Source organism: Streptomyces sp. WG5, assembly GCF_049974565.1.
Classification (GTDB): Bacteria; Actinomycetota; Actinomycetes; order Streptomycetales; family Streptomycetaceae; genus Streptomyces.
Genome location: NZ_JBNGGC010000002.1, coordinates 1 through 399,683, shown reverse-complemented (window position 1 = coordinate 399,683; position 399,683 = coordinate 1). Strand labels below are relative to the sequence as shown.

Genomic DNA, 399,683 nt, shown 5'->3' with positions numbered 1-399,683 from the left:
GGAGCGGGGGAAGAACTCGTACCAGGCGCCGTAGAGGGCGCGTTCGCGTTCCACCAGCAGGGGCAGCGGGTCGGAGGTGGTGACCAGGTCCCGCAGCGGGTGCCGGGCCAGCACCGCGTCCACCCGGGGCGTCAGCGCCGCCGCCAGCCGGGTGGCCACCGGCAGCGTGTCGTCGAGCAGGGCCGTCACCGCGGCCAGCACCGCATCGCGCCCGGCGTCCTTCGGCACCCCCGCTGCGGCCCGCCGGTACAGCTCGGCGCCCTCCTCCAGCACCAGGCCGGTGTCGATGCCGGCCGGCACCTTGATCCGCGCGTGGCGCTGCCAGGTGGTGACGGGGTCGCTCCACGCCTCCACCCGGTAGGTCCAGTTGCCCGGGGAGTCCGGGGTGACCTCGGCGCCCCAGCGGTCGCTGCCCGGGCTCAGCTCCCGCATGGGCGTCCACGGGCCCGGCCGGCCCTCGGGGTCCTTCAGCACGACGTTGGCGGCCACCGCGTCGTGCCCCTCACGGAACACGGAGGCGGTGACCTCGAACGTCTCTCCCACCACTGCCTTCGCCGGGCGCCTGCCGTGCTCCACCACCGGGTGGACGTCCCGCACCGGGATACGTCCGATCCCCACGGTCGTACTCATCCGTTCTCACCTCCGCCGTGCTCGGGGCCGGGCACCGCCCGGCCGTTCGGGTCAAGCCGCGCCGGAGGGGGTCTTCCGCCCCGACGGGGAGAGCCGGTCCTCCTGTTCCTGCGCATGGGTGACCAGGTTCGTCCGCAGATACCGTTCAGCGGCATCCGCTGCCTCGCGGGCGCACCGCTTCCCCATCAGCACGCACAGGGTGTAGCCGGAGTCCTCGAAGGTGGACCGGACGCCCACGTCCGCCGGGGACGCGAGCATCGAGCGTTCCCAGGCGCGGTAACGCCGCAGCTGCCGGGCGACTTCGCTCTTCGCGGGAAGCAGCATGGCCGGTCACCTTCCGGACGGTCCGGGGGTACGGACGATCGAGTTCTTCACACATGGTGCATGGCTGGTGACGCGTCGTCTTGTTGGATCTTCAATTGCTCTCCGCGCCGGAACCCCGACGGGTTCCGGTCGGCTCCGGCCGGTTCCGGTGCGTCCGCCGCTCGTGTTGCACGAATGGACTACTGCTCCCACTCTGGAGTGACTCAGAAGCGATCGGTGCTCACGCTTCGTGTTCGGGGAGCTCGTCCCCCAAGGGGCGAGGAGGAGCGAGAGCCTTCGCGGTGAGGAGCCACGACGATGAAGACCGCAGTGCCCTGCTACTACCACCTCGACGTGGAAGTGAGCCCGGAACGGGTCGGACAGGTCAGGCGCATCCTGGCCGCTCACCTCCGGTTCTGGAACCTGGAGAACCTCGTCGAACCCGTCTGCTCGGGGGCCGAGATGCTGCTTCGGGCCATCGACGAGCACGCGAGCGACAAGAACACGTCGATCGAGATGTGGTGGAACCACCAGCACCTCATCACGGCCGTGGGGGGCAACGACCACGCGCTCCGCCCCGACCAGGACCTGCGCAGCTGCCTGCAGCACCTCGCGGCCACCAGCGACGGCTGGGGCTGCTGCGCCACCGACACGGGGGCCAAGGTCATCTGGTTCTCGCAGCGCGCCCGGGCGGGCGAACGCGTTCCGCTGGTCGCGACGGCGCCGGAGCCGATCACCCAGGAGGGGCTGGAAGTGCCGCGAGAGATCATGCCGGTCGCCCGGCTGGCCGGTCCGGTGAGTACCGGCAACGGCGTTCTGGAGGAGGCCCGGTGACCCGCGCCAGGCCGAACTGGAAGGGGTCGCCCGTGTGGAGCGGGCACCCCTGCCCCCTGGGGGCCGTCTACGACGGGCAGGGCACCAACTTCGCGCTGTTCAGCGAGGTCGCCGAACGAGTGGACCTCGTCCTCGTCGACGACGACGGCACCCACAGCACCGTCCCGCTGCCCGAGGTGGACGGCTTCGTCTGGCACTGCTACCTGCCCGGCGTCGGCCCGGGGCAGCGCTACGGCTACCGGGTCCACGGTCCGTGGGCCCCCGCCGTGGGCCACCGGTGCAACCCGGCGAAGCTGCTCCTGGACCCGTACACGCGAGCCGTGGACGGGACGGTCGACAACCACGCGTCCCTCTTCGAGCGGGCCAAGGGCAGGGCCGACCCGGGCGACAGCGCCGGGCACACCATGCTCGGCGTGGTCACCGACCCGTTCTTCGACTGGGGCGACGACCGCCCGCCCAGGCGCCCGTACTCGGAGAGCGTGATCTACGAGGCCCACGTCCGCGGACTCAGCCGGACCCACCCCGACGTGCCCGAGGAACTGCGCGGCACCTACGCCGGGCTGGCGCACCCGGCGGTCGTGGACCACCTGACGTCCCTCGGAGTGACCGCCGTGGAGCTGATGCCGGTGCACCAGTTCGTGCACGACGGGGTGCTCCAGGACCGCGGCCTGTCCAACTACTGGGGCTACAACACCATCGGCTTCTTCGCGCCCCACAACGGCTACGCCGCCCTCGGCACCCGCGGGCAGCAGGTCACCGAGTTCAAGTCGATGGTCAAGACCCTGCACGCGGCCGGCCTCGAGGTGATCCTCGACGTGGTCTACAACCACACCGCCGAGGGCAACGAGAAGGGCCCCACCCTCTCCTTCCGCGGCATAGACAACGCCTCGTACTACCGCCTGGTGGACGGCGACTGGCAGCACTACTACGACACCACCGGCACCGGCAACAGCCTGCTGATGCGGCACCCCTACGTACTCCAGCTGATCATGGACTCGCTGCGGTACTGGGTCACCGAGATGCACGTCGACGGCTTCCGCTTCGACCTCGCGGCCACCCTGGCCCGGCAGTTCCACGAGGTGGACCGGCTGTCGGCGTTCTTCGACCTCATCCAGCAGGACCCGGTGATCAGCCGCGTCAAACTGATCGCCGAGCCCTGGGACGTCGGCGAGGGCGGCTACCAGGTGGGCAACTTCCCGCAGCTGTGGTCGGAGTGGAACGGCATGTACCGGGACGCGGTACGGGACTTCTGGCGCGGCGAGGAACACACGCTCGGCGAGTTCGCCTCCCGGCTGACCGGCTCCTCCGACCTGTACCAGCACAGCCGGCGCCGCCCCCGCGCCAGCGTCAACTTCGTGACCGCGCACGACGGGTTCACCCTGCGCGACCTCGTCTCCTACAACGACAAGCACAACGAGGCCAACGGCGAGGGCAACGGGGACGGCGAGAGTCACAACCGGTCCTGGAACTGCGGCGCCGAGGGCGAGACGAAGGACCCGGCCGTCCGGGAGCTGCGCGGCCGCCAGCAGCGCAACTTCCTCGCCACGCTCCTGTTCTCGCAGGGCATCCCGATGCTCTGCCACGGCGACGAACTGGGCCGCACCCAGCGCGGCAACAACAACGCCTACTGCCAGGACAACGAGATCTCCTGGGTCGACTGGCGGCTGAACGGGGAGCAGCGCGCCCTGCTGGACTTCACCCGCCGCGTCATCGCGCTGCGGGCCGGCCACCCCGTCCTGCGCCGGCGCCGCTACTTCCGCGGCGACACCCTCACCCACGCGAACCAGCCGCTGCCCGACCTGGTGTGGCTGCTGCCCGACGCGCGGGAGATGACCGACGACGACTGGCAGCGCTCCGGCGCACACGCCGTCGGCGTCTTCCTCAACGGCGACGCCATCGCCGAACCCGACCCGTGCGGCCGGCCGGTCACGGACGACTCCTTCCTGCTGCTGTTCAACAGCCACTGGGAGCCGGCGTCCTTCCGGCTGCCCGACGCCACCTACGGCGAGCGCTGGACGACCCTGATCGACACGGCCGACCCGGAGGGCGTTCCCGACGAGGCGGAGCACAAGGCGGGCACCGCCGTGACCGTCGAGCAGCGCAGTCTGCTGCTGCTCTCCCGGCCGTCCCGCGCCGGCGGGTGAGCACCGGCGTGGGGTCAGCTGCCGAGGCGGCGCGCGGTCACCGTGAACTGCGCGCCGTCGGCGTCCCGGAGCACGGCTTCGTCGCCGCTCAGCGACAGCACGCTGCCGCCGTGCCGCTCGGCGGTGCGGGCGCAGGCCGCGACGTCCTCGACCGCGAAGTGAACCTGCCAGTGCGGCCGGACGGCCGGGTCGGGCGCCGCTTCGAGGGCGCCCGACTCGATGCGCGCCACCACGTCCCCCTGGTTGCGCAGGACCACCTCGTCGCCCTCGTACTGGACCTCGCAGCAGCCGCTGGGCCCCGACGCCCAGTCGAAGATCTCGCCGTAGAAGATGGCGGCGTCGAAGGCGTCACGGGTGTGCAGCCGGATGAAGGCGGGGCGCGAGGCGCGCCAGGTCTCCCAGTCCGAGAAGAGTTCGCCCTCCCAGACCCCGAAGGTCGCACCGTCCCGGTCGGCCAGCAGGGCCGCCCGTCCGGGCGGGAGGGAGATCGGCCCGACGGCGGTCGTGCCGCCGCGCTCCTGCACGCGCGACGCGGCCTCGTCGGCGCTGCGTACGGCGAAGTACGGCATCCACGCCACGGCCATCTGCCACATTCCGGCGACCGCGGCGATCCCGGCGACCGGCGAACCGTCGGCCAGGGCGATCCGGAAGGGCTCGCCCAGTTTGGCGGGCCGCCACTGCCAGCCCAGCACGGCGGAGTAGAACTCCTCGGTGGCCTTCAGATCGCGGCTGGTCAGGCTCACCCAGCAGGGGGCCCCGTAGACGGAGTGCGGGGACAGCAGGCTCTCCCCGCCGGCGGAAAGGGACATGTCGTGGTTCATGGCAGTCGCGTCCTGATCTCGTCCACCGGCAGTCACCGGCTCCACACCAGTGTCCGGCCGGGAGTGCGGCGGGCGCCTGCCGAGTACCCCGGCCGCGGCGCCGAAACGGTGGCGGACACGCCCCGGACGGCCCAGTGGCGCAAGGAGGCACAGGTGGCGACGATGGAGGCGTCGGAGCGGTACCGCGCGGCACAGGCGGCGGTGACCCGCCGGATCCGGAGGTGACCATGCCCACGGACTGGGGCTCGGACCAGACCGGCTCGGACCGGACCGGCTCGGACCGGACCGGCTCGGACCGGACCGGCTCGGACCGGACCGGCTCGGACCGGACCGGCTCGGACCAGATCTTCCAGCTGCAGGAGCAGGTCCGGCAGCTGAAGGAGGCGGTCGTCTCGCACGCGGTCGTCGACCAGGCGATCGGGATGACCGTCGCCCTCGGCAGGGTGACGCCGGACCAAGGCTGGGCCGTACTGAAGGAAGTTTCCCAGCATACGAACATAAAACTGCGCAATGTGGCAGAAATGATCCTCATCTGGGGGCGCACCGGAGTGATGCCGTCGGAGATCCGGGCCGCCCTCGAGGACTCCCTGGACCGCCACGGCCCCACCCAGATCCCCGGCGCCCCGCCGGAGCGCTGAGTCCGGAGCGCAGCCGCCGCTTCACCGGACCTCCGCGAGGATCTCCTCCCGGATCCGGTCGAAGCAGCCGCTGAGCAGCCGGGAGACGTGCATCTGGGAGATGCCCAGCTGCTGCGCGATGCGGCTCTGCGTCATCCCGCCGAAGAAACGCAGGTAGAGGATGGTGCGCTCGCGCTCGGGCAGCGCCTCCAGGCAGGGCCGGACGGCCACCCGGTCCACGACCGCGTCGAAGGCCGGGTCCGGGCCGCCGAGCGCGTCCCCGAGGGCGTACCCGTCGGTGCCGGGCATCTCCGCCTCCAGCGAGAGGGCGGAGAAGCACTCCAGGGCCTCCATGCCGGTGCGGACCTCGGCCGTGGTCAGCTGCGCGTGCTCGGCGATCTCCTCGATCGTGGGGGCGCGGCCCGGCGTCGTCTGCGCCAGTTCCTTCGCGGACCTGCGTACCCGGTTGCGCAGGTCCTGGATCCGGCGCGGCACGTGCAGCGTCCACATGTGGTCGCGGAAGTGCCGTTTGATCTCGCCGGTCACGGTGGGTACGGCGTACGCCTCGAAGGCGTGGCCGCGTCGCGGGTCGTAGTGGTCGACGGCCTTGACCAGTCCGAGGGCCGCGACCTGGTACAGGTCCTCCAGGTTCTCGCCGCGGCCCCGGAAGCGGACCGCGATCCGCTCGGCCATGGGCAGCCAGACCTGGATCAGTTCGTCCCGCAGCGCCTTGCGCTCCGGCCCCTCGGGCAGCCCGACGAGCCGGTCGAACGCCGCGGCCGTGTCGGGGGCGTCGTCGTGCGGGTGCGGCTTGGTTCTGCCGGCGATACGCGTCATGCGCACCTCCCTCAGCAGGGGGGCTGGCAAATCCTCATATATATGGATACTGAGCGCGAATGCTCCGAACGGCCACCCGAACGGATGCGGACCGGTGAGTGAGACGGGGGCGCCGCGGAACGTGATGTGTGGCACGCTCTGGGTGATCGTCCGGCGGGGGCGCCGGCGGATCGTCCCTGCGTAGCGCTTGATCGCCGAGCAAATGGGGCGAAGTCCCTGGCCACGGCGTATTCCCGCTCATTTGACAGTGCACTGAGCGCACAGATAGGAAGCAGCGTCGAGAGGTCGAGAGGGGCACCGTGTACGAGCCGAACGTGGTCGGGGACTGGCAGGAGTACGACGAGCACCCCGGCCTGCGGGTCCGCGTCCACGGCCTTGAGCCGGCCGAGCCGCCGCGTGGACGCGACGACGCCGCCGAGGGGCTGACGTACGTCCGTGTCCGGGTGACCGTCGAGAACCGGGGCGGCCGGCACCTCGGCATCCACCTGGAGGACGGCCAGATCGACGTACGGATCGGCCCCGACGGTGAGGGCGCCTTCCTCGACTGGCGCAACTCCCAGTTCATCGAGGGCTTCGACGTCTACCCGCTGCGCCGCGCCACCGCCGTGCTCTACGCGGCGGGCCCGGAGGCGAGCCTCGGCCAGGTGGACGTCCAGGTGCAGCTGCGGGTGGACGAGGAGTGGGCCGACCGCCGGCTGTGGACCGGCGGCCTCGGGTTGCCCGACGGGGCCACCGGGCCCCTGTCCGCCACGGCGCGGGAGAACGGCCTGGCGCACCAGGTGAGCGCCTTCCTGCGGGACCAGGCGGAGGAGGGCTCCGCCTGATCCTCGGGCGGGCGGCCCTCAGTGCGCGATGCCGTCGATGATCTCGCGGGCGCCCTGACGCAGCAGCGCCACGGCGACCGACGTGCCGAGGGTCGCCGGGTCGAGCGGGCCGGCCCACTCGTGGGCGTTCAGCCGCGTCTTGCCGTCCGGGGTGAAGACGCAGGCCCGCAGGGAGAGTTCCCCGCTCCTGTCCACCCGGGCGTACCCGGCGATCGGGCTGTTGCAGTGTCCCTGCAGGACGTGCAGGAACATGCGCTCCGCCGCCGCCTCCCGGTGCGTCCCGGGATGACCGAGACCGCTGACCGCGTCGATGAGCGCGGAGTCGCCCTCCCGGCACTGCAGGGCGAGGATGCCCGCGCCGATCGGCGGCATCATCGTCTCGGGGGAGAGGATCTCGCTGATCACGTCGCGGCGTCCGATGCGCTCCAGGCCGGACACCGCGAGGAGCAGGGCGTCGGCCTCGCCGGCGGCCAGCTTCGCCAGACGCCGGTTGGCGTTGCCCCGGAACGGCACGCACGTCAGGTGCGGGTGGGTGGCGGCCAGTTGGGCGACGCGGCACACCGAGGAGGTGCCGACGCGGGTCCCGGCCGGCAGCTCGTCCAGGGTGAGCCCGTCCGGATGGACGAGCGCGTCGCGGATGTCGTCCCGCTCCAGGAACGCGGCGAACACCGTGCCCGCGGGCAGCGGCCGGTCGGCGGGCACGTCCTTGACGCAGTGCACCGCGAGATCGGCCTCGCCCGACAGCAGCGCGGCGTCGACCTCCTTGGTGAACGCGCCCTTGCCCTCCACCTGGGACAGGTCGCCGAGCCACTTGTCGCCGGTGGTCCTCACCGGCACGACCTCGGTGCGCACGCCGGGGTGGAGGGCCGCCAACTCGGCCCGGACGCGCTCGACCTGAGCCAGGGCCATGGGGGAGTCGCGGGAGACGATGCGGATCAGTTCGGGGGCGGACATGGGGACACGATAGTGCTCCCGGGGCCGCCCGGGTCCCGCGCTTCCCCCGTCCGGCCCCCTGCCGGCCGCGCCCGCCTCAGGCGTTCGGGTCGAAGGAGATGCCGGAGGGCTTGGCGGCCGCCAGGTGGGAGGCGAAGCTGCCGTCCTTCAGGCCGAAGCCGGCGCTGCCGAAGTCGTGGGAGCTCAGCTTCTCGCGCAGGCCGGCCGGATAGCCGTTCCAGCCGACCAGGGTCGGGTACTGCCAGCCGCCCTTGTGGTTCTCCGGCGGTTCGTCGCCCGAGGTGGCCAGGCGGAAGCAGTGGGTGCTGATGCCGTCCTTGTGGTAGACGATCTTCGGATGGGTTCCGTCGAAGCGGACCGCCGACCTCGCGTGCACGCTGAACGAGCCGTGGTTGGAGGTCGAGACGTACTGGACGGTGCCGTCCCGCACCCACACCACGACGTGCTCCCAGTCGTGCCGGTGGCCGCCGAGGCTGCTGCCGGGCAGCGCCTGGTCCTTCTCGAAGTAGAGGCCGTACATGTAGGCGCACCAGCCGTTGTTGCACGTGGTGCGCGAGTAGCCGTTGGTGTTGTCCAGGTCGGAGGCGTCCCGGCAGTTGCCGTTCAGGGCGCCGGTCGGCTTGAGTCCGCCGTTGACCGCTCCGTCGGCGCCGATGGCCGGGGTCGGGTAGCAGCCGTCTCCGTCGTAGTCGTAGGCGGGCTGGTACGCCCGCTCCAGGCTGTCCGCGTTGCCGGGCAGCCCCGGGGGCGGGGCGGCGAAGGCGGTGGCGGGGAAGGCGACGACGAGGGCCAGGGCACCGAGCGGTGCGGCGAGCCATCTCTTGCGGCGGGCGGGGGCGGTACGCGACGACACCGCGTCCTCCTCTGTGTCCGGGCGCAGCCGGGCGGCTGTGGGGGGAAAGGGAGTTCAGCGTGCCGCCCTTTCACTTCCGCGCCAAGGGGGCACGGGCGTCCCCGCGGTGAAGGCCGGCCCAATACTTGACCCCGCGTCACACGGTCACACCATGTCGTCCGGAATGTCGGCGGCCGACTCCTCGGGAGCGAGGTCCGGGCGGAGCCTGAGCCAGGACGGCTGGCGCAGCATGCCCTCCCGGGTGCGGGTGCTGTAGCGGACCTCGCCGACCAGCCGGGGGACGACCCAGCGCGCCCCCGGCACCGGCGGCACGGGGTCGAAGGGGCACACGTCCGTCGCGGCGGTACGCAGCAGCGCGGCCAGCTCGGTGCGCTCGGCCGAGCTCCAGCCGGTGCCGACCCCGCCGACGTAGCGCAGCCGGCCCGCGGCGCGCTGGCCGACCAGGACGGCGCCGGGCAGGCCGGTGAGCCCTCCCTTGCCGGGCAGCCAGCCGCCGACCACGACGTCCTCGCTGCGCATGTTGCGGATCTTGATCCAGGCCCGGGAGCGGACTCCCGGTTCGTACACCGAGTCGAGCCGCTTGCACACCAGGCCCTCCAGACCGTGCTCGCGGGTGGCCCGCAGGGCCTGCTCGCCGTGGCCGACCAGCGCGGCCGGAGTCGACCAGGACGGCCCGCCGAGGCCGAGGTCCGTCAGCCGGTCGCGGCGCCGGGTGTAGGGGAGGCGGAGGAGGGACTCGCCCGCCAGGTGCAGGGCGTCGAACAGCACCAGGTGGACGGGGACCCGCACCGCCCGCTGCGCCGCCCGGTCCGGGGCGTGTGCCAGGCCCATGCGGGACTGCAGCAACTGGAAGTCGGCGCGGCCCTCTTCGTCCAGGGCCAGCACCTCTCCGTCCAGTACGGCGGCGGTGGAGCCGAGCGCGGCGCCGAGCGGTGCCAGTTCGGGGTAGGCGGCCGTGATGTCCTGTCCCGAGCGGGCGCGCAGCCGCACACTGCCGTCGCCGGGCAGGTAGGCCACCACCCGCTGGCCGTCCTGCTTGGTCTCGTAGGCCCAGCGCGCGTCCTGCGCGGCGGGCGGCAGGGAACCGGGGGTGGCGAGCATGGGAGGGATCAGCGGCAGCTCCACGGGTCAGTACTCGACGCGCCCGCGCGCCGTCACGCGCGTTGTCCGCCAGGTTCGCCTGAACGGCGCCGGTCCCGGTGCGGGGCCGGCGCCGTTGCCGTCAGCGGGCCGAGGCGGTCCGCGCCGGATCCGCTGCTGCGCGGGCCTCCGTGAGAACTCGCCGTACGACGGCGGATCTGCGACGACTCCCGGGACTGGCCGTCGCGGAGGCGAGGAGAGTCCCGGCGCGGCGGTGATCACGGCGGACAGGGCGGCAAGGCCGGATCAGGTCAGCGCGACCCGGCAGCTGATCCCGGCCACCGCCGAGCGGCTGTTCGCCGAGCACGGGGTGGACGCGGAAGACGACCGGGACGCTGGAGCCGGGAGCCGGGAGCCGGGAGCCGGGAGCCGGGAGCCGGGAGCCGGGAGCCGGGAGCCGGGAGCCGGGAGCCGGCCGGGAGGCGTCTCCCGCCGCTCGTCCGGCTGGCTGCACGGCCCGTCCGGCCGCGCGCCCGCCACCGCCGCATCCGAAGAGGCGGCGTCTCGCCCCTTACGTCCGAGTAATATCGCGCGGCAGGCCCCCGGAGGAGGAACCGTGTCCCGGTCCGAACGCTCACCCCTGCTGCTCGCCGGCCTGCTGGCCACCGCGGGCGTCGCCCACTTCGCCCGCCCCCGCACCTTCGACGCGATCGTGCCGCGCGGCCTGCCGGGCACGCCCCGGGCGTGGACGTACGCCAGTGGCGTCGCCGAACTCGCGCTCGCCGCGGGCATCGCGCTGCCACGTACCCGCAGGGCGGCCGCGCTGACCGCGGCCGCCTTCTTCGTCGGGGTGTTCCCCGCCAACGTCAAGATGGCCGTGGACCGGAGGCACCACCCCGCACCGCAGAAGGCCGCCGCCTACGGCCGGCTGCCCGTGCAGGTGCCGCTCGTGCTGTGGGCCCGCGGCGTCGCCAAGGGACGCGAGGGCCGGTCGTGAGCCGCTCCCCGGCGGTGGGCGACACGGTCGAGGACTTCGTGCTGCCGGACGAGACCGGCGCCCCGCGCCGCCTGTCCGAGCTGCTCGCCGAGGGGCCCGTCGTGCTGTTCTTCTATCCCGCCGCCCTGACCCCGGGCTGCACCGCGGAGGCCTGCCACTTCCGCGACCTCGCCGCCGAGTTCGCCGCGGCCGGCGCCCGCCCCGTCGGCGTCAGCGGGGACCCCGTCGAACGGCAGCAGGAGTTCGCCGGGCGCCACACGCTCGGCATGCCGCTGCTGTCGGACAGCGACGGCGCGGTCCGCGAGCTGTTCGGGGTGAAGCGGGGGTTCGGCCCGCTCCCCACCAGGCGGGTCACCTTCGTCATCGGGCAGGACCGCACCCTGCTCGAGGTCGTCCGGAGCGAGCTGAGGATGAACACGCACGCCGACCGCGCCCTGTCCGCGCTGCGTGCTCACCGCGGACAGGGCCGTGCCCGCCGGTTCCGCCGCGGTTGAAACCGGACCACAAAGGGTCAATCCTGGACGCTATGGAGCATGCCTCCGCTGTGGCGACCCTGGACGCCCACGGCACGGTGACCGGGTGGAGCGAGGGCGCCCGGCGGCTGACCGGCTATCCGGCCGAGGAAGTCGTCGGCCGGGACGCACGGGAGCTGCTCGCCCGGGACGTGCCGCCCGTCGCCCTGTCCGGGCCGGCGGGCGCCGTTCCGCTCCGCCACCGCGACGGCTCCACCGTGACCCTCCGCCTGCGCGGCACACCGCTGCTGGGGGCGGCCGGCACACCGGACGGGTTCGCGGTGACCGTCGAGCCCTCCGCCGAGCGGACGCTCCGCCTGACCGGGGAGACCTTCCAGCAGGCGTCCGTGTCGATGTCCGTCCACGACACCCGGCAGCGCTACCTCCGGGTCAACGACACGGCGCGCCGGATGCTGGGGCTGCCCGCGAAGGACCTGATCGGACGGCGGCTGCCGGAGATCATGGAGGAGGTCGACGCCAACGGGGCGGGATTCATGCGGCACCTGGCGGAGGTCGTCGACACCGGCCGGCCCGCGCGCTACGAGACCTTCACCCCCGCCTCCTCCCGGCTCGGCGAGCACGCCTGGACCATCGAGATGTGGCCGGTCCGGGACGCGTCCGACGAGGTGGCCGCCGTCGCCGTGGCGGGTTTCGAGAGCACCGAACAGCACCGGGCGCGGCAGCGGCTGGCCCTGCTGAACGAGGCCGCGGACGGTATCGGCACCAGCCTGGACGTCGTACGCACCGCCGAGGAACTGATCGAGTTCCTCGTCCCGTCTCTGGCCGACTTCGCCAGCGTCGACCTGCTCGACTGGGTTCTGGGCGCGGAGGAGCCGTTCGCGGTGCCGGCCGAGGCCGTCGCACTGCGGCGCGTCGCGCACGGCACCACCACCGAGGGCTTTCCCCGGGCTTCCGTGCACCTGGGCGAGATCGACACGTACCCCCCGTACTCGGCGCCCGCGCGAGCACTGAGAGAGGGAAGGGCGGTACTCACCGGGCCCGGCGACCCGGACTTCGACCGGTGGATGCGGGTCCGCAACGAGCAGGCCCCGCACAACCGCTCCTACCGGGATCAGGTCCGCTCGGCCCTGGCGGTGCCGCTGATGGCCCGGGGCACCACCCTGGGCGTCGCGGTGGCCGCCCGCGCCGCGCCCCAGCCACCGCACGTCCCCGACGACACCGCCCTCCTCGAGGAACTCGCCAGCCGGGCCGCGGTCTGCATCGACAACGCCCGCCGCTTCGCCCGCGAGCGCTCCACCGCCCTCACCCTCCAGCACAGCCTGTTGCCCAAGGGCCTGCCCGGACAGGCGGCGGTCGAGGTGGCCCACCGGTACCTGCCGTCCGTGTCGGCGGCCGGCATCGGCGGCGACTGGTACGACGTGATCCCGCTGTCCGGCAGCCGCGTCGCGCTCGTCGTCGGTGACGTCGTCGGCCACGGCATCCCGTCCACGGCGACGATGGGCCGCCTGTGCACGGCCGTCCGCACCCTGGCCGACGTCGACCTGCCCCCCGACGAGCTCCTCACCCACCTCGACGACCTCGTCGGCCACCTGGCGGCCGGCGACTCGGACGGCGAGGCCGCGGAACTGGGCGCCACCTGCCTCTACGCCGTCTACGACCCCACCTCCCGTCGGCTGACCCTGGCATCGGCCGGGCACCCCGCGCCGGCCGTCGTCCTGCCCGACGGCACCACGCGGCTCGTCCCCATGACCGCCGGACCGCCCCTCGGTGTCGGCGGACTGCCGTTCGAGGCGACCGAGATGGAACTGCCCGAGGGCTCCGTCGTCGCCCTCTACACGGACGGCCTCGTCGAGGACCGCGACCGCGACGTCGACCACGCCACCGCGGAACTGTGCCGTGCGCTGACCGCGCCCGCGAACTCCCTCGACGCCCTGTGCGACACCGTGCTCAAGGCGGTGATGCCGGAGGAGCCCAGCGACGACGTGGCGCTGCTGCTGGTTCGCACCCGGGCGCTGGGCACGGACCGGATACGCACCTGGGACGTCCTCCCGGACCCGGCGCACGTCGCCGCCACCCGGCGGTCCGTCACCGACCAGCTGACGCAGTGGGGACTGGACGAGGGGGCGTTCGTCACCGAGCTGGTCGTCAGCGAGCTCGTCACCAACGCGATCCGGTACGGCGAGCCGCCCATCCGACTGCGCCTCATCCGCGACAGCGCCCTCATCTGTGAGGTCTCCGACGGCAGCCCCACCTCCCCGCACCTGCGCCGTGCCAACGCCTACGACGAGGGCGGCCGGGGCCTGCTGCTGGTCGCCCAGCTCACCGAGCGCTGGGGCAGTCGGCAGACGGGCACCGGCAAGACCATCTGGGCCGAACAGCGCCTGCCGGCAGACCTCTGGCGGTCTCTGCCCGCAGACGTCTAGCGGCGCCTTCGCCGGCAGCCCTTCGGGGGTCCCTGCCCGCAGACGTCCAGCGGCGCTTCCGCCGGCACACCTCCGGCGGCCTCTGCGCGCAGACCTCTGGCGGGCCTGCGCGGCGACCCGCGCGAGCGTGCGACCGGTCCGTGCGAACGGGCACGCCGTGGGTCCGGGGTGCCGTGCCCGCGTGCCCCCGCCGGTCGTCCCGCCAGGGGCGGCCTCGCCTGCTGGGACAACCGGGCCACCATCCACCTCGCCCCGAGCGACGACGCCCGCCCCGACCACCCGCGGGCCGGGCACCGCGTGATGCCCGCCGGTGAGCGCGGGCCGGCGGGGTGCCGGTTCCCGTATCAGAACGTCCGCTTCAAGAGGTCGAGCAGCGCCTCCCAGTGCCGCTCCGCCGCCTCCGGGTCGTACGCCGCGGTGTCGGCCTGCGTGTAACCGTGCGGGGCGCCGGCGTACACCTCGCAGCGGTGCCGGACGCCGGCCGCGGTCAGGGCCGCCGCCAGGCGCTCCTGCTGTGGGGGCGGCATGGACCCGTCGTGGTCGGCGTGGCCGAAGTACAGCTCGGCGGTGATGTGTCCGGCCACCAGGTGCGGGCTCTGCGGTCCGTCGGTCGCCAGGTTCCCGCCGTGGAAGCCGGCCGCCGCGGCGACCCGGTCCGGATAGGTGCCGGCCGTGCGCAGGGCGAGCCCGGCGCCCATGCAGTAGCCGGTCAGCGCGACCGGGCCGTCGGCCGCCGCCGGTGCGTCCGCCAGCCAGCGGAGGTAGGCACCGGCGTCCCGCATCGCCCGGTCGGGCGTCAGCGCGCGCATGATCGGGCCGAGGCGCTGGAAGATGTCCGGGCGCGCCCCCGGATCGATGAACTCGGGCAGCTCCGCGACCGGCGCCCGCCCGTGCCGGTAGAAGACGTTCGGCACCAGTACGGCGTAGCCGGCGCCGGCCAGCCGGTCGGCCATGTTCCTCAGCTGGGGGCGCAGCCCGAAGGCGTCCATGTAGAGCAGGACCGCGGGACGCGGACTCCCGTCGGCGGGGTGCGCCAGGTAGGCGTCGGCGGTGCCGTCCTCGGTGGGGATGTCGACAGCGGTTCCCTGTACGGCGGTCATGGCGGGGCTGCCTCTCTGTCGTGACTCGGTGGACGATCGTCGTGCCGCGGGGGAAGGCCCGCCCGCGGCACCGGCGGATCATGGTCATCGTGGCACGCCCTGCCCGGGAGCGTCGTGGACCCCGGGCGCGGTCGCACCGCCCGCCGGCATCACGCGGCGGTCGACGCCGCCGGCACCGCGGGGACCCACCGGGACGGATCGGCCGACCGGGTCAGGGGTCCCCGCCCTTCGGGGCGGGGAGCGGAAGTCAGTCGAACCCGGAAGTCAGTCGAACCGGGTCGTGTCTCCGGCGCCGCGCCGCACGATCTCCGCCTCACCGCCGGAGAAGTCGACGACCGTGGTCGGCTCGGTGCCGCAGTCACCGGAGTCGATCACCGCGTCCACCACGTGGTCGAGCCGGTCCTTGATCTCCCAGCCCTGGGTCATCGGCTCCTCCTCGCCGGGCAGGAGCAGGGTGCTGGACAGCAGCGGTTCACCGAGCTCGGCCAGCAGGGCCTGGGTGACGACGTGGTCGGGGATGCGCACGCCCACGGTCTTCTTCTTCGGATGCTGGAGCATGCGCGGCACCTCCCTCGTCGCCGGGAGGATGAAGGTGTAGCTGCCCGGGGTGGACGCCTTGATCGCCCGGAACACGTCGTTGTCGATCTGTACGAACTGGCCGAGCTGCGCGAAGTCCTGGCACACCAGCGTGAAGTGGTGCCGGTTGTCCAGTTGCCGGATCGACCGGATGCGGTCGATCCCGTCGCGGCTGCCCAGTCGGCAGCCCAGCGCGTAGCAGGAGTCCGTTGGGTACGCGATCAGCGCCCCCGAGCGGACGCTGTCGGCGACCTGGGCGATGGTGCGCGGTTGGGGGTTGTCGGGGTGCACGTCGAAGTACTTCGCCATTCACCGAGCTTATGCCCGCTCGGACGGACGGACCGACAGGCCTGGTCGGCGGCCCGGGTACGGCGCCCGTCCGCGGTGCCCGCCGCACGGCGGTGCCCGTCCGGACGTGCCGTGCGAGCCCGGCCATGCGGTAACGTCCCCGGCTTGGGCCGGGAGCGAGCGAGGACGAGGAGAAGGCCGACGTGGCGGGCCGAGAGGACGGGGCACGGCAGTGGATGACCGGGGCCGGTGAGCACGCGGGCTGGGCGGCGGAACTGCTCGACCACCTGCGGCCGGCCGGACGCGACGTGCGCAGGGTCGTGACCTGGCTCGCCTCGGCCGCGCACGCGGCCGTGTCGCTGCAGGACGGCACCGGCCGTCTGCTGGCGGGCACCCGCGCCCGGCTGGACGAGGACCTGGTCGCCGACCTCACCTCCGGCCGGATCGCTTCCGCCGCTCTGGAGGACCGGGGCCGCCACCTGCGGCTCGTCCGTGTGGAGCGGGTCCATCCGGCGACGGCCGCCGTTCTCGCGGTGGCGCGCGAGGCCCCTTTCGACCGGCGGGCCTCCGACATCGTCACGCACACCGCCCAGGTGGTGGAGCTGCTGCTGGCCGGCCACGAATCGACCGCGGCCGGGCACCGGCTGCGGCGGGCCACCTCCGACCTGCGCCTGGCCATCCTGCAACTGCTGATGGTGGAGGACACCGTCTCCGCCCGCCGCGTGGCCGCCGGACTCTGGCCGGGCCTGCTCGACACCGAAGAGGCGTGCGTCTACGTCGTCGAGAGCCGCGCCGAGGAGCGGGACGACCTCGCCGAGGAATGCCTGTCGGCGACGGGGGAACGGGCGCTCGTCGTGCGGTGCCCGGCCATGGACGGTCACGTGATCGTCCTCACGCCCGGGGACGCGGCCGGGGAGGAGCTGCGTTCGCTCGTCGGCCGCCTCCCCGGTGTCTTCCTCGGCGGCAGCGCACGGCAGAGCCTCGCGCGCACCGCCACCGCGTACGGACAGGCGGTGAGCGCGCTGGCCGTAGCCCGGTTCCGTCCGGACAAGGCCGCCGTGTACGCGGAGCGGACCCGCCCCGAGCGCCTGATGGACCCGGCGGCGCTGCACGCCTGGACGGTCCGGCTGCTGAGCCCGCTCGACGTCCTGCCGCACCACACTCGCGCCGAACTGCTCGCCACCACCCGGCTGGGCCTGGAGTTCACCGCCGTCAACACGGCGAAGATCCTCGGCGTCAGCCGCAACACGGTCCGCGCCCGCATGGACCGGGTCGAGTCACTGCTGCGCACGGACTTCACCGACCTGACCGTCCGCGCCACCGTCCACCTCGCCCTGAACGCCCAGGCAGCCCTCGCCGAGCACCCCGTCGGCGGTGGCGCCGCCCGGTCCGGCCCAGCCTGTCTCGACGAGCTGCTGGCCGGGGCCGCGCTGCGCACCTGGGCCGACGGCCTGCTCGGCCGCCTGGAGCCGGACGCCCGTAACCTGCGGCGCACGCTGCGCACCTGGATAGCCGTCGGCGGCAATGCCGAGCGGGCCGCGCAGCCGCTCGGCGTGCACGCCCAGACCGTGCGCGAGCACGTCCGCAGCGCCGAACCCGTCCTCGAACGCGAGCTGCTCGCCGCCGGCAGCGACCTGTACGAGGTGGTGCTCGCCCATCTGGCGGCGGGCGACCTCGACCGGCCGTCCCTGTACGGGACGAAACCGGGCCATCCGGACTCACCTGTGCACGGGTGAGTCCTTCCCGCCCGGCAGCGGGCATCGACGCGATTCACAACGGCCGAGCCGTCCACGTAGGTTCAACGGGCCGCGGGGGTACGACCGGAACGGGGGACCGGTCGCGCCCCCGCCGCCCGTTCGTCCGCCGTCCGTTCGTGCGGGGCGCGGGCTCCGTACGGCGGCGCAGCGGTCCCGGGACCGATCCAGCCCCGGGACGGGTGGTCAGCCGTGGGGCAGGATCACCGCACGGCCGTTGACCTTCCCCTCGTGGAGCCGCTCGTACGCGAGCGGGGCGTCGTCCAGGGAGTACGTCTCGGTGTGCACCGACACGGCACCCGCACGGGCCAGGTCCAGCACCTCGATGAGCTCGCTGCGGCTCCCCCAGTAGGGGGCGCTGACCGACACCTCGAACGGCAGCAGGCCGAACCCGACGGGGATCGACCCGCCGCCGATGCCGACCAGTGTGACGTCGCCCTCGACGGCCGCGACGGCACCCGCCGTCTTCACGGTGGGCGCGACCCCGACGAAGTCGAACACGGCCTGCGCGCCGAGACCGCCGGTGAGTTCGCGCACCGCGGCCGCCGCCTCGGCGTCCGACAGCACCGCCTCGTGGGCGCCCACCTCACGGGCGAAACGCAGCTTGTCCTCGCTGACGTCGAGGGCGACGACCCGGGCGGACGTCAGCGCGCGCAGCAACTGGATGGCGACGTGTCCGAGCCCGCCGGTGCCGATGACCACCGCGGTCGACCCGGGGACCAGCTTGGGCAGCGACCGCTTGACGGCGTGGTACGGAGTCAGCCCGGCGTCCGTCAGCGGTACGGCCGCGACGGGGTCGAGCCCGTTCAGCGGGACCAGGTGCCGGGGGTCGTCGATGAGCAGGTACTCGGCCATCGAACCCGGTCGCCCGAGTCCCGGTGGACGGATACCCAGCTCGTCGGCGCGCAGGCAGTAGTTCTCCTTGCCCTCGGCGCACTTGGCGCAGGTGCCGCAGCCCCACGGCCCGTACACGGCGACCGCGTCGCCCTCGTCCAGCCCGGTCACGCCCGCGCCCAGCGCCGCCACCGTACCGACGCCCTCGTGGCCGAGGGTGAGCGGCAGCTCGTACGGGAAGCCCTCGGCGGGCCAGCTCATCACCGCGATGTCGGAGTGGCAGACACCGGCGGCGGTCACCTTCAACAGCACCTGGCCGGGGCCGGGTTCCGGGTCGGGGACCGTGACCACCTCGGGCGGCGCCCCGATGGTGCGGTACTGCAGTGCCTTCATGGTCGGACTCCTCTGTTCTCCCCCGCTTCGTTCCCCCTGCTGTGTGGCCGGTCTCAGACGGCGGTGTAGGCGCCGTCGACCAGGTGGTAGCTGCCGGCGACGAAGGACGCCCGGTCCGACAGCAGGAACGCGATCAGCTCGGCGACCTCCTCGGAGCGCCCGAGGCGGCCGGCCGGGTGCAGGGCGACCAGGCTGTTGTAGGCGGCCTCGTCCATGGTCTTCAGCAGCGGGGTGTCGATGAAGCCCGGACCGACCGCGTTGATCCGGATGCCCTTGGCCGCGTACTCGGCGGCGGCCGTCTTGGTCAGCCCGACCACGCCGTGCTTGGCGGCGACGTAGGCGGGGGAGCCGGCGAAGCCGACCGAGCCGAGGATGGAGGCGACGTTGACGATGGCGCCGCCCTTGCCGGCTGCCTCGATGGCGGGCAGTTCGTAGCGCATCGAGTAGAAGACGCCGTCGAGGTTGGTGCGTACGACGCGCTGGTAGGCGTCCACGTCGTACGCACCGGTCGGGGCGCTCGGGCCGCCGATGCCCGCGTTGTTCACGGCGAGGTCCAGGCCGCCGAAGGCGTCGACGGCGGACTTCACGGCGGCCTCGACGGACTCCGGACGGGTCACGTCCAGCTCGACGGCCGCCGCGCGGACGCCCGCCGCCGCCAGCTCGGCTGCGGCCTTCTCGGCGCCCTCGGCGTTGTAGTCGGCGACGACGACGTTCGCGCCGTATGTGCCGAGGCGGCGGGCGGTGGCCAGGCCGATTCCGGAGGCGGCGCCGGTGACGAGGGCGGTGCGGCCGGCGAACTCGGCGGCGTCGGCGGTGGGACCGGCGCTGGTGGTGGTGCTGGTGGTGCTCATGGTGCGTTTCTCACTCTTCGGTGGTGCTGTCGGGGGTCGCGGACGCGGCCTCCGAGGTCAGGGCGTCGTAGGCCCGCTCCACGAGGGCGGCGAGGTCTGCGGCTCCCGAGTCCCGGTCGCCGCCGCGTGCCCACATGCGCAGGGCGGCGATCAGGACTCCGGCGGCGGCGTCGACGAGGGCTGCGGGGCGCACGTCCCGGGCGTCGTCGGTGCCGAGCCGGTCGGCGACGATGCGGATCGACTCCTCCTGGGCGTCGACCCGGATGCGCTGGTAGGCGGCGAACAGGTCGGGCTCGCTGTCGGCCAGGGCCAGCAGCCGGCGCATCCGGGGACGGATGTGCCAGGCCGGGTCGTCCCGGTCGGCCAGCCAGTCGCGCACGGCCCTGCGATAGGCGAGCAGGGGCGGTTCGTCGGCGGGGCGGGACCGCAGCAGTGCGTTGATGCGGTCGCCGTCCCGGCGGACGAAGTCGAGGGCCGCGTCCTCCTTGCCGGCGAAATGCCGGCTGAACGTGCGGCGTGTGACGTCCGCGCGCTCGGCGATGGCCTCCACCGTGGTCGCCGCCGGCCCGCGCTCCAGGATCAGGTCGCAGGCGGCGGTGGCCAGCGCGTCGCGGGTCTGCCGCGCCTTGCGCTGCCGCCGGTCCTCGGTGGGGGTGGAGGGCTTCGTCGCCGTCATGCCTGCGAGGGTACACCTGGAAATGTCCCAGTGGGACACATGACCCAGCGGGACATCGATGCTGGGCCAAAGCTCAAGCTCAAGCTCAGGGTCAGGGTCAGGTCTCAGGGTGAGGGGGCGGGCCGGCCGGGGGGACGGCTTCGGGGTCCGGACCCTGAGCGCCGTGTGTCCCTTGCCGCCCCGGGTACCCGGCCCGCGCTTCGGACCGAACACCACCTCGAGGAGGCCCGCATGACCAGCGGCACGGAGACCGGCGGCGTGACCGGCACGCAGGACAAGGACTACAACCTGATCTGGTACGTCGAGTCGTGTCTGAGCAACGCGCTGCGCCTGGAGACGTACATCCAGGACGCCGAGCGCAACAAGGACACCGAGGTCGCGGAGCTGTTCCGCAAGGCGCAGGCGGACAGCCGCAAGGGCGCCGAACTGGGCAAGGGGCTGCTGCGCGCACGGCTGAACGGCGGCTGACGCGACCGGCCCGTGAGGGCCCGGACATCCCGTGACCTGGGCGTCCGGGCCTTCGGCATGACATGCGGAAAAGCATGCAAATCAGTACGTGTCGGGCGTATCACTGTGGGTACTCGGGGCGCCCATGTGCGCGGCCGACGGCCGCCTCGCAGCTCAGGGCCGCGTCCGAGCCGGCCACGAGTCGAAGGAGCCCACGAACATGACGGACGTATCGAGCCAGGGACCCGCCCCGGGCGACGACCGCAAAGTGCTCACCAACCGGCAGGGGCACCCCGTCTACGACAACCAGAACCAGCGCACCGTGGGCGCCCGCGGCCCCGCCACGCTGGAGAACTACCAGTTCCTGGAGAAGATCAGCCACTTCGACCGCGAGCGCATCCCCGAGCGCGTCGTGCACGCCCGCGGGGTGACCGCGTACGGCTACTTCGAGGCGTACGGGGCGTGGGGCGACGAGCCGATCGAGCGCTACACCCGGGCCAAGCTGTTCCAGGAGCGGGGCAAGCGCACCGACCTCGCCGTCCGGTTCTCCACCGTCATCGGCGGGCGCGACTCCGCCGAGACGGCCCGCGACCCCCGCGGCTTCGCGGTGAAGTTCTACACCGAGGACGGCAACTGGGACCTCGTCGGCAACAACCTCGCCGTCTTCTTCATCCGCGACGCGATCAAGTTCCCGGACGTCATCCACGCCCTCAAGCCGGACCCGGTGACCTTCACGCAGCAGCCCCGGCGCATCTTCGACTTCATGTCGCAGACGCCGGAGTCCATGCACATGCTGGTCAACCTGTTCAGCCCGCGCGGCATCCCGGCGGACTACCGCCACCAGCAGGGCTTCGGCGTCAACACCTACAAGTGGGTCAACACGACGGGCGAGACCAAGCTCGTCAAGTACCACTGGATGCCCAAGCAGGGCGTCCGCAGCATGACCGAGGAGGACGCCGCCAACGTCCAGGCCCACGACCTCGGCCACGCCACCAAGGACCTCTACGACGCCGTGACCCGCGGCGACTACCCCGAGTGGGAGCTGCTCGTCCAGATGATGGACGACCACGACCACCCGGAGCTCGACTTCGACCCGCTCGACGACACCAAGACCTGGCCCGAGCAGGAGTTCCCGGCGAAGCCGGTCGGCCGGATGGTGCTCGACCGGATGCCGGACAACTACTTCGCCGAGAACGAGCAGATCTCCTTCGGCACCGGCGTGCTCGTCGACGGACTGGACTTCTCCGACGACAAGATGCTGGTCGGCCGCACGTTCTCCTACAGCGACACCCAGCGCCACCGGGTCGGTCCGAACTACCTCCAGCTGCCCGTCAACCAGGCCAAGCACGCCGACGTGCGCACCAACCAGCGCGACGGCCAGATGGCCTACTACCAGGACGGCGGCGGCGAGAACCCGATCGTCAACTACGAGCCGTCGATCACCGGCGGCCTGCGCGAGGGCCAGTACCCCACCCACGACGAGCAGGGACCGGAGATCCGGGGGCGGCTCACCCGCGCGCGCATCCCGCGCACCAACGACTACCTGCAGGCCGGACAGCGCTATCTGCTGCTGGAGCAGTGGGAGCGCGACGACCTCGTGGCGAACTTCGTCAATCTGCTCTCCCAGTGCGACCGTCCGGTGCAGGAGCGCATGGTGTGGCACTTCCTGCTGGTCGAGAACGACCTCGGCCTCCGGGTCGGCGAGGGCCTCGGCATCAGCCCGCAGGACGTCTCGCACCTGAAGCCGCTGGCCAGCCAGGACCTCACCGACGAGGACCGCGAGCGGCTGGCCAACCTCGGCAAGAACCCGCCGCGCGACGTCGAGGGCCTGACGATGACCCACTGCGTCCCCAACGAGCGGCACGTCGTGACGCGCTGACGCTCACCCCGGGCGCCGCAGTGCCGCCCTGGCCGCCGTGAGCGCCTGCACGGCGTAGCCGCGCCCGAACAGCACGGCGTGCACCAGCAGCGGGAAGAGCTGGTGCACGCCGACGCGGTCGGCCCAGCCCTCGGCGAGCGGCGCCGTCTCCCGGTAGCCGTCCAGGATCCGGTCCAGATGCGGACAGCCGAAGAGGCGCAGCATCGCCAGGTCGGTCTCCCGGTGCCCGCCGTGCGCTGCCGGGTCGATCAGGTGGACGTGCCCGTCGGCACCCCACAGCACGTTGCCGTTCCACAGGTCGCCGTGCAGCCGGGCGGGCGGCTCCGCGGGCCCGGCCAGCTCGGGCAGCCGCTCGCACACCCGCTCCACGTCGGCGGCCTCGGCCGCCCGGACGGTACCCGCGTCGACGGCGCCGCGCAGATACGGCAGCACCCGGTGCTCGGCGTACCAGCGCGGCCAGTCGCTTCCGGTGGCGTTGCGCATCGGGGCGAGCCCGATGTACGCGTCCTCGGGCCCGCCGGGCGGCGCGGCACCGAAGGCCGGCGCCCCGGCGGCGTGCAGCGCGGCCAGCTCCCGGCCGAACCGGACCGCCGCCCCGGCACTCGCCCGGCCCTGTGCCACACGGTCGGTGACCAGCCAGCGCTCGTCGTCACCGTGCACCGTGGGGATCCGCACCGCGCGGGCGCCCGCCAGCCAGCGCAGCCCGGCGGCCTCGGCCCGCGCCGCTCCGGTGCTGTCGCCGCGTTTGACCATCACCGTGCGCCCGTCGTCGAGGGTGACTTCGGTGAGCGCCCCGGACAGCGGGCGTTCACCGGTCACCGGCCGGCCGGTGAAGCGGGCCGCGGCGGCCGAGGGCGAGGAGGCGGGGCGCACGGCCACCAGACTAGGGCCGGGCTGCGGCCGACCCGGTGAAAAACGCCCGGTACGCCGATCGAGCGCCCCGGGTACGGGGGAGCAGTGGGATTATGACCAGTTCAGCGTTCCATCGCACCATCACCCTGCCCGCCGCCGTGTGCGAACAGGCGGCGCTCCACCTCGAGCAGGCGGTCCAGAAGGCCATCGACGGCGCCGCGGCCCCCTGGCGTGCGTTCCGCGGGGCCGACGGCGACGACTTCGCGTTCTCGGTCCCGGTCGTCGAGCAGGCCGCGGGGTGCCTGCTGGTCCTGGCCGCCGAGAGCGCCCAGAGCCTCCGCCCCTCCGCCCTGCGTGCCCTGATCACCGTCGCCCTCCACCTGAGGGACGCCGCGGAGGCCGTGCGCCGACCCGCGGTTCCCAGCGTGGCCTGGTGAGCGCGGGGCGGCTCCCGCCGGGACGGGAAAACACGGTGCCCCGTCCCTGAGCGTGTGCTTGGCTCTGCCGCATGGAGTTCACCCGCTTCCTCGACTGCCTCGCGGCCGACCACGACCGGCTGCGGGCCGTCGTGGAGACCGACGCCGACGCCCCGGTGCCCACCTGCCCCGGCTGGACCGTCGCCGATCTGACCCGTCACGTCGGCGAGGTCTACCTGCACAAGAGCGTCGCCATCCGGGAGGGCGTCGAGCGCGAGCCCTGGCCGCCGGAGGAGTTCGCCGAGGAGGAGCCGACGGCGCTGCTCGACCGGGGCTACGCCGCGCTGCGCGCCGACTTCGCCGTCCGCGCTCCCGCGGATCCGGCCGCCACCTGGTACGGCCCCGACCAGAGCGTCGGCTTCTGGATGCGGCGGATGGCACAGGAGACCGTCGTCCACCGCATCGACGCCGAACTCGCCACCGGCCGGCCCGTCGCGCCCGTCCCGGCCGATCTCGCCGTGGACGGCATCGACGAGCTGCTCAAGGTCTTCGCCGCGTACTCCGTCGCCGAGTGGGGCGACTACTTCACCGACGTCCTGGCCGGCTCGCCGGGGCATACGTTCCTGGTGCGGGCCGGTGACTCCGCGTGGCGGGTGCGGACCGGTCCGGGGGAGCTCACCGTGACGGACGGCGACGGCGACGGGCCGGCCGACGTGACGTTCAGCGGCACCCCGGAGGCCGTGCTGCGCCGGCTGTGGAACCGGGAGGGCACCGGCGGGGACGACGGCGTGACGGTCGAGGGAGCCCCGGAAGCGGTGGAGGAACTGCGGCGCTGCATCGTCGTGGCGACCGAGTGAGCGGACGCCCGGCTGGTGCGGGGCGACCGTGCCCAGCACCACGGACGGCGCGGCGGACGGCGGCCGCGGCCTCCGGCAGTCCCCGGCGGGCGCAGCACGGCGACGACCAGGGCACCCAGGAGCAGGACCACGGGTACGGCCCCGGAGAGGACGGTGGTGCTCAGGGCTCCTCCTCCGCGCGGTGAGCCGGGCGGGCACCTGCTGGTCGGCAAGGACGGCCCGGGGGCCCCAGGAGCGCACCCCCGGACGGGGACGCGGTGCGTGCAGGCCGGGCCGCGCGTCTCCGGGTCCGCGGGCCGGCCCGCGGATGTGTCCGAGGCCACGCCGTCGACGAGAGCCGGGCCATGGTCCGCGCCGGAAGTCGCGGGCTACGGTCGTCCAGGACCCGTGCCCCCCACGACGACCAGCTTCCTGTCCCCACGACGAGTAGTTCGGACGGCCCGGCAGTGCATACAGATCTCTCCCCCGTCATCGCGGCGACCGCCCAGTGGCTCACGTGCGCCTATCCGGCGTCCGGCGGAGCGTTGGCCCGCGCCCTGTGCGAGGCGCAGGCGCGGCAGGCCGTGACGGTCGCGGCCCGGCTGCGTTACCCGACCCCGATGGACGTCGCGCTGATGGGCATGGCGGGCCCCGGAGGTTCCGCCCGGCTGGACTGGATCACCGGCGCGGACGGCACGGCGGCCCCCGACCCGGACGGGGACGCCTGGCGCACCTGGGTGGACGAGGTCGTGACGAGCTGGGCGGCCTGCCTGCTGACCGATCCGGAACTCGCCGCCCTGGCGGTGGCCGCGCTGGACGGGGGCGGCCACACGCCCCGTACGCCGTCCGGTACGCCGGTCGAGTTCCGCCGCCTGCTCGCGCCCGACGAGCACGACCGGCGGGCGGCGACGCTGCTGCGCCACCCCGACCTCGCGGGGCCCGTCGCCGAACTGCACCACGCCCAGCTTGTCGCCCGGCTGGACCCGGGCCGGGCGCTCGCCGCCTAGACCCCTGCCCGGCCGGCCCCGGCGCCGGTCCGCGTCATCCGGCCGGAGCCGGCACTGGTCCGCGTCATCCGGCCGGCGCCGGCACCGGTCCGCGTCACCCGCCCGGCCCGCACCGACAGCGGAGCAGACGTTCCACGGCGGGGCCCGGCGGACGTTCCACGGGGTCCCGCCGGACCGGGCCGCATCAGCTCCCCCGCTGAGGCAGCCGCCCCGAGTGCGGCCTGACCTGGCCACCCGCTCAGGCAGCCGCCCCCAGTGCCGCCCGCTCCGGTGCGTCGGCGTCCCCGGCACGCACCGTCACCGGCGCCGTGGACCGGCGCTCGCGCAGGAGATAGCCCGCGCCGATGGTGCCGGCGATGATCAGTCCGCCCGCGATGAGGGCGCCGCGCGCACCGGCCAGCTCCATCAGCAGGCCGAGGGCCGGCGGGCCGCCGAGGCTCCACACCGTGCCGATGCTGCCCCACACTCCGAGCACCCGGCCCCGCATGTGCGCGGGCGGGTCGGTCTGGAGCACCGCGGTGCCCGCGGTGTCGGAGACGGACTCCACCACGGCCATCGGCAGCACCATCACCAGCAGGACGGCCAGCGACGGCGACAGTCCGGCCACCACCTGCAGCAGTCCGCCCGCCGCCGCCAGCGCGCCCACGATCCGCACGGAAGGCCGGCGCAGCCGGGCACCCAGGACCGCGCCGACGATGCCGCCGGCCGCCAGCACCGTGGAGACCGTGCCGAACGAGCCGGCGCCGCCCGCGAGCGGTCCGGTGACGAGCACGGCCAGGGTGAGCTGGTAGTTGCGCCCGAAGACCGCGCTGACCCCGGTGACACCGGCCAGCGCGAGCAGCCGGGGACGGCGCGCGAAGAAGGCCAGCCCCTCCCGCACCGTCATGGCGTCCGCCGTACCGCGGCGCTTTTCGCCGCCGATGTGCTTGACCGCTCCGCGTGCTGGACGCAGAAAGGGGATGACCGAGGCCACGAACAGGAAGGAGAGCCCGTTGGCGGCGTAGGCGGCGGCCGTGCCGAGGAAGCCGACCGTCACTCCGGCCAGCGCGGCGCCGGTGAGCCGGCCCGCCTGGTGGACCAGCGCGCCCACCCCGATCGCGGAGGGCACGTCCTGAGGCGGGACCAGATCATTGCCCAGCAGCGAACACGCCGGGCCGTCGACGGTGGCGATGACGCCGGTGACGGCGGCCAGCACCATGAGGGAGGTCACGTCGAGCCGGTCGAGCGCCACCATGAGCGCCGTCACGAACGCGACCGCGCCGAGCAGCGCCTGGCTGACCGCGGCGGTCAGTCTCCGCGGCCAACGGTCGACAGCCGCACCGCCGAACACGCTGATCAGCAGCGCCGGCGCGGCCTGGACGGACATCGACAGACCTGTCGCGGCGGCGGACCCGGTGATCTGCAGGACCAGCAGGTTCTGCACAGTGAGCTGCATCCACGTACCGGCGTTCGACACGAAGTTCGCGACCGACCACCAGCGCATGCTGCGGTACCTCAGGGACCGCCACGGTGAACGGGACGCGGCCTCGGCCGGTGCCGGGGCGGGAGGCGGCGCGGAGGCCGTCGGGGCGGGGGCGGGGGAAGAAGACACAGTGCGCCACTCGAAGACGAGTCGTGAGACCCAGAAGGGGAACGGGACGGGAGCGAGAAGGCCGGCTGCACTGCGCGGCCACTCCACGGAGCCGGATGACGGCGCCGACCATCGTGACAGAAGGGACCGGCGAGTCATCGCCGGCGCCTACCCTCCAGCTCGGTCGGCTCGCACCAAATCCCAGCCCCGTGGCCGTACTTGACGAGACGAGTGGGTTTGATCACAGCTCCCGGCGCCCCTGGTGCCGGGAGCGGCGGCCGTGACGGTCGCCACAGCGGACCACCGGACCGGACCGCCGGACCGCCGGACCGGCCGACCGGCCGGCCGCGCGGTCCGACGGAAGGGGCCGCGGCAGCCGTCAGAGCATGAAAGCGACCCGGCGGGGCACCCGGGGCACGCTCGTCAGCGCTTCGCAGGGGAAGGAAGATCGCCTCATGATGCCGATGGCGGCGTTCGGCCCGCGGGCAGCGGCCCGCCCGGCCTGGGGCCGGGTCCTGGTGACCGGCGGCGCGGGGTTCCTCGGCTCCCGTCTGTGCACCCGCCTGCTGGATTCGGGTGTCGAAGTCGACTGTCTGGACAACCTCTCCACCGGCCGCGCCGAGAAGGTGGCCCACCTCGCCGGCCGCCCCGGCTTCCGCTTCCTGGAACGGGACATCACCGAGCCCGGCTGCGCGGACGCGCTCACCGGCCCCTACGACCTGGTCCTGCACCTGGCGGGTCCCGTGTCCCAGGCCGCCTGGCCGGACCGGCCCGGGGAGATCCTCGACGCCGGCAGCCTCGGCACCCGGGCGGCGCTGGCCGTCGCCGGCCGGGACGGCGCCCGGTTCCTCCTCGCCTCCTCGCCGCCCGGCGCCCACCACGCGAGCGACGCCGACCCGGTCGGCCCGCACAGCGCCTGCGCCGAGGCCGTCCGGTTCTCCGAGGCACTGGTCGCCGCGCACGCGGGCGCCCACGGCTCGAACGCCGGGATCGTCCGGCTGTTCAACGGCTACGGCCCCGGCATGCGGACGGACGACGGGGGGACACCGGCCGCCTTCATCCGGCAGGCGCTGTCCGGCCGGCCGGTCACCGTCACCGGGGACGGCAGCCGGACTCACCCCCTCTGCTACGTCGACGACATGGTCGACGGCGTGCTGCTGGTCGCGGCCGGCCGCTCGGTACGGCCCGTGGACATCGGCGGAGACGAGGAGCCCACAGCCGTCGAGATCGCCCGCCGGGTGATCGACCTGGCCGGATCCGACTCGCCGCTGGCGTTCGTCGACGGGCCGGACGACCCGCCCGTCGAGCCCCGGCCGGTCACGGGCTTCGCCCGCGAGATCTTCGGCTGGCTTCCGGGCGTGACCTGGCAGGACGGTCTGGAACGCACCGTCGACTCCCTCCGCGGGCGGCCCGACCCGGTCCCGACGGCGACGACCGAACGGGCGGGGGAGTGGTGGGCGTGAGTCCCACGTGAGTCAGTCCCACGTGAGGAGCGTGAGGAGAGCGTGGGCGGAGAGCTGACCGGGCGCGTGCGAGGGGCCCGTCGCCCACAGCGACGGGCCCCTCGCACGCGGCCACCGGGTGGCGATGGTGGCGGCGGGCTCAGCCGGGCTTGCCCCGCCCCGACATCGCGTCCCGCACCCGGTCGACCATCCCCGCCCCGGGCGCCAGGAGCTTGTTCATCGGGGGCTTGTCCGGGGCGGAGGGGTGCGGTCGCGTCGGCGCCGTCTTCTTCGCCCGGCGGACCTTGTCGCCCAACTGGTCCAGGGCTTCGGCGGGGCATGCCTCCCGGAGCCTCGGGAAGAGGTTGCCCTCCTCGTCGGCGACGTGCGCACGGATCTCGCTCATCAGCATGCCGATCAACCGGTCGAAGTCGGCGTCGTCCGCCGCGCAGCCCTCCAGGTCCTTCATGATCTGCTCGGCCTCGGCGTGGTCCTCGAGCTCCTTGTCCGCGAGGGCACCCCCGTTCGCCACGTGCTCACGAACGGCCGGGTAGAGATACGCCTCCTCCGCCACCGAATGCCGGATCAGCTCGATCGTGGCCTGATCGGCGTACAGCTTGCGGTCCTTGTGACCGGACGGCAGCGCCTCGATCCTGCCGAAGAGCTCCTCGACCTCACGGTGATCGGTCGTCAGCTCGTCGATGACGTTTCCTCCGTGTCCCATGTTCCACCTCCATCCAGGTCGTGGCGGTTACGGGACCGACCCGCCACGGGCGTCGGGTCCCCCCACACCCAGCGGGCTAACGCCCGGTTCACCGGTGGCGGGCGCGGATCGGCCAGGACGACCGGCAGGTGCGGACCCCTGCGCCGAGCCTGGTCCGGACACCGCCCGCGGCCGCTGCGCCGAGCCTGGCCCGGACACCGCCCGCGGCCGCCGCGGGGCCTGCCGCGGCCCGCATCGAACGGCGCACCAGGCGGGCGTCGTGCCGCAGGTCCTGGGCGGCGTGCCGGCCCCGCCACAGCAGGGAGGGGGCACTGCCGGTGTCGTCGGCCGCGATCAGCAGCCCGCCCATCATGGACAGGTTCTTCAGGAAGTGGACGCGCTGCTGGGCGCGGTCGGACGGGTCCTCCGCCTCCCAGTAGCGGTGCGCCGCCAGGGTGGTGGGGACCAGCGTCGCCGCGAGGGCCAGCGAGGCCGCCCGCGGCCGGCGGCCGAGCCCGAGCATGATCCCGCCGACCACGTGGACGGCGCCGTTGAGCCGTACGAGGTGTTCGGTGCGGTCCGGCAGCACCGCCACCCGGTCGGCCACCGGCCGCACGACCGGCTCCGCCGCCGGGGCCACCTCCTCCGGCCTGCGCAGGGACTGCAGACCACCCGCGACGAACATCGAGGCGAGCATCGGACGGCCGACCATACGCAAAAGACTCATGACGCTCTCTCGCTCTCTCCAAGAGGTACCGCGGGACCGGCAGGGCACGACCGAGGACGTGACGCCTACGGGGATCATCAGGTGCCCGGACCGGGCGGCGCCATTCGGCGCCCGGCGCGGCGACGGCGCTCGCCGGCCCCGTACCGTGCGGGTTCCACGCAGGTCACAGGCTGTTCAGGATCTGCGGTGACAGGTTCTTGATCATGGTGTTGGTCCAGCGCATCTGGCGCAGCGTCCGCGGATGGCAGGCGGAGGCGAGCCCCAGCAGCCCGCCGTCCCCGGACGCCTGGGCGGCCTGGGCGAGCATCTCCCAGTGCAGCGAGTTCTCCGCGGCGGCGACGTGCAGTTCCCGCAGGTCGCGCAGGAGCAGCAGCCCCGGTTCGGGCCGGTGCACCACCGCCTCCGACGCCTTCTTCCGCAGCGTCGCGAAGACGCCGTCCGAGGAGTGGTCCGGCGCTTCGCCCAGCTTCACGTCCTGGTGCGCGGCGGCCTCCGCCAGCCGCCGGACGTGTTCCCGGGACCAGACGGCGAGGTCGGTGGCGACGTGATGGATCTCGTGCTCCGTGCGGTGCCGTTCGGCGACGGTCACCAGGTCGTGCGCCAGGTGCCGTTCGCCGCGATGCAGCGTGCGCAGGGTCAGGGTGATGCCGTTCACCGGGCGCCTCCCTCGCGGCCGTGCGGGAACCGTGCCGGCGTCTGTGCCGTGCGCGCCCCCGCCGGTCCGGCGGCGGTGGGCCGCGCGACGCCGCCGGCGGCCGGTGCCGACGCGGTGGTGGTGGGTGCGGGGGACGGCCTGCCGTCGCCGCGCTCGACGAGGGTGAGGGCGGCCCTGGCCGTCTTGAACAGCGGCTGCTTGGAGGCCGGGTCCCAGTCGGTGACGGTCGTCTCGTTCGCCGCCCGCCCGGGGGTGCCGGGGCCCGGGCCCGACCCGTCCCCGGTGTCCCAGTAGCCGTAGTGGAACGGCACGAACAGCAGCCCCGGCCGAATGCCGGTCACCCGCAGCCGCCCCCGCAGGGACCCCCGTTCGCCGGCGACCTCGACCAGGTCGCCCTCGCCGAGGCCGAGCCGGTCCGCGTCCGCGGTGGAGATCTCCACCCACACGTCCGGGGCGGCGTCGCGGAGCTGGGGCGCCCGTCCGGTCTTCGTACGGGTGTGGAAGTGGTAGATCGTCCGGCCCGTGGTGAGCTGGAACGGATACTCCTCGTCCGGCTCCTCGTGCGGCGGCCGGTAGGCGGCGGCCTTCAGCATCGCCTTGCCGTCCGGGTTGAGCGAGCGGTACTCCACGACCTCGTCGGACGCCCCGGTCTCCAGGTCCTTGCCGTAGCTCTCGCACAGGTCCGGGCGGGCCCAGCTGATGCCGTCCGTGTACAGCCGCGCGGTGCCCTCCGGGGCCGACTCGTCGCAGGGCCACTGGATGCCGCTGGTGTCGCGCAGCTTGGCGTAGGACAGGCCGGTGTAGTCGCAGGGGCGGCCCGCGCTGCACCGCTTCCACGCCTCGAACGCCGACTCGGGGTCGTCCCAGGTGATCAGCGGGCCGCCGTCCTTGTCCCGGAAGTCCATGCGCCGTGCGTAGTCCAGGAAGATGTCCAGGTCGGGCCTGGCCTCGCCGGGCGGTTCGACCGCCTTCTCGGACAGGTGCACCGTGCGGTCCGCGTTGGTGAGCGCGCCCGTCTTCTCGCCCCAGGTCGCGGCGGGCAGCACCACGTCGGCCAGGTGCGCCGTCTCCGTGAGGAACAGGTCCTGCACCACCGTGAACAGCCGCTCCTGCGTCAGGATCGAGCGGATCCGGGGGAGTTCGGGCAGCGATACGGCGGGATTGGTGCCGCTGATCCACAGCATCCGGATCGAGCCCTGCTCGGCGTACCGGTACATCTGCATCGCGTGCGTGGGCGGCGCGAAGTGCGGGATGGTCCCCGGCTCGACGTTCCACACCCGGGCGAGGTCGGCGACGTGGGCGTCGTTCTGCCAGTTGCGGAAGCCCGGCAGGTCGCCGTTGGCGCCGCACTCACGGGTGTTCTGGGCGGTGGGCTGGCCGTTCATCTGGAGCAGGCCGGCGCCCGGGCGGCCCAGCATGCCCCGGATCAGGTGCAGATTGTTGATCTGCACCGCCGCGGCGGTGGCCTGGTGGGACTGGTAGACGCCCTGGAGGACGGTGGAGACCAACGCGTCGGTGGTGCCGACGAGTTCGGCCGCCTCCTCGATCCGGGCGGCGGGCACGTCGCAGATGCCCGCGGCCCACTCGGGCGTGCAGTCGGCGACGCGGTCGGCCAGCTCCTCGAAGCCGACGGTGTGCGCGGCGATGAAGTCGCGGTCGATCCTCTCGTGCCGGATCGTCTCGTGCAGTAGCGCGTTGAGCAGGGCGACGTTGGTGCCGACGCGGGGTGCGAGGTGCACGGCCGCGTGCCGGGCCACCCGCGTGGGCCGTGGGTCCACGCACAGCAGGCGCGGCGGATCGGCCCCCTCCATGCGGTCCAGCAGCCGCATCCACTGCACGGGCTGGGTCTCGGCGATGTTGTGACCGAACAGCGCGACCACGTCGGCGTGGTCGAAGTCGTCGTAGCTGCCGGGCTGTCCGTCGCAGCCGAAGGTCTCCTTCAGCGCCTCCGCGGCCGTCGACGTGCACAGCCGGGTGTTGCCGTCGAGGTGGTTGGTGCCGATCCCGGCCCGGGCGAGCACCGCGAGGGTGTAGTACTCCTCGAGGAAGAGCTGGCCGGAGGTGTAGAAGCCGATCGAGCCGGGTCCCCGCTCGTCGAGGAGCTCGCGCGAGCGGGCGGCCACCAGGTCCATCGCCGTGTCCCAGTCCGTCTCCACCAGCCGCCCGTCCCGCCGTACCAGCGGCCGGGTCAGCCGGTCCCGGGAGGCGTTCGCCTGCCACCCGAACAGGTCCTTCGGGCCGAGCCGGCCCCGGTTGACCCGGTCCACGTCACGGCCCCGTACGCCCACCATCCGGCCGTCCGCCACCGCGATGTCCATGGCGTCGCCGTCGGAGTGCAGGATCGACGCCGACTGCACCCACCGCTGCACCGACGAGGGGTCCACCCCCTCCGCGAGGAACGTGTCCACCCGGGCCGGCCAGGTCTCGTGCCGCCCGTAGGGCACCCTGCCGCCCCACGGCTGCGCGATCCGGTCCGCCGAATCCTCCATTGCCGGCCTCCCGCCAACTTCCGTCACCTTGCCGGCCGCCGGGTACCCGGGCGCCGCCGTTCGACGCCGACCACTTGTGGGAGCGCTCCCAGACGGGCAGGATGCTGCGGTGACTCCGACTGCCGACGTACGCCCGTACCGTCCCTCCGACGCCCCGGCCCTCGACGACATCTGCATCCGCACCGCGCACAACGGCCGGGACAGCCGGCCCGTCTACGCCGACCCCGCCGTCCTGCCCGCCATCTTCGCCGCCCCCTACGTCCACCTGGACCCGGACCTGGCCTTCGTACTGGACGACGGACAGGGCCGGGCCGTCGGCTACATCCTCGGCACGGCGGACACCCCGCGCTTCGCGGAGGAGTTCCGTGCCAAGTGGCTGCCGCGGGTCGCGGACCGCTATCCCGCGCCGGAGGGTCCGCCCGGCACCCCGGACGAGGCCATGGCCGAGCTGCTGCACGACCCGGAGCGGATGATCGTCCCCGAACTGGCCGCGTACCCGGCCCATCTGCACATCGACCTGCTGCCCGACTGGCAGGGCCGCGGACACGGCCGGGCGCTGATGCGCACGTTCTGGCGGGCGCTCCGGGAGCGCGGCGTCCCGGCCGTCCACCTGGTCATGGCCACGGCCAACACACCGGCCAGGGCCTTCTACGACCGTATGGGCTTCCACGTGATCGAGACGGCGGGCATGGATCCCGCGGACGTCACCTGCCTGGGACGCACGACGGACGACACCGGCCGGCCCTGACGCCCCGGGCGGTGCTCAGGCGGCCGCGCCCAGCCGGTAGACGTTGAACGCCCGGCGGATGACGGGCTGGGCCACGTTGCGCACCCGTACCCCGCCCGCCGTCATCCCGTGCTCGGAGCCCAGGTGGGCGTGGCCGTGCACGGCGAGATCCGCGCCGGCCGTGTCGATCGCCTCGGCCAGGAGATAGCTGCCCAGGAACGGGTGGATCTCCGGCGGCTCCCCGGCGAGCGTGTCGGCGACGGGGGAGAAGTGGGTCAGCGCCACCCGGGCGGTGCAGCCCTCGTCGGCCAGCTCCTTCAGCGCGGCGTGCAGGCTGTCCGCCGAGCGGCGGGTGGTGCGGACGAACTCCTTCATGATCGGCTCGCCGAACTCTCCCGCGCTGCGGCCGACGAAACCGCCGCCGAACCCCTTGACTCCGGCGATGCCCACCCGGGTCCCGGCGCACTCCACGACGGTCCCCTCGCCCTCCAGTACTCTCACGCCGGCGTCCTGGAGGAGTGCGGTGACCTTCTCGGGCCGTTCGTCGTGGTGGTCGTGGTTGCCGAGGACGGCCACCACCGGCACCGGCAGGTCACGTACCTCCTGTGCCACCACCCGTGCTTCCTCCGGCGTGCCGTGCCGGGTGAGGTCCCCGGCGAGCAGCAGCAGGTCGGCACAGTCGGGCAGGGTCTCGAAGGCGGGGCGCAGCAGTCCCTGGCTGTCGGGGCCCATGTGGATGTCTCCGACGGCGGCGACGCGGACCATCACAGCTCCTCCGCGTGGTCGGGGCCGGTCGTCTCCGCCACCACGACGTCGGTGTGCACGGTGAGCCCGGCCAGCTCCTCGTGGGCGATGCGCAGCAGGGTCTCGCGGCACTGTGCGGAGGGCACCGTGCCGGTGATCACGATCGCGCCGGCCCGGATCTCGGCCCGGACCCCGAGCTCGCCGAGCTCCTCCGCGGCGAGCCGGTCGTGCAGGTGGGCGACGCGGTACTCGACGTTCCCGGCGGCGGAAGCGGTGTCGCTCGCCGCGGGTCCCTGGTGTGCGACGGGATCGCTCATCGCTGCTCCTCCTGCACGGAAGGGGCCGGAGGGATGATCTCCAGCCGTTCGAGGATGAAGAAGAACGCGGCGGGCATCGGGGCGTCGCCGCAGTCGCGGCGCAGTTCGTCCCAGTCGATCTTCTCCCGCAGCGTGCGGGCGATCGGCAGGACCGCCCCGAAGTCGCAGTGGTGCTCCGAGAAGGCCGCCAGCAGACCGCGGAGCAGGTCGGTCGGCGACAGGACCGGCATGAGTACCGAGTCGACCGAGAGATCCCGGGCCCGTGCCAGCAGCTGCGCCGTGACGGGCTCGTGCGCCAGTTCGAAGATGAGGTCGACCTGCTGGCCCAGGCAGTTCGCCTTCAGCAGCCAGTCCTCGGGCGGCGTGTACACCGCCAGGCCCGCTTCCCGCAGCGTCGCGGCGACGGCGTCCGCGTCGTCGGGCCGGATGCAGAAGTCGACGTCGTGCTGGAGGTTCTGGGTGCCGCCGTGCGCGTACACGGCGACGCTGCCGGCCAGCGCGAACGGGTGCTCCTTCTTCTTCAGGATCGAGCCCACCTGCTTGGCCGCCTGCAGGATCGCCTGGTTGCGGTCGAGCGGGAGATCCTCGTGGCGGACGTCGTTCTGGGGGACGAGTTCGGGGTCCCCCGCTGCCAGACGGAGCTCGGAAACGCCGGCGCGCTGGTCGAGAGCGCGGTCGTCGGCGTGCTGCGTCATCGCTGTCCCCTTCCCGGGCAGTCGCCTTCTGCGGATCGGACCTGATCTCTGCGGACCGGACCCGACCGGAGGCCGAACCGAGCCGGGTGCGACCAGATCAAACCGTGTCAAACAGGAACAAGCATGATCACATGATCATTTCTGAGCAGGTCGGTCCGGATCGGTCCTCCTCTGGGGTTTCGGGTACCCGGCGAGGTACCGCCGACACGAAGGCCGTCCCGGAGGCGAGGCACCGGCACGTTTCCGGGCACTCGGACGGCATGAACGACAAGCGGGAGCGAGAGCGGGAACGGCAGCGGACCGGGTCCGAGGGCCACCGGAGCGGGACCGTGGAACGGCTGGTGGCGGCGTGGCTGGCGGAGACCGAAGCCCATGACCCCGCCGCGGCCCACGAGGCCCGTACCGGCTGGGAACGGGGTGCGCTGTCCGAGCGGGCCGCCCAGGACCTGGCCACCTGGGTCACCGCGAGGATCACGGACACCGGTTTCACCGAGGACGAGGGCCCTTATGTGGAGGGCCCCGTCCGGATCACCCCGTCGGACAAGGACACGGTGCACGAGTGGCTGCGTGCGCGGGGGCACCGGATCTGACGTCGGGCCACCGCGCGGCGGCGACGTCAGCGGACCGGCGGCCGCCATTCGAACATCAGGATCGTCGCGTCGTCCCGCAGCTGCCCGCCGGTCTGCGAGTCCAGAATCGAGTGGATCAGGCGCCGCAGCACCTCGGGCGCCAGCTCGCCGCCCGCCGTGGCGCGGATGACGTAGTCCGCGAACCGTTCGAGCCCGAACAGCTTCTCCTCCCGGGTGCGCGCCTCGGTGACCCCGTCGGTGTACATCAGCACCCGGTCACCGGGTTGCAGGCTCACCTCGTGCGTCCGGCGCGGCTCGGTGGAGAGCTGGGCCGGCGCGCCCATCGGCGGGTCGGCGTCCCGCTCCAGCGCGTCGACGATCAACTGCTCGTCCCGGATCAGGAGGGGCGCGGGGTGGCCGCAGTTGCTCCAGTGCAGCAGACCGGTCTCGAAGTCCAGCTGGGCGATGACAGCGGTGCAGTACTGTTCCGGCAGCCAGCTGGCCAGGGCGTCGTCGACGCCCCGCACGAGGGTGGGCAGGTCGGCCCCGTTGCGCCGGGCGTTGCGGCAGGCGGCCAGCGCCACCGCGCTGGTGAGCCCGGAGGCCAGGTCGTGACCCATGGAGTCGATGACCGAGACGTGCAGCGTCTTCCGGGTGAGTGAGTGGTCGAAGGCGTCGCCGCCGAGCTCGTAGGCCGGTTCGAGGACGGCCGTCGACACGACGTGCGCGTTGCCGATGGTGCGCGGCGGCAGAAACGCGCGGAGCATCTCGGAGGGCAGGTGCATCCGCTGGGTGCGGGTGTGCCGGATGAAGGAGTCCTCGAAGGCCCGCTTCGAGGTGATCATCATGGCCAGCAGCGAGGCCAGCGCCCGTCCCCGGACAAGCGCGGCGGAGGTGAGCGCCGACGAGTGCACCGCCAGCACGCCGAGCCGCTCGGCGCCGTCCACCAGGGGCAGCCACGCCGTGACACCGCCCGTCTCCGACTCCTCCACCCGCAGTGCCTGCGTACGGTAGGCCCAGCCCGCGAGTGAGCCGTCGACGGGCATGGCCGACGCCACGTCGGTCTGCGGTACGAGATGCCGTTGCTGCAGGTCGACGAGGTAGACCACGGCGTGCTGGAGGTCCAGGGCCTTGGCGCAACGGGCCACGGCGGTGCGCAGGTCCAGCGTCAGATGGCCGGGATCGGCGAGAAACTCGAGCAGCACGTCGGTCGCCTCTGACGTCGACACCCCGTCTCCCCTCGTCGAGAAACCCGTCGTGCCGGGGCACGCTGCGCAGCAGTCTGGCACCGCGTGCCGGGCCTCGCCCGTCGAGCGGATCACACGCCGGGAGCCACGGCCCGGGCAGAAGTCGAGCGGATCACGCGCCGGGCGCTTCGGCCCGGGCAGAACAGGGCACGCGTCACCCCGTACGGCACCGAGCGCGAAGGAGTGGTGCCACATGACCGAGTACGAGCGTTCCCGCACCATGCCCGCCCAGCCCGAGCAGGTCTTCGACCAGGCCGCGAACGTCGGCCAACTGGACGCCTGGCTGCCCCGGGACCTGCACGTGGAGGCCGAGGGCCTGCCGGCCGTCACCGTGCACGAGGACCGCACCGACCAGGACACCTCCGCACTGCTCAGCGCCCGGCCGGAGCAGCTGCGGCTCGAATGGGGCACCCGCGAGCAGGGCAGCTACGCCGGCTGGCTCCAGGTCGCCGGCATCGACAGCGGAGCCAGTGAGGTGACGGTGCACCTGTCGTTCTTCGACGAGGGACACGACCCCGGGGAGCACGCCGTGGCCGACGCCCTCGACGGCAGCCTGCGGCGCCTGGAGGAGCAGGTACGGATGCGCACCGACAACGCGGCCGGGTGAATGCGCCGCACGACCGGGCACACCAGGGCCGACTGGACGTGGAGGAGGGGGCCCACGACTGCGGCGTCCACCCGGTCACCGGGTGGGGCGCGGCGGTCGCCGCCCGCTACGTCACGGCGGGCGGCCCGCCGTCCGGGCCGAGGACGGCCCGCTGTCCGTGCCGGCAGTGCACGATCCGGTCCGCGAGCCCCTTCCGGTCGGCCTCGGCCAGGAAGGCGTCGAGCGGGGAGCGGAAGACGGTGTAGTCGCCGTAGTGCACCGGCAGGACCAGCCGGGGGTCGAGGCGCCGGGCGAGTTCCGCGCCCTGGCGTCCGTCCATGGTCACCACGAAACCGCCGGGCAGGGTCGTGCCGCCGAGGTGCAGCACCGCCAGGTCCAGTGCGGGGAAACGCCGGGCGATCTCGTCCAGGCCGTCGAAGAGCAGTGTGTCGCCGGACACGTAGAGCCGGTGCCGCGGGGGACCGTCGGCCGGGCCGAACTCCAGCAGGCTGCCCATCACCGGCGGCAGCAGGCATCGCAGGACGGGCTGCCCGGCGTGCCGGCCGGGCAGCGCCGTGATGCGTACCTGCGCGTCCGCGTGCCGCACGGTCTCCGCCTGCCAGGTGCGCAGCCCCACGGCCCGGTGGAACCCGTGCACGCCCTGCAGCCGGCGGGAGGCGTGCGGGGTGGTGACGATCGGCAGCGACCGGGACAGGTGCCGCCGGGCCCGGCGGTCCCAGTGGTCGCCGTGCAGGTGCGACAGCAGTACGGCGTCGAGCTCCGGAAGGTCGCCGGGTTCCAGCGCGGGCTCGGTCAGACGACGGCTCACCAGGCCGTACCCGAGGTGGGCGCGCTGGCCGCGGTGGAGGAAGTTCGGATCGGTGAGCAGACTCAGCTCGCGGTACTGGAGCAGCACGGTCGCGTTGCCGACGAAGTGGATCCGCAGGGAGTCGTCGGGGGACGGGGACATGGGGGTGATCCGATCCTGTCCGGGGGCACGGGCCGGGCCCGGCCGCCCGGGCCGGACCCTCACGGGGACGGGGTACCCCTCCCGCGAAGGCTCACCCGGCCGCCGGAGCCGCGATCGCCCGCCGGGGCGCGCCCCGGCGGGCGAAGCCGCGGGCACGGGGCCCGGCTCGCTCTCGTGGGACCCCCAGACCTCCAGACCCCCGCGGGGATCCGGACACATCCACGCCGAGGCCGGAGCGGCACCGCCCGCACCGCCCGCACCCGGCACCGCCCGACCGGGCCGGACAGGCCGGGTGTCCGCGCCGCGGCCCGGGGCACTCGCCGGCCATGGAAGCACACCGCCGCCCGCTGATGGACCGCACCCTGCCTCTGCTCACCGAGGGGTACGCCTGGCTGCCCAACCGCATGCGCGACAGCACCGACTCCGTGGTGCGCACCCGGCTGCTCGGCAAGCCCGCGCTGGCCGTGCGCGGCCCGGAGGCCGTGCGCTTCTTCTACGACGAGGGACACGTCCACCGTCACGGCGCCGTCCCCGCACCCGTGCTGGACACCCTGTTCGGGCAGGGAGCCGTCCACACCCTCGACGGGGAGGCCCACCGCGTCCGCAAGGAACTGTTCCTGCCGTTGCTCGACCCCGGCCGTGTGGCCGGCCTCACCGAGCACGTCACCGCGGCCTGGGACGAGGCCGTGCGCTCCTGGAGTGAGCGGCCCCGCGTCGTGCTGTTCGACGAGGCGGGCGTGGTGCTCACCCGCGGAGTCTGCCGCTGGGCCGGGCTCCCGGCGGAGGCCGTGGACGTGGAGCCGCTGGCGCGGGACCTGATCGCGATGGTCGACGGCTTCGCCACCCCGGGACCGCGGCACCTGCGGGCCCGCCGTGCCCGCGCCCGGCAGGAGGCCCGCACGGCCCGCCTGATCGCGGACGTACGCTCCGGAGCGGTCGCCGCGCCCGCGGACTCGGTGCTCGACCGGGTCGCCCGGCACCGCGACGCCCCGGACGGACCGCTGGACGCCGGGACCGCGGCGGTGGAGCTGCTGAACGCGCTGCGCCCCACGGTCGCTGTGAGCTGGTTCGTGGCCTTCGCCGCCCACGCCCTGCACCGCCGGCCGGCCCACCGGGAGCGGCTGCGCTCCGGGGACGGCGCGTTCGCCACGGCGTTCGCCCACGAGGTCCGCCGCTTCTACCCGTTCGCCCCGTTCCTCGGCGGCCGGACCGTCACGGAACTGACCTGGCACGGTGAATCCGTCCCGGCCGGAGGGATCCTGCTGCTCGACGTCTACGGCCAGAACCACGACGAGAAGCTCTGGGGCGACCCCTACGTCTTCCGGCCGGAGCGGTTCCTGCACCGGCCCCCCGACCCCGACGAGCTGATCCCGCAGGGCGGCGGAGACGCGGCCACCGGTCACCGCTGCCCCGGTGAGCGCATCACCGTGGGCCTGCTGGAGTCCCTGGCGGTGCGGCTGGCCCGCCTGGAGTACACGGTCCCCGAGCAGGACCTGCGCATCCCGCTGCGCCGCATCCCGACCCGCCCGCGCAGTGGCTTCGCTGTCACCGGCGTACGCGGCCCGTGACGCCGGCCGTCCTCGGAAGCGAGTCGTCGCCGGTTCGCCGGCGGGCCGGCGACGACTCGCGGGCGCCCGTGGCCGCCCGCGGAGCCTCTCAGCGGTCCAGGCCCCTGGTCCGGACAACCGGGTGCGGTGCGCCGACGGTCAGCGGTCGCCCTTGTGCCCCTGCCCCGGCCCCGGCTCCACGGCGTCGCGCCGCCCCGTCCGCTCCGCCTGGTCGAGCCGGACGAGTTCGGGGTGGTTGAGGTCGAAGGCCGGAGACTCGGAACGCACCCGCGGCAGCGCGTGGAAGTTGTGGCGCGGCGGGGGACACGACGTCGCCCACTCCAGTGAACGGCCGTACCCCCAGGGGTCGTCGACCCCGACCGGCCGGCCGTACCTGGCGGTCTTCCAGACGTTGTACAGGAACGGCAGCGTGGACAGGCCGAGCAGGAACGCGCCGATGGACGAGAGGGTGTTGAGGGCCGTGAAGCCGTCGACGCCCAGATAGTCGGCGTACCGGCGCGGCATGCCCTCGACACCGAGCCAGTGCTGCACCAGGAACGTGGTGTGGAAACCCACGAACAGCGTCCAGAAGTGCACCTTCTCCAGCCGGTGGTCGAGCATGCGGCCGGTTATCTTCGGCCACCAGAAGCTGAACCCGCCGAACATCGCGAACACGATCGTGCCGAACAGGACGTAGTGGAAGTGCGCCACGACGAAGTACGAGTCGGTGACGTGCCAGTCCAGCGGCGGTGAACCGAGGATCACCCCGGTCAGTCCGCCGAAGAGGAAGGTCACCAGGAAGCCGGCCGCCCACAGCATCGGCGGTTCGAAGGACAGGGACCCCTTCCACATCGTGCCGATCCAGTTGAAGAACTTCACCCCGGTCGGGACGGCGATGAGATAGGTCAGGAACGAGAAGAACGGCAGCAGCACGGCACCGGTCGCGAACATGTGGTGCGCCCAGACGGTGGCCGACAGCCCGGCGATGGCGATGGTGGCACCGACCAGCCCCATGTAGCCGAAGACCGGCTTGCGGGCGAAGACCGGGATGATCTCGGTGACCACCCCGAAGAAGGGCAGCGCGAGGATGTACACCTCGGGGTGGCCGAAGAACCAGAAGAGGTGCTGCCACAGGATCGCCCCGCCGTTCTCCGCGTCGAAGACGTGCGCGCCGAAGTGGCGGTCCGCCTCCAGCACCAGCAGCGCCGCCGCCAGCACCGGGAAGGCCAGCAGCACCAGGACCGAGGTCAGCAGCACGTTCCAGACGAAGATCGGCATGCGGAAGACGGTCAGGCCGGGCGCGCGCATGCAGATGATCGTGGTGATGAAGTTGACCGACCCCAGGATGGTGCCGAACCCGGACAGCGCCAGCCCCATGATCCACAGGTCACCACCGAGGTAGGGCGCGTGGAGCGGGCCGCTGAGCGGCGTGTAGGCGGTCCAGCCGAAGTCCGCCGCGCCCTGCGGGGTCAGGAAGCCGGCGAGCACGATCAGTCCGCCGAAGAGGAACAGCCAGTACGACAGCATGTTGAGCCGCGGGAAGGCCACGTCCGGGGAGCCGATCTGCAACGGCATGACGGCGTTCGCGAATCCGGCGAAGGTCGGGGTGGCGAACAGCAGCAGCATGATCGTGCCGTGCATCGTGAAGGCCTGGTTGTACTGCTCGTTGGAGAGCAGCTGCAGACCCGGCCGGGCCAGCTCCGCCCGGATCAGCATCGCCAGCACTCCGGCGATGAGGAAGAACGCGAACGACGTGATGAGGTACAGATGGCCGATCCGCTTGTGATCGGTCGTGGTCAGCCAGGAGATGACCACCCGCCCCTTGCCGCGGGGTTCCGCCGCCGGGACCGGCGTGATCGGTTCGGTCTGTGTCGCCATCCGACCAGGGCATCCGAACCCCGGCCGCCTGCGTCGACGCCACGTCACGCGCCCACCCAGGTAGGGCCGATTGGCAGATCGTTTCTATCCGTCCGGGTGTGTCACCGCCTCGGAGGGACGAAGCGGCCGTCACCCGAATGGCCCTCGCTCACTACTGGTGACGGCCGATCCGGTGTCTCCTGGAGGGTGTCAGCGGCGTCCAGGCTGGGAGGCCGAACATGTACGAAATGTGCGTGGGCCCGGAGAAGGCGGGCGGAGCGTTGGTGTGGCACGTGATGGCCAAATCGGCCGCGGCCACCCTGTGCGGACAGCGACTCCGCGAACGTATCGAGGCATCCGACGGCGAACGGGCGCGTCACTGCCCGGACTGCATGGCTTCGTTCGAGAAGCTCATGGCAGCCACGCCGTGCTGACGGACCGTCCGCGACGTCGTCCGCCCCGCCGCATCCCGCGGCGGGGCGGACTGCGTGGGGCGGTCGGCGGGAACCGCGGCGCGCGGTCGGCGCCGGCCGGGGCGCGCCCCCTCCCGCCGCGCCGCGGGTGTTCCTCGCCCGCGGAGCGGCGCGCGCTCCCGGCAGACGATGGGTGTCGGCCACCGGACGTTATGGGTGCCGTCCCCGATGCCGCGGCACCGGCCCGGTGTGTGACCGTGGAGCGACGCCGCGCTCCGGGGCTTTCCCGGGGGCCGGGGAACGTCGCGCACCAGCCCTCACCCCGCCCGTTCGCGGGCGTTGCCGCACGGCCCGGTCCAGGCGTGCCGTCCGCGCCCCGAGTGCCGAGGCGGCCGGTGGCCGTCGTGGCGTAGTGCCGTGGACGCGGGCCGGGCCCCGGCGCCCGCCCGTCCGTGCGCTCCGCGGCCCGGTCCGGGCGTCCGCCCGTGCCTCCGCGCCCCGGTCCGCGCCCCGTCCGGCCCGGGAGCGGTGCCACGGCACCGCCCCCGGGCCGAACGGGAGCGGTGTCACGGCAACGGTGCCGGCCAACGACGCCCGGCCGTACCACAGATGACGTGCCACACACGAAGGAGAATGCGCATCCATCCCTGCCAAGTGAAGCCCTCCCGACCCTCCGCGCGGTCGAAGGCGGTGGCCCGTGGGACACGCTGACACCCTGCTGGCCATGGGCGGCGCCTTTCTGGCCGCCGCGTTCCTCGCCCGCCTCGGCGGCAGGATCGGACTTCCGACGATCCCCCTGTTCATGCTCGCCGGCATCCTGCTCGGCCCCCACACACCCGGATTCGTCCTGGTGGAGGACGCGCACGACTTCGAGATGCTCTCCGCGCTCGGACTGGTGCTGCTGCTCTTCTACCTGGGCCTGGAGTTCCACCTCGACGACCTGAAGAACGGCGGCAAACGGCTGCTGACCGCCGGCGGCGTCTACCTGCTGCTGAACGTCGGCGCCGGGCTCGGGTTCGGCTTCGCCCTCGGCTGGGGAGTGCGCGAGGCGCTGGTGCTCGCCGGGGTGCTCGGCATCTCCTCCTCCGCGATCGTCACCAAGATCCTCATCGACCTGGGCCGGATCGGCCGCCCGGAGACCCGTCTCATCCTCGGCGTCATCGTCGTGGAGGACATCTTCCTCGCGCTGTACCTGGCCGCCCTCCAGCCGGTCGTCGCGGGCGCGCACGGCGCCTGGGACATGGCCCTGCAGGCAGGCAAGGCCTTCGGTTTCCTGCTGGTGCTGGCCGCCGCGGCCCGCTACGGCACCCGGCTCGTGGGCCGCCTGATCGCGACCCGCGACAACGAACTGCTCGTCATCAGCTTCCTCGGGGCCGCGGTGCTCGTGGCCGGGATCTCCGAGGTCCTCGGCGTCGCCGACGCCATCGGTGCCTTCATGGTCGGGCTGATCCTCGCGGGCACCCCCTCCGGACCACGGATCCGCGAGCTGGTGCACCCGCTGCGGGACGCCTTCGCGGCGATCTTCTTCTTCGCCTTCGGCCTCGCCATCGACCCCGGCGACCTCGCCTCCGTCGCCGGCCCGGTCGCCGCGGCGGCGGCACTGACCGTCGTCATGAACGTCATCGCCGGGCTGTGCGTCGCCCGTGTGTACGGTTACGGCTCCGAACCGGCCGCGGAGATCGCCACCACCCTGGTCGCCCGGGGGGAGTTCGCGCTCATCCTGGCCGCCATGGCCGCGGGCGCGGGACTCGACGGGCGGCTCGCTCCCTTCATCGCCGGATACGTCCTCGTCCTCGCCGTCCTCGGTCCCGTCGTCGCGGGACGGGCGTACGTGCTCGCCCGCGCCCTGCGGGCCGCCGCGAGGCTGCTCCCCGGGGCGAGGACGCCCGCCACGGCGCCGGGCGGCGGGCCCGGCGCGGACGCGGACGAACCGTCGGCGCCCGCGTCGGCCTCGGCCTCCTCCTCGGAGCACGCGGGAGCCGACCGGTAGGCCCGGGGAGGGCCCCGGCGATGGGGCCGGCGGTTCGGACAGCGGCCGGTGCGGGAGGACTTCACCGGGCCGGGGCGCACGCGGACTCGGTCCCGGCCGGTGGGCCGGTGAGCCCCGGTACCGCCGCACCGGCCCGTACGTCACTGCGCGCCGCGGTGGGACAATCTGCCCGCAGGACCGGTGTCCGACGCCGTGATCGGAGCCGTCCGGGACCGGAAGGAGCCGTCAGCATGATCGAGTGGGTGCCCCTGGGCAGCGGTGCCAGACCCGTCCCCCGGCCGGTCGCGGCTCCGCTGGTGTGGACGGGAGCGTTCGGCGGCGCCCTCGCCCTGGTGGCGCTCCTCAACGGCACCGTGGGCTCGGACCGCCCGGGACTGGCACTGGCCGTGCTCTCCCTGCTGGCGGCGCTGCTCGGACTCCGCGCCCGCTTCACGGCCGCTCCCGGAACGGCCGTCCTGTGCTGGCTGTCCCTGAACGGCTTCGCCGTCCCGCCGGCCGGCACGCTGACGTGGGCCGGCCGGCGGGACGCGGTCTGGCTGGGGTGTCTGCTCGGCGCGGCCCTCGTCGGCACGGCACTGGCCCGCCTGGTCCACGCACGGGCCGCCTACCGTCGGCTGACCACGGCGAGCGGCCCCGAAGCGCCGGAGCCGGGCTCCGGACCGGGCGGCTGGTGACCGGGGGAGAACCCCGCCGGGCTCCGGACCGGGCGGCTGCTGCCTGGGGGAGGACCCCGCCGGGCTCCCGGCGAAGTCCCTCCCGCAGCCTCCGGGTCAGGCCGTGTGCAGCGTCAGTCCGTAGCGGTTCAGGATCTCGTTGACGGGCTGGAACCAGGTCTCCCCGCCGCTGGAGCAGTTGCCCCAGCCGCCCGAGGTGACGCCCTGCGCCTGGTCACCGCTGATGAAGGAGCCGCCCGAGTCGCCGCCCTCGGCGCAGACGCTGGTCTTCGTCATCTGGTGCACCGCGCCCTGGCTGTAGTTGACCGTCTCGTTCTTGGCGAGCACGGTGCCGCAGTGCCAGTGGGTGGTGGACCCGGAGCGGCAGACCGAGGCGCCGACGGGTGCCTCGTTCGATCCGCGCACGAGCCGGTCCGGGATCGTGCCCCAGCCGAGCACGACCGGCACCGTCCACCAGCCGCTGCCCACGCTGACCCAGGCGTAGTCGTTGCCCGGGAACGACGAGCCCTGGAACGTTCCGATGTGTGAGCCGTCCCAGCCGCGGACCGCCGCTCCCGCCCCGCCGCAGTGTCCGGCGGTGACGAACCCGCCGTGCACCGAGAAGCCGATGGAGCAGCGGACGTTGCCGGTGTAGTACGGGTCGCCGCCGACGGTGCCCGCCGCGAAGGTCCGCGGGGCCGAAGGTACCGTCCGGACCGTGACGGGGCCGGCTTCGCGGGCCCGGTCCACGAACCGCCGGACATCGTTGTCGGAGCGGTCGCCCTCGACCACGTCGACGATCACCGCGTTGGCGGCCGGGTCGACGTGCCAGCCGCTGACGCCGGCGGGTGCGTCCAGGCGGTCGACGCGGGCCTTGGCGGCGTCGAGTTCCCGGGCGCTGTGCTCGACGGTGCGGACGTGCGCACCGGTGGCGTCGACGGCCCGGACCGTCGCGGGGGCGGCGTCCGAGGTGACGGCCACGGTCAGTTGTCCGCGGGCGGCGTCGAACCAGGCGCCGCCGAAGGCGTCGCCGGCGGCCCGCCGTGCCGTGGGTGCGAGGTCGGTGGCGCGGCGTTCGGCCGCGAGCCGGTCCTCGGCCTCGGCCCGGGTGAGGCCGAAGTCCCGCTGCATGGCGTCCAGGAGACCGGCGGAGGCCGGTTCCTCGGCGGATGCCGTGGGGGAGTCGGCCGCCGAGGCCGGCAGCGTGCCGACGGCGGTCAGGCTGCCGAACACGAGGAGGCCGGCCAGGCCGAGGTGCCTGAGTCTGCTGCGTCTCACGGGAGTTGCCCTTCGTCGTTCCAACAAGGTGGGGGTGGAACAGATCGGTGGAACAACCGCGGTCTGAGAGCGCTCTCGTCGGGGTTGGTTCGAGCTTAGCCAGGGTGCAACGTCAGGTCCATGCCAATGCAGGGCCTTTCCGGGGAGCCCGCCGGCCGGCCGCGGCCTTCCGGCCGTCCCTCGCCGCCGGCGGCCCCTTCACGGCGGCCCCTTCACGTCCGGCGGCCCCTTCACGTGCTGCGGTCCCTTCACGTGCTGCGGTCCCTTCACGTCCTGCGGCACCGTCCACGTATGCGTGGCACCGGCGTCCTGCGCCGCGCCGTGGGAGGCCAGGTACTCCGGGTCGGGCCGCCGCTCCTCGCACCGTCGCGGGGGAGTGCCCCGACCACCCCGGTTGGCCGGTCGCGGACGGGGCACTCAGTGCTGCGTCCTTGCAGAGACGGCTTCTGGACGCGGGAGGCAGGCGTGGCGGTTCGGCATCGGTTGATCCAGGCGAGCCCGCAGGCGGTGTGGGACGTGCTGGCGGACGGCAACCAGTACGTGGAGTGGGTGGTGGGCCCGTCCGAGGTCACCCCCAGGACCGGACAGTGGCCGCAGGTCGGCGCGACGATCGCGTACGAGGTGCACATCGGGCCGGTGCGGCTGAACAACGAGTCGGTGGTCAGACACTGCGTCGAGGGCTCCGTGCTCGAGCTCGAGGCGAAGGCGGGCAGGCTCGGCACGGCCCGGATCGCCATCGAGCTGCGCCCCTGGGGCGACCAGTGCCTGGTGCTCGTGGACGAACACCCGCTGCGCGGTCCCGGCGGCCTGCTGCACAACGTGGGTGTCGAGGCGCTGATCCAGGTGCGGCACCGCGCGATGCTCGCCCGGCTCGCCCGGCTGTGCGAGTCCCAGGCAGGGGACCAGTGCCGGCCGGATCCGCCGGAGTCGGCCGGCAGCGTGGAGTTCGGGTCGGGCGGCGGCCGTGCCTGACGCCGTCGTGATCGGGGCCGGCCCCAACGGGCTGGTGGCGGCGAACCTGCTGGCGGACGCCGGCTGGAGCGTGGAGGTTCTGGAGGAGCAGCCCGAGCCGGGCGGAGCGGTGCGCCACGACGGCGAGGTCGCCCCCGGTTTCGTCAACGACCTGTTCAGCTCCTTCTATCCGCTCGCCGCCGCCTCCCCGGTCCTCAGCGGACTGCGACTGGAGGACCACGGGCTGCGCTGGGGCCACGCTCCCCACGTGCTCGCCCACCCCCTGACCGACGGCAGGTGCGCGGTCCTCGACCGCGACGTCGGTACCACCGCCGCCTCCCTCGACGCCTTCGCGCCCGGGGACGGCGCCGCCTGGGACCGCCTGCACGAGGTGTGGGACCGCTACCGGGCCGACATCCTGGACGCCCTCTTCACGCCCTTCCCCCCGGTCCGGGCCGGCGCCCGGCTGGCCCTGCGGCTGCGCGGCGGGGGCGGGCTCCGGCTGGCGCGCACCCTGGTGCTGCCGGTGCGCCGCCTGGGCGAGGAGGAGTTCCGCGGCGAGGGCGGCAAACTGCTCCTGGCCGGCAACGCCCTGCACGCCGACCTCGCGCCCGAGGCCGCCGGAAGCGGCGGCTTCGGCTGGCTCATGTCGATGCTCGGACAGACCTACGGCTTTCCCGTACCGGTCGGCGGCTCCGGCGCCCTCACCGCCGCCCTGGTCCACCGGCTGCGGGCCCGCGGCGGCACCCTGCGCTGCGGGGAGCGCGTCGAGCACGTCCTGGTCCGGGGCCGGCGCGCGGTGGGCGTCCGCACGGCCGGCGGGCAGACGGTCGCCGCCCGGCGCGCCGTACTCGCCGACGTGTCCGTACCCGCCCTCTACGGCGATCTCGTCGCGCCGGAGCACCTGCCGGACCAGGTCCTCGCCGACCTGCGGCGCTTCCAGTGGGACTTCGCCACCTTCAAGGTGGACTGGGCGCTGGACGGCCCCGTGCCCTGGCGGTGCGAGGACGCGGCCCGGGCCGGGACCGTGCATCTGGCCGACGGTCTCGACGAGCTGACCCGGTTCGCCGCCCAGATCGCCATGCGGCAGGTCCCCGACCGCCCCTTCTCGCTGTTCGGACAGATGACGACCACGGACCCGACCCGCTCACCGCGCGGCACCGAGTCCGCCTGGGCCTACACCCACGTCCCCCACGACATCCGGGGCGACGCCGGCGACGAGGGCATCACCGGCAGCTGGGACACCGGGGAGCGGGAACGCATGGCCGACCGCGTCGAACGCCAGGTGGAACGCTTCGCACCCGGCTTCCGGACGCTGATCCGGTCCCGCCGCGTGCTGGCCCCGCCGGCCCTCCAGGCCATGAACGCCAACCTGGTGGGCGGCTCCATCAACGGGGGCACCACCGCCATGCACCAGCAGCTCGTCTTCCGGCCCGTGCCGGGCACCGGGCGGCCGGAGACCCCGGTGACCGGCCTCTTCCTCGCCTCCGCGGGCGCCCATCCGGGAGGCGGGGTGCACGGGGCGCCGGGGTCCAACGCCGCGCGCGCCGCCCTGCGCCAGCACCGGTTCGCCGGCCTCGCGCGCGTGCAACGCGGCCTCACCCGCCGCGACCGCACGGGTGACAAGCGGTGACGGCCGCGTGCGACCGCCCCCGCGTCCCCCGGGGGAAGAGCCGGCCGGTGACGGACAGCCCCCTCCGCGACCGCACCGTCGTGGTGACCGGCGCCGCACGCGGAGTGGGCGCCGCCCTGGCCCGCGAGTGCGCCCGCCGAGGGGCCCGGATCGCACTGCTCGGCCACGAGAAGCCGCGGCTGGACGCCCTGCTGGCGGAGCTGCCGGTCCCGGCGCTCGCCGTGGAGGCCGACGTCACCGACCCCGCCGCGCTGGACGACGCGGCCGGCGAGGTCCGCGGCCGTCTGGGGCCGCCGTCGGTCGTGGTGGCGAACGCGGGCATCGCGGAGGGCGGCCCGTTCGTCACCTCGGACCCGGCCGAGTGGCGACGCGTCGTCGACGTGAACCTGACCGGCAGCGCCCACACGGCCCGGGCCTTCCTGCCGGACCTGCTCCGCACCGCGGGATACCACCTCCAGGTCGCCTCACTGGCCTCACTCGGCGCCGCCCCCATGATGAGTGCGTACTGCGCCGCCAAAGCGGGCGTGGAGGCCTTCACCCACTCGCTGCGCGCCGAGGTGGCCCACCACGGGATCGCCGTGGGCATCGCCTACCTCAACTGGATCGACACCGACATGATCCGCGACGCCGACCGGCACGCGGTCCTGCGGGAGCTGCGCGCGCACATGCCGCCACCGGCCCGGCGCACCCTCCGGACGGACGACGTCGCCGCCACGCTGGTGCGCGCCGTGGAGCGCCGCCGTACCGCCGTGTACGTGCCCGGCTGGCTGCGCCTGGTCCAGGCAGGGCGCGGCGCCCTGCCGCCCGTGGTCATGCGGCTGTCCCGCCGCGAACTGCCCCGGATGGAGGCCGAGGGCGCCGTGAACCCCACCGGCCCGCTCGGCGCGGGCGGACGGGCCGACCGTGCGGCGCACGGGACGGGAGGGTAGGACCGCGGCCGCCGCGCGGCGGCCGCGCGGTGCAGCCCTCCCGGCCCGCCCCGTGACGTGGCGCCCGGCGAGGCGAACGCCACGGGCACCCGTGAACGGCCCCGGCCCGCGCGGGGTGCCGCCGCCCCGGTCCCGCGGCGCGGGCCACCGCCCGGCCGCCCCAGGCGTGGTGTCAGCGCCCCCCGAACCGTCGCGCCACGGCACGCAGCAGGGCGGACCGGCCCCGGTCCGGCACTGTCCACAGCGTCTCGCCGCGCACACCCCAGCGCTCCAGCAGGGCGTTGGCGGCGAGGAACCCCGAGGTGGCGGCGCGTTCCATCAGGGCCACGGGCAGATCCGTGCGGACCAGGTCCCCGGCGACCACGACGCACGGGTCGGGTGTGCGGACCGTCGGACGGTCGCGGTGGCCGCCGACGGTGAACAGCGGGCAGTCCGCCCGCCACTCGTGCCGCGCGGCGACCACGCGGGCCTTGCGGGTCTCCGGGTACACCCGGTGCAACTGATCGACGAGGCGCTTCTCCTCCACCTCCGGGAGCGCCGTCGACGGGAGGGCGTAGGCGTGGAGCTCGACGACCGACCCTCCGGTGCGCGCCGCCCAGCGCGCGGCCTCGCCCTCCCAGTGGGACAGCACGCTGACGTTGTCCAGCGAGCCGTAGCCGCTGGTGCCGAGGAAACCGGGCCGGCCGGACGCGACCGGACGGTCCAGCCACAGCCGGGAGACCAGGAAGGGCGGGGCGTTCCGCAGCCGCGCCACCCGCTCGCGCCACGCGGCGTCACCCAGGTGCGGTGAGCGGCCCACCACCTCCCGCAGGCCGCCGGTGTCCAGCGCGAGCACGACCCCGTCGTACGGCCGGGCACCGGCGGCGTCGACCACCAGGTGACTGCCGGGCGGACCGGGCCGGACGGCCTCGACGGACGTGCTCGTCCGCACCTCGGCCCCGTGCCGCGTCAGATGCCCGGCGAGCGGATCCCACAGCGCCTGCGGGAACGGCTCGCGGGGGACGTCGAACAGCAGTCCTTCGCTGGAGCCGAGGAAGTAGATGTGGAACATCAGCGCCATCTCCGCGGCCGACAGCTCCCGCGGGTCCGCGAAGAAGCTGCGGGAGAACACCTCGAAGGCCAGATGCCGCGCGGCCGCGGGGAAGCGCAGGGTGTCGAGGAAGTCGTGGGCGCTGACGTCGTCCAGCCGTTCGTGGACGCGGCGCGTGCTGACGTCGAGGAGCGGCAGTGCCGCGGCGGGACGCATGGCCAGCAGGTCGCGCGGCCTGAAGCAGGGGCTGAGGGCGACGAAGCCGAGGGCGCTGAACGGGGGAGTCCGCGGTACCCGGCGGAAACCGTCGCGCAGTCCGCTGCTGTGCCGCAGCGGATAGTCCGGCAGGCCGGTCAGCATGCCCAGTCCGGGATCGCAACGGCGCAGCAGACTCCGCAGGTTGTAGTACTGGCGGAAGAAGGCGTGGAAGCCCCGGCTCATCGTGGCGGGCGTGCCGTCGGGCAGTTCGACCGGCCGGCCCGCGACCCGGCCGCCGAGTACGGGCTCGCGCTCGTGGAGCACCACGCGCACCCCCCGCTCGGCGAGGACGGTCGCCGCCGCCAGCCCCGCGATGCCACCGCCGATCACCGCCACGGACGGCGGATCACCGGTCACCCGCGCCCGGCCCGGCCGGGGAGCGACGGCCTGTGCGCGCCGGTCCCGCCCGGGAGGCCGCGCCCCACCGGCCCGGCTCACCGGGCACCTCCTGTCTCCTTGCCGTGCGTCCGCGTGCGGTCGGCTCGCCGCCCGTGCGTCTCGGTGCGGGCCGTCTGCGTGCCGGTCGTCGGCGCACGGTCCGTCGCCGCGTGGCCCGTCCGCGTACGGCGGGCTCGCGGGCCGCCCGTGTGCGCCCGGTCCGTCCCGGCCCGGTCCCTCTCCGTGCGGCCCGTGCGCGTTCCGCCCGTCTCCGCGTCGGCGCGGCGGCCGACGAAGGTGTGGGTGATGCCCGTCTGCCAGCCCGGCAGCGGCAGGACCCGGACCCGCTCGAACCCGGCCCGGCCCAGCCGGGCGCCGAACGCGGGCGCGGTGTCGAACGCCGCGACGCTGCGCCACAGATGCCGGTAGAGGTCCCGGTCGCCCGTGGCCGTGCCCAGCGGCAGGATGACGCCCCGGCACACCGCGGCCCACATCAGGCGGTGCGCGCGCCGCCCACTGAGCGCGTACTCGTGCACCGCCAGCCTGCCCCCGGGAGCCAGCAGCCGGTGCACCGTACGCAGGACGGCGTCGGGGTCGGTCAGGTTCCGGAACAGGTAGGCGGCGAGAACGGCGTCGAAGGGCCCGCCCAGCTCGGCCCGGTGCAGTTCCTCCGCCGGGGCGTGCACGAAGCGCACCCTCGGCGGCCACCGCTTGGACTCGGCCCGCGCCAGCATGCCCGCCGAGGCGTCCACCCCCACGATCTCCGCGGCGGGGAAGGCCGCGGCCAGCGCCGCCGTCGAGGCGCCCGTGCCGCAGCCCAGGTCCAGCACCCGGCGGCCGGCGCCGCCGTCCGCGAGGCCGAGCCGGCGGGCGGAGCGGCGCAACTGGGCGTGGTATCCCGGGTTGAGCGCGACCAGGCGGTCGTAGCGGCCGGCGCCGTGGTCGAAGGCGGCGGTCAGCGCGGCGTCGCGCAGCAAGGGCATCGGCACTCCTTCTGACGGGGTCTCTCGGACCGGCGGCTTTCAGCGGACGGGGATGTGGCGACGCGGCAGCCACGGCAGCTCCGCGGCCGTACGCAGCATCGGCAGGACAGGGGTGCGCATCCCGACCGCGACGTCCTCGTACAGCCGGGACCGCCCGTCGAGGAAGCGCAGCAGCCGCCCGGCGGGTACGCGGTCGAACAGCCGGAAGAAGAGGTCGGGGCCGTCCACCCGCCCGGTCCCCAGCGCGCGCAGCAGCACCGCGTCCATCAGCCGGGCCCGCGCCGGGTGCGGGGGCGGCGGCACGGGGCGGCGGCCCGCGCGCACGGCGCGGGCGATGGCGTCGGACTGCCGCTGCACGGCGGCGAACGCGTACCCGGTGGAGGCGCGCGTGGCCCCACCCGCGACGCCGATCCGGAAGACGGCGCCGGAGCCCCGGGCCCGCCGCTCGAAGACGGCGTCGGTCATCGGGATCACCCCCTGCTCCGTCGACAGGATCTCCGTGGCGCCGGTGCGCAGGACGCGGCGCGTGTAGTCCTCGAGCGCGCTGTCGTACGCGCCGGACGTCAGCGGTGCCGGCCCGAACTCGGTGTACTCGACGAGTGCGGTGTGCCGGCCGGTCGGGAGGACGTAGCCGAAGGACAGGCCGTGCGCCGGCTGAACGGTGCGGAAGTCCATCAGCTCGACCACCCCCGGATCGAAGACCGGCTGCCGCGTGCGGACGAACCAGCCGCGGAAGTGCTGGAGGAGGCGGGTGCGGGCCGGCGGCGGACGGTCCGGCGGGCGGGAGTCGAAGACCCAGCGGGCGCGCAGGCCCGCCCGGGCCCCGGCGGCGTCCGTGGCGGGCACGCACGCGGTTCCGTCCGGCAGGGTGGTCACCGTGCCGACGGTGGCCTCCAGACGCCGCACCCCGGGCCGGTCCTTCAGGTCGCGGTCCACCAGCGCCTCGAAGTCGTCCGAGCGGATCATCTTGTAGCGCGCGGGCGCGATGTGCCGCAGGACGACCGCCCCGTCCCGGCCGCGCACCCGCAGCCACTCCCACGACGCCGTCGTCGCCGGGTCGAAGCGGCCGGGGCCCGACTCCCAGAAGCACCAGGTGCGGCGCGGTGCCCGCAGCGGGCCGGGCGGCGGATCGATCAGGACCACGGAGGGCACCGCCCGGTGCGGTGCGTCCGCCGGGGCCGGGAGCCGGTGGGCCAGGGACAGCCCCGCGGCCCCGGCACCGACGACGACGATGTCCGCGTCGACCACGGAATCTCCTTTCCGTCCGCCTGCCTGCCCGTCCGCCCGTCCGCCCGCCGTGGTCGGACCGGCGTACGACGTCCGGGTACGACGGCCCTGTACGGCAGCGTGTACGACGACGTGTACGACGAGCGTGCGACGGCTCGGTTCCGCCGGAGTATTCCGCCCCCGCGCGGCCCGCGGAGGCACGGCGCGCTGGACGGCCCGGCGCGGCTGCCCACCCGGCGCGGCGGACACCCGCCGGACGGGTGACTGCCGGGCGTGAACGGGCCTGGGCGGCGTCGCGCCGGAGGCGACGGGGGAAGGCATGACGCCGGGTCACCCACCGGCGGCGGCCCATGACCGACGACGGACGGTGCGTTCGCGGCGCGCCGTCCGCCCGACGCGGCGGCGGCCGACGGGCCCGGCACGGCCCACCGCCGCGGCCGACGACGAGAGGATCCGGGATGCGCCAGGGAACGGCCGGCCACGGCCGGGAACACCCGCGGGACCGGCCGCCCACGGGAGGGGACCCGCGATGACACGGACGGTGACCGGCCGCACCGACCACGTCGTGGTCGTCGGGGCGGGGCTCGCGGGTCTGTCGGCCGCACTGCACCTGCTGGGCGCCGGACGGCGGGTGACGGTCGTGGAACGCGACCCGCTGCCCGGCGGCCGCGCCGGACGGCGCGAGCTCGGCGGCTACCGCCTCGACACGGGCCCGACCGTGCTGACGATGCCCCATCTGGCCGACGAGGCGTTCGCCGCCGTCGGCGACCGGCTGGCCGACCGCGTCGAACTCCTTCCCCTGCACCCCGCCTACCGGGCGTGCTTCGCCGACGGCGGCACGCTCGACGTCCACACCGGCGCGGACGCGATGGAGGCGGAGGTCGAACGGTTCGCCGGGGCCCGGGAGGCGGCCGGGTACCGGCGGCTGCGCGCCTGGCTGCGGCAGCTGTACGCCGTGCAGATGCGCCGGTTCATCGACACCAACTTCGACTCGCCGCTCGGCCTGCTCACCCCCGACCTGGCCCGGCTCGCCGCCCTCGGCGGCTTCGGCCGGCTGGACGCACGCATCGGACGGTTCCTGACGGACGAACGGCTGAAGCGGGTCTTCTCCTTCCAGGCCCTGTACGCCGGTGTCGCACCGGCCCGGGCGCTGGCCGCCTACGCCGTCATCGCCTACATGGACACCGTGGCCGGCGTGTACTTCCCGCGCGGCGGCATGCACGCCCTGCCCCGCGCCATGGCGGCCGCCGCCGCCGACGCCGGAGCCGACCTGCGCCTCGGCCGGGACGTCACCGGCCTGGAACGCTCCGGCAACCGCGTCACCGCGGTCGTCACCGCCCACGAACGCATCCCCTGCGACGCCGTCGTCCTCACCCCCGACCTGCCCGCCGCCCACCGGCTGCTGGGCCGCCGCCCGCGCCGCCCGCTCGGACTGCGGCACGCGCCCTCCGCCGTCGTCCTGCACGCCGGCACCACCCGCACCTGGCCGCACCTCGCCCACCACACCCTCTCCTTCGGCGCCGCGTGGCACCGGACCTTCGACGAGCTGACCCGGACCGGCACCCTCATGACCGACCCCTCCCTGCTGATCACCCGGCCCACCGCCGGCGACCCGTCCCTGGCCCCCGCGGGCCGCCACCTCCACTACGTCCTCGCGCCCTGCCCCAACACCTCCGTCGGGCCGGACGCCCGGGACTGGACCGACCTCGCCCCCCGCTACCGCGACCGCCTGCTCGCCACCCTGGAACGCCGGGGACTGGCCGGGATCGCCGCCGCCATCGAGGAGGAGTGCCTGGTGACGCCCGCCGACTGGACCGCCCAGGGACATGCCGCGGGCACGCCCTTCTCCGTCGCCCACACCTTCGCCCAGACGGGGCCCTTCCGCCCCCGCAACCTGGTGCGCGGCACGGACAACGCGGTCCTCGCGGGCTGCGGGACCACCCCGGGCGTCGGCGTGCCGACCGTGCTGATCTCCGGGAAGCTGGCCGCCGCCCGCATCACCGGAACACCGGCCCGCGCCACGGCGGTGAGGGGCGGGCACCGATGACCCACCGCGAACTGGACGCCGCGGGCATCACCGACCCGGTCCTGCGCGCCGCCTACACCCGCTGCCGGCTCCTCAACGCCCGCCACGGCCGCACCTACTTCCTGGCGACCCGTCTCCTGCCCGCCGACCGCAGGCCGGCCGTGCACGCCCTGTACGGGTTCGCGCGGTGGGCGGACGACATCGTCGACGACATGGGGGCGCAGGCGACGACCGCCGAGCGGGCGGCCACCCTCGCCCGCCTCGAAGAGCAGCTGCGGCAGGCGCTGACCGGTGCGCGGCCCGCCGCCGAGCCCGTGGTGCTCGCCCTGGCCGACACCGCCGCCCGGTACGCCATCGAACCGGCGCACTTCACCGACTTCATGGCCTCGATGCGCAGCGACCTCACGGTCACCGACTACGCCACCTACGACGACCTGCGCGCCTACATGCACGGCTCGGCCGCCGTCATCGGCCTGCAGATGCTGCCCGTGCTCGGCACCGTGACCTCCCGCGCCCGGGCCGCGCCGCACGCCGCCGCGCTCGGCGTCGCCTTCCAGCTGACCAACTTCCTGCGGGACGTCGGCGAGGACCTGGACCGCGGCCGGATCTACCTCCCGGCGGACCTGCTGGCCGCGCACGGCGTCCAGCGGGACCTGCTGCTGTGGAGCAGACGCACCGGCCGCCCCGACCGGCGCATCACCGCCGCGCTGCGAGCCGCCGAGGACCTCACCCGCGCCGTCTACCGCGAGGCCGCACCCGGACTCGCCATGCTGGACCCGGTCGCGCGGCCCTGCGTCCGCACCGCGTTCATCCTCTACCGGCACATCCTCGACGCCATCGCGGACGACGGGTACGCGGTACTGCACCGGCGCGCGGTGGTGCGCCGCCGACGGCGCGCGGCCGTCGCGGCCGACGGGCTCTCCCGCGTGCTCGCCGCCCGGCTGGGAGCGCGCGCCGCCGCGGCCCGCGGAGCCGCGCCGGTGCGGAGCCGGCCCGACGCCTGCTCCGCGAAGGAGACCGGATGAGTCCGAACCCCCGCCCGTACCGGGGACGGTCCCCCCTGCGGCTGCGCCGCCGCCCCGTCCCCTGGCAGGCCCAGCGGCCCACCTGGCGCGAGGCCCGGCCCGCCGTCATCGCCGCAGCCCTCGGACGGGCCCGGGCACGCCCCTCGGGCAACTGGTACGTCCTCGGCGCGAGCACCGGCGTACGGTCCACCCGCCCGCTGTCCGGCACGGTCGCCGGTGTCGAGGTCGTCGTCTGGCGGGACGCGCACGGGCGCCTGGTGGGCGGACCCGGTGTGTGCCCCCACCTCGGTGCCCCGTTGGCCGACAGCCCGGTGCGGTGCGGCACGCTCGTGTGCCACTGGCACGGACTCCCCCTGAGCGGCGCCTCGTTCGCCGGCTGGGAGCCCCTGCCGGTCCACGACGACGGCGTCCTGGTGTGGGTGCGGCTGGACGCGGTGGGGGCGGAGCCGCCGTCGCCGGCGCCCGTCGTACCCGCCAGGCCACCGCGGGCGGCGGCGCTGACGTCCGTCTGGCGCGGGGTCGGCGTCTGCGAGCCCGAGGACGTCGTCGCCAACCGGCTCGACCCGTGGCACGGCGCCTGGTTCCACCCGCACTCGTTCGTGGACCTCACCGTCGTCGAGGCACCCGACGGGACGACGGACGCCGACGAGGGCGCCGACCGCTTCGTCGTGGACGTCTCCTTCCGGCTCACCGGCCGGCTCGTCGTGCCCGTACGCGCCGAGTTCACCGCACCCGAGCCGCGCACCGTCGTCATGCGCATCACCGACGGCGAGGGCACCGGATCCGTCGTGGAGAGCCATGCCACGCCGCTGGGACCGGACGGGAGCGGCCGGCCGCGGACCGCGGTGGTCGAGGCGGTGCTGGCCACCTCGGACCGGCCGGGTTTCCCCGTGGCCCGCCGCCTGGCCCCCGCCCTGCGTCCGCTGATGCGCGCCGCCGCCGGCCGCCTGTGGCGCGACGACCTCGCCTACGCCGAACGCCGCAGACACCTGCGGGACCAGGGCCGGTTCCCCGGCTGACCGGAGAGGACAGCATGCAGACCTTCCTCCCCCACCCCGGTTTCCGGGAGTCGGCGCTGGCCCTGGACCGCCGTCGGCTGGGCAAACAGCGGGTCGAGGCGCTCCAGGTGCTGCGCGGCCTGACCGTGCCCGGCTACGGATGGCGCCGGCACCCGGCGGTGCGGATGTGGACGGGCTACGAGGAGGCACTCGTCCGGTACGGCCTGGAGGTCTGCCGGGTCTGGCGCGAACAGGGCCACCAGGACAGTTGCGCCGCCTCACTCGTCGCCGGACTCGCCGTGTGCCGTCCGCACGAGCCGGTGCGCGACCAGCCGGAGCTGGCGGACGCCGGGGAACTGCCGCCCTGGCTCGGGGACGACGCCTTCCACCGCAGCCACCGGTCGGCGCTGGTGCGCAAGGAGCCGGAGGTGTACGCCGAGCTGTTCCCCGGGGTCCCGGACGACCTGCCCTATGTGTGGCCGGCCTCGGACCGGGAGCGTGGGGAGGCGGGGAGCGGCGCCCCGTAGGGTCAGGCCCGCTGCTCGCCGGCCAGTTCCTTCATGTCCACGGTCTGGTCGGCGGGCGGCTGCTCGGGGCTCACCGGCTTGTTGTAGTCGCTGAAGGTGACGCTGCCCGGGTTCTCGCCGCCCTCGGTCGTGGTCTTCAGGATGTACGGCTCGCCCTCCGTGGCGACGTACAGGGCGAGGGTCTCGCCGGCCGAGCCCTTCTTCGTGAGCTCCAGGGCCTCCTCGCCGCCCACCTCGGTGGTGTCGCCGCGCTTCATGCCCTGGCGCTCGGACTTGTCCTCGTCCATGGCGGCGATGAAGCCCTGCTTGTCGCAGACCCCGGCGGTCGCGGCGTCGTTCGCCGGCATGCTCACCCACTTGTCCCGCAGCTTCGGCGCCATCTCCTGCGCCGCGTCGGGCTGCTGCTTCAGGGCGCTGCGCCAGTACTGCGCGTCACCGCGCAGGTAGAGCGTCGCGTCGGTGTGCCGCACGTCCGCCTTGCCCTCGCCGGTGCCGATGGTGCCCTGGCAGTTCTTCTCCTGGTCGACGGAGACGTCGATGGTGACGGTGCTGCCGTCCTCCAGACGGGTGTCCCCCTTCATGTGCAGGGACTTGGCCTGCTGGGTGGCCTCCACCGCCTTCGCGGCGATGTCGTCGGCGCTCTGCCCGTCGAACGGCTTGCTCTCGCCACCGGAATCGCCGCCGCAGCCGGCCAGAAGGGCGACGGAGACGCTCGCGGTCGCCACAGCGGTCGTCACTTTGAGGGTGCGCACTGGAAGTTCCTTCCCATGTCCGTTCATGCCCGTCAAATCCCTTGCTTTACCGATGTGTTGGCACCGGGAGGTTCCGACTACCCCGGATCCCCGTGGCATGCACCCGAAGGAGGAATCGTGACGACGGTGTGAGGGGCGCCGTCGGGGATTGGTCCCCGATGACGCCCTCGAAGTGGACCCCGTGACGGGCCGCCGTGCTTCCTAGCGTCGTGGGCATGAACGCCACCACCACGCGCGGAGCCCTGCTCGCCGCGCTCGCCTGTGTCCTCGTCGGAGGCTCCTTCACCGCCAACAGCCTGCTCGGTGACTACCCGTACGCGGGCGGCCAGTTCCTGCGCTACGGCCTGGCCTTCCTCCTGCTCGTCCCGCTCGCCGGCCCCGGCGCGACGACCCGGCTGCGCATGCTCGGGGCCGGCCGGTGGCTGCGCCTCGCGCTCCTCGCGGCCGTCGGCATGGTCGGCTTCAACCTGGCCGTCCTCGCCGCGGAACGCACGGCGGAACCGGCGGTCCCCGGCGTCTTCGTGGGCTGTGCGCCCGTGGTGGTCGCCGTCCTCGTTCCCCTCCTGGACGGACGCCGGCCGCAGCGCGTCGTGCTGTACGGGGCGTTGTTCGTGGCCGTCGGTGCCTTCACGGTCCAGGGCTGGGGGCGCACCGACGGCGCGGGCATCGCCTTCTCCGTGTGCGCCCTGGTCGGCGAGGTCGGATTCGCCGTCCTCGCCGTGCCCGTCCTGCGGCCCCTGGGCCCGCGGCTGCTGTCCACCGTGGTGTGTGGCGTCGCGGCGGCCGAGTCGGCGGTGGTCGGTCTCCTGGCCGACGGCGCCGGATGGCTGCGGCGGCCGGACGCGGTCGAGACCGGTGCGCTGCTGTGGCAGGCGGCGGTGGTCACCGTCGTCGGGTTCGTGTGCTGGTACATGGGCATGCAGCGGATCGGGGCCGAGCGCGCCACCCTGTTCTCCGGCCTGATCCCGGTCGCCGCGGCGTGCACGGCACCGCTCGTCGGCACGGGCTCCTACGGCGCCGCGCAGGCCGTGGGCAGCGCCCTGGTCTGCGCCGGGGTCGCGGTGGGGTCGGGTGCCGCGTCGCTGCGGTTCGCGCGCCGGGACCGTGTCCCCAGGGCGCGTCAGCGGGCCTCGGAGCGCTCCTTGGAGAACCGGTAGAGGTCCTTCGAGGTGGTGATGAGTTCCCGCTGCTCCTGCCGGGAGCCGACCATGGGCTGCGAGCCGTTCAGCGGAACCTGAGCGCTCTCCGGCAGGAACCTGACGGTCACCAGGCCGATGGCACCGGCCACCATCAGGTAGTAGGCGGGCATCAAGTCGTTGCCGGTGACGCTCACCAGCGCCTCGGTGAGCAGCGGCGTGGTGCCTCCGAAGGCCGCGACGGCGAAGTTGAAGCCGATGCCCATGGCCGCGTAGCGCACCGCGGTCGGGAACAGCGCCGGCAGCGTGGCGGCACTCGGCGCGGCGAAGCAGGCCAGCAGGGTGGCGAGGAGCAGCACCCCGGCGACCGGCGCCCAGGTGCCGTCCGACTTCAGCAGCAGGAAGGCGGGAACGGCGAGGACGATCATCGCGACGGCTCCGACGGCGTACAGCGGGCGGCGGCCGACGTGGTCGCTGAGCCGCCCGAGGAAGGTGATCAGCAGCACGATCCACACCATGCCGATCAGCACCAGCACGTCGGCGAAGCCGCTGGAGCGGCCCAGGGTCTCCGTCTGGTACGTGGGCAGGTAGCCGGTGACCATGTAGTTGGTGACGTTGTAGAGCAGCACCAGGCCCATGCAGATCAGCAGCGGACGCCAGTGCTTCCTGATGATGGTCTTGAACTCGCTGCCCGCCGACTCCTGGGCCAGGCTCTTCTCGTGCTCGTCGAGCTGCTGCTGGAAGGCGGGCGACTCCTCCAGCTTGAGCCGCATGTACAGGCCGATGAGGCCCAGCGGGCCGGCGATCAGGAACGGGACGCGCCAGCCCCAGTCGAGCATCTGGCCGTCGGTCAGCGCCAGGTTCAGCACGGTGACCAGCGCGGAGCCGAGGGCGTAGCCGACGAAGGTGCCGAAGTCGAGCCAGCTGGAGAGGAACCCGCGCCGCCGGTCGGGTGAGTACTCGGCGACGAAGGTGGTGGCGCCGCCGTACTCGCCGCCGGTGGAGAAGCCCTGGAGCATGCGGGCGAGCAGCAGCAGGACCGGGGCGGCGATGCCGATGCCGGCGTAGCTCGGGATGAGGCCGATGGAGAAGGTGCCGACCGCCATCAGGATCATGGTGGTGGCGAGCACCTTCTGCCGGCCGATGCGGTCCCCGAGCGGGCCGAAGAAGAGGCCGCCGAGCGGGCGCACGACGAAGGCCGCGGCGAAGGTGGCGAAGGAGGAGATGACCTGCGCGGTCGGGGAGGCACCGGGGAAGAACACCTTGCCGATGGTGGCGGCCAGGTAGCTGTAGACGCCGAAGTCGAACCACTCCATGCAGTTGCCGAGTGCCGAGGCCCCGACCGCGCGCTTGAGCAGCGGTCCCTCGACGACCTGGACGTCGTCCTCGTGGAAGGCGCCCTTGTTGCGGCGGAGCCGGCGGGTCAGTTCCTCGCGCACCTGCCGCGGCAGGTGCGCGACCGTACTCGGCACCTTCACCCGGCCGAGGGGGCCGGGCCCGCCGTCAGGCTTGGCGTTCACCACGCTGCCGCCTTTCTGTCGCTTCACCACGATTCGCCTGAGCAATTCTGTGCCGCAATGATCGTGCGACGCATGCCGGAAGCTGCTGCCCGGGTCCACGGGGGGGCGCATTCCAGCAGCGGGTCACGCCGCGAACCGGGACCTGCCCGACGCGCCGACGGGAGGCGGCAGCCCTCCCTCGGCTCCGTCAGGTCCTGGGCCAGTCGCCCCGGTCGGCCAGGTGGAGCACCAGCGCCGCGATGTTCCAGGCGTCGTCCACACCCCGGTGGTGCCGACCCTGGAGCGGCAGCCCGGCGAGTTCGAGCGCCCACGCCATGCCGGGCCTCCCGCGCAGCCCGTGGGCCTCGGTGAAGACCGCCTTGGCGTTGGTGTGCGTGCGCTCGGCCGGACGGCCGAAGGGGTACGCCACCCCGTCCGCCGCGCACTGGCGGACGAACTGGTGCCGGTCGTGGTCGCCCCAGCTCGCCCAGGGCCGTACGCCGGCACCGTGGACGCGCGTCAGCGTGTCGCAGGCCTGGGCGAAACTCACGCCCGTGTCGGCCTCGGCCTGGGTGATGCCGGTCGGTCCGGCACAGAAACGGCTGACCCGGGAGCGGACGGGCCGCACCAGGACGCGGTGCCGGGCCACCCGCTCCCGGGCGTCGAGGTCCACCACGGCGAGCCCGATCTCGATGATCTCGCTCACCGCACCGGGCGGCGGCTGCCCCTCCCAGCAGGTGGCCTCCAGGTCGATGACGTTCAGCAGGCCGTCGTGGCCCCCGCCCGCGGCGCGTCGGTCCATCCCGGCACCGTACGAGGGCACACGGCCTCCGTCACCCGGTTTCCGGCCGAGCGCCGCGAACGGTACCTATCGGCGGCTCCGCACCAGCAGGTACAGGAAGTACGGCGTACCGATGACCGCCGTCATGATTCCGGCGCCGAGCTGGGCCGGGGCGATCACCGTACGCCCGATCAGGTCGGCCGTGCAGACCAGCGTGGCGCCGAGGAGGATCGCGACCGGCACGACCCGTACGTGCCGCCGGCCCACGAGGGCGCGGGCCGCGTGCGGGGCCACCAGACCGACGAAGCCGATGGTGCCCGCACAGGCCACGGCCGCCGAGCTGAGCACGACGCTCAGCACGAGGAAGCCGAGGCGGCCCGGTGCCAGCCGCAGGCCGAGCAGGCGCGGGGTGTCCTCGTCCAGCGAGACCAGGTCCAGCTCGGTGCGCCGGGCGACCGCCACACCGATCCCGACGACCAGCGCCAGCACGACCGGCACGACGTCCGGCATGGTCCGTCCGTAGGTGGAACCCGACAGCCAGGTCAGCGCCTTCGTCGAGTTGAACGGATCGGTGAGCACGATCAGCAGGCTGATCAGTGCCGTCGTCGCGGCGGCGACGCCGATACCGACCAGGACCAGCCGGTTCTGCTGGAAGCCGCCCCGGGCGGCGAGCCCGAAGACGAGCACCGCGGTGACAGCGGAGCCCGCGAACGCCGCCCCGGCGATCCCCCACGTCCCGGCGGCCGGCACGGTCGTCACCAGCAGCACGGCACCCAGCGCGCCACCGCCGGAGACACCCAGGACGCTGGGCTCCGCGAGCGGGTTGCGGGTGACGGCCTGCACCAGCGTGCCGGACAGGGCGAGCGCCGCGCCCGCGCAGAGCGCGGCGAGCACCCGGGGAACCCGGGTGTCCAGCACGAAGGAGACGGTCCGGCCGGCCCGCCCCTGCGCCCAGTTGACGACGTCACCGAGCAGCAGCTTGCTGTCACCCACCAGCACGGCGGCGATCAGGAGGCCGATCAGGACGATGACCAGGACGGCCACGGTGACCAGGAACACCGTCCGGCTCGGGATGCGCAGCCGGTCCGGGGCGCCGGAGCCGGCCGTGTCCCGCAGCCGCAGTGCCATGACGACCAGGAACACGGCGCCGACCAGGCTGGTCACGACACCCGTGGGCACCGCCACCGCGAGGTCGTCGGCGACGAACGTCCGCAGCAGCACGTCCGAACCGAGGACCAGGGCCGCGCCGGTGAGCGCGGCCGCGGGCATGGAGGTACGGGACCGTGCGTAGCCGCGGAACCGGCGGGCGAGCGGACGGACGAGGGCGGGCGCGCACAGGCCGACGAATCCGATCGGCCCGGCGAGCGTGACCGCGGCGGCTGACAGCAGGGCCGCCAGGACGACGACCGTGACCCGGGTGGCCCGGACCGGGACACCCAGCCCTCGCGCGGCGTCGTCGCCGAGCGCCAGGGCGTCCACCCGGCGGGCCGTCAGCAGCAGACCGGCCAGCCCGACGACGGTGACGGGCAGCATCTGCAGGACGCCGTCGAAACCGTTCTGGCCGATGCTGCCCTGGTTCCACTGGTAGAGGCCGTCCGTCTGCTCGGGGAAGAGCAGGAGCAGTCCCTCCGTCATGGAGTTCAGGCCCAGCATCAGCGCGGTGCCGGCGAGCACGAGCCGGACGGCGCCCGTACCGAGGCCGGACAGACCGAGCACGACGGCCGCCGCCGCCAGGCCGCCGGCGAAGGCGACGCCGGAGGAGGCGATCATCGGGAGTGAGACGCCGGTGACACCGGCCAGCCCGAGCGCCAGGTAGGAGCCCGCGTTCACCGCCAGGGTGTCGGGGGAGGCGAGCACATTGCGGCTGACCTTCTGGAGCGCGGCGCCGGCCATGCCGAGGGCGGCGCCGACCAGGAGGCCGGCGGTCATCCGGGGCAGCCGGGACGCGATCACGACGGACGCGTCGTCGGGGTCCGCCTGCCCGGTCAGGGCTTTGAAGACCTCGGCCGGTCCGGCGGCGGCGGTGCCCTGAGCGATGTCGACGACGGCGAGGACGGCGACCAGCAGGACGAGCCCGGCCGTCACCGCGGCCGCGCCCGACCGGGACGTGGGAGCCGTCGACGGACGGACGGCGGGTTCGGTTGCGGTGACGGCCATGACCCCGCTACTTCGTCAGCGAGCCGACGACGGAGTCGATGTACGCCTCCATCGACCCGGGACCACCGAACATCCAGATCCCGTCGTCCAGCCGGTGCACGTCGCCGGCCTTCACGAACGGCAGGGACGTCCACACCGAGTTCTTGGTCAGCGCGCCGGTGAACGGGGTGCTGTTCTTGTCCCCGTCGTTGGCGATGTAGACGAACTGGACGCCCTCGGGCAGCGCGGTCAGGCCCTCGACGTCGGTGGAGGCGAGGCCGTAGTTCTCGTCGCCCTTCATCGTCCAGGCGTTCTTCAGGCCGAGCGCCTCGTTGATCTCACCGAAGAGCGACGTCGCGGTGTAGGGGCGGATCGAGACCTGGTTGGAGGTCACGTAGCCGTCGGCGAAGGCGATCTCCTTGCCGGCCGTCCCGGCGTCGGCCAGGGCCTGCTTGCCCTCGGCGACCTTCGCCTCGAAACCCTCGCGGATCGTCCTGGCCTTGTCCGTGGTGCCGGTGGCCTCGGCGATGAGGTCCACGTTGTCGAGCATCTGCCCGATCTGGTCGGCGGGGTCGGCGGACTTCACCTCCAGCACCGGGGCGACCTGGCGCAGCTGCTTCACGGCGGCGGGCGGCAGGTCCGTGGTGGCGACGATGAGGTCGGGGGAGAGGGACGCGACGGTGTCCATGCTCGGCTCACCGCGCGTGCCGATGTCCTTGGGGTCGTTCTTCAGCGGGACCGCGGTGTTCCACGTCTTGTAGCCCTTGACGTCCGCGACGCCGACCGGGTCGACACCCAGCGAGACGAGGCTCTCGACGACGTTCCACTCGGTGGCGACGACCTTGGTGGCCGGGCCGTCGAGCTTCACCTCGGTGCCCTTGCCGTCCTTGAGGGTGATGGTTTCCGAGGCGGCCTTCTCCTCGGACCTGTCGGCGGCGGGCTCGGTGGTGCCGCAGGCGGCAAGGGTGAGCGCCGCGGCGGTGGTGGCGGCCGCGGTGAGCAGGAGGCGTCTCATGAGGTGGTGCCGAGCCTTTCGGTTCGTATGTGGTGGCGGCCGAGCGGGCGGGTGCGCAGCCGGCCGGTCAGGGGGTCGGTGTCGACGTCGATCCGGATGCCGTAGACGGCGCTCAGTCGTTCCGGCGTCAGCACGTCCTCGGGCAGGCCGTCGGCGACGATCCGGCCCGCTTCGAGGAGCGTGATCCGGTCGGCGACGGCCGCCGCCTGGTCGAGGTCGTGCAGGACGACCCCGACGGCGATCCCGTGGTCGTCCGCCAGATCGCGGATCAGGTCGAGGAGTTCTACCTGGTAACGCAGGTCGAGATAGGTGGTCGGTTCGTCCAGGAGCAGCACGCCGGTCTCCTGCGCGAGGCAGCTCGCGAGCCACACCCGCTGCAACTGCCCGCCGGACAGGTGGTCGGCGCCGCGGTCGGCGAGTGCGTCGACGCCGGTGAGCGCGAGCGCCCGGTCGACGGCGGCCGGGCCGTCCGGATCCGGCCGCCCCCAGCGGCCCCGGTACGGATAGCGGCCGAACTCGACGACGTCCCGCACGGTCAGCCCGCCGGGAGTCGGGCGCGCCTGCGTCAGCAGGGCGACGTACCGCGAGAACTCACGGGACGTCAGCGCCAGGCCGTCGGTGTCGCCGTCGATCCTGAGCGTGGCGCTGCGGGCACGCTGCAGTCGGGCGACGGTCCGCAGCAGCGTCGACTTCCCGCTGCCGTTCGGACCCACCAGAACGGTCACTTCACCGGGCCTGAGCCTGACCGCGGCGTCGTGCACGACATCGACGCCGTCGTACGACACGGTCACACCCGTCGCCGACAGCTCATGACCGCGCAGGCGCGGCGTACCGGCTGCGTCTTCACCGAATCTCACGTGGCGAAGGTTAGCCTAACCTAAAAACCGCTGGTAGAGGCGGGGGTCGCACGACGCGGTGGCCACCGCCCCGTGCCGTACGCGCCGGAGCGGCCGGCGCACTCAACTCGCTTGCGGTGACCGGGGATTGCGCATTCCCGCCCGATGACCGGGGATTGTGCGGAACTGCCCAAAGTCTCAGAAGGCGTACCGGACACGCAGCCACGGTGCGTGGGCGGCGACGAGGACACGGAGCCGCTCGACCGCGGCGGCCTTGACCCCGTTGCGGTATCGCACGTTGAGCGCGCCGTTCTCCGAGCGTTTGGCCTGCTGGACCTCCGGCCGCCACAGCACCTCCTCGGCACGCGGATGCCACCCCAGGTTGACCTCGTGCAGCTCCCGGTTGTGCGTCAGCATGATCACCTCGGCGGCGGCCTGCCGCTTGACCCGGTCCGGCAGGACGTCGTCGAGGTGCCGCAGCAGCTCCGCCCAGTCCTCCTCCCAGCCGGGCCGCACCACCACGGGGGAGAGGTTGAAGTGGACCTCGTAGCCGGCGTCCAGGAAGTCGCCGGCCGCGGCGATGCGCTCGGCGACCGGGGAGGTGCGTACGTCCAGCAGCCGGGAGTCGTCCGGTGGCATCACGGAGAAGCGGATCCGGGTCCGGCCGCGCGGGTCGAGGGCGAGCAGGTCGGGGTTGACGAACTTGGTGGCGAAGGACGCCTTGGCCGTCGGCCACTGTCCGAAGGCACGCACCAGGTCCGCGGTGTTGTCGCAGATCAGGGCGTCCACCGAGCAGTCGCCGTTCTCGCCGACGTCGTACACCCAGGCGTCCGGGTCGCACTGGTTCGGCTCGGGCTTGGGTCCCTGCCGGGCGATGTGCCGGCCGAGGTGGGCGATGATCCGGTCGATGTTGGTGAAGACGGTGACCGGGTTGGCGTACCCCTTGCGGCGCGGCACGTAGCAGTAGGCGCAGGCCATCGCGCAGCCGTTGGAGGCGCCGGGGGCGATCCAGTCCGCGGACCGGCCGTTGGGGCGTGTCGTCAGCGTCTTCCGTTCGCCCAGGACGAGCGTCTCGCCCTTGACCCGTACCCAGCGCTCGACGTTGCCCTCGTTGCCGTGCAGGCCGGGGATGCGCCAGTGGGAGTCCACCTCGATGACGCGGGCCTCGGGGAACCGGGCGATCACCTGCCGGCCGCGCGCGGACGCCGCTGCCGCCGGCTCGGCGTGGATCTCCCGCACCGGAAGCAGGCGGCGGGCCGCGGCGGAGTCCCGGAAGAGCGGTCCGGCGGCGGGCGGCGGGGCCGGCGGCCCGGGCGCCAGGGCGTCGAGACCGAACAGGGTGCCGGAGCCGTCGTCCGGTGCGGTGGACGGGTCGCGCATGGGTGCTCCGGTGCGAGGGTGCTGAACGGACCGGCCTCGGCGTCGGCGCGCCGCGGGCGGTCCCGGTCCCTCCACTGTACGAAAGTGCGCGGTGCCCGCCGCCGTGTCACGCACCCCGTCGGGGGCATACGCGTGACACGGCACCGGTCCGGCGCCCCGGAACCGAAGGGATGCATACCGTGCTCGCCATCATCGCGGCGGTCCTGTTCCTCATCGCCTGGCTGATCAACGCGGCGGAGATCTCGACCAACGACATCTTCACCTCCACCGACGTCATGCTCGTCGGCCTCGCTCTGCCGGCCCTGCACGTCGCCGGGATCGGCAGCGGGTGGGCGAGGCGCGGGCGCCGACGCTGAGCCACAGCCCCAGGACCACCTACCGCCGTGCGTACCGCGTCATGTGCCGGTCCGCGACGGGAGTCGCCGACCGCCCGGCGAGGGTCACCCGACATCCCGGCGCAGGGTGCGGGGCGGACGGTAGGTCCACTCCCGGTCGGCGTCGGTGATCTCGCGTACGACCCGCGCCGGTGTCCCGGCGACCACCACCATGGGCGGCACGTGCGCCGTCACCACGCTGCCCGCGCCGACCACCGAGCCCCGGCCGACGGTGACCCCCGGCATGATCAGCGCGCCGGCCCCGATCCACACGTCGTCCTCGATCCGCACCGGCGCGGAGAACTGCGTACCGTCCCTGCGCAGCTCCGGGTGGACGGGGTGCCCGGTGGTGCTGATGGTCACGTGCGGGGCGAACATCACCCGGTCCCCGACGAAGACCTCGACGTCGTCGACGAGGGTGAGGCCGAAGTTGACGTACACGTCGTCGCCCAGGTGCACACGGTTGCCGTAGGCCACGTGCAGCGGCGGCTCGATCCACACCCCCGTGCCCAGCGAGGCGAGCATCTCCTTCAGGATGGAACGGCGGCCCTCCTCGTCCCGGGCACCGGTCCGGTTGTAGGCGTCGGCCAGCTCCTTGCCCCGCAGCCGCTCCTCCGCCAGGCCCTCCAGGCCCGGCGCGCCGTCCGAGTAGAGCTCCTGCGCCGCCATTCTGCGGCGGACCTCGGTCTCTCGCGGGTCGGTCGTCATGTGGCCTCCTTCAGCCGTTGCGTGCGTGGGCGGCTCCGTCCGCACCGCCCGGGGGAGCGGTGCGGACGGAGCCGTGTGTCGTGGTGGGTGCCGGCCGGTGGCCTGGACGGGGTCAGTCGGCCGTGGCGGACACGTCCGACACCGTCCAGCGCTGGTTGGCACCGGAGTTGGGCGGCCACGTCGTGACGGCCGCACCCTCGTGCGTCGCCTGGCCGCCTACTTCGAGCAGGCGCCCGGTGCCCGCGTTGACCAGCGTCCAGGTGCCGTCACCGGTGGTCGACATGATCCATTCGGCGGCCTCGTCGCGCTTGCCGGTGTCGGGTTCGGCCACCGGGACGTCGTCGCGTACGGCCAGCCGCGTGCCGTCCCCGGGGCGGGTGAAGACGTAGCGGTCGCGGACGCCGTCGTCGTGGCGCACCGCGCTGAGCCGCCACTGCTGGGCGTCCGCGCCGGAGCCGGTACCGAGGACCAGGTTCGTGCCGTCCGCCGCCACGGTGACGGCCTTGCCGCTCTGCACGCCGGTCAGCGTGTAGGTGTGGCCCTTGCGCAGCAGGGCGGCGTCCTTCGCGACGCCGGAGACGCCCTTGATCTCGAAGGAGGTCACGGACTGCGCGGGCACCGTGAAGGTGGCCGCGCGGTCGCGCACCCTGATCGGGTCCTGCCGTTCGAGCTTGCCGTCGGCGCTGGTCACGACCGGGGTGACGGTGGCTCCGCGGCGCACGTCGCGGAACTTCGACAGGTCGACGGTGACCGCGCGGGGCGCGGTGGTGCGGTTGACGTGGACGAGGGAGGCGCCCTTGCCGTCGCGGGTGACGGCGGCGGCGCTGGACGTGTCGTCCGTCCTGATCAGCCGGTCGCCGGGCTGGATGAAGTGGGTGAAGTTGCGGGCGGTGTCGAACTTGGTGTTGGTCCGGATCGGGCAGGTCTCGAGGGTGTCTTCGGCGGTGCAGTCGAACGGGAGCTGGATGCTGCCCCAGTTGCCGCCCTTGTCGGACTCGCCGCCGGGCTTCATGTTGTCGTAGTCCTCGACGGGCTGCCAGAACACCCAGGCGCGGGGCTCCAGTTCGCGCAGGTCGTCGACGATGTGCTGGGCGAGGCCGAGGCCGGGCCGCATGTCCTCGAAGTCCTGGCCGTCGCCCCAGTCGCCGCCGACCTCGCTCATCCACAGCGGCTTGTCCGCCGCCTTGGCGAGGTCCCGCACGGTGGTGCGCTGCCCGGTGCCGTAGGTGTGGACGTTCATCTGGCCGACGAGGTCGCGGTCGGCCCGGGAGTAGGCGTTCCAGTTCGTTGCGAAGGTGCCGGGGTTGGTCTCGTCCATCGCCGAGATGTCGGCCTTGACCTTGGCCTTCCTCAGCGCGGGAGCCAGGGCTCGGAGCACCTCGCGCTGGAGCTCGGGGCCCATGTGCGCCCCTTCCTGCCGGCCGCCGACGGGTTCGCCGTCCGCGCCCGGCCGCGTGCCCCAGTAGGGGGTGTTGGGCTCGTTGAACGGGTCCACGGTGTCGACCTTGATGCCCTCGGCCTTCTCCAGCCGTTTCGTCGCACCGGCCAGGTAGGCGGCGAAGTCGTCGACCGACTCGGACTTGAGCTGGTCGGCGCTGGAGTCGAAACCGCCGGAGACGTAGCCGCTCACGGTCATGAACCACGGAGGGGAGTTGCTGAACGTCTCCCAGTGGTCGATGTCGTCCTTGATGCGCTCGACCCACCAGCGCTGGGTGGCGTCGGCGTCCTCGTTCCAGTCGGCCGGGTCGTCGGCGCTCCACCAGTCGGTGTCCTCGCGGGTGGTGCCCGCGGGAGCCTTCCACCAGCCCTCGACCGCGCCGCCGGCGCGCAGGTAGTCCTCGACGTCCGGCGCGTTGCCGCCGCCGATGTTGTACCGGGCGATGTTCAGCCCCAGGCCGTCGTCGCCGAAGAGGAGCCGGGCCAGCTTCTCGCGGATCTCGGGCGGGTAGTCGCCGGTGGCGTTGGCGAACCAGACCAGGCTGGTGCCCCAGCCCTCGAACTTCTCCTGCTGGTACGACGGGTCCGGCCGCACGGTGACGGAGGCGGCGGCCGCGGCCGGTTCGGCCTGGGCGGGAACGCTGATCAGGGCGGCCCCGGTGGCCAGGGCGGTCAGGGCGGCGGCCCCGAGGAGGCGTCTGCTGCGGGTGCGGCGTGCCATCGTGTGCTCCCAACGGGAAGGTGTGGTCGCTTCGGTGGTGTGGCCCCCGCCTCGAGTCGGGCAGGAGGGGGCGGCCCCCGGAGCGGGCGCGTGCCGCTCCGGGGGAGTCGTGGGTCGGTGCGGTGGTGAACTCTGGTGGTGCGGTGGCGCCGGTGTGCGCTCAGCCGGTGGGCGTGCGCAGGACGGCGACGCCCCGGGGCGCGAGGACGACGGAGCCGTCGGCGCCGGTGCCGCCCACCAGGGCCTCTCCGGTGATGCCCGGGACGGTCACCTGCTCGTCGGTCCGGTTGACCAGGAACAGGAACCGGCCGCCGGGGCCGCGGCGCACGGTGGCCTCGACCGATCCGCGTACCTCGGCGGGCAGTTCGCTCACCACGCCGGCCGGGTCCAGCAGCCGCGGCAGCAGCGAGGCGAGCCCGTCGGCGCCGAGCCGGGTGGAGACGTAGGCGGCCGAACCGCCGCCCGTCGTACGCCGGGTGACGGCCGGGCGGCCCGCGTACGTACCGGTGCGGTAGTGGGACAGGACCTCCGTACCGGGCGAGGTGACGGTGATGTGGTCGGTCCACAGCCCGCCGGTGCTCGCGTCGTCCAGCTCCACGGTCTGCCCGGCGGGCAGCGGGCCGAACTCCTCGACGCGGATGCCGAGCAGGTCCCGCAGGGCGCCCGGGTAGCCGCCGAGCCAGACGTGGTCGTTCTCGTCGACGACGCCGGAGAAGTACGTGGTGATCAGGTGCCCGCCCTGCTCGGCGTACCGGGTGAGGTCCTTGGCGAGCTCGGCCGTGACCAGGTGCAGCACGGGCGCGATCAGCACCCGGTGGCGGCTCAGGTCGGCACCGGTGGTGACGACGTCGGCGCGGATACCGAGGGACAGGAGCGCGGAGTACCAGTCGAGGGCCTCCTGGTGGTAGTCGAGCAGTGAGGTGGGGTGCGAGTCCTGCTCGCTCGCCCACCACGACTCCCAGTCGAAGAGAATGCCGACCTCGGCGGGCTCCCGCTCGCTGCCGGCCACCGGCGCCAGCGTTTTCAGCGTGTCGCCGAGCGCGGTGACCGCGCGGAACAGGTCGCTGTCCGCGCCGGCGTGCGGGACCATCGCCGAGTGGTACTTCTCGGCGCCGGCCGCGGACTGGCGCCACTGGAAGAAGCAGACCGCGTCGGCACCGTGCGCCACGTGCGTCAGCGAGTCCCGGGCCATCTCACCGGGCCGCTTGGCCAGGTTGACGGGCTGCCAGTTCACGGCGCTGGTGGAGTGCTCCATCAGGAACCAGGGCCGGCCGCCCGCGATGCCGCTGGTGAGGTTCGCGGAGAACGACAGCTCGTCGCGGTCCTGGGGACGCGGTACCACGTAGTGGTCGTTCGCGACGAAGTCCACCTCGTCGGCCCAGTCCGCGTAGTTCATGCCCTTGGTGCCGGGCATCACCATGAAGTTGGTGGTGACGGGGACGCCGGGCGTGACCTCCCGCAGGACCGCCCGCTCCGCGAGCAGGTGGTCCTTGAGCGCGTCCGACGAGAAGCGCTTGAAGTCCAGCTGCTGGGTCGGGTTCGGGTGGGAGGCGGCCAGCCGCGGCGGCAGGATCTGCTCCCAGTCGCTGTAGCGCTGCGACCAGAACGCCGTGCCCCAGGCGTGGTTGAGGGCGTCCAGCGTGGCGTACCGGGTGCGCAGCCAGTCACGGAAGGCGCGGGCCGCGTCGTCGGAGTAGTCGTACACGTTGTGGCAGCCCAGCTCGTTGTTGACGTGCCAGGCGACCAGGGCCGGGTGGTCGGCGTAGCGGGTCGCCAACCGACGCACCAGGCGCAGGGCGTGCTCGCGGAAGACGGGCGAGGTCGGGCGCCAGTGCTGGCGCGCACCCGGCGACAGGGTCTCGCCCCGGTCGGTGACCGGGAGGATCTCCGGGTGCGCGGTGGTCAGCCAGGGCGGCGGGGAGGCGGTGGCGGTGGCCAGGTCGACACCGACGCCGTTCTCGTGCAGCAGGTCCATGACCTCGTCGAGCCAGGCGAAGTCCCAGACGTCGGGGCCCGGCTGGAGGCGGGCCCAGGAGAAGATGGCCAGCGACACGACGTTGACCCCGGCCTCGCGCATCAGCCGTACGTCCTCCTCCCACACCTCCCGGGGCCACTGCTCGGGGTTGTAGTCGGCGCCGAAGGCGAGACGGGGCGCGGAGGCACCGTCCGGGCCGCTTCGCAGGCGGGACAGGAGGGTGGAGATCATGGCGGTCCTTCCGGTGGGGTGCGTGCGGTACGGGGACGGCGGCGCCTGTGTCGCCCCGCCGCCCGCGGGCCGCCGCATCGTGTGCTGCCTGTGCTACTTCTCGACGGTGAAGCCCTGCTCGGTCCCGTACTTGACGGAGGCCTCCTGCCAGGACTCCAGGCCCTCGGCCAGCGTGGTGCCGGAGACGTAGGCCTTGCCGACGGTGTCGTTGAAGATCGAGTTGGCGTACACCTGGTAGGGCAGGTACGACCAGTCGGCGGCGACGTTCGCGGCCGACTCGGCGAAGACCTTGTTGGCCTTCTGGCCGCCGAGGTAGGAGAACGCGGTGTCCTGGAACTTCGTGGACCGCAGGTCCGCGGTGGTCGCCGGGAAGGCGCCGTTCTGCAGGCGGGTCTGCACGCCGTCGCCCGCGTTGGCGTACTCGACGAACGCGTACGCCAGCGCCTCGTTCCCGCCGAGCTCCGGCAGGGCGAGCGCGCTGCCGCCGTTCTCCGCACTGGCCTTGCCGCCCGCGGTCCACTGCGGCAGCGGGGCGACGCGCCAGTCACCGGCGGCGTCCTTCACACCGGAGGCGAGGTTGGCGGGCATCCACGCGCCGGTGGCGAGGGTCGCGATGGTGCCGTCGCCGAGGCCCTTGTACCACTCGTCGGTCCAGTTGGTGACGGGTGCGAGCAGCTTCTCGTCGATGAGCTTCTGCCAGGTGTCGGTGAACGTCCTGGCGCCCTGGTCGGAGAAGTCGACCTTCACCGTGGTGCCGTTCACCGTGTAGGGGCGCGAACCGGCCTGCCAGAGCATGCTCGTGGCGAACCCGGCGTCGCCGGTGTCGGCGGTGATGTAGGCCTTCGGATCGGCCTTGCGCAGGTCGCGGGCGGCGTCCAGGTACTCGGCCCAGGTCGTGGGCACCTCGATGCCGTGCTTGTCGAAGACCTTCTTGTTGTAGAACAGCGCCATCGGACCGGAGTCCATCGGCAGCGCGTAGACGCCCTCGCCGCCGGCCTTCACACCGTTCCACGGGCCGGGGGAGAACGTGCCGGAGAGCTTGTCGGCGCCGAAGGCCTTGAGGTCGGTGAGCTGCTTGGTCAGCGCGTACTGGCCCATCGCGTAGTACTCGATCTGGGCGACGTCCGGGACGCCCTTCTTCGCCGAGATGGCGTTCTGCAGCGCCGTGTACTGGTCGTTGTTGGTGCCCGCGTTGACGAGGTCGACCTCGACGCCCGGGTGTTCCTTCTCGAAGTCGGTGGCCACCTGCTCGAGGGTGGGTTCCCATGCCCAGACGGTGAGGGTGCCGCCCTCCTTGAGGGCCGCCTGGATGTCCGCCTCGGAGACCGCCTTCCGGCTCGATCCACCGTCGTCGGAGTCGCCGCAGGCGGTCGCCCCCAGGGCGAGGGCGCAGACGAGGACTGTGCCGCGCAGCAGGCGGCGCGAGTGCTTGGGCATGGGATTGCTTCCACTTCTTCGTGGCCGGAACCGGCACCGTTGAGGGTCAAAGGGGCGTTGGGGGAGGGGCTACGGGGGGTTGCGGGGCTACTCCTTGACACTCCCGGCGGCGAGTCCGGACTGCCAGTACCTCTGGAGCAGCAGGAACGCGGCGATCAGCGGCAGGATGGTGATCAGTGACCCGGTGACGACCAGGTTGAAGACCGCCTCGCCGCCCGCGGTCGCGGCCTGGGCGTTCCAGCTGTTCAGACCCAGGGTCAGCGGATACCAGTCGGGGTCCTTGAGCATGACCAGCGGCAGGAAGAAGTTGTTCCAGGTCGCGACCATGGTGAACAGCAGGACGGTGACGATGCCGGGCGCCAGCAGCGGCAGGGCGACCTGGAAGAAGGTGCGCACCTCGCCGGCGCCGTCGATGCGGGCGGCCTCCATCAGTTCGGTCGGGATGGCCTCGGTGGCGAACACCCACATCAGGTACAGGCCGAACGGCGAGATCAGGGACGGGATGATCACCGCCCAGGGGGTGTTGGTGAGCCCCATCTCACTGAACATCAGGAAGGTCGGCACCGCCAGCGCGGTACCGGGCACGGCCACCGCGCCGATGACGACGGCGAAGACGGCACGCCGGCCGGGGAAGTCGAACTTGGCGAGCGCGTAGCCGCCGAGCACGGCGAGGAAGGTGGCGCCGCCCGCGCCCAGCCCCACGTACAGCAGGGTGTTCAGCAGCCAGCGGGTGAAGACGCCGTCGTCGTAGGTGAACGTCCGGCTGATGTTGTCCCACAGCGCGAAGTCGCGGTCGAACCACAGGCCGAAGGAGCGGGACAGCCCCTCCTGCGTCTTGGTGGCGCTGATGGCCAGCCAGATCAGCGGCACCAGGCTGTACAGCAGCACCAGGGAGGTGAGCACGGTCAGCAGCACGCTGCGCCGGGGCTTGTCGGCCGAGTGGCGGCGCCGGGAGGCACGCAGCCGGGGTACGGAGCCCGAGGTGCCGGACGGGGCGGTCGCGGAACGGTCGGAGACGGTGGCGACAGGACTGGTCATCGCTGCTTCACACTCCCTTGCGCATGCCGCGGAGCTGCACGACGTAGGCGATGACCATGGTGATCAGCCCCATGACGATGGCGACCGTCGCGGAGTAGTTGTGCTGCTGCCCGTTGAAGGACAGCGAGTACGTGTAGTAGTTCGGCGTGTAGTCGGTCGTGATGGCGTTGGGCGCGAGCGGCTGCAGGATGCTGGGCTCGTTGAAGAGCTGGAAGCTGCCGATGATCGAGAAGATCGTCGCGATGACCAGGGCGCCGCGGATGGCGGGCAGCTTGATGGCGGTGATCACCCGTATCTGTCCGGCGCCGTCGATCTGGGCCGCCTCGTACAGCGAGTGCGGTATGACGCGCAGCGCCGAGTAGAAGATCAGCATGTTGTATCCGACGAACTCCCAGGTCACGATGTTGCCGATCGAGGCCAGCACCATGTCCGGGGAGAGCGGGTCGGGCAGGGAGACGCCCAGTGCGCTGTTGATGTCGCCGAGCAGGCCGAACCGGGTGCCGTACATGAAGCCCCACATCAGCGTGGCCACCACGGCGGGCACGGCGTACGGCAGGAAGATCGAGATGCGGAAGAAGTCCCGGCCGTAGAGGCGTCCGCTGTCCAGCGCCAGCGCCACCAGCAGCGCGATGCCGAGCATGATCGGCACCTGCACGGCGAGGAAGAGCGAGACCCGGCCGAGCGAGGCCCAGAACTGTTCGTCCTTCAGCGCCTGGCTGTAGTTGTCCAGACCGACGAAGGTGTTCCCGCCGATGAGCTGGTCGCGGAAGAGGCTCAGGTAGACCGAGTAGGCGATCGGCGCGAGGAACACCAGCGCGAACACGGCCACGAAGGGACCGAGGAACCCCCAACCCGTCCAGGAGCGGCGCTCCCGCCTCGCCGGGGGAGGGACCGGCCGCGGCTCGGCGGCGGCCGGCGGTTGCAGCGTCGTCATGTCGTTCCTCGCTCGTCCACGTCCTGCAGGCGTCCTGGAGCCTCCCATGTTTACGCAAACATCAAGCGCCGCGGACGTGCGGTTCTGTTGATCGGCGTGCTGTTATGTTTGCGTAAACATTTGATGGCGGCATGTCTACACTGCCCCGAGGACGACGGTCAAGGGTCCTCGGGAGCCGGGGACCGGGACGGTCGCAGAGAGGTGGCGAACGGCAGTGGACACGGCTGGGGAAGTCGCGGACGCGCGGCACGCGGGGACCGGGCGCCGCCGCGGCGGCCGGGTGCCGACGGCGTCCATGGCGGACGTGGCCCGGCTCGCGGGAGTCTCCTCGCAGACCGTCTCCCGCGTCTCCAACGGCTACGCGGGCGTGACCGAGGAGACCCGGCAGCAGGTGCTGGCGGCCATGAAGGAGCTGGGCTACCGGCCCAACAGCGCGGCGAGGGCGCTCAAACGCGGTGAGTTCCGCACCATCGGCGTCATCACCTTCTCACTGGCCACCACCGGCAACGTGCGCACCCTGGAGGCCATCGCCACCTCCGCGGCGAGCGAGGGGTACGCGGTGACGCTGCTGCCCGTCGCCGTCCCCACCCAGGACGAGGTGCGGGGCGCGTTCTCCCGGCTGGAGGAGCTCGCCGTCGACGCGGTGATCGTCATCATGGAGGTCCACCTGCTGGACGCGGCGTCCCTCACGCTGCCGCCCCACGTGCAGGTCGTCGTGGTCGACTCCGACGCCGGCGACCACTACACGGTCGTCGACACCGACCAGGCCGGGGGCACCCGCGCCGCCGTGCGCCACCTGCTGGACCTCGGGCACGCCACGGTGTGGCACCTCGGCGGGCCCGAGGGATCCTTCGCCGCCCAGCGTCGCACGGACGCCTGGCGGCACACGCTCGCGGAGGCCGGCCGCACCCCGCCGCCGCTCACCCGGGGCGACTGGTCGGCGGAGTCCGGCTACCGGGCCGGCCTGGAACTCGCCGCCCGCGAGGAGTGCACCGCCGTCTTCGCGGCCAACGACCAGATGGCCCTCGGCCTGATGCGCGCGCTGCACGAACGCGGCCGGCGCGTCCCCGAGGACGTCAGCGTCATCGGCTTCGACGACATCCCGGAGGCAGGCTCCTTCCTGCCTCCGCTGACCACCGTCCACCAGGACTTCGCCGAGGTCGGGCGGCTCTGCGTGCAGGCCGTGCTGCGCAAGATGCGCCAGGACGGCCCGGAGCGGGGCACGACACTCGTGCCGACCCGGCTGGTGACCCGGGCGAGTACGGCGGCGCCGCCGGAGTAGCGCGGAACGGCGCCGGCAGCCGGTTCGGTCCCTGGCCGAACGGATCACCGCCTCCCGGTTTACGCCTGCCGGGGAAGGCAACTCCACAAGCCGACCGCCGTCTCCGCACGTCCAGGAGAGCTTCATGACCGAAGTCGCCGACTATGTGCTCCAGCGTCTGTCCGAGTGGGGCGTCCAGCGTGTGTACGGCTATCCGGGTGACGGCATCAACGGCCTGCTCGGTGCCTTCGACCGGGCCGACGGCGACCCGGAGTTCATCCAGACGCGGCACGAGGAGATGGCCGCGTTCATGGCGTGTGCCCACGCCAAGTTCACCGGCGAGGTGGGCTGCTGCGTCGCCACCTCGGGCCCCGGTGCCGTGCACCTGCTCAACGGCCTGTACGACGCCAAGCTCGACCACCAGCCCGTGGTGGCGGTGGTGGGCCAGCAGAAGCGGCTCTCGCTGGGCACCCACTACCAGCAGGAGATCGCCCTCGACCAGCTGTTCGCGGACGTGTCCGAGTACTGCCAGATGGTCGTGCACCCGGGCCAGGCCCGGCACGTGATCGACCGCGCCTTCAAGACCGCGCTGACCACCCGTGGCGTCGCCACGATCATCATTCCCAACGACGTGCAGGAGGAGGAGGCCCAGCCCTCCCCGCCCAGGGAGCACGGCTCCGTCTTCTCCAGCGTGGGCTGGAGCAGGCCCCGGGTCCTGCCCGACCTCGACGAGCTCCGCAGGGCCGCCGACGTCCTCAACGCGGGCGACAAGGTCGCCGTGCTGGTCGGCCAGGGCGCGGCGAACGCCGAGGCCGAGGTGAGGGAGGTGGCCGAACTGCTCGGCGCCGGCGTCGCCAAGGCCCTGCTCGGGCGCGAGGTCCTGCCCGACGACCTGCCGTACGTCACCGGGCCCATCGGCCTGCTGGGCAGCAAGGCCAGCGACAGGATGATGCAGGGCTGCGACACCCTGCTGATGGTCGGCAGCAGCTTCCCGTACTCCGAGTGGCTGCCGGAGGAGGGACAGGCCCGGGGCGTCGAGATCGACATCGACGGCCGCATGATCGGCATCCGCTACCCCATGGACGCCCACCTGGTGGGCGACTCCAGGGAGACCCTGCGCGCCCTGATCCCGATGCTCCAGCGCAAGAAGGACCGGAGCTGGCGGGAGAAGATCGAGAAGGACGTACGGGAGTGGCACGACCTGGCCGACCGCTGGGCCGGTGAGCACTTCGGCAGGACGATCAACCCCCAGGCCGTCGCCGCCGAACTCTCGCCCCGCCTCCCGGACGGCGCCATCCTCACCGCCGACTCCGGCTCGGGCACCAACTGGTGGGCCCGGCACCTCAAGCTGCGCGAGGGCATGCGCGCCTCGCTGTCCGGCACGCTGGCGACGATGGGGCCGGGGACGCCGTACGCCATCGCGGCGAGGTTCGCCTACCCGGACCGGCCGGTGATCGCCTTCGTCGGTGACGGCGCGTTCCAGATGAACGGCATGAACGAGATGATCACCGTCAAGCGCTACCTGGACCGCCTGTCCGGACCTGCCCCGCTGATCTTCTGCGTGTTCAACAACCAGGACCTCAACCAGGTCACCTGGGAGCAGCGCGCCATGGCCGGCGACCCCAAGTACCCCGGCTCCCAGGACATCCCCGACGTCCCCTACGCCGCCTACGCCGAACTCGTCGGCCTCAAGGGCATCGTCTGCGACGACCCCAAGAAGGTGGGTGCCGCCTGGGACGAGGCGCTCGCCGCCGGCCGGCCGGTGGTCCTGGAGTTCAAGGTCGACGCGGAGATCGCGCCGATCCCGCCGCACATCATGAAGGAGCAGGGCAAGAAGGCCGTCAAGGCGGCGCTGCACGACCCGGAGCTCGCCGGGATCGCCACCAAGGGCGTACGGCAGAAGCTCACCGAGTACGCCGGGCACCTGCCCGGCCGGGGCAGGAAGTGAGCGGCGCACGGCGGACCCGGGGAGGCGGGCGGCACCGCCGGGCGGACGCGACCGGAGTCGTGGTCGTCACCGGGGCGAGCGGCGGAGTCGGCCGGGCCACCGCCCGGGCCTTCGGCGCCCGTGGGAGCTCCGTGGCCCTGCTCGCGCGCGGCGCGTACGCCCTGGAACAGGCGGCCGAGGAGGTCCGGGAGGCCGGCGGACGTGCGCTGCCCCTGACGGTGGACGTCTGCGACCCGACGGCCGTCGACGCGGCGGCCGCCCGGATCGAGGAGGAGCTCGGCCCGATCGACGTCTGGGTGAACGCGGCGTTCACGACCGTCTTCGCGCCCGTGCCGGAGGTCCGGCCCGAGGAGCTGAGACGCGCCACGGAGGTGACCTACTTCGGCTTCGTCCACGGCACCCAGGCCGCCCTGCGGCACATGACGCCGCGCGATCGCGGCACCATCGTCCAGGTCGGATCGGCCCTCGCCCAGCGCAGCGTCCCCCTCCAGTCGGTGTACTGCGGAGCCAAACACGCCATCCAGGGCTTCACCGAGTCCCTGCGCTGCGAGCTGCTGCACGACCGCAGCGGCGTGCGGGTGACCATGGTCCAGATGCCCGGGCTCAACACGCCCCAGTTCAGCTGGGTCCTCACCCGGCTGCCCAGGCATCCGCGCCCGGTGGCTCCCGTCTACCAGCCCGAGGTCGCCGCCGAGGCGGTCCTGTACGCCGCCGACCATCCCGGGCGGCGCGAGTACTGGGTCGGCGGGTCCACCGTCGCCACCCTGCTCGGCCAGAAGTTCGCCCCGGGCCTGCTGGACCGCTACCTGGCCCGGACCGGGTACGACGCGCAGCAGACGGACGAGCCCGTCGACCCGTCCCGCCCGGTCAACCTCTGGAAGCCGCCGGACGACACCGCGCCGGCCGACTACGGCGCGCACGGCCTGTTCGACGACGAGTCCCACCCGCGCAGCCTCCAGTTCTGGCTCTCCCGCCACCGCCGGCCACTCGCGCTGGCCGCCACGGTGACCGGGACGGTCGTCGCGGCACTGGCCGACGGCGTCCTCCGACGCTCCCGCCGCGGTGAGGCGCCGACGCGGCGCAGCGCGTACCCCTCCGGCCGGGGGGCGTGGACGACCGCTCGCGGCGCGCTGACGCGCCGCTGACGCGCAAACCGCGTCGAGCGGTCGGTCCGGGCGGCCCGGCCGTTCGAAACGGTCTGTCCGAACGGGTCATTCACGGTCGATGGTGCGTGTCCACCAGTGGTGCTCGCAGAACCAGTGGCCGACCATCGCGCCGCCGAAGACCACGAACCCCACCCCGATCAGCCAGGACTCCACCACCAGCACGATGCCGACCGTGCCGTAGCTGATCGCGTTGTCGAGGATGAGCGGTGTGAAGACGAGGTACGAGAAGCCGCGCAGTCCGATCAGGCCCACCATGGTCGCGATCGCTCCCGGCAGCAGGTCCCGCCAGCGGATCTGGCTGCCCAGCAGGAAGTGCTGACCCCACCAGAAGAACAGTGCGCCCGTCGCCGTGGACAGCGCGATCCGCACCGACCCGTGCAGAGCGGTCCGCGTCTGCACCTCCTGGTAGAGGTACGCGGTCAGCGCGACCACCCAGGTCATCTGGCGCCAGACCCGGTGCCACGGACCGGAGGGCAGCCCCCAGATCCGCTCGTAGCCGTTCTGCACGCTCGCCGCGAAGGACACGCCGAACACGGCGAGCGCGATACCGCCCCACACACTCGTGGTGCCGACGACCTTGGTCGGCGGACTGATGATGTCGGTCAGCACCCGGGCGGACCGGCCGGACAGCCCCATGCCGTCGGCCAGCCAGGACGCGAAACCGCCCCGCCCCAGGGGATCGAAGGCGGCCACCACGATCAGCAGCGGCGCCAGCGTGACCAGGGCGAGCGTGGCGAACCCCATGGCCCGGTGCATCAGCTCCAGGTCCCGGCCACGCCGGACGAGGGCGGACGCGGCCAACCGGTCCCACACACGGTGGAACGGCTGGAAGCGGTTCACGGATGCTCCTCGGGCGTTCCCTTCGACGGCTCGCGGACGCGGAACTGAGTGACCCGGCGGCGGACCGGACAAACGCGGCGTCCCCCGGATGCCCGCCGCAGGCCGACCGAACGGCCTTCGCATGGGCCGAACGATGCGGGGAACCGGCTCCGGGAGGACGAGCCGAGAGGTGAGCACCATGCGCGCACTGACTGTCCGCCCCGGCCGGCCCGGCTCGCTCGGGGTGGAGGAGGTCGCGGACCCCGAGCCGGCCGCCGGTGAACTCCTGGTCCGCGGGGTGGCCCTCGGTCTGTGCGGTACGGACCGGGAGATCGCCTCGGGCGAGTACGGCCGGGCGGTGCCGGACCGCGGTCGGCTGATCCTCGGCCACGAGTCCCTGGGGCGCGTCGCCGAGGCGCCGCACGGCAGCGGATTCACCCCCGGCGACCTGGTGGCCGGCGTGGTGCGGCGCCCCGACCCCGAGCCCTGCGGCGCCTGCGCGCACGGAGAGTTCGACATGTGCCGCAACGGCCGCTACCGCGAACGCGGCATCAGGGAGCTCGACGGGTACGGCGCCGAGCTGTGGTGCCTGGAGACCGACTACGCCGTGCGCGTCGACGCCGCGCTGGGACTGGCGGGCGTTCTCATGGAGCCGACCAGTGTCGTGGCCAAGGCGTGGGAACAGATCGAGAAGGTGGGTGCCAGGGCCTGGTTCGAGCCCCGCAGGGCCCTGGTGACCGGCGCCGGTCCCATCGGCCTCCTCGCCGCGCTGCTCGGCCGGCAGCGCGGCCTCGACGTGCATGTCCTGGACCGGGTCACGGACGGACCCAAACCGGACCTCGTGCGCGCCCTCGGAGCCACCTACCACAGCGACGGGGCGGGCGACGTGCTCACCGCCGTACGCCCGGATGTCGTGGTCGAGGCCACCGGGGCCGCCGCGCTGGTGTGCGAGGCGGTCCGCGGGACGGCGGCGTACGGCATCGTCTGCCTCACCGGCGTCTCGGCCGCCGGTCGGCGCCTGACCGTCGACGCGGGCGCGGTGAACCGCGCCATCGTGCTGGAGAACGACGTCGTGGTGGGTTCCGTCAACGCCAACCTCCGCCACTTCCGGCAGGCCGCCGACGCCCTGGCGCGAGCCGACCGGGAATGGCTCCACCGGCTTCTCACCCGCCGCGTGCCGCTGGAGCGGGCGGCCTCGGCGTTCGAGCGGAACGCCGAGGGCATCAAGACGGTGATCACACTGGAGGGCGGCGCGCGCTGACGGCTCACGGCACGGTCCGAGGGAGCACGCGACGCCGGCGGCGACCGGCTGCGACCGCGTCGGCCGGGCCGGGGGTCACGGGTCAGTGCGCTGCTGCTCGCGCATGCGCTCGTTGTGCCAGGCGATGGCGGCACGTATCTGCGGCTCCTGGAGCCCCGTCCGGCAGCCGAGCTGTTCCATGGAGAGCCCCGGCGGGCCCGTGGTCAGGGTCCGGGTGAGCTTCGCCGCCCACAGTTCCTCCTCCACGAAGGGCCGGTGCGCGTAGCCCGCCTTGACCACGTCGAAGTGGTCGTCGCAGCACGCGGTGATGAGCCGCAGCCCGTCGGCCCAGGTGTGAACGGAGTGCGCCGCGGAGGAGTCCGGCACGTAGCCGCTGACGGACTCGTCCGCGGGGAAGACCCTGGCGCACAGGTCGCACAGCTCCACGGGGACCGGCTTCGCGGCCCGACGGCCCTTCCTGCTCTTGCGCTTCCACATGGCGACTCCCGGGGGTCGGCGTCCTGGTCGGCGTCCGGAATGCCGGAGTTACCCGCAGGGCGGGGAGCAAACGCCCCGCGGGTGACGGCCCGGCCCGGCCGGATGCCGCTACGCCAGCCTGACCGGCAGCTCGAAGAGGTCGTTCTGCGTGACCACCGGCTTGTTGCGCAGCTCGGACACCGGTACCGCCAGGTCCAGGCGCGGGAACCGGGCGTAGAGCGCGGGCAGCGCCACGGCCGCCTCCAGCCGGGACAGGGCCGCGCCGGGGCACACGTGCGGGCCGTGACCGAAGGAGATGTGCCGGCTGGGCGAGGTGCGGGTGATGTCGAACGCGCCCGCCGTCGGGCCGTGCGCCTCCTCGTCCCGGCCCAGCGCGCCGTACGACACGATCAGCGCGTCGCCGGCGGGTATCACCTTCTCGCCGACCGGGACGTCCTCGGTCGCGAAGCGGATCAGGACGTGCGAGGTCGGCGTCGAGTAGCGCAGCGTCTCCTCGATCACCGCGGACCAGTCCGCCTCCCCGGTCAGCACCAGGGCCCGCTGCTCGGGGTGGGCGGCCAGGTTGACCACGGAGTTCACGATGAGCGAGATCGTGGTCTCGTGACCGGCGGCGACCATCAGCTGGAGCGTGGACACGATCTCCGCGTCCGTGAGGTGGTCGCCGTTCTCGGACGCCTGGATCAGCGCGCTGGTCAGGTCGTCGCCGGGAGCGGCGCGCTTCGCGGCGACCGTGTCGGCCATGATCCCGGCCAGCTCGGTGAGGGTCGCGACGACCTCCTCGGGCGGCGTCTGCGTCGAGAAGAACTTCTCGAACAGCACCTTCAGCCGCGGCAGCCTCGCCTCCTCGATGCCCATCAGGTCGGCGATGACGTACATGGGCAGGGGATAGGCGAAGGCCGACTTGAGGTCGACGACGCCGCCGTCCGCGGGCAGCTCGTCGAGCAGCCGGTCGGTGAGCTCGGTGATCCGCCCCCGCATGTGCTCCACCCGGCGCACCGTGAGTGCCTGCGCCACCAGGGTGCGCAGCCGGCGGTGCTCCGCGCCGTCCACGGTGAGCATCGAACGGCCGGGGTTGGCCAGCCCGATGAGCGGCCAGTCGGCGGGGATCTCGCCGCGCTGCCACGCCCCCCACACGTTGATGTCCTTGACCAGGCGGGGATCCGTGAGGAGGGCCTTGGCCTCGGCGTGGTGGGTGACGGCCCACACGGGTACGCCGCCGGGCAGTTCCACGGCGGCCAGCGGCCCGGCCGCGCGCAGCCGGGCGCTCTCGCCGTCCAGGTCGGTGACGAACGGGTCCAGCGGGATCGTGACTTCTTCGGTGCCGGTGGTCATGCTGACGTGCCTCCCAGGGCAGTGGTCGGGGTGAACCGCACGGGCAACTCGGTCAGCCCCCGCAGCCAGGGCGAGGGGCGACGGACGAGGGATCCGGCGGGCACGGCCAGGTCGATGTCCGGCAGCCGGTCGAGGACGACCTCGATGCCCGTGCGCGCGATGACCTCGGCGACCTCCTGGGCGGGGAAGGGGCAGCGGTGCTCGCCGTGGCCGAAGGAGAAGTGCGCGTTGTTGCCGCCGGTGAGCGCGGAGCCGTCGGTGCGCACCTGCGGATCGGAGTTGGCGCCCTGCAGACCGAGCAGCACCAGGTCGCCGGCGCGGATGTGGCGCCCGCCGAGCCGGGTGTCGCGGGCGGCCCAGCGGCCGGCCACGTTCTGTGTGGGCGTGTCCTCCCACAGCACCTCGTTCATGGCCTCGGCGACACTGTTGCGGCCACCGAAGAGAGAGGCGGCGAACCGGTCGTCGGTCAGCATCAGGCGCAGCGAGTTGCCGATCCAGTCCGCCGTCGGCTGGTGGCCCGCGGCCAGCATCACCATCAGGTCCTGGGCGACCTCCTCCTCGCTGAAGCCGCCGTCGTCGGCCAGCATCCGGGAGGCGACGTCGTCGGCGGGCGCCGCCTTCCGGTCGGCGAGGAGGCCCGCCATCGACGTGGCCAGGTGCGTCTGGCCGGCGATGGCCCGCTCCCGGCCGTCGATCATGTCGTTGAGGGCGGTGACGAGCGCGGGACCCTGCTCGTCGGGGAATCCGTACAGCCGGGCCAGGACCCGCACCGGCAGCAGCATCGCGTAGTCGCCGACGAGGTCGGCCTCGCCCTTGGCGCAGAGCCGGTCGACGAGTTCGTCGGCGAAGCGTTCGGCGTGGCCGCGCAGGACGTGCGGGTCGACCGCCTCCAGCGCGTTGCTGATCATGGCGGCGCGTTCGCGGTGCCGCTCGCCGACCGTGTAGAGGATCGACGGCTGTGCCCGGCCGATCATCGGCAGCAGCGGCCAGTCGCCGGGGATGTTCTCCCACTGGTTCCACAGGCCGGAGTCCCGGCTGAACAGCACCGGATCGCCGGTCACCTGGTGCAGTTCGCGGTAGCCGAGCACCAGCCAGGCCGGGACGTCCCCGTCCAGCAGCACGGGGGTGACGGCGCCGTGCTCGCGCCGCATCTGCCGGTACAGCAGGGCGGGTTCGGTCTGGAAGCGGGGGCCGCCGAGCGGTACGGCGTCCGTGGCGATGGCGGCGTCGGTGGCGTCGGTGCTCACACGAACTCCTGTCGGGGCCGGGCCGGGTGGCCGGCGTAGTGGACCTGGAGGTGCTCGACGAGCGTGATCAGCACCTGCTTGCCGGACTCGCGGGACCGGGCGTCGCACGAGACCAGAGGCACCCGCGGATCCAGGTCGAGGGCCTCGCGTACGGCCTCGGGCGGGTGCTCGGGGCCGCCGAAGTCGTTGCAGGCGACGATGAACGGCGTGCCGTGGTGCTCCAGTCGGTCGATGGCGTACCAGGAGTCGTCGATGCGGCGGGTGTCGACGAGGACCACCGCGCCGAGCGTGCCGGAGAACAGCCGCTCCCACAGGAACCAGAACCGCTCCTGGCCGGGCGCGCCGAACAGATACAGCACGTTGCGCGCGTCGAGGCTGATGCGGCCGAAGTCGAAGGCCACGGTCGTCGCGGTCTTGCCGCGCACCTCGCTGATGTCGTCGACCGCCTCGCCGGCCTGTGTCATCGTCTCCTCGGTGTTGAGGGGACGTATCTCGCTGACCGAGCGGACCAGGGTCGTCTTGCCGACACCGAACCCGCCCACGACCACGATCTTCAGGCCGTTGTCGGCGGACGCACCCAGGGGCGTGCGCGCTGGGGTACGGGCGTCAGAGATTGCGGAGTCCAACGAGCACCTGCTCCAGGAGGTCGGGATCGGGGACGGCTGCCGTGTACGGGTGGCGTGCGCTCACCCGGCCGGCGGCGTGGAGGTCGGAGAGCAGGATCTTGGTGATGCTCACCGGAAGCCGCAGTTCGGCGGCGATCTCCACCACGGCCGTGGGCGCCTCGGTCATCCTGAGGATCGCCGTGTGCTCCGACTGCATGCCGGGCCGCGGCGCGCACTCGGCGACGACGAGGGTGACCAGGTCGAAGGGATTGCCGGGAGCCGACCGGCTGCGTCCCTGGGTGACGGTGTACAGGCGGTCGGGCGCGTCGTCCCTGCCGGGGCGGCTCATGACGTGCGGGGCTGCGCGGTGAGGTGCTCGCCGAGTTGTTCGATGAGCTCGCTCATGTTGTGCCCGACGAGCCCCGCGTCCGCGTCCTCGGAGGTGACGACGGCGAGGTGCGCGCCCTCACCGGCCTCCACGATGAACAGGACCCCGCCGTAGAACTCGGTCATGGCCGAGCGCACCCCGCCGCTGCCGTCGCCGAACTCCACGGACGCGCCGTGGGACAGCGACTGGATGCCGGCGGCGATCGCGGCCAACTGGTCGGCCTGGTCGACGGAGAGCTCCGGGGTGCGGCACAGCTTGAGTCCGTCGCGGGAGAGGACGAGTGCGTGCCGCGCGCCCGGCGTGCGCTCCAGGAGGCCCTCGATGAGCCAGGTGAGCTTCTCGTCGGCGGTGGTCGAGCCGGTCATGGAGTGGTGTCGCCTTCCGGGTGCGCGTGCGAGTGGTCGGGGTGGTCGGGGGCGGTCTCGGCCGGTGCGGACACGGCGGGCTCCGCCCGCGGGTCACTGTCCCGCGCGCCGGCGGGTCCGGTGGCCCGGACGGCCTGGCGGAAGCTGCTGAAGCGGGCCGCGCGTGCCTTGGCGTCGTCGGCGGGCGGCGCGGCGGGCGGCTCCGCGGCACGGGCGGTGGCCCGGGCCCGCTCGGCCGCGGCGAGGGTGCGGCCGCGGCGCCGCTTGGGCAGCCCCGCGTCCGGCTCGGCATACCCGGCCGGCGTGTCCGCCTCGCGGTCCGCCGACTCGTGGAAGGGCAGTGGCTCGGGGCCGACGTCGACGGGAGCGGGCCCCGCCCCGGACCCGGCGGCGGCCGGGGCGGAGGTGCGCGGCAGGCCGGCCGGGGCGGCGGGCAGTGGGGCCGCCGCCGGGCGGTCGGCGGTGGCGGGACCGCTCAGGATGTCCTGGGGGACAAGCATCAGCACGCCCGTACCGCCGCGTGCGGACGGCCGGAAGGACACCTTCAGCCCGTACTTGGCCGACAGCCGGCCCACCACGGCGAGGCCCAGCCGGGTGCCGGTCAGTCCGCCGAGCCCCGCGGACTCGCCGGCCACCGCCTGCTGGGCCCGGCGCAGCTGCACCTCGCCCATCACCAGCCCGCTGTCCTCCACGGACACGATGACACCGGCCGGCACCTCCTCGACGTACACGTGGACCTCGGCGGTCGGCGGGGAGAAGTTGGCGGCGTTGTCGAGGAGTTCGGCGAGCGCGTGCATGACGCCTTCGGCGGCGTGTCCGGCGACCGCGGTGTCGCTGGCCGAGTGCACGCGCACCCGCTGGTAGCCGGCGATACGTCCCATGGCTCCGCGCAGGATCGACTCCATGCCGATGGGCCGGGCCCACCGGCGCCCGGAGCGGGCGCCGGTGAGAACGGCGACGGAGTCGGCGAGCCGGCCCGCCTGTGCGGTGCGGTGGTCGAGGTGGAGCAGGTCGGTGAGGACGTCCTCGTCGCTGTGCCGTTCCTCCATGGCGCGCAGGTCGGCGAGCATTCCGGTGGCCAGGGCCTGCATCCGGCCGGCCGCGTTGGCGGTCGCCGAGACGGCGGCGGCTCGCTCACTGTTCGCCTGGTCGAGCCGCGTCCGCAGCCGGGTGGCCTCCTCGGTGAGCCGCGCGACCTCCTGGGCCCGCTGCTCGGCGAGACGTACCCGCTCCCGCTCGAAACCGTCCGTGAGCTGCTCCCGCTCGCGGCCGAACTCCGCCACCAGGCGGGCGTGTTCGCGCTCGGCCTCGGCCCGCAGGCGCTCCCGCTCCTGTCTCTCCTGCTCGGCCAGCCGCGCCCGGTCCTGAGCCAGCCCCGCCGCGTCCGCGCGGGCGGAGTCCAGCAGGCGGCGGGTGGCCCGTTCCCGGCGCACGGCGTGCACGGCCACCGTCACGGCCACGCACAGCAGGATGGCCGCGGCGCTCGCGCCCAGTCCGAGGGGGACGCGTACGGAGGACGGTGCCGCGGCGACGGCACCGCCGACGGCGAGTGCCGACACCACCGCGCAGGGCAGGGCCGCGGTTGCGAGGGCGCGGGGAACGGGGCAGTCGCCGGGGCGGGCGGGCGCGGTCATCAATCGGGTCCTCGCCAGGCCGCCGGGGCGGCCCTCGTGTCGTCCTTCGGGCGTGTGTGATGACATCTGTCACACGGCATGCAACTGGCGATCACTATACGAGAGTTCGTGATCGAAATGAGAAGGGTTTCGTGCACAACATGACGCGAGCGCCGCGTGCTGCCGGTGACATGCGTCGGCAGGGCGCGTCACAGACGCTCGTCCGCCACGTCGTCCTCGGTCGGTGCCTGTCCGGTCCTGCGGCGGCCACCGGCTCGGAGCCGCCGCAGCCGGTCGAGGCGGGAGATCACCGGCGAAGCGGTCACCCCGTGCAGGACGACGGAGGCGAGGACGGTGAAGGCCACCACGGCCCACAGCTCCCCGGCCGGGACGTGGAAGCCCTCCGTGCCGAGGGCGTGGGCGAGGTAGAACAGCGAGCCGATGCCGCGGATGCCGAAGAAGGCGGTCACGAGACGCTCCCGAGGGCCCGCGGCCGTGCCGAACTGCGCGACCCAGCCGGTCAGCGGCCGGGCGACGAGCAGCACGAGCAGCCCGACGGCAGCGCCCCGCCAGGTCAGGTCGGCCAGCGCACCCTGCGCGACACAGACGCCCAGCAGGAAGAGGAGCCCGGCGGTGAGCAGTCGTTCGACCTGCTCGACGAAGTCGTGGAGCACGGCGTGGTAGCCGTGGTCGCGTTCGGCGGCACGGATACGGCAGGCGGTGACGAAGACGGCCAGGAACCCGTATCCGTGGGCGAGTTCGGTGACGCCGTAGGAGAGGAACGTGGCACCCAGGGCGACGAAGCCCTCCCGGTGTTCGGACAGCCGCACCGCCTGCCGGCCGGCGCGGAAGAAGAGCCAGCCGAGCAGTCTGCCGACGGCCAGGCCGGCCAGGACTCCGACCACGCACCTGTACAGCACGTCGACCAGCAGCCAGTGCCCGACCCAGTCGCCGGACAGGCCGGTACCCGCCGCCGCGGTCAACGCGATCGCCGCCATGACGACGGGGAAGGCGAGGCCGTCGTTGAGGCCGGCCTCGCTGGTGAGCGCGAAACGCACCTCGTCCTCGTCGTGCTCGGAGTCGGTCGGCGCGCCCACTCGCACCTCGGACGCGAGGACCGGGTCGGTGGGCGCGAGCACGGCCGCGAGCAGCAGCGCGGCGGCCGGCGGCCAGTCGAGCAACCACCAGGCGAGGAGCCCCGTGACCGCGATGGTCAGCGGCATGGTGATGCCGATCAGCCGCCACGGTGCCCGCCAGCGGCGCAGGCCGAAGGGGCGGTTCAGGGCCAGCCCGGCACCCATCAGGGAGATGATCAGGCAGATCTCGGTGAGGTGCTCCACCCAGACCCGGTCGCGCACCAGGTCGATCTCCGGCAGGGGCGCGGGCAGCAGTTGCAGTGCGACCCCGCAGGCCAGGAAGACGAGCGGCATGGACAGGGGCCGTCCGGCCACCAGCCGGGGGAGCACGGCCGCCGCGAGCGCGCCCGCCCCGAGGACGGTGAAGAGGAAGTCAGCCAAGGTCACCGCTGACGTGTGCCCGCTGCCGGGCGGCCGTACGCCGGCCGCCCGGCAGGATACCGGCGTGGCCCCCGAGGTGGCTCAGGGCAGACCACCCTGGTCGCAGACCTGGCGGGCGACGTCACGGAGCTTCACGTTGCGGTCCTGCGAGTACCGGCGCAGCGCGGCGAAGGCCTGGTCCTCGGTCAGGCGGTGCCTGCCCATGAGGATGCCCATGGCCTCACCGACGGTGTGCCGGGTACCGATGGCCTCCTGCAGCTGGGCGTGCGTACGGGCGCTGGAGAAGGCGACCGCGGCGTGGGAGGCCAGCAGCCAGCCGGCCGTCTCGCTGGCGTCGGTGAACGCGCCGGGCCGGTACGAGTAGATGTTCAGCGCCCCGAGATCCTCGTCCTCGGTGAACAGCAGGAAGCCCATCATGCTGCCCAGGCCCAGCGTGCGGGCCTCGGGCACGTACTTGGGCCAGCGCCGCGCCTCGTCGGTGAAGTCGGCGATCCGGAACTGCCGCGGCCCCTCGGAGGTGCGCGCGGCGTCGAAGCACGGCCCTTCCCCGACGCGTCCCTGAAGCTCGTCGCTGTCGATGACCACCTGGTCGGTGGGCGCCAGTGACCGCACGTGGTCGCCGCGCAGGATGAGGATGCCGGCGGCGTCACAGCCCTCCACCAGCTCCTTGGCCGAACCGGTGATCCGCTCGAGCGTGTCGTTCACCGATTCCTGCGCCAGCAGATCACGCGCCAGGGAGGCCATCTGCTGCGCGAACCCACGCCAGTCCTCCATACCGTTTCCTCCTCGCTCCCTGGAGGAGTGCCCCGCGGACGGCCCGACGCAACAGGGAGATCGCGCCCGCATCGGCGCCCGGTGCGTCCCGGTCACCGCGCTCGCCCGTCGCCGCCGCCCCGGGCGCCCTCGACGGCTCGGCCGGCTGCCGCGCCGGCCGAGCCCCGGGCGAATCCCGGCGCGGCCCCGGGACCCCCGGCTCACCGCCGGATGAGACCGAGGGCGGTGGCGGTGGCCACCGCGGCGGTGCGGGAGTCCACGTCCAGCTTGGTGTAGACGCGGGCCAGGTGGGACTTCACCGTGCCCTCGGTCAGATGGAGCCGCTCGGCGATGTGCTGGTTGGACAGGCCCTCGGCGACCAGGGTGAGGACCTCGGTCTCCCGGCGGGTCAGCGAGGTGTGCGGCTCACGCAGGCGGGTCATCAGCCGGTCCGCGACCGTGGGCGCGAGCGCGGTCCGGCCCGTCGCCGCGGTGCGCACGGCGGCGGCCAGGTCCTCGGGAGGCGCGTCCTTGAGGAGGTAGCCGGTGGCTCCGGCCTCGATGGCGGGCAGTGTGTCGGCGTCGGTGTCGTACGTGGTGACGACCAGGACGCGCGGTGCCCCCGGCCGTGCGGTGATCGCGGCCGTGGCCTCCGCGCCGTTCATGCCCCTGCCGAACTGCAGATCCATCAGGACGACGTCGATGTCGCCCCGCTGTGCCCGCTCGACGGCCTCCTCGGCGGTCGCGGCCTCGGCTGCCACCGTGATGCCCTCCTCGGTCTCCAGCACCGCACGCAGCCCCGCACGGACGACGGGGTGGTCGTCGGCGAGCAGCAGACGGATCGGCGGCGGGGTGGTCTCGGTCACGGCTGGGCCTCGGGGTGGTGGGGTTCATGGGAGTCGGCGGGACCGGCGGGGTCCTCGGTGTCGCGGGCAGGGGTGGGCGTGAGCGGGAGCCGCGCGGTCAGCGCGGTGCCGCGTCCGGGAGCGGACTCGACGCGGAGCGTGCCGTCCACGGCGTGCATACGGGCCCGCATGGCGGCCAGTCCGAAGCCGCCGCCCTCCGGCCCGCGGGCGGACACGGCGGCGGTATCGAAACCCACCCCGTCGTCGGTGACGCCGAGGGCGACGGCGTCGCCGAGATAGCTCAGGGTCACCTCGGCGCCGTCGGCACGGGCGTGCCCGACCGTGTTGGCCAGCGCGGACTGCGCGACGCGCAGCAGGGCGACCTCCTGCGCGGTGGGCAGCGGGCGGGGCCGGCCGTCGAGGCGGAAGCGCACGTCGAGGCGGTGCCGTTCGGCCGTGGTGGCGCACAGCCGCTCCAGCGCGTCGGCGAGGGTCGTGTCGTCCAGGGCCGGCGGCGAGAGGGCGACGACGAACCGGCGGGCCTCGGCGAGGTTGTCCACCGCGGCCCGGCGGGCCTGGCCCACGTAGGTGGCCGCGGGCCCCGGCCGGTCGGGCAGGGCCCGCTCGGCGGCACGCAGCAGCAACTGGATGCTGGACAGGCCCTGGGCGAGCGTGTCGTGGATCTCCCGGGCCAGCCGCTGGCGTTCCTCCAGCACGCCCGCGGCCCGCTGGGCGTCGGCCAGGTCGGCCCGGGTGACGGTGAGCTCCTCGATGAGCCGGCGCCGCTCCTCGCTCTCGCGGTACAGCGCCTGGTAGCCCCACACCACCGCCACGGCGACGGCGGCCCCGAGCGCCGGGCCGATCGCGGTGGCCGCGGTGAACGTGCCCCGGTGGGCGGAGAACGCGGCGATCGCCGCGACCGCCGTGGCGGTCACCGCCACCGGCCCGGCACGGCGGGACAGCAGATGGAGCTGGACGAAGTACAGCGGGAACGCCAGCCACACCCCCTCGGCGGACAGGGCCAGCAGCACGAGCCACACCGCGCCGACCGCGCCCAGCCACGACGCGGCCGCACGGCGGGAGGCCCGGACGGCGGGCAGCGCCGGACCCACGGCGTACACCGCGCCCACCGCCGCCGCCACGGCGATCACGGCGGGGGCGTGCGGCCGGTCGTCCGTCGCCGCCCGCACCGCCGCCAGGGCGAGCAGGCCGGCCACGAGCAGGTGCAGGCTCCAGGACGTGGCCCGGGTGGTGGGAGTCAGCGCGTTCACGATCACCCCAGCCTACGGACCGTGCCGGGGCCGGGCATCTGTCGAAAGGTGCAAGCCGGGCCGCACCCTTCGGCCCGCGAAGTCCCCGCCCAGGAGCGATGCCCGCGAGGCCTTCGAGCGGCGACGGTGGGACACGTCGCCGATTCCGTCGGCCGCGCACCCTGACTCCCACCGTTGTCGAAAGGCCGGGCGAAGACGTGTTTGTCGCCTTGAGAGACCTGACGTTCGCCAAGGGGCGGTTCGCCCTGATGGGCAGCGTCGTCGTACTGATCACCCTGCTGGTCGGGCTGCTGTCCGGGCTGACCGCCGGCCTGGCCCGCGAGAACATCTCCGCCGTCACCTCCCTGCCCGCCGACCGGATCGCCTTCGCCGCGCCGAGCGGCGGTCAGGACCTGTCGTACGCGGACTCCACCGTCACCGAGGACCAGTGGCGCCGGTGGGCGAAGGCTCCCGGCGTCCACCGCGCCGAGCCGCTGGGTATCACCACCACCCGGGCCACCGCGGACGACCGGAGCACCGGCGTCTCCGTCTTCGGCGTCGAACCCGGCTCGCCCCTGGCACCCGACGGCGACCGTGTCGACGACCGTACGGTCCTGATGCCGCCCGCCGCGGCCGAGGAACTCGGCGTGCGCGAGGGCGACACCGTCAGCCTCGCCGGCCGGCTGCTGACCGTCGCCGCCACCGACCGCGACGACTCCTTCAGCCACACCCCCGTGGTGTGGACGAGCCTGCGCACCTGGCAGGCCGTCGCCCCGCCCGCCACGGGCGCCGGGGCACCCGCGGCGACGGTGATCGTCCTGGACACCGTCTCCGGCGCCGACACCGCGGCGACGGACCGGGCGGCGGGCACCGAGACCGTGACGAAGGACGAGTCGCTCTCCGCGATCGGTTCCTACTCCTCCGAGAACGGCTCCCTGCAACTGATGCGCGGCTTCCTGTTCGCCATCTCGGCCCTGGTCATCGGCGCCTTCTTCACCGTGTGGACCATTCAGCGCAGCGGCGACATCGCCGTGCTGAAGGCGCTGGGCGCCACCACCGCCGCACTGCTGCGCGACGCGCTCGGCCAGGCCGTCGTGCTGCTGGCCGGCGGCACCGTGGTCGGTACCGCCGCCGCCGCGGCGATCGGCGCCGCGGTGTCCGGCTCGGCCGTCCCCTTCGTCCTCACTCCCGCCACCGTCCTCGTCCCGGCCGCCGTGACGGTCCTCCTCGGCGCGCTCGGGGCAGGCCTCGCGGTGCGCCGCATCACCTCCGTAGACCCGCTGACCGCCCTGGGGAGCGCCCGATGAGCCTGCACCTGACCGACATCACCCTCTCCTACCCCGACGGCGACGGCCGCCTGACCGCCCTCGACCGCGTCACCCTGGACGTTCCGAGGGGCTGTCTGACCGCCGTCATCGGCCCGTCCGGCTCGGGCAAGTCCAGCCTGCTGGCCGTGGCGGCCACCCTCATCACGCCCGACACGGGCACCGTCACCGTCGACGGCACGGACACCACGGGGATGAGCCGAGGGGAGCTGGCCGACCTGCGCCGGCACCGGATCGGCATCGTCTTCCAGCAGCCCAACCTGCTGCCGGCGCTGACCGCGGCCGAGCAGCTCCAGGTGATGGCCCACATCGACGGACGCAGACCGCGCGCCGCCCGCGGCCGGGCGCGGGAGCTCCTCGACGCGGTCGGCATGGCGGACCGGGCCGACCGCCGGCCCCACCAGCTCTCCGGCGGCCAGCGCCAGCGGGTCAACATCGCCCGCGCCCTGATGAACGACCCCGGTGTGCTGCTCGTCGACGAACCCACCAGCGCCCTCGACCACGAGCGGGGCGCCGCCGTCCTCGGCCTGATCGGCCGCCTCACCAGGGAGCGGGGCACCGCCACCGTGCTGGTCACCCACGACCACGCCCATCTGGCCGCGGCCGACCGTGTCACCGAGGTGCACGACGGACGTCTGAGTCAGCGCGCACGGGTCGGCTGACCGCGGCTCAGGCGCCGTCCGGGTCCGGCCGCAGCCGGTCGGCGGCAGCCGGTGGCTGAATGCGCATACCGGGGCGGCGCCGGTGCACGGTCAGGTACGTCACCCCGGAGGGGCCGGCCACGACGGCTCGGGTCGCGCCGTGCGGCAGCCAGGTCAGGACGCCCGGGCGCAGAGGACTCTCGCCGTCGGCGCGGAGCAGGACGGCCTCGCCGTCGAGGACGAGCAGCAGGACGTCGAGGTCCGGTTCGGTGTGCGTGTCGACCCGTCCCGCCGCGGGGACGCGGACCACGTTGGCGTCGAGCTGCCGCCCCGGTTCCGCGAGCTTCCACAGGGCGCCGGACCTCGCGTCGCCACCGGGTGGCAGGAGTTCCGTGGTGTCGCACAGCACCCGGGGGAGGGGAGGACCGGCCGCCGGAGCGGGGGAGCCGCTGTCTTCCGCTGCCATCAGGTGTCACCGTCCGTCGTGGGACGTCCCGTGACGCACTCCACAGAGCCATCGTCGTAAGTAAACACGAATCCATTATGCGTATTTGATAGCGTCCGGGCTGTGCGGCTGACGAAATTCACCGACCTGGCGCTGCGTTCCGTCATGCGCCTGGCGGTCGTGAGAGACGGTGACGCCCCGCCGACCACCCGCGAGGTGGCCGAGGTCGTCGGCGTGCCGTACACGCACGCGGCCAAGGCCATCACGCGTCTGCAGCACCTCGGCGTCGTGGAGGCGCGGCGCGGTCGCGGCGGCGGTCTGACGCTGACCGGCCCGGGCCGGCACGCCTCCGTGGGCCGGCTGGTGCGCGAACTCGAGGGCGACGGTGAGGTGGTCGCCTGCGAGGGCGATACGCCGTGCCCGCTGCGAGGGGCCTGCCGGCTCCGCGGTGCGCTGCGGGACGCGCAGGAGGCGTTCTACGCCGCGCTCGACCCGCTGACCGTGGCCGACCTGGTGGCCTCGCCGACCGGCCCGGTCCTGGTCGGGCTGACGGACCGCCCTGCCGGATGACGGAGTGGCCCGCCGCCGGGCGCGGAGCGGTGACCGGCGGGCCGGCGCCGAGCCGTGACCGAAAACACGCATATCATCTACCGATTAAGGAGTCGCTGTGCTCTCCGAACAGTCCGTCCCCGTGGTCCGGGCCACCCTTCCGGCGGTAGGAGCGGCCATCGGTGACATCACCACGCTGTTCTACCGGAAGCTCTTCGACGCCCACCCCGAGCTGCTGCGGGACCTGTTCAACCGGGGGAACCAGGCCAACGGCGAGCAGCAGCGGGCCCTGGCGGGCTCCATCGCCGCGTTCGCGGGCATGCTGCTGGAGCGCCCCGACGCCCGCCCGGACGTGATGCTCTCCAGGATCGCGCACAAGCACGCCTCCCTCGGTGTCACCTCCGACCAGTACAAGATCGTCCACCGCCATCTGTTCGCCGCGATAGCGGAGGTCCTCGGCGACGCCGTCACCCCCGAGGTCGCCGCGGCCTGGGACGAGGTCTACTGGCTGATGGCCAACGCGCTCGTGGCCGTCGAGACCCGCCTCTACCGGGAGGCGGGGGCCGCCGAGGGGGACGTCTGGCGCCGCATGGAGGTCGCGGAGCGCCGCGAGGAGAGCCCCGACGCGGTCTCCTTCGTACTCCGGCCGGCCGACGACCGTCCCACCCAGCCCTTCCGTCCCGGCCAGTACGTCAGCGTGCGGTCCGAACTGCCCGACGGCTCCCGGCAGATCCGCCAGTACAGCCTGTCCGCGGCGCCCGGCCGGTCCGGCCTGCGCATCACCGTCAAGCGCGTCCAGGGCGACGGGCAGCCGGACGGCGAGGTCTCCTCCTGGCTGCACGCGCACACCCGCGAGGGGGACGTGCTCACCGTGTCCGCACCCTTCGGCGACCTGGCCCTGGCCGAGGACGACGGCCCGCTGCTGCTGGCCTCCGCCGGAATCGGCGTCACCCCCGTGCTGGCCATGCTCGACCACCTGGCCGCCGCCGGCGCCACCCGCCCGGTGACCGTCGTCCACGCCGACCGCACCCCCGCCGACCACGCCCACCGGCAGGAACAGCTCGACCTGATACGCGCACTGCCCGACGCCCGGCTCCACCTGTGGTACGAGGAGCCCGGCGACCAGGCCCCGGAGGCAGCCGCCGGCCGCGCCGACCTCGCCGGTCTCGAACTGCCCCCGGGGCTCACGGCCTACCTGTGCGGCCCGGTGCCCTTCATGCGCGCCGTCCGCGGCGACCTGCTGCGCCGCGGTGTGCCGGCCCAGGACGTCCACTACGAGGTCTTCGGCCCCGACCTCTGGCTCGGACAGCAGTAGCGGCAGGCGGTCGCACCCTCCCGGGCACGGGCAGCCGGGCCGCCGCGGGAACGGCGTACGGGGCGTTAGACCGCCGCGGTGAACGCGGTGGTGATGGCGGTGTCGACGCGGGCGTGCACGACCAGCCGCGGACCGGAGGAGTCGGCGTTGTCCTCCAGCAGCCGCCGGACGGGCGCGCTGTGGGTGACGACGCACATCAGGACGCCGAGCCGAGCGCACCACTGGTGGGCCCGGAGCACGGCACTGACGGCGGCGGGGCCGGAGGCCCGCTCGGTGAGAACGATGACGACGGGGGTCGGCTGATGGGCGTCGACCAGGTTGGTGATGTGCGTGGTCAGCGTGGCCCGCCCGTCGATTCCCGGGTCCTGGTCCAGCGTGATGACCAGGACCCCATGCTCCAGGGTGTGGGACAGCATTGCGGCCTCCGATCCGACGCCTGATGGCGACGTTGTGTTCAGTGAAGGCGCCCGGCACCGCGTCCGCAACGCGCCCCGCGTGCGGACCGGACGCCCCGCCCGGTCGGCACGGGGCACTGAGTACGATCGTCCGGTCCGCCCCCGACGCCGGTTCCCGGCATCTGTCCCCGACGTCTGTCCCCGACGTCTGTCCCCCCCCGGCATCCGTCTCCCGCATCCGTCACCCGACGTCCGTCCGCTGATCCGCGTTCCCCGACCGCCGCAAGGAGCCCCGACCGGTGCCCGCCCTCCTGCCCCCGCCCCGTACCGGGTCCCGCCTGCTGAACCCGGAGCACCTGACGCGCACGGAGGACGGCGAACGGCTGCACGCCCTGCTGTGGCGCCCGGGACCGGGCTGGCGGATGGCCAGCAGTGCGGTGCTCGGCGGCGGGATCGCCGACCGTGCGTGGGTGCTCAATGCCCAGGTCGCCCACGGCTACCGGCGCACCGACCCGGCGCGGCACCTGGCCGACCTGGCTCGCGCCGCAGGCGCCCGGGGGCCCGGGGTGGGCCTGATGACGGCCGCCGACGTGTCCGCCCGGGCCGGTGCACGGGACGGTGGTGCGGAAGCCGTGGTGACCGCGGGCATCTCGGTACGCGGTTGGGCGGCCTCACCACAGGAGGGTGCCACCGGACCCACCGCACCCGGGACGATCAACATCGTCACCGCGCTGCCGGTCGCACTGAGCGACGCCGCCCTGGTCAACGCCGTGATGACGGCGACCGAGGCCAAGGTCCAGGCGCTGCTGGAGTCGGGCCTCGACTGCTCCGGCACTCCTACGGACGCCGTGTGCGTCGCAGCCCGCGCCCCGCAGGCCGGCGCCGAGGTCCACTCCTTCGCCGGCCCGCGCTCCGAGTGGGGAGCCCGGCTGGCCCGGGCCGTACACCGGGCCGTGCTCGGCGCGCTGCCCGCCGTCGCGCGTACCTGAGCGCCGCACGGTTCGGCGCGGCGACCGCCGGCCGGCCTGACGCACTCCCGGTGCCGGCACACCCGGCCAACGCGGCCGAGGGGCACGTCCACGACGACGGGGAGGCCACCCGATGGACGTCGCTGACCGCTCTTCCCCTGCAGCCGCCACCCCACACACACCGGCACCGGACCACGTCCGTCCGAGGACGCCGCCCCTGTACGGCGTCTTCGCGGGCGGCGTGCTGGAACGGATACGGCGGCACACGTGTGCGGGGGCGGGCCCGGCCGCCCCCGCACACGTGTGCCGCCTCGGGCGGTCAGCGCTGAGAGGTCTTCCGCAGCGCCTTGTCGAGGGCGGCCTTGAAGCCGTACGCCCACAGCTGGTTCACCCGGCCGCGTTCGTTGGCGTTCGGGTAGGCGTTGGTGCAGGACGGGCCGGGGCCGCCGCCCGACATCAACTCGCTGCACGGGCCGGAGTAGTGGTCGGGCAGACCGAGCACGTGCCCGGTCTCGTGGGCGGTCACGCGGGTCGAGTCGTACTGCTGGTTCTGCCGGTAGTCGAGGAAGATGTAGCCGTTGCCGTGCCCGTCCGTGGACGCGTACGAACCGCGCGAGTCGTTGCCCTCGTAGTACGCGAAGTCGGCGCCCGAACTTCTCTCCGCGAGCCGCACGTTGGACACGGAGCCGTTCCATATCCGGGTGGAGCGCGCTATCTGCGATCGGAAGCTGGGCGCGTTGGTGGCGCTGTAGTAGACGGTGACGGCTGCCGTCGACGCCGGGTCGGCAGCGCGCTTCTCGGCAACGGACTTGATGACCGCCTCGAAGAACGCCCGGTTGGCGGCGGCGTCTTCGCCCGGGCCGGCGGAGGGCCGGTAGCCGGCGTGGGCGGTCCGGGCCTGGTCCTGGGGCTGTGGAGCGGCGGCCGTCGCAGCGGGGCCGGTGCCCAGCACGGTCGCGGTCAGGCCGAGGCCGATCGCGGTGGACAGCAGGGGCAGGCTGATGCGCATCGATGACTCCTTGTGTGGGGGAGTGGGGAGAAGTCGTCATCGGTGAGTGTGGAGCGCCCATGAGCCCGCGTGATGATGGCAGCAGGCGATAGGACCGGGCTATCACCGGGCCTGCACCGGCCGGGAACAGCTTCGACCGGAGTGCAGAACTCGCCCTGTTCCGCCGGGTTTTGTTCACCTGGCGCAACCAACTGTTCCGCTTTACGCTCCCTGCATGGAGCTCGAGGTGAGGCACCTACGCGCACTGTGCGCCATCGCCGACGCCGGCAGCCTGCACCGGGCGGCACGCCAACTGGGCGTCGCCCAGCCGACCTTGAGCGCCCAGCTGAACCGCATCGAACAGGCCCTGGGCGGGCCCCTGTTCGTCCGCGAACGCACCGGCTGCCGTCCCACCCCGCTCGGCCGGACGGTCCTCGGCCGGGCCCGTCCGCTGCTGACCGACATGCGCACCCTGGTCCGCGAGGCCCGCGCCGCCGCGGTCGGCGGCGACAGCCGGCTGCGCGTCGGCTCCACCGCCAGCCGTGCCCTGGCCGGCTGGCTGCGCCGGCTCAGACGGCCGGGCCTGGAACCGACGCTCCAGATGGACGTCTCCGCCAACGCCCTGCTGCGCAGGGTCACCGACGGCCAGCTCGACGTCGCCTTCGTGCACGAGGTCGAGGGCTGTCCGCTGCACGTCCCCGAGGGGCTGCGGACACGGGTCCTCGTGGAGCGCGAACCGCAGTTCGTCATGCTGCCCGCCGACCACCCCGCGGCCACCCGGTCCGTCGTCCGCCTCGCCGACCTGGCCGGCGACCGCTGGATGGTCGACCCCACCGTCGACGGCGAGTGGGACGGCGTGCACCGCATGCTGCGCGCCGTCGGCCTCGACCCGCGCGTCCTGCACGGCGACTACCACACCGCCGCTTCCCTCGTCGCCACCGGCGAGGTCGTGACCGTATGCCAGCCGAGCTCCCCGTCACGCCCCGACACGGCGGTACGGCGCCTGTACGGCGACCCCCTCGGCGTGCGCCTGCTGCTGGCCGCGCGCACCCGGACCGAGCTGGACGCCTGCTACCCGGCGCTGGAGGAGGCGTACTGGGAGGCGGCACGCCAGTCCACCGCCTACCGGGAGTGGCTGGAGCACACCGGGCCGCGCCTGGCACCGGCGCGCTGAACCGTATCGGCCATTGCGGTGGTTTCCCTCCCGAACCGGTATGGCAAGAAGGTCATACGGTTACGGAGAGGTGTATGAGCTCTGTGCGACGTCTTCCGCCTCTTCGTTCGATGGCCGTCATCTGCGCCCTGGGCAGTTCCGTCCTCCTGATGACCGGCTGCACGAACGCCGACACGGCACGCTCCAGTGTCGCCGAGGCGGCTCAGACCACTCCCCCCGACACGTCCCCGACCAGTACCGCTTCCCCCACCTACACCGCTTCCCCCACCGACACCGCTTCCCCCACCGGCACGGCCTCCCCCTCTCCTTCGGAGACCCTGACCGACGACCAGTCCGAGCGACAGGCCCTGGTCCCGAAGGCGAAGGTCACCTGGGACAAGGCGGCCGACACCGCCGTCAAGGAGGTCCCCGAGGGCAAGCTCGTCGACCTCGAACTGAAGCCCACCTCCGCCGAGGCCACCGCGTCGACCGGCTCGCCCAGTCCCAGCATGCCGAACCCGGCCCCCAGCCAGGGCGCTCCCGAGTGGGAGGCCAAGGTCGCCACCCCCGACGGCACCGTGTACCGGATCGACGTCGACGCCGTCTCCGGCAACGTCTTCCGCACCCAGGTCGAGGACCAGGACGCGGACGACAAGCAGCAGCTCGCCGACCGGCTGAAGAAGGCGACCCAGACCCCGGAACAGGCCGTGAAGGTGGCCACCGACAAGACCAAGGGCACCGTCACCGGCGTCGAGCTGGACGAGAACGACAACCAGCAGCTCCTGTGGTCCGTCGACGTGGTGTCGACCGACAACTGGAACAAGACGACCGTGGACGTCGACGCGACGAACGGCAAGATCCTGCGCGAGGACGTGGACCGCGACTGAGCGCCCGCCCCGAAGCGCCGCGAGAAGAACCATCCGACAGCGGAACCACGACAACCGACGGCAGAACCGCACGAACAACAGACGCCAGAAGTACGAGAGGAACCGGAGAAGCACGACGGGAGCAGCCGGACGGAGTCACCCGGCTGCTCCCGTCGCGCGTGCCCGAAGGTGTCGGACGGCATGGTGACTCCCCACCCGGGGACGGGCGTGACGTGAGCGGAACCGGGTGGGCCGAGGGGGGTGGGCCGGGGGGATCAGAAGGGTCGTCGGCGACGGCCGGGCGGACCGTGACGCGGTGCGTTCCTGGCGGGTGACTCGGCCCCGGTACGTCCCTCGGCCAGTGCCGGACACTCAGCAGCCCGTGGAATCCCAGACGTTGAGGGAGACCACGCTTCGGCGAACCGACCGACGAGCCTGGCCGCCAGGTTACTGGGATCACCCTCATGACCGCCCCGGAACCGACCATTCTTGCCACTTCCGGCGGGCACCGCGCGGGTGGCCGGACCATGGTGGCGTTCGACGCCCTGGTGCACCACGCGGTGGATCTCTCGGGCGCGCACGGTCGGCGCCCCCGCGTGCTCTACGTCGGCACGGCCATAGGGGACGCCGAGCACTTCACCGCCCGGATGACGGAGGCCGGCCGCGTCGCCGGCTTCGATCTGACGCCGCTGCATCTGTTCCCCATGCCCAATGTGGAGGATGTCGAGGAGACGGTGCTCGCCCAGGACGTCGTCTGGGTCATGGGCGGCTCGGTGGCCAACCTGCTGGCCGTGTGGCGCGTGCACGGTCTCGACCGAATCATGCGCCGGGCGTGGGAGGCCGGGGTCGTGCTGAGCGGGGTGAGCGCGGGGTCCCTCTGCTGGTTCCGAGGCGGCGCGACCGACTCCTTCGGCCCCCAGCTGCGCCCGATCACCGACGCCCTGGGTTTCCTGCCCTACGGCAACGGTGTGCACTACGACGTGGACCGGGGCCGCCGCCCCCTGATCCACCGGCTCGTCGCCGACGGCACCTTGCCGACGGCGCACTGCACGGACGACGGGGTCGGCCTCGTCTACCGAGGCACCGAGCTGGCCGAGGCGGTGGCGGAGGTCCCGGGCAAGGGCGCCTATGTGGTGACCCGTGACGGCGACCGTGCGGTGGAGGAGCGCGTCGAGCCGCGAGCGCTGCCCGGCGTGGCCTGACTCTGGAGCCCGGTGTCCCCGGCCGCTGAAACCGCCGCGCGTGTTTGCCGTCCGAGTGAGGGGCAAGGCGGTGTCCATGAGCGATCCGGACAAGGACACGAACCAGAAGCCCAACACCACACGGACCGCCGAGTCCAAGGCCCGCGACGCCGCGGACAAGGCGACTGCTCCCGCCTCGCGAGCCGGACAGGCCGCCGCGCACAAGGCCGGTGACGCCGCGTCAGCGGCCAAGGCCGGTGCCCAGCGCTCGGCACAGGCCGCGAACGGCGCCGTGCGGACGGCGGCCAAGGGCGTCGAAGCCGGCCGCCAGGCGGTCGTCACCACCTCGGGGCAGGTCGCGTCCACGGCGAAGACGGCGTGGACGGCCATCGCCCACCGCAAGCTCGTCGCCGCGGGCATGGGTGCCGGCATCACCGCGCTGAGCGCCGCTTCGTACGCGGTGGGCCGCCGCGCGGGACGCCACACGCACGGCCCCCTCACCCGCCTCACCGGCGGCCGGATCTGAAGTGTCACGGACGGTCGCGTCACGTCGCCCGGCCCGTCGGCCGACCCGGCCCGCCGAGACCGTGGACCCGGGCTCGCGGCGGGCCGCCGATCGACGATCCTGACGCGGCCGTTCTCGCCTCACCGGAACTGCGCCGGCAGACCGATCGCCGGCCCAGTACGCCGTGGTCACCGGCTGTGCCGTGAACCACCTCGTCAGCCTGCGTCCGTTCGCCGCCCGGCGAACGGACGCGACCGTGCGGCATCGGCTCCTCATGTTCCCGCTGTCACCGCCGGCCGGACTGCGGCGGCTGACGGTGCTCCGGCCCTTGTACGTCTGCGCCATGGCCGGCCGCCGGCCGGACGGTACCCGGGGTACCGGGGAACGCGCGGCGTTACGTGCCGCTCCCGCCCTGTGAGCCGGGTTTCCACGGCGTGAGAACACGGTGCGACGGAGGCGGACACCGTGCTGCCCCGGCCCGCGTCCGTCGGTCAGCCGGCGGTCAGGGGCCGGCCCGCTCAGGTGCGCCGCCACCGCCCGGGGCACGACGTCCACCCCGGACCTCGGCCGGAACGTCCGGCACCGCTCCCCGGACAGGGGAAGATGGGACCGCGAGGAAAGTCCCGACCGATGCGGAGGAGTGGGCGCAATGCAGCATGACCGAGCCGGGAAGCCGGCCGGCCCCGAGGACCTGATCGACGTCGCCCGGCTGGTGACGGCGTACTACGCCCTGCACCCGGACCCGGCGGAGCCCGGGCAGCGCGTGGCCTTCGGCACGTCCGGGCACCGCGGATCGTCCCTGGCGGCGGCGTTCAACGACGACCACATCGCCGCCACCAGCCAGGCCATCTGCGAATACCGCGCCGCACAGGGCACCGACGGTCCGCTGTTCCTGGGCGCCGACACGCACGCCCTGTCCGAGCCCGCGAGGATCACCGCGCTGGAGGTGTTCGCCGCCAACGACGTGGCCGTCCTCATCGACACCGCGGACGGCTACACCCCCACCCCGGCGGTCTCGCACGCCATCCTCACCCACAACCGCGGCCGTGCCTCGGGCCTCGCCGACGGTGTGGTCGTCACCCCCTCGCACAACCCGCCCGCCGACGGCGGGTTCAAGTACAACCCGCCGAACGGCGGCCCAGCCGGCTCGGACGCCACCTCCTGGATCCAGGACCGGGCCAACGAGATCATCACGGCCGGCCTGAAGGACGTACGGCGCATCCCCTACGCCCGGGCGCTCGCCGCGCCCGGCACCGGCCGCCACGACTTCCTCGGCGCCTACGTCTCGGACCTGCCGAGCGTCCTGGACCTCGACGCGATCCGCTCGGCGGGCGTGCGCATCGGTGCCGACCCGCTGGGCGGCGCCTCCGTCGCGTACTGGGGCCGGATCGCCGAAGAGCACCGCCTCGACCTGACCGTCGTCAACCCGCTCACCGACCCCACCTGGCGCTTCATGACGCTGGACTGGGACGGCAAGATCCGCATGGACTGCTCGTCGCCGCACGCGATGGCCTCGCTCATCGAGCAGCGCGACCGCTTCACCATCGCGACCGGCAACGACGCGGACGCCGACCGGCACGGCATCGTCACCCCGGACGCCGGGCTGATGAACCCCAACCACTACCTCGCGACCGCCATCGCCTACCTCTACGCCCACCGCACCGAGTGGCCCGCCGATGCCGGCGTCGGCAAGACGCTGGTGTCCTCCGGCATGATCGACCGGGTCGCCGCCGATCTCGGCCGGCGGCTGGTCGAAGTACCCGTGGGCTTCAAGTGGTTCGTGGACGGGCTGGTCGGCGGCACGCTCGGCTTCGGTGGTGAGGAGTCCGCCGGGGCGTCCTTCCTGCGCCGGGACGGCTCGGTGTGGACCACGGACAAGGACGGCATCATCCTGGCGCTGCTCGCCTCCGAGATCACCGCCGTCACCGGCAGGACGCCCTCCGAGCACTACGCCGCCCTCACCGCACGCTTCGGCGAACCCGCCTACGCCCGCATCGACGCCCCGGCGAGCCGCGAGGAGAAGGCCCGCCTGGCCAAGCTGTCCCCGGCCCAGGTCACCGCCGACACGCTCGCCGGGGAGCCGGTCACCGCCGTGCTCACCGAGGCACCGGGCAACGGCGCGTCCATCGGCGGGATCAAGGTGACCACCGAGAACGCCTGGTTCGCGGCCCGCCCCTCCGGCACCGAGGACGTCTACAAGATCTACGGGGAGTCGTTCCTCGGGGCGGACCACCTCCGGCAGGTGCAGGAGGAGGCCAAGCACGTCGTCCTCGGCGCGCTGGGCGGCTGACGCCGTACCGGCACCTCCTCCCCCGCACCGGACCCCGGGCCGGTCGGCGACGACCGGCCCGGGGGAGTGCCGCGGTCAGCCCGCCGATCTCCTCACCGCCGACCGCCACCTGGAAGGGGCGACGCGCGGCTCCCCGGTCGTCCGGACACCGTGCCGAGCGAACAGACGGCCGAGGACGACGTCGGCGTCGGTCTCCAGGAGGGCGATGTGCGCCCGCGACGGCTGAGGGTCCACCGGGACGCACCGGGCTTCCTCCGCCCCGTACCGCGCTCGGCGAGCGACCGAGTGAGGAGACCACGGACTCCTCGTGATCGCACGGCCGTCCTCTGATGTTTCCCGCGTTTCGGGGTAGACGGGCTGCGTAACGGTCAAGGCTCAGGAAGAGGGCGGATCGGATGGACGGGGCTGCCCACAACGGGGGCCGGCTCAGAAGTGAGCTGGTCAGGATTTCGGCGGAGTACGAGGGCAGGCCCGGCGACATCGCCCGGGGCCGGGAGCTGGCCCGGCGGTTTCTGGCACGGGTGCGGGCGGTACGGGGCCTTCCGGTGTCCGACCGCGCGACGGACCTGGTGCAACTGGTGGTCAGCGAGCTGCTGACGAACGCCTGCAAATACGCGCCCGGACCCGCGTCGGTCGATCTGGAGCTGGCCGAGGACCGGGTGGAGGTCACGGTGTGGGACAGCGACCCGGCGCTGCCGGTGGCCGAGAAGGCGGACCCGGGCCGGATCGGCCGGCACGGGCTGGAGATAGTCATGGCCGTCTGCCAGAGCTTCGAGGTGCGCCGGGAGCCGGTCGGCAAGCGCATGCGGGCCGCGGTGCGGCTCGCCGACGACATCGACGGCACAGCCCCGGCCGCCCGGCCTGAGTCCGGCACGGCGGAACCAACGACACCGCCGCTGTACGCGACGGCCGGCCGGCCACCCGTACCTACCGTCCGGCGGGCCGTCGGTCCCCGGCCCGGAGGCGGTGGACCACGCTGCGGCGCAGTGGCCCCTCGGGCACGCCCGGGTCGTCGAAGTCGTCGGCCGGGTCGCGGGTCATGCCGGTGCGGCGCATCACGGCCTGCGAGCGGAGGTTGGTGGCCGTCGTCACCGCGAGGACCTCCGACAGTCCGATGTCCCGGAAGGCGTGGGAAACCACGGCCCGCGCGGCCTCGGTGGCATAACCGCGCCCCAGGCCGGCCGGGCCGGCCGCCGGTCCGCCTCCGCTCCGGTGAACGGCAGGCCGTCCTCCACGGGGTCGAGCCCGGTGAACCCGACGAACTCGCCGGTGGCGACGGCCTCCACCGCCCACCGTCCCCAGCCCCGTCGCACGAGGTCGGCCTGGAAGCGGGCCACGGACGCCTCGCTCTGCTCACGGGTGCGAACCCCGGGGAAGTACTCGCGGACCACCGGGTCGGCGTTCATGGCCGCCCACGGGGCCAGGTCGGCAGTCCGCCACTCGCGGAGCAGGGGACGATCCGTTCTGAGTCCGGACATCACGCCAACCTACGGGGAGCCGACCGGCGGAGCGACCGATCAGGCGGAGCGGCCTGCTTGCTCACCGGCTCACCGGCTCACCGCAGCGTGTCCTGCGCGTCGATCACCTCGTCCGCCTTCGGCGGCTGGATGTCCAGCGGCTCGTCGAAACCGGCGAAGGACGTGGTCGTGTCGTACTCGGCACCCTTGTAGACCGCCCGGAGCAGATAGGGCTTGCCCTCCGTGGCGACGTAGAAGGTGTACGTCCCGCCCCGGTCCTCCTTGTCGGTCACGGTCAGCTCGACGGCCTCCCGGTCGCCGACGCGGGTGTTCTTCCCCTTCTTCGCCGTACCGAAGGACTCGAAGGGCCGGGTGCAGGAGGAGAGCCCGTCACCGGACTGCGCCGCGCCGACGGGCGTTCTCACCCACAGCCGCTGCTCGCCGGTGACGCTGCCAGGCTTCCGCTTCTCCAGGTAGGCGCCATCGGGACGGACGTAGTCGGTATCGCCCATCCGGATCTGGTCGAGGGTGCCGCCCTGGGAGAACGTGGTCCTGGCGGTGCACCGGCTGTCGAGGTCGGTCACGAGCCGGACGGTGACCGTACCGCCCTCGGCCGCGGTGCTGGTGGAGTCGACCCGCACGGACTTCAGCCCCCGCATCACGGCGTTGGCGTCCTCGAGCATGTCGTCGGCGGACTTGTCCCCGCCCGATTCGCCGCCGCAGCCCGCCACGAGGGCCCCGGCCAGCAGACAGGTCAGCAAGGCCGACACCGTGGTCGTGGTCTTCGTCCGCACGCAACCCTCCAGGTACAAGATCAGCACCGGGAGCCTACCCGACCTCCCCCCTTCGGCCCGCCGGAGCGGTTCACCACCGCCCTCTGAGGGAACCTGGCGGGATGGACGGCATCGGAAGGCTGTGAGGGCCGTGACATCACGCTGGGCGGGCTCCCGGAAGGGCGACGGGCCAGGAGCCGGGAATGCGGGCGGCTCCCCGGCACCCGACTTCGCCCGCGCCGTCCTGGACGCCCTCGGCGCCGGCGTCCTCACCCTCGATCCGTCCGCGCGCATCACCTCGGTCAACCCCTGGGCCGAGCGCCTGCTGGGCCGGTCGGCGCGGGACATGATCGGACACGACGCGCACGACCTGCTGCACCGGCACGCCGACGGCAGCCCCGTGCCGCGCGAACGGTGCGTGCTGCGCAACCCCCTGCACGGGGTTTCCTACGAGGAGGGCAGCGAGGAGTACTTCCTGCGGGCGGACGGCACCACGGTACCGATCATCTGGGCGGCCACTCCACTGGTCGGAGAGGGCCGGCCGGAAGGGCTGGTGCTCGTCTTCCACGACTTCAGCCTGCACCGCAGCGCCACCGAGGAGACCGAGGCGCGCACCACCGCCCTGGAGAACCTCACCGCCCAGCTGCACCTGGTGGCCGAGATCTCCACGGTCCTGATCCCCACCGAGCACACCTCCGCCACGATCCGCCGGCTCCTGCGGCTGCTGGTGCCGGAACTGGGCCAGTGGGCCGCGGTCGACGTCTACCCGGGGCACTCGGATGTCCTGGACCGGGTCGATGTCCGCAGCAGCACGCACCCGCACCGGACGGGACGGCTGAGGGGGCGGGTGACCCCGCTGCCGGACCCCGCCCGCGCCGCGCTGACCCGGCTGGTCAACGGTGACCACCCCGTCCCGCTGAGCGCCGAGGACCTCCTGCACGACCCGCAGAACCCCCTCGCCGCCACCCACCGGGTGCTGTTCGAACGGCTCGGCGGGCACTCGGCCGTGGTCGTCCCGCTCCGCACCCGGCAACGCTCGTACGGGATGCTGACCGTGGCGCGCGCGGGGGACCGTCCCGCCCCCACCGAGGGCGAGGTCGCCCTGCTGGCCGACATCGGCCGCCGCGTCGGACTGGTCCTGGACAACGCCCGGCTCTACCACGAGCAGCAGAACGTCGCCGAGACCATGCAGCGCCAGCTGCTGACCCCCCTCCCACAGGTCGACCACGTCCGCATGGCGGCCCGGTACTGGCCCGCCGAGAGCGCCATGGAGGTCGGCGGCGACTGGTACGACGCCTTTCTCCTCGCCGACGGGGTCATGGCCCTGGTGATCGGGGACGTGGTGGGACACGACCTCCAGGCCGCCGCCCACATGGCCGAGGTCCGCAACATGCTGCGCGCCCTCGCCTGGGACCACCAGGAGCCGCCCAGTGTGATCATGCGGCGTCTCGACGAGGCCGTGACCAACACCAGCGACGCCCCCATGGCCACGCTCGTCTTCGCCCGTGTCGAAGGCCCCGAAGGCGGCCCCTGGCGGTTCCACTGGGTGAACGCCGGACACCCGCCGCCCCTGCTGATCACGCGGGAGGGGGAGACCCGTTTCCTGGAGGGCGGCCACGGCCCGCTCATCGGCATGAGCGCCACCCTGCGTCTCGGTCTGAGCTGGCCCGACGCACGTGAGGAACTCCCGCCGGAGAGCATCCTCCTGCTCTACACCGACGGCCTGGTGGAGAGCCGTGACCGCCCGATCGACCTCGGCATGGCCAAGCTCCGCCACCACGCCGGTGTCCTGGCCGGCCGGCTGGAGGGGCGGACCATCGACGAGTTCTGCGACGAACTGCTCGCCCGCATCACGCCCCGCGGCGACGACGTCGCCCTGCTCGCCCTGCGTCTGCCCGCCGCCGGTGTCGGCGCCCCGGGGGACACCGCACCGCCCCCACCGCCCCAGGCCGCGCACAGCGAGGCCACCCCCGACCGGGCCGCGCCCGGTTCACGCCGCCAGCAGCCCGAGGTGACGGATCCGACAGACGTCGATCCGAAGGAGTAGGGACCGCTCGCCGCCCGGTGCGCGTCCGGCGGCGTGCCGCGTGCGGGAGTGGCGCGGGTGTGCGTACCACTGCCGGGTGACGCCGGGGGCGTCCCTCCCACCCGCCCGGGGGCCGCGGACCGGCGGGCGTTCACCCGGCTGAGCGCCTTGAGTGGTGCGATCCACGGAGTTGGCTGACGGTGATTCACGTCGGGGCCGGGTCACCTCAGCTGACGAAGCACCAGCTGCCCGGTCGTGACGGAAGGAATTCCGATGCGCTCAGCTCGCATGCTCCTGACCACGGCGGCGGCCTCGGCCGTCCTCGTCCTCGGTGCTCCCGGCGCCTACGCGGCGGTCGGAGGTGACTGGGACCACGACGACACCTCCCACAGCAAGGAGCACGACGACGCCTCCCACAAGAAGGACGACGACGCCTCCTACGGCAAGGGCGACGACGAGGCTTCCCACGGCAAGGGCGACGACGAGGCCTCCCACGGCAAGGGCGACGACGAAACTTCCCACAGCAAGGAGCACGACAACGGCGGCAAGTACGACGAACCGCGCGGCGGCATGCACACGGGTGGCGGTGCGCTGACCCTGGTGAAGGAGGGCGACTGGGAGGGTGGCTCCAAGGAGGGCTCGGACAGCCACAAGCAGGACGACGGTGAGAAGTCCTGGGGCGGCGGTGAGCACGAGAAGCCGCGCGGCGGCATGCACACCGGAGGCGGCGGGCTGGACGCGCCGACCACGACCGCGGGCGGGCTGGCCGTCCTGGCCGTCGCCGGGACCGGTCTGTACGCCGTCCGTCGCAGGAAGTCGGCAAACGGGGTGGCGTGAGCCATGCCGGGCGCGATAGCAGCCGGGCCGCCACCCAGGCACCGTGTGTGGCGGCCCGGCTCGCTCCCTCCCCTCCTGTCCGCCCGTGCCTCAGTGAGGTGGTCCTCGATGCCAGTCCCCCCGTCTTCCCCCGCCGACGACGAGCCGGCGCCGACCGCGTCCCGCAGCATGACGGTGCTGTGCGCCGTGGCCCTCCTGGTCCTGGCGATGAACCTGGTCGGCGGCAACGACACGCCGACCGACTCCATGCGTCCCCCGGTCGCCGCGCAGCCCGGCGTGTCGGCCCCGCCCGCCGCAGCCGGCCAGGCGGGGGCGGACACGGCCACGGACACGGACACGGACGCGGACACGGACCTTCCGCGCTCCAAGCCGGTACGCCTGCTCATCCCGGAGATCTCCGTCGACGCCCCCTTCACCGACCTCGCCATCGGCGCGAACGGGCAGCTCCAGGCCCCGCCGCCCGACGACACCAACCTCGTCGGCTGGTACGCCAAGGGCGCCTCTCCCGGAGAGAAGGGGACCTCGATCATCGCCGGACACGTGGACACGAAAACGTCCGCGGCCGTCTTCGCGTACCTCGGCCAACTGGACGAGGGAGACGTCTTCCACGTCGAGAGAGCCGACGGACGCACGGCGTCCTTCGAGGTCGACGGCCTGGAGACGTTCGACAAGGACGACTTCCCCAGTGAGCGCGTGTACGGCGACGCGGACCGGGCCGAGGCACGGCTCATCACCTGCGCGGGCGACTACGACCGCAAGGCGAAGGACTACACCGAGAACCTGGTGGTCTTCGCCCACCTCACCTGAGTTGCCTACGGCACCTGAGTTGCCTACGACCGAGTTCCGTCGACCGAGTTCCGTAGAGCGAGTTCCGCACGACCGAGTTCCGCACGACCGAGTTCCGTACGACCGAGTCCCGCAAGCCGTCCCGGTACCGCCGGTCACCCGCGCAGTGCACACGAGTCGCGGGCCCGCGGGGCCGGGCACAGGATCGAGGCACGCTTGCGTCGCATCACTGCGGCCGACGTTCCGTTCCGCCCCAGCGAAGGAGATGTGCGCAGGATGACCACTACGTCCACCCCTGCTCCGAAACCGCTGACGCGACAGGTGTCGCACCATGTCTCCCAGTCCGTGTTCGACGGCTCCAGACTCCGGGTCGTCCTGCTGGTGGAGGTCTACGACGGAGCCCAGCAGCAGTTCCTGGGCACGTACGAGCAACTGCGCAGCCATGTCGAGTCCGTTCCCGGGCACCTCGGCGAGCAGTTGTGCCAGTCCATCGAGAACCCCTCGCAGTGGCTGATCACCAGTGAGTGGGAGAGCGCCCCGCCGTTCCTGGACTGGGTGAGCAGCGAGGAGCACGTGCGGATGGTGAAGCCGCTGCACGACTGCGTCCGGGACACCAGGTCACTCCGCTTCCACGTGGTGCGCGAGACGAGCCACCGGGCTGAGGGTGCCGAGACCGCCCGGGGCGGGCTCCAGGCGGCACCTCGCGTCGGTGACGGCGTGATCCGGCACGCCCTCACCTTCACGGTGAAACCGGGCAGCGAGGAAGCGGTCGCCAAGATCCTCGCCGACTACGCCGCGCCCGAGCTGCGGGTCGACGATTCCACGCGGCTGTGCCGTACCTCCCTGTTCCTGCACGGCAACCGGGTGGTGCGGGCCATCGAGGTGCGCGGCGACCTGCTGGCGGCCCTGCGGCACGTGGCCCAGCAGCCCGAGGTGCGGGCCGTCGAGGAGGCCATCAACCCGTATCTGGAGCAGGACCGCGACCTCGGCGACCCGGAGTCCGCCCGGATGTTCTACGCGCGGGCGGCGCTGCCCGCCGTCCACCACGTGACCGCGGGGGAGGAGGACCCGGCTGCACGGCGGCACGCGTTGTCGTACCCGGCCCGGCCGGGCTGCGGCATGCGGCTTGCCCGGCTGCTGGCCGAGCGCGACGAGGCGGCGGCGGACGACCCGAACAGCCCGGTCCTGTGCAGCACGATCTTCCAGCGCGACGACATCGTGGTGCGGCTGGTCGACGTACGCGGCGGGCTGGACGCCGCCGGCCCGGCGGTGTCCATCGGCCTCCGGGACGCCGGCCAGGTGGCCGAGCTGACCACGCTCCTGGACGGCCCGGCCGCCGCGGACGCCTGCGCACCGGCGGGCGATGACCTCGCCCGCGCTCTCGAGGCGGCCCGCATGGAGCTCGTCACCGACCGTCGCTCGCCCGGCGCCTGACCCCCCTCCGACGGCGTCCACGTGTCGGCCGCCGGACCGCGACGTGCGCGGGCCGGCGGCCGAGGTGCCGTGTCTCCCGGTCGGTTCACCGGGGCACGGTGCAGTCGAACGCGTGCAGGTAGGGGTTGACGGGTCGGATGTCGTCGATGACGAGGCCCGCTTCGGTCAGCCGGCCGACCATGCTGTCGGTGGTGTGCTTCGCGCCGCCGACGTTGAGGAGCAGCAGCAGGTCCATGGCGGTGCTGAACCGCATCGAGGGCGTGTCGTCGACGAGGTTCTCGATGACCACGACCCGTGCCCCTGGCCCGCCCGCCGCCATGACGTTGCGCAGCGCTCGGGCGGTGCTGTCGTCGTCCCACTCCAGGATGTTCTTGAGGATGTACACGTCGGCGCGGACGGGGACGGTCACCCGGCAGTCGCCCGGCACCACGCGTACCCGGTCCGCGAGCTCTCCGCCCTCGCGCAGCCGAGGGTCGGCGTTCTCCACGACGAGCGGCAGATCGAGCAGGGTGCCGTGCAGCGCGGGGTACTTCTCCAGCAGGCTCGCCACCACGTGCCCCTGGCCGCCGCCGATGTCCGCGACCGAGGCGGCGCCCGACAGGTCGAGGCGGGCCGCGACGTCCTGGGCCGACTGGCGGCTGGACGTCGTCATGGCCCGGTTGAAGACCTCGGCCGACTCGGGTGCGTCCTCGTTGAGGTAGGTGAAGAACTCCTTGCCGTACAGGTCCTCGACGACGTTGCGGCCGGTACGCACCGCCTCGTCCAGCTGAGGCCACGCGTCCCAGGTCCACGGCTCCGTGCACCACAGCGTGATGTGGCGCAGGCTGTGCGGATCGTCCTCGCGCAGCAGCAGGGACATGTCGGTGTGCGCGAACCTGCCGTCCTCGCCCTCGGCGAAGACGCCGTAGCAGGTCAGAGTGCGCAGCAGCCGGCGCAGCGGCCCGGGCTCGGTCTTCACCGAGGCCGCGAGGTCCTCCACGGCCCCGGGGGTGTCACCGAGCGCGTCGGCGACCCCGAGCCGGGCGGCCGCGCGGAGGGCGGCGGCACATGCCGCCCCGAACACGAGCTCCCTCAGCCGCATGGGCGGGGGCGGGGCACTCTGTGCGGTCGTCATGTGCCGCTTTCCTTCCTGCTTCGGCCCGCGTCGGTCCACGGGTGGCTACGGCCGGTCGGTCAGCACAGCCCCGCGGGCTTGGAGGCCCCGCAGGTGTTGGCTTCGAAGGTGTTGCTCTTGGCGGCCTTCCCGGTCTCGGCGTTGACGAGGTCGGCGGGGGAGTTGTCACGCAGCCTGTTGCCGTTGATCTCGTTCTTCTCGCCGGTGACACCCACGAAGCTCTTGAACAGGACGATGCCGCCCGACATCGGGGACGTGCCGGAGTTGCCCTCGACCATGTTGTCCGCGACCAGGACCTTCTCGGTGCCGGTCAGGACGATGCCGGAGCCCTGGAGCGCGTCCAGCCGGTCGGTTTTGGGACAGGACCTGTTGTTGCGCACGACGTGGTTGTCGCGCACGACCAGGTCGCCGGCCTTGGGCTTGTTCTCGTCGCCGACGACGAACACGCCCGCGCAGTTGCCGCTGATGTAGTTGTCCGCGACGGCGAGGTTGCGCAGGCGGCGGACGGTGACACCGATCCGGTTGCCCTCGACCCGGTTGTGCACGACGACCGTGCCCTCGGTGTCCGCGGCGCCTTCCTCGGCCGTGACGGTGTTGGCGAGGAAGATACCCGCGTCGCCGTTGTCGCGGGCGATGTTCTCCCGGAAGGTGCCGTGCACCGACCGTTCCTGGGCGATGCCCCAGACGCCGTTCTTCTCCGCCGTCACGTTCCGCACGGTGAGCCCGTCGGTGGCCATGGAGAACAGTCCGGTGCGCTTGAAGCCGGTCACCGTCAGGTTGGCGATGGTGACGCCCTTGACGTTCTTGTCCTTCGTCCCGGTCACGCAGATGCCGTTGCCGTCCTCGGCACAGGTGTTGCCGGTGGCCTTCTCCGTGCTCGGCTTGACGACCGTGCTGCGGCCCACGCCCCGCAGGGTGAGCCCGGACGTGCTCACCTCGACGCTCTCGTGGTAGGTGCCGGGGGTGACGAGAACGGTGTCGCCCGGCTCGGCGGCGTCCACCGCCTTCTGGATCGATTCGCCGGGGTGGACCACGTGGGTCGTGTGGTCGGCGGATGCCGGAGCCGCGCCGAGCCCCGTTCCGATCATCGCTGCGGTGCACACCAGGTACACGACATGGCATTTCTTCATATTCTGCACGTTATGCCCGAAAGATTCACACGCGGGATGGATGAGCCATCCGACGGCGTGTCATGAACGGACGGTGAACCGGTGGTTCGCGGGCAGACGGCGTAAGTGATCGACATGCCGGCCGCAGGGAGGAACGACCATCGTGACCGTGTCCCAACACCGCACCCGCTCGAGACGCTCCGGGCGCCGCTTCGACCTCCGGGCGACGGCCATGTTCTTCGGTCTCGCCGCTGTCGGCCTGATCATCGGGGGGTGGGTCGTGCGGACGGCGTTCGACGTCGCGGAGCGGCGTCCCGCCTGGGCCGTCGTCCTGGTACTCGGGGCAGTGGTGGCAGGCGTCGTCTGTTGGCGCGGGCGCTCAGGGTTCTCCGCCTCCCGGCTGGCGCGCCGCACCACCGGGGCGTTGGAGGAGGCCACGGCGACAGCCCTGGACGCGCTGGAGGAGCGGCGGACGGCCGCGCCGACGGCCGAGGCGCACGGCGTCGAGGAGCCCGCCGCGGTCGCGGCCGTCGACCACGAGGCGCTGAGCCCCGACGAGTTCGAGCAGGTGATAGCCGATCTCTGCGTACGGGACGGCTGCGCCGAGGTGGAGGTCGTGGGCAAAGCGGGCGACCTCGGCGCGGATGTGGTGGCGCTGGCTCCCGACGGCCGGCGCGTCGTCATCCAGTGCAAGCGCTACGGCCCCGACAACAAGGTCGGCTCCCAGGAGCTCCAGCGCTTCGGCGGTACCTGTTTCACCGTCCACGAGGCCGACATCGCGGTCCTCGTCACCAGCAGCGACTTCACCGCACCGGCCGTCGAGTACGCCGAGCGGTGCGCCATAGTCTGCGTGAACGAGGAGCGGCTGCGTGCATGGAACGAGGGCCGGGGACCGGCGCCCTGGGCACTGAGTCCCCTCGCAGGGGAAGGGACAACACCGTCGGGCCGGGCCCTCGGGTGAGCTTCCCGCGGACTCCTCGGCCCGCCGTCCGCCGGCAAAGAGCGGTTTTCCCGCCGCCCGGTGGCAACCTGGGCTGCATGGGCAAGACCGCGCTGATCGTCATCGACATGATCAACACCTACGATCACGAGGACGCCGACTCGCTGATCCCCTCTGTGGAATCCGTGCTGCCGGCGCAGACCGGCCTGCTGGAGCGGGCGCGGCGACAGGGCGTCCCCGTGATCTACGTCAACGACAACTTCGGTGAATGGCGCTCGCACCACGGCGAGATCCTCGACAAGGCTCTCTCGGGACCGCACGCCCGGCTCGTCGAGCCGCTGCGGCCCGACGAAGCCTCCCTCTTCGTGGTCAAGGCACGCCACTCGATCTTCTTCGAGACCCCGTTGACGTACCTGCTGCACCAGCAGGGCATCGACCGGCTCGTGCTGTGCGGGCAGGTGACCGAACAGTGCGTGCTCTACTCGGCGCTCGACGCCCACATCCGCCACCTGCAAGTCATCGTCCCGCGCGACGCGGTCGCCCATATCCACGCCGACCTCGCGGATGCCGCGCTGCGCATGATGCAGCGGAACATGGGCGCCCGGGTGTGCGACAGCGGCGAATTGTGGACGTGAGGTGATCCTCCGCGGGTACGCCACGCCGGCGCGCGGACACCCGGCCTGCGCCGGCGGCACGGCCCTCGGCCTTCTCGCCGGTATCCCCGTCGGCGCCTGCGCGGCGGCCCCGGCCCGGTACGAGCGGCTTCCGGGAGCACCGCCGACGTTCGTCGCGAACGGCACGGAGGCCGGGTGGGAACTCGGGGAGCACCGGCCGCTGGGCGTCGAGCACCGGCCCGGTCGCGCCGGCCGCGCGACGCAGACCGCCTTCGTCGACGACCTCGACGCCCGCGTGGCCGCGATCGCCGAGCGCGGCCCGGAACCCGCGAGGAGGGAGGCCGGCCCGAACGGTGTGCGCGAGGCGGGACACCGGGGCCCGGGCGGGAACGAGATCGGGTTCGGCGGCGCACCCCGCTGACCGGCGTGCGCGCGTCGGGGCCCGTCCCGTGGGCTCCGCGGGCTGAGCACGGGCAGGACGAGCTGTGCGGCCGACGTGCGCGCGTCCTCGCCGTTCGCCGATGCGGCGTCGCCCCACCGTCGTCCGGCCCGCCACCGGACCAGTGGCGCGTGGCGGAGGTCGGGCAGACGCCCCGCGCTCACCGGCCTCCGCCGCTGCGGGGTGCGCCCCGGCCGGGGCCCCACCGAGGCGGGCGACCCGGCTCTGTCGGGCCCCGGCTGCGCCCCGCTCGGCACCTGCGTTCCCGCCCGCCTGCCGAACGCCGCCGGCTGCGCGGCCACCGCCGCACCGCGGGGTACCGCTCGACGAGACGGTCGTGGCCCGGTCCATGATCGGACCATCCGGTCCTGCACACCCGCGTCGCCCACCCGCGTCGCCCACCCGCGTCGCCCACCCGCGTCTCCCACCCGCATTGGAACCCGACATGCCGTCCGTGCGTACCACCCCGGCCCCCCTCCCCTGGTACCGCGAGGTCTCCAGGGAGAAATGGAAGTCCTTCTTCGCCGCCTGGATCGGCTACCTCCTCGACGGCTTCGACTTCGTCCTGATCACCCTCGTACTGACCGAGATCGCAGACGACTTCGGACTGTCGACCGTGGAGTCCGCGAGCCTGGTGTCCGGAGCCTTCATCACCCGCTGGCTCGGCGGCGCCGTGCTCGGCGCGCTCGGCGACCGCTTCGGCCGCAAGAGCGCCATGGTGGCCAGCATCCTGCTGTACTCGATCGGCACCTTCGCCTGCGGCTTCGCCTGGGACTACACCAGTCTGTTCACCGCGCGCCTCCTGATCGGCATGGGCATGGCCGGCGAGTACAGCGCCAGCGCCACCTACGTCCTGGAGAGCTGGCCCGTCCGGCTGCGCAACCGCGCCTCCGGGTTCCTCATCTCCGGCTTCTCACTGGGCGGCGTCCTGGCGGCGGAGGTCTACGAGCACGTGGTGCCGGGGCACGGCTGGCGCTGGCTCTTCTACATCGGCCTCCTCCCCGTGGTCGTCGCGCTGTGGGTGCGGCGCGCGCTGCCCGAGGCCGACGACTGGGAGGCGCGGGTGGGGGGTGCCGGTGAACGGCCGAACCCGTTCGGGCCGCTGTTCGCGGGCCGTCGCCGGGCGGTGGCCAACACCGTCCTCACGGTCGTCGCGACGGCGTCGCTCTTCGCGGTGTTCACCCCGTTCGGCACCGGGGCGGTGCCCGTCCTCTCCGTCGTGGCGGCGGCCTGTCTGGTGGCGTTCGCCGTGCAGCTGGGTGGGCGCAGGCGGTGGCTGCTGTTCGTCGCGCTCTGCGTCACCGTGTTCTGCGCCTTCCTCTACAGCTGGCCGGTCCAGGCTCTGCTGCCCACCTACCTCAAGACCGAGCTCGGCTTCACCCCCGAGCACGTCAGTGACGCGCTCTACTACGCCGGGTTCGGCACCATGGCGGGCTGCGTCGTCACCGGATTCCTCGGTGACCGGTTCGGCACGCGCAGGGCGTACGCCTGCACACTGCTGGTCGGCATCGCCTTCGTCTTCCCCGTCTTCGCGATCCGGGACAGCCGGGTCGGACTGGGCGTCCTGCTCTTCCTGATGCTGGCCTGCATGCAGGGCATCTCGGGGCTGCTGCCCAAGTTCATCGCCGGTCACTTCCCGACCGGGACCCGGGCCGCGTCCCTGGGCTTCACCTACAACGTCGGAGCACTGGGCGGCGCCGTAGCGCCGGTGCTGGGGGCCAGGCTGGCGTCGGCCATGTCCCTGGGCCAGTCGCTCGCGGTGCTGACGTTCTCACTGACCCTCGTAGTGATCCTGCTGATCGGCTTCGACGTCCCGAGCCGTCTCAACCGCCTCGTCGACCCGGAGGCCGTACCGGACTACCTCGCCGCCGAAGCGGTGACGGACGGCCCGCGTTCGCATACGGTCGGCGACGTGAGGCGAAGCGAGGCGATGTGAGGCGGGTGGCGGGCGGGGGACCGGTGCGTCTCCCGCGTGAGGGTCCCGTCGCCCCAGGGCCCCACGCGCCCCTCGGCGCCCACGAAGCGCCGTCGTCGCGTCGTGGAGCACGCCGAGTGCACCTGGGTGGCGGAGGGGCGTGCCGGTACAACACCCCAACGGCTCCGGCCGGTTGGTCCCACCGGGCCGTCCGTGTCGGGGGTGGTTCGTGTGCTCCGACTGGCGTAAGGCCGGGTGTCCGGCACGGCGGGCGGACGTCACGTGCTGTAACAGTCTATGTATGATCTGTAGACGAAAAGCTCATACGAGTGACGTGCGCAGTTCGCAGGGCCGCACGGTCCGGACCGCCGTCGTGCTCCTGTTCGCCGCGACCGCACTGGGCACGACCACCGAAGCGGCGGCCTCCCAGTCGGTCCCCCTGCGTACCGACTGGGACGCCATCGCCGCGTGCGAATCCGGCGGCGACTGGGACGCGAACACCGGCAACGGCTACTACGGGGGCCTGCAGTTCGCACCGTCGAGCTGGATCGCGGCGGGCGGCCTCGAGTACGCCCCGCGCGCGGACCTCGCCTCCCGCGCGGAGCAGATCGCCGTGGCCGAACGCCTGGCCCGTATCCAGGGGATGTCGGCCTGGGGCTGCTCCTGATGTTCCCGCCGGGCGGAGCGGGGCAGACGTAGTCCTATGTGAGCCACCCGGCCGCGGCAGGGGAAGGAGGGCTCGCCGGCCATGCGCATGCCTTCCGGAAACAGCTGTCCCGCCCCGCGCGCACGGCTCGGTGACCTGATCTTCTCCAGGGTCGCCGGGCCGGAGGGGGCGGAGAACCACGCCCGCATCCACGACACACCGGGCCCACGCTGGTTCGGACCCGAGCGGCCGATCAGACGGGTGCACGGGGACGCCTCGATGTTCATCGGCGGCCTTTCCGCCCTCCTGCTCCAGTCGCTCCACCCCCTGGCCATGGCGGCTGTGGCTGCGCACTCCGGATTCCGTGGCGACCCCTGGGGCCGGCTGCAGCGGACGAGCACCTTCCTGGCCGTCACCACCTATGGACCGGCCGACAGCGCACGGGAGGCGTGCGAGCGGGTACGGGCCGTGCACGACACCGTGCGCGGCACCACCTCCGAGGGCCGGGCCTACGCCGCCGCCGATCCGCACCTGCTGTGCTGGGTGCACATCGCCGAGGTCGACAGCTTCCTGCGGGCCCACCAGCGCTACGGAGCCCAGCCCCTGGACGACGACGGGTGCGACGCCTACGTGGCCGACACGGCGCGCATCGCCGTCGCGCTCGGCGTCCCGGACCCGCCCGTGGACCGTGCCGGACTCGTGGAGCGACTGGCCGCCTACCGCGGCGAACTGCACGCGACCGGTGAGGCGCGGAGCACCGCGCGGTTCCTGCTGCTGCGTCCGCCCGTGCCGCTGCTCGCCCGCCTCCCGTACGCGGTCATCGCCGCCAACGCGGTCTCGCTGCTGCCGGGCTGGGCCTCGCGCGCCCTGTGGCTGCCGCGGGTTCCGCCGGCGGAAGGCGTGTGCGTACGCCCGCTCGGCGTGGCCGTGACCGCGGGCATCCGCTGGGCGCTGACCCCGCCCCGCGCAGGGGCGTAGTCCCGGCGCCCGCGCCGGCCGGGCGCCCCGTGGACGCCGGCGACGTCAGGCACCCGGTCCGGGGTCCGGCTCTACGGGCGTACGGATACCGGCCCGGGCCGCTTCCAGCTGGGCGGCGAACGCGATGCCGAGGAAGAGCGCCACGGCGGTGAGGTTGGCCCACAACAGCAGTGCGATGAAGGCGGTGAGCGGACCGTAGACGGCACCGAAGGCGCCGCTCCGGCCGACGTACAGCGCGAGCAGCCAGGTCGCCGAGACCCACAGCACGAGGTGGACCGCCGACCCGAAGGCCAGCCAGGTGTAACCGGGCTGGTCGCGGCGGGGTGACCAGCGCAGGATCACCGCCGAGGCGACCCAGGCCAACAGCAGTCCCGCCGGCACCTGCAGCACGCCCCACCACCCGGTGCCGCCGTCCCGGTCACCGACCGAGCGGACCACGGCGTCCCCGACGGCCTCACCCGCGACGAGCACGAGGAACCCCAGCACCATGGGCAGCCCGGCGGTGAGCGCGAGCACCAGCGCCCTCGCGTACTTGCGGGGGAAGGGGCGGTCGCGCTCGATGCCGTAGATGCGGTTGGCGCCCCGCTCGATCTGGCCCATGGCCGAAGCGAGGTTGAGCACGGCGAACGCCAGGCCCAGCCACAGGGCGAGCGTGCTCCACGCGTCGCTGTCGCCGCTGCGCCGGGTGGACTCGAACGCCGTCTGGACGACGTCGGCACTGGCCCCCGGCACGATCCGGCCGAGGGTGAGCTCGATGACCCGGCCCACGGTCTCGGTGTGCACCGACGTGGCCAGACCGACGAGCGCGATGGTGAACGGGACCAGGCCGATCACCACCTGGAAGGCGAGGGCCCGCGCGTTGGTGAAGCCGTCCGCGTAGCGGAACCGGGTGAAGGCGTCGGTCAGCAGCCGCAGGCCGCCGTACCGGCGCAGGGCGGTCAGGGCTTCGTCGCCGGAGAGTTCTTCTCCGAGCATGTCCCGGGTCTGCGGGACGTGGACGGCGGTTCCCACGGTGTGGCTGCTCCTCGGCTCGGGCGGGCAGGCGGGCGGGTCGGGGGTCCACCCGTACGCATGCCCCGTCAACGAGGCGGCAGCGCGGACGGGACGCCCCCGCGCCTCGCCGGCATCACCGTGTTGACCGGGGTAACCCGTGGGCGTGCACGTGCGCGCCGCCTCCGCAGGACCCGTCTTCTCCGGACCGCGCACGGGCAGGCCCCCGGAGGGGGGAGCCGAGGGGCGGTCCCGGACGTTCAGTGGCCGATACGCCCGGGGCCGCCCCTGGCACCGCCACCGCCCGACGGGCTACGCGTCGGCCTCCCCCTTGTCCCGGCCGGCGAGTTCGTGCAGGCGGGCCAGTTCGGCGGCGTGCTCGCTCACCCGCACACCGATGAGCCCGTAGGTGAGGAGCACCGCACCCCCCCACGGAGACGGGAACCGAGAGGCCGAGCAGAGCCAGCGCCTCGGGCCAGTCCCGTTCGTCACCGCAGGGATCCTTGGACGGTCCCTCGTTCGCGGTCCCGTCATCGGTGAACAGGCGGGACTCGCACTCCACCGGGTTGGTCGCGTACGCGCGGTCGACTTCGTACGGGGTGGTGAGCAGTACGCCGCACCACACCCACAGCACTGCTGCCACGGCGAGCAGTCCGAGACCGAAGCTCGTTGTCCGGCGGCTGCGTTCACGGAACCGCATGTCGAATACTTGTGGATGCACGGGGGGGGGGGTGAACTTGGCAGCTGTGCGGCGAAGAACCGGTCCCCCCGCCGGGCCGCTCCTCGTGGGCTCCTCGCCGGGTGATGCCCCGGACGGTGCGAGCCAGGTCATGCGACGGCTTCGGTCGACCTTGTGAACGACTGTTGTCGTGACGGCACTTGTACGGGCGAGTCGCTCAACTCCGCACGGCCGCGACCGAGTAGGCGGACCAGCGGTCCCCGTGCCTGGCCACCGTGATGTCACGGCCGAAGCAGGTGGTCAGGAGGGAGTCGGTCAGGACGTCGGCCACGGGTCCCTGGGAGAGGATCCGGCCCTCGCGCAGCAGCAGGCTGTGGCTGACCGTCGGGAACAGCTCCTCCAGGTGGTGGGTGACCGTCACGGTGGCCAGCTGCGGACGACCCTCGGTGAGTCGGTGCATGGCCTCGACGAGGTCCTCGCGGGACGGCAGGTCCAGTGCGTTGAACGGCTCGTCCAGGAGCAGCAGGGCCGGGTCGGCCATCAGCGCCCTGGCGATGAGGACGCGGGCCCGCTGCCCGCCCGAGCAGACACCGTACGGCCGGTCCGCCAGCTCTTCGACGCCGAGTTCGGCCAGGAGTCCGCGGGCACGGAGCCGGACCCCGCCGTCGTACGTCCGCCACAGGGGCTGCACGGTGCCGCTGTGCCCGGTGAGTACGACCGCGTGGGCGGTGAGGTCCTGTGGCACCCGCTGGGCGGACGTGACATGGCCGATGTGCGTCCGCAGTTCGCGGACGTCCACCCGGCCGAGCCGGCTGCCGAGGACGTCGACGGTGCCGGTCGTGGGGTGCATGAGCGCGCCGAGCAGCCGCAGCAGGGTGGTCTTCCCGGCGCCGTTGGCCCCCAGGAGCGCCCAGTGCTCTCCCGGCCGGACCGTCCAGTCGATCCCGTCGAGGATCAACCGGTCCGACGTGTGGCGGCCGACGCTCACGTCCTGGAGCCGGAGCACGGCCGCCTCGTACTCGTCCGCCGGGGACTTGGCTGTCTGTCCGCCCATGCCGGGGCTCCTTCGCGCGGGACACCGATCGTTCACGGTGAACGATAGATGCATCCACCACGCGCTTGCCGGGCCGTCCGGTCCCTGGACGCCGGGCACCGGGAACGCGTCGGCGTCCGGCCGGTGCCGACGGCGGGCACCGGGTCCCGCGCCTGCCTCCGCCGGGACGGAGAAAGGTCGCGGTCGGGCCGGACGCCGGTGCGGTCCTCGGGGCGGGAGCGGGTCAGACGCCCGCGACGGACTGGATCCACGAGCGGTAGGCGGTCACGTTCGTGTACGCCGTCGTGGTCTGCCGGTCGCTGGTCGAGGCGACGCCCACCTGGATGCCGCCGGCCATCATCGGGCCGCCGGAGTCGCCGCCCGCGGTGATGCCGTCGACGGGACGGGCGCAGATCGCCGAACCGTAGTAGGCGTCGCGGCAGCCCTGGGTCACGCTCACGTTCGCGACCTTCAGGTACGGGGACTGGCAGTTGATCTCCGAGCCGCACCGGGAGGTGGCACCCCAGCCGTAGACCTGTACGGTCTGGCCGACCCGCACCGTGCCCGGCTGCCCGAGCTGTGCGTAGGAGGCGGAGACGGAGCGGTCGAGCCGGACCAGCGCGAGGTCCGACGAGGAGTGGGTGACGGTCCGGACGCCGTTCGCCACGGTGCCGCCGGACCGCTGGTCGAGGCTGCCGATGCGGAAGGAGAGTCCTCCGCCGCTCACGCAGTGCTTGGCGGTCAGGATCCAGGTGGGGGAGATGATGGTCGACGAGCAGGTCTGGGTTCCGTTGGAGAACAGCCGGGCGGCCCAGGGGGCGTTCTGCGCGTAGCCGCCGCCGATGATCGGCTGGGGGCCGCCGTCACCGGGCCGCGGCTCGGCGGCGGAGGCGCTCGGCGCGAGCGCGAGGGCGGACAGCAGTGCTGCCAGGACAGCGGCCGTCAAGGTGGGGACGAGTCTGGATATGCGCAAGGCTCCTCGATTCCGACGACACGCGTGGGAGCGCGTGGTGATGTGTGGGGCGCCGCTCAGCATGTCCGGCGGGGATCCGGGGCCACCAGTCCCGACTTCTCATAACGCGCCGTTATGCCGAGGGGCCCGGGCCGGGCGCCGGGTCCGGGCCGGCCGTCGGTGCCTGCCGGCCGGCCCGGCACCTCGGTTTCAGTCGGCGGCCGGGGCCGGGGAGTCCTCTCTGCCGCGCACGGTCATCAGCAGGGTGCGGGGCCGGACGGTGGCCGCGGCGACGGGCCGTACCACCTGGCCGGGGGCGAGTTCGAGCCGTACCCGCCGGGTGATCGTGGCGAGGGCGGTGACGAGTTCGGTGAGGGCGAACCGGTCACCGATGCACTTGTGCTTGCCCGCGCCGAAGGGCAGGAACGCGTGCGTGGGGCGGGGCTGGTCGCTGTCCAGCCAGCGGTCGGGGTCGAAGCTCAGCGGGTCCGGGAACAGGCGCGGATCGCGGTGGAGGGCATGCTGGCAGTAGGCGAGTTCGGTCCCGGCGGGCACGGTCCAGGGACCGAGCCGGGTCTCGGTGACGGTGCGGCGGGTGACGAGCCACCCGGTGTGGTGCAGCCGCAGGGTCTCGTCGACGACCCGTCCGAGGTACGGCAGCCGGCCCAGGTCGTCGGACGTGACCGGCCGGTCGCCGAGGACGTCGTCGAGTTCCCCCAGGACCCGCGCCTCGACCCCGGGGTTCCGGGCGAGTTCGTACAGCACCCAGGACAGCACCGAGGCGGTGGTCTCGGTGCCGGCCACGGCCAGGGTGAGGATCTCGGAGGAGATCTGGTGCCCGGTCAGCGGCCGGCCGGTCTCCTCGTCGGTGGTGCGCAGGAGCAGGGACAGCATGTCGCCGGTGTCGTGGCCGGAGGCCTGGAGGTCGGTGACGGCCCGGTCGACGGTGGCCCGTACGGCGTCGCGCGCGGCGGTGAAACGGCGGTTGACGGGCAGCGGCAGCCGCTCGATCCAGTCGGGCAGCATGACGCGGGCGCCGACGCCGTTCATCACGACGGAGAGGTCGGCGCGCAGCCGGCGGAAGGTGGCCTCGTCGAGGCTGCCGGAGAACACGGTCTTGGCGAGCATGTTCAGACTGAGGCCGACCATGGCCTCGCGCACGTCGAGTCGCTGCCCCGGCGCCCAGCCGTCGAGGGCGGCCTCGGTCTCGCCGCGCATGATGTCGACGTAGCGGGCGATCCGGTCGCGGGCGAAGGCCGGTTGGAGCTGACGTCGTCTGCGGACGTGGGCCTGGCCGGCGGCGGTGACGACGGAGTCGCCCAGCAGCTGGCCCATCTTCTCGAAGAACCGGCCCTTGTCGAGGTTCGGTCCGAGGTCGGTCAGCATGGTGCGGATGAGGTCGGGGTCCTGGACGACCAGGGTGCGGGTGCCGGGCTGGAGGGTGATCTCGACGAGCGGTCCGTAGGCGGTGCGCAGTGAGGCGATGAAACCGAGGTTGTCACGCAGGAGTTGTACCGCGTGTCCCAGAAGCGGCAGCGAGCCCGCTGCCCTGGGTATGGGGGGAGGCGCTACGAGCGTCACGAGGGTGGGTCCCTTCGAGTCGATCCTGGGCGCCTCCATGGCTTCCCTGATCGCTCCCCGGGGCAATCCGCGCGACGGGGTGGTGTATCCCACGCGCCCTGCCCGCGCGGTCACGGTGTGAGGGAACAAGCGGCGGGGAAGATTCCACTTTTCTCCGCCCCTCGGGCCGCCGGGTCAGCGGAGCAGCAGCTGCACGAGGGCGACGGTGCCGACCGCCACGACCAGCGTCCGCAGGACCACAGGGCTGAAGCGCCGGCCCACCTTGGCCCCGCTGTAACCGCCGAGGGCCGAGCCGACGGCGATGAGCGCGACGGCCGTCCAGTCGAAGTCCGCGGCGAAGAGGAAGAAGAGTGCGGCGACGGTGTTGACGAGGGCGGAGAGCACGTTCTTGACGGCGTTGAGGCGTTGCAGGGACTCGTCGAGGAGCATGCCCATCAAGGACAGGTAGATGATCCCCTGCGCGGCGGTGAAGTAGCCCCCGTAGACGCTGGCGAGCGTCAGGCCGGTGAACAGCAACGGGCCGCCGTCACGGCGGGGGGAGGCGCCGGTGCGTTCGCGGCGGCGCTGCACCAGCCTGCCGAGCCGGGGCTGGAGCGCCACCAGCACCAGGGCCAGTCCCACCAGGACCGGCACGATCGTCTCGAAGGCGTCGGGGGGCAGGGACAGCAGCAGAGTGGCGCCGGTGAGACCGCCCAGCAGCGCCCCGAGGCCCAGTTTCAGGATGCGCCGGCGCTGGCCGCTCAGTTCCTTCCGGTAGCCGATGGCCCCACTGATGGAACCGGGGATGAGCCCGAGCGCGTTGGAGACCGTGGCGGTGACGGGCGACAGTCCCGTGGCCAGCAGCACCGGAAAGGTGATCAGCGTTCCGGAGCCCACGACACTGTTGATGGCGCCGGCCCCGAAGCCCGCCGCGAACACCGCGGCCATGGCTTCCGGCGTCACGCCGCGCCGTCCCACGCCGGCCCCGGGCCCGGCCGGAAGGTGTCGTGTGCATCTTTCACGGGGTCGACTGTACCCACCGTCCAGGAGCGGCCGCGCACCGGTCCCCAACCGCTGCTGAACGAGCGTTTCTTGACGTCAATTCACCTGATCATGCGGTGATACGATCACCGCGTTTGCGGAGCGGGCGGATGGGTGAAACACGGCATCCCCGACTTCAGGGACAGCCTGGGCAGCCTCCTCGGTGCGGGCAGTCCACCGGGCCGCCCGCGTAGACGGGAACTCAGCAAGCCGGCCTTCAGTCGCCTGAAGAGAGTCTTATGACGGAATACATAGGGAACCCATTGCTCTGGGTCGCCCTCGTCGCCCTCGTCGCCGCCGCCGCGCTCATCAGCCGCCAGCGCAGGGCGGCGCGAGCTTTGCGGCAGGAGGTTCAAGGGCTCAGGGCCCATTACACAGAGCTGGAGAACGATTACGGCAAGTCCGTGCAGGCGGCGCAGGAACGGGCCGAGGACGAGACGAAGACCGTCCTGAAATCGGCCATGCGGACACTTCAGGGCCTCGCCGCCGAACAGCAGCTGGTCCTGTCCCGGCTGCAGACCAAGTACGGCGACTCGGCGCTCCTCCAGGACCTGCTGGAGATCGACCACACCAACTCGCAGTTCGGCCGGCGTGCCCAGTCCATCGCGGTCCTGTGCGACGGCTGGCTGGGCGGCCGGCGGGACACCGCCTCGGTCTACGACGTGGTACGCAGCGCACAGGGGCGCGTCCGGCACTTCCGCCGGGTGGAGATCCTCTCGCAGGTCGACTTCGGCATCACCAGCCGGGCCGTCGAACCCGTCGCCCTGGCCCTCGCCGAACTGCTCGACAACGCCACCAGCTACTCCAGCCCGGACACCGTCGTCGAGATCAACATCCGGACCGTGCCCAAGGGCATCTGCGTCGTGGTCGACGACGCCGGTGTCGGCATGAGTGACGAGGAGCGCGCCCGCGCGGACAAGCTGCTCGCCACCGAGCGTGCCTCGGGCGTCGCGGGGCTCGGCAATCCGCCGCAGTTCGGCTTCGCGGTCATCGGCCTGCTGTGCGAGCGCTTCGGCTTCGAGGTGTCGGTGGACTCCTCTTCCCCCTACGGAGGTGTACGCGCGGTGGTCCTGTTGCCGCACGAACTGCTCACCGCCATGCCGGAGAAGAAGGCATCCGCCCCGGCCGCCCGGGCCACGGCCCGGCCCGGCCAGGACGGCGGACCGGAAGCCGCGCTCACCTCGTCCCGGACCGACGACGGTCTGCCCCGGCGCCGCCGCAAGCGCCCGATGGCCATCGTGCCCGGCAGCGCGCCCACCCCGCGCTCCGCCGGCCGCTCCGACTCCGAGCAGGCGCAGATCATGGCCGCCTTCCAACGGGGCACGCAGACCGGCCGTGTCACCCGGCCCGAGGAGACGGACCGGACGAGCAGAACACCCGGTGCAAGAAGCGAAGGACATGAGGACTCGTGAACGACGATCTGTCATGGATGCTCGACAGCGCCCTGGAGATTCCCGGGGCCCTGCACGCGGTCCTGATATCCGCCGACGGACTGCTGATGGCCCGGACGCAGGACTTCGACAAGGACGACGCCGACCGGGTCGCCGCCGCGATGAGCGGCGTGCAGTCACTCAGCCGCACCCTCGCCTTCTTCTGTGAGGACCCGAACCACGCGTGGCGGCAGACCCTGGTCGAGTTCGACGGCGGCTGGGTCTTCCTGATCTCCGCCGGCGAGGGCGCCTACCTCGGCGTCTCCGCCTCCCCGGAGGTCGACATGGCGGACATCACCTTCCGGATGCAGCAACTCGTCGCCCAGCTCGGCAAGCGGCTGACGACACCGCCGCGCGAGAACCTCGGCACCCGCTCATGACCGGCCACGACGACGGCTGGGAGCCCGAGGCCCCCGAATTAGTGCGGCCGTACGTCATCACCAAGGGCCGCGGCCTGCCCGACGAGGAGCACCTTTCCCTCATCACCCTGGTCACCGCCTCCGCCGAGGACACGCGGCGGCCGGCCCGGCTGTCCCCCGAAGAGCAGAGCCTGCTGGACCTCTGCTCCGCCGGCTACCTCTCGGTCGCCGAGATCGCCGGCCACTCCCACTTCCCGCTGGGCGTGGTGCGGATCCTGCTGGCGTCCCTCATGGAGGGCGGCCACCTCATGACCCGCCCGCCCGTGGCCCGCGCACGCCTGGCCGACAAGGAAATCCTGGAGGAGGTGCTCAATGGCCTCCGCGCCAAGTTTGGGTGAGCAGGACTACGTACGCGGTGGAGCCACCCAGACCGCGGTCAAGATCCTCGTCGTCGGCCACTTCGCGGTGGGCAAGACCACCCTCATCGGCTCCATCTCCGAGATCGAGCCGCTGTCCACCGAGGAGACGATGACGCAGGCCGCGGAGTCGGTCGACGACCTCAAGGGGGTCCAGGGAAAGACCACCACCACGGTCGCCATGGACTTCGGTCGCCTCACCATCAGCGACCGCGTCGTGCTCTACCTGTTCGGCACGCCGGGTCAGCAGCGCTTCGTCCAGATGTGGGAGGACATGGCCCGCGGCGCGCTCGGCGCCCTGGTGCTGGTCGACCCCGAGCGGCTGGCCGACTCCTTCCCCGTGATCGACCTCATCGAGCACTACGGACTCGACTACGCCATCGCCGTCAACCACTTCGACGGCGCCCCGCTGCGCGACGAGCGGGCGCTGCGCGAGGCGCTGGACCTGCTCGGCGACACCCCCGTCGTCACCTGCGACGCCCGGGACGAGAAGTCCTCGGCCGCCGCACTGACCACCCTCGTCCGCTACTTGCTGGACCGCACCCGCTAGGAGCTGGGAGCAGACAATGAACGCCCACGACACCGCCCCGGTGCCGCCGCCCGGGTGCCCGGCACACGGCTCCGGTGCCCGCGTGCCGCTGCACGGCCCGGAGTTCGCCGCCCACCCGCAGGCGTACTACGAGTACCTGCGCCACTACGGGGCCGCCGCACCCGTCGAACTGGCCCCCGGGGTCGAGGCGACGCTGGTCACGGACTACGCCGCGGCGCTCCAGCTGCTGCAGGACTCCGGTTCCTTCCGCAAGGACGCGCGTCGCTGGCGGGCCTTCAACGAGGGCAAGGTGGGCCCGGACAGCCCCGTCGCGCCGCTGCTGGCCTACCGGCCCAACTGCATGTTCGCCGACGGCGCCGACCACCTGCGCCTGCGCCAGGCGGTCACCGACAGCATGGCGCGGGTGGACACCCGCCGGCTGAGCCGCAGCACCGAGCAGATCTCCGGCTACCTCATCTCCCAGTTCGGCGGCCGAGGCTCGGCCGACCTGCTCGGCGACTACGCCAGGCAGCTGCCGCTGTTCGTGTTCAACGAACTCTTCGGCTGCCCCGCCGACATCGGCGACCGCGTGCTGTTCGGCATCTCCGGCATGTTCGACGGAGTCAACGCCGACAAGGCCACCGCCGTGCTGTTCCAGGCGGTGGAGGAGCTGGTCGCGCTCAAACGGAGCAAGCCGGGTGACGACGTCACCTCCTGGCTGATGCGACACGAGGCGCGGCTGACCGACGAGGAGATGGCCCACCAGCTCGCGCTGCTGCTGGGCGCGGGCGCCGAGCCGCTGCGCAACCTCATCGGCAACACCCTGCACCGGCTCCTCACCCACGACCGGTACGCCCGTGAGGGCGGCCTGATCGACGAGGCCCTCGACGACACACTGTGGGAGAACCCTCCCATGTCGAACTACGCGCCGCACTACCCGGCCGCCGACACCGAACTCGCCGGACAGCACCTGCAGGCGGGCGACCTGGTCCTGGTCAGCTTCGCCGCGGCCAACACCGGCCCGGCGCTCAAGGCCTCGCGCCAGGCCGGCAGCAACCGCGCGCACCTGGCCTGGAGCGCGGGCCCCCACGCCTGCCCGTCCAAGGAACCGGCCCGGCACATCACGGTCACCGCCATCGAGCACCTGTTCAACGAGCTGCCCGATGTCGAACTCGCCGTCCCCGAGGACAGCCTGACGTGGCGTCCGGGCCCCTTCAACCGGGCCCTGGCCACGCTCCCGGCCCGCTTCACCCCGGTGCGGTCCGGACGGGGTACCGGCCCGGAGCCGGACACCGGGACGGCCGCGCGGGAGAAGGCGGCGAGCACGGCCCACCCGGCTGAACGCAGCGGCATGTGGAGCCAGTTCCTCAACTGGCTCACCAGGTGACATGCGCAACACCTGTCCAACCTGCCCCTTCCGCATGAAGATCCAACGCGACGGGTAGTGAGCAACGCGGCATTCAAGTTGCTCACGAGTAAAAGGAGGTGTCGTGGACCACATATCCACGGACGCCGCTTTCCCGCCGCCGAACCCCCCGATACCCGCCTCCCCAGGCGGGTATCACTTTGTGCGGCTCCGGCGGGGGCCGGGCCGGTGACCGCCGACACGACGGGCACGGTCCTGCGGGGCACACCGACGCTCGGCGCCCTCACCAGCGGTCAGCTGCGAAGACTCGGCGCGGTCGCCGGCCTGTCCGAGTCCGACGTCGAGACCTACGCCCAGGTCCTGACCGACTCGCTGGGGCCGGTGGCCGAGCGACCGCTGCACCTGCCGCCGCCCACCCGCACCTTCCTGTCCGACGACCACACCCCCGTGGAGTTCTCCCTCTCCTTCCAGCCGGACGCGGCTCCCGCCCTGCGGTTGCTCCTGGAACCAGGCTGCGGCGCAGACAGCCTGGCCCGCAACGGCAGCGTGGGAGCCGAGACGATCCGGGCGATGGCACGGCGCTGGAACTTCACCACCGGCCCGCTCGACGACCTCCAGGACCTCTTCCTGCCACCCGCCCCGCAAGGCCCGCTGGCCCTGTGGTGCGCCCTGGAACTGAGACCCGGCGGTGTTCCCAAGGTCAAGGTCTACCTGAACCCGGCAGCGAACGGCGCGGAACGTTCCGCCGCAACGGTGCGCGAGGCGCTGCACCGGCTCGGCCATCAGAGGGCGTTCGCCGGCCTGCCGAAGGGCAGCGGATACCCGTTCCTCGCCCTGGACCTGGGGGACTGGGAGGAACCCCGGGTGAAGGTCTACGTGCGCCACGACAACCTCACGGCCGGCCAGGCCGGGCGGTTGTCCCGCATGGACCCGGGCCCCGGCCCCGCGGGCATCGAGGGCTTCTTCCGCACGGCCGCGGGCCTCGGGCCCGACGCCACGGGGCTCAGCGGGCGGCCCGGCCTGTCCTGCCACTCCTTCACCGACACCGCCGCCGCCCGGCCGAGCGGCTTCACTCTCCACATCCCCGTCCGGGACTACGCCCGGCACGACGGGGAGGCCCTGGCACGGGCGGCGAGGCTGCTGCGCCACCACGGCATGGACGCCTCGGCGCTCGTGCGCGCCCTGGCCGCCGTCACCGACCGGCGGCCCGAGGACGGCGTGGGGCTGATCGCCTACCTGGCGCTGGCCCACCAGCAGGACCGCCCGCCGCGGGTGACGGCCTACCTCTCCTCGGAGGCGTACGCGGTCAGGCCGCCGGTCGTGGAGGCTGTCCGCCGTCCGGTGGCGGTGCGCTGAGCGGACCGCCCGGACACCACAGGGCTCCCGGTGGAACGTACCGGGAGCCCTGGTCACGGAGGCGGTGGCCGCGCACCGCCAACGGCGCCCGGCGGGACGGCTACACGGGCAGCGACTCCCGGAACTCCGCCAGATACGGGCCCACGTCGACCTGGATCGAGGCGCCCTGCGTCCGGCCGTAGCGCTGGACGATGGCGGCGAGGTAGGTGCCGATCTCCTCGCGCATCTCGTCCGCCGCGGGCAGCTCGGCCTCACCGTCGATGATCCGCGCCACCCACTGTGCCTGGGCCTCCACCAACCGGGTGATCGCGCCCACCGGCCGGACCAGTCCGACGAAGTACAGGCCCGGCCGGTCGGCCGGGACGACCCGTCGGTACAGCTCGACCGAGCCGTCCGCCGCCACCGGGCAGCCGGCCGGGAGGAAGGGGAAGGTCATGTGGAAGCCGGTGCAGTACACGACCGCGTCCGCCGCCACCCGGGTGCCGTCGGTGAAGACGACCCGGTCGCCGTCGAAGGAGCCGATCGCGGGCTTCGGGGTCACGGCGCCGTGCCGGATCCGGCTGAGGATCTCGTCCGAGAGGGTCGTGGCGGAGGAGAAGAGCGGATGGTCGGGCTCGGGCAGTCCGTAGTCCGCCAGCCTGCCGCGCGCGACGTGCAGGGCCTCCTCGGCCCACTGGCGCCGCTCGGCGAAGGACATCTCGTTCCACCACGGCGCTTCGGCGATCTCGTCGAGCGACTGCCCGTACAGCTGCTTGGGCACGATGTGCAGTCCCCGGCGCACCGACAGCACGGTCTCGGCGGCATGCCGGGAGAGGTCCGCGGCGATGTCCACCGCCGAGGCGCCGAGGCCCACGACGACGACACGCTGTCCGGCGAAGTCGCGGCCGTCGCGGTAGTCGAGGGAGTGCAGGATCCTCCCGGTGAACGCATCGGAACCCGCCGGAAGAGGGTCGGGCAGCGCGGGGTCGGTGTGGTGTCCCGACGCGACGATCACCTGCTCGAACCGCCGCGACGCCACCGCGCCGTCCGCGTCCCGGCTGACGACCGTCCACATGCCGTCCGGGTCCCGGCCCACGGACACCACCTCGGTCCGCAGCTCGACGTGCTCGCGTATGCCGGCCCAGTCCGCGAAGGAACGCAGATAGGCGGCGACCTGGCTGTGCCGGGGGTAGAGCGGGTACGAGGACGGCATCGGGAAACCGGCGTAACCGGTCAGCTGCTTGGCGGTGTTGAGATGCAGCGACAGATACCCGGGTCCACGCTCTCCGGCCTCCGGCTGACGCCAGATCCCGCCGACGTCGGGAGCCTTCTCCAGGCAGACGAACCCGATGCCACGCTCCTTGAGGGCGCGGGCCACCGCCAGCCCCGACAGACCTGCACCGATCACACACACACGCACGGGATGTACCCCCAGGACGTACTCAATCTCCCCCGATCATGCAGTCACTGCCCATCCACACCTCTCCGCACACCAGTACGGGACGTGAACGGACGTGTCGGTGCTCACGTTTCGTCTCTTCGCAGGTCGGCGGTCACTCCCCGCGCAGATCCCTGACCCGGCGGAGCTTGCCGAGCGAGCGCTCCAGGGTCTCCGGGTCGGTGATCTCCACCTCCACGCTGACGCCCACGCCGTCCTTGACGCCCCGCCCGATCGCCTCGGCGGCGGCCTCGCGCTGCTCGGGACCCGCGTCGGGGCGGGCCTCGACCCGTACGGTCATGTGGTCCATGCGGCCGCGCTCGGTGAGCCGGATCTGGAAGTGCGGGGCGACGCCGGGCGTGCGCAGCACGATCTCCTCGATCTGTGTCGGGAAGACGTTCACCCCGCGCAGGATGATCATGTCGTCGCAGCGGCCGGTGACCTTCCGCATCCGGCGGAAGGCGGGCCGTGCGGTGCCCGGCAGCAGCCGGGACAGATCGCGCGTACGGTACCGGATCACCGGGAGCGCCTCCTTGGTGAGCGAGGTGAAGACCACCTCCCCCTCCTCGCCCTCGGCCAGCGGGGCGTCCGTGAGCGGGTCGACCACCTCCGGGTAGAAGTGGTCCTCCCACACGTGCAGCCCGTCCTTGGTCTCGACACACTCCTGTGCCACGCCGGGGCCGATCACCTCGGACAGCCCGTATATGTCGACGGCGTGGATGTCCATCCGCTCCTCGATCTCGCGGCGCATCTCCTCGGTCCACGGCTCGGCACCGAAGATGCCGACCTCGAGGGACGTGGTGCGCGGATCGACGCCCTGCCGCTCGAACTCGTCGAGCAGGATGAGCATGTAGGAGGGGGTGACCATGATGATCTCGGGCCGGAAATCCTGGATGATCTGCACCTGCCGCGCCGTCATGCCGCCGGAGGCCGGGATCACCGTGCACCCGGCGCGCTCGGCGCCGTAGTGGGCACCGAGGCCGCCGGTGAACAGGCCGTAGCCGTAGGAGATGTGCACCTTGTGCCCGGGACGGCCGCCGGCGGCCCGGATCGAACGGGCGACGACGTCCGCCCACATGGACAGGTCGTTGTCCGTGTAACCGACGACGGTGGCGCGGCCGGTGGTACCGCTGGAGGCGTGCACGCGCCGTACGTCGGCCATGGGGACGGCGAACATGCCGAAGGGGTAGGTGTCCCGCAGGTCGGCCTTGGTGGTGAAGGGGAACCGGGCCAGGTCCGCGAGGCTGCGGCAGTCGTCGGGCGTCACCCCGGCGGCGTCGAACTTCTTCCGGTACAGCTCCACGTTCTCGTAGGCGTGCCGAAGGGTGGTGCGCAACCGGTCGAGCTGCAGCTCCCGGAGCCGCTCCCGGGACAGCCGCTCGGCGTCGTCCAGCAGGTCGTGGGGGAGGGGCGTGCCCCGGCGGGGACCCGGGGCCGCCCCGGTCGTCGGCTCGCTGCTCATCGCGACTCCTTCCTCGTCGTGCCCGGCGTCTCGCGCGCCGTGGTGTCCCGCATGCTGCGGCTGCGTCCGCGGAACTCCGCGATCACCTCTCCGGCGCGCCGCACGGTCACGTCGCAGAGGCCGCTGCGGCCGAACCGGGCCCGCTCCTCGGCACGCGCCACGAGCACGTCGCCCGCACGGGCCGGCGCGACGAACACGATGTCGGCGCCCGCCGCCACGGTCACCGGCCCGTGGCTGTTGCACGCACAGGCGAAGGCGGTGTCGGCGAGGAGGAACAGGTAGCCGCCGTGGGCGATCCCGTGCCCGTTCACCATCGCCGGGGTCACGGTCATACGGAGTACGGCGCTTCCCTCCCCGTGTTCGACCAGCTCGATGCCCAGCCGCCGGGACGCCTCGTCCGCGCAGAACATCACCTCCGTGGGCGACGGCCCAGCGGCCCGCGGCACCTGTCCCCTCACGTGGTCCACCACCTTGTCTCCCGACCGACCATTCGGTTAGCGCATGGCAGGGCCCAGTAATCCAGCGGTGCGGTCGCCCTGTCAAGAGTGTGGCCGACGAGGGCCCCGGGTCTTGCCCGGCACCGGGAAACGCGTCACACTGGTACCGAACGAATGGTCGGTTGGGAAGCTGGTGACGATGACCACGACACACGCCGCCGAGGCACCGCCCCCGGACGGGTTGCAGGAGCACTTCGACGCGACGATCGCGCACGACCAGCGCGTCGAACCGCGCGACTGGATGCCGGACGGCTACCGGAAGACGCTGATCCGGCAGATCGCCCAGCACGCGCACTCGGAGATCATCGGCATGCAGCCGGAGGGCGAGTGGATCACCCGGGCGCCGTCGCTGCGCCGCAAGGCGATCCTGTTCGCCAAGGTCCAGGACGAGGCCGGCCACGGGCTCTATCTGTACGCGGCGGCCGAGACGCTCGGCGCGGACCGCGACGACCTCACCGAGCGGCTCATCGACGGGCGCCAGAAGTATTCGTCGATCTTCAACTACCCGACGCTGAGCTTCGCCGACGTCGGCGTGATCGGCTGGTTCGTGGACGGCGCGGCGATCTGCAACCAGGTGCCGCTGTGCCGCAGCTCGTACGGACCCTACGCGCGCGCGATGGTGCGCATCTGCAAGGAGGAGTCCTTCCACCAGCGGCAGGGCTACGAGCTGCTGATGACGATGATGCGCGGCACCGACGCCCAGCGGGAGATGGTCCAGGACGCGGTGAACCGCTGGTGGTGGCCGTCCCTGATGATGTTCGGCCCGCCCGACGACGCCTCGCCCAACTCGGCGCGGTCGATGGCCTGGAAGATCAAGCGGCACAGCAACGACGAACTGCGCCGCCGCTTCGTCGACATGACCGTCCCACAGGCGGCGAAGCTCGGCGTCACCCTGCCCGACCCGGGGCTGCGCTGGAACGAGGAGACCGGCCACCACGACTTCGGCACCCCGGACTGGGACGAGCTGATGCGCGTCATCAAGGGCGACGGCCCGTGCAACGAGCAGCGGATCCGGCGGCGGCGGACCGCCCACGAGGAGGGCGCCTGGGTGCGCGAGGCGGCCACCGCCCACGCCGCCAAGCAGGCCGCCCGTGCGGAGAAGGGAGCGGCGGCATGACCTCCGGGAAGCAGGGCTGGCCGCTGTACGAGGTGTTCGTGCGCGGCAAGCGCGGCCTCAACCACGTCCACGTGGGCTCGCTGCACGCCGCCGACGACACGATGGCCCTCACCCACGCCCGCGACCTCTACACCCGGCGCAACGAGGGCGTCAGCATCTGGGTCGTGCGCTCCGAGCACATAGCGGCCTCCACCCGCGACGAGAAGGACCCCTTCTTCGCCCCCAGCGCCGACAAGGTCTACCGCCACCCGACCTTCTACGACATCCCCGACGACGTCCCCCACATCTAGGAGCAGGGCATGAGTGACGACCACGTCTACCTGAGCCTGGCCGAGGGGCACGAGGACGACACCCGCTGGGCGTACGGCACCGGCTTCGAGGACCCGCTGCACGGCGTCGACACCACCGTGCCCGAGGGCGTCGACGCCGGTGAACTGGCCGCGGACTGCGTGGCCCTCGCCGACGACGCCCTGGTCAGCGCCCAGCGGCTCGCCGAATGGGTCACCCGCGCACCCGAGCTGGAGGAGGAGGTGGCGTTGGCCAACATCGGCCTCGACCTCCTCGGCCAGGCCCGCCTGCTCTACTCCCGCGCCGGCCAGGCCGACGGCACCGGCCGCGACGAGGACGCCTACGCCTACTTCCGGGACGCCGGCGACTTCCGCAACGTGACCCTGGCCGAACTGCCCGGCGGCGACTTCGCTTTCACCGTCGTGCGGCTCCTGGTCCTCTCCAGCTGGCGCCTGGCCCACTTCCGGCGGCTGGTGACCCATCCCGACCCGGTCCTGTCGGCGGTCGCCGCGAAGGGCGTCAAGGAACTGACGTACCACCGGCAGTGGGCCGCCGAGTGGGCCGTGCGGCTGGGCGACGGCACGGACGAGTCGCACCGCAGGACGCGGGCGGCGCTGGACCAGGTCGCTCCGTACCTCGACGAACTCCACACGGCGTACGACGCACGGGAGGAGGTCGCCGACGACCTGCGCCGGGTCACCGAGGCGGCCGGACTGACCCTGCCGGTGCACCGGCCCCTGCCCGGCCGTGGCCGTACCGGCGAGCACACCCCGCATCTGGCGCCGCTCCTCGCGGAGTTGCAGAGCGTCGCCCGCGCCCACCCGGAGGCGACATGGTGACCGGTGGCCTCGCACCTCTGGACGCCCGCCGCGCGCGGCACATCGCCGAGCAGGTGCCCGACCCCGAGCTGCCCATGCTGACCCTCGCCGACCTCGGTGTGCTGCGCGGCGTCGAGGTGACCGGGGACGGCACCGTGGTCGCGAGCCTCACTCCCACGTACTCCGGGTGCCCGGCGATGGCCGAGATGCGGGCGGACGTCGCCGCCCGCCTGCGGGAGGCGGGGTACGGGCGCGTGGAGATCCGTACGGTCCTGGATCCGCCCTGGACGAGCGACTGGATCACCGGGGCCGGCCGCCGCAAGCTCGCCGAGCACGGCATCGCCCCGCCCGGTGCCGCCCCCCGCGGCCCGGTCGCCCTCGTCCTGTCGCCCACCCGGCCCGCGGTGCCCTGTCCCCGGTGCGGCTCGGCGGACACCGAGGAGACCTCCCGCTTCGCCGCCACGTCCTGCAAGGCGCTGTGGCGCTGCCGGTCCTGCCGCGAGCCGTTCGAGTATGTCAAGGAGATCTGATGGCCCCGACCGCCCCCGCCTCGGCGACCGCGTCCGGCTCGGCGTCGCCGGCGCGCGCCCGCCGCCGTCCCGCCTTCCACCGCCTGCGCGTCGCCGCCGTCCAGCGGCTGTGCGCGGACGCGGCGGCCGTGAGCTTCGAGATCCCGGACGAGCTGGCCGAGGAGTTCGCCTTCGCGCCCGGCCAGTCGCTCACCCTGCGGCGTGAGGTGGACGGCCGGGACGAGCGCCGTTCGTACTCGATCTGCGCGCCGGCCGGCTCGACGCCGCGCATCGGGGTGCGGGTGGTGCCGGGCGGCCTGTTCTCGGCGTGGCTGGTGAGCGAGGTGCGTCCGGGCGACACCGTCGAGGTGATGGCCCCCACCGGACGCTTCACGCCCGACCTGACCGCCCCGGGCCACCACGTGCTGGTCGCGGCGGGCTCGGGCATCACGCCCATGGTGTCCATCGCCGAGTCGGTGCTGGCCGCCGACGACCGCTCGGCCGTCACCCTCTTCTACGGCAACCGCCGCACCGACACGGTGATGTTCGCCGACGAACTGGCCGACCTGAAGGACCTCCATCCGAGCCGCTTCCACCTGGCCCACGTGCTCTCCCGGGAACCCCGCGAGGCGGAGGTGCTCTCCGGTCGCCTGGACGCCGGACGGCTGACGGCGCTCATCGACTCCCTGGTGGACGTGGAGAGCGCGGACCACTGGTGGCTGTGCGGCCCGCAGGGCATGGTCGCCGACGCCCAGCAGGTCCTGACCGGCCTCGGCGTCCCGGCGGACCGGGTCCACCGGGAGCTGTTCCACGCCGACGACGAGCCCGCGCGGGAGGTGCGTCACGAGGAGGCCGGCCCGCGGGGACCCGTCAGCGAGGTCACCGTCGTGCTGGACGGCCGCGCCACGACCTCCGCCCTCTCCCGGGAGCGGTCGGTCCTCGACGGCGCCCAGCAGACCCGCCCCGACCTGCCGTTCGCCTGCAAGGGCGGCGTATGCGGCACCTGCCGGGCCCTGGTCACCGACGGCAGCGTCGACATGCGCCGCAACTACGCGCTGGAAACGGCCGAGGTCGACGCCGGCTACGTCCTGACCTGCCAGTCGTACCCGGTCTCCGAGAAGCTGACCGTGGACTACGACAGCTGAGTGGGCGTCATCCTCTTGTGCCTTGGCTTCAGGCGGGGCCGGCACGGCCATCGCCGCTTCCTGCGGTGCCGCCGACACGGGGGGCACGGGGAACGGCGGCGTCGGTTCCTACGAGCCCGGTCTCCGTCCCGCGCCGTTCGCCTCGCGGGAGTGGCCGCGGCCGGGCGGACTCGGCCTGCCCGTCACGACCGCCGTGCGGGAGCCGGCCCGGAAGCCCGGCCGAGGGTGTGAGGACCGCGCCGTGAGAGGCTTGCTCAGCCGTCCTCCGACAGCACCGCCCGGATCACGTGCCGGGCGTTGCCGGCCATCGCGGCGTTGGTCTCCCGGTAGTACGGCAACGCGATCAGTGCCTGCGACAGGGTCCGCCCCCGGCCGCGTCTCCACGTCGCCTCGTCCACACCGAGCGCCTCGCGGAAGACCTTCCTCGCACCGGCCGGCAGCAGATTCCACGCCGGGAAGAGGTCGCAGGCCGGGTCGCCCACTCCCGTGCACCCGAAGTCGATCACCGAGGACAGCCTGCCGCCGTCCACCAGCAGATTGCCCGGCATCAGGTCGGCGTGCAGCCAGACCGGCGGCCCGTCCCACGCCGGTGCCCGCAGCGCGTCCTCCCACACCGCGGTCAGGGCGTCGCAGTCGAAGCCTTCCTCGGGCAGAGCGCGCAGTTCCCCGATCGCGGCCCGCGTCGGCTCGTCGAGCGTGGCGAGCGGGCCGCCGCGATGGGCCCACGGGGCGCCCGGCAGGGTGACCCGCCGCATCGCCGCCACGAACCCGGCCAGATCCCCGGCCAGCAGCGCGGGTTCGCTCAGTGCCCCGGCCTCGGGGGTCTCCCCGGGCAGCCACCGGTACACCGACCACGGCCACGGATACCCCTCGGCCGGCTCGCCGTCCCCGAGCACCTCGGGGACGGCGGTGGGCAGAAGGGGCGCCAGGCGGGGCAGCCACTTCCGCTCCGCCAGCACGTCCCCGGCGCCGCCCTCGACCAACGGCAGCCGTACGACCATGTCGTCGCCGAGCCGGTACATCGCGTTGACGCTGCCGCCGGACGGGAAGCGCTCGACGGGCAGTCCCCTCCACTGCGGGAACCGTCCCTCGACCAGCCGCCGCACGAGACGGGCGTCGAGAGGGTACATGCCCGGATGCATCTGCTGCCCTGAACTCATGGACCCCATCCGAGCCTTCGACGCCGACGGCCGTCAAACGCTTTCCCGTCCGCGAGTTCCCGTGCGCGAGCGGACGGGATCAGACGCCGAACTCCGAGGGCGGCACGCCGAGCGCGGTGCAGGCCTCGCGGATCGCGTACTGCTCGGAGGGCTCGAAGACGCCGTCGGCCCCGGCGATGACCATGCCGGTCTGGATGACCGCCCGGGCCTCCGCGGGCTTCTTGGCGGCCTTGGCGATCACCTGCAGGGCCTCGCTCTTGCCCAGCTCGAAGTTGCCGACGAGCCGGTCCACATGCTGGTTGAACCGCTGGCGGAGCTGGTCCGCCGGGAAGTTCTGCAGGACCTCGTTGGAGACGATCAGCTCCTCCACGCGCTGCCGCTCCGCCGGTTCCACCTGCCCGTCGGCCGCGGCGACCAGGGCACACATGGCCATGCTGGCGTCCCGGTAGGCGCCGCTCTTGAGTTCGGTCTTGACCGATGCGAGCTGGGTCTTGAACATCCCGATCAGCTGGGCCTTGGAGCCGCCGGAGGACGAGCCCGGCCGGCCGGAACCCTGAGGGCCCTGGTAGCCCTGCTGCCCCTGCCCGGGTCCGCTCGCTCCCCGAGTGCCCTGGGACTGCTGGAAGGTCTTGGCCTGGTCCTTGATCTTGTCCCACATCGCCACTCGTGCCACCTCGGCTTCTGTTGCTGCTGCGTATCCGTCTTGGTCCTCGGCCGCGATTTCTCGCGGCTATCAGGATGAACGCACCCGGGGGCCACGCGGTTCCCGAAAGGCAAAGACCAGGCAAAGTGTCTCACGGCGTAGTGGGCGGCGTGGCCGGGAGCTGACGGCCGGTCGGCTGGGCGAGCGAGCGTGACCTGTGGCCCGGGTGAACACGTCGTCGGTCACTGCAGGGCCCTGCGCGCCGTTCCCCGCTTCCCCCGCGCGCCGCTCCCTGCTTCCCCCGCGCGCCGCCCCCCGCTTCTCCCGCGCGCCGGCGACGCCGAACCGTGCCCCGCCCGTCAGGGGCCGTAGCCGAAGCCGCGACGGGAGGCGTCGTCGGGGCCCAGGTACCGGTGGGTCCAGTCGCCCGTGTGGTGTGTCGTCTCCCGCGGTCCCTGACTCGGTTCCGCGAGGGTGTACCCGACGCGCGGCGGCACGGTGGGACGCACGCACCGCTCCACCAGTCCGTTGCGCTCCAGCATGCGCAGATTCTGCGCCCGCGCCAGGGAGTCCACGCGTGTCAGGTCCCCGTCGTCGACCGGACCCCCGACACGATGCCCCAACCGCTGAGGGCATCGCCCGGGGGGGAAGGCGAACCCAGGGTCCCCGCGGCACCGCCGGCCACCCTGCTCGGCGATCGGCGGCGCTGGACGTGGCTCGTTTGAGTGTCTGCGCTCGGGACAGGCGACTGCTGGGCGCCGCCGGCCGGTGGCGCCGACTGCGCAGGCGATCGTATGGAGGCCAGTGATGGTGGAGAGGAAGGGAACGGGCGACGGACCGCTCGACCGTCCGGCGATGCCCCAGGAGGAGGCGGAGCTCTCTCCGCCCTACCGGTTCCAGCGCCAGCAGCGCCCCGGCCTGGAGGAGCGGATGGAGGTGCGCCCGCGCTACCTCGCCGCCAACTACCGGGGCTCCGGAAAGCTCGCCGGAAAGGTCGCGCTGATCACCGGGGGCGACTCCGGGATCGGCCGTTCGGTCGCCGTGCTCTACGCCCGCGAAGGTGCCGACGTCGCCATCGTCCACCTGCCCGAGGAGCAGAGCGACGCCGACGAGACCAGGGAAGCGGTCGAGAAAGAGGGCGGCACCTGCCTGCTGCTGCCGGGCGACCTGTGCGAGCCGGCCTTCTGCGCGGATGTCGTCGAACGCACCGTCGCGGAGCTGGGCGGCCTGAACGTCCTGGTCAGCAACGCCGCCTTCCTCAACAGCCAGAACAGCCTCTCCGACCTGACCGCCGAGGACTTCGACCGGGTCTTCAAGACGAACGTCTACGCCTACTTCCACCTGGTGATGGCGGCCCTGCCGCACCTCTCCCACGGCGACGCCGTCATCGCCACCGCGTCCGAGGAGGCGCTCAAGGGCAGCGAGATGATGATGGACTACGCCGCCTCGAAGGCAGCTCTGGTCGTCTTCACCAAGTCCATCGCCCCCCACCTCGCCGAGCGCGGCATCCGCGCCAACGTCGTCTCCCCGGGGCCGACCTGGACGGTGCTCAACCTGGCAGGGCAGCGGTTCCCCGACGACTATCTGACCAACCTGGGCAGTTCGTCCCCCATGGGACGGGTCGCCCAGCCGGAGGAGGTGGCTCCCGCGTACGTGTACCTGGCCTCCGACGCGGACTCCAGTTTCACCGTCGGTGAGGTCATCGCCGTCACCGGCGGTCTGACGGACACCCGCTGACACGTCCAGCGCCTCCCTCGCGGCCACGGCGAGCCGCGTGGCGGGCACGCGTGGGCCGCGGGGTACTGCGCCGAACGGGCCCGGCCGCCCGCCCCACCGTCGCCGTGACATCCGTGCCATGGCCGGTCGGGTCCCTCGCGGAAGAAGTCGCCGAGGCGTCCGGCCGGCGGGCGCCCGCCGGTCCCTACCGCGGGCTCGTGCGGGGCCGGCCCCCGTCCCGAGCGCCGGCACGATGGCGGCAGCCCGCGTCGTGCTGTGCGCCCAGAGAGGTCCACCACCGCTCGCAGCACCTGACGCGGAGGGGGACGCGGGCGGCAGCGGGGCGGGTGCACTCCGGGCCGTGCCCGGCGCCGACGGAGCGCTGCCAGAACACGCAGCACACGGGGAGAGAGGTGCTGAGCGGCCGCCGTCGGCGCGGGCGTGCCAGCCGCTCGGCGCGCTGCGCCCGTGCGGCCAGCAGCCGGTGCCCGGCCCGGGCGCGGGCCGCGCACCAGGCGAACACGGCAGCGGCGTACAGGCCGGGCAGGGCGAGCCAGGGGTGGTGGGTGGCCGCGTATCCGGCGGCGGCAAGGAGGAGGGCGGCGGTGGCACGGCACACGCGGGCGGTCCGCAGGCTCGGCGTCACAGGGAACTCCCGTTGGTCGGCGACGGAGAGGGCCTCGGAACCTCCGTATGCCCGCGGTTCGCCGCCCTACGTGCCCGGATCGACGCCGGCACCGGCAAGAGGACGGCCCGTGGACAGCGCGGCCGGCGGAAAACCCGTTGCGGTCCCCCCTCGGCGCACACAACCCTGCCCCCATGTCCCCTGCTGCCCTGCGGTCGGCCACCCTCGCCGACGCCCCCGCCATCACCGACCTCCTCAACGAGATCGACCGGATCGAGATCGGCCGGCCCGAGACCGACCAGCACACCGTCGAAGCCGACCTGAAGAACCCGCGGACGGATCTGGCGCGGGATTCATGGCTGGCCTTCGACGACGGCCGGCTGGTGGCGTACGGGCTGCTGTGGGACGAGTCGGGGGGAGAGCGCATCGACATCGACCACTACGTGCTCCCCGACCACCAGCGGACCGGGCTGCGCGTGCTGGCGGCCATGGAGGCCCGGGCCCTGGCCGGGGCACGAGCCAACGGAGCCGCGCGGGCCGTCGTCCACCTGCACCTCGCCGCCCGGCCCACGACCGACACCGAACTCCTCGAGGCGCGGGGCTGGAGCGTCGTCCGGCGTCATCAGGTACTGCGCCGAGCGGTGGACCCGGCGAGCGACCTCCCGCCCGACGTCCCGGTGGGAGTGCGGGTACGGGCCTGCGCCACCGAGGCGGACCGGATCCGGGTGTACGAGCTGTACCAGCAGGCGTTCGCGGACCACTTCGACTTCCAGCCGCGCGACTACCGGCTCTGGCTGAACGACATTCACGCCGAGGGGCTGGACTGGTCCCTGGTCTGGATCGCCGCCACCGACGACCTGGGCGACGCCGGGTTCCTGCTGGCGCGGGACGACCGCGAGGCCATGGGCTGGATCCGCAGCATCGGTGTCCTGCGCGAGGCCCGAGGCCGCGGCCTGGGCGCGTTCCTGCTCCGCCACGCCTTCGCCCACTTCGCCGCTCGGGGCCGGGACACGGTGGGCCTCGGTGTCGACACCGAGAACGCGACGGGCGCCCCACGGCTGTACGGCCGCCACGGCATGACGGTCCACTACGCCGTCGACACCTGGGAGGCCGTGATCGCCTGACGGCCGCCGAACGCGTCCGTCCGCCGTCACCGACGAGTAACACCCGGCCCAGGCCCTGCCCGGCGGGCCCTGCCACCGTCCCGGGACGCTCTGTCACCGCCCCCGGTGGCGGACCTCAGCGCCGTGCCAGGGCCAGCACGCTCAGTCCGAACATCAGGACACCCAGGGGGAGATGGACCGACGACATGTGGGCGATGCCCACCACGACCTGGACCGAGGCGAGGACGAGGAAGCCGCACGCGTTCCAGATGGGCCGGGGCGAGCCGCCGCCCGGCTTCCACGCCAGCACCGCCGCGAGCACGTACAGCATCGACGCCCCGTACATCACGCGGGCTCCGGCACTGTGCAGCGTCTCTCCGTAGGACGAGGACATCAGCAGTCCGGCGGAGACCGCCTGAAGGAAGATGGTCAGGGTCTGCAGGGCGATCGCGATCCGCAGGAACGAGTAGCGGCGATGTGTCGTTGCCGAGGCTGCCATGTCACGGTCCCCTTCTTTTCCGCCCGGGGGCGGTAGATCGGTAAGGTCTCACCAGCCCGACGACGCGGGCCTGCGAAAGGTAAGGCGAGGAGGCGGTCGGGAGTATGGGGACGGCCGGCGCGCGCACCGATGGGACAGCCGGTGAGCGACGCCAACTGATCAATGTCGCCTACCGGTTGCTCGGTTCACTGGCCGAGTCCGAGGACGCCGTGCAGGAGGCCTACGCGCGCTGGTACGCGCTGCCACAAGGCCGGCGGGACGAGATCGTGTCCCCAGGCGCCTGGCTGACGACGGTGACCGGCCGCGTCTGCCTGGACGTGCTCGGCTCGGCGCGGGCCCGGCGGGAACGCTACGTCGGCGCGTGGTTGCCCGACCCGCTGCCCGACCGCGCCGAGTGGGGGCACGGCCATGGCACCGACCCAGCCGACCAGATGGTCCTGGACGAATCGGTGTCCATGGCCTTCCTCGTCGTCCTGGAGTCGATGACCCCCGCCGAGCGGGTGGCCTTCGTCCTGCACGACGTCTTCCGCTACCCCTTCGCCGAGATCGCCGACGTCCTCGGCCGGACCCCCGCGGCCTGCAAGCAGCTCGCGGCCTCCGCCCGGCGGCGGGCGCGCGGCGCCCGCGCTCCGGCGACCGCGGCCGGGCAGGCCGACGCGGTACGGCAGGTCAGAGCGGCGTGGGAGACCAAGGACATCGCGGCCCTCGTCGACCTCCTCGACCCGGCCGCGGTGATGACCGCCGACGGCGGGGGCATGGCCGGTACCGCCCTACGCCCGATCGAGGGCGGCGCGCGCATCGCCCAGTACATGGCCGCCATCGCCGACAAGGCTCCGGGGCTCGAACTCCTGCAGCGGTCGGTCAACGGTGTGCCGGGCCTGGTGGCCCGGCGTGCCGGCGCCGTCGTGACCGTGGCCTCGTTCGAGGTCGCAGACGGCCGCGTCACCCGGATCTGGGTGGTCCGCAATCCGGAGAAGCTGCGGCCGTGGGTGCGGGACGGCCGGGGCCCGTCCGGCACGTCGTGATGTCGCCACCGCCGTCCGGCCCGCGCGGACGGCCCGGACCGAACGGGCCTTCACCCGGCGCTTCCGTTCGCGGACGGGCGACAGCCCCGCCGGCGCGCCACCGGAAGCCGCGGTCAGGACTCCCCCTGCCCCTGCTTCCGCTCCGGTACCGCCCGGCCCCGGCTCTCCGGCTGCTCCTGGGCGTGGTGTCCCAGGGCAGCGCTGCGGCTCGTCGCCAGGTGGTGCAGGACGAGCGCCTGTACACGCTCGACGTCGCGCTCCGCGATGGCCTGGTAGAGGGCCTCGTGTTCCAGCGCCACGCCCAGCAGGTCGTCGTGCTGGCCCATGAGCCATCGCAGCCGGCTGCGCAGGACGCGTTCTAGCTCGTTGAGCAACTCGTTGGCCGCCAGGGAGATGACCGTCTGGTGGAAGTCGGCCGCCGCCCGGCGGGCCCGTACCGCGTCGCCCGCGCGGGCCGCCGCGAGTTCGGCGTCCACCGTCGCGCGGAGCCTCTCCAGCCCGGCGCGTGTGTGCCGCTGGGCGGCGAGCCGGAAGCCGAGGGTCTCCAGGCCCGAACGGACCTCGTCGAGATCGGCGATGTCGCTGGTGGTGAACTCCCGCACCACCGCCCACGTCCGCGGTCGCGGGGTCACCAGGCCCTCGGACACCAGGGTCTTGAGGGCCTCCCGGACGGGCAGCCGGCTCACGCCGAGTGCCTCGGCCAGTTCCCGCTCGACCAGGCGGCTGCCCGGCCGCCGCGCACCGTCGATGATCTCGTCGCGCAACTGCCGTGTGACCCGCTCGGACTCGGGCATGAAGCCCTGTGACGCAGCCATCGCCGTCCTTCGTCTGTGGTCCCGTTCCGAGTCGCGGACCGCGCCGGTGCGGAGCGTCGGTCGGGCGACCCGTCAGAATACCCCGCGGCCGGCGTGCCCCGTGGCGGGCCGCCGACCGGGGACGTGGGACGGCACCGGATGCGTCACGGGACGCGTCCCCCTGCCTTCGGGGGCCAGTTGACGATCCGCTTGGGGCGCGGACGCGCGTAGGTGCGCACCTTGGACGTGGACAGGCGGAGGCGGACCAGCGACTCGGCGACCGTCACGGCGGCGGTGACCCCGTCGACCACGGGGACACCGGTACGCTCCGCCACGCGTTCGGCGAGACCGGCCATGCCCCCGCAGCCCAGGCAGATCACCTCGGCCCGGTCGTCCTCGACGGCGCGCGCGGCCTGTTCGGTGATGGCGTCCACGGCAGCCTGTCCGTCCTGTTCCAGGTCGAGTACGGCGAGCCCGCTGGCGCGTACGGAGGCGCACCTGGCGCTCAGTCCGGCCACCTCCAGCCGCTCCTCGATCAGGGGCACCGTGCGGTCGAGGGTGGTGACGACGGAGTAGCGGCGGCCCAGGAACTGCGCGGTGCTCGCCGCGGCCTCGGTGATGTCGACGACGGGAACGTCGAGCAGTTCCTGGAGCCCTTCCCGGCCGTGTTCGCCGTATCCCGCCTGGATCACCGCGTTGAAGGGCTCCGGGTGGGCGCGGACGGTCTCCATGACGGCGACCGCGGCGAGGTAGCTCTCGTAGTTGCCCTCGACGGACTCCGCGCCGAAGGAGGGCGTCAGCGGAACGATCTCGGTGCCCGGGGAAGCCGCGCCGGCCGCCTGTTCGCCGATCGCGTCGGTGAGGGACTGCGTGGTGTTGACGTTGACCACGAGGATGCGCATGGATGGGCCTTCTGCTCGGGTGGGCCTTCTGCTCGGGTGGGAGGCCCGCGACGGTGGGGGGACTATTCCGCGGCGACGGCGATGGTCTCGCCGTCCACGTCGCGGATCGGCGAGGCGCGGTCGGCGACGACCGCGTACAGCACGGCGCCGATGATCGCGCCGACGAACCAGGAGAACCCGGCCGCGGCGTGGAAGAAGGGCACCAGGGCGACGACGACGGCGATCGCGGCGCTGGGGACGAAGGCGGCGACGGCCCGCGGGTTGTAGCCGCGGCGGTAGTGGTACTCGGCGCCCGCGTCATCGGTGTAGAGGGCCGGCACGTTGACGCGGGACTTCCGCAGCAGCCAGTAGTCCGCCATGATCACGCCGAAGAGGGGGCCGAGCAGGGCGCCCAGCCCGCCGAGGAAGTAGTTCACGACGACCGGGCTGTTGTAGAGGTTCCACGGCGTGATGACCAGGCCCAGGACGGCGCTCACCAGACCGGCGCGGCGGAAGTCGAGCCGGTGGGGGAAGAGGTCGACCAGGGCGTAGATCGGCGCCACGAAGTTGGCCAGCAGGTTCACCGCCACCGTCAGGGCGATGAGGGCGAGCGATGCGACGGCCAGCAGGAACATGTGGGGGATGGTCCTGACGATGTCCGTCGGGCTGGTGATGACGTGCCCGTCGAGACGGAACTGGGCGCCGCTGAGGACCGCCACGATGCCGGCGAAGAAGAGCATGTTCACCGGGATGCCGATCACGTTCCCGCGGACGATGGAGCCGCGGCTCCGCGCGGACCGGGTGAAGTCGCAGAAGTTCAGGACGAACGTCCCGTAGATCACGACCCACAGGGCGGCGGCCTGCAGTACCTGGAGCCACATCGCGCCGCCGGTGAGCGGCTCACCGTTGGACAGGGAGACCGAGCCGTCCGCCCGGACGAACATCCACACCGCGAGGACGCACATGGTGAGCAGGGTGGTGGGCGCGGCGACGGCCATGTACCGGCGGATCATCTGCATCCCGTAGCTCACGATGAGCACTTGCAGGGCCCACAGGGCCAGGAAGGTGGTCCAGCCGAGAGTCGACTGGCCGAGCAGGGAGTTCGTGTCCAGGCGGGCCAGCCCGGGGAACATCGCCACCAGGAGAGTGCTCAGTACCGCGGCGGCGAGATAAGTCTGGATACCAAACCAGGCAATAGCGACGAGGCCTCGGACGGCGGCCGGGATCTTCGCCCCTTTGACGCCGAACGCGATGCGGCTCATCACCGGGAACGGCACACCCGTCTTGTGCCCCATGAACCCGGACAGCGTCAGCAGCAGGAAGAGCAGGACGGACGCGAGCGCGAAGGCGGCGAGGATGCCCCACACGTTCAGTCCGAGGGCGAACAGTCCGATGGCGAACGCGTAATTGCCCAGGCTGTGCACGTCGTTGGCCCAGAGCGTGAAGACGTTGTAGGCGCCCCAGCGGCGCCCTTCCCTCTTCGTGGGTGCCAGGTCGTACGTGTAGAGGCTGGAGCTGGTGGCGGTGTCGCCGGTCTCCGCGGGCGAGCGGCGGTCTTCCAGGGCAGTCATACGGGACTCCTGGGATCAGGGTGTGGGGAGTCGCAGAGTTCCGCAAAGCGGAAGCGGCTTTTCGATGAACAGAACGTAGTTTTCGCCGAACAGCACCGTCAAGAGGTCTGCGGCAAATGGAATACCATTTTTGGGCGGTTGGGCGACGGCCGTTCGAGCGGCCCCGGCGGCGTCACCTACAGCGGTGCCTGGAACTGCGGAACGGGCTGCGCCGCCCAGTGCTTCTGGAGCGACGGCCACTGGAGCGACCGGGCCGGTGCCACGGCAGCCTTCTCCATCACCGGTACTCGCATCGCCCTGCTCTCCGCCAAGGACACGGGCAACGGCTGCGCGGCGATCAGCGTCGACGGGGCCCCGAGCAGCGGGTGGGCTTCCACAACTCGATCCGCGTCGGCGAGGCGGTGCGGTACGTCAGCCCACGGCTCGCGCACGGCCGCCACACCCTGCGGGACCGGGGGACGGGAGAGCGCAACTCCCCGTCCGGGGCATCCTTCGTGAGCGCCGGCCGCGCCGAGGCCCCCATGAACTGGCCACCGGGCCGACCACCCCGTCAGGGCCGCTGGTGGCCTTCCGTGCTCTCCCTCAGGACGAGCCGGTGGGCCACGATGCGGTCCTGGGGCGACAGCACGCCGGACTCGCTGCCGGCACTCACGCCGTCCGGTGCCGTCGCTTCCTCGATGCGGCGCTGCAGCAGTTGTACGGCGGTCTTGGCCACCGCCGCCTTGTCGGGAGCCACCGTGCTCAGCGTGGGTACGGAGAACCGTCCGCCCTCCACGTCGTCGAAGCCGACGACGGCGACGTCCTCCGGCACCCTGGCCCCGTGCTCGTGCAGGGCACGCAACGCGCCCAGCGCCAGCTGGTCGTTGAGGCAGAGCAGCGCGTCGGGCCGGGCGCCGTCGCGCAGCGCCCGCGCCACGGCCCGGGCGCCGTCGGGCATCCTGAAGGAGTCGACCGGCAGCAGGGCGGCCGGATCGTAGGCGATGCCCGCCTCCGACAGGGCGGCGCGGTAGCCGCGCGTGCGGGCCTCGGCGGTTCCCAGGCCCGAGTCGTCGCGTCCACCGACGGCGAGGATGGTGCGGCGCCCGAGACCGATCAGGTGGGCGGTCGCCTCGCGTGCGGCACGCTCGTTGTCGATGGCCACGTGGTCGGCGCCCTCCTCCAGCAGCTCCCCGAGCAGCACGGTGGGCGGGGCGCCCACGCGATCGCGCAGGTCGGCGGCGGTCAGGGCGAGCGGACTCAGGATGATCCCGTCCACGAAGGTGGAGCCGAAACCGGCCAGCGCCGCCAGTTCGTGGGCGCGGTCCGCCCCGGACTGATGGATCAGGACGGTCAGGGAGCACTGCTCGGCCTCGCGGATGACGTGCCGGGCCAGCTCGGCGAAGTACGGGATGTCCAGTTCGGGCACGACCAGGGCGATGATGCCGGTGCGGCCCTTGCGCAGGTGACGGCCGGCCAGATTCACCCGGTACCCGAGCTGCTCGATGGCTTCGCGGACCACCTTCCTGGTCCGGTCGGACACATGGGCGTAGTCGTTGATGACATTGGACACCGTCTTCTCCGAAACGCCCGCATGACGTGCGACGTCCTTGATCCTGGGCCGTGCCACCGAGACCTCCCTGCCTCTCCCGCGGCTGCCGAGTCTATGTCCCGGCACCGCACGGATCCGATCGCAGGCCCGGCCTGACACCACGGCGCAACCCCGGTCGCGCCGTCACCACGGTCCAACCCCGTCCCCACCTCTTTACAGCCCATGTACATCGATGTAAAAAACAAGCCACCGCATGAGCGTCCGGCCGTCGAAAGGTCCGCGATGAGTTCCCGTTTGCCTGCCCACGGGGTGCCGGCGGCGTCCGACCCGGGACGCCGTCTCAGCCGCCGCCGGCTGCTGCGTCACACCATGACCGGAGCGGGAGCCCTGCTCGCCGCGGGCCCGCTGTCGGGCTGCGCCGCACCGGCCGCCGCCTCCGGGACGTCCACGCTGAGCGTCTGGGACCTGTTCCAGGGCGGCGACGGCATGCTGATGGACGACATGATCGACGCGGTGTCCAAGGGGTCCAAGGGGTCCGAGGGCTTCGACATCGACCGCACGATCCTGGACTGGGGCCCGTCCTACTACACCAAGCTCGCCATGTCGGCCGCCGGCGGCCGGGCCTCCGACGTGGCCGCCATGCATCTGTCCCGGCTGGCGGGCTACGCTCCCGGCGGCCTGGTGGATGCCTTCGATCTGGACCTGCTCGCCGAGTTCGGGGTCACGCGGAAGGACTTCGCGCCGGCGGTCTGGGAACGGACCCAGCACGACGGAACCGTCTACGCGATCCCGCTGGACGTCCACCCCTTCATCGTCTTCTACGACCAGGAGGCCGCGGAGTCCGCCGGGCTCCTGGACTCCTCGGGCGAGCTGGCTCCCATGGGTTCGCCGGAGGCCCTCCTGGACGCGGGCAAGGCCCTCGCCGAGGCGACCGGTCAGGCGGGCATCCTGTTCGGCCACGTCACCGACACGGCACAGAACTGGCGCCTGTTCGCCGGCCTCTACGCGCAGACCGGCGCCGAGTTCACCCTGCCGGACGGCGGTCCGCCCGAGATCGACGTCGACGCCGCCGTACGCGTCGTCACGTTCATGCAGCAGCTCTTCGACGGCCGCACGAACCCCAACAACCTGGACTACTACGGGTCGGTGGCCGGCTTCACCGGAGGACGCGGCGGCATGGCGATGCTGGGGGAGTGGGAACTGCCCACCCTCAAGGAGTCCGGCATACCGCTGGGCGCCGCGCCCTTCCCGCAGGTCTTCGACAAGCCGGCCGTCTACACCGACAGCCACAGCTTCGTCCTTCCGCACCAGAAGGACCCTGACCCGGCACGGCGACGCGAGGCCCACCGGTACGTGGCGGCGATACTCGAGCAGAGCCTCACCTGGGCGGGCGCCGGCCACATCCCCGCGTATCAGCCCGTGCTCGCGGAGCCCGCGTACGCGGCCCTGAAACCGCAGTCCTCCTACGCGGACGCCGCGAAGGTGGCGGTGCTCGACCCGCCCAACTGGTTCGCCGGCGCCGGGTCGAACTTCCAGAACCGCATGTGTCAGCCCCTCCAGTCGGCGCTGCTGGGCAACACGTCCGCCGAGAAGGCGGTACGTCAGATGGTCCGCGAGGCGGACGCGCTGCTGCGGCAGCCCAATCCGGTGGCCTGACCCGCAGAAGGAGTGAGCGACGTGACCACCACCGCACCCCTCGGCGCCGAGGCGCGGACCGACCCGCCCGAGGTCCGCGCGGGCGGCCGCCGACGCGCCGTCCTGCGCCGCCTGCGCCTCACCCCGGGCGCCGGGTTCGTCTTCGTCCTGCCGTTCCTGCTCCTCTTCGGTCTCTTCATGGTCTGGCCGATCGCGCAGGGACTCTGGATGAGCTTCACCGACACCTCGCTCGCCCTGCGCGACACGAGCTTCGTCGGCTTCGACAACTACACCGAGGCCCTCGGCGACCCCGACGTCTGGAGCAGCCTCGGCAACACGCTCTTCTTCACCGTCGTCTCCAGCGTGCCGCTGGTGCTCGTCCCGCTGGCGATGGCGCTGCTGGTGCACAGCGGGCTCGCCGGACAGTGGGCGTGGCGGCTGGCGTTCTTCGCCCCCTACCTGCTGCCCGTGACCGTGGTGACCCTCATCTGGACCTGGCTGTATCAGCCGGAACTGGGCTTCGGCAACCAACTCCTCGACACCCTCGGGATGGAACCCGTGGGCTGGTTGTCCGACGAGTCCGTCGCCATGTGGTCCGTCGCCGCCCTCACCGTCTGGTGGACGGTCGGCTTCAACTTCCTGCTCTACCTCGCGGCACTCCAGTCCCTGCCCTCGACCTTCGACGAGGCGGCGGCGCTCGACGGGGCCGGCGCGTGGCGGCGCCTGTGGTCCATCACGCTGCCGCAGTTGCGCAGGACGACCGCGCTGGTGGCCATGCTCCAGATCCTCGCGTCGCTCAAGGTGTTCGACCAGATCTACATCCTCACCAAGGGCGGCCCCGACGGCTCGACCCGCCCCGTCCTGGAGTACGTCTACGACGTCGGCTTCACCGGCTACCGGCTCGGCTACGCCTCCGCCATCTCCTACCTGTTCTTCGCGCTCGTCATCGTCGTCTCGCTCGTGCAGCTGCGCCTCTTCCGGCAGGAGGACTGACCGTGTCCGCCACCGCAACGACCCTCCGCCCGCGGCGCCGCCCGTCCCGCGAAGAGACCGGCGCGCCCCTGCTCCTCGGCCACGGCCGGCTGCCCCGCGTCCTGGCCGGCACGGCGCTGGCCGTCCTGGCGGCCGTCTGGCTGCTGCCGTTCCTGTGGGCGATCGCCACCTCGCTGCAGAGCGAGCAGGACGTCAACACCCCCGGCCTCTCCCCGTTCAAGGGAGCCTTCACGGCGGAGGCGTACCAGCAGATCCTCGAACGCGGGAACGTGACCGTCTGGGCCTTCAACAGCGTCCTGATCGCCGGACTGGTCACGCTGATCACCGTCGTGGTCTCCACCCTCGCGGCGTACGGCTTCTCGCGCGGCACGTTCCGCGGGCGCCGGGCGCTGCTCGCCGTCACCGTCGCGGCCATCATGGTCCCGCCGCAGCTGCTCGTCGTGCCGCTGTTCGAGCAGATGCTCCTGTTCGACCTGGTCGACACCTACGCGGCGGTCATCCTGCCCCAGGTCGTCGCCCCCATGATGGTGTTCATCCTCAAACGGTTCTTCGACGCCGTCCCCCGGGAACTGGAGGAGGCGGCCCGCATCGACGGCGCCTCCGAGTTCCGGGTCTTCCGGTCGGTCGTGCTGCCGCTCTCACGGCCGATCGTGGCCGCGGTGGCGATCTTCGTCTTCATCGGGGCGTGGAACAACTTCATGTGGCCGTTCATCGTCACCAACGACCCGGACCTGATGACCCTCCCGGTGGGCCTGGCCACCGTCAAGGACTCCTACGGCATCGTGTACGCGCAGTCCATGGCGTCCGCCCTGCTGGCGGCGCTGCCGCTGATCGTGGTCTTCCTCCTCTTCCAGCGCCGCATCGTCAACTCCGTGGCCACCACCGGCCTCGGCGGTTCCTGAACCACGCCCCCCCCCACAGCCGTACACACGGGTCCGGCGCCCGCGCCGGCCCACCGATCGACTGGAGCATGTGTGCCCACTCACTCCGCACCGCGCCCGGAGTACCCGCGACCGCAGTTCGTGCGCCGCGACTGGCTCAACCTGAACGGCGCCTGGCAGTTCGAGACCGACCGGGGGGACAGCGGACTGGAACGCGGTCTGCTCGACCGGGAACTGCGAGGCGAGATCCTCGTACCCTTCCCGCCCGAGTCCGAGCTGTCCGGCGTCGGGGACACCGACTTCCTGGAGGCCGTCTGGTACCGGCGCGTCCTCACCCTGCCGGCGGCGTGGGCCGGGCGCCACGTGCTGCTGCACTTCGGCGCCGTCGACTACGACACCACCGTGTGGGCCGACGGCAAGGAGGTCGCCCGGCACCGCGGCGGCTTCACCCCCTTCACCGCCGACCTCGGCGACGTCGCCGGGACCGGTCAGGAGGTCGTGGTCACCGTCCGCGCCCGCGACCCGAAGTCGGGCCCGCAGGCGCGCGGGAAGCAGGCCGTCAGGTACGCCAACCACGACTGCAACTACACCCGGGTGACCGGCATCTGGCAGACCGTCTGGCTGGAGCCCGTCCCGGAGGCGCACCTGCGCCGGCCCCGCATCACCCCCGACCTGGCCGGCTCCGCCTTCCACCTCGAACTGCCCCTGTCCGCCAACCGTCCCGGCCACCGGGTACGCGCCGTCCTCAGCGACGCCGACGGCGAGGTGTGCCGCGCCGAGGCCCGCGCCGACCTGGACCTGGCCCCACGCCTCCACCTGCCGGTACCGGAGGACCGGCGACGGGAGTGGAGTCCCGACGACCCCCACCTGTACGACCTGCGCCTCGAACTCCTCGACGCCGACGGGCAGGTGGTCGACGGCGCGGAGAGCTACGCCGGGCTGCGCGCCGTCGGCCTGCGCGGCAAGGCGGTCCTCCTCAACGGGCGGCCGCTCTTCCAGCGCCTCGTCCTCGACCAGGGCTGGTACCCGGACGGGCTGATGACCGCCCCGACCGACGAGGCACTGGTGAGGGACATCGAGCTGGCCATGGCGGCCGGCTTCAACGGTGCCCGGCTGCACCAGAAGGTCTTCGAGGAGCGCTTCCTGTACCACGCGGACCGCCTCGGCTACCTCGTCTGGGGCGAGTTCGGCGACTGGGGCTGCGAGACGGGCGGTTCCTCCGGCGACAACCAGCAGCCCGACGCCTCCTATGTCGGCCAGTGGCTGGAGGCCCTCGAACGGGACTACTCGCACCCCTCGGTCATCGGCTGGTGCCCGTTGAACGAGACCTACCAGAAGCTGCACGACCGGGTCACCCAGCTCGACGCCGTGACCCGCGCGATGTTCCTGGCCACCAAGGCCATGGACACCACCCGTCCGGTCATCGACGCCTCCGGCTACGCCCACCGGGTCGCCGAGACCGACATCTACGACTCCCACAGCTACGAGCAGGACCCGGCCGTCTTTCGGCAGCTGATGTCCGGCCTGGCCAAGGACGCTCCCTTCGTCAACGCCCACGAGAGCGGCACCCCGTACTCCCAGCCGTACCGCGGACAGCCGTACTTCGTCAGCGAGTTCGGCGGCATCTGGTGGGACCCCGAGGCGGCCGCCGACCGGTCCGGTGAGGACCGCACCGTCTCCTGGGGCTACGGGGAACGGGTCCGCGACGAGGACGAGTTCCACGAGCGGTTCCGCGGCCTGACCGGGGTACTGCTGGAGGACCGGGACATGTTCGGCTACTGCTACACCCAGCTGACGGACGTCTTCCAGGAGCAGAACGGCATCTACCGGTTCGACCGCGGCGTGAAACTCGACGTCGCACGCATCCGTGCCGCACAGCTGCGCCCGGCCGCGATCGAGGAAGAGGACCCGGCCTAGCCGAACCCCGGGCCGGAGGCGGACCGCCGTCTCCGGCCCGGGCGCGCGCCGGTCAGAAGGGACGGTCGCCCTCGATGGCGACGCGCTCGGCGACGCGGCGTGCGGAGCCGTAGTCGCCCACGGCGTAGTGCTGCGTGGCGCGGTTGTCCCAGAAGGCGATGTCGCCGGGCTGCCAGCGGAAACGCACCTGGTACTCGGGGACATGCGCCTGCTGGAACAGGAAGCGCAGCAGCCGGTCGCTCTCGTCACGCTCCATGCCGGTGATGTGGGTGGTGAACGAGGCGTTGACGAACAGCATGCGCCGGCCGGTCTCGGGGTGGGTGCGCACCACGGGGTGTTCCACCGGAGGGAAGAGCTCCTGGTGCGGGATCAGCCGCTCGGGTCCGTAGAACCTGGCGAAGCCGGGGATGAAGTCGTGCACGGCCCGGGCGCCGTCGACGCGGTCCTTCACCTCCTGGGGGAGGTTGTCGTAGGCGGCCGCCATGTCCGCCCACATCGTGTCCCCGCCGAACGGCGGGACCTCACGCAGCTGGAGGACCGCGCCGAGCGCGGGCCGCTCGCGGAAGGTGACGTCGGTGTGCCAGACGTTCTCGTACGTCGGGGTGGCTCCGTCGGCCTTGTCGAAGCGCACGACGTCCTCGCTGGAGCCGGCGGCGAGCAGGGGATTGGTCTCCAGCTCGCCCCAGTTGCCCGCGAAGTCGCGCTGCTGGTCGGAGGTGAGGTGCTGGGCGCGGAAGAAGAGCACCTTCCACTCCAGCAGGGCACGGTTCAGCTGCTCGCGCAGGGCGGGGGAGAGCGGGCGCGAGAGGTCGACGCCCCTGATCTCGGCGCCGATGGTGCGCGCCTGCGGAACGACCTCGAACAGTTCGTAGGGCCGCTCCTCCCATCCCTCGGGCAGCCGGCGCAGCACGCGCCGTCCCTCGTACATACCGTCCCCCGGGATGCGGGCTTCACGCAGGCCGGCGGTCGGACCGGCGGTCGTGACGGTCATGGAGTCCTCCCCTTCACATGCAATGGTGGTCTGACCAGGCCCCGGCGGCGGCTCGGCAGCGCATCGGCCTACGGCGGTACGGCGACATGGCGGGATGTCGCCTGTCGACAGCCGTGGCAGCCGTGGGAGATGACGTGGTGCGGCCGTGCCGGATGTCCTGGGAAATGGACGTGCTCCGGAACGTCTCCGGTAAGAAGACCGATTCGTTCTGTATGCGGCGCGGATCGAGCCTTCGGCTCAGAGACAGCCGGCTATCGGCCGGAGCGCTCACATCCGGTTCGATCGGGCACGCGCAGAGGCTCCGCCGTCGTCTCGAACCGGTATCGGGTCATGGCCCGATTGTGTGATCTTCCAGGGGCTCTGTCAACGGGCGCGTGGTGTTCGGAGACATGCCTCACTGTTCCGATCAGGACGGGCTCGCGCCAGACGGGCGCCACGGCCGCGTCGCGTCGGTGTTTCCCAGGAGGCGGGTCCGGGACAGGAGTCCGGCGCAGGGGCGGCCACGGGGGCCCCGCTGTGCGCGGACCCTCACGAACAGGAACGTTCGATGGTGCCCGTGGGGGCGACGTCGCCGCGGGCTGTCGAGCCGGGGGAGTGCGGCCCAACCGGACCGAGGCCACGGCGCCGTGTCCGGCAGGCCGGACCGTGGGCCCGCACGGCGTTCACCGGCGGCGACACCGTGCCGGCCGTCCAGCAGGCGTCCGCCCGGGTGACCGCCGGCCAGGCCTTGCGAAGCCCGGCTCCTCGGGGTCCGGTACCGGCAGACGGCCGGGGTGCTGACACCGCCGTCCGGGCCCGCCCGCGCTGGGGCACCGCGGTTGCCCCGGACGGCCGCTGCCCGCGCCGTGCGCCGCTGCCTGCTCCACGCGACGCGCGGCGAGGGCCCGTTCCGCCGTCCCGTTCCGGGCGCGGCCCGGGCTCGCCACACGGACGTCAGGCGGCCTGGGTGAGTTCCGCGCGCCCGAAGAGGATCGCGTACCCGGAGGGGAGCCGGTCGAGGATGCGGTCCAGCAGGGCCGGCCCCGCGAGGTGGGCGACGACGCCCAGCACGGAGCCGACGTCCCAGCGTGTGGTGGCGAGGCTGCCACCGGTGCGGGCGGCGAGGTCCCGGACGAAGGCCCAGCCGGTCAGCGAGTCCGTCATCGGGATCTCGGAGGCGAAGATCCGGGCGGCTTCGCGGGGGAGCCGGGCCGCGAGTTCGACGCGCTCCTCACCGGTGACGCGGCGCCCGAGGGCGGCGAGGACGGCGGAGACGACTTCCTCGGCCCGCTCGCGGGTGGGGTACGCGCCGTTGTAGCGGACCTGCTCCAGCATCTGGCCGAACGACATGGCCGGCTCGGTGCTGAGGGTCGCCGGGGCCGTCTTGGACTGCATCGGTGAAGACGCCTTTCTCGTTCATGGGATTGTTCGACGGGGTGGCCGGCGGCCGGCGGACACGGTCGTGTCAGTCACCGGACGCGCGGGCCGTTCTCGGGGCCGTGGTGTCCTGCGGGCGGCCCATGAGCAGGTCGTATCCGGGCGGGAGCTGAAGCAGGATGCGACGGGTCAGCTCCTCGCCCGCCGCGTCGGCGGTCACGCTGAGCACGGCGCCGACGTCCCAGGCCGCGGTCTGTTCGGTGGCCCCCTCGATCCACGCCGCGGTGGCCCGCACGAACCGCTCGGGGGAGAGGGGTTCGGCGGCCTGGAGCGGGTTGAGGAGGATCAGGGCGAAGGTCTCCGGGAGCCGGCCGGCCAGCTCGGCCCGTACCTCACCCACCAGGTGCGCGCCGAGCAGCGCCAGCACGGTGCGCGCTGCACGCTCCGCCTCGGTGCGGGTCGGGTACTCGCCGCGGTCCTGCACATGGTCGAGGAACACTTCCCACCGCATGGCCATCGGGGTCCTCCTTGCCTGGCGTTCCGTGCCGACGTGCCGACGTGCCGGCGCAGGGGCGGAGGGCGGGAGCCGCCGTGGGCGGTTCCGCCCTCCGCCACCGGGAGGGCGGCTCCGCCTCAGCCCGGGATCTCCCTGCGGTCCGGGCCGGTGCCGATCGAGATCTTGCGCGGTTTGGCCCGCTCGGCGATCGGGACGCGCAGCGTGAGGACGCCCGCGTCGTAGTCGGCACTGATGTGCTCGGTGTCGAGGGTGTCGGCCAGCATCACCTGACGGGAGAAGACACCCAGGGGTCGTTCCGACAGTTCCATCTGGACGTCTTCGCCCTTGGTGACGGGACGGCGTTCGGCCCGGACGGTCAGCATGTTCCGTTCGACGTCGATGTCGATCGCGTCCGGGTCGACACCCGGCAGGTCGAGGGCGATCACGTACGCGTCGCCCTCGCGGTAGGCGTCCATGGGCATCGCCGTAGGCCGCGACCAGGTGCCGGACGCGTTGCCGAACAGTTGCTGGGCGACCCGGTCGAACTCACGGAACGGGTCGGTGCGCATCAGCATCGGGAAACACCTCCACTTCGGGCAGAACCGCTCATGCGCTGCTTCCTGCTTTTCTTGTAGCATGTCATCGAAAGGATGACAAGTGACGGCGTCATCCGTCAGGTGACATGATCGAACGGAGGTGACCCATGACCGCAGACGAGCGGGAAGCCGGCGCCCGGCCCGCGTCCTTCCCCGCCGCCGAGGCGGCGCTGGCAGCCATCGACGAGGCCGTGCGCACCGCCCAGGCACCGCAGCCCCCGGCACAGCCCGGTTCACCGGTCAGTTCCGACCAGGCCCTGGCCGCGCTGCTGCTCCTGCGCGAAGTGCGCGACCAGCTCGCGGGATGGGAGACGGGACTGATCGAAACCGCCCGCGAGGTGGGCGCGAGCTGGTCCGACCTCGCCCACCCCCTCGGTGTCGCCAGCCGGCAGGCCGCCGAACGGCGTTACCTGCGCCTGCGCCCCGGAGCTCCCGGCACCACCGGCGAACAACGCGTCCGGGCCACCCGGGACCGCCGCGCCGCCGACCGCGCCGTCACCACCTGGGCCCGTGGCAACGCCGCCGACCTCCGCCAGCTCGCGGGCCAGATCACCGCCCTGGCCAACCTCCCGGCCGAGGCCCGCACGCCGCTCGTACGGGCGCTGGGCCAGGACGACGCCGCCGGGCTCGTCGGCCCGCTGAGCGGCGCCCGCCCTCATCTCGCCGCTCACCATCCCGAGCTCGCCGCCCGCGTCGACAGCCTCGCCGACCACGCCGACCGGCTCCGCCGCGTCAGACCGCCAGCGGAGTGAAGGGCAGCATGGCGTCTCCTTCGGCCTGGACGACGCCGTAGCTGCTCTCGGGCACCTCGTTCCAGACGCCGGGCAGATCGCCCAGGGGTTCCGAGACGATGAGGCGGGTGTCGTCGGATGCCTCCCGGAGGAAGGGCAGGTCGGGATGGAGCGCCCGCAGGCTCTCCACGCGTGAGCTGTAGAAGAGGGACCGTGAGGCGCCCTGACTGGAGTAGCGGAAGGCCCACAGCCGCTGCCCGTCGGTCACGGCGACCGTCATCTGCAGCGGGTACTGGACGCCGTGCTCGTGGCCGATCTCCTCCACCAGCCCCGCCATCCGCGCCACGGCCGCCGGGGGATCGTCCTCCAGGCCGAACGTGAGGGACAGGAAGAACATCATCTCCGAGTCCGTCGATCCCTCGATGTCGAGGAACAGCCGCGGATCGACGGCCAGGGCGAGGTCGCGCCGGACGCGGTGGAACTCGGCGATCGCGCCGTTGTGCATCCACATCCAGCGGCCGTGGCGGAACGGGTGGCAGTTGGTCTGCTGCACCGCGCTGCCCGTCGACGCCCGGATGTGCGCGAAGAACAGCGGGGAGCGGACATGGCTCGCGATCTCCCGGAGGTTGCGGTTGCTCCACGCCGGACCGATCTCCCGGACGATCGCGGGCGTCGTCATCTCCGGACCGAACCATCCGACGCCGAACCCGTCCCCGTTCGTCGTCTCGACGCCCATCCGGGCGTGCAGGCTCTGGTCGATCAGTGAGTGCTGCGGCTGGTAGAGGATGCTCTCCAGCAGCACGGGCGTTCCCGAGTAGGCAAGCCATCGGCACATCGTCTGCCGCCTCCCTGGTCCTGGCGCGTGCCGCGCGGGGTGCCGGCCCTCAGTCGACCGGCCAGGTGTGGACCGGGGCGTTGAGATGCATGTAGTCCATGTACTGCCGGGTCATCCGGCGCAGCGCCTCGTGGCGGCCCGGACGGGCATCGGCGTCGATGCGGTGGAACATCTCCTTCTGCCAGACCGCGCCGTTGCGCCCGGTGACGCACCGCTGCTCGATGATGCCGAGCAGCGGCTCCCGCCAGGCCGAGTCCATGCCGGAGAGCTCCAGTCCCCGGTGCGCCAGCGGCAGCAGCCGCCGCAGGACGAGCTCGGGTACGGTCACCTCGCCCATTCCCGGCCAGTACAGCCGTGCCTCGATGCCGTGCCGGGCCGCGGTGTGCAGGTTGTCCTCGGCGACCGAGAAGGACATCCGCGACCACACCGGCCGTTCCTCCTCCACCAGGGCGCGGGTGAGCCCGTAGTAGAAAGCGCCGTTGGCGAGCGTGTCGGCGACGGTCGGACCGGCGGGCAGCACGCGGTTCTCCACCCGGACGTGCGGTGTGTCGTGGGCGACGGCGTAGACGGGCCGGTTCCACCGGTAGATGGTGCCGTTGTGCAGGGTGAGTTCGCCCAGTTCGGGGATGTCACCGCGGTCCAGTGTCTCCACGGGGCTCTGCTCGTCGCACAGGGGCAGCAGGGCCGGGAAATAGCGCAGGTTCTCCTCGAAGAGGTCGAAGACGCTGTTGATCCAGCGCTCCCCGAACCACACCCGGGGCCGCACTCCCTGGGCCTTGATCTCCTGCGGCCGGGTGTCGGTGGCCTGCTCGAACAGCGGGATGCGGCTCTCGTGCCAGAGTTCCTTGCCGAGCAGGAAGGGCGAGTTGGCCGCGAGGGCGACCTGGACGCCGGCGATGGCCTGTGCAGCGTTCCAGTAGTCGGCGAACTCGTCGGGGGACACCTGGAGGTGGAACTGCGTGCTGGTGCAGGCGGCCTCCGGCGTGATGGTGTCGGCGTAGGTCCGCAGGCGGTCGACGCCGTCCACCTCGATGTGCAGGTCCTCGCCGCGGGCGGCGAACACCTGGTCGTTGAGCAGACGGTAGCGGGGGTTCTCCGAGAGCGCGGCCTCGCCCACGTCCGACTGGCGCAGCGTGGGCAGGATGCCGACCATGATCAGATGGGCGCCGATCGACTTCGCCCGGTCCTCCGCGTGGTTCAGGGCGGCGCGGATCTCGGTCTCCCAGGCGTCGGGGCCGCCCGCCGTCAGCCGGCGCGGCGGGATGTTGATCTCCAGGTTGAACCGGCCCAGCTCGGTGGACCAGGCGGGGTCCGCGATCGCTTCGAGCGCGTCACTGTTGCACATCGCCGGCTCGGCCTCGTCGTCGACCAGGTTCAGCTCGATCTCCAGGCCCACCTGGGGGCGCTCGGTCTCGAACCGGGACTCGCGCAGCATCTGCGCGAAGGCCTCGAGGCACTCCTGCATCTTGCTCCGGTACCGGCGGCGGTCCTCGCGGGTGAAGACCAGCGCCGGGACGTCCCGTCCCATCGGCCCTCCCGGTGTTGCCCTTCTCGGACGCCTCTCCACCCCAGCGTCGCATCACCTGGCGCCCCTCACCAGGCGGGGACGGGGCGGGGGCCCACCGCACCGTGTGCGATGGGCCCCCGTCGGTTCAGGTCCTCGTGCGGCCGGTCAGCCTCAGAGCTTGCCGGACTCCCGCACCGTGATCTTCGCGGAGGTGCGGCCCGACGGGGAGGAGCCGTAGCCCTCGACCTTGTCGACCACGTCCGTGCCCTCGACGACCTTGCCGAAGACGACGTGCTTGCCGTCCAGCCAGGGGGTGGGGACGGTGGTGATGAAGAACTGCGAGCCGTTGGTGTTCGGACCGGCGTTCGCCATCGAGAGCAGGTACGGGCCGGTGTGCTTCAGCTGGAAGTTCTCGTCCGCGAACTTCTCGCCGTAGATGCTCTTGCCGCCGGTGCCGTTGCCGTTGGTGAAGTCACCGCCCTGCAGCATGAACTGCGGGATCACGCGGTGGAACGGGGAACCCGCGTAGCCGAAGCCGTGCTCGCCGGTGGCCAGCTCGATGAAGTTCTTGGCGGTCTTGGGCGTGACGTCCTCGAAGAGTTCGAAGACGATGCGGCCCGCATCCTGGCCGTCGATGTCGATGTCGAAGTAAACCTTGGAATTGCTCATCGCACCATTGTGACGTGTGAGCCCCGGTGATGTCGCACCGGCCGTCCTTTCAGCGTGTGGCGAGCAGTCCGAGCGTGTCGATGACCCGGTTCGAGAAGCCCCACTCGTTGTCGTACCAGGCGACCACCTTGACGTGGCGGCCGTCGACGCGGGTCAGGGCCGAGTCGAAGATCGACGAGGCCGGGTTGCCCGTGATGTCCGAGGAGACCAGCGGGTCCTCCGAGTATTCGAGTACGCCGGCGAGCGGCCCCTCGGCGGCGGCGCGGTACGCGGCCAGCACGTCGTCGCGCGACACGTCACGGGCGACGGTCGTGTTGAGTTCGACGATGGAACCCACCGGTACCGGCACACGGATGGAGTCGCCCGACAGCTTGCCGTCGAGGTTCGGCAGCACCAGGCCGATCGCCTTGGCGGCGCCCGTCGTGGTGGGCACGATGTTGACCCCGGCGGCGCGGGCACGGCGGGGGTCGCGGTGCGGACCGTCCTGCAGGTTCTGCTCCTGCGTGTAGGCGTGCACCGTGGTCATGAAGCCGTGCTCGATGCCGGCGAGCTCGTCGAGCACCGCGGCCAGCGGCGCGAGCGCGTTGGTCGTGCAGGACGCGTTCGAGACGATCGTGTGCGCGGCCGGGTCGTACGCGTCGGTGTTGACGCCGAAAGCGAGGGTGACGTCGGCTCCGTCCGACGGCGCGCTGACCAGGACCTTCCTGGCGCCCGCGGCGAGGTGGGCGCGGGCGGCGTCGGCCGAGGTGAAGCGGCCGGTGGCCTCCAGCACGAGGTCGACGCCGAGCTCGGCCCAGGGCAGCCGCGCCGGCTCCCGCTCGGCGAGCACCTTGATGCGGCGGCCGTCGACGACGAGGGTGTCCCCGTCGACGGTCACCGGGCGGCCGAGCCGGCCGGCCGTCGAGTCGTAGGCCAGCAGCCGTGCGAGGGTGGCGGGCTCCGTGAGGTCGTTCACCGCGACGACCTCGAGCTTGGTGTCGCGTTCGAGCAGTGCGCGCAGCACGTTGCGCCCGATGCGGCCGAATCCGTTGATGCCGATGCGAGTCATGAGAAGTGCCCTTCCGGTTCGCCTTGCGGGTCCGCCACCAGGCTGGCGTGCGGCGTCCGCTCGTGGCAGCGGCGTGAGTGCCACGGTCCGCAAGGATCGCGCCAAGCGGCCCGCGCCGCGCGGCACGCCACGCGTGGAGCAGGTCCCGAGCGTGGTGCGTCGTGCCCGGGCGTCGTGCGTCGAGCAGGCCCCGAGCGTGGTGCGTCGGGCCCGAGCCCGAGCGCCATGTGCCGAGCCCGAGGGCCGGAGACAGCGCCGGTGGAGTCACCCGCCCTGGGCGAAGGTGCGCCGGTACTCGCTCGGTGTGGTGCCCAGGATGCGCTGGAAGTGCAGCCGCAGATTGGCACCGGTCCCGAGACCGACGTCGGCGGCGATCTGCTCGACGCTCCGTTCCGAGCGTTCGAGCAGCTCACGGGCCATGTCGATGCGGGCGCGCATGACCCACTGCATCGGTGTGTACCCGGTGTCCTCGACGAAGCGCCGGGAGAAGGTGCGCGCGGACACCGCCGCGTGCCGGGCGAGCGTGTCCAGGGTGAGCGGTTCCCCGAGGCGGCGCAGCGCCCACTCGCGGGTGGCGGCGAACCGCTCGCCCAGCGGCTCCGGCACACTGCGCGGCACGTACTGTGCCTGGCCGCCGCTGCGGTAGGGGGCCGCGACCAGACGCCGGGCCGCGTGGTTCGACGCGGCCACCCCGAGGTCGCCGCGCAGAACGTGCAGGCACAGGTCGATGCCCGAAGCGGCGCCTGCGGACGTCAGCACGCTGCCCTCGTCCACGAACAGCACGTTCTCGTCGACCCGCACCCGAGGATGCTTCGCCGCGAGCGCCCGCGTGTAGTGCCAGTGCGTCGTGGCGCGCCTGCCGTCGAGCAGGCCGGTGGCGGCGAGCGCGAAGGCGCCCGTGGAGATGGCGGCGAGCCGCGCGCCCCCGTCGTGGGCTGCCGTCAGCGCGTCGACGACGGTCCGCGGCGGGTCGTCGAGGTCGGGAGACCGGTAACCGGGGAGGAAGACCACGTCGGCCCACGCCAGCGCGTCGAGGCCGTGGGCGACGTGGTACGAGAGGCCGTCGCCGCCGGTCACGAGGCCGGGCGCCGCGCCGCACACCCGCACCTCGTACGGCATGCTCGCGCGCGTCGTGAACACCTGCGCCGGGATGCCGACATCGAGCGGTTTCGCACCGTCGAGCACAAGGACGGCGACACGGCGCAGGCGGGAGGGCGGCACGGGGGACAGCGTACGGGGCGCGGGTCAGCTCAGGCCGAGGACCTTCATGGTGTGCTCGGCCATGCGCCGCTCGCCGAGGGCGTTGGGGTGGACGGGGACGAGGCTGCGACCGAACAGGAGTGGTTCGATCCACCGGGTGCCGACGGCCTGGCAGGCGTCGTGGCCCTCGGACGCCTGTGAGAAGTCCACATAGGTGGCCCCGGTCTCCTCCGCAGCGCGCTCGACGACGGCGTTCAGGTGCGCCTGGATGCCCCGCAGGTAGGGCACGTCACCGGCGGCGATCGGCAGCTTCGCGAAGCAGGACGGGTCGGCGGCGGCCGGCGTGATCCACGGGTAACCCAGGGCTGCCACACGGGCCTCGGGAGCCTTGGCGCGGACGCTGCGCAGCGCGTTCTTGAGGGCCGGATAGGTGTTGGCCTCGATCTGGTCGGCGAAGGACGTGCCGTGTCTGTCCTTGCAGGGGCTGCCCTTCCCGCCGCTGAGGACGCCCGCGGAGCCGCAGGCCGTGATGGCGTTGATGAACGTGTTGTTGTCGTTGCCGCCGATGGTCAGTGTGACCAGGTCCGTGTCGGCGCTGAGCGCGTTCACCTGGGGAGCGACGCCCGGGTACTGGGCCCGCGTGAAATGAGCGGTCTGGGCGGCGCCGCAGGTGACGTCCTTCAGGCGGGCGCCCGTGGTGGCCGCGATGACGTGGGGATAGTTCGCCGTGGAGCGCAGGCAGAGCAGATGGGTGGGATCGACGGGCAGGACGCCCGAGCCGGCACTGTAACTGTCGCCGAGGGCGACGTAGTCCAAGGAGGGCGTGGCGTGCGCGGTGGCGTCGGTGAGACCGAGGGCCAGCGTGCCGACCGCGGCAATTGTCGCGGTCATGACACGGCGCAGAGCATGCTTCGGCATCTGCTCTCTCTTCTCGAGATGTGGGCGCGGGAGTCGTGCGGGCGTGCGGCCGCTGGTTACCGACCGGTTCTACTTTTAAGTAATCTGCACACACCCTGACTTGCAGTCAACGTTGTTGACAGGACTTCTTGCAGTGGGGTGCCGAGAGTCGATCGATTCTCGATCGGTTCCGATCGGGAATCGATACATGCGTCGGTTTTCATCGCCTTGCTCCGGACCGGCGCAGCCACAGGGCTCCTGGCCGGTTGCTTCGGGCAGCTCCGACGGCGGCTTCAGCCGTGTCCGCCGTCCGGTCCGCCTCCGGCGCGGCGGGACGTACCGGCCGCGTCCGAGGTCCGGAACAGCCGGGCGGCGGTGCCCGGTTCCCTGGACGTCCACCTCCCCGACCGGTACGGAAAGGCGTTGCCCGCCGACGGGACATGGGGTGAGGATGTGCCGACCAAGCATGATCGCCACCGGCACGGGGTGCTCCCGCCCCCGGACCGCTCCTGGAGGAACGCCTTGCCCGACTCCATGCCCCAGGTACGCCCCGCGACGCAGGAGGACCTGCCCGCAGCCGTACGGACGCTGGCCCGCGCCTTCGCGGACTACCCCTTCACCAGGCACGTGGTCGCGGCCGACGACCACCAGGACCGGGTGCGCCGCTTCCAGGAGCTGTTCCTGGCGCGGGTCGCGATGGCGTACGGCCGTGCCTGGGTCACCGACGACGGCCGTGCCGTCGCCGCCTGGACGACGCCGGAGCGGGACCCGGGGCCCGCCTTCGCCGAGGTCGGGACCCTGGTCGCCGAGCTCGCGGGAGACCGGGCGGCGGCCCTGGAGTCCGCCGAGCGCGCGCTGGATCCGTACCGCCCGAACGACCCGGTGTGGTTCCTCGCCACCGTGGGGGTGGACCCGGGCGCCCAGGGCACCGGTCTGGGCACCGCGGTTCTCCGGCCCGGCCTCGAGGCGGCCGAGCGTGCGGGGTACCCGGCCTTCCTGGAGACCTCGGACGCGGGCAACGTACGGTTCTACGAACGCCTCGGCTTCGAGGTGACGGCCGAGGTGAGCCTGCCGGATGACGGTCCCCCGACCTGGTGCATGCTCCGCAGGCCCGGCCGCTGACCGAGCGAACGGCACCCGGAGCCGGTGCGGCCCCTGTTCGCGGCCCGGGGAGATCTCCTCGCCTGCCCGGCGGCGAGGGGGAGGCCGCGTCCGGCCTGAGGCCGCGGGCGACGGAGACGGCCATGGCCCGACTGGACGCGGAGGGACTCCTCGGCACGGGCTGAGACCGCCGCTCGGTCGTCGTCCACGTCGAAGCCGTGCCGCCCGGCACGGGCAACGACGAGCGGGCGCAGCGGCTCAACCCGCCCGAGGTACTGGGGGACTGACTGGAGGACGCCTGAGCGGCGCGTACGGGAACGCGTGCTGTTCTAAAGTGACTTCCACCAGTTCAGACAACCGCGGACCTGTGAGGTACTCACCAGCCATGCCGACCGAAACGTTTGAGTTCCAGGTCGAGGCACGTCAGCTCCTGCAGCTGATGATTCACTCCGTCTACTCGAACAAGGACGTCTTTCTTCGCGAGCTCGTCTCCAACGCCTCCGACGCGCTGGACAAGCTGCGCCTCGCCGCCCTGCGGGACGACGCTCCCGACGTCGACGTGACCGACCTGCACATCGAGCTCGAGGCCGACAAGGAGGCCCGCACCCTCACCGTGCGGGACAACGGCATCGGAATGTCGTACGACGAGGTCACGCACCTCATCGGCACCATCGCCAACTCGGGCACGGCCAAGTTCCTGCAGGAGCTGCGCGAGGCCAAGGACGCCGCGGGGGCCGACGGGCTCATCGGCCAGTTCGGCGTCGGCTTCTACTCCGGCTTCATGGTGGCGGACGAGGTCACCCTGGTGACCCGGCGCGCCGGCGAGACCCAGGGCACCCGCTGGACGTCGCGCGGAGAGGGCACGTACACCCTGGAGACGGTCGACGAGGCGCCGCAGGGGACCTCCGTCACCCTCCACCTCAAGCCGGTGGACTCCGAGAACCAGCTCCACGACTACACCTCCGCCTGGAAGATCAAGGAGATCGTCAAGCGCTACTCGGACTTCATCACCTGGCCGATCCGCCTCCTGCCGGAGCGGGGCGACGACGACGCCGAGGCCCGCGAGGCCGAGACGCTCAACTCGATGAAGGCCCTGTGGGCACGCCCGCGCGACGAGGTGTCCGAAGACGAGTACCACGAGCTGTACAAGCACATCTCCCACGACTGGCGCGAACCGCTGGAGACGATCCGGCTGCAGGCGGAGGGCACCTTCGAGTACCAGGCCCTGCTCTTCGTGCCCTCGCACGCCCCGCACGACCTGTTCACCCAGGGCTACCAGCGCGGCGTACAGCTGTATGTGAAGCGCGTCTTCATCATGGACGACTGCGAGGAACTGCTCCCGCCCTATCTCCGTTTCGTCAAGGGCGTCGTCGACGCGCAGGACCTCTCGCTGAACGTCTCCCGTGAGATCCTCCAGCAGGACCGCCACATCCGCATGATCCAGCGCCGCCTGACCAAGAAGGTCCTGGCCACGGTCAAGGACCTGATGGGATCCGCGCCGGACCGCTACGCCACCTTCTGGCGGGAGTTCGGCGCCGTCCTGAAGGAAGGACTGGTCACCGACTCCGACAACCGGGACGCGATCCTCGCCGCCTCCTCGTTCGCGAGCACGCACGACGCCGACGAGCCGACCACGCTGAAGGCCTACGTGGAGCGGATGAAGGACGGCCAGGACGCCGTCTACTTCATGACGGGCGAGTCCCGGCAGGCCATCGAGAACTCCCCGCACATGGAGGCGTTCCGGGCCAAGGGCGTCGAGGTCCTGCTGCTCACCGACGCCGTGGACGAGGTGTGGGCCGACGCGGTGGGGGAGTACGACGGCAAGCCGCTGCGCTCGGTGGCCAAGGGCGAGATCGACCTCGCCGGTACCGAGGACGAGAAGACCGACGCCGAGAAGGACAAGCAGGGCGAGGAGTACGCCGGCCTGCTCGGCTGGATGACGGAGCACCTGGGCGAGGACGTCAAGGAGGTCCGCCTCTCCTCCCGCCTCACGGTCTCGCCGGCCTGTGTCGTCTCCGACGCGCACGAGCTCACGCCCGCGCTGGAGAACATGTACCGGGCCATGGGCCAGGAGGTCCCCCACGCCAAGCGGATCCTCGAACTCAACCCGGAGCACCAGCTGGTGAAGTCCCTGAACCGGGCCTACACCCAGCAGGAGGACCGGACGGAGCTCACCGAGACCGCCGAACTTCTCCACACCCTGGCGGTACTCGCCGAGGGCGGCCGGCCGCAGGATCCCGCCCGGTTCGTGAAGCTGATGGCGGATCGTCTGGAGCGGACCCTGTAACCACGTCGGCCGACGTCCGGCCGAGCCGCACGCGTCCCGGAGCCCCGCGAGACCGGCGCGTCCGGGAAACGGGGCGGCGGCAGGGGCCCGCCGGGCCGAGTCGATGACCGAGCGCGCGCCGTCGCGGAGACCGCACGGCGCGCGTCCGGCACCCGAACGCCTCACAGGGCTCCTGCCGTGCGGGCTCCCTGGGTCGCACCGCCGCTCGGGCTCCGCCTCGGGCCGCCTCGGCATCGCCCTTCGCGGCTGTCCGGCCGGCCGGGCACACGGACGCTGCCCAGCATCCCCGATCCGCTGGACCAAGGTGATCGCCCGCCGCGGCGGCCTCGGCCCGGAGGCTGACACCACGTACACCGAACCCGGTCGACGGCGTCACGCAGGACGTGGGCGCGGTCGGCGCACACCGTGCACAGGATCAGCGCACCCCGCCCGTGGTCAGCGGACGCCGTGACCGGCTGGACACCCACCGCCCCGGCCGGACGATGTACGGCCTCCACGCTGAGGCCCTCGCTGATTCCCGCGCTGAGGCCCGCGCGGTGGTCGGCCGCCGGCCCACGGCAGGGAGAGCCCCACTGCGGGCGCTCCGGCATGTCTCCCTGTCCAGTCCGCCATCCACATGGCGAGACGGCGTGGCGCCCGGAACGTCTCACTCCGTATATTCGCACGCATGTATGCATCGGCTCCGCTGCTGTGCCTCGCGCTCTTCGCGAACTCGGCGTGGTGCGTCGACGACGGCCTCTGTCGCCGCTGAGCCCCGCACCGGCCGCGTGAACCCCGCGCCGCCGGTCCGCCAGCGCCACGCCCGCCGTCCCCGTGCACCCCACCGGAGATCTTCCGTGACCACCGCACCCCCAGCCGGGTCGACCCCGGCCGCGCCGCCGCGCGCGCCCGCGGCCCTGTTCACCCCGTCCCCCACCTCCTCCGCCCGGCCCGAGGCGCCGCCGCTGCCCCCGGTACGGCGGACGCCGCTCGCGGTGTCCGGCCTGCTCGCCGTGGCCCTGACCGCGTACGTGTGGTCCGCGCACGGCGCCAAGCCGGGCGTACTGCTCCTGCTCGGCCTCGGCCTGGGCGTCGCCCTCTTCCACTCCCGGTTCGGCTTCACCTCCGCCTGGCGGCAGCTGGTCGCCGTCGGCAACGGGGCCGGGCTGCGGGCGCACGCCCTGCTGCTCGGCACCACGGCCACCCTGTTCGCGCTGCTCATCGGTACGGGCACCGGACTCTTCGGCTCCCAGCCGGCTCCGTCCGCCGGGCCGATCGGAGTCGGTCTCTTCGCCGGCTCGGCGCTCTTCGCGATCGGCATGCAGCTCGGCGGCGCCTGCGCCTCGGGCACCCTCTTCGCCGTCGGCTCGGGGCAGGGCTCGGTGGTGCTGACGCTCGGCGGCTTCGTCGCGGGCGCCACCCTCGCGGCCTGGCAGTTCGACCTGTGGAAGGACCTCCCGGCCTGGGAACCCGTCGTGCTGTCCGATCACATCGGCTGGTTCGGCTCCTGGGCGGTGACGATCGTCGCCCTGCTGCTGGTGGTCCTGGTCACCCGGCGCGTCCAGGCACGCCGCAACCCGCCGCCTCTCGGGGCCGTGCCCTCGGCGCGCGGCGCGGCACTCCGCGCCGTCCGCGGCTCCTGGCCGCTGGCCGCGGGCGCCCTCGCGCTGGCCGTGCTCGGCGCGGGCGTCCTGCTGGTCTCCGGCGGAGCCTGGGGCGTCACGAGCGCCTTCAGTCTGTGGGGCTCGGAGCTGGTCGGCGCGCTCGGCGGCCAGCCGGAGAACTGGACGTGGTGGCAGCGGCCCGGCAACGCCGAGATGCTGGCGGGCCCGGTACTCGCCGACAAGACCAGCCTCACCGACATCGGCATCATGATCGGCGCGGCGGTCGCCGCGTCGGTCGGCGGCACCTGGGCCCTGCACCGGCGCATCCCCTGGCGCACGGCGGTCGCGGCGGTGCTCGGCGGCGTGCTGATGGGCATCGGCGCCCGCCTGGCCGGCGGCTGCAACATCGGCGCCTATCTGGCGGGCATCGCCTCGGGCAGCCTCAGCGGCTGGCTGTGGGGGGCCTTCGCACTGGCCGGCACGTGGGTGGGCCTCAAGCTGCGCCCCCTGTTCGGCCTGGGCAACCCCAAGCCGGGCGACGGCGTCTGCTGAGACGGAGGATGCCCGTGCGGCGCAGGGGTCAGGCCTGAGCCGCACGGGCGGCTACGGGGTGCGCCGGTCCGTGGTGGTGACGCGGGCGACGGCCTCCAGGGTGAGCGTCCGCCCGTGGGGCTCACGGGCCAGCGCGCGGTGCAGTGTCAGGCCCTCGATGAGGGCGTCGAGCTGGCGGGCCGTGTCCGGGTCGAAGTGCTTCTCCAGATGGACGCGGCTGCGGCGCATCCACTCGTGGGTGAGTTCCCGGTAGGCCGGCTGGCGTGCGGCGAGGGTGTAGAGCTCCTGGGTGAGCACCAGGTCCCGCTGGCTTCCCTCGGACAGGAGGTGCACGAGGTCGGCCACGGCTTCCCGGGCCTCGTCGCGGTCGGCCGCGGCACCGAGGCGGGCGTCGAACACGGCGACGATGTGGTCGGTGAAGTGGCCGAACGCCTCCCGCAGCAGTTGGTCGATGCCACTGAAGTGGTAGGTCATCGAGCCCAGGGGGACCCCGGCGCGCGTGGCGATCTTCCGGTGGGAGACCCGCGCGATGCCCTCCTCGGCGATCAGGTCGAGCGTGGCGGCGATGATGCGTTCACGCCGCTTCGGATCCGTGTGTCCGGTGGCCATGGGAGCAGGCTCACACCTTCCGCACCGGCCGGGCAGGGTTGCCCACGGCCACGACGTTCGCGGGCACGTCCTTCGTGACGACCGCACCGGCGCCGATGACGGCGTTGTCGCCGATGGTCACGCCGGGCAGGACGACGGCGCCACCGCCCAGCCAGACGTTGTCCCCGATGGTGATGGGCCGGGCGGCCTCCAGCTTGTCCCGCCGGGGCCCGGCCTCGAGGGGGTGCGTCGGGGTGAGCAACTGGACGCCCGGCCCGATCTGGCAGTCCTCGCCGATGGTGATCGCCGCGACGTCCAGCGCGGTCAGGTTGTAGTTGACGAAGGTGCGCGCGCCGATCGTGATGTTGCTGCCGTAGTCGACGTACAGCGGTGGCCGCACGTGCGCCTCGGCGCCCAGGGAACCGAGCAGCTCCGCGAGGACCGGCCGCGCGGCCGCCGCGTCCTGCGCGTACGCGGACTGGTAGCGGGCCGCCAGCCGCACGGCCTGCTGCTGTCTGCGGGCGATCTCGGGATCATCGGCGATGTAGAGGTCGCCCGCCTCCATGCGTTCGAGGTTCGTGCGGGGGTCCTGCGCGAAGTAGTCCGTCGGCATGCGCACGATCATAGGCCCTGGAGCGTACGAACGTACACTCAGCGGCGGTGGGCCGACCGGAAAACGCCCTGCCCGGCGGACGCCGCTCAGTGCCGCCGGGGCTGCAGCACGCCGGCGCACAGGAGGACGAGCAGCCCCGCGACCGGCACCACCAGCAGCCCCACCCGCAGACTCGCCGCGTCGGCGACCAGTCCCACGGCCGGCGGAGAGAGCAGGAAGCCCAGCCGCATGAGCCAGGAGACGATGGTCCGCACCCGCCGCAGCGACGAGGACGTCTCCCGGCTGCTCGCGGTGGCCTGGTGGGAGTGGCCGCCGACCGCACCACCGGGCACGTACGAACCGCCGTGCCGGGCACCGTCACCGACCTCGAAGCGGCGGTCCCACCTCGTTAAACTGGCGCTCGCCGTAACGCACAGCGCACTGAGGAGACCGGATGCCGGCACACGACCCGTCCGTCTCCGACGACGCGGCCGAGCCGCGGGGACCGTCCGCCGCGCCGGTCCGCCAGGTGCTGTCCGACAGCGTCTACGAGGACGTCAAGGCCATGGTCATGGACCACCAGATCGCCCCCGGGGCACGGGTCGGCATCGAGGCCCTGGCCCGCACGCTCAACGTCTCACCGACCCCCGTGCGCGAGGCCCTGGCCCGGCTGGAGGCCGACGGTCTCGTCGTCAAGCGCTCCCTGTCCGGGTACCGGGCGACCGAACTGCTGACCCGTCAGGGAGTGGAGGAGCTGTTCGAGATGCGGCTGCTCCTGGAGCCGCGAGCCGCCGCCCTGGCCGCCCGGCACGCCGACGAGTCCCAGCTCGACGCCGTCGAGACGATCCTGGAGGACATGCAGGCCCACCCCGGCCCCGCCGGACCGTACGCGGCCTACCGGGACTTCGCCGCCCTGGACCAGCGTTTCCACGACGCGATCGCCGAGGCCGCCGGCCGGCCCCTGCTCGCGGACGCGGTCGAGCGGCTCCACTCCCACCTGCACATCTTCCGCCTCAGCAGTCTGCAGAGCGAAGGCGCCCCGACCCTCGCGGAGCACGAGCGCGTGGTGCGCGCGATCCTGCGCCGCAGCGCCGAACGTGCCGCCGAGGCGATGGCGGACCACCTCACCCGCAGCCTGGAACGCCGGCTCAGCCGGCTCGGACCCGGCTGACGCCGCACCTCACCCGCCGTGAACGCCGATGCCGGTCATCCCGCCATCCGGTAGACGCGCCGGGCGGTGCCCGACCACACCTCGTCCCGCTCGGGCGCGGTGAGCGAGGCGGTCAGTTCCCCGGTGGCGTCGAGGACGTCGCGGTAGCGGGCGGCGAGGGTGCTCACCGGCCAGTCGGAGCCGAACATGAGCCGCCGTGGGCCGAAGGCGTCGAGCACCGTGTCGGCGTACGGTCCGAGGTCGCCGACGGTCCACGACCGCCGGTCGGCCTCGGTGACCATGCCGGAAAGCTTGCATACCGTGTTCGGCAGGGCGGCCAGCGCGCGCACATGCCGGGCCCACGGTTCCCGTCGGCCCGACGCGATCGGCGGCTTGCCGAGATGGTCGAGGACGAAGGTGAGTCCGGGGACGGCGGCTGCCGCCCTCGTGGCCGACGGCAGCTGGTGCGGGAGGACCACGAGGTCGTGGACGAGCCCGGCCGCCGCGACCGCGCGCAGCCCGCGCAGCACCTCGGGCCGCGTCAGCCAGTCCGGGTCGGACTCGGCCTGCACCTGGTGCCGGATGCCGCGCAGGAACCCGCCGCCGGGCAGTGAGCGCAGCCGCGCCAGTTCGTCGGCGACCCCGGGCGACGTCAGGTCGGTCCATCCGACGACCGCTCCGACCACGTCGCTGCCCGCGGCCAGCGCCAGCAGCTCCGGCGTCTCCTCGGGCACGGTGACCGTCTGCACGAGCACCGAGGCCGCCACTTCCGTCTCGCGGATCTCGGCCTCGAACTCCGCGAGGAGGAACGAGCGCCGCAGCGGGGCGAGTTCCGGACCGGTGATCCACTCCTGGTCGCGAACTCCGAGGTCCCAGACGTGATGGTGGGCGTCGACGACGCTCATGCTCCTCCCCGGACCGGCACCGGTACCGCACCCGGCAGCAGACCCCGCGTCCGCAGGCCCTCCCACACGGTGTCGGGGACGGGACGGTGGAACTGCTCGGCCGCGTCCCGGACCTGGGCGGCCGACCGCGCCCCGAGGAGGACGGAGGCGACCGCCGGATGCCCGAAGGGAAAGCGCAGCGCGGCCGCACGCAACGGCACTCCGCGCGATTCGGCGACGTCGCGCATCCGCTCGGCCCGGCGCAGGACGCCGGCGGGAGCCGCCGCGTAGTCGTAGGTGGCACCCGGCGACGGATCGGCCAGCAGCCCGGAGTTGAAGACACCGCCGATGATCACACTCTTGCCGGCCGCCGCGGCGGCCGGCAGCAGGGTGTCCAGCGCGCCCTGTTCGAGAAGGGTGTAGCGCCCCGCGCACAGCACGGCGTCGACGTCCGTGTCCGTCAGGAAGCGCGTCAGCATGCGGGTCTGGTTCATTCCCGAGCCGATCGCCCGTACGACCCCCTGCGACCGCAGTTCCTCCAGCGCCGGATAGGCCTCCCGGAACGCCTGCTCCTCGTGGTCGTCCGGATCGTGCAGCAGGACGAGGTCGACGCGGTCGAGCCCGAGGCGGGTGAGGCTGTCCTCCAGCGAGCGGCGCACACCGTCGGCACTGAAGTCCCACTGCCGCCGGTGGGTGGCCGGTACGGCGAAGCCGTGGGCCAGGTCGTCGCCGCCGCCGTCGTGCGGGACGAGCACGCGCCCCACCTTGGTGGACAGGGTGAACTCGTCGCGGGGCCTGTTCCTGAGGGCCTCGCCCAGTCTGCGTTCCGACAGGCCGAGGCCGTAGTGCGGGGCGGTGTCGAAGTAGCGGACGCCCGCCTCCCAGGCGGCGTCCACGGCAGCCGCCGCCTGCTCCTCGCCCACGTGCGCGTAGAGACCGGCGACGGCCGCGGCGCCGAACCCCAGGGCGGTGACGGAGACATCGCCGCGACCGAGGGTGCGGCTCGGCAGCGACGGGGCGGCACCACCGCCGTCCGGCCGCTTCACCGTCCCTCCGGCCGCAGCCGCAGGCCCTGCATCCCGCCGTCCACCGCGAGCGCGGTGCCCGTCACCGAAGCGGCGGCCGGGCTTGCCAGGTACACGATGGCCGCGGCGACCTCCTCGGCGGTGACCAGCCGGCCCATGGGCTGACGGGCGTCGAGCGCGGCCCGCTCGGCGACCGGGTCCGCCGCCCGGTCGAGGAGGCGTGCGACCCAGGGGGTGTCCGCCGTACCCGGGTTGACGCAGTTCACGCGGATGCCCTCCCGGACGTGGTCCGCCGCCATGGCCAGGGTCAGGGACAGGACCGCGCCCTTGCTCGTGCTGTACAGGGCGCGCTGCGGGAGTCCGGCCGTGGCCGCGATCGAGCAGGTGTTGACGACGGCGGCGTGCGCGGAGGCACGCAGGTGGGGGAGGGCGGCGCGAGTGGTGCGGACCATCCCGAGGACGTTCACGTCGAGGACCCGGTGCCACTCGGCGTCGTCGTGGTCCTCGACCGTTCCCACCGCTCCGATGCCGGCGTTGTTGACCAGGATGTCGATGCCCCCGAGGTCCTCGGCGGCGGCGGTGACGGAGGACCGTACGGAAGCGTCGTCCGACACGTCCGCGAGGTACCCGCGCAGGGGCTTGTCGACGGTCGACGGATCGAGGTCCAGCACGGCGACGTCGGCGCCGCGGGCGGCCAGCAGACCGGCGGTGGCCCTGCCGATGCCGGACGCGCCGCCGGTCACCAGGGCTTTGAGCCCGGACAGTTCGCTCATCGGTTCGTCCTCTCCTGCGGTACGGCGAGGTCGTCGGCGTCGTTGACCCAGAAGGTGCCGTGCGGGTAGCGGTAGGCGGCGATCGACGCGGCGCGCATCTGCGAGGAGAAGCCGGGCGCGGTGGGCGCCACGTAGTGCCCGTTCGCGAGGGTGACGGGGTCCTCGAAGTGCTCGTGCAGGTGGTCCACGTACTCGATCACGCGGTCCTCGGTCGTACCGGTCAGCGCCACGAAGTCGAACATCGACAGGTGGCGTACCAGCTCGCACAGGCCGACGCCGCCGGCGTGCGGGCAGACCGGGACGCCGTACTTGGCGGCGAGCAGCAGGATCGCCAGGTTCTCGTTGACGCCGCCCACCCGGGCCGCGTCGATCTGCAGGACGTCGATCGCCTCGGCCTGCAGCAGCTGCTTGAAGACGATGCGGTTCTGGACGTGCTCACCGGTGGCGACCTTGACCGGGGCGACTCCCCTGCGCACGGTCGCGTGCCCGAGGACGTCGTCGGGGCTGGTGGGCTCCTCGATCCAGTACGGGGCGTATTCGGCCAGCGCGTTGGTCCACTCCACGGCCTCGGCGACGTTCCAGCGCTGATTGGCGTCGACGGCGATCCGGACGTCGGGGCCGACGGCCGCGCGCGCCGCCCGCATCCTGCGGATGTCGTCGCTGAGATCGGCCCCGACCTTCAGCTTGATCTGGGTGAAGCCGTCCGCGAGCGCCTGTTCGGCGAGCCGGACCAGCTTCTCGTCGGAGTAGCCGAGCCAGCCGGGAGAGGTGGTGTACGCCGGGTAGCCGGACGCCAGGAGCCGGGCCTCGCGCCCGGTGGCGCCGTTCTTGCCCTCCCGGAGCAGCGCCACGGCCTCCTCGCGGGTGAGGGCGTCCTCGATGTAACGGAAGTCCACCTGGTCCGCGAGCCATTCCGGTTCGGCGTCGGCAAGGAGCTTCCACACCGGTTTCCCCGCGCGCTTGGCCGCCAGGTCCCACACCGCGTTGACGACGGCGCCGATCGCCATGTGCATCACGCCCTTCTCCGGGCCGAGCCAGCGCAGCTGGCTGTCGCCGACCAGGGCCCGGCAGACCGACCCGGGATCGGCGCACACCGCCTCGACGGACAGGCCCACGACGTGATCGCGCAGCGCCGCGATCGCCACGGCCTGCACGTCGTTCCCGCGCCCGATGGTGAAGGCGAACGCGTGGCCCTCCAGCCCGTCACCCGCGTCGGTCCGCAGGATCACGTACGCGGCCGAGTAGTCGGGGTCGGGGTTCATCGCGTCGGAGCCGTCGAGCTCGCGTGAGGTGGGGAAACGGATGTCGATCACGTCGACTTCGGTGATGCGCGCCGCGGCCATGGTCGCTTCCCCACTGGAATCAAATAGGATCCTGTCGCCCTGATGGTGTGGCAGGTTCGATCGCCTCGTCAAGACCTGGGACTCGACCGACCGTTCGCCGTCTGCTCGGGTTGCCCACGTCGCAAGGTGAAATATCCCATAGGATTTCGCGCGCCGGATCCCGTCACCCGTGCTCGGCTCGGTCGAGAAGGCCGGCGACCAGTGCGGCGAACTCGTCCGGGGTGGCCAGGCGGATGCCGAGCTGTTCGGCCTTGGCCTGCTTGGAACCGGCCCCCTCGCCGGCGACGACGAGCGTCGTCTTCTTCGAGACGCTGGAGGAGGAGCGCCCGCCGGCCGCTCGACGAGTTCGTTCCTCTCGTTGCGCGAAAGCTTCTCCAGGCTTCCGGTCATCGCCCCGGTGACCACGACGCGCATTCCCGCCAGCGGACCGCCCTCCCCCGCAGCCACGGCCATGTCGTCGCCTTCGCCTTCGCCTTCGGCGGCGTCCACGATCACTGCTGCAGAAGTCGTCATGAGTGCATCTTGCCGCCCACCGCGGACAATCGGTCCGGGCACCGGCCTGCCGCATCGTGAGACGACGCCGGGTGGGGGAATGGCTGGAAGCGGTGCATCGTTGACACCTGTCATGCCCGCATCTTCCGTACGGCCCGCAGCATCCCGCATGCCGCTCGCCGTCTACATCCTCGGCCTCTCCGTCTTCGCGCTCGGCACGAGTGAGTTCATGCTCTCCGGACTGCTGCCGCCCATCGCCGACGACATGGCCGTGTCGATCCCCCAAGCAGGTTGGCTGATATCCGCGTTCGCGATCGGCATGGTGGTCGGCGCGCCCCTGCTCGCGGTCGCGACCCTGCGGCTGCCGCGGAAGATCACGCTGGTCGCGCTGATCTCGGTCTTCGGCCTCGGCCAGTTCGCGGGGGCGCTGGCGACGACGTACGAGCTGCTGTTCGTCTCGCGGGTCGTGAGTGCCCTGGCGTGCGCCGGCTTCTGGGCGGTGGGCGCCGCCGTCGCCATCGCGATGGTGCCGAAGACCTCACGCGCCCGTGCGATGGCCGTGATGATCGGCGGTCTGTCGATCGCCAACGTCCTCGGCGTCCCGGTGGGCGCGTTCCTCGGCGAGCACCTCGGATGGCGGTCCGCGTTCTGGGCGGTCGGCGCGGCGTCCGTCGTCGCGCTCGTGGGAGTCGTGACCCTGATCCCGCGTATCCCGGTGCCCGAGCGGCGGCCCCGGCTCAAGGGCGAGCTGGCGATCTACCGCGACCGTCAGGTCTGGCTGTCCATCGTCATGACCGCGCTCGCGGCCGGCGGCGTGTTCTGCGCCTTCTCCTACCTCGCGCCCCTGCTCACCGATGTGGCCGGCCTGGAGGACGGCTGGGTGCCGACGGTGCTGGCGCTGTTCGGCATCGGCGCGCTGATCGGCACGACGATCGGGGGCCGGGTCGCCGACGCGCACCTGTTCGGCGTGCTGCTCTCCGGCATCACCGCCTCGACCGTGCTGCTGGCCGCGCTGGCGCTGTTCGCGTCGAGCCCCGCCGTCGTGATCGCCCTTTCGCTGCTGCTCGGCGTCTCCGCCTTCTACACCGCGCCGGCGCTCAACGCGCGCATGTTCAACGTCGCCGGCGCCGCGCCCACCCTCGCGGGCGCGACGGCGACCGCCGCGTTCAACCTGGGCAACACCGGCGGCCCCTGGCTCGGCGGCACAGTGATCGACGCGGGTCTCGGCTACGCCGCCACCGCCTGGGCGGGCGGAGCGATGACTCTGGTCGCGATCGCCTTCGTCGCCGTCTCGCTGCGGCTGCACAGCCGGTCGCGCATCGTGACGGGCTCCATGGCCGTCGAGCCGGCGGGCGCGGATACCCAGCGGGTGTGACCCCTGCCGGAGCGCGGAAGCGCCATGTGCGATCGTCGGCAGGGCGGGGTCGTGGCACAGAGGTAATGCGCCGCGACAGCATCCCGGAGGACGCCGGTTCGCATCCGGCCGCCCCGCCCCCCCTCGACCGCACGGTCACTGCGGCCGCACGCGCTCCGTGACCGCACGCGCTCCGTGACCGCACGGCACTCACACGCTCGGTGACGGCACCGAACGCACGCGCTCGGTGACCGTACCGAACGCACCCGCTCGCCGCCCGACGCCCGGATCACCACCCGCGCCGGGTCCGGCTCCGCACCCGGTGGCGTCAGCGGCGGGCGTCAGCGGCGCGCGTTCCGGGCTCCGTGCAGGATGCGCAGGAGTCCGATCTCCGCGACGTTCTTGGTCAGTTCGACGTTGACCCAGCCCGCCACGTCCGCCAGGGACATGCCCGCGCCCCAGGGCAGGGTGGCGGTCCTCTCCGTGGAGTCGAGTTCGGCGTCGGTGAGGCCGTCCAGCCGCTCCCGCCACTGCTGGTGCAGTCCACGCAGCCAATCCACGGCGCCTTCGGCGGTGCCCGGCCAGAAGACCTCCTCGTGCTCCGACGGCGTCGGGTCCTGGAAGCAGTGGCGGAGTGTGGCAGTCCACCAGTAGCCGATGTGCCAGGTGACCCATCCGATGGTGAGCGCCGGCACCGGCTCGGGCTCCGGCACCTGGAAGTCGGCGACCCACCGCCCCCGCTCGTCCGGCCGGACGGTCCAGTGGTACCGGCTGGGCGCCCACAGGCACTGGGCGTCGTCCAGACCGTCGGCGTGGTGCTCGAACAGGGCCCAGGCGATGTCGAGCTGACGGAGCAACAGGTCGGTCCGGGGTGTGCTCATCCTCGGTGTGCCCTTTCCTCCCCGTGGCTTCGGGGCACGGACCACGCGCTGCGCCCTTGGACCACCGTACCTGTCGGTGTCACCCACCCGCCGTGACATCGGGACCGCACGGCTGACGTCGACGGGCGACAGGCCGGCCACCCCACCGGTGCCCGCATCCGCGGGAGAACCCGCCCCGTTGCCGCACCCCTTGGACGGTCCGCTGCGGTCCGGGGGTGCGACGCCGGTGATCTGCTCACCTGAGTCGGCTGCCCGCGGCAACGAAGTGCGGCGTACATCCATCTCTGTCCTCTACACCCGGGGGAGAGGAACACGGCGGTGCACTACACCCACTGGAGTACGCCGGTCCAGACCCAGGGTCGGATCACATGCGTCGGACTCCGGGCGAGCATGGATGTGCACCCCGGTCAGTGTCTCCGCCTTCCCCCATGTGCCGGGTCTTCGTCCTGCCCGTAACCCGAAGGATTGGTCCCAGTGGCTACGTTCCTCTATCGACTCGGCCGACGCGCATTCCGGCGCCGCGGCCTCGTCGCCCTGCTCTGGGTGGCCATACTCGTGGGCGCAGGCGTCGCCGCGTCCACGGCGCCCGCCCCTCCCGAAGACTCCTTCTCCATGCCCGGCACGGAGTCCCAGAAGGCATTCGACCTCCTCGACGAGCGCTTCCCGGCAGCCAGTGCCGAGGGCGCCACCGCACGCGTCGTGATCCGCGCCCCCGACGGCGGGAAGATCTCCGACCCGGCCGGCAAGGCCAAGGTCGAGGAGCTGGTGACGGCCCTCGGCGACGGCCCGCAGGTCGCCTCGGTGGCCGACCCGTTCGAGGCGGACGCCGTCAGTGAGGACGGCACGACCGCGTACGCCTCCGTGACGTACAAGGTCAACGCCATGGAGCTGACCGACCAGGCCCGTGACTCGCTCGTCGCCGCCACCGACGACGCGCGCAGCGACGGCTTCACCGTCGAGACCGGCGGTGACGCGGTCGTGGCCGAACAGGAGATAGGCGGCACCGCCGAGCTGATCGGTATCGGCGTCGCCGCGATCGTGCTCCTGCTGACCTTCGGCTCGCTCGTCGCGGCCGGCATGCCCCTGCTCTCGGCGATCATCGGTGTCGGCATCGGCATCTTCGCCATCGGGGCGCTCGGCAGCACGCTCGAGCTCTCCGCCACGACCTCCACCCTCGCCATGATGATCGGCCTCGCGGTCGCCATCGACTACGCCTTGTTCATCGTCTCCCGCTACCGCGCGGAGATCGCCGAGGGCCGCACCCCGGAGGACGCCGCGGGGCGCGCGGTCGGCACCGCGGGCTCCGCGGTCGTCTTCGCGGGACTCACCGTCATCGTCGCCCTGTCGGGCCTCGCGGTGGTCAACATCCCGATCCTCACCAAGATGGGCCTCGCCGCGGCGGGCACGGTCGGCATCGCCGTGCTGATCGCGCTCACCCTCACGCCGGCGCTGCTCGGTTTCGCCGGCAAGAAGGCGCTCAGCCGCAAGGACCGCAAGGCGCCCGCCGGACAGGCGGACGCGTCCGCCAAGCCGAAGCTCGGCACCCGCTGGGCCCGGTTCGTGCTGCGGCGTCCGGTGACCGTGCTGCTGACCGCGGTGCTCGGCCTCGGTGCCGTCGCGGTGCCGGCCGCGAGCATGGAGCTGGGCCTGCCCGACGAGGGCAGCTCCGCACCCGACACCACGCAGCGCAAGGCGTACGACATGCTGTCCGAGTCCTTCGGCGCCGGGTTCAACGGCCCGCTGATGGTCACCATCGACACCCGGGACGCGGACGACGCGAAGGCCGCCGCCGACACCGTCGGCAAGGAGATCACGGGCCTCGGCGAGGCCGCCGCCGTCACCCCGGCGAACTTCAACGAGGCGGGCGACACCGCCGTCCTCACGGTCGTACCCAAGACGGGGCCGAGCGAGGTGGCCACCGAGTCGCTGGTGGAGGACATCCGTTCACTGTCCGGTGACATCAGGGCAGAGACGGGCGCGACCATGCTGGTCACCGGCGCGACCGCGATGACCATCGACTTCTCGCAGACCCTGGACGACGCGCTCATCCCGTACCTGGCCCTGGTCGTCGGCCTCGCCTTCCTGCTTCTGATGCTGGTCTTCCGCTCGATCCTCGTCCCGCTCAAGGCGGCCCTGGGCTTCCTGCTCTCGGTGGCCGCGGCGCTCGGCGCGGTGGTCGCGGTGTTCCAGTGGGGCTGGCTCGCCGACCTCTTCGGTGTGGCGCAGCCGGGTCCGATCATGTCGATGATGCCCATCTTCATGATCGGCGTGGTCTTCGGCCTGGCCATGGACTACGAGGTCTTCCTCGTAACGCGCATGCGTGAGGCGTACGTCCACGGATCGTCCGCCGCCGACTCCGTCACCACGGGATTCACCCACGGCGGCCGGGTCGTCGCGGCGGCCGCGATCATCATGGTCAGCGTCTTCTCCGGCTTCATCCTGGAGGACGACAGCATGATCAAGATGATGGGCTTCGGCCTCGCGATCGCGGTCCTCTTCGACGCCTTCGTGGTCCGTATGGCCATCGTGCCGGCCGTGCTGGCCCTGCTCGGCACCAAGGCCTGGTGGCTGCCCACGTGGCTGGACCGACTGCTGCCGAACGTCGACGTCGAGGGCGAGAAGCTCCACAAGGAGCTCGGCGACACCACCGCACCCGCGGGACCCTCCCGCGAGCCGGAGACGGCCGGAGTCTGACACCCACGTGTACCGCCCCGGTGACCTGGTCCTCCAGGCCGCCGGGGCCTTCGCGTGCCAGGGTGCACGACGGCAGGTACGACGGCCGAGCCTTGCGGACGGAGGACGACCGCGATGACCGAGGAGGGACACGGGGGCCAGGAGTACGTGATCACCGGCCCGGAGCTGCTGACCGCCGGCGACGAGGTGGCGGCGATCGCTGCCGCCCGCGGTGAGGAGATCACCCTGGTCGAGCTCACCGAGGAGCAGGCCGTCGCGCGGTGGAGGGCGGCGGGACACCCGGAGGATGCCGTCACCTTCCTGCTCGAGGTGTACGGGGACACCCCGGAGGTGGGCCGCACGGTCGTCGACACCGCCGAGAAGGTCACGGGCCGCCCGGCCCGCACCTTCGCCCAGTGGGCCGCGGACCACGCGGGCACCTTCCGGGCTACGGCCCCGGTGGGCACGATGCCGTAGGGCGCCTGCGGGAAGGCGGGCACCCCGGCCCTGGCGCGGAGCGCCGCGGCCCGCCCTCTGGCCGGAGGCGGCCCGGCCCGGTCGCCGCGGGCGGACCCGACGGTCCCGTTCTCCGCGACGTACTCGGTCTCCTGCACCCGGCCCTGGTTCCCGAGCGTTGCCGGGCGTCTCCCCCGTGCGGGGGAGACGCTCCCCGCCTGCGGGGGATCCGCCGCGACTCTTCGGCGGCTGTACTGGAGCGGTCGGCAGGAGACGGACGGACGCCGGCCGTGCCGGGGCACAGCCCGCTGCGGCCGGGGCGGGGAGGGAGACCAGGATGAGTGTCTGGAGAAAGCGCCTGCTGAAGGCGGCGGTCATGGGGATGCTGTCCCTCGCGGTCGTGCCCGCGGCGCCGGGAACGACGACCGCTCAGGCGGCAGCCGTGACGGCGGCCGTCGAGGGCGACGGGCAGCGGCAGGGCGACGTACTCGACGCGCTGCGGGCGCTGCCGGGGCTCAGGGTCGTCGAGGAGCGGCCGGGGGCCGAACCGGGATACCGGTTCTTCGTCCTCGGCCTGCGCCAGCCCGTCGACCACACCGATCCGTCGGCCGGCACCTTCGAGCAGCGTCTCACCCTGCTCCACAAGTCGACGGACCGCCCCACGGTGCTCTTCACCACGGGGTACGAGGTACCGCTGTCGCCGCGACGGGCCGAGCCGACCGTGCTGCTCGACGGCAACCAGATAGGCGTCGAGCACCGATTCTTCGGCGCCTCGCGCCCGGCGGCCGTCGACTGGTCCCACCAGACCGTCCGCCAGGCCGCCGACGACCATCACCGTGTGGTGTCGCTGTTCCGCGGGCTCTACCGCGGTGCCTGGATCTCGACGGGCGGCAGCAAGGGCGGCATGGCATCCGTCTACCACCGCCGTTTCCACCCCGATGACGTGGACGGCACCGTCGCGTACTCCGCGCCGAACAACGTCGACGACCGCGAGGACTCCGCCTACCTGCGGTTCCTCGACACCATCGGCTCCGCCTCCTGCCGCGACGCCCTCAAGACGGTGCAGCGGCAGGCCCTCCTGCGCCGCGAGGAGATGGTCGACCGCTACGAAGCATGGGCGGCGTCCACCGGCAGCACCTTCCGCATCGTCGGCAGCGCCGACAAGGCCTTCGAAACGGCCGTGCTGCGCGCCCCGTTGATGTTCTGGCAGAACCGGGGCGCCTCCCACTGCCCCGACGTCCCCGCGCCGGACGCGACGACCGAGGAACTCTACCGCTGGCTGGACGCCACCGCGCTGCTCTCCGCCTACTCCGACCCGGTCGTGGAGGACCACGTCCCGTACTTCTACCAACTCGGGACCCAGCTCGGGTACTTCGACGTCCAGACCGCCCATCTGGTCGGCCTCCTGCGTCACCCGGACGCCGTTGAGCCCCGCAACTTCGTTCCCCGGGATGTCCCGATGCGCTTCGACCGCCGTGCGATGCCCGACATCGACCGCTGGGTCCGTCGGCACGGCAGCCGCCTCCTCTTCGTCAACGGGGACCAGGACCCGGCCGTCGCCGAGCACTTCCGCGTCGGCCCCGGCACCCGCGACTCCCGCGTCCACTGGGCGCTCGGTGCGAACCACCACGTCGGCATCGCGGACCTTCCGCCCACCGCCCGAGCCGACGCCACGGCCGCCCTCCGCCGGTGGGCCGGCGACCCGGCCCCCGCAGCGGGCTGACAGGAGACGAGATCCTCAGAGGCCCCGGGCGGCGTCGCCAGCGCTTCGCCGAGGCTGCTGTCGGTCAGCCGAGTGCGGTCCCGCAGTGGCGTGCCGCAGAGGAGTGGGAAGCGCTCGGGGTCAGCGGGGGCAGCCCCGCTCCCGCGCCGGCCGCGGTGCCGGGGCCCGCGGCGCGGTCGCCCCACACGCTGGAGTCCACAGTGGAGTCCGACCGCACCCCGCCCGTGCCCGCCTCCCTTTCCCGGAGACGGGCACGGGCGCGCGTCCTACCCGAACGCCTCCTTCCTGAGGACATCGAGGAGGCCCGGAACGCCTTCCGTGGTGCGGACGTCGACGAACGTGCGCAGATGGCGCCCGGACAAGTCACCCACCGCGTGGCGCAGCAGCGCGTGCGCGAGATCGGCGCGTGCGGTGTACCGGCCGGGCAGGCGCGTCTCGGCCAGTTGGTAGTCGCTCACGACCGAGGCGTCGAAGAGTCCGGCGGGGCGGATCACGGTCCAGTCGCGGTCGCTGTCGGCGAGCAGGGCTTCCATGCGCCGCATGTCGTCGTAGACCGTGCGGCCCAGGAAGCCGGTGATGAAGGGTTCCAGTACTTTGCGGAAGAGCAGCGACTCGCCCGGAGCGGGCACGCCGAAGAGCACGGTGGAGGTCACACAGACCAGGCGCCGCACCCCGTGCCGCGTCATGGCCTTCACGATGTGGGTGGCACCGTCCGCATACACCGTCACGGGGGCGCGGCCGTAGGGCGCCCCGAGCGTGGAGACCACCGCCTCCTGTCCCGCTACGGCGCGTGCGACCGCGTCCGGGTCGCGTACGTCCGCACGCACCACGTGCAGCCGTGGTCCGCTCAGCGGGAACGCGCCGGGCCGGCGCGTCACGGCGGTGACGCTGTGGCCCTCGGCGAGGGCCTGTGCGGTGGCCAGCAGTCCCGTGGGTCCGTTCGCCCCGAAGATCACGAGTTTCATGCGGCTCTCCGTCCAGATCGGTGATCGGTGGTGCCGGCGTACCGGCTTCGCTGTTCACTCACCGTTCAAGAGGCGGCGGGGAGACCGAATGTGACACCGGCGATCCGGGGAGGGGGAGGGAATTGTCTCCGGCCGGATGTCACACTCCGCGGGGCGTTCGCATCTTGGATGGAGTGTCCGAACCAGGAGGTGTGCCATGCGGGAGGGGCCCGAGGACTCGGTGGCGGACGGCACGGTGGACGCGGCGACACAGGTGTTCGTCGACCATCGCGAGCTGCTGTTCTCCGTCGTCTACAACATGCTCGGGAGTGTCGCGGACACCGAGGACGTACTCCAGGAATCCTGGCTCTCGTGGGCGGACAGGACGCGTCGCTCCCCGCAGGAGGCCATCGGCAATCCGCGGGCGTACCTCGTGCGCGTGGCGGTCAACCACGCGCTCGCCCGGCGCGCCGGCATCCGGCGGCGCCGCGAGACCTACGTGGGGCCGTGGCTGCCCGAACCGCTCGTCACCGAGGACGTCGCCGACGCGGCCGATCAGGCACTGCGTACCGAATCCGTGTCGATGGCGCTCCTGGTGGTGCTGGAAACCCTCAGTCCCCTGGAGCGGGCGGTGTTCGTCCTCCACGAGGTGTTCGGATACGCCCACACGGAGATCGCCGACATCCTCGACCGCACCCCGGCCGCCGTGCGTCAGCTTTCCCACCGGGCTCGCGCGCACGTCCGGGCCCGACGTCCCCGCTTCCGTACGCGCCCGTACCTCCAGCAGCAGGTGACCGAGCGTTTCGTGGCCGCGGCCCTCGGGGGTGACCTGGCCACGCTCATGGAGATCCTGGCCCCCGACGTCACGCTGTGGACGGACGGTGGCGGCAAGGCGCGTGCGGCCCTGCGGCCCGTCCACGGACGCGACAAGGTGGCACGCACGCTGGCCGGCTTCGCCTCCCGGCCGCCGGACGGCCTGGACGTGCGGTTCCGCAGCGTGAACGGCGACCCCGCCGCGGTGGTCTTCACCGGCGATTCCCCGTACGCCGTCATGGTCGTGGATCTGTCTCCGGAAGGCGGCCAGGTCTCCGGCATCTACCTCGTCACGAATCCCGACAAGTTCTCCGGACTTCGCGACGAGGTCAGGGACCGACGGAAACCGAGCCCCCGGCGTCGGTCTCTCCCGCCGGCCTGAACTCCACGGCGACGACGCCGTCGACGCGGCGGCAGTGTTCTTCCAGCGCGGGGACGGACACGTGGTCGGGGAGCCGGCCGCTGAGGACGACATGTCCGTGCGTCACATCCACCTGCACCGACGAGGGAGCCAGACCGAGGGCGTTGACCAGGGCCTCTTCGATGATCTCGGTTCGGATCGCCCGGTCCGTGCGCAGGAAGACCCGCAGCAGGTCGCTTCTGCTGACGACCCCGATCAGCCGCCCCGCTTCGTCGACGACCAGGAGCCGCTTGATGCCGTGCCGGGCCATCACCCGGGCGGCGTCCACGACGCTCCAGCTCTCGCGGGCGCAGACCGCGGGGGAGGTCATGAGGCCCGCCGCGTCCGTGGCGGACGCCTTGCCACCGTCCGGCCGGGTCCGCTCCTCGTACGCGGGGGAACGGTCGGAATCCGTGCCCCACATCTTCTGCAGGAGGTCCGCCTCGGACACGACCCCCACGGGGCGGTTCTCCTCGTCCACGACGGGCACCGCCGTGATGTCGTACTCCTGCAGCAGGTGTGCGATCTCCTTGAACGGTGTGCCGCGCTGGACGCGGACCACGGCGTCGCTCATCAGATCGCACACCTTCTGGTGCTTCATCAGGGGTCTTCTCCTCCGCTGCCGGCCTGTGTCGACCGGCGTTTGTCCTTCTTGTCTGCGAAACGATCCACCGGCCGTGGGAGTGCCCCCGCGTCACGTACGGGGACTGATGAGCAGCAGGGCGATGTCGTCGCCGGGGGCGGGCGCGTGCCGTATGAGGGTGTCGGCCATGGCGTCGAGATCGGTGGGGTCGGCGTGCTCGAGGAGCCCCGCGAGGGCCGCGATCGCGTCGTCGAGGTCGACTCCGGGGGCTTCGACGAGTCCGTCGGTGTAGAGGGCGAGAACGCTGCCGGGCGGCAGGCTGAATTCCAGCGCCGAGTAGACGGTGTCGGGCTCGATGCCGAGCAGCAGTCCGGGGGGTATCCGCAGGAGTTCGGTGCGTCCGTCGGCATGGCGCACGAGAGGGGGCGGGTGGCCGGCGGTGGCCAGGCAGGCGCGCTGCGTGGCGAGGTCGAGGTGGACGTAGACGCAGCTGGTGAACAGGCCGGGGTCCAGGTCGGTGAGCAGGCGGTTGGTACGGGCCAGGACGTCGTCGGGGGTCGCCCCCACGGTGGCGTGGGCGTGGACGGCGGTGCGCACCTGCCCCATGAGGGCCGCGGCGTCCACGTTGTGGCCCTGCACGTCGCCGATGGTGGCGCTGGCCGTGTGCTCGTCGAGGCGGATCAGGTCGTAGAAGTCGCCGCCGATGCCCAGGCCGCGGGCGGCCGGAAGGTAGCGGGCGGCGACCTCGAGGCCGGGCACACGGGGGAGGGTGTGCGGCAGCAGGGCCGACTGCAGGCGGTGGGCGAGGTGGTGCTTGGCGTCGTAGAGACGGGCACGGTCCAGTGCCTGCCCGACCAGTCCGGCCAGTGAGGTGAGAGCGGCTCGTTCGCCGGGCGGGAAGGCGTGGGGCCGTTGGTAGGCGATGAGGAGGGAGCCGATGGGGCGGCCGGACGAGATCAACGGCAGCACGGCCCATGCGGCCATCCCGTCCTCGTGCACGGTGGCCGGGTAGGCGCGCTGCATTTCGGCGAAGGACGCGAAGAAGCCCGGGACGCCGGTGGCGAGAACGTTGGCGCCGGGGATGTCCGAACTCAGGGGGACGGCGTCGAATCTGTCCATGATCTCGGTGCGGTAGCCGCGGTGGCCGAGGATCCTCAGGCGGCCGTTCTGCGCGGTCATCAGCACCATCGCCTGCGCCCCCAGTGCGGGCAGCAACTGGTCGGCGGTCTGCTCGACCACGTCCTGGACACCGACCGCCTCGGTGAGGGTGGAGGCCAGATGCATCAGGTGGTACAGAACGGCGGCGCGGCTGGGTCCGGCGGTCGGTACGGAACCCGGCAGGGGGGCATCGTCGGCCGGGCTGCCACGAGCGATGCGGACGCTGAGGCCGGTGGCGTCCGGGTACAGCTCGAAGGCCAGCCAGGTCTCCGGGGGGCGCAGCACGGTGAAGGCCTGCGGCCGGCGGCTGACCAGCGCGGCCCGGTAGCGGTCCTCGACGTGGGGGACGTCCATCCACGGCAGCGCCTCCCACGGCAGGGCACCCACCAGATCGTCCCGACCGGCACCGAGCAGGTCGGCCGCGGCCTGGGTGAGGAAGGTGATGCGTCCGTCGAGGTCCAGCGAGCAGTACCCGCCCGGCAGGCGGTCGACGAAGGCCGACAGGGTGGTCGCCTCGCTGGGGGAGGGAGTGCGCCGGGCCGGCGGCGGCAGGGTCCGGGGCCGGTCCGCGGGCAGCAGCGGATCGCCGCGGTCCGCCGCCTGCTGCAGGAGCCCGCCCAGGTGGCGGCAGCCCTTCTGGATGACGTCGCGTTCCTCGGGGCTCAGCTGCGCCGGATGGGTCCCGGGCCACAGCAGCACCAGTCCGCCCCGGGGCGTGGCACCCGATGCGAGCGGAGTGGCCGCCAGCGCGAAGTCGTACGGCAGTACCAGCGCCGGCCGCGGATACCGGCGCGCCATCTCCTCCCGGCCACCGACCCATACCAGGCGCCGCTCGCGGACGGCGTCCGCCACCGGCATCGGATCGGTCAGCGCGACGCGCATCCACGGAGTGGCGAACTCCTGGGGGACCCCCGCGACCAGGACCTGCCACAGGGCGTCGTCGCCGGGCGGCAGCACGTACAACAGCCCTCCGAACGCCCCGCTCTCCCGCACCACGGCAGCCATCGCGGCGTCCATCAGATGTCCGCCCGAATCCGCGCAGGCTCCGGCAGGGCTGCTCGACGCCAGCCACACCGAACATCACGCATATGTGGACACTACGCCCGTCCCGTCGTGATGGCACGCGGGATGCGCCGGCGTGCGGCCGGGGCCGGTGGCGCGCGTGCGGGGCCGCCGTGCCGCTCATAGTCTGGTGTTGCTCGGGGCTTCCTGTGGAGAGGTCTGCCCATGCCCCGGTCGATCTGGAGCGGTGCCATCTCGTTCGGTCTGGTCACGGTGCCGATCCATGTGGTCGGCGCGACCGAGGACCACAGCATCCGGTTCCACCGGTACCACCTGGCGGACCAGGGCAGAATCCGGACCCGCAAGGTCTGTGAGCTGGAGGACCGGGAGGTCGGCTCCGACGAGATCGGCAGGGGCTACGAGCTGACCAGCACGCAGATCGTTCCGGTCACCGACGAGGAACTGCGCGAACTGCCGCTGCCGGCCGCCAAGGCCATCGAGATCGTGGCGTTCGTTCCGCTGTCGTCCGTGGATCCGATCCGGATCGGCGACGGTTACTACCTGCAGCCGGACGGCCAGGTGGCCGCGAAGCCCTACAAGCTGCTGCGCCAGGCGCTGGCGAGGTCGTCGAAGGTGGCGGTGGCGAGGTACGCGTGGTCGGGCCGGGAACGGCTGGGCCTGCTGCGGGTGCGGGACGAGGCGATCGTGCTGCACGCGATGCGCTGGCCCGACGAGGTCCGTGATCCCTCCTCCCTCACACCGCCCCCGGTCGAGGTGTCCGAGGAGGAGATCGAAGGCGCGCTCGCGCTGATGGACACGATGACCCGGGACGACCTGGAGGGCGACGAGTTCCAGGACACCTACACGGACGCCGTCATGGGGCTGATCGAGGCGAAGCGCGAGCACAGGGCGCCGCCGGCGGCGCCGGAGCGGGAGGAGCAGCCGGGGCAGGTGCTGGATCTGATGGCCGCCCTGCAGGAGTCCGTCTCCAAGGCCAAGGAGTCCCGGGGCGAGGGCGGGCGCGCCGAGGTGCACGAGTTGCCCGGGCCGAAGAGGAAGGCCGCGGCCGGGAAGAAGCCGGTCGAGAAGGCACCCGAAAAGAAGACCGCGGCGAGGGGGACGGCCGCGAAGAAGGCCCCCGCCCGCAAACCGAGAACCGCTTAGGGCTCCTGACAAAGGTGGTGGGCTTGACCTGGTCAGAGGTCGGTGTCGTGCACGAGGCCGCTGGGTAGCGGGACGCGGTCAGCCGCGTCATCGCAAGCGACAAACCCGGCGACGTCGGCGATCAGGCCCGGGATACTGGTCGCCCATGGATGAGGTCAAAGTCGTCGTCGCCCATTCCGAGCGCGCGACCCTGCGCGTCGGCGACGTGTTCCTGAAGGTGGACGCCGATCAGGCGCGTATCGACGTCGAGGTCGAGGCGATGTCCCTCGCCCCGGTTCCGACCCCGGAGGTCCTGTGGCGCAAGCCGCCCGTGCTCGCGACCGCCGCACTCCCGGGCACGACGCTTGGGCGCCTCGGCGGGCCGGTGACCGGGTCGCCGGCGGCGTGGGCCGCGGCGGGCGCCGCCATGCGGAAGCTGCACGACGCGCCGCTGCCGCCCTGGCCTGGCCGGGCTGGCCGGAGCATCGACGAGTTGACGAAGGAGCTCGCCGACGAGTGCGAGTTGCTCGTGACGAACGGAGTCCTGCCGGCCGACCTGGTCACCCGGAACCGACAAGTCGCCGAGGCCGCGCTGCGGCCGTGGACTCCGACGTTCACACACGGCGACCTGCAGATCGCGCACGTCTTCGTTGACGGCGACGAGGTCACCGGCATCATCGACTGGTCCGAGGCGGGTCAGGGAGATGCCCTGTACGACCTCGCCACCTTCATACTCGGACACGAGGAGCACCTCGACGACGTCATCGCCGGCTACGGCACCGACATCGACCTCGACGTGATCCACGCGTGGTCGTCGTTGCGAAGCCTGCTGGCAGTTCGCCCGCTGATCGAGCAGGGCTTCGACCCCTTCGCGCCGGGGTGTGAGGTCGACGTTCTGAGATCCCGGATGTGAGGCCGCGCGGCCCGACTGCCACCTGTGTTCTGACGCATCGGCCGGGAGCTGTCCGGCCGGTCATGCAACTGCCGGGGAACTCACGGAGACCGGTCTCCCTCCCACGTCGGCGATGTGGTGACCGCCGCGTTCCGGTCAGGTGACCGGTCTGGCTGGTTCAACCCGTCCGGAACGGCTTCAAGGACGGCCAGTCGGTGAGGGGGCGTGGTTCCTGGAGGCGGCCCTTGCCGGAGCGGTCGCCGGCGATGTGTACGTGCAGGTACTGGTCGCCGGAGAAGACCCAGAAGCGGTGGTCGTCACCGGGGTCCGGCAGGACGGCGTCGACCTTGTTCGTGAAGCGGTCCAGTCCTCCGAACGTCTTGCGCCACTGCGCGATCGGGGCCGGCCCGCTCACCCGCCGCGCCGACGCCGGGTCCGCGCCCGTCTCGACGACCATGTACTGGCTGCCGGAGAACACCCAGAACCTGCCCCGCGCACCCGGAACCGGCATCACCGCGTCCACACGATGCGCGAAGCCCGGGGCGTCGCCGATGCTGTTGCTCCAGTCGGTGAGGGGGCGTGGTTCCTGGAGGCGGCCCTTGCCGGAGCGGTCGCCGGCGATGTGTACGTGCAGGTACTGGTCGCCGGAGAAGACCCAGAAGCGGTGGTCGTCACCGGGGTCCGGCAGGACGGCGTCGACCTTGTTCGTGAAGCGGTCCAGTCCTCCGAACGTCTTGCGCCACTGCGCGATCGGGGCCGGCCCGCTCACCCGCCGCGCCGACGCCGGGTCCGCGCCCGTCTCGACGACCATGTACTGGCTGCCGGAGAACACCCAGAACCTGCCCCGCGCACCCGGAACCGGCATCACCGCGTCCACACGCGAGCCTGCGTGGGCACCGGTGGACGTCTGCCCGGTCTGGTGGGACGAGCCAGAGCCGGGGTCGTCTCCAGCGACGTACGCGGTCACGCCCGCTCCGGTGAGGAGCACCACCACGGCGACCGCCCCCGTGATCGCCGTGCGGCGCCGGTTCACCCCTGCGGCCGCCGTGCGGCGCCGGTTCGCGCGTGTGGGCGGCACCGGCTGCCGCAGTGTCGCCTGCACCGTTCGGGGAGCTCCGTCGACAATCGACCGCAGCGCGTCCGCGAGTGGTGCGCCGGACGGGCGCTTGGCCGGGTCCTTGTCCAGCAACTGCTCGATGACGTCGCCCAGCGGGCCCCGGACGCGGACGGAGGGCGGTTCGAAGGCGACGGCGAACGAGGTGGCCGTGAGGTCCCCGCGGGCGAAGGGCGTCTGACCGGAGGCGAGGAAACACAGGGTGACGCCGAGGGAGAACAAATCGCTGGCCGGTCCGGCGGGCTGATCGCGCAGGCGTTCCGGGGCCATGTACTCGGCCGAGCCGACCACGCCCCCCGTGCCCGTGAGACCTGTGTGACCGGACAGGGCGGCGATACCGAAGTCGGTGAGCACGCTGCTGCCGTCCGCGCGCAGAAGCACGTTGGCCGGTTTCACGTCCCGGTGCAGCGCGCCGGCGGCGTGGACCGCCTCCAACGCGGACAGGATCTCCAGTCCGACGCGGGCCGTCTCCACCGGTGACAGGAGCCCGCTCACTCGCACGCGCTCGCTCAGCGAGCCACCCGGCACCAGTTCCATGACGATCCACAGACCGCCGTCGAACTCCACCAGATCGTAGATGTCGATGACATGCGCGTGCGTCACCCGGGCGATCGCCCGCGCTTCCGACAGCACACGCCGCATCGCCGCCTGCTGCTCGTACCCGCCGCCAACGGCATGAAGTTCCTTGACGGCCACCGTCCGCTGCAACAGATGGTCCCAGGCACGCCACACCGTGCCCATACCGCCGCTGCCCAGTCGGTCGGCGAGCACGTACCTGTCGGCGACGACTCGCCCGCCCACACTTTCGATCACGACGAGACAATGTACATGCCGACCTCCAGGGCGATTCGGGTGAGCACGTGCGGAGCCGGATGACGAGAGCTGCTGCGGTGGGGGTGCCCCGGCAGACGTGGCGGCGCGTGTCGTACCGGGGGAAGGAGGCGTGCTGCGAGCTGGGCGGTCAGGCGGCGGATCTCGGGCAGGCTCAGCGGGACCAGGCGCTACTCACCGGGATCGGAGCCGCATCGGGTCGATGTCGACGCGGGCGACTGGGCGTTCCGCAGCCTGACGGGTTCGTGCTGCGCTCGGGTGCGTTCCGGGAAGGAGGGTGGTCCGGCCACCTGGGCGGCGCTTGCCGACGAGGTGATGCCGGTGCAGCGCCGGCAACCGCAGGGCCGGGGCGCGGACGCCGGTCACCGTGCCGAACGTATCCGCTGCAGTAACCAGGTACCGCCTGTCACTGTCGCCGTCACCAACAGGCCTATTGTCAGCGACATCCTGAACTCCTCCATCTTGCTGCCGTCGTCCGCGACCACCACCGACAGCGCCGTGATGACGACCGTGATCACCAGCCCGATGGCCAGGTTCTTCCGCACCCGCGATTTCAGCAACTGCTTCTCCTTCTCGATGGGTGTGGCGCAGCACCGTCCTCGACGCGGCGGCACACCGAGTTGTCATCAGTTCGGGTCGAGCAACGCTCGGTCAGTGCGGTCTTGCGCCGCGCCCCGTCACGGCCGTTGCCGGCCGACCCCCTCGTACGCTCGTCATGCGCCGGCGCCTCCCCGCGCATGCGGCCCTGCCGACCCCGATCGTCGGCAACCCGCGTCCATCTTCACGAGCGAGGCGTCGGACCTGCGGACCGTCTAGCGCGTGGTGGACCGCGATCCGTCCGAGGCGGGCAGGGAAGGCGGCTCGTAGTCGTACAGGTATCCCTGCACCCGTTCGAAGAACGGGAGGAGTACGCGCATCTTCGCTGCGTTGACCTGTCGCTTCACGGCGCCGGGCCGCTTGCTCTCACGGGCGTTGTGCCCGTGCTTGAGCAGCCTGTCAATGCGCGGGCGGCGTGCCTCGTCGTAGGCCTCGAGTGCCGCTGGGACGGTCGGGGCGCCGCTCAGCGCCGCCGCGAGTTCCAGTGCGTCCTCGATGCACATCGAGGCGCCGTGTCCGACGCCGACGGGGTGGGCGGCGTCGCCGACCAGGACGATGCGCCCGCTGTGCCACTTCTGGACCGGGTCGCAGACGTTCAGGTAGCCGGACGCGGCTATCGATGTCGTGGCCGCGAGGAGGGCCCTCGGCGTTGCCTCCGGGAACAGCTCGGTGACGCGCCGCAGCCATTGCGCGTCGTCGACGCCTCGCAGGTCGGGCTTGACAGGATCCCCGATCTGAGCCGTCCACCACTGGGTCTGTTCGTCGATACTGGTGTACACGAACGCACCGTTGCGCGTGTAGGCGAGGCTCCAGACGCCGGGCTCGACACCCGTCATGGCGGAGATTCCGGCGACCCCGTAGAGCCCCGCGTACTCCGCGCGCGGCGCGGACGAGTCGATCACCCCGCGCACGGTTGACCAGATGCCGTCGGCACCCACGAGCAGCTGCGCGGTGTCGCGCCGGCCGGAGGCGAATTCGGCCACCACGCTGTCCGCTGACTCCGTCGCGCCCACCAGGCGTTCGCCGGTGACGATCTGCGCGCCCGCGTCGAGCGCCGCGCGCCGCAGGAGTGCCACGAGCCGTCCCCGCTGGAGCGAGATGCTGCGCATCGGATCGGCGTCGCGCCGAAGGCGTGGCACGTCGCCCAAGAGGTGGCCGCCCCCCGTGTAGAACCGCATCCGGTCGATGGGGAATCCGACCGCCTGTACCTCGCGCAGGCAGCCCAGCTTCTCCAGTGCGCGCAGGCCGTTGACCGCCAGGCTGAAGTGGGCGCCGACGTCCTCGACCGGAACGTCGTACGCCTCGTAGACGGTCACCTCGTGACCGGTCTGCTGCAGTGCAAGGGCGACGGCGGGTCCTGCTATCCCGCCGCCGATCACGATCGTCCGCACGATGTCTCCCTGAATTGACGTTCACTGAATAGCAATTCGGTGAAAGTGTGTTCCGATACGCTGGCGCCTGTCAACAGTCGAGGGAGGACGACATGCCGCAGGCGAGTACCGCCAGTCGAAAAGTCCGGGCGGCGCAGACCCGTGCCGCGCTGCTGGACGCGGCGCGGGAGCTGTTCAGCGATCGCGGCTACCTCAATACGAAGATCACCGACATCACCGCCGCGGCCGGACGCTCGACCGGCTCGTTCTACGAGCACTTCGCCGGCAAGGACGAGCTGCTCCAGGCGCTCCTCGCGGAGATGGAGGGTGCGATCGACGAGCGCATGGTCGGCCTGGAGCACCCACGTGACCACGACCTGACCGACCGCGACCAGCTGCGCGACCACGTCGGTGTCGCGTGGACGGTGATGCGGCAGAACCGCCCGGTCGCGCTCGCACTGTTCCAGGCGATGGTGGCCGACGACCCCGGCACGGGCCGGGCCTGGCGCGACCTGAGCGAGCAGACCGGAACCATCCGGGAGCACCTGGAGTACCTGGTCGAGCGCGGACACCGGCTGCCCGGCGACCCCGAGTTCGTCGCGGTGGCGATGGGCGCGATGCTCGTCACCCTCAACTACGCCGTGATCACGCCCCCCGGCGGCGGCGAAGACGACCAGCACGTCGTCGACACCCTCACGGATCTGCTGCTGCACGGGCTGGCGGGACCGGCGTCACGACCAGTGGAGGGGCCTTGACGCGCCACGTACGCGTCGATCCCGCGCCGGCCGGGGACGAGGCTTTGCTCACGCGGTCGGGCTGCACACTGCGGCCTCGTGCGGTCCGCGTCGCCTGAAGAACAAGTGCGGCCTGGACCAGTACGAAGTCCGCCGCTATGTCGGATGGATGAGGCACATCATCCCGGCCGTGCTCGCGCTGCCCTTCTCGCGGCCACGGCGGCCCGCGCGGCGGCGGAGGGGGAGGCGGAAACGGTTCCACCTCGTCCCGCTCACCGGGGCAGAAATCCGTCGGCCGCTGGCCACTGACCCCGCCCACCGGCCCCACTCGCCCCTTCGCATCCCTGTGCTGATTCGGTCGCGATGGCGGCGAAGGCGTCAGGCCGTGGCCCGGCACTGTCACTGCCGGCGACGATGTCCGCAGCGGAGGAGGCTCACAGGCCCGCACGGGTGAAGGTCACATGCGTCACTCCGCTGGGCGAGGAGATGGCCTCGACCTGGTAGTGCTTCTCGAGGCCCTCCAGCCCGTCCCAGAGGCGCACGCCCCGGCCGAGCAGGATCGGGACCACCACGATGTGCATGTGGTCGATGAGCCCGGCGGTGAGGAAGTCGCGGATCACCGTGGGCCCCCCGCCGATGCGGACGTCCTGGCCGCCCGCGGCCTCGCGAGCCGCGTCGAGGGCCTTGTCGGGCGCGGCGTCGAGGAAGTGGAACGTCGTGCCGCCCTCCATCTCGATCGACGGGCGCGGATGATGGGTGAGGACGAAGACCGGGGTGTGGAACGGCGGGTTGGGCCCCCACCACCCCTCCCATTCCGGGTCCTCGTTCCATCCGGGGTGGCCGAATTTTCGCGCACCCATGATCTCGGCGCCGATCCCGGGTGCGAACTTCCGCGCGAAGGCGTCGTCGATGCCGCCGGTCCCGCCGGGGCGGCCCGTCATCTCGTGCCACCACCGCGTGGCGAACATCCACTCGTGCAGCCTTTCGCCGGCGTGGCCGAACGGCTCCTCGTGGCTCTGGCCCTCACCGGTGCCGAAGCCGTCGAGCGAGACGGAGAAGTTGTGGACGCGGGAGAGTGGCATGACCGGCGACTCCTTCCTTCCGTCGGCCGAGCTCCGTCCGAGCCGTTCGGCCACACAGCGATGACGGCCGTCCCGAAGCCGCGACGCCTCATGCCCATTCCTCCCAGGTCTCATGGGCAAGCGCAATTCATGCGGGGCCGAGCAGTCCCCGGGCCGCCGGTGCCGGTCGTCCGCGCGGGCCCACCCGGCAGATCCAGCGTGGTGCGGAAGCCCCGTCGGAGCGCGGCGGTCCCTGGCCGTGCCACGACTTACCGCAACCGCAACCGCAACCGCAACCGCAACCGCAACCGCAACGGCAACGGCAACCGCCACCGCTGCCGGGTCGCCGTCCGCTCCTCCAGCACCCTGGACACCCGTAGGCCGACCGCCTGGCGCAGCCGGGCGTCCTCGGTGCCGGTCTTGCCGAACCCGATGATTCCCGCCCGGCGACCGGTCAGCGTCGTGCCGCAGGGGAGTGCGGGGTCGTCGGCCACGTTGCGCCACCGCCCGGCGCGCAGCGCGCGGTCGGCGTCCAGCACGTCACCGGCATGCCGGCCGAGCCGGGGGGTCCCGCAAGGCCACGGGAGAGTCACGGCGACGTCGACTTCCGTTCGCATGCTCCTGCAATGCATCGCCCTCCTCATACGTGGTCGGCGTTCCCGTCCGTGGACATCCAGGAGGGGTGCGGCGGGTGCGGGCGGGCCATGTCCGATCCTCCGCATGTCTTGACGCTGCCCGTGCCCCGGTTTAGCTTCGCGTTCACAGATACAGACCGAGTGCGCAAGTGTAGACAGCTCTGGGTGGCCGGCCCACCCCCCGCCCGTGTTCGGAACGCGTCACATCAGCACTTCCCCGGAGACACGCGACGATGAAGCCCTCCGTTCCATCCCCCCGGCGCGCCGCACCAGGGCGGCCCCGCACCATCGGCGCGACACTGCTGGCGGGCACCGTGCTCCTGTCCAGTGGGTGCGCCGTGGCCAACAGCGCGGGTGGCGACACCGGCCGCGCCGACGGCCGCACCCTGCGGGTGGTGCTCACCCAGGAACCGCCGACCCTGGAACCCTGCGAGGCGTCACTGACCGGCACCGGAGTCGTCGTCCGGTCCAACATCACCGAGCCCCTGGTCGAACGAGATCCCGCGTCCGGTGAGCTGAACCCCCTGCTGTCGACCGGCTGGAAGCAGACCACGCCCCGCACCTGGACCTTCGGCATCCGCTCCGGGGTGACCTTCCAGAACGGCGCGCCCTTCACCGCGGAGGACGCCGCCTTCTCCATCGACCGGGCGGTCAACTCCGACCTGGCCTGCAACGTCGAGGGCTACGTCTTCGGCGACGAGGACCTCCGGGTCGAGGCGGTCGACGACGGCCGACTGACCGTCACCACCGAGCAACCGGACCCCATCCTGCCGCTGCGTCTGAGCTTCGTGGAGATCGTGCCCCGCACGACGGACACCGGGGCGAAAGTCCGTATCCCGATCGGCACCGGCCCCTACGCCGTCCGCTCCTGGCAGCCCGGAGCGGCCATCTCCCTCGACCGCTTCGACGACTACTGGGGCGAGGCCCCCGCCTTCGCACGGGCCCGCTACGTCTGGCGCGGCGACGCCAGTGTGCGCGCGGCCATGATCGACAAGGGCGAGGCGGAGATCGCCGTGGCGCTGGACCCGATGGAAGAGGAGAAGGACACGACGGCCGCGTACCCCAACAACGAGACGACCGCGCTGCGGCTGGACGGCCGAGAGCCCCCGCTCGACGACCTCCGGGTGCGCCGGGCGATCGACCTGGCCGTGGACCGCGAGGGCATCATCGACGCCCTGCTCGGCGGTCTCGCCGAACCGGCGGCCCAACTGGTCCCGCCCGGAGTGGTGGGACACGGCGACGGGATCGAACCGACCCGGCAGGACGTCGGCGAGGCCCGCGCCCTGGTGGAGGAGGCGTCGGCCGATGGCGTGCCCACCGGCCGGCAGATCACCCTCGTCGCCCGCAACGGCATGTTCTCCGGGGTGTCGGAGACGGCGGAGGCCCTGCAGTACCAGCTGCGGGAGATCGGCCTGAACGTCCGGGTCCGTATGGCCGACACCGCCACCCACCTCCAGTACCTGCTGCGTCCGCTGCCCGAGGACGTCGGCCCCGTCGCCCTGCTGATCATGCACGGCAACCAGGCCGGTGACGCGGCCTTCACCGCCAGCCAGTACCTGCTGAGCGACGGCCCACAGTCGACGTTCGGCACGGAGCACCTGGACCGGCGCATCGCCGAGGCGGGCGCCCTCTCCGGCGAGCGGCGTCAGAAGGCCTTCGCCGACCTCTTCGCCGAGCAGAACGACTCCGTCGTCCAGTACGCCCATCTCGCCCACATGAACGGGCTGCTGGGCCTGTCACGGTCGATCCGGTACGAACCGAACTCCGCCACCGGAGACGAACTGCGGCTGGCCGAGATCCGCCCGGCCGAGGGGGCGAAGCCCTGACATGATCCCCTTCCTGCGCACACGCGTGGTCTCCAGCGCCGTCCCCCTGATCTGCGTGGTCCTGGGCGTGTTCTTCCTGTCCCGGATGACCGGCGATCCCGTGGACCTCTACCTCCCCCTGAGCGCCACCCCCGAGCAGCGTGCGGAGTTCTCCGCCGCACAGGGCTTCGACCTCTCGATCCCGGCGCAGTTGTGGAACTACCTCGTGGACGCCGCGCACCTGGACTTCGGCACCTCCCTGCGGACCGGGCAGTCGGCGGGTTCGATGGTGATCGACGCCTTTCCCGTCACGCTCCAGCTCGCCGGCGTGACGATGCTGCTGGCGATCACCGGAGCCGTGCTGGTCGGCAGCCTCGCCGCCTACCGCCCCAACTCGCTGGTCGACAGGATCGCCAGCCTGCTGTCGATGACGGCCGCCGGCATCCCCGACTTCTGGTTCGCCATCATGGGTGTGCTGGTCTTCGGCGTGAGCCTCGGACTGCTGCCGACCTCGGGCACGCTCGGCGGCCCCGAGATATGGGTGCTGCCCGTCGCGACCCTGCTCATCCGCCCCTTCGGCGTACTGGTCCAGGTGGTCCGCGGCAGCATGGTCACCGCGCTGTCCGCGCCCTACGTCAAGATCGCCCGGGCCAAGGGCGCCGCACCCCGGCGAGTGGTCTTCGGCCACGCCCTGCGCAACGCCGTGACGCCGGTGCTGACCGTGGCGGGCGACCTGACGGTGGGCCTGGTCAACGGTGCGGTGATCGTCGAGACGATCTTCGGCTGGCCCGGCATCGGCAAGCTCATGATCGACTCCATCCTCCAGCGCGACTTCGCGGTGCTGCAGGCAGCCGTTCTCCTGACCGCGGTGACGATCTTCGTGCTCAACATCCTCGTCGACGTCTGCCACGCGCTGGCCGACCCCCGAGTGCGTCAGGCGGTGCCGACGTGAGCGAAGGAAGAACGATGCCCCGAGAAGAGCCCGCCGCCGCGGAAGCGGCCGAGGCCGCCTCCGCCCGCAACGCGCGGCCGAGCAGATGGCGGATGCTGCGCCGCGACCGGGCCGCGGCCGCCGGTGCCGTCGTCCTCACCGTGGTCGCCCTCGTGGCCCTCTTCGGCCGGCTGTTCATCGGCGACCGGGCGCAGCGGCAGGACCTGGACGCCTCACTCCGGCCACCCTCCCTGAGCGACGGAACGTACGGACTGCTCGGCACCGACGTCCTTGGGCGCAGCATGGTGGCCAGGCTGATCGAGTCGGCCGCCACGACGCTCTCCGTCGCCGTCCCGGCCGTGCTGTGCTCCCTCGCGATCGGCTCGGCCCTCGGTCTGTGGGCCGGGTACCACGGAGGACGCCGCGAGAGCGTGGCCATGCGGATCGCCGACGTGATCCTCAGCTTTCCCTCGCTGCTGATCGCGGTGGTCGTGCTGTACGTGTTCTCGCCCAGCGCGCTGAACCTCGTGCTCATCCTGGCCGTGACCCGTATCCCGGTGTACCTGCGCACCGCGCGGGCGGAGGCGGCGGAGCTGCGCAGCCGGCTGTTCGTCGACGCGGCCCGCACCTTCGGCACACCCAGCCGGACGATCATCCACCGGCACATCCTGCCGATCGCCCTGCCGACGCTGCTGACGGTCGCCACCCTCGACTTCTGCTTCGTGATGCTCACCGAGTCGTCGCTGAGCTTCCTCGGCATCGGCATCCAGCCCCCCGACGTCAGCTGGGGCCTGATGGTCGCCCAGGGACGGCAGTACCTGCAGACCGCCTGGTGGATCACCGTGCTGCCGGGGCTCGCCATCGTCCTCACGACGGTGTCCGCCACCGTGCTCGCCGCCTGGGCCCGCATCGCCACCGACCCCGCCCAGCGCTGGCGCCTGTCGCTGCCCAGGAAGCGCCGGGCCGCCCCGGCCGCCGTACCCCCGGAGACGATCCCGTGACGACCACCACCGGCCCCGCCCCGTCCGGCAGGGACACCCCGGCCCTCGAAGTCGAGGGACTGTGCGTGGACCTGAGGACACCCTCCGGAACGGTACGCGCCGTCGACGGCGTCGGCTTCAGCGTCCGCCGCGGCCGCACCCTGGCCCTCCTCGGCGAGTCCGGCTGCGGCAAGTCGATGACCGCACTGTCCGTGGTCGGGCTGCTGGACCCCGCCGCGGCGGTGACCGGCGGCGCCGTACGGGTCGGGGGCGACGACACGCTCCGCATGAGCCCGGCGGCACGCCGCAGGCTGGCCGGCCCCGTCCTGTCGATCGTCTTCCAGGACGCCCTGACCGCACTCAACCCGGTGCAGCCGGTGGGCAGGCAGATCGGGGAGCCCTTCCGCATCCACCACGGCCTCACCCGGCGCCAGGCCCGGGAGAAGGCGATCGAGCTGATGACGCGGGTGGGCATCCCCGAGCCGAGGCAGCGGGCCCGGTCCTACCCCCACCAGTTCTCCGGCGGCATGCGGCAGCGCCTGCTCATCGCCATGGCCGTCGCGCTCGCCCCCGACGTGCTCATCGCCGACGAACCCACCACCGCCCTCGACGTGACCGTACAGGCGCAGATCATGCGGCTGCTCCGGGACCTCCAGGACGAGCGGGACATGGCCGTCGTCCTGATCACCCACGACCTGGCCGTGGTCGCCCAGCGCGCGGACGACGTCGTCGTGATGTACGCCGGCACCGTCGTGGAGAACGGACCGGTGCACGACGTCTTCTCCGCCCCCCGCCACCCCTACACCCGCGGACTGCTCGACTCGGTCCCGGAGGACAGCGTGCGCGGGCGCCCGTTGCCCGCGGTCCCCGGCAGCCCGCCCGAGCTGGGCGCGGTGCCGCCCGGCTGCGTCTTCCAGGCCCGTTGCCCGCTCGTGCGGGAGCGCTGTGTCCGGGAACGGCCGTCCCTGCGGCCGTCGGGCGAGGGCCGTTTCGCCGCCTGCCACTTCTCCGAGGAGCTCGACCGTGTCTGACGCCCGCGCCACCGCCGCCGGCCCCGGTCCCCGAGCGGACGGTCCGCAGGAGCCCCCACCGCTGCTGGAGGTCCGAGGGGTCACCAAGACCTTCGGCAGCGGCCGGCGCCGGCTGACCGCCCTGGACGGGGTCGACGTACGGATCGGCCGCGGTCAGACCCTCGGGCTCGTCGGCGAGTCGGGGTGCGGCAAATCCACCCTGGCCCGCGTGCTGCTCGGGCTGGAGCGCCCGGACGCGGGCACCGTACGGTTCGACGGATCCGACCCCTTCGCCCTGCGCGGCAAGGAACTGCTGGCCTGGCGCCGCCGAGTGCAGATGGTCTTCCAGGACCCCTTCGCCTCGCTCAACGCGCGCATGTCGGCCGCCGACCTGATCGGCGAGCCCTGGCGCACCCACCGGGACGTCGTGCCGGGCGCGAAGGCCCGCGAGAGGCGGATCCGCGAACTGCTGTCCCTGGTCGGGCTCCGGGAGAGCGACGCCCACCGCTATCCCAACGAGTTCTCCGGCGGGCAGCGCCAGCGCATCGGCATCGCCCGCGCCCTGGCCCTGGACCCCGACCTCATCGTGTGCGACGAGCCCGTCTCCGCCCTCGACCTGTCGGTACAGGCGCAGGTCCTGAACGTCCTCTGCGACCTGCGCGAGCGCCTCGGGGTCACCTACCTGTTCATCTCCCACGACCTGTCCGTGGTGCGCTACATCTCCGACCGGGTGACGGTGATGTACCTGGGCAAGGTCATCGAACACGGCGCCACGGAGAACGTCTTCGAACGCCCTCGGCACCCCTACACGGCGGCACTCATGTCGGCCGCACCCGTCCTGAACACCAGCCGCGGCACCCGTCACCAGGAGATCCAGCTCCAGGGGGAGGTCCCCTCGCCCTTCGACATCCCCTCCGGGTGCCGCTTCCGTACCCGGTGCCGGCACGTCGCGGACCGCTGCGCGGCCGAGGCACCGCCGGTCGTCGCGCGGGAGGCGACGGACGGGTCCGGACCCCACACGGCTCTGTGCCACTTCCCGCTGGACGCGGAGTCGGCGTGGGCCTGACCGGTCCGGAGTTCGTCCTGCTCTCGCTCACGGTGGGGGTCGGCGCGCTGCTCCAGGTCTCCGTCGGCTTCGGCCTGGGCATGCTCGCCGCACCGGTCTTCTCCCTCGTGGACCCGGCGCTCGCCCCCACGGTCGTCCTGCTGCTCGCCTCCGGGGTGACGGCGACCGTCCTGGTACGCGAACGCGGTCGGGCGGACCTGCGCGGCTGCGGGTGGGCACTCGTCGGCCGGCTTCCGGGAGTGCTGATGGGCGCACTGCTCGTGGTGGCCCTGCCCGCCCGGTACCTGGCGCTCCTCGTCGCCGCGGTGATCCTCGCCGGCGTCGCGGTGAACGCGGCGGGTTTCGTACCGCGGCAACGGCGCTCCTCGGTGGTCCTGGCGGGAATGGCCTCGGGCCTGATGGGCACGGCGACGTCCATCGGCGGCCCGCCCATGGCGCTGGTGTGGCAGCGGCTGAGCGGCCCGGAGCTGCGCGCCACGATGAGCGCCTTCTTCCTCGCCGGCTCGCTGATGAGCCTCGCCGCGCTGACGGCGACCGGCACGGTCGGCCCGCACGCGCTGCGCGGCACCGCACTGCTCATCCCCGCCGCTGTGGCCGGTGTACTGGCTGCCCGGCCGCTGACCCGTCGGCTGAACGTACGGCGGACACGCGCGGCAGCCACGGCGCTCGCGGTCGCGGGAGCCGTGGTGCTGGTGGTGCGGCAGTTCGTCTGACCGGGTGAACGGGGGCGGCGTCGGTCCCGCCCGGACGGGCCGCTACGTCCGCAGCAGCCGTTGCGTGACATCCCGGTACTGCCGCAACGCGAGCCGGAGTTCCTCGGCCTGCGCCGCGGCGTCCCGGTCCTGCCAGCCCTCATGAAGGGCACGGCGTCGTTCCGCGAGGGCGTTCACGAGATGGGCGACGGCGTCGTCGAAGGCGCCCTCCGCTTCTTCGAGCGCTTGACGCGGCGTCTCGGCGAAGGCGTTGATGGCCTGGCGCAGGCGCAGCAGGACCGCGTCCCGCTCGTCCGGCGACAGGAGCGGGTCCGGTGCCGCGAAGTGGTGCTCGGAGCGGTGCGTGGGCCGGTCCGACGGCTGCTGTGCGCGTGCCTGGTCGTACATCATCGTAAGCCGCTTTCCTGGGTTGCTTGGATCACCGGGTTCCCGGGGCGGCATGGCTCTGCGCCGTACTGGTAGTCAACGCCCGATGGCGGTGTGTGTCAACGCGGTGACGTCCGGTGGCCCCGGGCAGCGCCTGGTGAGGTACTGGGGCAGTCGGTGATGACGCCGTCGACGCCGAGGCCGGACGTCCCGAGCATGGCGCCGGGCTCGTCGCGGCCCACGCACTGATTCCCTGCCGAGCTCGTGGACGCGGTCGACGAGGCCCTGGTCGGTGCCCGTGTGCCGGGGGTCGGCCTGGTCGGCCCAGTGGCGGAGCGGCGGGGCTTGTCCCGCGGGTCCTCGGCGTCGGTGGCGATGCCCGCCCTCTGCCGACTGTGCCCTCGGGAACGTCCGCGTCACGAGCGCGTGTGCGGCCCCGGCCGCCCGGCACCCTACCTCCGAGGTAATCGACCCCTCTCCCGTCCCACGGCAGGATCCAGCACATCGACGGGCCCCGCCGGGACCCGGCCGCAGCAGCGAGGAGAGCAGGATGTCCGTCAAGCCCGCCGCCACCACGACGAGTCCCGTCGACGACACCGGTTCGGTCACCGAGGCCACCAGGGCCGTCGTGCAGGAATTCCTCGCCGCCCGCATCGCGGGGGACACCGAGCGGCTCGTCGACCTCTTCGCCGACGAAGTCGACTGGCTCCTCGCCGACAACCCCGCCGTTCCGTGGATCCGGCCGAGGTCCACCGCCGCCGAATGCGCGGCACAGTTCACGGAGTTGATGGAGCACACCGTTCCCGAGGACGCGCGTGCTGCCGTGGACGCCTTCCTCGTCGACGGCACCGACGCCGTCCTGACGGGGCACCTGTCGGGGACCGTGCGGGCGACGGGAAAGTCCTTCCAGGGCCCGTTCGCGCTTCGCCTCACCGTCGAGGGCGGCCGGATCACCCGCCACCACCTCTACGAGAACAGCCTGTCCGTCGCCGAGGCCTGCACCCCTTGAGAAGTGTGGGCGGCGCTTTCCCCCGGCCTTCCCGGGCAGTCCGCGGGCCGATGACGCTGCCGTGCCGGACGTGTCCACGGCGTCGGCGGACAACTCGCCGGCGTAGCTTCCGGCCCCGACGCAGCGGGTACCTCGGGGCCGGAGGACCGCCGCACTCCGGACGGTGTGCCCACGGTCTGCCCCGACCGGGCCGACGGCGACAGCCTGATCCGTTGCAGCCGCGCCACCGGTGTCGCCGCCGACGCCCCTGAGCCCCGCAGGCCGCTGGGCAGACGGTCGCGGACGGCCACGGTCAGGACGGCTCCGGCGGTGTCCACGAGCTGCTGAAAGGTGTACGCCGCGCTCCGGGCACCGAGCCGGGCCGGTGACGGCGGAAGCGGGCTGTCCCGCCCCCCGGCCGCACCTGGAGGCTTAGCGGCACGTGTACCTGGAAACGACTACTCCCGAACGGTCGTCGCAACGACGGTCGGGCGACACGGGGAGGGGTCTTTCGTGGATGTGCCCTTGTACCTGAGGCCGCGGGTGGATCAATCCCTCGCCTCACTGCTGGGGGCCGCCCCATTTCTGCACTCGCTCGTGGACGCGCTCGGGTCTCCGCTCAACGTGCTGCTCCCCGATACCGTCGCCGCGAACGCGGAACGCTTCCGTGCCGTCTACCGGCGCCACCATCTCGCCGGGCGGGTGTACTTCGCGCACAAGGCGAACCGCTCCAGCGCCCTGCTGCGGAGGCTGGCGGCCGAGGAACCGGCCGCCGTCGGTGTCGACGTCGCCTCGCTGGCGGAACTGCGGCACGCCTTGAGCTGCGGCTTCACCGGGGATCGCGTCATGGCCACCGGCCCCAAGGATCCCGAGTTCCTGTGGCTGGCGGCCCGCGTGGGAGCGACGGTGAACCTGGACTCGCTGCGCGAGCTGGAACAACTCGCCGGCCTGATACGCGAGTACGGACTCGGCCGGACCGAGGTGCTGCTGCGCCTGTCCGGATTCGAGTCGGCCGCCGGCCACGGGGGAGCGGGCACCCGGATGCTGTCGCGCCGCAGCCGCTTCGGCACCCCGGCGCGGGACGTCGAGGCGCTCCTGGCCGCCGTGGAACGGCACGCGGACGCCGTCGAACTGACCGGCCTCGCCTACCACCTGGACACCACCGGCCTGGCCGAGAAGGGACGGGCCCTGGAGCAGTGCGTGCTACTCATGGACGAATGCCGGGCACGGGGCCTGGCACCGCGTGCCGTCGACATCGGCGGCGGGTTCGGCGTCGGCTACGTCGCCGACGCCGAGGAGTGGGAACGCTGGACGACCGCGCTCAGCGAGGCGGTCCTCGGTGGCCGCCCGCCCCTGACCTGGCGCGGTCACGGCTACGGGCTGCGCAACGAGGGCGGCACGGTGCGCGGGTCCGTCGCCCTGTACCCCGGCCACCGCCCCACCGCCGGCCCCGGTTACCTCGACGAACTCCTCACGCTGCCCGCACCGGTCCTGGGCCGGGGGCCGGGCACCCTGCTCCTGGAGCACCTCCACGACCTCCACATCGAACCCGGCCGTTCCCTGGTCGACCAGTGCGGGCTGTCGCTGGCCCGGGTGCTGGACGTGCGGCGCACGGGCGAGGACTCCGCCCCGTACCTGGTGCGCCTCGGCATGAACGCCGGGGACGTGAGCCTGGAGGAGCACGGAGTCCTCGTGGACCCGGTACTGCTGCCCCGCGGTGAACCGGAGAAGGACGACGACGAGGGGCCGGTCGGCGTCCACCTCGTCGGCAACCTGTGCCTGGAGGCCGATCTGATCACCCGCCGCCTGGTCTTCCTCCCCAGGCTGCCGCGCGCCGGCGACCTGCTGGCCTTCGCCAACACCGCCGGGTACGCCATGGACTTCCACGCCCACCACGCGCAGCGCCAGCCCCTCGCGCGGACGGTGGCGGTGGAGAAGGAGGGCGACTCCTGGCGCTGGTGCCTGGACGAGGACTACTGGCCGATCACACACCCGGGGGGAACGCCCGCATGAGGTACGACAGCATCACGGAGGCCATCGGCAACACACCGATGGTGCGCATCGACCCCGCCGTGCACGGGCTGCGCAACATCGACCTCTACGCCAAGCTGGAGATGCTCAACCCCTTCGGCTCCGTCAAGGACCGGCCCGCCTGGCACATGGCCCGCCCCCACCTGGAGGGCGCGGCGGAGAGGGAGGGGACGGTCGTGGAACTCTCCAGCGGCAACACGGCCAAGGCCCTCGCCCTGCTGGCGGGCATGCACGGACTGAGGTTCAAGAGCGTCACCAACCGGATGCGCGTACCGGAGATCAAGGAGCTGCTCCTGCTCCTGGGCGCCGAGATCGAAGAGCTGCCGGGCCGCAGCGAATGCCTCGACCCGACCGACACCGACGATCCGCTGACCCATTTCCACCAGGCGCTCACGGAGCCGGGGAGCGCCTACCTCCACACCGACCAGTACTTCAACCCGCGCAATGTCGAGGCGCACGCGGAGGGCACCGGGCCCGAGATAGTCAAGGATCTGGACGGGCGAGCCCCGGACTGGTTCGTCGCCTGTGTGGGTACGGCCGGTTCGTCGACCGGTGTCGCCAGGGTGCTGCGCGAGCACGACCCGGATGTGCGGGTGGTCGGACTGGTCGCCCACAAGTCGGACTTCATCCCCGGTATCCGCACGATCGACGAGGTCCATCAGGTCGGCCTGTTCGATCCGGTGACATACGACACCATCGAGTCCGTCACCTCGGACGAGGCCATCGACGGAATGCTCACCCTCATCCGCCGCTGCGGACTGCTGACCGGACCGACCGGGGGCGCCGCCTACCAGGGCGCGGTACGGCACCTGCGGGACGTCGACGCGGCCCTGGAGGGCTCGGGGCGCCGTGAGACCGCGGTGTTCATCGTGTGCGACCGTGCGGAGAGCTACCTGAGCTACGTGCGCGCACGCCGCCCCGAGCTGCTGGGCAGGGCGAACCACGGGCCCACCCCCTCGGCGCTCACCGACGAGGAGATACGGGCGGACGCCCGGTCCGTGGCCGTGGACGAGGCTCGTCGGTGGATCACGGAGGGGGATCCCCGACCGCTCGTCGTCGATCTGCGCAGCCCGCACGCCTACGCCGCCCTGCACATTGAGGGCTCGGTCAACATCGTCGACGAACTGTTCGAGGAACTCGTCCGCGGCGGGCTTCCCTTCAGCAAGCGGACGCCGGTGCTGCTGGCCTGTCCCGTCGGCGAGAGGTCACTGCGCTACGCCGCCCTGCTGGCGCGCAGGGGACACCCCGACGTGCGCAGCCTGACCGGTGGAATCGTCGCCTGGCGGGACGCGGGCGCACCGCTGGTGCGCGAGTGAGCGCCGCCCACCCGTTCCCTGGGGCGGGACACGACGAGAAGGGTCACGACGAGAGGGGCCAGGACGAGAGGGGCCAGGACGAGAGGGGCCAGGACGAGAGGGGCCAGGACGAGAGGGGCCAGGACGCAGCCTGGCAACGGGAACTGAGGGAACAGTTCCCCATCGTCACCGCACATCCTGAGTCGGCCTACCTCGACAGCGCGGCGACGTCCCAGAAGCCGCGAGCCGTACTGGACGCCGTCCAGACCTACCTCACGACGTCGAACGCCAACGCGGGCCGCGGCACCTACCCCTGGGCCAACCGGACGACGGAGCTGGTGGAGGGGACCCGGGATCGGGTCAAGGAGTTCCTCCGCGATCCGGAACCGGAACGTTCCACCGTCCACTTCACCAGCGGCACCACCGAGGGCCTGCGCACCGTCGCCCGCGACTGGCTGGCACCGTACCTCACCGACGGCGACGAGATCCTGGTGCCGTTCGCCGACCACCGGGCCAACCTGGACCCCTGGCTCGAAACGCAGCGGCTGCTGGCCGCCCGCGGCGTCGACGTACGCGTACGGGCCTTGCCGTACCAGGCGGTCTCCGGCGACTACGACCACCGGGCTCTCGTCGGCCTCGTCGGCCCGCGGACCCGTTTCGTGGCCGCCACGCACGTCCACCACGTCTACGGCGGCGACATGAACGTGCACCGCATCCGCGCGGCGGTCGGCCCGGACGTGCCGATCTGCCTGGACGCGGCCCAGAGCGTCGGACATCTGCCCGTCGACCTGGCCGATCCCGCCCTAGACGTCGACTTCGTGGTCTTCTCGGGGCACAAGGCGATGGCCCTGCCGGGTTCGGGAGCGGTCTGGGCGCGCAACGCGCGGGGACCCGAGTTCCGGCCGGCCGGCTGGCAGGGGACGCCCAACACGGTGGGCATCGTGTCGCTGAGGGCCGCACTCGACTGGCTCGACGCGGCGGGTCCCGACCGGATCGCCCGCTGGACGGCCGGCCTCACGACCCGGCTGACCGACCGGCTGAGGCACCTCGACCCGTACGAGATCCTCGGCTGTCCCACCAGTCTGGCCGCCGACTCCGCACTGCCCGCGGCGCAGCGCCGGCACGGCATCGTCACCTTCCGGCATCACGACATCCCCTCCGACGACCTCGGGTTCATCCTCTACAGCCACGGCTTCATGGTGCGGGCCGACACCCTCTGCCAGGCCGGCGCGGCCGAGAAGGACGGGTCGGTGCGCGTGAGCCTGCACGTCCACAACACGGTGGAGGAAATCGACCGACTGCTCACCGTACTGGCCTCATTGGCGTGAAGCACGAGGCGTATGGCAAGTGATAACCGTTTCCACCTGTAGATTCGGTCGCGTCCACGACGGGTGAGAGACGGAAGAGGTGGCGCGACCAGATGGGCATCAGCATGGCAGGGGCCAGGACGTGGGTGGAGCGCTGGGAGCGACAGCAGCAGCGTTACGCCGTGGACCGCGAGGAGCGGTTCACGGTGATCACGGATGTCGTCGAGCACGTCACGGCCGGCCGTTCCCGGCCGCTCCTGCTCGACCTCGGCTGCGGACCGGGCTCCCTGGCCGCCAGGCTCGTCGACCGCCTGCCGGACGCGGAGATCGTCGCAGCCGACATGGATCCCCTGCTGCTGGAACTGGGACGGACCCACCACGCGGACGCCGCCCGCTACGTCGACACGGTGATCGGCGCCCACGGCTGGACCGACGACCTCGGACTCGAACGCCCCCTGGACGCGGCCGTCTCGACGACGGCACTGCACTATCTTCCCGAGCCGGTACTGCTGGACACGTACCGGCGCCTCGCCGTGCTGCTGCGCCCCGGCGGAGTACTCGTCAACGGCGACCACTTCCCGCCCGACGAGGCGACCTGCTCGGACATCACCGCGTACGTGGGCCGTCGTCGTGCCGAGCGGACGGGCGGCCACGCCCACGAGGACTGGCAGGAGTGGTGGACCGCGGCGGCCCGTGACCCGGAGCTGGCCGACCTGTTCGCCGAGCGTGCCCAGCGCCGTGCGGCCCATGGGGGCAGCGGGGGCGGCGAGGATCTCGCGGTGGACCGCCACGCGGAGTTGTTGCGCCGGGCCGGCTTCCGGCATGTCGCGCCGGTCTGGCAGTTCGGCGACAGCACCGTGCTGGTGGCGGTCAAGGGCGGCTGAACCCGAGCCGGTTCACAGGGCGAGACTCATCAGGATCTCGTCACGGTCGTCGCCGGGTGCCACGCGCAGCGCGCCCGGCCATCGGCCGACCTCGGTCCAGCCGACTTTGCGGTAGAAGTCCTCAAGACCCAGACCGGCCCGCGCGGTGAGCCGTAGTCTCTCCACGCCCATCTCGTCCCGGGCGATCTCCGGGAGACGGCGCATCAGCGCGGCGCCGACGCCGATGCCGCGGAACGGGACGTGGGTCTGCAGGTGGTTCACCGTTGCGCAGTGCGCCACGAGCGGATGCGCCTCACGGCGCAGGAGTACCCAGCCCGCGAGCGCGCCGTCGACCGTGGCCAGGAGGATCCGGCTGCGTCGCGGAGCGAGCCCTTGAACGATCGCCTCCAGCGCCGGTTCGATCTCCGACGAGGGCACCGGAGGCAGTGGGCAGTCCATGGGGATGACCGCGCCTCCGGCATTGACGACCGCCGTCCAGCAGTCGGTGAGATCCCGCCGTACGGCCGGGGTGGCGTCCTGGGCCCGGACGATCTGCGTGAACGCGAGTGAGGGCACCCTCTTCTGAGCTGTCACGCCGTCAGTCTGCCAGGGCCCGCCCACCGTCCGAGATCGTCATCGGCCAAAAACGATCAGTATGCCGATCACGGCAACCCCGGCGACAGCGACGATCGACGACGCGGCACTGGTCAGCCGGACCGCTGGTTCTGCCCCGGCGACTCCTCGCGCGAGGAGTCGCCGGGCCGGTATTCCACCACCGTCTTCACCCGGCGGTACGCCCACGACGGCGTGTGCGAGCGCACCGACGCGGCGGGCCTGCCCGCACCGTCGCGGGGGACCGTGATGGCGCACGGGGGAAACCGGGCGGGACGTCACCGTTCACACGCTCCCCTTCGACGCGGTGACCGCGTTCGCCGGCGGCTTCCGCTGCGCGCACCATCCACTCGTCCGGGAACTGGACACATGACCGATCGGCCGGGCGCGTACGGGCCGTGCAGGAAGGCCCGCGCCCGTGGACCCGCCCGCGTGCTGCCGTTGCGCCCGCCCTGCGCCCTGTCCCGCTCCCGTCCTTCGCCGCACGCTCGCATCCATGGGGGACACATACGAACCGAGCCTCTTCCCGGTACCCGGCCCCGACAGCCACCGGCAGCCGCCCGCCGACGCCCCACGGCCATGGGAGACCGTCGACCTGGGGCAGGCCGCCCACGACGGCGCCACCGGGCCCGAACCGCCGGCCGGGCCGGTCTGTCCGAACTGCGGCCTGGTCGGCGAACGCCGTCTCACCTACACCGGTCAGCATGTCCTGCTCGAACCCCTCCTGACCCTTCCCGCCCACCTCGTCCCGGGCGGACACCGCTGGCACATCGACCCCGGCGGGCAGGCCTGGAACGGCGGTCTGAGCGAACCGCCACCTGGCACCACGTGCCGCATCCCTCACCAACTCGCCTGTCCCGGGCTCACCCTGGACGAGACCCGACCGTGGCGGTGGCTGGACGCGGTGCGCGAGGAGAACGCGCGCCGGGCGCGGCGGCAGGCGGACGAGGACGGCTACCCGGGGGCGCTGCCCGATGTGGGCTGACCCGGACACGAGAGGCGGACGACGGTCTGTGCGTCCACGCCCGTCAGCGGACCCGCCCCCCCCCGTTCGGCCAGTGCCCGGACGGCACTCACGCGGACATCGCGAGGCCGCCACTCGCCGCCGGGGGGTCTCGTGCGCAACGGCCGTGCACGAGCGGCGGGTCGAGCGGTACGCCTGGGACGTACGCCGTGTCCTGGTGACCAGCAGGGCTCCCGCGGAAGCGTGAGCGGTACGGGCCCGAGGAGCACTCCTTCGCGTCGGGCCCCCGCTCGCCCCTGCGGCAGCGGCCGGTCTCTCGCCCCCTGCCTGCCACGGCGACGGCTCCAGCGCGGGCACGAACGGCGGCACCGGTCCGACCTCCGGCAGCCTGGTCGTCACCCCGCCCCACGAGACGCGTCTCGCGAGACCCTGCCCGTCGGCATCGACGCCGCCGCCTTTGACAGCACGGCCCCTGCCGTTCCGGGCCGACCCGGCCGGCACGGGCGTCGGCACCCGCGCGTGCGGGGCAAGCGCCCACCACCCGCCACGAGCGTCTCCAACCTCTCGGGTCAGTACAGCTAGCCCAACCAGGTCACATCCCCGCCCAACCCTCCCGCGGCCGGTGCGTCCGCATGACCGGTGCGGGCCCCTCGGACGATGTTGGTGCCAGGTGTGCCGTGCCGGTGAGCTACGTCGGCAGCGGCCGGGTACGAGCGAGGGAGCCTGCGATGCCGGAACTGTTCATCGACGGCGAGTGGACGGGCGTCGTGAACGGCGCGCGCCTGGACGTGATCAACCCGTTCGACGCGTCCGTCATCCAGCAGGTGGACGACGCCGACGAGGCCGATGTCGACCGGGCCGTACGTGCCGCCAGGCGGGCCTTCGACCGGGGCGACTGGCCGGCGGCACCCACCCGGGAGCGGGCCGACGTGCTGCTCAGGGTGTCGCGGTTCCTCCTGCGCGACCAGGAGGAGATCGCCCGCGTCGAAACCCTCGACACCGGCAAGACTCTCGCCGAGGCGCGCATCGACGTCGAGGACGTATCGAACGCGTTCCGCTACTTCGCCGAGATCGCCGACAAGGACGGCGGCAGGGTCGTGGACGTCGGCCCCGATGTACTGAGCCGGGTCACCTACCACCCCATCGGCGTCTGCGCCCTCATCGCACCGTGGAACTACCCGCTGCTGCAGGCCTCCTGGAAAGTCGCCCCCGCCCTCGCGGCGGGCAACACCTTCGTCCTCAAGCCCAGCGAGACGACACCGCTGTCCACGATCCACATGATCCGGCTGATCGCGGAAGCCGGAGCGCCGCCCGGCGTCGCGAACCTCGTGCTCGGCCCCGGCGGCACCGTGGGCGCGGCGATGTCCGCCCACCCCGAGGTGGACCTGGTCTCCTTCACCGGCGGCCTGGCCACCGGACGCCGGATCATGGAGGCGTGCGCGCCGGGCGTGAAGAACCTCGCCCTGGAGCTCGGCGGCAAGAACCCCAACGTGGTCTTCGCCGACTGCGACTTCGACGCCGCCGTCGACCACGCGCTGGAAGCCTCGTTCCTGCACTCGGGGCAGGTCTGCTCGGCCGGCTCGCGGCTGCTCGTGGAGGACAGCCTGCACGACCGGTTCGTGGAGCGGCTGGCCACCCGCGCACAGGCCATCCGCCTCGGCAGCGGCCTCGAACCGTCGACCGAGAGCGGCCCCCTCAGCTCGGCACAGCACCGGGAGAAGGTCGAAGGCTATCTGGAGATCGCCCGCGAGGAGGGTGCCCGGCTGGTCTGCGGCGGCCGCCGCCCGGACGACCCCGAGCTGTCCCGCGGCTTCTTCCTGCTGCCCACCGTCTACGCCGACTGCGACCGCTCCATGCGCATCGTGCAGGAGGAGGTCTTCGGCCCGGTCGTCACGGTGGAACGCTTCCGTACCGAGGACGAGGCCGTGGAACTGGCCAACGACACCCGGTACGGCCTGGCCGGCGGCGTCTGGACGAACGACGCGAGCCGCGCCCAGCGGGTCGCGGGCAGGCTGCGGCACGGCACGGTCTGGATCAACGACTTCCACCCCTACGTACCGCAGGCCGAGTGGGGCGGCTTCGGCCGGTCCGGCTTCGGCCGGGAACTGGGGCCCACCGGTCTGCGCGAGTACCAGGAGGCCAAGCACATCTACCAGAACCTGCGGCCGGCCCCCTCCGGCTGGTTCAAGGGCTGAGCGGGCAGGCGAGAGAGAAGGCGACGCATGGACGACGAGACGACGACCTACGACTACGTGATCATCGGCGGAGGCACCGCCGGCTGCGTACTGGCCGCACGGCTGAGCGAGGACCCCGCCTGCCGTGTCTGCGTGGTGGAGGGCGGCCCCAGCGATGTCGGCGACGAACGCATCCTGCGGCTCCGCAACTGGATCAACCTGCTCGGCTCCGAGTTCGACTACGGCTACACCACCGAGGAACAGCCGCGCGGCAACTCGCACATCCTGCACTCCCGTGCCCGCGTGCTCGGCGGATGCTCCTCGCACAACACGCTCATCAGCTTCCTGCCGTTCCCGCAGGACCTCGACGAGTGGGTGGAGCGTGGCTGCACCGGCTGGGGCCCGGAGACGATCCTGCCGTACCGCACACGGCTGCAGAACACGATCGTGCCCGTCGGTGCCGCCGACCGCAACGCGATCGCCGAGGACTTCGTCACGGCCGCCACCACCCGGCTCGGCGTCCAGCGCGTCGACGACTTCAACGCCCGACCCTTCACCGACGGGGCCGGCTTCTTCTCCCTCGCCTACGACCCGGCGACCAACACCCGCTCCTCCGCCTCCGTCGCCTACCTGCACCCCGTACTGGACCGCCCCAACCTGACGCTGCGTCTGGAGACCTGGGCGTACCGGCTGCTGCCGGACAGCGAGGGCCGTTTCACTCGCGTCCAGGTGCGCAACCCCGACGGCTCCCTCGCGACGCTGGAGGCGGACGCCGAGGTGCTGCTGTGCGCCGGAGCGATCGACACACCGCGGCTGCTCATGCTCTCCGGCATCGGCCCGGCCGACCACCTGCGCGACCTGGGCATCGAGGTCCGCGCGGACCTGCCCGGGGTGGGCGAGAACCTGCTGGACCACCCCGAGTCGGTGATGGTGTGGGAGACCCGTGAACCGCTGCCGCCCAACTCGGCCATGGACTCCGACGCCGGCCTCTTCCTGCGCCGCGATCCGACGGGCGGCCCGCGCCCGGACCTGATGTTCCACTTCTACCAGGTGCCGTTCACCACGAACACCGAACGGCTGGGCTACCCCGTCCCCGAGCACGGCGTCTGCATGACCCCCAACGTGCCGCGCGCCCGTTCCGTCGGCCGCATGTGGCTGCGCAGCGCGGACCCGGACGTCAAACCCGCCCTCGACTTCCGCTACTTCACCGACCCGGACGGGCACGACGAGCGCACGATCGTCGACGGCCTGCGGATCGCCCGCGACGTGGCGTCCGCCGCGCCGCTCAACGACTGGCTGCTGCGGGAGGTGGCGCCGGGCCCGGACGTACGCTCGGACGCCGACCTGTCCGAGTACGGGCGCCGCGCCGCCCACACCGTCTACCACCCGGCCGGGACCTGTCGGATGGGCGCCGAGGACGATCCGCTGGCGGTGCTCGACCCACAGCTGCGGCTGCGCGGACACGACGGGTTGCGGATCGTGGACGCGTCCGTCTTCCCCACCATGCCGACCGTCAACCCGATGGTCACCGTGCTGCTCGCCGCCGAACGCGCCGCGGACCTCATCACCGCCCGCCCGGCCCCGCGGCCGCCGGCCACGGAAGGGTAGCCCCGATGACCGTTCCCGGAACGCCCGGCGGTGCCGCCGCCGCGGGCCACGGGCAGCAGGACTCGGAGTTCCGCAAGGAGATGGGCCCGTGGGCGAACTTCGCCCTCGGCTTCACCTACCTCTCCCCGGTGGTGAGTACCTACACCCTCTTCGGCACGGCACTCGCCGACGGCGGACCCCCGATGATCTGGGCGTTCGTCATGGCGGGGTGCGGGCAGTTCCTCGTCGCACTGGTCTTCGGCGAGGTCGTCGCGCAGTATCCGATCGCGGGCGGGGTCTATCCGTGGGCGCGACGGCTGTGGGGCAGGCGCTGGGCCTGGATGACCGGGTGGGTCTACATGTGGGCGCTGCTCGTGACGATCACCAGCGTCGCCTACGGGGCCGGGCCCTACATCGCCATCCTGCTCGGTTTCCGCGTCACCGTGCACACCACCGTGCTGTGCACGATCGCGCTGATCGTCGTCGCCGTGCTCATCAACTACGCCGGCACGAAAGCCCTCTCCTGGGCGGCGCTGATCGGCTTCAGCGCGGAACTGATCGGCGCGCTGGTCGTCGGAGTCATCCTGCTGACCACGCACCGCTTCCACGGCCTGGGTGTCCTCTTCGACGACTTCGGCGCCGCCGGCGACGGTTCCTACCTGCCCGTCTTCCTCGGGGCGGCGATCATCGGCTTCTACCAGTACTACGGTTTCGAGGCCTGCGGGGACGTCGCCGAGGAGGTGCCTCACCCCGGCAGAGTGATTCCCAAGGCGATGCGCCGCACCATCTACGTCGGTGGCGCGGCGGCGACCTTCACCTGTCTGACGCTGCTCCTGGCCGTCGTCGACTACCGCGCGGTGATCTCCGGCGGGGACACCGACCCGGTCGTCCGGGTTCTCTTCGACGCGCTCGGCGAGGCCGGCGCACGGGTGGTGATGGCCGTCGTCCTCATCTCCTTCCTCTCCTGCACGATCAGTCTGCAGGCCGCTGCCGGCCGGCTCATCTACTCCTACGCCCGCGACGAGATGATCATCGGACACCGGCTGCTGCGGACGTTCTCACCGACTCGCGCGGTGCCCGAGTACGCGCTGCTGGTCGCCGCGGTCATCCCGGCGCTGATCGCCTTCGGCTCGCTGATCTCGACAGACGCCCTCACCAAGATCGTGTCCTTCGCGATCCTGGGCATCTACGCCGCGTTCCAGATGGTCGTCCTGGCCGCTCTTCGAGCCCGCCTCAAGGGCTGGAAGCCGAGCGGCGAGTACCGGCTGGGCCGGTGGGGTCTGCTGGTGAACGCCGGGGCGCTCGCCTACGGGATCTTCGCCATCGTCAACATCTCCTGGCCCCGGACCCCCGACGCCCCCTGGTACGACAACTGGATCGTACTGCTCGGCGGGGCAGTCGTGGTGTCCGTGGGCCTCCTCTACATGTTCACCACACACCACTACGGACGCAGCGACGCCCCTTCGGGCAACGCGATCCCCGACTAGCCTGTCGTCACTTGCCCGGCTGCCCCCTGCGCGGCCCACGGCCCGCGCCCGGCGGCCCGGCCGACGGTGCTGGGGGGGGACCCAAAAACCTTCGCGCCTGCTCGCCCCGGCCGGTACGGTCTCGAGCGTGTTCCCTCCCGGGAGCCCACGTGCTCCGCGCGGCCGCCCCGGCAAGTCCCCACGCTGAGAGTAGGTTTCGTCAATGGCATGTCGTATCAGTGAGCTCGTGCTCGGCTGCCGCGACCCCGAGGTACTGGCACGGTTCTGGTGCGAGGTCCTGGACTTCGTGGTGCTCGATCGTGAAGAGGACGGCACCCTCGAGATCGGGCCGCGCGAAGGGTTCGGCGGCCCGCAGCCCACGATCATCCTCAGCCGCAGGGACGAGCCGGAGCAGGGGAAGTCCCGGCTGCACATCGACGTCAACGCCACGGACCGCGACCAGGACGCCGAGCTCGAACGCCTCCTGAAGCTCGGGGCGCGCCCGGCCGACATCGGCCAGACCGGCGAGGAGCAGTGGCACGTTCTCGCCGACCCTGAGGGCAATGAGTTCTGCCTGCTCAAGGCCCGCCTCAACCCGCTCTGACGGTTCAGCGTCGGCGCTGCGGCGCCCTTCGGGCGCGTTCCGAAGGGACCCACCTCGTACTCAGCCTCATGGCAGGCGCTTGGCCTGTGCACACGCAAGGCCCTCGCTGCGTGCGGGGGCCTTCGGTATGAGCACGGACGAGCCATGCGCGCCCGGTCAGTTGCACGCTGATCACCCTGCCACCCTGGTGGCGGCCTTCGTCACGAGGAAGGGCCCCGTGGGAGGTGAAGCGGCACGGCCGCTCGGGCTTACCGGCCGTCACCGACCACCAGCCCCTGCTCCGCCGAGCCCCGGGCGGTTACGATCGCATCCCTGCCTCCATGGAGTTGGCTGATGAGCCACGGAACGCGGAGGTGTGCCGGCAGGCCGGGCCCTGCCGGCGGCGGCTCATCGCGTGGGCCTGGACTCCAACACAGACATGCTGTGCTGGACGGCCGATGACGACAACCCGACGAGTGGCCCGTGGTGGTATGGAACCGCGGCAGGGACGCTGGCCGGAAGACCCGTGCGGGGTGGCCGGGTTCCCGTGCCACGTCCTTCACGCGACCCTTCGACCGCTGCCCCCTGGGTGACCTGTCCCTCTGGGTGCCGGTTCCCCACGGTTCGTCCACCGCGGCGAGCGGCAGCGACTCCGGGCGCGGCGCAGCATTCTCCGGCGCCCCCGCCGGCCCGCAGTGACCACGTGTCAGGACGACTCGCGCACCACCAGTTCCGTCGGCAGTGTCATCTGCTGCCGGGGCGCGCCGTGCTGGGTGATGTCGGTGAGGATCCGGGCCATGGTCCGGCCCAGTTCCTCCACCGGCTGACGCACCGTCGTCAGGGGCGGGGCGGTGTGGCGGGCGAGGACCGAATCCTCGAATCCGACGACGGCGACGTCTGTGGGGACGCGCCGTTTCCGCCGGCGCAGTTCGGCGAGCGCGCCCACCGCCATGAGGTCGGAGGCGGCGAAGACGGCATCCAGATCCGGGGCGCGTTCAAGAAGCAAACGCATGGCGTGACGGCCGCCCTCCTCGGTGAAGTCACCTGCCTCGACCAGGATTTCCCTCGCCGCCGTTCCGGCCTCCTCGTGCGCGGTGTGCCAGCCGGCGAGCCGGCTGCGGCCCACGTCCATGTCCAGTGGGCCGGTGATCGTGGCGATCCTTCTCCTGCCGCTGTCCAGCAGGTGCCGTACCGCCGCGGTCGCCCCGCCCGCGTTGTCGGAGTCGACGTAGCTCAGCCGCTCGCCCGCGTCCCGACGGCCGGCCAGCACGGTGGGCAGGCCCATCTCCTCCAGCATGCCCGGCAGCCGGTCCTCGGCGTGCACGGAGACCAGCAGGACGCCGTCCACCCGGCGGGTCGCCACCGACTCGGTCAGCTGGTCGCGCTCGGCCTGGTCGCGGACGAGCATCAGCTGCAACTGGGTCCGGCTCTCGGCGAGTGCGCCGCTGACGCCGCGGATCAGTGCGGCGAAGAACGGCTCCGAACCGAGCCGGCTCTCCGATTCCGGGATCACCAGGGCCACGGCGTTGGTGCGGTTGGTCACCAGACCGCGGGCGACGGAGTTGGGAACATAGTTGAGTTCCTTGATCGCCGCAAGGACCCGGGCACGTGCGTCGGCGCTGACCAACTCCGAGCCGTTGACGACGCGGGAGACCGTGGTGCGGCCGACGCCGGCGCGGGCGGCGACCGTTTTGATCGTGGGACGGCGGTTTCCGGTCATGCACTCCCCCCTCGGCTGCCGCGGCGGGGTGCCTACCGCGGAGGTGACCTGCGGCAATTCTTGCAGACCCCGCCGTCGGCGGAGCAACCCCCAGGGTCCGGGAAGCGAACTCGGGGCCCGGGGCCCGGCGAGAAGTTGCGTTCAAGTTATTGACAGATGGGCTCGCTCCCAGGAGTCTTCGATGCGCCGGTGGGAACGTGCCCACCACATTTTGGGCACGTTCCCATCATGTTCAGAGCCGCTGTAGTCATCGCTGTAGTCGTCGCAGAACTCGTCACTCCGATGTGTCAGCGCCGTCGCTAGGAGGAGATCCATGGGCACTCTCGGTTCGTTGCGCAGGAAGGCGGTGGCGACGGCCTCGGCCGTCGGCGCGCTGGCACTCGTCGTCGGCTGCAGCAGCAGTGACGACTCGGTCACCGGCGGTGGCAAGAAGGACGGCAAGACCACCATCACCATGGGCCTGTACGGCGTCATGGGCATCAAGGAGACAGGCCTTCTCGAGCAGTACGAGAAGGAGAATCCCGATGTCGACATCAAGGCCGAGATCGCCGGCGACGAGCAGACGTACTACACCGCGCTGCAGACCAGGCTCGCCGGGGGCAAGGGCCTGAAGGACATCCAGGGCATCGAGATCGGCCGGGCCAAGGAGATCACCGAGACCCAGGCGGACAAGTTCGCCGACTTCTCCAAGATATCGGGCACCGACCACTTCCTGCCGTGGAAGGAGTCCCAGATCAGCACCGAGGACGGCAAGGTGCTGGGTCTGGGCACCGACATCGGGCCGATGGCCGTCTGTTACCGCAAGGACTACTTCGAGAAGGCCGGCCTGCCCACCGACCGCGAGGAGGTCGCCAAGCTCTGGGCGGGCGACTGGAAGAAGTACGTCGAGGTGGGCCGCACCTTCAAGAAGGGCTTCAAGGGCGACGACGTCGCCTACATGGACGCGGCCAGCGGCCTGTTCAACGCCATGGTCTACGGCTACCCCGAGCAGTACTACAACGACAAGGGCGAGCTGATCCACGACAAGAACCCGGCCATCAAGGAGGCGTGGAACCTCGCCGCCGACGCCGCGGAGGACGAGTTGACGGCCGAGCTCCGCCAGTTCCAGCCGGGTTGGGACCCGGGCCTGGCCAACGGTACGTTCGCCACCGCCGTGTGCCCGGCGTGGATGCTCAGCCACATCAGCGAGAAGGCCGGCGAGGCGAACAAGGGCAAGTGGGACGTTGCCAAGGCCCCCAAGGGCGCCAACTGGGGCGGCTCCTTCCTCGGCGTGATCGAGCAGAGCCCGGTGAAGGAGGAGGCCCAGAAGCTCGTGGCCTGGCTGACCGCGCCGGAGCAGCAGGCCCACATCTTCAAGGAGATCGGCAACATCCCGTCCTCGCTCCAGGCGCTGGACAACCCCGACGTGAAGAACGCCAAGTCGGAGTACTTCAGCGACGCGCCGATCGGCCAGATCTTCGGTGCCGCCGCCCAGGAGATCCCGGACAAGCAGGTCCTCGGCCGCAAGGACGGCGCGATCAAGGACCTCTTCTCCCAGGGCCTGACTCTGATCGAGCAGCAGGACACCGCGCGTGACGAGGCGTGGAGGACCACCGCGGAGCGCATCGAGAAGGCGGTCGGCTGACCCACCGCCCCTGCGGCCGACGGGCCCGCCGGCGTTCTGCCGGCGGGCCCGGGGCCCGGCTCACACATCCGCTTTTCAGGAAGGAAGTCCGGTGGCCACCTCCACCACCAAGGCCCTGGCCGGGGACGAGCCTCCCGGCCCGTCCCCGAGGACGGGCGGCGAGGGCACCGCCCGGCGGCGCGGCGCACTGCTGCACCGGCTGGACATCAAGGGCGCCCCGTACGCGTTCGTCGCGCCGTTCTTCATCATCTTCGCCGCGTTCAGTTTCTACCCCCTCGTCTACACCTCGTGGATCTCCCTGCACGACGTGGAACTGGCCACCCTCGACGTCATGGAGTGGGTGGCTTTCGACAACTACGTCGAGCTCTGGGGCGACTCCCGGTTCTGGAACGCGCTGCAGAACACGATCACCATCGGCGTCATCTCCACGGTGCCGCAGCTGATGATGGCGCTCGGCATGGCGCACCTGCTCAACTACCGGATGCGCGCCTCGCTGTTCTTCCGCGTTGCCTCGCTGGTCCCCTACGCCACCTCGGTCGCCGCCGCCGCGCTCGTGTTCACCATGATCTTCGAACGCGACTTCGGCATGATCAACTGGGCGCTCGGCTCGGTCGGCATCGACCCGGTGAACTGGGAGGCCGACAAGTGGCCCGCCCAGGTCGCCATCTCCACCATCGTCATCTGGCGCTGGACCGGTTACAACGCCCTGCTCTACCTGGCCGCGATGCAGGCCATCCCCGCCGACCGGTACGAGGCAGCCTCCCTCGACGGCGCCTCCCGGTGGCAGCAGTTCATCCACGTCACCATCCCCGGCATCCGCTCCACCATCGTCTTCACGATCGTGCTCTCCACGATCGGCGCCACCCAGCTGTTCGGCGAGCCGCTGATCTTCGGCCAGGGACCCAACGGCATCACGGGCGGCGCGGACAACCAGTACCAGACGCTGGGGCTCCTGCTGTACGAGGAGGGCTGGAAGAACTACCAGATGGGACGCTCGGCGACCGTCGCCTGGGTGATGTTCATGGTCCTCGTCCTCGCCTTCGCCGTGCAGCGGCTGATCAAGCGCCTGCGTTCCCGTTCGTCCTGACCTGGAGTCGCCATGACCACTCAAAGCCTCCCGGCCCGGACGGACGCTCCGGCCCGGACCTCCGCCGAGAAGCCGGCCGGCCGCGGCGGTCGCCGGCTGCTGCGCCAGCGCGCCGGCCGCCAGCACCACGCGGGCCCGCTCGCCTACGTCCTGCTCGCCATCATGGCGCTGCTGTCGATCTTCCCGTTGTACTGGACGATGGTGGCCGCCTCCACCGACAACACCCGGGTCAGTCAGACACCGCCACCGTTCCTGCCCGGCCCGAACCTGTTCAGCAACCTCGCCCGGGCCTGGGACGAGGCGGCGATGGGCAAGGCCATGATGAACAGCCTCATCGTGGCCGGGGTGATCGCCCTGTCCACCGTGATGTTCGCGACCCTGGCCGGGTTCGCCTTCGCCAAGCTGCGGTTCAAGGGGCGCAACGTCCTGCTCATGCTGGTGATCGGCACCATGATGGTGCCGCCGCAGCTCGCCGTCGTACCGCTGTTCATGATGATGTCCGAGCTGGGCTGGTCGCAGCAGCTGCCCGCCGTCATCTTCCCCACGCTGGTGAGCGCGGTGGGCGTCTTCTTCATGCGGCAGTACCTGACGGAGGCTCTGCCTGACGAGCTCGTCGAGGCGGGACGCGTGGACGGGGCGCACTCGTTGCGCATCTTCTGGAGCATCGTGCTGCCCATCGCGCGGCCCGCGATGGCGGTGCTGTTCATGATCACCTTCGTGCACGCGTGGAACGACTTCTTCTGGCCCTTCGTGGTGCTCGACATGACCAACCCGACGGTCCCCGTCGCGCTCACCCAGCTCAGCGCGGGCTATGTCCGCGACCAGTCGCTGATCATGGCGGGCGCGCTGCTCGGCACGCTGCCGCTGCTGGCGATGTTCATCATCTTCGGCCGCCAGATCGTCAGCGGCATCATGGCCGGCGCCGTCAAGGGCTGACCCACCACCGTGCCCGCCCGGGTCCCCGCCGGCGGGCCGTATCCCACCCCCCTCGCAGGCATGCGTGCGCTTGCGAACACGCCCACCCAGAAAGGACTTACGTGGTCACCGCAGCACAGCAGACCGTGTCCGCCCCGGACTCCGCCCGTACCTTCCCCAAGGGCTTCCTCTGGGGCTCCGCGACCGCCTCGTACCAGATCGAGGGGGCCGCCGCCGAGGACGGCCGCACGCCGTCCATCTGGGACACCTACGCCCGTACCCCCGGCCGGGTCCGCAACGGCGACACCGGCGACATCGCCACCGACCACTACCACCGTTGGCGCGAGGACGTCGCGCTCATGGCCGAGCTCGGCCTGGGTGCCTACCGCTTCTCCCTCGCCTGGACCCGCGTCCAGCCCACCGGCCGAGGTCCCGCCGTGCAGAAGGGCCTGGACTTCTACCGGCGCCTCGTCGACGACCTGCTGGAGAAGGGCATCCAGCCCGTCGCCACCCTCTACCACTGGGACCTGCCGCAGGAGCTGGAGGACGCGGGGGGCTGGCCGGAGCGTGCCACGGCGGAGCGGTTCGCCGAGTACGCCGCCCTCGCCGCGGACGCCCTCGGCGACCGGGTGAAGACCTGGACCACCCTGAACGAGCCCTGGTGCAGCGCCTTCCTGGGCTACGGCTCCGGCGTGCACGCCCCCGGACGCACCGACCCGGTCGCCGCCCTGCGCGCCGCCCACCATCTCAACCTGGCGCACGGCCTGGCCGTCCAGGCGCTGCGCGACCGCCTCCGCGCCGACGCCCAGTGCTCGGTCACCCTCAACGTCCACCACGTCCGTCCGCTCACCGACAGCGACGCCGACGCCGACGCGGTCCGCCGGATCGACGCGCTCGCCAACCGGGTCTTCACCGGCCCGATGCTGCAGGGCGCCTACCCCGAGGACCTGCTCAAGGACACCGCGGCGCTGACCGACTGGTCCTTCGTGCGGGACGACGACCTGCGGCAGATCCACCAGCCGCTGGACTTCCTCGGCGTCAACTACTACACGCCCACCGTCGTCTCCGAGGCCGACGGCAGCGGCACCCACACCTCCGACGGGCACGGCAGGAGTGCCCACACCCCCTGGCCGGGGGCCGACCGGGTCGCCTTCCACCAGCCGCCCGGCGAGACCACCGCCATGGGCTGGGCCGTCGACCCCACCGGCCTGTACGACCTGCTGCGCAGGCTGGCGTCCGACTTCCCGAAGCTGCCGCTGGTCATCACCGAGAACGGTGCGGCCTTCGACGACTACGCCGACCCGGCCGGCCAGGTCAACGATCCCGCGCGCATTGCCTACGTGCGCGGCCACCTGGCCGCCGTCCACCGGGCCATCCTGGACGGCGCGGACGTGCGCGGCTACTTCCTGTGGTCGCTGCTGGACAACTTCGAGTGGGCACACGGCTACGGCAAGCGCTTCGGTGCCGTCTACGTGGACTACCCGACCGGCACGCGCATCCCCAAGGCCAGCGCCCGCTGGTACTCCGAGGTCGCCCGCACCGGAGTCCTGCCCGGCGCCTGACCCGGCCCGGCGCGGCAACCCCGCGAGGTGCCCCACCACGGGGCCCGCCCCCGGCTCCCCGCATCAGCGGGGGGCCGGGGGCGGACTGCTGCACCCGGTACCGGGTCAGTCGAGCGGATCGAGCGTCAGCCGCGCCTGGACGGGGTTGCCGTCGTGCACCAGCGACTCGTGGTGGCCGACGTCGTCGAAGGCGAAGGCGTACGCCTTGCCGTCGGCCATCCGGTCGTGGATGATCCGGGCGTAGTGGTTGGTCACGGACTCCTGGTAGAAGTTCGCCGCCGAGGGGTCGGGCTGGTGGGGGTTGCTCAGCAGCGTCGAGCGATTGAAGCCGGCGCACAGCGTGCGCGAGATGGGTCCGCGTACCTGGTCGTTGGGGGCGTCCAGGAGCCGGTGGCAACCGAAGACGCTGGAGGCGTCGGGCTTGTGGAAACTCGTGACGACCGTCCCGGCGCCGTTGGTGAAGTTCATGACGCCGCCCGAGACGCGCCCGGAGTACCTGGTGCCCGGCTGGTCCGCGAACGGGGTGACGGTGAGTGTGGACGTCGTGTACTTCTGCCAGACGCGGTTGATGTAGTCGTCCATGACGGAGGCGGGCAGCGCCCCGGTCTCCAGCCCGTACAGCGGCGCCAGCGCCCGCAGGACGGTGCCGTCGGACCGGGTCTGGATCAGCCCGCCCCAGCCGGGCTGCGCCCGCAGCGCGGCGAACACGGCGTTGTAGCCGCCCGCCTTGAGCCGTCCGGCGCTCCTCACGCCGCCGTCGGCCCCCTGCACACCGACCGTGTAGGGCGCGGAGAACATGTCGACCTGTGTGCTGTTCAGCCACAGTCCGGAGTCGTTGAGCGTGTACTCGGACCAGTTGAACAGGATGTTGCGGTTGGGGTCGCTCGGGTTCTGCACGGCCGGCTGCACCAGGCCGCCCGTGGTCAGCCGGAAGTCGAGCTTCTGGCCGTACGAGAAGTAGATGCGTCCCGACAGCTTGGGGATCCGGATCGTCTTGGTCTGTCCGGCGGCCGGCCCGGGGATGGAGGCGTCCGGCGCTGGGGTGGGGGGATTGCCGCCGGCGGGCCAGGCGTGGAAGGTGCCGTTCGCGTCGGCCCAGCCCTGCTGACCCGTCGTCAGGGAGGTGCCCAGGTTGTAGATGTGTACCGGCTCGCCGCGGCTGGAGTTGTTGGTGATCTTCAGGGGGATGGTGGCGGGCACCGCGGCGTCCGCGGGTGGTGAGGCACCGAACGTGAGCAGGGCGCCGGCCAGGCCCGCGGCCGTGGCCACGGCGAGCAGACGGTGTTTGAGGCTTGAGAGCACTCTCCACCTCCGTGCGGGTGTGGGGGGGGGGATTGGTCCATACCGATTCTGAGAGCGCTCTCAGAGTCGCGCCAGGACGCGTCCATGTCAATAACTGGGGACAGGGCACCGGCAGGTCCTGCGGCTGCCACACGGGCCATCCCTGCGGGTGCGGGGAGCAGAACGTGGACGGCTCGTCGAGTGCGTCCTTGTCGTGAAAAGGGTGGCGGACCTTCCTCGAAGTTCGAGATCATCCGACCATGTCGGACGGCGCACCAGGACAAATACTTCCGGTCGGCTTCGAGTTCCGGCCGTATCGCGGCGACGAAGACCACGGTCCTATGGCCGCGGTGCGGCTGGGATGTGCTGAACGGGACCGGATCGACGCCCATTCGGTGGTGGAAGGGCTCCCGACCGCGGCCGAGATCGCCGAATCCTCCGCCAAGCTCGAGGAGCCGGCCAAGAACCAGATCCTGGTGGTACACGACGGGAGCGTCGTCGGCTACTCGACGATCCGGTGGTGGCAGGAGCGGGACGACACGTGGCTGTACCTGCACCGGGGCCACCTCTTGCCCGAACATCGCCGTCAGGGCATCGGATCAGCCATGCTGAGCTGGGCCGAAGAGCGGATTCGCCGGCTCGTCGAACAGCATGGAACGGCCCGTACGGCGGTGATCGGCGCGAATGCCGTGGCCTCCGAACAGGACGCCACCGCGCTACTGCTCGCAGCCGACTACCGACGTGTCTTCAGCCTGGTCGAGCTGAAGCTGGGCGATCTCCAGCAGGTGCCCGAGCTGCTGGGCAGCGAACTGCCGGCCGGGATACGGACGGGGCCGATCGGGACAAGCCACTACCGTGCAGCCTGGAGGACGGTCGTCGATTCGTATGCGGACACCGGTTTCACTCAGAAATGGACTTTCCAGGACTTCGTCGACACCGCTGACCCGGCATGCTGGAGAGCCGCCTGGAACGGGCAGGACATGGTCGGCGTCGCCCTCTGCTCCCTCCGCCGTCACCACCACACTGTGGGCGAGGTCGAAGAGCTGAGTGTCCGGACGGACCAACGACGCCTGGGAATCGGCCGGGTCCTGCTGCTGGACGGGCTGCGAAGTCTTCGCGAGCGGGGGGCAACGACTGCGCGGCTGTTCACGGGCACGGCAAATCCGCACCGGTCCTACGATCTCTACGAGAGCGTGGGGTTCCGGCGGCAGAACGAGTACGTCCGTTACCGCAAGCCGCTTGCTTGATCAACCGGTCATTCGACTGTCCGGTCAGTCCACGTGACTTGATGAACACCGTCCTCACCGCCTGGGCTCCCTGCTCGCGCTGTGCCTGGTCGCCATCCTCGGCGGAGCCACGTCTCTGGCCGCCATCGCCCGCTTCGCCGCCGACACCGATTCCGACCTGCCGCGAGTCCTCGCCGCCTTCGCACGGGCGTCTGCCATCGAGGGGGCGGCGTGGGCGTTGCTCTGTCATTCGCCGGCGTCCGTGACCACGCGGACGAGGGTGTCGACGAGTTCGTCGGCCGTGGTGTGCCACTTGTCTGTGTCGAGGTGGCCGCTGAGCTCCATGCCCGCGATGCCGTGGGCGCTGGTCAGCAGCAGGGCGCCGTAATGCCGTGCGTTCCGCTCTCCCGCGAGGGCGGCGACGATGTCCAGGAACTCGTCCTCGCCGCCAACCTGCGCCGCCACTACCCGAAGGGAGCCGTTGGCCGACGAGGACTCCACGAACGGCTCCGTCCCCTGTGGTGCGGCCACCGGTGAGCTCACGGTCAACGGACACCTTGCCCTCCTGCCCGGGACGAGGACTCTCCCGGCGTCGAGCCGCGGGCTCACTGCACGAGCGTCGCACCGCGGCCAGACCGCAGGCCACGGCTTTCATGCGCAGGGCATCCACATCAGGCTCTCAGGCGTGCGCCCCAGCGCGGTGCGCCACCGTCGCCGCAGCACATCCCGGTGGACGCCGGCCTGAGTTCGGCTCAAGCCTGCTCCGCGGTGCGCAGGGCCCGCGCCAGCCATTCCAGTTCCTCGGTCGCGTCGGGCGACGCATCCTGCCCGCGCACACGGGCGACGAGACTGCGGTAGTGCTCCGCTCCTGCCTCGATCCCGGCCTCCAGACTGCGCAGCACGGCGGCCCGATCGGCGTCACCGAACAGCTCGGACAGCACCTCGGCCGCTGCCGGCCCCTCGGGAGCGATCCCGCCCTTTCTGACCTCCGCGACGGTCTGCACGATCTGCCTGGCCCACCAGATGGACGCCCCGGGGGGACGGCCCTGCCCCGGTACGGGCGTGTTGAGCTCCATCCATGTGCGCAACCGGGCGCGGAAACCGGGGTCCCGCACCAACTCGGCCAGTTCGATCCAGGCGTCGACCTGCTCAGGTGTGGGCTCGTCGGGCAATTCGATGCTGAAGGTACGCAGGCGGTCGCGCAGGCGCGGGTCGTCGAGGCCGCCGAACACCTCCTCCTTGAACTCGTCGATGATCTGCTTGCGCTCGGCGGCGGAAAGCCGCGCCAACCGGTTCATCAGTGCTGTCTCCTCAACGGTCGAACCCCGTTTCGCCACGGTGGACAGGACGGCCCGGCTCATCTTGAGTGAGCGGATCTGCGCGTCGAGCGCGGCCACATGCGCGTCAGCGACCTCGGCGACCGTGGTGCGGCCGCTCAGGACGCGGCACACGTCGCCGAGTCCGAGGCCCAGCTCCCGCAGGGTGCGGACCAGCTCGACGCGGGCCACGGACTCGGCGTCGTACAAGCGGTAGCCGCCCGCGGAGCGGGCCACAGGCGGCACCGCCCCCTCGTCCGACCAGAAGCGCAGGGTACGCACCGAAAGCCCGGTGCGGTGCGCGAGCCGGCCGATGGTGAGCACGTCGGGGTGTTCGTCGTCCATGAGCAATATCCTGAACCCTCCGGCGGCTGGAGACTCAAGCGCCTCAGTGCGACATCCCGTGAGTTCTCCGGAGCTCTGCCGAGTTCCCTCTCACCACCGCCAGCGCCGACAGCATGCGCCTCCGCGCCCCCGCGCCTTCGACCAGACCGCAGACTGCAGACTGATCGGACTGGACGAGAAGGCCGGGCCGGGTGCTCAGGCCCCCAAGCAAGAACCACGGGAACCCATGGGATGTCGCACCACCCGATGGGGCGTCACATCATGTGACGCCGAACTGCACTCTCCGCGTGGTTCCTACTCGACCGCACATCGCTGCTGTTCAGGCACTACTGCGTCCACTCGTACGCGTGATCCGAGACGAATTCGGCAAAGGCGCGCGGCGGACGGCCGGTCAGTTCGAGCACCGCGGTGCTGACCTGGTCTTCGCGTCCCTCCTTGATGCCGCGCTCGACGGCGGCAAGCGCGGCAGCGAACTCGGTTGGCATTCCGGAGGCACGGTAGGCGGCAGCCTGTTCCTCCTCCGTAATACGCTCCACCCGAACCTGCCTGCCGGTCTGCGCGGTGATGATCTGCGCGGCCTGTGGGTAGCTCATCCCGTGCGGTCCGGTGATCAGGTAGTCGCTTCGGGCGTCCACCCCCACGTCGGCCAACAGCGCGGCAGCACTGGCCGCGATGTCCCGCGCATCGACCCACCCCAGCTTGCCGTCACCGGCTGCGGTGCGGATCTCACCGAGTCGATGGATGCGCTCGGCCAGGGGGTGCGGGCGCAGGAAGTTCTGCATGAAGCCGGACGCGCGGAGTACGACACCTCCGGGCTGGGCCTGAACCTGAGCGGCCAGCTCCACAGCGCTGGGCGCGTTCGGCAGCACAAGGGCGGAGCCGAGCATCACGAGGCGCCGGATACCGGCCCGCTGCGCTTGGCGCAGGAAGGGCTCGACCAGCGGCAGCGGGTCCACGCTCTCCACCGGCGGGAGCAGGAAGACCCGGTCCGTCCCGTCGAGCGCGGGTCCGTATGTGGTCGGGTCGCTCCAGTCGAAGCGGATCGCATCAGGATCGGCTGCGGCAGGGTTCCGGCTGGCGGCCCGTGTCTGCACACCAGCGTTGCGGAGCACTTGCACCAGCGTTCTACCGGTCTTGCCGGTGCCTCCGGTCACCAGCACTCCGGACATCAGCCGTCCTTCCTTTCCAGCGAGTCGATCAGCCCGGCGAGACCCCCGGCAGCGGCGGCCGCCGACAGCGGGCTCCAGTAATCCCGATACAGAGCGATCAGCCCGTCGCGGGCCGTGAGAACCACGATGTAGTCCAGGCGGTAGGGCCGGGAGGTGGCCACGGTGCGGCCGGTGGCCGTCCACTCCACGACGACGGTGTCCGTTCGATCCGTGGGTCGCACGGTGAGTGCGGTCACCTCCTTCATGTCCATCAGCTCCGGATAGTGGGCGAGGTAGGCACGTACCTCCTCACGTCCGCGCAGAACGCGAGGGGAGCTCCCGGCTGCGAAGGGGAATTCCGCAATTCCGTCAGGCGCCCACAGATCCGCCACGGCATTCATGTCTTTGACCAGCATCAGATCGATCAGGCGGCGAAAAGTTTCCTCAGGGGTCCTGGGCACCATTTCTCCTCGTAGTCAACAAACCGACCACGCCACCATGCACAGCAGATGTGCGGGCGCGGAACGGACAGCCAAGCCCCGGACCGGCAGTGCGAGGCTCAGCCGTCCCTCCTGTGACAGGATGAAAGAGTGAGCAGCCAGGAACTCGCAGCCTTTCTCCGCCGGCGCCGCGAGGAACTGCGACCAGAAGACGTGCCGGCCGAAGCGACGCTTCCACCAGGCCGGCGCGCCCGTCGCACACCCGGACTGCGCCGCGAAGAGGTAGCCGCCCTGGCACAGGTGTCGGTGAGCTACTACGAACGACTGGAACGGGCACGGGCACCCCGGCCCTCACCGCAGGTGTTGGTCGCGCTGGCGACGGCTCTCCAGCTCACCGAAGCAGAGCGTGACCATCTGGCCCGCCTGGCCGGACAAGCGCTGCCGGCGGAGAACGGCGGCGCGCCAGACCACGTACCCGAGGATGCCCAGCAGCTGCTCGGCAGACTTGACGGCATCCCTGCCTACATCGTCAACGACCGGCAGGACATCGTCGCCTGGAACGCAGCAGCCGCGGCTCTGATCACAGACTTCTCCCGTCTCACATCTGACGAGCGCAACGTCACGCGCATGTCGAAGAGATTCCGTGACACCCTCTGTACCGGCGCGCCCGGTTCGGAGTCCGATTTCTCTCGGCAGGCAGCCGCTCACTTGCGCGCAGCCAGCGTTCGGCACCCCACGGACAACGTGCTCGCAGAGCTGATCAACGAGTTCGCAACCCACGATCCGGATTTCGCGAGCAGCTGGCGCAATCACGCTGTGCGCCCCATGCCCAGCGTGCGAAAGAACCTGCGTCACCCCACACTGGGCGAGCTGGACATCGACCGGCACACCCTCGGCCTGCCCGGCTCAGGCTTCTCCTTGGTGATGTACACGGCAGAAGCCGGCAGCCCCAGCGCCGCTGCACTGAAGAGCCTTTGACCGCCGCCCCGGTGCGGTGCCTTCGGCTGCGCGGGGGCGGGCCGACGGTGCACGCGATTCAGCGGGGCGGGGCGGCCGCGTCGTCGAGCACCCTGTAATGACGTACCTCGGGGGCTCCTCTTGGCACCGCCTCGGGCCACAGGCAGTCCAGGACCGAGGCGGACGGCGGGAAGAGTGAACACGGCACCGCCCGGCGGTCGAACCACTCCCAGCGCACGATCTTGTCCGGCTCGGTGACCCGGGCCGTACCCGTCGCCCGCCGGGTGACGGCCGCGGCCGTCACCCGGGTCAGCCCGTTGAGCCCGTCGACGAGGACCGTCAGTACCCGTACGTCCGCCGCGGACACCGTGAGCCCGGTTTCCTCCGTCAGTTCGCGCGCGGCGGCCGTCTCGAAATCCTCTCCGGTGTCGACCTTGCCACCCGGGAGTTCCCATCGGCCGTCGTGGCCGAGGCCGAGCAGGACCCGGCCGGCGGGATCGAGGACGGCGAGGCCGACACCGGTGAGACTGTGGGAGGCGGGACGGGCGCGTTCGGGGCGCTCGGGGCCGGGGGTACGAGAGTTCACGTCCCCATTCCACAACGTCGAGGCCGCCGGATGCCACACCGGCTGGAGCGGATCGCGTGGCACCGACTCGTTCCAGCTGCGGGAGGACACCCGACGGCCGCCTTCGTAGCCGTCCAGGGCGGCATCGACGCGGAAGCTGCTCTCGCGACGCCGCACCGGAACGGATCCGAAGGCACGTGCTGCTGGTGGGGTGGCACCACGTACAGCCGCGCCTCCGGTCAGGCGTCCACGGACCAGTGCGGTGCCACGCCGGTGAGCCGGCAGGCGAGGAAGTACAGCGGGATGGGCGCGGTGTAGGGCGAGTTGCCGTCGGGGCCGTGGACCAGGCGCGGACCGGTCGGCCGGACGGCCGGCCGGGGGCGGGTCCAGGAGGGGTCGCCGACGACGTAGTGGGTGCCGTGGGGCCACGTCACACCGATGTCGGACCCCGAGGGGACGATCCACCACCAGCGTCCCTGGTCGGCGAAGACGCAGCCCGCACGGGGCAGGCCGGCCAGGATGCGTTCGCCGTGTTCCTGGGACGTGCTCACCGCGTCGTGACCGAGGTCGGCACGCAGTCCGGTGGGAAGGGTCAGTGAGGCCGGTCCGGGGCAGTGCCGCCGGGGTTCGCGGAGGGTGTCGGAAGGGCACGGGCGGTCGCGGGAGGTGGCCGCGGACGGACGTGGATCGCGGGTGTGCTGGAGGTCCATGGGGGGTGTCCTTTGGCCGGGCCGAGAGCGGGGGCCCGGGTGCGTCGGCGAGGTTCCGGTCCTCCGCTTCGACACGCAGGCGCTCTGCGGGCGTGCTCGACCCGAAAAGGTCGTCAGGAGAACGTTGTCAAGCGGGCAGCCGCCCCCCGACTCTGCGCCTGGACAGCGAGTGGGGTGGTGGGTGCGGGACATTGCGGTCAGTGGCGAAGTCACTCTGTCATCCGTCAACAACTGTGCGCAACCAGCAAGTTGAAATTTGCAGCTCCCTACACCCGACCTCTTCGTCGACGGAACGCTCGTGACAGACTGCGCGCCTGAGCCTGGGCGCGGGACGATGAAGGGGAGACGGTGTGACCGCGGAGACCGATTGGGGCGGCGCCCCCTCCGTGCTGCGCATGATCCTCGGCAGGCAGCTGGAGGAGTTGCGGACCCGCGCCGGTCTGACGTTCGAACAGGCCGGTGAGGCGATCGGGGTGAGTCACTCCACGATCCGCCGTCTGGAGGCGGCGAAAGTGGCCCGGCTGCGCCTGCCGGACGTGGAGAAGCTGCTGCAGGTCTACGGCGTCCGGGACCAGCAGGAGATCGACACCTTCCTCAAGGCGGCACGCGAGGCGAACAAGCGCGGCTGGTGGCACACCTACCGGGACGTCATGCCGGACTGGTTCGCGGCGTACCTGAGTCTGGAGCAGGCGGCCCTGCACATCCGCGCCTACGAGCCCGAGTTCGTGCACGGCCTGCTCCAGACCCCGGCCTACGCGCGGGCCCTGCTGAGCGCCGGCAACCCGCACGCCTCCTCGGTGGACACCGAGCGGAGGGTCGCCCTTCGCATGCGTCGCCAGGAGATCCTCACTCGTCCGTCCCCACCCCGTCTGTGGGTCGTCATGGACGAAACGGTGCTGCGTTGGCCCATCGGCGGTTCCGGGGTGATGCGGCAGCAGGTGGACCACCTGATCGAGGTCAACCGGCTGCCCCATGTGACACTGCAGGTCATGCCGTTCGCCTCCGGCCCGCACCCCGCCATGCGGGCGGGCGCGTTCCACCTCTTCCGCTTCCGCGCCCCCGAACTGCCCGACATCGTCTACCTCAGCGGCCTGGTGGGCGCCGTCTACCTGGACAAGGGCGACGACGTCGTGGTCTATCGCGAGGCCCTGGACCGGCTCGGCGCCCAGGCGGCGCCCGCCAGAAGCACCGAGGAACTCCTCGGCGCCCTGCGCAAGGACCTTTGACTCACCCGTACCGCACGACCCGAATGGAGAGGGGCGAACGTTGTCCGACAGCGGATGGCCGGCCGACCGGATCGACACCGAGCACGCGCACTCGGCCCGGATCTACGACTACATCCTGGGAGGGAAGGACTACTACCCCGCCGACCAGGAGGCGGGTGACGCCATGGCCCGGGAATGGCCCGCCCTGCCCGTGCACATGCGCGCCAACCGGGACTGGATGAACCGCGCGGTGCGCTGGCTGGCCGAGGAGGCGGGCATCCGTCAGTTCCTCGACATCGGCACCGGCATCCCCACCTCGCCCAACCTGCACGAGATCGCGCAGTCGGTGGCCCCCGAATCGCGGGTGGTCTACGTGGACAACGACCCGATCGTCCTCACTCTCTCCCAGGGCCTGCTGTCCAGCACGCCCGAAGGCCGGACGGCGTACATCGAGGCGGACTTCCAGCACCCGGAAGCGGTCCTCGAATCCGCCGAGTTCCGCAGGACCCTGGACCTGACCGAGCCCGTCGCCCTCACCGTCATCGCGATCGTGCACTTCGTCCTGGACGAGGACGACGCGGTCGGCATCGTCCGCCGCCTCATGGAGCCCCTGCCCTCGGGAAGCCATCTCGCCATGACCATCGGCACCGCCGAGTTCGCCCCGGAGGAGGTGGGCCGCGTCGCGCGCGAGTACGCGGCCCGCGACATGCCGATGCGGCTGCGCACCATCGACGAGGCCCACGAGTTCTTCGAGGGCCTCGACCTGGCCGAGCCGGGAATCGTCCAGGTCCACAAGTGGCGTCCGGACGGCACGGGCGAACAGGGCGTCCGGGACGAGGACATCGCGATGTACGGCGCCGTGGCCCGCAAGCCGTAACGACGCGGACGGCCCCGGCTCACCCGCCCCGGGGCGGGTGAGCCGCGGTCCGCCACCGCGCGTCCCGGGCGGAACGGGCGTACGTCCCCTCGTCAGATCATGCGGAAGAGGTCGGCGGCGGAGTGTACGTCGGTGAGGTCCTCGACGGAGCGCAGGTTGTCGCACAGGGCCTCCAGGACGGAGCCCTCCTCGGCGACGCGCGGGGCTCCGACGGCGACGCCGAAGACCCGGAAGCCCAACAGGCGCTTGGCGTCGTTCCAGCCGCGCATCCACTCCTCGGTGACGCCGCAGTCGTCGTCGGTGAGCATCACGATGTCGCCGCGGGAACGTGCGGCGTCGTTGAACTCCTCCTCGAGCACTTCGCTCGCCGCTGTCAGCGGCCTCTGGTAGCTGGTGCCGCCGCCCAGGAAGGTCTCCGCGAAGTCGAGGGTCTGCGCGATGCCGGCGGGCCGGCCGGCCGGGAAACGGTAGATCCGCAGCTTGTCGGCGGCGGAGAACAGGATGCCGACGAAGTCACGCCCCGAGTGGCGGGCCTGGTCCAGCAGCGCCAGGGCGCACGCCTTGGCCCACGCCTCCCGCGTGATGCCGCCGGGCCCCGCCTCGTACATGGAGTGCGAGGTGTCCACGCACGCGATGATGGCGCCCCGGCCGGTGTCCTGCTCACCCTGGCTGTCGTAGAGCATCAGCTCCCCGGCGGCGTAACGCGCGGCGAACACCGCGCGCAGCTCGGGCAGGCCGAGGGCGGCCAGCTCGGAGGGGACGACGCGGGAGAGGTCGTCACCGAGCGTGACGCCGACCAGTTCCCCGGTGGCGTTCTCCACCTTCCGGGCGCGTTCGCCGTCGGCCATCTGCCGGAAGCGGCCGATCAGTTCGGCCCACTGTGCGAGACGGCTGGTGCGCAGCCGCTCGGCGAGCCGCGCCCGCTGATCGAACGGCATCCGCTCCAGTTCACCGGGGCCGACACCCCACGCCCGCATCAGCGCGGCCTCCTGCCGGGCCGCCGCGGCAGCCTTCGCCAGCGCGTTCCGCACGGTGGCACGACTGCCGGGGACCGCCGTCGCGAGGGCCTGCGTGGCGTCCTGGGCGGCCTGTTGCGCGGCGGCCTCCGCGGTCCTGACCGCCTGTCGTACGGCGTCGGCCGCCGGATCCGGCACCGTGCCGTCCTCGGCGGTCCCGTCGGCGGCCCGCTGGAGCGCTTCGGACACGGCGGCCGCCGCAGCCTCGGCCTCCCGCCGGCTCTTCTCCGCCCGCTCGGCCTGTTCCCGGGCGGCCCCGGAGCCGTCCAGGAGCCGGCGCAGCGCGGGGGCCTGGGCCAGTACGGCCATGGCGGCCGCGTACGGGTCACCGGCCGTCTCACGGTGCAGCCCGGTGAACTCCGAGGACTCCAGCAGTGAGGCGATGATCCGGTGGTGGACCAGGCGCGAGGCGTCCATCTCCATGGGCTCGCGCAACCGCGGGCCGACCTTGTAGGCGGCCAGGAACGCGTCGGCCAGGAGGTCGGTGGCGTGGTGGTGGCGCTCGTTCAGTTCCTCTGCCAGCTCGCGGAGTGCGGCCGCCTGCGCGTAGGTGTCGCGCCACACCATCCGGTCGAACCGGTCCGCTACCACGGCCGCCGTGTGCCGTTCGGGAGCGGGGGACAGGGCCGGCCACTCACCGGCCCGGCCCGCCGGCTCACCGAGTCCGTCCGGTGTCGTCTCGCCCATCGTCCTGATCGTCCTGGAGTTCAGAGCTGGGCCTGCACCATGCTCGCGTCCACGCCGAGGGCCTCGGTGAGGACGCGGGCGCGTACCGCGCGCTGACGGCCGGTGACCCGGTCGATGGTGGCGGTGGAGCGCCCGGCGCCCGCCGCCTCCTCGCGGAGCTTCTCCAGCCGCCTGCCCGCCATGGCCAGCTGGTGGTGGGCCTTCTTGATGACCCACTCGCTCAGTGCCTCGCGGGACTGCCCGGCCATCGCGTCGAGCTGGGCCTCCAGCTCCTCGACGGTGTCGGCGAGGTCGAGCGCCTCCTTGGCGTCCGGGTTGACCAGCTGCAGCACCTCGCGTTCGACGGTCGGGCGTTCGGCGGGGGAGTCCCACAACACGTGGGTCAGCACCGACAGGTCGGTCTCGGCGACCGTCGGGCGGCCGTCGAGGTACGCGGACGCCTGGAGCAGGCCGACCGCCTGCCGCCAGCGGCGGTCGGAGGCGACGAGCTCCTTGCGGCGCAGCGCCGCCCGCAGCGTACAGATCGCGTCCACGATCGCGTCGGGCACGGCCACCGCCGGGACCGCCTCGGTCACCGCGTGCCGCAATGCGGCCAGCTCGACCGTGGTCCGTGCCGGCGCCGCCGGGCGGCTGACGGCGGAGCGGACCAGCGCGGCGAAGTTCGAGGGGTCCTCCAGGTACGTGACCTCGATCCGCACGAGCAGCCGGTCGTAGATCGCGGCGGAGTCCTCCCCGCTCGGCAGTTCGTTGCTCGCCGTGATGGCGCCGATCAGCGGGCAGCGGATCGGTTCGCCACCGCTCTCCGGGTGGTAGATCCGTTCGTTGAGGTAGCCCAACGTCTCGTTCAGGGCCGCCGTCGAGCACTTGAAGATCTCGTCGATGAACGCGACGTGCGCGGTCGTGGCACGGCCGTCGTAGACCTGTCGATACTCGCCCCGGGCCAGCGCGGCCACGTCGATGGGACCGAACATCTTCGTCGGCGCGGTGAACTTCGACAGGAGGATCTCCCAGTAGGACGCTCCCTCGATCCTGCCCGTGAGTTCCCGGGCCATCTCGGACTTCGCCGTACCGGGCGGGCCGAGTACCAGCGAATGCTGACCGGCCAGCAGTGTCACCACCAGCGTCCGCACCACGTCGGCCCGTTCGTAGAAACGGTCCGAGAGCTCGCGGCTGATCGCCCGCAGCCGTTCAGCCGTGTCCTGCGAGAGCTGTGCCTCCTGTGCGTCCTGCGGCCCCATGGCCAACTCCTTGCCTCTGGCGTCCGGCTGGGCTGGTGAGACGCAGCCTATCTCGCGGCGTTGCCCGTTCCGGCGGGCGAAGCCACCCGGGCCTCAGCGCACCGGGGACGGCGCCATGGGTGCGAGGAGCCTGCTGGGCACGGTCGAGTCGGGCGGTCGGCAGGAGCGGCCAGGGCGTCACTGACGTCGCCTCGGCTGCGTGTGCCCAAACCGCCGCGACGTCGGTAGGTGTTCCCGACTCGTACGCGTGCAGCGAGTCTGCGACAACACCTCCTCAGCATGGTCCTGACCGTGGCCCGGCCGAACCACGAGGCGTCGCGCACCGGTTCCCAGGGCTGTGCCCCCGCGAGCCGTTTTCCCCGAGTCGGACTGCCGGACGCCGGCGGACGACGGCTCGAGGGCGCACCCCGACATGTCCGGACCCGCCGCGTCCGTGAACCCTCGGTCTCGTGAAGCCCGTGAACCGGGCCTCAGCCGAGCGTGAAGCGCACCGGCGTCCCGGCCGCGGCCTGGGCCGCCGCCGCGAGGGCGGGTTCCGCGACGACCGCGATGACCGGATAGCCCCCTGTCGTCGGGTGGTCGTGCAGGAAGACCACAGGGCGTCCGTCCGGCGGAACCTGCACGGCGCCCAGCACCATGCCCTCACTGGGCAGTTCGCCGGTCAACGCCCGCTCGAGCGGCGGCCCCTCGGTGCGCAGCCCGATCCGGTTGCTGTGCGGGGAGACGTGGTAGGTCGCCGAGGCGAGGGTGCGCAGGGCGGCCGGGGTGAACCAGTCGGCGCGCGGGCCCAGGCGTACCGGCAGGACCAGTTCGGTGGGCGGCCCGGGCCACGGGGCGGCGACGGACGGTGCCATCGGCCGTGCCGGAACGCCCACCGGCACGACGTCCCCGTCCCGCAGGGGCGCCGGGCCCAGGCCCGAGAGCAGGTCCGTCGAGCGGCTGCCCAGGACGGGGTCGGTGGCGATGCCCCCGCGCACCGCCACGTACGAGCGCACGCCCGCGGTCGCCGTCCCCACGTTCAGGACCGCGCCCGCCGGCACCCGCACCGGAGCCCCCCAGGCCACCGGCCGTCCGTCCACGGTGACCGGGCAGTGCGCACCGCCGACCACGGCGGTGACGGCGCGGTCGGGCTGGAGGGCGCACCCGGTCAGGGTGGTTTCCAGTACGGCGGCGCCCGGATCGTTGCCCAGCAGCCGGTTGGCGAGCCGCATCGCGGGGGCGTCCAGGGCACCCGAGCGGGGCACTCCCAGGTGGGCGTGGCCGCGCCGGCCCGCGTCCTGCACCGTGGTGAGCGCGCCGGAGCGCACCGTGGTGAGCTTGGCCGTCATCCCGTGGCCTCCGAGGCGGCGTTCGCTGTGGTGAAGCGCACACGGGTCCCCGGGGCGAGGAGCGCCGCCCGGTCCCGGGCGGGGTCCCACAGCGGTCCCGGGTCCGGCATGGTGCCGATCAACTGCCAGCCTCCCGGCGTGGAGCGTGGGTAGACGGCGCTGTAGGGGCCGGCGAGGGCGACCGCGCCGGCCGGAACCCGTGTCCTGGGGGTGGCCCTGCGGGGCACGTGCAGCTCTGCGGGAAGCCCGGTGAGGTAGGCGAAGCCCGGCGCGAAACCGCAGAACGCGACACGGTAGGTGCGGGAAGTGTGGCGTGCGGCGACCTCCTCGGGGGCGACCCCCCACCACGCCGCGACGTCGGCCAGGTCCGGCCCGTCGTAGCGGACGGCGATCTCCACGACGTCCCCGTCGTCGTCGGCAGCCGACGGCACCTCCCAGTCGGTGATCCCGCGGGCCAGCGCCTCCGGGTCCGGCACGCCGTCCAGCAGGACGGTCCGCGCCCCGGGCACGATCTCCTCCACGGGCGGCAGGATCCCGGCGGCGCGCCGGCGCAGCACTTCCGCGTGGAAGGCCGCGGTGCGTTCGGCGTCGGGCAGTTCGACGAGCAGCGCGCGGCGACCGGCGGGACGCGCCGTGAGGGAGCGGCTCCCCGTCATGCGAACGCCCCGATCCCGACCCCCGACGTCTCCAGCGCCCCGCGGACCCGTGCCGCGATCCTGGCCGCGTTCGGGGTGTCACCGTGCACGCACAGGGACCGGGCGGCGACCGCGACGGTCGTTCCGTCCACGGCCTCGACCGCCCCTCGCACAGCGAAGGCCAGCGCGCGCCGTACCACCGCGTCCTCGTCCGTGACCACGGAGTTCGCCTCCCGGCGGGGGACGAGTGTGCCCCGTGCGGTGTAGGCGCGGTCCGCGAAGGCCTCGGGTACGCCGACGAGTCCCGCCTCCGCGGCGGCGGCGAGCAGCCGTGAGCCGGGGAGACCGAGCACGGGCAGGGCCCCGCCCGCGAGCCGCACCCCGGCCACGACGGCACCGGCCTGCTCGGCGTCGTGGACGGTGCGGTTGTAGAGCGCGCCGTGCGGCTTCACGTAGGCCACGTCGGCCCCGGCGGCCTGGGCGAACACCCTGAGCGCGCCGATCTGGTACGCCACCTCGGCCGCCAGTTCGTCGGCGGGCACGTCCATGGCACGCCGTCCGAACCCCGCGAGGTCGCGGTAGGACACCTGGGCGCCGATCCGCACCCCGCGCTCGGCGGCGAGGTCGCAGACGCGGCGCATCACCGAGGGGTCGCCCGCGTGGAAACCGCAGGCGACGTTGGCGCTGGTGACGACGGAGAGCAGGGCGTCGTCGTCGGTGAGGGTCCAGCGGCCGAAGCCTTCACCGAGGTCTGCGTTGAGGTCGATCACGCTCTGAACGTAAACGATTGTTGAACGATCCGACAAGGGGTCGATGAGTGTGCGTGACAGGCGATGCGAAATCCACCTCTTGTTAGATCGTTCAACGATCGCTAGTGTCCGTGCATCTGCCACGTATCTGGAGCTATGGTCCGAGGACCGATGAAGCCGCGGCTCCGAAGCTCCCGGATCCGTGCCCTGCCCCCTCATGCCTGAAGAAGGCCACCGAATGATCGTTCTCCTCGGTGTGGTCGTGGTGATCCTCGGATTCGTCACGCGCCGCAACCCCGTCCTCGTGGTGGGCGTCGCCGGTATCGTCACCGGACTGCTCGGCAAGATGAACCCGCTGGAGGTCCTCGCGGCCTTCGGCCGGTCCTTCGCCGACAGCCGCTCGGTCACCGTCTACGCCATCGTGCTCCCGGTGATCGGGCTGCTCGAGCGCTACGGCCTGCGCGAACAGGCCCGCAACCTCATCGGCCGCCTGGGCAGGCTCAGCGCCGGCCGGTTCCTCACCGTCTACCTGCTGGTCCGGCAGGTCACCGCGGCCTTCGGCCTGAACAGCATCGGCGGCCCGGCGCAGACCGTGCGGCCCCTGGTGGCGCCCATGGCCGAGGCCGCCGCCGAACGCTCCACCGGGGCCAAGCTGCCCGACCGGCTGCGCGAGAAGGTGCGCTCCTACTCCGCGTCGGCCGACACCGTGGGCGTCTTCTTCGGCGAGGACTGCTTCATCGCCATCGGCTCCATCCTGCTGATCACCGGCTTCGTGAACTCCACGTACCACCAGGAGATCGAACCGACCCAGCTGGCCCTGTGGGCGATCCCGCTCGCGGTCTGCGCCTTCGTCATCCACGGTGCCCGGCTGCTGCTCATGGACAGGCAGCTGGAGCGCGAGATGGCGCTGGCCGCCGCCGAGCACGACCTGCCGCTTCCCGAGGGGGCCGACAAGTGATCAAAGTCGAATGGCTGTACTGGCTGATAGGCCTCGTCTTCGTCGTCATGGCCGTCCAGATGGCCACCGACCGCAGCAATCCCAAGCGCTGGACGTCCGCCGCGTTCTGGGGCCTGCTCGGGCTCACCTTCCCCTACGGCACCGGCGTCGCCAACGCCACGGCCGGCAACGGCGGCTGGACCCTGCCCGCCGAACCGCTCGGCGTCGCCGTCCTGACCCTGATCGTGCTCGCGGGATTCAATTTCCTCGGCAAGGGCGTCCCGGTCACCACCACCGGCGAACAGCGCGAGGCGTCCGCCGCCCGGCTCGGCAACAAGATCTTCGTCCCCGCGCTGACCATCCCGCTCGTCGCCATCGTCTGCGCCTCCGTGCTGGACGAGTCCGGGCTGTTCGAGTCGGGCAAGGCCACGCTCCTCGGTCTCGGCCTCGGCTGCGTCGCCGCGCTCGTCGTCGGCATGCTGATCACCGGCGAGAAGAAGGTGTCGGTCCCGCTCCACTCCGGCCGCTCCATGCTGGAGGCGATGGGCTCCGCCCTGCTGCTGCCCCAGCTCCTGGCCGTACTCGGCTCGATCTTCGCCGCCGCGGGCGTCGGCGACCAGGTCGGCAAGATCGTCAACGACGTCCTGCCGGACGACTCCAAGTACCTCGCGGTGATCGCGTACTGCGTCGGCATGTTCCTGTTCACCGTGATCATGGGCAACGCCTTCGCCGCGTTCCCCGTGATGACCGCGGCGATCGGCTGGCCCGTCCTCATCCAGCAGATGCACGGCAACGAGCCCGCCGTCCTCGCGATCGGCATGCTGGCCGGTTTCGCCGGCACGCTGTGCACCCCGATGGCCGCCAACTTCAACATCGTCCCGGCCACCCTGCTCGAGCTCAAGGACCAGTACGGACCGATCAAGGCACAGCTGCCGACGGGCATCGCGCTGCTCGGCTGCTGCACCGTCATCATGGCGCTCTTCGCCTTCTGAGCCCCCGGCTCCCGGTTCCGGCCGGCGCCCGCCCCACCCGCAAGGAATGCCCATGACCCGTGTCCTCATCACCGGCTTCGCCCCCTTCGGAGGCGAGAGCGTGAACCCCTCCTGGCAGGCGGCCTCCCTGGTGGCCGCCGAACCGCCCGCCGGACTCGACGTCACCGCCGCCGAACTGCCCTGCGTCTTCGGGAAGTCCCTCGACGTCCTGCGCGACGCCGTCCACGCCCACACACCCGACCTGGTGCTCTGCCTGGGCCAGGCGGGCGGACGCCCCGGCGTCACCGTCGAACGCCTCGGCATCAACGTCGACGACGCGCGCATACCCGACAACGCCGGCCGGCAGCCCATCGACGAACCGGTCGTCCAGGGCGGCCCCGCCGCCTACTTCTCCACCCTCCCCATCAAGGCGTGCGTCGCCGCGATGCGCGAGGCCGGCGTCCCGGCCGCCGTCTCCAACACGGCCGGCACCTTCGTCTGCAACCACGTGGCCTACGGCCTCGGCCACCTCATCGCCACCGAGTTCCCGCACGTCAGGGGCGGCTTCGTGCACGTGCCCTGGGCGCCGGAACAGGTCACCGACGGCACCGCGCCGTCCCTGCCGCCGACCACCGTCGCCCACGGCCTGCGCGCCCTGCTGGCCACCGCCGCCCACACCCCGGCCGAGCGGGACCTCAAGGTCACGGAAGGAGCCACCCACTGATGCCGCTCAGCGCCTACGCGGCCCCCTTCGCCGGGCTCGCCCTCGCCAACATCACCCGCGAGTACCCCAACTTCCCCGCCCACCTGATCACCTCTCCCGACGAGCACCTCGCCCCCCGCTCACTGCACCCGGCCTTCTACGGCGCCTACGACTGGCACTCCTCGGTCCACATGCACTGGCTGCTCGTCCGCCTGCTGCGCCGACACGGCGGGACGCCCGCACTGCCGGACACCGAGCAGGCCGTCGCCGTGCTCGACCGGCACCTCACCCCGGACAACCTGGCCGTCGAAGCCGCCTACCTCCGCGACCGGCCCTCCTTCGAGCGGCCGTACGGCTGGGCATGGCTGCTCGCGCTCGCCGCCGAGTGCCGCGCGCTGCCGGGGGAGGAAGGCGCCCGCTGGGCCGCCGCGCTGGAGCCTGCCGTCGCCGCCGTCGACGGGCTGCTGGCCGACTGGCTGCCCAAGGCCACCTACCCCGTACGCCACGGCAACCACCCCAACAGCGCCTTCGCGCTCGGCCTCGCGCTCGACTCGGGACAACTGTCGGCCGCGACCGACCGCGCCGTGCGCGAACGCCTGCTGGCCTGGTTCGCCGACGACCACGACGCGCCCGCACACTGGGAACCGTCCGGGCAGGACTTCCTGTCCCCGGCGCTGAGCGAGGCCGACGCCATGCGCCGGGTGCTCCCGAAGGAGAGGTTCGCGGCGTGGCTCGACCGCTTCCTGCCCGCGCTGCGCTCCGGTGCCCCCTGTCCCCTGCTGGACGTACCGGTCGTCTCCGACCACGCCGACCCGCAGATCGGCCATCTGCTCGGCCTGACTCTCAGCAGGGCGGCCGCGCTGCGTTCCCTCGCGGACGCCCTGCCGGACGGACCGGCCCGCACCCGCCTGGGCGAGGCCGCCGACGGGCATCTCGCGGCGGGCCTGCCGGCCGTGGAACGCGGTGACTTCACCACCGACCACTGGCTGGCCACGTTCGCCGCGCTGGCACTCGACCCTGCTGCCCGCGGCTGAACGGGTCGTCACCGGCGACGGCGGGCACACGGTGGCCACGACAGCTCGGGTGAGGGCCGCGACGCCCCGGAGGCGTGCGCCGGCTGGGCCGTGCCGGCGATTACCATGTGGTCGGTTACGGCGAAGAGCGACGTATCCGCCATCGACACCATCCCCCGAGATCAACTTCATCGGCAGTCTCGTCGGCTCCCACAGTGAGCTGTGCGAACACGTGGTGTGCAGCCAGGGCAAGGCCCGGCTGCACACCACCCCCGCCCCCTGGACCGCCACCAGGAGGCCGTGAACGACCTCAGGCAGGACGCGTCCGAGGGCGCGATCCGTTTCCCTGCGTGTCGTTACCCGCCATCCCCTGAACGCCCGAAAGGCTTTCCATGATCTTCATCACCGCCAGGTTCCGCGTCCGGCCCGAGCACGCCGACGCGTGGCCCGACATCACCCGTGCCTTCACCGAGGCGACCCGCGACGAGCCCGGGTGCCTGTGGTTCGACTGGTCCCGCAGCGTCGACGACCCGACCGAATACGTGCTGGTCGAAGCGTTCCGTGACGACGAGGCCGGCGCCGCGCACGTCGGTTCCGGCCACTTCGCCGAGGCCCGCAGGACGCTGCCGTCCCACCTGGTGGAGACGCCGCGGATCGTCAACGCGACGGTCCCGCAGGAGGACTGGTCCCTCCTCGGCGAGATGGCGGTCCCGGACGAGGGCTGAGCAGGCGCCGGCGCACCGGCCCGTGGGCCTCCCGCGAACGGAGGCCCACAGCCGGTAGCCGCCCCGGAAAGGACACCCGGACAAGCTCTGCCGCGAGCTACGCTGCGTGCGAGGTGTTCAGGGTGCGAGTCAGCACGGAGCGGACCGGCTCACCTGCGAGCAGGCTGCCGAGTTCCTCGACGCCCTGCCGGCGCTGAGGCGCGGCGAGTGAGACGTACTGCTCGATACGTTCGTTGAATGTTCGCCGGTACTTCGCGTAGAGCCCGTCGTCTTCCCGGACGCGGCCTGCCAGCTCGACGAGTGCCACCGTCCCCGCGAAGTCGTCCTCAGGCAACGCGTGAGACGGCACCACGTCCGTGAACCGGCCGCCGCTACGGCCGAACAGCGTGCCGTGCAGCGCTCGCATCGTGAAGACATGCGCGTAGTGCTGCTCGTGGATCGCCAGGGGCAACCGTCCCAGGGCGATCGATTCGTGGAGCGCCGTGAGCCCGGGAGCCAGCAGGCAGTCCGCGGTACTCGCCGTGACCTGGAGCAGCTCCCGCTGGCGCAGGAAACAGCAGTCGGCCTGTCTGCCCATCACCGTGACGGTCCGCTCCCGGCCCCTGCCGAACGGGCCGCCGCAGACGAGGACACGACGGAAGCGCGGCCAGTCACGCAGCAGGTCCGGAATCCACCGGCGCAGCAGAAGCACGTAGTCGTTGTTCACGTCGAAGTCCAGGAAGAAGTTCTTGAACCCACCGACGTTGATCAGCAGGTCGTACGCCGGCTCGGTGGTGCGCACGACGTTCCGGAGTCCTTCGACGTCGATGATCGGCCCGGTCCGGTGTATCTCGGGACCGGTGGCCAGAGCGGCGAACTCGGCTGCGCGCTCGGCAACGCCGGGGAAGTTCTGTACCACGCTGTGCGTGGCGAGCAGGTGAGCGGCGACAACCCGCTCGTGTGGCGAAAGACGCGTCAGATGGTGGTCGGCGGACCTGTAGCTGGAACGTGGCATGGACAGGCAGAGTGCGTGGATTCCGGCCGGCGGGTGTGCGAGCCGCCAGAAACTGAACAGGGTGTCCACCATGGTCACCGGCCGCCGCGCCACGACCGACCGGAACACCAGCTCGGCGTCCATGACGGAGACCACGTGATCACAGCCGCGCAGCAGATCGTCGATCACCGCCGCCCCGGCCTGCTCCGGCATCCCGCTGGTGTCGTACACGTAGTCGAACGCATCGGGGTTGCGCCGGGCGAAGACAGCGGCGACGCCGTCGCCGACGAACACCCGCTCGTGCCCGGGAAGCTGCCGGGAAACCGCGACGAGCTCGGACGCCGGACCGAATCCGCAGTTCTGCGCCCCCATCACGATCCGCACGTCACAGCCTTCCGCCGGTGGTCCCCCGCGGACAGTCCGCCGCGCGGGAAGCGGCGGTGAGCACCTCGACGAGCCGCTCGGCGAAGTCGGCCGGATATCTGGCGTAGCCGACGTGCCCGCCGGGGAACAGCTCCAGTTCGCGGCCGAGCCGCTCGGCGAGGACGAGCGCGGGGCGGTGTACGAGATCCTCTCGTGAGGCATGCCCACCGGCCCACACCACCTTGTGCGCCACGCTTTCGAGTGCCGCGGGATCGGGCACGAAGCGCGTGAAGGGCTGGACGAAGTGGGTCAGGAAGAAGTCGGTGTTGTTGTGCACCTCCGGCAGGGGCGGCGCGGGCCGGCCACCGTGGAGGGCCTGCAGTTTCACCAGGGCCGGCGCCATGCCCTCCCGGCGGTACGTCCGGCAGACGTCGTCGAGGAGCGCCAAGTGCCGGCCGGCGTCGGGGAGAACGCTCAGAACAGGCGGTTCGTGGGCGACGGCCGACCTGATCCTGTCAGGATGGCGGATCGTGAGTTCCAGGGCTATGAGTCCGCCGGAGCAGCTTCCGAAGACGCACACGCGCTCGTCCGGACCGGCGAGGTGCCCGATCAGCCGGTACGCGTCGTCGGCGTGCTCCTCGACACTCTGGTCCACCGGGTCGCCGTCGAGCGCGCTGCGGGAGTTCCCGCGCGGGTCGTAGGTGACGACACGGTGGCCCGCGGCCAGGACGGAAGCCAGGCGCTTGTACACGGCCGCATCGGAGTTACCTCCTCCGATGAGCAGCAGGAAGGGTCCCGCCGCGCCCCGCACTTCGTAATAGATCTTCGCGCCCGGCACCGCGAGCGTCCCGCTGTTCAGTGGGTTCATCACGCTCCAATGGCACAGCCTGTGTGACAGCACAGCGTGTCACACGAGCCACGGACAGTGCAGGGCGTGCGGGAGCCCGCGGGGACCAACCCAGCACGCTCCGCGGTCACATGCGCTTCCCACTGCTCCCGCGCGCCGGTCTTGTGGCGACCCGCCCCGGGCATACCGACCCATGGCGCCAACCTGGAAGGAGGTCCCATGGCCGGCAACGGGCCGCGGACACACGCACCGTCCCTGAACACCGGGACGCAACCAGTGCGAGCGTGACCGCCTCTGCCGGTGAATACGGCAGTGGGCGGCGGATGCTGACCAGTCGTCGCGAGGTGTCTCGAGGCAAGGGGGCCCGGGTGGCGGGCATCGAAGAAGTGCGAAGGATTCTCCGTGACCTGGGAATCGAGGAGGAACTGCTGGGCGACGACGCACAGCTGCGTGCGCATCTTGCGCTCGACTCCGTCGATCTCACGCAGATCCAGGTGGAGTTGGCCGAGCGGTTCGCCACGCGCGTCGATCTCTGGGCTGAGCACGACTACACCGTGCGGCAACTTGCCGACATCGTCGGCGAACGCCTGCCTGGTGCAGGGGCTCACAGGGAGTACCGAGACCGCGGCTGGTGGCGTCCGGAGTTCCTCGACGATCTCGCGGTGAGCACCCGCGTGCACGCGGGGCACCGTGCGGCGCTGGTCGGCGCGGACCGCACCTTCACCAGGGCCGAGCTCGAGGCGGCGGTGTCCGGCTGTGCTGCCAGGCTGGCGCACACCGGCGTCCGGTCCGGCGAGACCGTGATCGTGCAACTACCGAACCAGGTGCAGATCGTCATCCTCGTACTCGCGCTGATCAGGCTCGGCGCCCGCCCGGCTCTCGTCCTCCCCGCCCTGCGCGAGCACGAACTCGACTCGGTGCTCACCGCGTTGGCGCCCACCGTGCTGGCCGTGCCGGTCCGGCACCAGCGCTTCGACCACCTGCGGCTCGCCGAGAAGCTCCGCGAGCGGCATCCGTGCGTACGGACCCTGCTCGTCTCGGGAATCACCGGGTCGGCCGGTGGCCGTGTGAGCCTCGACGAGCTCATCGAGGCCGGCCCTCCGGCCCCCGAGGGCGTGGTCCGGCATCCCTCGGACACCGCCCTCTTCCTGCTCTCGGGCGGAACCACGGGCGCGCCCAAACCCATCGCCCGCACCCACGAGGCGCTCGGGCATGTGATCCGCACCTCGGCTGCGGTCTCCGGACTCACACCGCATTCGGTGTTCCTCGCCGTCCTGCCCGTGACACACGCGTTCGCCTTCTCCGGCCCAGGGATTCTCGGCACCCTCGCCGGCGGCGGAAAGGTGGTACTCGCCGCACCGGACGACGCGGCCGTGGCCATGGCGCTGATCGAGCGAGAACGGGTCACGCACTGCGCGCTCACTCCCGCGCTCGCCCGGCAGTGGCTCACCGCCAGTGCCGTCCTCGGCAGCCACGACCTGTCGAGTCTGCAGGTCCTGCAGGTCGGTGGGGCGCGCCTGGACGAATCCACGGCCGCTCGACTGGCCGAGGCTTTCGACTGCCGGATCCAGCAGGTGTACGGCATGAGCGAGGGCGTGCTGAACTTCACCCGGCTCGAAGACCCGCCCGAGGTGGCGTTCACGACGCAGGGGCGCCCCTCCTCGCCGGGCGACGAAACCCTGGTGGTGGACGGCGAGGGGCGACGGGTCGCCGATGGAGCGGTCGGTGAACTCCTGGTCAGGGGCCCGGGAGTCATCACGGAGTACCACGGGAACGTGGCAGCCGCGTCGTTCACCCCCGACGGCTTCTACCGCACCGGCGACCTCGTTCGGCGCCATGAGTCCGGGAACTTCGTGGTCGCCGGGCGCGTGAAAGACGTGATCAATCGCGGTGGAGAGAAGATCCCGGCAGATGAACTGGAAGCGCTGGTACTGGGGCACCCGTGTGTACGGGCCGCCGCGGCTGTCGCGATGCCGCACCGTGTGCTGGGGGAAGTCGTCTGCCTGTACGTCGTGGGCAGTGGCGACGGGGTGCCGCCCCTGCGGGAGATGCGCAAGTATCTGGAGGACCGTGGACTGGCCCGGTTCAAGCTCCCCGAACGGCTCATCGAGGTTCCGGAACTCCCGTTGACCGCGGTCGGCAAGACGGACAAGGTGCGGCTCCATGACGACATCAGGGCTCGATTGAACACCGAAGGCTGACGTATCCGGCTCCAGGCGCCGACGCTGCGCTGCGCGAACGGCGCGAGGATGGCGTCGTCGCGCGGCCACGGCGCAGGTCGAGGTGGGCGGGGCTCCTCGACTTGATAGGCAAGTGGCCGCTTGCCTATCCTGTGGTTGTGGCCGACGACCTTTTCAAAGCCCTGGCCGACCCCACCCGTCGAACCATCCTCGACGAGCTCGCGGAGAAATCAGGACAGACACTGTTCGAGATCTGCTCGAGACTGAGCATGAAACATCAGCTCGGCCTCTCGCGTCAGGCGGTTTCCCAGCACCTCGCCGTGCTGGAGGGTGCTGGGCTTGTCGAAACGAGGCGGGAGGGTCGGTACAAGTTCCATGACCTGAACACAGTCCCCCTGCGGCGGATCACCGAGCGCTGGCTCGTGCCCGACGCGCACCGATCGGAAGGGAGCATCCCATGAAGATCCACATGACCAGCGTGTTCGTTGACGACCAGGCCAAAGCCCTGAGCTTCTACACCGACATTCTCGGCTTCGTGAAGAAGCACGACGTGCCGGTGGGCGAGCAGGACCGGTGGCTGACCGTGGTCTCGCCCGACGAGCCCGGCGGTACCCAGCTCCTCCTGGAGCCGGCCGGTCACCCGGTCGTCAAGACCTACCGCGACACGCTCGTCCGGGACGGCATACCGCTCGCCCAGTTCGCCGTCGATGACGTGAGGGCGGAATACGAGCGTCTGCTCGAGCTGGGGGTTCGCTTCACCCAGGAGCCCGTGGAGATGGGTCCCGTCACCACCGCGGTCTTCGACGACACCTGCGGCAACCTCATCCAGATCGCGACCCAGGCGTAGTAGGCGGCTGTCCTCGACGTCGACGGGGCGGCTTGCGCCGCGCCCGCCGAGAACAGGCGTTCCGATGCCGAGCAGGCCGGCTGATCGGCAGGCCCTCGGTCTTCCGGCCTGCTCGGCCGTAGCTCCGGTCAGGCGGCCCTCGTCTTCTCGTGCTTCCAGAAGCCCGAGAAGGTGATGCGGTCCTTCGGCAGCCCCGTGCGGTGCAGATGCCTGCGGCCTTCGGTGGCCAGGGCCGACTCGCCGACGATGAAGGCGTATCCCGTCGGGTCGGGGGAGGGGAGCCGTCGGAGCTCACGGAGTGCGGCGACGCCGGGAACGGAGGTGCTGTCCTGGCGTACGACCCAGGAGACGGTCACTCCGGCCGGACCGGGCAGCGCGCGCCTGTCCTCCGCGGTGGGGATCTCCTGGATGAGCCGGCCGACCGTCCCGCTGGGCAGCGAGCGGAGAATGCTCGCCGCGGCGGGCAATCCGGTCTCGTCGGCCACGACGGTGACCTCGGAGGCGTCGCGCGGGCAGTCGAACAGGATGCCTTGGTCGAGCAGGGCGAGCGCGTCTCCCGGGGCGGCATGGCAGGCCCAGATCGCGGCTCTGCCCTCGACGTCGCCTCCGGGGCCGCGGTGTACGACGAAGTCGATGTCCATCTCTGCCGCCTGTCGACGGAAGTCGGCCACGGAGTAGTTGGCGCAGTGCGGCCGTTCGCGCTCGGGAATCGCGAGGTAGGGCTGCCACCACTGGGAGCCGGTGAATTCCGGGAGGCGGAGACGGGGTTGATGAGGGAGCTGGAAGAACAGCCGGAACCAGTGGTCGTACCCCAGCCATGGAAACTCGGCAAGATCCGGGCCGGTGACGGTTACACGCTGCATGGACGGGGAGACGCGTTCGGTGCCCACGACGCGGGCGCGGAACAACCTGGGGTGTTGTGGCATGAGCCGATGGACCTTCGCCATGCAGGACAGGCTAACCTAAGTCGAAGAGCGCATCGCCCGTCACGCCGCTGTCCCTGAAGGCGTCCCCGTAGGTGCGTTGCCTTCTCGTACGCGCCGCAGCCCGGTGCTGCTCCGAGTACCCGGTCCACCTCACCGTGCAGGACACGGACAAGCCCCGACCTGGAGCTGGGTGTCGGCGATTGACCTCAACCAAGCTCGAGCTTCTAGGTTCGTTCCAGAGCCGCAGGAACGGACCAGCGGCACCCGGTGAAGGAGTCCGCCATGACCGAGCGCGCAGCCCGCATCGAGATCCCCGACCGCTACCGGTACGCCGTGATCCCGCACATCATGGTCGATGACGCCGCCGCGGCGATCGACTTCTACCAGCGGGCGTTCGGCGCTCGTGAGGACTTCAGGGTCGATGCCCCGGGCGGCGGCATTCTGCACGCCGAGATCACCATCGGACGGTCGACGCTGATGCTCGGGGACGCCGGCGTGGGCGAGGCGGAGGCCGGCTCCTTCGCCGCGCCGGCCTCGCTCGGTGGAGGTACGTCCGTCACGCTGCATGTCTTCGTGCCGGACGTCGACGGCCTGGCAGCGCGCGCAGAGGCCGCCGGCGCCGAGATCCTCCAGCCGCCGACAGACATGTTTCATGGTGACCGCACGGTCGTCCTCAGGGATCCTTCGGGCCACATGTGGGTGTTTCTGACCCATGTGGAGGACGTCTCGGAGCAAGAACTCCGGCGTCGGCTGGCCACCGCCGGGTAATTGCCCGTAGTTCCGCCAGGTGACCGGACGGGCCGAACCCGGTCGACGGGCTGCGCGTGCGTTGCCGACAACGGCGTCCCATAACCTTGTGCATGGATACGTCAGATGCCATGTGTATGCACATAGAGGAGGCCACGGTGCTCGGACGGGGCACGCGGTTGCTCGCGGGCGCCATGACTCTGGCCTGCATGGTGCTCGTCGGCGCCAGTGCGCCCAGCGGTGTTCTCTCCGTCAGGTCCCTGCCCGCGGACGCCGCCACCGACGTCGTACCGAACCGGGTCATGACGTGGAACATCTGCAACCCTTGCGAGGTAAGCAATGTGGACCGGGCGGCGGAGATCGCCACGTACGCGCCCCAGGTCATCGGCCTGCAAGAAGCGTGCGTGCGTGACGTCGAAAGGATCCGGGACTACCTGGAGAGCCTCTACGGGCTGGTCTACCACGTCGAGTACGGAACGGTGCTCCGTCATCGCGGCCGCTGTGGGGGAGTGCCCTGGAATCCGGGAGCCTTCGGCCAGGCCGTCCTCTCGGCGGCACCGATGACGGATCCCGTCAACGTGGAATACCCCGACGGCGGGTCCGAAGACCGTGGGTACATGGCAGTCACCACCTTGGTGGACGGGCAGTCCGTCCGGGTCTTCAACACGCACCTCGCCCACCGGCGTCAAGAAGCGGTCCGAGCGGACCAGTCCGGTGTACTCGCCGCGGACGTCGCCCGGTACGACCGCGCAGTCGTGCTCGGCGACTTCAACGCCGTGCCGGGCGCCCCCGAACTCGACCGGATATGGGCACTGGCCGCGGACACGGACCCCCAGTGTCATCCTTCGCCCGCCGGTGCCTGCGAGCCGACCACCGACTGGCACAGCAAGTTCGACTACATATTCCTGCGAGGCTTCGCCCCGCTCAAGCACCGCGTGCAACCCAGCCCGTATTCGGACCACCACCTGCTCCACACCGACCTGGCCTCCTGACGAGCAGCGGTGGCCGCGGGTTCACGGCTCGGCCACCGCCCGCCGGCGCTCCGGCCGCACGAGGCTGATGCCGGCCCGCCGGCCGCGGTCACCGGCCCGGCCGTCTTCACCGCCCGTTCGAAGAGGTGGTCCCTACGGGCCGATGAAGCCGAGGTGGCGGCCCCGCGCGAGGTGGTGGTCCGCTGCCCGGAGCAGCCCCTGGCGCACGGGCGGGCCGCCGGGGCGGTGCCTTCGAGGTTCCTGCGAGCGAGTGCGCCACGCACGGGGCCACCATTTGCCCTCACTGATGACGGGCGGATGATCGCCGGGCGCGCTGCGAAAGCGACGGCTCAACTGCCGTACCCGGCCCGCCCGGTCGAACAGGTCCGCCACGCCGCAGACGACCTCGGAGGCCGTCAACGCCCGCCCCACCCGGCGGAACGGCTCGCCGTCCGACGCCGCCACCCCCGCGAACATCCTGGTCCAACGATGCCGGGCCGGAGCGGTGGCCGACCGCGGTGCCGTCTACGCCGGACATGTGGACCACCGATCCGTGGCCTGGTTGCCGCTGCCCGTGCCGCAACGCCGGGATCCCTGAACTCCTGGACCTTGGCCCTTCTGACCTCCCGGCCGGGAAGCGCTGCTCGTTCACCTGTGTCGGACCGGTGGTGAAACCGCAGATCGCTGGTGAACATAGTGGTCCCTTTCCGCGTCCTTCCCCCCGGCATTGCTGCAAAGAAGCGAAGTCGAGGTGTGGCGTTATGGACGGTTGATGTACTGATTTGCGCCCCCACATCCACCGACGGATGCTCGTGACAGCTCGTACGCCGTGGCGAGTTACCCACACGCGACCGGCTTTATGATCGTCAACGAACTGCTGTCTCCGCGCCCGCCCTCCTGTCGCCGATGAAACTTGGCGACCGCGAACGCAGTTGGCCGAGCGGGTCGTGCGACGGTGACGAACGTGAGGAAAGGTGAACTCCATGGCCCTCGGGCTGCTCCGCCGTCGGCGTTCCCGTGGCACCTCCGGTGCCGGACAGAGCTTCTCGGTCCCCCTGCCGCCTGATGCCGGGGCCTTCGGCTTCGAGGTCGTCGATCCCCTGGGGCAGCCCATAGGCGGAGCCGAGGTCACCGTGACCTCGCCGGACAGCCACCGGGTGGTGACGCGTGGCACCACGGACCCTCATGGCTACTTCATAGCGACGCTGCCACCGGGCGCCTACAGCGTGATGACCGTGGCCGAGAGCCTGTCACCCGCCCGTGAGGCCCTCGACATCGCCGCCGGGGTGGCTCTGCCCCCGGTACGGGTCGAGCTCCAGCCCGCCCGCCGGCTGGAACTTCCGACAGCCGGCACATGGCTGTTCGACCCTCCGCACACCGCCGTCCGGTTCATCGCCAAGCATGTGGGCATGGCCCACGTCCATGGCCGGTTCACCCGCTTCCAGGGCGGTATCCGCGTCGCACCGAACATGGCCGACTCGCACGTCTCGGTGCGCATCGACGCCGCCAGCATCACCACGGGCAACAACACCCGTGACAACCACCTGCGTTCCGCCGACTTCCTGGACGTCGAACGCTACCCGTACATCGACTTCACCAGTACCCGGTTCTCCCACCGCGGCGGGTCCAAGTGGACCCTGCACGGCACACTCACCATGCACGGCACCAGCCGATCCGTCGGCCTCGACACGACCTATCTCGGGACGGTCAACGGGGGCTACGACCAGGAGCTGCGCTGCGCGGCCCTCGCGAAGGCGGAACTCCACCGGGAGGACTTCACCCTCAACTGGCGCTCCATGCTGGCCCGAGGTATCGCAGTCGTCGGTCCGACCGTCCAACTGGAACTGGACGTACAGGCGATGTACCGCACCCACGACACGCCCACGCCGCCGGACTAACCACTCGGAGAGGGGAGACGCCTACGGGGGCCGCGGGCCGCCAGGCGCCTTCTCGGCGTCGAGGGGCGCGGACCGGATGTCATCCAGCAGCGCACCCCACATCGTGTTGATCTCGTGCGGCTTCGCAGTCGACCGCATGGAAGCACCCGGACGAGGCCACCCGTCTTGTGAGGCCTGCCCGGCGACACCGTGACAGCACGGAGCATTCAGATGGGAAAGGGCTCACGATCATGGGTATCTTCAGCCGTCGCCAGACCGACGTCATCGAACCGGCCCCGGCCGCTGACACCGGCACCTCCGCCGCGGAGGCCGCGACCGTGGGTGTCGCGCTCGACCCGGCACTGCGCGCACTGACCGGGCGATGGACCATCGACCGACCGCACAGCCGCATCGGATTCTCCGTCCGGCACGCCATGGTCACCACGGTGCGGGGATCCTTCGCCGACTACGACAGCACGTTGTACTTCGACGGAGCCCGACCCTCGCAGTCGCGGGCCGAGCTCGTCATCCGGGTCGCCAGCGTCGACACCGGCGTGGAACAACGGGACGCGCACCTCGTCGGCCGCGACTTCTTCGACGTGCGCCGCTACCCGGAGATGACCTTCCGCAGCACCTCCACCCTCCACGAGGGCGCAGAGAGCTTCCGCATGACCGGGGACCTGACCATCCGCGACGTCACCCGGCCCGTCGACCTGCAACTCGACTACCTCGGTTCGGTCCTGGACCCGTTCGGCTTCGAGCGAGCCGGCTTCGACGGCACCACCACCATTGACCGCAGGGAGTGGGGCCTGGTCTACAACCAGCGCTTGAAGGCGGGCGGCACCATGGTGAGCGAGAAGGTCCGACTCCAGTTCGACATCTCCGCGGTCCGGTCGACGTCATAGAGGGCCTTGGTGGGCCGCTCGGACCGCGCAGCCGCCGGCCCTCCCCGAGGAGGCGGCCCAGAGCGGCGGACCGCGGGACACACCTGGTCGGTTCCGAGGCCGACCGGCCCGGCCACTGCTCCGCCCCGCGAGAGCCGTGCCGGGCTTGTCGGCCGTACCCGCGCCGGAAGGACGGGACGGCCGCTTCCCGTACGCGCCGCCGCCGGACCTCGCCCGCCCCCCTCACGAGGCGGCGTCGCACCGGCGCGCGGGAAACGGACGAGAGGGGGAGCCGGCGCGGCGTGGGTGAGGGCCACAGAGCGGCCCAGGACAACGGGCAGGTGTCAGCGAGAGGTGTCACGCTGAGTTCACACAGGACCTGCGAAAGGGAATCGCCGTGATCACCAACGAGTTCGTCCCCGGCTCACCCTGCTGGCTCGACCTCGGCACCCCCGACGTCGGCGGCGCCGCGGCCTTCTACGGCGCCGTGCTCGGCTGGGACTACGAGTCCATGGGGCAGGACGTGGAGGGCGGCCTGTTCCGCAGGGACGGCAAGACCGTCGCCGGGCTCGGCAAGCTCACCGAAGAAGGCGCTCGCTCCGCCTGGATGATCTACTACTGCGTCTCCGACGCGGACGCCACCACCCAGGCCGTGCGGAGCGCGGGCGGAACGGTGCGCGCGGCGCCGACGGACCTCGGCGACTGGGGGCGGATGGCCCAGTTGAGCGACCCTTCGGGTGGCCAGTTCGCCGTATGGCAGCCGGGCACGAACCAAGGCGTCGAACTGGTGGACGAACCCGGGTCGCTGTCCTGGACCGAGCTGTACACGAGCGACGCGGCGGCGGCCAAGGAGTTCTACGGCGGTGTCTTCGGCTGGCAGTTCGGCGACATGGAACTGCCGGGCGGCGGGGGCACGTACTCTCTCATCACTCCCGCCGGCCTCCCCGAGGAGCGCATGCACGGCGGCCTCATGGAGGTCCGCGAGCAGGACCTCGCCCTGGCGAACGGGCGATCGTACTGGCACCCGGTCTTCGCCGTCACCGACTGCGACGCCGCCGTCGCCGCGGTCACCGAGCACGGCGGCAGCGTACACATGGGTCCGGAGGACGCGGAGGGCATCGGCCGGCTGGCCGTATGCCTCGATCCGTCCAACGCGGACTTCGTGGTGCTCGCGCCGGCCCAGGCGTGACCGAACCACTCGCGGGCCGGTGATCCACTTCCGGGTGATCCGCTGGTCGCCGCCGTCGTAGTGGCCGATCACTCGCGGCAGGTCTGCACGCTGAGGGCTCGCCGGGGGCCAGCCCCGCGTGGCCGGTGCGGCGTTCTTCGACACGGGCGAGTCGAACGCTTGGTGAAGCCGCGCGGGCCGGCCTTCCCGGGCTGCCCCCGAGGCGGTCCGGCGGTCGGCTGAGCCGTCACAGTGCACGCTTCGCGACCCCGGGCCATGCGGGATCCGCGGCGGTGGGGTGAGGTGGAGCTCCCGGCCTCGGCCACGGCATCGGAACTCCACTGCCCGGATCCGGGCCTCGCCAGGCATCGACTGGCAGCGGCACGCCGACTCACGGAACCGGCGAGAACCTGGCGCCAAGGCTGCGGCGTAGGCCATCGGCGATGACGAACGTGGCCGTTTCGTGTGTCTTGACGGCCACAAGGCGCTGACGTTTGATCTGCCGCAACGTCCGTCGCGCTGAGAGGACCTCTTCATGGCCATCCCTCCCCTGTCCCAGCAGTTGTTCCTCGGCGGCGTCTTCCGTGACGGGGCCGGCAGCGACACCTGCGACGTGATCAGCCCTGCCACCGGCGAGCACGTCGGCACGGTTCCGCTGCCCGTGGCGGCCGACCTGGACGCGGCGGTCTCCGCCGCACACGCTGCCCAGGCCGAGTGGGCCAGGGTCAACGTCTGGGAGCGCGCGGCACTGTGCCGCCGGATCGCGGAGGAGGTCGACCGGCGCCGTGACGAACTCGCCCGGCTGCAGACCCTGGAGCAGGGCAAGCCGCTGGCGGAGTCGGTCGCCGACGTGACGGAGGCCGCCGAACTGTTCCGCCTGCACGCCGAGGACGCGGTCCGCCTGCACGGCGAGACGCTGCCCTCCCGCGACAACTCGAAGCGGATGTTCACTTTCCACCGTCCGGTGGGCACCTGGGCGGTCATCACGCCCTGGAACTTCCCGCTGCTGATGTTCACCGAGTTCGCCGCCCCCGGCCTGGCCACGGGCAACGCACTGGTGGTCAAGCCCCCGACGAACACACCACTGACCGTGCTCAAGGCCATGGAGGCCCTCACCGCCGCCGGGGTCCCCGAGGGCCTGGTGAGTGTCCTGCCCGGCGACGGCGCCTTCGGTGACGCCCTCGTCCGCCACCCGGGTATCCACGCCATCGGTTTCATCGGCTCCTCCGCCACCGGCGCGAAGATCCAGTCCGCGGCCGGGCTGAAGCGGTCGCTGATGGAGTGCTCCGGCAACGGCCCCTTGGTCGTCCTCGCCGACGCCGACGTCGAGGCCGCCGCCAAGGCCGCGGTCGACGGCGCCTACCCGTGTGCCGGACAGGTCTGCTGCGCCACCGAGCGCGTCGTCGTGCACAGCGACGTCCACGACGCGTTCGTCGAGGCCGTCCTGCGCGAGGCCGAGCGCGTCCACCTCGGCGACCCCCTCGACGACAAGACCGTCCTCGGCCCCCTCAACAACGAGGGCGTCGCGGCCAGGATGGACCGCCACATGGACGACGCCCGTGCCCGCGGCGCGCGGATCCTCACCGGCGGCCGGCGCCGAGAGGGCATGCCCACCGACCTCTACTACGAGTTCACGGTGGTCGACGGCGTCCCCGAGGACAGCCTGCTGTCCAAGGAGGAGTCCTTCGGCCCGGTCGTCCCGATCATCACCGGCCGCGACGAGGACGACCTGCTGCGCATCGCCAACGATGACGCCCTCGGTCTCCAGGGGGCCGTCTTCACCCGCAGCATGACCTCCGCGTTCCGCTTCATGGAGGAGATGGAGGTCGGCCAGGTCCTCGTCAACGAGTCCAACAACTGGTGGGACATCAACATGCCGTTCGGCGGCGCCGGCGCACGTGGCACCGGCTGGGGCCGCATCGGCGGCAAGTGGACCCTGATGGACATGACCGACACACGCACCGGGGTGATCAGCCTCTGACCCCGGCAGGCGTGCCCCGGGCCGGCCCGGCGTGCCCCGGTCGGCGTGCCGGGCCGGCCCCGCACCCCTCCACCTCGCTCACCCGAGCACGAGGACCACCTGACCCGCGCCCAGCAGCCCCTCGACCACCGTGCGCGCCTGAGCCGGGCCGCCCCCACGGCGTACTGGCTACCGTCCGGCAGCCCGCGGCCGAGCCCCGGCTCACCCAGGACACCAGCCGCGACCCGGCCGTCGGTGTCGTGCGTGCACGAGGAGACGCAGGGCCAGGCACCTGGTCCCCTCTCCGCCGGTGCCGTGCCTCCCACGCTTTCCGCCGGACAGCCGCGCCGGGGCACAGGCGGACCGCTGCGACCGCCGGTCAACGCGGCCGCCCACGGGCCGCCGCCGCAGGCGCACTCATGACGGGTATCGGCCGGTACCGTGCGCAGAGGGGATCGGAGACGGCGTCGAAACCTGACCGCAGGATCCGCTGTGCGCCTCCACGAGTGCCTGGAGCGCCTCCCTGGCCACCGCGTCGCTCTGGTGCAGGAACGGGTCGTTGGTCCGCGGCCGGGGGAAGTCACCCGGGCTGGTGACGAAGCGCCTCGGGTGCGGAGAGCCGTCGAGCCCCAGTGGGCGGGCACCCAGTGTGTCGATGAGACCCGTGGGCTGCCGCCGGCCGGTGGTGGGGTCGGTCTGCACTTGTTCCCTGATCGCGCGCTCGCCGATGAGGTGGAGGAGCAGGGGGTCGGCCACGCGCGTGAGAGCGCGTCCCGGCAAGCGGGCCTCGATCAGAGCCCGGGCCTGCACGACCCTGTCCAGACTGCTGGTACGCGCCTCGAACACGCCGCCTCGGCAGGTCACCTTCATGTTCGCGCCGACGAAGTCGACCACGCCCGCTCGGGCGAGTGCCAGCAGCTGCTCGAGGCGCGGTCCCGGCGGGCCGCTGGTACGGAATCGGCAGAAGTCGAAGAACGCCGTCATGCTGTGGCTTCCACTGCCGGGCTCGACCTCTCCCCGCTGGACCACGGCCCACAGTGCCTGCGAGATCGAGAAGATGGCGTGGTAGACGGCCAGATGAGCGCTGTACCGCGGGTTCCGCCCCCTCTCCAGGTCGTCGGCGAGGTAGTTCAGCATCCATGTGCGCAGGGCCGCGGCGTCGGAGAAGCGGCGGGTCGCCAGCGGTCTGTCCAGCCCGTCGACATCGATGTGGTCACGGCTGTCGGGCACGGCCTGCTCGATCAGGTCCTTGAACTCGGGGCTCTGCCACTGCGCCGCGTCCAGCCGGTCGAGGAACTCCCCGGCGTCGACTGTGAGGCGTCGGGGATGGGAGTGGGCCAACTCCCGGTACCCGGCCACGGTCAGCTCCCGTGCGAGGGCGGGCCACAGGTCGGAGGCGAAGTCCAGGGAGTGGTCGGCGAAGTCGGCGGGGGAGAAGTAGCGGGGTATACGGGGCGGCGGCCCCGGCAGGACGTACGCGAACTTCGAGCGGTACGGCACACCTCGGCGTGAGCCCACGTACAGCGTGGGCTCACGGCCCGACGGCAGGTAGCACAACTCGCCCGACGGCTCCCGCTGGAAGCGGCCGCCGCGTCCCTCGGTGAGGAGCACCATGATGTCGATGAAGGTGAGCCCGAATCCGCGCATCAGTACGGGCTCGCCCGCAGGGAACGCGTCCAGGGAGATGTCGGAGGTGTAAGCCGTCGGCTGGTAGGTGAGGTGATGGGCCGCCGCGTGCTGGGAGAGCCGGGGTTCCGGGCCCTGCGGTTTCACCTGGAAGTGGCCCTGCGCCAGGATCACCAGGTCCACGTCGACGATCCCGCCGTCGTCGAGGTGGATGCGCTGACGGCCGTCAGGCAGATCGCCCAGGGACACAGCGAGCGCCCGATGCGTCCGGACGCGGGCTCGGGGCGCCACGGCAGCGGCGGTCCGCCAGAAGGACCAGGCGAGGTAGTCACCCGTGAGCTGCCGTGTGGCGAACCAGCCGGCGTGGACGCGCGCGGCCTCCTCCCGCACCCCTGCGGCGGGCCGGTAGCCCGGGGGAAGGGGAAGTCGTCCCGTGGCGAGGTCCCGCGCCCACTGTTCCAGCGTGGGGCCTTCGACGGCAGGGCCCTGGCAGGTGACCGTGTCGTCGGTGAAGAGCGTGCACTCGTCGGCCCGGGTGTTCGACCAGAGCAGCCGGGACTGGTCGTGTCGCCATACCCGTCCGGCACCGGCTGGATACGGGTCGATGACGTGGATGTCCAGGCGTTCGTCAGGGGCGAGGAGATGCATGTTCGCGGCGATGCGCTCGAGTACGGATGTCCCGCGTGGTCCGCATCCGACGACCGCGATGCTCGGATTCTTCGCCCGGTGCGAGTCCGGGCCGCTTTCGTCGGCGCCGGTGGTGCGGCGGATGTCGTTCATCGGTCCTCCCTTCAGGCCACGAGCAGTTGATGGGAGGCCAGGTCGCGGTAGAGCGTGCTGGACTCGATGAGCTCGTCGTGGGTACCCGCGCCGACCACCCTTCCGCGGTCGACGACGACGATCTGGTCGGCGTCGACCACGGTGGCGAGTCGATGGGCGACGATCAGCAGCGTGTGGCCGGTGGGGACGGCGTCGATCGCCGCGCGGAACGCCTGCTCGTTCTTGGCGTCGAGATTGCTGGTCGGCTCGTCCAGCAGCAGGATCGGAGGAGCGGCGAGGAGCGTACGCGCTATGGCCAAGCGCTGGCGTTCACCGCCGGACAGCAGGACGCCGCCTTCGCCCACCTGCGCGTCCAGTCCGAGCGGAGACCGCTTCACGATCCCGTCGAGGTTGACGCTGCGCAGGACGGCTGTCAGGTCGTCGTCGGACACGCCCGGCGCGGACAGTGACAGGTTCTCCCGGAGGGTTCCGGCGAGGATCGGTGCCTCCTGCTCCACGTAGCCGAGCCGACTGCGCAGTTCGTCGCGCGACACCTCGCGAATGTCGGCCCCGTGCAGCCGTATCGCGCCGGACCGTACGTCGTAGAAGCGCTCGGCCAGCGCCAGCAGGGTCGACTTGCCGGCGCCCGACGGGCCGACCAGAGCCGTGCGGGTGCCCGCAGGGACGCTGAAGCTGATGTCCTCCACGACCGTCTCGCCCTTTCCGTAACCGAACGTCACACGGTCGAAGGCGAGCGCGGGGACGGATCCGACGCCGAAGAGCGGGGCAGCCCTTCCGTCTTCTCGCGACGGCTGAACGCCTACGACGTCCGCGTCCGTCTCGATCGGCACGCGCAGCACGTCCTCGATGCGTTGCAGCGCACCGAGACCGGTCTGCAACTGCGAGTAGGCGCCGATGAGCTGGCCTACCGGCATGATCAGGAAGAACAGGAACAGCACGAACGCCACCAGGTCACCGACCGAAAGCCCGCCGGAGGCGACCCTGGCACCTCCCACACCCAGGACCAGCAGGAACACTCCCTGCGTCGCGATGTGCGCCACGGGCAGTGTGAGCGCCTGCAGCCGGGCGAGCCGCAGCCCCATCCCGTAAGCACGGCGGGCGCTGTGTGCGATCGCCTCGGTCTCCCGCTGCTCCGCCCGCGCGGCGCGGATCGTCCGTACGCCGCCGATCGCGCGCTCCAGCCCGGACGTCATTTCCCCGAGCAGCATCTGGGCCTGCTCGGAGGCCGGGCGAGTACGGTGCGCGATCACCGCTGCTCCCGCGAAACCGGCGACGAGGCCCCCGGCGGTGACCGCGAACAGCAGAGGGTCGACCAGGAACGCGGCGACCGCCGCGCCAATGATCATCACCGTGCCGGTGAAGATCTCGAACAGCCCCGAGGTGACGACGGACCGCAGCATCGAGCTGTCCGCCCCGATGCGGGAGAGCAGATCCCCGGTACGGCGGCTGTCGTACTCGGCGACGGGGAGCCTCAGCACATGCCCCGCGAGCCGCTCTCGTATCCGCAGCACGACGCCCTCACCGACGCGCCGCAGCATGTAGTCCCGGAACCCGTTGATCACGGCCGCCCCCACCAGCAGCGAGACGAGCGCGACAGTGGACGCCATGGTCGACCGCGACGCGGAGATGGCGTCGATGACCGACCGCACCAGCACAGGCTGGAGGAGCGTCCCGCCGGCGGCGACGAGAGAGAGTACCGCCGCGAGGGACATGGCGAGCGCGTGCCCACGCATGTAGCGCACGAGGTCACGAGTCCTCACCCGTCCGGCCTGCTTCATCGTCGTCCTTCCGGAAGGAAGGGCATGGCGTTCCACCCGCTCTCTCGTACGTTCCACCGATGTCCCGGCCGGCCACGCCGAGGGCTCGGAGCCAGTGGGCCCGCCGCCCCCGACGCGGCCGAGTAGGGTCAGCAGCTCGTGCTGACCCAGCTGCACTTGCAGCAGACCGACGTCCAGCTGCTCGCGAGGACGTCCTGGTTGTTCGCCTCGGACTCCATTCCCTGAAGCCCCAGTACGAAGTTCGCCATGATGTTCACCTCCCTCCCTGCTCGGACTGCGGTGCTCTCGGCCGTGTGCGGCAAGGGCCGCGAAGCGCGGTCAGCGCTGCTCGGACGTGGTGATTCCGGCGCCGGCCGCGGTGGCCGAGGGGTCACGGTGGGGAGGCGTCCACGGCTCGGGGCCGAGGAACGGCAGCAGTTCGCTGGTTCTCCCCGTGAGTACGTTGATGAGCTGGAGCACGCCGGCCGATCCCGTACCCAGGTCTGTGGAGGCGCGGAGATTCTGCTCACCGGGGAAGACGAGGCCGAACTCGTCGCACAGGGCGTGAAGGTTGAGGGATGCCACGCCCTCGTCGACGCGCTTGTCCACATCCGGCCAGTCGAGCCGGTGCTTCACCTGGTGCAGCGCGCCGATCAGCCCGGCTCTCCCGTTGAACAGCCCCGCGCCGATGCTGAACTCGGTGACACAGGCGAGGCTCAGCTCCGGCAGGGCCTTCTCGATGCGTTCGTCGCTCACGTGATGCAGGATCAGGTCACCCACCATGGCCACACCCGCGCTGCCCGTCGCGAGATAGGGCAGCACCCGGGCCCCGTTCTTGACCTGGAGGGTGCCGTCCGGCATGGCGTCGCATTCGTCCAGGTCCCGGTGCAGGGCGGTAACGGCCGCTCGTCGCCAGCGTTGGTCGCCGGTGACCTCGTACACCCGGATCATGAAGAGGGCCAGTCCCGACCAGCCGTACAGCAGTCCGCCCCAGAAGTTCTCGACGGCGTTTCCGTTCCGGTCCCTGAGCAGCGAGTCGGCGGAGAGGGAGCCCGCCCCCACGGCGAACCTGCCGGAGTCGACGGCCTCCTCGACGACGGCCGCGGCGTGGACGGCGTGGTCGAGGAAGCGGGGCTCCGCCGAGCGACGATACAAGTCCAGGCTCATCAGTCCGATTCCGGACAGACCGTCGAACAACTTCGTCCCGAACAGCCCCGCGCTCTCCTCGGCCACCTTGTCGTAGATCGCGACCGCGGTGTCCGTACGGCCCATCCGGTGCAGGACCCGGCAGATTCCGGCCGCTCCGTCGTACAGCCCCAGCCGTGGGACACGGCTGGTGAAGATGTCGTGTTCCAGCCAGTCGACGTAGGGGTCGAGGTCGGTGCCTCCCGCGGTGTGCAGGGCGTCGATCACCCCGGCGGCACCGAAGGCGATTCCGCCGCCGCCGTGGAAGAACTGGTTGATGTCACCCGGGAAGAGCCGGTCCTGCCGGTCCGGTGTGGCCGTACGGCGGATCGACGCCTGGAGCGCCCTCTCCTGGAGGTGCCAGGGGCCGGCCGCCGTGGTGAAGGCCAGCTCCGGGTCGGCGGGGCGCAGGCCCGACTGGGCCGGGCCGGGAGCCGCCAGCGAACGGCGCAGCTCCGTCACCACGTCCTCGTCCAGCTCCAGGCGGTCCCGGGCCGCGTCGATGAACGTGGCCGCCTTGGCCGGGCAGAGCGCGAGGAGCGAGATCAGCGGAAAGTACAGGCACAGGCGGATGGCGTTGAGCGAGTAGCGATCGGCCTGCAATCCACGTAAGGAGTCGGGTGCGGCGAATCCGGGAACGCCGAGTGGCCGCGGACCGGCATCGCTTTGCCGTTGCACGGCTTCGAAATCGATCAACGAGATGTTGAGGTCCTCGTCAATCATGACGTTACCGGGGTGCAAGTCGTTGAACACGTACCCCCTCTCGTGGACGTTCCGTACCGCCTGCTCCAGCTGATCCATGATGACGTCCACCGATTCCCGGTATTCCTGGGTCTCGTTTCCGTCACCGGTTCCCGAAAGGAAGAGATAGTTCTGTGCGACCCAGCTCTGCAAGGACTGGCCGTAGACATGCTCCATGGCCATGAAATCGTGCCCGCCCAGAGTGTGGTAATCGAAGACCTGCGGGATTCCGGGAAGTCCCTGCAGATCGGACAGGACCGCGTACTCCGTCCGCAGCCGCGCAGTCGCGTCCTCACCGGTGCGGTCCAGCCCTGCATAGGGCCTGCCTTCCTTGAGGACAAGTTCCGTTCCGTCCCGGAGCCGGCGGGCTCGGTAGACGCCGCCGCCGTTGGAGAAGTGAAGAACTCCGAGTACGTCGTACGGAAATTCCGAGGGCTGCTCGCCGGACATTCGAGGATGAACCGTTTCCGCGAGGAAGTCCGGAACTTCGACCCATTCGGGGAGTATGAAGCGCGGCTCGCGGTGGTCGGCCACCAGCACTCCGTCGGGCCGTTCGATCGCAGCGACCTGGGTACCGTCGTCCACGTGGGCGAACCGGAGCATGAAGGCCCCGTACCGGACGTACAGCGGCCCCTCGTTCCAGCGCAGGTCGCTGAGAATGTACGGTCCCGGCCAGCCGCCGATTTCCAGATCAAGGTCTTCCAGCGTTGTGCGCAGCTCCGCGGGGCTCCGGGTGTAGACGGTGATGAACTTTCCGCTGGCTTCACGGGGAGCGTACTTCGCGCTTCTCGCCTGCATGACCAGGGAGTGCGGAAGGAACTTGAAGTGAAGGGTATGCTTGAAGCAGTGGTCGGCCACCTTCTTCAAGGTTTCGATGGCATTCTCCGGAGTGCTGGAAACATGTATCTTCCAGCCCTGCACGGGAAGTTTAGGGGTTCCGGCCGGAGGCTGGATGCGGGTCCACTGCTCTTCGACCGAGCGACGCCATCCGGGCGGCGTTTCAATGTGGCTTCCATAGTCCACCCGGCCCTCGTCCAGAGACACTCGTTCCGGGGTCTCGTAGAATCTTGGGTTGGCCACGCAGTAAGCCGGATAGCGGAGATCCATTGGATCACTCCCCGTTCCGTATCAGCAGATTCCGGACTGCCTCCATCGGTGACGTCAGTGAGTCTGCCAAGGCGTCGAGATGTAGTCCTTAGCAGAGCGGGACTTCTCCTTGACGGTATGCGCCAGGTACAGTCACCTGGTCTACGCCACCAATTCGGGGGAAGGTGTAAACCGCATGCAAGCCGAGCGATTGAGGATCGAGGAGCTTCCCGCATCCGAGCGGTTCGACCAGTGGGGCGACGAGATCGACTTGATGCCCTGGCCGTCCCACCTGGCCATCGACTCTCCCCAGCACCTCCATACGCTGGCCGACAGGCTCGACCTCGGTGCCCTCAGACTCTTCCGATTAGCCCAGCCGCCGGCGGCAGCGCTGGGCACGCCGTTCCACGGGGCAGCGGTCGACCCGGACCAGTACCACCTCGTGCTCCCGCTGCAAGGCGAACTGAAGCTGGGGAACTCGGCCCGGTCCAGGGTCTTCACACCCGGCGACATGTTCCTGGCCGACACCTCCTGCCCCCACGTGTTCCACGCCGGCGGCCCTCGCGCCCACCACCAGCATCCCGATGTCGTCGACTCGTCCCTGGTGGCGCTGCGGCTCCAGATCCCCAAGGAACTGGTCCCGCTGCCGACCGACCTGATGGACTCACTGTTGGTCACGCCCCTGCGGCAGCACAACGTGTTCGGCCTGACACTGTCGCGCTTGCTCGTCGATCTCCTACGCCACCCCGGCAGCTTCTCCGCCGCACAGGCGCACCGGCTCTCCGGCGTTCTGCTGGAACTCCTCGCCGGGGTGCTCGGTGCGCACACGCGAGAGGACGCCACGTCGGAGGAGGCCCACGGCAGCCTGTTCATCCGTGTCCAGGACTACATCCAGCGGCATCTGGAGGATCCTGAGCTGACTCCCGCGCAGATCGCCGCCGAACACCACATCTCGCGCCGTCACCTCCAACGCCTCTTCCAGCAGCGCGGCATCACGGTGGCCGCCTCGATACGGCAGCAGCGACTGGAACGCGCGTGTTACGACCTCACCGCTCCTCACCTGGCCACGCACCCCATCAGCGCTATCGCCGCCCGGTGGGGTTTCCGCCACGCGGCTGACTTCAGCCGCGCCTTCCGCAAGGCATACGGGATCCCGCCCTCGGACTTCCGGCTCGCGCGTACGAGGCAACGCTGCGGCTCGTGAGGAGCCGGCCCCCAGCCGTCCTCGTGTCTGTACCGGCACGGGAGCCCGGGTTTACGAACTTCCGCTCCGGATGCAGTACTGCCGTGCGGGCCGACGACACCGGTGAGGTCGCGTCGATGTCGCCGTAGCCGGTGATGGCGTGCAAGTGATCGGCTCGTCACCGCCGTTGTTGTCGTTCCGCGCTGCGACGCCCGCGTGGAGGCCGTCCGCGCCGACACCGCCAGCGCGGCGGGCGCCTACCCGTTCCTGCACGCCGCCCCCGTCCGTGGGCGCGTGCATCGGGGGGAACACGCTGACCACCGAGGCGTTCAACGCGCACCCGGCGGTGGGTGGAGGAGGGGCTGTGCACCTGCGACCACTCCGCCCGCCGGCCAGCGGGACCGAAGAAGCCCACGGAGCCGACCGGCTCAGGTTCCGTGGGCTTCTGCCGTTGCCGGTCGGCGCCGGGTGACCTTGGACGGCCCGGGGCGGCAGATGTCCGAGCCGTCGTGATGTCGGCGCCAGGGCGGTGCTCGCAGTCGGCCGGCCGCTCGGTAGAAACGGCAGATCTTCCGGACAGGCGGCCAGACCGCCTCTCCTCTCGCGGCCGTAGGCACACGGCGCAGTGCGCGCTCTTCGGTCGTCTTGCGCCTGTGCCTGCGTAGACCGGGCGCGAGCTCGTTCGCCGAGATCCGGCAGGTCGACGCCAACTCGCCTTCGTCCTCATGGATGCTCCAAACGACCGCAACGGGACCGGTTGGTCATCGGAGAGAGCCAGACGCAGCCTGCTGACCGCTCGCGAGAACCGACTGCGAGCCGTGACTGCAGCGAGAGCGTCCTCAGGAGTTCCTTTCGCCTGGGCTTTGGCCCGCCGGAGTTCTGCAGCGGCCAAGTACTTACGGCCTGACCCGCGATTGATGATGGCTGCCACGCCCGGCGGTCCGAAGGTTAGGGTCGTAGCGGCTGATTGTTCCTGAGGAGGGGGTCCGAGGTATGAGCGGGACAGTGACGGCGGTCAGCAGCAACGGCGAGTACTCGTTCACCAAGCCGAACCGCGACAGCATCACACTGCTCGCCGGGCTCGGTGTGGAGGGCGACGTACACGCCGGTGTGACGGTCAAGCACCGCTCGCGCGTCGCACAGGACCCCACCCAGCCGAACGTGCGGCAGGTCCACCTCATCCATGAGGAGCTCTTCGCCGAGGTCGGTGAAGAAGGGTTCCCGGTGGCGCCCGGCGAGCTCGGCGAGAACATCACCACCCGCGGCATCGATCTGCTCGGCCTGCCCGTCGGCACCCTGCTACGCATCGGCGACGAGGCAGTCCTCGAGGTGACCGGCCTGCGGAATCCCTGCCTCCAGATCGACAACTTCCAGGACGGGCTCCTGAAGCGGGTCGTCGGCCGTGACGAGGCCGGGAACATCGTACGCAAGGCCGGAATCATGAGCATCGTGAAGGAAGGCGGCACGGTGCGCCCGGGCGACACGATCAGGGCGGAGCTTCCCAGCGGGCCGCATCGGGCCCTGGAGCGGGTCTGACGTCCTCCTGGACGGACCGTGACATGACATCCGGCCGCGCGGGTTTCTCGTGGTCCTCAACGCTGCGGTGCAGTGGACCCCCCGCTGCCTGGACGCTGCCGTCGATCAGCTGCGTGGCCTGCCCGTCGACCAGCGCGGACACCGGGTCCTGGACGAGGACGTCGCCCGGCCACGGACCGGCGTCCTGAGGTCGCGCGTGGCCGGCAGCGCCGCAGGAAATCGGTGGACACGTCGTCCGGGAGAGCTCTAGGTTTGCACGAGTCCAAGATCGAGACGTCCGAGCGGGGTGCGTTTGATGACGGTTCGAGCAGCGGTGGCCGACTGCGGACGGCCGCCCGCCAGGAACGCCAGGACCTCATCGAATCTAAGGAATCCCTCCTGTGGATCTTCCACGTATTTGGACCATTCGCGAGAGCAGTCACCGCATCCACAACCCGTTCACCGCTGACAAGCTCGCCGCGCTGGGCCAGGCGCTCCATCTGGCACCGGGCACGCGGGCGCTCGACCTCGCCAGCGGTACGGGCGAGATGCTGTGCACCTGGGCACGTGACCACCGCGTCACGGGGACGGGGGTGGACATCAGCACGGTGTTCACCGAGAAGGCCCGGGTCCGCGCCGCTGAACTCGGAGTCGCCGACCAGGTCGACTTCGTCCACGGCAATGCCTCCGGCTACGTCGCGGACGAGCCGGTCGATCTCGCCGCGTGCCTCGGCGCCACCTGGATCGGCGACGGCGTGGCCGGCACCGTCGAGCTGCTGGGCCGCAGCCTCCGCCCGGGCGGCCTCATGCTGATCGGCGAGCCGTACTGGCGTCAGGCACCGCCGACTCAGGACGTCGTCGAAGGCTGTCACGCCGGCAGCAGAGCCGACTTCCGGATGCTGCCGGAGCTGATCGGGCACTTCGGCAACCTCGGGTACGACGTAGTGGAGATGGTGCTGGCCGACCAGGACAGCTGGGACCGGTACCAGGCGGCGCAGTGGCTCAACCTCCGCCGCTGGCTCGACCGGAACCCCGATGACGAGCTGGCCGCCGAGGTGCGGACCGAACTCGCCACCGGGCCCGCCCGCTACGTGCAGTACAGCCGTGAGTACCTCGGCTGGGGCGTCTTCGCGCTGATGAGCCGCTGACACTCCGGGCAGCGCGGGTCCGGGCAGCATGCTGCCCGGACCCGCGCGTTTCAGGACGTGCCCCATCTCGCCGACTGTCGACGTCCTCGGCGAGGATGCGGTGGACGGTGGCGACCGAAGGGCGCTTGCCCTGGTTCCTGCCCGAGGTGATGACGAGCTTCTGGGCGATCTGCGGCACCGGCAGGCCGTTGGCCCGAAGGCCGCCGGCGTAGGCGGCCATGTCGTCGTCGACGACCTCGGGGCGCCCGCCATGCCGGCCGCGCCCGCGTACGGACGCCTGGCCGTGGAGGAAGTTCTCCCGGATGTACTCGCGTTCGGACTCGGCCGTGCCGACTCGGCCGCGCCGCTGCCGTGCCGCCGAAGGTGGTGGACTCCCACCCGGTCGGCAGGGTGTGAGGGGACGGGCGGGCCATGGCTCGATCCGCTCAGGGAATCGAGCCCCCATCAGACCCGGAGCGGTTCGGTTGTGATCTGCTCTCCGCCGCGGTGGTGCCGGCGATCCAGCCCCAGGTGAGGGCGGAGCCGATGGTTGCGCCCGGGGAGACGATGCCGGGGCCGATCACGGCGGCCATGGCGTTTCCCGCCGCGTGCAGGCCCGGTACGGGCGTGCCGTTCCAGCGCAGGACCCGGGCACGCGAGTCGGTGAGAGGACCGCCTTTGGTGCCGACCGAGCCGGCCAGGACCGGCACGGCGCACAGCGGCGGTTCGACGACCGTGCCGAGATTCGGGTGGGGCGCGGCAGGATCCCCGCCTTCGCGGTCGTAGACCGTGGCACCTCTGCCGTAGTCGGGGTCGAGGCCCTGCGCGGCGAACGTGTTGAAACGCCGCAGCGTCGAGGCGAGTGTCGCGGCGTCGATGCCTGCGCGTTCGGCGAGTTCGGCCGGGGTAGCCGCCTGGACGGCGTGCGGGGGCAGCGGCTGTCCGGGGCGGGCGCCGGCGAAGGGGTAGCGGGCGCGGTACTGGGCGTCGGCAATGGCCCAGGCAGGCACGTTGCGGGGTTGTCCGGTGTTGGGGTCGGTCTCGGCGAAGGCGAGCGCGGCATTGTGGCTGGACTCGTTGACGAAGCGACGGCCGGCGGAGTTGACCCAGATGACGTGCGGAAGCATGCGCTCGGCGATCACCAGTTCCGGCCGGGGCGTGCCGTCCGGCCAGGCGGCACCGGGGTGTTGGATGACCGGCCATGACCAGCACTCACCCGTGTGGGCGAGTGCCGCGCCCGCCTCGGCCGCCAGCCTCAGGGCGTCGCCGCGGCCGACGGGAGGCGTGACGGGGTGGGCGTACGAACCGTCCAGCAGGTTCTCGCGCAGGCTGGGGTCGTGTTCGAAGCCGCCGCAGGCCAGCACCACGGCCCGTGCCGGGAAGGCGCGCCGGCCCCCCACCCGGACTCCTGTGACCGTCACGCTGCCGGGCTCACCGGTCGTGGTGAGAGCGGTGACCCGGTGCCGGTTGAGCAGGCGGACGCGGGCGGAACGGCAGGCATGGAGCAAACCGGCCACCAGTCCCTGGCCCAAGGTCGCCCGTCCGGCCGCTGTGCGCTCCTCGATCAGGTCGGCAGGGAGTGACCCACCGGTCACCAGGTGGAGCTGGGTGATCTCCTCGTTGGTGAAGACCGGTGAGAAGAAGGGGGGTGGCCAGAAGAGGTCCGTCGGATCGCCCAGGTCACCCAGACTGACCGGGGCGACTTCGATGTTGCGGCCGCGCGGTCGCCAGCCGGGCGCTTCGGTGAAGGTGTCGGCCAGCGTGGTAGGCGTGAAGCGGATCGGTGAGTGCTCCTCCACGAACCGGACCATCCGGGGTGCGGCGTACACGAACGCGGTGGCGAGACTCCGGTCGCGCCCTCGAGTGCGGTCGCACACGTAGGCCAGGGCCTCCTCGGGGTCGTCGGCGACCCCCACCTCGCGCATGTGGTGGTTGCCCGGCGCCCACACCTGGCCCGCCGAGACAGCGGTGGCGCCGCCCCACCGGTCGCTGCCCTCCAGCACCACCACCGACGCGCCCGCCACCGCGGCGGTCAGCGCCGCACACAGCCCGGCCGCGCCGGAGCCCACGATCGCGACGTCATATGTATCGGCTCGACTCACTTCGCCTTCCCCTGCCGGGCCAGTCAGATCAGCGTCAGCGCCAACGCGCCGATGTAGACGAGCTGGTGAACGGTGCGCATGACGATGGGGTCCCCTTGACGCGTGCCGCGCCTTGCGGCGGAGACGTTGGCCGGGTACTGGACGATGAGGAGCAGGATCAGGCAGGCCGCCGCCCACAGCGCCGTGGCCGGGATCAGCAGGCCGACCGCCCCGACGATCTGCAGAACGCCGGTGAGCGTCACCAGCAGATCGGGCCGTGGCAGAACCGGTGGCACCATGTCGACGACTTCCGCCCGCAGGCGGTGGTGGAAGTGCGCGAAGCCGGTGAACAGGAACATCACCGCCAGCCCGACCCGCAGCGAGGGCAGCCAGGCGTCGAGCACGTCCACTCCCGCCACACCGACCAGCCGCGCCAGACCGAAGCCGACGAGCAGAGCGATCAGGGGTTCCAACCAGACCTCCGGGCATGCGGGCGACTCTGCGCTCGGTCCTCACGACCGGCCTGCTCCCCAGTGAAACAACCGCGCCCGGAGGAACCCTCCCCGCCACGCGCCCATGTCACCCGGCAAAGCAACGGTCCCCCCGATGGACGACGACCGACGCATGTGTCAGGACGACGACCGACGCATGTGTCAGACGGCCGACGACGAGGACCGACGGCCCGGAAGAGGTATCCCCGAGGTGAGCCCAGAAGCCGCCATCAGTTGATCTCGGGCGGGAAGGCACCCGCGGGGCGTGGCTCCTACGATGCTGCTCGTGACACGCTTCGAGGATCTCCAGCGTTCCCTCTGGGACACCAGCAGTGAGTACGCAGTGCAGCCGGCCCTGACCGACCAGGCGGTTGCGGAGGCCCAGCGGCTGCTGAACGTCGCGCTCCCCAGTTCCCTGCTCGACCTGCTGCGCCACCAGAACGGGGGCCAGGTCGTGGCCGGCCGCAATGCCTTCCCCACGAGCCGTCCGACCTCTTGGAGCGCCGACCACGTCCCGTTCGACAGCGTGATGGGCATCGGCCGTCGCGAGGGAACGATGTCCCTGCTCGACAGCCCGTACCTGGTCGAGGAATGGGGGCTGCCCGCCGCGGTGGTGGTTCTGGTCTCGGGTGACGGACCGTGCTGGATCGGGCTTGATTACCGGGCCTGCGGACGACACGGGGAACCGTCCGTCACCTGGTTCGAGGCGGACCTCGGCACAGAGCTGGTCCTCGCCCCGGACTTCCGCTCGTTCATCGCAGGCCTCACCGCTGCCCGTGACTTCGAGTGACAGCCGGGGCAGGAGACACCCTGAGCACGCTCCCGCACACGAGACCGTGCCTCGCCCCCGCGTCGTCCCTGCCACTGACCAGTCACGGCGGGCGGGGCGAACGTTGTCCGAAACGGCTCTCGGTTCCGGTGCCGGGGTCGGTCCCCCGCATGGCGACCCAGGTTCTGGGTCAGGGCAGCGCGTTTCCCCTACGTATCGGGTGAGCACACAAGCCGCGGCGGCGGTCGCCGTCCGCGCGGACCCGTTGGTCCTGGCCGAGCTCTCCGTGCTGCCGGCCACTCGGGACGCTGCTCCACGGCCGCAGGCCTTGTGCCAGCGGCGGCAGGTCGCGCCGTTGGACCGTGCTCGCTGAAAACTGCTGGCCCGTCAGACTGTGGCGTTACTGTGGAAGTTGCCCTCGTCGCCGGTCCATGGCCATGCCGTGGCGAGGCGTGGATCTTCACACCTGGGAGGCTGAGCGGACGTGAGGGCACCTTCTCGGCAGGAACCGGGAGAGCCCATGCCGCCGTGGGGGCGAAAGCTGACGGTTCCGTGCCCCCGCTGCACTGTGGCGACGCACCGTCATCGCACCATGGACTTCGACGGTGTGAACATCTACCGGCTCCAGGCCGGTCCCGGCCCGGTCCGCGTCCTCGAGGGCGGGGAACCCGAGGTGGAGCAGGCGTGGATCGCTCTGGTGCCCGGTGACTACCCGGCCAGGCTCTTCGCCGACACCGAGGTCTACCATCTCGTTGGTGGCATCGCGTGGCCCGGTCCACATCACCGTGACTACGGCAGTGCGAAAGTCGCGCACGACGCCTGCTGTCCCGGCCTGCACCGCAGCCGGCCCGACACCAGCCGAGGTGCCGGTGAACTGTGGCGGGCCATGCGGCTACGCCTGACCCGCAGCGTCTGAAGAGCCCGAGCACGCATGGAGAGACCGAGCCGGTGCGCTGACCCGGCCGCTCTCGGAGGAGGCATCCGTGAATCACGCCCAACTCGTTGCACTGGGCCGGTCCCTGCGCGTCGCGGGGGAGCACGGGCAACGCCTCGACAACGCAGACACCGTCCCCCACGTGGAAGAGATCCGGCAGGACCTCGAGCGGTCGCTGGCCCTGCTGAACGATGTCATCAGCACGCCCAAGCCCACCACACGCTGTCCTGAGCACCCCACGGGCCCTGTCGACCCGGACGCCTTCGACGGGTGCCTGCTGTGTGAGACCCGTCGGCGGGCCGGCCTGCGCACTCCCAGGCCACGCTCAGCCGACAGCCCTGCACCTGCGTCCGGGGACGAGGCGGCGCCCCTGAGGGTGCAGAGCAAGTACGGCATCCGTTCCGATCAGCCCGAGCCGAGGAAACGCTGGATCCCGGAGATGTGGAACGGGCAGGCCTGGCAGATGTGCGGGACACCCCGCCAGAGCGAGCAGGAAGCCCGCCACTACCTCGAAGAACTGCGCCGCAGCCCGGACGCGGCCTCCGCCTACCGCCTGGTGTACGCCTACACCGACCACCAGGTGCTCCGCGTCTGGGGGCAGCCGCTCACCTCTCCGCCTCCGTCGGCCGGCCTGTGACATCCGCCGATTCCCGGGTGCCCGAGGGCGCGTTGGCCCGGATCGCCCTGGCCCACGTCGTGGAAGACCCGCGCTGCCGCACCGGGCTCGACGAGCTCGCCCAGGTGGGCGGGGTCGGCGGTGCCCACGGCGGCGGAGTCGACCCGCGGGAGGTGGTAGGCGGCCCGGAAGGCCGTCTGCATGCGGAGAACCGGCGGCTGTCGCCCCGTGGGAAGACGTGCGGGTCGAGCCCGGTCCACCCCGATGACTGACTCAGTCTGCGCGGGGATCGAGGGACTGTGCGATGCGCGCGGCGATCCCGCCGAGTTGTCCGGCCTGTTCCTCGGTGAGCCGGCCGAAGACGTGTTCGCGCAGGGTCGCGTAGTAGCCGGGCGCCGCCTGCTCGTACTTCAGTGACCCCGCCTCCGTCAGCGATGCGATCGTGACGCGGGCGTCCGAGGGGTCCTGCTCGCGCACGAGCCAGCCCTGTCTCTCCAGCCGGGACGCGATACGGGACAGGTGTGACGGGGTGACCCGGGACAGCTCGGCGAGTGAACTCATGGTGTGCGTGTGGCCCCGGTGCTGCGTCAGGCACCACAGGATCAGGAATTCGTGATGGCTCAGTCCCTGCTGCTTGAGCCGTCCGTCCAGCGCTGCCGGAAGCCAGAGGAGCACCGACAGCAGCGCCTCCCACGTCTCCGCCTCGGCCGGGACAAGCTCGTGATTCGCTTCCACACGCGCGATCGTAGCGCGAAAGCACTTTCCATGGTAAGTGACTATCAGGTACTTGCCGCGGAAAGTTTTGCGCTCTAAGTTACTTTCCGAAGCAAGCGAATGCCGATCAAGGAGTAATGATGCGTGCTGCCCGCTACCACGACTACGGCCCCGCCGACGTACTCGTCATCGAGGACGTCCCGGAGCCGCACGCCGGTCCCGATGAGATCCGTATCCAGGTCACCGCGGCCAGCGTCAATCCCGTCGACTGGAAGCTGCGTTCGGGGGAAGTCCGCGCCCACTTCCCGGTCGAGTTCCCGGCGATCCCCGGTCGCGACGCCGCCGGTGTGGTGGACGAGGTCGGCGAAGGCGTCACCGGCGTCACCGTCGGTGACCGGGTCTTCGGCCTCGGCGGCATATTCGGAGCGACCGCCCAGTACGCCACACTGACCGCCTGGGCCCCGGTGCCGCAACCGTGGACGCTGGAACAGGCCGCCGGGGCCGGGCTGGCCGTCGCCACCGCGGGCCGGGGGCTCGACGCGCTCGGCGACCTGTCCGGCCGCACGCTGCTGATCGAAGGAGCCGCCGGCGGTGTGGGCAGCGCCGCCGTCGCCATGGCGGTGGCCCGCGGCGCCACCGTCATCGGCACGTCGAGCACGGGCAAGCACGCCTATCTGCGCACGCTGGGGGCCCTGCCCACCACCTACGGCGAAGGGCTGGCCGATCGAGTCCGCGAACTCGCCCCCGCGGGAGTGGACGCCGTACTCGACGTGGCCGCCTCCGGCTCGCTCCCCGACCTCGTCGCCATCGCCGGCGACGCGGACCGCGTCGTGACGGTCGCCGACGCGGCACGCGCGGGCCAACTCGGAGCACGGCACCTCTACGCGGAGAACGACGCCACGGTGCTCGCGGAGGGTGCGGCACTGGGCAGCCGGGGCAGGTTCACGCCCCACCTCGCCGCGACCTACTCGCTGGACGAGATCGCCGAAGCGCACCGGGAGGCCGAACGCGGCCACACCCAGGGGAAGATCGTCATCACCCTGTAGCGGCCCCGGCCACAGCCCGGACCTGGGAAGGCGGACGGGCGGGCTGGCGGGTGGGGGCGTGTCGGGCGGTCCGGAGGCAAGGAGAGAATGAGGCCATGGTGACGTGTAGGAAGTGCGGCGCGCAGAAACGCCGTTGGCCTCGTTCCTGTTCCCGGTGCCCTTCTCGGTCGGACCGTGGGGATGCGGCCGCGGACGCTGCCGAACTGGCCGTGGAGACAGGGCTGCTCGGGTGGATCGGGCGAGGAGTCATGAGCGTTGTGCGGCTGGTACTGCGCGCGGTCGACTGACTGCTCCAGGCAGACGCGCTCCGCCCCCCGAGCGCCTTGCCGCTGTTCGTCCGCGTCGTCCGGCCGACTGGCCGCCGCCCGCACCATGTGACCCGGCTCCTGGAGCGTGACGGATCCTCGGCCGCCCTGCGCAAGGCAGGCCGCCGCAAGCTCGTCGAGACCGCCGGCCCCCGGGCCCCGGCGCTCTCGACGTGATCGTGCGGGCCGGCCAACGGACGTCAGGCCGTCCGTGTCGGCCTCGCCGTGCGATCGGCCCGGTGGCTTTCCGGGGGGCCCAGATAGCTCGGCTCCAGGCCGCCTGTGTCGATCACGAGTCTCTGGACGATCACTGTCGGGTCGACCATCCAGAGTTTCAGGGTGTGGGTGCCGGGGCCGGACAGGGGGTGCTCGGTGACGGTCAGGTTGGTGTTGTCCGAGGTGTTCCGCTCCCACTGCTTGTTCATCGAGGTGTCGTCGGCGCCCGTCACCCGGGTGACGTTCACCGTCCGGGGCTTCGCGTCGTCGAACGACACCGCGTACCGCTGGCCCTCCGTCGGCAGCACGTTGTTGCGCGGTGACAGGTACACCAGCACCCGCACCGTTCCCGGGTCCGTCGTCAGTGTCACCTCGTACTCCAGGCGCGGGCCGTTTCCGCCCGGAGTGCGGCTCGGTGCCGTCACCGGCCAGGGCGTCACGCCGGACCCCGTCCGCCCGACGTCCGGGAGTTCCCGCCAGGTCACCCCGCCGCTCTCCACCGCCCGGGTGGCGTGCGCCGCCTCCATCGCGACGTATCCCGACGCCTCCACGAACCCCCGGCGTCCTTCGCGCACCCCGAGCCGCGGGTTCTCCGCCCGCGCCGTCACCCGTACCGTGGTGCCGCCCGGCCCGTGCACCGTCAGCGGCACCTCGGTGGTGCCGTGCGGCGCCCGGGGCCAGTCCACCCGTACCGTCGCGCGCACCTGGTCCGTCACCCGGCCCCGCGCGGGCTCGACCGTCAGCCAGGGCACCGGTGACTCGATCCGGTACGCGAACGCCTCCCGGCCCCGGTTGAACACCTCGACGTAAGGGTCGGGCGCGGTCCGGTACGGGCTCAGCGCGGGCAGCACCGCGGGTGTGTCCGAGGCGGGCCACCACGCGTCCGAGCCGTCGATCCCTACGCCCATCTCCGCCCCCGCCGGCACCTCGACGCGCTTGACCGCCGGGAACACCTCGTCGGGCAGCGCCACATGGTTCGGTGTCTGCGGCTGCTGCCAGGGCGCGTCCGGACCGTACCGCGCGACATCCCCGTAACCGATCTTCGGCTGGGTCTGGAAGCCCTTCCACTTCCCCCCGGCCAACTCGTTGTTGTAGTGGTCCGACAGCGCCTGGTCGTCGGCGAAACGCGCGGCGGTGGTGTCCGCCAGGGCGTTCGTCCCCGCGCGGCCCTGTGCCGCGTAATGGAGGTTGGTGAACTCCGCCTCGCGCAGCGCGTACAGGTTCGCCGTCGCCTTGACCTGGTAGAGCACCATCTGGAAGTACGCGTCCCGCCGCTCGGCCGGGAGCCGCGCCCCGATCCGCTCGGCGCGCGCCGCCAGTTGCCGCCACTCGCCGGTGACACGCTCCAACTCCCGGTAGTGATTGAGGTGGTACGGGCTCTGCCGGTCGTCGTAGACCACCGCCGAGGAGTCGGTGGCCGGTTCCTTCGCCGGGTCCAGGGTGATCCGGCGGTTCAGCAGTTCGGGCTTGCGGCGGGCCTGGAGCACACCGTACGCGTGCAGCACGTCGGCGATCGCGGCGGCGTACCGGGGGCCGAAGTTCTCTTCCGCGTACTCCCGTTCCCACTCCGGAAGGCGTTCCAGCGGCCAGCGGTCAGGGTCCCAGGCGTAGTCGAGGAAGAACTGCAGGGGCAGCTCGTGGTTCTTCATGTCGCCGACGTTGACCACCCACAGGCGGTCCACGCCGTACGTGGAGGCGAGGTGGAGCTGTTCCCAGGTGGAGGCGAGGTTGACGGTGTCGACCCACTTGTAGTTGCGGCCGCCGCCGACGTAGTCGAAGTGGTAGTAGATCCCGTAGCCGCCCGCACGCGGCTCCATCGACCGGTCCGGGAGCTTGCGCAGGTTGCCCCAGTTGTCGTCGCAGAAGATCACCGTGACGTCCTCGGGCGGACGCAGGCCCTCGGCCCAGTACCGCTGGACTTCCTTGTAGAGCGTCTGCACCTGCGGGATCCCGGTGAGCCGGTCGGCCCCGGCCTCCTCGGCGAGGATGCGGCGCTGGGCGGCGAGGATGGACTCCATCAGATCGATGCCGTCGCCGTCGGGGAGGCTGACGTCGCCGTTGCCGCGCATGCCGAGGGTGACGACGCCCTCGAAGCCCTGCTCCACCATGCGTCGGACACCGTCGCGCCAGTACGCCTCGATGGCCGCGCGGTTGCGGCGGTAACTCCACTCGCCGGTGCCGCCGTACGGGTCACGGCCCGGGACGGTGATGTTGCCGGCGGCGTCGCGCTGCGCGGCGACGGCGTGGCGGTTCCACTCCTCGATGCCCCGCATCATCGGCGCCTCGTGGGAGGTCCCCATGACAACGCCGTAGCGTTGGGCGGTCGCGTGGTTCTCCGGATCGTCCTCGGCGAAGGCTCGGCCCCACACGGCGGGCCACAGGTAGTTGGCCTTCAGCCGCAGCATGACCTCGAAGACCTTCTCCCAGAACTTGCTGTTGAAGCCGTTCGGGTACCCGGGCGCCAGGCCGGGGCCGAAGTACCCCGGGGCCCAGGTCCCGAGCGCCGGGTTCTCGTCATTGATGAAGAAGCCGCGGTACTTCACCGCCGGGGTGCCCTGCGTGTGGCGGCCCGGCAGCACGTACAGCTCGTCATGGCGGTGCGGCGGCACGTCGTCCCAGAAGTGCCAGGGCGACACTCCGATCTGCCGCGACACCTCGTACGCCCCGAAGATCGTCCCGCGCTGGTCGCTGCCCGCGACGACGAGAGCACGCCGCACACCCGGCAGCGGATCGCGCACGACTTGCTGGAGGGACGTCTCCCACTTCCCTGCGACACCGGACACGTCGAGCTTCCCGGTTTCTACCAGGCCGTCGATCAGCGGGCTGCGGCCCAGCGTGCCCACCAGCACGACGTCGCGGGCCCCCGCCTTCCGCAGGTCGTGCGTGACGGCGGGCTCGGTGCCGGTCACCCGGCCGATGTCCGTCCGCAGATCCCCGACGACCCGCACCACGCCCGGGTGATCGCCTTCGTCGGTCACGAGTGGCGCTGCCCGTCCGCCTGCCACCAGCGGAAAGGCGTTCTTGACGGGGACGAAGGACACGAACCGGCGGTACGGGCCGGAGCCGGACCCCGGTCTCCCGGCGGCGGCACCCGACCCGAACGGCGAGGCCGGGACCGCGGCCGTCGCGGGGGAGGGGACGGCACCGGAGGCCATCGCGGTGGCCACGGCCGCCGCCAGCACCGTACGCCGGCGGAGGGACGGGGAAGCGGGGGTGCCGCCTTCGGAAGACCTGCTCATGGACTCGACCTCCGGAACGGAACGAACGGAACGAACGGGACGAGGCGGGGCGGGGCGGGGCGGGGCGCGGTGGGGCGAGGCGGGACGGGGCGAGGTGGAAGGGTGGGGGAGCGGGCGCGACGCGGCGCCTGTCCGCGCGGCTATCGGAACAGTCGGACGGGCACCGCGTCGGCCAGTGCCCGGTAGCCGTACGGGTTCAGATGCAGGTGGTCGCCCGCGTCGGCGGCGGGCAGCAGCCGTTCCGGAGCGTCGGGCGCCCGCACCGCCGCGTCGAAGTCGATCACCGCGTCGAAGCGGCCGCTGTCACGGATCCACGCGTTCACCGTCCGCCGGGACTCCTCCCGCAGACCCGCCGTGTCGTCGTACAGCGCGTTGCCGCCGAACGGCAGCAGGGTCGCCCCGTACACCTTGATGCCCTGGGCGTGCGCGCGGACGACGATCTGCTCGTACGCGGCGATCAGCCGCGCCGCGACGTCCTTCTGCGCGGCGGGCGTGGCCGGCGCCGTGCCGATGTCGTTGATCCCCTCGAAGACGACGAGCCACTTCACACCGCTCTGGGCCAGTACGTCGCGGTCGAGACGGGCGAGCAGGTTCGGGCCGAGACCGTCGTCCAGTACGCGGTTGCCGCCCGCCGCCTGGTTGAGGACGGCGGTGTCCACCGTGCCGCCGGGCCGGGACAGCAGACGGTCGAAGAACTGGTCGGGCCACCGGTCGTTCCCGTTGGTGGTCGAACCCCGCCCGTCGGTCAGTGAGTCACCGACGACCGCGACCGCGTCCGCACGCGCCGGCGCCCATGTCTCGACCCCGCTGAGGAAGTACCAGTGGTCGGTGGGCGTCGCCCCGGGCAGGTCCACGGCGTCGACGTGCCGGCCGGCCAGTAGGTGGGACGTGGTCCTCGACCCGGGGTGCGAGGTGATGTCGAGGGACGCCTGACCCTCGGCCAGATACATCGTCACCGTCAGGTTGCTCCCTGCTGCCACGTGGAACGGCAGGGGATCGGACACCGCCTGGGCGCCCACCGGCACGATCGTCGACCCGGCGCCCTGGAAGGTGACCGGGTGGGCGGATCCGGGCTCGATCCCGGCGACCCCGGCCCGGCCGCCGTCCGGGCGTGCCACCGAGACCGAGGTGAGCGGCAGCGGAGCGCCGCCGAAGGCGTTGGACAAGCGCAGCCGGATCCGCTCCCCGCCGACGGTGACCCGCACCGTCTGGCGCAGGGTGCTGTCCACGAGGACGGCCTTCTCCTGGGTGAACGGCGCCGGCGGCATGTTGCCGGGCTCCGTCAACTGCGGCATCGCCGCCCAGGTGTTCACCCAGTGCCGCCCTGGCGATGCCGCGCCCGGCAGGCTCGACGCGCCGCCCGTGGAGGTGGCGGTCATCAGCGCGACCACCAGGACTCCCACCAAGGCGAGGGTGCTGATCCATGACGTTCTTCGCACGGTGGTGCCGTCCCTTCATGGCGCCGACCGTCAGCGGAGCAGCTCCGTGAACCGCACAGCCGGGCACGACGACGAGGCAATCCGAAAAGGCGCGTTCACGCGTGGCTCTCATGAAGCGACGACGACGTTAGGCAGCCGACTTCCGACACGTCAAGGAGTCCGGAACCGAAACATTCCGAAAGGCTGACGACTCCATGGTCCGCTGCGTGCGCGGGTATTGACCCCGTGGTCGACAGGCCATTAGGTTCCGTCGGAGTCCCCCATTTCGGAGCCTGCGTCGAAACTTTCGTTTGTTTCCGTCCGGGAATAACAACGGAGTCGAAGCTGACCGGGGGCGCAACCCGCGTCCCCAGTCGTGCGGTGGCGGAGGCGTCGGCGAGGCGGTGCGCCACCGGTCCACGCCATCGGCTCGCCGCGCAGGCCGAAGACGCGCTGTACCCACATCCGGCCGCCGCGGACAACGGGGCCGGGTACCGCCCGGACGGCGGTTCACGCCCCGGCGTCCTTTCAACCTGCTCGGAGACGACATGACCTCGCATCCGGTGCGGCACAGGCCGGTCCGGCGTCCCGGGCCCGGTGTTCGGCGGGGCCGACGCTCTCGCAGCCGCCGGGTATGGTGGCGGGCCCGGCACTCTGAAGCGCACAGCCCGGGCCGCCGCCCGTGACCTCCGGCAGGACCCGGGAACCGACGGCGAGGGGAGCGTGAGCCGCGGCAACCGTCTGAAGGCTGCCGTCGTCAGGGCTGACGGCCTGCCGGCGGTGCCCCTGCTGACGTGGGAGCGTCACGTGGGAGCGTCGTCAGCAGGGCGGTGTCATCGATCGGGGCCGTATCCGCGAACGCCGGGTCTCTTCCGGTGGCGGCGTCGACCGGTTCGCCTCATGCCGTCGTGCTGTGCACGGCGTGCCGGGGCGGGTGGCTGCCGAATTGGTCCTGGTACATCTCGACGATCACGTCGGGATGCAGGCTCGGCCAAGTCGTCACGCGGCCGTTGCGGCGATCGATGATCCAGTAGCTCCCGCCGGCGGACCGCGGCGGGCCGCCCGCGTCGTCGCGGCCCGGGGAAGGCGGGGGGTGGACCAGCCAGCCCAGGCCGAACGGGTGGAGTGCCACGACGGCGTGCCGGTCCGCCCCGTCCCCCGCCACCATGCGGCGGGCCAGTTCGGCGGCTTCCTCGGCGTCCATCGGGCGCTCGGGCAGGGGCGCTCGCGGCGGTGCCAGGTGGAGCCTGGCAGGGCGGCGGCCCTGGACCAGCGCGCTCAGCGCGGCGTCCATGGAGTCGGCGACCCGCCACAGGTCGCCCCACCACAGGTAGACGCCACCCTCCTCGTCCATCGCCAGCCGGCCGCGCCCCAGGTCGTACTCGCCGAGCGGCGTCAGCGCGGTACCCAGTGCGGACGCGTAGCCGGCCAGTGTGGACGCCGCGTGGAGACCGGTCATGGGGTCGATCCGGAACGGCATCCGGGACATGTTCACGCCTGGCCCGTACTGGTGCACCGTCATCCCTCCGAACTCCCTCAACGCGGCGGCAGCGGGAGGGGGCATGTCGGAACCCGCGGTCTTCAACGCCCGGAACCACCGGAGGATTTCGCCGTCGTCGATACGGACGCCCTCATGCCATCCGGCGGCGGAGAGTACGGCCGCCACATCGGGCGGGAAGCGGCCGTCTCCGCTCCGCCGCGTGCCCCCGGCGGGCCCACCCCGTACCGCGCTCACCGGGGTGCCGGCCCGTCGGACCGGACGCCGAGCGCCGTGAGGGCGGGAGCACAGGAGGAGCAGGGCGGGATCGGCCGCCCATCCGAGGCATCGTGCGGCTCGCGCAACAGCACCGCCGTCAGCAGCGAGTCCCGCAGCAGCGAACGCATCTGCGCCAGCACCGCCCCGAAGACCGGTGCCGCACCCTCGGCGGCCAGGGACGCCTCCGCCTCGGCCGCGACGACCGAGAGCAGCAGCACGTCCGGGCAGCGGCCGTGGAAGACCGAGCGCATCGCCGGCGGTGTGCGGTCCAGCAGGGCAAGGACCACTGGGTGCGCGACGACCGCGTCGGAGTGCGTGCTCACCGCGTGTTCGGGACGTCGGCCCGGCCGGTACAGCGTGGCTCCGACTCCCGGAGGCATCGGCCGAACCTCCATGACAGCGCTCACCTCTCTTTTCTCCCGAGGGGGCAAGGTGTGGTGGGAGTATCGGGCAGCGAACCGCGTGGCGTCCATACGATCCGCATGTCGCCGCCCCTGACCGCCAACCGCCGGGGCGGTGTCGCCGTCTCCGGGTCGGCCTGCGACCAGGGCCTTTCCGCTCACCGGGGCGGGTCCTCCTTCGTCCGTTCGGGGAGCAACCGCAGTGCCCCCGCAACCCCGGCGTTGAGCTGCGCGGAGGAATGTGAAGACGATGACGCAGCCTACGACGGATTCCTCCGGTACCCCCGGACGTGCATGCCGTTGATCCGCTGACGGGGGAGTGGGGCGCTCATGAGATCGGCTCTTTGCCCCCGGCGGGCACTGATGGCGGGAAGGCCCCCGGTTCCGCGAGCCGGTGCCAGAAGCCGAGCCGGTGTTCCAGGGCGTAGTCGACCGGCCCGGTACTGTCCGGCGCCAGATACTGGGTGTGCGGCACGGCTCGGGCGGGATCGAACCGGGGCCACGGCGGAAGACCCGGCCGGTTCGGCGTGCCGGTGCGGGCGAAATGCGCCCAGTGGTCGGTGATGATGTCGGACAGGCGTACCTGGGCCTGGGTGAAGTGCTCCTGGGCGCCAGGGTCCTCGAAGACGTACGGGGTGTCGCCCGCGTGATAGGCACCGAAGTCGAAACCGCCGGGGAAGGGGAGGTACATGGGGGCGTCCCGGTCGGCGAACTCATAAGCGTAGGTGGGCGTGTGACGCCCGAACGCGACTGCCTGGGCGTAGGTGCCCCGGGCCCACATCCGGTCGGTCACCACGGTGGCCCAGGCCAGGGCGGGCGAGGGGAAGTCCCCGGCCGGGTACTGCGCCTTCACCGTGTCCGCCCGGTGACCGAAAGCCGTGGCGAGCGCTCGCTCGTACTGGTCGGCGGTGAAGGGGGAACCGACCGCGTCGTGTGCCATCCCGACGAACAGCCGGTGTTCGTCCCTGGTGCCCCCCGACATCAACGGGATGCGCGGGAAACGGCCTTCCTCCAGCGCCTTCTCCGGCAGTTCCGGAAGCACCTCGCTGCCGTAGGCGAACGCCTGGAAGGCGTTCATGATGCCCGGGACCGCCAGCAGTTCCTCCACCGGCAGCGCGCGCAGGCACCGCAGCGCACGCTCGGCGTCGCGCCCGGCGCAGCCCAGGGAAGAGGTCATCTCGGCACCGGCATCACGCACTTCCTGCTCCGTGCGCCAGGTGTAGTACGGGTATGCCGGTACCCCCTCGCCCATCGCGCCGGCGAGCATGTCCATCATGCCCTCGCCGCTGGCCAGAACGGCTCGGTGGAACAGTCCCCGGGCCCCCGGTGAGGTGAGGTGCCCGCTGATCGCGGCCGCGCCGAACGAGGACCCGGCCACGGTGACGTTGCCCGGGTCGCCACCGAACGCGCCGACGTTGCGCCGTACCCAGTCCAGTGCTGCCTGCTGGTCCTGGAGGGCGAACGTCCCCGACCCCTCGAGCCCTGGATAGCCGAAGCCGCCGAACACGCCGAGACGGTAGTTGACCGTGACGACGACCAGGCCGCGGTCGGCCAGGCGTCGCGCATCGAAGAGGCTACCCCCGCCCACACTGCCGTCACCGTGGATCCACACCAGGACGGGGGCGGGCCGTTCCGCGGCGGCCGGGGACGGCACGGTGACGTTCAGGACCAGGCAGTCCTCCTCCAGGCTCGGAACGCCCGCGTAGGGCGAGGCGACCTGTGCGCACAGCGGGCCGGGCTTCGTCGCGTCGCGTACGCCCTTCCAGGGCTGTACCGGACGTGGTGCGGCCCAGCGGTACGCGCCCTCGGGCGGTCCCGCGTAGGGGATGCCCCGGAAGAGGGTGTGGGTGGCCGTCCGCAGGCCCCGGACGAGGCCGGTGTCGGTGCGCACCGTGGCGGCGGCACTCGCGGACACCGGCGCCCGCGGGGGGTCCGGGGCATGGGCGTACACCATCAGGAAGGCCGTGCTCGCGAGGGCCGCGATCACCGTCGTGCGCTTCACTGCCATGGCCGCCTGTCGGGTGCCGAAATCACCGAGAACACGGAAGGGATACGGAACACGTCTACAGCAGAACCACCGGGAGTGCGCGCCCATGACCGGCCGGGGAAGGCCGAAGGCAGCCGCGCATCCGAGTGAAACGCGCCATGCCACCGACATACGGATCAGGGACGCGGAGGAATTCCGCATCAGCGGCGGAACGGGTCGGCGTTCGGACGGGACGGCGTACCGGCACGAGATTCTCGAGACGGTCTGGCCGGGACACTCCTCGGCCGCCCACGGAGCTGAGCCCTCTTCGAGGCCGGCACGGCGAGCGTCCTCCCTGTGGGTGACGCTGCTCGGTACGGCCTCCTTCGCGCTGGGGAGCGGTTCGGCCCGCGGGGGTGATCCCTCGTTGTGCCTGCTTCACGAGGATGAATCCATGACGCTGAAGATCCTTCACACACCCCCGCCTGTCAGTGACACCGAGAGGCCTGTTCCCCGCTGGGCCGTGCGCCTGGCCTACACGCTTCCCCTGCTCCTGCTGCCGTCGTGCCTGTGGCGGCTTCCCTTCGCCCTGCACTTCGAGATGGGGCAGATCCAGGAACTCGGTATGCCGCCCTATGGGGTGAGCATTCCGTACGTCCTCGGACTCAGCGTGTTCTCGGAAGCGATCGCGGTCCTGACCATCGGGCTCGTCAGGCGCTGGGGAGAGGTGACGCCCGCCTGGATCCCGGTCATCGGCGGCAGACGCATCCGGCCGATGGCGGCCTTCGCCCCCGCAGTCCTCGGCGGTCTGATCCTCACCCTGCTGTTCACCAACGTCCCGATCGGTGACGGTCGCAGGCTCACCCTGTACGGCGTCGTCGACACCGTCGAGTACACCAATGACGCCTGGCAGGCGCTTGCGACGGCGTGCCTTGCCCCGATCGCCGCATGGGGACCCATCACCATCGCCCTCGCGATCGCCTACTACCGTCGCCGCACCCGCGCCGTCGCCGGGTCAGACCGGTGAGCTTGCCGGGGCGCCCTCCGCACCCTCTCGGCAAGGCGGTTCAGGACCAGGCATGGGAAGTCGCTGCATCCCAGCAGGGCCGTCCGGTCCGAGGTCCGGGCGTCGCGCCGGTGCGGGGCGCCCTTTGCAGTGAGCCGGCGGCTCATGGGGTCGATCACGTGACGTGAATCACGGCCTCGGGAGGGCGACGCCCACCCGCTCGGTCAGGTCGCCGCCGGTCATCGCGGCGTCCGCGAGGCCTGGGAATGGGGGGACTGGGCGGCAATGGGGGGTGAGGGGGGCGGTCTGTGGGTGGGTATCGGTGGGATGACCGATGTGCGGGGGAGGGGAGCGGGGCCACAGTCCTCGGGAGAGTGTGTGCGGGCGGCTGTGGGTCGCCCGGTGATGGAAAGGGGACTTTCTGTGGACGCATATGCGGATCTGGTGTTTCTCGGTGGGCGGGTGGTCACGGTCGATGCGGAGTTCTCCGTTGCCTCGGCCCTGGCGGTGACCGGAGGGGTCATCAGTGCCGTCGGGGAGAGGGACGACGTCGCGCCGCTCGTGGGTCCCAGGACCCGCGTGATCGGTCTGCGCGGGGCGACGCTGCTTCCGGGTATCAACGATTCCCACCTGCACGGATGCGCGTTCGGTATGGCGACGCCGCCGTTCTCTCTCGACCTCGGTCATCCCGCCGTGTCCTGCCTCGCGGACGTGGCCGAGGCGGTACGGGAGGCTGTGGGGCGAGTTCCGGACGGGCAGTGGATCATGGGGCACGGCTGGGACACCGGATACCTCGACGAGTGCGTCCTCGATCCGTCGAGGCTGCCCTCGCGGCATGACCTCGATGCCGTGAGCCCGGACCACCCCGTCGTCCTGTACTCCTTCTCCGGGCACGCCACCTGGGTCAACTCCAAGGCGCTGGAGCTCATCGGGATCGGCCGGCACACCGTCGCGCCGTCCGGCGGGGCCATCGTCGTGGACGAAACGGGGGAGCCGACCGGGCTGCTCCACGAGGGGGCCCAGGCCCTCGTCCAGAACGCGCTGCCACCGCTCAGCCGGCAGGAACGGACCGACGCGATCCGGTCGGCCCTCGCCACGCTCGCCCGGCTCGGCGTGACCAGCTACACCGAACCCGGGCTCGGCCCCGGCGGTGACGGCATCATGCGGGGCGCGCTCGGTACGGAGACCCTCGACGTCTACCGCCGGCTGCTGGCCGACGGCGAACTGACCGCTCGCGTCGGCGTTCTGCTCCTGCCCAGCGGAATGGCGAGCACCGCCGAGGAGTTCGCCCGCACCCTCACCACCCTCGCCGACTCCGGCAACGCCGATCCGCGCCGCCTCGCGATCCACGGGGTCAAGATCTTCGCCGACGGCGTCGTCCCCAACAAGACGGCGTGGATGCACGAGCCGTACGTCGGCGGCGGCTGCGGCTCCCTGTGCGTGGGCGGGGAGACCGACGCCGAGCGGGTCCGCGAGATCGACGCCATGATCCGGCACGCCCACGCCGCCGGGTACCAGCTGGGTGTACACGTCACTGGCGACCGGGGTATCGACACCGTCGCGGACGCCTTCGCCGCGGCCATGGCCGAGCACCCGCGGGCCGACGCACGCCACTACGTCATCCACGGCGACTTCCTCACCGCGCACAGCATGAAGGTGCTGGCCGCGCACGGCTTCGGCGTCAACATGAACCCCACCATCAAGTGGACCGTCGCCGACATGGAGGAGGCGTTCGTCGGCGCCGGGCGGGCCGCGTACGCATGGCCCTACCGCGATGCCATCGACGCCGGGGTGCGGGTCGCGAGCGGGTCCGACGCCCCCGTCACGTACCCGGACTGGCGTCAGGGCGTCGCCACGATGGTGCTGCGCGAGTCGAAGGCCGCCGGCCGGGTCAGCGGCCCCGAGCAGCGCATCGGCCTGGCGGAGGCGATCCGTACGTACACGATCGACGCGGCCTGGCAGGACTTCGCCGACGACTGGAAGGGCTCCCTGGAGCCGGGCAAGGCCGCCGACCTCTGCGTGCTCGACGGGGACCTGCTCACCGCCGACCCCCACGACATCCCGGAGATGCCCGTTGTCCTCACCGTCGTGGACGGGCAGGTCGTCCACGACGCCCTTCGCGATTGACGCAGGCCCGGCGCATGATCATCCTTGGAGGATGGCAGCGGAGCGGAGGACGGCAGACATCCTGGACGCGGCCGTCCACGTCCGTGAGGCCGCCAGGAGCGCCACGAGCGGCGCGGCCGGCGTTGACAGGGTCCTGGCGGCGCTGTCGGAGGTGATGGAGTACGACCATGCCTCCCTGGCCCGGTGGGATCCGCTGCGCCGCAGCCACACCACCCTGGCCGGGAGCTACCCGGACGACGCCACGGCCTACATCGAAACCCGTCTGCACCACGACCCGGTGTTCGCCGTGCTCCGCAGCCCTGACCGAGGCGGTCTCTGGCTCGGGGACGTCCCCAGGCAGCTCCTGGCGGCGTCCCCGGGTTTCCAGAAGGTGCTGCGTCCCCTCGGCATCGAGGACGGCGTGGCCCAGTGCCTGTTCGCCGCCGATGGCCGGTACGTCGGCATGCTGAACGTCAGCACCCGCCGGCCGCTGCGCACACCCGGTCCGGCGCGCGCCGTGGTCGTCCTGCTCACCGAGGCCCTCGCCGCGGCCGTCGATGCCCCCGCAGGCTCTGCGCCCGAGGCCCTCGCCGCGGCCGGCCGCGGCGCGGATGCGCGACGTCTGGATACGTGGCGGCCCGGCGGGCTCTCGCCACGGGAGCTCCAGGTACTGGCCGAACTGACCGCCGGCCGCACCAACCGGGAGATCGCCGGGCGGCTGTACATCACGCCGCGCACCGTAGGGACCCATATCGAGCACATCCTCGCCAAGCTCGGCCTCCCCAACCGCGCGGCTGCCGCCGCCTGGGCCGCCGCCCGGGGAGTCGAACCCTCCCGCTGACACGGGGGGCGACGGGCTTTCGGCGGGGCCGGCCCGGCCGCCGCGGGACGGCTACGTGGTGGAGGGCGTCGGCGCGGTACTCCCGAAGCCGCTCGACTGCTCGACCACTCGACTGCTCGGCCGCTCGGCTGTGTGCTCGCCGGCGGCGACGCCGTGTACGCCGTCATCAAGGGCACTGCGGTCAGCCACTCCGGGCGCACCCCCGGATCCGGGTGCCGTCCGCGGCCGCGCAGGCGAAACCCATCGAGACCTGCCTGGACTGTGCCGGGGCGAAGCCCGGGACGATCGGCTGCCCCGAAGCCCACGGCACGGGTACCGAGGCCGGCGACCTCATCGGAGCGCTGGGCTGCGCAGGGCGTTCGAGAAGCACACCGACACCCAGGGCTACTGCGCGTCCCGCTCGGCCAGGTACGCCGGCGTTCCGCGCCGAAGCGGCCGCCGGGATCAGCGGGCTCTTCGTCGTACCATCGCCCGGGACCGCGCCGACCGTACGCGAACTCCAGCACCTGGCATCGTACCGAGCCGGAAGGGCGTCCTCGTGGAACAGTGTGGCTTGTCCGTCTGGGCAGGCCCATCGCCCAGTCCACCGCCCACGTTCCCGACGCGCACCTGCCGCCCGCGCCGCCCGGTGTCGTCGGTGCGCAGGTACGCGCGGATCTTCCGACAGGAGCAGGCGCGATCGGCCAGGACGTGAGCGGGTCGGGTGCGCGGATGTCCGCCACCGATCCGCGGAACGCGGATGCGGTCCACGACCTCGGTGAATACCGGCGAATCGGCCCGCTGCCCAGCGGTGACTACGGCAGCCAGGACGTGAAAGGAGGCATCGACAGCCAGGTGAATCTCGGTAGTCAGGCCGCCACGCGAGCGGCCGAGTGCCTGGTCGTCCAGCTCGGCCGCCAGCCCGTCCGTACTCGTCCGGCCTGTGTCGGCAGCCCCCTTCTGAGAGCCCCGGCCGCATGCTGGTGGGCTCGGCAGATCGTGGAATCGACCGACACCTCCCACTCAATGTGTCCGGCACTATCAACCTTGACCTGCAGCATCTTCAAGACTCTGGCCCGGGTGCCGACCAGCGGCGGCGAGGCCTGTTCGCCGGACTCGCCCTGGCGGGCGTCAGCTTCACCGGCGAGACCACCGGCAACGTCGTCGTCAGCGGAGAGGCCGAGCGCGTCACCGAGACCCGTGCCGTGCTCGACGGGGAAGGGGCGATCGCGGGTCTGCCTTCGCGTGCGCCGCCTGGAGGAGGCCATGGGCAAGGCGGCCGCCACAGGTTCCCGGCACCACCGCGGACACGGAAGGCCTGGCGGGACTCCGGCCTGACTGCGCATGTGCGGGGGCGTCAGTCCCCGGACGGCCCCCTGCTGCCAGGCGAGGGGCAATGCCGGACACCGCAGGGTCAGGGCCCGTGTGGAGCACGCCCTTCCGCAGGAAGCACTACAAGATCCTCCGCGACTGACGACAGCGGCACCGGCCCCCACGATGCCGTCCAGGCCGTCGCCCTCTCGCGGCCCTGCCCTCGCCGCGTGACCGGACCGGCTCCTGTAATCCGCCCTGGCCCTGCCCGAACGCAGCCTTCTGCAACAGGCTTCAGGCCGCCCAGCGGGACGGGCGCTCCAAGAGGTGGGGGACCTTCGTGCGGGCGTCTCCCCGCGCGGCGTTCAGCTGAGGCTGGGTGAGGAACAGCGCGCCGCGCAGGTCCGCCCCACACAGGTTGGTGTCCCGCATGTCCGCGCCGATCAGGTCGGCGTCGCGCAGGTCGGCGTCGGACAAATCGGCCGCGATGAGGAGAGCGCCGCGCATGCTGGCGCCGCGCAGCTTCGCGCCGCGCAGCTGCGCGCCGATGAGGTTGGCGCCCCGGTGGTTCTTCTTGCGTCCCGGGACCGCCGCGCGGGCCAGTTCGCTGGCGCGCAGGAGCAGCGGGTTCACTTCGCCGCGCAGCGCGTCCACGTCGACAGCGAGCAAGGTCTGGGCCGTGTCCCGGGTGAGCGCGTCGATCTGTTCGTACGCGCGGCGGAGGTCCCGGTGGGCGGGCCGGGCCGAGGGCAGGTCCAAGGCCTGCGCGGTGTACTTCAGGAGCTCCTGGAGCTGGCGCACGACGGGGAAGACTTCGTACATCGCGCGGGCCGCGCCCGGATCCTCGCGCCAGCTGACGCCTTCGAAGGTGACCTGGGAGACCTTCTGGCCCGCGCCGAAGCAGTCGAACACCGTGCAGCCGCTGTAGCCCTTGTCGCGCAGCCGCTCGTGGATTCCGCAGCGGAAGTCCTCCTGGAGGTTTCCGCAGGGCGTGCCGGCGGACTTGTTCACCGGGAAGTCCGACGAACGTGAGAAGGGCAGCGCCACGCAGCACAGACCGAAGCAGCTGCCGCAGTCGGCTTGCAGGTCGCGGTGGGCGGCGTACGAGGTGCGCTCGGACAAGACGGTGACTCCTGGTTCGGCGTGCGGCGAGGGCGGCGTGTGCCTGGCCCCGCGCCTCCAGTGTGCCTCGTAAGCAGGTTGTGCTCGTGTGCGGATCGCGACAGGCGGTCCGCGGAGGGCGGAAACGAGAAGAGGCGGCCGCTGATCTGGGGGCACCTCGGGGGTGAGAGTTCCCACGGCCCGGCGGCGCTGTTCGCCGGGTTCGACGACCGGACCGGATCGCACTGCACGGCTGGCCGGGACCTGCCCTGCCCCCGAGCGGTGGACACCTTTGAGCCCGGCCCGTCAACGGCCGCTCAGTTCTCCCCGGAGGGAGCCGGTGAATCCACTGACCGCCGTCACACTGCGTGTCTCGGGGATGTTCTGTGCGTCTCAGGACACTGGGAGGACCGCGTCTGCGATCTCCGGAGTTCCTCGACGACCGGTCCGATTCGCTCGCTGAACCGCAGTGCCCATACAGGCCGCCTGGGAGCCTGGACCCGTGGGTTCGCCACGAAGACCTCTCGGAATTCGCGAACTCTCGGAGGTTCGGCCTGGAAGCCTTCTACTGCCAGCCCGGCATCCGCGGCGCCCACGAGAAGGACGGAGCCGAGGGCCAGATCGGCTGGTTCCGCCGCAACCACCTGGTCCCCCGTCCCCGAAGTCGACACGCTCGCCCGGCTCAACGCGGTGATCGTCCGGTGGGAACAGGAAGACGACGCCCGACGCATCCGCTCCCGACCCCGCACCATCGGCGAGTACTGCGCGGCCGGGCAGCCGCTGCTGGCGCCCCTGCCGGAGGAGCCGTTCGAGGCGGGCCGGCTCTCCACTCCGCGGGTCGACCGCTACGGCCAGATCTGTGTCCGGATGAACCGCTACTCAGTTCCGGTCCGCTTGATCGGGCAGCACTGTCCGCGTCATGCTGCATGCCTCTGAGCTGGTGATCTACGACGGCCGAGAGGAAGTCGCCCGGCACGAACGGCTCATCGCCCGCGGCGCTGCCCGCCTCGAGCTCGACCACTACCTGGATGCCCTGATCCGGAAACCGGGTGCCCTGCCCGGCGCCACGGCTCTCGACCAGGCCCGTGCCGCCGACCGTTTCACACCCCTCCATGACGTCTGGTGGCAGGCCGCGGTGAAAGCGCACGGCGAACGCGAGGGCACCCGCGCGTTGATCGCAGTACGGGCCCCGTACCCGGCACGGCCGACGCGAGAGGCCTCGAGCGCGAAGATCACCGCTCCGCCGTCGATCTGGGGAGTTCGCGACGGTCGACACCTATCGCGCGTCACGGCTCGGGTGTACGGTCTCGGGCCGAAAGGCTTTTGGGAGCGCTCCCACCCCGTTGTGTCCGCTGTGCACGAGGAGGAATGCAGTGAAACGCTTCTTGGCATTACTGGCGACCGGCGCGATGGCCGTCGGACTCACGGCGCTCGTCGGCCCTCCGGCCCAGGCCGCCATAGGGTGCAAGGTCGACTACACGATCACCAGTCAGTGGGCCGGTGGCTTTCAAGCCGGCGTGAAGATCACGAACCTCGGTGAACCCGTCAGCGGGTGGACGCTCCAGTTCAGCATGCCGGACGCCGGGCAGAGACTCGTCCAGGGCTGGAACGCGACCTGGTCACAGTCCGGCTCCACGGTCACCGCCGACAACGTCGAATGGAACCGCACGCTGGCCACCGGCGCATCAGCCGACCTGGGATTCGTGGGCTCCTCCACGGGTCCCCATCCGACGCCCACGTCCTTCACCCTCAACGGCACGACCTGCACGGGCTCCGTCACCGATCCGCCGACGGACCCTCCGGCCGACCCGCCCGAGGCCGACACCCCGTTGGCCGTCAACGGGCAGCTGCGCGTCTGCGGCGTGAACCTGTGCAACCAGTACAGTCGTCCCATACAGCTCCGCGGCATGAGCACACACGGCATCCAGTGGTTCGGCCAGTGCTACAACGATGCGTCCCTCGACGCACTTGCCGAGGAGTGGAAGTCGGACCTGTTCCGCGTCGCCATGTACGTGCAGGAAGAGGGCTACGAGACCGACCCCGCGGGCTTCACCGGCCGGGTGAACAGCCTGGTCGACATGGCCGAGGCCCGTGGCATGTACGCGGTCATCGACTTCCACACACTGACACCGGGTGACCCGAACTACAACCTCGACCGCGCCAAGACGTTCTTCTCGTCCGTCGCCGCCCGCAACGCGAACAAGAAGAACGTGATCTACGAAATCGCCAACGAGCCCAACGGCGTGAGCTGGACAGCCATCAAGAACTACGCCGAGCAGGTCATCCCGGTGATCCGGGCCGCCGACCCGGACGCCGTCATCATCGTCGGCACCCGCGGCTGGTCCTCGCTGGGCGTCTCGGACGGCTCCAACGAGAGCGAGGTGGTCAACAACCCCGTGAACGCGGCCAACATCATGTACGCGTTCCACTTCTACGCCGCGAGTCACAAGGACAACTACCGCACCACGGTCAGCCGGGCTGCCTCGCGACTGCCGCTGTTCGTCTCCGAATTCGGCACAGTGAGCGCGACCGGCGGTGGTGCGGTGGACCGCGCGAGCAGCATCGCGTGGCTGGACGTGCTCGACCAGCTGAAGATCAGCTACGCGAACTGGACCTACTCCGACGCCAACGAGGGCAGCGCGGCGTTCAAGCCGGGCACCTGCGACGGCACCGACTACAGCGGCAGCGGTGTGCTGACCGAGTCAGGTGCGCTGATCAAGAGCCGTATCAGCACCGCCGACAACTTCCCGACGAGTTGATCCCCGACGGGGCTCCGGAGTGTCCGGAGCCCCGCCCCGGCCCGGTGTGGAGTGCTCCCGGTTCCTCCCGCACCTCTCCCTCCCCCTCACGAGCACGGAGGAGAACGAGATGACGGACCACTCTCCCGCCACCTCCCTGTGCGTCAGCCACGTCGAGCTGTACGTCGCCGACGCCGAGGCCGCCGCGTCGGCGTTCGTCGACGGCTACGGCTTCCAGGTCTGCGCCACCGCCGAACGCGGGGCCGGACTCGAGGGCTCCTCCCGCTCCCTCCCGCTCCGCCAGGCCAACATCGTCCTGGTGCCGTCGCCCAGGCGCTCGACGACACCCACCCTGCCGCGCCTTCGTGGCGCGGCAGGGTAACGGCGGAGCCGGCATCGTGCTGAGCGCCGCCGACGCCCGCGAGGTCTTCGCCGACGCCGTCTCCTGCTCCGCCGTGCCTGCGGACGACGCCGAGACGCCGTCGACGTTGGCCGGGTGCAGGCCGATCGAGGGCTCGTCCAGGACGTACAGGACGCCGGTGGTGCGGTTGCGGACCGCGCGGGACAGCGCCGGCGTTCGTCCCCCACCTGTTGCCATCCACGCGGCACCGAGCGCAACCCGCGCGGAGCAACCTCACCGCTGCTTCATCAATGACGACAGAGGGGGTCGGGTTTACGGCCGACGATGGACGTATGCGCGAAACCCCAGAAGAACTCAACAAGCTCCAGTCCCTCCTCGACTCCTCCCTCTCCGGCTCGACCGCACACCTCCGCTCGATCGTCGAGGGCCGCACCATCACGGCGGCGCAGCTCACCGGGGTCCTCACCGGCATGTGCACACTCGCCCTCTCCACGGTGACCGCAAAGGGCGAACCGCGGATCAGCGGCGCCGACGGGCACTTCCTGCACGGCCGGTGGCACTTCGGCACGGCGCGCAACGCCGCCAAGGCCCGTCATCTCGCGGCCCGTCCGGCCGCCAGCGTCGCGCACATGCGCGGCGAGGACCTCGGCGTGTTCACCCATGGCACGGTGGAGGAGCTGAACCCCGAGGACGCCGAGACCACGGCCGACTGGCAGGAACTCCTCGCCTACTTGAAGGACTTCTACGGCGACGACGCCTTCGACTGGAACCGCGAGGCCGTCTACTACCGGCTGAACCCGCACTGGATGACCGTCTACGCCCCCGACCTCGACAAGCTCACCGGCACGTGACGCCGGGCCCGTCGACGAGGTCCTGCACCTGCGCGTACGTGGGTGCGGGGCCGGTCGACGGCGCGCCGTCGCGTACCGCCAGCGCCGTGGCGACGGCCTCGCCCAGCGCCCGCCGGTACAGCAGCGACCCGAGGCTGCCCCGCCCCCAAGCTCTCAACTCCGCTTCGCTGCGTTCGAGCAGGGGGCCGCTCGGCGTCTTGCCGGTCCAGGGAACCAGGAACGGCAAGGTCGCGAGTTGGCCCCGAACCCACGGAAGCAACTCCGCAGAGCACGACGACGGACCCTCGAGTTCCCACCGAGAACCCTTCAGTTTGCGTGAACTTACGGGACTCTCCCGGGGGTTGAGGAGCATCCGTGTCAGATCGTGCACTCAGGTCGTTTCACCATGAGAATGACGAGGAGTCTGCTGTCGTGCTCGGTTTCGTTCGGGGACGACGGCCGACAGGGAGGAGAGACGCCGGCTCCCGGCCGAGGCCGGCAATGTCGCACCGCACTCGGGACTGGGTGCTGGCGTCGCCTTGTGCCCCGTGGGCTAAGCTGTGCGGCCATGAATACCGGGACGGCATCGCGCCACACACGGATCGGTGACCCGGTGCTCCTCTGAGCGCCGTGCGGGCCGGTGCGGGCCCGCTGTTCGATCGAGGATCTTTCGCTGCTGCGCGGGCTCCGCCTCCGTCGTGTTGATCACAGGCTCGGCACATCAACCACGACAGGAGGATTCATGCCCACCAAGACGTTGCAGATCCCCACCCCGGACGGCCGGGCCGATGCCCTCGCCGCCTTCCCCGACCGCGGCGAGCGGCACCCAGGGGTGCTGATGTACGCGGACGGCTTCGGTATCCGGCCCGTGCTGCGGGAGATGGCCCGCGAACTGGCCGGGCACGGGTACTACGTGCTCGTCCCCAACCTCTTCTACCGGCACGGCCCGGCACCGGTGATCGAACTTCCCGAGCACATCGGAGAAGAGGTCAGGCCCGCGCTCATGGCCCAGGTAATGCCCTTGATCGAGGCGCACACCGCCGAACGTGTCCTGAGCGACGCCAACGCCTACCTCAGGTTCCTCACCACCCAGCCCGAGGTCGGCGCCGGACCGGTCGCGGTGACCGGCTACTGCATAGGCGGCCTCCTGGCGATGCGCACCGCCGCGGCCCATCCTGGTCAGGTGGCCGCCCTCGCCGCATTCCACGGCCCCGTGGGCGCAGACGGGCCCGACGCCTTCGCCGAGATCACCGCCCAGGTTCACTTCGGCCACGCCGAAGGCGACCTGACGCCCCGGGCCCTCGGCGAGCTCGACCGGGCCCTGGACGCCGCGAAGGTCGACTACACCTCCGAGATCTACCCCGGCACCGTCCACGGGTTCACCATGTCCGACACCGACGCCTTCGAGCCCGCCGGACTACAGCGCCACTGGGACCGCCTGCTACCCCTCCTCGACCGCACACTGGCCAACAGCCAACTGACCGAGTAAGGGCCTGACCAGCCTAGAAGGCTGCTGGTCAGGCCCCCGGCATTGATTCTCCTTCGCTCCGGGCCTCGACCATTCGGCGGAGGCTGGTCCGTGCCGCGCCGAACTCGTCTGCCAGATCGGTGACGTGGCGCTCGAGGCGGGATTCCGCGGCAGTCCCTTCGTGCAGGTTCGCTTCGAGGCGTGTGTTGGCAGGTGGTGGCGCGAGCGACGGCGGCGAAGGTGATGTGGCCGCCGTCGCCTGTCATCTCTTGGACGGCTTTCAGGACGCGAGCGCGTTTCGTGCGGCTGCCGCGACGTCGGGGCTCGCGCTCCTCTCGACGAGCACACCGCCGTGCGCGGGCCAGGCACGGGCCGGGACCTGCCCGAGTACCGTCACTCCGGCCTCCCCCACGTGGGCGAGGCCGGGGCCAGCCTGCTGATGCCGATGGCCAAGCGGAGGGACAAGAAGCCGGAGAACGTCCGCCGTTGCTTCAAGCCCTCGCCCGACGCCGTCGCGGAGATCACCAGTCTCCTCGCCCCGGGTGACAGCAGGCGCTGATCGCGACGCCTGCTATGAGGCGGCGCCGGCCCACAGGTCGGTGTTGTGGGCCTCGATGAGAGCGCTGATGTGGGTGAGTGCGTCACTGACCGGCTGCGGGTCGAGTCGGCGTCCGTCACGCAAGCGCAGTGCGATGTGATCGTCAGCGGCCTCCTTGGCGCCGATGACAGCTTGGTAGGGAACCAGGCGGGCCTCTCGGATACGGGCGCCCAGGCTGCCGCGGTCCGGTCCCGCGATCTGGGCACGCAGCCCCAGCCGGGCGCAGCGTTGGGCGAGGGCTGCGGCGTTCGGCAGTTCGGTGTCGGAGATCGGGAGGATCACCAGCTGAGTGGGGGCGAGCCAGGCGGGGAAAGCACCGCCGTGCTGTTCGATGAGATGGGCGACGGCTCGCTCCACGCTGCCGATGATGCTGCGGTGGACCATGACCGGGCGGTGTCTGGCGCCGTCCGCGCCGATGTAGTGCAGGTCGAACTGCTCGGGCTGGTGGAAGTCGACCTGGACGGTGGACAGGGTGGACTCGCGGCCGGCGCCGTCGGTGACCTGGACGTCGATCTTGGGGCCGTAGAACGCGGCCTCTCCCTCGACCGCCTCGTAGGGCAGGCCGGAGTGGTCGAGGACGTCGGTCAGCAGGGCGGTGGACCGCTGCCACTTCTCGGGTGCGGCGACGTACTTGCCGCCGGGGCCTGGGAGGGACAGCCGGTAACGAGTGGGGGTGATGCCGAGTGCCTCGTACGCCTGGCCGATCATCTCCAGCGCCGCCTGCGCCTCATCGGCGACCTGGTCCAGGGTGCAGAAGATGTGTGCGTCGTTGAGCTGGATGGCCCGTACCCGGGTCAGCCCGCCGAGCACGCCCGAGAGTTCGGAGCGGTACATGCCGCCGAGCTCGGCCATCCGCAGGGGCAGTTCGCGGTAGCTGTGGGCGCGGGAGCGGTAGATCACCGCGTGATGGGGGCACAGGCTCGGCCGCAGGACGACCTGCTCCGAGCCGAGGTTCATCGGAGGGAACATGTCATCGCTGTAGTGCGCCCAGTGCCCCGAGATCTCGTACAGCTCCCGCTTGCCGAGGACCGGTGAGTACACGTGCTGGTAGCCTGCCCGCCGCTCGGCGGCACGGATGTACTCCTCCAGGGTGTGCCTCACGGCCGCGCCGTCGGGCAGCCAGTACGGCAGGCCGGCGCCGATCAGCGGATCGGTGTCGAACAGGCCCAGTTCACGGCCGAGCTTGCGGTGGTCGTGCACGGTGGTCATCGCGGTCTCCTCGCTGGTTGCGGAGCAAGTGACCGGGCCTACGACGAAGCCCCGGGGCACTTGCCCCGGGGCTTCGCATCAGATCATCTGTCAGCGCGCCGGGACACTCTCCGGCGTCGTCGTCATGGCAGCGCGCTTCATGTCGCAGACGTTAGCAGGATGCAGGCCCCGAAGTCCTGGCTCAGACACCAGGGGACAAGTAACCCGCTGGTAGCTCTCTGGGCTCGACGGCAGTGGTCTTCTTCGGCTGGCGGGGCAGGGACTTCTCCCGGGTCGAGGTGTCCGTACACCGTCGACCGGGGGACGCCGGATGACGACCGGCCCTGGTGATGAGTTTTCGCGACCGCACCCGTCACATGTATGACCGGACAGGGTGAGACGGAAGGATGACGTGATGAGCGCGGACCCCATGCTGGAGGAGCCGGGTATGAGCGGGCTGGGTACGCGCGGCCTGGGCGAGGCCGACGAGTCGGGGTTCTCGGGGCTGGCCGAGCGGCACCGGCGGGAGCTGCACGTGCACTGCTACCGATGCTCGGGTCGTTCGAGGACGCCGAGGACACCGTGCAGGAGACGTTCCTGCGTGCCTGGCGGCGGCGGGAGACCTTTCAGGGGCGGTCGACGTTCCGGGCAGTGGTTCACCACGTCCCTGCGGCGTGCATGCGTCGCACGCCGCAGGAGTCAGCGGCTACGATCGCCCCGCGCCGGATGCGCCGGCAGCGTGGACTTGGCGGATGAAGCGTCGTTGCCACGGTACTTCCACCGCACGGGGATGGTAATTCCGCCTCACCCATGTGACCGCTTCCTTGGGGTCCATGCCCTCGAAGACGCAGAGTGCCGAGAGCCCCGTACCAGTCCGGCCGATGCCGCCTCCGCAGCAGATCTCCACGCGTTCGTCCGCGGCCCGGTCGTAGGCGACGCGAAGTGTGCGCATCGCGTCCATCGGGTCGGCGGGAAGCCAGAAGTCGCGCCAGGGAATCCACAGGGACTCCCACGGCTGCTCGGGCGGCTCATGGTCCGTCAAGTGCACGGCCAACGTGGGGGTCTGTCCCTCCGGCAGGTCGTACCTGAGTCCGCGTCCGCGAATCGTCCGCCCGGAGGGGAGGGTGACTACCTTGGGATTGTCGGTGCTCCACATGTCGGTCATGATGAATTCCGTTCGATTGCTTCCGCAAGACGCCTGTCATGGCGGCCCTCCCCAGTGGGATCCGGGGAAGGACTTGTCAAGCATGGAGGACCAACGCGAAGGCCAGACCGCTCGGACGTGGTGTTGCCCGGGTGATGCCCACCGCCTGGCTCGTGGTCGGCTTCGCGGACGCCCGGCGTGTCGGCGTCCGCTCCCCGCGTGCCGGGTCAACCTCGCCGGATCGAACGCCACTGGGTACGGCTTCGGCGTCCGAGGCGAGGACGTGGCCCGCCTCTCGCCATGGGTCAGGCAGCGAGAACGAGGCTGTAGGGCGGCTGCGGATGGCCGCATGACGGTGCGGTGTCCGAGCGTGGCCGGATCGATCAGGAATCGAGAAGCGCGGGACACGGAGCCGCTTCTAGCCTGTTCGTCATGAACATCACCATACACACGAGCTCCCTGCCGCACGACGACCCGGACGCGTCGCTGGCCTTCTACCGCGACGTCCTCGGCTTCGAGGTCCGCAGCGACGTCGGGCAGGGCAGGATGCGCTGGATCACGGTCGGCCCGGCCGGTCAGCCCGACACGTCCCTCCTCCTGGCGCCGCCGGCCGCCGACCCGGGAGTCACCGAGGACGAGCGCCGCACCATCACCGAGATGATGGCCAAGGGCACCTACGGCTGGATCCTGCTGGCCACCCCGGACCTCGACGCCACGTTCGAGAAGGTGCAGGCCGGTGATACCGAGGTCGTCCAGGAGCCGACCGAGCAGCCGTACGGCATCCGCGACTGCGCCTTCCGCGACCCAGCGGGCAACCTGGTCCGCATCCAGGAGCTCCGCTGAACCGTGCGGGCATCGAGGCGGCCGTACCGGCCGGCAGTCGCCCGACCGACTGGTCGGCTCCGGCGGCCGGCCATCATCCACGAGCGCCTGGGGTGCCCGTCGAGGCGGGCACCCCAGGCGCTCGTAGCCGTCGAGGGAAGAAGAAGGAAAGGGGAAGCTCCATGTGTCAACCCGAGTGGCGACGTGCACGCGTCGAGGCGCAGCGCCTGACCGATCTCGCGAGGCTGCGCTGCGTCCGCGACCGGATCGACAGGGAGTACGCGCAGCCGCTGAACGTGGAGGTGCTCGCCCGCGACGTGCACATGTCCGCCGGGCACCTCGGCCGGCAGTTCCGGGCCGCGTACGGCGAGTCGCCGTACGCGTACCTGATGACGCGTCGCATCGAGCGCGCGGCGGCACTGCTGCGTCGTGGCGACCTCAGCGTCACCGAGGTCTGCTTCGCGGTCGGCTGCGCGTCGCTGGGCACGTTCACCACCCGCTTCACCGAGTTGGTCGGCATGCCGCCCGGGGCCTTCCGGCGCCGCGCGGCGGATGCGGCGGCCGGCCGTGCCGAGGCCACAGGCAGGGCCGGTCATGCGGGGCCCGCGGTCGTGGTGGAGGGGATGCCGGCGTGTGTGGCGAAGCAGGTGACAAGACAGGTCAGGAATCGAGAAGCCCCGGCCGTCGAGCAGCCCCTAGCGTGATGGCCATGGCAACCAACGCAACCACCGCATCCACCACGTCCCTCGCTTCCGTCACCCTCGAGGTGGCCGACCCCGAGGCCGCCCACCGCTTCTACACCGCCTTCGGAGTGGACACCTACATACGCCTGCGGGCGTCCGAGGCGCACTCCACCGGATTCCGCGGCTTCACCCTGGCGCTCACGGTGTCCCGGCCGGCCACCGTCGACAGCTTCCTCGGCGCCGCCGTGGACGCCGGCGCGGTGGTACTGAAGCCCGCCGCGAAGTCGCTGTGGGGCTACGGCGGAGTCGTCCAGGCCCCGGACGGGACGATCTGGAAGGCCGCGACCCCGGCGAAGAAGGACACCGGTCCGGCCACCCGCGAGATCGACGAGATCGTCCTCCTGCTCGGCGTCGAGGACGTGAAGGCCGGCAAGCAGTTCTACGTCGACCGGGGCCTGACCGTGGCCAGGAGCTTCGGCGGCAAGTACGCCGAGTTCGCCTCCGGCGAGTCCAGCCCCGTCAAGCTGGCGCTGTACAAGCGCCGTGGCCTGGCCAGGGACCTCGGCATCCCCGCCGACGGCACCGGCTCGCACCGCATCGTCCTCGGCAGCACCGTCGGCCCCTTCACCGACCCGGACGGATTCGCCTGGGAGGCCGCCACGTCGCTCACCCCCGCGCCGTCCACGGCGCCTGCACTGTCCTGACTCCCGGCCCCGGACTCCGCCCCGACCTGCCTCATCTCCGTACGAGAGGAATCTGCCATGCAGCCCACGAAGTCGTCCGCCGAGAACTCCGGCACGGCCGCCGAGCAGTACAACGGATTCACCGCCGAGGAGCGGTCCGCGATGAAGGAGCACGCGCAGGAGCGGAAGAAGGCGGCGGCGCGGCGCGGTTCGCGGGCGGAGAAGGCGGCGGCAGCGGAGCGGGATGTGCTCGCGAAGATCGCCGAGATGCCGGAGGCGGACCGGGTCCTCGCCGAGCGGGTCCACGCCATCGTCAAGGCCGCCGCTCCGGACCTCACGCCCAAGCTCTGGTACGGGATGCCCGCCTATGTCAGAGACGGCAAGGTGCTCTGTCACTTCCAGAGCGCGCAGAAGTTCACGTCGAGGTACGCCACGCTCGGATTCAGCGACCGGGCGGCACTCGACGACGGGACCATGTGGCCGACCGCCTACGCCCTGAAGGAGCTGACCGCAGCCGACGAACAGCGCATCAGCGCGCTCGTCGAGAAGGCGGCGGGCTGAAGCCGGCCGGGGCGGCACCGGCAGCTGACGGCACCTTCGCGACTGCCACCGTGGATGCCGGATTCACCGCGGCACCGCCCCTGCCGTGATCACCGCGGCCTGCGGCGGTCCGCTCCGGCCGCCAGGGCGAGGTCTACGCGTTCACCGCGGCCTCGCTGTGCCGGCCACGTGCGAAGTCGCATCAGGATGTTCCGGCTCGTTCCGCGACGTCTGGTCCGGTCGGGGAAGCAGGAGCGGGGTGGTCAGGATGAGCAGTCCCACGACCGTGAGAGCGGTGCGTGGGCTGGTGGCGTCGGCGAGCAGCCCGGCGAGCGCGGTGAGGACGGCAATGGACGCCTGCTGGCCGATCGACCAGGCCGACAGGGTGCGGGCGACGAGATGTCCGGGGGTGTGTTCGAGCCGGTAGGTGGCGAGCACTGGGCTGTACAGGCTCATGTTGATGATGATCGCCAGCTCGACGGCCATCACGGTGACGAGGCCGACGACGCCGGGACGGACGAAGGCCAGGCCGATCAGCCAGATGGCGCGCAGGGTGCCGACGGTCCGGAAGACCCAGTGCCGGCCGAAGCGGGCCACGGCACGGCGGGCCAGCCGCGAGCCGATGAGTCCGCCGACGCAGGGGGCGGCGAAGGCGAGGGCGTACTGCCAGGGTGGGAACCCAAGCCGGCGTAGCAGGAGCACGGCCAGCAGCGGCTCGGTGGCCATGATCAGACCGGTGACGAGCATGTGATTGAGGTAGAGAGGCCGCAGACCGGGGTGGCCCAGGATGTGTCGCCAACCGTCGAGCAGTGCGCCCACCCGGACCGGGCTCTTGCCGGTCGTTCGTGGTGCTTCTTCCTGGCCGCGGACCGCGGTGATACCCACTGCGGAGAGCAGGTAGCTGAGCGCGTCGGCCACCACGGTAGTGACCGGCCCGAACAGGCCGATCGCCGCCCCGCCCAGCGGTGGCCCCACTGCGATGGAGCTCCAGTTCGTGGACTCGAACCGCGCGTTGGCGACGAGCAGGTCATCCGGTCGGACGAGGGCCTTGAGACAGGCGCCGCTGGCCGCGTTGAACGCGATCTTAGCTGCGGCGACCACGACCGAGACCACCAGCAGCTGGACGAAACTGAGCCACCCGAAGGCGTAGGCGACGGGGATCGTCACCATGGCCGCACAACGGGCCAAGTCCATCATGATCATGACCGGGCGCTTGCGCCGGAATTCCACCCACGGCGCGAGCGGCACCGCGATCAGCGCACCCACCGCAGGCCCCACCGCGGACAGCGCGGACACCTCAGCAGGGCCGGCATGCAGCACCAGCACAGCGATCAGCGGCAACGCCCCGAACCCCAGCCCGGACCCGTACGCGCTCACCGCATAGGACGCCCACAGCCAGCCGAACTGCCGGCCCAACCGTCTCCTGCCCGCCATGCTCAGCGCGCTCCCTTTGATGGCTCCACCCGAACAAACTGACGTTGACGGATGAGAGGTAAGCGGGCGGGACAACAGCAGGTCAAACAACTGACCCGCCAGCAATCCACAACCATCAGTTGTTCACTAAGGTGAGTCGGCGTGGATCTCGAGGCAGTACGTACCTTTATCGCCGTCGCGGAAGCGGGTCAGTTCCAGAAAGCCGCCGCCGACCTGTCGATCACCCAGCAGGCCGTCTCCAAACGCGTCGCCGCGCTGGAGCGCACCCTCGGCGTGCGGCTGTTCACCCGTGCCCCACGCGGTGCTGAAGTCACCATCGACGGGCGGGCATTCCTGCCCCACGCACGCGAGCTGCTGCGCGTCGCCGAGCGTGCGGGCGAGTCCGTGCGCCCCGGCCGCCGTCCGCTGCGCGTCGACGTGATCGCCTCGCGCAGCGCGCAGTCGCGCCTGATGCGCGGCTTCCACCGTGCACACCCCGGGATCGACCTCGACGTGATGATGCTGTTCGACATCGAGACCGCCGTCACCGCCATTCGCTCCGGTGCGATCGACGCGTCCTTCCGCGCCGTCGCCGCGCCCGGCCGACCTCTTCCCGAGGACATCGCCTCCGTCCGGGTGCTCGACGAGCCGCTCCAGCTCCTCACCGGCCCCGCCCACGCACTGGCGGGCGCCCGATCGGTGACCGTCGCCCAGCTCACCGGGCACCGGATCTGGATGCCCGGCATCGCCCCCGGTACCGAGTGGGGCGCCTACTACGACGACCTCGTCGCCGAGTTCGGCCTCACCATCGAGGTGACCGGCCCCAACTTCGGCTCCGACGCGCTCCTCGACACCATCGCCGACACCCCGGCCCTGGCCACCTTCATGGGCGAGCACACCCGCCTCATCTGGCCCGCCGACCACGGCCTGCGCCGCATCCCGGTGACCGACCCGACGCCCGTCTACCCGCACTCGCTTCTCTGGCACCGCGACAACCCCCACCCAGCGCTGGCCACCCTCCGCGCCCACCTCGCCGCCACGACGGCCGGCCACGACGCCGCCGGGACCTGGGCACCGGGCTGGGTGATTCCGCGCTGAACGCCCCCGCACGCGCGGGCCGGCCCTGTCCGGCGCAGGCGGTCAACGGCGGGTGCGCTGCGCCGGGGCGAGCGGGCTGGGCAGCTCGGAGATCGCCTCGGGGGAGGGTTTGACGTAGCGGCGGGCGTTCTCCAGCTTTCCTGTGCCGGGACTTCGCCGTCAGCGTCAACAGCGTGGCACTCTGCTCGCCGAGATGGGTCAGGGCGGAGCGGGACACCACAATGATCACGAAGCCCGTGCCTCTCTGCTGTGCGACCCGACCGGTCACACCCCGACCAGCCGCACGGCCCCGGAACGTGCGACCGCCCTGACTGCCATCGACCCCGTCGAGGCGGCTCCGGCCGGACAGCGGGCCGGACAGCGGGCCGGACAGGGAAGCACCGCGTTGCGGCGGGTCACTTCTGGGTGACGTCGGTGCAGTGGACGTCCTTGTCCGGCAGGTGGCCGGTGGTCAGGAAGCCGACGGTGGCCTTGTCGGCGCAGTCTGAGCCTGCGCCGTAGACGGAGTGCCCGCCGTTGTCGACGCCGACGAAGGCGGAGCCGTCGCCGAGGGACTTGTGCAGCCCGACGGCGCCTTCCCACGGGGTGGCATTGTCCCGGCGGTTCTGCAGGATCAGGGTGTTGCGCGGGCCGCCCTTCACGATCTTGGCGGTCGCCTCAGCAGGCTTGTCCCAGTAGGCGCATGCCCAGATGTTGGCGGGCATGCCCGCGGTGAGCGGCCACTTCTCGCGGTCGGCGGTGGTGCGGGCGGCGTAGCCGTCGACGTCGTGCGGCCATTCGGCGTCGCCGCAGGTGAGAGCCATGAACATGGTGGCCTGGTTGTCCGCGGGGATGCCCGGGGACGCCGGTGGGGCGGCGAACGCCTCCGTGAGAACCGCGATGTCGGCGGCCGTGGTGGTGCCGCGGGACAGGTTGTCGGCGGCCTTCCAGAACTTGGTGAGCATGGGAAGGGTGTCGTTGTGCAGAAGCAGGGCGTAGGTCATGTTCCGCAGCAGCGCCCCGTCCAGCGACACCGATGCGCCGGGAATCTCCGCGGGCGTGCGGTCGAGCCGGTCGGCGAGGGCGAGGTAGGTGTCGGTCACCTCCGCGACGTCCGTGCCCAGCTTGAGGGTGCCGGCCTGCGCCGCGGCGACGCGGGCGGCATCGGGAAACCGGTCGGCCATGCCCTTGCCCCAGGTGCCCGCCACCTGGTTGGCCCATACCTTGGTGGGGTCGACGTTGCCTTCCAGGACCATCCGGTCGGTGCGGTCCTGGAAGAGGGAGCGGTAGACGGCACCGAGGTAGGTGCCGTAGGACTGGCCCCAGTAGGAGATCTTCTTCTCACCGAGCGCCTGGCGGATGCTGTCCATGTCGCGGGCGGTGTTGGCGGTGCTGTAGTGCCGCAGGTCCTCGCCCACCGTGTCGGCGCACTGCTTGGCGGCGGCTTTGGCGCGGGCCACGTTCTTGGTGATCGACCCGTCCGCGGCAGGATAGGGGAAGAGCCCGGGCACACTGGGGTCCTGCAGACCGCAACTCTGCGGGGTGCTGTGTGCGACGCCGCGCGGATCGAAACCGATCAGGTCGTAGCGGTCCAGCACGGACTTCGGCAGGGTGGACGCCATGGTCTCGGGCATGCCGAGACCGCCCACGGCCGGCCCGCCGGGGTTCAGCAGCAGAACGCCACGTCGTTTCCCGGGCTGTGCGGTGGACAGCCGGGAGACCGCCAGGTCGATCTTCGTGCCGTCCGGGTCCCGGTAGTCGAGTGGCACCTCCAACGTTCCACAGGCCAGGTGGGGGTCACGGGGTTGTCCCCCGGCCGGGGCCGGGCACGTGCCCCAGGTGATCTCGACCTCGCCCGCGGTCTCGCTGACGTTCTGGCCGGAGACCTTGGCCGGTTGCGAGTCCTTGGCGTCGGCACTACACGCGGCCAGTGTGGTTCCTCCCAGCGTGGAAACCAGCAGAGCTGCGGCGAGTCGGCGGCCTCTGGGGGAAACCTGCCGCGCGGAACTGCGTGTCGTGGCCATGGTGTTGTCCTTAGCTACTGGGCTGGTCGGCCATGTCGGGCCGTTGTGTTGACGATTCGAGTCAACTAGAGACCACCGGTGGCGCGCGTCACCCCAGAGAGGACAAAATCAGGTAGCTCGCTCGGGGGACCGGTCCTGGGTGTCGGCGTACGGACCGTTCTGGCTCGGCAAGGTTTTCGTAGCCGGAGATCATCTCAAGGGCATGGTGGGCCGGTCCGCGTAGCGTCGGCGGAGGCGGGCGATCAGGACGACGCGGTGGCGCAGGAGCAGAACGCCGGCGCGGCCGGCCATCGACGCCACTCTGGTGCCTGATGCTCGACGGCGCCGTCGGAACCACCGAAGAGGTTCTCACAACCGGTCTTTCGCGCGAGCAAGGCCAGTCGCGGGCCGCCATGGCCACGCCGCACCCTGATTCGTCCTCGGAACGGAGCTCCACGGTGGTCGGCGTGGCCGTGATCACTGTCGCCCGGCGGGCCGCGCCCGGCGGGTCCGCCGACGCCGACCCGGTGCCCGCCCTGGAAAGACCGCCCGCCCCCTGCGCACCGTGGGGCCCGCCGGCCGCTTCGACGGCCTGCGCCCCCGGCAAGGACGGTGGGCGACGCCCAACGGGTCGGGGCATGGGGCAGACCGCCCACGGCGGCCACGACGTGCCGCTGGTTCGGGAAGGGAGGCGGCGTTCTGCCCCCCGGAAGGACCCGACTCGACGGAGGCATGGGTTCAATCCGCGAACGCGGCCACGTACGATGCCACGCACGGCTCCGGGGTGGCCAGTGAGGTGACGACGTGGCCGTCGACGGTCACCGGCGGGTCGAGCGGCATCCGGAGCAGCCGCGGGGAGCGGGACCCGTCGAACTGCTCGGCCGGCATCAGCGTCCAGCCCTCGGTGTCCCGCCCTACCTCGAACAGCACGTTGAGCATGTCACCGGCAGGCGGCCGCAGCGGGGCCACGGGCAGGGCGGCGAGGATCGCGTCGTGCAACGGCGGGTCACTGTCGCGGGCAGGAAGCCGCAGACCGTGCGGATCGAGGTCGTGCAGGCTGACCGCGGGCTCGCGGGCAGCGGGGTGTTCGCGCGCGAGCACCGCGTGCAGCGGTTCGGACCAGGCACGGACCACCGTCACCGCCGCGGAGGTGAACGCGCCCCGCACCAGCGCCAGGTCCAGCTCGCCGTCGCGGACGGCGTCGAGTCGCGCGGCCACCGGCAGGTCGACCAGTTTCGGCTCTGCCGGGCGTTCGCTGTCGCTCAGGCGGCCCACCGCCCGGTCGAGCCGTCGGGTGACACAGGACGCCACCCCGATCCGCAGGACGGCCGCCGGTTCTCCGGCGACCACCCGCACCCGGGCCGCCGCACCGAGGGCCTCACGGGCCGCGGCGAGCACCCGTCCGCCGGCCGGGGTGAGCCGTACCCGGCGTGAGGTGCGGTCCAGCAGGCGCACGCCGAGCTCGCGTTCGAGCCTGGCGACCTGCTGGCTCACCGCCGGCTGCACGATGCCCAGCCGCTGCGCTGCGCGCCCGAAGTGCAGCTCCTCGGCGACGGTCACGAAGTACTGCAGCGCTCTCAGTTCCATCTACCTGATCTATCACGCGATGTGATCGCTGCCCAGCGTTTTCGGCCATTGTTCGCGCAGGTCACTCCGGCTGTGATGGGTACGAGCCCGCCAGAGCGGTCCGGCCCGCTGGATGCCGCGACGCGGGGAAATACGAACGGAGAACAGAGTGAGCACGACAACCCTCGGCGTCATCGGCACCGGCATGGTCGGCCTCGGGGCCGCTCGCCGCGCCGTCTGCGCCGGCCTGAACGTCGTCCTGAGCAACTCACGCGGCCCCGAGACGCTGGCCGATCTCGTCGCGGAGCTCGGCGAGCGGGCCCGCGCGGCCACCCCGGCCGAAGCGGCGAGCGCCGGCGATCTGGTGATCGCATCCGTACCGCTGGCCGCCCACGAGCAGCTGCCCCGGGCGGAGCTTGCCGGCAAGACCGTGATCGACCCGATGAACTACGCGCCCCATGCCGACTTCGAAGTGCCGGAACTCGACAGCAACGAGCTGACCTCCAGCGAACTGGTGCAGCGCCACCTCGCAGACGCGCGGGTGGTGAAGGCACTGCACAACATCGGCCCCAAGCAGTTGCTGGAGCTGTTCCGCCCGGCCGGCGCCCCCGACCGCACCGCGCTGCCGCTTTCCGGCGACGACCCGGACGCCAAGAAGGAGGTGGCCGACCTGCTGGACATCCTCGGCTTCGACGCGGTGGACCTCGGCACCCTGGCCGAGAGCTGGCGCAGCGAACCCAACACCCCGTTGTACGCACTCCCGTACGTGGGACGGCCGCCGTCCGGCCTCACCGCCAGGGAATTCGTGGCCTGGGTCCAGCAGGCGCCCGGTGTGCCCGCACCCGGCGCCCGGATCAAGGAGCTCTCCGCCACGGTGCGGGGGCCCGCGGGATTCCGGATGTAGCAGCAGGCGAGCCGCCCTGACGGTACGGCCGAGCAGCGGCTCACCGGCACCGTGACTGCCACGCGGGCGCTGCGGCACGGGGACCCCTGAGGCGGACGCCCCGGGCCCGCACGAGTAGTCGTGTCACACCGGTGTCGGAGCCGTCGCTGGGCCGTGCCGCACGCCTCGGCCGTCGTGCAGGACGGCCGCACGGTCCTCACCATCGGCGGCCAGGGCGGGGGCAGGACGACCACCGCTCTCGCCCTGGCCCCCGTCACGGCCTCGGCCTGCTCGCCGACGACCGCGTGTTCGTCCGGCCGGGCGAGCGGGGCGGCGCGGACGTCCGGCCCAGGCCTTCGGCGGCGGCCGTCGGCCTCGGCCTGCCGGAGGTGCTGGGCTGGTTCGAGGCCGCCCGGGAGAACACGGAGGCAGGCGAGGCGCCGCACCCGGCACAGGACGAGCGGGGTCACGGAGGTTCTGCCGGCCGGGACCGTACGCCGGTGCGGGAACGGGCCTTCTCGGAGAAGACCTCCACCCGCGTCACCCGGCGCCCCGAGCGGGAGGCCGCGGTGGGATCGAAGCGTTCTCCGACCACGCCGACGAGGAAGTGCTGCGTGTTCCCGGCAAGGGGCGCAAGGGCTGGCTGCCGGCCTTCCGGGACGCCGCCTTCGGTCCCGGTTCGGCTGCCTCGAGGAATGGTCGCCTTGTGGGCGATGACTTTGCTCTAGTAGGAGAGTCTGTTCTTCGAACAGCCTGCCGGACGCTCACGTGTTCCGGTCCAGGTGCAACGCAGAGCACGACTCGTGACAGGAGACTCGCCCGTATGACTGGTTCGGAACCGGCAGCAGATCGCAGTCCGAGGACCGAGGTCTGGCCACTGATCCGTACTGAGCGAGCGGCACTGGCAGCCGATCTTGCAGATCTGTCTGACGATCAGTGGGCGACCCCGTCGCTGTGCACCGGGTTGACGGTGCGTGAGGTGCTGGCGCACCTCACTGCGGGGGCGAGCCTCAATGCCGTGCGCTGGCTGGCGGGCGTGATCCGCTGCCGATTCGACTTCGACAAACAGGTGGCGATGCGGCTGGCCGAACAGCTCGGTGGGACCCCTGCCGAAACGCTTGAGCGGTTCCGGCGTGTCGTCCCCAGCAGAACCAAGCCTCCCCTCCCCGCCGTGGCCATGCTCGGCGAGACGGTCGTACACGCGGAGGACATCCGGCGTCCGCTGGGCATACGTCGCGACTACCCGACTGAGACAGTCACGAGGGTGGCTGAGTACTACCAAGGGTCGGATCAGGTGGTCCTTGCCAAGGGACGCATCGGTGACCTGCGACTCGTCGCAGACGACGGCCCGTTCACGACCGGATCCGGGGCACTCGTGTCCGGCAGTACCGTGGCCCTGACGATGGCCATGACCGGACGCGCCGCGTACCTCGACGACCTGGAAGGCGAGGGTGTTGAGCGCCTCCGCGGGCGCTGCGGAACGGCGTGACGGTGAAGGCGGCCCACCGCCCGTGAAGGCAGCGGGCCGCCGACTCGTGCTGCCGGACGCGGTGGCCCGCGAGGTCGAGCGCGCGGCGTCGCTCCTGACCGGGGTCAGTGTCCGCCCGTACGGGACCGCGGCGTGGGGCGCGTACCACCAGCGGTTCTACGAGCCGTACGGCATCGGCACGATGGTGCCGCTCCAGGAAGTCGTCGCCGACAGCGGCACTGGCTGCCCCGAGGGTTACCCGGGTTCCTCGCCCGGCGCCGGTCGGCCTCGCTTCTCCGCCCGGGACGACGCACTCGTACGGCCGGCGCAGGCCACCGTACTCGACGGCCGTGAAGAGGTGGTCCTCGCCGACGGGCTGGTCGACGCCCTGGACGCGGCGTCTGACGAACCCCCGCCTGCCGCCGCACCTGGAGGTGGGGGGTCACCGACGCCGTGCGTGTGGCCGACCCCGGCGACGACCGGGCGGTACTACGCGCCGCCCCCGCAGGAGCGGCCATCGTGTCGGCGTGGGCCGATAGTGACGCGGTGCTCGCCGCCGGTCGGCGCCGCCTGACCGCGAGTCAGTGTGCTGCGTCCTGAAGTGCGCCGGATCTCACTCCGGACCTGCCGTCGGTTCGAGCGCCTTCCCCAGGAGACTCACCAGCTTGAGCAGGTCGTCGGCGTCCAGTCGGGCGAACGGGCTCAGGGCCAGTGTTGCCTCGATCAGCGCGGACCGTACCCGTCGGCCGTCCTCCGTCAGCGCCGCGACGCGTGAACGGCGGTCGGTGGGGGCGGCGGAACGTTCGACGAGTCCCCGGCCGGTGAGCTGATTCATGACGAAGCTGAGGTTGGGCGCGTTGCAGTACAGCCGGTCGGCCAGTTCCTTCATCGAGGGCGGCGCCTCGGCCGGGTCGATCGCCCAGAGTGCCTGAGCGGTTGCCTGGGTCAGACCGTGTTCGGCCAGGACGGTCTCGATCCGGTCGCTGGTCCGCATGAAGATCTCATGGTTCGCCACCACCGCTGCCTCAAGGGTGCTTCGCGTCATGACCTCATCCTAGCCTTTTTACTTCGAGGCTCGAAGTGTTATGTTCCTTCGAGACTCGAAGCAATCGGCCCTCGCTCCCGCTCTGGACACGAGGCCGTCCCCAGAGCGGGACGCTTCCCCCGTCCCGTCCTTCCCGAGGCCCGTCCGCTCCGGCGCGGCCCGGCGCCCAGCCGAACAGGAAGCACTCACTCATGCACGACTACACGAACACCACAGCCGTGGTCACCGGCGCTTCGAAGGGACTGGGCGAGGCTTACGCACGGGAACTCGCCTCCCGAGGCGCACACCTCGTCCTTGTCGCCCGCTCGGCCGACGCGCTCAACACCCTTGCCGGGCAGATCCGGAAGGCCCATTCCGTCCGGGTCGACGTGATCGCCGCGGACCTCTCGGACCGGCGGTCCCCGCAGACGGTGGTCGACGCCATCGAGGAACTCGGCCTGGACGTGGACCTCCTGGTCAACAACGCCGGGACGGGGTCGGTGGGGCCTTTCCTCGGCCGTCCTCTCGAACCCAACCTCCAGTCCGTCGACGTGAACGTCACCGCGCTGATCGGCCTGGTCCACCTCCTGGGCGCCGGCATGGTCGAACGCGGTCGCGGCGGCATCGTCAACGTCGCGTCCACCGCCGCCTTCCAGCCCATGCCGTACCAGGCCAGTTACGCCGCCACCAAAGCATTCGTGCTCTCGTTCACCGAGGCGCTCGCCGAGGAGGTCCGAGGTACCGGCGTGCGCGTGATGGCGGCCCACCCGGGAGCCACCGACACCGGATTCTTCGACCGTACGACCGCATCCATGGACCCGAAGACCACGGACACCCCCGCCCGCGTCGCTGCCGGAACACTCGACGACTTCGCACGCGGCCGGTCCGTCTCCTTCCCCGGACGCGTCTCCAACCGCGCCGGAACCTGGGCGTCGCGCCTGCTTCCCCGGACCGCGGTCGCCCGCATCACCGGCAACCTCAACCGCAAGGCCGGATTCGACGACGTGAGCGACCTCGACCCCGCCACCTCGTGACGCCACAACCTGCGGCGCGAAGGCGAACAACGGCGCCGACAGCCCACCGAGGCCGCCCGGAACCGACGTCATGGGAGAAGAGATGACCGCGCTGAACGAGCCGCTGCACCTGAGCAACGGCGCTCCGCTGCCCAACAGGATCGCGAAGGCCGCGATGGAAGAGTTGCTCGCCGCGCCAGGCCAACTGCCCGGTGACGAACTCCTCGTGCTCTACCGCCGTTGGGCGGCGGGAGGCGCCGGGCTTCTGATCACCGGACACGTCATGATCGACGGCAGAGCAGTCGCCCAGCCCGGCGACGTCGTCCTGGAACAGGACACGCCGCTGGAGCCGTTCCAGCGCTGGGCGGCGGCCGGTAAATCGGCAGGCGGACGGATCTGGATGCAGATCAACCACCCCGGGCGCGTCATCCCCAAAGACCTCGCCGGCACCACCTGGGCCCCCTCCGCGGTGCCGATCGACGCCGGCGGCTTCTCCCGCATGTACCCGACGCCCCAGCCGATGACCGCCCAGCAGATCGACGAGACGGTGGAACGCTTCGCCGTGACCGCGCAGCGGGCCCAGCAGGCCGGCTTCGACGGAGTCGAGATCCACGCCGCCCACGGCTACCTCCTCTCCCAGTTCCTCTCTCCCCTGGTGAACCGGCGCGACGACCGCTGGGGCGGCAGCCTGCACAACCGCGCCCGCCTGCTGCTCGATGTCATGGGCGCGGTCCGCGAGCGCGTCGGCACGGGCTTCGCGGTGGGAGTGAAACTGAACTCGGCGGACTTCCAGCGCGGCGGATTCGACACCGACGACGCACGTGACGTGATCAAGATGCTCGCCGATGTGGGGGCTGACCTGGTCGAGCTGTCCGGCGGCAGCATCGAGAGCCTGGCCACGGCGGGCCACACCGCGGACGGCCGCACCCTTGCCCGCGAGGCGTACTTCCTTGAACTCGCCGAGCGGCTCGTCGCCACCTCGCCGCTGCCACTGCTGCTGACCGGAGGGATCCGGCGACGCGCAGTCGCCCAACAGGTGATCGACTCCGGAGTCGCCATGGCCGGCCTGGCCACGGCGCTGGCCATCGATCCCACTCTGCCGGGACAGTGGCTTGCCGGCGGTGATGCGCAGGCCCACCCGCCCCGCACCCGCTTCCGGAACAAAACGCTGGCAGCCGCGGCCGTCCAGGCCGTCACGTCGCGGCAGCTCGCCCGCCTCGGTGCGGGCAAGCCGTCGAAGACGCCCTACTCTCCGGCCGTCGCCCTCCTCCTCGAACGGCTGGTCCGCGCCCGGTGCCGGCGCACCTATCTGAAATGGCATACGGCTGCCTGAGGCCGGACGGGACCGGGTCGGCCCCGCGCACGAATCCAGTCAGCACACGTGCTCCGGCGTGTCCGACGGGCCTCGGGTCCAGGCCCGCCTGTGAGTCGTGCGGGACTCCTCCCACGCCTTGCAGTCGTTGCGATGGCAGGGCAGAGGCCGGCCGATCAGCACGGCCGGCTCCGTTCACGTTCGGCGGCAGCGCTTGTGCATGAGTTCCGGTGGTATTTGGTGATCATTCCGCCGAAAGATGTTCGCCAGTTTTGACGGCAGCGCCGTGCCGTCGTCGCGGCGAGTGATCAATGTAGGCCGCCGCCCAGTCGACGACACCGGTGAACCGGGCACCGGCGGCACCGTCGGGGTCCTCGGGAAGCAGGTCGAACAGCACGTTGCCGGGATGGAAGTCCCGGTGCGAGAACCGCCCTTCGTAACGAAGGAGCGCAGCGCCAGGTGCCGGGTGCCGTCGCCCCGCGTGCCGATGGTCAGCCTCCGCAAATCGGCGGTGGCGCCGCCGTGCAGCACCTCGGCTCCGACGATCCACCCGTCGGCCTCCGAATACCGGCCCGCCCAGGCCAGTGCCAACGGCCGAGCAGTTCCCGCCTCATGAGGATTGGTCACCATGCCACCTCGTCAACCGGACGGCGCCACGCATGTCGATGGCGGTCGTGCAGGTTGCCGGGACGGCCCTGGGCTTCGGGAGCGCGCGGCACAGGCCGATGCCGTAGAGGTAACAGGTCGGCCGGATCGTCGTAGGCGGCGCGCAGTTGCGGGAGCGCCTGGACGGCGTCGTCGAGGAAGAGGCTCGCCGCTGCGATGGGATCGGCGGGCCAGGCGTTGGTCTCGACGGGCAACGTGGAGGTGCAGGGCACCAGCTTCGCGCCGGCGGACTCGATCCGGTCGGCCACGAACGGGTCGTTGGCGTAGGTGACCCGGTGCCCGCGGTCCACCAGCTCACGGATGAGCGCCAGGCTGGGCAGGACATGGCTGACGACGGGGACGCCGACCATCGCGACATGGGCGCGGGGACGGGACGTGGGCGATCACTTGTTTGTGGCGCGGGACGGGGGCGGGCGGTGTGGCGAGGACGCGGTGTCAGGGCCGGTCGATCTGCGCGGCGGCCTCCTCCAGGTCGGCGACGGTCCCCGACATGACCGCCCGTACGTGTGTGGTGATGTGCTGCACGGGCCAGTCCCACCACGCCACGGCGAGGAGCCGGGCGATGTCCGCAGCGTCGTAACGGGTGCGGATGAGCCGGGCGGGGTTGCCGCCGACGATGCCGTAGTCGGGGACGTCGCCGGTGACCACGGCGCCGGCGGCGATGATCGCGCCGTGGCCGATGCGTACGCCGGGCATGACCGTGGCGCCGTGGCCGAACCACACGTCGTTGCCGACGACCGTGTCGCCCCGGCCGGGCAGGTCGGTGATCAGGTCGAAGTGCTCCGACCAGGAGCCCCCCATGGTGGGGAACGGGAAGGTGGAAGGACCGTCCATGCGGTGGTTGGCGCCGTTCATGATGAACCGGGTGCCCGTCCCCAACGCGCAGTACTTGCCGATGACAAGCCGCTCGGGGCCGTAGTGGTACAGGACGTTGCGCGTCTCGAACGCGGTCGGGTCGTCCGGATCGTCGTAGTAGGAGAAGTCACCGGCCTCGATCAACGGCGACTTCACCAACGGCTTGAGCAGAACCACGCGTGGGTGGTCGGGCATCGGATGGAGCACGGTGGGGTCGGCGGGAACGGGCGGCATCGCGGAAGCGGTTCCTCTCTGGCGAACCTAGAGCGACAACTGTCGCGTTAAGATGCTGGCACAGCCCTGCCGCATTGATCAACCGGATACTGATTGCCGATGACAGACCCACGGGACACGACGTCGGACCGCCGTCCGGGCGGCCGCACCGCCCGCATCCGCGCCCAGGTTCTCGATGCCGTGCGCGCCGAACTCGCTGAAGGCGGTCACGAAGGACTCACGATGGAGGGTGTCGCGACGCGCGCCGGAGTGCACCGCGCCACGGTCTACCGGCGTTGGCGCGATGTCGGCGGCCTGCTCGTCGACGTCATCGACGCCGCCGGCGAGATCGACTGGCAGCCGCCGGACACCGGCTCGCTGCGCGGCGATCTGACGGCCCTCAACCAGGAGATCCAGGAATCCCTGGTCGTACAGCCGTCGTTCGCCGTCGCCCTGATGGCCGCCTCGTTCCACTCCGAACAGGCCGCGCGGGCCCAGACGCAGTTGTGGACGGACCGGTACGCCCAGTGCGAGATCCTCGTCGAGCGCGCCACCGAGCGCGGTGAACTCCCCTCCCGGCACACGGACGCGCGGAGCCTGCTGATCGCCGCCACGGCGCCGCTCTACCACCAGCTGGTGCTCCTGCGTGCCGATCCGGATCCGCGACTCCCGCAACGGGCCGCGGAGGCGGCGGTCCTGGCGGCTGCCGCGGGTGCCTTCTCCGTCCGTCGGGAAGAGAGCGTGTGAGCGAGGTGACAGGGAACGGGCCGTCAGCATCGGGGAGAGGTGCCGCCCTCGGCGTCGTGGGGGAGCGCACCGTGGCGGAGCCGGTGCGGGGTCCAGCCGCGGATCGAGCCGTTGACCCGGACCGGACGCCGTAGCGGGGTGGCCGTCGGCGGGACCATCGTGAGGTGATCGACGCGATCGCCTTCGGGTACCGCTCGACGTCCACGTCCTCCTCGGCGTACCGCAACGCCTGGTCGGCGACGGGGTCACCGTCGTCTTCGTCGGGCACGACTTCCTGGGCGATGTCGTCCAGGCCCCGAGGCGGATGCCCGCTGACGTCCGGGCGCCGGTTCACGCCGGCTGGATGGCGCCCGGCAGTTCGTGGACGGCCTTGACCAGGGGAGCGAGCGAGGGGTCCTCGGCCGCCTCGTCCAGGGCCTTGCTCAGGGCGGTGTTGTGGGTGGGACGGGCCTCGTCCAGGAGGCGCGCACCCGCCTCGGTCACGTCCGTGTAGATGCCGCGACGGTCGGTGGGGCACAGGTAGCGCGAGAGCAGTCCGCGCTGTTCCATCCGGGTCACCAGCCGTGTGGTGGCGCTCTGGCTGAGCACGACGGAGTCGGCGACCTGGCGCATCTGCAGGTGGCCGCCCTCACCGTCGTGCTGCCGGCTGAGCACATCCAGCAGCGAGTACTCGCGCGCACTCAGCTTGTGCCCCGCCTGGAGCGCCCGTTCGACGGAGCTTTCGATGCGGCCGTGCAGCAGCGAGAGGGCCGACCAGCTGTGAGCCAGTGCGGTCATCGCCGGGTCGGTGGCGGTCATGAGCGGCTCCTCGGTACGGGTCTTGCGAGCGGTGGTGCCACGCAGACAGGGGACTGCCCGGCATACCACCTCAGCTCACTATACCCGCGCTTGCAGTTATCCCGCGTATGCAATTATTGTGGACGCACGTAAGGAGCATGCGCACCTTTCGGTCCGGGGTCACCGCCCCGTCCCCTCCCCTCTCATCTCCCTCCCTTCCCCCTTGCACCGTCTGAGGACCCTTCATGCCGCTCGCACTACTGGCCCTGGCCATGGGCGCCTTCGGAATCGGCACCACGGAATTCGTGATCATGGGGCTGCTGCCCCAGGTCGGCGCGGATCTCGGGGTATCGGTTCCGACGGCCGGTTTCCTGGTCACCGGCTACGCCCTCGGCGTCATGATCGGCGCGCCGATCATGACCGTCCTGGGCACCAGGATCTCCCGGAAGAACATGCTCATGCTGCTCATGGGCCTGTTCGTCCTCGGCAACCTCATCTCCGCCGTGGCTCCCGGCTTCGCCGTCATGCTGATCGGCCGGGTGGTGGCCTCGCTGGCCCACGGCGCGTTCTTCGGCATCGGCTCCGTCGTCGCCGCCGAGCTGGTGGCGCCCGAGAAGAAGGCGGGCGCCATCTCGATGATGTTCACCGGCCTGACCGTGGCGAACGTCGTCGGCGTGCCCCTGGGCACGTTCGTGGGCCAGAGCGCCGGCTGGCGGGTGACCTTCGTGATCGTCGCCGCGCTCGGCGTGCTCGGCCTGGCAGGCGTCGCCAAACTCGTCCCCGACATGCCCAAGCCGGAGGGCGTGCGGCTGCGGCACGAGGTCGCCGCCTTCAAGAACGTCCAGGTCGTGCTGGCGATGGCCATGACGGTGCTCGGCTTCGGCGGCGTGTTCGCCGCGATCACCTACATCGCGCCGATGATGACCGGCGTCGGTGGCTTCGCCGAGTCCTCCGTCACCTGGCTGATGGTGGTCTTCGGGCTCGGCATGGTGGTGGGCAATCTCCTCGGCGGCCGGTTCGCCGACCGCAAGCTCATGCCGATGCTCTACACGGCCCTGGGCGGCCTGGCACTGTCCCTGCTGCTGTTCACCTTCCTGGCCTCCGTCAAGGTCGCGGCCGTCGCGGCCGTCTTCCTCGTCGGCGCGCTGGGATTCGCCACCGTTCCGCCGCTGCAGAAGCGGGTCCTGGACCACGCTCACGGCGCTCCCACGCTGGCCTCGGCGGCCAACATCGGCGCCTTCAACCTCGGCAACGCCCTCGCCGCCTGGCTCGGCGGCCTGGTGATCTCCGCAGGGCTCGGCTACACCGCGCCCAATGCCGTCGGCGCCGTCCTGGCCGCCGCCGCGCTGGTACTGGCCGTCGTCTCGCACCGGCTGGAACCGCGCCCGGGCCGCGGCGCGGCAGCACCCACCGACCGCGAGCGCCACGGGCACGGCCTCGGAACGCAGGCACCTGCGCCCGCGGACCTCGCCTCCGCCCCGGTCGCCGGCTCCGGCACCGTCCCGGACGCGGCGAGCGCTGTCCGCTCCTGACGGCCGCGACACGCGGCCCTCCATCCCCCACCGTAGGAAGTGCCTCATGACACCACCATGAACACCGCCATCAACACCACCGTGACTCCGCCGACCACAGCCGCCGCCGGCCACGGCTTGGCCCGGACCGCGCTCCAGGCCCGCTGACCAGCACCGACACCTACTGAACAGCACCGACCCCTACTGGCCTACTGGTCACACCGGTCAACACCGGTCAACACCGGTCAGCACTGGTCAGCAGGGAAAAGCACCGACAGCACCACGGAAAGGCCCCCCTCATGACTGCCATCCCGAACGTGACGCTCAACAACGGCGTGGTCATGCCGCAGCTCGGCTTCGGCGTGTTCCAGGTCCCCGACGAGGAGACCACCGCCGCCGTCGCCGGCGCACTCGAGGCCGGTTACCGCAGCATCGACACCGCCGCGGTCTACGGCAACGAGCGAGGCGTCGGCAAGGCCCTCACCGCCTCCGGCCTCTCCCGCGAGGACCTCTTCATCACGACCAAGTTGTGGAACGACGACCAGGGCGAGGACAAGGCCCTGGCCGCGTTCGACGCCTCCCTGGACAAGCTCGGCCTCGACTACGTCGACCTCTACCTGATCCACTGGCCCACCCCGGCCCGTGATCTGTACGTGGAGACCTACAGGGTGCTGGAGGAAATCCTGGCGAGCGGGCGCACCCGTGCCATCGGCGTCTCGAACTTCCGTGTCCCGGACCTGCAGCGGCTCCGGGCCAACACCGGTGTCACCCCGGCCGTCAACCAGATCGAGCTGCACCCCGCCCTCCAGCAGAGCGAGCTGCGCGCCTTCCACGCCGAGCACGGCATCGCCACCGAGGCGTGGAGCCCGCTGGCCCAGGGCGCGGTCCTCAAGGACGAGCCGATCGTGAGGATCTCCGGTTCGCACGGCGTGTCCCCGGCGCAGGTGGTGCTGCGCTGGCACCTGCAGAGCGGCAACATCGTCATCCCCAAGTCCGTCACCCCCGAGCGCATCCGGCAGAACGTCGACGTCTTCGGCTTCGAGCTGAGCGACGCAGACATGTCCGCCATCGCGGGCCTGGACCGCGGGCTGCGCACCGGCCCGGACCCCGACACCCTCAACTGACCACCGCCCCGAGCGCCCGTCCCGAGCGCCCGTCCCTCGTGTCACGGGGGCGGGGGAGCGGGTGCGGGCACTCGGGGTGCCTGCCGTACTCGGGGCATCGACGTACGTATCGCGGCATCGGCCTGAGTCGGTGCCGGTGTACGTCCAGCCCCACACCCCCGACAAGGAGGAGCATCGTGCAGATCGACCTATCCGGCCGCACCGCCCTGGTCACCGGATCCACCCAGGGCATCGGACACGCCATCGCCGTCGGCCTCGCCCGCGCCGGTGCCCGGGTCGCCGTCAACGGCCGGGGCGCGCAGCGCGTCACGGACGCGATGGACCGGGTGCGTGCCGACTCCGGCAGCGACGACCTCGTCGCCGCGGTGGGCGACCTGGCGACCGAGGAGGGCGCCGCGGCCGTACGGGAGGCCGTCCCGGCGGTCGACATCCTGGTCAACAACCTGGGCATCTTCGGCTCCGCCGCCCCGCTGGAGATCGACGACGCCGAGTGGCGCCGCTACTTCGAGGTGAACGTCCTCTCCGCCGTCCGGCTCATCCGCGCCTATCTGCCCGGCATGACGGAACAGGGCTGGGGCCGCATCCTCAACCTCGCCAGCGACTCGGCCGTGGTCATCCCCGCCGAGATGATCCACTACGGCATGACCAAGACCTCGCTGCTCGCCGTCAGCCGCGGCTTCGCCAAGGAGGCGGCCGGCACGGGCGTGACCGTCAACTCCGTCATCGCCGGCCCGACGCACACCGGCGGCGTCGAGGACTTCGTCCGTGAACTGGTCGGCGACGAGCCGTCCTGGGACGAGGCCCAGCGCGAGTTCATGATCAAGCACCGCCCGCAGTCCCTGATCCAGCGCCTCATCGAGCCCGAGGAGATCGCCCACATGGTCGTCTATCTCGCCTCGCCCTACGCGTCCGCGACCACCGGCGGCGCCCTGCGCGTCGATGGTGGCTACGTCGACTCGATCCTGCCCTGAGCAGCCCGGCAGCCGCCGGTTCCCGGTTCCGCCTGTGGCCGGGGCGCCCCCCTCGCCCGCGCCGAGACGCCTTGGCGCGGGCGAGGGACGTCCGGCGCGGAGGTAGCGGAAGTAAGGGAAAGCCCTGGTTCATCGGACACCGCCGCGCCTGTGGTCAATTCGTTTCCTTTTGCCGCAGCAAACGGAAGCAAGCGGCAGCAAAGGCGCGGAGGCTGCGCCGGGAGGGCATCGGGAACACCATGTGCACTACGTGGAACGGATGACCGGTGGACGGTGGAATGCATGACACCCATACGGTCAGCCGCCATGGATTCCAACAGGCAGCCGCCATGGATTCAACGGCCGGCCGCCATGGATCAACGCTCGGCCGTCATGGATTCATTCGCAGGGCCATGGCTTGCCAGGTAAGTCAAGACTTACCTTCAGGGGGCTCCGACCGTATGGTGTGGCTCGAATCGAAGGAGCCCCCTGTTGTCGAAGATGAATGACCCCGCTGTGCGTGCGGTTGAATCGGAGCGGCGTTATGTGTCCTCATTATACGAGTTGCTCACCGAGCGGCTCTCCGAGGCACGAGTACACCGAGCGAGTGTGCTGAAGGCCGCGGCGGAAAGCGCCGGTGAGGCATACGAGAGGGAAATCGCCGCCGAGCGTCTGGCCAAGGAAATCAGCCGGCTGGAGGGCGCCGAAAAGGGGCTGGTCTTCGGGCGCATCGACTGGGCGGACGGCACCGCCCTGCGCATCGGGCGGATCGGACTGCAGACGGAGGAGGACGACCTGCCTCTGCTCGTGGACTGGCGCGCGAACGCGGCGCGGCCCTTCTACGAGGCGACACCGGTCCACCCGATGGACCTGCGGCGGCGCCGGCACCTGCGCCTCGAGGAGCGCACGGTCATCTCGGTGAGCGACGAACTGCTGGACGGGACCGCCCCGACCGACGAGGACGTCGTGGGGGACGGCCCGTTGGCCGAGACCCTGTCGGCACGGCGTACGGGCAGGATGCGCGCGGCCGTCGCGACGCTGCAGGCCGAACAGGACGCGATCGTCCGCTCCGCCCATCGCGGGGTGACGGTGGTGCAGGGCGGGCCCGGCACCGGCAAGACGGTGGTCGCCCTGCACCGGGCGGCCTACGTCCTGTACGCGTTCCCGCGCGCCGCGGAGGAGGGCGTCCTGGTGGTGGGACCGAACGCCCGGTTCCTCGACTACATCTCCCAGGTCCTTCCCTCGCTCGGGGAGAACGACGTCGTACTGGCGACCTGCCGGGAACTGGCCGGAGTGCCGACGGACACGGTGGACCCGTTCGACACGGCGCGTCTCAAGGGCCGCTTGGACCTGGCCGACGCCTTGGCCGGCCTGCTGCGCGTCCACCAGGCCCCCGCCGGTGACTTCACCGTGCGGGTCGGACAGGACCTCGTTCACCTCTCCGGCGCGGAAGTCGCCACGGCACGCGACGCCGCCGTGGCGGCCGCACCCGGGCACAATCCCGCGCGCCAGGTGTTCAAAGAACTCCTGGTCGACGCCGTCACCGACGCGATGCGACGAGACATGGGCGACCTCCTGAAGCAGATCGACGCCGATGCCGAAAGGATGACGGGCATCGACCTCGACCGGTTCACGGGAGCCGCCCGGCACCGTGCCGAGGGTGCGGCCGACTCGGGCCCGGTCCACGAGCTGGACATGGACGCGATCCGGGCCGATCTCCTCGACGACGCCGGTGTCGACCGAGCGGTCGACGCGTTGTGGCCGCGGCTGGCACCCGGTGACCTCGTGAAGGCCCTCCTGACGGACGCCGCCGCTCTCGCCGAGCGCCTGCCCCGTCTGACCGCGCGGGAGCGGTCCCTTCTGCTGCGTGGCCGGGACGACCCGTGGACCGATGCCGACGTGCCGTTGCTGGACGAGGCGGCGAGCCTGGTCGCCGGCCCTCCCGAGCGGACGTACGGGCACGTCGTCGTCGACGAGGCGCAGGAACTGACCGCCATGCAGTGGCGGATGATCGTCCGCCGCTGTCCGGCGAGGGCGATGACGCTGGTGGGCGACTTCGCCCAGGCAGGGCCGGCCACGACAGCACGCGACTGGAAGGAGGCACTGAGCCCCCACGTGGGACCGCGGTTCGCCCTGCACCACCTGACCGTCAGCTACCGCACCACGCGGGAGATCCTGGAGAGCGTCCGGGACCTGCTCACGCGGATCGCTCCCGACCAGGACCCCACCCGGTCACTGCGAAGCGGTGAGAACCCCCGCACCGTGACCACACCTGCCGACGGGCTGGTCACCGCCGTCGTCCGGGAACTCCACGCCCAGAGCACCGCGCACCCGGGCGAGCTCGTGGGAGTGATCTGCGCGGACAGCAGGGCCAGCGAGCTGACGGCCCAGGGCATCGCCCACCACGCACGCGTCGTGCCGGCGTCCGAAGCACGCGGCCTGGAATTCGACGGGGTCGTCGTCGTCAACCCCGAGGAGATCATCACGGCCCGCCCCGGTGGGGAGAGGGACTTGTACGTCGCCCTGACCCGGGCCACCAAGCGCCTCTGCACCATCACCGCCCAGCCCGCCTGACGACTCGGAGCCCGCGGTGGCGGGGCAGGCGCGGCGACGACGGCCTGGGGACTGGTAGGCCCGCATGGTGAGGTGTCGCGTATTCGCGGCCGAGGTGCACGGACGATGACGCTGGGTGAGAAGTCGGGCCGGTTGATGGGGTCTGGCATGATCGCGCGATGAGTGATGCGAGGCTGCTGGCCATGCAGGCCGTTGAGGCACATGTCCGTGCGTTCTTCGAGGGGCATTCCGTTGAGGTCGTCGTCCGGGACCTGGGGCCGGAACGGCGTCAGGTCCTGCCTGAACTGTGGGTTCTCGTTGTCGGTCCCGGTCCACGCAGCGATAGCTGGGCCTATGTGACCGCCGGGTGCTGGGCCGCGGTGGAGAAGGACGGTCATGGGCTTGAGTTCGTCATGACCGCCCACGTCCGCGACCAGCACTTCATCGAGCTCATGGCCATGATCGCGTACTACCACTGCGGTGGGCATCAGCTCGACCTGGAGCACAGCATGCCGATGGGTGAACCATGGGTGCCGGGCTCGGACTGCAACCACCTGCTGGTCAGCCTGCCCTATCTCCACGGACCTGACCTCGAACACTGTCCCCTGCCCGGGGGGCACGCCCGCATCTTGTGGACCTTGCCTGTGACGGCCGCCGAAATCGAGTTCCGCAGCCATCAGGGTCATGAGGCGTTGGAGCAGCTCTTCGATGAGGCGGAGGTCATTCCCACTGATCCTTTCCGGGCGTCGGTCGTGTGAGACGAAGACCGAACCTCTCCCGGCGGTCACGGGCACCAGCGCGGCGTCGTACTGCTCGACGGCCCAGGGGGAGCACCATGCAGGCCAGCTGGAACCAGCCGCTGTAGCGGTACACATCCACTCAGCCGGGCAACTGACAACCCACGAACACCGTCAGAGCCATCCTTGCGAAAACCATTGGTGCCCGGCTTGCTCCGCTGATGGACTGACGTCCTACCGTGAGTCCGCCGCGTGACGGAGATAGTGGTTGTTGTGACAGGTTATGACGTGCTTGCCGAGGTGTACGAATGGCTCATCTCGGATGCGAAGTTGCCTCCAGCCGAGTTCGCTGCGTCGTTCGACGACGTCCTCAATCTCCTGCCGTCGAACGCTCGTGTCCTCGACTGTTCGTGCGGGACCGGACAGTTGGCGGTTGGCCTCGCCGGTCGTGGCATGCAGGTTGTCGCAACTGACGCCAGCGAGGCGATGGTGCGCCGGACTGCGGAGTTGTCTGAGGAGTTCGGGGCATCCGTCCGGGCCGTACGGGCGAACTGGGAAGAGTTGCCCGGCCATTTCCAGGACAACACGTTCGACATGGTGTTCTGCGTCGGCAATTCGCTTCACCATGCCACGGGCGCGACAGGCAGAGGGGCTGCTCTGGAGTCGATGTCACGGCTTCTGCGCCCCGGCGGGCGCTTGGTGCTCACATCCCGCACTTGGGAACTCGTGAGGGCCAGAGGTTCCCGGCTGGAGATCAGTGACCGACTCGTCCGCCGGAACGGTCGCGACGCCGTCGTGGTCTACCGCTGGGAGATTGCGCCGCATTGGGAGGAGGAGCACCACATCGAGATCGCGATCGCGCAAGTTGATGCGACCGGGTTGGTTCTTGTCCGCTCGGAACTGCTGTCCTGCTGGCCCTACCGGTACGAGGAACTCGAAGTCGATCTGCACCGGGTCGGACTCCGGACGGAACTGAGCACGTTCGATCTTGAGGCCGAGAACTACATGGTGGTCGCGAGCAAGGTCTAAACACCGGACTCTCGGTCCCTGGCCGGACCGCGCGGTTGCTCGCAGGACGCTTGCGCCCTCTCATCGGGGCGGATTCCAAGGATCGTCGCAACACGTGAGCGCCGTTTTGTGATGGCGAGCAGTCTCGACAGCCGCTCGGCCAGGTATCCCGGCCGAGCGCCTGACGGTCGTTCCAGGCCAGGCTCCCCGGCTGTGGTTTCGCAGGCGGCCGAGGGGCTGATGGACTCGCGCCATGACGACACTGCTGCCCCGCATCATGCGAGCACTCGAGCAATTCCATGCCACCCACCCCTGGGACCACAACGCCCACTACCACCGGTGGATACTGCGCCAACTCCCCAGACACCTCAATACGGCTCTGGACGTTGGATCAGGCAGCGGTGACCTCGCCAGACTCCTGGCCTCACGGGCCGGAGCAGTGCACGGTATCGACGTCGATCCCACGATCGTCGATCGCGCGCGGGGGCTCACAGACCCCGCCGCCCCGGTGACCTTCACTGTCGGAGACGCAATGAAGGAGGGGCCGCCTGGCCCCTACGACGTCATCACATGTGTCGCCACCATCCACCACATGCCGTTCAGCGAAGCCCTCTCCTGCTTCCGCCAGCACTTGGCGTCCGGCGGAACTCTGGTCGTCGTCGGCGTCTATCGCCCGCGGTCTCGGAGCGATTATCTGATTGACGCCGTGGCCATTCCGGCGAACGTCGCCATGGCCTGGATCAAGAACAAGGGTCGCAAGGCGCCGCGACCAGCCTCCATGACCGCCTCGACCCGACCGGCGACTATGACCTTCGCGGACGTCGTTCGCGACGCCCGCCAGGCGCTACCCGGTGCACGGCTGCACCGACGACTGTTCTGGCGTTACACGCTGGTCTGGCACCGGCATTAGGAGGTCGGCTTCACGGCTTGGTCTGGGGCCAAAGGCACTGCGGAAGGCCCCTTGTGCTGTCAGAGTTCTTGGATCCGTCAGATTTTACAGGCGCTCGGCTGGGGTTCTCCAGCCGAGCGTTTTGCGTGGGCGGCTGTCGAGTTCGGCAGCGATGCGTCCAGGTGCTCGCGGGTGTGTCGGGACAGGTCGGTTCCGCGCAGTGAGGTCTCCGTGCTGGACGGCCGGCAGGGTCTGTCGTTCTTCCCGCCGCTGTGGTCGGCCGAGGCCCAGCAGAATCTTTCGGCGACCAGCCGTCGCGCGGTGCCCATGGCGGAACTCCTTGGCGTGAGCCGCGACTCGTGCCTTCAGTTCGATGGCGCCGACCCGGGCTTCCTCGGAGTCACATGAACCGGGCTCACCCGTCCAGGCGCCGATAGCAGATGAGGGTGGCGGCGATGCCGGCGAACGCGAGGAAGTGTTCGGCCTTGCGCTCGTAGCGGCGGTGCAGACGGCGGCATCCAGCGAGCCAGGCCACCGTTCGCTCCACGGTCCAACGGTGGCGGCCCAGGCGCTGAGAGGACTCGGCGCCCTTCCGGGCGATGCGGGGGTGATGTTGCGGGAGCGCAGCCACCTTCGCAGGTGGTCGTAGTCGTACCCTTTGTCGCCATGGAGTTTGGCGGGCCGTCGTTGACGCGGTCCGCGGCGGGAGCGAATGGGTGGCATACCGCGGACGAGGGGTTCGAGGCCCTGGCTGTCGTGGGTATTCGCGCCGGAGATCCCGATCGAGAGGGGTAGACCGGACCGCTCGGTGAGCAGGTGGATCTTTGTGCCCTTCTTACCACGGTCTACGGGATTCGGACCTGTCAGGGCCCCCCTTTGAGGGCCCGCATGGTCACCGAGTCGACCGCGCACCGCGACCAGTCCAGATCCCCGCGGGCGCCGAGTTCATCCAAGATCACGCGGTGGAGCTTGCCCCAAACCTTGGCTCTGCTCCACTCGGTGAACCGACGGTGCGCGGTCGGTCCAGACGGACCGACGACCGGTGGTAGCTGCCGCCAGGTACAGCCCGTCGTGGCCACGAACGTGATCGCCGCCAGCACCTCGCGATCCCCGTGCCGCCGTCAGCCGCCACCCTGCGGACGCACCGGAGCGGCCGGGACCACTCGCTGAAACAACTCCCACAACCCGTCCGGAACCAGACGCTCCACCCACGTCATCACATCAGACGGCCTAGTGATCAAACCAGTTGAGACGACCTCTCAACCGCTGTACCGATGTTCCCCGAGGCCGGACGAGGCGGGCGCACCCGGTATCGCGGGGCGTTCCCGGCGGCCCTCGCCCCGCTGGGGCGACGCGCCGCGGACCCGCCGAGCACGGACCCCGCATCGGGTACGCCCGCTGCCGCGGGGGCGTACCCGATGCCGCGGGGCGCCGGGGAAGGGTGCCGCCGAGGCCTACGAGCCGTCAGGCCGAGGATCCGCTGTCGATGACCAGGTCGGTGCCCACCACCGCGCCGGCCGCGGGCGAGGCGAGGTAGAGCACCGCGGCCGCCACCTCTTCGGCCTCCGCGACCCGGCCGAGCGGGTTTTCCGTCTTCACCCGCTCGGCACGGTCGGCCTCGGTCTCGCCGGGCCGCAGCGACATGGGTCCGGCGGCAGCGCCCGGGCTGACCGCGTTGATGCGAATGCCCTGGTGGATGTGGTCGAGAGCGGCGGCACGGGTCAGCGCGGAGACCGCCGCCTTCGAGGTGATGTACGCGGCGGCGTTCGGGATCCGCAGGTGTGCGCCCAGGTTGGAGGAGATGTTGACGATGGTGCCGCCGCCGTTCTCCTTCATGTGCGCGATCTCGTGCTTCATGGCCAGCCAGACTCCGGTGACATTGGTCCGCAGCACCGCGTCCCAGTCCTCCTCGCTCACCTCGCCGACGGGTACGGCCCCGCGGAGTATCCCGGCGTTGTTGACCGCGATGTCCAGTCCGCCGAAGCGGGTGACGCTCTCGCGTACGAGGTTCTGGAGCCGGCCGGAGTCGGTGACATCGGCGGTGACGGCGACGGCGGTGCCACCGGCTGCCTCGATGAGGCCGACCGTCTCGTCCAGAGAGGCCGCGGTGCGTCCCGCGGCGACCACGGACGCGCCCTCGGCGGCGAAGGCGAGCGCGATCGCGCGGCCGAGGCCGGAGCCGGCCCCGGTGACGAGGACGGTCTTGCCGGTGAAGCGGTTCATTTCGGTGACTCCTTCGGGTGAGGGACTACTTGGTGCGGTGGTTCAGGAGGGCCACGACGGCGAGGGCGGCTCCCGCCGCGGCCAGGGACGAGGCGTCGCCGCCGAGCGTGAGCAGGACGGCGAAGAGGACGGTCGGGCCGACTTCCATCGCGGTGTTCAGCACGCCACCCGCGAGCCCGGTCTGCTGCTGCGGTACTCCTTCGGTGGCGAGCACGGTGGCTCCGGCGAAGGAGGCCGCGGTGCCGGCGGGCAGCAGCACGAGGCCCGGCAGCAGCCCGTACGCGTACCAGGTGTGGGCGTCGAGTCCGGTGAACGCGAGGAGGACGAGCCCGGCCGCGCCCGTGCCCAGCCCGGCGGTCGTGACGGCTCGGGCCCCGTACCGGCCGATGAGCGGAGCTGCCGCCCGGCCCGAGGCGATCAGCGCGACGGCGAACGGCACGAAGGCGGCCGAGGTCTGCACCTGTGACCAGTCGCGCGCCTGCTGGAGGTGGAGTGAGAGGACCACGAAGGTCATCGCGGTCCCGCAGGCGCTCAGTGCGATGGCCGTGAGGGCGAGGGCCCGCCGCCGGTCGAGCAGGAAGCGGGGTGGCAGCAGCGGATCGTGGGCGAGGCGTTCGGCGTACCAGAACGCGGCAAGCAGCGCGGCCCCGCCGAGCAGCGGCACGAGCACGCCGGCCGACGACCAGGGACGGGCGTCGGTGACGACGAGCCCGTAACTGGCGAGGACGGTCCCGGCGGTGGCGAGCAGGGCGCCCGGCAGGTCGAGTCCCCTGTGCCGGTTCGGCGCGGTCTCCGGCAGCATCCGGGGCGTGAGGACGAGGGCCGCGACCGCCACCACGAGCGGTACGGCGAAGGCCCAACGCCAGGAGAGCAGCGCCGAGATGACACCGGAGAGCAGGTTGCCCGCGGTCGCGCCGAGTACCGAGAGTCCGCCCCAGGTGGCCATCGCCCTGCCGTAGGCGGTGGGGGAGGGGAGGACGGCGCGCAGTACGGCCATGGCGGCGGGCGCGACGAGGGCGGCGCCCGCGCCCTGCGCGAAGCGTGCCGCGAGGAGTGTCCCGATGCCCGGGGCGAGCGGGGCGGCGGCCGAGGCGGTGGCGAACAGGACGAGGCCCGTGGTGAGGGCGCGCCGCCCGCCGTACCGGTCGGCGAGACGTCCACCGAAGAGCACCAGTCCGCCGAAGGTCAGTCCGTAGGCGGCGCTGAGCAGGATCAGGTCGGCGCGCTCCAGGCCGAATTCCCGCCCGATGCGGGGCAGCGGTACGGCGAGCGCAGCGAGCGTGAAGATCAGCGTGGTCTGGACGCTGCCGAGGAGGACGAAGACGCGTCGGTGCCGCGTGGTGGCGACGCGGGCGGCGTCTGTGGCGGTCATGCATCCCCCTGATATTTGACCGATCGGTTCATTATTTGGGCATGCGGGCATGCGGGCGCGCGGACACGTGGGAGGGAGCCCGGTGGCCGACGGTGCGTGTGATTCAGTCCAGCAGGGCCAGCGCCTGCTCGGCCGCGTCCCGCACCCGGGCGGGGTCGCTCGACGCCTTGCCGACGACCCGTACGCCTTGCAGCAGGACGAGCAGCATGCGGGCCAGCGCGCGCGGATCGCGGTCCTCGGGAAGCTCACCCTGGGCCCGGGCCCGTACGAGCGCGGAATGCAGCAGGGTCTCGATGTGCTCCCAGCTGGTCTCGACCCGGCGGGCCGCCGCGGGGTCGTGCGGGGCCAGCTCGGCCGCGGTGTTGGTGACGAAGCAGCCGTTCAGCCGCCCTTGCGGGGAGGCTGCCTCCGCGGTGAAGCGGCGCACCACCCCCCGCACCGCGGGCAGTGCGGGGCCCGGCTGGGACAGCTCCGCGAGAAGAAGCGGGTCGCGCGTTTCGGCGTACCGGTCCATGGCCTTCAGGTACAGCTCGTGCTTGCTGCCGAAGGTCGCGTAGATGCTGGCACGGCCGATGCCGAGGTGCTCCACGAGGTCCGCCACCGACGTCGCCTCGTAGCCGCGCCGCCAGAACAGCTCGAGGGCCGACTGCAGCGCGGCGTCCGGATCGAATTCCTTGGTCCTGGCCACGTCGAAACCATAGGCGTTCTAGAACGCTCGGTCAAGTAACTGGGCGCCGTGGCCGGGTCGGTGAGGGTCTCTCACCTCACTCCCACTTCCGCCCGCGCTCTGCTGCGGTACTCCTTCCGGACGGAGCGGGCCGGGAGGAGTTCGAGGCCAGGCGCCGGTCCCGCGGCAGGCCCGGCCCGGGGGTTGACCGGCGCGCCCTGCTTGGACATACGGGACGAGGTGAGGAGCCACTGGTCCCGGCTACCCCGCGCTGCGCGGCGACAGCCGCTGTGTGATCCGGTCGAACAGCTCCGTCAGCGGCTCGCCGACCTCCCGGCCGAACTCGGTCAGTCCGTAGGTGACCTGAGGAGGTGTCGTCGGCTCGACCTCCCGCCAGACCAGACCGTCCTGGACCAGTGCGCGCAGGGTCTGGGCGAGCATCTTCTCGCTGATGCCCCGGATGCTCTCGCGCAGTTCATAGAACCGGAGGCTGTTGCTCCGCAACGAAATCAGTACCCAGACACCCCACCTGCTGGTCACATGGTCGACCACATCGCGCGCGGGGCAGTCGGTGTGAAACACGTCATACCGCTTCTCCGCCTCGGCCTCTCTGCGCTGCACGCTTCCCGTCATTGCATGAGCTTACCTGGAGGTATGTCCTTACCAAAAGTTAGCCCGCGCTCCTAGCGTGACGGCCACACAGAACATCCGACAAGGAGCTGACCATGATCGTGGTGACCGGGGCTACCGGAAACATCGGCCGACCGTTGACGCAGGCGCTGGCCGAGGCGGGCCGGCCAGTGACGGCAGTGTCACGGCACCCGGCGGCAGTGCCGGACGGCGTCCGCCACGTGGCGGCAGACCTGGCCGAGCCCTCCGGCCTCGAGCCCGCGCTGGCCGGGGCGAAGGCGCTGTTCCTGCTGCTCTCCGGCGACCTGCACGCCACTGGAGCCAACCCCGCCGACATCATCAGCGAGGCTGCGGCCGGCGGGGTCCGCCGGGTCGTCCTGCTCTCCACGCTGGGGGTGGTGACCAGGCCCTCGGGCCGAACGCGGATCGCGATGCGCGCACTGGAGGACAGGCTGCGGGAGTCCGGCCTGGAGTGGGCCATCCTGCGACCGGGCGGCTTCGCCTCCAACGCCCTGTGGTGGGCCGAGTCGGTCCGCGCGCAGCAGGTCGTCGCCGCGCCCTTCGGTGACATCGGGGTGCCGGTCATCGACCCGGCGGACATCGCCGCGGTCGCGGCAGCCTGCCTGATGGAAGACCGGCACACCGGCGGCGTCTACGAGCTGACCGGCCCGGAGGTGATCACTCCGCGGCAGCAGACGGAGGCCATCGCCGCCGCGCTGGGCTCGCCGGTGAGGTTCCACGAACTCACCCGCGACGAGGCCAAGGCTGCCATGACCCGGAGCATGCCGGCGGAGCTCGCCGACGACACCCTGGACATCCTCGGCTCCCCGAGCCCGGCCGAGCTGCGCGTCAGCCCGGACGTCCAGCAGGTCCTCGGCCGGGCTCCGCGCCCCTTCGCCGACTGGGCCGCCCGTCATGTCGCCGCGTTCCGCTGACACCGGTCAGCGCCGCGGGAACTGCTTTCGTGCTCGGTGATCCACTGCTGACGCGCGCCGCGGCGTACGGACGCGCACGTCCGGGTGCGTGAAGGGGTGCCCCGAGCCGGCGCAGGACGCCGTACGAGCAAGCGGAGGATACCCAGAAGCGGTTTCGAGGTTTCGAGTACCCGCGACGTCACCGACAGGCGGTGGGGCGGGAGTTCCGCGAGGTCGACGTGTGCGGCCCTCGTCCCGTCCGAGAACCGTCCGCAGCCGGCGTCGAGCGGCTCTCGCGCACGGTTGGCCGTGAGGGGGCGGGGTGCCGGGCCGGCACGGCATGGCCCGGCCGACCGTCTCCTCAGTCCAGGTCGGACATGTCGAGCACGAAGCGGTAGCGGACGTCGTTTCGCCGGAGGCGGTCGAGTGCCGTGTCCACCTGGGCCGACGGGAGTACTTCGATGTCGGCGGCGATGCTGTTGTCGGCGCAGAACCGGAGCATCTCGGCCGTCGCCGGGCGGCCCCCGCTGCCCGCGGAACTGAGCCTCTTGCGGCCGATGAGCAGGTCCGTGGCCTCGACGGTGACGGGGCCCAGGTACCCGAGGAGGCTGAGGGTGCCGTCCATCGCCACCAGTCCCAGGTACGGGGCGAGGTCGTGAGGGGCGGAGACGGTGTCGATGACGACGTCGAAGCTGTCGCGTGCCATGGCCATGTGCGGGGAGTCGGTGGAGTCGATGAGGTCATGGGCGCCGAGCTTGCGGGCGTCGTCGCGCTTGTCCCGGGTCCGGCTGACGACGGTCGTGGTGGCGCCGAGTGCCACGGCCATCTTGACCGCGAGGTGGCCCAGACCGCCGAGCCCGGCCACGGCGACGCGACTGCCGGGGCCTACGCCGAGGCAGCGCAGAGGTTCCCAGACGGTGACGCCGGCGCACATCAGCGGGGCGGCTGCGGCCGGGTCGAGGCCGGAGGGGAGCGGGTAGGCGAAGGTGTCGCGCACGACGTACTCGCGGGAGTAGCCGCCCAGGGTGGTCGCCCCGTCCTGCCGGTCGGTGCCGCCGTAGGTCAGAGTCGGGAAGGAGTGGCAGAAATTCTCCTGCCCGGCTTCGCACATGGCGCACACACCGCAGGAGTCGACGATGTTGCCCACCGCGACGCGGTCGCCGACCGAGAAGGCCGTCACCTCGGGGCCGGTCCCGGTCACCACGCCGGTGAATTCGTGACCGGGCACCAGGGGAGCTTCCGCGTTCTGGTCGTAGGCGTGCAGGGCGTGCAGGTCGGTGTGGCACACGCCGCAGTAGTCGACCTGCACCGCGATGTCGTCCGGGCGCAGGTCACGGCGCTTCAACGACGCGCGCCGCAGCGTCGTCGGGCCGGCCGCCTGCCATCCGGTGGTCATGCGCATACGTGACTCCCACTCCTTAAACAGACTGTTCTGTCTGTCGAAGCGTAGGCGCGGCCGCGACCCAAGGCAAACCAACTGTTCTGTTTGGTAGAGTGGACGCCATGCCGGAACAGCCCCAGACCTCGCGAGGCGCCGCGACCTACCAGCGCATCCTGGACGCCGCCACCGAAGAGTTCGCCCAGCACGGCATCGCCGGGGCGCGCATCGAACGCATCGTGACGGCAGCGCGCACCAACAAGGCACAGCTCTACGCCTACTTCGGCGACAAGGAGCGACTTTTCGACGCGATCTTCCTCAGCTCGCTTGAGCGCATCACCAACGTCGTGCCCATCGACGCCGACGACCTCGCGGACTGGGCCGTCCGCCTCTACGACGAATACCTGCGCCGCCCCGACCTCATCCGGCTGGCGACCTGGACACGCCTGGAGCGTCGGCCCGCCGGGCACCTCGTCGGAACCCACCAGCACTACGACGACCGCAAGCTCACGGCCATCGCCGAGGCCCAGGCCGCCGGCCGGGTCCGCGCAGGTGACCCGTTCGACATCATGGCCATGGTCATCGCCATGTCCATGGCCTGGTCACCCGTCAGCAACGTGTACGCGGCCAGCAGCCACGAACCCGAAGAGGTACACGACCAGCGCCGCGCCCTGCTCCGCGACTGCGTCCACAGCGCCACCGCGGCCGGCGGGGGCGACGCGTCCCCCTCGTAACCGCCGCCACCCCCCTGGTGACGCTCACACACGCTGCCCGGGTGCCGGCCAGGAGCGGAGCCCGGGTCGCACACCGGAACTGCCGTGGAAGAGGCCTTGTACGCCACGTTCCGGTGCTCCACCACCTGCACCCCTCGTGGATCTCCTGGCGCGTATCGACGCCGGCGAGGTGGTCGCGGACGAACGAGGTACGCACCGCCCGCCCGGCTTCCCGCAGGGCAGAGCGATATCCCCAGGTGACTGGCCTGGACGTGGTGCCACGCGGCGTACTCGACGCATGGCCGGCATCGAGATCGACGACACCACCGCGGACGCGTTGCGGGCCCTGGCCGACGCCGCGGGGCTGCCGCTGGACGCCTACCTCGCGCAAGTGGCCGAGGAGAAGCGGCGCGAGCGCGCGTTGACCGAAGGCGCGGAGATCTTCCGCCCGGTCACCGGCGACCCGGACACGGTCGCCGCCTTCGACGCCGAATACGGGGCCCCGCCTCGGCCCGCCCCGCGGGCGGCCTGACCTGTGCCTGCCGAGTACTACGTCGACCACCGGTGGTTCCTGGGACGCCAGGCTGAACTGCTGGACGATCTCGCGGTCAACGACTCCTCCGTGTTCGTCGGCCTGGCCGCCCGGCACAAGGCCGACCCGCCCCGCCACGGCCAGCACCACCCGGACGCCAACGGGAGTTGTCTGGCGATGAGCGCGGGAGGCGCCCCGAAGGCGGCCAAGTCGATGTCCACGAGTCCGGGAGGCATCCGCCGCTGACCTGATGGGTGCATGTACCCCGGACGCCGGACCCGGACCCCGGACGCCGGACCCGGACCCCGGACGCCGGACGCCGGACGTTGTGAACCGTGCTGTCGAATCGTCACCAGCTGCGACCAGGCTGACGACTGCGCCCGCAGGCGGGACCCTGCCTACACAGCCGCATCGGTGGGGGTTTTGTCCCGCTCCGGGAGCAGCTCGGGCATCCTCTCCACCAGCACCACGACGCCGGTTACCTCACCGGCGGCGGAACGGCCGACCCACACCGGGTAGGTACCGTCGCCAGTCGTCGCGAAGGACATGAGCTCGCCGCCGGAAGCCTCGTCCCAGGTGCGCTGCATGAACATGGAACCGTCGTCGATGCCCTCGTACCCGTCCAGGTCCGACTCCCCCCGGATCAGCCCCCGCTCGAAGAGCGCGACGAGCAGATCCCAGGACCCGGCGTCGGCGAAGCAGCCGGTGGCACCGTCGGTGTCGAAGCCGGCTATCTGCTGCTCGATGAACAGCCGGGGATCGTCGTCCGGACCGAGGGCCATCTCCCAGGTCGCTGCGGGGGTCTCGCTGACGAGCAGGCGGACGGCCGTGGGTTCCGTGGTCGTGACCTCGGCGTCCCGCCACTCGCAGTGGTAGCTGAAGCGGACCCGCGCCTCGTCGAGTACGTACTGCCCGGGCGGGACGGGGACGGTAATGCGCGGCCCGTCGCCGTGGTCGATGTCCGGGCCGGAGACGGCAAGCAGCCCGCTGGGCACGCGCAGGGTGCCGACCCGGCGCGGCTCCACGACGGTCATCTCGGGGTGGTACCCGTCGGTCACGCGCACCCCGGGCCGGAACAACTCGCTGATCGGCCCGGGCTGCGCGGGGCGCGGCGGACGCCAGCAGGTAGCGGGGGCGCCTCCGTCACCTGGCTCGGCAGCCTCGGCCACCTCAGCCGCCTCGAAGGCCGGCGGCCCGATGAGCCCGTGTACCCGGGCCGAGAGCAGTGGCCACTCCCCGAAGGCGGGGCGGTCCATCCAGCGCTCGTCGTCCCGGAGCCCGGGCGAGGTGGCGTAGGCGCCCCCGCCCTGCCCCTGCCGCTCCTCCGTCCGTCGGCCCCTCCCGTCCGGGAAGAGGTCCACGGTGATGCGCGGGCACGCCGTGTCGAACTCCGCCATCTCCGGGCCTGTGTAGTACCAGCCGACGGAGTACCGGCGCAGCAGCCGCGACGGGTCGTCCAACAGCCGCATGTCCAGATCGTAGGTGCGGCGGCCTTGGGCGTCGTAGACCCACAGCCCGACGTAGTGGTCCCGCCAGGAGACCAGCCGGACCTCCAGCGGGGCCTTCCGGCCCGGCTCCCGGTACACCACCACGTACGGAAGCCCAGCGGCATCCCGCTCCCGGGCCTCCTCGGCGGACATCGGCCGCCAGGGCGCACAAGCCTCCAGGTCCCACGCCCGCGCGTACCCCACCTCGACGACCATCGCCGCTCTCCTTCCCACGACCTGCCTTGGTTCTGTGCCGCGCTGCAAGGTAACCGCTGCCCGTGACCACGGCCCTACTGGGCGGGCGGTGGGCCAGCTCCGACGCCGAGACGGTCGTGCCGGTGATCCGGTCCATGACCCGCTCGGCAGGTGGCTTGCCAGCGTGATCCGTTGAGCCGCCGGCACCCAGTGACTCCCGAACCCCTCGGGCATCGATCAGGCGACAGGGTGACGCGGGGACTCCCGAAGCCGTCGACAAACGACTCCGTTCTCGTGGGGCAGACCCGGTCCGGCGTTCCTGCTGCTGCCGGGCGAGTCGAAGGCGCTGGACACGGCGAGCGCGGGCAAGCGGGTCTGGCCGGGGTGCGCGGTCTTCCGGCGCCGGCCGGCGGGTGCGACTGAGCCTTCAGTTGACCGGTGGGTGCGACGCCTGGCCAGGTGTACGGCATCACGTGCGCGGTCAGGGACGACGAGACGTCGAGGGCTTGCGGTGACGCCCTCAGCGATCAGCGGGCCGGTCCGGGGTGACGAGGCGGCGTACGGCATCAGTGATCGTCGCGCGCCGACGTGCGGGGGGGACCAGCACGTTGACGTCCTCCGTCTGGTGCTGCCACATGTTCGCGAGCGCCAGAACGAGCGCCAGGATCTCCGCGGCCGGCTTGTCCCGCCGGACGCTGCCGCGTTGCTGGGCGGCCTCCACAGAGGCGATCTTGTCTTGCATCGAGCGGGCCACGATGTCGGGCGCCGGCCGTTCCGTGCTTTCCAGTGCGTACCACGTGAGGAAACGCATGACCTGGGGATGCTGCTGCCCGGCGTCGTGCAGGCGGCCGGCGTATTCGGCCAGGTCGTCGGCGTCGAGGGGGACCGCGTCCACGGTCTGCTCGGCGATCGCTTCGTAGACGGCCTCGAACAGGCCCTCCTTGCCGGCGGCGAAGGAGTACACCAGGCCAGGGCTGATGCCGGCCCGTTTCGCGAGCCGGTCCACGCGGGCTCCCGCCACGCCGAACTCGGCGAACTCGGCGAGAGCGGCTTCCATCAGCTGCCGGCGCTTGCGGTCGGGGTCACGTGTTGCCATGCACCCAGCCTTCCTAATGAACGTTCATTTGACAACTCGGACCGGCGGCCGCATGCTGAACTAAATGAACATTCATTCAGGAAGGTGCCATGGTCGACTCACACTGGACCCCCGCCGACATCCCGGATCTCAAGGGCCGGACCGCACTGATCACCGGCGCCACCAGCGGCATCGGCTACCGCACCGCCCAGGTGCTGGCGGAGCACGGTGCCCGCATCCTGCTGGCGGGCCGACGCCCTGACTCCCTGGCAGACGCCGCCCGCCGTCTGCGCGCGGACGTGCCCGGCGCCCGCCTGGAGACAGTGGAACTCGACCTCGGCGACCTTGCCGCGATCCGTGAGGCGGCTGCCCCGCTCGCCGCGGGCGAGACCCTCGACCTCCTCATCAACAACGCCGGCGTGATGAACGTCCCGGAGCGCAGGGTCACCCGCGATGGACTGGAACTCACGGTGGGCACCAACCACCTCGGCCATTTCGCGCTGACAGCGCACCTGATGCCGGCCCTTGACCGCTCCGCGGCCGCCCGCGTCGTCACGGTCGGCGCCGTCGCCGCCGCCTGGCGCTCCGGTGATCTCGCCGACCTGATGAGCGAGCGCGGCTACCGCCCGATGAGCGCGTACGCGAAGTCCAAGCGCGCCAACGTCGTCTTCACCCAGGAACTCGCCCGCCGGCTCGCCCGCAGTGCGCACCGCGCCGTAGTCGTCCATCCGGGCTCGGCCGTCACCAACCTGCAGCGCCACACCTCCACCAGCCGAACGGGGCGCCTGCTCGTGGCCCTCGCCTCCCGCACACTGATGGGCTCTCCCGGCGGCGCAGCCTGGCCGTCCCTGTACGCCGCGACCCACCCCGAGGTCGCCAGCGGGGCCTACCTCGGCCCGGCCGGACGCGACCAGACCTCCGGCACGCCCAAGCCGGTCCGGCTGCCCGCCGGGGCCGACGCCCCCGACCTGAGAGCCTGGCTGTGGCGTGAGAGCGAACGGCTGGCCGGTGTCACCTTTCCGGCCCTGCGGACCTGACCTTGCCGTGAAAGGAAAGGTCCATGACCGTCGAACGCGTCTCGTCCTGGTCCAACGCCCGCCCGGCCGCCCTGGCGGAGAACCGGATCACCGCCCTGTGACGCCTTCCCTTTGGCCTCGGTGGGGAGTCGAGCCGTGAGCCGACGGGCTGCCGGGCGGTGGACGCGCGGGCGCGCCCCGACCGTTCGGCATCGGCATCGGCATCGGCATCGGCATGGGCATCGGGCGTCGGCATTCACAGCGACGACGCGTAGCGGCCGGCCAGCGCGGCGGCGGTCCGGGCGATGGCCTCCCGCAGCTCAGGCGGTCCGATCACCTCGGCCTCGATACCCAGTCTGAGCAGATCACCGACCGCGACGGCTTGCGTCTCGACCTGCATCTCGACCCGCACCCAGCCCTCGGCATCCGGCGGCCCGGCTCCCTCGAGAGCTCGTGCGCCCACCGCGCCGAACTGCATGGGCAACAGGCGCTGGGCGCGAGGCGAGATCCGCAGGAGCGCAACGCCTTGGTGCAGCGCGGCCTCCAGGCGCCGGGAGGACTCCTCCCAGTGCGCGGCGAGATCGAAGCCCGCTGGGCGGTCGAAGACCTCTCCGGTGGACTCCACGGCCAAGAAGCGTGACATCCGGTAGGTCCGTACGGTCTCTTCGGCCCGCGCCACGAGGTACCAGATCCCACCCTTGAGGACGAGACCCAGCGGATGCAACTCCCGGTACACCTCGCCGCCCCACCGCCGGTAGTGCGCCCGCAGCACCTCCTGTTCCCATACGGCCCGGGCCACCGCCCCCAGGTACGGAACCGGGTCGGTGTCCCGGAACCAGGCCGGCGCATCCAGGTGGAACCGTTCCTGAACGCGCCGGGAACGGTCGGCCAGTTCGGCCGGAAGAGCGGCCTGCAGCTTCAGCTGCGCGGCGGCCAGCACCGCCCCGAGGCCCAGATCGCGCGCGGGCCCGGGAACTCCGGCGAGGAAGAGTGACGCGGCCTCGGTGTCGGTGAGTCCGGTCAGCCGCGTGCGGTACCCGTCCATCAGACGGTAGCCACCAGCGGGCCCGCGGTCGGCGCGGACCGGGACACCCGACGCGCTGAGCGCCTCGACGTCCCGGTAGACGGTGCGGACCGACACCTCCAGTTCCGCGGCGAGTTCGGGCGCGGTCATCCGCCCACGGTTCTGGAGCAGGAGAAGCAGGGAGAGGAGCCGGTCGGCGCGCATGGGGCCATTGTCCCGCCGTACCTGACGGGAGATGTCAGGTACAGCGGCCAGGCTGATCACGCACCGCGCGGGACGGACCGTGCGACCGATGACGAGGACAGCCATGCCCATCCGGACCAGCGGCCACTTCACCTTCGCCAACTGGGAAGAGAGCACCCTCACGCCCGCCGAGGTGAGCCCGAAGCTCGCCCACGCCGCCGTCACCAATGCCTTCTCCGGCGGCATCGAGGCCACCGACACCACCTGCGCGTACACGATCGTCTACGTCACGGAGAAGACCGGCACGTTCACCGGCATGGAAGTCCTGGCCGGCCGCCTCGACGGTCGCGAGGGCACCTTCGTCGCCGAGGAACGCGGCTCCTTCGACGCCGACGGCACCGTGCACTGCACCTTCGAGGTCGTGCCGGGATCAGGAACCGGGGAACTGGGCGGACTGCGCGGCACCGGCAGCTTCATCGCCAGGCACGGTGAGCCGTCCGTCCCCTACTCCTTCGACTACGACCTGGACTGAACCAGGGGTCCGAGCAGAAACGGACCAGGAAGCCGGTTCGTCGTCAGCGGTCCCGACACCCGTGGCCGGGGCCGCCTGGGGCTACGGGGGGAGCGATGAGCTGACGACGGCCGGTTTCCTGAAGGCGGACGGGGCGCGGTTCCGCGCCGGCCCGGATGATCTGGCACCGGCGACCCGGCTGCGGCTGGTCGTCCAGCTCCGGCGGGCGCTGGGCGAGGTGACGGACGCGCGGCGCTGGACGGCGGGATGTCTGCGGCGAAGGCGGAGGGCCGGGCGCTGCGGCAGATCGGTACCCGGACGGGCCCGGCCAGTACTTGACCACGGTCCTTGCACGCCCCACAACAGCGGCCTCCTCGCCGGGCGGGCAAGGGCCGACCGCGCGGGCGGCGGCAAGAGTGAGTCCGAGGTGCGGGGATTCACCCCACCATCATCGCCGTCTCAGGCAGCGGCTCCGCATCAGGCGGGAACAGCGCGGGCGGGAGTGCCCCCAGGTCACACCGCGATCGCAGCTCGCCGGACAGGTCAGACATCTGGAAGGACTGTCGGGCACGGCATGACCGCCACGTGCCGCGCGGGCTCCGCACACGTGCTCCGGAGAGAGGCGGTGGCTGAGCAGACGACTCCGTGACGACGCCCCAACCGTCGGCGTGAACAGCTGAGTTCCCAGCAGCCGCGGATCTGCCGAGGCCAAGCAGGCACGGCGTGATAATCCGGTCCGTGGTGCGGCTTCGGTGGTCCGACCGAGGCAGCACGGTCCCCGGCGAAGGTCGCGGGTCGGGCGCCGGCCCCTTCCCGAAGGTGCCTGGAACAGGCCGATGCGATGGGTACAGAAGGCCCCTCACCCGATAGGCGGAGACGGATCGTTCTGGCGGTAGATGCCGTGCCCCGAGGCCGGTGCGATGTTCGGTGCATGGACAGTTCGACATGGACGACGAGGGGGCCTTGGCGCACGTGGGAGCCGGGCCGGGTGGGCCGGGCCGCGATGGTGTGGGCGGTGGTCTATGCCGGCTTCGGACTGGCATGCGCGCTGAGCGGGACGCCGCTGTTCTACTTGGGAGAAGCCCCGGGACCATCCGTGCTGGGCTGGGGGGTCGTGATGGTGGGATCGCTGGCAGCGGTGGCTTGTGGTGCGGTGGTGCGGTCAGGGCTGCGACCGGTGTTGCGTGCGCTGCTGTGGGTGGCCTGCGGACTGGCCGGACTCGCCGCGTTCGGCCTGCTGATGGACGTCATCACCCTGGCATTCGGTCAGGGAGTGGACAGCGGGGTGGCCGCTGCGCACCACGCACTGGCCGCGGCCGGGGCCGCGTTGCTCGCGGCCACTGCCGGGCCCGTCCGTCGCCCGTCCGCAGGGGCCGTCACGGCAGAGCCGTCGGCCGCCTCCAGGCCGGTTCAGCTCACCGCTGGCGCTGGGACGGTGGCCTTTCTCCCTTACACGGCGATGAAGCTCGTCTGGGCGTCGGGCGGCACCTTCGCCGGGGTTGCCGGGGAGGAGATGCTCGCGATCTCCGAGCACAACGGTGCGTCGGGAATCTGGCTCACCCTGGAGTCCTGGGGCCTGGACGCCACCGTGCTGCTGGCCGCGCTCGGCGTCTTCCTGCTGTGGGGCCTGGTCCGCCCGTGGGGCCAGGTTTTCCCCCGTTGGACACCGTGGCTGCGCGGTCGGCACGTCCCCCGCTGGCTTCCCCTGGTCCCGGCCTTCCTCGGTGCTGCCACCCTCGCTCCGTACGGGGTGTTCGGGGTCGGCTACGCCACCTTGGCCACGGCCGGCGTGGTCACGATGCGGCGCGGTGACTTCCCCTCCTCGAACGATGCGCTGCTGGTTGTCTGGATCGGCATGGTCGCGTTCGCCGTCTATGGGATCGCGCTGATGGTCGCTACCCGCTCGTACTGGCTCCGGACCCGTTCCGTGTCTGCGGCATGACCAGCAGCTTTCGCCGAGTGCATCCCGATACCGTCCTGGCAGGAGGTCCCGCGGTTCCGAGATCAGGTTCTGGTCCGGCTTGTGTGGAGCGGTGACATCCAGTGCTGGTGACACCCAGTGCCGTCGAAGGCCTCCGTCCATGATGACGTGCGGACCCGGTCGAACCACTCGGCATCGGAGGCGGGCGGCGGCTCGTCAGGTCGGCTGCCTCAGCGCACCGACTCCCTGGCCGTCCAGGTCGTCGAGCGCCACGCGTCGTCCCATGATGGCGAGAAGCAGCGACAGCGCAGGTCCGGTCACTTCCGGACCATCGCCAATCGATACATCGGCGTCGGTTGCCGTGAGGCGGAGAGGGGCCACGAGCTCCCTGGCGCCGCCGAAGGACACCGGGGTGCGAGACTGCAGGCGAAGCGCCCTGACGACGGCATCCCGGGGATAGAGGCGGGTGAGTCCCAACGGGCGGCGGATGTCCTCACCGTGGACGACCTCCTCGACGATCCGGCTGTCCAGGGGCACCGGAGGGGTCGACCTCAGCGAGGCCACCTGACGAAGGCGCGCCAGCGTCTCCAGCGGGGAGGGACCGCGCTCGCGCGCCACACCGTCAGCGTTCTGGCGGTGGAAGTCGAATCGTGCCCGGGCGAGGCCGACCACGAAGCCGAGACGCGTCGTTCGAGCCGAGTACACCAGGTGGGCAACGACGTCATGGACCGTCCACTCCCCGCAAAGCGAAGGCTGCTCCCACTGCTTGTCATCGAGACCCTCAAGGTCGTGGATCAGTGCCGCACGCTCCGCGTGCACGATCGGCCAAACCTCTCTGACACGCTCGGAATTTCCCATGGCCATCGTCTCTCCTCGATGATCGGCTCGTTGCCCTCGTAGGGACACAGACTCCCGATCGCCGCAAAGCTCATCGCGAAGAGCACTCCTCCATCTGCGCCACCACGTCCCGCGCCACCTTCCACGTCCGGCTGCATGCCCGCCACGGCAACCGGAACTGCTGCGAGGCCACCACCCCTACGTCCGGCTCGGCGTCCAGCCGCATCAGGAGACCCGAGCAAGAAGCCCCCTGCCCCCGGCAGTCGGCCCCACTCGGCGCCGCCCCGGCACGACGACCGCAGGGAGCCATGTGAGGCGGTGGGGCAAGAAGAGCGAGACCGATCGACGGACGGCCAGGGCGCCCGGGACGAGCGACCAGATGGTTCAGGTGGACCAGGACCGGCTCGCCGTCGGCAAGGCTCCCCGGACGCCTCGGACGGGACGCCCAACGGTGAACCCGCGTCAGAACCTGCAAAGCGGGTGCCAACACACCAACGCAAGTCCGTGCGCTGACGTCACGGCTTTCCCGAACCCCGACGGAGACCGGGAAAAGGTAGCGTCCAAGCTGCCCTCGACGCTCCAGCAACTCAAGGTTCGCGCCGCCGAGCTCAGCCTGGACATCCAGGACGCCGTCAGGACGCCGTCGAGGCGGCCCACAACGACTGGCGCGGCAGTACGAGCGGCGGCGCCGAAGGGGACACCGCTGGTGCGAAGTCGTTCTCCACGTGGCTTCCGCCAGGGCTGTACGAGCAGTTCAAGGAGACCTGCACCGCCCGCGGCGTCTCCTACCCCCAGGGCCTTGCCCCGTCGATCCGTGACTGGCTCGACGCGGACCCCTCCCCCCGGCACGGCGCTCGCGGAACCGAGCCCGAACGGACGATCGTCGGCACCCAGAAGGGCGGGGTCGGCAAGACGGCCATCTCCGCCGGTAACGGTGAGGCCTACGCCGAGGCGGGCAAACGCGTCCTCGTCGTCGACTTCGACCCGCAGGGCCACCTCGGCGAACAGCTCGGAGTCCCCCAGATCGAACCCGACCGCGACAGCCTGGTCTCCCACATGTGCGGCGACGGCGGAGGAAATCTGTGCGATCTCGTCGTGGAGATAGAGGGTCCGCGGTTCGGGAAGCGCCTGCACGTACTGCTCGCCTGCTTCGACGGCTTCCTTCTCGACGCGAAGATCGCCGTTGGCCACGCAGAAGCGCGGTTTCCAGAAGGAAGCCGGGCTCGAACCGGCCCTGCGCCCTCTGGAATCCGACTACGACGTCATCATCGTCGACTGCCCGCCCAGCCTCGGTATCGCCATGGACGCCGCCCTCTACTACGGGCGCCGGCGCCGCGGCGAAGCCGCAGACGGCTCCGGGGTCGTCATCCCCGTACTCCCCACGCCGGCCGCCGAGCGTGAGCAGGCTCCCGAGTCCATCCCGGAGCCCCGCACCAGCACGGTCGGACCAGGGACGGCGAACGCCGAATCGGCGCAGCCGAAGCGGCTCCCCTACGACGACGCCTTCTACTGCGTTCGCCATCTCCACCAGAAGATGAAGCACGAGACGTTCGTTCAAGAGGCCCGGATGTGGCTGGACATCCTGCGGGAGCAGTACCCGGACGAGTACGAGGCCCTGCTGGCCGAGTTGGGAGCTCGATAGCACTCGACCGCCTGCTCCCCGCACCCGCGGGGATGGTCCCGTCATCAGCGAACTCGCGCTCATCGACGTGAACTGCTCCCGGTGAGAGCGGACAGCGCGAGATCCTTGTAGGCGGACACCTCGGGTCTTGCTCCGCGGACAGCTGATCTCCCTGTTCACAGGGCTGTTCGTGCGAATCCTGAACTCCAGTTCCGAACGGAAGATCCCTCCGGGGTTGGCTCAGTGCTGCTACGCCCTGAGCCGTCTGCCCCCCGGAGGGATCGTTGAAGAAGTCTGACAGGGAGATCATGGAAATTTTCGAGGCCCTGGATGCCACCGAGTGTGCGCATTCGGCCGCCGAGCCGGCGGGGGGCGACCCGATGACCGTGCGGAGGTACGCACGGAGGAGGGACATGGGTCGTCCGGTCGACGCGGGGGTTGTCCGGCCGAAGCTGATCGACCCGTTCATGCCGAAGAGCGAGGAGTGGGTCGAACGCTCGCAGGGCAGGGTGCGGGCCGACAAGCTCCACGAGCGGTCGGTCCAGCTCGGGTTCACCGGCGACGAGCGGACCACCCGCCGGGCCGTGGCCCGCGCGAAGGACCGCTGGAGGGCCGGTCACCGCCGGACCTACCGGCCATGGATCACCGAGCCGGTCCTGCGGATGCAGTCCGACTGGGGGTGGGGCCCGGAAGTCCCTGGCCCGGGTGGCGGAGAGCCCCGCGAGACGCTGGTGTTCTGTCTCCTGCCTGGACTCCACGCTGAAGATCACCAGGTGCGCCCTCATCGTCGTTGACGACATCGGCATGCTGCCATCCGGGCAGGCCGCCGCCGAGGCGTCTACCGCGTGATCGACGCCGCCTACGAGCGCCGGTCCGTGATCGTGACCTCGAACCTCCATTCGTCAGGATTCGATTCGATCATGCCCAAGACGCTGGCCACCGCCTCCGTCAACCGGCTCCTGCACCCTACTCACATCGTTCTGACCGAAGGGTCCTCGCTGAGGCTGACCCAGGCCACCAGCGGTCAAGGCGTCGCCCCCCTCGCCCCGGCCCGCTGACCGTCGTCTCCTCGGACGGGCTCCGGAAGCGGACCAAGGTGCTTGATCACACGCTCACGCAGGAGGAGATACTCCTCCCAGCGGCGGGGCAGCGGGCCCGGCGGCCGCTCGACGACACGGGCAGCCGTGACGGTCTGCCCGCGCCGGAACTGTTCGAGTGTCAGGTCGAGTTCCACCCCGCTGGACAGCCGGTTCCACCAGTGGAAACCGTGCTGGATCCCGTCAAGGTGCACCTCGCCGACCATGAGATCACCGCCGAAGACGTCATTGACGATCAAGGCCGTGATGTCGCAGTGCCCCCAAGCCGGGTTGTCCGGCTGCCAGTCGGCCTGGTCGTCGGGCGAGCAGGTGTCGGCGGCCCAGCCGGCACGCAGGGCCTTGTCGAGATCAAGCAGGTTCCAAGGGGTTGTCATGCCGCCAGCATCGCAGCCACCACTGACATCACAGACGGCGCAGGCGCGCACGGCACGGCCGTCCCGGACACTCACGGACACAACGGATACAGCCGAACAGAGGGCGAATAGTCATACCGGACAGGGAGAACTGTCCGTCAGCAGGGACCTGAAATGACCGCTCACCCGGACGGGCCGCTCCCCATATCCGCGGGGATGGTTCCACGACGCGAGCCTCCGTCGGGCTCTCCACAGCCTGCTCCCCGCACTCGCGGGGATCGTCCGGAGCCCGCCCTGGAAGGTCCACTCGACGATGTGCTGGCCGAGATGCAGGCCATGCTCGCCGGTATCAAGGGCGCGGACGGCCGCCGCCTGCTGCCGCCGCCCGAGAACGGCCGGCCCCTGGAGCCCCGGGTCCCGGACCCCGGCCGAGCCGGGCTCGAGCCGTACGGGGCGCTGCTGCGCCATGTCGAAGCGGCGCTGCGACGGCTGGCTTGCGTAGCGGAATGCGCGGACGACGCGGAGCGGTTCAACCGTGTGGCCGGCCACGCGGCAGCCGCCGCGGAACTCCTCGTGACCGTCCGGCAGAACAGTGGCGGGGCCGCCTCATGACCATCACGCTCGGAGAGCTCCACGACGTCGACCACCGCCTCGAACCGGTTGAAGGTCAGGACGCTGGTGTTGTCCTGGCCACGTCGCCCGAGGATGTGTCCGCCCTGGCCGCGTGTGCCGCGGTGAACCGCTCGGCGGCCTCCCAGAGCTCGCCTTCGCGCTGCGGGTCGTAGGACTCCTGCGACGAGCGGGCCGCACGGCTGCGGTCGACGTAGGAGCCGGTCGGAGCATGGGTCGTGCCGAGGACGACATCGGCGAGGCAGCGGCCCGCGGTGCTGCGGCTGGTGGCGAACGGGGTGAGGGTCATCACCGGCATAATGCGGCGCATCGCGAACCGGGAGACGGGACCCGCGTTGCGGGCGAGGCCGGTGCCCGGGACGAACCCCGGGTTGTAGGCGACGGCGTCGATCCCGGCCGGCAGCCGGCGCGCGTACTCGTGTACCAGGTAGATCGCGGCCAGCTTGCTCGTCGAGTACGCGGTACGCCCGCCGGCCGCGGTGTCCGGGTCGGGGAAGGCGCCCGTGCGGGCCAGGACGTCCGGGTTCTTCCAGGCCGGGCCGGGCACCATGCCCATGTTGTGCTTGAAGTCGCCGAAGTGGGTGTCGCTGGCGGTGATGACGATCCGGGCGGGAGCGGTGAAGCGGTCCTGGAGCAGTCGGACGAACAGGTGGTTGGCGAGCACGTTGACGGTGAAGGTGGCCTCGAACCCGTCGGGTCCCTCGGTCAGCGCGTTCGTGTACTGCATGCCGGCGTTGCCCACGAAGCCGCGCAGCGGCGGCAGGTCAGCTCGGTCGAGCCGGTCGCGGATCTCGCCGGCGGCCGAGCGGACGGCGGCCAGCGAGCCGAGGTCCGTCGAGACGTGCGAGACGGGGTGCCCGCCCGTGCCGAGCTCCTCAGCGAGCCGCGTGCCGGAGGAGCCACGGGCCACGACCAGGAGGTGCGCGTCCGGAGACCGGCGCAGGATGTGCTCCGCGGCGACGCGGCCGATCCCGCGGCTCGCGCCCGTCATCACGATGGTGTGCTTCATGGAAGGCTCCTCGACTGGTCAGACGGTGGGCCCGGCTCGGGCGCATTCCCACGTTCGCCGGTGGCGCCACCGCCAGCCAGTGCCGTCCCCGTCACCAGGACTGGCAGTACCCAGGCTCATCCGGCGCCGTGCGGCGAGAATGAACCCATGGCCTCCTCCCGCTCCGATTTCGCCGCCCTCCTGCGCACCTGGCGCGACCGGCTGTCCCCGGCCGACGCCGGTTTCACGCTGACGGACGGCCGCCGTGCCCCGGGACTGCGCCGTGAGGAGCTCGCACTGCTGGCCGGGCTCTCCGTCGACTACGTCCTGCGCCTGGAGCAGGGACGCGCGAAGAATCCCTCGGCCCAGGTCGTCGGCGCCCTCGGCCGGGCCCTTCAGCTCTCCCGCGCCGAGCGCGACCGGCTGTACCGGAGCGCCGGGCTCCTGCCGCCCCAGGACGGGACGGTCAGCACCCATGTGCCCCCGGGCATCCAACGGCTCGCCGCGCGCCTGGGCGACGTACCGATCGGGGTGTTCACCGCCGACTGGACCCTGGTGTGGTGGAACACCACGTGGAGCGCCCTGCACGGCGACCCGGCCGTCCTCCCGGCCGCCGAACGGAACCTCGCCCGTGCACTCTTCGGCGACGGCGCCGCACACGCCTCGATGCTTCCCGTCCGGTCCGAGCGCGGACAGGACGCCTTCGCGGAGTCGATCGTCGCCGACCTCAAGGACGCCGTGTCCCGCTATCCCAGGGACGCCCGGCTCGAACGTCTCGTGCGGGAACTGCGAGAAGTGTCCGATGCGTTCGCCCGTCACTGGGCCACACAGACGGCCGCCGCCCAGCACACGACGGACCGCAAGACGATCCGGCATCCGGAGATCGGCGACATCCTGCTCGACTGCGACGTCCTCGTCGTCCCCGGCGCAGACCTTCGCATGGTCACCTACACGGCAGCGAGCGGAAGCATCGACGCGGGGAAACTGGACCTTCTTCGCGTCACAGGCGGCCGTACTGCCACCGCGCCCCCCTGACCGGCGGCTGCCGGGCGGGCTCGTCACGCCGGATGAGCGAACCCCACCGCTGACGCCGACCACTTCCGGTCACGGCCCGAGCACGCCGTACCGCTCGCTGCGCGCGAGGAGCAGCGCGTCCTGGAAACACCGGGCGGTCCCCGTCCCGCGCCGGGCCGGACGCACCCCGGTCCCCTTCGGGCGACGGCCGATCGCGCGGTGTACTCCTCGGCCGGCCTGCGCGGGTCCTCCCAGGCGGCGGTGTGCTCGTCCCGGGTCCGCACGGCCGGGATGCCGGGCGCGCAAGACCGTTATCGGCGCGGTCATGGTCCTTCCCTCCGTCAGCCAGCGCACCGCCCGCACTCAGCACACCACACCGCCACCACCGAGCTCCTCGACCACGGTTTCGTCCGTCTGGGCTGAGCCCGAAGGCGTGCCGGGTAGGGTCTGTCACCGACCGGCGACAGACCCCTCGTCGGGCCGGGACGAGGCCGCGCTCCGCGGCCGTCTCACGCGTGACCGCGCCGACGCCCCGGCCCCGAGGGAACCTCTTGCGAGGTTTCTATACGCCATTGATCCCGTGTCCGGGCGGCTTGTGCAATTGAGGCTCCGTCCAGACACAGGGAGTGAACATGGGCAAATCGAGCAGGAGACTCCGTGGCGCCGGCGTCGGCGCCGCACTGGCCGTGGCCGCCGGCGCGCTCACGCTCGGCGGAACCGCGCAGCCGGCCTCGGCCGCGGACGACCAGGTGCCGGACTGCGTGAAGACCGAGACCGTGAACGAGGTGTTCGGGTACTTCGGTGTCTTCATGACGAACAACTGCGACACCGAGCAGCGGGTGCTGCCCACGTTCCTGCGTCAGTCGGCGGACACCCCGGTGAAGTGCCACACGCTGCAGCCCGGGCAGGAGGCCACCCAGTGGGTCCACCCGTCCTACCTCCTGGGGCAGAGGTTCCTCGGCCTGGTGCGGTGCTGAACCGGCGCCGCTGACCCGCAGCGGGGTGGCCGCGACCCTCGGGACACGGTCACCCCGTCCTCCGTCCTCCGTCCGCGGAGCGGCGGGACGACCTGTCCCGCCTCCGCCTCGCCCCACCCCGTACTTGCCTCCGGCGGCACTTCACCCGTCCGCCCGCGTCTCCGGGGCCGACACCGCCATCCGCCGCCGGCATGTGTGGCACAACCCGGGGGAGGCCGCTGAGCGGGCTGCTGCCCGCCACGCCAGTGCCTTCGCGTCCTGGTCCCCGAACGCGAGGGGAAGGCCGGGGCCGGTGAACCGGCGCCGCCCGGGGAGAGGCGGACTCGCCATGGCGGAGCGAGTGATGTGCCAACCATGCCCGAGCCGGGCACGCCACGGTCCACGCGCTGCCGGCAGCCGGCCGCAGCCGCCGTTCCATCGGCTGCCGGCCGCAGTTGCCGTTCCATCGGCTGTCGGCAGCCGTGCGAGGAGCGGGACGTGGTGGTTGCTGAGTAACTCCCGCGCGCTGGCAGGAACAGACGGTGTCCTGAGCTCCGGTGCACCGGTGTGCCCCCGGCACCCTTCACCCCTCCCGTACGACGTCCACCCCTTCCGGACGTCGTACGGGAGCGGCCGTTCGGCGCGCCGTCCGCTCAGTACGGTCCGGGTCAGTGTCGTCCGAGCTGCTCCCGCTCGTCGGTCCGGCCGCTCTGCTGGGTCAGGACCCGTACCGCGTCGGACGACGTCGAGTCGTTCGCGGTGTAGATCTCGACCCGGTGGTCGGGGCTGTCGGGCTGGCGCCACACCTGGTAGTCGACGTTCACGGCACCGACGGTGGGGTGCTGCAGATGCATGGCCCCGACGGTGCAGTCGGAGACGTCGCCGGTGGCCCACATCGTCGCGAAGTCGTCGCTGCGCATGGTGAGTTCCCCGATCAGGCCCGCGAGCCGGGCGTCGGTCGGATACCGGCCCGCGGTGAGCCGCAGATAGGCGACGTGGACGCGGGCCAGCTCGTGCCAGTTGCGGTACATGTCGCGGGTGTGGGGGTCGAGGAAGAACATCCGGGGGATCGACGGACGCCGTTCCGGGTCCCGGGGGGCCTCGTAGGAGATGTGCTCGGCGATGAGCGCGTGCCCGGTGTGGTTCCACGCGAGTACGTCCCCACGCCTGCCGAGGGCTATCGCGGGGGTGGCCTCGCCGAGCGACTCCAGGAGTCCGAGGAAGCGCGGGTGCGGCTCCTCGGGGGGCGGTTCGCTCAGGCCGGGCTTCGTGGACTGCCGGGCGAGATTGTGCAGGTGGACGGTCTCCACCTGGTCGAGCCTGAGCACCCGGGCCAGGGCGTCGAGTACCTGCTCGGACGCTGTCTCGGCCTGGCCCTGCTCCAGGCGCGTGTAGTACCCCGCGCTCACTCCGGCGAGCTGAGCGAGCTCTTCACGCCTGAGGCCGGGGACCCGGCGGGATGTGCCGTAGGTGCGCAGACCGATCTCGGCCGGAGTGACCCGGTCACGGCGGCTCTTCAGGAACGTTCCGAGGCTCTCCATGCGTTCGACCTTAAAGGCGTGGGCCGGGCCCGTGGGTATACCTGTCAGGTGTACCCATGGCACGGGGATGGTTGTGGCACCTGAGGTGCCGGACCGTCGGGGGCATGACTCGACAGCGTGCGCACACCTCACCCGGCCTGCGGGCCCGGCTCGGACTCGCGGTGGTCCTCGGCCCGGTCCTGCTGGTCTCGATGGACGGCTCGATCCTGTTCCTGGCGATGCCGAGCATCACCGACGCCATCTCGCCCACCGCCGACCAGGCACTGTGGATCCTGGACATCTACGGCTTCGCCGTGGGTTCCCTGCTGGTCGCCTTCGGCAGCATCGGTGACCGCTACGGCCGCCTGAAGCTGCTGATGACCGGCGCGGCCGTCTTCGGCATCGGATCCGCCGGGGCGGCGTTCGCGCCGAACCCGGAGCTCCTCATCGCCTGCCGGGCGCTCATGGGCGTGGCCGGCGCGACCCTGCTGCCGTCGGCGCTCGCTGTGCTGAGCGAACTGTTCCCCGACCCGAAGCAGCGCGCCCGGGCGATCGGGATCTTCGCCGCCGCCTTCGCGGCCGGGTTCGCCATCGGCCCGGTCGTCGGCGGTACCCTGCTCGGGCAGTTCTGGTGGGGCTCGGTGTTCCTGGTCAACCTGCCCGTCATCGCCGTCTTCCTCGTGCTCGCGCCGGTCCTGCTGCGCGAGGTGCGGGCCACCGGTACCGGCCGCGTCGATCCGGTCAGCGTCGTGGCCTCCGCGGGAGGCCTGCTGCTCACGATCTACGGCGTCAAGCACCTGGCGGCGGACGGCTTCTCGGTCCTGCCGGTCGTGACGGGGCTCCTCGGCCTCACGGCCCTGACGGCCTTCGTGCTCCGCCAGCGGCACCTCGAGCACCCGCTGATCGACTTCTCCCTGTTCCGCGACCGCACCTTCACGATCGCGATCATCACCGGGCTGCTGCCGCTGGCGGCGTGGTCGGCGGCGGCGTACCTGTCCGGCATCTACCTTCAGTCCGTCCTGGGCCTGAGCGTCCTGAACGCGGCACTGCTCGCGCTCCCCGGAGCGGCGGTCCTCACCGTCACCTGCGTCGTCACCCCCGCCATCGTCGAACGCATCGGCAGGAAGGCCGCGCTCGTCACCTGCCACTTCACCGTCGCGGGCGGACTCCTTCTGCTCCTGCCCACCACCATCACCGACGGCATCGGCTGGTACGTCGCCTCGACCGTGATCGCCGGAGTCGGGTACGGCATCTCCTTCAGCGTCGTCGCCGACACCGCGGTCGGCGCGGTCCCCGCGGAGCGTGCGGGGTCGGCAGGCGCGATCGCGGAGACCAGCAACGAGATCGGCAACGCCCTCGGCATCGCGATCCTCGGGTCGCTCGCCGCACTGGTCTTCCGCCTCCAGGGGCCGGACCTCGCCCCCACCCTGGACGAGACGCGCCAGCTGCCGGACCTCGTGCCCGCGGCGCTCCAGGACGCGCAGGGCGCCTTCGTCACCGGCCTGCACGCCGCCGTCGCGGTGGCCGGCCTGCTGCATGCCGCGCTCGGGACCGTCGCCCTGCGCCGGCTCTCCGAGCCGACGGCCGGCGACCCCGGCCGGAGCACCACCGACGTGCCGGCCCGGGAGCACCTGGCGGGCACGCCCTGACCGGCCCGTACCGTCCTGCCGCTCCCGGCTCCCGGCTCCCCGCTCCCCGCTCCGCGCTCCCGGCTCCGCGCTCCCGGCTCCGCGCTCCCCGTCGCGGACGCCCGAGCCCCAGCCGGGGGATACGGGGGCATCTCACTCCGGACTGTCCGATCCCACCGCGACCGCAATCGCGGACCGGATCGTAACGGACGGGCGTGGACGCACCCGAGGGTCCGGTGACGCTGTTCCACCACGTGGTGACGTGGCTGCGGAAGAACCGCGTGGTGCTGCCCGGCGTCTCGGTGCCGGCCCGGCAGTGCCGGAGGCCCGCATGGCGGCCGAGCGGCGCCTGTACGAGGCGGTGGCCAGGGTCACCGCCCGCGCCGATCCCGCGCTCGCGCCGGCATGGGCCGCGTTGCCGGCGGTGCCGGAGGGCAGGCGGTCTCGGAACTGGAGCCGCCGCGCACGCCGCCGGCGAAGTCGACGGGGACCGCGATGGTGCGGGCCATGGAGCGGGTGGAGGAGAGCCCCGCGTTCGCGCTGGGCCGGGTGAACCTCTCCCGGGTCCCGGTGAACCGTTTGTCCACGCTGGCGCGGTACGGGCAGCTGAGCAAGGCGCAGACAATCGAACGGGCGCCAGAGCCGCGGCGCACGGCCTTGCTGACGGCGGTGGTGCGTCAGATGGAGGCGCAGGCGGTCGATGACGCGCTGACCTGTTCGCGGTGCCGTGGCGAACCGGCTGATCAGTCCCGCGCGGCGCGCCTCGGAACGTGAGCGTCTCGCGATGCTGCCGCAGTGGGAAAAGACTGCGCGCAATTCTGGTGAAGGCGTCGAAGATCCTCACCGAGGAGCTGGACCCGGTCGCCGAGCATGAGACGGACCTGGACGTAGCCGCGCTGTGGGCGGCGATGCGGGAGAAACCGGCCCTGCGCTGCACCACCGTGCGCCCGTTCCTCTCCCTGCTGGGCGAGTCGGAGGCACTGGGCGCGGCCCCGGCCAGGGCCTGCGCCCGCTGCGCAACCCGGATGCGCCCGAGCTGGACGAGGGCGACGACGTCCAGGACCGATCGGTCAGGAGTCGGCCAAGGCGCTGATCAGCCTGCGGGCACCGCCATCGCGAGCCGTGTCACGAGCGGCGCGGGCCGCTGCCCTGAGCCGCGCTCAGAGTGCCGCGCCCGCGTCGTACACCACGAGGGCGATCTGCACGCGGTTGTTGAGGTCCAGCTTGGCCAGAATGCGCGAGACATGCGTCTTGACCGTCGGTACTGACATGTACAGCTCTGCGGCAACTTCCGCGTTGGTCTTGCCCTGCCCCACCGCGACTGCCACTTCCCGCTCCCGGTCGCCGAGCAACGCCAGTTGCGCCCGCGCTCGCTCGGCCCGTGTCTCACGCCCACCCGTTCCCTCCGATACCTGTGCGATCAGTTGCTGCGTCACTGCGGGCGAGAGCACCGGCTCGCCCGCCACCACCTTCCGCACCGCCGCCACGATCTCCTGGGGCGGGGTGTCCTTCAGGACGAAGCCAGCGGCGCCCGCGCGCAAGGCTCGCAGCACGTACTCGTCGGTGTTGAACGTGGTCAGCACCAGTACCTCGGGCGGATGGAACATCCTCTGTATGGAGCTTCTCGGAGAGTTTGGGGAAGGGCGGGCGCGCAATACTTCGGTAGCGGCGAGGCCGTCCATGCCAGGCATCCGGATGTCCATGAGCACGAGGTCGGGGGAGTACTCGGCCACCAGCGCCGCCACTTCAGCCCCGTCTGCGGCTTCGGCGACCACCTCCACGTCCGGCGCGCCCCTCAGCATCAGCCGCAACCCGGAGCGCACCAGCGGATCGTCGTCGACGAGGAGTACTCGGATCATGACGGGCACGTTAGCGGTCCACGGCCTCGGCGCCGCCCCAGGGCAACCAGGCGCGCAGCACGAACGAGCCGTCCCGAGGGCCGTGTTCCAGCCGCCCGCCCGCCAGCTCGGCGCGTTCGCCGAGCCCGATCAGGCCTTGCCCAGAACCGGGGATCGCTGTTCCTGGGCCGCCCGGGAGCGAGTTCGCCACGACCACCGTAAGTCCTTCTCCTGGTCGGCCTGACACGGCAACGGTGATCTCGGTGTCGGGCGCGTGCTTGCGGGCGTTTGTCAGGCCCTCCTGGACGATGCGGTACGCGGTGCGGCCGGTGACGGCGGGCAGCGTGTCCGCGTTTCTGGCCTCCTGGTGGTATGTGACGCCTATCCCGGCCTTGTGGGACTCCGTCACCAGCCGCTTCACGTCCGCCAGCGTCGGTTGCGGTCGCCCTTCGGCCCCGTCCCGGCCTGCCGTTGGCGCCCGCAGGACGCCGATCACCTCGCGCAGGTCCTGCAGCGCCTGGTGCGCGCTGTCGCGGATCACCGCGGCCGCACGCTGGATGTCCGACGCGGTGGCGCTCATGTTGAACTCCAGTGCCCCGGCATGCACGCTCAGCAGCGACAGCCGGTGGGCGAGGACGTCGTGCATCTCCCGGGCTATCTCCTCCCGTGCCTGCCGCCGCGCCTCTTCGGCCGCCTGGGCCGCGCGTTCCTCCAGTGACGCGATCAGCGCCCGCCGGTAGCGGACGTACAGCCCCCAGCCGATAGAGCCCGCCACCAGCGCGAAGTAGGTGAGGGCGGAGCCGGTTGCCTCGGACTCCGCATCAGGCCCCTGGGCCAGGGACAGCAGGAACAGCAGGAACTGCACCAGCGCGACCGCCGCTACCCAGGCGGTGAACCGCCGCTTCCGGTGCACTGCGACCGTGAACAACGCCACCAGCATGGCCCCGGTCAGATGGTGGAAATAGGTTCCGGCCAGCATCAGCGCCATGGCCAGGTGCACCGGCCACCGCCGCCGCAGGAACACCGATGCGCAGGCCAGAGCGCCGGCCACCTGATCGGCGATCTGTTCGCCACCGGACATACTCTCGTCCAAGTGCACCGAGTCCGCCGTGACCACGGAGAAGATCACGGCGAAGAGGAAGAAGGAAATGTCGACGACCCAGTCGCGGGGGCTGCGCATGCTGCCGAATCTATGCCTGCAGCGCAGCCGTCCGACCCTGCGTGCCGCGGATCGATACTTTCGGACTACAAGCCCGCCGCCCCGTATACCGATGCCCGATACTGTCCTGACCTGGGTTTTCTACGGTTGAGTTCATGAAGGGCATTCTCGGTTTCATCAGCTTCTCGCTCATCGTCGGCGGCTTGCAGGGCATCGTCCACGAGGCCTTCGGCAAGTGGATCCCGCTCATGGGCTTCATGAAGCACCTGTACGTCGACGGCTACGAGATCTACATCAGCATCGCGCTCACCGTCCTGGGCATCGCCGTGGGCACCGCCGCGCGGAAGGCCCCAAGGGAGCAGTGACCGCTCAGAGGGCCGCCCCCTTGGACTTCTTGTTCGCCCGGAGCCGCTCACGAATCCGCAGGTCGCCGACGGCTCTTGAGGCTGGCTCCGCCGTTTCCGAGGCCGAGAGGGCACCTGCGGCGTGAGACCGCCGTCGGCCTGCCGATGCGGTGTCAGCCGCCGGGCACCGGCGCGGCGTCGTACTGTACGACGGCTCAGAAGCTGTGTTCCGTTCTGAGGCTGACGTGCCGTCCTCGTGAAGGCCGGGCCCGCCCTTGTCAGTGGCCACCTGTTTACTTGGCGCATGACCGACAAGTTGAGTCACAGCGATGTCCACCGGACCACGGCACGCACTCCCCACACCGAGATGGTCGAGCCATACGGAGGCGGGACGGGATTTCGGTTCAAGATCCGCAACGTGAAGATCGACGGCCAGGCCGACGTGGTAGAAGTCCGCGGCGGAGGTTCGCACCAGGTCAGTTTCGACGTGCTGCATGATTGCTCGGAGTGCGGCAACGCCATCAACCAGGTGATCGTTGGTCTGGCGGGCCAGGACCGAGCCCAGGCGTCGGTATGGAACGGCAAGCAGCGCAGCGGGGGCGGCGTGAAGGTGGTCAACGCCGGCACGCGCGTCGAGGCGCTGGCGGAGGACAACCCGGGGCCGGCGGAGTGGGTAAATGTGTCGTGCGACCTCGTTGTCCCCGACGAACCGGGCGTCTACTCGGTTCGGGCACGTTACGCCCAGGCGTATCAGGGACGCCTGATGACTGCCGAAGGACGTGCGGTCCCACAGCCGGAGTACGAGGACGTGCTGGGCTGGTGGAGGGTCGACCGTCCGGAGGGGCCCGGCCCGGAATCGACCATAGGCACCATCATCGTCGAGGCGTGAAGCTGCTGGTCAGCCTCTTCGGCCAGCCCTACGACCTCGGCCGGGCCCGGCAGCCGGGGTGTCGAGCACGATGGGCGGCTCGGGTCCGAGGGCGGGGCCCGCGCGTGTCGCCTGCTCGTCTGCGGCACCGTTTTTATGAGCACGTCCCGGTGCCGATCCGGCCGCGCGCCGCCGATTACCGATCATGCTCATCAGCCGGTCGACAGGTCAGCGTCGGAAGTCTTGGGCGTGCTCAGTGTTCAGGCGTCAGCCGCTCGACGTGCCGTGACTCCAAGGGCCGGATCGCGAGCGGCAGTGGTGCGGAGTGCACGATGTGGAGGCGGGAGACCGCTCGGGTGAGGGCCACGTACAGGCGGTTCATGCCGCGGGGCTCGGCTTGGACGATGGCCGAGGGCTCGACCACCACGACGTGGTCGTACTCCAGTCCCTTGGCGGTGGAGGCCGGCACGACGGTGAGGCGGGCTCCAGCAGTGTCCGGCCCGGATGCCGGGACCCCGGCCGCGATGAGAGCGCGGTGGAGCTTCGGTGCCTCGGCGTCGGCTGCGACGACGCCGACCGAGCCTGCGTGCTCCAGCGCTGTGTTCACGGCCGCGACTGTCGCGGCGGTCGTGTCGTGGGCCATTTCGATGCTCACCTCTCCGTCACGGCGCAGGGATCGGGCGGGTGGCACGTCCGCGTCGAGGTGGTGCAGCAGGCGGTTGGCGAGTTCGGTGACGGCGCCAGGGACGCGGAATCCCGTGGTCAGTGGGGTGACGATGGCGTCTGGCTTCCCCAGGTGGGCGAGGAGCTGCGGCCAGTCGCGTGCGGCCCAGGGGGTGGTGCCTTGGGCGAGGTCCCCGAGGACGGTGACGGATCCGAAGGAAGAGCGGCGGGCGATGGCGCGGCACTGCATGGGGGACAGGTCCTGCGCTTCGTCGATCACGACATGCCCGTAGCCGCTGGGACGCTCGATGAGGCCGGCGAGTTCGTCGAGGAGGACGAGATCGGCCGCTGACCAGCGGGCCGACTTGGCAGAGCGTGGGGGCTTGGGCCACAGGAGGGCTTTCTGCTCGTCCGCGTCGAGGACGCCTTCGGCAGCGGTGGCCAAGGTGTCCGGACGGGTGAGCAGATCGGCGAGGAGCTGCTCGGGTTGCACGGCGGGCCAGAGGGCGTTGAGCAGGGTGGTGACCGGGCGCGCCCGGGAGATCTTTTGTACCCAGGTACTGGTGCGGGGACCGCCGCGGCGTTCGGCCTGGTGCTGAACGGCATGGACGATGCGGGTACGGACGCGTTCGCGCCCCACGGCATAGGGAGGTTCCTCGGTACGCACGTCCCGGACGGTCTTCTCCAGTTCGTCGGCGGTTACCCGCCAGCGGTAGGAACCGTCCGACAGTACGAGCGGCTGCGTCGCCTCTGTGCTCACTCGTGCGTAGAGCGCGCGGCGCAGGACCTCTGCCATGCGGATGTCGTGCTTGACGACCGCCGTGGCGTCACTGTCCTGTGCCGTGACCGGGTGGCCGGCGATCTCCTCGTCGAGAGTGGACTGCCGCACTCCGGTCTCACCGAGCGCGGGCAGGACTTCGGAGATGTAGGAGAGGAAAGCGCGGTTGGGGCCGAGGATCAGCATTCCGCCGCGCTGGATGCGCTGCGGACAGGTGTAGAGGAGGTAGGCGGCGCGGTGCAGTCCGACCGCGGTCTTGCCCGTGCCCGGGGCGCCCTGGACGCAGAGGGACGTGGTGAGGTCCTCACGTACGAGGTCGTCCTGCTCGGGCTGGATGGTGGCGGCGATATCCCGCATGGGACCGATGCGGGGGCGCTCGATCTCGCTGGCGACGATGCTGCTTTCCCGCGCCTCGCCCTCACTGAGGTGCTCGTCCTCCAGGCCGGTGAGGTCGGCCGAGTCGCCGTGGCCGGCAGACGACCAGCCGAAGCGGCGCCGGACGGCGACGCCTTGAGGGTCGCGGACGCTTGCCTGGTAGAAGGCGCGTGCCACCGGCGCGCGCCAGTCGACCACCAGCGGTGGGGCGGACGGATCGTGCGCGATGCGCACACGGCCGATGTGGTACCCCTGCCCGGCGTGGTCGCCGGCGGCCCGGGGGTCCCGGGCGAAGTCGAGGCGTCCGAAGAACAGCGGGCCTTCGGGCAGCTCCCGAAGTTCCTTGGCCTGGCTGCGCAACCGGTAGCCGAGTACTTCGGCGTCGGCGCCGGATGCGGAGGCGTCCTCACCGACGACCACCTGCTCTTGCGCGCCGTCGATCATGGCCTTCAGCACCGCTCGGCAGGTGTCGTGGTAGGCGCGTTCCCGGGTCAGGGCGTCACTGAGTACGGAGTCGGAGCGTGGCATCCCCCGACCATAATGCAACTGAGTAACGTTTTTAACCTAGTTGCGGGTTCGGGTGAGGTGCGGCAGTCCGGCCTCGAGTTGCGTGAAGGCCGACTGGGCCACTGCCACGGCCTCGGGACAGAGCGCGTCTGCGCTGTGGCCTGCGGTGATTTGGCGCCAGTTCTCCTGCGCGAGGATGCGCTGGACGGCGACGATCTGCCCGGCGGCCAGGCGCGCTTGGACGCCATGGCCGGTTTCGCCGCCAAGGACGTCGGCGAGAGCGGCCTCGTCCCGTTCCACATGAGCGTGCAGGCGTGCCAGCAGTGATGGTGTTCCGTGCAGCAGCCGGTGGAAGGCGAGCACCTCGGCGTCATCGTTCAGGCCGGTCACCGGGTCGCGCCGGGCGAGCCCGTCCAGGAAGTGACGTCGCAGCGCCTCCAGCGCAGAGCGCCCGGCCGGGCGCTCTGCGACCACCCTGCCGGCCTCCCCCTCGTGGTCGGCCAGCCGGTGCAGAACCAGGTCCTCCTTGGCCGGGAAGTACCGGAAGAGCGTCGGCTTGGAGATGTCGACGGCTGCCGCGACATCAGCGACGGTCACCTGCTCGAAGCCCTTCTGCAGGAAGAGCCCGATAGCCGTGTCCGACAACCGCTGATACATCTTCTGCTTCTTGCGCTCGCGCAGCCCGCCCACGTCACCCATGCCAGAAGCGTACGCAGCGGCCAGCCGTACGCTGTCACGCCTCCTCGGCTTCGTCCTGCCCGCCTTCCGGGAGGGTGTGGGCCGCGATCACGGGATGCCGTGCCGTCCTCGAGATGGCGTCCCTTGATGTGGTGCAGCCGATCAATCTGACGTTGTGTTGGTGGTGTTGGGTAGCTCGGGGGCGCTTTCGGAGCGCTCGGCGGGGTAGAGCTGGTCCATGCTGCCTTCCGGCAGGTAGCGGCGGGGGAAGGCGATCCACTCGTCGTGCAGCTCGAGCACGGCGGTGACCAGCCGCAGGAGCGTGTCGTCGTTGGGTGGCCACCCTGCACCTACCGTGTTGAACTGGCCGTTCGCTACGGAGAGTTGCACGGTGGCCCACCCTGCGGGCAGGGAGCGGAAGCCCCACAGGCACGCGCCCCCGGCGCACTACCTAGCCGTGATCGGCAGCACCGCGGTCGCGGCCTCGGCCGTGTTGCGGTGCGGCACTGCCCGGACGCTCGCCGCCCGGGGTGTTGTCGTTTCGGTGGGCGCGCCCGCAGACGCGGCAGGCCGGGCCTGGCGCAGGATCTGGTCGACTGTCTCGGCCAGGGCGGTTTCGTGTGCCTCGCGTTCGGTGCGCTTTTCGAGGGTGGGGCGGATGTGGCGCCAGGTGGTCTCGTTCATGGGTGCGTGGACGTGGTAGCGGTGGATCCGCGGGATCTCGTGCAGGTGACCGTCGGGCAGGCGGAGGTAGATCTGCCGCACGTCGTGCGGGTTGAGGTGAACCTCCCACTTGCCGCCGGGTCCGGTGGGCGAGGGCCGTCCGCGGTGCTCGTTGAGCAGAGCGTGGTCGTAGGTGCGGTAGTTGATGCGGATGCCGCGGCCGGTGATCGGGTGGAAGCGCACGGGCAGCAGTTCGGTGTAGTCGGTTCCGGTCAGGGGCAGCGGCACGTAGCCGCTCGCACCCAGCAGCGCGGCCCACATCTCGCCCGGGGGCAGGGCCTTTCTAGGCAGGAGGGGGCGGCGCAGTCCGTCGTGGGGGCGGTGCTGCCAGCACGCGGTGATCCACTCGTCCAGCAGTTCCTGCAACTGGGCCACGGTGAAGCGGGCTTCACCCTGAACCCTCTCGCCGCGTTCGAGGACGTGGGAGCCGGTGTAGCCGGCGACGTGCTGCGCGAAAAGGATGTTGAAGCTGCCGAAGGTCCGCTCCACGGCGCCCTTGGCGGTGGGGGAGCGGGGCGGGGCGGGCTGCACGCTCACCCCGAGGGTTTCACAGGCGGCCAGGAACGCGGCGGAGAGGAACACACGCCCGCGGTCGATGACGATCGTTTCGGGCCCTACCACCGGCCTTGCCGCGGCCTGCTGAAGGCGCGCGTCCAGGGCGAGGAGGCGGTCGTAGGGGACGGCGGCGTGGGCCCGGCGCAGATGTTCGCCCCAGCCGGGCCGCACCGGGTGGGGGACGGCCATCTCCGCCAGCAGCAGGGCCGCGTCCACCGCCTGGGTGCTTTCCTCGCGCAGTACGGCCGCCATCACGGACTTCGTCGCCACGTCCAGAGCGATCGTGAGTTCTGGGCGTACCCGGCTTTCCGTCCTCGCCGATGGCCATGATGTCCAGCCGAGTGGTGTCGACCTGCACCAGCTCGCCGGGCCGCAGTGCCACCGTCGGCATGAAGGGGCGCATCGGTGCGGCGCCGCAGCAGCTCGTCGAAGGGCCGCCAGGCGTGCTCGCCCTGCGCCCACGGCACCGGGTGGAGCCGGCCGTCGGGCAGCCGGACGAAGACCTGCCGGATGTCGTGGGGATGGTGGTGAGCCTCGAACCGGTCCCCGCCGCCGCGGTGTTCGTCCAGGCACGCATCGTCGTAGCGGAGTCCGCCCAGCCGGATACCGGATTCGGTCACCGCGCACCGGCGGGCCGGCAGCAGTTCGCCGTACGCCTGCCCGGCCAGCGGCAGCGGCACCCTCCCGGCCGCGCCCAGCAGCACCTGCCACATCTCCTGCGGCGTCAGCCCCGCCCGGGGCAGCAGCGGATGCCGCAGCTGCTCCTGGGGACGGCGGTGCCACACAGCGAGGATTCATTCGTCCAGCAGGTCCTGCAGCTGCGGCATGCTCCAGTATGCCCCGTCCGCCAGGTCCTCCTGTCCGGTGGTGGCGGGCGGCCGGGCTGCCACCGCGTGCCGGGAGAACTGGCCGGCGAGCACCTGAAGCGTGCAGGGCACCGCGGCGGGCGCCCGCCGCCCTCGGCGGGGCCGGCTCCAGGCTGATGCCGAGGCTCTCGCACACGGTCAGGTGTGCCGAGGTGACGCCGGCCGTCCCATGGTCGAGGACGAGTGTCTCGGGCACGGCCGTCGGGCCCGCCGCGGTGGCTTCGATCCGAGCGGGCAAGGACATCAGCCGCCGCGTCGGCCCTGCACCCGCCGACCCGTGCCTCCGAGCCGGATGCCGACGGCAAGCGGCACTCCGAGCACAACCCTGGCAGCCTGGGCAAGGACCCGGTTGACTGCGCGCCGTGCGAGGCCTCCGACGGACACCCGCTCCTCAAGGACCTGCCGCGCTTCCACGTCCGCGGCCCGGCGGAAAAGTTGCTCGAGGAGGCGTACGACTGGGCGCGGCCGATGACCGATGCCGAGTGTACTTTGCGGCACCTGGTGGGCATCGACGTGAACATGGCCTTCGCCGCCGGCGCCAACGGCCTGGTCGTCGGCCTCGGTGCGCCCACGCACGTCAAGGCGCCGGTGTTCGACCCGAAGCTGCCCGGCTCCTGGCTGGTCGACCTCTCCCATGTGGATCTGTCGCGGGTGAAGGTCGGCAAGGACAAGTGGGCGGATCTGGACGCGAGTCTGCTGCCAGCCCGTTCACGCCGAAGGGGGACCGCCCGACGGGCCCGGCCTGGTACGCGACGCCGACCGTGGCGTACGCGGTGGAGCTCGGCTACGACGTCGCGCCGATCGAGGCGTACGTCCGGTACGACAACGGCCGCTACCTGGACGGCTGGTACAACCGGCTGCGCGACGCCTACCTCGCCGCCATGGCTGACCTCGGCGTTGGCGCCGACCTGGCGCCGGCCGACTTCCTCGCCGCAATGGACGGCTACCGGAGCCGTGACCCGGAGCTGGCTCTCGTCGTCTCCGCGGTCAAGGCTGACGCCCGCAGTGCACGCCTTGCCGAATGGTCGACCCAGAGAGCTATAGTGCTAGGCAACTAGATAAATGGAGGAACTGGTGATTGAGTTCCACCTGAACAGCCGGTCCGGCCTGCCCCCGTACCAGCAACTGGTCCAGCAGGTTCGGCACGCGCTGCGCCTGGGGCTACTGAACGAGGGGGACCGGCTGCCGACGGTCAAGGACGTGGCGAAGCAGACGGCGGTCAACCCGAACACGGTGCTCAAGGCGTACCGGGAGCTGGAGCACGACGGCCTGGTGGCCGCCCGTCCCGGCGTCGGGACGTTCGTGACCCGGACGCTGGCTGATGCCTCGCTCGCCGCACATGGGCCGCTCCAGAAGGACCTGCAGCGCTGGCTGACCAAGGCCCGCCTGGCCGGGCTCGACGACGAGAGCATCGAGGCGCTGTTCGTGAGCACGTTTCGTAACGCCGCCGGAGAGGACGTAGCGTGAGTGCTGTCTTGCGAGCCCAGGGCCTGGGCAAGAGGTACAAGCAGCGCTGGGCGCTGCAGAACTGCGACCTGGACATCCCCGCCGGCCGGGTGATTGGCCTGGTCGGCCCCAACGGCGCCGGCAAGTCGACCTTGCTGAAATTGGCCTCCGGCATGCTGACCCCGACGGTCGGCACCATCGAGGTGTGCGGCGGCCGTCCCGCCGAGGGTGTGGAACAACTGGCCAAGGTCGGCTTCGTCGCCCAGGACACCCCGACCTACTCCGCGCTGAGCGTCGCCGACCACCTCGACTTCGGCAAGCGTCTCAACCCGAACTGGGACGACGCTCTAGCGCGCGATCGGATCCGCCGCCTCGGTCTGGACCCGAAGCAGCGGGCGGGCAAGTTGTCCGGCGGCCAGCGCGCGCAGCTCGCTCTCACCCTGGGCATCGCCAAGCGCCCGGAGCTGCTCATCCTGGACGAGCCGGTCGCGGCGCTGGACCCGCTCGCCCGACGGGAGTTCATGCAGGACCTGATGGAGGCTGTCGCCGAACACGAGCTGAGCGTCGTGCTCTCCTCCCACCTGGTCTCCGACGTGGAGCGGACCTGCGACTACGTCGTCGTCCTGGTCGGCTCCCGGGTGCAGGTGGCCGGGGACATCGACGACCTGGTCGCGTGCCACCACCGGCTCACCGGCCCGCGCCGGGACCCGGACACGATCCCGGCCGGTCAGCGCGTCATCACCGCTAGCCACACCGATCGGCAGACCACTCTCCTGGTGCGCACCGACACGGCGGTCCACGATCCGTCCTGGACCGTCAGCCCGCTCGGCCTGGAAGACATCGTCCTGGCCTACATGACCCGGCCCGCCGATGCGGTACGTGACACCCGGCCCGCACTGGAGGTACTTCGATGATCTGGCTGACCTGGCGCCAGTTCCGTACCCAGGCCGCCGTGATGTTCGCCGCGGTGGCTGCCCTCGCCGCCACCCTCGTGGTCACCGGCCCGCAGCTGGCCGACCTCTACCGGACGGCCGGCAGCGGCCTGGTGGACCAGGTCTCCAGTGCGGACCAGAGCCTCTACTACACCGGACTGCTGGTCGTGCTCGCAGTGCCGGCGGTCATCGGGATGTTCTGGGGCGCGCCGCTGATCTCCCGCGAACTGGAGACCGGTACCCACTACCTCGCGTGGAACCAGGGCGTCACCCGGACGCGCTGGCTGGCGACCAAGCTGGCCCTCGGCGCGGCGGCGTCCATGGCCGCTGCCGGACTGACCAGCCTCGCGGTGAGCTGGTGGAGCAGCCCCATCGACCGGGCTGTCAACGGCGGCGGCGCGACGGACACATACTTCCCGCGGCTCGACCCCGTGGCCTTCGCCGCACGGGGTGTCGTCCCCATGGCCCACGCAGCCTTCGCCTTCGTCCTGGGCGTCGCCCTCGGTCTGGTCATCCGCCGCACCCTGCCCGCGATGGCCACCACGTTCGCCCTCTACACCGCCGTCCAGATCGCCGTGCCGATGTGGATTCGGACCCACCTGGCCGCTGCGGACCGGACCACCCTGCCGATCGAGCCCGGCGGCGCCCCCTTCAGCATCCAGGACGGCGCCGAGCAGATCGTCGCGCACCTCGAAGAAGTGCCCGGGTCCTGGGTCACTTCCCAGCAGACGCTGAACGCCGCCGGTCAGCCGGCCCCCGTGCCGTCCTCCTTTGCCGACTGCCTGCACACCGAGGCGGGCCCGCCCACCCTGCAGCAGGTCGACCGCTGCGTCGCCGACCTCGGCGCCCTGGGCTACAAGCAGCAGGTGACGTACCAGCCCGCCGGGAACTTCTGGGCCCTTCAATGGGCCGAGACCGGGCTCTACCTCGGCCTCGCCCTGGCCCTGACCGGGTTCTGCGCCTGGTGGATCCGCCGCCGAGTGACCTGACGGACGCCAGTACCACTACGGGAGCACCCGCGAGGGGCAGCCGGGACCCGGCTGCCCCTCGCGGCGTCGGCAGGGCGAGCGCCGCCGACAACCTGTCCAGGCCCTCGGTCATCCGCTGCTTGGTTTTGTTCACGAGTTGCGTCAGCGGTTGTTCATGGGTTTGGGAGGCGCCCAGATCCACGGTCGGGTGATGTTCACGAGTTTTGTCAGCACCGTAGTACTTGCCGGGACAGCATCGGGGTGTTCCCGGTGAAAGGTCCTGGTCATGCCGCAGATGTCGAAGGTCGAGCTGTACGCGGCGATCCGGCGGGACCATCGGGCCGGCATGACGATGCGGGAGCTGGAGCGCAAGTACAACGTCGCCTGGCGGACGGTCCGCAAGGCTCTGAACAATGCGTGGCCGGAGCCGCGCAAGCCGCTGCCGCCGCGGCCGTCGGCGCTGGATCCGTACAAGGCGGTGATCGACGGGATCCTGAGGGCGGACCTGGATGCGCCGCGCAAGCAGTGGCACACGGTGACCCGGATCTTCCACCGGCTGGTCGAGGAACACGGCGCCGACGTGTCGTATCCGATGGTCAGACGCTATGTCGCTGACCGGAAGCCGCAGATCGCGGTGGAGGCGGGCAAGGCGCCCATCGAAGCGTTCGTTCCGCAGACCCACCCGCCGGGCATGGAGGCGGAAGTCGACTTCGGCGACGTGGCCGTGCGGCTCGCCGGCGAGCTGGTGACCTGCTACCTGTTCTCCTTCCGCCTGTCGTATTCGGGCAAGGCCGTCCACCGCGTGTTCGCCTCCGCCGGCCAGGAAGCCTTCTTCGAGGGCCACGTGCACGCGCTGCGGGTGCTGGGCGGTGTCCCGCGGGGCCGGGTCCGCTACGACAACCTCAAGGCCGCAGTCGCCCAGGTGCTGGGCCTGAGCCGAGCACGGGTGGAAACCGATCGGTGGATCGCCTTCCGCTCCCACTTCGGCATCGAGAGCTTCTACTGCCGCCCGGGCATCGACGGCGCCCACGAGAAGGGCGGGGTCGAGGGGCAGATCGGCTACTTCCGCCGCAACCACTTCACGCCGGTGCCGGAGGTTTCCTCGCTGGCGGAGCTGAACGAGATGGTCGAGCAGTGGGACCTGCACGACGGCCGGCGCCGGATCGGATCGCGGCCGCGGACCATCGATGAGTACTTCGCCGTCGAACAGCCGCTGCTGATGCCGCTACCGGATGAGCCGTTCGAGACCGGCCGGGTGTTCACCGCCAGGGTCGACCGCTACAGCCAGATCACCGTCCGCACCAACCGCTACTCGGTGCCAGTCCGCCTGATCGGCAAACGCGTCCGTGTCGTCCTTCACGCCTCCCACCTGGTGGTTTACGACCAGAACGTGGAAGTCGCCCGGCACGAGCGGCTGATCGCCAAGGCTGGCTGCCGTCTGGAGCTGGACCACTACCTCGAAGCCCTGATCCGCAAGCCTGGTGCCTTCCCCGGCGCCACCGCACTCGAACAGGCTCGCTCGGCGGGCAAGTTCACTCCGGTCCATGACGCCTGGTGGGCTCAGGCCCGCAAGGTCCACGGCGAGCGGGACGGCACCCGGGCCCTGATCGAAGTGCTGCTGCTGGCCCGGCACATCCCCCACGAGCACCTGGTCGCCGGGCTTGCCACCGCCCTGCGGGCCGGGGCCCTGACCTCGGATGCAGTCGCTCTGGAGGCCCGCAAGGCCGCCCAGGCCGAAGACGAACCGCCCGCCGCACTGCCCGCCTGCACCTCCGGGTCGGCGACGGTGACGTTCCTGAACGAGTGGCGCCTTGCCCACCTTCCGCCGGACACCAGGCCGCTGCCCTCGGTGACCCCCTCTGACCAGTTGCTCCGACGCCGTCGCGCCAGCGGCGGCACCAGCCGAGAGGGAGAAGCCCAGTGACCCTGCCCCGCCAACGAGGCTTGACCGAGCAGGCCGCCGACGCAGCCATCGACACCGCCTGCCGCATGCTGCGGCTGCCGTCGATCCGCAATGAGTTCCCCGACATCGCCGACCGGGCGGTCAAGGACCAGATGACCTACCGCGGCTTCCTCGCCGAGCTGCTGATGACCGAGTGCGACGACCGGGCCCGCCGACGCTCCGAGCGCAGGATCAAGGCGGCCGGCTTCCCCAGGGAGAAGTCGCTGCGGACCTTCGACTTCGACGCCAACCCCAACATCGACCCGGCCACCATCCACACCCTCGCCTCCTGCGAGTGGATCAAGAAGGGACAGCCGCTCTGCCTGATCGGCGACTCCGGCACCGGCAAGTCCCACATGCTCATCGCCCTGGGCACCGAGGCCGCGATGAAGGGCTACCGCGTCCGCTACACGCTTGCCACGAAGCTGGTCAACGAGCTGGTCGAGGCCGCCGACGAGAAGCAGCTGAACAAGACCATCGCCCGCTACGGCCGAGTCGACCTGCTCTGCATCGACGAGCTCGGCTACATGGAACTCGACCGGCACGGCGCCGAACTGCTGTTCCAGGTTCTGACCGAGCGCGAGGAGAAGAACAGCGTCGCCATCGCCTCCAACGAGTCCTTCGGCGGCTGGACGAAGACCTTCACCGATCCCCGCCTCTGCGCGGCCATCGTCGACCGTCTCACCTTCAACGGCACGATCATCGAGACCGGCACCGACTCCTACCGCCTCGCCAGCACCCGCGCGCGAGCGGAAGCGCCGGCCACGGCCAGCTGAAGCCACCCGATACGGCTGGGCAACCGCTGCCCTTGCGGGCGGCGGTCCCACCCACTCAACTGGTCAAAGTGGCCTGGTGGAAGTACATCCGCCAGCCCGTCTCCGTCAGGCGCCACACAGAACTCCGCCATGCCCGGCGGCCCTGGTTGTCGGCGAAGTACGTCAGATGAACGATGCCCGGAGCGAGGACGACTCCGGCCATCTCACTGACCTTGACCGGAGACTCCGGAGACACCGAGCCTCCGCTCGTCACCGTGAGGATCGACTCCACGTCCCACCGGCGCCCAGAAGCCCCGAACTCGATGAACTCCGGATCCAGAAGCTCCAGGACACGGGCCGGGGAAGCACGCACCTCGGGATCGAGAAGCCGCATCTCCCCATCGATGGCCGCCTGCACGGCCCGCTCACTCTCATCTGTCATGCGCAAACCCTACGGACGCTGTTTGCCAAGGCACAGTGAATTGATCACTCGCCGCGACGACGGCACGGCGCTGCCGTCAAAACTCGCGAACATCTCTCGGCGGAGTGATCATGCACAAGTGCTGCCGCCGAACGTGAACGAAGCCAGCTGCTTCAGGCTCGTGATGAACGCTTGCGGGTCCTGGGGTTGGCGGATAGCCGCGTAGTGCACGGTGCGGGCGGCCTCGAAGTCGCCCGGCAGGTCGTCCTCCGGGTTTCGCCAGCGCAAGGCCCCCTCGACATAGATCTCCCGGCGCCGGATCGCGTCCCGCAGCGCGACCAGGACGCACAGCTCGTACGGGATGCGCTCGGCCTTGCCCTTGCCGTCCATGACAGCCTCGCGCCAGTCCTTGCGTACGACGCCGTCCATCGGCACCGTGTCGCCGGCGTCGTAGAAGCGGGACTTGCCATCGACCTCCGCATACTTCTCCAGCAGCGCCATCGCGTCCATCACCGGGCGGTAGGCGGTGTTGTTGCACTTGAAGCCCAGCGTCCTCAGCAGCGGCGGCAGCATCTGCCGGTAGTACGAGCTGTAGGAGGACCGCAGGGTGGTGCGGACCTGGCCTTGAAGGCCTTCTCGTTCGCCTTCGCCTCTGCGACCAGGTCGCGCAGCGTCTTCTCCCCGACCACCGGGTACAGGGCCTCGCGTACCACCTCGTGGGGTTTGCCGATCGCCGCGTCAGCAAGCTTGAAGAGGATGCCTTCCTTGCCCCGGACCTTCTTCAACTCCGCGGTGAGCTGCCTTTCCGCCCGCCGCTCGGCACGCGCGTTGATCTTGTGGACCAGGGCAACCAGCAGCTCCACCAGAGCGTCAGTGATCTCCGCCTGACGAGAAGAGCACAGGGCCGCGAGCAGTGTGATCCGGGCGTCCTCGGCGGTGCCCCGGAAGTCCGAGGGGTACATCTTGATCGCTCTCGACCGCCACGCGGCCAGTAGCCTCTCCGAGCAGTGACGTTCTCCGGCGGCACGGTCGATTTCAGAGAAGCTGAAGGTACGGCGTCCGCTGGGCTGGTTGCAGCTGATGGGTCACCCGTGTCAGCTGGGCTGCTTCTTCCGCTGACCTGGACAAACTGACGCTGCTACCGGCTTGTACGGGGCAGAGGCCGGAGTGCGACGTCGGCGGAACCCAGCGGTTCCTGGCCGCATTCAGCGGCATCTCACCCGACTTCCGGCCCCGCCGCCACCTGATGACCGCCCCCGGCGACCGAGCCGGGATGACCATCCGCTTCGCCATCTGGGACCAGACCACCCGCGCCGCCGGCCAGCGCGCCGAGGCCTGAGCACCGGCCCGGAACCCGGCCCCTCCCCACGCCCCGACGCGCCGCCAGAGACCCACGCACCCGAGTAATGTGACAGCGCCCCTCAGTGGTACCTACGGCCGGTCCACTTGGCGGGAGCCGGCACCGTACCGGACCCCGGGCCAGGCATCTCAGTCGGGGAGAGGGCAACGCACCACCACCACGTCCGCTTCGTGTTCGACCCGCACCGGCCAGACCGTGCCGGGGGTACCGGCCACCCAGGCCGAGCGCAGGTCGGCTGCCACCTCGATCTGTCCGGGATGGGCCCTGGCCAGGCCGGACACGTGCTCCTTGACGGCGATGCGCGTGCTGCGTTCGGGTAGCGGAAGACCGGCCGGAAGCCGGTAGATCCGTGAGGTGGTGCCCGGCAGGGTGTCGAACCGTCGGACCGTGTCGACGGAGAGTGTGGTGATCCCGTCCCGGGTGCTGGACAGACTGGCGGTGGGGACATACCGGAGGCCCGTCGCGAAGGCCCTGCGGTCCCGCAGCGGCACCCGCTCGATCCCCGGCAGGCGCACCAGGATCTCCACCAGCCTCAGGCGCGCCACGACCCGGGTGCCGATCTGGGCCTGGACGTCGATCACCGGCAGCAGGTGGTGCCCCTGGTCGAAGCCGGCGAACCGGGCCTCGACCCGCAGCTCACCGCTGGTCGGCAGCGGCTCGTACAGGTCCAGCCAGGGCAACCGGTGGGGGTAGCCGACCATGTCCTGGGACAGGCCAGGAATCCACCGCCAGAGCGACTGGGACGGGATGGCGTGCAGGAAACCGTCGAGCAGCCCCTGCCCCAGCTGGCCGAACGGCGTGGTGCCCCGTCCGGCGTCGAGCACCGCGCTGGAGCCGGTGGAGCCCACGGCCAGTGAGGTCAGGTACTGCAGCGCCGGGCCGTGGAACAGCTCCGCGGCCTCGTACGGGTCCGGCTGCGGCCGGCCGTCGGGGAGCTGAGGAAGCAGGGCCGGGGGAGGCTCCGGCACGGTTCCGGTCAGTACGGTGGCCTCGCCGACCACCTCGTACCGGGACAGTTCACCGGCCTCCCGCCAGACGGAGAGACGAACCGCGGTCCCTTCTCCGGCCGCCGGTTCGGCGTCGGTACGGATCCGCGCGGGGCCGGGCAGGGGAAGCCAGCGGTGCAGCTGAACCTCGCGCAGGCCGGCGACCGGTTGACCGGTCAGCCTGGCAGCGGCGGTGGCGAGTTGATCCACCGTGGTCATCAGGGGCACCGCGGGAACCACGTAGTTGGGCCGGTGGTCGTCCAGCCAGGTGTCCACTGCCGGGTCCAGCTCCAGCTCCCGCACGGCCGGATGGCCGTCGACCACCCGGACCCCGATGCGGGGCAGGTGGTAGATGCGACGTCCGTCGATCCACAGCCAGGCCTCGGCACGTACGTATCGGCCGCGCGCGTCGGTCCCGTACTCGGTGATCTCGGCCTCGAACGTGACCACGCCGTCGCTCGGCACCACCTGGCCCCGGTAGAGCCAGCGCACCTCGTGACCGACGGCCACGGGCTCGAAGCGTGGGGCGGTCAGTCCGGTGCCGGCGTCGCGTTCGAGGAGGTACCACTGGAGCAGCTGGACCACACCTTCGAGGCCGAGGGACCCGGGTTGCACCGGGTCGGTGAAGAAGTGGGCGCGGAAGTACCAGTCCCCGGCATCGACCTTGCGCTCGGCGCGCAGCCGGCCAAGTCCCGCCCGTCCGCCATCGGGCCAGTACCCGGTGATCCGGTCCAGCATCAGCAGCATCGGTCCGGGCAGCCGCAGGGAGCCGGAGCCGTAGCGTTCTTGACGATGCCGCAGCTCCACCACCCGGTCGCAGGGTTCGGCCAGCCGGGCGCGTTCGGTGGCGGTGGGGAGCAATCCGGGCTGCCGGGCGAACGAGGCCACCGGGAAGTACCCGAACTGCGTGGACAGTTCCATGACCGGCAGCAGGGCGCCGGTCTCGTCGACCGCCTCGCAGGAGACCTCGAACGGGACGAGGGTGACGCCGTCGAACTGCGAGAGGTCCCCCAGCTCGACCCTGGTGCGCAGGGTGCGGGTCCCGGCCGGGATGTCCCGCAGGACGGTGCCGTTCCCCTGCAGGTTGCGGAAGAGCAGCTCGGGGGCGTCCGGTGGTTGCGGCACGAGCAGGCTCGCGGCCATCCCGCACGGTTGCAGGACCACCTCGTTGAGCACCGCGAACGGCATCACCCGGGTGCCGTTCTCCTCGAAGTACCAGGCCTGTTCCGGTACGTCGTACTCGGCGACCAGCCAGGAACCCGGGCGCGGCCGGTCCGGTTCGAGGCCGGCGTCGACGATGCGGGTGACGAACAGGTAGGGCGGGCCCGGCAGTCGAGCGCAGCGCTTGCCACCGTCGAACTGGGTTCCACGGGTGCCGAACGCGCTGGGCCGGCCCCAGGCTGCGGCCAGCATCAGCGGGAAGTTCGCGCTCCGTCCGGCGAGAGTGGCCGCCGCCGGGTCGGGGTGCAGACCGCGCAGCCCACCGAGCACCGGCAGCGGCACCGGTGCCCCACTGGTCTGAACGGCGGGCGGCCCCAGCCACCGCCAGTACTCCAGGGGCCAGTCCGGGACCAGTGCCAGCCCCACCCCGGAGGCGTGGAAAGCGGGCAGGCCGTCCACCGTGCAGAGCAGGTCGGCACGGAGCGTGGGTTGGGGGTGGGAGGACAGTCCGCTGACGAACACCTCGTAGCGGACCCGACGGCTCTGGGGGGTGACCTGTCCCCGGCAGCGCATCCGGTAGGACTCGTCGGACACCGGCTCGAACCGCCAGCCGTCCCGGTCCAGTGTGAAGCCCAGCGCGGCCAGATAGAACGCCATCGCCTGCACGCAGCCCTCGAACATGAGCGTGCCAGGCATGCACGGATCGTTGTAGAAGTGGCCGTCGAAGAACCAGTCGTCAGGCCGGACCTCGCTCTCCGCACGCAGGTAGCCACGACCCCAGGGGCCTCCGGCGGGGTCGAGTTCGCTCACCTCGTCCAGCAGCCACAGCCGGCCCTCCCCGGGAGTCGGGGTACGCACATGGGCGCGCGACACATCCCAGCCGGGGCCGAAACAGTCCGCCGGTCGGCCCTCGGCGAAGGCACGTACGGCGTCGGGACCGAAAGCGGTGGCGGCCGGAGGAACAGCGGGCGGGTCGACCGCCCCTGCCGGTGATGGTCCCGGGCTCCAGCGCACTCCTTGCGAACCGGCGAGTTCCGCGTCGGTGAAGTAACCGGCCTGGCCCTGGCGTACCGACAGCCGCAGCTCCTCACCGACATAGCAGTCGCTGCGGAAGAAGAACAGCCGCACGCCGTCGTGCTCGGCATGGCCCTCGACGTGGATCTCGTACCGTAGCGTCTCCCCGACGGCCGGCCGCGGTCCGTGGTACGTCACCTCGCAGCCCAGCAGCCGGTAGACCCGGTCGCCGCGGTCGAGCAGGTCCACCCCGAGCCAGCTGATCAGCAGCAGGTCGGCCTGGCCGGCCTCGATGAACAGGCCCGCGGGCATCCGGCCGGCCGGATCCAGGTACCAGGCGTCCGGGGCGACGTAGGTCTCTGTGTGAACCGTGCCGGTGGACATCGAGCCGGGTTCCGCGTCGAGCCGGGTGACCCGGTCCACCAGGAGCATCGGGGGGCGCGGCAACCGGGTCTGCCGTCGCTTGTGGTCCTGCGCGCGGAAGGCGGGACCGAAGACGTCGGAGATCCGCCCGTGCGCCAGGTACTCCAGCTGGGCACGGTCCAGGGGCAGCGACAGTCCCCGCGTGGGCCGCTCCGGTACTGCCGGTAGCCACGGCAGGGGCGGAGAGCCCGGTGACGGGATCGCCACCGGCGCGGGCTCGATGGCCTGCGGCAGGTGCGCGGGACCCGGGGCGGGGGACAGGGCGCGGTCACCGCCGGCCGTCACGGCGGTGACCGCGCCGATCACCAGCTGCCGGGTGCGGAGGAACGCCGCGTGAGCCTGGCCCTGCCGTTCCAGGAACTCCCGCTGGGCGACGGCGAGACGGGCGTGGTGGGCGGCGGCAAGTGCCGGCACCGGATCGTCGGCAGCGGCCACAGCCGGCGCCCGGCGGTTCGCAGGGGCAAGGGGCGGCACCGGGTGGTCCGCAGCGCTCACCGGGCCGATCGACGCGGCTCGTGCGACGGGCACAGCCCTGGCACGCGGCGAGGCCGAGCCCTGGGCATCGGAGGGGACCGCCGTACCGGGACCGGCCGGCGCGCCGACCGGTTTCGTCGGTACCGTCGCCGGAGGCGATACCGGCGCGGGTTCCATCCGCTGCTCCGGATGATCTGTTCCGGGCAGCCGGATCGCGGGCGGGTGCGCCGGCAGGGTGATCGTCCTCCCCGGATCAGCCGGCAGCCTGGCGGCCGCTGTGAGCCGGTCGAACAGCGGCGCGGGATCAGGGCAGACCCCGGCGGCGACGAGTTCGGCGACCGCGTCGCACAGCTGCCGCAGTCCCCGTCCCGGCACATCGAGCGCCACCGCCAGGTGGTTCCGGTCCGCCAGGATCCGGCGGATCGACCGGGTACGCCCGCTCTGCGGGCCGTGCTCGATCAGCACGCGCACCCCGTCCGTCCAGGCCTGCTCGACCACCTTCGGGTAGTCGAGCGGGCTGGTCATCTGGGTGAGCAGCGCGTCCGCGACGTGGTCTGGATCGACCGGGTACGGCTCGCCGGTGGCCGCGCTGTAATAGCGGATGCCCGGCGTGGGACTGGTCGGCCGGCGGTGCAACGCGCGAAAGGCGGCCGCGACCTGGTTCGCCTCGGGGGCGTGCGCCACCATCTGGTACCCGTCGGCCATCGGGAGCCCGGGGCCGATCCGGTCCAGCACGCGCCTGCAGGCCGCGTCCAGTCCGCCGACCACACACGTGTCGGGCGAGTCGACGGCGAGCAGGTGTGCCAGTGGTTCGCCTGCCAGGGCGGCGCGCACGTCGGCTGGGGACGCGTGCACCAGGTACTCGGCCCAACGCCCCCCTTCCTGGCCGTGTCCGCGCCAGAACCGGTGCGCCGCGCGGAACTCCCCGGACAGGTCGAACCGGAAAACGTCGCTGTCGGAGACCGCCTGGTACAGGCCGGCCGCGTCGGGCCACGCGCCGAGCACGATCAGTGCGGTGGACTCCCCGGAGGAGAAGCCGATCGCCGCGTCCGGCCGCAGGCCCAGCAGGCTCTGGGTGATCTCGCCGTGCAGGGCGGCGAGTTCGGTGGTGTCCCGGATCCGCGTCACGACCGGGACCGGATCCGCGCCGGTGGGGTGCCGGGGCTCCGGCACCGGGACGGGCCGGGCGGCTTCCTCGGTGCGGGGGGCGCGCAGGGCGAGTCGTAGTTCCGCCCCGCACCCGGGATAGCTCGCCTGGCCGCTGGGGAAGACGAAAGCCACCTCCCCGCTCGTGGGGGCGTCCTGGTAGGCGATCTGGTCCGGGCGGGGCCCGCCGGACATCAACCAGTGGCGTGCGACCGCCAGCCGTTCGCGCAGCGTCTCGGAGACCTGGTCGACCACCACCACGAGGCGGGCGGGACCGGTGTCGGACTCCCGTCCGTCGGCCAGTGCGGCCAGCACCTCGGCCCGATCGGCGCCGGAGAACACGTGGGAGCGGGGCGCGATCGAGGACCAGGGCAGCGGCGGGCCGGCCGGGCGCAGGCGGACCGACATCGGGGAGGCGCCCAGGGGCGTCACCCGGGCGCAGGCGGTCAGGGGCGCGTCGGCGGGCAGCGCGGCCGCACCCGACCGTGGCACCGCCTGGTGGTGGACCGCGATCGCGGCCACCGCCACGGCGAGCGCGCCGTGCGCGGCATGAGCCGTCCCGAACAGTTCGCTGTGGTCGTACCGGGCGGTGACGCGGGGCGTGGGCGGCCGGCCGGCCGGCTCGCCGTCCCCTCCGATCGCGTCCCGGTCGTCCCCGTCCTCCTGGTTCCCCGCCCGGCCCCTGTCGATCTTGGCGCCATCACGATCGGGCGGGACCTCGTGGTCCCGGATCCGGTGGGTCCCGTCCGTGCCTCCGGCGTCCGCGTCGCCGACCAGCAGGCCGACGGGGGCCGTCCGGTCCGTCGCGTGGTCGAGCAACGCGATGACCTGGTCGCCGTCCTGCTCGGCGTCGGTCAGGCGTTTCAACACCAGGACGACGGCCACGTCACCACCGGGCCGGTGATCTCCCAGCGCGCCCAGCGCCGCCAGGTGCACGGGCTCATGGGACAGGTCGACCGCGCCGGCGAGCACCGCGTCCGCCTCCCCCGCCCGCAGCGCCCGCGCCCCCAGATCCAGGGCGACCAGGCCGGACGCCTGCTCCGCGCAGACCACATGGCTGGGGCCGCGCAGGTCCAGTTGGGCGTTGATCCGGTGGGCCACCAGGTTGGGCATGGTGCCCGGCACGGTTTCCGGGACCAGCGGGGCGCGGAAGGCGTCCGGCCAGTCCGGCACCGGAGCGGGCAGGCCGGAGGCGGTGTCCCAGCCCGGCGCACGCCAGCGGGCACCGGGACGCGCCGCCTCGGGGTCCGTGCCCATGCCGATCAGGACCATCGTCCGGTCGGGCGGCAGCCGGGTCGCGGAGGCGGCTTCCCGGGCCGCCTCCAAGGCAAGGACCTGCTGCGGCAACGCCTCGGCCAGATCGGCCGGAGGGAACCGCAGCCCGGCCAGCGCGACCTCGATGGAGCGCCGGGGGCCGAGGCTGGGCGCGCCGTCCAGGACCGCGTGACACAGGTCCCGGTAGCCGGCCCCCGGCCCGGCCCGTGCACCGATCGCCACGATCGCCACCCGCTGGTCCACCCGTGGCCGGCTGGAAACAGGGCGGGGGGAGAGGGCAGCGGTGGATGCGGCCCGACCGGGCTCCCAGGCATCGACGACCACATGCGCGTTGGCGCCGCCGAATCCGAACGCGCTGACCGCTGCCCTGCGCCGCCCGCGCCACTCCTCGGCCTCCCGCAGCAGGCGCAGCGGCGTTCCGGCGAGCACGTCCAACGGCGCGTCCGCGTGCAGGGACGGCGGCCGCACCCGGGCACGCAACGCACCGAGAACCTTCAGCAGACCGGCACCGCCGGCCGCCGCGAGCGGGTGCCCCAGGTTGGACTTGACCGAACCGATCGGCAGGTCCACCGCATCAGCGAACACCTCACGCATCACCAGTGCCTCGGTCGCATCCCCGCTCGGGGTGCCCGGCGCGTGGCACTCGACCAGCGAAACAGTCTCCGGTGCGATCCCGGCCGAGGCGTAGGCGGCGCGCACGGCGCGCTCCTGACCGGCCCGATCCGGGGCCAGCAGGCCACCGCCCACGCCGTCGTTGCTCAGCCCGATGCCCCGGATCACGCCCAGGACCGGCATGCCCTGGGCGAGTGCGTCATCGAGCCGGGCCAGTGCGAACAGCACCGCGCCCTCGGCGGGCACCAGTCCGTCCGCCTCCCGGTGGAAGGGACGGCTACGGCCCGACCGGCTCAACGCGGTCAGCGCGCAGAACCCCTGATGGATGTAGAGGTTGTCGGCGGCGGCCACCGCCCCGGCCAGCACGAGGTCGGCGTCCCCGTCCCGCAGCCGGTCGCAGCCGGCTTTCAGCGCGTACAGGGAGGAGGCGCAGGCGGCGTCCAGGGCATGACCGCCGGCGCCGAGGCCGAGCGCGCGAACGGCCAGATGGGCGGGGAGACCGGCCCCGAACCGGTTCAGGGGATCGGGGCGGAAGTCGTCGCTCGGCCCCGCCCTCCCCGCACCGGACAGCCACACGTGCTCGGCGTAACGGGCCATGTCCGTGGTCGGGTACGCCAGGTTGCCCAGGACCAGCCCCGCGCGGCCGAGGTCGGGCCGGCCCGCCTCGTCCAACGCCTGCCGGCCGGCGTGCAGGACCCAGCGGAACACCCGGTCCAGTGGGGCGATCTCGGCCGGGGGCAGCTCGAACCCGGTCGGGTCGAACGCCTCGTCGAAGCCGTGGACGTAGCCTCCGATGTCGGTCCAGATCCGATCGGTGTCACCAGGTGCGCCCGACACCCGTGCCGGCGGCACCCGCCAGCGTCCGTCGGGCACCGGTGACAGGGCGGAACGGCCTGCGGCGATCTGGGCCCAGAAGGTGTCCGGGTCGAGCGCACCGGGCAGTACACAGCCGCGCCCGACGATCGCGACCGGTTCGAAGAACGGCGCCTGCCGAGGAGTCGCTTCCGGAGAACGCATCCGCGTCAGCCCTCGGTCAGGTCGGGCCGGCGGATCAGCTCCACCCTGAGCAGCTCGGCCAGCACGGTGCCGTCCTCGGACAGTACGGCCGCGTCGCACTCGGCGGACATCCCGTCGGTCCGTCGTGCCGAGACGACGACGCGCGCGGCTCCCCAGTCGGTCCCCGCCCGGTGGATCCGGCACTCCCGGATTGACATCGGCAGCGCCGCCCCGACACCGGCCCGCAACGTCCAGCCGACGGCGAGTTGGAGGGCGCCGTCGAGCGCGGCGACGTCCACCGTCCAGGGCACGGCCGGCCAGGACTCGACGTCCCGGGGGCGGAGCGCGGCCACACCCCCGTCGGCGCCGAGCCGGACCTGGTCCAGGACCTGGAACACCGGGCCGTGGAAGAGCGCCTGTCCGTCGTACGGTTCGGGGACCTCTTCGAGGCCTTCCGGCGTTCGCCAGCGGTGCGGGTCCGGCGGCGGGCCGTCGGCGACCACCGTGCCGGCGTACTTGGCCCCCACGGCGCCCAGTTCGACGGTGAGACCGCCGCGCCGCGCGGACTCGTCCGTCCTCGTCCGGCCGCGCAGCACGAGCCTCTCGCCCGGTTCCTGCAGTTCGATCCTGCGGAGTACCCGCAGGTCGTGGAGGACCAACGGGCCGGTGTCCGGCCGCCAGGACCGGGCCAGCCCCGTGAACCAGTGCACCAGGACGGCGACCGGAACCACCGGTGCCCCGTCGATCCGGTGGTCGTCCAGCAGCGCGTACTGCGGCCGGGCGAGGGTCAGTTCGGCGACCGGTCCCTGCCCGGCAAGGACGTCGGGAGCCACGTCCCCGGCGGCGCGCAGCACCCGGGTGGGCCCGCCGGGGTCGGCGAGTTCGGCGACGAACGCGCGCGCTCCGGCAGCCGGTTCGATCAGCTCGACCCCGGCGGCGCGGAACCGTTCCGCGATCGTCCGGGTGACCATGCCGCCGTCCCAAGGACCCCAGGCCAAAGAGCGTGTCAGGCAACCGGGATGGGCGGCGGCGTACGCGGAGAGCAGATGGTCGACGGCGGTGTTGGCCATCGCGTAGTCGGCCTGCCCCGGGCTGCCGAACACTCCGGAGGCCGAGGTGAACGCCACGAGCAGGGAGAGCGGGTCGTCGGCGGTGGCGGCCAGCAGGGCGCGCAGCCCGTCCACCTTGGTGGAGTACACCAGGGCGAACTGCTCGTCGGTCTTGGCACCGATCAACCGGTCGGCGATCACCCCGGCGCCGTGCACCACCCCGGTGATCGGGCCCCAGTCCCGGCGTACCTCGGCCAGGGCATCGCGCAGGACCACCTCGTCCCGGGTGTCCACGGACAGGTAGCGCGTCGGCGAGCCCGCATCCTCCAGGGCCCGCAGGGTCTGCCGGACCTCACGTACGGCCAGCATGCGCCGCGCCTCGGCGGCGAGTTCGGCTGGTGGGGCCTGGCGGGGGCCGGTGGCGAGCAGCCGGATCAGGCCCGCCTCGTCGGTGGCCCCGGCCAGCCCCGCGGGCTCCTCGGCCAGTGCGGTACGGCCGAGGAGCACCAGTCTGGGCCGGTGGGCGGCCGCGAGTTCGCGGATCGCCGACGCAGTGACGCCGCGTGCGCCGCCGGTGACCACGATCACCGAGTCGGCATCGGCCCGGGGTGCGACGGGGCCGGGTGCGACGGGGCATGCCAGCGGAACCGTCCGGCTTCCGTCGGCGGGGAGACCGACCGTGATCGACGGCCCGCCCGCGGTGAGCTCGTCGGCGATCGCGGCAGCGACCTGCTTGTCACTGCGCCCGGTGCGTGCGCAGTCGATGGCCTTCACCGTGGCCAGGGGCCACTCCCGGGCGGCGGTCCTGGCCAGTGCGTCCAGACCACCATGGACCGGCCGGCCGCCGCTTCCGCTCAGCCCGAAGTCGCCCCCGGTGTCCTGCACGGTGACCAGGAGGCCGCCGGCCGAGCTGAGCCGGTCGGCCAGCCCCCGGACCGCCGCGAAGGCGGCCGGCGGGTCGTCGCCCTTGTCCAGCAGGATCACCGACCGTGCCTCGGCCGGAAGACCGGTGACGAGCCGGGCCGGCACACCGTGGGCCGCGAGTTCCTCGACCAGCAGATGACCCACCCGGGTGGAGTCGTCGAGCACGAGGAGCTCCCGGTCGCGCAGACCGGCCAGGGCCAGCCCGGCCGGCGCCAGCGGCAGGGCGCGTACCGCCAGGCGGACCGGCTCCGGACGGTTGGTGGCGGTGGGGACTTCGGCGGCGGGGGCATCGGTGGCTTCCGGACCGGCGGCGGGCTCGGAGTCCACGTCCTCGGGGGATCCGGGGGCGGAGGTCCCGAGAGGCTTCGGGGACACCGGGGACACCGGGGACACCGGGGACACCGGGGACACCGGCGGCGGACCGGCGGACGCCTGGTCGCCGGCGTCATCTATCTGTCCCGCCATCTGGGCGACCTTGACCGAGATCTCCCGCAGCGTGCGCAAGGACGCCAGCTCGGACAGGTCGGCTGCGGGCAGTTCACCCACATGTTGGCGGACCCGGGAGAGCACTTCGACCTTCTTGATGGAGTCGATGCCCAGGTCGGCCTCGAGTTCCATGTCGAGGTTGATGATGTCCGCCGGGTAGCCGGTGCGCTCGGCGACCACCTCCAGCAGCAGCGCACCGATCGACTCGGCGTCCAGCGGCACCCCGTCCAGCGGCACCCCGTCCAGCCGCAACGCGTCCGATTGCGGCCCGAGCAGCACCAGCCCGGGCGCCGGGGGCTCCACGGGCGACGGCACGACGGTGGCCTGCGGGGGCGGCGCCGGCGCATCCGATGTCGCCTCACCCCTATCGCCGCCCGAACCGGAACGGAAGGGCTGGCCAGAGCCGGGGACCGTACCTGACGGCACCGGGGCGTGGACCGGTTGACCGGAGGGCACGACCTGCGCGCCGGTGGCATCCACCGCGACCTCTGCGACGGGCCATGGCTGCGGGGCGTCCACGCCGACGGCGGGGAGACGGACACCGGCGGCGCCGAGCAGGGCCTCCATCGAGGCATGCGCCGTCCGCAGATAGAGCTGGTGGTTCTCAGCGGTCACCCGTTGGTACGTGGCATGCGCCTCCGCGCTCTGCCGCTGGGCCTCGGCCAGGAGCCGCAACCATTCCGTCGACGGAGCGGGGTGGGCCGAGCCGGTGGACCGGACGCTCGGGGTGGCCACGGGAGCTGGCGTGCCCGGCCGGATGTCTCCGGGCCTGTCCGTGGCCACCTGGCCGGGGATCAGCGGTGCCTGCGTGCCGGGCCCGGCCGGCTCGGCGAGACCCGGGACCGGTTTCGGGGACGGGCCGGCAGAGGACACCGGCGCCGACCAGGCCACCGGCTGGACCGACAATTGCGCCGCCGGCATCGGGCCCGGGACGGGCCGCGCGGTGCCGGGGCCCGGGACCGGTGGTGTCGCCTCCGACACCGCCGCGGGCGGCACCACCGGCCCCGGCCGCCCCGGCGCCCCGTCGGGCGACGCCACCGGTCCCGGAGCTGCGGGAGTGGCACGTCCGCCACGATGGTCATCGCGGTGGTTGCCGCCGTTGATCAGGACCGTCATCCGGGGCTTCTCCTCACGATCCGGCTCGGGCACGGGCTTGTGCCCCTCCCACAGCGCGGACAGGTCCATGGCGACCCCGCGCACTGCGACCCGCCCCAGCCCGTCGTAGAACGCGGCCAACCCGTGGCTTCCGCGCCGGTCGAGGCTGATCGCCGCGTGCTCACGGTCACCGAGTACCTCACCGGTCAGCCCGGTCAGGGTGGTGCCGGGCCCGACCTCGACGAAGGTGCGCACCCCGTCCTCGTACATCGCCTCCACCATGTCGCCGAACCGCACCGGCGTGGCCAGTTGGGCGGCGATGCCGCGCCGCACCGCCGCCGGTTCGCGCCGGTACGGGGCCGCATCGGCTCCCGCGTACACCGTCCGTGCCGGCCGGTGGACCGTGAGGTCGGCAAGGAAACGGGTGAACGGCTCGGTGGCGTCGGCGACCAGGGGACTGTGGAACGCGGCGGCGGCGTTCAGCCGGCGGGTGACCACGCCGATCGCGGCGCACCGGGCCTCCACGGTGGTCAATGCCTGGTCCGTGCCGGCCAGGACGACCTGCCGGGGCGCGTTGTGGTTGGCGACCCACACCCCGTTCACCTGCTCCGTCAGCTCCTCGATGCGCTCCAGCGGCGCGTTCACCGCGAGCATCCCCCCGGCGGTGGTGGCCGCGTCCCGCATCAGCTCCCCCCGCCGCCGGGCCAGCCGGACCAGGGTGGGGGCGTCGAAGGAGCCCGCCGCGTGCAGGGCGACCAGTTCACCGAAGCTGTGCCCTGCCACGCAGTCAGGCGTCAGCTTCAGATCCGACAGTACGGCCAGCAGGGCCAGGCTGTGCGCGGCCAGCGCCGGCTGAGCGACCTCGGTGGCGGTCAGTGCCGCCTCCAGCGAGGCACGGTCCTCCTCGCTGAACACGGGGGGCGGGAACACCTCCCGGTGCACCGGGAGGACTGCCGCGACCGCGTCCCAGGCATCCCGGGCCGCCCTGTGGTGAACGGCGAGTTCGGCACCCATGCCCACGTACTGCGCGCCCTGGCCGGGGAAAAGGAAGGCGACCCGGCCGGGGGCGGGATCACCGGTGGCGAAGTGCGCCCGGGGCGCGGAGAACGGCACCCCGGCCTCCACCCGGACCGCCAGCGCGTCCAGCCGCCCCGCAAGATCGGTGGCGTCGTCGGCCACCACGGCCAGCCTCGCCCGGTGTTCGGTCCTGAACGCCGCCTGACACTCCCGCGCGATCGCCGCCAACGGCCGGTCGGGCCGGGGCCGGCGGATCAGTTCGGCCAGTGCGCCGGGGGAGGGGGCGCTGAACAGGACGAGTTCGCCGGGGGCCGCCGGGAGGTCCCAGGCTCGTCGACCGCCCCTGGCGGGAACGTATTCCTCCAGCGTGACGTGGAAGTTGGTGCCTCCGAAACCGAAGCTCGACACGCCGGCGCGGCGCGACCGACCGGCGCCGCTGATCCAGGGCCGGGTGGCGGTGTTCAGGTAGAAAGGGGAATCGGTAAGCTCGAGTTCGGGGTTGGGCCGCTCCACCTTGATGGTCGGAGGCAACACCCGGTGGTGCAGGGCGAGTACGGCCTTCAGCATCCCGACGGCGCCGGCGGAGGACTTGGTGTGCCCGAACTGGGACTTGGCCGAGCCCAAGGCGCACCACTGCCGGTCAGAGCGTCCTTCAGCCTGGAACACCTCCCTCAGCGCGGCGACCTCGGCGGCGTCACCGGCCTTGGTCCCGGTGCCGTGCGCCTCGACGAGTTCCACGCTCTCCGGGCCGTACCCGGCCACGTCGTACGCCCGGCGCAGCGCCCGTTCCTGGCCGGCGGCCAGCGGCGCGTAGATGGCCTTGCTCCGGCCGTCCGACGCTGCGCCGAGGCCCCGGATCACCGCGTAGATCCGGTCCCCGTCGCGTTCGGCGTCGGCCAGCCGCTTCAGCGCGAACATGACCACGGCCTCGCCGAGCATGGTGCCGTCGGCGTCGGCCGCGAACGGTCGGCAGTCCTCCGTCGGAGAGAGCGCCGGAGTCTTCGAGAAGCATACGTACGTGGTGATGTCGTTCAGCACGTCCACGCCGCCGCAGATCACCAGGTCACAGCTGCCGAGGGCGAGCTCACCCAGTCCGGTGGAGAGCGCGGCCAGCGACGAGGCACACGCGGCGTCGGTCACGTGGTTGACGCCGTGCAGGTCGTACCGGTTGGCGATCCTGCCGGACACCACGTTGCCGAGCAGACCGGGGAAGGTCGCCTCGGTCCAGGCCGGGAAGTTGGCACTGATCCGGTCGCAGATCTCGTCGGCCGCGGCCGGGTCGAGACCGGAGGCGAGGAGTTCCCTTCTCCACACCGGCCGGGAGAGCCGCGCTGACACCTCGAACCCCATGGCCAGGCCGCTTGTGCCCAGCACCACCCCGACCCGTTCCCGCTGTTGTGCGGTCATCCGCCCAAGGCCGCAGTCGGCCAGCAGGTCACCCGCGGCCATCATGGCCAGCAGCTGGGCGGTGTCCGTGGCCGCAAGGTCGCTCGGCGGGATTCCGTACGCCAACGGATCGAACTCGAAGTCAGGCAGGAACGCGCCCCTCCGCACGTAGGTCTTGTCCGGAGCGAACGGGTCAGGGTCGTAGTGGTCGGCCGGTGACCAACGCTCCACCGGTACGTCGGACATGAGATCCCGGCCGGCGAGGACGTTCCGCCAGAACCCTGCCACGTCTCGGGAGCCTGGGGTGAACGCGGCGAGACCGACCACCGCGACGGGAACCTGGGCACGTTCTGCTCTCATCTGCGCGGACACTCCTGCAGGGGTCAGGCGAGTTTGCGGGGACGGAACGTCAGGGCGGAGTCCGGTATGGAAAGCCCGAAGGTACGCAGCTGGTGCGCGCGAGTGATCACGGCGGCGCCCTCCAGCAGATTCAAGGCGATCTGCGTGACGGTGCGCCGGGACGGATCGGCAAGCAGGCTGCCCCGGGCCCAGTTGTTGAACGCGCCGAGCGAGGGACCGGCCCACAACTGGTAGTCGGCGCGGCGCTCCGGCCGGCCCTCGATCGCCCATCGGCTGGCGTTGCCCACGTACCACCGGAATACCAGGGCCATCCGGTGCTTGGGATCGCGTTCGGCTCTGGCCAGCTGTCCGGGGTCGCGCCGTAGCCAGAACCGTTCGGTGTCCGCCCAGATCGCGTCCAGGTCCGCGCCGAACACTTCGTTCTCCAGTCTGTGCCGTGTGTCGGCGGGGATCTCCGCCAGGGACCGGTGACGCCGGTAGACGTCGTACAGTCGCTTGGCGCGCGCCGCAAACAGGGTGCCCCTCGTCAACACCTGGACCTGAATGCCTTGCTCGAACATGTCCGCGGCCGGGGCCATGGCCACGTCGGTGACGCCGGCTCCGGCCAGCAGCTCCCGCGCGTCCGCGGACACCCCGGACTCTGCTGCCAGTTGATTGACCGATCCGGTCATCACGTAGGCCGCGCCGAGTGCGAAGGCACCGGCCACCGCGCTGGGGGTGCCCAGACCGCCCGCGGCACCGACCCGGATCGGGCGGAGGAAGCCGTACCTGGCCGCCAGGGTGTCCCGGAGCGCCAGCAGCTCGGGCAGGATCACGGACAGCGGACGGCTGTCGGTGTGACCGCCGCTGTCGGCCTCGACGGTCACGTCCTCGGCGACCGGGACCAGGCGGGCCAGCCGGCCCTGCTCAGCGGTGAGAGCCCCGTCCCGGACCAGCGCGTCCAACAGCGCCTCCGGCGCAGGCGACATGAACTTCTCGGCCACCTCACGACGGGACACCTTGGCGAACAGACAGGTGTCCCTGACCACCCGGCCGTCGGCGTCCCGCCGCAGTCCGGCCGCCGCGCAGCGGACGACGGCGGGGGTCAGGTCCATGAACGCGGAGGCCGAGATCCGGCGTACACGGTGACGCAGCAGGAGGTCGGCGACCTGCGACTCCAGTCGGGGCTCGCCGGGTGAGTGGATCAGGTTGACGCCCCAGTTGGGCGCGTCGCCCAACGTCGCGGTCAGCTCCTTCACCGCCTGTTCCACCCGGTCGGGGGCGAGTCCGGCGGCGCCGAAGAAGCCCATGAGCCGGGCTCCGGCCAGCTCCATCACCATCTGGGTGGTGGCGATCCCGTTGGCCATCTCCCCGGCCACGTAGGGAAACCGTGTTCCGTGTGCCTCGGCGAAGCCTCGGTCGCCAAGCCACTCCGGGTACACCGGTGGGGCCAGCCCGACGAGCGGGTGGCCCCCGCCGGGCCCGAGCGTCCCGCCCATGGCCAACCCGTACCCGGATCCGCCGCCTACCACGTACAAAGGCTCACGGATCCGGGCCGCGTAGGCGGAGATCCCGGCCGGGTCGAACGCGGCCGGCTCCGAGCCGGGCCGCCAGCAGACCTGGGGCACGCCGGCGGCGCGTCCGGGCGCCTCGGACAAAGTGGTGTTCACCGGTCGGCTCCTCTCGGACGCGGCGTCGGTGTGGGCGTAGGTCCTCCGGCCGGCCCGTATCCGTTCCCGGTTGGGCCGGCTGCCCTGTGGCGACCGTCCTCGGCGGCACGACCGACAGCGGGCGGGCTCGCCGAGTCCCACACCTTCCGGGTGGCCGCACTGCCGGGCACGGAGGAACACGCCCGGGGACGCGACACGGGGACGGCCGGGGAACGGCCCCAGGAGTCGACCCGCCGTCTCGAAGCGGGCCACAGCAGTTCAGCGATGCGGTGCCAGGTCAACCGAGGCAGCCTCCGTTCGGGGTGGGAGCCCGGACAGCAGGTACTCCAGGCTGATGTGTTCCGGGACGCCCGCCGGTCCGAGTCTGGCCCTCACCCGGGAGTCGTCGTACCGACGGTGGTGCCGCAGATAGCAGAACACCCCCCTGATCAGTGAAAGGGCCGACTCGTACGGCGAGGGGTCGGGGAGCTCCAGCACAACTGCGATACGGACCCCGGAGAGTTGCTCCAGCAGTCTGCCGAACACGGCGACCGGTGTCTCCTGGCCGTGTACGACGTGGTAGGTCTCCACCCCGTCGGGGGGAGGCAGGTCGGCGAGCCGGGCCATCACGGCGGCGGCGGATCCCACCGGCATCAGGTTGAGTTGCCCGTCCGGCCGCCCCAGGATCCGGAAGGGGTCGGTCCGGGGGAGGAGCACGTCCGGTGACCGGCCGGGGCCGAGCTGGCTCCGTGCGATGCCGGACAGGGTCCGCGTGATGTTCAGCAACGGGTGTTCCGGGAGATCCGGGTGGGGCGGCAGACCGGTGGTCAGGACGCTTGGTCGGAAGATCACCGCCGGTCGGCCGGTGGCCCTCGCCCACGCGTGCACCAACTGTTCCGCCTCGAACTTGGACCGTTCGTAGGTGCCTTCGAAGCCGTAGGCATCGGTCAGTTCGTCCTCGTACACCACCCCGGTCCGACGCGCCCCGGCCACGAACGCCGTGGAGACGTGGAACACCACGGGGGTACGGCGTCCGGCCCCGGCCAGGTCGAGGACGTACCGGGTGCCTTCCACGTTCACCTCGCGCAGCGTGGCCAGGTCACCGTCGAGTGTGGTGTTCCCGGCGCAGTGCCAGATCGCGTCCAGCGAGTCCGCCAGTTCCTGGTAGTCACTCTTCGGCAGGGCGAGGCCAGGTTCGGTGATCCGGGCGGACACCACCTGGACACGGTCGGCGAGGCCGGTGAGGCCGGGGGCGAACCGGTCGAGGCCTCGGGTGATCCGCTCCCGTACGCGGTCGGGCTCCCCGCGCGCGAGCACTGTGACCGACGGGTGACGGCGTAACAGCTCGTGCAGAAGCCGAAGGCCAAGGAAACCCGTGGCACCGGTCAACGCCACCCGCACCGTACCCCCCCCGGCTCTCGGCCCCTGATGCCGGCCCACGTTCTCACGCGGAAAGCGGTGGGACGAGGCCACGGGAACGGCATCACTCGTTGTGCTGACATTCAGGCAGAACCGTGGCGCACCGCCGCTTTAGCTGGTAAGCACCTGTTCTGCACCGTGCGTGGGTACGGTCCGGCACGCCTGCTTGCCCCTGCGTTCCTGGGTATTGCGAGCCGCCTGGAACACACAGGAAGGAACTCAATGGGCCGGGACCGCCTTGCAGCGTCCTACGGCGATGCCAATCCACTGTTCCGGTTGTGCCGACACCTGGGCTGGGGAGCACTGGTCAACCTCGGTTACCACACCCTTCCGACCCTCCCCGGGATCGTCGGTGGGCTGGCTTGGTTTCAACGACGGCTCGAGACCAAGAGCCTGGAACTCCTGCAAGCCAGTCCGGGACACCGGGTGCTGGACGCCTGCTGCGGACGCGGCCACACCACCGCCCGGCTGGCTGCCGCGGGCTGTGACGCCGTGGGGGTCGACATCACCGCCGACCAGATCGCACAGGCTCGCGCCCGGTACGGCGACGCCGTCCGCGCCACCTTCGCCGTGGCCGATGTCACCGCCTTGCCGCAGGCAGAGGGCACCCGTGCCACGAACGGCTCGTTCGACCGGGTGCTCTGCCTGGAGGCGGCCTTCCACCTCTCTCCTGCCGACCGCCGCGCTCTGTTAGCCGAAGCCTTCCGGGTACTGCGCCCCGGCGGAAGGTTCGTCCTGGTCGACTTCGTCTGGAACACGGACGATCCGTCGATGATCCGGCGGCTCGATCCACTGGGCCTCGTACGCGAGGCGTGGCAGTTCGACGAGTTCGAGCCCCTGAGGCGTTACCTGAGGCACGCGGAGGAGACGGGGTTCGTCATACGGCGCACCGTCGACTGGACCCGTCCGGTGATCGAAGGCTTCTCCCGTCTCGGCGCTCTCCTGACACGCATGGCGACGAACCAGGCCGGCCGGGGACTGCTGTGCTTGCGCTGGCCCGACTTGCGCGAGTTCAGCGAACAGGACTGGCGGCACACCCTCGCCAGTGTCGACGCCCACTGCTCCGTAGGACGCTGCACGGGCTACGTCGCCCTGGTGCTCGACAAACCAGCTTGACCACCACCTCCGGCCGGCTCAGCCGCTGTTGCTACTGGCCCTGGACGTGCTCGATGAGCCCGCTTCCGGCGGAGCGAGCTGCCCGGTGCGCGACACCGAGGGACTGCTTCGCGCGGCGGTCGGTGGGCCCTGCGCTGATCCTCGGGTCGATCACGGTGGCGGGCATCGTCGGGGTCTGCCTGAGCAGCTCACGGATCTGCACCTCGACCGCGTCGACCACCGAACCTTTGGCCTGCCGCTCGTACCTCGGCGGCCGGTCACTCGCCAGTGCACGCTTCACCGTGTTCTTCGAGATGCCCAGATGCCGGGCGATCGCCCGGATCGGCATCTGCTCGGCCCGGTGCAGCCTGCGGATCTCTGCCCGGTCCTCCACGCGGACACCCTTCCCTCCTGACCTTCCGATCAAGATCAGGTTCAGGCGAAGACCAACGAGAGGGGCACTTCTGATTCGCCGTCAGAGGGTCAGAACTCAGGTTCTGGACCACTTTCCGTGCTGGGCCCACGGAGGGTCACCACAACCGCGATCACGAACGCTCGTGGCTGATGTACTCCTCCAGGACCTGTGGTTCCACCGGGTCGCGGATCTCGTGACCGACGCTCTGGCGGCGGCGATCCGCACCCGCGGCAGCCTCGCCGGGACGATCATGCACACCGATCACGGAGCCCAGTACACGAGCAGGGCCTTGGAGCTTGCCCCAAACCTTGGCTCTGCTCCACTCGGTGAACCGACGGTGCGCGGTCGGTCCAGACGGACCGACGACCGGTGGTAGCTGCCGCCAGGTACAGCCCGTCGTGGCCACGAACGTGATCGCCGCCAGCACCTCGCGATCCCCGTGCCGCCGTCAGCCGCCACCCTGCGGACGCACCGGAGCGGCCGGGACCACTCGCTGAAACAACTCCCACAACCCGTCCGGAACCAGACGCTCCACCCACGTCACCACATCAGACAGCTTAGTGATCAAACCATTTGAGACGACTTCTAATGGCATGAAGCTATCGGACCTGGCCAAATACCACACGCCCCGCTGGCAGTCGACAACGTGCATCCGTGACGCGCAGGCCAAGGCGCGCCCCCGGGCGAGTGGCGACCGTAGCCCGTGACAGCGGGCTGGATATGGGCGCAGGTCCGGTTGGCGGCCGACGGCGACCTCGATCGCCGCGACGAAGTCGGGGTGGGTGCTGAGGGCGAGCTTGTGCCAGCCGGCCTCGAGGACCTGGCGGTCGCCGACAGAGCCCGGTCAGAAGTTCGGCCATCGGGTGTGGTCCCGCCGCCTGTCCCTGCGGAGCACGATGACGGGTCGCGTAGCCGGTCGGTGCGTGGCCTCCTGTGCCACAGCTGTGGACTCCTGTGCCGTAACGCTTGATGCCAGCTGTGCTTGCAGTACTGGACTGAGACCGGGCCTCCAAAAGTCCGCGGGGAAGTCGTCGGGGGCTTCCCGGGGCTGGAGCGTGATGACTCCGATGATCTGGCTGTCGGTGACGCGGTAGGTGAGGGTGTAGCGACGCGGTCTGCGGACGGGGAGCCCGGCGCGGGTCTTGCCTGCCGGTGGGCAGGCCGTTCGTGGGCCTCTTCGCGCGCTCCGGTCGGAGGAGAGCCGCGTCGTCAACGGGATGTGCGGGAAGCCGAAGTCGTCTGCGGGCCCGAGACCGACTCGTGCGTACAGGGTGCGATGCCCGACCGGATCTTCGCCCGGCGGGGCACTCGTCACCTTCGCAGGCGCGGTGAGCGGCCTCCTGGTCGTCTTTCTGGAGAGCTTGTCCCAGACTTCCTGCCAGCGGCGTACGCCGCTCGGGGAGACGTTCATGGCCTCCATGAACGCGGTGAGGTGCTCGCGCGAGGGGACCGCCTCGCCTCTGAGGATGACGCTGAGACTGCTCTTGGGGTGCCGGTAGCGTCCGTCGGGCGCGCAGCCGGCCACGGCCTGGAGTTCGCTGAGCGGCGGCTGTCCTCGGCGTGCGCGCATCTCGATCATGACGCTGTGGAGCTGACCGAAACTGTCGACGTTCTCAGGGTGGAGCAGGGCTGAACGCACGGTTTTCGCCAGGTCCTGGAACTCTGGAGAGATGCCGGCACGGCGCCGTCGGTCTTCCCTGGCCCGTCGCGCGGCCGTCCACATGCGCAGGGCCTCGTCGGGGTCCGCGCCGCACGCCGAGGTGAAGGCGAGAATCAGGCGCCGGGTGGGTACCACCCGGCCGGAGGCGCCGCGGGAGAACGCGGACGCCGTGAACTCGTGATCGGTCAGTTTGGCCATTGCCGCGTAGGTGAGACCGCTGCGCTCGCGCTGGGCGCGGAGCCATCGCGCGAGCGCAGCGGCCTGCCGGGTGTCGGCGGCAACGGCGTTCTCACGCCGTCCCATGGCTGCTCAGACGATGTCGGGCGGCGGTGGTGCCTGCGGCCCGCGCAGTACCTTCGGAGACATCGAGCACGGTGCGTGCATGAACATCCGACCCCCCCGCGTATACGCGAGCGCGCCCGTACCGTGTCGGTCCGGTGTGATCCGGCTACCCGACCACGTCCGGGTGTGACTGAGCGCTTCAGTTGGCGAGCTTCGCCAACTGAAGCGCTCAGCGCGGGGTGTGTCCGTTACCGTCTCGGTCCTACTGCGGCGTACAGCACGGTGCCGGTCACCAGCAGGGCCCACGCGGTCGCGGCGGACGCCGTCGTAGCGGGGGAAATGATCATCCAGCCGCTCACCTCTCCCGCGATGCCGGGCGGAACCGGGACGAGGAGGGTGAACGTGAGCCAGCCGATCGGCAGGGTCCATGCGAACTGTGCCCCGCAGAGCACCGCCCCGAGCGCGGCCAGGCCGACCAAGCCCGCGCTGTCGCGGACGACGAGCGCGGTCGGGGCGAGCTTGGCTCCCGCCGCGTGGACCGCCAGCAGCGCCGCCCCGGCAGCCGCGCCGGCCAGCAGCACGTGCGCCGCCCGCCGGGGCATCCACCGGATCGCGGCCGTCCGATCCAGCGCGACGTCCCGCCCACCGAGCCCGACGGAAGCGGCCGCCACGTTCGCGGTCAGGACCAGGACCGCGATCCCCAGGTCCATAGGGCCCGCGCCGTCCTGGTTGAAGACCCACGCCGCCAGCGCGACGAGCGCGACCGCTGCGGCCGAGGTGGGCACCTGTCGTGAACGGGCGTACAGGATCAGCCATCTCATTGCGACGCCTTCCCCGCCAACACCGAAAGCTCGTCGTACCCCGTGCAGGAGAGGGCGGCGGAGTGCACCTCGGCGATCCGCGAGCGCTGCTCGGCCGGTGACAGCGCCATCAGCCGCTGCCAGGCGACGCCGGCGTCCGCCCATGTACGCTGCGAGTACGCGTAGGAGTCCGGCCTCTGCAGCGGTTTGAACCGGTGATCGCCTAGGGCCCAGCTCGCGGCGATGCTCTGTACGGGGATGTCGACCTGCCCCCCGCCCTCCCAAGGGGTGCGCGGTGCGCAGTTCGGTGCCAGGCCCTGGGCGACCAGGAGGCGGGTCAGTTCCGCCCCCGTCGCATGGGCGATCAACGGGTCGTCGAAGTCGACCAGCACCGCGTCGCCGGAGAGTTGGCGTTCGTCGCCCAGCGCGCGCAGCGCGGTGTCCTCCCGCACCGAGTTCGGTGCCTTGTCGCCCAGGGCGTCGTGCAGCACGCGCAGCGCGTCCTTGCCGCGCGACGCGAGTTCGGGCAGGTGTGAGCGGTTTGCCTGCGTCACGCACACCGGCCCGTCGCAGACCAGGGTGGCGGCGGCCTTGTCGATGACGTAGGTGTCGCGTGGAGTGGCCGGGAGGATCAGCAGGGCCAGGGCCGCGCCAGCCAGGACGGGGGCCACCGCGAGCAGCCGGGCCTGGAGGGTCGCGGCCGACAGCAGTGCGAAACCCGTGGCGAGCAGGCCGAGCAGCCAGAGCGTCTGGCCGAGGTGCACGGAGCCGGACAGGGTCAGCAGCATCTCCCGCGGCTCCGCAGTCACCGGGAACAGCAGGGCAAGCCGGTTCGGCGCGGCGCTCGACGGCAGTGCCCCATCATTGCTCTGCCGCAGGAAGAGGGCCGTCAGCAGGAGGAACACTGTCAGGGCCGGCGGGGTGAGCGCAGAGGGCACGGCCCGCGCGACGCCCATGCCGAACACGACCCCCGCGACGAGGGACAGCGCCGCCACCAGCGAGATCGGCAGCCAGCCGAGACTCGTGTAGGTGGTGGCGCCGAGGGCCACCTGGACTCCGCCCACGAGGACCAGGAGGCCGAAGCCGGACGCCAGCACGAGTGCCGTTGCACCGGCCGGCAGCGCCGCACGGCGCCAGGCCGGCAGCGGTGTGGTCGTCAGCAGTTCGGCCATCCGCGAGCGGGAGTCGCGCAGCCCGTACACCGCCCCCAGGCCCACCACGAGCGGCCACCAGAAGCTCAGCAGGTACCGGGTCCACAGGGCCATGGAGGTCCATTGGGCCGTCCATCCTGCGTCACCCTGCCACCAGAGCCCGTCGATCAGCAGGAGGACCGCCAGGCTGCCTGCCAGGACGACGACGCCGGGCCACGGGGCGATGGAACGCTTCAGCTCGGTACGCAGGACACGTGCGTTCACCAGGTGTCTCCCGGCTGCTCGGAGCCCTGGAGCAGCGCCGAGTAGCCGCGCTCCAGGGGGCTGCCGCCCGGGTATTCGGGGCCGCCCGCCGCGGCCAGGCCGTCCGGCGTGCCCTGGAAGACGAGGCGGCCGTCGGCGAAGAGCACCACGTCGGAGCAGGCAGCCGCGACGTCCTCGACCAGATGGGTGGAGACGACCACACACGTGTCGCGGCCCAGTTCCTGCAACAGCTCGCGGAAGCGCAACCGCTGCGCCGGGTCCAGGCCGACTGTCGGCTCGTCCAACAGCAGCACTGCGGGATCGTTGACGATGGCCTGAGCGATGCCGGCCCGTCGCACCATGCCGCCGGACATGGTCTTCATCCGGTGGTCGGCGCGGTCCGCCAGGCCCACCCGTTCCACGGCCCGCTGGACGGCCCCGGGGATGGCCGCCTTCGGAACCTCCTTCAACCAGGCCATGTACTCGACGAACTCACGCACCGTGAAGCGCTTGTAGTAGCTGAAATCCTGCGGCAGGTAGCCGATCCGGCGGCGCAGGGACCGGTGGTCAGCCACCGCGCCCACGCAGGTGCCGAGCATCTCCAGTTCGCCCTCGGTGGGGCGCAGCACGGTGGCCAGCGTCCGGATCAGGGTGGTCTTTCCCGCTCCGTTGGGTCCCAGGAGGCCGTGGGTGCCGATGCCCAGGCAGAGGTCGAGTCCGTCGACGGCCATCTTCTTGCGTCCGACGCGTACTCTCAGGCCGCTGGCCCGGATCTCCCAGGCGTAGGTTTTCGGCGCGGTGTCGGCCGTGTTTGTGGGGGGCATCGTGCAGTGGTCCCTTTCGAAGGTCGACGATGGTTTCACAGCGTTGAGTACGCGCTTCTGCGGACGATCACGGCGCCGATGCCGAGCGCGAGGAGCAGTCCCCACACGGGCAGTTGGTCGGGCTGGAAAACAACTCGCAGGGCAGGGGGGGCGTGGCCGGTGACCCACGTGGGTGCCACGACGACGACGCCCCACACGACCGCCAGTCCGGTGGCGGCGCGGGTCACGCCGACCAGGCTGCCCAGCGCCAGGGCGGTGGAGGTGAAGGCCAGGGAGGGCAGTAGCCACTGCGCGGCCGTCATGGTTCCGGTCAACCAGCCTCCCACCAGGAGCCCGGGCAGGACCACCACGAGAACCACCGTGGTGCGCCTGAAGAGCAGGGGCAGGCCGGCTCGGGCGGTCGAGGCCGTCAGTTCGTACGCCGGGTCCAGGCCGCGCGACCACGATGCGGCGACACCGCACAGCGGCAGCACGGGTGCGATCGCCATCACGGGGGAGATGTCGCCGAAGAACGTAGGCGGCGCGAGCGAGTCCAGCAGCAGCGCCATCATGGTGACCACGATGGTCATGGCCAGCCACGGGGCCATGGCCGGCGTCAGCCAGGCCGACAGCCACCTCGGGCGGTGTCGCCGCGAGGGTGTCCTGACGGCCGCGTCCAGCTGCGGTTCCAGACCGGCCCGGACGGTGTCGAGGAGCGTGGCGATGCCGGGCGCCTCGGTGGATACGGAGGCCGCCAGACGATTCCGGCACATCGCGCACGTCTCCAGATGGGCCTCCAACGCCCACACCGCGTCCACGGCCATCTCCGTATCACCACGTGCGTAGTCGTCGAGCAACCGCATCGACGCGTGTTCCCCGCTCATGCCAGCGCCTCCCGCATCGCGATCCGGGCCCGGCGGGCGCGGGTCTTGATCGTGCCTTCGGGCAGTCTGAGCAGGACGGCGGTCTCCCGCACGGAGAACCCGTCCAGCACCATGGCCTGCAGGACCTCTCGAAGTTCCGGCGCCAGTCGCCGAAGAGCGTCACCGACGTCCCCGTCGACGGTCCTGGCCAGTGCCTCGTCCTCCGCCGCGGGCACCACCGCCCGCTCGGCGGCGGCGACCGGCGGCTCGGCATGGTGGGCACGGCGCCGGAACGCGTCGACGAGGCGGCGCGCCGCGATCGTCCACAACCATCCGACGGCCGTCCCGCCGACCGCGCTCCCGGCGAACGCACCGGCCGCGCGCCACACCGCCAGATAGGTCTCCTGCATGACCTCGGCGACGATCTGCTCGTCCGCGCAGCGGCGGCGCAACCGCACAGCCAGCCACGGCGACGTGCGCCGGTACAACTCGTCGAACGCCCCGCGGTCACCTTTGGCCACCAGCCGGACGAGGCGCTCCTCGTCCAGCTCGTCCAGTGCTCTCACGCGTGATCTCACACCAGCCAGACGCCCGATGGCGCGCACAGGTTCTACGACTGACGTGGTTTGCGTCACAGTGTCACGCGCGGAGGGTTCCGATCCCCGTGAAACCCGGTCGTCGGTTGCGATCCGGCCCGTGGTGAACTCTGGCGCCTCGCGGTGCTTCACCCTTCTCGGTCCAGCCCTGACCGAGTACGCCGACTGACTCGCAGTCGCAATCGATGCCGAAGGCCCAGCCCGCCAACTGAAGCACTCACTCGCCAACCGAAGCGCTCAGTCACACCGGGCGCGCGGGCTGTTCGGGGCGCGGCTGCTACAGGTCGAACTCG

352 protein-coding genes, 1 tRNA gene and 21 pseudogenes are annotated in these 399,683 nt (G+C 71.7%); 190 read left to right on the top strand and 184 right to left on the bottom strand.

Annotated elements, in window-relative coordinates:
• The coding region (locus tag ACP4IX_RS03775) for a maltotransferase domain-containing protein (protein ID WP_426554750.1) at positions 1–630 on the bottom strand (630 nt) is incomplete at its 3' end.
• A gap of 51 nt (positions 631–681) precedes the next feature.
• Positions 682–954 (bottom strand): DUF5133 domain-containing protein, encoded by a 273-nt coding sequence (locus ACP4IX_RS03770; RefSeq protein WP_398132608.1) that lies wholly within the window; start codon positions 952–954, stop codon positions 682–684.
• 297 nt (positions 955–1,251) lie between these two features.
• Here ACP4IX_RS03770 and ACP4IX_RS03765 point away from each other — a divergent pair, with 297 nt between their 5' ends.
• Both ACP4IX_RS03765 and glgX read left to right on the top strand, forming a co-directional pair.
• Positions 1,252–1,767: a pep a2 gene (locus ACP4IX_RS03765; protein ID WP_426519893.1), complete on the top strand. Its 516-nt coding sequence runs from the start codon at positions 1,252–1,254 to the stop codon at positions 1,765–1,767.
• Entirely contained in the window at positions 1,764–3,911 is a 2,148-nt protein-coding gene (gene glgX / locus ACP4IX_RS03760; RefSeq protein WP_426554748.1) for a glycogen debranching protein GlgX, read from the top strand. Before ACP4IX_RS03765 ends, glgX begins: the two co-directional genes overlap by 4 nt.
• A 14-nt stretch (positions 3,912–3,925) precedes the next feature.
• Here glgX and ACP4IX_RS03755 read toward each other — a convergent pair whose 3' ends face one another.
• Positions 3,926–4,732, bottom strand: coding sequence for a VOC family protein (locus ACP4IX_RS03755; RefSeq protein WP_426519897.1), 807 nt, complete (start codon positions 4,730–4,732; stop codon positions 3,926–3,928).
• Between ACP4IX_RS03755 and ACP4IX_RS03750 the strand changes: the two genes are divergently transcribed.
• Positions 4,724–4,957, top strand: a complete 234-nt coding sequence (locus ACP4IX_RS03750) for a hypothetical protein (protein ID WP_426519899.1) — start codon at positions 4,724–4,726, stop codon at positions 4,955–4,957. The two genes, ACP4IX_RS03755 and ACP4IX_RS03750, sit on opposite strands and share 9 nt — an antisense overlap.
• Positions 4,958–5,076: 119 nt before the next feature.
• Positions 5,077–5,370 (top strand): ANTAR domain-containing protein, encoded by a 294-nt coding sequence (locus tag ACP4IX_RS03745; protein ID WP_426554764.1) that lies wholly within the window; start codon positions 5,077–5,079, stop codon positions 5,368–5,370.
• Positions 5,371–5,391: 21 nt separating this feature from the next.
• On the opposite strand, the gene ACP4IX_RS03740 is transcribed toward ACP4IX_RS03745, so the two are convergent.
• Complete coding sequence (locus ACP4IX_RS03740) at positions 5,392–6,186, bottom strand: SigB/SigF/SigG family RNA polymerase sigma factor (RefSeq protein ID WP_426554747.1); 795 nt, start codon at positions 6,184–6,186, stop codon at positions 5,392–5,394.
• A gap of 299 nt (positions 6,187–6,485) precedes the next feature.
• Here ACP4IX_RS03740 and ACP4IX_RS03735 point away from each other — a divergent pair, with 299 nt between their 5' ends.
• On the top strand, positions 6,486–7,010 hold the full coding sequence (locus ACP4IX_RS03735; RefSeq protein ID WP_426554746.1) for a hypothetical protein: 525 nt from the start codon (positions 6,486–6,488) through the stop codon (positions 7,008–7,010).
• Between the two features lie 18 nt (positions 7,011–7,028).
• Here the strand turns inward: ACP4IX_RS03735 and hemC are convergent, their stop codons facing one another.
• From hemC to ligD, 3 genes are all read right to left on the bottom strand, one after another.
• Complete coding sequence (hemC, locus tag ACP4IX_RS03730; RefSeq protein ID WP_426554745.1) at positions 7,029–7,964, bottom strand: hydroxymethylbilane synthase; 936 nt, start codon at positions 7,962–7,964, stop codon at positions 7,029–7,031.
• Between the two features lie 76 nt (positions 7,965–8,040).
• Positions 8,041–8,817 (bottom strand): NPP1 family protein, encoded by a 777-nt coding sequence (locus tag ACP4IX_RS03725; RefSeq protein WP_426519909.1) that lies wholly within the window; start codon positions 8,815–8,817, stop codon positions 8,041–8,043.
• Between the two features lie 144 nt (positions 8,818–8,961).
• Positions 8,962–9,942 (bottom strand): non-homologous end-joining DNA ligase, encoded by a 981-nt coding sequence (ligD, locus tag ACP4IX_RS03720; RefSeq protein ID WP_426554744.1) that lies wholly within the window; start codon positions 9,940–9,942, stop codon positions 8,962–8,964.
• A 571-nt stretch (positions 9,943–10,513) separates the two neighbouring features.
• Here ligD and ACP4IX_RS03715 point away from each other — a divergent pair.
• From ACP4IX_RS03715 to ACP4IX_RS03700, 4 genes and pseudogenes are all read left to right on the top strand, one after another.
• Positions 10,514–10,894, top strand: coding sequence for a DoxX family protein (locus tag ACP4IX_RS03715; RefSeq protein WP_426519913.1), 381 nt, complete (start codon positions 10,514–10,516; stop codon positions 10,892–10,894).
• Positions 10,891–11,388, top strand: coding sequence for a peroxiredoxin (locus ACP4IX_RS03710; protein ID WP_426519915.1), 498 nt, complete (start codon positions 10,891–10,893; stop codon positions 11,386–11,388). The genes ACP4IX_RS03715 and ACP4IX_RS03710 overlap by 4 nt, the downstream gene beginning before the upstream one ends.
• Positions 11,389–11,420: 32 nt before the next feature.
• A complete protein-coding gene (locus tag ACP4IX_RS03705; RefSeq protein ID WP_426554742.1) occupies positions 11,421–13,790 on the top strand; it encodes a SpoIIE family protein phosphatase in 2,370 nt (789 codons plus the stop codon).
• Positions 13,791–13,997: 207 nt separating this feature from the next.
• Positions 13,998–14,225 (top strand): annotated as a pseudogene (locus tag ACP4IX_RS03700) (hypothetical protein); the annotation flags it as partial.
• On the opposite strand, the gene ACP4IX_RS03695 reads toward ACP4IX_RS03700, so the two are convergent.
• Both ACP4IX_RS03695 and ACP4IX_RS03690 read right to left on the bottom strand, forming a co-directional pair.
• Positions 14,135–14,890, bottom strand: coding sequence for a dienelactone hydrolase family protein (locus tag ACP4IX_RS03695; RefSeq protein WP_426519919.1), 756 nt, complete (start codon positions 14,888–14,890; stop codon positions 14,135–14,137). The pseudogene ACP4IX_RS03700 and the gene ACP4IX_RS03695 overlap by 91 nt on opposite strands.
• A gap of 264 nt (positions 14,891–15,154) precedes the next feature.
• Positions 15,155–15,775, bottom strand: coding sequence for an L-threonylcarbamoyladenylate synthase (locus tag ACP4IX_RS03690; RefSeq protein ID WP_426519921.1), 621 nt, complete (start codon positions 15,773–15,775; stop codon positions 15,155–15,157).
• A gap of 182 nt (positions 15,776–15,957) precedes the next feature.
• On the opposite strand from ACP4IX_RS03690, the gene ACP4IX_RS03685 reads away from it, so the two are divergent.
• A complete protein-coding gene (locus ACP4IX_RS03685; RefSeq protein WP_426554741.1) occupies positions 15,958–17,490 on the top strand; it encodes a helix-turn-helix domain-containing protein in 1,533 nt (510 codons plus the stop codon).
• 204 nt (positions 17,491–17,694) lie between these two features.
• Here ACP4IX_RS03685 and ACP4IX_RS03680 read toward each other — a convergent pair whose 3' ends face one another.
• Genes ACP4IX_RS03680 through ACP4IX_RS03670 form a run of 3 tightly spaced genes read right to left on the bottom strand, consistent with a single transcriptional unit; the run spans position 17,695 to position 20,262 of the window.
• Entirely contained in the window at positions 17,695–18,735 is a 1,041-nt protein-coding gene (locus tag ACP4IX_RS03680; RefSeq protein WP_426554740.1) for an NAD(P)-dependent alcohol dehydrogenase, read from the bottom strand.
• Between the two features lie 53 nt (positions 18,736–18,788).
• A complete protein-coding gene (locus ACP4IX_RS03675) occupies positions 18,789–19,586 on the bottom strand; it encodes an SDR family NAD(P)-dependent oxidoreductase (RefSeq protein ID WP_426519927.1) in 798 nt (265 codons plus the stop codon).
• 10 nt (positions 19,587–19,596) lie between these two features.
• Entirely contained in the window at positions 19,597–20,262 is a 666-nt protein-coding gene (locus ACP4IX_RS03670; RefSeq protein ID WP_426519929.1) for a TetR/AcrR family transcriptional regulator, read from the bottom strand.
• Positions 20,263–20,493: 231 nt separating this feature from the next.
• On the opposite strand from ACP4IX_RS03670, the gene ACP4IX_RS03665 reads away from it, so the two are divergent.
• Positions 20,494–20,730 (top strand): hypothetical protein, encoded by a 237-nt coding sequence (locus ACP4IX_RS03665; protein WP_217254821.1) that lies wholly within the window; start codon positions 20,494–20,496, stop codon positions 20,728–20,730.
• 199 nt (positions 20,731–20,929) lie between these two features.
• On the top strand, positions 20,930–22,588 hold the full coding sequence (locus ACP4IX_RS03660; protein WP_426519932.1) for a catalase: 1,659 nt from the start codon (positions 20,930–20,932) through the stop codon (positions 22,586–22,588).
• A 3-nt stretch (positions 22,589–22,591) separates the two neighbouring features.
• Here ACP4IX_RS03660 and ACP4IX_RS03655 read toward each other — a convergent pair whose 3' ends face one another.
• The gene (locus ACP4IX_RS03655; protein WP_426554739.1) at positions 22,592–23,467 is read right to left on the bottom strand and encodes a fructosamine kinase family protein; all 876 of its coding nucleotides are present in this window, start codon (positions 23,465–23,467) and stop codon (positions 22,592–22,594) included.
• Positions 23,468–23,553: 86 nt separating this feature from the next.
• On the opposite strand from ACP4IX_RS03655, the gene ACP4IX_RS03650 reads away from it, so the two are divergent.
• The 3 genes from ACP4IX_RS03650 (at position 23,554) to ACP4IX_RS03640 (ending at position 25,699) form a co-directional block, all read left to right on the top strand.
• The gene (locus ACP4IX_RS03650; protein WP_426519936.1) at positions 23,554–23,877 is read left to right on the top strand and encodes a hypothetical protein; all 324 of its coding nucleotides are present in this window, start codon (positions 23,554–23,556) and stop codon (positions 23,875–23,877) included.
• A 71-nt stretch (positions 23,878–23,948) separates the two neighbouring features.
• Complete coding sequence (locus ACP4IX_RS03645; protein ID WP_426554738.1) at positions 23,949–24,713, top strand: maleylpyruvate isomerase family mycothiol-dependent enzyme; 765 nt, start codon at positions 23,949–23,951, stop codon at positions 24,711–24,713.
• Between the two features lie 446 nt (positions 24,714–25,159).
• Positions 25,160–25,699, top strand: a complete 540-nt coding sequence (locus ACP4IX_RS03640; RefSeq protein ID WP_426519940.1) for a hypothetical protein — start codon at positions 25,160–25,162, stop codon at positions 25,697–25,699.
• Positions 25,700–25,937: 238 nt separating this feature from the next.
• Here the strand turns inward: ACP4IX_RS03640 and ACP4IX_RS03635 are convergent, their stop codons facing one another.
• Positions 25,938–27,182 (bottom strand): MFS transporter, encoded by a 1,245-nt coding sequence (locus tag ACP4IX_RS03635; protein ID WP_426519942.1) that lies wholly within the window; start codon positions 27,180–27,182, stop codon positions 25,938–25,940.
• 542 nt (positions 27,183–27,724) lie between these two features.
• Here ACP4IX_RS03635 and ACP4IX_RS03630 point away from each other — a divergent pair.
• Positions 27,725–28,732: an NAD-dependent epimerase/dehydratase family protein gene (locus ACP4IX_RS03630; RefSeq protein WP_426554737.1), complete on the top strand. Its 1,008-nt coding sequence runs from the start codon at positions 27,725–27,727 to the stop codon at positions 28,730–28,732.
• Positions 28,733–28,871: 139 nt separating this feature from the next.
• Here ACP4IX_RS03630 and ACP4IX_RS03625 read toward each other — a convergent pair whose 3' ends face one another.
• The 4 genes from ACP4IX_RS03625 to ACP4IX_RS03610 form a co-directional block, all read right to left on the bottom strand.
• Positions 28,872–29,435, bottom strand: a complete 564-nt coding sequence (locus ACP4IX_RS03625; protein ID WP_426519946.1) for a hemerythrin domain-containing protein — start codon at positions 29,433–29,435, stop codon at positions 28,872–28,874.
• 88 nt (positions 29,436–29,523) lie between these two features.
• Positions 29,524–30,141 carry a DoxX family protein gene (locus tag ACP4IX_RS03620; RefSeq protein WP_426519948.1) on the bottom strand — a complete coding sequence of 206 codons (618 nt, stop codon included), beginning with the start codon at positions 30,139–30,141 and terminating at the stop codon, positions 29,524–29,526.
• A gap of 163 nt (positions 30,142–30,304) precedes the next feature.
• The gene (locus tag ACP4IX_RS03615) at positions 30,305–30,796 is read right to left on the bottom strand and encodes a hypothetical protein (protein WP_426554736.1); all 492 of its coding nucleotides are present in this window, start codon (positions 30,794–30,796) and stop codon (positions 30,305–30,307) included.
• On the bottom strand, positions 30,793–33,285 hold the full coding sequence (locus tag ACP4IX_RS03610; RefSeq protein WP_426554735.1) for a molybdopterin oxidoreductase family protein: 2,493 nt from the start codon (positions 33,283–33,285) through the stop codon (positions 30,793–30,795). The genes ACP4IX_RS03615 and ACP4IX_RS03610 overlap by 4 nt, the downstream gene beginning before the upstream one ends.
• A 109-nt stretch (positions 33,286–33,394) precedes the next feature.
• Here ACP4IX_RS03610 and ACP4IX_RS03605 point away from each other — a divergent pair, with 109 nt between their 5' ends.
• Positions 33,395–34,033 (top strand): GNAT family N-acetyltransferase, encoded by a 639-nt coding sequence (locus tag ACP4IX_RS03605; RefSeq protein WP_426519954.1) that lies wholly within the window; start codon positions 33,395–33,397, stop codon positions 34,031–34,033.
• A 15-nt stretch (positions 34,034–34,048) separates the two neighbouring features.
• Here the strand turns inward: ACP4IX_RS03605 and ACP4IX_RS03600 are convergent, their stop codons facing one another.
• From ACP4IX_RS03600 to ACP4IX_RS03590, 3 genes are read right to left on the bottom strand one after another with little or no spacing between them, the layout of a single operon-like run.
• Positions 34,049–34,777 (bottom strand): metallophosphoesterase family protein, encoded by a 729-nt coding sequence (locus ACP4IX_RS03600; protein WP_426519956.1) that lies wholly within the window; start codon positions 34,775–34,777, stop codon positions 34,049–34,051.
• Positions 34,777–35,073, bottom strand: coding sequence for a BON domain-containing protein (locus ACP4IX_RS03595; protein WP_426519958.1), 297 nt, complete (start codon positions 35,071–35,073; stop codon positions 34,777–34,779). Before ACP4IX_RS03595 ends, ACP4IX_RS03600 begins: the two co-directional genes overlap by 1 nt.
• The gene (locus ACP4IX_RS03590; RefSeq protein ID WP_426554734.1) at positions 35,070–35,768 is read right to left on the bottom strand and encodes a nucleotidyltransferase family protein; all 699 of its coding nucleotides are present in this window, start codon (positions 35,766–35,768) and stop codon (positions 35,070–35,072) included. Before ACP4IX_RS03590 ends, ACP4IX_RS03595 begins: the two co-directional genes overlap by 4 nt.
• Positions 35,769–36,028: 260 nt before the next feature.
• Between ACP4IX_RS03590 and ACP4IX_RS03585 the strand changes: the two genes are divergently transcribed.
• The gene (locus ACP4IX_RS03585; protein ID WP_426519962.1) at positions 36,029–36,358 is read left to right on the top strand and encodes a hypothetical protein; all 330 of its coding nucleotides are present in this window, start codon (positions 36,029–36,031) and stop codon (positions 36,356–36,358) included.
• A 26-nt stretch (positions 36,359–36,384) separates the two neighbouring features.
• Here ACP4IX_RS03585 and ACP4IX_RS03580 read toward each other — a convergent pair whose 3' ends face one another.
• Positions 36,385–37,566 (bottom strand): PP2C family protein-serine/threonine phosphatase, encoded by a 1,182-nt coding sequence (locus ACP4IX_RS03580; protein WP_426519964.1) that lies wholly within the window; start codon positions 37,564–37,566, stop codon positions 36,385–36,387.
• A 211-nt stretch (positions 37,567–37,777) separates the two neighbouring features.
• Here ACP4IX_RS03580 and ACP4IX_RS03575 point away from each other — a divergent pair, with 211 nt between their 5' ends.
• Entirely contained in the window at positions 37,778–38,191 is a 414-nt protein-coding gene (locus ACP4IX_RS03575) for an SRPBCC family protein (protein WP_426519966.1), read from the top strand.
• A gap of 106 nt (positions 38,192–38,297) precedes the next feature.
• Here the strand turns inward: ACP4IX_RS03575 and ACP4IX_RS03570 are convergent, their stop codons facing one another.
• Positions 38,298–39,140: an MBL fold metallo-hydrolase gene (locus tag ACP4IX_RS03570; RefSeq protein ID WP_426554733.1), complete on the bottom strand. Its 843-nt coding sequence runs from the start codon at positions 39,138–39,140 to the stop codon at positions 38,298–38,300.
• Positions 39,141–39,466: 326 nt separating this feature from the next.
• On the opposite strand from ACP4IX_RS03570, the gene ACP4IX_RS03565 reads away from it, so the two are divergent.
• On the top strand, positions 39,467–40,708 hold the full coding sequence (locus ACP4IX_RS03565; RefSeq protein ID WP_426554732.1) for a cytochrome P450: 1,242 nt from the start codon (positions 39,467–39,469) through the stop codon (positions 40,706–40,708).
• Positions 40,709–40,846: 138 nt separating this feature from the next.
• Here ACP4IX_RS03565 and ctaD read toward each other — a convergent pair whose 3' ends face one another.
• Positions 40,847–42,565 carry a cytochrome c oxidase subunit I gene (ctaD, locus tag ACP4IX_RS03560; RefSeq protein WP_426519972.1) on the bottom strand — a complete coding sequence of 573 codons (1,719 nt, stop codon included), beginning with the start codon at positions 42,563–42,565 and terminating at the stop codon, positions 40,847–40,849.
• 1,089 nt (positions 42,566–43,654) lie between these two features.
• Between ctaD and ACP4IX_RS03555 the strand changes: the two genes are divergently transcribed.
• A complete protein-coding gene (locus ACP4IX_RS03555; RefSeq protein WP_426519974.1) occupies positions 43,655–44,947 on the top strand; it encodes a cation:proton antiporter in 1,293 nt (430 codons plus the stop codon).
• A 230-nt stretch (positions 44,948–45,177) separates the two neighbouring features.
• Positions 45,178–45,621 carry a hypothetical protein gene (locus ACP4IX_RS03550; protein ID WP_426519976.1) on the top strand — a complete coding sequence of 148 codons (444 nt, stop codon included), beginning with the start codon at positions 45,178–45,180 and terminating at the stop codon, positions 45,619–45,621.
• Positions 45,622–45,717: 96 nt separating this feature from the next.
• Here ACP4IX_RS03550 and ACP4IX_RS03545 read toward each other — a convergent pair whose 3' ends face one another.
• The gene (locus ACP4IX_RS03545; protein WP_426554731.1) at positions 45,718–46,878 is read right to left on the bottom strand and encodes a S1 family peptidase; all 1,161 of its coding nucleotides are present in this window, start codon (positions 46,876–46,878) and stop codon (positions 45,718–45,720) included.
• A 465-nt stretch (positions 46,879–47,343) separates the two neighbouring features.
• Between ACP4IX_RS03545 and ACP4IX_RS03540 the strand changes: the two genes are divergently transcribed.
• From ACP4IX_RS03540 to ACP4IX_RS03530, 3 genes are read left to right on the top strand one after another with little or no spacing between them, the layout of a single operon-like run.
• Positions 47,344–47,850 (top strand): SRPBCC family protein, encoded by a 507-nt coding sequence (locus ACP4IX_RS03540; protein WP_426519980.1) that lies wholly within the window; start codon positions 47,344–47,346, stop codon positions 47,848–47,850.
• Complete coding sequence (locus ACP4IX_RS03535; protein ID WP_426519982.1) at positions 47,843–49,462, top strand: phytoene desaturase family protein; 1,620 nt, start codon at positions 47,843–47,845, stop codon at positions 49,460–49,462. The genes ACP4IX_RS03540 and ACP4IX_RS03535 overlap by 8 nt, the downstream gene beginning before the upstream one ends.
• A 47-nt stretch (positions 49,463–49,509) precedes the next feature.
• Positions 49,510–50,391 (top strand): SDR family oxidoreductase, encoded by an 882-nt coding sequence (locus tag ACP4IX_RS03530; protein ID WP_426554730.1) that lies wholly within the window; start codon positions 49,510–49,512, stop codon positions 50,389–50,391.
• Between the two features lie 172 nt (positions 50,392–50,563).
• Here the strand turns inward: ACP4IX_RS03530 and ACP4IX_RS03525 are convergent, their stop codons facing one another.
• From ACP4IX_RS03525 to ACP4IX_RS03515, 3 genes and pseudogenes are all read right to left on the bottom strand, one after another.
• Positions 50,564–52,117 (bottom strand): FAD-dependent oxidoreductase, encoded by a 1,554-nt coding sequence (locus ACP4IX_RS03525; RefSeq protein WP_426554729.1) that lies wholly within the window; start codon positions 52,115–52,117, stop codon positions 50,564–50,566.
• 194 nt (positions 52,118–52,311) lie between these two features.
• Positions 52,312–53,040: pseudogene (locus tag ACP4IX_RS03520) on the bottom strand (methyltransferase domain-containing protein); the annotation flags it as partial.
• A 39-nt stretch (positions 53,041–53,079) separates the two neighbouring features.
• A complete protein-coding gene (locus tag ACP4IX_RS03515) occupies positions 53,080–54,288 on the bottom strand; it encodes a lycopene cyclase family protein (protein ID WP_426554728.1) in 1,209 nt (402 codons plus the stop codon).
• Positions 54,289–54,796: 508 nt separating this feature from the next.
• Here ACP4IX_RS03515 and crtI point away from each other — a divergent pair.
• The 4 genes from crtI to ACP4IX_RS03495 are packed head-to-tail and all read left to right on the top strand — an operon-like array spanning position 54,797 to position 58,843.
• On the top strand, positions 54,797–56,314 hold the full coding sequence (crtI, locus tag ACP4IX_RS03510) for a phytoene desaturase family protein (protein ID WP_426554727.1): 1,518 nt from the start codon (positions 54,797–54,799) through the stop codon (positions 56,312–56,314).
• Positions 56,311–57,318 carry a phytoene/squalene synthase family protein gene (locus tag ACP4IX_RS03505; RefSeq protein ID WP_426519992.1) on the top strand — a complete coding sequence of 336 codons (1,008 nt, stop codon included), beginning with the start codon at positions 56,311–56,313 and terminating at the stop codon, positions 57,316–57,318. The genes crtI and ACP4IX_RS03505 overlap by 4 nt, the downstream gene beginning before the upstream one ends.
• Entirely contained in the window at positions 57,315–58,337 is a 1,023-nt protein-coding gene (locus tag ACP4IX_RS03500; RefSeq protein ID WP_426554726.1) for a DUF5914 domain-containing protein, read from the top strand. Before ACP4IX_RS03505 ends, ACP4IX_RS03500 begins: the two co-directional genes overlap by 4 nt.
• 14 nt (positions 58,338–58,351) lie before the next feature.
• Positions 58,352–58,843 carry an MSMEG_6728 family protein gene (locus ACP4IX_RS03495; protein WP_426519996.1) on the top strand — a complete coding sequence of 164 codons (492 nt, stop codon included), beginning with the start codon at positions 58,352–58,354 and terminating at the stop codon, positions 58,841–58,843.
• 2 nt (positions 58,844–58,845) lie between these two features.
• Here ACP4IX_RS03495 and ACP4IX_RS03490 read toward each other — a convergent pair whose 3' ends face one another.
• Positions 58,846–59,595: a hypothetical protein gene (locus ACP4IX_RS03490; protein WP_426554725.1), complete on the bottom strand. Its 750-nt coding sequence runs from the start codon at positions 59,593–59,595 to the stop codon at positions 58,846–58,848.
• 215 nt (positions 59,596–59,810) lie between these two features.
• Between ACP4IX_RS03490 and ACP4IX_RS03485 the strand changes: the two genes are divergently transcribed.
• Positions 59,811–60,752, top strand: a complete 942-nt coding sequence (locus ACP4IX_RS03485) for a DMT family transporter (RefSeq protein ID WP_426554724.1) — start codon at positions 59,811–59,813, stop codon at positions 60,750–60,752.
• Here the strand turns inward: ACP4IX_RS03485 and proP are convergent.
• From proP to ACP4IX_RS03455, 6 genes are all read right to left on the bottom strand, one after another.
• A complete protein-coding gene (gene proP, locus ACP4IX_RS03480; protein WP_426554723.1) occupies positions 60,716–62,251 on the bottom strand; it encodes a glycine betaine/L-proline transporter ProP in 1,536 nt (511 codons plus the stop codon). The two genes, ACP4IX_RS03485 and proP, sit on opposite strands and share 37 nt — an antisense overlap.
• A gap of 187 nt (positions 62,252–62,438) precedes the next feature.
• A complete protein-coding gene (locus tag ACP4IX_RS03475) occupies positions 62,439–63,032 on the bottom strand; it encodes an exonuclease domain-containing protein (protein WP_426554722.1) in 594 nt (197 codons plus the stop codon).
• Between the two features lie 66 nt (positions 63,033–63,098).
• The gene (locus tag ACP4IX_RS03470; RefSeq protein WP_426554721.1) at positions 63,099–65,168 is read right to left on the bottom strand and encodes an iron ABC transporter permease; all 2,070 of its coding nucleotides are present in this window, start codon (positions 65,166–65,168) and stop codon (positions 63,099–63,101) included.
• 7 nt (positions 65,169–65,175) lie between these two features.
• Positions 65,176–66,162 (bottom strand): iron-siderophore ABC transporter substrate-binding protein, encoded by a 987-nt coding sequence (locus ACP4IX_RS03465; RefSeq protein WP_426520008.1) that lies wholly within the window; start codon positions 66,160–66,162, stop codon positions 65,176–65,178.
• Positions 66,159–67,019, bottom strand: coding sequence for an ABC transporter ATP-binding protein (locus ACP4IX_RS03460; RefSeq protein WP_426520010.1), 861 nt, complete (start codon positions 67,017–67,019; stop codon positions 66,159–66,161). The genes ACP4IX_RS03465 and ACP4IX_RS03460 overlap by 4 nt, the downstream gene beginning before the upstream one ends.
• 177 nt (positions 67,020–67,196) lie before the next feature.
• Positions 67,197–68,378 carry a spore photoproduct lyase family protein gene (locus tag ACP4IX_RS03455; RefSeq protein ID WP_426554720.1) on the bottom strand — a complete coding sequence of 394 codons (1,182 nt, stop codon included), beginning with the start codon at positions 68,376–68,378 and terminating at the stop codon, positions 67,197–67,199.
• 170 nt (positions 68,379–68,548) lie between these two features.
• Here ACP4IX_RS03455 and ACP4IX_RS03450 point away from each other — a divergent pair, with 170 nt between their 5' ends.
• Positions 68,549–68,734, top strand: coding sequence for a hypothetical protein (locus ACP4IX_RS03450; RefSeq protein ID WP_426520014.1), 186 nt, complete (start codon positions 68,549–68,551; stop codon positions 68,732–68,734).
• Positions 68,735–68,818: 84 nt separating this feature from the next.
• Here ACP4IX_RS03450 and ACP4IX_RS03445 read toward each other — a convergent pair whose 3' ends face one another.
• From ACP4IX_RS03445 to ACP4IX_RS03420, 6 genes are all read right to left on the bottom strand, one after another.
• Positions 68,819–69,460, bottom strand: a complete 642-nt coding sequence (locus tag ACP4IX_RS03445; protein ID WP_426520016.1) for a sugar O-acetyltransferase — start codon at positions 69,458–69,460, stop codon at positions 68,819–68,821.
• A 112-nt stretch (positions 69,461–69,572) separates the two neighbouring features.
• A complete protein-coding gene (locus ACP4IX_RS03440) occupies positions 69,573–71,618 on the bottom strand; it encodes a glycoside hydrolase (RefSeq protein WP_426554719.1) in 2,046 nt (681 codons plus the stop codon).
• A gap of 160 nt (positions 71,619–71,778) precedes the next feature.
• On the bottom strand, positions 71,779–73,824 hold the full coding sequence (locus ACP4IX_RS03435) for a beta-galactosidase (RefSeq protein ID WP_426554718.1): 2,046 nt from the start codon (positions 73,822–73,824) through the stop codon (positions 71,779–71,781).
• Positions 73,825–73,917: 93 nt separating this feature from the next.
• Positions 73,918–75,261 carry an ABC transporter substrate-binding protein gene (locus ACP4IX_RS03430; protein WP_426554717.1) on the bottom strand — a complete coding sequence of 448 codons (1,344 nt, stop codon included), beginning with the start codon at positions 75,259–75,261 and terminating at the stop codon, positions 73,918–73,920.
• Positions 75,262–75,348: 87 nt separating this feature from the next.
• A complete protein-coding gene (locus ACP4IX_RS03425) occupies positions 75,349–76,299 on the bottom strand; it encodes a carbohydrate ABC transporter permease (RefSeq protein ID WP_426520024.1) in 951 nt (316 codons plus the stop codon).
• Positions 76,300–76,306: 7 nt separating this feature from the next.
• Positions 76,307–77,233, bottom strand: coding sequence for a carbohydrate ABC transporter permease (locus tag ACP4IX_RS03420; protein ID WP_426520026.1), 927 nt, complete (start codon positions 77,231–77,233; stop codon positions 76,307–76,309).
• A gap of 214 nt (positions 77,234–77,447) precedes the next feature.
• On the opposite strand from ACP4IX_RS03420, the gene ACP4IX_RS03415 reads away from it, so the two are divergent.
• From ACP4IX_RS03415 to ACP4IX_RS03405, 3 genes are all read left to right on the top strand, one after another.
• Positions 77,448–78,515, top strand: a complete 1,068-nt coding sequence (locus ACP4IX_RS03415) for a LacI family DNA-binding transcriptional regulator (RefSeq protein ID WP_426520028.1) — start codon at positions 77,448–77,450, stop codon at positions 78,513–78,515.
• A gap of 124 nt (positions 78,516–78,639) precedes the next feature.
• Positions 78,640–80,442, top strand: a complete 1,803-nt coding sequence (locus ACP4IX_RS03410) for a thiamine pyrophosphate-requiring protein (protein WP_426520030.1) — start codon at positions 78,640–78,642, stop codon at positions 80,440–80,442.
• Entirely contained in the window at positions 80,439–81,587 is a 1,149-nt protein-coding gene (locus ACP4IX_RS03405; protein WP_426554716.1) for an SDR family oxidoreductase, read from the top strand. Before ACP4IX_RS03410 ends, ACP4IX_RS03405 begins: the two co-directional genes overlap by 4 nt.
• 66 nt (positions 81,588–81,653) lie before the next feature.
• Here ACP4IX_RS03405 and ACP4IX_RS03400 read toward each other — a convergent pair whose 3' ends face one another.
• Complete coding sequence (locus tag ACP4IX_RS03400; protein ID WP_426520034.1) at positions 81,654–82,448, bottom strand: ribonuclease BN; 795 nt, start codon at positions 82,446–82,448, stop codon at positions 81,654–81,656.
• Positions 82,449–82,626: 178 nt separating this feature from the next.
• Here ACP4IX_RS03400 and ACP4IX_RS03395 point away from each other — a divergent pair, with 178 nt between their 5' ends.
• Positions 82,627–83,688 carry a glucose 1-dehydrogenase gene (locus tag ACP4IX_RS03395; RefSeq protein WP_426554715.1) on the top strand — a complete coding sequence of 354 codons (1,062 nt, stop codon included), beginning with the start codon at positions 82,627–82,629 and terminating at the stop codon, positions 83,686–83,688.
• A 75-nt stretch (positions 83,689–83,763) separates the two neighbouring features.
• Here the strand turns inward: ACP4IX_RS03395 and ACP4IX_RS03390 are convergent, their stop codons facing one another.
• The 11 genes from ACP4IX_RS03390 to ACP4IX_RS03340 all read right to left on the bottom strand — a co-directional run bounded on the left by ACP4IX_RS03390 (position 83,764) and on the right by ACP4IX_RS03340 (position 94,101).
• Complete coding sequence (locus tag ACP4IX_RS03390; protein ID WP_426520038.1) at positions 83,764–84,165, bottom strand: hypothetical protein; 402 nt, start codon at positions 84,163–84,165, stop codon at positions 83,764–83,766.
• A gap of 108 nt (positions 84,166–84,273) precedes the next feature.
• Positions 84,274–85,497: a cytochrome P450 family protein gene (locus ACP4IX_RS03385; protein ID WP_426520040.1), complete on the bottom strand. Its 1,224-nt coding sequence runs from the start codon at positions 85,495–85,497 to the stop codon at positions 84,274–84,276.
• Positions 85,494–86,717: a cytochrome P450 gene (locus ACP4IX_RS03380; RefSeq protein WP_426520318.1), complete on the bottom strand. Its 1,224-nt coding sequence runs from the start codon at positions 86,715–86,717 to the stop codon at positions 85,494–85,496. The genes ACP4IX_RS03385 and ACP4IX_RS03380 overlap by 4 nt, the downstream gene beginning before the upstream one ends.
• Positions 86,718–86,740: 23 nt before the next feature.
• Positions 86,741–87,370, bottom strand: a complete 630-nt coding sequence (locus tag ACP4IX_RS03375) for a GTP-binding protein (RefSeq protein ID WP_426520042.1) — start codon at positions 87,368–87,370, stop codon at positions 86,741–86,743.
• Positions 87,351–87,698 carry a DUF742 domain-containing protein gene (locus ACP4IX_RS03370; protein ID WP_426520044.1) on the bottom strand — a complete coding sequence of 116 codons (348 nt, stop codon included), beginning with the start codon at positions 87,696–87,698 and terminating at the stop codon, positions 87,351–87,353. The genes ACP4IX_RS03375 and ACP4IX_RS03370 overlap by 20 nt, the downstream gene beginning before the upstream one ends.
• Positions 87,695–88,102 (bottom strand): roadblock/LC7 domain-containing protein, encoded by a 408-nt coding sequence (locus ACP4IX_RS03365; protein ID WP_402550436.1) that lies wholly within the window; start codon positions 88,100–88,102, stop codon positions 87,695–87,697. Before ACP4IX_RS03365 ends, ACP4IX_RS03370 begins: the two co-directional genes overlap by 4 nt.
• Positions 88,099–89,736, bottom strand: a complete 1,638-nt coding sequence (locus tag ACP4IX_RS03360; RefSeq protein WP_426554714.1) for a sensor histidine kinase — start codon at positions 89,734–89,736, stop codon at positions 88,099–88,101. Before ACP4IX_RS03360 ends, ACP4IX_RS03365 begins: the two co-directional genes overlap by 4 nt.
• 188 nt (positions 89,737–89,924) lie before the next feature.
• Entirely contained in the window at positions 89,925–91,238 is a 1,314-nt protein-coding gene (locus ACP4IX_RS03355) for a cation:proton antiporter (protein WP_426520049.1), read from the bottom strand.
• A gap of 75 nt (positions 91,239–91,313) precedes the next feature.
• Positions 91,314–92,006, bottom strand: a complete 693-nt coding sequence (locus ACP4IX_RS03350) for a GAF and ANTAR domain-containing protein (protein ID WP_426520051.1) — start codon at positions 92,004–92,006, stop codon at positions 91,314–91,316.
• 200 nt (positions 92,007–92,206) lie between these two features.
• Entirely contained in the window at positions 92,207–92,851 is a 645-nt protein-coding gene (locus tag ACP4IX_RS03345; protein WP_426520053.1) for a response regulator, read from the bottom strand.
• Positions 92,848–94,101: a sensor histidine kinase gene (locus ACP4IX_RS03340; protein ID WP_426554713.1), complete on the bottom strand. Its 1,254-nt coding sequence runs from the start codon at positions 94,099–94,101 to the stop codon at positions 92,848–92,850. The genes ACP4IX_RS03345 and ACP4IX_RS03340 overlap by 4 nt, the downstream gene beginning before the upstream one ends.
• Before the next feature lie 197 nt (positions 94,102–94,298).
• On the opposite strand from ACP4IX_RS03340, the gene ACP4IX_RS03335 reads away from it, so the two are divergent.
• Entirely contained in the window at positions 94,299–95,387 is a 1,089-nt protein-coding gene (locus ACP4IX_RS03335; protein WP_426554712.1) for an ABC transporter permease, read from the top strand.
• Positions 95,384–96,067, top strand: a complete 684-nt coding sequence (locus ACP4IX_RS03330) for an ABC transporter ATP-binding protein (protein ID WP_426554711.1) — start codon at positions 95,384–95,386, stop codon at positions 96,065–96,067. The genes ACP4IX_RS03335 and ACP4IX_RS03330 overlap by 4 nt, the downstream gene beginning before the upstream one ends.
• Before the next feature lie 7 nt (positions 96,068–96,074).
• On the opposite strand, the gene ACP4IX_RS03325 is transcribed toward ACP4IX_RS03330, so the two are convergent.
• A complete protein-coding gene (locus tag ACP4IX_RS03325) occupies positions 96,075–96,512 on the bottom strand; it encodes a hypothetical protein (RefSeq protein ID WP_426554710.1) in 438 nt (145 codons plus the stop codon).
• A 102-nt stretch (positions 96,513–96,614) separates the two neighbouring features.
• Between ACP4IX_RS03325 and nsrR the strand changes: the two genes are divergently transcribed.
• Together nsrR and ACP4IX_RS03315 are read left to right on the top strand one after the other, a co-directional pair.
• Complete coding sequence (gene nsrR, locus ACP4IX_RS03320; RefSeq protein WP_426554709.1) at positions 96,615–97,061, top strand: nitric oxide-sensing transcriptional repressor NsrR; 447 nt, start codon at positions 96,615–96,617, stop codon at positions 97,059–97,061.
• Positions 97,062–97,158: 97 nt separating this feature from the next.
• The gene (locus ACP4IX_RS03315; protein WP_426554708.1) at positions 97,159–98,355 is read left to right on the top strand and encodes a globin domain-containing protein; all 1,197 of its coding nucleotides are present in this window, start codon (positions 97,159–97,161) and stop codon (positions 98,353–98,355) included.
• A gap of 65 nt (positions 98,356–98,420) precedes the next feature.
• Here the strand turns inward: ACP4IX_RS03315 and ACP4IX_RS03310 are convergent, their stop codons facing one another.
• Positions 98,421–98,771 (bottom strand): hypothetical protein, encoded by a 351-nt coding sequence (locus ACP4IX_RS03310; RefSeq protein ID WP_426520067.1) that lies wholly within the window; start codon positions 98,769–98,771, stop codon positions 98,421–98,423.
• A gap of 278 nt (positions 98,772–99,049) precedes the next feature.
• Between ACP4IX_RS03310 and ACP4IX_RS03305 the strand changes: the two genes are divergently transcribed.
• A complete protein-coding gene (locus ACP4IX_RS03305) occupies positions 99,050–99,739 on the top strand; it encodes an adenosylcobinamide amidohydrolase (protein WP_426520069.1) in 690 nt (229 codons plus the stop codon).
• 298 nt (positions 99,740–100,037) lie between these two features.
• Here the strand turns inward: ACP4IX_RS03305 and snpA are convergent, their stop codons facing one another.
• Complete coding sequence (gene snpA, locus ACP4IX_RS03300; protein ID WP_426554707.1) at positions 100,038–100,727, bottom strand: snapalysin; 690 nt, start codon at positions 100,725–100,727, stop codon at positions 100,038–100,040.
• Positions 100,728–100,941: 214 nt separating this feature from the next.
• On the opposite strand from snpA, the gene ACP4IX_RS03295 reads away from it, so the two are divergent.
• The 6 genes and pseudogenes from ACP4IX_RS03295 to ACP4IX_RS03270 all read left to right on the top strand — a co-directional run.
• Positions 100,942–101,880 carry a LysR family transcriptional regulator gene (locus ACP4IX_RS03295; RefSeq protein WP_426554706.1) on the top strand — a complete coding sequence of 313 codons (939 nt, stop codon included), beginning with the start codon at positions 100,942–100,944 and terminating at the stop codon, positions 101,878–101,880.
• A 74-nt stretch (positions 101,881–101,954) separates the two neighbouring features.
• Positions 101,955–102,746: a PepSY domain-containing protein gene (locus tag ACP4IX_RS03290; RefSeq protein WP_426520075.1), complete on the top strand. Its 792-nt coding sequence runs from the start codon at positions 101,955–101,957 to the stop codon at positions 102,744–102,746.
• 443 nt (positions 102,747–103,189) lie between these two features.
• Positions 103,190–103,927, top strand: coding sequence for a Type 1 glutamine amidotransferase-like domain-containing protein (locus tag ACP4IX_RS03285; RefSeq protein WP_426520076.1), 738 nt, complete (start codon positions 103,190–103,192; stop codon positions 103,925–103,927).
• Between the two features lie 76 nt (positions 103,928–104,003).
• On the top strand, positions 104,004–104,432 hold the full coding sequence (locus ACP4IX_RS03280) for a hypothetical protein (protein ID WP_426554705.1): 429 nt from the start codon (positions 104,004–104,006) through the stop codon (positions 104,430–104,432).
• 628 nt (positions 104,433–105,060) lie between these two features.
• A complete protein-coding gene (gene pgm, locus ACP4IX_RS03275) occupies positions 105,061–106,701 on the top strand; it encodes a phosphoglucomutase (alpha-D-glucose-1,6-bisphosphate-dependent) (protein WP_426554704.1) in 1,641 nt (546 codons plus the stop codon).
• Positions 106,702–107,096: 395 nt separating this feature from the next.
• Positions 107,097–107,549: pseudogene (locus ACP4IX_RS03270) on the top strand (ATP-binding protein); the annotation flags it as partial.
• 79 nt (positions 107,550–107,628) lie between these two features.
• On the opposite strand, the pseudogene ACP4IX_RS03265 reads toward ACP4IX_RS03270, so the two are convergent.
• Together ACP4IX_RS03265 and ACP4IX_RS03260 are read right to left on the bottom strand one after the other, a co-directional pair.
• A pseudogene (locus tag ACP4IX_RS03265) lies at positions 107,629–108,179 on the bottom strand (GNAT family N-acetyltransferase).
• Positions 108,180–108,256: 77 nt separating this feature from the next.
• Positions 108,257–108,952: a hypothetical protein gene (locus ACP4IX_RS03260; protein WP_426520084.1), complete on the bottom strand. Its 696-nt coding sequence runs from the start codon at positions 108,950–108,952 to the stop codon at positions 108,257–108,259.
• A gap of 130 nt (positions 108,953–109,082) precedes the next feature.
• Here ACP4IX_RS03260 and ACP4IX_RS03255 point away from each other — a divergent pair, with 130 nt between their 5' ends.
• The 4 genes from ACP4IX_RS03255 to ACP4IX_RS03240 all read left to right on the top strand — a co-directional run bounded on the left by ACP4IX_RS03255 (position 109,083) and on the right by ACP4IX_RS03240 (position 114,014).
• Positions 109,083–110,978 carry a SpoIIE family protein phosphatase gene (locus ACP4IX_RS03255; protein WP_426554703.1) on the top strand — a complete coding sequence of 632 codons (1,896 nt, stop codon included), beginning with the start codon at positions 109,083–109,085 and terminating at the stop codon, positions 110,976–110,978.
• Between the two features lie 252 nt (positions 110,979–111,230).
• On the top strand, positions 111,231–111,794 hold the full coding sequence (locus ACP4IX_RS03250; RefSeq protein ID WP_426554701.1) for a hypothetical protein: 564 nt from the start codon (positions 111,231–111,233) through the stop codon (positions 111,792–111,794).
• 108 nt (positions 111,795–111,902) lie between these two features.
• Positions 111,903–112,601 (top strand): class F sortase, encoded by a 699-nt coding sequence (locus ACP4IX_RS03245; RefSeq protein ID WP_426554700.1) that lies wholly within the window; start codon positions 111,903–111,905, stop codon positions 112,599–112,601.
• A gap of 255 nt (positions 112,602–112,856) precedes the next feature.
• Complete coding sequence (locus ACP4IX_RS03240) at positions 112,857–114,014, top strand: SchA/CurD-like domain-containing protein (RefSeq protein ID WP_426520092.1); 1,158 nt, start codon at positions 112,857–112,859, stop codon at positions 114,012–114,014.
• An 85-nt stretch (positions 114,015–114,099) separates the two neighbouring features.
• On the opposite strand, the gene ACP4IX_RS03235 is transcribed toward ACP4IX_RS03240, so the two are convergent.
• Both ACP4IX_RS03235 and ACP4IX_RS03230 read right to left on the bottom strand, forming a co-directional pair.
• Complete coding sequence (locus tag ACP4IX_RS03235) at positions 114,100–115,128, bottom strand: methyltransferase (protein WP_426554699.1); 1,029 nt, start codon at positions 115,126–115,128, stop codon at positions 114,100–114,102.
• A 59-nt stretch (positions 115,129–115,187) separates the two neighbouring features.
• Positions 115,188–116,258, bottom strand: coding sequence for a right-handed parallel beta-helix repeat-containing protein (locus tag ACP4IX_RS03230; protein ID WP_426520096.1), 1,071 nt, complete (start codon positions 116,256–116,258; stop codon positions 115,188–115,190).
• A 142-nt stretch (positions 116,259–116,400) separates the two neighbouring features.
• Between ACP4IX_RS03230 and ACP4IX_RS03225 the strand changes: the two genes are divergently transcribed.
• The 6 genes from ACP4IX_RS03225 (at position 116,401) to ACP4IX_RS03200 (ending at position 121,769) form a co-directional block, all read left to right on the top strand.
• Positions 116,401–117,198, top strand: a complete 798-nt coding sequence (locus ACP4IX_RS03225; RefSeq protein WP_426554698.1) for a restriction endonuclease — start codon at positions 116,401–116,403, stop codon at positions 117,196–117,198.
• Positions 117,199–117,275: 77 nt separating this feature from the next.
• A complete protein-coding gene (locus ACP4IX_RS03220; protein ID WP_426520100.1) occupies positions 117,276–117,812 on the top strand; it encodes a cysteine hydrolase family protein in 537 nt (178 codons plus the stop codon).
• A gap of 1 nt (position 117,813) precedes the next feature.
• Positions 117,814–118,212, top strand: a complete 399-nt coding sequence (locus ACP4IX_RS03215; RefSeq protein ID WP_426554697.1) for a VOC family protein — start codon at positions 117,814–117,816, stop codon at positions 118,210–118,212.
• 463 nt (positions 118,213–118,675) lie between these two features.
• Complete coding sequence (locus ACP4IX_RS03210) at positions 118,676–120,166, top strand: MFS transporter (RefSeq protein ID WP_426554696.1); 1,491 nt, start codon at positions 118,676–118,678, stop codon at positions 120,164–120,166.
• 313 nt (positions 120,167–120,479) lie between these two features.
• A complete protein-coding gene (locus ACP4IX_RS03205) occupies positions 120,480–120,812 on the top strand; it encodes a transglycosylase family protein (RefSeq protein ID WP_426520106.1) in 333 nt (110 codons plus the stop codon).
• A gap of 87 nt (positions 120,813–120,899) precedes the next feature.
• The gene (locus tag ACP4IX_RS03200; RefSeq protein ID WP_426554763.1) at positions 120,900–121,769 is read left to right on the top strand and encodes an oxygenase MpaB family protein; all 870 of its coding nucleotides are present in this window, start codon (positions 120,900–120,902) and stop codon (positions 121,767–121,769) included.
• Positions 121,770–121,814: 45 nt separating this feature from the next.
• Here the strand turns inward: ACP4IX_RS03200 and ACP4IX_RS03195 are convergent, their stop codons facing one another.
• The 5 genes from ACP4IX_RS03195 to ACP4IX_RS03175 all read right to left on the bottom strand — a co-directional run bounded on the left by ACP4IX_RS03195 (position 121,815) and on the right by ACP4IX_RS03175 (position 127,931).
• Positions 121,815–122,780, bottom strand: a complete 966-nt coding sequence (locus ACP4IX_RS03195; protein ID WP_426520108.1) for a YihY/virulence factor BrkB family protein — start codon at positions 122,778–122,780, stop codon at positions 121,815–121,817.
• Between the two features lie 875 nt (positions 122,781–123,655).
• The gene (locus ACP4IX_RS03190) at positions 123,656–124,492 is read right to left on the bottom strand and encodes an ABC transporter ATP-binding protein (protein WP_426520112.1); all 837 of its coding nucleotides are present in this window, start codon (positions 124,490–124,492) and stop codon (positions 123,656–123,658) included.
• A gap of 223 nt (positions 124,493–124,715) precedes the next feature.
• Complete coding sequence (locus ACP4IX_RS03185) at positions 124,716–125,444, bottom strand: S1 family peptidase (RefSeq protein WP_426520114.1); 729 nt, start codon at positions 125,442–125,444, stop codon at positions 124,716–124,718.
• 189 nt (positions 125,445–125,633) lie between these two features.
• Positions 125,634–127,043 carry a cytochrome P450 gene (locus ACP4IX_RS03180; RefSeq protein ID WP_426554695.1) on the bottom strand — a complete coding sequence of 470 codons (1,410 nt, stop codon included), beginning with the start codon at positions 127,041–127,043 and terminating at the stop codon, positions 125,634–125,636.
• Between the two features lie 135 nt (positions 127,044–127,178).
• Positions 127,179–127,931, bottom strand: coding sequence for a sulfite exporter TauE/SafE family protein (locus ACP4IX_RS03175; RefSeq protein ID WP_426520322.1), 753 nt, complete (start codon positions 127,929–127,931; stop codon positions 127,179–127,181).
• A gap of 332 nt (positions 127,932–128,263) precedes the next feature.
• Here ACP4IX_RS03175 and ACP4IX_RS03170 point away from each other — a divergent pair, with 332 nt between their 5' ends.
• The 6 genes from ACP4IX_RS03170 to ACP4IX_RS03145 all read left to right on the top strand — a co-directional run bounded on the left by ACP4IX_RS03170 (position 128,264) and on the right by ACP4IX_RS03145 (position 133,480).
• Positions 128,264–129,436 (top strand): ATP-binding protein, encoded by a 1,173-nt coding sequence (locus ACP4IX_RS03170; protein WP_426520118.1) that lies wholly within the window; start codon positions 128,264–128,266, stop codon positions 129,434–129,436.
• Positions 129,433–129,834 carry a roadblock/LC7 domain-containing protein gene (locus tag ACP4IX_RS03165; protein ID WP_426520120.1) on the top strand — a complete coding sequence of 134 codons (402 nt, stop codon included), beginning with the start codon at positions 129,433–129,435 and terminating at the stop codon, positions 129,832–129,834. Before ACP4IX_RS03170 ends, ACP4IX_RS03165 begins: the two co-directional genes overlap by 4 nt.
• Entirely contained in the window at positions 129,831–130,211 is a 381-nt protein-coding gene (locus ACP4IX_RS03160; RefSeq protein ID WP_426520122.1) for a DUF742 domain-containing protein, read from the top strand. Before ACP4IX_RS03165 ends, ACP4IX_RS03160 begins: the two co-directional genes overlap by 4 nt.
• Complete coding sequence (locus ACP4IX_RS03155) at positions 130,186–130,779, top strand: GTP-binding protein (RefSeq protein WP_426520124.1); 594 nt, start codon at positions 130,186–130,188, stop codon at positions 130,777–130,779. The genes ACP4IX_RS03160 and ACP4IX_RS03155 overlap by 26 nt, the downstream gene beginning before the upstream one ends.
• Before the next feature lie 16 nt (positions 130,780–130,795).
• A complete protein-coding gene (locus ACP4IX_RS03150; RefSeq protein ID WP_426520126.1) occupies positions 130,796–132,145 on the top strand; it encodes a cytochrome P450 in 1,350 nt (449 codons plus the stop codon).
• 207 nt (positions 132,146–132,352) lie between these two features.
• Positions 132,353–133,480 (top strand): tryptophan dimethylallyltransferase family protein, encoded by a 1,128-nt coding sequence (locus ACP4IX_RS03145; protein WP_426520128.1) that lies wholly within the window; start codon positions 132,353–132,355, stop codon positions 133,478–133,480.
• Between the two features lie 100 nt (positions 133,481–133,580).
• Here ACP4IX_RS03145 and ACP4IX_RS03140 read toward each other — a convergent pair whose 3' ends face one another.
• The 3 genes from ACP4IX_RS03140 to paaI form a co-directional block, all read right to left on the bottom strand.
• Entirely contained in the window at positions 133,581–134,879 is a 1,299-nt protein-coding gene (locus ACP4IX_RS03140; RefSeq protein WP_426554694.1) for a flavin-containing monooxygenase, read from the bottom strand.
• 133 nt (positions 134,880–135,012) lie between these two features.
• On the bottom strand, positions 135,013–136,359 hold the full coding sequence (paaK, locus tag ACP4IX_RS03135; RefSeq protein ID WP_426554693.1) for a phenylacetate--CoA ligase PaaK: 1,347 nt from the start codon (positions 136,357–136,359) through the stop codon (positions 135,013–135,015).
• Positions 136,356–136,769, bottom strand: coding sequence for a hydroxyphenylacetyl-CoA thioesterase PaaI (paaI, locus tag ACP4IX_RS03130; protein WP_426520324.1), 414 nt, complete (start codon positions 136,767–136,769; stop codon positions 136,356–136,358). Before paaI ends, paaK begins: the two co-directional genes overlap by 4 nt.
• 226 nt (positions 136,770–136,995) lie before the next feature.
• On the opposite strand from paaI, the gene paaA reads away from it, so the two are divergent.
• From paaA to paaE, 5 genes are read left to right on the top strand one after another with little or no spacing between them, the layout of a single operon-like run.
• On the top strand, positions 136,996–137,973 hold the full coding sequence (gene paaA / locus ACP4IX_RS03125) for a 1,2-phenylacetyl-CoA epoxidase subunit PaaA (RefSeq protein ID WP_426554692.1): 978 nt from the start codon (positions 136,996–136,998) through the stop codon (positions 137,971–137,973).
• Complete coding sequence (gene paaB, locus ACP4IX_RS03120; protein ID WP_426520136.1) at positions 137,970–138,263, top strand: 1,2-phenylacetyl-CoA epoxidase subunit PaaB; 294 nt, start codon at positions 137,970–137,972, stop codon at positions 138,261–138,263. Before paaA ends, paaB begins: the two co-directional genes overlap by 4 nt.
• A 9-nt stretch (positions 138,264–138,272) precedes the next feature.
• Positions 138,273–139,100, top strand: a complete 828-nt coding sequence (gene paaC / locus ACP4IX_RS03115) for a 1,2-phenylacetyl-CoA epoxidase subunit PaaC (protein ID WP_426554691.1) — start codon at positions 138,273–138,275, stop codon at positions 139,098–139,100.
• Positions 139,094–139,609, top strand: a complete 516-nt coding sequence (gene paaD, locus ACP4IX_RS03110; protein WP_426520140.1) for a 1,2-phenylacetyl-CoA epoxidase subunit PaaD — start codon at positions 139,094–139,096, stop codon at positions 139,607–139,609. The genes paaC and paaD overlap by 7 nt, the downstream gene beginning before the upstream one ends.
• Complete coding sequence (paaE, locus tag ACP4IX_RS03105) at positions 139,609–140,733, top strand: 1,2-phenylacetyl-CoA epoxidase subunit PaaE (RefSeq protein WP_426520142.1); 1,125 nt, start codon at positions 139,609–139,611, stop codon at positions 140,731–140,733. Before paaD ends, paaE begins: the two co-directional genes overlap by 1 nt.
• A gap of 254 nt (positions 140,734–140,987) precedes the next feature.
• Here paaE and ACP4IX_RS03100 read toward each other — a convergent pair whose 3' ends face one another.
• The 3 genes from ACP4IX_RS03100 to ACP4IX_RS03090 all read right to left on the bottom strand — a co-directional run bounded on the left by ACP4IX_RS03100 (position 140,988) and on the right by ACP4IX_RS03090 (position 143,111).
• Positions 140,988–141,893 (bottom strand): aminoglycoside phosphotransferase family protein, encoded by a 906-nt coding sequence (locus ACP4IX_RS03100; protein WP_426554690.1) that lies wholly within the window; start codon positions 141,891–141,893, stop codon positions 140,988–140,990.
• Positions 141,894–141,972: 79 nt separating this feature from the next.
• Entirely contained in the window at positions 141,973–142,557 is a 585-nt protein-coding gene (locus ACP4IX_RS03095; RefSeq protein WP_426554762.1) for a tellurite resistance TerB family protein, read from the bottom strand.
• A 338-nt stretch (positions 142,558–142,895) separates the two neighbouring features.
• Positions 142,896–143,111, bottom strand: coding sequence for a winged helix-turn-helix transcriptional regulator (locus tag ACP4IX_RS03090; RefSeq protein ID WP_426554688.1), 216 nt, complete (start codon positions 143,109–143,111; stop codon positions 142,896–142,898).
• A 280-nt stretch (positions 143,112–143,391) separates the two neighbouring features.
• Here ACP4IX_RS03090 and ACP4IX_RS03085 point away from each other — a divergent pair, with 280 nt between their 5' ends.
• Positions 143,392–144,273, top strand: coding sequence for an SDR family oxidoreductase (locus ACP4IX_RS03085; RefSeq protein WP_426520328.1), 882 nt, complete (start codon positions 143,392–143,394; stop codon positions 144,271–144,273).
• Positions 144,274–144,457: 184 nt separating this feature from the next.
• Here the strand turns inward: ACP4IX_RS03085 and ACP4IX_RS03080 are convergent, their stop codons facing one another.
• Positions 144,458–144,898, bottom strand: a complete 441-nt coding sequence (locus tag ACP4IX_RS03080; protein ID WP_426554687.1) for a hypothetical protein — start codon at positions 144,896–144,898, stop codon at positions 144,458–144,460.
• Positions 144,899–145,071: 173 nt separating this feature from the next.
• On the opposite strand from ACP4IX_RS03080, the gene ACP4IX_RS03075 reads away from it, so the two are divergent.
• Positions 145,072–146,001 (top strand): GNAT family N-acetyltransferase, encoded by a 930-nt coding sequence (locus ACP4IX_RS03075; protein WP_426520148.1) that lies wholly within the window; start codon positions 145,072–145,074, stop codon positions 145,999–146,001.
• Positions 146,002–146,116: 115 nt separating this feature from the next.
• Here the strand turns inward: ACP4IX_RS03075 and ACP4IX_RS03070 are convergent, their stop codons facing one another.
• Positions 146,117–146,479 (bottom strand): hypothetical protein, encoded by a 363-nt coding sequence (locus ACP4IX_RS03070; protein ID WP_426520150.1) that lies wholly within the window; start codon positions 146,477–146,479, stop codon positions 146,117–146,119.
• A 104-nt stretch (positions 146,480–146,583) separates the two neighbouring features.
• Here ACP4IX_RS03070 and sigJ point away from each other — a divergent pair, with 104 nt between their 5' ends.
• Positions 146,584–147,504 carry an RNA polymerase sigma factor SigJ gene (sigJ, locus tag ACP4IX_RS03065; protein WP_426554686.1) on the top strand — a complete coding sequence of 307 codons (921 nt, stop codon included), beginning with the start codon at positions 146,584–146,586 and terminating at the stop codon, positions 147,502–147,504.
• 113 nt (positions 147,505–147,617) lie between these two features.
• Here sigJ and ACP4IX_RS03060 read toward each other — a convergent pair whose 3' ends face one another.
• The 3 genes from ACP4IX_RS03060 to ACP4IX_RS03050 form a co-directional block, all read right to left on the bottom strand.
• On the bottom strand, positions 147,618–148,319 hold the full coding sequence (locus tag ACP4IX_RS03060; RefSeq protein WP_426520154.1) for a GntR family transcriptional regulator: 702 nt from the start codon (positions 148,317–148,319) through the stop codon (positions 147,618–147,620).
• A 143-nt stretch (positions 148,320–148,462) separates the two neighbouring features.
• Complete coding sequence (locus tag ACP4IX_RS03055; protein WP_426554685.1) at positions 148,463–149,200, bottom strand: aspartate/glutamate racemase family protein; 738 nt, start codon at positions 149,198–149,200, stop codon at positions 148,463–148,465.
• A gap of 62 nt (positions 149,201–149,262) precedes the next feature.
• Positions 149,263–150,750 carry an NCS1 family nucleobase:cation symporter-1 gene (locus ACP4IX_RS03050; protein ID WP_426554684.1) on the bottom strand — a complete coding sequence of 496 codons (1,488 nt, stop codon included), beginning with the start codon at positions 150,748–150,750 and terminating at the stop codon, positions 149,263–149,265.
• A 144-nt stretch (positions 150,751–150,894) separates the two neighbouring features.
• On the opposite strand from ACP4IX_RS03050, the pseudogene ACP4IX_RS03045 reads away from it, so the two are divergent.
• Positions 150,895–151,265, top strand: a pseudogene (locus ACP4IX_RS03045) (hydrolase); the annotation flags it as partial.
• Between the two features lie 35 nt (positions 151,266–151,300).
• Here the strand turns inward: ACP4IX_RS03045 and ACP4IX_RS03040 are convergent.
• Complete coding sequence (locus tag ACP4IX_RS03040; RefSeq protein WP_426520160.1) at positions 151,301–152,356, bottom strand: LacI family DNA-binding transcriptional regulator; 1,056 nt, start codon at positions 152,354–152,356, stop codon at positions 151,301–151,303.
• Between the two features lie 204 nt (positions 152,357–152,560).
• Between ACP4IX_RS03040 and ACP4IX_RS03035 the strand changes: the two genes are divergently transcribed.
• The 4 genes from ACP4IX_RS03035 to ACP4IX_RS03020 all read left to right on the top strand — a co-directional run bounded on the left by ACP4IX_RS03035 (position 152,561) and on the right by ACP4IX_RS03020 (position 157,704).
• On the top strand, positions 152,561–153,934 hold the full coding sequence (locus ACP4IX_RS03035; RefSeq protein ID WP_426554683.1) for an extracellular solute-binding protein: 1,374 nt from the start codon (positions 152,561–152,563) through the stop codon (positions 153,932–153,934).
• 21 nt (positions 153,935–153,955) lie between these two features.
• The gene (locus ACP4IX_RS03030; RefSeq protein ID WP_426554682.1) at positions 153,956–154,906 is read left to right on the top strand and encodes a carbohydrate ABC transporter permease; all 951 of its coding nucleotides are present in this window, start codon (positions 153,956–153,958) and stop codon (positions 154,904–154,906) included.
• Positions 154,907–154,908: 2 nt separating this feature from the next.
• On the top strand, positions 154,909–155,808 hold the full coding sequence (locus ACP4IX_RS03025) for a carbohydrate ABC transporter permease (protein ID WP_426554681.1): 900 nt from the start codon (positions 154,909–154,911) through the stop codon (positions 155,806–155,808).
• Positions 155,809–155,880: 72 nt separating this feature from the next.
• Positions 155,881–157,704 (top strand): glycoside hydrolase family 2 protein, encoded by a 1,824-nt coding sequence (locus ACP4IX_RS03020; protein WP_426554680.1) that lies wholly within the window; start codon positions 155,881–155,883, stop codon positions 157,702–157,704.
• A gap of 52 nt (positions 157,705–157,756) precedes the next feature.
• Here ACP4IX_RS03020 and ACP4IX_RS03015 read toward each other — a convergent pair whose 3' ends face one another.
• From ACP4IX_RS03015 to ACP4IX_RS03000, 4 genes are all read right to left on the bottom strand, one after another.
• On the bottom strand, positions 157,757–158,695 hold the full coding sequence (locus tag ACP4IX_RS03015) for a TauD/TfdA dioxygenase family protein (protein WP_426554679.1): 939 nt from the start codon (positions 158,693–158,695) through the stop codon (positions 157,757–157,759).
• A 933-nt stretch (positions 158,696–159,628) separates the two neighbouring features.
• Complete coding sequence (locus ACP4IX_RS03010; protein WP_426520172.1) at positions 159,629–160,069, bottom strand: DUF2267 domain-containing protein; 441 nt, start codon at positions 160,067–160,069, stop codon at positions 159,629–159,631.
• A gap of 70 nt (positions 160,070–160,139) precedes the next feature.
• A complete protein-coding gene (locus tag ACP4IX_RS03005) occupies positions 160,140–160,568 on the bottom strand; it encodes a DUF2267 domain-containing protein (RefSeq protein WP_426554678.1) in 429 nt (142 codons plus the stop codon).
• A gap of 116 nt (positions 160,569–160,684) precedes the next feature.
• The gene (locus ACP4IX_RS03000) at positions 160,685–161,122 is read right to left on the bottom strand and encodes an Hsp20/alpha crystallin family protein (protein WP_426520176.1); all 438 of its coding nucleotides are present in this window, start codon (positions 161,120–161,122) and stop codon (positions 160,685–160,687) included.
• 128 nt (positions 161,123–161,250) lie between these two features.
• On the opposite strand from ACP4IX_RS03000, the gene ACP4IX_RS02995 reads away from it, so the two are divergent.
• Positions 161,251–161,895, top strand: a complete 645-nt coding sequence (locus ACP4IX_RS02995) for a type III effector protein (RefSeq protein ID WP_426520178.1) — start codon at positions 161,251–161,253, stop codon at positions 161,893–161,895.
• Here ACP4IX_RS02995 and ACP4IX_RS02990 read toward each other — a convergent pair.
• The 6 genes from ACP4IX_RS02990 to ACP4IX_RS02965 form a co-directional block, all read right to left on the bottom strand.
• The gene (locus ACP4IX_RS02990) at positions 161,876–162,709 is read right to left on the bottom strand and encodes a class II glutamine amidotransferase (protein ID WP_426520180.1); all 834 of its coding nucleotides are present in this window, start codon (positions 162,707–162,709) and stop codon (positions 161,876–161,878) included. The two genes, ACP4IX_RS02995 and ACP4IX_RS02990, sit on opposite strands and share 20 nt — an antisense overlap.
• A gap of 49 nt (positions 162,710–162,758) precedes the next feature.
• Complete coding sequence (locus ACP4IX_RS02985; RefSeq protein WP_426520182.1) at positions 162,759–164,237, bottom strand: glutamate-cysteine ligase family protein; 1,479 nt, start codon at positions 164,235–164,237, stop codon at positions 162,759–162,761.
• A 150-nt stretch (positions 164,238–164,387) separates the two neighbouring features.
• Positions 164,388–164,885, bottom strand: coding sequence for a peptidylprolyl isomerase (locus ACP4IX_RS02980; RefSeq protein ID WP_426520184.1), 498 nt, complete (start codon positions 164,883–164,885; stop codon positions 164,388–164,390).
• A gap of 49 nt (positions 164,886–164,934) precedes the next feature.
• On the bottom strand, positions 164,935–165,933 hold the full coding sequence (gap, locus tag ACP4IX_RS02975) for a type I glyceraldehyde-3-phosphate dehydrogenase (protein ID WP_426554677.1): 999 nt from the start codon (positions 165,931–165,933) through the stop codon (positions 164,935–164,937).
• A 264-nt stretch (positions 165,934–166,197) separates the two neighbouring features.
• Positions 166,198–167,154: a GlxA family transcriptional regulator gene (locus tag ACP4IX_RS02970; RefSeq protein ID WP_426520187.1), complete on the bottom strand. Its 957-nt coding sequence runs from the start codon at positions 167,152–167,154 to the stop codon at positions 166,198–166,200.
• 24 nt (positions 167,155–167,178) lie between these two features.
• Entirely contained in the window at positions 167,179–168,051 is an 873-nt protein-coding gene (locus tag ACP4IX_RS02965) for an SGNH/GDSL hydrolase family protein (RefSeq protein ID WP_426520189.1), read from the bottom strand.
• Positions 168,052–168,564: 513 nt separating this feature from the next.
• On the opposite strand from ACP4IX_RS02965, the gene ACP4IX_RS02960 reads away from it, so the two are divergent.
• The 3 genes from ACP4IX_RS02960 to ACP4IX_RS02950 all read left to right on the top strand — a co-directional run bounded on the left by ACP4IX_RS02960 (position 168,565) and on the right by ACP4IX_RS02950 (position 173,553).
• Positions 168,565–169,152: a GNAT family N-acetyltransferase gene (locus tag ACP4IX_RS02960; RefSeq protein ID WP_426520330.1), complete on the top strand. Its 588-nt coding sequence runs from the start codon at positions 168,565–168,567 to the stop codon at positions 169,150–169,152.
• A gap of 364 nt (positions 169,153–169,516) precedes the next feature.
• The gene (htpG, locus tag ACP4IX_RS02955; RefSeq protein ID WP_426554676.1) at positions 169,517–171,418 is read left to right on the top strand and encodes a molecular chaperone HtpG; all 1,902 of its coding nucleotides are present in this window, start codon (positions 169,517–169,519) and stop codon (positions 171,416–171,418) included.
• Between the two features lie 836 nt (positions 171,419–172,254).
• Positions 172,255–173,553: a YeeE/YedE family protein gene (locus ACP4IX_RS02950; protein ID WP_426520195.1), complete on the top strand. Its 1,299-nt coding sequence runs from the start codon at positions 172,255–172,257 to the stop codon at positions 173,551–173,553.
• A 51-nt stretch (positions 173,554–173,604) separates the two neighbouring features.
• Here ACP4IX_RS02950 and ACP4IX_RS02945 read toward each other — a convergent pair whose 3' ends face one another.
• The 3 genes and pseudogenes from ACP4IX_RS02945 to ACP4IX_RS02935 all read right to left on the bottom strand — a co-directional run.
• The gene (locus ACP4IX_RS02945) at positions 173,605–174,162 is read right to left on the bottom strand and encodes a TetR/AcrR family transcriptional regulator (protein WP_426520197.1); all 558 of its coding nucleotides are present in this window, start codon (positions 174,160–174,162) and stop codon (positions 173,605–173,607) included.
• A 10-nt stretch (positions 174,163–174,172) separates the two neighbouring features.
• Positions 174,173–174,754, bottom strand: coding sequence for a sugar O-acetyltransferase (locus tag ACP4IX_RS02940; protein WP_426520199.1), 582 nt, complete (start codon positions 174,752–174,754; stop codon positions 174,173–174,175).
• 86 nt (positions 174,755–174,840) lie between these two features.
• Positions 174,841–174,999: pseudogene (locus ACP4IX_RS02935) on the bottom strand (MFS transporter); the annotation flags it as partial.
• 188 nt (positions 175,000–175,187) lie between these two features.
• Between ACP4IX_RS02935 and ACP4IX_RS02930 the strand changes: the two are divergent.
• Complete coding sequence (locus ACP4IX_RS02930) at positions 175,188–175,904, top strand: GntR family transcriptional regulator (protein ID WP_426554675.1); 717 nt, start codon at positions 175,188–175,190, stop codon at positions 175,902–175,904.
• A 35-nt stretch (positions 175,905–175,939) separates the two neighbouring features.
• Here the strand turns inward: ACP4IX_RS02930 and ACP4IX_RS02925 are convergent, their stop codons facing one another.
• The 5 genes and pseudogenes from ACP4IX_RS02925 to ACP4IX_RS02905 all read right to left on the bottom strand — a co-directional run.
• The gene (locus tag ACP4IX_RS02925) at positions 175,940–176,788 is read right to left on the bottom strand and encodes an amidohydrolase family protein (protein ID WP_426520203.1); all 849 of its coding nucleotides are present in this window, start codon (positions 176,786–176,788) and stop codon (positions 175,940–175,942) included.
• A complete protein-coding gene (locus ACP4IX_RS02920) occupies positions 176,785–177,777 on the bottom strand; it encodes an aldo/keto reductase (RefSeq protein WP_426554761.1) in 993 nt (330 codons plus the stop codon). Before ACP4IX_RS02920 ends, ACP4IX_RS02925 begins: the two co-directional genes overlap by 4 nt.
• A 32-nt stretch (positions 177,778–177,809) precedes the next feature.
• Positions 177,810–178,565 (bottom strand): SDR family NAD(P)-dependent oxidoreductase, encoded by a 756-nt coding sequence (locus ACP4IX_RS02915; RefSeq protein ID WP_426520205.1) that lies wholly within the window; start codon positions 178,563–178,565, stop codon positions 177,810–177,812.
• A complete protein-coding gene (locus ACP4IX_RS02910) occupies positions 178,562–179,908 on the bottom strand; it encodes an enolase C-terminal domain-like protein (protein WP_426520207.1) in 1,347 nt (448 codons plus the stop codon). Before ACP4IX_RS02910 ends, ACP4IX_RS02915 begins: the two co-directional genes overlap by 4 nt.
• A 163-nt stretch (positions 179,909–180,071) precedes the next feature.
• Positions 180,072–180,358 (bottom strand): annotated as a pseudogene (locus ACP4IX_RS02905) (BRCT domain-containing protein); the annotation flags it as partial.
• A 211-nt stretch (positions 180,359–180,569) separates the two neighbouring features.
• On the opposite strand from ACP4IX_RS02905, the gene ACP4IX_RS02900 reads away from it, so the two are divergent.
• Together ACP4IX_RS02900 and ACP4IX_RS02895 are read left to right on the top strand one after the other, a co-directional pair.
• The gene (locus ACP4IX_RS02900) at positions 180,570–181,775 is read left to right on the top strand and encodes a Cmx/CmrA family chloramphenicol efflux MFS transporter (RefSeq protein ID WP_426520334.1); all 1,206 of its coding nucleotides are present in this window, start codon (positions 180,570–180,572) and stop codon (positions 181,773–181,775) included.
• A gap of 43 nt (positions 181,776–181,818) precedes the next feature.
• Positions 181,819–181,893 (top strand) — tRNA-Ala (locus ACP4IX_RS02895).
• Between the two features lie 202 nt (positions 181,894–182,095).
• On the opposite strand, the gene ACP4IX_RS02890 is transcribed toward ACP4IX_RS02895, so the two are convergent.
• Positions 182,096–182,635: a DinB family protein gene (locus tag ACP4IX_RS02890; RefSeq protein WP_426554674.1), complete on the bottom strand. Its 540-nt coding sequence runs from the start codon at positions 182,633–182,635 to the stop codon at positions 182,096–182,098.
• Positions 182,636–183,109: 474 nt separating this feature from the next.
• Here ACP4IX_RS02890 and ACP4IX_RS02885 point away from each other — a divergent pair, with 474 nt between their 5' ends.
• The 3 genes and pseudogenes from ACP4IX_RS02885 to ACP4IX_RS02875 all read left to right on the top strand — a co-directional run bounded on the left by ACP4IX_RS02885 (position 183,110) and on the right by ACP4IX_RS02875 (position 187,487).
• Entirely contained in the window at positions 183,110–185,329 is a 2,220-nt protein-coding gene (locus ACP4IX_RS02885) for an MMPL family transporter (protein WP_426520211.1), read from the top strand.
• Between the two features lie 111 nt (positions 185,330–185,440).
• A pseudogene (locus ACP4IX_RS02880) lies at positions 185,441–185,785 on the top strand (hydroxylase); the annotation flags it as partial.
• 316 nt (positions 185,786–186,101) lie between these two features.
• Positions 186,102–187,487 (top strand): S28 family serine protease, encoded by a 1,386-nt coding sequence (locus tag ACP4IX_RS02875; RefSeq protein ID WP_426554673.1) that lies wholly within the window; start codon positions 186,102–186,104, stop codon positions 187,485–187,487.
• Between the two features lie 266 nt (positions 187,488–187,753).
• On the opposite strand, the gene ACP4IX_RS02870 is transcribed toward ACP4IX_RS02875, so the two are convergent.
• Complete coding sequence (locus ACP4IX_RS02870; RefSeq protein ID WP_426554672.1) at positions 187,754–188,452, bottom strand: NAD(P)-dependent oxidoreductase; 699 nt, start codon at positions 188,450–188,452, stop codon at positions 187,754–187,756.
• Between the two features lie 196 nt (positions 188,453–188,648).
• Between ACP4IX_RS02870 and ACP4IX_RS02865 the strand changes: the two genes are divergently transcribed.
• Positions 188,649–189,626, top strand: coding sequence for an RNA polymerase sigma-70 factor (locus tag ACP4IX_RS02865; RefSeq protein ID WP_426554671.1), 978 nt, complete (start codon positions 188,649–188,651; stop codon positions 189,624–189,626).
• Here ACP4IX_RS02865 and ACP4IX_RS02860 read toward each other — a convergent pair.
• Both ACP4IX_RS02860 and ACP4IX_RS02855 read right to left on the bottom strand, forming a co-directional pair.
• Positions 189,574–190,245, bottom strand: coding sequence for a CBS domain-containing protein (locus ACP4IX_RS02860; protein WP_426520219.1), 672 nt, complete (start codon positions 190,243–190,245; stop codon positions 189,574–189,576). The genes ACP4IX_RS02865 and ACP4IX_RS02860 overlap by 53 nt on opposite strands.
• Before the next feature lie 93 nt (positions 190,246–190,338).
• A complete protein-coding gene (locus ACP4IX_RS02855) occupies positions 190,339–192,402 on the bottom strand; it encodes a SpoIIE family protein phosphatase (RefSeq protein ID WP_426554670.1) in 2,064 nt (687 codons plus the stop codon).
• A 210-nt stretch (positions 192,403–192,612) separates the two neighbouring features.
• Between ACP4IX_RS02855 and ACP4IX_RS02850 the strand changes: the two genes are divergently transcribed.
• Together ACP4IX_RS02850 and ACP4IX_RS02845 are read left to right on the top strand one after the other, a co-directional pair.
• Entirely contained in the window at positions 192,613–193,551 is a 939-nt protein-coding gene (locus ACP4IX_RS02850) for a Ku protein (RefSeq protein ID WP_426554669.1), read from the top strand.
• Positions 193,552–193,696: 145 nt separating this feature from the next.
• Positions 193,697–194,443, top strand: a complete 747-nt coding sequence (locus ACP4IX_RS02845; protein ID WP_426554667.1) for a phosphotransferase family protein — start codon at positions 193,697–193,699, stop codon at positions 194,441–194,443.
• 157 nt (positions 194,444–194,600) lie between these two features.
• On the opposite strand, the gene ACP4IX_RS02840 is transcribed toward ACP4IX_RS02845, so the two are convergent.
• From ACP4IX_RS02840 to ACP4IX_RS02830, 3 genes are all read right to left on the bottom strand, one after another.
• Complete coding sequence (locus tag ACP4IX_RS02840) at positions 194,601–196,349, bottom strand: protein kinase domain-containing protein (protein WP_426554666.1); 1,749 nt, start codon at positions 196,347–196,349, stop codon at positions 194,601–194,603.
• Between the two features lie 380 nt (positions 196,350–196,729).
• Positions 196,730–196,927: a hypothetical protein gene (locus ACP4IX_RS02835; protein WP_426554665.1), complete on the bottom strand. Its 198-nt coding sequence runs from the start codon at positions 196,925–196,927 to the stop codon at positions 196,730–196,732.
• 252 nt (positions 196,928–197,179) lie between these two features.
• Positions 197,180–198,355, bottom strand: a complete 1,176-nt coding sequence (locus ACP4IX_RS02830) for an FAD-dependent oxidoreductase (protein ID WP_426520231.1) — start codon at positions 198,353–198,355, stop codon at positions 197,180–197,182.
• A gap of 92 nt (positions 198,356–198,447) precedes the next feature.
• Between ACP4IX_RS02830 and ACP4IX_RS02825 the strand changes: the two genes are divergently transcribed.
• Positions 198,448–199,089 (top strand): TetR/AcrR family transcriptional regulator, encoded by a 642-nt coding sequence (locus ACP4IX_RS02825; RefSeq protein ID WP_426554664.1) that lies wholly within the window; start codon positions 198,448–198,450, stop codon positions 199,087–199,089.
• A gap of 413 nt (positions 199,090–199,502) precedes the next feature.
• Here ACP4IX_RS02825 and ACP4IX_RS02820 read toward each other — a convergent pair whose 3' ends face one another.
• Both ACP4IX_RS02820 and ACP4IX_RS02815 read right to left on the bottom strand, forming a co-directional pair.
• Positions 199,503–200,150, bottom strand: coding sequence for a dihydrofolate reductase family protein (locus tag ACP4IX_RS02820; RefSeq protein WP_426554663.1), 648 nt, complete (start codon positions 200,148–200,150; stop codon positions 199,503–199,505).
• 248 nt (positions 200,151–200,398) lie between these two features.
• Positions 200,399–200,668, bottom strand: a complete 270-nt coding sequence (locus tag ACP4IX_RS02815; protein ID WP_426554662.1) for an NAD(P)-dependent oxidoreductase — start codon at positions 200,666–200,668, stop codon at positions 200,399–200,401.
• A 329-nt stretch (positions 200,669–200,997) separates the two neighbouring features.
• On the opposite strand from ACP4IX_RS02815, the gene ACP4IX_RS02810 reads away from it, so the two are divergent.
• The 6 genes from ACP4IX_RS02810 to ACP4IX_RS02785 are packed head-to-tail and all read left to right on the top strand — an operon-like array spanning position 200,998 to position 207,269.
• Positions 200,998–202,590, top strand: a complete 1,593-nt coding sequence (locus tag ACP4IX_RS02810; RefSeq protein ID WP_426554661.1) for an ABC transporter substrate-binding protein — start codon at positions 200,998–201,000, stop codon at positions 202,588–202,590.
• 1 nt (position 202,591) lies between these two features.
• Positions 202,592–203,521: an ABC transporter permease gene (locus ACP4IX_RS02805; RefSeq protein ID WP_426554660.1), complete on the top strand. Its 930-nt coding sequence runs from the start codon at positions 202,592–202,594 to the stop codon at positions 203,519–203,521.
• Between the two features lie 14 nt (positions 203,522–203,535).
• Entirely contained in the window at positions 203,536–204,501 is a 966-nt protein-coding gene (locus ACP4IX_RS02800; protein ID WP_426554659.1) for an ABC transporter permease, read from the top strand.
• Positions 204,498–205,511, top strand: a complete 1,014-nt coding sequence (locus tag ACP4IX_RS02795; RefSeq protein WP_426520245.1) for an ABC transporter ATP-binding protein — start codon at positions 204,498–204,500, stop codon at positions 205,509–205,511. Before ACP4IX_RS02800 ends, ACP4IX_RS02795 begins: the two co-directional genes overlap by 4 nt.
• Positions 205,504–206,556, top strand: a complete 1,053-nt coding sequence (locus ACP4IX_RS02790) for an ABC transporter ATP-binding protein (protein ID WP_426520247.1) — start codon at positions 205,504–205,506, stop codon at positions 206,554–206,556. Before ACP4IX_RS02795 ends, ACP4IX_RS02790 begins: the two co-directional genes overlap by 8 nt.
• Positions 206,547–207,269, top strand: coding sequence for a sulfite exporter TauE/SafE family protein (locus tag ACP4IX_RS02785; RefSeq protein WP_426520249.1), 723 nt, complete (start codon positions 206,547–206,549; stop codon positions 207,267–207,269). Before ACP4IX_RS02790 ends, ACP4IX_RS02785 begins: the two co-directional genes overlap by 10 nt.
• 42 nt (positions 207,270–207,311) lie before the next feature.
• Here the strand turns inward: ACP4IX_RS02785 and ACP4IX_RS02780 are convergent, their stop codons facing one another.
• A complete protein-coding gene (locus tag ACP4IX_RS02780) occupies positions 207,312–207,656 on the bottom strand; it encodes a hypothetical protein (RefSeq protein WP_426520336.1) in 345 nt (114 codons plus the stop codon).
• Positions 207,657–208,185: 529 nt separating this feature from the next.
• Between ACP4IX_RS02780 and ACP4IX_RS02775 the strand changes: the two genes are divergently transcribed.
• The 5 genes from ACP4IX_RS02775 to ACP4IX_RS02755 all read left to right on the top strand — a co-directional run bounded on the left by ACP4IX_RS02775 (position 208,186) and on the right by ACP4IX_RS02755 (position 214,140).
• Positions 208,186–208,644, top strand: a complete 459-nt coding sequence (locus tag ACP4IX_RS02775) for a nuclear transport factor 2 family protein (protein WP_426520251.1) — start codon at positions 208,186–208,188, stop codon at positions 208,642–208,644.
• Between the two features lie 522 nt (positions 208,645–209,166).
• Positions 209,167–210,636 (top strand): Y4yA family PLP-dependent enzyme, encoded by a 1,470-nt coding sequence (locus ACP4IX_RS02770; protein WP_426554658.1) that lies wholly within the window; start codon positions 209,167–209,169, stop codon positions 210,634–210,636.
• On the top strand, positions 210,633–211,970 hold the full coding sequence (locus ACP4IX_RS02765) for a pyridoxal-phosphate dependent enzyme (RefSeq protein ID WP_426554657.1): 1,338 nt from the start codon (positions 210,633–210,635) through the stop codon (positions 211,968–211,970). The genes ACP4IX_RS02770 and ACP4IX_RS02765 overlap by 4 nt, the downstream gene beginning before the upstream one ends.
• A 143-nt stretch (positions 211,971–212,113) precedes the next feature.
• Positions 212,114–213,277 carry an aminotransferase class V-fold PLP-dependent enzyme gene (locus tag ACP4IX_RS02760; RefSeq protein WP_426554760.1) on the top strand — a complete coding sequence of 388 codons (1,164 nt, stop codon included), beginning with the start codon at positions 212,114–212,116 and terminating at the stop codon, positions 213,275–213,277.
• A gap of 92 nt (positions 213,278–213,369) precedes the next feature.
• Positions 213,370–214,140, top strand: coding sequence for a class I SAM-dependent methyltransferase (locus ACP4IX_RS02755; RefSeq protein ID WP_426520257.1), 771 nt, complete (start codon positions 213,370–213,372; stop codon positions 214,138–214,140).
• Positions 214,141–214,152: 12 nt separating this feature from the next.
• Here the strand turns inward: ACP4IX_RS02755 and ACP4IX_RS02750 are convergent, their stop codons facing one another.
• Complete coding sequence (locus tag ACP4IX_RS02750) at positions 214,153–214,713, bottom strand: N-acetyltransferase family protein (protein WP_426520259.1); 561 nt, start codon at positions 214,711–214,713, stop codon at positions 214,153–214,155.
• 514 nt (positions 214,714–215,227) lie between these two features.
• On the opposite strand from ACP4IX_RS02750, the gene ACP4IX_RS02745 reads away from it, so the two are divergent.
• From ACP4IX_RS02745 to ACP4IX_RS02725, 5 genes are all read left to right on the top strand, one after another.
• Complete coding sequence (locus tag ACP4IX_RS02745; protein ID WP_426520261.1) at positions 215,228–215,716, top strand: DUF6083 domain-containing protein; 489 nt, start codon at positions 215,228–215,230, stop codon at positions 215,714–215,716.
• Between the two features lie 707 nt (positions 215,717–216,423).
• Positions 216,424–217,890 (top strand): aldehyde dehydrogenase family protein, encoded by a 1,467-nt coding sequence (locus ACP4IX_RS02740; RefSeq protein ID WP_426554656.1) that lies wholly within the window; start codon positions 216,424–216,426, stop codon positions 217,888–217,890.
• Positions 217,891–217,917: 27 nt separating this feature from the next.
• Positions 217,918–219,477: a GMC family oxidoreductase gene (locus ACP4IX_RS02735; protein WP_426520265.1), complete on the top strand. Its 1,560-nt coding sequence runs from the start codon at positions 217,918–217,920 to the stop codon at positions 219,475–219,477.
• Positions 219,478–219,482: 5 nt separating this feature from the next.
• On the top strand, positions 219,483–220,943 hold the full coding sequence (locus tag ACP4IX_RS02730) for an APC family permease (protein WP_426554655.1): 1,461 nt from the start codon (positions 219,483–219,485) through the stop codon (positions 220,941–220,943).
• Positions 220,944–221,145: 202 nt separating this feature from the next.
• Entirely contained in the window at positions 221,146–221,526 is a 381-nt protein-coding gene (locus ACP4IX_RS02725; RefSeq protein WP_311572575.1) for a VOC family protein, read from the top strand.
• Between the two features lie 685 nt (positions 221,527–222,211).
• Here ACP4IX_RS02725 and ACP4IX_RS02720 read toward each other — a convergent pair.
• On the bottom strand, positions 222,212–223,225 hold the full coding sequence (locus tag ACP4IX_RS02720) for a LacI family DNA-binding transcriptional regulator (RefSeq protein ID WP_426554654.1): 1,014 nt from the start codon (positions 223,223–223,225) through the stop codon (positions 222,212–222,214).
• Between the two features lie 313 nt (positions 223,226–223,538).
• Here ACP4IX_RS02720 and ACP4IX_RS02715 point away from each other — a divergent pair, with 313 nt between their 5' ends.
• The 4 genes from ACP4IX_RS02715 (at position 223,539) to ACP4IX_RS02700 (ending at position 228,413) form a co-directional block, all read left to right on the top strand.
• Positions 223,539–224,849 (top strand): ABC transporter substrate-binding protein, encoded by a 1,311-nt coding sequence (locus ACP4IX_RS02715; protein WP_426520272.1) that lies wholly within the window; start codon positions 223,539–223,541, stop codon positions 224,847–224,849.
• 91 nt (positions 224,850–224,940) lie between these two features.
• Positions 224,941–225,936, top strand: coding sequence for a carbohydrate ABC transporter permease (locus ACP4IX_RS02710; protein WP_426520274.1), 996 nt, complete (start codon positions 224,941–224,943; stop codon positions 225,934–225,936).
• Positions 225,937–225,948: 12 nt separating this feature from the next.
• Entirely contained in the window at positions 225,949–226,872 is a 924-nt protein-coding gene (locus ACP4IX_RS02705) for a carbohydrate ABC transporter permease (RefSeq protein ID WP_426520276.1), read from the top strand.
• A gap of 101 nt (positions 226,873–226,973) precedes the next feature.
• The gene (locus ACP4IX_RS02700; RefSeq protein ID WP_426520278.1) at positions 226,974–228,413 is read left to right on the top strand and encodes a GH1 family beta-glucosidase; all 1,440 of its coding nucleotides are present in this window, start codon (positions 226,974–226,976) and stop codon (positions 228,411–228,413) included.
• A 105-nt stretch (positions 228,414–228,518) separates the two neighbouring features.
• Here ACP4IX_RS02700 and ACP4IX_RS02695 read toward each other — a convergent pair whose 3' ends face one another.
• The gene (locus ACP4IX_RS02695) at positions 228,519–229,715 is read right to left on the bottom strand and encodes a glycoside hydrolase family 64 protein (protein WP_426554653.1); all 1,197 of its coding nucleotides are present in this window, start codon (positions 229,713–229,715) and stop codon (positions 228,519–228,521) included.
• A 239-nt stretch (positions 229,716–229,954) separates the two neighbouring features.
• Here ACP4IX_RS02695 and ACP4IX_RS02690 point away from each other — a divergent pair, with 239 nt between their 5' ends.
• Positions 229,955–230,941: a GNAT family N-acetyltransferase gene (locus tag ACP4IX_RS02690; RefSeq protein ID WP_426554652.1), complete on the top strand. Its 987-nt coding sequence runs from the start codon at positions 229,955–229,957 to the stop codon at positions 230,939–230,941.
• Between the two features lie 225 nt (positions 230,942–231,166).
• On the opposite strand, the gene ACP4IX_RS02685 is transcribed toward ACP4IX_RS02690, so the two are convergent.
• The 4 genes from ACP4IX_RS02685 to ACP4IX_RS02670 all read right to left on the bottom strand — a co-directional run bounded on the left by ACP4IX_RS02685 (position 231,167) and on the right by ACP4IX_RS02670 (position 234,193).
• A complete protein-coding gene (locus ACP4IX_RS02685) occupies positions 231,167–231,463 on the bottom strand; it encodes a hypothetical protein (RefSeq protein ID WP_426554651.1) in 297 nt (98 codons plus the stop codon).
• 209 nt (positions 231,464–231,672) lie between these two features.
• On the bottom strand, positions 231,673–232,581 hold the full coding sequence (locus ACP4IX_RS02680) for a MerR family transcriptional regulator (protein WP_426554650.1): 909 nt from the start codon (positions 232,579–232,581) through the stop codon (positions 231,673–231,675).
• 326 nt (positions 232,582–232,907) lie between these two features.
• Positions 232,908–233,750 carry an NAD(P)H-binding protein gene (locus tag ACP4IX_RS02675; protein WP_426520286.1) on the bottom strand — a complete coding sequence of 281 codons (843 nt, stop codon included), beginning with the start codon at positions 233,748–233,750 and terminating at the stop codon, positions 232,908–232,910.
• Positions 233,750–234,193: a nuclear transport factor 2 family protein gene (locus ACP4IX_RS02670; protein WP_426520288.1), complete on the bottom strand. Its 444-nt coding sequence runs from the start codon at positions 234,191–234,193 to the stop codon at positions 233,750–233,752. The genes ACP4IX_RS02675 and ACP4IX_RS02670 overlap by 1 nt, the downstream gene beginning before the upstream one ends.
• 126 nt (positions 234,194–234,319) lie before the next feature.
• On the opposite strand from ACP4IX_RS02670, the gene ACP4IX_RS02665 reads away from it, so the two are divergent.
• Positions 234,320–235,147, top strand: coding sequence for a helix-turn-helix transcriptional regulator (locus ACP4IX_RS02665; RefSeq protein WP_426520290.1), 828 nt, complete (start codon positions 234,320–234,322; stop codon positions 235,145–235,147).
• Positions 235,148–235,205: 58 nt separating this feature from the next.
• On the opposite strand, the gene ACP4IX_RS02660 is transcribed toward ACP4IX_RS02665, so the two are convergent.
• Together ACP4IX_RS02660 and ACP4IX_RS02655 are read right to left on the bottom strand one after the other, a co-directional pair.
• Positions 235,206–235,712 (bottom strand): nucleotide triphosphate diphosphatase NUDT15, encoded by a 507-nt coding sequence (locus ACP4IX_RS02660; protein WP_426520292.1) that lies wholly within the window; start codon positions 235,710–235,712, stop codon positions 235,206–235,208.
• A 218-nt stretch (positions 235,713–235,930) separates the two neighbouring features.
• Positions 235,931–236,401, bottom strand: a complete 471-nt coding sequence (locus ACP4IX_RS02655; protein WP_426554649.1) for a hypothetical protein — start codon at positions 236,399–236,401, stop codon at positions 235,931–235,933.
• A 350-nt stretch (positions 236,402–236,751) separates the two neighbouring features.
• Between ACP4IX_RS02655 and ACP4IX_RS02650 the strand changes: the two genes are divergently transcribed.
• Both ACP4IX_RS02650 and ACP4IX_RS02645 read left to right on the top strand, forming a co-directional pair.
• Positions 236,752–237,627, top strand: coding sequence for a helix-turn-helix domain-containing protein (locus tag ACP4IX_RS02650; protein ID WP_426520296.1), 876 nt, complete (start codon positions 236,752–236,754; stop codon positions 237,625–237,627).
• A gap of 40 nt (positions 237,628–237,667) precedes the next feature.
• Positions 237,668–238,483, top strand: coding sequence for an SAM-dependent methyltransferase (locus ACP4IX_RS02645; protein WP_426520298.1), 816 nt, complete (start codon positions 237,668–237,670; stop codon positions 238,481–238,483).
• A 92-nt stretch (positions 238,484–238,575) separates the two neighbouring features.
• Here the strand turns inward: ACP4IX_RS02645 and ACP4IX_RS02640 are convergent, their stop codons facing one another.
• From ACP4IX_RS02640 to ACP4IX_RS02620, 5 genes are all read right to left on the bottom strand, one after another.
• Positions 238,576–240,186, bottom strand: a complete 1,611-nt coding sequence (locus ACP4IX_RS02640) for a VWA domain-containing protein (RefSeq protein WP_426520300.1) — start codon at positions 240,184–240,186, stop codon at positions 238,576–238,578.
• Positions 240,187–240,206: 20 nt separating this feature from the next.
• Positions 240,207–241,424, bottom strand: coding sequence for an AAA family ATPase (locus tag ACP4IX_RS02635; protein ID WP_426520302.1), 1,218 nt, complete (start codon positions 241,422–241,424; stop codon positions 240,207–240,209).
• A gap of 470 nt (positions 241,425–241,894) precedes the next feature.
• On the bottom strand, positions 241,895–242,752 hold the full coding sequence (locus tag ACP4IX_RS02630) for a biotin-dependent carboxyltransferase family protein (protein ID WP_426554648.1): 858 nt from the start codon (positions 242,750–242,752) through the stop codon (positions 241,895–241,897).
• Positions 242,749–243,408, bottom strand: a complete 660-nt coding sequence (locus ACP4IX_RS02625) for a 5-oxoprolinase subunit B family protein (protein WP_426520306.1) — start codon at positions 243,406–243,408, stop codon at positions 242,749–242,751. The genes ACP4IX_RS02630 and ACP4IX_RS02625 overlap by 4 nt, the downstream gene beginning before the upstream one ends.
• Complete coding sequence (locus ACP4IX_RS02620; RefSeq protein WP_426520308.1) at positions 243,405–244,157, bottom strand: LamB/YcsF family protein; 753 nt, start codon at positions 244,155–244,157, stop codon at positions 243,405–243,407. Before ACP4IX_RS02620 ends, ACP4IX_RS02625 begins: the two co-directional genes overlap by 4 nt.
• 217 nt (positions 244,158–244,374) lie before the next feature.
• Here ACP4IX_RS02620 and ACP4IX_RS02615 point away from each other — a divergent pair, with 217 nt between their 5' ends.
• From ACP4IX_RS02615 to ACP4IX_RS02595, 5 genes are all read left to right on the top strand, one after another.
• The gene (locus ACP4IX_RS02615; RefSeq protein WP_426554647.1) at positions 244,375–245,094 is read left to right on the top strand and encodes a DUF969 domain-containing protein; all 720 of its coding nucleotides are present in this window, start codon (positions 244,375–244,377) and stop codon (positions 245,092–245,094) included.
• Entirely contained in the window at positions 245,091–246,065 is a 975-nt protein-coding gene (locus ACP4IX_RS02610) for a DUF979 domain-containing protein (protein ID WP_426520312.1), read from the top strand. The genes ACP4IX_RS02615 and ACP4IX_RS02610 overlap by 4 nt, the downstream gene beginning before the upstream one ends.
• 52 nt (positions 246,066–246,117) lie before the next feature.
• Entirely contained in the window at positions 246,118–246,768 is a 651-nt protein-coding gene (gene pcp, locus ACP4IX_RS02605; protein WP_426554646.1) for a pyroglutamyl-peptidase I, read from the top strand.
• A complete protein-coding gene (locus ACP4IX_RS02600) occupies positions 246,768–247,781 on the top strand; it encodes a DUF2891 domain-containing protein (protein WP_426520316.1) in 1,014 nt (337 codons plus the stop codon). The genes pcp and ACP4IX_RS02600 overlap by 1 nt, the downstream gene beginning before the upstream one ends.
• A 371-nt stretch (positions 247,782–248,152) precedes the next feature.
• Positions 248,153–248,485: a putative quinol monooxygenase gene (locus ACP4IX_RS02595; RefSeq protein WP_426554645.1), complete on the top strand. Its 333-nt coding sequence runs from the start codon at positions 248,153–248,155 to the stop codon at positions 248,483–248,485.
• A 97-nt stretch (positions 248,486–248,582) separates the two neighbouring features.
• On the opposite strand, the gene ACP4IX_RS02590 is transcribed toward ACP4IX_RS02595, so the two are convergent.
• Both ACP4IX_RS02590 and ACP4IX_RS02585 read right to left on the bottom strand, forming a co-directional pair.
• Positions 248,583–249,842 (bottom strand): hypothetical protein, encoded by a 1,260-nt coding sequence (locus ACP4IX_RS02590; protein WP_426526737.1) that lies wholly within the window; start codon positions 249,840–249,842, stop codon positions 248,583–248,585.
• Between the two features lies 1 nt (position 249,843).
• A complete protein-coding gene (locus tag ACP4IX_RS02585; RefSeq protein ID WP_426526761.1) occupies positions 249,844–250,689 on the bottom strand; it encodes an alpha/beta fold hydrolase in 846 nt (281 codons plus the stop codon).
• Positions 250,690–251,036: 347 nt separating this feature from the next.
• On the opposite strand from ACP4IX_RS02585, the gene ACP4IX_RS02580 reads away from it, so the two are divergent.
• The 3 genes from ACP4IX_RS02580 (at position 251,037) to ACP4IX_RS02570 (ending at position 253,695) form a co-directional block, all read left to right on the top strand.
• Positions 251,037–252,869 (top strand): AMP-binding protein, encoded by a 1,833-nt coding sequence (locus ACP4IX_RS02580; RefSeq protein WP_426554644.1) that lies wholly within the window; start codon positions 251,037–251,039, stop codon positions 252,867–252,869.
• 137 nt (positions 252,870–253,006) lie between these two features.
• A complete protein-coding gene (locus ACP4IX_RS02575; RefSeq protein WP_426554643.1) occupies positions 253,007–253,309 on the top strand; it encodes an ArsR/SmtB family transcription factor in 303 nt (100 codons plus the stop codon).
• Positions 253,306–253,695 (top strand): VOC family protein, encoded by a 390-nt coding sequence (locus ACP4IX_RS02570; RefSeq protein ID WP_426526743.1) that lies wholly within the window; start codon positions 253,306–253,308, stop codon positions 253,693–253,695. The genes ACP4IX_RS02575 and ACP4IX_RS02570 overlap by 4 nt, the downstream gene beginning before the upstream one ends.
• Positions 253,696–253,823: 128 nt before the next feature.
• Here ACP4IX_RS02570 and ACP4IX_RS02565 read toward each other — a convergent pair whose 3' ends face one another.
• Positions 253,824–254,642 (bottom strand): siderophore-interacting protein, encoded by an 819-nt coding sequence (locus ACP4IX_RS02565; RefSeq protein WP_426526745.1) that lies wholly within the window; start codon positions 254,640–254,642, stop codon positions 253,824–253,826.
• A 261-nt stretch (positions 254,643–254,903) separates the two neighbouring features.
• Here ACP4IX_RS02565 and ACP4IX_RS02560 point away from each other — a divergent pair, with 261 nt between their 5' ends.
• From ACP4IX_RS02560 to ACP4IX_RS02535, 6 genes are all read left to right on the top strand, one after another.
• Positions 254,904–255,389, top strand: coding sequence for a VOC family protein (locus tag ACP4IX_RS02560; RefSeq protein WP_426526747.1), 486 nt, complete (start codon positions 254,904–254,906; stop codon positions 255,387–255,389).
• 110 nt (positions 255,390–255,499) lie between these two features.
• On the top strand, positions 255,500–256,360 hold the full coding sequence (locus tag ACP4IX_RS02555) for an endonuclease/exonuclease/phosphatase family protein (RefSeq protein WP_426554642.1): 861 nt from the start codon (positions 255,500–255,502) through the stop codon (positions 256,358–256,360).
• Positions 256,361–257,322: 962 nt separating this feature from the next.
• Positions 257,323–258,237 (top strand): YceI family protein, encoded by a 915-nt coding sequence (locus tag ACP4IX_RS02550; RefSeq protein WP_426526751.1) that lies wholly within the window; start codon positions 257,323–257,325, stop codon positions 258,235–258,237.
• Positions 258,238–258,467: 230 nt separating this feature from the next.
• Positions 258,468–259,121 (top strand): YceI family protein, encoded by a 654-nt coding sequence (locus tag ACP4IX_RS02545; protein ID WP_426526753.1) that lies wholly within the window; start codon positions 258,468–258,470, stop codon positions 259,119–259,121.
• A 376-nt stretch (positions 259,122–259,497) separates the two neighbouring features.
• Positions 259,498–260,289 carry a VOC family protein gene (locus ACP4IX_RS02540; protein WP_426526755.1) on the top strand — a complete coding sequence of 264 codons (792 nt, stop codon included), beginning with the start codon at positions 259,498–259,500 and terminating at the stop codon, positions 260,287–260,289.
• A gap of 514 nt (positions 260,290–260,803) precedes the next feature.
• Positions 260,804–262,249 carry an aldehyde dehydrogenase family protein gene (locus tag ACP4IX_RS02535; protein WP_426554641.1) on the top strand — a complete coding sequence of 482 codons (1,446 nt, stop codon included), beginning with the start codon at positions 260,804–260,806 and terminating at the stop codon, positions 262,247–262,249.
• Between the two features lie 396 nt (positions 262,250–262,645).
• Here ACP4IX_RS02535 and ACP4IX_RS02530 read toward each other — a convergent pair whose 3' ends face one another.
• From ACP4IX_RS02530 to lanKC, 3 genes are all read right to left on the bottom strand, one after another.
• Positions 262,646–264,634, bottom strand: a complete 1,989-nt coding sequence (locus ACP4IX_RS02530) for an FAD/NAD(P)-binding protein (protein ID WP_426554640.1) — start codon at positions 264,632–264,634, stop codon at positions 262,646–262,648.
• Positions 264,635–264,645: 11 nt separating this feature from the next.
• Positions 264,646–266,367 (bottom strand): ABC transporter ATP-binding protein, encoded by a 1,722-nt coding sequence (locus tag ACP4IX_RS02525; protein ID WP_426554759.1) that lies wholly within the window; start codon positions 266,365–266,367, stop codon positions 264,646–264,648.
• 363 nt (positions 266,368–266,730) lie between these two features.
• Positions 266,731–269,424: a class III lanthionine synthetase LanKC gene (gene lanKC, locus ACP4IX_RS02520; RefSeq protein WP_426554639.1), complete on the bottom strand. Its 2,694-nt coding sequence runs from the start codon at positions 269,422–269,424 to the stop codon at positions 266,731–266,733.
• Positions 269,425–269,599: 175 nt separating this feature from the next.
• Between lanKC and ACP4IX_RS02515 the strand changes: the two genes are divergently transcribed.
• From ACP4IX_RS02515 to ACP4IX_RS02505, 3 genes are all read left to right on the top strand, one after another.
• Positions 269,600–270,607, top strand: coding sequence for a helix-turn-helix domain-containing protein (locus tag ACP4IX_RS02515; protein WP_426525890.1), 1,008 nt, complete (start codon positions 269,600–269,602; stop codon positions 270,605–270,607).
• A 972-nt stretch (positions 270,608–271,579) separates the two neighbouring features.
• On the top strand, positions 271,580–272,122 hold the full coding sequence (locus ACP4IX_RS02510) for an MOSC domain-containing protein (RefSeq protein WP_426554638.1): 543 nt from the start codon (positions 271,580–271,582) through the stop codon (positions 272,120–272,122).
• A gap of 380 nt (positions 272,123–272,502) precedes the next feature.
• Positions 272,503–273,249 carry an SAM-dependent methyltransferase gene (locus ACP4IX_RS02505; protein WP_426554637.1) on the top strand — a complete coding sequence of 249 codons (747 nt, stop codon included), beginning with the start codon at positions 272,503–272,505 and terminating at the stop codon, positions 273,247–273,249.
• A gap of 425 nt (positions 273,250–273,674) precedes the next feature.
• On the opposite strand, the gene ACP4IX_RS02500 is transcribed toward ACP4IX_RS02505, so the two are convergent.
• Positions 273,675–275,330: an FAD-dependent oxidoreductase gene (locus ACP4IX_RS02500; RefSeq protein ID WP_426554636.1), complete on the bottom strand. Its 1,656-nt coding sequence runs from the start codon at positions 275,328–275,330 to the stop codon at positions 273,675–273,677.
• Positions 275,331–275,353: 23 nt separating this feature from the next.
• The gene (locus tag ACP4IX_RS02495; protein WP_426554635.1) at positions 275,354–275,782 is read right to left on the bottom strand and encodes a DoxX family protein; all 429 of its coding nucleotides are present in this window, start codon (positions 275,780–275,782) and stop codon (positions 275,354–275,356) included.
• Positions 275,783–276,086: 304 nt separating this feature from the next.
• On the opposite strand from ACP4IX_RS02495, the gene ACP4IX_RS02490 reads away from it, so the two are divergent.
• The 3 genes from ACP4IX_RS02490 to ACP4IX_RS02480 all read left to right on the top strand — a co-directional run bounded on the left by ACP4IX_RS02490 (position 276,087) and on the right by ACP4IX_RS02480 (position 278,140).
• Positions 276,087–276,590, top strand: a complete 504-nt coding sequence (locus ACP4IX_RS02490) for an SMI1/KNR4 family protein (RefSeq protein WP_426525904.1) — start codon at positions 276,087–276,089, stop codon at positions 276,588–276,590.
• Positions 276,591–277,161: 571 nt separating this feature from the next.
• Positions 277,162–277,485, top strand: coding sequence for a DUF6083 domain-containing protein (locus ACP4IX_RS02485; protein WP_426554634.1), 324 nt, complete (start codon positions 277,162–277,164; stop codon positions 277,483–277,485).
• Between the two features lie 67 nt (positions 277,486–277,552).
• Positions 277,553–278,140, top strand: a complete 588-nt coding sequence (locus ACP4IX_RS02480; RefSeq protein ID WP_426554633.1) for a hypothetical protein — start codon at positions 277,553–277,555, stop codon at positions 278,138–278,140.
• Between the two features lie 252 nt (positions 278,141–278,392).
• On the opposite strand, the gene ACP4IX_RS02475 is transcribed toward ACP4IX_RS02480, so the two are convergent.
• The gene (locus ACP4IX_RS02475; RefSeq protein ID WP_426554632.1) at positions 278,393–278,854 is read right to left on the bottom strand and encodes a MarR family winged helix-turn-helix transcriptional regulator; all 462 of its coding nucleotides are present in this window, start codon (positions 278,852–278,854) and stop codon (positions 278,393–278,395) included.
• Between the two features lie 119 nt (positions 278,855–278,973).
• Here ACP4IX_RS02475 and ACP4IX_RS02470 point away from each other — a divergent pair, with 119 nt between their 5' ends.
• Positions 278,974–279,879 (top strand): NADP-dependent oxidoreductase, encoded by a 906-nt coding sequence (locus ACP4IX_RS02470; protein ID WP_426554758.1) that lies wholly within the window; start codon positions 278,974–278,976, stop codon positions 279,877–279,879.
• A gap of 505 nt (positions 279,880–280,384) precedes the next feature.
• Here the strand turns inward: ACP4IX_RS02470 and ACP4IX_RS02465 are convergent.
• The 5 genes from ACP4IX_RS02465 to ACP4IX_RS02445 form a co-directional block, all read right to left on the bottom strand.
• A complete protein-coding gene (locus ACP4IX_RS02465) occupies positions 280,385–283,639 on the bottom strand; it encodes a glycosyl hydrolase 115 family protein (RefSeq protein WP_426554631.1) in 3,255 nt (1,084 codons plus the stop codon).
• 140 nt (positions 283,640–283,779) lie between these two features.
• Positions 283,780–285,018, bottom strand: a complete 1,239-nt coding sequence (locus tag ACP4IX_RS02460; RefSeq protein WP_426525944.1) for an SGNH/GDSL hydrolase family protein — start codon at positions 285,016–285,018, stop codon at positions 283,780–283,782.
• Positions 285,019–285,955: 937 nt separating this feature from the next.
• A complete protein-coding gene (locus ACP4IX_RS02455) occupies positions 285,956–286,723 on the bottom strand; it encodes an SUKH-3 domain-containing protein (RefSeq protein WP_426554629.1) in 768 nt (255 codons plus the stop codon).
• A gap of 65 nt (positions 286,724–286,788) precedes the next feature.
• On the bottom strand, positions 286,789–287,193 hold the full coding sequence (locus ACP4IX_RS02450; protein ID WP_426525920.1) for a YwqJ-related putative deaminase: 405 nt from the start codon (positions 287,191–287,193) through the stop codon (positions 286,789–286,791).
• Between the two features lie 349 nt (positions 287,194–287,542).
• Positions 287,543–289,222, bottom strand: coding sequence for a carboxylesterase/lipase family protein (locus ACP4IX_RS02445; RefSeq protein WP_426554627.1), 1,680 nt, complete (start codon positions 289,220–289,222; stop codon positions 287,543–287,545).
• A gap of 412 nt (positions 289,223–289,634) precedes the next feature.
• On the opposite strand from ACP4IX_RS02445, the gene ACP4IX_RS02440 reads away from it, so the two are divergent.
• The 4 genes from ACP4IX_RS02440 to ACP4IX_RS02425 all read left to right on the top strand — a co-directional run bounded on the left by ACP4IX_RS02440 (position 289,635) and on the right by ACP4IX_RS02425 (position 293,894).
• Positions 289,635–290,207 carry a hypothetical protein gene (locus tag ACP4IX_RS02440; RefSeq protein ID WP_426554625.1) on the top strand — a complete coding sequence of 191 codons (573 nt, stop codon included), beginning with the start codon at positions 289,635–289,637 and terminating at the stop codon, positions 290,205–290,207.
• A gap of 402 nt (positions 290,208–290,609) precedes the next feature.
• Positions 290,610–292,313: an amidohydrolase gene (locus ACP4IX_RS02435; RefSeq protein ID WP_426554623.1), complete on the top strand. Its 1,704-nt coding sequence runs from the start codon at positions 290,610–290,612 to the stop codon at positions 292,311–292,313.
• Positions 292,314–292,344: 31 nt separating this feature from the next.
• The gene (locus ACP4IX_RS02430; RefSeq protein ID WP_426554621.1) at positions 292,345–293,133 is read left to right on the top strand and encodes a LuxR C-terminal-related transcriptional regulator; all 789 of its coding nucleotides are present in this window, start codon (positions 292,345–292,347) and stop codon (positions 293,131–293,133) included.
• Positions 293,097–293,894, top strand: coding sequence for a hypothetical protein (locus tag ACP4IX_RS02425; protein ID WP_426554757.1), 798 nt, complete (start codon positions 293,097–293,099; stop codon positions 293,892–293,894). Before ACP4IX_RS02430 ends, ACP4IX_RS02425 begins: the two co-directional genes overlap by 37 nt.
• Here ACP4IX_RS02425 and ACP4IX_RS02420 read toward each other — a convergent pair.
• Together ACP4IX_RS02420 and ACP4IX_RS02415 are read right to left on the bottom strand one after the other, a co-directional pair.
• A pseudogene (locus ACP4IX_RS02420) lies at positions 293,785–294,135 on the bottom strand (transposase); the annotation flags it as partial. The gene ACP4IX_RS02425 and the pseudogene ACP4IX_RS02420 overlap by 110 nt on opposite strands.
• A gap of 582 nt (positions 294,136–294,717) precedes the next feature.
• Positions 294,718–295,545: a pentapeptide repeat-containing protein gene (locus ACP4IX_RS02415; protein WP_426525930.1), complete on the bottom strand. Its 828-nt coding sequence runs from the start codon at positions 295,543–295,545 to the stop codon at positions 294,718–294,720.
• Here ACP4IX_RS02415 and ACP4IX_RS02410 point away from each other — a divergent pair.
• From ACP4IX_RS02410 to ACP4IX_RS02395, 4 genes are all read left to right on the top strand, one after another.
• Positions 295,516–296,460 (top strand): Mu transposase domain-containing protein, encoded by a 945-nt coding sequence (locus ACP4IX_RS02410; protein WP_426554619.1) that lies wholly within the window; start codon positions 295,516–295,518, stop codon positions 296,458–296,460. The two genes, ACP4IX_RS02415 and ACP4IX_RS02410, sit on opposite strands and share 30 nt — an antisense overlap.
• A gap of 437 nt (positions 296,461–296,897) precedes the next feature.
• Complete coding sequence (locus ACP4IX_RS02405) at positions 296,898–298,283, top strand: cellulase family glycosylhydrolase (RefSeq protein ID WP_426525933.1); 1,386 nt, start codon at positions 296,898–296,900, stop codon at positions 298,281–298,283.
• A gap of 109 nt (positions 298,284–298,392) precedes the next feature.
• Positions 298,393–298,644 carry a hypothetical protein gene (locus tag ACP4IX_RS02400; RefSeq protein ID WP_426554617.1) on the top strand — a complete coding sequence of 84 codons (252 nt, stop codon included), beginning with the start codon at positions 298,393–298,395 and terminating at the stop codon, positions 298,642–298,644.
• A 311-nt stretch (positions 298,645–298,955) separates the two neighbouring features.
• Entirely contained in the window at positions 298,956–299,474 is a 519-nt protein-coding gene (locus ACP4IX_RS02395; RefSeq protein WP_426525937.1) for a pyridoxamine 5'-phosphate oxidase family protein, read from the top strand.
• Here the strand turns inward: ACP4IX_RS02395 and ACP4IX_RS02390 are convergent.
• A complete protein-coding gene (locus ACP4IX_RS02390; protein WP_426554615.1) occupies positions 299,461–299,700 on the bottom strand; it encodes a hypothetical protein in 240 nt (79 codons plus the stop codon). The genes ACP4IX_RS02395 and ACP4IX_RS02390 overlap by 14 nt on opposite strands.
• A gap of 495 nt (positions 299,701–300,195) precedes the next feature.
• Here ACP4IX_RS02390 and ACP4IX_RS02385 point away from each other — a divergent pair, with 495 nt between their 5' ends.
• On the top strand, positions 300,196–300,942 hold the full coding sequence (locus ACP4IX_RS02385; RefSeq protein ID WP_426525940.1) for a dienelactone hydrolase family protein: 747 nt from the start codon (positions 300,196–300,198) through the stop codon (positions 300,940–300,942).
• A 259-nt stretch (positions 300,943–301,201) separates the two neighbouring features.
• A pseudogene (locus tag ACP4IX_RS02380) lies at positions 301,202–301,480 on the top strand (site-specific integrase); the annotation flags it as partial.
• A 12-nt stretch (positions 301,481–301,492) separates the two neighbouring features.
• Here ACP4IX_RS02380 and thrS read toward each other — a convergent pair.
• Positions 301,493–302,719, bottom strand: coding sequence for a threonine--tRNA ligase (gene thrS, locus ACP4IX_RS02375; RefSeq protein ID WP_426554756.1), 1,227 nt, complete (start codon positions 302,717–302,719; stop codon positions 301,493–301,495).
• A gap of 537 nt (positions 302,720–303,256) precedes the next feature.
• Here thrS and ACP4IX_RS02370 point away from each other — a divergent pair.
• Positions 303,257–303,463, top strand: coding sequence for a sigma factor (locus ACP4IX_RS02370; RefSeq protein ID WP_426554613.1), 207 nt, complete (start codon positions 303,257–303,259; stop codon positions 303,461–303,463).
• Here ACP4IX_RS02370 and ACP4IX_RS02365 read toward each other — a convergent pair.
• Positions 303,414–303,872, bottom strand: coding sequence for a protein-tyrosine phosphatase family protein (locus ACP4IX_RS02365; RefSeq protein WP_426554611.1), 459 nt, complete (start codon positions 303,870–303,872; stop codon positions 303,414–303,416). The genes ACP4IX_RS02370 and ACP4IX_RS02365 overlap by 50 nt on opposite strands.
• A gap of 411 nt (positions 303,873–304,283) precedes the next feature.
• Here ACP4IX_RS02365 and ACP4IX_RS02360 point away from each other — a divergent pair, with 411 nt between their 5' ends.
• From ACP4IX_RS02360 to ACP4IX_RS02345, 4 genes are all read left to right on the top strand, one after another.
• Positions 304,284–304,694 carry a VOC family protein gene (locus ACP4IX_RS02360; protein ID WP_266753339.1) on the top strand — a complete coding sequence of 137 codons (411 nt, stop codon included), beginning with the start codon at positions 304,284–304,286 and terminating at the stop codon, positions 304,692–304,694.
• 161 nt (positions 304,695–304,855) lie between these two features.
• Positions 304,856–305,377, top strand: coding sequence for a helix-turn-helix transcriptional regulator (locus tag ACP4IX_RS02355; RefSeq protein ID WP_426524335.1), 522 nt, complete (start codon positions 304,856–304,858; stop codon positions 305,375–305,377).
• Positions 305,377–306,060: a glyoxalase gene (locus ACP4IX_RS02350; protein ID WP_426554610.1), complete on the top strand. Its 684-nt coding sequence runs from the start codon at positions 305,377–305,379 to the stop codon at positions 306,058–306,060. The genes ACP4IX_RS02355 and ACP4IX_RS02350 overlap by 1 nt, the downstream gene beginning before the upstream one ends.
• 57 nt (positions 306,061–306,117) lie before the next feature.
• Complete coding sequence (locus tag ACP4IX_RS02345) at positions 306,118–306,600, top strand: iron chaperone (protein ID WP_426524339.1); 483 nt, start codon at positions 306,118–306,120, stop codon at positions 306,598–306,600.
• Between the two features lie 141 nt (positions 306,601–306,741).
• Here ACP4IX_RS02345 and ACP4IX_RS02340 read toward each other — a convergent pair whose 3' ends face one another.
• Positions 306,742–308,013, bottom strand: coding sequence for an MFS transporter (locus ACP4IX_RS02340; RefSeq protein WP_426554755.1), 1,272 nt, complete (start codon positions 308,011–308,013; stop codon positions 306,742–306,744).
• Positions 308,014–308,154: 141 nt separating this feature from the next.
• On the opposite strand from ACP4IX_RS02340, the gene ACP4IX_RS02335 reads away from it, so the two are divergent.
• Positions 308,155–309,090: a LysR family transcriptional regulator gene (locus ACP4IX_RS02335; RefSeq protein WP_426554608.1), complete on the top strand. Its 936-nt coding sequence runs from the start codon at positions 308,155–308,157 to the stop codon at positions 309,088–309,090.
• Positions 309,091–309,485: 395 nt separating this feature from the next.
• Here ACP4IX_RS02335 and ACP4IX_RS02330 read toward each other — a convergent pair whose 3' ends face one another.
• A complete protein-coding gene (locus ACP4IX_RS02330; protein ID WP_426554606.1) occupies positions 309,486–311,093 on the bottom strand; it encodes an alpha/beta hydrolase in 1,608 nt (535 codons plus the stop codon).
• 717 nt (positions 311,094–311,810) lie between these two features.
• Positions 311,811–312,659 (bottom strand): LysR family transcriptional regulator, encoded by an 849-nt coding sequence (locus ACP4IX_RS02325; protein ID WP_426554604.1) that lies wholly within the window; start codon positions 312,657–312,659, stop codon positions 311,811–311,813.
• Between the two features lie 148 nt (positions 312,660–312,807).
• On the opposite strand from ACP4IX_RS02325, the gene ACP4IX_RS02320 reads away from it, so the two are divergent.
• From ACP4IX_RS02320 to ACP4IX_RS02310, 3 genes and pseudogenes are all read left to right on the top strand, one after another.
• Entirely contained in the window at positions 312,808–313,542 is a 735-nt protein-coding gene (locus tag ACP4IX_RS02320; protein ID WP_426554603.1) for an NADPH-dependent F420 reductase, read from the top strand.
• An 802-nt stretch (positions 313,543–314,344) separates the two neighbouring features.
• A complete protein-coding gene (locus ACP4IX_RS02315) occupies positions 314,345–315,010 on the top strand; it encodes a maleylpyruvate isomerase family mycothiol-dependent enzyme (protein ID WP_426524351.1) in 666 nt (221 codons plus the stop codon).
• A gap of 40 nt (positions 315,011–315,050) precedes the next feature.
• Positions 315,051–315,429: pseudogene (locus tag ACP4IX_RS02310) on the top strand (lantibiotic dehydratase); the annotation flags it as partial.
• 173 nt (positions 315,430–315,602) lie between these two features.
• Here ACP4IX_RS02310 and ACP4IX_RS02305 read toward each other — a convergent pair.
• Entirely contained in the window at positions 315,603–316,034 is a 432-nt protein-coding gene (locus ACP4IX_RS02305) for a MarR family winged helix-turn-helix transcriptional regulator (protein ID WP_426524353.1), read from the bottom strand.
• Positions 316,035–316,225: 191 nt separating this feature from the next.
• On the opposite strand from ACP4IX_RS02305, the gene ACP4IX_RS02300 reads away from it, so the two are divergent.
• Together ACP4IX_RS02300 and ACP4IX_RS02295 are read left to right on the top strand one after the other, a co-directional pair.
• Positions 316,226–317,047: an SDR family NAD(P)-dependent oxidoreductase gene (locus ACP4IX_RS02300; RefSeq protein ID WP_426554601.1), complete on the top strand. Its 822-nt coding sequence runs from the start codon at positions 316,226–316,228 to the stop codon at positions 317,045–317,047.
• An 82-nt stretch (positions 317,048–317,129) separates the two neighbouring features.
• Positions 317,130–318,359 carry an NADH:flavin oxidoreductase/NADH oxidase family protein gene (locus ACP4IX_RS02295; protein WP_426524357.1) on the top strand — a complete coding sequence of 410 codons (1,230 nt, stop codon included), beginning with the start codon at positions 317,130–317,132 and terminating at the stop codon, positions 318,357–318,359.
• Positions 318,360–318,582: 223 nt separating this feature from the next.
• Here the strand turns inward: ACP4IX_RS02295 and ACP4IX_RS02290 are convergent, their stop codons facing one another.
• From ACP4IX_RS02290 to ACP4IX_RS02280, 3 genes and pseudogenes are all read right to left on the bottom strand, one after another.
• Positions 318,583–318,888 carry a phosphotransferase gene (locus ACP4IX_RS02290; RefSeq protein WP_426554600.1) on the bottom strand — a complete coding sequence of 102 codons (306 nt, stop codon included), beginning with the start codon at positions 318,886–318,888 and terminating at the stop codon, positions 318,583–318,585.
• A 79-nt stretch (positions 318,889–318,967) separates the two neighbouring features.
• Positions 318,968–319,354 (bottom strand): annotated as a pseudogene (locus ACP4IX_RS02285) (glycosyl transferase); the annotation flags it as partial.
• Between the two features lie 85 nt (positions 319,355–319,439).
• The gene (locus ACP4IX_RS02280; RefSeq protein WP_426554598.1) at positions 319,440–320,093 is read right to left on the bottom strand and encodes a CatB-related O-acetyltransferase; all 654 of its coding nucleotides are present in this window, start codon (positions 320,091–320,093) and stop codon (positions 319,440–319,442) included.
• A gap of 99 nt (positions 320,094–320,192) precedes the next feature.
• Here ACP4IX_RS02280 and ACP4IX_RS02275 point away from each other — a divergent pair, with 99 nt between their 5' ends.
• Positions 320,193–320,819: a TetR/AcrR family transcriptional regulator gene (locus tag ACP4IX_RS02275; RefSeq protein ID WP_426554596.1), complete on the top strand. Its 627-nt coding sequence runs from the start codon at positions 320,193–320,195 to the stop codon at positions 320,817–320,819.
• A 330-nt stretch (positions 320,820–321,149) separates the two neighbouring features.
• Here the strand turns inward: ACP4IX_RS02275 and ACP4IX_RS02270 are convergent, their stop codons facing one another.
• Positions 321,150–321,617 (bottom strand): MarR family winged helix-turn-helix transcriptional regulator, encoded by a 468-nt coding sequence (locus ACP4IX_RS02270; protein WP_426554595.1) that lies wholly within the window; start codon positions 321,615–321,617, stop codon positions 321,150–321,152.
• A gap of 224 nt (positions 321,618–321,841) precedes the next feature.
• On the opposite strand from ACP4IX_RS02270, the gene ACP4IX_RS02265 reads away from it, so the two are divergent.
• The 7 genes from ACP4IX_RS02265 to ACP4IX_RS02235 all read left to right on the top strand — a co-directional run bounded on the left by ACP4IX_RS02265 (position 321,842) and on the right by ACP4IX_RS02235 (position 330,389).
• Positions 321,842–323,128, top strand: a complete 1,287-nt coding sequence (locus ACP4IX_RS02265) for an MFS transporter (protein ID WP_426554593.1) — start codon at positions 321,842–321,844, stop codon at positions 323,126–323,128.
• A 278-nt stretch (positions 323,129–323,406) separates the two neighbouring features.
• Entirely contained in the window at positions 323,407–324,231 is an 825-nt protein-coding gene (locus ACP4IX_RS02260) for an aldo/keto reductase (RefSeq protein ID WP_426554592.1), read from the top strand.
• 176 nt (positions 324,232–324,407) lie between these two features.
• Positions 324,408–325,202, top strand: coding sequence for an SDR family NAD(P)-dependent oxidoreductase (locus tag ACP4IX_RS02255; protein ID WP_426554591.1), 795 nt, complete (start codon positions 324,408–324,410; stop codon positions 325,200–325,202).
• Positions 325,203–325,682: 480 nt separating this feature from the next.
• Positions 325,683–327,755 (top strand): HelD family protein, encoded by a 2,073-nt coding sequence (locus ACP4IX_RS02250; protein ID WP_426554754.1) that lies wholly within the window; start codon positions 325,683–325,685, stop codon positions 327,753–327,755.
• 158 nt (positions 327,756–327,913) lie between these two features.
• Positions 327,914–328,492, top strand: a complete 579-nt coding sequence (locus ACP4IX_RS02245) for a suppressor of fused domain protein (protein ID WP_426554590.1) — start codon at positions 327,914–327,916, stop codon at positions 328,490–328,492.
• 252 nt (positions 328,493–328,744) lie between these two features.
• Positions 328,745–329,500: a class I SAM-dependent methyltransferase gene (locus ACP4IX_RS02240; RefSeq protein WP_426554752.1), complete on the top strand. Its 756-nt coding sequence runs from the start codon at positions 328,745–328,747 to the stop codon at positions 329,498–329,500.
• Positions 329,501–329,732: 232 nt separating this feature from the next.
• On the top strand, positions 329,733–330,389 hold the full coding sequence (locus ACP4IX_RS02235) for a class I SAM-dependent methyltransferase (RefSeq protein ID WP_426554589.1): 657 nt from the start codon (positions 329,733–329,735) through the stop codon (positions 330,387–330,389).
• Positions 330,390–330,473: 84 nt separating this feature from the next.
• Here the strand turns inward: ACP4IX_RS02235 and ACP4IX_RS02230 are convergent.
• Positions 330,474–330,586: pseudogene (locus ACP4IX_RS02230) on the bottom strand (IS30 family transposase); the annotation flags it as partial.
• A gap of 13 nt (positions 330,587–330,599) precedes the next feature.
• Between ACP4IX_RS02230 and ACP4IX_RS02225 the strand changes: the two are divergent.
• Positions 330,600–330,776 (top strand): hypothetical protein, encoded by a 177-nt coding sequence (locus ACP4IX_RS02225; protein ID WP_426554766.1) that lies wholly within the window; start codon positions 330,600–330,602, stop codon positions 330,774–330,776.
• A 7-nt stretch (positions 330,777–330,783) separates the two neighbouring features.
• Here the strand turns inward: ACP4IX_RS02225 and ACP4IX_RS02220 are convergent.
• The 5 genes and pseudogenes from ACP4IX_RS02220 to ACP4IX_RS02200 form a co-directional block, all read right to left on the bottom strand.
• Positions 330,784–331,585, bottom strand: a pseudogene (locus tag ACP4IX_RS02220) (IS5 family transposase).
• A gap of 247 nt (positions 331,586–331,832) precedes the next feature.
• Entirely contained in the window at positions 331,833–332,591 is a 759-nt protein-coding gene (locus ACP4IX_RS02215; protein ID WP_426554588.1) for an SDR family NAD(P)-dependent oxidoreductase, read from the bottom strand.
• A gap of 25 nt (positions 332,592–332,616) precedes the next feature.
• Positions 332,617–333,963, bottom strand: coding sequence for an MFS transporter (locus tag ACP4IX_RS02210; protein ID WP_426554587.1), 1,347 nt, complete (start codon positions 333,961–333,963; stop codon positions 332,617–332,619).
• 103 nt (positions 333,964–334,066) lie between these two features.
• Positions 334,067–334,651: a TetR/AcrR family transcriptional regulator gene (locus ACP4IX_RS02205; RefSeq protein ID WP_426554586.1), complete on the bottom strand. Its 585-nt coding sequence runs from the start codon at positions 334,649–334,651 to the stop codon at positions 334,067–334,069.
• A 240-nt stretch (positions 334,652–334,891) separates the two neighbouring features.
• Positions 334,892–335,263, bottom strand: a complete 372-nt coding sequence (locus ACP4IX_RS02200; protein ID WP_426524383.1) for a winged helix-turn-helix transcriptional regulator — start codon at positions 335,261–335,263, stop codon at positions 334,892–334,894.
• A gap of 92 nt (positions 335,264–335,355) precedes the next feature.
• Here ACP4IX_RS02200 and ACP4IX_RS02195 point away from each other — a divergent pair, with 92 nt between their 5' ends.
• Positions 335,356–336,195 carry an SDR family oxidoreductase gene (locus ACP4IX_RS02195; RefSeq protein WP_426554585.1) on the top strand — a complete coding sequence of 280 codons (840 nt, stop codon included), beginning with the start codon at positions 335,356–335,358 and terminating at the stop codon, positions 336,193–336,195.
• Positions 336,196–336,535: 340 nt separating this feature from the next.
• Here ACP4IX_RS02195 and ACP4IX_RS02190 read toward each other — a convergent pair whose 3' ends face one another.
• Positions 336,536–337,576 (bottom strand): NAD(P)-dependent alcohol dehydrogenase, encoded by a 1,041-nt coding sequence (locus ACP4IX_RS02190; RefSeq protein ID WP_426554584.1) that lies wholly within the window; start codon positions 337,574–337,576, stop codon positions 336,536–336,538.
• 101 nt (positions 337,577–337,677) lie between these two features.
• Here ACP4IX_RS02190 and ACP4IX_RS02185 point away from each other — a divergent pair, with 101 nt between their 5' ends.
• The 3 genes from ACP4IX_RS02185 (at position 337,678) to ACP4IX_RS02175 (ending at position 339,043) form a co-directional block, all read left to right on the top strand.
• Positions 337,678–338,286, top strand: a complete 609-nt coding sequence (locus tag ACP4IX_RS02185; RefSeq protein WP_426524389.1) for a TetR family transcriptional regulator — start codon at positions 337,678–337,680, stop codon at positions 338,284–338,286.
• A gap of 277 nt (positions 338,287–338,563) precedes the next feature.
• The gene (locus ACP4IX_RS02180; RefSeq protein ID WP_426554583.1) at positions 338,564–338,797 is read left to right on the top strand and encodes an antitoxin MazE7; all 234 of its coding nucleotides are present in this window, start codon (positions 338,564–338,566) and stop codon (positions 338,795–338,797) included.
• A 3-nt stretch (positions 338,798–338,800) separates the two neighbouring features.
• On the top strand, positions 338,801–339,043 hold the full coding sequence (locus ACP4IX_RS02175; protein ID WP_426554582.1) for a hypothetical protein: 243 nt from the start codon (positions 338,801–338,803) through the stop codon (positions 339,041–339,043).
• Positions 339,044–339,195: 152 nt separating this feature from the next.
• On the opposite strand, the gene ACP4IX_RS02170 is transcribed toward ACP4IX_RS02175, so the two are convergent.
• Positions 339,196–340,500 carry a DUF4241 domain-containing protein gene (locus ACP4IX_RS02170; RefSeq protein WP_426554581.1) on the bottom strand — a complete coding sequence of 435 codons (1,305 nt, stop codon included), beginning with the start codon at positions 340,498–340,500 and terminating at the stop codon, positions 339,196–339,198.
• 499 nt (positions 340,501–340,999) lie between these two features.
• Entirely contained in the window at positions 341,000–341,575 is a 576-nt protein-coding gene (locus ACP4IX_RS02165) for a TetR family transcriptional regulator (RefSeq protein ID WP_426524397.1), read from the bottom strand.
• An 89-nt stretch (positions 341,576–341,664) separates the two neighbouring features.
• Between ACP4IX_RS02165 and ACP4IX_RS02160 the strand changes: the two genes are divergently transcribed.
• Positions 341,665–342,591: an oxidoreductase gene (locus ACP4IX_RS02160; protein WP_426554580.1), complete on the top strand. Its 927-nt coding sequence runs from the start codon at positions 341,665–341,667 to the stop codon at positions 342,589–342,591.
• Positions 342,592–342,826: 235 nt separating this feature from the next.
• On the opposite strand, the gene ACP4IX_RS02155 is transcribed toward ACP4IX_RS02160, so the two are convergent.
• Positions 342,827–343,798 carry a helix-turn-helix transcriptional regulator gene (locus tag ACP4IX_RS02155; RefSeq protein WP_426554579.1) on the bottom strand — a complete coding sequence of 324 codons (972 nt, stop codon included), beginning with the start codon at positions 343,796–343,798 and terminating at the stop codon, positions 342,827–342,829.
• A gap of 88 nt (positions 343,799–343,886) precedes the next feature.
• On the opposite strand from ACP4IX_RS02155, the gene ACP4IX_RS02150 reads away from it, so the two are divergent.
• Both ACP4IX_RS02150 and ACP4IX_RS02145 read left to right on the top strand, forming a co-directional pair.
• Entirely contained in the window at positions 343,887–344,309 is a 423-nt protein-coding gene (locus tag ACP4IX_RS02150) for a DUF3224 domain-containing protein (RefSeq protein ID WP_426524403.1), read from the top strand.
• 994 nt (positions 344,310–345,303) lie between these two features.
• Positions 345,304–346,230, top strand: a complete 927-nt coding sequence (locus tag ACP4IX_RS02145) for a hypothetical protein (RefSeq protein WP_426554578.1) — start codon at positions 345,304–345,306, stop codon at positions 346,228–346,230.
• Positions 346,231–346,425: 195 nt separating this feature from the next.
• On the opposite strand, the gene ACP4IX_RS02140 is transcribed toward ACP4IX_RS02145, so the two are convergent.
• Positions 346,426–347,067: a maleylpyruvate isomerase family mycothiol-dependent enzyme gene (locus tag ACP4IX_RS02140; protein WP_426554577.1), complete on the bottom strand. Its 642-nt coding sequence runs from the start codon at positions 347,065–347,067 to the stop codon at positions 346,426–346,428.
• A gap of 720 nt (positions 347,068–347,787) precedes the next feature.
• Here ACP4IX_RS02140 and ACP4IX_RS02135 point away from each other — a divergent pair.
• The 4 genes and pseudogenes from ACP4IX_RS02135 to ACP4IX_RS02120 form a co-directional block, all read left to right on the top strand.
• Positions 347,788–348,018 (top strand): annotated as a pseudogene (locus ACP4IX_RS02135) (ParA family protein); the annotation flags it as partial.
• A 211-nt stretch (positions 348,019–348,229) separates the two neighbouring features.
• Positions 348,230–348,688, top strand: coding sequence for a ParA family protein (locus tag ACP4IX_RS02130; protein ID WP_426524409.1), 459 nt, complete (start codon positions 348,230–348,232; stop codon positions 348,686–348,688).
• 263 nt (positions 348,689–348,951) lie between these two features.
• Entirely contained in the window at positions 348,952–349,461 is a 510-nt protein-coding gene (locus ACP4IX_RS02125; RefSeq protein WP_426554576.1) for a hypothetical protein, read from the top strand.
• 51 nt (positions 349,462–349,512) lie between these two features.
• Positions 349,513–349,725 (top strand): ATP-binding protein, encoded by a 213-nt coding sequence (locus tag ACP4IX_RS02120; RefSeq protein WP_426524414.1) that lies wholly within the window; start codon positions 349,513–349,515, stop codon positions 349,723–349,725.
• On the opposite strand, the gene ACP4IX_RS02115 is transcribed toward ACP4IX_RS02120, so the two are convergent.
• Positions 349,692–350,138 carry a YunG family protein gene (locus ACP4IX_RS02115; RefSeq protein WP_426524416.1) on the bottom strand — a complete coding sequence of 149 codons (447 nt, stop codon included), beginning with the start codon at positions 350,136–350,138 and terminating at the stop codon, positions 349,692–349,694. The two genes, ACP4IX_RS02120 and ACP4IX_RS02115, sit on opposite strands and share 34 nt — an antisense overlap.
• A gap of 294 nt (positions 350,139–350,432) precedes the next feature.
• Here ACP4IX_RS02115 and ACP4IX_RS02110 point away from each other — a divergent pair, with 294 nt between their 5' ends.
• The gene (locus tag ACP4IX_RS02110; protein ID WP_426524418.1) at positions 350,433–350,729 is read left to right on the top strand and encodes a hypothetical protein; all 297 of its coding nucleotides are present in this window, start codon (positions 350,433–350,435) and stop codon (positions 350,727–350,729) included.
• A 55-nt stretch (positions 350,730–350,784) separates the two neighbouring features.
• On the opposite strand, the gene ACP4IX_RS02105 is transcribed toward ACP4IX_RS02110, so the two are convergent.
• Complete coding sequence (locus ACP4IX_RS02105) at positions 350,785–351,756, bottom strand: SDR family NAD(P)-dependent oxidoreductase (RefSeq protein WP_426554575.1); 972 nt, start codon at positions 351,754–351,756, stop codon at positions 350,785–350,787.
• Positions 351,757–351,903: 147 nt separating this feature from the next.
• On the opposite strand from ACP4IX_RS02105, the gene ACP4IX_RS02100 reads away from it, so the two are divergent.
• Positions 351,904–352,770, top strand: a complete 867-nt coding sequence (locus ACP4IX_RS02100; protein WP_426524422.1) for a helix-turn-helix transcriptional regulator — start codon at positions 351,904–351,906, stop codon at positions 352,768–352,770.
• Between the two features lie 611 nt (positions 352,771–353,381).
• On the top strand, positions 353,382–353,726 hold the full coding sequence (locus tag ACP4IX_RS02095; protein ID WP_426554574.1) for a hypothetical protein: 345 nt from the start codon (positions 353,382–353,384) through the stop codon (positions 353,724–353,726).
• 647 nt (positions 353,727–354,373) lie between these two features.
• Here ACP4IX_RS02095 and ACP4IX_RS02090 read toward each other — a convergent pair.
• Positions 354,374–355,246 carry a helix-turn-helix transcriptional regulator gene (locus tag ACP4IX_RS02090; RefSeq protein ID WP_426524426.1) on the bottom strand — a complete coding sequence of 291 codons (873 nt, stop codon included), beginning with the start codon at positions 355,244–355,246 and terminating at the stop codon, positions 354,374–354,376.
• Positions 355,247–355,350: 104 nt separating this feature from the next.
• Between ACP4IX_RS02090 and ACP4IX_RS02085 the strand changes: the two genes are divergently transcribed.
• Positions 355,351–356,874: an MFS transporter gene (locus ACP4IX_RS02085; protein WP_426554573.1), complete on the top strand. Its 1,524-nt coding sequence runs from the start codon at positions 355,351–355,353 to the stop codon at positions 356,872–356,874.
• 384 nt (positions 356,875–357,258) lie between these two features.
• Positions 357,259–357,627 (top strand): hypothetical protein, encoded by a 369-nt coding sequence (locus ACP4IX_RS02080; RefSeq protein ID WP_426554572.1) that lies wholly within the window; start codon positions 357,259–357,261, stop codon positions 357,625–357,627.
• Positions 357,628–358,013: 386 nt separating this feature from the next.
• Here ACP4IX_RS02080 and ACP4IX_RS02075 read toward each other — a convergent pair whose 3' ends face one another.
• Together ACP4IX_RS02075 and ACP4IX_RS02070 are read right to left on the bottom strand one after the other, a co-directional pair.
• The gene (locus ACP4IX_RS02075) at positions 358,014–358,712 is read right to left on the bottom strand and encodes a response regulator (RefSeq protein ID WP_426554571.1); all 699 of its coding nucleotides are present in this window, start codon (positions 358,710–358,712) and stop codon (positions 358,014–358,016) included.
• A gap of 10 nt (positions 358,713–358,722) precedes the next feature.
• The gene (locus ACP4IX_RS02070) at positions 358,723–359,871 is read right to left on the bottom strand and encodes a sensor histidine kinase (protein WP_426554570.1); all 1,149 of its coding nucleotides are present in this window, start codon (positions 359,869–359,871) and stop codon (positions 358,723–358,725) included.
• Between the two features lie 134 nt (positions 359,872–360,005).
• On the opposite strand from ACP4IX_RS02070, the gene ACP4IX_RS02065 reads away from it, so the two are divergent.
• The gene (locus ACP4IX_RS02065; protein ID WP_426554569.1) at positions 360,006–360,215 is read left to right on the top strand and encodes a hypothetical protein; all 210 of its coding nucleotides are present in this window, start codon (positions 360,006–360,008) and stop codon (positions 360,213–360,215) included.
• 283 nt (positions 360,216–360,498) lie between these two features.
• Entirely contained in the window at positions 360,499–361,083 is a 585-nt protein-coding gene (locus ACP4IX_RS02060) for a hypothetical protein (protein ID WP_426524438.1), read from the top strand.
• Positions 361,084–361,315: 232 nt separating this feature from the next.
• Here ACP4IX_RS02060 and ACP4IX_RS02055 read toward each other — a convergent pair whose 3' ends face one another.
• From ACP4IX_RS02055 to ACP4IX_RS02030, 6 genes and pseudogenes are all read right to left on the bottom strand, one after another.
• Positions 361,316–363,406, bottom strand: coding sequence for a HelD family protein (locus ACP4IX_RS02055; RefSeq protein ID WP_426554568.1), 2,091 nt, complete (start codon positions 363,404–363,406; stop codon positions 361,316–361,318).
• A 36-nt stretch (positions 363,407–363,442) separates the two neighbouring features.
• On the bottom strand, positions 363,443–364,084 hold the full coding sequence (locus ACP4IX_RS02050) for a TetR/AcrR family transcriptional regulator (RefSeq protein ID WP_426554567.1): 642 nt from the start codon (positions 364,082–364,084) through the stop codon (positions 363,443–363,445).
• A 141-nt stretch (positions 364,085–364,225) separates the two neighbouring features.
• On the bottom strand, positions 364,226–364,453 hold the full coding sequence (locus ACP4IX_RS02045; protein ID WP_426524456.1) for a hypothetical protein: 228 nt from the start codon (positions 364,451–364,453) through the stop codon (positions 364,226–364,228).
• A 57-nt stretch (positions 364,454–364,510) separates the two neighbouring features.
• Positions 364,511–365,753 (bottom strand): annotated as a pseudogene (locus tag ACP4IX_RS02040) (transposase); the annotation flags it as partial.
• 76 nt (positions 365,754–365,829) lie between these two features.
• Positions 365,830–366,054, bottom strand: a pseudogene (locus ACP4IX_RS02035) (Mu transposase C-terminal domain-containing protein); the annotation flags it as partial.
• A gap of 81 nt (positions 366,055–366,135) precedes the next feature.
• Positions 366,136–366,279 carry a hypothetical protein gene (locus ACP4IX_RS02030; RefSeq protein WP_426554566.1) on the bottom strand — a complete coding sequence of 48 codons (144 nt, stop codon included), beginning with the start codon at positions 366,277–366,279 and terminating at the stop codon, positions 366,136–366,138.
• Between the two features lie 183 nt (positions 366,280–366,462).
• Here ACP4IX_RS02030 and ACP4IX_RS02025 point away from each other — a divergent pair.
• From ACP4IX_RS02025 to istB, 6 genes and pseudogenes are all read left to right on the top strand, one after another.
• Positions 366,463–367,211 (top strand): annotated as a pseudogene (locus ACP4IX_RS02025) (telomere-associated protein Tap); the annotation flags it as partial.
• Positions 367,212–367,269: 58 nt separating this feature from the next.
• Positions 367,270–367,674, top strand: coding sequence for a GntR family transcriptional regulator (locus tag ACP4IX_RS02020; RefSeq protein WP_426554565.1), 405 nt, complete (start codon positions 367,270–367,272; stop codon positions 367,672–367,674).
• Positions 367,671–368,567, top strand: coding sequence for an ABC transporter ATP-binding protein (locus ACP4IX_RS02015; RefSeq protein WP_426554564.1), 897 nt, complete (start codon positions 367,671–367,673; stop codon positions 368,565–368,567). Before ACP4IX_RS02020 ends, ACP4IX_RS02015 begins: the two co-directional genes overlap by 4 nt.
• Entirely contained in the window at positions 368,564–369,574 is a 1,011-nt protein-coding gene (locus ACP4IX_RS02010) for a transporter (protein ID WP_426554563.1), read from the top strand. Before ACP4IX_RS02015 ends, ACP4IX_RS02010 begins: the two co-directional genes overlap by 4 nt.
• 274 nt (positions 369,575–369,848) lie before the next feature.
• Positions 369,849–371,477 carry an IS21 family transposase gene (istA, locus tag ACP4IX_RS02005; protein WP_426554751.1) on the top strand — a complete coding sequence of 543 codons (1,629 nt, stop codon included), beginning with the start codon at positions 369,849–369,851 and terminating at the stop codon, positions 371,475–371,477.
• Positions 371,474–372,271, top strand: coding sequence for an IS21-like element helper ATPase IstB (istB, locus tag ACP4IX_RS02000; RefSeq protein ID WP_019891874.1), 798 nt, complete (start codon positions 371,474–371,476; stop codon positions 372,269–372,271). Before istA ends, istB begins: the two co-directional genes overlap by 4 nt.
• A 55-nt stretch (positions 372,272–372,326) precedes the next feature.
• Here istB and ACP4IX_RS01995 read toward each other — a convergent pair whose 3' ends face one another.
• The 3 genes from ACP4IX_RS01995 to ACP4IX_RS01985 all read right to left on the bottom strand — a co-directional run bounded on the left by ACP4IX_RS01995 (position 372,327) and on the right by ACP4IX_RS01985 (position 373,633).
• Positions 372,327–372,692, bottom strand: a complete 366-nt coding sequence (locus ACP4IX_RS01995; protein ID WP_426554562.1) for a DUF4440 domain-containing protein — start codon at positions 372,690–372,692, stop codon at positions 372,327–372,329.
• Positions 372,693–372,800: 108 nt separating this feature from the next.
• Positions 372,801–373,244, bottom strand: coding sequence for a hypothetical protein (locus ACP4IX_RS01990; RefSeq protein WP_426554561.1), 444 nt, complete (start codon positions 373,242–373,244; stop codon positions 372,801–372,803).
• A complete protein-coding gene (locus ACP4IX_RS01985) occupies positions 373,226–373,633 on the bottom strand; it encodes a hypothetical protein (protein ID WP_426554560.1) in 408 nt (135 codons plus the stop codon). Before ACP4IX_RS01985 ends, ACP4IX_RS01990 begins: the two co-directional genes overlap by 19 nt.
• 215 nt (positions 373,634–373,848) lie before the next feature.
• Here ACP4IX_RS01985 and ACP4IX_RS01980 point away from each other — a divergent pair.
• Positions 373,849–374,010: pseudogene (locus ACP4IX_RS01980) on the top strand (IS6 family transposase); the annotation flags it as partial.
• A gap of 149 nt (positions 374,011–374,159) precedes the next feature.
• On the opposite strand, the gene ACP4IX_RS01975 reads toward ACP4IX_RS01980, so the two are convergent.
• From ACP4IX_RS01975 to ACP4IX_RS01960, 4 genes are all read right to left on the bottom strand, one after another.
• On the bottom strand, positions 374,160–382,139 hold the full coding sequence (locus tag ACP4IX_RS01975; protein ID WP_426554559.1) for a beta-ketoacyl synthase N-terminal-like domain-containing protein: 7,980 nt from the start codon (positions 382,137–382,139) through the stop codon (positions 374,160–374,162).
• A 5-nt stretch (positions 382,140–382,144) separates the two neighbouring features.
• Positions 382,145–388,435: an SDR family NAD(P)-dependent oxidoreductase gene (locus ACP4IX_RS01970; RefSeq protein ID WP_426554558.1), complete on the bottom strand. Its 6,291-nt coding sequence runs from the start codon at positions 388,433–388,435 to the stop codon at positions 382,145–382,147.
• 23 nt (positions 388,436–388,458) lie between these two features.
• Positions 388,459–390,084 carry a PfaD family polyunsaturated fatty acid/polyketide biosynthesis protein gene (locus ACP4IX_RS01965; RefSeq protein ID WP_426526805.1) on the bottom strand — a complete coding sequence of 542 codons (1,626 nt, stop codon included), beginning with the start codon at positions 390,082–390,084 and terminating at the stop codon, positions 388,459–388,461.
• A 258-nt stretch (positions 390,085–390,342) separates the two neighbouring features.
• Positions 390,343–391,464, bottom strand: a complete 1,122-nt coding sequence (locus ACP4IX_RS01960) for an SDR family oxidoreductase (protein WP_426554557.1) — start codon at positions 391,462–391,464, stop codon at positions 390,343–390,345.
• Between the two features lie 294 nt (positions 391,465–391,758).
• Between ACP4IX_RS01960 and ACP4IX_RS01955 the strand changes: the two genes are divergently transcribed.
• Entirely contained in the window at positions 391,759–392,598 is an 840-nt protein-coding gene (locus ACP4IX_RS01955) for a methyltransferase domain-containing protein (protein WP_426554556.1), read from the top strand.
• Between the two features lie 136 nt (positions 392,599–392,734).
• On the opposite strand, the pseudogene ACP4IX_RS01950 reads toward ACP4IX_RS01955, so the two are convergent.
• From ACP4IX_RS01950 to ACP4IX_RS01910, 9 genes and pseudogenes are all read right to left on the bottom strand, one after another.
• Positions 392,735–392,971: pseudogene (locus tag ACP4IX_RS01950) on the bottom strand (helix-turn-helix domain-containing protein); the annotation flags it as partial.
• A gap of 151 nt (positions 392,972–393,122) precedes the next feature.
• A complete protein-coding gene (locus ACP4IX_RS01945; RefSeq protein ID WP_426554765.1) occupies positions 393,123–393,257 on the bottom strand; it encodes a hypothetical protein in 135 nt (44 codons plus the stop codon).
• A 27-nt stretch (positions 393,258–393,284) separates the two neighbouring features.
• Positions 393,285–393,587: pseudogene (locus ACP4IX_RS01940) on the bottom strand (transposase); the annotation flags it as partial.
• 249 nt (positions 393,588–393,836) lie between these two features.
• Positions 393,837–394,955: a helix-turn-helix domain-containing protein gene (locus ACP4IX_RS01935; protein WP_426554555.1), complete on the bottom strand. Its 1,119-nt coding sequence runs from the start codon at positions 394,953–394,955 to the stop codon at positions 393,837–393,839.
• A gap of 227 nt (positions 394,956–395,182) precedes the next feature.
• Positions 395,183–395,755: a hypothetical protein gene (locus tag ACP4IX_RS01930; RefSeq protein ID WP_426554554.1), complete on the bottom strand. Its 573-nt coding sequence runs from the start codon at positions 395,753–395,755 to the stop codon at positions 395,183–395,185.
• The gene (locus ACP4IX_RS01925) at positions 395,752–397,149 is read right to left on the bottom strand and encodes a hypothetical protein (protein WP_426554553.1); all 1,398 of its coding nucleotides are present in this window, start codon (positions 397,147–397,149) and stop codon (positions 395,752–395,754) included. Before ACP4IX_RS01925 ends, ACP4IX_RS01930 begins: the two co-directional genes overlap by 4 nt.
• Positions 397,146–397,952, bottom strand: coding sequence for an ABC transporter ATP-binding protein (locus ACP4IX_RS01920; RefSeq protein WP_426526792.1), 807 nt, complete (start codon positions 397,950–397,952; stop codon positions 397,146–397,148). Before ACP4IX_RS01920 ends, ACP4IX_RS01925 begins: the two co-directional genes overlap by 4 nt.
• A 35-nt stretch (positions 397,953–397,987) precedes the next feature.
• Positions 397,988–398,815, bottom strand: a complete 828-nt coding sequence (locus ACP4IX_RS01915) for a zf-HC2 domain-containing protein (protein ID WP_426554552.1) — start codon at positions 398,813–398,815, stop codon at positions 397,988–397,990.
• Positions 398,812–399,360: an RNA polymerase sigma factor gene (locus tag ACP4IX_RS01910; RefSeq protein WP_426554551.1), complete on the bottom strand. Its 549-nt coding sequence runs from the start codon at positions 399,358–399,360 to the stop codon at positions 398,812–398,814. Before ACP4IX_RS01910 ends, ACP4IX_RS01915 begins: the two co-directional genes overlap by 4 nt.
• Positions 399,361–399,683 lie beyond the last annotated feature (323 nt).

Bases quoted from the DNA above. Each gene is read 5' to 3' on its own strand.
- ACP4IX_RS02625 (WP_426520306.1), bottom strand. From the start codon at position 243,408: ATGACGGGGAGCCGCTCCCTCACGGCGCGTCCCGCCGGTCGCCGCGCG.
- ACP4IX_RS02085 (WP_426554573.1), top strand. From the start codon at position 355,351: ATGACTCGACAGCGTGCGCACACCTCACCCGGCCTGCGGGCCCGGCTC.
- ACP4IX_RS02990 (WP_426520180.1), bottom strand. From the start codon at position 162,709: ATGTGCCGATGGCTTGCCTACTCGGGAACGCCCGTGCTGCTGGAGAGC.
- ACP4IX_RS02185 (WP_426524389.1), top strand. From the start codon at position 337,678: ATGCCGGAACAGCCCCAGACCTCGCGAGGCGCCGCGACCTACCAGCGC.
- ACP4IX_RS02115 (WP_426524416.1), bottom strand. From the start codon at position 350,138: ATGACAACCCCTTGGAACCTGCTTGATCTCGACAAGGCCCTGCGTGCC.
- ACP4IX_RS02680 (WP_426554650.1), bottom strand. From the start codon at position 232,581: ATGGACGACGAACACCCCGACGTGCTCACCATCGGCCGGCTCGCGCAC.
- ACP4IX_RS03050 (WP_426554684.1), bottom strand. From the start codon at position 150,750: ATGACTGCCCTGGAAGACCGCCGCTCGCCCGCGGAGACCGGCGACACC.
- ACP4IX_RS03075 (WP_426520148.1), top strand. From the start codon at position 145,072: ATGTCCCCTGCTGCCCTGCGGTCGGCCACCCTCGCCGACGCCCCCGCC.
- ACP4IX_RS03420 (WP_426520026.1), bottom strand. From the start codon at position 77,233: ATGACGACGCTGCAACCGCCGGCCGCCGCCGAGCCGCGGCCGGTCCCT.
- sigJ (WP_426554686.1), top strand. From the start codon at position 146,584: ATGGGGACGGCCGGCGCGCGCACCGATGGGACAGCCGGTGAGCGACGC.
- ACP4IX_RS03600 (WP_426519956.1), bottom strand. From the start codon at position 34,777: ATGGTCCGCGTCGCCGCCGTCGGAGACATCCACATGGGCCCCGACAGC.
- ACP4IX_RS02470 (WP_426554758.1), top strand. From the start codon at position 278,974: ATGCGTGCTGCCCGCTACCACGACTACGGCCCCGCCGACGTACTCGTC.
- ACP4IX_RS02210 (WP_426554587.1), bottom strand. From the start codon at position 333,963: ATGACCGCCACAGACGCCGCCCGCGTCGCCACCACGCGGCACCGACGC.
- ACP4IX_RS03770 (WP_398132608.1), bottom strand. From the start codon at position 954: ATGCTGCTTCCCGCGAAGAGCGAAGTCGCCCGGCAGCTGCGGCGTTAC.
- ACP4IX_RS02195 (WP_426554585.1), top strand. From the start codon at position 335,356: ATGATCGTGGTGACCGGGGCTACCGGAAACATCGGCCGACCGTTGACG.
- ACP4IX_RS02715 (WP_426520272.1), top strand. From the start codon at position 223,539: ATGGGCACTCTCGGTTCGTTGCGCAGGAAGGCGGTGGCGACGGCCTCG.
- ACP4IX_RS02245 (WP_426554590.1), top strand. From the start codon at position 327,914: ATGAGTGATGCGAGGCTGCTGGCCATGCAGGCCGTTGAGGCACATGTC.
- pgm (WP_426554704.1), top strand. From the start codon at position 105,061: ATGCAGCATGACCGAGCCGGGAAGCCGGCCGGCCCCGAGGACCTGATC.
- ACP4IX_RS02440 (WP_426554625.1), top strand. From the start codon at position 289,635: ATGACGCTGAAGATCCTTCACACACCCCCGCCTGTCAGTGACACCGAG.
- ACP4IX_RS02735 (WP_426520265.1), top strand. From the start codon at position 217,918: ATGGACGACGAGACGACGACCTACGACTACGTGATCATCGGCGGAGGC.
- ACP4IX_RS03370 (WP_426520044.1), bottom strand. From the start codon at position 87,698: ATGAGCCGCCCCGGCAGGGACGACGCGCCCGACCGCCTGTACACCGTC.
- htpG (WP_426554676.1), top strand. From the start codon at position 169,517: ATGCCGACCGAAACGTTTGAGTTCCAGGTCGAGGCACGTCAGCTCCTG.
- ACP4IX_RS03765 (WP_426519893.1), top strand. From the start codon at position 1,252: ATGAAGACCGCAGTGCCCTGCTACTACCACCTCGACGTGGAAGTGAGC.
- ACP4IX_RS02595 (WP_426554645.1), top strand. From the start codon at position 248,153: ATGATCTTCATCACCGCCAGGTTCCGCGTCCGGCCCGAGCACGCCGAC.
- ctaD (WP_426519972.1), bottom strand. From the start codon at position 42,565: ATGGCGACACAGACCGAACCGATCACGCCGGTCCCGGCGGCGGAACCC.
- ACP4IX_RS03650 (WP_426519936.1), top strand. From the start codon at position 23,554: ATGACCAGTTCAGCGTTCCATCGCACCATCACCCTGCCCGCCGCCGTG.
- ACP4IX_RS03475 (WP_426554722.1), bottom strand. From the start codon at position 63,032: ATGGACCGACGCGCCGCGGGCGGGGGCCACGACGGCCTGCTGAACGTC.
- ACP4IX_RS02820 (WP_426554663.1), bottom strand. From the start codon at position 200,150: ATGCCACTCTCCCGCGTCCACAACTTCTCCGTCTCGCTCGACGGCTTC.
- ACP4IX_RS02400 (WP_426554617.1), top strand. From the start codon at position 298,393: ATGACGGACCACTCTCCCGCCACCTCCCTGTGCGTCAGCCACGTCGAG.
- ACP4IX_RS02395 (WP_426525937.1), top strand. From the start codon at position 298,956: ATGCGCGAAACCCCAGAAGAACTCAACAAGCTCCAGTCCCTCCTCGAC.
- ACP4IX_RS01935 (WP_426554555.1), bottom strand. From the start codon at position 394,955: ATGGGACGGCGTGAGAACGCCGTTGCCGCCGACACCCGGCAGGCCGCT.
- ACP4IX_RS03500 (WP_426554726.1), top strand. From the start codon at position 57,315: ATGAGTCCGAACCCCCGCCCGTACCGGGGACGGTCCCCCCTGCGGCTG.
- ACP4IX_RS03350 (WP_426520051.1), bottom strand. From the start codon at position 92,006: ATGGAGGACTGGCGTGGGTTCGCGCAGCAGATGGCCTCCCTGGCGCGT.
- ACP4IX_RS02105 (WP_426554575.1), bottom strand. From the start codon at position 351,756: ATGAAGCACACCATCGTGATGACGGGCGCGAGCCGCGGGATCGGCCGC.
- ACP4IX_RS02070 (WP_426554570.1), bottom strand. From the start codon at position 359,871: ATGCGCAGCCCCCGCGACTGGGTCGTCGACATTTCCTTCTTCCTCTTC.
- ACP4IX_RS02100 (WP_426524422.1), top strand. From the start codon at position 351,904: ATGGCCTCCTCCCGCTCCGATTTCGCCGCCCTCCTGCGCACCTGGCGC.
- ACP4IX_RS03360 (WP_426554714.1), bottom strand. From the start codon at position 89,736: ATGACCGCGCCCGCCCGCCCCGGCGACTGCCCCGTTCCCCGCGCCCTC.
- ACP4IX_RS03295 (WP_426554706.1), top strand. From the start codon at position 100,942: ATGGAGCTCGAGGTGAGGCACCTACGCGCACTGTGCGCCATCGCCGAC.
- ACP4IX_RS02055 (WP_426554568.1), bottom strand. From the start codon at position 363,406: ATGCCACGCTCCGACTCCGTACTCAGTGACGCCCTGACCCGGGAACGC.
- ACP4IX_RS02845 (WP_426554667.1), top strand. From the start codon at position 193,697: ATGGATGAGGTCAAAGTCGTCGTCGCCCATTCCGAGCGCGCGACCCTG.
- ACP4IX_RS03570 (WP_426554733.1), bottom strand. From the start codon at position 39,140: ATGTCCCCGTCCCCCGACGACTCCCTGCGGATCCACTTCGTCGGCAAC.
- ACP4IX_RS02140 (WP_426554577.1), bottom strand. From the start codon at position 347,067: ATGGGAAATTCCGAGCGTGTCAGAGAGGTTTGGCCGATCGTGCACGCG.
- ACP4IX_RS02325 (WP_426554604.1), bottom strand. From the start codon at position 312,659: ATGGAACTGAGAGCGCTGCAGTACTTCGTGACCGTCGCCGAGGAGCTG.
- ACP4IX_RS02095 (WP_426554574.1), top strand. From the start codon at position 353,382: ATGGGCAAATCGAGCAGGAGACTCCGTGGCGCCGGCGTCGGCGCCGCA.
- ACP4IX_RS02655 (WP_426554649.1), bottom strand. From the start codon at position 236,401: ATGGACCTCCAGCACACCCGCGATCCACGTCCGTCCGCGGCCACCTCC.
- ACP4IX_RS02155 (WP_426554579.1), bottom strand. From the start codon at position 343,798: ATGCGCGCCGACCGGCTCCTCTCCCTGCTTCTCCTGCTCCAGAACCGT.
- ACP4IX_RS03495 (WP_426519996.1), top strand. From the start codon at position 58,352: ATGCAGACCTTCCTCCCCCACCCCGGTTTCCGGGAGTCGGCGCTGGCC.
- ACP4IX_RS03625 (WP_426519946.1), bottom strand. From the start codon at position 29,435: ATGGGACACGGAGGAAACGTCATCGACGAGCTGACGACCGATCACCGT.
- hemC (WP_426554745.1), bottom strand. From the start codon at position 7,964: ATGTCCGCCCCCGAACTGATCCGCATCGTCTCCCGCGACTCCCCCATG.
- ACP4IX_RS02740 (WP_426554656.1), top strand. From the start codon at position 216,424: ATGCCGGAACTGTTCATCGACGGCGAGTGGACGGGCGTCGTGAACGGC.
- ACP4IX_RS02570 (WP_426526743.1), top strand. From the start codon at position 253,306: ATGAAGATCCACATGACCAGCGTGTTCGTTGACGACCAGGCCAAAGCC.
- ACP4IX_RS03660 (WP_426519932.1), top strand. From the start codon at position 20,930: ATGACGGACGTATCGAGCCAGGGACCCGCCCCGGGCGACGACCGCAAA.
- ACP4IX_RS03100 (WP_426554690.1), bottom strand. From the start codon at position 141,893: ATGAGTTCAGGGCAGCAGATGCATCCGGGCATGTACCCTCTCGACGCC.
- ACP4IX_RS03575 (WP_426519966.1), top strand. From the start codon at position 37,778: ATGACCGAGTACGAGCGTTCCCGCACCATGCCCGCCCAGCCCGAGCAG.
- ACP4IX_RS01985 (WP_426554560.1), bottom strand. From the start codon at position 373,633: ATGTACCCCTCGGACTTCCGGGGCACCGCCGAGGACGCCCGGATCACA.
- ACP4IX_RS02260 (WP_426554592.1), top strand. From the start codon at position 323,407: ATGACTGCCATCCCGAACGTGACGCTCAACAACGGCGTGGTCATGCCG.
- ACP4IX_RS03665 (WP_217254821.1), top strand. From the start codon at position 20,494: ATGACCAGCGGCACGGAGACCGGCGGCGTGACCGGCACGCAGGACAAG.
- ACP4IX_RS02560 (WP_426526747.1), top strand. From the start codon at position 254,904: ATGACCGAGCGCGCAGCCCGCATCGAGATCCCCGACCGCTACCGGTAC.
- ACP4IX_RS02445 (WP_426554627.1), bottom strand. From the start codon at position 289,222: ATGGCAGTGAAGCGCACGACGGTGATCGCGGCCCTCGCGAGCACGGCC.
- ACP4IX_RS03455 (WP_426554720.1), bottom strand. From the start codon at position 68,378: ATGCGCGACCCGTCCACCGCACCGGACGACGGCTCCGGCACCCTGTTC.
- ACP4IX_RS02930 (WP_426554675.1), top strand. From the start codon at position 175,188: ATGCCGGCACACGACCCGTCCGTCTCCGACGACGCGGCCGAGCCGCGG.
- ACP4IX_RS03180 (WP_426554695.1), bottom strand. From the start codon at position 127,043: ATGGAGGCGCCCAGGATCGACTCGAAGGGACCCACCCTCGTGACGCTC.
- ACP4IX_RS03470 (WP_426554721.1), bottom strand. From the start codon at position 65,168: ATGGCCGTCACCGCAACCGAACCCGCCGTCCGTCCGTCGACGGCTCCC.
- ACP4IX_RS03740 (WP_426554747.1), bottom strand. From the start codon at position 6,186: ATGACGCGTATCGCCGGCAGAACCAAGCCGCACCCGCACGACGACGCC.
- ACP4IX_RS03235 (WP_426554699.1), bottom strand. From the start codon at position 115,128: ATGACGACCGCACAGAGTGCCCCGCCCCCGCCCATGCGGCTGAGGGAG.
- crtI (WP_426554727.1), top strand. From the start codon at position 54,797: ATGACACGGACGGTGACCGGCCGCACCGACCACGTCGTGGTCGTCGGG.
- ACP4IX_RS02485 (WP_426554634.1), top strand. From the start codon at position 277,162: ATGGACTTCGACGGTGTGAACATCTACCGGCTCCAGGCCGGTCCCGGC.
- paaC (WP_426554691.1), top strand. From the start codon at position 138,273: ATGAGTGACGACCACGTCTACCTGAGCCTGGCCGAGGGGCACGAGGAC.
- ACP4IX_RS02150 (WP_426524403.1), top strand. From the start codon at position 343,887: ATGACGAGGACAGCCATGCCCATCCGGACCAGCGGCCACTTCACCTTC.
- ACP4IX_RS02305 (WP_426524353.1), bottom strand. From the start codon at position 316,034: ATGACGCGAAGCACCCTTGAGGCAGCGGTGGTGGCGAACCATGAGATC.
- ACP4IX_RS02065 (WP_426554569.1), top strand. From the start codon at position 360,006: ATGAAGGGCATTCTCGGTTTCATCAGCTTCTCGCTCATCGTCGGCGGC.
- ACP4IX_RS02385 (WP_426525940.1), top strand. From the start codon at position 300,196: ATGCCCACCAAGACGTTGCAGATCCCCACCCCGGACGGCCGGGCCGAT.
- ACP4IX_RS03245 (WP_426554700.1), top strand. From the start codon at position 111,903: ATGCCAGTCCCCCCGTCTTCCCCCGCCGACGACGAGCCGGCGCCGACC.
- ACP4IX_RS02300 (WP_426554601.1), top strand. From the start codon at position 316,226: ATGCACGACTACACGAACACCACAGCCGTGGTCACCGGCGCTTCGAAG.
- ACP4IX_RS03035 (WP_426554683.1), top strand. From the start codon at position 152,561: ATGAGTTCCCGTTTGCCTGCCCACGGGGTGCCGGCGGCGTCCGACCCG.
- ACP4IX_RS03705 (WP_426554742.1), top strand. From the start codon at position 11,421: ATGGAGCATGCCTCCGCTGTGGCGACCCTGGACGCCCACGGCACGGTG.
- ACP4IX_RS02585 (WP_426526761.1), bottom strand. From the start codon at position 250,689: ATGAACCCACTGAACAGCGGGACGCTCGCGGTGCCGGGCGCGAAGATC.
- paaK (WP_426554693.1), bottom strand. From the start codon at position 136,359: ATGAGCAGCGAGCCGACGACCGGGGCGGCCCCGGGTCCCCGCCGGGGC.
- ACP4IX_RS03385 (WP_426520040.1), bottom strand. From the start codon at position 85,497: ATGACCACCGGCACCGAAGAAGTCACGATCCCGCTGGACCCGTTCGTC.
- ACP4IX_RS02860 (WP_426520219.1), bottom strand. From the start codon at position 190,245: ATGAAGCACCAGAAGGTGTGCGATCTGATGAGCGACGCCGTGGTCCGC.
- ACP4IX_RS02370 (WP_426554613.1), top strand. From the start codon at position 303,257: ATGCTCGGGTCGTTCGAGGACGCCGAGGACACCGTGCAGGAGACGTTC.
- ACP4IX_RS03055 (WP_426554685.1), bottom strand. From the start codon at position 149,200: ATGCGCATCCTCGTGGTCAACGTCAACACCACGCAGTCCCTCACCGAC.
- ACP4IX_RS02050 (WP_426554567.1), bottom strand. From the start codon at position 364,084: ATGGGTGACGTGGGCGGGCTGCGCGAGCGCAAGAAGCAGAAGATGTAT.
- ACP4IX_RS03060 (WP_426520154.1), bottom strand. From the start codon at position 148,319: ATGGCTGCGTCACAGGGCTTCATGCCCGAGTCCGAGCGGGTCACACGG.
- ACP4IX_RS03465 (WP_426520008.1), bottom strand. From the start codon at position 66,162: ATGAGACGCCTCCTGCTCACCGCGGCCGCCACCACCGCCGCGGCGCTC.
- ACP4IX_RS02350 (WP_426554610.1), top strand. From the start codon at position 305,377: ATGGCCATGGCAACCAACGCAACCACCGCATCCACCACGTCCCTCGCT.
- ACP4IX_RS02765 (WP_426554657.1), top strand. From the start codon at position 210,633: ATGAGGTACGACAGCATCACGGAGGCCATCGGCAACACACCGATGGTG.
- ACP4IX_RS03160 (WP_426520122.1), top strand. From the start codon at position 129,831: ATGACCGGCCACGACGACGGCTGGGAGCCCGAGGCCCCCGAATTAGTG.
- ACP4IX_RS03595 (WP_426519958.1), bottom strand. From the start codon at position 35,073: ATGAGCGATCCCGTCGCACACCAGGGACCCGCGGCGAGCGACACCGCT.
- ACP4IX_RS03150 (WP_426520126.1), top strand. From the start codon at position 130,796: ATGAACGCCCACGACACCGCCCCGGTGCCGCCGCCCGGGTGCCCGGCA.
- ACP4IX_RS02945 (WP_426520197.1), bottom strand. From the start codon at position 174,162: ATGGCCACCGGACACACGGATCCGAAGCGGCGTGAACGCATCATCGCC.
- ACP4IX_RS02465 (WP_426554631.1), bottom strand. From the start codon at position 283,639: ATGAGCAGGTCTTCCGAAGGCGGCACCCCCGCTTCCCCGTCCCTCCGC.
- ACP4IX_RS02535 (WP_426554641.1), top strand. From the start codon at position 260,804: ATGGCCATCCCTCCCCTGTCCCAGCAGTTGTTCCTCGGCGGCGTCTTC.
- ACP4IX_RS02670 (WP_426520288.1), bottom strand. From the start codon at position 234,193: ATGGTGCCCAGGACCCCTGAGGAAACTTTTCGCCGCCTGATCGATCTG.
- ACP4IX_RS02250 (WP_426554754.1), top strand. From the start codon at position 325,683: ATGAATGACCCCGCTGTGCGTGCGGTTGAATCGGAGCGGCGTTATGTG.
- ACP4IX_RS02745 (WP_426520261.1), top strand. From the start codon at position 215,228: ATGGGGGACACATACGAACCGAGCCTCTTCCCGGTACCCGGCCCCGAC.
- ACP4IX_RS02850 (WP_426554669.1), top strand. From the start codon at position 192,613: ATGCCCCGGTCGATCTGGAGCGGTGCCATCTCGTTCGGTCTGGTCACG.
- ACP4IX_RS02925 (WP_426520203.1), bottom strand. From the start codon at position 176,788: ATGAGCGTCGTCGACGCCCACCATCACGTCTGGGACCTCGGAGTTCGC.
- ACP4IX_RS03690 (WP_426519921.1), bottom strand. From the start codon at position 15,775: ATGGCGAAGTACTTCGACGTGCACCCCGACAACCCCCAACCGCGCACC.
- ACP4IX_RS02555 (WP_426554642.1), top strand. From the start codon at position 255,500: ATGTGTATGCACATAGAGGAGGCCACGGTGCTCGGACGGGGCACGCGG.
- ACP4IX_RS02365 (WP_426554611.1), bottom strand. From the start codon at position 303,872: ATGACCGACATGTGGAGCACCGACAATCCCAAGGTAGTCACCCTCCCC.
- ACP4IX_RS02865 (WP_426554671.1), top strand. From the start codon at position 188,649: ATGCGGGAGGGGCCCGAGGACTCGGTGGCGGACGGCACGGTGGACGCG.
- ACP4IX_RS01975 (WP_426554559.1), bottom strand. From the start codon at position 382,139: ATGCGTTCTCCGGAAGCGACTCCTCGGCAGGCGCCGTTCTTCGAACCG.
- ACP4IX_RS02295 (WP_426524357.1), top strand. From the start codon at position 317,130: ATGACCGCGCTGAACGAGCCGCTGCACCTGAGCAACGGCGCTCCGCTG.
- ACP4IX_RS02615 (WP_426554647.1), top strand. From the start codon at position 244,375: ATGATCGTTCTCCTCGGTGTGGTCGTGGTGATCCTCGGATTCGTCACG.
- ACP4IX_RS02280 (WP_426554598.1), bottom strand. From the start codon at position 320,093: ATGCCGCCCGTTCCCGCCGACCCCACCGTGCTCCATCCGATGCCCGAC.
- ACP4IX_RS03070 (WP_426520150.1), bottom strand. From the start codon at position 146,479: ATGGCAGCCTCGGCAACGACACATCGCCGCTACTCGTTCCTGCGGATC.
- ACP4IX_RS02630 (WP_426554648.1), bottom strand. From the start codon at position 242,752: ATGACGGCCAAGCTCACCACGGTGCGCTCCGGCGCGCTCACCACGGTG.
- ACP4IX_RS03585 (WP_426519962.1), top strand. From the start codon at position 36,029: ATGAACGACAAGCGGGAGCGAGAGCGGGAACGGCAGCGGACCGGGTCC.
- ACP4IX_RS03280 (WP_426554705.1), top strand. From the start codon at position 104,004: ATGAGCGATCCGGACAAGGACACGAACCAGAAGCCCAACACCACACGG.
- ACP4IX_RS03220 (WP_426520100.1), top strand. From the start codon at position 117,276: ATGGGCAAGACCGCGCTGATCGTCATCGACATGATCAACACCTACGAT.
- ACP4IX_RS02270 (WP_426554595.1), bottom strand. From the start codon at position 321,617: ATGACCGCCACCGACCCGGCGATGACCGCACTGGCTCACAGCTGGTCG.
- ACP4IX_RS02160 (WP_426554580.1), top strand. From the start codon at position 341,665: ATGGTCGACTCACACTGGACCCCCGCCGACATCCCGGATCTCAAGGGC.
- ACP4IX_RS03290 (WP_426520075.1), top strand. From the start codon at position 101,955: ATGAGCTCTGTGCGACGTCTTCCGCCTCTTCGTTCGATGGCCGTCATC.
- ACP4IX_RS02180 (WP_426554583.1), top strand. From the start codon at position 338,564: ATGGCCGGCATCGAGATCGACGACACCACCGCGGACGCGTTGCGGGCC.
- ACP4IX_RS03210 (WP_426554696.1), top strand. From the start codon at position 118,676: ATGCCGTCCGTGCGTACCACCCCGGCCCCCCTCCCCTGGTACCGCGAG.
- ACP4IX_RS02960 (WP_426520330.1), top strand. From the start codon at position 168,565: ATGCCCCAGGTACGCCCCGCGACGCAGGAGGACCTGCCCGCAGCCGTA.
- ACP4IX_RS02810 (WP_426554661.1), top strand. From the start codon at position 200,998: ATGAAGCCCTCCGTTCCATCCCCCCGGCGCGCCGCACCAGGGCGGCCC.
- ACP4IX_RS03000 (WP_426520176.1), bottom strand. From the start codon at position 161,122: ATGCTGATGCGCACCGACCCGTTCCGTGAGTTCGACCGGGTCGCCCAG.
- ACP4IX_RS02965 (WP_426520189.1), bottom strand. From the start codon at position 168,051: ATGCCGAAGCATGCTCTGCGCCGTGTCATGACCGCGACAATTGCCGCG.
- paaD (WP_426520140.1), top strand. From the start codon at position 139,094: ATGGTGACCGGTGGCCTCGCACCTCTGGACGCCCGCCGCGCGCGGCAC.
- ACP4IX_RS02340 (WP_426554755.1), bottom strand. From the start codon at position 308,013: ATGGCGGGCAGGAGACGGTTGGGCCGGCAGTTCGGCTGGCTGTGGGCG.
- ACP4IX_RS02825 (WP_426554664.1), top strand. From the start codon at position 198,448: ATGCCGCAGGCGAGTACCGCCAGTCGAAAAGTCCGGGCGGCGCAGACC.
- ACP4IX_RS01930 (WP_426554554.1), bottom strand. From the start codon at position 395,755: ATGAGATGGCTGATCCTGTACGCCCGTTCACGACAGGTGCCCACCTCG.
- ACP4IX_RS03410 (WP_426520030.1), top strand. From the start codon at position 78,640: ATGACCGAAGTCGCCGACTATGTGCTCCAGCGTCTGTCCGAGTGGGGC.
- ACP4IX_RS02855 (WP_426554670.1), bottom strand. From the start codon at position 192,402: ATGGACGCCGCGATGGCTGCCGTGGTGCGGGAGAGCGGGGCGTTCGGA.
- snpA (WP_426554707.1), bottom strand. From the start codon at position 100,727: ATGCGCATCAGCCTGCCCCTGCTGTCCACCGCGATCGGCCTCGGCCTG.
- ACP4IX_RS03440 (WP_426554719.1), bottom strand. From the start codon at position 71,618: ATGGCACGCCGCACCCGCAGCAGACGCCTCCTCGGGGCCGCCGCCCTG.
- paaI (WP_426520324.1), bottom strand. From the start codon at position 136,769: ATGTTCTGCGCGGACGAGGCGTCCCGGCGGCTGGGCATCGAGCTGGTC.
- ACP4IX_RS02235 (WP_426554589.1), top strand. From the start codon at position 329,733: ATGACGACACTGCTGCCCCGCATCATGCGAGCACTCGAGCAATTCCAT.
- ACP4IX_RS03365 (WP_402550436.1), bottom strand. From the start codon at position 88,102: ATGACCGGCTCGACCACCGCCGACGAGAAGCTCACCTGGCTCATCGAG.
- ACP4IX_RS02530 (WP_426554640.1), bottom strand. From the start codon at position 264,634: ATGAACGACATCCGCCGCACCACCGGCGCCGACGAAAGCGGCCCGGAC.
- ACP4IX_RS03630 (WP_426554737.1), top strand. From the start codon at position 27,725: ATGATGCCGATGGCGGCGTTCGGCCCGCGGGCAGCGGCCCGCCCGGCC.
- ACP4IX_RS02705 (WP_426520276.1), top strand. From the start codon at position 225,949: ATGACCACTCAAAGCCTCCCGGCCCGGACGGACGCTCCGGCCCGGACC.
- ACP4IX_RS01970 (WP_426554558.1), bottom strand. From the start codon at position 388,435: ATGAGAGCAGAACGTGCCCAGGTTCCCGTCGCGGTGGTCGGTCTCGCC.
- ACP4IX_RS02545 (WP_426526753.1), top strand. From the start codon at position 258,468: ATGGGTATCTTCAGCCGTCGCCAGACCGACGTCATCGAACCGGCCCCG.
- ACP4IX_RS03085 (WP_426520328.1), top strand. From the start codon at position 143,392: ATGCCCCAGGAGGAGGCGGAGCTCTCTCCGCCCTACCGGTTCCAGCGC.
- ACP4IX_RS03230 (WP_426520096.1), bottom strand. From the start codon at position 116,258: ATGAAGAAATGCCATGTCGTGTACCTGGTGTGCACCGCAGCGATGATC.
- ACP4IX_RS02800 (WP_426554659.1), top strand. From the start codon at position 203,536: ATGCCCCGAGAAGAGCCCGCCGCCGCGGAAGCGGCCGAGGCCGCCTCC.
- ACP4IX_RS03005 (WP_426554678.1), bottom strand. From the start codon at position 160,568: ATGGCCATGCGGTGGGAAGTGTTCCTCGACCATGTGCAGGACCGCGGC.
- ACP4IX_RS02565 (WP_426526745.1), bottom strand. From the start codon at position 254,642: ATGGCGAAGGTCCATCGGCTCATGCCACAACACCCCAGGTTGTTCCGC.
- ACP4IX_RS03445 (WP_426520016.1), bottom strand. From the start codon at position 69,460: ATGACGACCGACCCGCGAGAGACCGAGGTCCGCCGCAGAATGGCGGCG.
- gap (WP_426554677.1), bottom strand. From the start codon at position 165,933: ATGACTCGCATCGGCATCAACGGATTCGGCCGCATCGGGCGCAACGTG.
- ACP4IX_RS02330 (WP_426554606.1), bottom strand. From the start codon at position 311,093: ATGGCCACGACACGCAGTTCCGCGCGGCAGGTTTCCCCCAGAGGCCGC.
- ACP4IX_RS03670 (WP_426519929.1), bottom strand. From the start codon at position 20,262: ATGACGGCGACGAAGCCCTCCACCCCCACCGAGGACCGGCGGCAGCGC.
- ACP4IX_RS02900 (WP_426520334.1), top strand. From the start codon at position 180,570: ATGCCGCTCGCCGTCTACATCCTCGGCCTCTCCGTCTTCGCGCTCGGC.
- ACP4IX_RS02985 (WP_426520182.1), bottom strand. From the start codon at position 164,237: ATGGGACGGGACGTCCCGGCGCTGGTCTTCACCCGCGAGGACCGCCGC.
- ACP4IX_RS02550 (WP_426526751.1), top strand. From the start codon at position 257,323: ATGGCCCTCGGGCTGCTCCGCCGTCGGCGTTCCCGTGGCACCTCCGGT.
- ACP4IX_RS02450 (WP_426525920.1), bottom strand. From the start codon at position 287,193: ATGCCTCCGGGAGTCGGAGCCACGCTGTACCGGCCGGGCCGACGTCCC.
- ACP4IX_RS01920 (WP_426526792.1), bottom strand. From the start codon at position 397,952: ATGCCCCCCACAAACACGGCCGACACCGCGCCGAAAACCTACGCCTGG.
- ACP4IX_RS02060 (WP_426524438.1), top strand. From the start codon at position 360,499: ATGACCGACAAGTTGAGTCACAGCGATGTCCACCGGACCACGGCACGC.
- ACP4IX_RS03635 (WP_426519942.1), bottom strand. From the start codon at position 27,182: ATGCGCTGGTGGTCGGTCGCGAACTTCGTGTCGAACGCCGGTACGTGG.
- ACP4IX_RS02755 (WP_426520257.1), top strand. From the start codon at position 213,370: ATGGGCATCAGCATGGCAGGGGCCAGGACGTGGGTGGAGCGCTGGGAG.
- ACP4IX_RS03550 (WP_426519976.1), top strand. From the start codon at position 45,178: ATGATCGAGTGGGTGCCCCTGGGCAGCGGTGCCAGACCCGTCCCCCGG.
- ACP4IX_RS03240 (WP_426520092.1), top strand. From the start codon at position 112,857: ATGACCACTACGTCCACCCCTGCTCCGAAACCGCTGACGCGACAGGTG.
- ACP4IX_RS02360 (WP_266753339.1), top strand. From the start codon at position 304,284: ATGAACATCACCATACACACGAGCTCCCTGCCGCACGACGACCCGGAC.
- ACP4IX_RS03175 (WP_426520322.1), bottom strand. From the start codon at position 127,931: ATGGCCGCGGTGTTCGCGGCGGGCTTCGGGGCCGGCGCCATCAACAGT.
- ACP4IX_RS03425 (WP_426520024.1), bottom strand. From the start codon at position 76,299: ATGACCAGTCCTGTCGCCACCGTCTCCGACCGTTCCGCGACCGCCCCG.
- ACP4IX_RS01990 (WP_426554561.1), bottom strand. From the start codon at position 373,244: ATGCTGCCGCCGCTGCTGAGGACGCTGGGCTTCAAGTGCAACAACACC.
- ACP4IX_RS02940 (WP_426520199.1), bottom strand. From the start codon at position 174,754: ATGCCGACGGACTACTTCGCGCAGGACCCCCGCACGAACCTCGAACGC.
- ACP4IX_RS02915 (WP_426520205.1), bottom strand. From the start codon at position 178,565: ATGAGCGAACTGTCCGGGCTCAAAGCCCTGGTGACCGGCGGCGCGTCC.
- ACP4IX_RS02460 (WP_426525944.1), bottom strand. From the start codon at position 285,018: ATGACCGCCACCTCCACGGGCGGCGCGTCGAGCCTGCCGGGCGCGGCA.
- ACP4IX_RS02910 (WP_426520207.1), bottom strand. From the start codon at position 179,908: ATGGCCGCGGCGCGCATCACCGAAGTCGACGTGATCGACATCCGTTTC.
- ACP4IX_RS02170 (WP_426554581.1), bottom strand. From the start codon at position 340,500: ATGGTCGTCGAGGTGGGGTACGCGCGGGCGTGGGACCTGGAGGCTTGT.
- ACP4IX_RS02215 (WP_426554588.1), bottom strand. From the start codon at position 332,591: ATGAACCGCTTCACCGGCAAGACCGTCCTCGTCACCGGGGCCGGCTCC.
- ACP4IX_RS03695 (WP_426519919.1), bottom strand. From the start codon at position 14,890: ATGACCGCCGTACAGGGAACCGCTGTCGACATCCCCACCGAGGACGGC.
- ACP4IX_RS03430 (WP_426554717.1), bottom strand. From the start codon at position 75,261: ATGCCCAAGCACTCGCGCCGCCTGCTGCGCGGCACAGTCCTCGTCTGC.
- ACP4IX_RS02730 (WP_426554655.1), top strand. From the start codon at position 219,483: ATGACCGTTCCCGGAACGCCCGGCGGTGCCGCCGCCGCGGGCCACGGG.
- ACP4IX_RS02090 (WP_426524426.1), bottom strand. From the start codon at position 355,246: ATGGAGAGCCTCGGAACGTTCCTGAAGAGCCGCCGTGACCGGGTCACT.
- ACP4IX_RS02635 (WP_426520302.1), bottom strand. From the start codon at position 241,424: ATGGGGCCGCAGGACGCACAGGAGGCACAGCTCTCGCAGGACACGGCT.
- ACP4IX_RS03190 (WP_426520112.1), bottom strand. From the start codon at position 124,492: ATGGGCGGACAGACAGCCAAGTCCCCGGCGGACGAGTACGAGGCGGCC.
- ACP4IX_RS02640 (WP_426520300.1), bottom strand. From the start codon at position 240,186: ATGGGCGAGACGACACCGGACGGACTCGGTGAGCCGGCGGGCCGGGCC.
- ACP4IX_RS02995 (WP_426520178.1), top strand. From the start codon at position 161,251: ATGACCGCAGACGAGCGGGAAGCCGGCGCCCGGCCCGCGTCCTTCCCC.
- ACP4IX_RS02780 (WP_426520336.1), bottom strand. From the start codon at position 207,656: ATGTACGACCAGGCACGCGCACAGCAGCCGTCGGACCGGCCCACGCAC.
- paaE (WP_426520142.1), top strand. From the start codon at position 139,609: ATGGCCCCGACCGCCCCCGCCTCGGCGACCGCGTCCGGCTCGGCGTCG.
- ACP4IX_RS03395 (WP_426554715.1), top strand. From the start codon at position 82,627: ATGCGCGCACTGACTGTCCGCCCCGGCCGGCCCGGCTCGCTCGGGGTG.
- ACP4IX_RS03015 (WP_426554679.1), bottom strand. From the start codon at position 158,695: ATGACCGTCACGACCGCCGGTCCGACCGCCGGCCTGCGTGAAGCCCGC.
- ACP4IX_RS03200 (WP_426554763.1), top strand. From the start codon at position 120,900: ATGCCTTCCGGAAACAGCTGTCCCGCCCCGCGCGCACGGCTCGGTGAC.
- ACP4IX_RS02430 (WP_426554621.1), top strand. From the start codon at position 292,345: ATGGCAGCGGAGCGGAGGACGGCAGACATCCTGGACGCGGCCGTCCAC.
- ACP4IX_RS03155 (WP_426520124.1), top strand. From the start codon at position 130,186: ATGGCCTCCGCGCCAAGTTTGGGTGAGCAGGACTACGTACGCGGTGGA.
- ACP4IX_RS02275 (WP_426554596.1), top strand. From the start codon at position 320,193: ATGACAGACCCACGGGACACGACGTCGGACCGCCGTCCGGGCGGCCGC.
- ACP4IX_RS02165 (WP_426524397.1), bottom strand. From the start codon at position 341,575: ATGGCAACACGTGACCCCGACCGCAAGCGCCGGCAGCTGATGGAAGCC.
- ACP4IX_RS02890 (WP_426554674.1), bottom strand. From the start codon at position 182,635: ATGAGCACACCCCGGACCGACCTGTTGCTCCGTCAGCTCGACATCGCC.
- ACP4IX_RS02875 (WP_426554673.1), top strand. From the start codon at position 186,102: ATGAGTGTCTGGAGAAAGCGCCTGCTGAAGGCGGCGGTCATGGGGATG.
- ACP4IX_RS03285 (WP_426520076.1), top strand. From the start codon at position 103,190: ATGACCGCCCCGGAACCGACCATTCTTGCCACTTCCGGCGGGCACCGC.
- ACP4IX_RS03010 (WP_426520172.1), bottom strand. From the start codon at position 160,069: ATGCAGTCCAAGACGGCCCCGGCGACCCTCAGCACCGAGCCGGCCATG.
- ACP4IX_RS02805 (WP_426554660.1), top strand. From the start codon at position 202,592: ATGATCCCCTTCCTGCGCACACGCGTGGTCTCCAGCGCCGTCCCCCTG.
- ACP4IX_RS03250 (WP_426554701.1), top strand. From the start codon at position 111,231: ATGCGCTCAGCTCGCATGCTCCTGACCACGGCGGCGGCCTCGGCCGTC.
- ACP4IX_RS03325 (WP_426554710.1), bottom strand. From the start codon at position 96,512: ATGGCAGCGGAAGACAGCGGCTCCCCCGCTCCGGCGGCCGGTCCTCCC.
- ACP4IX_RS02020 (WP_426554565.1), top strand. From the start codon at position 367,270: ATGGAGGAACTGGTGATTGAGTTCCACCTGAACAGCCGGTCCGGCCTG.
- ACP4IX_RS03675 (WP_426519927.1), bottom strand. From the start codon at position 19,586: ATGAGCACCACCAGCACCACCACCAGCGCCGGTCCCACCGCCGACGCC.
- ACP4IX_RS03390 (WP_426520038.1), bottom strand. From the start codon at position 84,165: ATGTGGAAGCGCAAGAGCAGGAAGGGCCGTCGGGCCGCGAAGCCGGTC.
- ACP4IX_RS02075 (WP_426554571.1), bottom strand. From the start codon at position 358,712: ATGATCCGAGTACTCCTCGTCGACGACGATCCGCTGGTGCGCTCCGGG.
- ACP4IX_RS03310 (WP_426520067.1), bottom strand. From the start codon at position 98,771: ATGCTGTCCCACACCCTGGAGCATGGGGTCCTGGTCATCACGCTGGAC.
- ACP4IX_RS01915 (WP_426554552.1), bottom strand. From the start codon at position 398,815: ATGAGCGGGGAACACGCGTCGATGCGGTTGCTCGACGACTACGCACGT.
- ACP4IX_RS03435 (WP_426554718.1), bottom strand. From the start codon at position 73,824: ATGATCTCCACCCTCCTGTCCCGCCTGCGAAGCGGCCCGGACGGTGCC.
- lanKC (WP_426554639.1), bottom strand. From the start codon at position 269,424: ATGGATCTCCGCTATCCGGCTTACTGCGTGGCCAACCCAAGATTCTAC.
- ACP4IX_RS02190 (WP_426554584.1), bottom strand. From the start codon at position 337,576: ATGCGCATGACCACCGGATGGCAGGCGGCCGGCCCGACGACGCTGCGG.
- ACP4IX_RS02690 (WP_426554652.1), top strand. From the start codon at position 229,955: ATGTCGGACGGCGCACCAGGACAAATACTTCCGGTCGGCTTCGAGTTC.
- ACP4IX_RS01995 (WP_426554562.1), bottom strand. From the start codon at position 372,692: ATGACAGATGAGAGTGAGCGGGCCGTGCAGGCGGCCATCGATGGGGAG.
- ACP4IX_RS03680 (WP_426554740.1), bottom strand. From the start codon at position 18,735: ATGAAGGCACTGCAGTACCGCACCATCGGGGCGCCGCCCGAGGTGGTC.
- paaA (WP_426554692.1), top strand. From the start codon at position 136,996: ATGACCACGACACACGCCGCCGAGGCACCGCCCCCGGACGGGTTGCAG.
- pcp (WP_426554646.1), top strand. From the start codon at position 246,118: ATGACCCGTGTCCTCATCACCGGCTTCGCCCCCTTCGGAGGCGAGAGC.
- ACP4IX_RS02315 (WP_426524351.1), top strand. From the start codon at position 314,345: ATGACTGGTTCGGAACCGGCAGCAGATCGCAGTCCGAGGACCGAGGTC.
- ACP4IX_RS02675 (WP_426520286.1), bottom strand. From the start codon at position 233,750: ATGTCCGGAGTGCTGGTGACCGGAGGCACCGGCAAGACCGGTAGAACG.
- istA (WP_426554751.1), top strand. From the start codon at position 369,849: ATGTCGAAGGTCGAGCTGTACGCGGCGATCCGGCGGGACCATCGGGCC.
- ACP4IX_RS03170 (WP_426520118.1), top strand. From the start codon at position 128,264: ATGACGGAATACATAGGGAACCCATTGCTCTGGGTCGCCCTCGTCGCC.
- ACP4IX_RS03330 (WP_426554711.1), top strand. From the start codon at position 95,384: ATGAGCCTGCACCTGACCGACATCACCCTCTCCTACCCCGACGGCGAC.
- ACP4IX_RS02080 (WP_426554572.1), top strand. From the start codon at position 357,259: ATGGGCCGCGTTGCCGGCGGTGCCGGAGGGCAGGCGGTCTCGGAACTG.
- ACP4IX_RS02870 (WP_426554672.1), bottom strand. From the start codon at position 188,452: ATGAAACTCGTGATCTTCGGGGCGAACGGACCCACGGGACTGCTGGCC.
- ACP4IX_RS03485 (WP_426554724.1), top strand. From the start codon at position 59,811: ATGAACGCCACCACCACGCGCGGAGCCCTGCTCGCCGCGCTCGCCTGT.
- ACP4IX_RS02515 (WP_426525890.1), top strand. From the start codon at position 269,600: ATGCAAGCCGAGCGATTGAGGATCGAGGAGCTTCCCGCATCCGAGCGG.
- ACP4IX_RS02010 (WP_426554563.1), top strand. From the start codon at position 368,564: ATGATCTGGCTGACCTGGCGCCAGTTCCGTACCCAGGCCGCCGTGATG.
- ACP4IX_RS02265 (WP_426554593.1), top strand. From the start codon at position 321,842: ATGCCGCTCGCACTACTGGCCCTGGCCATGGGCGCCTTCGGAATCGGC.
- ACP4IX_RS03565 (WP_426554732.1), top strand. From the start codon at position 39,467: ATGGAAGCACACCGCCGCCCGCTGATGGACCGCACCCTGCCTCTGCTC.
- ACP4IX_RS02980 (WP_426520184.1), bottom strand. From the start codon at position 164,885: ATGAGCAATTCCAAGGTTTACTTCGACATCGACATCGACGGCCAGGAT.
- ACP4IX_RS03590 (WP_426554734.1), bottom strand. From the start codon at position 35,768: ATGACGCAGCACGCCGACGACCGCGCTCTCGACCAGCGCGCCGGCGTT.
- ACP4IX_RS02345 (WP_426524339.1), top strand. From the start codon at position 306,118: ATGCAGCCCACGAAGTCGTCCGCCGAGAACTCCGGCACGGCCGCCGAG.
- ACP4IX_RS02355 (WP_426524335.1), top strand. From the start codon at position 304,856: ATGTGTCAACCCGAGTGGCGACGTGCACGCGTCGAGGCGCAGCGCCTG.
- ACP4IX_RS02775 (WP_426520251.1), top strand. From the start codon at position 208,186: ATGTCCGTCAAGCCCGCCGCCACCACGACGAGTCCCGTCGACGACACC.
- ACP4IX_RS03645 (WP_426554738.1), top strand. From the start codon at position 23,949: ATGGAGTTCACCCGCTTCCTCGACTGCCTCGCGGCCGACCACGACCGG.
- ACP4IX_RS03620 (WP_426519948.1), bottom strand. From the start codon at position 30,141: ATGAGTCTTTTGCGTATGGTCGGCCGTCCGATGCTCGCCTCGATGTTC.
- ACP4IX_RS03610 (WP_426554735.1), bottom strand. From the start codon at position 33,285: ATGGAGGATTCGGCGGACCGGATCGCGCAGCCGTGGGGCGGCAGGGTG.
- ACP4IX_RS02725 (WP_311572575.1), top strand. From the start codon at position 221,146: ATGGCATGTCGTATCAGTGAGCTCGTGCTCGGCTGCCGCGACCCCGAG.
- ACP4IX_RS02525 (WP_426554759.1), bottom strand. From the start codon at position 266,367: ATGCGTGGGCACGCGCTCGCCATGTCCCTCGCGGCGGTACTCTCTCTC.
- ACP4IX_RS03505 (WP_426519992.1), top strand. From the start codon at position 56,311: ATGACCCACCGCGAACTGGACGCCGCGGGCATCACCGACCCGGTCCTG.
- ACP4IX_RS02720 (WP_426554654.1), bottom strand. From the start codon at position 223,225: ATGACCGGAAACCGCCGTCCCACGATCAAAACGGTCGCCGCCCGCGCC.
- paaB (WP_426520136.1), top strand. From the start codon at position 137,970: ATGACCTCCGGGAAGCAGGGCTGGCCGCTGTACGAGGTGTTCGTGCGC.
- ACP4IX_RS02200 (WP_426524383.1), bottom strand. From the start codon at position 335,263: ATGACGGGAAGCGTGCAGCGCAGAGAGGCCGAGGCGGAGAAGCGGTAT.
- ACP4IX_RS02510 (WP_426554638.1), top strand. From the start codon at position 271,580: ATGAGCGGGACAGTGACGGCGGTCAGCAGCAACGGCGAGTACTCGTTC.
- ACP4IX_RS03755 (WP_426519897.1), bottom strand. From the start codon at position 4,732: ATGAACCACGACATGTCCCTTTCCGCCGGCGGGGAGAGCCTGCTGTCC.
- ACP4IX_RS02600 (WP_426520316.1), top strand. From the start codon at position 246,768: ATGCCGCTCAGCGCCTACGCGGCCCCCTTCGCCGGGCTCGCCCTCGCC.
- ACP4IX_RS03450 (WP_426520014.1), top strand. From the start codon at position 68,549: ATGCATACCGTGCTCGCCATCATCGCGGCGGTCCTGTTCCTCATCGCC.